This window comes from Agreia pratensis (assembly GCF_900177685.1).
In the GTDB taxonomy this organism is placed as follows: domain Bacteria; phylum Actinomycetota; class Actinomycetes; order Actinomycetales; family Microbacteriaceae; genus Agreia; species Agreia pratensis.
In genome coordinates, this window is record NZ_FXAY01000001.1 from 1 (window position 1) to 456,867 (window position 456,867).

Sequence of the window (456,867 nt, forward strand, 5' to 3'; positions counted from 1 at the left end):
CATGCGTGTTCCCCGGATGCACCGTCCCATCGGAACAGGCCGACATCGACCACACCGAAGACCACGCCTTCGGCGGCAACACGATTCCCGAGAACTTGGCGCCGCTGAGTCAGGGGCATCACAGGGTGAAGCACCACACGAGGTGGCAGATCACTCAGAACGGAGATGACACCCTGACCGCGACCTCGCCGGCCGGCTACCGATACACAACCCGCCCGGAAGGCAGGATGCAACCCGCACCGAAACAACTCACCGCCACCGCCACCGCCACCACGACCGCGACCACACCTACACCCGCGACCGCGACCGCGCCAGTCGTGCCCGGGAAGGAGCTCGCCCACTGCCCCTTCTGAACACCCCCACACAGGACCGCGCCGATCGAGAGCCAGCACCGGGGCCTCTTCGATCACGATGTCGTCTGAGCGCGCGGCGAACGGGCGCTCTCCCGTCGCGCTCTGCCGAGCTACGCCGTGGAACGAGCGTCAGGCGGAAAGACGAGCGTCGCCCGCCCGGACTCAGAACCTGATCGACGAGCGTGTGTACGGTCCGGCTGACACAAGGATGCCGTCGGCTTCGAATTCGGCCACCGCGCTGTCTGTGGCACGAATGACCGCGGAGCCCACGCCGCCGCGAGCTGAGGTGAAGCTGGCTCGCACAGACAACTCGAACTGCTCGTCCACGGAGTCGCGTATATCGCCCGCGGAATCACTCACGGAGACGTAGACGACGCCGACTTTCTCGATGGCGACGCCAACGACGAAGAACTGAAGCAGTGACCCCATCACGAGCTTGGTGCTGCGCCCACCCGACGGCGTCGTCACCCGAAAGCCCTCGAGAACGAGGTAATCGATCACGGTTGCGAGGGCGTCGGAGGGACGCCCCCGCAGCGTGATGCGCCGTTGGGGCCGTCGAGAGTCCGTCGAACTCACCTCGCCTCTCCGCCTAGAGTTCGTTGTGCGTGAAGCGGCCCGCGAGCAGCGTCGCAGCCACCGGCATCCGGCGCAGTTCGTCTGTACCGGCCAGAGTCGGGTCGATGTCGAGCACCGCGATGTCCGCGGGGCCACCCGATTCGAGAGCACGGCGTCCGTCTGCCGAGGCGACCAGGGCATCTTCGATCGAGATGGCCTGCTCCGGATGCCACGGCGCGCGATCATCGGCCGTGCGCGCGACTGCCGCGGCAATGGTGCGCCAAGGGTCGAGCGGTGCGACCGGGGCATCCGAACCGAGAGCGAGTTCGGCTCCAGCAGCGAGAAGCGACGCGAGCGCGAACGCCCGACCGGTGCGACCGGGCCAGTATTTATCGGCTACGTCGCGGTCATCCATGGCGTGCTCGGGCTGCACACCGGCCGTTACTCCGAGTCGGGCGAAGCGCTCGAAGTCGGCTTCGGCGACGAGTTGGGCGTGCTCGATGCTTCCGCCCACACCGAGCCGCTCGAACGCGTCGAGGGCGAGTGTGTTGGCATGGTCGCCGATTGCATGAACGGCGGGAACGAGGCCCGCCTGCGTGGCACGCCGAAGCAAGGGCACCAGCTCCTCGTAGGGGACCGTGAGCAGGCCGCGAGAGTTGTGCTGACCTTCGAGACCCGGATACTCGTCGAAGCAGTAGGCCGTGCGGGTGTTGAGCGATCCGTCGGTGAGGACCTTGAATGGCCCCACCTCCAACAGGCCATCCGTGCCCGCGATGAGAGCGCCAGAAACAAGACCAGCCTCGATCGCGCGGTCGAGGTGCTGCGGATAGATGCCGAAACGCACGCGCAGCTCGGTCGCGCCGGCTCGGATGCGCCTTGTCCAATGATCGACATTCCACGACATCTCGAGGTCGACGACTCCGACGACACCTCGTGCGGCGGCGGCCCGCGCAGTGTCGCGCACCCAACCATCGAGTGTCTCGGTCGCGACCACTCCGAGGGTGCGTGTGACCGCGAAACAGTCCTCTTCTCGCAGAAGTCCGGTCGGATGCTCTGCCCGTCCGTGCTCCGCCAGCGCCGCGGAATTGAGCCAGCAGCAGTGAAGGTCAGCGCTCACGAGAATCACGGCTCGCTCACCGGTGACGGCGTCGAGCAGACCGCGGTGCGGAGCATCGGGCCAGAGCCCGTCGCGGAATCCGTAGCCGACCAACGGCCCGGCATCCGCGTTGTCTGTCACGTCACTGGCGGCGACGCCCTGCCGAAGCCGTTCTGCCACGATGGCCACGGCATCCGCCGCCGACTCTGCGGCCGAAAGATCGAGACGCCGCGAGACGAGTGCCCACTGAGTGGCGTGCACATGCTTGTCCCACAAACCCGGAATCACGTAGCGGCCGTCGAGCTCGATGACCTGGGTCGACGCATCGCGCGAGCTGTCGCCCGCCGCAGAGACCGACGAAATCCGCCCGTCAGCGATGTGCACATCAACCCGCGCTCCCCCGGGCAGCCGGGCTCCGGTCAACAACACCGATTCGGTCATTTCTCTCCTCGTACGCGTCGCATCTCGGACGCGAGCGTTTCGCTCGCGTATGGTCCATCACCCTCGAGCTCGGAGATGATGCGATCAACCGTCGCCTCCGGCTTGTTCTGACTCAGCTTGGTCTTGGCGTCGATGCGCGTCGGCACGAGGCGGAAGCCCACCGTGCCCGCGCTGATGGCGTCGGCGAATGCCGAGTTCTCGGCCGTTCCGCGCATCAGCCGCGGTTCGTCGACGTGCTTCTCGAAATGTTCGACGAGTCGGTCGAGTACCCGGAGGTTCTCGGCGGGGTCGAGGATCTCCGGAACTCCCGACAGGTGCGCGGACGTGAAGTTCCACGTGGGTACGGCCGTTTCGGCGTCGTACCACGACGGAGAGATATAGCCATGAGGGCCCTGCACGATGACCATCACCTCGTGTTGGCCGAGTTCGTGGAGCCGTTCGTCGGGCCGTCCGAGATGGCCGACGATGGCGAGCTCATCACGACTGTCGTCGAGGAGCACGGCGTAGTGCGATGCGACGAGCCCTTTCGACGTGTGGCTGACGAGAGTGATCCAGGGGTTCAACTCGATGAGCCGTCGCAGCTCTGCTTCGTCGCTGAGCACGAAGGCGGGGGTCTTTCTCATGTCATGCCTGTCTCACGTCACGCCTGATCTTTCGGGCACCAGTACAGTTTTCTGCCGCCCATGATCTCGAGCACGATGTTCGTGCCGCAGACACGACACGGCAGCCCGTCTCGCTTGTAGACCCAGTGCCGGTCGTCGCGCTTCGCAAGCGCCTTTTCGTAGTCGGCCTTGGAGAGCTTATCCATCGTCATCATCTGGCCGGTCTCGACGCCGATGGTGAGGAGCTTCGTCCAGTCCTTCCAGAGCGCGCGAACCGTGTCCTCCGGAACGAGCTTTCCCGGGGTGTGCGGGTTGAGTCGAGCGCGGAACAGCAGCTCCGCTCGATAGACATTGCCGATTCCGCTGACGATCGACTGGTCCATGAGCAACAGCCCGATGGGGGTCTGCTTCTTGCGCACAGCGGCGGTAAAACGATCCTCGGCTTCGCGGCGGGCCTTCGGCGTTGTCTCGAGAAGCGGATCCGGCCCGGCTTTCGCGATCACCACGGCAACCTGGGCCGCATCCAGAACCTCGCACGCGGTCGGGCCTCGGAGGTCGGCGACCGCGGTGTCGGTCAACAGGCGCACGCGCACGGCTCCCACAGGGGCCGGCGGCCATTCGGTGATCTCCTCGCCGAGCTGTTCCTGCTCGGACATGCGCAGTCGCGCTCGCCTCGGCGCGCCGATGCTCGAGATGGAGTCCTCTCCGTCGGCATCGACGATGGTTCCACGCTGATTCGTCTGGCCCATGCGACCGTTCGCCGCGGCGATGGTGTCGTCGCGCGAGATATCGCCAGCGAAATCCCAGGCTCCGTAGATGCCCAGATGCACGCGAAGCCAGACCTCACCGTCGAACTCGAGGAACATCTGCTTTCCCACAGCCTTCGCATCGGTCATCGTGCGTCCGTCGAGGATCGCTGCGCCCTCGGCGAAGCGGCCCTGCGGAGACCACGATTCGATACGGCGACCCACGAAGTTGCGGGCGAACTGACGGGTGATGCGATGTACTGAGTGTCCCTCGGGCATGACTCAGGCCGGGTCGACGAGGTGGCCCGCGATGGCTCCCGTGGCTTCGTACTCTGCGAGCTGGGCGATGCGGCGCACGTGCCTCTCTTCGAGCGAGAAGGGCTCGGCGACGAAGGCGTCGATCAGGCTCATGGCCTCATCGACGGTGTGCTGGCGAGCACCGATGGAGATGACGTTGGCGTCGTTGTGCTGGCGAGCGAGCACAGCGGTCGAGTGATTCCAGACGAGGGCCGCGCGCACGCCGGTGACCTTGTTCGCCGCGATCTGCTCGCCGTTGCCCGAGCCACCGAAGACGACGCCCAGAGCCTCGACACCGGCCCGCTGGTCGCGCACGACTGCCTGTGCCGCGTTGATGCAGAACGACGGGTAGTCGTCGATGGGGTCATAGCTCGTCGGTCCGTGATCGATCACGTCGTGGCCGAGGGATGCGAGGTGCTCCTGGATGGTCTGGGAGAAATCGAGCCCGGCATGATCCGTGGCGATATGGATGCGCATGGGATGAGTTTACTGAGGGTGGCCGGTCGCGCAGATAGGCTGTTACGGTCACGCGCGGCGGGCCACGAGCCCGCGCGCCCAGAACTCATACGAGTACGAAAGAAGTCACCAGTGCCTGGAGAAAACCTCACCCGCGTCGAAGCGCAGGAGCGCGCCGCCATCATCAGCGTCTCGAGCTACGACGTGGTCCTCGATCTCACCCAGGGAGCGGAGACGTTCCGGTCGACGACGACCGTTCGGTTCACGGCCACAGCTGGCGCGTCGACGTTCATCGACGCCATCACCCGCTCGGTGCACTCGGTCACGCTGAACGGGCGATCGCTCGATGTGTCTGCCGTGAACGACGGTGTGCGCATCCAGCTCGACGATCTGGCCGACGAGAACGTGCTGGTCGTCGATGCCGATGCCGAATACACGAACACGGGCGAGGGCCTGCACCGCTTCGTCGACCCCGTCGATGGCGAGGTCTACCTCTACAGCCAATTCGAGGTGCCCGACTCGCGCCGTATGTTCGCGGTGTTCGAGCAGCCCGATCTGAAGGCCACGTTCGCCTTCACCGTCACCGCGCCCGCCTACTGGCAGATGGTGTCGAACCAGCCGACGCCCGAGCCCGTCGCCGTCGACGGAACCGACTCTGCGACCTGGAGCTTCGAACCCACGCCCCGCATCTCGTCGTACATCACGGCCCTCATCGCCGGACCCTACGTGGTCGAGCGCAGCGAGCTCACATCGAGCGATGGCCGAGTGATACCGCTCGGCGTCTTCTCGCGCGCCTCGCTCTCGCAGTACATGGACGCCGACTACATCTTCGAGAAGACCCGCCAGGGTTTCGAGTTCTACGAAACGCAGTTCGCTTACCCCTACCCGTTCGACAAGTACGACCAGCTCTTCGTTCCCGAGTTCAACGCGGGCGCGATGGAGAACGCGGGCGCGGTCACGTTCACCGAGACCTACGTCTTCCGCTCAAAGGTCACCGACGCCGTGCGCGAGCGCCGCGTCGTCACCGTGCTGCACGAGCTCGCCCACATGTGGTTCGGCGACCTCGTCACGATGCGCTGGTGGAACGACCTGTGGCTGAACGAGTCGTTCGCCGAATACATGTCGACGCTCGCGACGGCCGACGCGACGGAGTGGACCGAGGCCTGGGCCACGTTCGCCTCGACCGAGAAGAGCTGGGCGTACCGCCAGGATCAGCTGCCCTCGACCCACCCCATCGTGGCGACCATCAACGACCTCGAAGACGTGCAGGTCAACTTCGACGGCATCACCTACGCCAAGGGTGCATCGGTGCTCAAGCAGCTCGTGGCCTGGGTCGGCCAGACCGAGTTCATGGCCGGCGTGGCCCGCTACTTCGACGCGCACGCGTTCGGCAACACCGAGCTCGTCGACCTGCTGACCGAGCTCGAAGCAACGAGCGGCCGAGACCTCGGCGAGTGGTCGAAGCTGTGGCTCGAGACCGCCGGCGTCAACACGCTGCGACCCGAGATCGCGACCGATGAGAACGGCACGATCACCTCGTTCGCCGTGCTGCAGACGGCCATCGCCGAATACCCCACCATTCGCCCTCACCGTCTCGCGATCGGCTTCTACTCGTTCGACGGTGACGCGCTCGTGCGCACCAAGCGCGTCGAGCTCGATGTCGACGGTGAGCGCACGGAGGTCGGCGAACTCGTCGGCGAGCGCCGCCCCGACCTCGTTCTGCTGAACGACGACGACCTGGCCTACGCCAAGGTTCGCCTCGACGACGCGTCGCTCGCCGTGGCGGCCGAGAGTCTCGCCGCCGTGACGAGTCCGCTCGCCCGCGCCATCCTGTGGGGATCCGCCTGGGACTCGACCCGCGATGCGGAGACACGTGGACGCGACTTCGTGCGCCTGGTGCTGGGGAACGTCGCCACCGAGACCGAGAGCACCACGCTGCGCACGGCCCTGAACCAGCTCGTGCTCACCAGCACGAGCTACATCGCTCCGGATGCCCGCGGCGAGGTCATCGAGGTCGCAGCCGACGAGCTGTGGGCGCTTGCCCAGGCCGCGGAGGCGGGCAGTGACGCCCAGTTCCAGTTCGTGCGCTTCTTCGCTGCCCTGGCGTCGACCGAAGAGCAGCTGGCGACCGTCTCCGCGCTGCGCAATGGCGAGGTTGCACTCGACGGGCTCGAGATCGATACCGATCTGCGTTGGGAACTGCTGATCGCCCTTGTCGCCGGAGGCAAAGCCGGCCAGCCCGAGATCGATCAGGCTCTCGAGAACGACAACACGGCATCCGGCGCTCAATCGGCCGCCCACGCTGCGGCGGCCATTCCCACGGTCGAAGGCAAGAACGCGGCCTGGTCGTCGCTCATCGACACCGACGAGGCCCCGAACGCCATCGTGCGCGCCACGGCCCTCGGATTCCAGCGCGCCCACGACACAGCTCTGCTCGAGCCGTTCGTTGCCAAGTACTTCGATTCCCTGGTCACCATCTGGGAGAACCGGAGCTACGGCATCTCGTCGTCGCTGATCACCGGTCTCTACCCGGCCGCACTTGCGAACCAGCAGTTGCGTGACGCAACCCAGGCGTGGCTCGATGCGAACGCGGAGCAGCCTCCGGCGCTGCGCCGTCTCGTCGTCGAGAACCTCGCCGGCGTCGATCGGGCCATCGCCGCACAAGCACGCGACGCGGACTGAGCTGAAGGGCGCCCCGAGCGGGGCGCCCTTCAGCCGGCACTGATCCGCCCTCGATAGAGTGACGTGAATATGGATTGGAACGCATTCTGGGCCGGCTTCGACGCCTTCATGAAGGTGTGGGGCAAGCCCATCAACATCGTGATCATCATCGCGCTCGCTTTCGCGATCCGCGCGCTCATGATCTTCGTCATCAAACGCGTTGTGCAGCAGGTCGTCTCGGGCGTCAAGAAGAAGCAGAACGTGCAAGACACGCAGGCTCTCATCGCCTCGCCCTTGGCGGCGGTGCGGGTCGTGCAGCGCACGCGCACCCTCGGAACAGTGCTGACGAACATCGTCAATGTGACCGTGGTCGTGGTGACCTTGATCCTCATCGTCACCACGATCGATCCGAACATCATCGGCTCGCTCGCGATTCTCACCGCCGCCCTCGGTGCCGGCCTCGGTTTCGGTGCTCAGAACATCGTGAAAGACGTGCTGAACGGCCTGTTCATGGTGATGGAGGATCAGCTCGGCGTCGGTGACGTCGTCGACCTCGGGCCGGCGACCGGTGTCGTCGAAGCCGTGGGCATCCGGGTCACCCAGGTGCGCGACGTGAACGGCACCCTCTGGTTCGTGCGAAACGGAGAGATCCTGCGCGTGGGCAATATGTCGCAGGGGTGGGCCCGCGTCATCATCGACCTCGCCGTTCCCTACGACACCGACGTCGACGCGGTGCAGCAGAAGATGCTCGAGACCGCCACCGCTCTGGCATCCAACCCCAAGTACCGCAGCCTCATCATGGAGAAGCCCGAAATCTGGGGCCTGGAGTCGATCTCGGCGGAGGCCCTCGTCATCCGGCTCGTGGTCAAGACCCGCACGTCGTCGAAAGACACGGTCGCCAGAGAATTACGGATGCGCCTGAAGCGCGCGCTCGACGAGATGGATGTGCGGCTGCCGGCCCTCAACAGCATCGTGCTCTCGGGCTTCGAGGGCGCGGCCAGCGTGGCCGGAGCCCGCACTCCGAAGACCAAACCGATTCCCCTCACGACCAGCGTCGATGAGAACACCACCAAGTCCGGAGAGACGGGGACACGCCCTCCTCGGGCACCCAGGAAGACGGAGAGCTGACATGTCGATTCCCTCGGAGCCGTCGCCCATCACCCTGCGCGTCTCGCAGAACGGCGACTCGGCACTCTCTCGCTCGTTCTACGACGAGGTCGGGGGCCGAGCCACGTTCGAGAAGCTCGTGCGCGCGTTCTACGACGGCGTCGCGACAGACCCCGTGCTCGTCGAGATGTATCCGGAGGAAGACCACGAAGGTGCCATTCAGCGTCTCACCGGCTTTCTCGAGCAGTACTGGGGCGGCCCCGGCACCTACAGCGAAGAACGCGGTCACCCGAGGCTGCGCATGCGGCATATGCCGTTCAAGGTCAACCCCGACGCTCGCGACCGCTGGCTCACGCACATGCGCGCGGCCGTCGACACTCTTGAGCTACCCCCGCTGCAGGACGCTACGCTCTGGGGATACCTCGACAGGGCGGCGCACGCCATGGTGAACACCTTCGAGGAGTAGCCGAGCGGTCATTCGCTGAACGCGCAGGAGAGACGAAGGAGTCTTGATGTCATCGAAAAGTACCGGAGCGATCATCGTCGGCGCGGGTCTGGCCGGCCTCGTCGCCGCATCCGAACTCATTCGGGCGGGCCGCCGGGTGACGATCGTCGAGCAGGAGCCAGCGGCGTCGCTCGGTGGTCAGGCCTGGTGGTCGTTCGGAGGCCTGTTCCTCGTCGACTCTCCCGAACAGCGCCGACTCGGCGTGCACGACTCGGCCGAGCTGGCGCGTCAGGACTGGTTCGGCAGCGCCGGCTTCGACCGTGAGGAAGACGCCTGGCCACGTCGCTGGGCCGAAGCGTACCTCGACTTCGCCGGCGGGGAGAAGCGCGCCTGGCTGCACGGCCTGGGCGTGCGGTTCTTTCCGGTGGTGGGCTGGGCAGAGCGCGGTGGCTACACGGCCAACGGTCACGGCAACAGCGTGCCACGCTTTCACATCGTCTGGGGCACGGGCCCCGGTGTACTCGCCCCCTTCGTGCGCATACTCGACGAGGGCGTCGCACAGGGCCTTGTCACGGTGCTGCACCGGCACCGCGTCGATGAGCTCGTCACGCGAGACGGCACGGTCGTCGGGGTGCGCGGCGCGATTCTGGCCGACGACGACGCAGCGCGCGGGGCTTCCAGTTCGCGCGAGGTGGTCGGCGACTTCGAGCTGGAGTCTCAGGCCGTGATCGTGACGAGCGGCGGTATCGGCGGCAATCACGATCTCGTGCGCAAGAACTGGCCCGCGCGCCTCGGCACTCCCCCGGCCACGATGCTGTCAGGCGTGCCGGCCCACGTCGACGGGCGCATGCTCGAGATCTCTGAATCCGCCGGCGCCCGCCTCATCAACGGCGACCGCATGTGGCACTACACCGAGGGAATCACGAACTGGGATCCGGTCTGGCCGTCACACGGCATCCGGATTCTGCCAGGCCCATCGTCTCTCTGGCTCGACGCGACAGGGCGTCGCCTCCCTGTTCCCCTGTTTCCTGGATTCGACACCCTCGGCACTCTCGAGCACCTGCGTACGACCGGATACGACCACAGCTGGTTCGTGCTCACCCAGAAGATCATCGAGAAGGAGTTCGCGCTGTCGGGAAGCGAGCAGAACCCCGATCTCACCGGCAAGAATCTGCGGCTGCTCGCGAAGCGTGTGGCTCCCGGCGCTCCGGGGCCCGTCGAGGCTTTCAAGCAGAAGGGTGTCGACTTCGCCGTCGCTTCCACGCTCTCCGAGCTGATCGAATCGATGCAGTCGCTCTCACCGCACGGTGTGCTCGACGGCGATCTCGTCGAGCGAGAAGTGCTGGCGCGCGACCGTGAGGTCGCGAACGTTTTCACGAAGGATGCGCAGCTCACGGCGATCCGCGGAGCACGGCGTTACCGCGGTGACAAGCTCATCCGCGTCGCCAGCCCGCATCGCCTGCTCGATGCGAAGGCGGGGCCGCTCATCGCCGTGAAGTTGCACGTTCTCACGCGAAAGAGCCTGGGCGGCATCGAGACGAATCTGCTCGGCCAGGCCATGGATGCGCGGGGCCGGGTGATTCCCGGCCTCTACGCGGCGGGCGAGGCGAGTGGGTTCGGCGGCGGGGGTATACACGGCTACCGATCGCTCGAGGGAACGTTTCTCGGCGGATGCCTCTTCTCCGGTCGCGAGGCCGGTCGCGCAGTCGCGGCCCAGCTATGACGAGTGAGACGGTTCAGCGAATGAGACGGTTCAGCGAATGAGGACGTGGCCGCGTCTGGTCGACACGCGGGTCCAAGAGCCAGACACGAGGATGCGTGCTGGCTCGTCGGTGCGCAGGAAGCCCAGGCTGTCGGCGGCGAGACCTACGCCCGCGGGAATCGGCGGCACGACATCCGGAATCGCCCGACCCCAGACTTCTGCACGCACCTTGTGCACCAGCTGCTCGCCCGCGTCTTTCGGCAGCGCCGCAGCGACCTCGGCCACGCCGCTGCGGGCAGCGGCCTCGAGTACCGGTGCGGCGACCTCTCCAGCTGCTGTCCATCCGCCGCGGGGCGGCGAGATGCCGACCCACGCCGGCGACGACTCGGGTGGCGGGATGAGCACTCCGATAGGGCCATCGTCGAGATTCACGGTGACCGAGAGCAGGGCCAGCCGATCGAGCAGTTGTCGCGCAGAGACGACGACGTCGAACGAGGCGCTCTCCGCCAGCGCGAAAGTGCGGAGTCCGAGCACCGTGGGCGCGTTGTCGAGAAGGCCGCGCGGGTGCAGCACGGGCGCATACACGGCGAGCACGCCCGATCCCCCGATGAGTCGCACCCCGCCCTGGTCGAGGCGAGCCGATCGACCGAGGAACACTTTGAGGTCGCCGAGCGAGGGCGAATCGACAAGGGCGAATGACTGAACCATCTCGCTGTCTAAACTACTTCACTGGGAACGCCAATATGGGAGGCAGCATGACCGAGAAGATCCGTGCTAGGCCGTTGGAAGGACTCCTCGCAGCGCTGGACCTGACCGATACGGGCGCGCGCACGAACGAGGACATCTTCACAGGCCCCTCGCAGTGGATGCCGCAGGGTCGCGTCTTCGGTGGACAGGTGCTCGCGCAGTCGATCACCGCCGCGATGCGCACGGTCGACGAGAACAGGATCGTGCACTCGATGCACGGGTACTTCTTGAGGCCCGGCAACATCGACAAGCCCATCACCTTCGCGGTGGATCGTATCCACGACGGGCGCTCGTTCGCCACGCGACGCACTCAGGCCTATCAGGACGGAACTCCGATTCTGTCTCTCATCGCCTCATTCCAGACGGAGGACGACGGCCTCGACCACCAGATCGACATGCCCGCGGGAATCCCGCAGCCCGAAGAGATCCCGAGCACGGCCGAGCGGCTGGAGGGAATCGATCACCCCGTGGCCCGATTCTGGGCGACCGAACGGCCCTTCGACATGCGCCACGTCGATTCGCCGATCTACCTCGCGGTCGAGGGGCAGCCCGTCGGGCACCAAGCTGTGTGGATGAAGGCTCTCGGCACCTTGCCCGACGACCCCAATCTGCATCGCGCGGCGCTGGCCTATGCGAGCGACTACACGATCCTCGAACCGATCTATCGCCGGCACGGCATCGCGTGGGTGACGCCGGGGCTGAAGACGGCCAGCCTCGACCACGCCATGTGGTGGCATCGGTTCGGCAGGGTCGACGAATGGATGCTCTACGTTCAGGAATCGCCGAGCGGCCACGGAGGCCGCGGGTTGTCTCTGGGGCGCATCTACTCGCGTGACGGAGTGCTACTCGCGAGTGTGGCCCAGGAGGGCATGGTGCGGGTTCCGCCTAGCGAGCACGTTTCGTGAACTCGACCGGCGCATCGAGGTAGGGCTCCCAGGCCGCTCGCTCGATGTCGTTGATGCGCCGCGGGCGCTGGGTCGTGGCGTCGACCAGGACGATCGTCGTCGTGGCCCGGGTGAACAGCACATCCGGTTCGACGCCGACGGGACTGCGGACCTCATAGCAGACCTCGAGACTCGCCCCGCCCAGCCGACCGAGCCAGAGCTGGATGTCGACGGGCTGTCTCAGATAGGGCACCGGCGCGAGGTACTCGATCTCCTGACGGGCGATCAGCGTGAGCGTCTCCGAGCCGGGACGCCCGTCGAGCACCGCCGTGGACGCTCCAACGGCGGACTCGACCGCTCCCGGGTCCGGGGTCCAGAACGCCTCGATGCGCGCCTCTTCGAGGAGGCGCAGCATCTCGGCGTTGTTGACGTGCCCGTAGGCGTCGAGATCAGACCAGCGCAGGCGGATGGGAACGTGCAGGCGCATTGCGGCCTCGACTCAGTCGCGGGTGAGCTTGCGGTAGGCCGAACGGTTCGGCTTCGCCGCATCCGGGCCCAGTCGCTCGATCTTGTTCTGCTCGTAGGACTCGAAGTTTCCCTCGAACCAGTGCCAGTTCGACGGCGCCTCTTCGGTGCCCTCGTAGGCGAGGATGTGCGTGGCGATGCGGTCGAGGAACCACCGGTCGTGTGTGATGACCACGGCGCATCCGGGGAACTCGAGGAGAGCGTTCTCGAGGCTGGACAGCGTCTCGACGTCGAGGTCGTTCGTCGGTTCGTCGAGCAGCAGCAGGTTGCCGCCCTGCTTGAGAGTGAGCGCCAGGTTCAGGCGGTTGCGCTCACCGCCCGAGAGCACGCCGGCCTTCTTCTGCTGGTCGGGACCCTTGAACCCGAACTGCGAGACGTAACCGCGCGACGGGATCTCGGTCTTGCCGACCTGGATGTAGTCCTGTCCGTCTGACACGACCTCCCACAGAGTTTTCTGCGGGTCGATGCCGCCTCTGTCTTGGTCGACATAGGAGATGTCGACAGTCTCGCCGATCTTGAGGTTTCCGGAGTCGAGGGGCTCGATTCCGGTGATGGTCTTGAAGAGGGTGGACTTGCCGACGCCGTTCGGGCCGATGACGCCGACGATGCCGTTGCGCGGAAGGGTGAAGCTGAGGCCGTCGATCAGCACGCGATCGCCGAAGCCCTTCTTGAGGTCCTTCGCGTCGATGACCTGCGAACCCAGTCGCGGCCCGACGGGAATGACCAGCTCTTCGAAGTCGAGTTTGCGCGTCTTCTCAGCCTCGGCCGCCATCTCCTCGTAGCGGGCGAGGCGGGCCTTCGACTTGACCTGGCGGCCCTTGGCGTTCGAGCGCACCCACTCGAGTTCGCTCGAGAGCCTCTTGGCGAGCTTGGCGTCTTTCTTGCCCTGAACCTGCAGACGCTCCTGCTTCTTCTCGAGGTAGGTCGAGTAGTTGCCCTCGTAGGGGTAGAGCTTGCCGCGGTCGACCTCGGCGATCCACTCGGCCACGTGGTCGAGGAAGTACCTGTCGTGAGTGACGGCGAGCACGGCGCCGGGGTACTTGGCGAGATGCTGCTCGAGCCAGAGAACACTCTCGGCGTCTAGGTGGTTGGTGGGCTCGTCGAGGAGGAGGAGGTCGGGCTTCTGAAGCAGCAGTTTGGTGAGCGCCACGCGACGCTTTTCACCACCGGACAGGTTGGCAACGCTGTAGTCGCCCGGCGGAGTGCGGAGCGCATCCATCGCCTGCTCGAGCTGGGAGTCGAGATCCCACGCATCGGCGGCGTCGATCTCCTCCTGCAAGGTTCCCATCTCGGCGAGAAGCGCGTCGAAGTCCGCGTCCGGCTCAGCCATCGCGAGGCCGATCTCATTGAAGCGGTCGACCTTCTGCTTGATCGGGCCGACGCCTTCCTGCACGTTCTCGAGCACGGTCTTCGACTCGTCGAGCTCAGGCTCCTGCATAAGGATTCCGACGCTGAAGCCGGGAGTCAGCCGAGCTTCGCCGTTCGACGGCGTGTCGAGTCCGGCCATGATCTTGAGAATCGTGGATTTACCGGCTCCGTTAGGGCCGACGACACCGATCTTCGCCCCCGGAAGGAACGCCATAGTGACGTCGTCGAGGATGAGCTTGTCTCCCACGGCCTTGCGGGCGCGGACCATCGAGTAGATATATTCGGCCATTCGACCAGTCTATGGGCTCTTCGCCCCGTCTTCCTCGGCTCAGAAGTCGATGGGGCGCGTCTGGCCGACGAAGCACTTGCCGGTCGCGAGCGGCGCCGCGATGATGCTCGTGTATCCACCGACCGTGCCCCACTGTCCGATCAGACATGCATCGGCGGCGTGTACGGAGAATTGCACCGAATCGGCCTTGACGCCCACGGTGGTGACGTCGGGCGTCAACTCCATGGACTCGACGGCGAAACCGCCGGCTCGGAGGGAGTTGATGAACGCGGGGCCGTCGGGCTGACCGCCCGCTGTCGTGATGGCCTGGTTGTTGAGGTAGTCGAAGAACGGCTTGTTCTCGGCAGCGGTTCCGTTCGGAACGAGGGCGGGTGGCGGCGCGTCGGATGGCGTCGGCGTTGGCGTCTCGGACGCGGTCGGGGCGGCCGACGTCGCGGTGGGCTCGGGCTCGGCGACGCAGCCGGTCAGGACGAGCGCCAACGCTGCAGCCGCCACGACTCCTGCCAGTATTGCTCGACGTCGTCGTGTGCCAGTGCCGTCAGTCGCCGTGCGCGTCACGTTGCCCTCTTTCGCTGTGTCCCCCGTATGCCCTCACCGATTCTAGGTGAGGGCCTCGGGGGCGCCGCAACGGCTCGGCGGATTCACCGGTTCATGGCGTCGGTCAGAAAGGCACCTTCTCCGTGTCCGACATGTCTTCGCTCTCCGCTTCGGTCGGCTCGTCGGTCTCACGCGGCAGGCCGGTTGCGGTGACCGGCGTAGACCAGACGTCGTTGGCTGACTGGTCATGCGACGGAGCGAGCAGTGGATCGAGTTCCGGAAGTTCGTCGCCGGTGGGAGCGCCCTGCTGCTCGGCCGGAACAGCCGCCTTGAGCCGAGTGAAGTGAGATACCCCGAAGGCCAGATCGTGACCGATGGAATCGATGTCGACTTCGACCGCCGTGCCGCGCTTGTCCCCGCTGGTCCAATTGCGCACCCGCAGACGACCCGTGAGAACGACATGGTTGCCGATCTCGAGCGAATTGGCCACGTTGTTCGCCATCCACCGGTAGGCGTTGACCGTGTACCAGTTGGTCTCGCCCTCGACCCAGGTCGAGGTCGCTCGGTCGAATCGTCGCTGGCTCGAAGCGAGACGGAAATTGGCGACCGTCAGGCCCGTGCTGGTTCGAACGTTCTCGGGTTTGGTTGCTACGACGCCTGCGAGCGTCACGATGTCTGTCACGTCATTCTCCTTACGAATCGGTCAATTGGCCGACGCGAGAGCGGCACTCGTGCCAGTTGATTCCGTTCTCGCGCCGGTTGCACCAGAATCGCCGCCTCACTCGCCACATGGGGCCGGCATCCGCGATCTGTGCACAGCTCCGCGCGACCCCGCGCAGAGGAGGAGAAGCCGCATCTGTCTGCCGCGCTCGTGCGATCGCGCTCGTGCAATACGGTTGTCGCGTGATCTATAGAGCCGATGACAGCCGATACGAGTCGATGCAGTACAACAGAACCGGGCGGAGCGGACTCACACTCCCCGCCCTCTCCTTGGGCCTCTGGCACAACTTCGGAGACACGAAGCCTCTGCAGTCGCAGCGTGACATCGTGCGTCGCGCCTTCGATCGCGGAGTCACACATTTCGATCTCGCCAACAACTACGGGCCGCCCTACGGTTCGGCCGAGGCCAACTTCGGACGCATCCTCGCCGACGACTTCGGCACCTACCGCGACGAATTGGTCATCTCATCGAAGGCCGGCTACGACATGTGGCCCGGGCCATACGGCGACTTCGGGTCACGCAAGTACCTGCTCTCGTCACTCGATCAGAGCCTCGGGCGACTTGGGCTCGACTACGTCGACATCTTCTACCACCACCGCCCAGACCCTGAAACGCCGATCGAAGAGACGGCGTCCGCGCTCGCCAGCGCGGTGTCCCAGGGCAAGGCTCTGTACGTCGGAGTCTCGAACTACGGACCCGACGACACTCGACGCATGCACGCAGCGCTCGCCGAGCACCGTGTCCCCCTCCTCATTCATCAGCCGCGATACTCGATGTTCGACAGGCACATCGAGAATGAAGGACTTCTCCCGGTCCTCGACGAGCTCGGTGTCGGCGGCATCGTCTTCTCGCCCCTGGCGCAAGGTCTGCTGACCGACCGCTATCTCACCGGCACTGTTCCGGACGGGTCGCGTGCCGCAACCAGCAGGTTCCTGCCCGAGTCGCGGATCGACGAGGGCTATCTTTCGCGGGCGCGTGCTCTCGACGCCATCGCCAAGGACAGGGGGCAGACGCTGGCCCAGCTTGCGCTCACCTGGGTGCTTCGCCAGCCGCAGGTGACCAGCGCCATCATCGGCGCATCCAGCGTCGAACAGCTCGATCAGAATCTCGATGCCCTGCAGGCGGAGCCCCTCACCGTGGCAGAGCTCTCGCTGATCGAGCCCCACGCGGTGCACGGCACCGGCCTCTGATACCACTGTCGGTGGCTGCTCCTAACCTTTCTTCATCACCATCAAGCCGGGCCGGCGCGAAGACAGGAGTTGCAATGACCATCACATCCACAACCTCCGCCGCATCGTTCATCGCCCTGCGTCCGGGCTTCTGGCGCGTCGTTCACCCCGCCGGGCATGTGCTGGGCTACATCGAAGAGGCACGGTCGGTCGGGGCGCACCATTTCGCCGCCCGCCGCCTCGTGTCGAATACGACACGACTCGTCGAGATCGGTGACTTCGCGTCGTTCGACAGCGCAAGAGCGTGCTTCGCATAATCGGTCCATCACGAATCGATCTCTCCTCGGCTAGTCGCGCCGTCATGCCGACAAGCGACGACGTAGTCTTCGGCTCATGGAATGGTGGAACGACTTCGCAGATTGGTTCTTTTCGAGCAACGGACGCTTCGTCGTGTCCGGGATCGTGCTCCCCGCAGCAGCGATCATCGTGGCCGCGATCCTCGGCGCATGGATCGCGAGTGGCTCGATCAAGCGACTTCTGGCCAAGCACGATCGCGAGCTCAAGGTGGCCGCGATCGCATCTCTGATCGACGCCGCTCAGCAGGCGTCGGTGTGGAACTCGCTGACGCCGCAGGAGCAGATCATGTCCGACCGCGCCGTGGGTCAGGCTGACATCCAGATCCGTCTGCTTCCGATCAAGGGCGCCGCAGTTGCGGCAGACTGGGCCGCGCACTCGCTCGCCGACATGCGCCGCAACTCAGCAACCTTCGGCTACCAGGTCGAGCCCGCGGTCATCGAATTCCGCGACCGTCTCATCGAGTGGCAGGAACGACCGGGCCGCAGCCGCAAGACCTTCCAGTCAGAGCTCGACCGATGGAGTGTCGAAGACGAGGATGCCGAGAAGCACCTCGCCAGACAGCAAGAGGCATGGGTCGCCCAACAACATCACGAGCAGCACAGCCGCCCGGAGATCGAGGCGACGACCGTCATCACGCCCACCACGCCTCAGACGCCGTCGACAACCGCCACCGCATCGTCGCCTGCCGAGACGCCCGAACAGCGGGCGGCTCGCGAAGAGACCAAGCGCGTCCTCGAGAACGTGAACGCTGTCGAACGCCACCGTGAGTCATCCGTCGGAGGCGAGACCCCGCCTCCGATCAACGCGTTCCCGCCGCGTCGCGCATCCGACAACGACTGACGCTGTCGCGCACGACTCCGATCAGTAACCCGAGAAGGCGTCGGTGACGACTCGGCGCACCCGTAGGCGCTTGAGCTCTGAGCGGGCCGCTCCCACCAGGCGCGGAGGCCCTGACACGAAGGCCGTCCTCTGCCGAACGTCAGGAACATGCCGCTCGATGATGTCACCCGTCAGACGACCCGAGCCGGCGTAGCTCCACCCCTCGGGCAGGTGCTCCGGCGCTGAGGGGGCAAGAAGCACGACACGGATTCCCATCTTCTTCAACTCGTCGGCGTAGGCGAACTCTTCCTGGCCTCGGATGGCGTAGACGAGAACCAGGTCGCGTTGAGCACCCGCGGTCGCGTCGTGCTGGAGCTGGCTGATGAAGGGCGTGATCCCGATTCCTCCCGCGACGAGCAGCACAGGCCGCTTCGTGTCCGACGGGAGCAAGAAGTCTCCGGCGACGAGGTTCGCCCGCACCGTCTGCGACGGCTTCAGCGAGGCGAGAGCCCGCTTGAAGCTCGAGGTCGATTCGCCCATGCGCACACCGAAGCGCACCTCGTGAGGGTTGCTGGGCGCCGACGCAATGCTGAAGACGCGCCGGGTTCCAGACGAGTCGGCACCGGAATGAGGGATCGACAGTTCCATGTACTGCCCCGCCCGGAACGAGACGGGGTGCTTCGTCTGGAAGACGAACTCCGTCATCGATGGCGTCAGAGCGACCGAACGCTCGAACGAGAGCGACAGACCACGACGCTGACCCACGAGGAATGCCAGGAGGTTGCCCACGACGAGAGCGAGTTCCGGGCTTCCGTGCAGCGGACCGGCCGAGAAGGGGATCGAGAAGAGCAACGCCACGATGGCGGCGAGCGCGATTCGCTGCCAGAGGCGCGGCGGCAGGGTGAGCGGCTCGCTCAGCATAAAGCCGGCGAGGAAGATCAAAGGCGTGGATCCGAGCGCATAGACGAGCGCATCGGGCACCGTGAGTCCGAACGACGATTGCACGATGGTGACGACGACCGTGGCGAGCACGATGAACGTGAGCCCCATGGGCAGCTGGCGGGTTCGGTAGAGCACGAGCAGCGCACCGACGGCGACGACGGGCAGCAGCACCGGTGTGCCGACCCACCAGACGGATGCGTTGAGTCCGGTGAGCGTGATGATCACGGCGCCGACCGCGGCCGGGTTGAAGATGTGGCGACGCCTCCAGGCGAGCACGTATTTCGAGGCGACTGCTATGGCGGAGACGAGGGCGATCGACAACAGGTCGTTGCCGTCGGTTGTCGGAAAGAACAGGAAGAACAGCAGGAGCGCGGTGATGATCGATGACTCCGTGTGCGGTCTCACACGGAAGAGCAGGGCCATGACCCGGTTGGCCACCACGCAGGAGACCAGCACGGTGGCCAGCGTGGCGAGCAGTGCGAGGGGCGGAAACCCGAGCACGCCCACAAGACTCTCGACGATCGCCACGACAGCGATCGCCGCCAGCACGAGGCTGACGAGCCGGTACATCTGAAGCTTGCCCAGCAGGGCATCAAGTCGAGCCATCAGGAGAAGACCTCTCCCCGCAGTGTGCGGGATCGTTCGGCGATGCCGGAGGAGTGCATGCGCACCCAATCGAATTCGAAATGCTCGGCGAGCCGCGCGGGCTGCACGAAGAACAGGGCGGTGGCAAGCCCATCCGCCAGAAGGCCGGTGGGCGCGATGGCCCAGGTCGCAATGATGTCGGAGGTCGGCGAGCCAGTGCGTCCGTCGAGAATGTGATGCAACCCCGCCCCCCACACCCGGCGATTCGATCCGGATGCGCAGAGCGACTCGTTCTCGATCGTCACGACCCCGATCGCCTTGCTGGGGTCGAACGGATGCTCGAGCCCGACCCGTAGGGGCTCTCCCCTGGTCACCAGATCGCCACTGGCGTCGATGACGAAGTCGGTGATGCCCGACTCCCTGAGGACCTCGGCCACAAGGTCGACGAGATAGCCCTTCCCAGCCGCACCGACGTCGATGACGGTCGGTTCCGTCGTCGTGACGGTGGCGCCGTTCCGGCTTACCGCCTCCGCCCATTTGGTCGGCACGACTCGGCCAGCCTGAGCGGTGAGGCTGTAGCGACTGTCGTAGCCGAGGTGCTCGAGGGAGCGGCCCACCAGCGGTGTGACCGCTCCCCCGCTGATCTCGTCGAGCCTGTCGTAGAGATCGAAGAGATCGATCGAATCGGCAGGAAATTCAACCGATCCGGGCTCTCGTGCGAGAGATGACACCAAGGAGTCGGATCGGAATCGGGAGTACGCGCGATCGAACTCCTCTACCCGGCCTCGCACTCGCTCGGCGACCGCCTCGGGGAGGTCGCCGTCGGTGTCGATCTGCCAGGTCGTTCCGATACCGGTGAAACGGAGACTAGACGCCGGCATCGGCCTTGATCTTGTCGACGGCATCGTTGAAGCCACCGCTGGTCAGCGACGAACCGGCCACCTTCGAGACTTTGAGGTCGTTGAGGCTCTTGCCCACGACCTCGGCGGCGATGCCATCGGCGAACTCGCCCTGGTACTTCTTGCCGTTGGGGTTTGTCGATTCGGGAGTGACCGTGACGGCCGTGACCTTGTCTCCGGCGAGTGTCAGCGAGACGCCGACGGTCTCTTTTCCGCCGGGAGAGGTGTATTCGCCTTCAGCTTTGTACTCTCCGTCCTTGTAGGCGGACGATCCGGCGGGGGCGGAGGTGGAGGGCGCGGCGTCGCTGGTGCTCTCGAGAGACGCACCGGGAGTGCTGCCGGAGTCAGATGATCCTGCTCCGGTGGAGCAGCCGGTGACGACTCCGAGAAGCGAGAGGCCGGCGAGGGCGGTGACGGCAGTTTTCTGGTGGCGGGTGATCATGGTTCTCTCCATCAGTCGGGATGCGTACTGGCAAGTTAGTACGCCTACGACCATAGGGGCGTCACTGCTGCAAGTACTTGGGAGGAACTGTGGAAACACTGAGAATAGTTGAAGCGACAACTAATGAGGGCTTCTCATTGTCATTCGACACGAACCGTAGTGCAGTGCCCCCGGTAGGAATCGAACCTACGACCAAGAGATTAGAAGGCTCTTGCTCTATCCACTGAGCTACGGAGGCGTTCGCCCCGCTTACCGCGAGGCGCTTCTACGATAGCGCGTCAGAGAGAAACGAGCGCGATGACCGCCACCACGAGCGACACTGCGGCGAGAAGCAACGAGACGCCGATGAGCACGGCGTGCACGATGAGGAACGTCGTGGCCTTGCCCGACGTGTCTCGCGCCCGCGGGTCTTTGCTGACGCGCTTGTAGAAGCGCGGCCAGATGAGAGCGTTCCAGAGCGCGTTGACGAGAAGGAGTATTGCGAGCGTGATGATCATCGCGTCCATCCTACGATTCATGCGCACGGATAGGATTACGCACATGGCTTCACTCACGGATCGTCTCGTCTGGATCGACTGCGAAATGACGGGACTCGACCTCAGCGTCGACGAACTCGTCGAGGTCGCAGTGGTCATCACCGACTTCGACCTCAACATCCTCGACCCCGGCTTCGCCGTCGTGATCAAGCCCGACGACTCCGCAATGCAGAACATGAACGACTTCGTGCGCAACATGCACGCGTCCAGCGGACTCGATCAGGAGATCCCTCACGGAGTGAGCCTGGCCGAGGCCGAATTCCAGGTACTCGAGTACATTCTCAAGTTCGTGCCCACCGGACAGCAGGCGCCTCTCGCGGGAAACACGATCGGTACCGACCGCGCATTCCTGGCGAAGTACATGCCGCGCGTCGACGGCCACTTGCACTACCGCAGCGTCGACGTGTCGAGCATCAAAGAGCTCGTGCACCGCTGGTTCCCCCGGGTGTACTACAACGCACCCAAGAAAGACGGCGGACACCGCGCCCTCGCAGACATTCTCGAATCCATCAGAGAACTCGGTTACTACCGCAAGGGCGCCTTTGTGGCGGAGCCCGGCCCGGCCACAGACGACCTGAAAGAACTGTCTTCCACGATTGTGCGCGAGTTCGCCGCCGGTCTGTAGTAGAGTTTTCTTCGGTCGCATCGATGAGTACTTCATCGGGTGGCACATGGTGGATATAGCTCAGTTGGTAGAGCGCTGGCTTGTGGAGCCGGATGTCGCGGGTTCGAGCCCCGTTATTCACCCCACGTGAAAAAGGCCCGGGTCGCATTCGACCCGGGCCTTTCTTCTTTAACTGAGGTTCCCGATCCGAAACGGAGGGCGCGAGGTGCACGACATCGATGCAGAGCAGTTCGAGGCGCTCGTCGTCGCTGAACTCGATCTGTTGCCCGACGACATGATCGACGGTCTCGACAACGTGGTCTTCGTCGTCGAAGACAGGCCGGAGGACGGATCGCTCGATCTGCTGGGCCTCTACGACGGTGTGGCGCTCACGGAGCGCGGGCAGTACGGCTTCGGAGAGATGCCCGATCGCATCGTGCTCTATCGCGAGCCGCTGCTCGAACTCGTCGAGGACATCGACGAGCTGAAGGATCAGATCCACGTGACCCTGGTACACGAGATCGCTCACTTCTACGGAATCGACGACGCCAGACTTCACGAACTCGGCTGGGGCTGACCGGCTATCCAGCCCCACGCGGTTAGCCTTGGCCAATGGCCAGGTCAACCGCATCACGTATCAATCGGGCACTCGGCGTCGCGCTCGGAGCCGTTCTGATTCTCGCCATCGGCCTCTACGGTCCAGCCACCCTCGTGGGCCCGCTTCCGAGCACGAAAGCCGTGATCGACGACGCCTCGGACATCGTTCCGACACTCGGCGCTCCGACGGTCTCCCCGAACGGCGCGAGCGCAATCGCGACCGCAGATGGAACGATCCTCGCGTCTGGTGGCGACACAGCGCCCGTTCCCCTGGGAGGCGTGACGAAGGTGATCACCGCGCTCGTGGTGCTCGATGCGAAGCCGATCGAAGCGGGCAAGCCCGGCCCATCGATCGTGGTCACGGCGGAGGACTACGCGGGCTACGTGAAGTACATCTCGGAGTCGGCTCGGTCGATCTCGTTGATCGCCGGCGAGACGTGGAGCGAACAGCAATATTTGCAGTCGATGCTGCTCGGGTCGAGCAACACCCACGCCGATGCACTGGCACGATGGGCCTTCGGCTCGGTAGACGCCTATGTCGTCGCCGCCAACGCGTGGCTGACGAAGAACGGGTACGCGGGCACGACCGTGGTCGACGCGACCGGACTTGCCGAGGGATCGCAGGGCACGGCATCCGAACTCGCGGCTCTCTCGGCACGTGCGTTCGCCGACCCTGTTCTCGCCGACATCATGAGCCACGACAGCGTCGTGGTGGCGGGCAATCGCAAGGTCGACAACGTGGCCGCCTACCGAGCCGGCGAGGGCATCACCGGTCTGTCACGCAGCTTCACGGATTCGGCAGGTCTGTGCTTCCTGTTCCGCCTCACGGTCGGCACCGGTGACAACGCCGTTCCGCTCTACGGCGCGTTTCTGCGCGAGCCCGATTACGAAACACTGGATGGCGACCTCTCGACGCTCATCTCGACCGCGGCCGCAACACTCACGAAGACCGTGCTGGTCTCGGAGGGCGACCGGGTGGTGACGTACACGACGCCGTGGGGCGACGAGGCTCATGGCGTCGCGGTCGCGACCAAGTCGCAGTTGGCCTGGTTGACTGCCCCGGTGGCCAAGACGGTGACCGTCGAGCCCGTGACGACCGGCGCCAAGGGCACACGAGTTGGTCAGGTGACGTTCACTACGCCCACGGGAGACGTCACCGTACTGCTCGAGCTCGATCGACGAATCGCCGATCCGGGGCCGGTCTGGCGCATGACGCATCCGGCGCCCGTGATCGACGCGTTCATCGAATCTCGAACGGATCAGTAGGCGTTCGCCTAGTGGTCGTCGCCGATGTCGCCCGTTCGCACGGTCGGGTCGGAGTCTGCTGCGTCGAAGGAGTACTTGACGGTCAGGTGTCCGTCGACCTCTTCGGTGTCTCCCGCCTGGTACCAGAACGTCGACTCGAGGCCTCCGACGGCGCCGAGTGCGGGAAAGCGACTGTCGAACTGGCCGTCGATGAATGCGCGGTCTTCGGTCTGGCCTTCGAGGGGGCCGTCGAGGTATAGGGCTGTGTAGGTTTTCTCAGTCATTTCTCCACCGTAAACCGTCAGCCTGCATTCAGCGCTCAGTTACGCCCCGTCGAGCGTGAGGTCGGCCAACGCGGAGGGATGCTCACGCTCGACGAACTCCTCCCACTGCCGCTGCCATCTGTCCCAGTGCGGAGCGTACGTCTCGCCGTCCCGATCCAGTGCCCGCTGCTTGCGCACGTCGTCTGGGGCATCCAGCCAGATGCGCACGTCGGCGAGAGCCGCATTCTCATGGGTGAGCACGCCGCATCCCTCGATGAGCAGTGGTCGCTGCGGGTCGACGTCGTGCCATTCTGCCGGCGCATCGGCGTTCCAGTCGAACCGCTGCCACCGTGCCGGCTCGCCCGCAGCGAGCGGTTCGAGAACGAAGCGGTGCACATGCTCGCCGGCCGCGCGCAGACCTCCCCATCCCGGATAGATGTCATCGAGCCGCACGAGCTGCGGCACGGCCCCTCCTGGCCACCCGCCCACGATGCGATCAGCGAGCGTACTTTTGCCCGCGCCGCTCGGACCGTCGAGCAGGATGATGTTTCGAGAGCTCATCAGACGATGAAGTTCCACGTTCCGAACGCCACCGCAACGACGACCGATGCCGCGGCGATCACGGCGCCGATGCCGATGAGCAGAACTTCGCGCCACCCGACGAGCGATTCACGGGCCCAGGTTCGCTTCGTGTCTCCCCCGAACCCGCGTGCCTCCATCGCCGTTGCGAGTTTGCTGCCGCGCCTGATGGAGAGCACGAGAAGAGCGAAGGCCTGAGACACAACGCGCCGGATGCGCCCTCGGTCGCCTACACCTCGGGCTCGTCGGGCGAGTTCAAGCGAGCGCCAGTCATCGAGAAACAGCCCCACCAGGCGCAGACCAGCCAGCGCTCCGAGCACGAAACGGCTCGGCAGATGCCAGACCTGAGCGAGTCCATCAGCGAGGTCGGTGGGGTCGATCGTCACGAAGAGAACGATCGCGGGCAGCCCGATGGCGAGTACCCGAAGCGCGGTGGCGATGGCGAGCGAGATCGATCCGTCTGTCACATGGACGAGGCCGAACTCAAAATGGCTCTGCCCCGATGACTGTCCGTAGAGGAGCGTGGTGAATCCGGCTGTGGGGGCGGCGATCCAGATGGGGATCGTGCGAAGAAAGAACTGCCGAGCCGACAGCCCGGCCCAGGCGAACAGAACGCTCTCGAGCACGAGCGCGGTGGCCGCGGAGAGCCAGTCGATCGTGAGAATGAGTGCGAAGCTCAAAAGAAAGGCCGTCGCGAGCTTCGCCACGGGGTTGATCCGGTAGATCGCCTGAGCGCCTTTTGTGGGAGTCAGAATACTCACGACAGCCTGATCTCGTCGTCGGCGAGGGCAGCCACGAAGTCGGCGTCGTGCGTCACAGCCAGAATCGATTGGCCTTCGTCGAGCAGACCCGCCAGCAACGAGACGAGTTCGCTCCACGTGCGCGAGTCCTGACCGAAGGTCGGCTCGTCGAGCACGAGAAGCTTGGGCCTCGTGGCGAGCACGGTGGCCACCGAGAGTCTGCGCTTCTCCCCGCCCGACAGGGTGAACGGATTCGCGAGAGCCAGGTGGTCGAGCCTCAAACGCTCGAGCAGCCCGTCGACGCGCGTGCTGATCTCCTGGGCGCTCAGCTCAAGCGCCCGAGGACCCACGGCCAGCTCGTCGCGCACGGTCGCGGCCAGAAACTGGTGCTCGGGATCTTGGAAGACCGTGCCGATGCGAGTGAGCAGGTCTTTCGATCTCCAATCGATCGGCGAGGTCGACTTCAGCTGGCCGGTCAGAGCCTGCGTGGCAGACACGACGCCCTCCGCGGGCCGCAGGAGGCCGGCCAGAGTCAGCGCGAGCGTCGACTTGCCTGCGCCGTTGGGTCCGACGATCGCCGTGGCCCTGCCCTCGTCGAGTGCGACGTCGATTCCGGTGGCGATGCGCGTACCGCGCACGCGCGCGATCCCGAGCCCCGTGGCATCCATGAGTCGTGTGCCAGACCCGGCGACTCGCCGTTGGGCGATGGGAGGCGGAAACTCGGGGATCCACACGCCGGATGCGCTCAGCTCGGCGCCCCGGGCGCGCAGCACGGAGTCGGGATCGCCATCCGCCATCACGCCTCCGCCGGGAGCGAGCACCACGACCCGGTCGACGATGTCACGCCACACTTCCACGCGGTGCTCGATCACGATCAGGGTGGCACCCGTTGTGCGAGCCACTCGTGCAACGGCGTCACGGACCTCCGCCACTCCGTCGGGGTCGAGATTGGCCGTGGGCTCGTCGAGCAGAATTAGTCCCGGTCGCATTGCCAGCACTCCCGCGAGCGCAAGCCGCTGCTTCTGGCCGCCCGAGAGTGCGGAGGTCGGATGCTCGAGGGGCAGATCGAGCCCGACGGCCTCGAGAGCCTCCGCGACACGACGCCAGATCTCGTCGCGGGGTACGCCCAGGTTTTCGCATCCGAACGCCACGTCGTCACCCACTCGGGCGAGAATCACCTGGGAATCCGGATCTTGCAGCACGAGCCCCGCGACGCCGCGCGCGCTCGTAGCATCCTGCCCGGCCACACGCAGCTCGCCTCGCTGCTCGCCCTCGTCGTCGCCTCCGATGACCCCGGCGAGAGCGTGCATCAGGGTGCTCTTGCCCGCGCCCGACGCACCGAGGAGCAGCACTCGCTGGCCCGGCTCGATGTCGAGGTCGAGGCCGTCGACGGCCCATGCCCTGCGCGACGCGTGCCGCCAGCCCCAGCCGCGCGCCGAAACAGCGGCCGGCGGCTGGCGGTCGTGCGTCACCGTCGTGATCTTCCGGATGCCCGTCAGACCCGGGCCGTGACGGCCCGTCCCGAGGCGAATCGGGAGAGGGCTCCCGTCTTGGCCAGACCTCGCAGGGCGAGCCACGAGAGCACACCGGCCAGGAGCGCCCCGGAGATGACCGACGACACGGTGTAGACGATCGCGAACTGCGGCGTGGAGCCCGGGTACCAATTGATCAGGTCGTTCACCGCGAGAGCGACACCCGCGCCCATTCCGGCGAGGATCGCGACGTAGGCGCGGTAGTTGGCATACAGGAACAGGGCGAAGACGATCTCGGCGCCGAGGCCCTGTACCAGACCGGAGAGCAGCGTCAGCGGGCCCCACTGAGTTCCGATCAAGGCCGAGACCGCGGCCGCGACGATCTCGGTGAACAGCGCCGCTCCCGGCTTGCGGATGATCAGCCCGCCGAGCACTCCAGCGAAGAGCCAGCCTCCGCCGACGAGGGCCTGCAGCCCGGGAAGGAGCGGAGTCAACGGAGCGGAGAGCGGCGTGTACGCCTGGTCCCACATCCAGAAGACGATGCCGGCGGCCACGCCGATGACGCTGGCCACCACGATGTCGACGACGCGCCAGCGGAAGCGTGCGCCTCGACTGGATGCCGTGGAGGTCGGAGTAGGAGAGGTTGTTTCGGTTGTCGCGCGCACTTGAAATCGTGCCCTTTCGTCGATAGCGAATATCAGGGCACGGGTGGAGTCGCCGCAGCTGTACTGCGAACGACACCGTGAGATGTCCTCCCTGCGCTGGCATGATCCAGATCAGGTTCGACGGTCGAAGGTTGGAGAACCTTCCTCTCAGCCCGGCTCACCGGACTCCCGTGTTGCGAATCAGTATAGAGCGATCTCTACTTCTTCAACGCGCGGATGATCCGAGCGAGCGCCTTGCCGCTCACCCACACCGCGGGAATGGACACCGCGAGCAGAGAGATGAGGTTCGGTTCGAACGCGACGCGGCCGTTCTCCTGCGTGACATAGGCGCCCACCGGAATGGCAGCGCCTCCCCCGCCTCCGCCGGCGATGCCCGATGTCGTCTCATCTGAACCGCTGCCTCCGAAGCCGAACCAGGTGATGGCGACGGGAACGAGAGTCTGGCCCTCGATTTCCACGGGATCGCCGTAGACGGCCCCCACTCCGAAGGATCGAGCGGTCTCTGCAAGCTTCACGGCGATGTTTGTCATGGGGTCACGCTACCCGGCCCACATCTGTGCCGCCAGGGCCTCTGGGGTGTGACACTCTGGGGGTGTGGACCTACGTATCTTCACAGAACCGCAGCAGGGCGCGAGCTACGACGACCTTCTGACCATCGCAACAGCCACCGAGAGGCTCGGCTTCGACGCCTTCTTCCGATCCGACCATTACCTTCGCATGGGCGACGACCCGTTCGAGGGCTTGCCCGGACCGACGGATGCATGGACATCGCTGGCCGGACTCGCCCGCGAGACGTCGCGCATCAAGCTCGGGACTTTGGTCTCGAGCGTCACCTACCGGCACCCCGGCATCCTGGCCATCCAGGTCGCGCAGGTCGATGCCATGTCGGGGGGACGTGTCGAGCTCGGCCTCGGTACCGGCTGGTTCGAGAGAGAGCACCTCGCCTACGGCATCCCTTTTCCGGCCAAGCGCTTCGGAATGCTCGAGGAACAGCTCGAGATCATCACCGGGTTGTGGGGAACGCCGCTCGGCGAGACGTACTCGTTCGACGGTGAGCACTACACGCTTGTAGAGTCCCCGGCTCTGCCGAAGCCGGTGCAGCATCCGTTCCCCGTCATCGTCGGCGGCTCGGGGCCCACCCGTACGCCGAAGATCGCAGCCCGGTTCGCCACGGAATTCAACGTTCCTTTCGCCGAGTTCGCCGATATCCCTGTTCGCTTTCGCGCCGTGCGCGAGGCATGCGAGACGATCGGCCGAGAGCCGTCGGAGTTGGTCTACTCGGCCGCCCTCGTCGCTGCCGTCGGATCGAACCCGGCCGAGTTCGAACGCAGAGCGACGGCCATCGGCCGCGAGCCTGCCGAACTCCGTGAACATGGTCTCGCCGGGTCCCCGGCCGAGGTCGTCGACCGCATCGGCGCCCTCCGCGAAGACGGCGTCGAACGCCTCTACCTTCAGATTCTCGACATCCACGACCTCGATCACCTCGAACTCATCGCGGCCGAGGTCATGTCCCAGCTCGACTGAGCTTTCCCGCCCAGGCACTTCTGCTCGACCCGAATCACGACTCACAGGAGACTTTTATGGAAAGCTGGCCCGGATCGGCCTACCCGCTCGGCGCGACCTTCGACGGAAGCGGCACGAACTTCGCGATCTTCAGCGAAGCTGCGGAGCGCGTCGTGCTCTGCCTCTTCGGCGAGAAAGGCGCGGAGACCCGCGTCGAACTCACCGAGGTCGACGCCTACGTCTGGCACTGCTATCTGCCACAGGTGCAGCCCGGCCAGCGCTACGGCTACCGCGTCTACGGTCCATATGACCCGGAGAACGGCTGCCGGTTCAACCCGAACAAGCTGCTGCTCGACCCCTATGCCAAGGCGACGAGCGGAACAATCGACTGGGATCAGTCGCTCTTCTCCTACAACTTCGGCGACCCCGACTCGCGCAACGATGACGATTCGGCCAAGCACATGATGACGGGCGTCGTCATCAACCCGTTCTTCGACTGGTCGGGCGACCGTATTCTCGACATTCCCTACAACGAGACCGTCATCTATGAAGCCCACGTCAAGGGCCTCACCCAGCTGAACCCCGAGGTGCCGCGCGAGCAGCGCGGCACCTACGCGGGTGTCGCGCATCCGGCCGTCATCGAGCACCTCAAGAAGCTCGGGGTCACGGCGATCGAGCTGATGCCGGTGCACCAGTTCGTTCAAGACAGCACGCTGCTCGAGAAGGGCCTGTCGAACTACTGGGGCTACAACACCATCGGCTTCTTCGCGCCGCAGTCGAGCTACTCCTCGGCGGGCGAGCGAGGCCAGCAGGTGCAAGAGTTCAAGGGCATGGTCAAGTCGCTGCACGCGGCTGGCATCGAAGTGATCCTCGATGTGGTCTACAACCACACCGCCGAGGGAAACCATCTCGGCCCCACCATCTCGTTCCGAGGCATCGACAACGCCGCGTACTACCGACTCATGGACGATGACAAGCGGTACTACATGGATTACACGGGCACCGGCAACACGCTGAACGTGCGCCACCCGCACTCCCTGCAGCTCATCATGGACTCGCTGCGCTACTGGGCGACCGAGATGCACGTGGATGGTTTCCGCTTCGACCTCGCCTCGGCGCTGGCCCGCGAGTTCTACGATGTCGACAAGCTGTCGACCTTCTTCGAGCTCGTGCAGCAGGACCCGGTGATCTCGCAGGTCAAGCTCATCGCGGAGCCCTGGGACGTCGGGCCCGGCGGTTACCAGGTCGGCAACTTCCCCGCCCAGTGGACCGAGTGGAACGGAAAGTACCGTGACACGGTGCGCGACTTCTGGCGCGGCGAGCCGGCGAGCCTCGGCGAATTCGCTTCGCGCTTCACGGGCTCTGCGGATCTCTACGAGCACTCGGGGCGCCGACCCGTCGCATCCATCAATTTCGTCACCGCCCACGACGGCTTCACCATTCGCGATCTCGTGTCGTACAACGAGAAGCACAACGAGGCCAACGGCGAGAACAACAACGACGGCGAATCGCACAACCGTTCCTGGAACTCCGGAGTCGAGGGGCCAACGAACGACCCGGTGATCCTCGAGTTGCGCGCACGCCAGCAGCGCAACTTTCTAGCCACGCTTCTGCTGTCGCAGGGTGTGCCCATGCTGCTGCACGGTGACGAGATCGGCCGCACACAGCAGGGCAACAACAACACCTATGCCCAGGACTCGGAGATCAGCTGGATCCACTGGGACCACGCCGATGTGCCGCTGAACGAGTTCACCGCGGCCGTCTCACGACTGCGCAAGGAACACCCCACCTTCCGTCGCAGCCGCTTCTTCGACGGCCGGCCGGTCAGGCGCGGCAAGGGCGAGCCGCTGCCCGACATCGTCTGGCTCAACTCGGATGCTCGTGAGATGGAGCCCGAGGAGTGGGACGCCCCGCTCAGCCGCTCAGTGGGCGTCTTCCTCAACGGGCAGGGCATCCGCGGGCGCGATCAGCGCGGTCAGCGCATCACCGACGTGAACTTCCTTGTCTATTTCAACGCCGAACCGCAAGACGTTGACTTCGTTCTTCCTCCGGGCGAATACTCGCAGTCGTGGGACGTGGTGATCGACTCGGCCGGCCAGGCCGCAGACGGACCGCTTCGCAGCGCGAACGAGAAGGTCAGAGTGCTGGCGAAGTCGCTCGTCGTGCTCCGCGCCCACCAAGAAGCGGTGACCGAGGCTGACCACTCGGTAGCCGCATCCCTCACCGCAATGACCGGCACCATCGAGACCATCCCCCTGACCAAGCCGTCCAACGGCTAGCGAGGACCCATGCGCGAACCGCTCTCCACCTACCGACTCCAGATCTCGTCGTCGTTCACCCTCGACGCCGCGGCGGAGCTGATCGACTATCTCGCCGACCTCGGTGCCGACTGGGTCTACCTGTCGCCGATTCTCGAGGCAGAGCCGGGCAGCAACCACGGCTACGACGTGATCGATCACAGTCGGGTCGATCCTGAGCGCGGCGGGCCGGATGCCCTCGAGAGACTCTCCGAGGCGGCGCACTCTCGTGGGATCGGTGTGCTGGTCGACATCGTGCCCAATCACGTGGGCGTGGCGACGGCCCCGCTCAGCGTGTGGTGGTGGGAGTTGCTGACGCACGGACGCGACTCGCGCCATGCCGAGGCGTTCGACGTGGATTGGGAGTTCGGCCACGGAAAGGTGCGCCTGCCCGTGCTCGGCGACGATTCGCTCGACGCGCTCGAGCTCGCCACGGGGCCCGACGGAAAGCTCGAATTGCACTACTACGAAAACCGATTCCCGGTGGCTCCGGGCACGGCTGACGACGGCGCCGACGCGATCACCGTGCACTCGCGCCAGCACTACGAACTCATGAACTGGCGTCGCGCCGATGCCGAGCTGAACTACCGACGCTTCTTCGCCGTGACGACGCTGGCCGGAGTCAAGGTCGAGATTCCCTGGGTGTTCCAGGAGTCGCACAAGGAGATCGGACGCTGGTTCGCTGATGGGCTCGCCGACGGTCTGCGGGTCGATCATCCCGACGGACTCGCAGACCCCGAGGACTACCTTGAGCATCTCGCGGAGCTCACCGGCGGCGCCTACGTGCTCGTCGAGAAGATTCTCGAAGGTGGCGAGCGGCTGCCCGGCACCTGGAAGACGGCCGGCACGACCGGTTACGACTCGCTCGGCGACATCGACAGGGTGCTGGTGGATGCCTCGGGCGAGCCGTTCCTGAACGTCGCGCTGGGTCTCGGCGACGACGAGAGCGCCCACGACAACTGGATCGCGTTGATCCACGACACCAAACGCGCCATCGCCGACGGCATCCTGCGCTCAGAGGTTCTGCGGATTCAGCGCGATCTCGACCGCCAAGACGCGCTGACCGACTCGAGCTGGCGCGGCTCCCCGGCGATCGCGGATGCCATCGCCGAGCTGCTCACCTGCTTCCCCGTCTACCGCTCGTACCTCCCCTCGGGCGCAGAAAAGCTCGAGGAGGCGCACCGTGCCGCCCTCGCCGCTCGACCCGACCTCGCCGTAGAACTCGATATCGTCACCGCGGCGCTGTCGCATCCGAGCAACGCCGCCGCCATTCGTTTTCAGCAGACGTCGGGCATGGTCATGGCCAAAGGCGTCGAGGACACCGCGTTCTATCGCTGGAACAGGCTGGTGTCACTCAACGAGGTCGGTGGCGAGCCGGCCGAGTTCGCGATCGATGCCGCCGAATTCCACGCACGCCAGTGGCAGCGCATGGCGTCGTTCCCCCGCACCATGACGACGCTCTCGACGCACGATACGAAGCGAGGCGAAGACGTGCGCGCCCGCATCGACGTGCTGAGCGAGCTGCCGCACACCTGGCTCGAGACGCTCGCAGGGCTTCGCGAATCCGCTCCGATCGGCGACGAGACCTTCGATTCGCTGCTCTGGCAGACCGCGATCGGAGCGTGGCCGATCGAGCGCGATCGCCTGCACGCCTACGCCGAGAAAGCGTCTCGCGAAGCCGGCGCATCCACGACCTGGAACGCCCCCGACGAGCGCTTCGAAGAGGCGCTGCATGCCGCAGTCGACGCCGCGTACGACGACCCGCGCACCCACGAACTCGTGGAGTCGCTGGCCACGCGCATCCGGCCCGCGGGCTGGTCGAACTCGCTCGCCGCGAAGCTGATTCAGCTCACCATGGTGGGTGTGCCCGATGTCTACCAGGGCACCGAGCTGTGGGACAACTCCCTCGTCGACCCCGACAATCGTCGCCCCGTCGACTTCGACGAACGCCGTCGGCTGCTCGAGATCCTCGACACGGGCGAGCTCCCGACCGTCGACGAGACGGGCGCCGCAAAGCTGCTCGTCACGTCGCGCGCGCTGCGGCTTCGGCACGAGCATCCCGAGATGTTCACGGGTTACACCCCCGTCGAGGCGCACGGCGACGCGGCCAGCCATGTGATCGCCTTCGATAGGGGTGGCGCGGTCACGATCGCGACCCGCCTTCCGTGGTCACTCGCCCAGGCCGAGGGTTGGGGCTCGACCCAGATCACGATCGACCGCGACAGCATCGACGTTCTCACCGGACGCCGGGTCGAGGCAGGCCCGGTGGCCGTGTCAGAGCTGCTCGCCGACCTTCCCGTCGCTCTCCTTGCCGCCGTCCGAGAGGATCCTTCAGAATGACCGTCCGCACACGTTTCGACGTATGGGCGCCACATGCCCAGCGCATGCGCCTCGTCGTCGCCGGCAAGACCGTCGAGATGACCCGTGAAGACGGCGACTGGTGGAGCGCCGGTCCGTCGGTACCCGAGGGAGAGGCCGACTACGGCTACCTGATCGACGATGCGAACGGAAACACGGTGGGGCCTCTCCCCGATCCGCGTTCGCGGCGCCAGCCGGACGGGGTGCACGGACTCTCGCGCACGGTCGATGACGCGGCGTACGTCTGGAACGACGACGACTGGGCGGGCAGGCAGCTCGCGGGCGGATCGATCTACGAGTTGCACATCGGCACGTTCACGCCCGAGGGCACTCTCGACTCGGCGATCGATCGTCTCGATCACCTCGTATCGCTGGGCATCGACTTCGTCGAGGTCATGCCCGTGAACGCCTTCAACGGTACGCACAACTGGGGCTACGACGGTGTGCTCTGGTTCGCGGTGCAAGAGACCTACGGCGGGCCGGATGCCTACCGTCGGTTCGTCGACGCGTGTCACCTTCGCGGCCTGGCCGTCATTCAGGACGTGGTCTACAACCACCTGGGGCCCAGTGGCAACTACCTCGGGGTCTACGGTCCCTATGAGCATGAGGCCGCCGGAACGACCTGGGGCAAGGCGATCAACCTCGACGGCCACGGATCGACCGAGGTGCGCCGCTTCATTCTCGACAACGCCCGCATGTGGTTCGAGGAGTATCACGTCGATGGTCTGCGCCTCGACGCGGTGCACGCTCTGCACGACGAGAGTTCGCGTCACCTGCTGAGCGAACTCGCGGCAGAGACCGATGCCTGGTCGGCGTTCGTCGGCCGGCCGCTCAGCCTCATCGCGGAGTCCGACCTCAACGATCCGGTCATGTTCACCGCGCGCGACCAGAACGGCTACGGCCTCGCAGGCCAATGGAGCGACGACTTCCACCACGCCGTGCACGTCGCCCTCACGCGCGAGACGTCGGGCTATTACGCCGACTTCGAGCCGCTCGGCGCCTTGGCCAAGGCACTGACGTCGGGTTTCTTCCACGACGGAACCTGGTCGAGCTTCCGAGGCCGACACCACGGCAAGCGCATCGACACGGCCAACGTGCTCACGTGGCGCCTGGTCGTGGCCAATCAGAACCACGATCAGATCGGCAACAGGGCGATCGGCGATCGACTCACCGCATCGCTCGACGAAGGCCAACTCGCCATAGCGGCCGCGCTGACGCTTCTCGGCCCGTATACCCCCATGCTGTTCATGGGCGAGGAGTGGGGCGCGTCCACCCCGTTCCAGTTCTTCACCTCCCATCCCGAGCCCGAGCTGGGCAAGGCAACAGCAGAAGGCCGTATCGCCGAGTTCGAACGCATGGGCTGGGACGAGTCGGTCGTTCCGAACCCGCAAGACTCCTCGACGTTCACCAACTCGAAGCTCGACTGGTCAGAACCTGCCGACGAGACATCGGCGCACGCACGATTGCTGGCCTTCTACACGGCGCTCACAACGCTGCGCCGCACGGTGCCGGCCTTCACCGATCCGCGCTGGCCCCATCTCTCGGTGGAGTTCTCCGAGGAGGACCACTGGCTCGAACTGACGCGCGGCGACGTGCGAGTGCTGATCAACTTCTCGGGCGAGCCGATGGATGCCCCGAGTGGCCTGCGCTCGTCGAGCGACGTCCTCCTTGAGTCGAGCCCGCGTGGTGACTCGCCCGCGGTCGCCGGACACTCGGTGACGGTGTACCGCCCGCGCGCCTGATGAACTACTCCGGGGCGCCCGGGTTCTTCTTGCGCATGAGCGAAGCGGGGCCGACTGCCCCTGAGCCGAAGCGCGCCGAGAGCTTGTCGATGGTGCGCTCGGCGTCGCGCCATCCGTCTGTCTGAGATTCGGCCTCATCGACCCAGAGCGACGGCTGGTGCACCACAGAGCCCGATTCGGCGAGCTGCTCCACCCGAACGCCGATGAGACGCACCCGCTGGTCGTCTCGTAGGTCGAGCGCATCGAAGATGGCCTTGGCCTCATCGTAGATCTGCTTGCCGAGGTCGCTGGGCTCTGCGAGCGTGCGCGAGCGCGTGATGGTGGTGAAGTCGCTGAATCTGAGTTTGAGCGCGACGGTGCGGCCCTCGAGGCCTGCCCTACGCAGCCGAACGGCTACCTGATTCGCCTGCTTGAGCAGTTCTCGGTGAAGAACTCGCCGATCGGAGACGTCGAACTCGAAGGTGTTCTCGTGACCGATGCTCTTTTCTTGGCGCTCGAGAACGATGCCCCGCGGATCGATGCCGAGCGCCAGGGCGTGGAGTTTCTGACCGGATGCTTCGCCCACGGCTCGGATAAGGGCGGGCAGCGGCATCTCGGCTAGTTCTCGCACGGTCTTGATGCCGATGCGCGCCAATGCCGCTTCGGTGCTCGCACCCACACCCCACAGCGCCTTAATAGGGAGAGGGTGCAAGAAGTTCAGAATCTCGGACTCGGGAACGATCAGCATGCCGTCGGGCTTTGCCCGCTGGGACGCCATCTTGGCGACGAACTTGGTCGACGATGCGCCGACCGAGCAGGTGAGGCCGGTCTCTGCGAAGACCCGCGCACGAACCTGGGCTCCGATGGTGCTCGGACTGCCCAGCAGCCGCCGGGCACCCGATACGTCGAGAAAAGCCTCGTCGATGCTGAGCGGCTCGACCAGCGGGGTGACGTCTCGGAAGATGCGCATCACCTCGGCCGAGTAGTGCTGGTACAGCTTGTGGTGCGGCGGCAGGACGTGCGCTTTCGGCGCGAGCCTCATGGCCACTGAGACCGGCATCGCGGAGTGCACCCCGAGCTTGCGCGCCTCGTAGGTGGCGCTGGTGACTACGCCGCGACCGCCGGCGTGGCCGATGATGACCGGTTGACCGCGCAGCTCGGGGTGGTCGAGGAGCTCGACCGAGGCGAAGAAGGCGTCCATGTCGATGTGCAGCATGGTGGCGGTCGAGTCGTCTACCACCCCACTCGTCGTCATCCTTCGAGTCTAGGCAGCACCAGTGACACGAGCTTGTTCGCCGTATTCGCGTTGCGCACTGTCGCCGCCGGCCCGAACTGCTTCCAGAACGCGGCCGGGATAGCCGACTTCGAGACACCGTGTGGGCACCAGGCATACACGGCCCGGGACCCCACTCTGACGATCTCGGGAAGCAGCGCCGTGGCATCCGGAACCGTGACGCCCGACGAGGCCGGGCCGGGAAGGAACGCGATCACCAGCCGCGACAGATTGTCGGACTCGCCGACGAGAGGATTCTCTTCGACCACGTTCACGAACTCGCGCCCCTCGATCACGACGAATGGAGCGGAGACCCCGGTGGTGTCGGAGAAACGGCTCTCCAGAGCTGCGATATCGCGAGGCGAGAGCTTCGCGTCGGACTCGAAGACGGCGTTACCGCTGCGCAGATGAGTCTTCACGTCGGTGAAGCCGCTCTCCTCGAGCACACGCTGAAAGTCGGGCATCGCCACGAGAGTGCTCGTTCCCACGTTGATGCCTCGCACCAGCGCCACATAGGTCGTCACCGTCATCTGTCCTGTCGTCCGGAGGGCTCCCACGCTACCCCCAGCCGGCATCCAGCACGAGGAGTACCGTTGACACCATGGAATTCAGGTACCTCGGCAAGTCCGGGCTCAAAGTCTCGGAAATCACGTACGGCAATTGGCTCACCCACGGATCGCAGGTCGAGAACGACATCGCTGCACAGTGTGTGGAGGCGGCATTGACCGCCGGCATCACGACCTTCGACACCGCAGACGCCTACGCGAACACGGCGGCGGAAAAGGTTCTTGGCAAGGCGCTGAAGCACCAGCGCCGCGAATCACTCGAGATCTTCACCAAGGTCTACTGGCCCACCGGCCCTAAAGGCCCGAACGATGTCGGACTCTCGCGCAAGCACATCATGGAGTCGATCGACGGATCGCTGCGCCGACTGAAGACCGACTACGTCGATCTCTACCAGGCTCACCGCTACGACGTCGAGACCCCGCTCGAGGAGACGATGCAGGCGTTCGCCGACATCGTGCGCCAGGGAAAAGCGCTCTACATCGGCGTGAGCGAGTGGAACGCGGAGCAGATTCGCGCGGGCCACGCACTGTCGAAGGAGCTCGGCTTCCAGCTCATCTCGAACCAGCCGCAGTACTCGATGCTGTGGCGCGTCATCGAAGACCAGGTCGTGCCGACCTCGGCCGAGCTGGGTCTGTCGCAGATCGTGTGGTCTCCTGTCGCACAGGGCGTGCTCACCGGCAAGTACAAGCCGGGCGCTGAGCTTCCGCCGGGAAGCCGCGCCACCGACGAGAAGGGCGGTGCCGACATGGTCAAGCGCTTCCTGAACGACGAGGTGCTGACCCGGGTGCAGCTGCTTCAGCCGATCGCCCACGACCTCGGCCTCACCATGGCTCAGCTCGCCATCGCGTGGGTTCTGCAGAACCCGAACGTCGCCTCGGCTCTGATGGGCGCCTCGCGACCCGAGCAGGTGGAGTCGAACGTCAAGGCCGCCGGGGTGACTCTCGACGAGGGCATCCTCGCCCGCATCGACGAGGCGCTGGGTTCAGTCGTCGTGCGCGACGCCAAGCACACCGTCTCTCCCGAGACACGTCCCGTCTGATCGACGTCATCGCGGGGCGATGGCCGGCCCGTCGATGCCTAGCCGGGCGAGCCTGCGGCGTGCCGCAAGCTCGCTCGGCGGATCTTTCTCGAGCGTTCCCGCGATGAGCCGAAGGGTCAGTCGCGTGAACGCCGTCACGGGCAACCGGATGGGCCCGAGCGACGGGATGCGCAGCCGCAACATGCCGCGATAAGGCTCGGGGATGGATGCGACGGCTCCCGCGAAGAGAAGGGCGTAGCCCGGCATCAGTGACCGGCCCAGCGGCGGTCGGCGAATGAACGACACCGCGTCGGCCACGCGGTCGTTGTAGACGAGCTGTCCTCGATCGAGATACTCGCGCAACTGCGCCGAGAGTTCCGTCTCGGATCGCGGAGGATTCGGCACGCCCATCAGCTCACCGGCCTTCGCCCACTCGCGGACATAGGCGTCGGGGCCACCCGGTATCGGCTTTCCATAGAGTTTGGCCGTCGCGAGAAACGAATCCGTGAACGCGAGGTGCACCCAGCTGAGCAGCTCGGGGTCGTTCGCCGCGTAGGGGCGCTCGACGCCGCGCGCGTCGAGGTAGCTGCCCACGACACGCTCGTGCATCGCCAAAACCCAGTTCGATGTACCGATCGCCGTGCGGGTGTCGCCGTAGCTCACCGTGAAGATCCAGCGGATCGTGCCCGCCAATCGTCCGAGCGGATCCTCCTTGTAGCGGGAGTGATCGTGCACTCCGGCCATTGCTCCGGGATGCAACGCCTGGATGAGCAGCGCGCGGACGCCCGCCACGATGGTCGACATTCCCCCGTGCACGCTCCACGTCGCGGAGCCCGGCGCGAAGAACCCGCCGTCGGCGCCCTCATCGAGCCGCACCGACCATTCCGGCGGTTCGCTGCTGGAGCCGCTCAGAACGAGGCGGATGCGATCGCGCAGGCCGGCAGGTACGAGGTTCACTCCCCCAGTCTGCGCGCGACAGCCTGTGGCTCGCCCGGCATTGACGACAGGCCTCGGTGCGCCTACGCCTCGTCGCCTACCGGGCGAGGCGCTCCACCGCTGCGCCGAAGAGCGACGGCATCGCCCGCGCCGCCGGTACGATGAGCGGTCGGAGCGGAGACTGCGCCGCGGCGAGCAGGCCCGAGGTGATCACGCGAAAATCCCGGCTGACCCGAGACCAGTCCCGATCGTAGGCCGCAGCCTGCCGCACGCCTCTGCCGCCGATCGCCTCGACGGCGGCACGAGCGTGAGCGAGCCCGACCCGGATGCCTTCCCCTGTCAGCGCGTCGACGTAGCCCGAGGCATCTCCAAGGAGCAGCACTCGGCCTGCGCTGCGGGCCGAGCTGCGTTGCCGCAGAGGTCCGGCACCGCGCAGCCCCTCTACGGCATCGGCTTGTCGAAGCCGCGCGCGCAGCTCAGGAACGCGCGTCAGCACCTCGTCGAAATCAGTGCGCGGCGGACCGAGAACAGCGACGCCGACGAGGCCCCCGTCCAGAGGCGTGACATAGGCCTCGGCATCCGCAGCCCAGTGCACCTCGACCAGGTCGGTCCACGGCGCGATCACATAGTGCTTGCGCAGACCGAAGCGGCGGCGATCGACGCGTGCGATCGGCGGCCGCTCGAGCCCCACCAGTCTTCTCACCGTCGAATGCAACCCGTCGCACGCGAAGAGCCACGACGCACGCACGTCGCCGACCGTCACGCCGTCGGGATGCTGCACCACGTCGGAGACTCGGGCATCCACCCGCTGAACACCCAGCTGGTCGGCGCGCGCCGCGAGAGCATCGTGCAGCGCCGTGCGTCGCACACCGAGGCCCGATCCTCCAGCGAAGCGGTGCTCGGCGGATCGGGTGGCATCCGTGTAGCGGAACCCCGCGATCGGAGCGCCCGGTGGATGAACGCCGAGTCGCGCGAGGGCGTCGACGGCTCCCGGCATCAGCCCTTCTCCGCAGGCCTTGTCGATGGGAAAGGACCGCGGCTCTATGACGACGACCGACCATCCGGCGAGCCGAGCCTCGATCGCTGCGGCAAGACCGATGGGCCCCGCCCCCACGACGGCGACATCGACATCGACCGCGGTCATCGCGGCGCGACGGGATTCTCGCCGAGAGCCGCCTCGAGCGCACGCTCCTCGACCGGGATGCGGAACCGGAACAGCAGCACCGCGTTGAGCACCGTGAAGGCGACGGCGGTCACCCAGTTCGTATGCACAAGGGGCAGGGCGATGCCCTCGGCGATCACGACGATGTAGTTGGGATGGCGGAGCCACCGGTACGGTCCGCTCAACACGAGCGGCAGACCGGGAACCACGATCACCCGGGTGTTCCAGCGACGACCCAACGAAGCGATGCACCACCAGCGCAGAGCCTGACTCGCCAGCGCGATCACCAGCATGGGCCAGCCCAGCCACGGGATGAACGGCCTGTCTGCGAGGAGCGTTTCGACAAGACAGGCCAGCAGCAAACCCGTGTGCAGGGCGACCATCGGTCCGAAGTGGCGTCGGCCGAACTCCATGCCGCCGCGCGCGAATGCCCACGCCGCGTTGCGCGTGGAGACGACCAGCTCGACGACGCGCTCGCCACCGGTGAGCAGGATGAGAATCACGTAGAGCAGCACCGACAGCGTCATTCAGGATCTCCAGACCATCGAAGCAGAACGAGTTCGGCAGAGACTCCCGGGCCGAGCGCGAAGAGGGCGCACAGTTCGCCCCCGCTCGGCGGGGCGTCTCGGATGCTGTCGGCCAGCACATGCAGCACCGAGGCCGACGATAGATTGCCGACCCGAGCCAACGAACGCCAGCTGGCGTCGAGAGACCCCGGCGGCAGATTCAGAGCGTCGCTGAACGCGTCGAGCACGCGCGGGCCACCCGGATGCGCGATCCAGCGTGCGATATCGCCCACCGTCGACCCGTGGTCGGCGAGGAACCGGGTCATGTCCGATCCGAAGTGCTCGTCGACCACATCGGCGACACCGGCGGTCAGCACGATCCTGAACCCCGTCTCTCCGGGGTTGAAGCCGAGCACATGACGAGTGTCGGGGTACAGGGCGCTGCGCGCGGCGACGACGTCGAATCCGTGATCTGCTCGGTCGGCCGCGCGCTCCGCCCCCACCATGACGACGGCTGCCGCGCCGTCGCCGAAGAGTCCCGAGGCGACCAGATTTGCCGTCGAGTCGTCGCCACGCTGCACGGTAAGAGAACACAGCTCGACCGAGACCAGAACCGCCACGCCACTCGGATGGCCGAGAAGATAATCGTCGAGCCGGGCGATACCGGCCGCTCCCGCTACGCATCCGAGCCCGAACATCGGCACCCGCTTCACGTCGGGCCTGAGACCGAGCCGCGGAACGAGAAGAGCGTCGATCGAGGGAGCCGAGACGCCGGTGACCGAGGTGAAGAGAACGAAGTCGACCTCGTCGGCGGCGATTCCTGCTTGCACCAGAGCCGCTGCGAGAGCCTCTTCGGCGAGATCGGTCGCAGCCTCGATGAAGATGCCGTTCGTGGTCGTGAAGCTCTGACCGTCGAGGTAGCGCTCGATGGGCTGCACCAGATGACGTCGCTCGACCCGGCTTCCCTCGTGCATACGCCGCAGAAGAGCCTGCTTCGAGGCATCCTGGGTGATCATCGGGGCGATGGTCGCAGTGATCTCGGTCTGGGCATACGAATTCGGGGGAAGTGCGGCGGATACCCCGACGATTCTCGACACGATCGCACGCTAGCACGGCGGGAGCACCGCCATCGATGCCCATCGAATGTCGATTCGGCTACGCCATAATGGCTCCACGACGACGCGAAGGGCACCGAATGACCATCGAGACCGACCGGCCCTGGATTTCTCAGTATGCAGATGGCGTACCTGCGACGATCGAGCTGCCGAGCGGCTCGCTCGTCGACATGTTCGACGACTCCGTGCGTGCGTTCAGGTCGAATGTCGCCCTCGACTTCTTCGGCTCGACGACGACATATGCAGAACTGGGCATGCTCGTCGCACGCGCGGCGGAGGGGCTGCGGCGCGCGGGGGTCGGACACGGCGATCGGGTCGCTCTCGTGCTGCCGAACTGTCCGCAGCACGTCATCGCGTTCTACGCAGTGCTTCGGCTGGGCGCGATCGTCGTGGAACACAATCCGCTCTACACCGACCGCGAGATGCGGCACCAGTTCGAAGATCACGGCGCGAAGGTCGCGATCGTGTGGGACAAGGTGGGCGAGCGCATCCATGCGATGCCTGCCGATGTGGCGTTCGACACCGTCATCGCGGTCGATGTGACGCGCGCCATGCCGCTCTCCAAGCGACTCGCGCTGCGCCTGCCTGTGCCGAAAGCGCGGGAGGCGCGTAAGGCGCTCACCGCCGACTCAAAGCACAGCACACCGTGGGAGAAGCTCGTAAACCACCGGCCGATCCGGCGTTCCGTGCCTCGACCATCGGTCGACGATCTCGCCGTGATCCAGTACACCAGTGGAACGACCGGAACTCCGAAAGGCGCGAAACTCACGCACCTCAACCTGTATGCCAACGCCTTGCAGGGCCGGGCGTGGGTGCCCGGCATGGTGGCGGGCAAAGAGGTCATCTACGCGGTGCTGCCCATGTTCCACGCATACGGGCTCACACTCTGCCTCACCTTCGCCATGAACAGCGGCGCACGACTCGTGTTGCTGCCCAAGTTCGATGTCGACCTCGTTCTCGATGCGGCCAAGTCGCATCCGCCCACTTTCCTTCCCGCGGTGCCGCCGATCTACGAGCGGCTCGCACGGGGTGCCGAGAAGCGCAAAGTCGATCTCACAGGCATCCGGTTCGCGATCTCGGGGGCCATGAATCTGCCCGTCTCCACGGTCGAATTGTGGGAGAAGGCGACGGGCGGGTACCTGGTCGAGGGCTACGGCCTCACCGAGACCTCCCCCGTGGCGCTCGGCAACCCCATCGGTCCGAGCCGCAGGCCGGGCACCGTCGGCGTTCCTTTTCCCAGCACGGAGATCCGCGTGGTCGACCCCGACGACACCTCCGTCGACCGTGCTGCGGGCGACGAGGGCGAACTGCTGATCCGAGGACCCCAGGTGTTCCAGGGCTATTGGCAGAAGCCCGACGAGACCGATGCGGTGCTGCTCGAGGGCGGCTGGTTTCGCACCGGTGACATCTGCACGCGGGATGCCGATGGCTTCGTCACGATCGTCGACCGGATCAAAGAGCTCATCATCACGGGCGGCTTCAATGTCGCCCCTTCGGAGGTCGAAGACGCGCTCAGGCAGCACCCCGGAGTGGCGGACGTGGCTGTCGTCGGTATGCCCAGCGGGGGTGGCGGAGAGGACGTCGTGGCCGCGGTGGTGCTGTCCTCCAAAGCCGACTTCGACGAGAAGGAGTTCCGCGACTGGTGCCGCAACCAGCTCACCGCCTACAAGGTGCCGAAGAGGATCGTGGTCATCGACGAGCTTCCCACGTCGCTGATCGGCAAGGTTCTGCGCCGGGCGGTCAGAGAGCAGCTGCTGGCCGATCGGGCCTGACCGAGAGCTTAGGAGGCCTCGGGCAGAGATGATGCGAGGACGACGGGTGCAGACAGCAGGGCCACCTTCACCGCTCCGCCCTTGGTGAACTGCTCCCCCAATTGCACGAAACCGAGTCGGTCGTGGAATGCGAGAGATCCAGGGTTCGGCGGGTCGAGGTTCACCTCGCACGTCACCTCGGTGAGGCCGGCGAGCTCGGCTTCGGCGAAGACCCGCTCGTAGAGGATCTGCCCGAGCCCGCGTCCGCGCATGCCCTGGTGCACCACGATGCGGTCGACGTAGAGAAAGTCGCCGCCGCGTTCTTCGAACCAGCGATAGTTCTCGCTGTCGTAATCGTTGCCGGCCGTGAGTGTGATGACGAGTCCCAGAGGCTCTCGCGGTGACTCGTCGTCGACGACCATGACGGCCGAGTGGGCCATCGACACGAGATCGAGCAGCTCTGCCTCGTCGAGCAGATTGACCGCAGGGATCGCCCCGTTGTTCATCGCCAGAAGCGGAGTCAGATCGGTGGCGTCGATATCTCTGGTCGTCAAGGTCACCCCGAGAGCCTATCCGCACCGGCTCGGCGGAATGCGCACCGCCATGATGGACTTATACCCAGAACTATGACGAGCACTGCCGACAGGAGCCCCATCGTGACCATCGACTGGCTGACACTGCAGAACACTGCGCACGCCGAGTTCGCCGCTCGACTCTCGGCGGTGAGCGACTGGAATGCGCCCACGCCCGACAGCGACTGGAACACGCGCCAGCTCGTCACCCATGTCATCGAGGAGCAGCAGTGGGTGCCGCTGCTGCTCGAAGGGCGCAGCCTGCGACAGGCGCGATCGCTCAAGCGACCGTTGTCGAGCGACCTCGCTGCCGAATGGGACAGGTATTCGAAGGCGGCCACCGACGCCTGGCAGTCGGCGGCACCGGATGCGCAGGTGCAGCTCTCGTACGACACCGTGACGGTCACCGAGTACCTGCGCGAGCAGGTCTCCGATGTCACGATCCACACCTGGGATCTGGCGCGTGCGACCCGCTCGGCGGAGACCATCGACGAAGAGCTGATCGCCGCTGTCTGGACCGTCTTCGAACCGCAGAAAGAGACGCTCGAGGCGTCAGGTCTCTTCAGCTCCCCGGTTCCCGTTCCCGAGCACGCATCGCTGCAGTCGAAGCTGCTCGCTCTGACGGGACGCGACGACAGGCTTCCGCTCTCCGCGTAGCCGCAGAAGTATGCACGTTCATGAATGCGCAATAACCTGTGATCTAGGCGGCGAACCCGAGAACCCGCCGCGCACCGAGGAGCCTCATGTCGACCGCAGCAGCGCTGTCCATTCCCGATCAGCACGGCAAACGTGTGATCATCACCGGCGCCAACAGCGGTCTCGGACTCGAGGCAGCACGCCGCATGGCGGCAGCCGGTGCTCACGTGGTGATGGCTGCGCGAACGGCAGAGAAGAACACTGACGCCGCCGAGACGATTCAGAAGGCTGTTCCGAACGCCTCGCTCCAACTCGAGAGCCTCGACCTCGCCTCGCTGGCGAGTGTGGAGGCGTTCGCCGACCGGATGATCGCCGAAAAAGCGCCCACCGACATCCTGATCAACAACGCGGGAGTCATGGCGGTGCCCACGAGGCACACGACAGATGATGGTTTCGAGCTGCAGTTCGGCACGAACCATCTCGGTCACTTCGCCCTCACCGCACGTCTGCTCCCGACGCTGACAGCCGCTGAGGCGCCCCGCGTCGTCACCCTGTCGAGCGTGATGCACTGGATCGGTCGGATACGATTCGGCGACCTCAACGCCGAGAAGAAGTACAACGCGTGGCTCGCCTACGGCCAGTCGAAGCTGGCGAACCTGCTCTTCGCCCACGAGTTGCAGCGCCGCAGCGACGCAGCCGGATGGGGTCTGCTGAGCGCCGCGGCGCATCCGGGTTCGAGCCGCACGAATCTGCAGAGCGCGGGCCCTCAGCTGGGTCGCGACAAGCCGGCCAACGCGTTCATCGAGCGCTTCATGCAGTCACCCGGGCTGTCGCAGAGTGCCGAGCAGGGCGCGGAGCCCGAGCTGTTCGCCGCGACCTGGGCGAGCGTCTCAGGCGGCGACTACGTAGGGCCGACCGGGGCATTCGGTCTCACGGGCCCTCCCGGCCGCGCGAAGCAGAGCCGACGAGCCCTTGATCAGAGGGTGGCCATGCGACTGTGGACCGCGTCAGAAGACCTGACGGGCATCGACTTCTAGCCCGTAGGCGCCCCGCTACTCCGGAAGAGCGGTCGCCCGCTCCAACACGAGTTCGCGCACGCGGGCGGCGTCGGCCTGACCCTTCATCGCCTTCATGACCGCCCCGATCACGGCGCCGGCGGCCTGCACCTTGCCGTCGCGGATCTTGGCCAGCACGTCGGGCTGGCTCTGCAGGGCTTCGTCGATGGCGGCGATCAGCGCCCCGTCGTCTGACACGACGGCGAGGCCACGTGCATCCACGACCTGCTGCGGGGTGCCCTCGCCGGCGATGACGCCCTCGAGAACCTGCCGTGCGAGGCGGTCGGTGAGCGTGCCGTCGTCGACGAGCGCCACGAGCTGAGCGACCTGAAGCGGTGTGACGAGCGTCGTCGCGTCGACACCCTGCGCGTTGGCCGTCCGGGCGATCTCGCCGGTCCACCACTTGCGCGCAGCTGCGGGCGAGGCACCGGCCGCCACGGTGTCGATAACTTCGTTGACCAGGCCGGAGTTGGTCAGGTCTTGGAACTCGAGGTCGGTGAAGTTCCACTCGGCCTTGAGACGGCGGCGACGGATCGCGGGAGCCTCGGGCAGAGCGGCACGCAGTTCCTCGATGAGCTCGTCCGAGGGAACGACGGGCAGCAGATCGGGCTCGGGGAAGTAGCGGTAGTCATCGGCGTCGGACTTGGGGCGGCCCGCGGAGGTCTCCCCCGTGTCTTCGTGCCAGTGCCGGGTCTCCTGCGTGATGGTTCCGCCCTCGTCGAGGATGGCGGCCTGGCGCTGGATCTCGTAGCGGATCGCGCGCTCGACGCTGCGCAGCGAGTTGACGTTCTTCGTCTCGGTGCGGGTTCCGAGCGGCGCGGGGGGCTCGCCCTCGGGTGTGCGGCGGCGCAGCGAGATGTTCGCGTCGCAGCGCAGGTTTCCGCGCTCCATGCGCGCCTCAGAGATGCCGAGACCGACGACGATGTCGCGGATCGTCGACACATAGGCCTTGGCCAGCTCGGGGGCGTCGGCTTCGGCGCCGTAGATGATGTCTGTGACGATCTCGACGAGCGGCACACCGGCGCGGTTGTAGTCGACAAGCGAGTATTCGGCGCCCTGGATGCGACCGGTCGCGCCGCCCACGTGGGTGAGCTTTCCGGCGTCTTCTTCCATGTGTGCGCGCTCGATCGGCACGGTGAACATGCGGCCGTTCGGGAGCTCGACCTCGACCGAGCCCGCGAAGGCGATGGGCTCGTCGCTCTGCGAGATCTGGTAGTTCTTGGCCAGGTCAGGGTAGAAGTAGTTCTTTCGAGCGAATCGACTCGTGGGCGCGATGGAGCAGCCGAGGGCCAGACCCAGGCTGATGGCGTAGCGCACCGCCTGGCCGTTGACCACGGGGAGCGAACCCGGCAGGCCGAGGTCGACCGGTGTGATGTTGGTGTTGGGCTCGCCGCCGAAGTAGTTCGGGGCGTCTGAGAACATCTTCGTCTTGGTGCTGAGTTCGATGTGCACCTCGAAGCCGAGAACCGGCTCGAAGAGTTCGAGCGCGCGGTCGTAGTCCATCAATTTCGCCATCAGACGGCTCCCTCATCGGTCGCGTTCATTTCACTGGAGGACAGGTCCGGTGCCTGGCTCAGAAGCGTGTGACCCCACTTCTCTTCGAGCAGTGCCTCGAGCGCCGCAGCGACGCCGTAGAGTCGGGCGTCTTCGCGCGCCGGCGCCAAGAACTGGATGCCGACAGGCAGTCCGTCTTCCGCGGCCAGGCCGGCGGGCACCGAGATTCCGGGGATACCGGCGAGGTTCGCGGGGATGGTCGCGATGTCGTTCAGATACATCGACAGCGGGTCGCCGGTCTTCTCGCCGAGTTTGAACGCCGTGGTGGGCGCCGTAGGCGATACGAGCACGTCGGCGTTGGCGAAGGCTGCGGCGAAGTCGCGCTGCACCAGCGTGCGCACCTTCTGGGCGCTGCCGTAGTAGGCGTCGTAGTAGCCAGCCGAGAGGGCGTACGTGCCGAGAATGATGCGACGCTTCGTCTCTGCTCCGAAGCCCTGTTCACGGGTGGCGCTCATCACGTCTTCGACCGTTCCGCCGCCCTTCGGATTGACCCGCAGGCCGAAGCGCACGGAGTCGAACTTGGCGAGGTTGCTGGAGGCCTCGGCGGGCATGATCAGGTAGTACGCGGCGATCGCGTGCTCGACGCTGGGAAGCTCGACCTCGGTGATGATCGCGCCCGCGCCCTCGAGAAGAGCCAGCGCTTCGCGGAAGCGCTCCATGACACCGGGCTGGAAACCATCGCCCTGGAGCTCTTTGATGACGCCGATGCGCAGACCCGCAACGTCGGCATTGCGCACGGCCTCGGCGAACGAGGGCCACACGTCGGTGAGTGACGTGGAGTCGCGCGGGTCGTGGCCGCCGATCACATCGTGCAGCAGGGCCGAGTCGAGAACAGTGCGCGAGACCGGGCCGATCTGGTCGAGGCTGGAGGCGAGCGCGATGGCTCCGTAGCGGCTGACCCCGCCGTAAGTGGGCTTGAGGCCGACCGTGCCCGTGACATGCGCGGGCTGGCGGATGGAGCCGCCCGTGTCGCTGCCCAGGGCGAAGGGCGCTTCGAAGGCGGCGACCGCGGCCGCGGAGCCACCGCCGGAGCCTCCGGGGATGCGCTCGAGATCCCATGGGTTGTGCGTGGGGCCGTAGGCGGAGTGCTCGGTCGACGATCCCATCGCGAACTCGTCCATGTTGGTCTTGCCAAGCGAGACGAGGCCGGCGGCCCGCAGCTTGGTCATGACCGTGGCGTCGTAGGGCGGAACCCAGCCCTCGAGGATCTTGGAGCCGCTGGTGGTGGGCATGCCCTTGGTGACGATGACGTCTTTGATGGCGATGGGCACGCCGGCCAGCGGGTGCAGCTGCTCGCCCGCTGCGCGGCGACGGTCGATGTCGGCGGCCTCCGCGAGGGCGCTGTCGGATGCGACGTGCAGGAACGCATGCACCGCGCCCTCGACCGCGGCGATGCGGTCGAGATGAGCCTGGGTGGCCTCGACCGAGGAGATGTCGCCGGCGGCGAGCTTGGTGGCGAGGGCGTCGGCTGTGAGCCTGGTGAGATCGTTCGTCATTACTGCTCCTCCCCCAGGATCGCGGTGACGCGGAAACGCGAGCCGTCGTGGTCGGGTGCCCCTGCCAGCGCCTCTTCGGCGGTGAGAGTCTGCCCCACGACGTCGTCGCGGAAGACGTTCTGCAGCGGAATCGGGTGGCTCGTCGCCGGCACGTCGGGAGTCGCGACCTCGGTGACCGTGGCCACGTGGTCCATGATCGACCCGAGTTCGCTGGTGAGCGACACGATCTCTTCGGGCGTCAACGCGATGCGGGCGAGGTTGGCGAGGTGAGTGACCTGCTCCTGCGTGATTTCGGACATGCTGCTCCGTGTCTTCATTCGGGGGGAGTTCGGACGAACCCACCGATTCTACCGGAGGAGGTCGCGGTGATCTCGATACGTCGGCTCGCTGAGCGAGCCGACTACTCGATCAGCGCAGCACTGCCGCGCTGGTCGAGTAGGCCGCCCGCGGCCGTATCGAGACCACTACTGCTCGGACCCCTCGTCTTCTTCTGCTTCGGGGGCCGGGCCCAACGCATCCGGCCCCTCGGTGACGAGGATCGCGAACTGCTCGGCGTCGATGATGCGCAGGCCGAGGGCCTCGGCTTTCGTGAGCTTGGAACCCGCGCCCGGGCCAGCGGCCACGAAGTCGGTCTTCTTGCTCACGCTCGACGCGGCCTTGCCTCCCGCATTCATGATCGCTTCGAGTGCGCCCTCGCGGCTGAACCCTTCGAGCGAGCCGGTTGCGACGACGGTGACGCCCGAGAGCACTCCGCCCTCGATGACGGCTGCGCCGGGCCCCGGATGCCCGGGGGTCGCGAACTGCACGCCGGCCGCGGCCCAGGCTTCGACGATGTCGACGTGCCAGTCGACGGCGAACCAGTCGATCAGGGCGTCGGCGATGATCGGTCCGACGCCGTCGACCGCCGCAAGTTCGTCTCGGCTTGCGGCGCGGATGGCGTCGAGCGAGCCGAAGTAGTCGGCGAGGGCGCGCGCGGCGACCGGCCCGACATGGCGAATCGACAGCGACACGAGGATGCGCCACAGCGGCTTGGTCTTGGCCTTCTCGATCTCGGCCAGGAGTTTCACCGCGTTGGTCGAGGGAACCGAGAACTCGTCGCCTACGAACTCGACGGCCTCCGGGTCGAAGGCTCCGTCGCGCTTCTGACGCTTGCGTTGGAACGGCATGACCCGCTTCGGCTCGCCGTCGTCGGTGAGCTTGACCATGCCCGTCTCGTTGTCGCGCACGACGACGGTGATCGGGAAGATGTCTTGCATGCGCAGAGCGAAGAGACCCGCCTCGGTCTCGAGCGGAGGCTCGGCCGGTTCGAGCGGCTGGGTGAGCGCCGCCGCGGAGACTTCGCCCAATACCTCGATGTCGAGGCCGCCTCGCGAGCCGACGTGTTCGACGCGCCCGCGAACCTGTGCGGGGCAGCTGCGAGCGTTCGGGCAGCGGAGATCTTTGTCGCCCTCTTTCGCCGGGGCGAGTCGGGTGCCGCACTCCGGGCAGTTCTCGGGCATCACGAACGCGCGCTCGTCACCGGTGCGCAGCTCGACGACCGGCCCGAGCACCTCGGGAATCACGTCGCCTGCCTTGCGCAAAACGACGATGTCGCCGATGAGCACGCCCTTGGCTTTGACCACGTCTTGGTTGTGCAGGGTGGCCTGGCGAACCTCGGAGCCGGCGACCTCGACCTTCTCCATGACAGCGAACGGAGTGGCCCTGCCCGTGCGACCGACGCTCACGACGATGTCGAGGAGCCGGGTGTTGACCTCTTCGGGCGGATATTTGTAAGCGGTAGCCCAGCGCGGCGCGCGGCTCGTGGCGCCGAGCTCGTCGTGCAGGGCGAGATTGTCGACCTTGATCACGATTCCGTCGATCTGGTGCTCGACGCTGGCGCGATGGATTCCGTTGTAACGGACGAACTCGACCACATCGTCGATGTCGTCGAAGACCTTGAAGTGGGTGGAGATGGGCAGGCCCCACTCGGCAAGCAGGCCGTAGACCTCGCTCTGCGCGGCGACCGGCGGGTTCGGCCAGGCGCCGATGCCGTGCACGAGCATGCGCAGGCGCGACAGGCGGTTCTCGACGAGGGCCAGCTGCTTGGCGTTCTTGCCCTCGGTCTTCTGCCGCAGCGACCCCGCGGCCGCGTTGCGAGGATTGGCGAAGACCCGCTCCCCCGCGGCCTCCTGCAGAGCGTTCAGCTCGTCGAACGACGCGACGGGAAAGAAGATCTCACCTCGCACCTCGACGATGCTCGGATGCCCCGTTCCTTTGAGGCGAGCGGGGATCTGCTTGATCTGCAGCACGTTGTCGGTGACATCTTCACCGACCACGCCATCGCCGCGTGTGGCGGCGGTGACGAGTACGCCATTCTCGTAGCGGAGGTTGATGGCGAGGCCGTCGATCTTGAGCTCGGAGAGGTATCGCACGGCACTGCGGCCCGCATCGCGCTCGATCTTGGCAGCCCATTCGCGCAGTTCTTCTTCGCTGAAGACGTTGTCGAGACTGAGCATGCGCTCTGCGTGAGTGACGGGGGTGAACATCGTGGTCTCGGCTCGACCGCCGACCGTCTGGGTGGGACTGTCGGCGCTCTGAAGCTCGGGATGAGCGCGTTCGATCGCGTCGAGTCGGCGCACGAGCGCATCGTATTCGGCGTCGGATGCTGTGGATGCGTTCTTCTCGTAGTACTGATCGCGCAGCTCGAGAATGCGCGATGTGAGCTGCTGGGCCTCGACCTTGGCGTCGGCCAGGTCGGGCGTGACCTCGTCGGGCAAGATCTCGTCGGGCAGAATCTCGGACATCAGGCCACGGCCGAGGTGGAGTCGGAAACCGCCGGAACCGCGCTCACCGTGCGGTCGATCGTGCACTGACCGAGAACGCGCGTGCCAATGTAGACCACGGCGGTCTGGCCTGGCGCGACACCGTTGAGCGGCGAGTGCGGCGTGATCACGAGCTCGTGATCGGATGCCGGCCGCTGGCCTTCGACGGGAACGGGAACGTCGAGAGGGCGTACGATAGCGGTCGCCGCGACGGGGTCTGCGTGCGCCCTGATCTGCACCTCGCACTCGAAGGCGACCTCGGGATGCTCGGGGGCGAGTCCGGCCCAGGTGAACCGAGCACCGGCGATCTCGGAGATGTCGAGCGCCTCCTTCGGGCCGACGACCACCTGATTGCTGATGGGCCGCACTTCGAGAACGAAGCGTGGCTTGCCATCGGGCGCGGGCATGCCGAGGTGCAAGCCTCGGCGCTGGCCCACGGTGAACGAATGCGCACCGTCGTGGCTGCCCACGACGCTGCCGTCGCGCTCGATGACCTGGCCCTTCTCGGCGCCGACGCGCTCGGCAAGCCAGCCCTTCGTATCGCCGTCGGGGATGAAACAGATGTCGTGGCTGTCGCGCTTCTTGGCGACAGAGAAGCCACGCTCAGCGGCTTCGGCACGAACCTCGGCTTTGGACGGCGTTGCTCCGAGCGGGAACATGCTGTGCTTCAGCTGCTCACTGGTGAGTACACCCAGAACGTAGCTCTGGTCTTTGGCCCAGGTCGCCGCACGATGCAGTTCGCGGTTGCCCTCGGAATCGGTGACGATATTGGCGTAGTGGCCCGTCGCAACGGCGTCGAAGCCGAGATCGACGGCCTTCTCGAGGAGAGCGGCGAACTTGATGCGCTCGTTACAGCGCATGCACGGATTCGGAGTGCGCCCGGCCGTGTACTCGGCGACGAAGTCATCGACGACGTCGGCTTTGAATCGCTCCGAGAAATCCCACACGTAATAGGGGATGCCGATCTTGTTTGCGACGCGCTGCGCATCCATCGAGTCTTCGATGGTGCAGCAGCCGCGCGCACCCGTGCGGAGAGTGCCGGGCATTCGGGACAGGGCGAGATGCACCCCGACCACGTCGTGCCCGGCCTCGACTGCCCGCGCTGCGGCCACTGCGGAGTCGACCCCGCCACTCATTGCTGCTAAAACCTTCACGCAACGAGCTTACGTGAGGGGTACGACAGCGGGGCCGGGGTGGTGCTTACTCGGCCGGTGTCGTAGCCGCGGCGTCAGCCTCGGCCTGGGCCTTCATCGCGGCCTCGACGTCGAGCGCCTTGAGCTGAGCGACGAGGTCGGCCAGTGCGGGCGCAGGAAGCGACCCGGCCTGACGAAACACGGGAACGCCGTTCTTGAATGCCATGAGCGTCGGGATCGAGGTGATCTGCGCGGCGGCTGCGAGCTGCTGCTGGTCTTCGGTGTCGATCTTGCCGTAGACGACATCGGCGTTGTCGTCGCTGGACTTCTCGAAGACGGGGGCGAACTGCTTACAGGGTCCGCACCAGTCGGCCCAGAAGTCGAGAAGAACGATCTCGTTCTCGGTGATGGTCTTGTCGAGGGAATCGGCGGTGACGGTAACGGTAGGCAAAACGGGCCTCCTCGTGAAGCGTGTCGGTTGATGGTCGTGCGGTTCGCGAAACGCTACCCGCACGACCCGTACAACGAAACGGGGTTGCGCTTCATTCCCCGGCCCGCCTCTGGGCGGGCCGGGGAACGTGCACTACGAGCGGATGCCGACCGTCTCGGGATCTTCGTTCGAGCCCGGCGCGCTCGGCTCCAGCGCCGCGGCGACCCGCGCACCGAGCGTCGCGTCGACGTTCGTCCAGTACTGCAGTACCCGAACGAGCAGCTCGGGGTCGGTCACCTTCGAGACGTGACCGGCGATGTTTCCGACGAGGCGATCGCGCTGTGCGTCATCCATAACGTCGCGAACGAGGGTGCCGGCCTGACCGAAGTCATCATCGTCTGCATGCAGCGTCGCCGCCGCACGCACCATTTCTCCGTCGGACTCCCACCCGGCCTCAGCACCCGCACGGGCAGGGTCTGCGTGGGGGCCACCGTGCGAGTTCGGCGCGTAGACGGGGGTCTCCTCCGAGTTGAAGCCGTGGCGCATCGCGCCATCCTTCGAGTAGGAGTTGACCGGAGCGGTAGCCGCGTTCACCGGCAGCTGCGCATGGTTGGTTCCCACACGGTAGCGGTGCGCGTCGGCGTAGCTGAAGATGCGAGCAAGCAGCATCTTGTCGGGGCTGGCGGCGATTCCGGGAACGAAGTTCGACGGGGCGAACGTGGCCTGCTCGATCTGCGCGAAGTAGTTCTCCGGGTTGCGGGTCAGCGTCATGGTGCCGACCTCGTGCAGCGGATAGTCCTCGTGCGGCCAGACCTTCGTGAGGTCGAACGGGTTGAAGCGGTAGGTCGCCGCGTCTGCATAGGGCATGATCTGCACGCTCAGGGTCCAGCTCGGGTAGTCGCCGCGCTTGATGGCCTCGGAGAGGTCGCGGATGTGGAAGTCGGCGTCTTCTCCGGCGATACGGTCGGCGTCGGTCTGGCTCAGGATCTCGATGCCCTGATGGGTCTTGAAGTGGTACTTGACCCAGAAGCGCTCGCCCTGTGCGTTGATCCACTGGTAGGTGTGCGAGCCGAAGCCGTCCATGTTGCGCCATGAGGCGGGCAGACCGCGGTCGCCCATGAGCCAGGTCACCTGGTGCGCCGTCTCGGGAGACAGGGTCCAGAAGTCCCACTGCATGTTGTGATCGCGCAGGTGGGTGCCGGGCAGGCGCTTCTGCGAGTGGATGAAGTCGGGGAACTTGATGCCGTCGCGAATGAAGAACACGGGGGTGTTGTTTCCGACGAGGTCGTAGTTGCCCTCATCGGTGTAGAACTTCAGCGCGAAACCGCGCGGGTCGCGCCATGTGTCGGGGCTCCCCTGCTCGCCGGCCACGGTCGAGAACCGGGCAAGCATGTCGACGGATGCGCCGGGCTGGAAGAGGCTGGCGCGTGTGTAGGCGCTCACATCGTGGGTGGTGACGAACGTTCCGAACGCGCCGCCGCCCTTCGCGTGCACGATGCGCTCCGGCACCTTCTCGCGGTTGAACTGGGCCAGCTTCTCGACCAGGTAGTGGTCGTGGAGTGTGATGGGACCGTCGGCTCCGACGGTCTGCGAGTGCTCGTCGCTGACGACGGGCGCACCCGATTCGGTCGTGGTGAAAGCATCGGTGGACATGGTTCTCCTTTGTAGAGGATCGGTCGACAGGACGAGAATACGGTCTGGCACTGTTAGCCAGTCTGGCAATTTGGACAGAGACCCCAGAAGTTCACTTCGGCGCTCTGTACCTGAAAGCCCGACGCCGACGACGGAACGAGGCACGGGCTGTGCCCGACCGCGCAGTCGACGTCTTCGACAGCTCCGCAGGCGGAACAGACGATGTGGTGGTGGTTGTCGTCGACGCGCCGCTCGTACAGGGCCGGCGAATGAGCCGGTTCGATGCGCCGCAGAAGACCCGCCTGAGAAAATGCCGCCAGAACTCCGTGCACGGCCTGCACGCTGGTTCCAGGCAACGAGGTTCGTATCGATTGGAAGATCCGCTCCGCATCGATGTGCGGCTCGCGTTCGATCACGTCGAGCACCGCCACGCGCGGTTCGGTCACCTTGAGGCCAACCGAGCGGATGCTGTCGGCCAGGGCCGCGGCATCCGTCACGTCTGTCGTCATGCACCCACCCTAGTCGTATTTTGAATGACTCAAAACATGAGGATTCGTGCGGCGACGAAACTCCGGGCGCGGCGGCTGCTCTACCTGAGTATTTCCCCAGTCTGCTGCGGCAGACTGAAGCACGATGTCTCTTCTTCATGAGACGCCCCGTGCGTCCACGTCTGCGACGCATCGACCATCTGCCGGTCGACGCGCCCTCAACGCCGTCGTCGTGGCCGCATCCCTCGTGCTCGCCGCCGTCATCGTGCTGCACAATCTCGTGCCCGATGTGGGAGGCCTCGGCCTCGTGATCGACTCCGCTGCTCCCTGGCTCGGGCTCGGCATTCCGATCCTCTTCGTTCTCGCCGCCTTCGCTCGTCGCGGTCGTCCGTGGGTGGCAGCTCTCGTGCCTCTCGTGGCCTGGGTGCTGATGTTCGGCGCCTCGATCGTTCCGCTGAAGTGGACCGCGCCTCCCGCGAGTGCGTCGACGCTCACGGTCGCGAGTCAGAATGTCGAAGCGAGTTCAGGCACGGGTGCCGCGTCGGCCACCGATCTCGTCGCAACCGGGGCCGAGGTGGTCGCCATTCAGGAGATGGACGACGCGTCGCGCGCAGAGATCTCCTCGGTCCTCGATGGAGCCTACGAGTACTCCTACCAGGTGGGCACGGTCGGTCTCTGGAGCAGTTATCCGATTCTGAACGCGCAGCCTTGGGATCTGGGGCTGGGGTGGCAGCGGGCGCTCGCAGCCGATCTCGAGACGCCAGACGGTCTCGTGAGCATCTATGTGATCCATGCGGCGTCGGCCCGCCTGGGCGATCACGGCGATCGCGACGAGATGCTCAAGAATCTCTCCGATGTGCTTCCGAACGACGAGAACGATCGCGTCATCGCGGTCGGCGACTTCAACGCCGCCTCCACAGACAGGGCGTTCAAGCCGATCCTGTCGCAGCTGTCGGAGCCGAATCAGAGCGACGGTCTCTTCGGGTTCACCTGGCCGTCCTCGCCCTTCGCTGTCACGCGACTCGACCATTTTCTGCAGCGCGGCATGGATGTCACGAGCAACACCGTCATCCCGGCTGGCGGCAGCGACCACCTGGCGATCGTGGCCACGGTCAACCTCTAGCGTGCGTGTCCCAGCGGCACGACGCGGTCGCTGAGCCCGGCCTTCGACGCCTGCGCGAAGGCTCCCGGAAGCGCAGTGACGAGCGCATCGACGTCGGCAGCGGTCGTTCCGTGCCCGAGCGTGATGCGCAGCGCTCCCCTCGCATCGGCCTCGCTCAGGCCCATGGCCGTGAGCACGTGCGACGCCTCGGGAACGCCCGCCTGACAGGCTGATCCCGTCGACACGGAGAGTCCGGCCACGTCGAGCACGAAGAGAAGCGAGTCTCCCTCGCAGCCGGGGAAGGTGAAGTGGGCGTTGCCCGGGAGCCGGCCCGCGGCATCCGGATCGCCCTGCAGCACGGCCTCGGGCACGGCCCGCCGCACGTTCTCGACGAGCCGGTCACGAAGAACCCGAAGCTCGGCCGCGTGGGCGTCGACCTCAGCGGATGCGCGGAGCGCGGCGACGCCGAACGAGACAGCGCCGGCGACGTCCTGTGTTCCGCTGCGGCCGCGCTGCTGACTGCCACCGTGGAACAGGGGCACCACCTCGGCGGAGCGAGACAGCAGAAGCGCGCCCACCCCGACCGGGCCACCGATCTTGTGTGCCGAGATACTCATCGCAGCGGCGCCCGAGGCGTGGAAATCGAGTGGCAGATATCCGAATGCGGAGATGGCGTCGACGTGCGTCGGAATTCCGAACTCCGCCGCGATCGCTGTGAGCTCAGCCACCGGCTGAATCGTACCGACCTCGTTGTTCGCCCAGAGAACGGAGACGAGGGCGATGCTTTCGGGATCGCGTTCGATCGCCTCACGCAGCGTGTTCGGGTGCAGCCGGCCGAGCGAATCGATCGGCAGCCACTCGAGCTCGGCCCCGTCATGGCTCTCGAGCCACTCGACGGCATCGATCGTCGCGTGGTGCTCGCCGCCGGGAACGAGGATGCGACGCCGCGGCTTTTCTTCTTGCCTCTTCCAGAACAGACCCTTGATTCCGAGGTTCACGGCCTCCGTGCCACCCGATGTGAACACGACCTCGACCGAATCGGCCGAGACGCTGCCGGCGACATTCTCGCGGGCTTCTTCGAGCATCCGCTTGGCCTGCTGCCCCTGGCTGTGGATCGACGCGGGGTTGCCGACGACGCCGAGCGCCTCGATGTATGCGTCCCTCGCATCGGGAAGCATCGGCGTGGTGGCCGCATGGTCGAGGTAGACGGGCACGACGACCCTTTCCGTGATCTGTTCGAAACGTATGAATCACTACTCTAAGACGCATGACTGCCGCCGATCCCCTCGCCAACATGGGCGTTCGCCGCACCGCCCACGGAGGCGAGATCCGCGTCTGGTCGGAGCATGCCGAAAAGGTCGAGCTCTGCCTGTTCGACGACAAGGACGCGAACTGGATCTACAAGACCGTCGAGCTGGCGCGAGATCGACACGGCGTATGGTTCGGCCGCACGAGGGAACTCGTCCCGGGTCGCCGCTACAACCTCCGCGTCTACGGGCCTCAGGGGCCGATGCACCGCTTCGACCCCTCGCGGCTTCTCCTCGACCCCTATGGCAAGGGTATCCAGCGGCTGAGTTCGGGATCGCAGCGCTCAGTCGTCGTCGATGGGTCGTTCGATTGGGCCGGAGTCACGAAACCCAACACGCCGCTCGACCACACGGTCATCTACGAGGCACATCTCAAAGGGCTCTCCGAGCTCAACCCGCGTATCCCCGAGGAGCTGCGGGGAACCTACGCCGGCCTCGCGCACGAGACGACGATCGGGTATCTGAAGAATCTCGGGGTCACGGCTGTGCAGCTGCTACCCGTGCAGTCGTTCGTCTCGGAGCAGCGGCTCATCAAGCAGGGTCTGCGCAATTACTGGGGATACAACACGCTTGGATTCTTCAGCCCTCACGCGCTGTACGCCTCGAAGGCCGCCCAGGCGCAGGGTCCTGGGGCGAATCTGCGCGAGTTCAAGGGCATGGTCAAGCTTCTGCACGAAGCCGGCATCGAGGTTCTGCTCGATGTCGTCTACAACCACACGGCTGAGGAGGGCCCCGAGGGTCCGACGACGAGCTTCCGCGGTATCGACAACGCGGGCTACTACCGGCAGACGTCCAGCGGCACCTACATCGACGTGACCGGATGCGGCAACAGCATCAACACCGCCACTCCGGCGGTCTCACGCATGATCCTCGACTCCCTGCGGTTCTGGGCGAATGAGGTGCAGGTCGACGGGTTCCGATTCGATCTCGCCGCCACCCTGGGGCGCAACGCCGACCACTACTACGACCCGCAGCATCCACTTCTCACCCAGATCGTCTCCGATCCGCTTCTCCAGAACGTCAAGATGATCGCTGAGCCGTGGGATGTCGGCATGGGCGGATGGCAGACCGGCAATTTTCCCGATGGCTGGTCGGAGTGGAACGACCGCTACCGCGACCGGATGCGCAAGTTCTGGCTGCGTGACATCCGATCGATCCGCGAGCATGGAGACCCGGGTGACGGGGTGGGCATGCTCGCGACACGCCTCGCGGGATCGTCGAACACGTTCGCGCAGCACCGTGGTCCTCTGTCGTCGATCAACTTCGTCACGGCGCATGACGGCTTTACGATGGCCGACCTCACCGCATACGACTCGAAGCACAACGTGGGCAACGGCGAGTCCAATCGCGACGGCACCGACAACAACATGTCGTTCAACCACGGCGTCGAGGGCCCCACATCGTCGCGGCCGATCGAGGCGTCGCGCCGCCAGGCGATGCGCAATCTGATGGGCACTCTGCTGCTATCGGCCGGTGTTCCTCTCATCACTGCCGGCGACGAATTCGGTCGCAGCCAGAAGGGCAACAACAACGCCTACTGCCACGACAGCGAACTCACCTGGTTGAGCTGGGACAGGCGGCGCTGGCAGAAAGACCACTGGAAGACGACGCAGCACCTCTTGAAGCTGAGGCGTGAGAACCCTGCGCTGCGCCCGGTCAGATTCGGTATCTTCGGCGAGACCACCCCGAGCGCCAGCCAGATGGATTGGTACGACGTGCACGGCTCGTCGATGTCGGTCTACGACTGGAACTCGGCCGAGAATCGCACTCTGCAGTACATGGCGGCGTCGACGCCCGAGCACGAGGAGTTCAACCGCATCCTCCTGGTGATCCACGGCGTCGAGGCTCCGGTCACGGTGACCCTGCCCGTGCATCTGGGCGTGACGTCATACACCGAGCTGTGGGATTCGGGCAACGACTCCCCGAACCCGGAAGAGGGGCCGACCTACGAGCCGGGCACCGTCATCGAGATGGCGCCGTCGTCGCTGCGGCTGTTCCGCGCGAACTGACTGCTGAAACACGCCTCCACTAATTCCCCGCCCTCCCGTGCGCGGATGAGGAACCATCCTCGACGCGCCGCGTGCACCCGACGAGCACGTTCGGCGGGTCGTAGGAATTTCCTCATCGGCGAAAGGGCGGAAGGGGTGAAAGCCCCGCGCGAACTGCTCGTTCTCGTCGCAGAACGATGATGATCGTCGAAAGAACCGTCGCCCAGTCGAACAAAACCATCGCATAGGTGAAATGCAGCACGCGGTAGCCGAGGGCATTCAAGAATGCGTCGCGCTTCCGGTCAGCAACAAATACCTCGTGCCCTGAGTGGAACTCCGAGCCGTCAACCTCGACGACGATGACCCCGTCGATCACGAAATCGACCCGCAGCCCCTCAGCCACGACAACCTGAACCTCGAAGGGCAGGCCCGCGGCGAGAAACCCCAACCGTGCAGCCGATTCGACTCCGCTCTCCGCTCGACCGTCCACCAGATCGATGATCGAGCGGTGGACAGCAGGAACCGACCCACGCAACTCTCCCAAGTCGCGGTCTGACAGCATGCCGCGGTGCAATGCGGAGTCGAGCGTCGCGACGACGCCTCGACGGGACTGGCACGAAACCAGATGCCGGAGATAGGCAACTCGCGAAAGCTCGTACCCTCCAGAGGTCGACCACGCCTGATCATCCCAATGGAGAACAACATCGTCACGTTCATCGTGTGCCCGATAACGCGTCTCGTCCGTCCTGCTTCGAAAGGCGGACCCGTTGCCCCTCACACACACATGGAGTTTCTCCTCGTCGAGCACCCACAGCCCATCGACTACAGCGGCCGAGACGCAGGTGAGAACCCCGCCCACCCGCACGGCCTCGATTACCCGACGGTCGACATCCGGAAGGCAATACCAGCCGACTCGTGGCCGGATCAGCATGCCGAGCTGCACCATGCGGGCGATAGACATGCCGGAGACGCCACACCGCTCGAGATCTCGGCGCCGTGCGACACCGCCGTGTGTCAGAAGAAATCCGTATGCATCGCCGTTCATGCCGGCCAGCATTCCCTGAAGAGGCATGACTCGGCGGGCGGATCACCTCATCGGCAACGAAAACGGAACACTAAGGCCCTGGGGAGGACAGGTTCCCGCGAAGAGGCGACCCCTCGCGGATGAGGAAAAACGCGTGACACTCCGCTCTGAAGCGAGCATGACTCGGCGCGTCGGCAGCGTTTCCTCATCCGCGAAGGGGTGTGCGGAAGGTGGCCGAGTGTGTGTGTGTCAGTGGGCGGTCGCGATGAGGCCTAACTCGGCCGGCGACGCCAGGTGGGCGTGCTTCGGCACCACGCGCACCGTGTAGCCGAACGCGCCGGCTCTCGACAGGGCCAGGGTTCCCTCGAAGAGCACCACTCCGGCGCTGTCTGCAGCTGACGCGGTCGACGGCGACAGAGCGAACGTGGCCACGTCGCGCAGCTCGTCGCCCGTTCCGGCTTGACCGTAGACGACCTCGACCGACACATCTGCGGGGCTGATGCCATCGAGCTGCACCTGGGCACGGAGGTGCAGTGAGTCACCCACCTGCGGAGTGTCGTCGAGGCCGCCGGACTCGACGTGCACGACCTGCACGGCGGGCCAGTGCGCCGTCATACGCTCCTTGAACGCCGACAGTTCGCGCGCCGCCTCGTGGTCTCTCGCCGACATGATCCGCTCGGCTGAGGCCGCCTTCGTATAGAGGCGCTCGGTGTACTCGCGCACCATGCGCTCGGCCGAGAGTCTGGGCGAGAGGGTCGAGAGCGTGTGCCGCACCGATGCCATCCACCGCTCAGGGATTCCATCGGCGTTGCGGTCGTAGAACCTGGTCGCCACCTGGTGCTCGAGCAGATCGTAGAGGGCACCCGCTTCGATGGCGTCCCGCTCCTCCGGGGTACTCGCGCCGTCGGCGGTGGGAATAGCCCAGCCGTTCTCGCCGTCGTAGTACTCGTTCCACCAGCCGTCGAGGATCGACAGGTTGAGTCCGCCGTTGAGCGCAGCCTTCATGCCGGATGTTCCGCACGCCTCGAGCGGGCGCAGCGGGTTGTTGAGCCACACGTCGGTGCCGGGGTAGAGCAGCTGAGCCATGCCGATGTCGTAGTTCGGAAGGAACACGATGCGGTGGCGCACCTCGGGGTCGGAGGCGAATTGCACGAGACGCTGAATAAGACGCTTGCCCTCTTCGTCGGCCGGATGCGATTTGCCCGCGATCACCAGCTGGATGGGGCGCTGCGGGTTGAGCAGGATCGACTTCAGCCGCGCGGGGTCGTGCAGCATCAGGGTGAGGCGCTTATATGTCGGTACCCGGCGCGCGAAACCGATGGTGAGCACCGCCGGGTCGAGCAGCGTCTGGTACCAGGCCGGCGGGATCGAACCCGGGTTCTGCAGGGAGAAGGCCTCTGTCACGCGGCGACGGGCGTCGTGCACGAGTTGGCGGCGCATGTCGCCGCGCACGGCCCACAGGTCGCTGTCGCTGACGTCCGAGCTGTTCCAGTCGGCATTCGTGGTGTCGGAGGTGCCGAGCTTCGAGCTCGCCAGCTCCTGCAGCAGTGGGTCGGTCCACGTCGCGGCGTGCACACCGTTGGTCACCGAGGTGATGGGAACGTCATCGACGTCGAAGCCCTTCCAGAGTCCCTGGAACATGCCGCGGCTCACGGCACCGTGCAGCTCGGAGACCCCATTCGCCCGCTGTGCGAGGCGCAGGCCCATGACGGCCATGTTGAAGACGTCTGGCGAGCCGCCCTCGTAGTCCTCGGCTCCCAGATGCAGGATGTCGTCGACCTCGAGGCCGGGCAGCAGGTCGCCGCCGAAATACCGCTCGACCAGCGAGCGTTCGAAGCGGTCGATACCCGCAGGAACAGGGGTGTGGGTGGTGAAGACCGTGCCCGCGCGCACCACCTGCAGCGCGGCATCGAAGGTGAGGCCGTCTCCGATGAGGCGGGAGATGCGCTCGAGGCCCTGGAATCCGGCGTGACCCTCGTTGGCGTGGAAGACCTCGGGCTCCGGCACATCACGCAGTTCCGCAGCGAGCTTGAGCGCCCGCACTCCCCCGATACCGAGAAGCAGTTCCTGCAGCAGGCGGTGCTCGCCCCCTCCGCCGTACAGACGGTCGGTGATGCCGCGCAGATCTTCTGCGTTCTCGGGGATGTCGGTGTCGAGCAGCAGAAGCCTTATGCGACCCACCTGCGCCTGCCAGACCCGGGCGAAGAGTGCACGGCCATCGGGAAGAGCCAGGGCGATGTGGGCAGCGGAGCCGTCGGCGAGGCGCAGAACGGTGAGCGGAAGCCCGTCGGGGTCGAGCACCGGGTAGCTTTCTTGCTGCCAGCCATCGCGAGAGATGGCCTGGCTGAAGTAGCCGGCGCGATAGAAGAGGCCGACGCCGGTGAGGGGCAGGCCGAGGTCGCTCGCCGCCTTCAGGTGGTCGCCGGCGAGAATACCGAGACCTCCCGAGTACTGGGGAAGGGCGGCGGCGATGCCGAACTCAGCCGAGAAGTAGGCGATACCCGTGGGCTTCTCACCCTCGAGCTGCTGATACCAGCGCGGCTCGGCAAGATAGCGGTTGAGGTCGTCTCGAAGACTGTTCGCCCACGCGACGAATCCCTCGTCGTGCGACAGCTCGTCGAGACGCTCCGGGCTGACCGCGCCGAGCAGCGCGATCGGGTCGCCTCCGGTCAGCTGCCAGTCATCCGGCGAGATGCGCGCGAAGAGCGCCCGGGTGGGCTCGTGCCACGACCAACGAAGATTGGATGCCAGTTCACCGACTGCTCGCAGACGCTCCGGCAGCACGGATCGAACGGTGAATCTTCTGATCGCCTTCACGAAAAATTCTCCATATCGGCGCGCCACCACCACTCGTCTCGCACCCCGCGGTGGACACCGTGGGCCAGGCGCTGCCCAGCCTAGGACAGCGGCGCACAGGCCGCATAAACGACCGGGAACCGTTTCCATAATCCCCCGCGAACGTTTCGCCTTTCTTGGTACGGTCGAACCGTGGCAAAGACGCAAGCACCCAAGCAGCCGACCCTCTCCGACTCCGGACTCGGGCGCATCCCGATCCTCGACATCTTCCCCAGCGTTCCCGGCCAACGATGGCTTCCCAAGGCCTTCGCCGGCGAGGTCGTGCCCTTCGGCGCGGTGGTGTTCCGCGAGGGGCACGATGCTGTCGGCGCCCGTCTCGAGGTGGCCGGCCCATCCGGCCAGCGCGGCGAACGCCTCCTCACTCCGCTCGAACCCGGCACCGACCGCTACGGCGCCCTCGAGCAGCTGGGCGAAGAAGGCCCCTGGCGGTTCCGCATCCGCGCGTACGCCGACGACTTCGCTACCTGGCAGCACACCGCATCGATCAAGCTTCCTGCGGGTCTCGACGTCGACGTGACCTTGGCGATCGGGCGCGAGCTGTTCGAGGCGGGCCGGGTCGACCAGGCCCGCTCCGACGCTCAGCGCGTGCTCTTCGGCAAGGTCGCCAACACCCTCGGCGATGCGACGATCGATCCGGTCGAGCGCCTCGCCGTGGCCACGAGCCCCGCGGTTCTCGACGCCATTGCCGACCGCCCATTCGAAAGCCTCACCACCTACTCGGAGTGGAGGGAGATCACCGTCGAGCGCGAGCGCGCCGGATCGGGATCGTGGTACGAGTTCTTCCCCCGCTCCATCGGGGCGAAGAAAAACGCTGACGGCAGCTGGACCAGCGGCACGTTCCGCACGGCGGCGAAGCGCCTGCCCGAGGTCGCCGCCATGGGCTTCGACGTTCTGTACATGCCGCCCATCCACCCGATCGGCCGCTCGTTCCGCAAAGGCCCCAACAACTCGTTGGATGCCGGTCCGCACGACCCCGGGTCGCCCTGGGCCATCGGCGGCCCGGCCGGCGGACACGACGCCATCCACCCCGATCTCGGAACGGTCGCCGATTTCAGCTTCTTCCTGAAGCAGGCGGCGAAAGCCGGGCTCGAGGTCGCTCTCGACTTCGCCCTCCAGGCGTCGCCCGACCACCCCTGGGTCACCGAGCATCCGGAGTGGTTCACGACGCTGCCCGATGGATCGATCGCCTACGCCGAGAACCCGCCGAAGAAGTACCAGGACATCTACCCGATCAACTTCGACAACGATCCGAAGGGCATCCGGCGCGAGACCCTGCGACTGCTGCGCTACTGGATCAAACTCGGTGTGCGCATCTTCCGCGTCGACAACCCCCACACGAAGCCGCTCGACTTCTGGGAGTACGTGATCCACACCATCAATGCGGAGCACCCCGAGGTCGTCTTCCTCGCCGAGGCATTCACGCGCCCGGCGATCATGCAGGGACTGGCGAAGGTCGGTTACCAGCAGTCGTACACCTACTTCACGTGGCGCAACACGAAGGAAGAGCTCGAGGAATTCCTTCAGGGCCTGTCGCACGAGACGGCTGCCTTCTTCCGGCCGAATCTCTGGGTCAACACTCCCGACATCCTCACGCAGTATCTGCAGTTCGGGGGGCGAGCGGCCTACAAGATCCGCGCCGCCATCGCCGCGACCGCGGCGCCCACCTGGGCTGTGTATTCGGGCTACGAGCTCATTGAGAACGTGGCACGCCCCGGTGCCGAAGAGAACATCGACAACGAGAAGTACGAGTACCGCCCCCGCGATTTCGCGCTGGCGGAGCAGACCGGGCAATCGATCGCGCCGTACATAACGAGGCTCAACGAGATCCGCCGAGACCACCCGGCGCTGCGCCAGCTTCGCAACCTCGATCTGCACTGGAGCGACGACGACGCGATCCTCGTGTACTCCAAGTACATCGCCGCCGAGTTCAGCGGCACAGGCACGCCCGACGCCGTCATCGTCGTAGCGAACGTCGACCCCCATTCGGCTCGCGAGACCAGCGTGCACTTCGACGTCTCGACATTCGGTCTCGCCGGGGCCGAGCAGTTCAGGGTCACCGACCTCATCACGGGCGCATCGTGGATCTGGGGCGTCAGCCACAACTTCGTGCGCCTCGATGCATTCACAGAACCCGTACACATTCTGCACGTGGAGCCGGTCGATGGGACCTGGCCCGAAACGCACCCCAACGGTGCAGACAAGGCGGCTCACTGATGTCCACCCTCGACGGAGCATCCGTGCTCTCCATTCCCGACGTTCCCGTCGACGTGCTCGACAAGGTCGCGGCCGGCTCGTACTACAACCCACACAGCGTGCTCGGCCAGCACCCGATCGAGGGCGCTGGGGCAGACGGAGTCACTGTCATCCGTGCGCTGAGGCCCCTCGCCAAATCGGTTGTCGCGGTGCTGGCATCCGGCGCACGCACCGAGCTCACCCACCTGCGCGGTGGAATCTGGCAGGGCTACACACTGACCGGCCTCAGCGACTACACGATCGAGGCCCGCTACGACGACGACACCGTCTGGGCCAGCGACGACCCCTATCGCTTCTCCCCCACGCTCGGCGACGTCGACATCCACCTCCTCGGCGAGGGCCGACACGAACGCCTCTGGGATGTACTGGGCTCGCACTACCGCTCGTGGCACGGCGTCGCCGAGCAGGTCGCGGGCACCTCGTTCGCCGTCTGGGCGCCGCACGCTCAGGCCGTGCGCGTGATCGGCGACTTCAACTCGTGGGACGGCCTGAAGCACTCTTTGCGAAGCCTCGGCAGTTCGGGTGTCTGGGAGCTGTTCGTACCCGGACTCGAGCCCGGCAGCAACTACAAGTTCGAGATCCTGGCGCAGTCCGGCCAGTGGGTCCGGCGCGCCGACCCGATGGCCCGCTACACCGAGATCCCGCCGCTGACCGCGTCGGTCATCGGCCAGTCGGCCCACACCTGGGGCGACGACGAATGGATGTCGCGGCGCGCGTCGAGCGACCCGCATTCCGGTCCCATGAGCGTCTACGAGATGCACGTCGGATCCTGGCGCCCGGGACTCTCGTACAGGGAGCTCGCCGATCAGCTCATCGACTACGTGCAGGAGCTCGGCTTCACCCATGTGGAGTTCATGCCGCTGGCCGAGCACCCGTTCGGCGGGTCATGGGGATACCAGGTCACGTCGTACTACGCGCCCACCTCGCGATTCGGCCATCCCGACGATCTTCGATATCTCATCGACCGACTGCACCAGGCCGGCATCGGTGTGCTCGTCGACTGGGTTCCCGGGCACTTTCCCAAAGACGAGTTCGCTCTCGCCAACTTCGACGGCCAGCCGCTGTACGAGCATCCAGACCCGCGCCGCGGCGAGCAGCCCGACTGGGGCACGCTGGTGTTCAACTTCGGCGACTCGCAGGTGCGCAACTTCTTGGTGGCGAATGCGCTCTACTGGCTCGAGCAGTTCCACGTCGACGGCCTGCGGGTCGACGCTGTGGCGAGCATGCTCTATCTCGACTACTCCCGCAAAGAGGGCGAGTGGCTGCCCAACCAATACGGCGGGCGCGAGAACCTCGAGGCGATCAGTTTCTTGCAGGAGGCCACGGCGACGGCGTACAAGCTGTACCCGGGCATCATCATGATCGCCGAGGAGTCGACGAGCTGGCCCGGTGTCACGCACGCCACGAACCAGGGCGGGCTCGGCTTCGGGCTCAAATGGAACATGGGCTGGATGCACGACTCCCTGCAGTACATGGAGACCGATCCGCTCTACCGCTCGTACCACCACGGCGAGATCACCTTCTCGTTCGTCTACGCGTTCAGCGAGAACTTCATCCTGCCGATCAGCCACGACGAGGTCGTGCACGGCAAGGGCTCGCTTCTGCACAAGATGCCCGGCGACCACTGGCAGAAGCTCGCGAACCTGCGCGCGTACCTCGCATTCATGTGGGCGCACCCCGGCAAGCAGCTGCTGTTCATGGGCCAGGAATTCGGCCAGCCATCGGAGTGGTCGGAAGAGCGCGGACTCGACTGGTGGATCCTCGACCAGCCGGTGCACCGCGCACTGCTCGGACTCGTCTCGCAGCTCAACCGCGTCTACACAGACAACCCCGCGCTCTGGCAGCGCGATCACGATGCGTCGGGCTTCGAGTTCATCGACGGCGGATCGTCGAATCAGAACCTCGTATCGTTCCTGCGCTGGGACGACGACGGCAATCCGATCGCTGTGCTCATGAACTTCTCGGGCGCTCCGGTCGGCCCTTACCGGGTCGGTCTGCCCTTCGCCGGCACCTGGGATGAGCTGATCAACACCGACGCCGTGGAGTTCGGAGGATCGGGCGTGGGCAACTTCGGTTCCGTCGAGGCGGAAGAGGTGCCCTGGTCGGGACGTCAGGCCTCAGTCGAACTCACGCTGCCGCCACTGGCGGCGCTGTACCTCAAGCCGCGCAAGTAGGCGTTACTGCGCCGATCGAGTAGTCCGCGAGGAACGAGCTGACGTATCGAGATCACGCACCGTGGTCTCGATACGTCCGCAAGCGGCCTACTCGACCGGCGTCGTCGCGCTCAGTAGAGCAGGCCCGTGAGGCGGGCGCGCGCCTTGACGACGCGTGGGTCATCGATTCCGACGACCTCGAACAAATCGATGAGGCGTGCCCGCACGGTGTTCTTGCCGTCTTGGTCGAGCGTCGGAAAGAGCGTCAGTAGACGATCGAACGCGTCCTCGACGTGGCCGCCCGACAGGTCGAGGTCGGCTACCAGGAGCTGAGGCTCGAGCTCGCTCGGCCGCGCGGCGGCATCGTTGCGGATCTCGGCCTGCGTCTTGTCTTTCAAACGCGCCAACAGGCTCACCTGGGCGAGGCCCGCGACCGCGAGGCTGTCGCGGGGGTCCTGCTTGATCGCCGTCTCGTATTCGCGAATCGCCTCGTCGAAGTCACCGCGAGCGATGGCGTCGTAGGCCTCAGCGTGGTGTGGCGGCAGCGGCGCTTCGACGGGTTCCGACGGCTCTGTTTCGGGTGCACCGTCGACAACGGCGGTTCCAGTGACCCCCTGCTGGGCGGCCAGTTCGAGCACCTGTTCGATGACGTCGCGCACCTGCTCCACGGGGTGGACACCGGCGAAGAGGCCGATCGGTCGACCGCCGACAACGGCCGCGACCGTGGGAAGGGTCTGTGCCTGGAATGCCTGCGACAGCTGCGGGTTGGCATCGGCCTCGACCGTGACGAGAACGAATCGTCCGGCGTACTCGGTCGTGAGCGCGCGCAGGATCGTATCGAGCTGGGTGCTCGGCTCGTTGTAGGAAGCGCCCACGACGACGACGACGGGAACCGTGTTCGACAGGTCGATGAACGCGCTGAAGGCCGCGTCAGTTCCCTCGATCACGAGACTGGGCAGCGGCACAGGTGCACCCGCTGCCGCCGGCGCAGCACCTGGCTGAGCAGCGGCGGCCCCGGGCGCCGGTCGATTGACGAGCGAAGACAGATCGACGGCGCCGCGAAGGCTGGCGGCGGAAGGAGGGACAGAACTCATGGAAGCTCCTTGGCTTGAACGAGGCCCTGGGTGAATCCGAGCAGAGTCGGTTTGCCCGTCTCACCCGCGGACGGGATGTAGAACAACAGCTGGTAATCGTAGGTCGACTCGACGCCCTTGCCAGTGGCCGACAGCCCGGACAGTGCCTTGACGGCACCCTCCGGGGTGATGGTCGCACCCGTCTGCGTGGGCTTGACGACCTCGGACTCGCGGAGGTTGAACGAGAGGATCGCGCCAGAGTCGTTCGTGGCGAGGGCGATGCCATCGGAGATCGCGGGGACTTTCGAGAATTCGATCGTCGCTGTGCCTGTCTCTTCGATCTTCGCCTTTTTCGAGGCCTTGTAGTCCGAGCCGACACTCGTGAGCAGGGTGTCGCCATCGGTATCGATCTGACCGAACGACGGGCTCGCGGAGCCCTGCGCGAGGATATCGGCATAGGCCGCCTCGACGGCATCGGGGGTCATCGCCAGGAGCTTCGAATCGGGAGCAAGCCGTGAGGCACCGACGCTCGCAGCCGAGACCGGCGGAAGCGTGGTGTCGGGTTCAAGAGAGATCGCGTATTCGACCTTGTAGTTGGCCCGCGCCGACTCTTGTACGAGCGTGACGGCGAGGGGGGCGACCGTCTTGTCTTCGTTCTCGATGATGGTGAACACCGTCTTCGGCCAGACCGTCGTCGCCTGAGGCAAGATCACCGATGCGGTTCCCGACGGGATGGCCGCCGGGAGCACGTAGTCCGGCAACGCAGCGTGAATCGCATACGACGCCTTGCGCAACTCGAGCGCCGGACCCGTGAATCGCGCGTCGAGGGCGTTGCTGTCGAACGCCGCATTGGCTGCGCCCTCGACGGCGATGACGCGCTCGATGATCGTCTGCACCTGTTTCTCCGTCACCGCCGGAACCACGGCCTCTGACGCTGGAGCCGTGCTCGTGGGTGTCGGGGTCGGAGTCTGCATATCCGACGGCTTGGTCGTCGAATCCGAGTCCGGCTCGACGGTCGACGTGGGACGAGGCGTGGGCGTGACCGTGCTGGCCGATGCTGCCAGGGGCGCGCCTGCGCCCAGGGCCGCGACAAGTACGACCGGCAGCACAGCCGTCATCGAGCGGGTGATGGCCTTGCGCCGTTTCGACATTCCAGACTCGATCGCATTGGTTCGGGCCGGTGAGAACCGGCGACGGGGTGTGCCGGCGGGCGGCTTGCGTCGCGGCCCCTGCTGTCGCCGCATGTGCCACAGCCCCCAGAGCAGAAGAGCCAGACCGATGAGCAGCACGAAGGCTCCCGAGAGAAGAAGTGGCACAGCCCACGGGGTGGAGTTGTCGATCGGCCAGGCCACGGTGATGTCTGCCGGAGCCGGATCGGTTCCGTTGGACGCGATGATGGCCGAGTATCCCGCGGGCACGTTGATCGTGCGGGTAAGCGACTTTTCGCCGGTGTACTGCTCGAGCCAGAGGTCGCTCCCTGCCGGATTCGCGGAGCCGCTGGCGACGTTCTTGGCACCGGCCGGGTCTGCCGGGACGACCGCCTCGGTCAGCTTCGTGGATCCAGCATCCACGGCGAGCTGCGAGTAGCTCGAGCCGTTCAACCATGCCTTCACATCGGCATCACGGCCGTAAGCGACGAAGACGGTGGAATCGCCGGTGAGCGACACCGTCTGCGAACCCGGGTTCGCGCGGAGCGTGTCGGAGTCGAGCAGCACGTAGGCCTCATCGGTCGCACGTGAGGTCTCAGCGCTCACACTTCCCGGCGGCAGGAGGAAGGTGCGTTGGGCAACACCGACACCGATGAGGGCCGTCGCAACGACGAAGGCGATGATCGCGAATACAAAGCGCAAAGATTACTCCAGACAAAGACATTAAAAGATAGCCGATGAAGCCTGGCGCTGCACTCAGACTACGCCCAGCGCGCTTTCGACGTCGGTTCTCAGCTGCAGTTCCAGAGCACGAAAGAGCCGGATTTCTGACCCACCACCGCGATGCCGGTACTGAAAGTTCCGAGCCGAGTGCACGATGAGTTCCGCACGGTCTCCTCGACCGGGTCGGTAGCCGGCGCTTCCTCCTTCACAACGAAGAGATGCTCGGTGCCCGAGGTGATCATGTCCTCGAGTCGCTCCTTCGTGAACACGGGCACCGTTCCCGAATAGCCGCCATCGGTCAGCACGCTGTCTCCGGTCGCATCGATCACCTGAGCGGCGAGCGCCCACGAGTCCGTGACGAAATCCGGTCGACCGTTCAGCCCGCCGCCCGCCGCGTGCGCCGCCGTCACGAGCGCACCCACCTTCGGCGAGAGTGTCACCAACCCTCCCCACAGTTGGGGCGGGGAAGGGCGAAATGATGCCGGAGTCGCCTCGGTTCTGACCGGCTTGATTCCCACGTACGCGTCTCCCCCGGTGCCGTTTCTGGAGGGGTCGAGAACCTGCAACGAGAAGGCAGCCGGGCCGCTCAGGATCAGGGCGGCGACCAAAAGAGGCACCGCGCTCGCCGCGAGACGATTGCGTCGCGGCACCGCAGCAGAGGGGCGCGACGACGTGCGCCATACGGTTGCCGCGAGCGCAACGCAACATGCACCACAGACGCCCACCATGGGCACGGCGAGGACCGCGGGGAGAGCACCCTCGACGGTGAGCAAGACCGACCACCCGGCTTGCACCACCAGAACCAGGCAGACCGCGAGACGTGTTCTGCGTCTCGGGGCGCGCAGCAGCCGATGCGCCTGCTTCCACCCGACCGCGGCCAGCAAAGCCAGCTGTGTGCCGATGGCCGCGACATATGCCGTGTGCGGGGTGTGGGCCACCGAGAGAACGACCGCGGCGGTGACCAGCCAGACTGTCACGACCCCCAGCATCGCGAAAGACGCCGACGGAGTGCCGGCGCGACGCGGCCACCAGTGGATCACCCCGAAGACGATCGCAGCAATCGCAATGGGGTACAGCCAGCCCACCTGCGTGACGTACAGCGGGTCGATCAGCTTCGTCAGAGACGCACCGGCAGACGACAGGTCAGAGGGCGCCGCGAAGAAGACGGGTGCCGACATGCCGTGCACACCGGAACCTCCCACCGCGCCCGGGACCGCGTGCGGCAGCAATCGGTCCACGCCGTTGTAGCCGAAGACCATGGCGAAGGCATTGTTGCTCGTGGAACCGTCGATGTACGGCCGGTCTACCGAAGGAGTGAGCTGCAGGATGAGCACCCACACGAGCGAGGCCGCGACGGCGGTCGCCGACACGACAGCGGATCTGTAGAGACGCCGCGGCCAGCTGCCCTTCGTCGACAGGAGACAGCCGACGACGAAGGCGGGCAGGATGAACCACGCCTGCATCATCTTGGCCTGAAACCCCACGCCCACGAAGAGCGCCGCGATCAGCAGAGGCCACCACCGTGCAGTCAGCAGAGCACGATGAAAGAACAGGAGGGCCACGGTGAGGGCCATCGTGACGAGGCCGTCCTCCATCGGATGCGCGAACATCGACACGAAGATCGGGGTGGTTGCGGCCGCGGCTGCGGCCACGAGCCCCGCACCGGGGCCCGCCCAGCGCAGGCCGATCAGGGAGCAGCACCACACGGTGACCAGCCCTTCGAGAACCTGCGGCAGGGCGAGCGCCGAGGTCGACATTCCGAACAGCCGGATGCTCAGCGCCTGCGGCACCGCGAATCCGCTGAGCTTGTCGAGGGTCACAGTGGATGCGGGGTCGAACGCGCCGTAGAGCATCGCGTGCCACGATTCAGACATCGATCGCGCAGACGCCTCGTAGAACGACGCATCGCCGCCTTTTGCCAGGTTCCACGCCATAAGGCACGCAGAGACGACCACGATGACCACGAGTCCGATTCGGTAACGCCGTGGCTGGTACCGCCATCGAGGCAGGATGTCAGAATCGGATGAGTGCACGAGCTACAGAGTGGGGCCGGTCGATGAGCGTAGGCTCCGGACTCGCTGTGGCGTGGCTGAGACGATCTGCCAGGATCGGGCGCCTCCCACTCGATAGAATTCGGGACACTCCATCAGCGATATCCGACAGCTTCGGGCAGGGCAGGTTTTCGTGAAGATCCACAACGCATTCACCCTGGGACTTGTGGGCACGCTGGGTGTCGGCGTCGGCATCCTGATTCTCACCTCGATCGAGTCGCTCGCGACGATCCTCACCTACATCGGCGCGGCCATCTTCATCGCCCTCGGCCTCGATCCGGTGATCTCCTGGCTCGAGAAGAAGAAGCTCCCCCGCTGGCTGTCCATCGTCGTGGTCTTCGTGGCCGTCGCCGGCATCATCGCAGGGCTGGTCTTCGCCGTCGTTCCGATCATCGTCGACCAGCTCGGCCAGTTGTTCGACATCGTGCCCGTACTCGTCGGCAGAGCCCAACAGGGCACGTGGGTGTCAGATCTATCGAATCAGCTCGGCGGCTTCGATGTGCAGGCTGTGATCGATCAAGCCACCAAATATCTGACCGACGTCGGCAACTACTCGATCATCGCCAGCGGCGCCCTGGCTGTGGGTGCCAGTATCGCGAACGGCGTGTTCGGCACGATCATCGTGCTGATCCTCACCCTGTATTTCACCGCGTCGCTCAACTCGATCAAGCGGGCCATGTATCGCCTCGTTCCGGCCTCCCGACGCGAACGCTTCGCCGATCTCAGCGAACAGATCACCGACGCCGTCGGTCGCTACGTCGTCGGGCAGCTCTCGCTCGGCGCGATCAACTTCGTGCTCAGCTACGTGTTCCTATCGATCATCCAGGCCCCGTTCCCCGCCGTGCTCGCGTTCCTCGCCGGCATGCTGTCGCTCATCCCCCTCGTCGGAACCCTGTCGGGCTCGATCATCATCGCGCTCGTCTGCCTCATCCCCGGATTGGGGTCGCTCCCGACGTTCATCGCGGCAGCCATCTACTACCTGATTTACATGCAGGTCGAGGCCTACCTGCTGAGCCCGAACATCATGAACCGCGCCGTCTCCGTTCCTGGCGCGGTCGTCGTGATCGCGGCCCTCGCCGGCGGCACGCTGCTCGGCATTCTGGGAGCCCTCATCGCGATTCCGGTCGCAGCGTCACTCCTGCTCATCATCAAACAGGTGATCATTCCCATTCAGAACGAGCGGTGACGCAGACTCAGCCTTCGTACGTGTCGGGCAGCGGAAGCACGGCAGGGTTCACCCGGGCCACGATCTCGCTGAGAACCCGGCGCGTCTGCGATTCGCCGACCCAGAGGTGCTTGCCGCCCTCCACGGCGACCAGTTCGATGTGCGGCATCGCCGCGAACCGAACAGTCGCCTCGGGAGGGCGCAGGTAGTCGTCGAGTTCGGGGATGAGCGCCACCACGGGCACATCGACGTCATTCCACGCGGCCAATTCCTCCTCGGAGGTTCGGTGCAGGGGCGGCGACAGCAGGATGACTCCGTCGACAGTGTGCTCGATGCCGTACTTGAGTGCCAGCTCCGTTCCGAAAGACCACCCGACCAGCCAGGGGTGAGGGAGCGCACGCTCGGCGACGAACGCCATGGCCGCCTTCACATCCCAGCGTTCCGCGACACCATGGTCGAACACGCCCTCGCTCGTGCCGCGAGGCGACGATGTGCCACGGGTGTTGAAGCGCAGCACGGCCAAGTCTGCAAGAGCCGGGAGCCGGTTCGCCGCCTTTCGCAGAATGTGCGAGTCCATGAAACCGCCGCCTGTCGGAAGCGGATGGAGGGTCACGAGGGTAGCGACCGGATCTCCCGATTCCGGAAGCGCCAGTTCTCCCACCAGCTCGAATCCGTCGTCGGTGTGCAGCACGATGTCTTCCCGAATGGCGGGAAGCACGGTCGTGCTGCGAATGCCTATGGTGCTCACGTTCAGTTTCCGATCTTCCAGCAGTGGCTGTGCCAATGACGCCGTCCGGCGAGATCGCTCGCCTCGCCCATCAGACCGTCTGCGCGCCACGCGACGATGTGCGCCGTGCCCGCGACAACCGGCAACGAGCATCCGGGGCACACATAGTCTTTGACGGCCTGCGCGGGCGACACCGATTGCACGTTCCACGAACCGCTGCGGCGATGCTCGATTCGGCGACCGCCGGTGAGGATGCGGCTGAGATCGATCTCGGGTTCGTCGTCATCGCCGGCCCCACGTCGACGAGGTCGGTTGCTGCGGGGCATATGTCAATCCTAGGTCAGTGCCCCGGGGCGTCTTGGTCGCGTGAGTGGTCGAGGCCGGCCTCTTCGAGATCGAGCATCTCTTGTGCGCGAGCAAGAGATATCGACGAGTAGCCGCCTCGGTTGCGAGCCGCGACCAGGGCGGCGCGTTCGTGCAGCAGGATGTCGCGCCTCACGAGTGCGTACTGTTCGTTCGCCGCCGGGCGGTCTCCCAGCTGTCCGGAGAGTTGCTCCCAGGCATAATCGCTTCGCCTCGACGATTCGACGCGCACGCGTTCGATGACGGCAGGGTCGAGCACTCCCCCGGCCAGATCTGCCAGCGAAGGGTCATCGAGACGCTCGGAACCCTTGAGGCGGATATGGTCGATGAGCTCCGCGAATTCCTCTCGTTGCCGATCTCGGGCAGGGCCCTTCACACCCGCGAGGCGGATCACCGCGGGAAGACTCGCACCCTGCACGACGAGCGTCACGATGGCAACGGTGTACGCGATGACCACGAGCTGTTCTCGATACGGGATGGTCTCGGGCAACGACTGAGCGGCAGCGACCGTGACCACGCCGCGCATTCCGCTCCACGAGAGCACGACACCCTCCCTCGCGCCGAGAGACTCGGGGTCGGGTTTCCGCTTCGGGAAGCGAGCGACCGCGGTCATCGCCGCGACCACCGCGAAACGGATGCCTATGAGAACGACAGTGGCGAGCAGTCCGAAGAGAATCGCCTGGGGCAGGTCGAGCCGATGGTGCCGCATCCCTTCGACGATCGTCTTCAGCTCAAGTCCCATGAGCAGGAACACACCGTTCTCGAGCAGGAACTGAAAGGTACGCCAGTTCACACGTTCGCTCAGCCGCGCCGGCGCCGAGAAGCTCGTCGCGCCGAGGTGGCCGGTGATGACCCCCGCCGCCACGACGCTCAGCATGCCGGATGCCCCGATCGTCTCTGCCGGGATGTAGGCGGCGAACGGCACCACGAAGGAGATCGCCGTGGCGAGCACCGGGTCGGGCACACGCGCCCGCACGAACACGGTGAGATATCCGATCGCGATGCCGAGGCCGACCCCGAGCACGACGGAGTAGGCGAACGAACCCAGGACCTGCCACGCACTGATCGCCCCCGCCGTCGCCGCGACCGCTGTTCTGAGCAGCACGAGCGCAGAGGCGTCATTGACGAGACTCTCGCCCTCGAGGACCGCCAGAAGTCGAGGGGGAAGGCCGAGCCGCTTGCCGATCGACGTGGCGGCCACGGCATCCGTCGGGCTGATCACCGCACCCAGAGCGATGGCCGACGCCAGATTGAGATCCGGAAAGAGGGTGAACAGCAGGAACCCCGTGCCGAATGCGCTGACGACCACGAGCACGACGGCAAGGGCGGAGATGCTGCCGATGTTCGAACGCAGGTCGGCCAGCGGCAGGTTGATCGACGATGCGTACAGAAGCGGGGGTAAGACACCAGAGAGGATGACCGCGCTCGCCACGTGCACGGGCGGCACGCCCGGCAGAACCGAGATTCCGATGCCGAGAACGGCGAGGATGAGCGGGGCCGCGACCTTCACCTTCGGTGCAAGCAGCGACACCGCGACGATGACGACGACGCCGAGAACCGCGATCAGAGCCAACCCCATGGGGTCAGCCTATTGAATCAGCGTCGCTGAATCAGTACCAGCCAGCACTCTGCGAGTGACCCCATGCACCGCAGGGTGTCTCGTATCGGCCGGTGATGTAGCCGAGCCCCCACGTGATCTGTGTTGCCGGGTTCGTCTCCCAGTCGGCGCCGGCCGATGCCATCTTGCTGCCGGGCAGCGACTGAGGAATGCCGTAGGCGCCACTGCCCGCGTTGTACGCGTTGTAGCGCCAGCCGGACTCTTTCGCCCACAGGGAATACAGGCAGTCGTATTCGGTACTCGGCCATCCGCGGTCGGCCACCATCTGAGCCGCGATGGCCTGAGCGCTTCCCGGGTCAGGGGCAGCCGCGGGCGGCGCATAGCCTCCGCCGCCTCCACTCTTGCTCGGTGTCTCGGCGGGAGCTGCCGTCGGGGTCGGGGTCGGCGTGGGCTTCGGCGGCTCGGTCACGGTGAATCCGTCGCGCACGATCGACGCGGCCTGGCTCGACGAGGTGACACTCTGCGACGGCAGGTTCGAGCCTGGCTCGAGAGCAACGGTGAAGTACTCCGACGCCGCGACTCCGGAGTACGGATCGACGACATTGACGAGAACGGATGCGCCGACCGCTGCGACGCCCAGAAGCTGAAGGGCGAGCCGACCAGGCCGAGAGGCGATCCGCGCCTGGCGCGGAGTAACGGGATCGAGAACCCGGATCGGAGCCACGCCGTTCGCTTGTACAGGCACCGAACTCACGCGGGGCTTCAGAGAGACCCCCGCGGATGCGTCACGTTCTCGATTTCTACCCACGATTATTCGACTTTAGCGAACTTCCGGCCGAATTGCAGGCCGAGGGAAAGATCTCAGCGCACCGACAGCATCACGTCGATCACGGCGTCGAGCACCAGATCGACCTGAGCTTCGGAGTACCCACGTGTGCGCGAGCGGAACGAAATCTGACGCACATCGTCGACCGACACCGGAGTGCCTTCTCTGAAGTACGAGATGAGACTCTCAGCGAAGGCGTCGACGTCGCGCTTGTCGTATCCCAGCTTGAACGGGCCGCTGCCTCGGAATCGGTGCTTCGCGGGCCTCTCGAGCCGAGTCAGAATCTCCCGGGCTTTGTCTCGTGCCTCGGCGAACCAGGCCTCGTCGCCGACCGACGACGAGATCTTCTCCCGCTCTCGGGCGGCGAATGCCTCTTCGAGACGTTCGAGAGCGGCATCGACCGCGAGTGTCGAGTATCCCCCCTTCTCGAGCCCGAATGCCATGTGCCGGATACCTTCGGCCGTGACGATCGTGCCGGTGTCGCCGGGTTCGGCGCTGTACGCGATGCGCGCGGCGGCCAGGAACTTCTCGACCTCGTCGATCTTGTAGCCGGGCCTGGAGGAGCGTGCTCGGGGAAACGTTTGACTCACGGTCACCATTCTGTCAACACTTACTGGTCGACGCCTAAGTGGAGATGATGAACAGCACGTAGGCCGCCGCGGCGGACGGCAGGATCGAGTCGAGTCGGTCGAGGAATCCGCCGTGGCCAGGCAACCATGTGCTCATGTCCTTGATGCCGAGGTCGCGTTTCAGCAGCGACTCGGACAGGTCGCCCGCAGTCGCACTCAGCACCAGGACCGTTCCGAGGATGAGGCCGAACCACCAGGGCCTGTCGAGCAGGAAGATCGAAAGTAGCACGCTCGACGCGACGCCGAAGATCCACGAGCCGGCGAAACCCTCCCAGGTCTTCTTCGGGCTCACGGTCGGTGCCATCGGATGCTTGCCGAAGTTCAGTCCCGTGGCATAGGCACCCACGTCGACAGAGACCACCACGATGAGGAAGGACATCACCCACCACTGGCCGCCATCGTTGCGCAGAAGAAGGGCTGCGATGCTGCCGAGGAATGTCACGTAGACCTGGATGAACACTCCACCCGACATGTCCAGGGCCACGCTGCGCAGCGACGCACGGTGCCGGGGTACAGCGAGTTCGGCCAACCTCCAGAGGACCACCAGCAGCACGCCGCCGATCATCGCGATCCACTGCCATTCTTCACCGAAGTAGAACGACACGGGCACCACGACGACGGCCGCAAGGACGCTCGGAATCCGAGGTACGTCGCGGCCGGCGTGCCGCAGGGCCGTTGCGAGTTCGAACACGGTGAACGCGACGAGCACCGTGGCAAAGACGACGAAGATGTCCTTGATGAAGAGCAGGCTGAAGACCATGACGAGTCCCAATGCCAGACCGATGCCGATCGCGCTGACGAGATTGCGCCCCGAACGGGCCGTGATCTTGTCATTCGCCCGGTCGAATTGATCGCGGCGCTCACGCACCTTCGCCTCGAACTCGGCGCGGGTCATCCCTGGATGCTTACGCGCCGGATCTGCTTCGGAGGCGGGAGTGTCGGGATCGTTCGTCATAGGGGTCGCCTAGATCTCGAGGAGTTCGACTTCCTTGCGCTTCAGCGCGTCGTCGATGCCATCGACGTGCGACTTCGTGATCTGCTCCAGCTCTTTCTCGGCGCGTGACACCTCGTCGTCGCCGACCTCGCTCTTCAGCGCATCGAGCTCGTCTTTGGCCTTGCGTCGGATGTTTCGCAGCGACACCTTGCCGTCTTCGGCCTTGGTCCGCACGATCTTCACGTACTCCTTGCGGCGCTCCTCGGTGAGCTCCGGCAGCGTGACGCGGATGACATTGCCGTCGTTCGACGGGTTGGCGCCGAGGTTGGGAGTGTCGCGGATCGCCTGTTCGATGTCACGCAGCGCACCCTTGTCGTAGGGGGTGATGAGCATGGTGCGCGCTTCGGGGTTCTGCAGACCGGCCAGCTGGCTGAGCGGCGTGGGGGTGCCGTAGTAGTCGACCAGGATCTTCTGGAAGAGGCCCGGGTTCGCGCGCCCGGTGCGAATGCTCGAGAAGTCTTCCTTCGTGTTGTCGACGGCCTTCTTCATGCGCTCTGTTGCGCCGGCCAGTACATCCGCGATCACGGCAACTCCTTCTTTTGGTTCTTCAGTAGTTTAGGGCGGCTCGCCCGGTCACTCGTGCGACGTGCTGACGAGGGTGCCGATGCGCTCGCCGAGAAGCGCCCGAGTGACGTTGCCCTGCGGCTCCATGCCGAAAACCATCATCGGCATCTTGTTGTCCATGCACAGGCTGAACGCCGTGGAGTCGACGACCTTGAGTTCGCGTTGGAGGGCGTCGAGGTAGGTGAGCCTGTCGATCTTCTTGGCGTCGGGGTTGGTACGCGGATCGGAGTCGTACACGCCGTCGACACCGTTCTTCGCCACCAGGACGACATTTGCTCCGATCTCGAGCGCCCGCTGCGCAGCCACGGTGTCGGTCGAGAAGTAGGGCAGACCCGCTCCGGCTCCGAAGATGACGACGCGACCCTTCTCGAGGTGGCGCTCTGCCCGCAGCGGAATATACGGCTCGGCGACCTGCGTCATCGAGATAGCCGACTGCACACGTGTGGCGGCACCTGCCTGCTCGAGGAAATCCTGCAGCGCGAGGGCGTTCATCACTGTGCCCAACATGCCCATGTAATCGGCGCGGCCCCGGTCCATGCCGCGCTGCGAGAGCTCGGCGCCACGGAAGAAGTTTCCTCCTCCTACGACGATCGCGATCTCTACCTGCTTCGCGGCTGCGGCGATCTCTCTCGCCAATTCGCTGACCACATCGGGGTTGACTCCGAGGGAGCCTGCACCGAAGGCCTCACCAGAGAGTTTGAGGAGTACCCGGCGGCGGGGTTCTGGTGAAGTCATCTGTGTGGATCCCTTTCGATCTCGTCCTGCCAATTTTAGGGGCTGGCAGACCTAGTCCTCGAACGGTACCGCGCAGGTCTCCTGTTGCGCGGTCGAGCCGGTGACCCCGTCGAGCACAGGGGGCGCTGCGGCATCCGGTGTCGCCGGGTCAGCGGGCGCCGCCGGAGCGGCGGGATCGACGGGAGCAGCGGGATCAGCGGGTGCGGCAGGATCTGCTGGCGCGGTGGGCTCGATCGTGCTTCCGATCGGCTGCGAGTCGGCTCCGAGAGTAAAGGGCTGATCCGCCTTGATCAACGCGAAGAGCGAGTCAGCGGCATCTTGGGTGGGCACGACCTTGCCGGGGAAGTCGGGGTCGTTGGTGGTTCCCGGGTACTGGACGAAGGTGATGTTGTTCAGGTCGATCGTGCGCAGCGCCTGTGCCATCGAGATCATCGTGTCGACCTTCGTCAGCGACGACGAGAGCGTGAAGTACTTCGGTTCGGCGACGACATTGGCCAGCGAATAGAGCTTGCCGAAGTCGCCCAGAGTGTCGTTGCTCTTCAGCTTGCGCACGAGCGACGAGAGATACTGCTGCTGAGATGAGATGCGGCTGAGGTCGCCTCCGTCACCCACGCCGTGGCGAGAGCGCAGGAATCCGGCGGCAAGGCCACCCTGCACCTCGGTGATGCCAGCCGGCAGATCGAGGTGCTGCAGTTCGCCATTCCCGTCGGGATAGACGACCTGATCATCAGTCACACGCCCGGTCAGACAGATCGGAACGCCACCGATCGCATCGGTCAAGGCGATCACCGCATCGAATGTCATCGATACCGCGTACCGAATGTCGAGGCCCGTGAGGTTGGTGACCGTCGCGACGACGCAGGCGAGACCACCTCTCCCCCAGGCCTCGTTGATAGGTGCGGCGCGCATGGCGTCGCCCTTCTCACACTCGGGATGCGCGATGACCAAGTCACGCGGAAAGCTCACGGCGACGGCAGTCTTATGGTCTTGAGAGACGTGCAGGAGCATGTTCACGTCGTTCAACGTGGCGCCATCGCGTTCTCCGTAGAGATCCTGACTCTGGCTCGCATCGTTGTCGGCTGCGACGACCAGCACATTGAAGCCACCCTCGAGAGCGCCGATCGCCGGTGGCGCCTGTTCCTCGGTCTCCTCGGGATGGATCTCGACCGAGTTCGCCTCGAGCTTAGAGGTGAAGGTCCACGCGCTGACAGCGGTGATGCCCCCCACGCTCACCAGCGCCACAGCCGCGACGATCGCGACAAGACGGACGATGCGCACCCAGGCTCCGCGCAGGGGCATACGGGCATGGCGCACAGGCGATGCAGTCGTCTTCACAGGCGAGTCTCCTTGAGGCTGGGGCTCACTCGAGAGAGCAGCCACGATCGATCCTACTTAACAGCCGAAGGCCCATCCCGCAAAGCAGGATGGGCCTTCGGCCGAAACGTACGTCGTGGCGTTACGCGCCGACCTTGAAGCGCGCGAAGCCGGAGACCGTGACACCGGCGTCGGCGAGCACCTTCTTGACCTGCTGCTTGTTGTCCTTCGCGTAGTCCTGCTCGAGCAGGGCGACCTGCTTGTAGTAGGCGCCGAGGCGACCCTCGATGATCTTCGGCAGTGCAGCCTCGGGCTTGCCCTCGCCGCGCGAGATCTCCTCGACGATACGACGCTCATTCTCGACAGCTTCGGCCGGTACGTCCTCGCGAGCGAGGAATTCCGGGTTGGCGAACGAGATGTGCTGAGCGATCGAACGAGCCGTGTCGGCATCCGAACCCGTGTAGCCCACGACCACGCCGACCTGCGGCGGCAGATCCTTGGAGGTCTTGTGCAGGTAGATCGCGAATGCATCGCCGGTGACGACGGCCAGACGACGGAGCTCGATCTTCTCTCCGAGGATCGCCGCCTCGTTGCTGATCAGGTCGGCTACGGTTCCACCGGCCGCGGGAGCCGCGAGGGCCTCCTCGACCGAGGTGGCGCCTGCTGCGACGGCCGCGTCGAGCACGGAATCGGCCAGAGCGACGAACTTGTCGTTCTTCGCGACGAAGTCGGTCTCGCTGGCGAGCTCGATCAGGGTCGCGGTGTTGCCGCTCTCCTTGGCCGCGACGAGGCCTTCGCTGGTGGAGCGGTCGGCGCGCTTCGCGTTCGACTTGGCACCCTTGAGGCGAAGGATCTCCGTCGCCTTCTCGAGGTCTCCGCCGGCTTCGACGAGCGCGTTCTTGCTGTCGACCATGCCGGTGCCGAGGCGCTCGCGCAGGGTCTTGAGGTCAGCCAGGCTGAAATCTGCCATGGTGTGCTTCCTTACTTGACTAAAGAGATGAGATATCGAGGAAGGCGCGAACTACTTCGCGGGGGTCTTCTCGGCGTCGGTGGCCTCGGCCTCGAGGCGAGCCTCGGTGGCAGCGTCGGACTCGACGGCGTGCTCGGGAACGATCGTCGCGTCTGCGGCGGCTTCGTGCTCGGCGACGACGGCGTCTGCGTCGTTCTCTTCGGTGGGGGTCTCCGCAGCGATGACGTCGGCGACGGCGGTCTTTGCGGCGTCGGACTCGACGGCGTTCTCGACGAGACCGTCGACGGCCTCGATCTTCTCAGCCTCGGTCGACGGGGTCTCGGAAGCCTGAAGAAGCTCCTTCTCCCACTCGGCCAAGGGCTCGACGGCCGAGACGTTGCCGGCCTCGTCGGGCTTCTGGTGACGCTGGATCAGGCCCTCGGCGGCGGCGTCGGCGATGATGCGGGTGAGCAGGCCCACGGAGCGGATCGCGTCGTCGTTGCCCGGGATCGGGTACTGCACGTCGTCGGGGTCGCAGTTGGTGTCGAGGATCGCGATGACGGGGATGCCGAGCTTGTGCGCCTCGTCGATGGCGAGGTGCTCCTTCTTGGTGTCGACGATCCAGATCGCCGACGGCGTCTTCGTGAGGTTGCGGATACCGCCGAGGCTCTTCTGCAGCTTGACGAGCTCGCGCTTCTGAATCAGAAGCTCTTTCTTCGTGTAGCCGCGAGTGGTGTCGTCGAAGTCGACCTCTTCGAGTTCCTTCATGCGCGCAAGCCGCTTGGAGACCGTCTGGAAGTTGGTGAGGAGGCCACCGAGCCAGCGCTGGTTGACGTAGGGCTGGCCGACACGCTGAGCCTGCTCGGCGATGGAGCCCTGAGCCTGCTTCTTGGTTCCGACGAAGAGGACCGTTCCGCCGTGGGCGACGGTCTCCTTGACGTAGTCGTACGTCTTGTCGATGTGCACCAGCGACTGCTGGAGGTCGATGATGTGGCTGCCCGAACGCTCGGTGAGGATGAATCGCTTCATCTTCGGGTTCCAACGACGGGTCTGGTGTCCAAAGTGAACGCCGCTGTCGAGCAGCTGGCGAATGGTTACAACGGCCATGAGCCGTCTCCTGTTCTTCGACGGCGGCTGCGCACGTCGCAGTTCATCACGAACTGTCCGCGCCACAGGCACACGTCAATCGGTTTCTTACCGTCGACCTGTTGGTGACGGTTCCTGGTGCCCAGCACGCCTCCGACCACCGATCACACACTCCTGCAGAACAGGAGGGAGAAGGGAGGACCGAGTGGAGTCGTGACGAAAGTCAGCGGGCACGCGTAGTCACCCCGACGGATCGAGGTGCTCGGGAAACTATATCACCCCTGTTGCTTGGCGTAGTACTCGCGCAGTTCGACCGGGTCGGCGGATTCGAGCCGGCGCGTGAAGTCGCTGTCGAAGCGGGCGACGACGGGAAAATCTCCGAGCGGCACGATGGAATGGACCACCTGATCGGCGTACACGTGCACGAGCGTGATCGACTGGCCGCCATCTCGTCCGACCAGCGTCGAATCGGGCGCCGAAACATCCATCGTGTAACAGGTCGCCGCGGCGACCGCCACGGGAATGCCCGCGAACAGCCCGTGGGTGGAGTAGTGGAGATGGCCGCCCAGGATGGCACGGATGTCACTGCCTCGGATGACATCGGCTAGTTCATGCTGCCGCTGCAGTTCGAGCACCTGCATATAAGCCACGGGACTCGGAATCGGAGGATGGTGCAGCGCGAGGATCGAGCCGTGCGGAGCGTCGGTGGCGACCTGCTCACGCAGCCAATCGAGTTGTTCCGCGCTCAGCTCCCCATGGTGGTATCCGGGCACCGACGTGTCGAGCGTGATGACTCTCAGTCCGTCGAGCGACACCACCCTGTCGACGGGCGCGGCGACGCCGACCTCGTCGAGCAGGCCTGCCCTGAACGCGGATCTGTCGTCGTGGTTTCCCATGACCCACAGGATCTCTGCGCCCATGCGACGCGCTGCAGGCTCGACGATCGCGCGCACCCGGCCATAGGCATCCGCTTCACCCAGGTCTGCGATGTCGCCTGTGAAGACGAGCGCATCGATGTCGATTCTCGAAGCCTCGAGCGCGGCCATCGCCGCCTCGAGATTCGCATCGGTGTCGATGCTGCCGTAGAGGGGTCGGCGCCCGCCCAGAAAGTGGGTGTCGCTGATGTGCGCCAGCACATGATCGGCTGGAGGGTATTGACCGAGCTGCATAGGTGCAGCTTATTTGGCTCCGCCGACTCCGTCTTTCTCTCGCCGACGTCCACGAACAACACTCAGGCTGCCGGTCTCCTCCAGCGCCACGCCCTTCGTCTCGGGAATCTTGAAGAAGACGAAGAAGAACGACAGCGCGGCGAATGCGGCGTAGAGCCCATAGGCCAGCGTGAGCGAGACGTCTTGAGAGATGATCGGGAATGTCATGGTGACGGCGAAGTTCGTGAGCCACTGCGCGGCGGCGGCGACGCCGAGGGCACGACCTCGGATTCGGGTCGGGAAGATCTCGCCGAGCAGTACCCAGACCAGCGGACCCCAGGATGCGCCGAATGCGACCACGAAGAGGTTGGCTCCGACCAGCGCGATGATTCCCCACGCGCCCTCGAGGCTGGGCTTGCCATCGACGAGCTGCGCCTGGCTGAACGCCAGGGTCATCGATCCGAGAGCCACCGCCATGCCGACCGAGCCGAACAGCAGGATGGGTCGGCGTCCGACCTTGTCGACGAGGAAGATGGCGACGAAGGTGACGGCCACGTTGGTCACCGAGGTGATGACTGAGATCGTCAGAGAGTCGCTCTCTTTGAAGCCCACGCTCGACCAGAGGGTGGTCGAATAGTAGAAGATCACGTTGATGCCCACGAGCTGCTGCAGCATCGACAGGATGATTCCGACCCAGACGATGGGCAGGAGCCCGAAGCGTTTTCCTCTCAGCGACCCCTTGTCGGCGTTGGCCGCGTCTTCGCGAATGCCTGCCTCGATGTCTGCGACGGCCTTGTCGAGCTGGTTGGCGGGCGTGATCGAGGCAAGAACCTTGGTGGCCTTCTCTTTCTTGTCGGTCATCAGCAGGTAGCGAGGCGACTCCGGCAGTCTCAGCGCGACGAGACCGTAGATGATCGCGGGCACCGCGCAGACGAGGAACATCCACCGCCAGGCATCCAGGCCGAGGAAGAAGACCTCGTTCGCGCCCCCCGCGACGTTCGCCAGAACGGCGTCAGACAGCAGGGCCGTGAAGATACCGACGGTGATCGCGAGCTGCTGCAACGAGGCCAGGCTGCCCCGGATCGCCTTCGGTGCGATCTCGGAGATGTAGGCAGGGGCGATCACGGACGCGATACCGATGCCGAGTCCGCCGATGAGGCGCCACACGGTCAGATCCCATGCGGCGAAGGCGAAGCCGGAGCCGAGGGAGCTGACGAGGAAGAGTACGGCACCGATGAGCATCACCGGGATGCGTCCGAGACGGTCGGCGAGTCGACCGGCCAGATAGGCACCCACGGCGCAGCCGAGTAGAGCGGAGGCGACAGCGAAGCCGGTGAATGCCGCGGTCAGGCTGAAGTCGGCTTGGATGGCATCGACTGCGCCGTTGACGACCGATGAGTCGAATCCGAAGAGGAAGCCTCCGATGGCTCCGGCCGCCGCGAGCGCGATGACCTTTCGCCTGAGCTTCTTATCGGTTTTCACGTCGGTGTCCGCTTGTCCTGCGACCCCGCTGGTTGCCATGATCTGCTCCCTCTTGTGACCGACAGTGCGCGCGTCACGACGCTGTCCCTAACACTTCGATCTTGGCACGAACTCTCCCCCGTTCGGGGCATCCTGCCTGTCCCTGGCATCCCCCTTGACAGGCTGACCTCTATGCATCGTTCCGGTATCCACCTCTCGATCGGTCGACTCGCCATTCACCTCGTGCCGCTTCTTGTCGCGTCGAGTCTCGCCGTGCCGACGCAGGTTTCCGCACTGCCCGACTGGGCATGGCCCGTGCGCGAGCCTCACATCGTGATCCGCGAGTGGCAGCAGCCCGTCGATGCGTACTCCCCCGGTCATCGAGGTATCGACATCAAAGCGGCGGCAGGCGACATCGTGGTCGCGCCCGAGTCGGGAACCGTGCACTTCGCCGGGCACGTGGTGGATCGTTCCGTGCTTTCGATCGCGCACCCCGGTGACCTCGTATCGAGCTACGAGCCGCTCGAGACCACGCTGAAGAAGGGCGATCACGTGACACGAGGCCAGCAGATCGGCACCGTCGCGTCGTCTGATCACTGCACCGAATCGTGCCTGCACTTCGGCGTTCGAAACGCAGGTCAGTACACCTCGCCTCGTCTGCTGCTCGAGGCACGCCCGCGAGCGATCCTGCTGCCGGTCTCAGCCGCGGGCGTCGGCGGGGTCGGCGGGGTCGAGCGACGGATGCTGCGGGTCAGGCCCGCGGGTGCGCCTGACGGTAGGTCTCGCGCAGCCTCTCCGTCGTCACATGAGTGTAGATCTGGGTCGTGCCGAGGCTCGCGTGACCGAGCATCTCCTGCACCGCGCGCAGGTCGGCACCGCCGTCGAGCAGATGGGTGGCCGCCGTGTGTCTGAAAGCGTGGGGTCCCTCCGGTCCCGAGCCCGGGACATCCAGGAGCAGCTTCGAAACGAGCCCGTAGACCGACCGGGTGCCGAGCCGCGCGCCGCGCGCGCCCAGGTAGACGGCCGACGAACCGGAACCGTCGCTCGAGCGCGCCGCCAAGGCGGGCCGCCCACGCTGCAGGTAGTCGACCAGGGCGAGATGGGCGGGCTGGCCGAAGGGCACGACTCTCTCCTTATTGCCCTTGCCCAGCACGCGCACGGTGCGTCGATCGAGATCGAGGTCACCGGTATCGATGCCCACGAGTTCCGAGACACGCAGCGCCGATGCGTACAGCAGCTCGACGATGGCGAGGTCACGAAGTGCCACCGGCTCGCCGTCGAGGGTTCGAGCGGCCAGGGAATCGAGAACGCCATCCATGGCATCTCTCGACAGAACCCGCGGAAGGCTGCGATCGGGCTTGGGCGCCCGCAACCTCGCCGCCGCGTCGATGGTCTGCTCGTCTGCGCGGGATAGCCAGGCAGAGAAGCTCTTGGCCGTGGCAGATCGTCTCGCCAGTGTGGCCTTGGACAGGCCGGACTGCGACGCCGACCACAGCCAGTCGCGGTAGACCTCGAGCGTCATCTCGTCGGTGTCGTCGATGCTTCTCTGCGTCGCGAAGGAGGCGAGCGCCGCAAGGTCCGAGCGGTAGGCCCGGACCGTGTGCGGCGAATAGCCGCGCTCGCCGACGAGATACGACGTGAAGTCGTCTATCGCGCGTGCGAGCTGCATGCCTTCAGCATGCCGCGTTCGGCGCAGATTCGCTCGCAGGCCCGCCCGACGAGACGAGCTGAGCGCTCAGACGGCCGCCAGATGCAGAACGAGCGCCTGCTCGGGCAGAAGCAACGGCATGGCGAGGCCGAGCTCGGCGAGCACGCGACCGGACAGGGTGATCTCGCCATGGGTCCACCACTCGGGCGGAGCGTCCTGCAGGACGCGGGGCCACTCCCCGAGCTTCACGGCGCGAACGCGGTACACGAGATCCGGCTCCAGCCCAGGGAACGTGACCGGCGCAACGGCGGAATCGCGAGTCGCGGCAACCGTGACGACCGCGAAGATCGCGACCGAGGCATCCGGAGCCACGATGCCGTGCACCTGACGAGCCGGATCGACATCGTCGGCCCTCACGAGCACGCCCGAGTGCAACAGCACCCGCTGTTCGCGATAGAACGAGGTCCAGGCCCTGATCGCGTCGAGCTCCGGCTCGCTCGCGGTCGTGATGTCCCACTCGATGCCGGCGTGGCCGAACAGCGCCGTCGCGAGCCGGAAGCTCAGCTCGTGACTGCGGCCGGTCGTGTGAGCGGTCGGTGCACCGAGGTGCACGCCCAGGAACTCGGGGGGAACGAGGCCGGCCGTGTGGCGGTAGATCGCCTGGCGCTCGAGCGAATCGTTGGTATCGCTCGGCCAGACCCGGTCTGTGCGTTCCAGCACGCCGAGGTCGACGCGGCCTCCGCCAGACGAGCACGATTCGATCTCCACGGTCGGAAACTGCTCCCGGAGAGCATCCATGAGTCGGTAGCAGGCGAGCGTCTGACGATGTGCCGAGCCGCCGAGCAGGTCGCGGTTCTGATCCCACTTGAGGTAGGCGATCGGGTACTCGTCGAGCAGGGCCGCGAGCTGGCCGTGCACGTGAGCGAACGCATCCGGGTTCGACAGGTCGATCGCCTGCTGAAAACGCCACGGCTGAGGCAGCTCGGCATTTCCCGCCGACAGCACCCACTCGGGGTGGGCCCGGAACACGTCGGAGTCGACACTCATCATCTCGGGTTCGACCCAGAGGCCGAAGTCCATTCCGAGGCCATGAACTCTTTCGATCAGGGGGTGCAGGCCGTCGGGCCACTTGGATGCGTCGACGATCCAGTCGCCGAGCGCGCGCCGGTCGTCGGTGCGGCCCGTCATCCAGCCGTCGTCGAGCACGAAGCGCTCCACGCCCACGCTGGCCGCGGTCTCTGCCAAGTGCGTGAGCTTCGCGAGATCGTGGTCGAAGTACACGGCCTCCCAGGTGTTCAGCATGACTTTGCGTTCGCCGAGACGACGTCGGGAGCGCACGAAGCCGTGCAGGCGCCCGGTCAGGCCGTCGAGGCCTCTGTTCGACCAGGCCGAGACGAGCCAGGGCGAGCGATAGGTCTCGCCTGTTGCCAGCCGAACCTCGCCCGGTTCGAACAGCTCCCCCGCACCGACAAGCGAGTGCCCGGTCGCCGAAGCCTCGGCCCACAGTCGTTGGTCGCCGCTCCAGGCGAGGTGAGACCCCCATACCTCGCCGTGCCGGAAACCGAAATGCGGGGTGCCCGCCACCAGAAGGAAAGCCGCGTCGTGACCGGGGCGGCCATGCCTGCTGTCTCTCGTCCACGTTCCCACATCCAGATCGTGGCGTTGAGGCTGGCGCTCGCGCGGCCAGCGACCGGTGAAGTCGAGCAGCTCCCGCGCCCTCGAGGGAACCGGAAGGGTGGCGTCGAGAGAGGCCAGCGAGTAGACGCTCGATCCCTCGTTTCGCACGCTGAGCCGCTGCCGCAAGACGCCGTCCGCCGACAACTCGATGTCGATCTCGACGACGAGAGCCGTCGCATCCGGCTCGCCGGGAACCGGCGGGATGGACTCGAGAACGAGAGTGAGGTTCTGGTCGGTGCGCCGCGCGTGTCTGAGACGGAGCGCGGCCGTGTGCTGCATACCGAGGGCCGAGATCTGTGTGCCCTCGTGATAACCGGCGAGGCCGGGTCTGCCCGACCACCCGTCGGCCATAAGAGGCACGACCCGTTGCAGGAGAGCAGAGTCGATGGAGCTCGGACCGACGGCGGGCCGCTGGGACTCGACGAGGTTCTCGAGGGCGCGCTCATCGAGCTCGCCCAGGTCGGCTCCGAAATGAATGACGGCGGGCACGGCCGTGCCGCGGGCGTCCAGCACGAAGCTGGTGCCCGCGGCACGGAGGTGGTGGATCATGTTCACCTGTTAATCATGCTCACTTGTTGACGGGAATCGCAGCCGCGTCGAGTGCGTCGATCGTCTTCTTCTGACCCGTCTTCAGCGCGTCGGTCAGCGTGCCGGTGCCACCCAGCACCTCACCGAAGCCGTCCGCGACGTCGCCGTAGGTCTGCGTCATCGTGGGGCCCCAGACGAAGTCGGAGTTGGTCTCGGTCGCAGCGGTCGCGAACGTGTCGTAGATCTTCTGTCCACCGTAGAAGTCGACGCCCTCGCTGAGAACGGGCAGCTTCAGTCCGGCCTTCGTCGCGGGGTACAGGTTGGCTTCCTTGTTGAGAGCGGTGAGGGCCTCGTCGCTCGTGTTCAGCCAGAGAGCGAACTGCGCAGCCTCGTAGGGGTGCTTCGAGCCCTTGAGCACGGCCGTGGAGGAACCGCCCCAGTTGCCGGCCTTGTTCTCGCCAGCCTTCCACTGCGGCATGGGCGCAACGGCCCAGTTGCCGGATGTGTCGGGGGCGCCGCTCGAGATCGAGTTGGCTCCCCAGACGGCCGAGATCCAGGTCCAGTCGCTGCCCGTGTTGTAGGCGTTGTTCCACTCGTCGGTCCAGGCCGGAACCTTGGAGACGAGGTCGGTGGAGATGAGGCCCTGCCAGTAGTCGGCGACCTTCTCGGACTCGGGCGACGTCAGGGTGACATCCCACTTGTCACCGTCGTTGGAGAACCAACGACCGTCTGCCTGCCAGACGAGACCGGCGAACCAGTTCACGTCGTTCTGCGGGAAGTTGGTGATGTAGCCGCCCTGCGAACGGATGGTCTTGGCTGCCGCCGCGTACTCGTCCCAAGTGGTCGGCACGGGAATGCCGGCCTTCTCGAACAGATCCTTGCGGTAGTACATGGCCATGGGGCCGGTGTCCTGCGGAATCGCGTAGACCGAATCCTTCTCTCCGAACGTCACCTGGTTCCAGGTCCAGTCGATGAAGTCGTCTTTGCTCTCGGTGACGTTCTTGCACGAGGCGATGTTGGTCAGACCGTCCTGCACACGGAAGTTCGGAAGAGCGTCGTACTCGATCTGGCCGAGGTCGGGGGCGTTGCCCGCGCTCAGCTGGTTGAAGAAGTTCTTGTAGGTGCCGCCGTTACCGTTCGGGCCGGTCTGCACCTTCACCTGGATGTCGGGGTTCTCCTTGTTCCAGATGTCGACGACCTTATCGATTCCGGGAATCCACGACGTGTAGGTCAGGTCGACCTTGCCGTCGCTCGGAGCACACGCGGCGGCGTCGCTGCCCCCGCCGCTTCCGCTGCTGCCGCCCGCGGCGCATCCCGTGAGGCTGATAGCCGCGAGAACACCGAGCGCCACGATGCGCTTGCTGTTTTTGATATGCATTTTCTCTTCCTTTGACTGTGCGGTTCTGTGGTGAGGGGTGGTGCGGGTGGCAGCGGCTACTTGACGCTGCCGGCCCCCAGACCTCCGCGCCAGAAGCGCTGGAGGCTGAGGAAGGCGATGATCAGCGGGATGATCGAGAGGAATGCCCCGATGATGACGAAGGTGCGGATCTCAGGAATCTGGTTGACCTGCGAGTTCCAGGTGTAGAGGCCGAGGGTCACGGGGAACAGCGTCTGGTCGCGCAGCATGATGAGCGGCAGGAAGAAGTTGTTCCAGATCGCCACGAACTGGAAGAGGAAGATCGTGACCAGCGCCGGCGTCATGAGGCGGCGCGAGACCGAGAAGAAGGTGCGCACTTCGCCCGCGCCGTCGAGCCGCGCGGCTTCGAGGAGTTCGTCCGGCACGCTGGCCGCGGCGAAGATGCGAGCGAGGTACACCCCGAACGGGCTCACGATGCTCGGCAGGAACACCGACCAGAACGTGTTGGTCGCGTTGAACTGGCTGAAGATCAGGAACAGCGGCAGCGCGAGCGCGGTGGCCGGAACCAGAACGCCGCCGAGCACGGTGTTGAAGATCAGTTCCCGACCCGGAAAGCGGTACTTCGCGAGGGCGTAGCCACACATCGCCGCGAAGAGCGTTCCGAGCAGCGCGCCGAAGCTCGCGTAGATGATGCTGTTCAACATCCACTTCAGGTACACGCCGTCGTTGTAGGCGAAGAGGTCGCCGATATTGGTGAACAGGTTGAAGTCGGCGAACCACAGGCCGGCCGTGCTCGAGAACTGCTCGCGCGACTTGGTCGAGCCGATGAAGAGCCACCAGATGGGCACGAGGAAGTAGAGCGTCGAGATGCCCATCACGATCATCGCCGCGGTGCGGGAGGCGAGCTTCTCTTTGGGAGCTCCGGCAGATATCTGGGTCACTGGTCGCCCTTACGCTGGGTGAATTTGAGAAAGACGAACGACATGATGAAGGTGGCGAGCGCCAGCACCACAGACATGGCGGCGGCAAGGCTCACGTTCGGAACGGCCGAGGTCGTGTAGACGGCGATGTTGGGCGTGAACGTGCTCGACACCGACGAGGTGAAGCTGCGGAACACCTGAGGCTCCGCGAGCAGCTGAAGCGTTCCGATGATCGAGAAGATCGCGGTGAGCACGATCGCCGGCATCACGAGCGGGATCTTGATCGAGAGCGCGATCTGCAGCTGGTTGGCGCCGTCGAGCCTCGCTGCCTCGAAGATCTCGCTCGGCAGAGCGAGCAGCGCCGAGTAGATGATGAGCATGTTGTAGCCGACGTAGACCCAGGTGACGACGTTCGCGATCGACCAGAGCACCGTCTCGGGCGCGAGCAGGTCGAACCCAGAAGTGAAGGCGGCGAACGGAGAGAGGTTCGGCGAATAAAGGTAGCCCCACATGATGGCGGCGATAACGCCCGGCACGGCGTAGGGCACGAAGAATGCCAGCCGGAAGAACTTCTTGCCCTTCACGAGCGGAGAGTCGAGCAGCAGTGCGAGAACGAGCGCGAAGCCGAGCATCACCGGCACCTGCACCACGCCGAACAGCGCGACCCGGCCGACGGATGCCCAGAACGCCTCGTTCTGGAACACCAGGATGTACTGGGTCAGGCCGCCGAAGACCTCGACCGGCTTACCGAAGGTGCCGTCGCGCTCGACGACGAGCAGGGACTGCCCTATCGCCCAGCCGATCGGCAAGAGATAGAAGGCGGCGAACAGCACGGCGAAGGGAGCGAGAAAGATCGCGATCGCCCTCTTGTGTTTGACGGGTGTGCGGCGGGCTTTCAGCCGCGGCACAGAGGTGGTCGTCACTTCTTAGTTCCTGCTCTCTCTCACGACGCGCACCGCGCCGGCCGGCACGTCGAGCGTTCCGTTCTGCGCGGTCTCGTTCGTAGCTGATGCGGGTGTGCCGATCTCGGCGCCCGTGAGGATCTCGGTGCCCTGCGTTCGGTACTCGAACGAGGCATCCGTGTGGTTGATGATGAAGAGCCAGCTGCCGGATGCGCTGACGCGGCGCACGATCTCGACGCCCACGGGGTGGGCCACGGGTACCGTGACACCCGCTTCTCGGGCGGCGCGAGCGAGTGTCTCGGCGAGCGATGCCTCGTCGAGGGCTGTCGCGAGATACCAGGCGACACCGCTTCCGACCGTGTTGCGCGTGACGGCGGGGACTCCATGAACGGGGCCGTTCGCGAAGACGGAGACCGCCTCTGCGCCCTCCAACCGCAGTCGCTCCGACCACAGACGAGCGCTCTGCCCGTCGCTCAACTCGAGAACCGTCGACGGGTGAAGCGGAACGAACTCCTCGCTCCGCACACCGAGGAGTTCGCGGAAAGCACCGGGATAGCCGCCGGGACGCACTCTGTCGTGCTCGTCGACGATTCCACTGAAGAAGGTCACGACAGCGTGCCCGCCGGCCGCCACATAGTCGACCAGCACCTGGGCCGCGGCATCCGTGACGCTGTACAGGCTCGGAACCACGACGAGTGTGTATGCGTCGACAGGGGCTCCGGGGGCCACGATGTCGACCGTGATGCCCGCGCCGAGGAGGGCGTTGTATGCGGCGTGCACCTGCGCGAGGTATCGCACCTGGACCGACGGATGCGAGTCGAGGTCGGTGGCCCACCACGCTTGCCAGTCGAAGACGATGGCCACCTCGGCCTCGACGACGCTGCCGGTCACCTCGGCTAGCCGAGTGAGGATGTCTCCGAGCTCGACGACCTCGCGCCAGACGCTCGAGTCCGTTCCTGCGTGCGGCAGCATCGCCGAGTGGAACTTCTCGCTGCCCTGCAGCGACGCTCTCCACTGGAAGAAGCTGATTCCATCGGCACCACGAGCGACGTGGCTGAGGGTGTTGCGGATCATCTCGCCCGGCGCCTTGGCGATGTTGAGCGGCTGCCAGTTCACGGCCGACGTCGCCTGCTCCATGAGCATCCACGGGCGCCCGCCGGCCAGGCCGCGCGTCGCATCCGCCGCGAACGACAACTCAGACCGCGGGTCGCCCAGTCGGTGATCGAGATAGTGGTCGTTGGCGATGACGTCCATGTGCGGGGCCCAGGCCCAGTAATCCTGGTTGCGGATGTGCGCGGTGACCATGAAGTTCGTCGTGACGGGTGCAGAGCTGTGCCTGCGAAGAATTGCCTGCTCTGCCTTGTAGTGCGCGAGGAGCTCATCCGAGCTGAACCGCATGAAGTCGAGGGCCTGCCCTGGGTTGCCGGTCGACACGGTGAGCTTCGGCGTGCGGATGTGTTCCCATGACGCGTAGCGCTGGCTCCAGAACGAGGTACCCCAGGCGTCGTTCAGATCGTCGATGCTGGCGTAGCGCTCCTTGAGCCAGCCGCGGAAAGCCTCGGAGGAGATCTCGCAGTAGCAGTGAGCGTTGTGGCAACCGATCTCGTTCGACACGTGCCATAGGCGCACGGCCGGATGTGCGCCGTATCGCTCGGCGATCTTCTCGACGAGCGCGAGCGCGTGCTCGCGGTAGGCGGGCGAACTCGGGCAGAACGCCTGCCTTCCGCCGAACTCGCGACGTGTGCCATCGGCCATCATGGGCAACGACTCGGGGTAGTCGGCGCTGAACCATGGGGGCGGGCTCGCCGTCGCCGTTCCGAGATTGATGCCGATGCCGTGATCGTGAAGGATCTCGATGATCGCGTCGAGCGCGTCGAAGTCGTAGCTGCCGCGCTCGGGTTCGAGCTGCGCCCAGCCGAAGATGTTCAGCGCGACCAACGTGACGCCGGCCTCGTTCATGAGGCGAGCATCTTCGAGCCAGGTCTCTCGGCTCCACTGCTCGGGGTTGTAATCGCAACCGAACGTGAACGCGGAGGCGTCGCCATCGATCAGGGTGGCTACTGCGGTCTCGCTCACGGTACGGGCTCCATTGTCTGTGCATGCTCGATCCCACGGCGTCGCCGTCTGGGAACGCTCCCAGTTGCATTCACACGAAAATTCGTGGGCACTTCTGGGAACGGTCCCAGAATATGCATTCCTGTGTCGACGTGTCAATTCCGGTGTGCCCCCGCAACCACACCCAGCAGACTTTCAGCCCAGTACAGTGGGCATATGACCGCCCGCCGAGCCGCATCCGCCCGCGCGACCATCAATGATGTCGCGGCGGTCGCAGGCGTCTCGCGCGGCACGGTTTCGCGAGTGCTGAACGCCGAGGCATACGTCTCGGAGGCGGCGCGTTCGGCCGTGATAGATGCGATCTCGAAGGTCGGTTACGTTCGCAACAATGCGGCCCGCAACCTGGCTACGAGACAGTCACACGCTGTGGGCCTCGTGGTGCACGAACCCCACTCGCTCTTTCTCGAAGACCCGAACATCGGCAGCATCCTGCTGGGCATCAACTCCGCCCTCTCTGACGCCGACTACCAGCTCGTCTCTCTCGTGATCGACTCCGATCGCGACAGTCATCGAGTAGCCGAGTATCTGAGCGGCGGATTCGTCGACGGAGTCATCATCGTGTCGGCACGTGCGCACGATCCCATCGCCAAGGTTGTCGCCGAGCTCGGCATCGCGGCGGCCTTCGTCGGCCATCCCGTCGACATCGAAGGAATTCCGTATGTGGGCATCGACAACTTCAGTGCCGCCAAAGCGATCACCACGAGGCTGAAGGAGACCGGCCGACGACGCATCGGCATGATCGCCGCAGGCCTCGACCGCGATTCTGGCCAAGATCGCATGGCGGGGTTCCGTGCTGCGCTCGGCGACAGTTTCGATGCCGAGCTGGTGATCACGACGCCTCTGTACGCGCATGCAAGCGGCGTCGACGGAATGCGCCTGCTGCTCGACCGGGCACCCGACGTCGACGGCGTCTTCGCTGCATCAGATGCCATGGCTGCGGGAGTCATCGATGTCCTTCGCGAGGCCGGACGATCCGTTCCCGGCGATGTAGGGGTCGTGGGATTCGACGACAGCGCGTGGGCGACACGAGCGCAGCCGCCTCTGTCGACAGTTCACCAGCCAGCCGGCCAGCTCGGTCGGCGCGCTGCGGAGAGCGTGCTCGCTCAACTCCGAGGCGAGACCGTCGACACCGATGGCACCTTTCTCGAGACGGCCATCGTCTGGCGCGACTCGGCCTGAGTCCGACGGCCGGGTGCGCCGCCCGCTCACATCCTGTCGAGGAACTCCCCCAGCGTCTCCGGCTGGTGCCCCGTGAGTGAAAGAACATCACCGGTGATGCGCGACTGTTCGCCGGCGGCCATCGCCGTATACGTCGACACCCAGGCATCCACCTGCCATGACGGCGCGCCATAACTGGCACGAGACTCGTAGGCCTCGGGCAGCGTCTCGTCGTGGAAAGACACCGGGCGCCCCGTCTTCTGCGTAATGATGCGGGCCACCTCGTCGAGAGTCAGGGCCTCGCGTCCTGTCAATTCATAGGTTGCTCCGCGGTGCGCTCCCGGGTCGCGCAAGACCGCGAGCGCCGCGTCTGCGAGGTCGGCCCTGCTGACAGCCGAGACCCGACCGCCGCCGGCCGGTCCGCGAATCACTCCGTCGTCGCCAGCCAACAGTGCGAAGAAGTCCATGTAGAAGTTGTTGCGCAGAAAAGTGAAGTCCAGTCCGGACTCCCGGATGTGCTGTTCTGTTGCGAAGTGGTCGCGCGCGAGCGTGAAGACAGCCTCCGGGTGTGCGCCGAAGAACGATGTGTAGACGATGTGACTGACGCCCGCCGCCGCAGCGGCATCGATGAACGCTCGATGCTCGTCGACCCGGTCGACGCTCTCCGACGCCGAGACCATGAAGAGCGTCTGTGCACCCTCGAGCGCGGCCCGGCTCGCGGCGCCGTCGCGGTAGGCCGCCTGACGCGCCTGTGCACCGGCGAGCTGAGGCGCGCGACTCGCGTCGCGCACCACCAGCGTCTGACCTTGTCCGAGATCAGAGAAGGCACGGGCGACGCTCCCACCAAGATGACCCGTGGCGCCGGTGATGGCAAGCGACGGAATGCTATTCGCGAGTGGCTCTGCAAGGTTCATGCCCTCACGCTACCTTTTCTGCTTCCTCCACCCCGCCTCTCCCTCGATCGCCGCGCCCTCGAGAGCCAGCAATCCCAGCACGCCCTCGGTTGCGCCCATCGACATCCCCGTGCGTCTGGCCACGTCTGCGGTCGTGCGCGCCGATCGAACGCTCAGCGCGTCGAGCACCCTCACCTGATCGGGCGGTAGCCGATCCGATGCTGCGTCGAGGCCGATATCGAGCTCGGGCTGTTGCGCATCGCCTGCCATGCCCGACGCAAGCTCGATCACTTCGTCGACGCTCGTCACACACACCGCATCGAACTCTCGGATCAGCCGGTGGCACCCTGCCGAAGACGGAGATGTGACCGGCCCGGGTACCGCGCCGAGAGGCCGCCCCACGGATGCCGCGTGGGCCGCCGTGTTGAGCGACCCCGAGCGGCGCCCGGCCTCGACGACGACGGTGGCGACACTCGACGCGGCGATCAAGCGGTTGCGTTGAAGAAAGCGCCATTTGGTCGGCGGCGAGCCGCAGGGCAACTCGGAGACAACGGCGCCGACGGTGGCGATGCGGCCCAGCAGAGCGTCGTGACCACTGGGATAGAAGCGATCGACACCTCCGGCGAGAAAAGCGACCGTGAGCCCGCCACTCGCGAGCACAGACCGATGAACCATGCCGTCGATGCCATAAGCCGCGCCCGACACGACGGACACTCCCCTATCGCTCAGCCCGGCTCCGAGTTCCATGGCCATATGCTCTCCGTAGCCGGTGGCCGCTCTCGCGCCGACAAGGGCGACCGACGTCGGAAGCGATTCCAGTGCCGCATCGACACCTCGCACCCACAGCGCGATCGGGCCGTGCACCCCGAGGTCGTCTACCGCGGAGGGCCAGACGTGGTCTGCCGGAAGAATAAGTCGGGCCGAGACCCTCGCTGCCTGCCGCAGTGCCATGACGACGGAGCTCGAGACGAGGCGAGGCCTCCACCGATCGAAAGCCAGCGCGAGGTCGTGCGGCGCAACCGGATCGACCCCTGAGCTGCTGCATTCCACCGTGACTCGATCGATGGTCCACGAATCGACCAGAGACGTGAGCGCCGCCACCGCACCCAACGACGACACAAGCGCCCCCGCAACAGAGTCGCCCGGCTCTGCGATGCCTGTCCACGCTGCTCTGGCGAAGATCTCAGCCGCAGCCGACTCGTCGACCTCAGCCCCCGCGACAGCCGACACTGCAGCGGCGAGACCCATCACCTGATTCGATTCCAACCCGAAAACAGTCACGACTGCAACGACTTTCGCAGGTAGAGCGCGCGCCCGACGTGTTCCGCCGTCGGCGATTCCACGGCGTCGAGGTCGGCGACCGTCCAGGCCAAGCGCAGCACCCGGTCGTAGCCCCGCATGGTGAGGCCTCCTCGTTCGAGCGCTCTGTCGAGTGAGGCCGTCGTGGCACGGTGAAGCCGACGTGGACCGGTGCGAAGCCATGAGCCGGGAACCTGCGAGTTCAACCGCCAGGGCGTCTTGGCGAGCCGAGCCGCCGATCGAGCCCGCGCGTCGCTGACGGTGGCCCGCGCCGTGGCCGTGTCGAGTCGCTCGGCACCATCTGCCATGCGGAGTTCGGCCGCAGTGATGCGCTGCACGCGCAACTGGATGTCGATGCGATCCATCAGCGGCCCCGAGATTCGCCCGAGATACCGTCGACGAGTGTGCGGGGTGCACGTGCACTCGGAGTCGCGCGCACCGTACTGCCCGCACGGACACGGATTCGCCGCGAGTACCAGCTGGAACGTAGCAGGAAACGAGGCGACGGCATTTGCACGGTGAATGCTGATCACGCCCGTCTCGATGGGCTGTCTCAGGGCGTCGAGCACCGAAGAATTGAATTCGGGGGCTTCATCGATGAAGAGAACGCCATGCGATGCGCGAGCCGCGGCCCCCGGTCTGATCTGCCGCGAGCCACCGCCCACCAACGCAGCCGCGGTAGCGGTGTGGTGCGGACTTTCGAGAGGAGGGCGCGTGATGAGTTGCGAGCCGACGACTTCGCCGCTGAGCGATCGAAGCGAACTGACCTCGAGCGATTCGAGGGCGCCGAGATCGGGAAGCAGCCCGGGCAGCCGGGCAGCGAGCATGGTCTTACCCGCGCCAGGTGGGCCGAGCATAAAGAGATGGTGCCCGCCGGCAGCCGCGACGACCAGCGCCTGCGTCGCATCGCGGTTGCCGACGACATCAGCCAGCTCGAGCACAGGGGTTTCGGTGGCGCTCTCTCTGGCAAGCAGGATCGGCTCGACCGGCTGAGGCTGGAGGGTGCTGCCGTGAAAAATGGCCGCGTCACGAACGGAGGCGACGGGAATGACGGTGATGCCGGGCACAAGCGAGGCCTCATCAGCATTGCCCGTGGGCACCATGAACCGGGTGAACCCCAGCCGAGCAGCGGCGGCCACCGCAGGCAGGATGCCGCTGGTCGGCCTCAACCTTCCGTCGAGTCCCAGCTCGCCGAGGTGCACCACCCTGCCGATGGATTCGGCGCTGATGCTGCGTGCGGCGGCGAGCAACGCCATGGCGATGGCGAGGTCGAAGACCGGGCCGAACTTCGGCAGCGCGGCCGGTGACAGATTCACCGTGATGCGCCTTGCCGGCAGAGGGCATCCGGCGTTGCTGGTGGCGTGCCGCACCCGCTCGCGCGCATTCGAGAGGGCTGTGTCGGGCAGCCCGATGATCGTGAACGAGGGAAGGCCGGGCGTGATGTCGGCCTCGACCTCGACCATCTGACCGGTGAGACCGAGCAGGGCGACGGCGGTCGTCGTGCCGATCATCGGAAGACCCCACGCAGGTGCTCGACGACAGGTACGCCGCCGTCACGGATGAGCACGGAAACCGCATCGATTCGTATGACGCCAGGACGTGCGCCTTGCTGAGCCTCGCACCAGGCAGAAGCGAGCCGCCGCAAGCGCGCCAGCTTCGCATCGGTGATCGCTTCGAACGGGTGCCCGAACGCCGTCGATGATCGGGTCTTGACCTCGACGAACACCGTGTCGCGCCCGTCGATGCCGACAAGATCTATCTCACCGTGCTCGCATCGCCAATTGCGCTCGAGAACGGTGAAACCCTGGTCAGCGAGATAGCTCGCGGCCACGTCTTCACCCTGACGACCCAGGGCATCTTTTGCTTTCATTCGCGCCTCCGCCATCGAGGATGACAGCGCACGAATCGCGGCAGACGGCTGCCGAAGAGAACGGGCGAAAGCCACTCTCCACAGGCTCAGCCGAGGAGAAGACGGTTACTCGTCGAGCGCGAGTTCTTTCGGAAGCTCGAAGTCCTTCGTCGACAGCTCTTCGACGTTGACGTCTTTGAACGTCAGCACGCGCACGCTCTTGACGAAGCGGTCGGAGCGGTAGACATCCCACACCCACACGTCGTTCATCACGAGCTCGAAGTAGAAGTCGTGCTCGGTGTCGCGGCGAACCAATTCGACGTCGTTCGCCAGGTAGAACCGGCGCTCTGTCTCGATCACGTACTTGAACTGCGAGACCACATCGCGGTATTCGCGGTAGAGGGCCAGTTCGACTTCGCGGTCGTAGTCCTCGATCTCATCATCTTCCATGGTTCGCCTAGTCTACGGCGTCGAAACGAGGGCGGGTTCCTTGAGCCAGCTGCGGCGATGGAAGTCGCTGGGCCCGTGGGCGGCGATAGCCTCCATGTGCACGGTGCTGCCGTAACCCTTGTTGCTGTCCCAGCCGTAGTGCGGCGTATCGGCATGGCGGTCGATCATCAGCCGGTCGCGGTGCACCTTCGCCACAACGGATGCCGCGGCGACAGACGCGCAGTCGCGGTCGGCTTTCACGCGAGTCACGACGTTCAGCGGAGTGGAGAGCGCAGGGGCCAGCCAATCGTGGGAGCCGTCGAGCAGGATCACGGAACCGGCGACATCCACCCCGCGGCCGTAGAGCAGGCCGAGACCACGCTTGGCGGCGAGCCCGAGGCACGCGATGATGCCGAGCTCGTCGACCTCCTGCGGGCTCGCGAGCCCGACGGCGCTGTCGAGCGCCCAGTCCGCCGCGAGTGGCGCGATGCGCTCGCGCGCAGCCTCCGAGAGCATCTTCGAATCGCGCAGTCCTGCCGGAATGGGCGCTCGCCTGCTGGCACGGATCACACAGAGACCCACGGCGACGGGCCCCGCGAGAGCTCCCCTGCCGACCTCGTCGATTCCGATGACGAGACTGGCGCCCCGGCGTTCCAGGCCGCGCTCGACCGTGAGGGTCGGGTCGGAGACAGCTATTTCGATCCCTCGCTCTCGACGCCCGCGAACACATCGGAGTAGTTGTCGAGGAACGTCCAGCGGTCGGTCGGCCAGGTGATCCATAGAGCGCGACCGACAACGTTCTTGATCGGCACGAAGCCCTTGCCGGGCTGGTCCTGGTTGTAGCGCGAGTCCTTGGAGTTGTAGCGATTGTCGCCCATGACCCACAGTGAGCCTTCTGGGACGGTCACGTCGAAAGCGATTGCGGAGGCAGCCGTCTGGCCCTCGGGACGTTTGATGTACGGCTCGTCGAGTGGAACGCCGTTGACCGACATCTGCCCCAGGGCGTTGCAGCAGGTGACATGATCGCCAGGCAGACCGATGACCCGTTTGATGAGGTGGTCGTTGGCGTCACTCGCCGTGAGGCCGACCGTCTCGAGAACCCAGTCGAGGGCTGCCGCGACGGGCGCCTTCTCGGGCTCGATGGTCGCGGGCAGCCATCCGCCCGGATCGGCGAACACGACGACATCGCCGCGCTCGATCGGCATCAATCCCGGCTCGAGCTGGTTGACCAGAATGCGGTCATTGACCTGAAGCGTGTTCTCCATCGACCCGGAGGGGATGTAGAACGACCGCACGAGGAAGGTCTTGATCAGCACCGACGCCAGAACGGCGACGAGGAAGATGATGAGGATGTCGCGAAGGAACAGCAGTGCGCTGCGCTGCTTGCGCGAATTCTTGTGCCGGCGTGACGTACGCGATGGCATGGTCGTTTCTGTCATTTAACCACCTGAGCTCCCTGCCATTTTATGGGCAGGGAGCTCAGGGATGTGAATCAATGGGCCGACGGCGTTTCGGCTGTCAGTCGATTCGAAGGCTTGCGTTACGCGTCGCGCTTCTCTTTGATCTTGGCCTTCTTGCCGCGGAGGGCACGCAGGTAGTAGAGCTTCGCGCGACGAACGTCACCGCGGGTGACGACCTCGATGTGGTCGATGACCGGCGAGTGAACCGGGAAGGTACGCTCGACGCCGACCTGGAAGCTGACCTTGCGCACGCAGAACGTCTCGCGAACGCCCTCGCCCGAGCGGCCGATGACGACGCCCTGGAAGACCTGGATACGCGAGCGCGTACCTTCAACGATGTTGACGTGCACCTTGACGTTGTCGCCGGCGCGGAACTCGGGAATGTCGCTACGCAGCGATGCCGCGTCGACGAAATCGAGAATGTGGCTCATGATGATGATTCGCTCTCTGCAACCGCCACAGGTCGACTACGGGGTAAAAGAAGTGTGAGTTTCGGTGCCATCGTTTATCGCAGACTCCCCTGTGGCAGAGTCGGGCCGAGGCACAATCGTTTATTCTGCCACACGCGGCGCCCGCGCCACAATCAGTGGGTGTCGCGACTCGTCTCGATGACGATGTACTCGCCGTCGTTCCGGATGCCCGCGGGCACCTGGTTGGGGCGGAATCCCGTACCCGGGGCGGCCGGCGGAACCTCGAACGAGGCGAACGCATCCTGAACTCGTTTGCGTGCCTCGACGAAAAACTGCCACACCGCGGCCCAGAACCCGCCGATCACCGCCACGATCAGCACAACCGACGCGGCGGTCGATGCGGCCGTGTTGAGGCCCAGGGTGATCGCCGACGCCGAAATCACGGTGAGCACCGCCACGTCGATCCACGAGACGAGTTTGGATGCGCGAACGCCCGGCCTCGCATAGACGATGCCGGCGATGGCGGCCAGCGCCACGAACAGCACGATGCCGGCGAGGAGAACGCCCAGGGTTTCCCATGCGCCTCCACCGAAGACAGCGCTGCCGACGAGCAGCCACGCAGGCAGAAGGACTGCTGCGGGGAACAGAACAGAGTAGAAAGCCCGACGAATCATCACCTCTTCAGGCTATGCGCGACAGTTAGGGAATTTGCTGGGATCATGTGCGCCCCGGGCGAACAAGAGAGCGGGCAGAATAGAGACATGATCGAGTTGCGCACGCCCACAGAAATCGACGAGATGCGGGCAGCGGGGCGCTTCGTCGCCGACGTGCTCACAGAGCTGAAGTCCAGGGCCGCCGTCGGCATGAACCTCCTGAAGCTCGATGCGATCGCGCACGAGATGATCCGGTCGCGTGGCGCCGAATCGTGCTACATCGACTACCACCCGTCGTTCGGCGCCAGCCCCTTCGGAAAAGTGCTGTGCACGTCGGTCAACGACGCCGTGCTGCACGGCCTCCCCCATGACTACGTTCTCCGCGACGGCGACCTGGTGAGTCTCGACTTCGCCGCATCCGTCGACGGCTGGGTGGCCGACTCAGCCGTGTCGATCGTGGTGGGCACACCACGCTCCGAAGACCTGCGGGTCATCGAGACCACCGAACGAGCACTGGAAGCCGGCATCGCGGCCGCTCGCCCCGGAGGACGTCTCGGCGACATCTCTGCGGCGATCGGTCAGATCGCGGCAGAGGCCGGATACCTCGTGAACACCGACTTCGGCGGTCACGGCGTGGGCCGCACGATGCACGGCGACCCCCACGTTCCGAACAGCGGTCGGCCTAATCGAGGGCTCCCCCTGCGCGCCGGTCTCGTCATCGCTATCGAGCCGTGGTTCCTCGAGACGACCGACAAGATCGTCACCGACAAAGACGGCTGGACCCTCCGCAGCGCCGACGGTTCACGGGGCGCGCACTCCGAGCACACGGTCGCCATCACAGAGGACGGCCCGCTCATTCTGACTGCCCGTTCATAACGGATCGCCCAGGCTCAGTCGACGAGTTCGAAAGCCGAGAGCCCTCCGACATATGCCTTCGGCAAAGGACGAGCGAATTCGTCTCGTCTCGAGGTGGAGTAGCCGAGCGTGACGAGTGACTCCACGAGCTTGGTGGCCGCGCTCACCCCGTCGATTACGGGAACGCCGACCTCTGCCGAGATGTAGCTGCACAGGTCGGCCATCCCCGCGCATCCGAGCACGATCGAGTCGGCTTTGTCTCGCTCGACGGTCTGCCGACACAGATCGATGATCACCTGGGCGGCGCCGGTCGACGGGTCGTCGAGAGCCAGCACGGGGATGTCGCAGGCGTAGACGCCCACGCATCGATCTGCGAAGCCGTAGTGCCGCACCAGATCTTGAGCTCGCCCTACCGTTCGAGACAGCGACGTGACGACACTGAAGCTTCGGCCCACCAGAGTGGCCGCGTGCATCGCTGCCTCGGCGATTCCGACGACCGGGCCGCCCGCGAGCTCGCGAGCGGCATCCAGCCCTGGGTCGCCGAAGCAAGCGATGACGTACCCATCAGACCCCGCGCGCTCGCCCTCTGCGATCTCGTGGAGCAGACCGGGCACTGACAGGGCCTCGTCGTAGTGGCTCTCGATCGAGGCCGGACCCATCGTGGGATTCACCGCGCTGATGCGCGTTCCGGGGCCGGCCACCCCCCGGGCGCACGATCCGATCATGTCGGTCATGGCCCGGGTGGTGTTCGGGTTGATCACGGTGATGTGCACGAGTGCGTGTCCGTTCGATGGTGCGGTGGATGTTGTTACTGAATGACCGAGGCGGTTTCGTGCTCTTCGGCCGCCTGCATGCTGCGGGCCGCCTGAGGGCTGATCTTCTCGGCGAGCCAGTAGACGGCGAGTCCGATTCCGCAGCCGATGAACCATGCATAGGAGGCTGCGCCCTGCAGAACAGGAATGAAGACCGTGCTGGCCGCGAGCACCGCTCCGACCGCCGTCGCGATGACGGCGTTCGGGTTGAAGCCCTTCTTGTACCAGTAGCGCCCCTTCTCGCTCATCGTGTAGAGGTCGTCGACGTAGACCGTCTGCTTGCGCACGATGTAGAAGTCGCAGATCAGCACACCGAACAGCGGGCCGATGAACGCACCCAGCGTGTCGAGCGTGTAGTGAATGATCTCCGGGCTCGAGTACAGGTTCCACGGGGTGATCAGCACACTGCCGACGGCGGCGATCATGCCGCCCATGCGCCAGGAGATCTTCTGCGGCGCGACGTTCGAGAAGTCGAAGGCCGGCGAGACGAAGTTCGCCACGATGTTGATTCCCACCGTCGCGATCGCGAAGGTCAGTGCTCCGAGGATGATCGCGTAGACGTTGTCGATGCGGGCGACGGTCTCGATCGGGTCGGTGATCAGGGTGCCGAAGACCGGAACCGTGGCAGATGCGCAGATCACGACGAGCAGCGAGAACACGAGGAAGTTCAGCGGCAGTCCGAGGAGGTTTCCTCGCTTGACCGCCTTGAACGACTTGCCGTAGCGCGAGAAGTCACCGAAGTTCAGCATCGGGCCGGAGAAATACGACACGACGAGCGCGATGGCGCCGAGCATCACGGGAACCGCGTCCCAGCCCTGGAACTTCACCGAGCCGAGGTTCAGGTCGATGTTCTCCCAGCCCGCCTGCGACACGAGGTAGATGGCGAGAATGATCATCACGACGTAGACGGCCGGGCCGCAGAAGTCGATGAACTTGCGGATCGACTCCATGCCCCGCCAGAACACGAAGGCCTGAGCGACCCAGAGAATGAGGAACGCGATCCAGCCCAGCAGTGACAGACCTGCGAAACCGACGGTGTCGGCATCCGCAATGCCTGCCAGATCGGGCCAGAGCTTCAGGGCGACGACGACGAGCGCGGCCGAGGCCAGGTAGGTCTGGATGCCGTACCAGGCCACCGCGATCAGGCCGCGGATGATCGCGGGGATGTTGGCCCCGAGGACACCGAACACGGTTCGCGAGATCACCGGATAGGGCACACCCGACTGCTGACTCGGCTTGGCGACGAGGTTGCAGAGGAAGTAGACGATCGTGATGCCCACGAGCAGAGAGACGAGCACCTGCCAGCTGGCGAGTCCGAGCGCGAAGAGGCTGCCCGCGGTGACGTAGCCGCCGACGCTGTGCACGTCGGACATCCAGAAGGCGAAGAAGTTGTAGGCGCTCCAGGTCTGCTTCTTGAGCGGCGCCAGATCCTCATTGCTGAGGCGTGGATCGTGGAACGCTTCGACGACGCCGCTGCCCGTAGGCAGTCCCGCAGCCTCGAGCACGTCGCCGGGCTTCTCCCCGTGGGGGTTGATGACCTCGGTCATGGAATTCTCCGGTTTCTCATCAGTGATGCGACAGTGTGGTTGGAGGGTGGTGGTCGGTGGACTCTTCGAATCGATCCACGTTCCCTAAGCGGCAGCTCCCCAGGGCCCCGTCAGTGCTCATAAAGCTATTGCTTAACACGTGCCGCACGATTTCGTGCCTGTTACAGGCATGTGACAATTGACGGGTGGAGAACGTGCTCGAGTCCGGAGACGCTGCGGCCCTCAGCGCGAACGAGTCCCTGGGGCGCAGACTCCGCGAACTCCGCACACAATCCGGTCTCTCGCTTCGAGCGTTGGCCCGATCGCTCGACATCTCGGCGAGCGCCGTGTCGCAGATCGAGACCGGCGTGATGGTTCCCTCGGTGAACCGCCTGATCGCGATCGTGACGGCGCTCGGCGTGCCTCTGTCAGCCGCCTTCGAAGCCCCGGGAGCAGAATCGGCGGCAGCATCCACCGCCGCAACACTCGGCGACCGGCTCGCCGACCTCGCCGACGAGCCGGTCGAAGGTGACGGCTACGTCATCTCACGCGCGGGACGCGTTCCCCAGATGAACCTCGAGTCGGGTGTGATCTACCGCAGGCTCTCCCCCGGCCCGGTTCCCGGCCTCGAGATCTTCGAATCCACCTACCCTGCAGGCTCCACGGGCAGCGCCCACGGCGACCTCATCCGGCACGACGGCTTCGAGATCGGCAGCATCACCTCGGGCACTCTCACCATCACCTTCGAGCGCGAAGACGTGACCCTGTCGGCCGGCGACTCGATAACGTTTCCCGCGACGAGGCCCCACCGCCTCAGCAACCGGTCAGGCGAGTCGTGCGTCGCCGTCTGGCTGATCGTTCACTCGTAGAAGGTCGGGCCGAACCCGCGCGGTGCGTTCGAGCTGCTGCTCGCGACGCCACTCGGCGATGAGGCGATGATTGCCGCTCAGCAGCACCGGCGGAACAGCGCGGCCCCGCCATTCGGACGGCTTCGTGTAGCTCGGATATTCGAGGAGGCCGTCTTCGTGCGACTCCTCGACCAGGCTCTCGGGGTTTCCGACAACCCCCGGAATGAGCCGGCCGATCGCCTCGATCATGGCCATGACGGCGACCTCGCCGCCGTTCAGAACGTAGTCGCCCAGGCTCACCAGGCGCACCTCGGCCCGCTCAGCCGTGTCGTCGAACACGCGCTGATCGATGCCTTCGTACCGCCCGCATCCGAACACCAGGTGCTCGCGGGTCGACAGCTCGCGCGCCATCTTCTGGGTGAACACCTCGCCGGCCGGCGAGGGAAAGATCACGAGCGGGGCCCCGGATGCCACGGGTTCGGCATCGAGGATCGCGTCGAGCGCCTCGCCCCACGGCTCGGGCTTCATGACCATTCCAGCTCCGCCACCGAAGGGAGTGTCGTCGACCTTGCGGTGCCTGTCGTGAGTGTGGTCGCGCAGGTCGTGCACGCCCAACGCGATCAGGCCCGACTGGCGTGCCTTGCCGAGCAGTGAGATGTCGAGCGCGTCGAAGAAGCTCGGAAAGATCGAGACGATGTCGATACGCATCCTGAAAGCCTAGCCGCGGCGGGCGCCCTGCTCCGACGGATGTCAAACCGGAGGAGATACGCAACTCCGACCGCTTATGCGCGTCGGTTTGTCAGTTCTCCTCCGCTTTGCGCGCTCGATGCCCTGTTCGCCCGACTTGCGACACAGGATTCACCCCAACCCATCGCGGCGTTGTCGCATCGACCAGAAATGCTCTCGCCGAGCGACGATCGCTCGGATGACAGACTCCACCAGCGCCCACTCGCTCATCACCTGCGAGAAGCTGAGCCTCATCACCACAAACCCTTGTCTCATGAGTTCCAGATCTCGCCGCCGATCCTCTGCATATGCGATCGGACCGGAATGCCAGGCCTCGCCATCGAGCTCGATGACAAGGCGCTCTCCCACGAGCAGATCCACATATCCCACTCGCGAGATCCGCACCTGCGCTCGGTACGGAATTCCGAGCGCTCGGAGCCGAAGCCGCGCTTTCGTCTCCAAACCAGACTCCGCCGACATATCGACGAGGTTGAGGTACGGGCCGTACTTCGCCGGCAATTGCGCAACGACGTCCCGCAGTTCAGGGAGAAGAATGTGGCCGCCTCGAAGCGCTGAATCCAACGACACGATGACGTTCTCTCTCGGCTGGCAGCGAAAGACATGAGCCAGAGCGATCGGCACGGGATCAACAGCTGTCGCCGGGGACGAGTCGACAGCGTCACGGTGCAAACGGACGCCACGAGCCGCGGGGCGCCCGAGTTCGATTCCGCGGTCGTGCGGCGCCGAGAGATGGCCCGCGTGTCTCCCGACACGCACATGGAGGAGGTGGTCGTCGTCGCACCAAATTCCTCGGCGCTTCAGCACCGACAAGCAGCTGAGAGAACCACCGACTCGAACAGCCTGGACCGCATCCTCCGCAGCTCCCGGGCGCGCGACCCAACCGTTTCGTATTCGTCGAAGCTCGCCTGCGCTGATCAACCGTGCGATTGCCGCGCGGGACATGCCTCTTCGCTCAATGGACCGTGTGGATGCGACGCCGTCTGCTCCGAGAAGGGCGATGAGATTGGCCATGCCGAGAAGAATGCACTGCGCGGGGTTTGCGAAACGGGGGCTGAGGCAATCTGTGGACAGTCGCTACCAAAAACGGGAGGAGATTCGGCAATCCGACGCTCTATTCGCGTCGATCTGCCAAATCTCCTCCCGTTTGGAGGCTGTGCGGCTACTCGGCCGGGGTGTCCTCAGGCGAGGACTCCTGTGTGGGAGCCTCCTCGTCGTCGTCCGACTCCGGGAGTTCCTCGAGGAGGCCCGGAGGCGGCGTGATGGTCATCGTTCCCGCCACGATGTCGACCGCCGGAATGATCGCCTTGACGAACGGAACCAGCACCTCGCCGGATGCCTGTTCGATGACCAGCAGATCTTGAGCGGGCATGTGGTTCACCTGGCGAACGACGCCGATCTTCTCACCATCGCGGATCACGTCGAGTCCGACGAGCTGGTGATCGAACCAGGCGTCTTCTTCGGCGGACTGCTCGTCGGAGTCCTGATCGATCCACAGAATCGCCTTGACCAGACCTTCTGCGGCCGTGCGGTCTGGCACTCCCTTGAAGAACCCGACGGCGTGGCTGTTGAACCACTTGAGCTCGATGAGCTCGAGCGTCTTGCCGTGCCACGGAGATGAGGTGGGCACCTGGAGGGTGAACACCGCGCCCGGCACGAAGCGTCGTGCCGGGTCGTCGGTGAAGAGTTCCAGCTTGATCGCCCCCTTGAGCCCGTGGGCTTTCAGGAGGCGACCAACCCGGAGTTGCTGCGTCTCGTTCTTAGAAATCGGTATCCACCACGTCTACACGAACGCGCTTGCCATCAGCGAGCGCGGCGACGAGTGTGCGGAGAGCCTTGGCCGTGCGACCCGCACGACCGATCACGCGGCCGAGGTCGTCGGGGTGCACGCGCACCTCGAGAACCTCTCCGCGGGGTGAGCTCTTCGCAACGACATGCACGTCGGCAGGTTTGTCGACGATGCCCTTGACCAGGTGCTCGAGAGCAGGAGCGAGCAAGGCTAGGCCTTCTCTGCTTCAGCCTCGGGAGCCTCGTCGGCAGCCGGTGCCTCTTCGGCGGGAGCTGCGGGAGCCTCGACCTTGACCTCGGCCTTGGGCTTCAGAACCGGCTTCTTCTTCTCGTCGGCGACGAACGGCTCCTTGGGCTCCTTGACGCGAACGGTCGAGACCGCGTCTTTGTCGCCCTTGAACTTGCCCCAGTCACCGGTGAGCTTCAGCAGCGCGGCGACCTGCTCGGTCGGCTGAGCGCCGACGCTGAGCCAGTAGAGCGCACGCTCGGACTCGATCTTGATGACCGAAGGCTCTTCGGTGGGGTGGTACTGGCCGATCTCCTCGATGACACGACCGTCGCGCTTGGTGCGCGAGTCGGCAACGACGATGCGGTAGTACGGTGCACGGATCTTGCCCATGCGCTTCAAACGGATCTTTACAGCCACAATTCTTCCTAGGTTTTTCTCTCGGCCCTGGTGGGCCTAAATGTGGGTGAACTGGCAGCCGTGAGCGTGGGGTGCACACTCGGCGTAAAAAGTTCTCGAGGGTTCTGCCACAACCTGATTAGAGGGTCGGGCGGGCAGACTCGACAGATCATTCTGTCAGATATTCGCCGCGTGCGCGTAATTCCTGAGCGCTATCGGTCGAGTCTGCCAGGATGAGGCGACCCTCTGCTATCGATCGGAGCCGCACATGCAGATCTCGTTCGCTCCTTCCGAACGCTCGACACTCGGCATCGAGTGGGAGATCGCGCTCGTCGAACAGAGCTCAGGCGACCTGGTGAACGTCGCCGGCGACGTGCTGACGTCTCTGCGCGGTCCGGACGGCCAGGATCATCCGCGGATCACCGAAGAACTACTACTGAACACCGTCGAACTCGTCACCGCCGTGCACACACGGGTGTCGGATGCGGTCGACGACCTCCAGGGACAGCTCGCCGAGGTGCGCGCCATCACCGATCCGCTCGATGTCGAACTCATGTGCGCGGGAACGCATCCGTTCGCCCAGTGGTTCGACCAGCAGATCACCGACAAAGAGCGCTACCACAAGCTGATCGACCGAACCCAGTGGTGGGGCCGCAACATGATGATCTGGGGCATCCACGTACACGTCGGCGTCGAGAATCGCGACAAAGTGCTGCCCCTCTTGAACGGGCTCCTCAACTACTACCCGCACCTGCAGGCACTCTCTGCGTCGAGCCCGTTCTGGGCCGGAGAGAAGACGGGCTACGCGTCGAACCGAGCACTCATGTTCCAGCAGCTTCCGACAGCAGGGCTGCCCTATCAGTTCGACGAGTGGAGCCAGTACGAGTCGTACGTCGACGACATGAAGGTCACGGGCATCGTCGACGACCACACCGAGGTGCGCTGGGACATCCGCCCTTCTCCCCAGTGGGGAACGCTCGAGATGCGCGCCTGCGACGGCCTCTCCAGCCCGGAGGAGATCGGTGCCGTCGCCGCCCTCATCCAGTGCCTCGTCGAGCACATGTCGGATCGGCTCGATGCGGGCGAGACACTGCCGACATTGCAGCCCTGGTACGTGCGCGAGAACAAATGGCGCGCTGCGCGCTACGGCCTCGACGCCGAGATCATCGTGGATGCGCAGGGCGCCGAGAAATTGGTCACCGACGACGTGCGAGAACTGCTGGTCACACTCGCGCCGATCGCCGAGCGGCTCGACTGCGTCGATGAACTGGCGCAGGTGAACCTGATCCTCGAGCACGGTGCCAGCTATCAGCGACAGCTGCGTGTCGCCGAAGAGAACGGCGGAAGCCTCAAGGCCGTGGTCGCATCACTCACCCGCGAACTGCGCCACGGCCTCGGGCATACCGACTAGGAGTTCTTCTCGTCGCGCCAGGCGAGCAGATCCTTGACCGGGCCGAGGTCGATCGACGGCCCGGTGATTCCGAGGGTGAAGAGCGTGACGCCCGCCTCGGTCTTCTCGTCGAGGACTGCGGCATCGGCGGAGCCGAAGGCACCGGTGAGCTTCACGTCGTTCGAGATCTCGATCTCGGAGACATCGCGGCCGACGTCCGATGCGTGTGCCCGCAGAACCTCGAGCTTGTGCCGGAGGGTCGGCACGTCGGAGAAGCTGTGCCAGATCGTCGCGTGCTTGGCCACGAGCTTGAGCGTCTTCTTCTCGCCGCCTCCACCGATCAGCACGGGGATCTTGCGGGTGGGAGCCGGGTTGAGCTTGCCCCAGCGCGCCTCGATGCGCGGGAGAGCCTCGCCCAGCGCATCCAGTCTCTGCCCGGCCGTGCCGAACTCGTAGCCGTACTCGTCGTAGTCACGCTCGAACCAGCCCGAGCCGATGCCGAAGACGAGCCTGCCCTCGGCTCCCGGGGTCTTGGCGCTGATGTGGTCGACGGTGCGCGCCATGTCGGCAAGCAGGTCGGGATTCCTGTAGCTGTTGCAGGTGACGAGCGGACCGAACTCGATCGTCGACGTCTGCTCCGCCCAGGCGGCGAGCATGCTCCAGCCCTCGAAATGAAGGCCCGCAGGATCTCCAGACAGCGGGTAGAAGTGGTCCCAGTTGAAGGCGATGTCGACACCCAGTTCTTCGAGCTGGCGAAGAGTGTCGCGGATCGTCGTGTAATCGGAGTGCTGCGGCGCGATCTGGATGCCGATGCGCACGGGGCGCGAGGTGTTTGTCGTCATGATGCGAGCCTACTTATCACGCCTGATCGAGAACTCACCTTGCGGCATCAGGCATCGCACCTCACAATGAACAGGTGAAGTCGATTGAGCCGAAGTCTGCGAACGTGCGCCCTCAGCGGCCCCGTCGCAACATCGCCTCTCGGGTTCTCCCCCCGATCGCATTGCTCTTCGTCGGCGCACTCGCCGTAGCCACCTCGCTTCCCGCCGCAGCATTCGGCCCGGGCTCATCGTTCGGCATGACCGGTGCGACGGGCGGGTCACAGTCGCAGAATCAGCTGCTCTCCGTCGACGCTTCGGCGGCCGACGCCAGCGTTCTGCGCGACGGATACACCGTCAACACTCCGACACCGACACCCACCCCGACGCCCGCGGCCAAGTCCGCGCCGGCGTCGACGGGCGGAAGCCCGGGAGGGTGGGGTTGCCAGCGAGACGCCCCCGCCGAAACGACACGTCTCACGTGGCCCTACGATCACCCCGTCAAGATCGGTGATGGCTTCGGCCCGCGCGCCGAAGGCATGCACGACGGAGTCGATCTGCTCGCCGGCAACGGAACACCCGTCCAGGCGATCGGCGACGGCATCGTCACCGCCTCGGGCTACAACGGATCCGCGGGCAACTACGTGGCGATCGCGACCATGGTCGGCGGTCAGCGCCTCTGCAGCATGTACATGCACTTCCAAGACGGATCAGTGACCGTGACGGTCGGCCAGGAACTCACCGCAGGCACCGTGATCGGCCTCACCGGCGACACGGGTAACGCCAGCGTCGAGCACTGCCACTTCGAGCTGTTCTTCGCCGACGGCGTGCGCTTCGATCCGATTCCGTACCTCACGGCGAACGCCAGCTACTAGGCCCGCTCGACAATCGACCTGGTCCGTTCGACAGGCTCGGGGAACGGAACGTCGAGCTTGTCGAGACGTGCCTAGCGGCCCAGGAACTTCTGCAGCGAAGCCAGCTCTTCTTCGCTCGGGGCGCCCGGTGCGGATTTGCCCTTGCCGAGCCCCAGACCGAAGCCCGAACCGCCCGCGGTGACGGGCGCGGCATCCGGCTTGATACCCGCGGCACGTGCGGCGTCTTCGGCCGCACGCTTTGCCGGATTGCCCGACTTCGAGCCCTTCTTCTTGGCGACCTGCTTGCGGCCGCCGTGGGCGCCGGGAACCGGACCCATTCCGGGGATGTTCGGCATGCCGCCCTTGGCGACGGTCTTCATCATCTTGGCGGCCTGCTCGAAACGCTGCACGAGCTGGTTCACGTCGGTTACGGTCATTCCCGAGCCCTTGGCGATGCGCAGTCGACGCGAGCCGTTGAGAAGCTTCGAGTTCTGCCGCTCGGCCTTCGTCATCGACTGGATGATCGCCTCGGTGCGCACGATCTCGCGCTCGTCGAAGTTCTCGAGCTGCTGCTTCATGCCACCCATGCCGGGGAGCATTCCCATCATCTTCTTGATGGAGCCGGCGCCGCGCAGCTGCTGCATCTGGGCCAGGAAGTCTTCGAGAGTGAAAGTGTCGGTGGCGAACTTCTCGGCCATCTTCATGGCCTCGCCCTCGTCGAAGGCAGACTGGGCCTGCTCGATGAGGGTCAGGATGTCGCCGAGGTCGAGGATTCGGCTCGCCATGCGGTCGGGGTAGAAAGGCTCGAAGTCGTCGAGCGACTCACCCGTCGACGCGAAGATGATCGGGCGCCCCGTGACGGATGCCACCGACAGGGCAGCTCCACCGCGGGCGTCGCCGTCGAGCTTCGTGAGCACGACTCCCGTGAAGTCGACACCGTCTTGGAAGGCCTTGGCCGTGGCGACGGCGTCTTGACCGATCATGGCGTCGATCACGAAGAGCACCTCGTCGGGATCGACTGCCTTGCGGATGTCTGACGCCTGCTTCATCATGTCGGCGTCGACGCCGAGACGACCGGCCGTGTCGACGATGACCACGTCGTACTGCTTGTCGATGGCGAACTTGATCGAGTCTTTGGCGACCTTCACCGGGTTTCCCGTGCCGTTGCCGGGCTCGGGCGCGAATACGGCTACCCCGGCCTGGCCGGCGACGACCTGCAGCTGGTTCACTGCGTTGGGGCGCTGAAGGTCGGCGGCGACCAAGAGAGGTGTGTGATTGTCTTTGGCCAGCCACTTGGCGAGCTTGCCGGCCAGCGTCGTCTTACCGGCACCCTGAAGGCCGGCGAGCATGATCACGGTCGGCGGCTTCTTGGCGAACTGGATGCGACGGGCCTCGCCACCGAGGATCGCCACGAGTTCTTCGTTGACGATCTGCACGACCTGCTGCGCCGGGTTGAGCGCCTTGTTGACCTCGTCGCCCAGCGCACGCTCGCGCACCTTGCCGGTGAAGTCCTTGACTACCTCGAGCGCGACGTCGGCGTCGAGCAGGGCGCGGCGGATCTCGCGAACAGTCGCGTCCACATCGGCAGGGCTCAGCTTGCCCTTGGTGCGAAGGTTCTTGAATGTCTCTGCGAGCCTGTCAGACAGGTTTCCGAAAGTAGCCATGGTTCGACAAGTTTACCTGGCCGCCGACGTTGCCGGTCGAGGGGGTGTCTCGACAGGCTCGACGAACGGAACACTCGCGGGATCATTAGCCAAGCTAATGAGTTAGGCTAACTACATGACTCCTCCCCTCTCGCTGCCCGCTCTCAGCTCCGAGCTGCGCGGGGTCACTATGCACCTCTCGCGCAGACTCCGAAACGAACGCGCCGACATCGACCTCAGCGACTCGCAATTCAGCGTGCTGGCCTATCTCGTTCGCACAGGCGCACACACACCGAATGAGCTGAGCGTCTGGGAACATGTCACTCCCCCGTCGATGAACCGCACCATCAACGCGCTCGAGGCAGCCGGCCTCGTGGCTCGAACACCGGATGCGTCGGACGGCCGCAAGGTCTTCGTCACGGCGACAGAGAACGGCTGCGGGGTCGTGAAAGAGACGAGGCGCAGGCGTGACGCGTGGCTGCACTCGAGGCTCTCGGCGCTCACGCCCGACGAACGCCGAACACTCGAGGAGGCGACGGTCCTTCTGAGAAAGATCGTGGCTCCATGAGCGCGATGTTCCGCTCGCTCTCGAGCGTCAACTACCGCATCTGGTTCGCCGGAGCACTGGTGTCGAACGTGGGCACCTGGATGCAGCGCACAGCGCAGGACTGGATCGTGCTCACCGAGCTGACCGATCACGACGCCGCAGCGGTGGGCATCGTCATGGCGCTCCAGCTCGGTCCGCAGCTTCTTCTCGTGCCGTGGGCGGGTCTGATAGCCGACCGTCTCGACCGGCGACGCACCCTGATGGTGACCCAAGCATCCATGGGCGTCTTGGGGTTGGGGCTCGGCCTCATCGTGGTGACCGGCGTGGCCCAACTCTGGCACGTCTACCTGTTCGCCCTGCTGCTGGGCATCGCCTCGGCGATCGATGCGCCCGTGCGGCAGACATTCGTCTCCGAGCTCGTCGGCGGCTCGAACCTCTCGAACGCAGTGGCACTGAACTCAGCCTCGTTCAACGCTGCCCGCATGATCGGCCCCGCCGTCGCAGGCCTTCTCGTCGCCGTGATCGGCGCGGGGTGGGTCTTTCTCTTGAACGCGGTGACGTTCGGCGCCGTCTTGGTCTCACTCACATTCATCAGAGTGGATCAGCTGCGTCGGAGCAAGCGGGCACCGCAGGGCAAGGGCCAACTGCTCGAGGGCTTCCGTTACGTTCGATCGCGGCCCGACCTGCTCGTGATCTTCGTGATCGTCTTCATCATCGGCACATTCGGCATGAACTTCGCCATCTTCACATCGACCATGGCGAGCGTCGAATTCGGACGCGGGTCCGAGGCCTTCGGCCTGCTCTCGTCGGTGATGGCGGTGGGATCGGTGACGGGAGCATTGCTGTCGGCGCGGCGCGATCGTCCGCGGGTCCGGCTCACATTCATTGCGTCTGCCGCCTTCGGGGTGAGCTGTCTCGTCGCCGCCGTCATGCCGAGCTACTGGGGTTTCGCCATCGTGCTGGTCTTCGTCGGTCTATCAGCCCAGACGCTGATGACCACCGCAAACGGCACGGTGCAGACGACCACCGCACCGGAGATGCGCGGGCGCGTGATGGCGCTCTACATGGCGGTCTTCATGGGCGGAACGCCGATCGGTGCTCCTGTCGTGGGCTGGGTGGCGAACAGTTTCGGGCCGCGCTGGGCAATCGGTGTCGCCGCCGCATCGGGGCTCGTCGCAGCAGCGATCGGTCTCGGCTGGCTCATCGTGTTCCGCCATCTGCGCCTGCACTTCGACAGAGCAGCGCATCCCCACTTCGTCGTGAGTCACGACGGTCGGCCTTTCTCGCGCGGCCGTTCGCCCGAGACGGCTGAGGAGCTAGAAGAGGATCTTGCTCTCGACGAGGCGGACGCCCGGAGATCGTGAGCGACGATCGCCAGGATTCAGGCGATGTCGACGACGGTGACTCCCGCCGATCGATCGCCCGACGCGATGGCCTCGAGCGCCGCGGGCGCATCGGCGAGCGAGATTCGATGCTCGATGAGTCGTGCCGGATCGAGGGCTCCGCTCAGAACGAGGTCGAGCAGCGCCGGGTAGTCCGACGCCGGCATTCCGTGGCTGCCGTGGAGAGAGAGTTCTTTGGCGATGATCGCCGGGAGGGGGATCACGGGTTCTTCTGAGAACAGGCCGATCTGCACCTGCCTCCCCAGGGGCGCGAGTGCGAGCACGCTGAGCCGCATAGTCGCCTGCCTGCCCAGAGCCTCGACCGACACGTGAACGCCGGCGGGTGCCACGGATGTGATCGCATCGAGGACCTCGGACTCGGAGAGCCCGGATGAGTCGATGGTGTGCGCTACGCCCAGAGACGAAGCTCGCTCGAGCGCGACGGGGTCGATGTCGACCGCGATCACCTCGGCGCCGACGGCGACTCCGATCATCGCGGCACTCAGACCCACTCCCCCGCAGCCGACGACGAGCAGTCGCTCACCGCGCTGGAGTCTTGCCCGATGCACGAGTCCTCGGTAGGCGGTCGCGAAACGGCAGCCGAGAAGGGCAGCGGCACCCGAGTCGAGCTCGTCTGGAACACGAATGAGGTTGACGTCGGCGTTGTGCAGCGCCACGAGCTCCGCGAAGGAGCCCCAGTGGGTGAAGCCGGGCTGAGTCTGGTTGCGGCAGACCTGACCGTTGCCGTCGGCGCATTCGGGGCATCGTCCGCACGCCGAGACGAACGGAACGGTGACTCGTTCGCCCACCCGGAAGCGCGTGACCTCGGGCCCCACGGCGGCGATGCGTCCGACGAGTTCGTGGCCGGGAACGTGCGGGAGCGCTATGCCGTCGTCATGGCCCAACCACCCGTGGGCGTCGCTGCGGCACACTCCCGTCGTCTCGACCCTGATCACCACTCCGTCGACCGAGGGAACGGGATCAGGCACATCGCGGAGCTCGGGGGCTCCGCCGAACTCGGTGAACACGACAGCGCGCATGGGACTCTTTCTCGCGGGGAACGCCTCCGACGATACCGGCCATGATCGATGTCGGAGTCAGTCCCTAGACTCGGGGCATGCGTCACGGAATCGTCATCCTGCCCCAAGACCCCTGGTCGATCGCCCGTCGAAAGTGGCAGTCCGCCGAAGGGCTCGGCTTCGAACACGCGTGGACATACGACCACCTCTCGTGGCGCTCGCTTGCAGACCAGCCGTGGAACGCGACGATCCCCACGCTCACCGCGGCGGCGGTCGTCACCGAGACGATCCGCCTCGGTACCTTCGTCTCGTCACCGAACTTCAGGCATCCGGTGCCGTTCGCTAAAGAGGTCGCGACAGTCGATGACATCTCGGGCGGCCGGTTTCTGCTCGGCGTCGGGTCGGGAGGAACCGGCTTCGACGCCTTCGTGCTCGGCCAGCCCGAATACACACCGGTTCAGCGGCACGCGCGCTTCGCCGAGTTTGTGACCCTGCTCGATGAGCTGCTTCGACACGAGGGCGACGGCGAGCGCGGCATCTCTTTCGACGGCGAATGGTACGAGGCGGTCGACGCACGCATGGTCGGAGTGGCGGCGCAGCAACCACGCGTGCCCTTCGTGCTTGCCGCAAACGGGCCGAGGGGCCTCGCGCTGGTCGCGCAGCAGGGTCAGGGGTGGGTCACCACAGGCAAAGACGGCGCCACGGGTGAGGAGTGGTGGTCTGCCGTGGCCACCCTGGCCGGCCGTCTCGATGACGCCGCGAGCGCGGCGGGCCGCGACCCGGCATCCATCGATCGGTATCTGTCGCTCGACTCGGGCGGCCAGTTCTCTCTCGAGAGCGTGGGCGCCTTCGACGACATGGTCGGGCGGGCGGCTGAACTCGGCTTCACCGACGTGATCTCGCACTGGCCGCGGCCAGAGGGCATCTACACCGGCGACGAAGAGGTGCTCTACGAGGTCGCCTCGCGGTTCTGAGCCGGCCTAGCCGACCAGGTTCTGTGCGAACACGTGCGGGGTGAAACCGGTGAGGTCGTTGATTCCCTCGCCCTGGCCGATGAGCTTGATAGGAATGCCGGTCTTTTCCTGCACGGCCAGCACGAACCCGGCCTTCGCCGATCCGTCGAGCTTGGTGAGCACGAGGCCCGTCACGCCCGCGTGCTGGATGAACGCTTCGGCCTGAGCGAGACCGTTCTGGCCCGTGGTCGCGTCGAGCACCAGAAGCACTTCGGCCACGGGTGCCTGCTTCTCGATCACACGGCGAATCTTGCCGAGCTCATCCATGAGCCCGCCCTTCGTCTGTAGACGTCCGGCCGTGTCGATGACGACGATCTCGGTGCCGTGCAGCTTGGCGTACTCGATGGTCTGAAAGGCGACGGATGCCGGATCCTGGCCTTCGTGCTGCGGCCGCACGATGGCAGCGCCGGCACGCTCAGCCCAGGTGGCGACCTGCTCGACAGCGGCGGCGCGGAAGGTGTCGGCCGCGCCGATGACCACCGTGCGCCCGTACGTAGCGAGGAACTTCGCGAATTTGCCGATCGTGGTGGTCTTGCCGACCCCGTTCACGCCGACGACGAGCACCACGGCCGGGCGCTCCGACAGGTGCAGGGTGGTGTCGAGCCTCGAGAGCCGCTCCTCCATGGTCTCGCGGAGCATGCGCTGCAGATCTTTAGGATCGGTCGTCTTGAAGCGATCGACCTTGGCTCGCAGATCGGTCACGACGGAGTCGGTGACGTCGGGCCCGAAGTCGGCCTTCAGCAACGCGTCTTCGAGGTCCTCCCACGTATTGGCGTCGATCGTGGGCTTGGTGAACATGCCACGGAGGGCGCCAGAGAGAGACCAGGGGGTGCGTTCAGCCATACGACAAGACTAGCGGCGCGCGTTCAGCCCACGGCCTGCGCGAAACCGTCCGCGCGCTCCGCCTCGGCGGCCAGATGGGCGAGGCGCTCGGGCAGCTCGATTCCCTTGCGTGACATGGACTGCGCCCAGAGGCGCCCCGCCCTGTAGCTCGACCGTACGAGCGGCCCGGCCAGAACACCGAGGAAGCCGATCTCCTCGGCCTCCTGCTTGAAGGCGACGAACTCCTCTGGCTTGACCCAGCGCGACACCGGTAGATGGCGCGGGCTCGGGCGCAGGTACTGCGTGAGCGTGATGATGTCGGTTCCGGCGTCGTGCAGATCACGCAATGCCTGACTCACCTCGGCAGGCTCTTCGCCCATGCCGAGGATGAGGTTCGACTTGGTGATGAGGCCGGCATCGCGGGCCTGCGTCAGCACATCGAGCGAACGCTCGTATCTAAACGCAGGACGGATGCGCTTGAAGATGCGCGGCACCGTCTCGACGTTGTGAGCGAAGACTTCTGGTCGCGACGAGAACACCTCGGCGAGCAGATCGCTGTTGCCCGAGAAGTCGGTGGCCAGAATCTCGACGCCGGTGCCGGGGTTGCGACGGTGGATCTCGCGCACCGTCTCGGCATGCAGCCAGGCGCCCTCGTCGGGCAGATCGTCGCGGGCGACGCCGGTGACGGTCGCGTAGCGCAGGTTCATCTTCTCGACCGATTCGGCTACGCGCCTCGGCTCGTCGGTGTCGTAGTCGGCCGGTTTGCCGGTGTCGATCTGGCAGAAGTCGCAGCGGCGCGTGCACTGCGAGCCGCCGATGAGGAAGGTCGCCTCGCGGTCCTCCCAGCACTCGAAGATGTTCGGGCACCCGGCCTCCTGGCACACAGTGTGCAGCCCCTCGTCTTTCACGAGGCTCTGAAGAGCTCGGTATTCGGGGCCGAAACGCGCCTTCGTCTTGATCCACTCCGGCTTCTTTTCGATGGGCGTCTCGGCGTTCCTGATCTCGAGTCGCAGCAGTTTGCGTCCCTCCGGCACGGCGCTCATGCGGCGACCTCCGTGGCTGCGGGCGCGGCCGCGAACCCCGCGATCACTGATGAATCGGCGAAGCGCTTGGCGATGAGCGGAGCGACATCACTCGGCGTAACGATGTGACTGACACATTCGCTGATCGTCGTCACCCCCGCGTCACGGATGCCGCACGCCACGATTCGCGAGTAGGGCGCGAGGCTGTTGCTGCAGTTGAGGGCGAAGCCGTGCATCGTCACTCCGTGGGCGATCCGGATGCCGATGGCCGCGATCTTCAGATCGGTTCCGCCTCTCGAAACCCAGACCCCAGAGCGACCTTCCACGCGACCGCACGCCACACCGAGCTCGTGGAGCACCTCGATGAGAACGCCCTCGAGACGTCGCACGTACCCCACGACGTCGACCGGCTCTGCCAGCCGAATGATCGGATAGCCGACCAGCTGCCCCGGCCCGTGCCACGTGATCTTGCCACCCCTGTCGACGTCGACGACGGGAGTTCCGTCGGTCGGCCGCTCCGAGGCATCCGTTCTGCGCCCAGCGGTGAAGACCGACTGGTGCTCGAGCAGCACGAGGGTCTCTGGCCCTGCGCCGTTGACGACACCGTCGTGGAGGCGACGCTGGAGCGCCCACCCGTTTGAGTATTCCACCGCGTCGTCGCCGAATCCGGCGAGAAGTAGCTCAGTCATGCGGGCAGTCTAGCTATTTAATAGACGCAGTCCAATTAATCGCGTCGGCGGGCCTCGGACACGCAGCGCGGGAGTGTCGCCGAGGGCCGAACACACCGGCGAATCTCTTAACATTGACTGACGATTGCCGGCCGTCCGACGAGTGGAATTCGACATGAGCAGCACGACGCGCAACAGGCGAGCGAAAGACCCCGACAGGGTCAAGTTCAATCGAGGCCGCCTGGTTATTCTGGCTACCGTGCTCCTGCTGGCCGGAGCCACGACCTTGACGACGCGGCTGTTGCAGAACCAGATGGCGTCTGCGCTCGTGATCATCGCGCTTATCGTTGTGGCTGTGCCCGCCATAGGGCGCGCGCTCCAACTGATCAACCGAACGGTCGACGACCGCTATCGCGGAATGCGCGACGCGAACAGGGCGTGGGCTGCATCGATCGGCGGCAGCTTCGACGCCACCGCAGCGCCGCCGCCGCCCGAAATCAGTTCCATCGCGTTCGCCGAAGACCGCCGGGTACTCGTTCCGGTGACCGCGTCGGAGGTCGTCAGCGGCGACTGGCGCGGCCGACCGTTCGAGGCTATGCACCTCAGCGGCTATGAGAAGCTTCGCCCGGGCGTCGATGCGAAAGGCAGAGACGTAAGCACGAACCTCGTCTATCTGGCCCTGCCGCACGCGTTACCCGACCTCCGCATCATGAGCGGTTCCGTCGCGCGCGACTATGGTCGACCGATGACCGAGGTCATCATACCTCACGACGGGGTCGGCGGATGGTGGCGCATCCAGTCCGACGACCCGACCCGCAGCGTGGCCCTCATGAACGCAGACGTGCGGGAGCTGCTGAACGGTTGGGGCTCACCGATCCGCATCGCGGCGACCGGCCGCTATCTGATCAGCTACGGAGACCCGACGGGCGATGCCGACGCGATCGCGGCACAGCTCGACTTCCTCACCGCTTTCGCAGACCGGATTCCGCGCGGTGCCTTGCTCGGCGACGCCGCGGACTAATGCGACAGCGCTAGCTGTTCGACGCGGCGCGGAGCGTCAATGGGGCTCAGCGGCGCCCACGCGCTGGCCGACCACGGCCGACACACCGTCTTGCCGCATCGACACGCCATAGAGGGCGTCGGCGATCTCCATCGTGCGCTTCTGATGGGTGATCACGATGAGCTGGCTCGTCTGCCGCAGGTCTTCGAAGATGGTCAGCAGGCGACCGAGGTTGGCATCGTCGAGAGCCGCCTCCACCTCGTCCATGATGTAGAACGGGCTGGGGCGCGCCTTGAAGATGGCGATCAACAGGGCGACCGCGGCCAGCGAGCGCTCGCCACCCGACAGAAGCGACAGCCTTTCGATCTTCTTTCCGGCGGGCTTCACCGAAACCTCGATGCCGGTGGTGAGCAGATTCGAAGGATCGGTGAGGCTGATGCTGCCCGTTCCACCGGGGAAGAGGATCGGGAACACCTCCTGGAACGCCGCCTTGGTGTCGGTGAACGCCTCGTCGAAGATCACCTGCATCTTCACGTCGATCTCGTCGATGATCGTGAGCAGGTCGGCACGCGTCTTCGTGAGGTCGGTCAGCTGCTCGGTGAGGAACTTGTGGCGCTGCTCGAGCGCGTCGAACTCCTCGAGCGCGAGCGGGTTCACGCGGCCCAGCTCGGCGAGCTTGCGTTCCGCCTTCGCTAGTCGGGCCTGCTGCTGCGCGCGATCGAAGGGGATGCCCGTGGGCTCCCCTTCGACAGGCTCAGGCTGCGGTGAATCAGACGGGATCAGCTGGTCGGGGCCGTACTCGGAGACGAGAACGTCTTCGACGAGTCCCAGCTCGCTGCCGACGCGCTCGAGCACGCTCGACAGATGCAGCTTCTTCTCGTAGATCTGCAGTTCGAGCCCGTGCACATTCTCAGTGATCGCCTGCAGCCGCTCGCGCAGGGCGGCCTCGTCACGACGCAGGGCGAGCAGTTCCTGATTCTGTTCCGCACGCTCCGCCTCGGCACGCGCTTGCTCGAGGCGCGCCTCGGCCACGGAGGCTTCCACCGAACTGAGCACAGCCGGCAGAGCTTCGACGACATCGGTCGCCGCCTCGACCTGGCGCCGTCTGATCACGGCACGGCGTGCGGCCTCTTCGGCTGCGGCCCGATCGGCCTCCACCTGCTTCTGGAGCGCTGCACGACGCGCCTCCTCGGCGCGCACCCGCTCGCGGGCCGTCTCCAGCTGCAGCCGCGCCCCGATCTCGCGCTCCCTGGCGCTCTCGAGCTCGGCGTAGAGAACGTCGCGCTGACTGACGTCGAGCATCGGGCGGGGGCGGGACTGCGCCGTCTCGAGCTCTTCCTTCGCCGTCGCCGCGGCTCGTTCCGCCTGAGCGACGGTCTCCTCCGACGCCGCGAGCGCCGTGCTGAGCCGGTCGAACTCACCGGTCGACGCGTCGAGCTGCGCCTTGAGCCTGGCGAGTTTCTCGGTCTGAGCGGCGAGCGCGGAGTCGAACTCGCGCAGAGCTGCGAGGGCATTCGCCGACTGCTCCTTCGCGACCTGCACGATTCCCCGCTGCTCGGCCAGGGCGAACTTCGCCCGCTCGATCAACGAGCGCGTTTCGTCGAGGCTCACCGAAGCAGTATCGCGTTCGGCGCGCAGCTCGATGCGGCTGCGCTTTGCTCCCGATCCCCCGCGCAGCACGTACTCGGTGAGCACGTCTCCTGAACGGGTGATCAGGGTGGCTCCTGAGTGCTTCGACACCGTCGGCCAGACCTCGCGGGCCGTGGCGAGGTCGTCGACGATCAACGTTCGGGCGAGCAGGCCACGCACGCCAGCAGGTGCCGTGATCACCTCGACCGCGGCGATAACCCCGGGTGCATCGGATGCGATCGGCGAATCCATCCCGCCGGCTGCGGCGACAGAATCAGAGGGGTTGGCCACGACGATCTCGACCCGGCCGAGCTCGTCACTGTGCGCGAGATCGATGGCGGTGCGCGCAGCATCCGGTGTCTCGGCGAGAACCGCGTCGGCCAGGGTGCCGAGCGCCGCCGCGATCGCGGCCTCGAAGCCCGGCTTGGCTGTGACGTTGTCGGCCACCAGTCCGAGAACACCGGGAACCTTCGCGGCGATCAGGTCGGTAGTGCCGTCTTTCTGGTCAAGAGCGAGAGTCAGGGCGCTCGTTCGAGCGGCGAGCGCATCGCGCTCGCGCTCATGGCCGTGCAGCGTCTCGCGCAAGACCTCGATCTCTGCTTCGGCCTCGAACAAGCGAGCCTGCGCGAACTCATAGGCCTCGTCGAGATCGGTCTCCGACGTGCCTGAGACGGCGGCCTCCGCCTCGAGGAGGGCGAATTCGGCCTGCGCCGACTCCCGTCGTGCGGTCGCAGCCTCGAGAGCGTTGGTCTGGCGCAGCACCTCACCACGAACAGCCGCGAGCCGCGAGTTCGCCGTGTCGACCTGCCCCTGCAGTTTGGAGATCTCGAGGTCGTGCTTCGAGACGAGGGCGCTCTGCGCCGCGATCTCCTCGTCGACCGAGTCGAGCGCAGAGCGCGCCGTCACGGAGTCGGCCTGCGCTGCAGTGAGAGCCAGCTCGGCCGCAGCGACCTCGCCGCGAAGCCGAACGATCTCATCCGCCGCATCGGCGACCATCTGCGGGGTGACCGTGGGACCTGCGGCCGTACCCTCGGCATCCGAACCCAGCAGCGCGAGCCGCTGGTTGGCCAGGGTGAACAGCCCGCGCAGGCGCTCCTGCACCGACTCGAGGCCGAAACTGGTTCGCCGTGCGATGTCGACGTCGTCGCCGACCTGAGCGCTCTCGATTCGCGCCACCCGAAGCTGGTTCTGCTCGAGACGCTCCTGCAGAACGATGCGCTCCGTGCGACGCTCATTCTCGGTTCGTCCATGGTCTGAGAGCGCGGTGCGCAGCGTCACGACCTCGTCTGCGAGAAGCCGAGCGCGGGCATCCCGCACGATCATGGCGATCGACTGCGCTTCTTTGGCGACCTCGGCCTGGCGACCCAGAGGCTTGAGTTGACGGCGGATCTCGCCTGCCAGGTCGCTGAGGCGGGTGAGGTTGGCCTGCATCGCCTCGAGTTTGCGCTGCGTCTTCTCTTTGCGGCGACGGTGCTTGAGAATTCCGGCGGCCTCTTCGATGAATCCTCGGCGCCCCTCCGGCGTGGCATGCAGAACGGCGTCGAGCTGGCCCTGACCCACGATGACGTGCATCTCTCGCCCCAGACCGGAATCACTGAGCAGCTCTTGAACGTCGAGGAGTCGGCAGCCCTCACCGTTGATCGCGTACTCGCTTCCCCCGTTGCGGAAGAGGGTGCGACTGATCGTGACCTCGGAATAGTCGATCGGCAGGGCTCCGTCGGAGTTGTCGATGGTGAGAATGACCTCGGCCCGACCGAGCGGCCCCTTCGTGGCCGTGCCGGCGAAGATGACGTCTTCCATCTTGCCGCCACGCAGTGTCTTCGCGCCCTGCTCGCCCATGACCCAGGCGAGGGCGTCGACGACATTACTTTTGCCTGAGCCGTTCGGTCCGACGACGCACGTCACCCCTGTCTCGAATGCGAAAGTCGTGGGGTGCGCGAACGATTTGAAGCCCTTGAGGGTCAGGCTCTTGAGATACACCCGAGGCCCTCCGCTTCGTTCTGACTGCCCGTGATTGCTCTACGGTACCGAACCGGCGCGGAACCCGGGGCCAGGCTCGTCAACAATGCTCGAACACGTAATCGGCCTCGCCCTTCGCGACGAGGTTGCGGTCGCGCAGAATGGTGGTGGCTGGCCTGCCAGCAGAGGCGCAGATCTCGTCGAACGGCGCCGAGAGGTCGTCGGTGTACTCGATGTCGATCACCCTGTCGTCGTAGACCTCGGCGTATGCGCCGCACTCCTCGAAACGCACGCACTCCTCGGTCACGGCGAAGTCGAAACCCGCCCTCGTACGCCCGAGCGCGCCCAACTCGGCCGAGTTCTTCTGCCCGATCGCCATGGCGTGCCCGTGAGCGCGGTCGGCGAAGAGCTTCGCGAGCGCCAGGTTGTCGTCGATGCTGAGGCGCCCATCGCTGCGCGAGTACGTGTCGAGGTTGTCGATCTCGACCGCATCGAAGCCCTTGTCGGCGCACGTCTCGATCGAGGCGCCGATCATGCGCGAGATGCGCTGCCTCTTCTCGGGGCTTGACGTGTCGAGAATGAACTCGTCGGGCCAGTTCGGGTCGATGACGGCCTGCCCGTCGTCGTCCCGCAGCACCAGATCGGGATTATCGACGCTCCACCGCTCGTCGTCGCCGGGCTGCGACTGAAAACCGTTGACATAACAGATGGAGTACACGCCCTCCGCGGGCGTGGAGGTGCTGTCGCGAGCGACGATCTTCACTGCGTCATCGACGTCGTAGCTGCCGCCGAGCTGGTAGTCGGCCGCTTCGCCGAAGGGCGGCAGCGTCACACTGTCGGACGTGACGACGAAGTAGGTGCTCCCCGTCGGCGTGGGCGACGCCTGGTCGTCTTCCCGGGCATCCGCTGTGCAGGCCGCGAGCAGCCCGAGAATGGCGACGGCCGCTGCGCCTGTGGCCAACGCCGCCGAGATCCTTGCCTGCATATCGCTCATGCTAGGCGGCGTACGCTTGAAGCGTCTGCTCGCTCTCGGTCGCACCGGGGCATCGATCCGATAGGACTCCCGCCGGAATGGCTCATCCCCCGCTCGTCTCGCCCGGCCCCGCGCTGACACCGGCCGAACTCAGCCGCTACGCACGACAGCTCACGCTCCCGCAGATCGGCATGGACGGCCAGCGCCGGCTCAAGGCGTCGCGCGTGCTCGTACTCGGCGCGGGCGGACTCGGATCGCCCATCCTCACCTCCCTCGTGGCGGCGGGCGTCGGAACAGTCGGCGTCGTCGACTCCGACACGGTCGAGCCCTCCAACCTGCAACGACAGACGCTCTTCGGCACGACTGATGTCGGGCGGCAGAAGGCCGTAGCGGCAGCCGAGGCCCTGGCCGAACTCAATCCGCTGATCGACGTCGTGCCTCTGGTGGTGCGGCTCACCTCGGCGAACGTGCTCGCCCTGGTCGCCGACTACGACGTGATCGTCGACGGCACAGACAACTTCGAGACCAGGTACCTCGCCCACGACGCAGCCAAGCTGTTGGGCAAGCCCTACGTGTGGGGGTCGGTGCTGCGATTCGACGGCCAGGCCACCGTGTTCTGGGCTTCCCCGCCCGCTTCCCTCGGCCAGGGCGTCACCGTGCGCGACCTCTTCGCCGAGGAGCCCGCCGCCGCAGAGGGCGAGACCTGTGCTTCCGCGGGAGTGCTCGGCTCGATCTGCGCCTCGATCGGCTCGGTCATGGCGACCGAGACCATCAAACTGCTGCTCGGCTTCGGCGAACTGCTCCTGGGCCGGCTGCTCGTGCACGACGGGCTGGATGCGACGTGGCGCGAGATCCGCTTCGGCCCGGCCGCTCGCGGCGCGGCTCCGCGCGAGCGGGCGGCGGCCCCGACGTCCGCTTCGGAGTTCTCACCGCAGACCACGCCGACACCCCCGGTATCCCCCGCGACCGACCAAACGAAAGGCACCCCCGTGACCCAGCCCGACGCATCCACCGCCCTGCCCGAACCGACCGCCGAGCGCATGACACCGGCCCAGCTGAAGGCCCTGCTCGACGCCCGCGAGCGAGGCGAGCAGAAGTTCGTGCTGGTCGACGTCCGCGAGCCGTGGGAGCGCGACATCGTCGCGATCGAGGGATCGGAACTGATCCCGATGAGCCAGCTGCTCACCGACGAAGCGCGCGAGAAGATGCCGCAAGACGACCGAGTGATCCTCTACTGCCACCACGACGGCCGCTCGGGCCAGGCCCGCGATTACATGGCCCAGAACGGATGGTCGAACATCTCCGACCTCGGCGGCGGCGTCGACGCATGGGTCACCGAGATCGAGCCCGACAAGGCGCGGTACTGATTCGGCTCGGAGTTGCCAGATGAATGACAAAGAGATTCTGCACACCTACCTGCGGCGCGGGCGCGACAGCCTGCTGACGAAGGTCGAAGGGCTCAGCGACTACGACGTCCGCTGACTCCCACGGCCACGAATCTCCTCGGTCTCGTCAAACATGTCGCGGGCGTGCAGCTCGAATACTTCGGGGTGGCGTTCGGTCGGCCAGCCGATCGCGCGATCCCCTGGCTGGCCGAGGATGCGGCCGACGATGCCGACATGTGGGTGCCCGCCGCCGAGTCGCGTGCCGAGATCATCGAGTTCCACCACTACTCGGCGGCGCACAGCGACGCGACCATCGAGGCGCTCGATCTGGATGCCGCCGGCGAGGTGCCGTGGTGGCTACCGGAGTCCCGCCGCGTGACGTTGCACCAGATTCTCGTGCACGTGATTGCAGAGACCGCTCGGCATGCGGGCCACGCAGACATCCTCCGCGAGAGTATCGACGGCGAGGTGGGCCTGCGAGTTGCAGACCCGAACATCCCCGCACGCTCGGCAGAGGAGTGGGCCGCGTACCGCGCGAAAGTCGAGGCCGAAGCGCGCCGCGCGTGACCTGCCGCAGCAGCGGGTACCGGTGCGGACAAAAGGTGCAGGCATACCTATACCCACTGTCCGCGCGGGATACTACTGACGCGGGGTACTACTGATCGGTGAGCGGAACCCAGCTGTACACCGCCAGGTCGTGCCGGGTGTCACCCACCTGCAGTGCAGAACGCAGCGTTCCCTCGTGAACGAAGCCGAGGCGCTCCGCAACGCGTCGACTCCGATCGTTCTGCACTGAGGTCTTGATTTCGATGCGCGGCGCACCCGCGTTCTGAAGACGGTGCACAAGCGCCGCGGAAGCTCGCCCGACAAGCCCGCGGCCCTCGAATGCCCCGTCTATCCAGAACCCCAGCTCGGTGACGAGCGAATAGGAGTCTGTTCGCGCTGTGACCGCCCCGACGAGCTGGTCATCTAGCCGGATCGCGGCGGGTACCGCGTATCCGAGGGAGTACTGGGAGACGAGCCAGGTCGTGTACGCGGCGAGCGCTTCGCGGGTCTGCTCAGCGTGGGCCCAATGCTCCCATTTCCGGAGCCGACCGAGGTTGCGTTCGGTCAGGGCGAGCATCTCATCGACCGTGTCGAGGTCTCGCAGAACAAGAGAAGCACCGCCGCCGAGGTCGACGGGAAGAAAGCTCGAATCGATGCGGAACGTCATGAGTCCAGAACGCTAGCCGCCGGCGAAGGGGGGCAGCACGTCTAAGTGGTCACCGTCGCGCAGCACGATGTCGCGGTCGGTCGTGGAGACCTCGTTGAGAATGAACGAGCAGCGCGCGAAGACCGCTCGGGGATCCTCTCCGAGCTCGTCGAGCAGAGCCCCGATCGTGTGGCCGTCGCCGATCGCGCGCACCTCTTCAGCCACGCCCGTGGCGGCTTTGGCCGCGGCGAAGTACCTCACCTGCACCTGCATGTCAGCCACCGATCGCACTCATGGATCGGGCCGGCTGCTCGAATCCTGATGCGTTGATACCGTGGCCGGATGGCTTCGCCCACATCGCCGCTCGCCAGAGATCGGCGATCGCCTCGTCGGTCGCCCCTCCGCGGAGCAGCGCGAGCAGGTCGGTCTCTCCCTCGGAGAAGAGGCAACTGCGAACCCCGCCCTCAGCGGTGATGCGGGTGCGACGGCAGTCGTCGCAGAAATTCTCGGTGACGCTGGCGATGATTCCGACCATGCCGAGCAGTGCGCCGGTCGGATCGGACTTCTCGCGCACCTGGTACAGCTCGGCGGGGGCACCATCGCGCGGAGCCTCATCGGGCGTGAGCACGTAGCGCACCTCGAGCTTCTCGCGGATCTGGGCTGCGGTGATCATGCCGTCGCGTGTCCACGAGTGGTCGGCATCCAGAGGCATCTGCTCGATGAAACGCAACTGATGTCCGCCCGCCAGAGCCCATTCGAGCAACTCGACACCCTGGTCGTCGTTGATGCCCGGCATCAGCACAGCATTGATCTTGGTGCGCTCGAGGCCCACGGAGCGCAGCTGGTCGATGCCCTCGAGCACACGATTGAGGAACGGCCGACGGGTAATGGTGGCGAAGGTCTCGGCGCAGATCGAGTCGAGCGACACGTTGACGCGGTCGAGACCCGCCTCCGCGAGCGCCGCCGCGCGGCTCTTCAGCCCGATCGCGTTGGTGGTCAGCGAGATCTCGGGGCGGGGCTCGAGGGCTGCGCAGTCTTCGATGATCTCGACGAGGTCTTTGCGCAGCAGCGGCTCGCCTCCGGTGAAGCGGATCTGCCGCACCCCGAGCTCCTGCACGGCGATGCGGGCGAGGCGCGCGATCTCCTCGCGGGTCAAGAGCTTGGGCCCTGCCAAGAACGGCAGCCCTTCGGCGGGCATGCAGTAGGTGCAGCGCAGATTGCACTTGTCGGTCAACGAGATGCGCAGATCTGTGGCGGTGCGACCGAAACGGTCGAGAAGACCTGGCACGGCAGGGCGATCGGATGCCTGGGGCTGGCCAGGCGTCACAGTCGTGCCGCGGATCGGGATCGTCGGCATGCCGAGCGTGATGCTCATTCACCCAGCCTACGTCGTCCCTCGGCGGCGCAACCCTGCCGAGACTCCCTACGTTTGTCGAAACGACGTGTCAGCCAGCAGCCAGTCCGAAGGTCAAGAGACGGGTGAATTCTGTCTGGGGGTTCAGAAGAACCTCTCGAGTCGCGCCCTCTTCGACGATGCGCCCACCGTCGAGAACGATCACCCGGTCGGCGAGCGCGAGCGCATCGAGAGGGTCATGAGTGACGAGCACCACGGTGCGATCGGAGAGCACCTCAGACAGCAGCAGCCGCATCGCCGGAGCGACACCCGCGTCCAAAGCCCCGAAGGGCTCGTCGAGCAGCAGCAGTTTCGGCTCGGTCGCCAGCGCCCTGGCTACCGCGACGCGCTGGGCCTGGCCGCCCGAGAGCCGCCGGGGGCGCCGATCGGCCAGCCCCGTGGCATCCACTCTCTCGAGCCAGCGCTCGGCGATGCGTCGGGCCTCGGCTCGATCACAGCCCGCGCTGCGGGGGCCGAATGCCACGTTGTCGCGCACGCTGAGGTGCGGAAAGAGGAGAGCCTCTTGCGCGAGCAACGCGACCCCGCGCGAGTGGGGCGGCAGCCAGATGTCACGAGCGTCGTGGCCGGTCGAGACCAGCGTCGCGTCGCCCAGACGAACGTGTGCCGACTCCGGCCTCACGAGACCGGCGAGAACGTCGAGAAGCGTCGACTTTCCAGCACCGTTCGGCCCGAGAACGGCAAGCGTCTCACCCTCGGAGAGCGAGAAGCGCACATCGAGCCGGCCGGGCTCCACGACCGCGTGGACATCGAGGCTCATCGAATCTCCCTGCGCCCGTAGGTGACGATCATCACGACCACCGCCACGACCACGAGCACCAAGGCCAGGGCGACGGCCGCGTCGGGATCGGTCTCGCGCTGCAGGTAGATCTCGAGCGGCAACGTTCGGGTGACGCCCTCGAGGCTGCCGGCGAAGGTCAGAGTCGCTCCGAATTCGCCGAGCGCCCGGGCGAATGCGAGCACTGCACCGGTGACCAGGCCAGGCAGCACCAGCGGCAGGGTCACCCGGCGAAAGACGGTGCTGGGCGATGCGCCCAGAGTGGATGCGACGGCCTCGTACCGCGATCCGGCCGCACGCAAGGCCGCCTCGAGGCTCAGCACCAAGAAGGGCAGAGCGACAAAGGTCTGCGCGAGCACCACGGCGACCGTCGAGAAGGCGATGCTCACTCCCATCGTCTCGAGCGAAGAACCGAGAAGCCCCCGACGCCCGAAGGCCGCGAGCAGCGCGATGCCCCCGACGACCGGCGGAAGAACAAGCGGAAGGAGAATGAGTGCCCTCAGGATGCGCTTTCCGGGAAAGCTCGTGCGCGCCAACACGAGCGCTAGCGGAACGCCGAGCAGAACGCAGAGCGCGGTGCTGGCGACCGAGGTGCGCAGGCTCAGGGCGAGCGCGGCCAGCGATGAGGGGCTGCTGACGAGCGCGGCGAAGTTGGGCCAATCGACGCGGGTGGCAAGACTGACGATCGGAACGATGATGAGCAGCGCACCGACAGCGGCGATGACAGCAACCCAAGCAGGGATGCCGCCGAGAGTCGAGCGCTGTCGCATGCGTTCAGACACTAGGGCTTGGCGAATCCTGCGGAAGCAAGGATCTTCTGACCGTCTGCACCGGTGATAAGAGTTGCGAATTCTGCTGCGAGTTCGGGCTGAACCGCCGCCGTGGTGACTCCGACCGGATACTTGTTCACGGCGCCGGCCGCCTCGGGAAAGGTGATGCCCTCGATCGCATCGCCCGCAGCCTCGACGTCGGTCACGTACACGAGTCCGGCATCCGCTTCGCCTGACGAGACCTTGCCGAGCACGTCGGTCACGGCGGATTCCTCGCTCACGGGGGTGAGCGTGATGCCGGTGGCCTGCTCGATCTTGGCCGTCGCGGATCCGCAGGGAACCTGCGCGGCGCAGATAACCACCTTGGCGTCGGGTTTGGTCAGGTCTTGGAACGAGGTGATGGCGGCCGGGTTGCCTCGAGGCACCGCGATCTCGAGGGTGTTGCTCGCGAAGAGTTGCGGGGTGCCGCGGATCAGCTTCGCGTCGGTCAGCTTCGCCATATTCTTCTCGTCGGCGAACGCGACGACGTCTGCCGGCGCTCCCTCGGTGACCTGGGACACCAGGTCGGCGGAGCCTGCGAAGGTCAACGAGACGGTCACACCGGGGTGCGACTTTTCGAACTCGCTCGCCAGCTCGGTGAAGGTGCCCTTGAGCGATGCCGCAGCAAACACCGAGAGCGTCTGGTCGCCGACGGGCGTCTCACTCGGCGTGTTGCCTGACCAGGTCGCACCGCCTGAGCCTGTCGAAGGGGACGCGCACCCAGCGAGCAGGCATACAGCGCCCACGACGGCGAGAGAGGCTAGAACGACCTTCTTCACGAGTTGCTCCTGGATGCTTCAACGATCACGTTGGTGGACTTGATCACGGCAACGGCCACCGAGCCGGGCTTCAGGTCGAGGTCGCGAACCGCCTCGGTGCTCATGAGCGACACGACGCGGTGGGGGCCGCACTGCAGCTCGACCTGACTCATCACCAGGTCGCTCGTGACCTTCGTGACGAGCCCGACGAAACGGTTGCGTGCGGAACTGTTCATGTCAGACGGGTCGACCGGGTTGGCGGAGTGCTCTTTCGCCAGTCGAGCCAGGTCGACACCGTCGACGACCTTGCGGCCGCCCTCGTCGAGCGACGAGGCGAGCGCGCCGTTCTCGATCCAGCGCCGAACAGTGTCGTCGCTGACGCCGAGGAACACCGCGGCATCTCGTATCCGTATCTGCGTCACAAATACGACTTTAGTTCCTCATACGCGCCCCACTAGCTAACTTGCGTCTCGGTTGATCCATCTGTCTGGCGCAAATCGACCGAAAACCGGAATTATGAGTCGATTCGCGACCAGCGGATGCAACTGCTGTTGCGAGACAATGGAGCGGTGACCTCGCTCTCGCTCGATCAGCACCGCGCCGCGGTAGAGGCGCTGCTCGCGCCACTCTCCGCGAGGCGCGCCATCGAGACGATCTCGCTTTCCGCCTCCCGTATCGCCGGGGCGCCCGACGCCTATCGGCAACGCACGCTCGCCCACGACGTCGTGTCCCCCACCGACCTTCCGCCGTTCGACAACTCGCAGATGGATGGCTATGCCGTGCGGGCGGCCGAGCTGTCGGGTGCGAGCTCGGATGCCACGGTGCGGCTTCGCGTCGATCCCCAGATCAATGCGGGCGACACCATCTCCGCGATCGAGCCTGGCACCGCGGCACCGATCATGACCGGCGCTCCCCTGCCTGCCGGCGCAGACGCCATCGTTCCGATCGAGCGTGCGATTCCCGATCATTTCCGTTCGACTTCCGTCACCGACACCAACGCCGATGGCGACGAGGCACTGACCGTCGAGTTCGCGTCGGCTCCCGATCACGACGAGTTCGTTCGGCGGCGCGGAAGCGACGTCGCGCAGGGCGAGTTGCTCCTGGCGGCGGGCGCCGCGCTCGGCCCAGCCCAGCTGGGAGTGATCGCGGCCTCGGGGCTCACGAGTATCGACGTCCTCCGCCGCATCCGGGTTCTGCTCATCGCCACCGGCCATGAGATCCGCGAACCGGGCACAGCACTGCAACCGGGCCAGATCTACGACTCGAACAGTGCCGTCTTGAGCCAGGCGCTCATCGACGCGGGCTGCACGGTCGTCGCATGGCCGTGCCGATCCGACGATGCGGCAGACCTGCTGCACATCGTCGAGAAGGGTGCGCCGACGGCCGACCTCGTGATCACGGTCGGAGGCGTCAGCGCGGGGGCACGCGAAGTGGTGCGCGATGCGCTCGGCCCACTCGGCGTCGAGTTCTCGCACGTGGCCATGCAGCCGGGTGGGCCCCAGGGACTGGGTCTCGTCGAGGCGGCCGGACATCCGAGCGGAATCCCCGTCGTGACCTTCCCCGGAAACCCCGTGAGTGCGCTCGTCTCGTTCGAGATGTTCGTGCGCCCCGTGCTTCGCCGCCTTGCCGGATTCGCCCGCGACGAACGCGAGGTGCTGCGCCTGCCTCTGGCCGAGTCCGTCGATTCGCCCGTTGGTAAACACCAGGTGCGCCGCGCCTCCATCGGCACAGATGGGCGCGTGCGACTCGTCGGCGGTCCGAGTTCGCATCTGTTGCATTCCTACGCGGCTTCGACCGCCCTTGTTCACCTTCCGGTCGGGCTCGGCCACGCCGACGCCGGCGACCCGGTCGACGTCTGGAGAATCGATGACTGACGAACCCGCCCTCACCCATGTGCGCGCCGATGGCGCGGTGCTCATGGTCGATGTGACGGACAAGGCAGAGACATCGAGGCGCGCGAGCGCGGTGGCCACGGTCATCACCCGCCCCGATGTGCTCCGGCTCCTCCTCGCGGGCGAGCTGCCGAAGGGCGAGGCCCTCGCGGTGTCCCGGGTCGCCGGAATCATGGCGGCCAAGCAGACGTCGTCGCTCATCCCGCTGTGCCATCCGCTGCCCCTGTCTGGCGCGACGATCGACTTCGCGCCAGGCGACGACCGCATCGTGATCACCGCCACGGTGAAGACCCGAGGCGTCACCGGGGTCGAGATGGAGGCCCTGACCGCCGCATCGGTCGCCGCCCTCACTCTGTACGACATGATCAAAGCTGTCGACAAGCACGTGGTGATCACCGACATCCAGGTCACGGCCAAGTCGGGCGGCAAGTCGGGCGACTGGACCCTCGAATGACGAGCGCTGCCGGCGAACGCCGAGAGCGTCGGGCCCGTGTCATCGTCGCATCGACCCGCGCTGCGACCGGCGTCTACGACGATCGCACCGGGCCCGTCATAGCCGAATGGCTGCGTCGGCGTGGCTGGGCAGATCCGGTCGTACAGGTGGTTCCGGATGGCGACGAGGTCGTCGCCGCGCTCCAGGATGCCGTCGCGTCGGGCGTCGATTTCGTTGTGACGACGGGCGGTACGGGAGTGAACCCGAGCGACCGCACGCCGGAAGCGACGCTGCCGTTGCTCGATCGGGAGTTGCCGGGAGTGATCGAGGCGATCCGCCGACGCGGCGCCGAGTCGACTCCGCTCGCCTCGCTCACCCGGGGGCACGCGGGAATCGCACGCGGCATGACCTTCGTGGTGAATCTTCCCGGCTCGACCGGAGGGGTGAAAGACGGTATCGCCGTGCTCGACGAGCTTCTCGACCATGTGATCGATCAGCTGCACGGAGGCGACCATGAGCGCTGACGTTCCCTCGTCGGCGACGCACCCGACGCCTGAGCCGGGCACCGACTTCGGCGAGTCGGCTCCCGCCGTCATCGCCTTCGCACGAGTCACGGATTCGCCCATCACGGTCGACGAGTGCGTCGCCGCCGTCGAGAACGACCATGCCGGAGCGGTCGTGACCTTCGCGGGGGTCGTGCGCGATCACGATGAGGGCAAGGGCGTGGCGTGGCTGAGGTACTCGGCGCATCCGACCGCCGACGCGGTACTGCGCGAGGTCGTTGCCGAGACGGCGCTCGCCTTTCCCGGTACGACGATCGCCGCCGCACACCGCGTCGGAGATCTCTCGATCACCGACGTGGCGCTGGCCTGCGCCGTCGCGTCGGCGCACCGCGGCACCGCCTTCGCCGCGTGCGCCGCGCTGGTCGACGAGATCAAAGCTCGCGTGCCGATCTGGAAGGAACAGGGGTTCACCGACGGCACGACGGAGTGGGTAGCCGCCCTCGGCTGAGGCGTGGGCTCGGCTCTCGCTCGACGGAGTGACGGCCCGAGTGCAGCACCCGGCTACAGTCCGCTTGAGCGCGAAGTCGCCTTCGATGCTCGAATGACGCAGACCACGAGCCCGACGACGAACGCGGCAATCGCGACCCCATAGGCCGGCAACGCCACCAACCCGATCAGGTCGAATGCCACGGCGAGCACGAGGGCGATGAGGGCCGGCATCAGAGCAGCCGCGTGGCCGACGCGCCACGACTCCTCATCGCGCATGAGCGAAGGAAGTCGGAGTCCCACCATCGGATTGACCGTGAGCGACCCGCGCTTGGCAGCCAGACAGATCACGGCGATCATCAGGAGAAGGCCAGCGGACAACCAGCCGAGAAGAATGAGTGCGGCAACAGGATCCTGCGTTTGCATAGGGTTATTGTGCTCCCGGCGCGGTGATTTACACACTCGACACATCGGTGGGGTGTACTGGAACCCAGCACCACCGCAACGATTCGGTACGAGGAGACGTACATGGACCTCAACACCGTGAACCGCGTGGTTTCTGCCCGAAGCCGCTCCGACCTTCGTGAGCTCGGCGAGGGCTCGGTGCCCCTGGCGGGCGGAAGTGTGCTCTTCGCCGAGCCAGACCCGCTCATCCACACACTCGTCGACCTGCAGGCCTTCGGCTGGACGCCGTTCGAGATCACCGACAAGGGTCTCGAGGTGGCCGCGACGGCCACGATTACCGAGGTCTCGCAGCTGCCCGATGACCACGGTTGGCGCGCCCACCCGCTCTTCTACCAGTGCTGCACCGCGCTGTTCGGCTCGTTCAAGGTCTGGAACGTGGCCACGGTGGGAGGCAACATCTGCACCGCGCTCCCTGCCGGCCCCATGACCTCGTTGTTCAGCGCGCTCGACGCCGAGGCCCTCATCTGGAAGGCGGATGGCAGCGACCTGCGGATTCCGGTCAGCGAACTCGTCACGGGAGACACGACCACGTCGCTCGACTCCGGAGATGTGCTGCGCTCGATCCAGGTCTCCGCCCGGTCGCTCGGCTCCGCGACGGCCTACAGAAAAATCGCCCTCTCCGCCATCGGACGAAGCGGAGCAGTCGTCATCGGCAGACTCGATCCCGTCGACGAGAGCTTTGTGCTCACCGTCTCTGCCGCGACCGTGCGCCCAGAGCAACTGCGCTTCGCCGGACTGCCCACCGCATCCGAGCTGCGCACCGCGATCGAGGGCATAGACAGCTGGTTCACGGATGCGCATGGCGCCGCAGACTGGCGGCGTGCCGTCAGCGCATTGCTGGCCGAGGAGATCCGGGTCGAACTCACGGAGGCATCTCGATGACGTTCTCGATCAACGGCGACGAGTTCGACTCAGAGCCTCGCGCCGGCCAGAGCCTACGCACCTTCATTCGCGACCAGCAGCACTTCGAGGTCAAGAAGGGATGCGACACCGGAGACTGCGGAGCCTGCTCCGTGCTCGTCGACGGCACACCCGTGCACTCGTGCGTGTACCCGGCCTTCCGCGCCGAGGGAAAAAACGTGACGACCGCCGCAGGACTAGGTATGCCGGGCGACCTCTCGCCGGTGCAGCAGAAATTCGTCGATCACGCCGCGTTCCAGTGCGGTTTCTGCACGGCAGGCATGGTCGTCACCGCATCGACGTTCGATGACGACGATCTGGCCGAACTGCCGCGCCTACTGAAGGGCAACCTCTGCCGGTGCACCGGCTACCGCGCGATCCACGAGGCCATAGATCACGTGCACACCGACTCGTGCGGAGTAGAGCTCGAACCCGGGGCGGCGTTGCCTGCGCCGCACACGACGCCCGTGATCAAGACCGGGCCGCGCGCATCCATCGGAACCTCGATCACGGCACCGGCCGCCGAGCGCGTCGTCAGCGGCCAGGAGCCGTTCACACTCGACGTCGCAGTGCCCGGGCTGCTGCATCTCGTCGTGCTGACCTCGCCGCACGCGCACGCACGCATCACGGCCATCGATACGCGTCGCGCATCCGCACTGCCCGGTGTGCACGCGGTGCTGACGCACGAGCACTCCCCCGCCACCCTGTTCTCGACCGCCCGTCACGAGTCCCGGCTCGACGATCCTGACGACACGCTCGTGCTCGATGACGTGGTGCGCTTCCGTGGCCAACGCGTCGCCGCGGTCGTGGCCGAATCTGTCGGCATCGCCGAGGCCGCCGCGCGGCTCATCGAGGTCGACTATGAGGTACTGCCGGCCGTCTTCGACCCGCACCTGTCGACGCAGGACGGCGCCCCGAGCATCCACGGCGACAAGAACGGCACCACCTCGCGCATTGTCGACCCCGCGCACAACCTGGTCGCCGAACTGCACGGAGAGTACGGCGACGTTGCCGCGGGTCTGTCAGAGGCAGCGCACACGGTCACCGGAACCTGGCAGACCCAGCGCGTGGCCCACACGCACCTCGAGACCCACGCCACGATCGGCTGGATCGACGAGGACGGCCGATTGGTGCTGCGCACCAGTTCGCAGGTTCCGTTCCTGGTGCAGACCGAGATCTGCCGCCTCTTCGACCGCGACCCCTCGACCGTTCGCGTCTTCACGGCACGGGTCGGCGGCGGCTTCGGCGGCAAACAGGAGATTCTGACCGAAGACATCGTGAGCCTCGCGGTACTCACCACGGGCCGGCCGGTTCAATACGAGTTCACTCGCGAAGACGAGTTCACGCTGTCGCCCACGAGGCACCCGATGGAGGTACAGGTCACGCTCGGCGCAGACCCGGGCGGTCTGCTCACCGCGATGAAGGTCGAGCTGCTCTCCGACACCGGCGCCTACGGCAATCACGGCCCGGGCACGATGTACCACTCGTGCTCAGAATCGGTGAGTCTGTACAACGTGCCGAACAAGCGGGTGGATGCCCGTTGCGTCTACACGAACAACGTTCCGTCGGGCGCCTTCCGCGGCTACGGCCTCGGGCAGGTGATCTTCGCCATCGAGTCAGCGCTCGACGACTTGGCGCGCCTTATCGGTATCGACACGTTCGAGTTGCGCAGGCTCAACTCCGTCACTCCCTCCGACCCGCTGATCGTCACGCACGTCGAGGGCGACGATCTGATTCTCGGCGGCTACGGCCTCGACCAGTGCATCGATCTGGCCGAGCAGGCCCTCACCAGGGGCAACTCGACGGTTGCTCCAACCGGCGCCGAGTGGCGAGTCGGTCAGGGCATGGCCTCGTCGATGATCGCCACGATGCCTCCTCGCGGCCACTTCTCCGAGGTGACCGTCACGGCGGATGCCGACGGCGGCTACACGGTCGGCGTCGGCACGGCGGAGTTCGGCAACGGCACCACTACTGTGCACACCCAGCTCGCGGCGAGCGCGTTGTCGACGAGCCCCTCGCGCATCCGGGTCAAGCAGAGCGACACCGATGCCGCACGATACGACACCGGCGCGTTCGGGTCTGCCGGCACGGTCGTCGCGGGCAAAGCCGTCCTCGCCGCCGCGGAGTCGCTCGCTCGCGAGCTGCGCCAGCTCGCCGCCGAACGCACGCAGACAGCACCGGATGTGTGGGCACTCGACGACGGCACGCTCGTCTCGACAGAACACCGGCTGTCGATCGCCGAACTCGTCGGCCCGGAGGGACTCACGGCGACGGCGAACGAAGACGGCGCCCGGCGCTCGATCGCGTTCAACGTGCACGCGTTCCGCGTCGCCGTGAACACGCTCACGGGAGAGGTGCTCATTCTTCAGTCGATTCAGACCGCCGACGCCGGATTCGTCTTGAACCCGGCGCAGCTGCGCGGCCAGATCGAGGGCGGCGTGGCCCAGGCCATCGGCACAGCGCTCTACGAGGAGATCATCAACGACGGCGAAGGAACCGTGCTCACGACCGTGCTGCGCAACTATCACATTCCCCAGATCTCAGACCTGCCGGTGACCGAGGTGTACTTCGCAGACACGCGCGATCCGCTCGGCCCGTTCGGCGCCAAGTCGATGAGCGAAGCGCCCTACAACCCCGTGGCGCCCGCCTTGGCGAACGCGATTACCGATGCCATCGGCCGCCGCCCCAGGGAACTGCCGATGTCACGCGACCGCATCTGGCGGTTGCTGCAGAACTAGGTCGTCGTCGAGCGCGGGTGTTCTCGCCGAGCGCGGGAGCACAACCACCGCGTTGCGCGCGAACCCCCGCGCTCGACGTTACGAGCCTGCGGCCCGAATCGCCGCGGTGCGGTGGATGGGGCCTGTCTGCGAGCGCAGCGACGCCCCACCCGCGCCGGTTCGAGCCGCGATGACCTCCGCGAGGATCGACACTGCCGTCTCCTGCGGCGTGCTCCCGCCGAGGTCGAGCCCGATCGGCGAGTGCAGCCTGGCGAGCTGTTCCGCGCTGACACCCGCACTCTCGAGAGCTCGGATGCGGCGCTCGTGGGTGCTGCGCGACGCCATCGCCCCGACGAAGGCTACCGGCAGCCGCAGCGCCTCTCTGAGCAGAGGCACGTCGAACTTCTCGTCGTGAGTCAGCACGCAGATCACGGTGCGTGAGTCGGTGTGGGTCTGGCGCAGGTATTCGCTCGGCCAGGCGACGACGACCTCGTCGGCCGACGGAAAACGCTGGGGTGTGGCGAACAGGGGGCGCGCGTCGCAGACGGTCACGTGGTAGCCGAGCAGACTGCTCGCGTCGGCGAGCGCGGCAGAGAAGTCGACGGCCCCGAAGATGATCATGCGTGGGGCCGTGGCGGCAACGACGAACAGCACCCGCAGCGCATCGCCATTGCAGTCGACGTCGAGCGTGCCAGACACCCCCGATGACACGCGCGCGGTCAGCTCGTGCAGGATGCGCTGCGCGGCGGCTCGGTCGAGCCCGTCGCGTTCGATGTCGCTCGGCGCGGCCGTCGCAGCGATCACGGTTCCCGCCGCCCGGCCCGCGACGACGATCGCGATGCCCGCCGGGCGTCCGTCGCGTGTTGCCTCGAGCTCGCGCAGCACCCGCGGGTCGAGCTCGCGCAGCACCCGCGGGTCGAGCTCGCCCCGACAGCCACCTGTGGTGATCTCGTGCACGAAGACCTCGATGCGTCCGCCGCAGCTGAGGCCGGCCTCGAAGGCGTCGCCGTCGGTGAAGCCGAATTCGGCCAGAGCAGGCACGCCCGTCTCGAGAACACCCTCGGCGGCCTGATAGACCGCGCCCTCGACGCATCCGCCCGAGATGCTGCCGAGCACACGCCCCTGATCGTCGACGGCCATCGAGGTGCCAAGCGCCCGCGGGGCCGAGCCATCCACGGTGGTGACGGTCGCGACCGCGAGACGGCGACCCGCGCCGAGGGCTTCGAGCAGATCTGCTGCGATATCGAGCATGGGGTCACTTTCGGCTTCGAGCACGGCAAAAAAGCCTCACCTCGACTGACACAATCCTGACACACGGTGGTGCTAGAACTGGTCAATGCTCTTCATCCGCAATGCCGTCAGCACGATGATCGACGAGACCCACGAGAGCGCAGAAGATCTCGCTCTGGCCGATGGGTTCGTGGTCTCTGAGGCCGTGGCCGCTACCAGCGAAAGCGACGAGATCGACGTGCTGGATGCATCCGGTTGCGTCGTGACGCCGGGTCTCGTGAACGCTCATCACCACCTGTTGCAGAGCGCGTTCCGAACGCTGCCTGGCACACGCGGGGTGGCAATGAGCGACTGGCTGCCGACGATGGCGGCAGCCTACGGCCGCGTCGGAATCGATCCCGAACTCGCGCGCGCCGCCGCGTTCGTCGGCGTCGCCGAAGGTCTGCTCTCGGGCGTCACCACCGTCGCAGACCATCACCTCACCTGGCCCGCGGGCTGCGACGATGTGGGCATCGCACGCGCCACCGCATCGGCTGCCGCAGAACTGGGCGGCAGACTCGTCTTCGTGCGTGGCTCCGCTCGTGACGACCCCGAGGAGGCCGCATTGTCAGCGGAGCGCGTCGTCAGCGCGCTCGTTCCGCACGGCGAGGCGGGCATCTCGAACGACGGGATGCTGCAGCTCGCCGTCGGGCCAGCCGGGGTGCACAGCGACAGTGAGCAGACGTTCCGGTTGCTCGCCGAGGTGGCAGAACGGCACGGACTGCGCCGGCGCACCCAGGCCAACGAGCAGGTCGACGTGGCGATCGCTCTCGAGAAGTACGGTCGACGCCCGATCGATCTGCTCGAGGAGTGGGGGTGGCTCGCGCCCGATGTCACGATCGCCCATCTCTGTGCCGTCACGCCCGAGGAGATCGCGCGGCTCGCATCCGCCGGTGTCACCGCGACCCACGCGCCCGGCTGCGATCTGCCCATGGGGTGGGGAATCGCTCCTGTCGCCGCACTCCGTGAAGCCGGTATCTCCGTCGGGCTCGGCACGAGCGGGGGCGGCAGCAACGATGCCGGGCATCTGCTGGCCGACGCGCGTCTCGCAATGCAGGTCGCCCCTCTCATCGGGCGCCCTCTCGCCGCACGCGAGGTTCTCGGCATGGCTAGCGAGGGCTCGGCGCTCGGTCTCGGTCGCGAGGAGCTGGGGCATCTTCGCCATGGCGCCGCAGCAGACCTCTGCGTCTGGGACGTCTCCGGGATCGCCGACGCCGGAGTCGCGGACCCCGTCGCGGGCCTGCTGTGGGCGAGCCCCGGTCGCCGCCCGAAGCACGTCGTGGTGGGCGGACGCGTGGTCGTGCGCGACTACGAACTCGTCGGCCACGACCAGCGAGACCTGGCCGCAGCGCTCACGAAACTTCTGGCGGCGAGAACCGTCTGACCCGCGCTGGTCGAGTAGGCCGCGAAGCTGCCGTATCGAGGCCACCGCACGATGGTTTCGATACGCTCGTTCCTCGCTACTCAACCAGCGCAAGGGTCAGAGCTCGAGCACCAGGCGCGGGCAGGCAGCACGAGACACGCAGATCATCATGACCTCGTTGTCGGCCTGCTCGTCGGGCGTCAGCACCGAATCGCGATGATCGACCTCGCCCGAGACGACGGGCGTCTCGCAGGTTCCGCACGTTCCCTCTCGACACGACGAGAGCACGAGCACACCGGCATCTTCGACGACGTCGAGAATCGACCTGTCTGGGGGCACCGTGAGCGTCTCTCCCGACAGCGTGAGTTCGACCTCGAACGAGTCGTCCAGAATGGGCGCTCCCGCGTCTCTGGCCTCGAATCGTTCGAGATGCAGGCTGCCGTGCGGCAGTGAAGTGGATGCGTCTTCGACGGCGGCAAGAAGGCGGGCCGGGCCGCAACAGTAGACGAGCGTCTCGTCAGAGGCCTCGGCGACGAGCGCCGCGACATCCATTCGGCTCACCTCGCCCTCGTCGGAATCAGCCGCGAACACGTGCACGCGGCTGCCGAACCGAGCCTCTAGTTCATCGAGGAACGCCATCGTGCGCCGCGACCGACCCGCGTAGGCGAGAGACCAGGAGGCTCCCGCCTCTTCGGCGGCATGGATCATGGGGATCAGCGGCGTGATCCCTATGCCTCCGGCGATGAAGAGATACGAGGCGGAGGGAACGAGTTCGAAGTGGTTGAGCGGGCCGCGCAGACGCACCCGGCTTCCGACGGAGAGCTCCGTATGCATCGCACGTGAACCGCCGCGCCCGTCGTCTTCGAGCAGAACCCCGATGCGATACGAGCGTCTGTAGGCCGGGTCTCCACAGAGCGAATACTGCCGCTCGATTCCCTCGCGCACGACCACGTCGAGGTGTGCTCCCGGTGTCCACGCGGGAAGTTCTGACCCGTCGACGGCACGGAACTCGATCGTCTTCACGCCGTCGGCGACATCGGTGATTCGACTCACGACGGCGTCGATCTCAGAGAGGTGGAGTGACATAGGGGTGATGGCTTTCAGTGAGAAAATACTGCTTCGTTCACTGTGACAGTACCCTTGGAGAAGACACACTTCGATCACTGACGTCGAGCATTCCTCGGATCGTCATGCGAGGAAATGTTCGTGTTACGTGTCCGAAATATCCACTGCTTAGAGTGGACACGTAACCGGCCACCGTGGGCCCCAAGAAGTTCATCGGAGGGCACACAATGAGCGCATTGCCGAGGACCGTCTCTCTTCTCCGCTCCGCGACTCTGGCCGATGGCTCCGTCGTCGATGTCGAGATCACGGGCGACACCGTCACCAGCGTGAGTGCCGCAGGCAGCGCAAGCTCCGCCACCGCCTCCGAGACCCTCGATCTCACCGGCTTCGTTCTGCTCACCGCGCCCGCCGAACCGCACGCTCACCTCGACAAAGCGCTGTCGTGGGATCTGATCGATCCGCCTATGGGCGACCTCGGCCTGGCCATCGAGTCGTGGAAGGACTACTCGGCCACGATGACGGTCGAGTCCATCGCCGACCGGGCTCGCCGCGCCGCGCTCATGCTTCTGCAGAACGGCACGACAGCCATTCGCTGCCACGTCGATGTGCTCTCGGGCGACTCCCCGTTGCGCGGCGTGCAGGCACTCGTTCAGGTTCGCGACGAGCTGCGCGAGCTGATGCATATCGAACTCGCCGCACTCGCCGGGCCGACCATCCCCAGCGCCGATGTCGAGGCGGCCCTCGATCTGGGAGTCGAGCTCGTGGGCGGCGCACCCCATCTCGCCGACGATCAGAGCGCCGATCTGCAGCGCCTGCTCGCCATAGCGGCGCGTCGCGGCCTGGGCGTCGACATCCACACCGACGAGAGCCTCACGGGCGGCTACACACTCGGCGAGCTTGCCCGCACCGTGCGCGACTGGCCCGCGTCGATGCCCGTCACCGCAGGGCACTGCGTGCGCCTCGGAACCCTAGACCTCGACGAGCTCGATCACATCATCGACGAGGTTCTCGCCAGCGATATCGGAATCGTGACCCTGCCGATCACCAATCTCTACCTGCAGGGCTGGCAGCATCCGGTTTCGACGCCGCGCGGCCTCACCGCCGTTCGCAGGCTTCTGGATGCCGGGGTACGGCTGGGTGCGGGCGCCGACAACGTGCGTGACCCGTTCAACCCGGTGGGCCGCAGCGATGCCCTCGAAACCGCCTCTCTCCTCGTGACCGCCGGGCATCTCACCGTGCCGGAGGCCTACACCGCAGTCAGCGAGGGGGCCCGCTCGGTCATGAACCTCGAACCCGCCGGCGTCGCCGTCGGCGCGAAGGCCGAACTGCTCGCCGTGCGCGGCGCCAATCTCGCGGATGTGGTCGCGAACGCACCCTCCGACCGGTACGTGATCCACGCGGGGCGCCTCGTCGCCTTCAGCGAAGTCACGCACCACACCGCCCTTCCGACTCGGTCCACCGAGTCGGCCGAACTCCTTCTCGAAAAGAGGTGATGAGCCCGATGACCCTGACGACAGAACCTCCTGCCGAGACGACGACGACCGAGCTTCTCCATTTCTCCGACGTCGCCATGACGTTTCCCAACGGCACGACCGCGCTCTCCGGCGTCGATCTCACGGTGAAGAAGGGTGAGTTCGTCACCGTCGTCGGACCGTCGGGATGCGGAAAGTCCACGCTGCTGCGCATCGCCTCCGGCCTCACACCCGCGACGGCAGGCGAGACGAATGTCGCCACCAAGCGCATCGGCTACGTCTTTCAAGACGCAACGCTCCTCCCATGGCGAACCGTGCAGGCCAACGTCGAGCTTCTCGCCGAGCTGAACGGCATCCCCAAAAAGACGCGAGTGGCCGAGGCAGCCAAGGCCATCGAACTCGTGGGACTCGCGGGCTTCGAGAAGCAGCTGCCCAGAACGCTGTCGGGCGGAATGCGCATGCGCGCATCCCTGGCACGGTCGCTGACGCTCGACCCCGAGCTCTTTCTCTTCGACGAGCCGTTCGGTGCCCTCGACGAGATCACGCGAGAGCGCCTCAACGACGAGCTGATCAAGCTCTTCACCGAGCAGCAGTTCGCCGGGCTCTTCATCACCCACTCGGTGTCGGAGGCCGTCTACCTGTCGACCAGGGTCGTCGTGATGTCGGGACGACCGGGCAAGATCGTCGAGACCTTCGACGTTCCCTTCGCGTACCCGCGCGACCCCGAGATCCGTTTCACCCCCGAGTTCGCCGAACTCGCCGGCGAGGTCTCGCACGCGCTCAGAAAGGGCCACTCGTGACCACGACCGCTCCACCGACCGGGCCGGTCGCCACGAACCCCAAGATCCGCACCATGTCCCGTGCATCCGACATGCCGAAGCGACGCGGCGGCCGTTTCCCGTCGTGGGTTCCGCCCGTGATCGTCTTCATCGTGATTCTCGCGATCTGGTACTTCGTCAGCTACGTGCTGCTCGACCCGGCACGCTCGTTCCTGGTTCCTGCGCCCCACGTAATCATCGAAGAGGCATTCCTCGACCCGAAGGTCTTGGGCGACATCATGGGAGCCCTGGGGCGTTCGGCGGGAGTCGCACTCACGGGCCTCGCGATCGCCATCGTCATCGGCTTCGTCTGGGCTGTCGCCATGAGCCAGGCCCGCTGGATCGAGCGGTCGCTCTTTCCGTACGCCGTCATCCTGCAGTGCATCCCGATTCTGGCGCTCGTGCCGCTCATCGGGTTCTGGTTCGGGTTCGACTTTCCCGCGCGCGTGATCGTCTGCGTCATGATCGCGCTGTTCCCGATCGTGTCGAACACTCTCTTCGGCCTTCAGTCGGTCGACAAGGGTCAACGCGAACTGTTCCAGCTGCAGAAGGCCAGCCGCTGGACCGTGCTGCTGAAGCTCGAGTTCCCCGCCGCTCTTCCCGCGATCTTCGCCGGAATGCGCATCTCAGCCGGCCTCGCGGTCGTCGGCGCCATCGTGGGCGACTTCTTCTTCCGGCGAGGCGAGCCCGGGCTCGGATCCCTGATCAGCAACTACCAGTCCCGAGTGCAGGGCCCCGAACTGTTCGCCGCCATCATCGTCGCCTCGCTCTTCGGCGTCGTGGTCTTCCTCGTCTTCGGCTGGCTGGGCAAGCTCGCCGTCGGCCGCTGGTACGACTACAGCAAGTAGGCCCACAGCAGCCGGCGATGCCCGACTCATCCGTTCCACAGCAGCACCATTCACAGCACCGAACCGTTTTGCACCCTGCACATCACACAAGGAGATGAAATGCGCATCACTCGATCGAGGTCACTCATGGCCGCGGGTCTTCTCGCCTCAACGGCACTCGTCCTCACCGGCTGCTCGGCCGGCGGAACCGACACCGCCACCGACGCAGCCAAAGATCTCAAAATCGGCTCGGTCGACCTCGCAGCTGCCGGCTGCCCTGCGACCATCACGATCCAGACCGACTGGAACCCGGAGGCGGAGCACGGCCACCTGTACTCCATGTTCGGTGACGATGCCGTTGTCGATGCGGGCAAGAAGAGCGTCTCGGGCCCCCTCTACTCGAAGGGCGAATACACGGGAGTGAATCTCGAGGTGCGCTCCGGTGGGCCCGCGATCGGCTTCCAGACCGTGACCTCGCAGATGTACACCGACGACAGCATCACCCTCGGCTATGCGAACACCGACGAGGCGATCCAGCTCTCGGCCGACATGCCCACGACGGCCGTCTTCGCTCCCCTCGAGATCAACCCGCAGATGATCATGTGGGATCCGAAGACGTACCCCGATGTGAAGACCATCGCTGATCTCGCGAAGGCCGGCGCCATCATCAAGTACTTCGGCGGAGCGGCCTACATGGAGTACCTCAAGGGCGCAGGAATCGTTCCCGAGGCTCAGGCAGACGGCGGATACGACGGAACGCCCGCCAACTTCGTGACCGCACAGGGCAAGGATGCGCAGCAGGGCTTCGCGAGCGCCGAGCCCTACATCTACGAGAACGAGGTCGACGCCTGGAAGAAGCCGGTCGCGTACCAGCTGATCCACGACGCCGGCTACCCGATCTATGCGGCGGCCGTCTCGGTGCGCTCAGCTGATCTCGAGAAGCTCTCGCCGTGCCTCACCAAGCTCGTGCCCGTTCTGCAGCAGGCAGAGGTCGACTACTTCGCCGACCCCGCCGCGACGAACAAACTCATCCTCGACCTCGTCGACCAGTTCGACACCGGATGGGTCTACGACGAGGGCGTAGCCGACTACTCTGTCGACACGATGAAGAAGCTCGGCCTGGTCAGCAACGGCGACAACGCGTACATCGGCGACTTCGACGAGGCGCGCGTTCAGAAGGTCCTCGACATCGACACGCCGATCTTCACCAAGCTCGGTACTCCGCCGGCAGAAGGCCTGAAGACCTCCGACCTCTTCACCAACGAGTTCATCGATCAGACCATCGGTCTGAAGTAACCCGTAGCTGCAGAACCGTCGGCCCTTCATCGGTCGCCTGTCGCACACCTCGAGTGAGTGACAGGTGACCGATGATGGGCCATCATCATTCGGCACCATCTAAGGACCCGCACCATGACCGACCTCACCGAGCCCATCGCATCCCTCGCCACTGAACTCAGCGCGATTCTGGGTGAGCGGGGCGTGACCACCGAACTCCGCGCCCGCGAGAAGGCCTCGGCCGACGGCTCGTATCTGTCGCCCATCATCACCGAGCAGCTTCCGCTGGGCCTCGCCGACATCGTGGCGTTCCCGACCACGGCCGAGCAGGTGGCCCAGGCGGTCGCCGCGGCCGTTCGTCACGGCGTGGGAATCACTCCTCGCGGCAAGGGAACCGGCAACTACGGCCAGGCCATTCCGATCGAGAACGGTCTCGTGCTCGACCTCTCGAAGCTGCGAGGAGTCATCGAGGTCGGCAACGGTTTTCTCACGGCGCTGGCCGGCACACCGATCGTCACGATCGAACAGGCCGCTCGGGAGTCGGGCCAGCAGATCCTCATGTATCCCTCGACCGCGCAGTCCTCGATCGGCGGCTTCCTGTCGGGCGGCTCCGGCGGCACCGGATCGATCGCCCACGGCTCCAACCACGAGGGATTCGTTCTCGCTCTCGACGTCGTTCACGCCACCCCGGATGCGCAGCTCGTGCACGTCGACGGTGACGACGCGCAGCCGTATGTGCACACCTACGGAACGGCGGGCATCATCGCGCAGGCCACCATCGCGCTCGAGCCACTGCAAGACTGGCGGGGTCTGTTCGCGAGCTTCGACACCTTCTCCGAGGCGATTTCCGTGATCCGCGAGATCGGACAACTCGAGCCCACCCCGCGCCTGGTCTCTGCCGATCTGCCGGTACTCGCCAATGCGCTGCCCGCCGACCCGGGCATCCCCAAAGACCGCGCGAGCCTGCGCGCCATCATCGACATCGCGGCCGTCCCCGCCGCGACGGCCCTCATCGAGGCCGCGGGAGGCCGCGTCGAAGAGGTGCGTGAAGGCCCCCAGACCGCCATGAAGCTCAGCATGATCTCGTACAACCACCCCATCGAGTGGCTGCAGAAGAGTGACCCGGGCAAGTACTTCCACATCGAGGTCGCGGGCGACGCGCTCGTCGATCGCATCGACGAGGTGCACGCCGTGTACCCCGGCGGCATGCTGCACATCGAGGCCCAGAAGAATCGTCCGATCGGCATGCTGGCCGGCATCTACGAAAGCGCCGAGAAGGTCTACGAGGGCTTCGACAAACTCGCGGCGATCGGCGTCGGCGTGCACAACCCGCATGTCTGGTTCGTCGACCACGAAGTCGAGCGCACCCTCGCACTCGCCGAGAGCACTGATCCTCGCGGGCTACTGAATCCCGGCAAACTGCAAGGAAAGAACGTCGTCGAGGCCACGTCGTGAGCGCTTCGGGAACACGCAAACTCGTCGAGCTGTCGGGGCCGGCAGCGACCGCGGCGCTCGACGCCGACTCCGTGGTCGTGATCCCGACGGGCGCGATCGAGCACCACGGGTCGCACCTCCCCCTGATGACCGACTACCTGCTGGCGGATGCGATCGCGAACGCCGCCGTCGAGCGCGCCGCCTCGCAGGGCGTCGACGCGTGGATTCTGCCGACCCTGGCGTACACCAAGAGCGACGAGCACCACTGGGCATCCGGAACCATGTGGCTCACGTGGGAGACGATGATGAACACCATCGTCGACCTGGGCAACTCGATCGCCGCAACCCCGGCGAACAAGGTGGCATTCTTCAACGGCCACGGAGGAAACCTCGCGCTGCTGCAGGTCGCCTGCAGGGAACTGCGTCGTCGCTTCGGGCTGCAGACGTTTCTGCTCGGGCCTATCGTGCCTCCGATGGCAGACGGCACGGGCGACGGGCCAGACGAGCTGGGTCTGGGCATCCACGGAGGCCACAGCGAGACCTCGCTGATCATGCACATCCGGCCCGACCTGGTCGATCTCTCACTGGCTCAGCGCAGCGTGCCTGAGCACCTGGCCGACTACGAGCACATCGGGTTCAAGAAGCCCGTCTCGTTCGGCTGGCTGTCGAACGACTTCGGAACCGACGGCGTGCTCGGCGACCCGACCGCGGCCAACGCGGCGTATGGAGCAGAACTGTTCGAGCACTCCGTGGAACAGGCCGCGGCCGCGTTCGCCGAGATCGCACGCTTCGACCCGGCGGGGCCGTCGGCGTGAGCGTTCCCCGCTCTGCGGCGCTCATCCCCGACGAGGCGTTCGCGGTCTTGACGGGCTGGCTTCCGGCCAACGACGACCACGCGCGGCCGCTCATCTCGCTGGCCACCGTCGACGCCGACGGGCGACCGGATGCGCGCAGCGTGCTGCTCAGCGAGTTCGATCGAAGCGGGTTCTTCGTGCACACGGATTCGCGCTCGCGCAAGGTCGCCGACATCGAGGCCCATCCCGAGGTGGCATTCTCGATCGCATGGCCGGCTGATCTGCGGCAGTTGACGGTGCAGGGTGTCGCTCGACGCGCCTCGCCCGACGAGGAGGCCTCCGCCTACGCTCGACGGTCTCGGTATCTGCAGCTGCTCGCGTGGCTCAATACCCCCGAGTTCGCGCTGTTTCCCACGGGCGAGCAAGAAGACAAGTGGGCCGCCTTCGAGGCCGCTCACCCAGACGGCACCCTGGCTGCCCCGGATACGTGGCTCGGGTTCGTGATCGAGCCCACGCGGCTCACGTTCTGGGAGGGTAACCCGCGAGCGGCCAGCCGCCGCACGGAGTACCGCCGAGCTACCGACGCGACCTGGAGCAGGGCGATCCTGCCCGGCTGAGTCGGTCTCGCGCGGGCTTTCGTGCCCGAATGCCTCCATTCGTGCGCGGGAGGCGTGCGCAATCGGAGGTATTCAGGCACACTCACCGCCGCGTCTCGATCGGCAACCCCGCCGCGAGCAGAAACGGCTTCAGTCGACGCGGGTTCATTCCGATATTCCAGTCCCACCGAGAGAAGCCCGGACCGAGCGCACGTATCCGATCCTCTCGAATCTTCTCGTCGAAGACGATCTGCTTGAGCGATCTGCCTCGCGCCAGCTCATCGTCGAAGTACTTGGCACGTCCATCAGCCTCGCCCACACGATTGAACTCGCGCCAGAAGAAGTCGCTGTATCCGATGAGACCACGGTAGTCGCGCCACTCCACCTGCAGTTCGGGCGCGGGGAATCCCAGCAAGTGCATGTTCACTCGGCTGCCCGACTCCAAGGGACTCTCCGCCAGATGCGTAGCGAAGTCCAGCACGCGTCGAGCACGGACATGGCCGCGAAAGGGCAGTCGATTCTCCCAGATCTCGGCAAGCTCGGCCTTTTCGATTCGAGTTTCCCGTTTATGGCACAGAGCAAAGTCAGCTGCGGTGACGGCAGACATGAACGTCGCGTCGGCAGCGAGATCGAGCACTGTACGGGCCACCGAGGTGACGAGCATCCCGTCGATGAGCACGACGTCGTCCGCATCCACCCCAATCGCATGGCGGACGATCTCCCCGCGCGAACGAACCGTCGATGCGCGATCGATGATGACGTGCAGCCGAGTGGGCCACGCGCCGATCAGTGGTATTCCGTGGATGGCGGCCGCGGTCCAATGAGAGAAGACGGGAGCTGACTTCCACCGCTCGGAAGCTGCTCGCGCCCGTTGCGTTGTGCGCTGAATCTCGTTCAGCGCGTCCCAGTGCTGCCGGGACATGTAGCTTCCGGGCGCGATGCGGGCAAGCTCGTCGCGTCGAACGGCCCGCGTCAGCGCGTTTGGGTTGTGTCCTGTCCTCCGCACATCGCGAGCGAATACGAGAGAACCGTCCGGTGATGGGGTGTCCATGGGCATAGCCAAACCGCTTGCCTGGCCACTCCCTCCGCACGGGCCCCTATCTGGGGAAGGATAGGCGCGCTTCGACGCTGGGAAGGAAAGGTCGGCGCGCGGTGACTGTGCCTGAATACCTCCATTTGCGCACGCCACTTCTGCACGAATGGAGGTATTCGGGCACAAACGCCGCCGCCCGAGCGGCGAGAGTCAGAGAGCCAGGCGCTCGGCCGTCTCCGCCAGCGCGATCGCGAACTCCATCTCGCGGCCGACGCCCGCCCCGCCCGACAGATTCACCCCGGCGACTCCCTCGATCTCGAGCAGCTCCAGGCTCAGCTCCACAGCGGCCCGGATGCCTTCCTCTCGCGGATCCGCGGCCGACAGAATGCCCTCCAGATAACCCTCGGGCAGCACGAGCGACGGGAACGACTGCAGCAGTCGCGCGCTCGCATGATCCGTCACCATCGGCACACACGGGATGAACCCGGCCGTGACTCCGAGGTCGTGCGATTCGCGCACGAACCGGCCCACGGCATCCACGCCACCGCTGTGATTCACGAAACAGACGTCGGCGCCCGCGCGAGTCTTCTCGAGCAGCCGGGCGGCTCGCAGCTCCACGGGTGGTGTCGTCGGCGACTCCCCCACCGACACGAGGTGGCCCGCGGCGCGCGCCAACGCGGCGAGCTGCGTCGAGTCGAGGTCGAAGACGGGTGCCGCATCGGGGCGCCCGCCGAGCAGCGTGTGGTCGCCGGTCACGCAGTGCACCCCGGCGACCCCGACCTGCGCGAGCCCGGCGAGCTCGCCCTCGATCGCGACGCGGTTGCGGTCGCGGCAGTTGATGCCGGTCCAGACCTCGAGGCCCGCCGCACGGATGAGCGACGCCCGATAGCTCGGCGAGAACTGCACCCGCGCATGGCCGACGTCGCCGGCCAGCGCAGCATCGACGGGGCCGGCGAGCAGCGCCGCGCACTCCGCCAACGACTCCGCATCGAGTGCCTTGGCCGGAAAGTCGGCCACGACGATCGGTCGGGTGTTCATCAGTGCCATCATCTCGAGGGCACCGGATGAGCGCGGCACCGCGTCGAACTCAGCAGGGGCGCCGCCATGCCAGGTCACGAGAGGGTCGCCGAGAAAGACGCAGCGAAAGTCGCCGACCTCGCAGCTTTCATCGAAGCCGACCCCGCCGCACGGCCCGTATTCCATATTTTTCGGGCATCCCGCGTGCGCGGCCCGAGGGCTGAGAAGCGATTCCACCAGGGTCCTTCCGGCCAGTCGCGCACCGACGGTGTTTCATCTCAGGGGGCGCGAATATTTCATGTTAGCTCCGGCGTGTAACACGGGTGTTTCCGAACCTGCCTCGGCGGTGGACACCCCATCACTAGGCTTGATTCGTCGATGCGACCACCGAAGAACCAAGGAGACGACGACGCCATGGCAGAAAGCTACGACCTGGTCGTAAGGGCCGAGAGGGTACTGATCGATGGCGAGTTCCGCCCCGCGTCGGTCGCCACGGCCGGCGGCGTGATTGTCGCGATCGCAGACCTGGATGCGTCGTTCGACGCCTCAGAAACGGTCACTCTCCCGGGCGATCAGGTTCTCATTCCCGGCATCGTCGACACGCACGTGCATGTGAACGAACCCGGCCGCACCGACTGGGAGGGGTTCGCCAGCGCGACCCGTGCCGCCGCGGCCGGAGGCGTGACCACCATCATCGACATGCCGCTCAACAGCATTCCGCCGACAACCACGGTCGAGGCGCTGGAGCTCAAGCGCCAGGCGGCGGGCCCGCAGGCCTCGGTCGACGTCGGGTTCTGGGGAGGCGCGATCCCGTCGAGCCTCGGGGCGTTGAAAGCAGTGCACGACGCCGGCGCATTCGGCTTCAAGGCGTTCCTGTCGCCCTCCGGCGTCGACGAGTTCCCCCACCTCGAGACCGAACAGCTCTTCGCCGCAGCACTCGAGATCGCCGAGTTCGGCGGTCTACTCATCGTGCACGCCGAAGACCCGGCTGTTCTCGACAAGAGCGAAAGCCACGGCGGCACCGGCTACCTCGACTTCGTGTCGAGCCGCCCCGACCTCGCCGAAGAAGACGCCATCGCGCACGTCATCGAGGCCGTGCGCTCCACCGGAGTGCGAGCCCACATTCTGCATCTCTCGAGCGCCCGCGCGCTTCCTCAGATCGAGGCGGCGAAGGCGGAGGGTCTTCCGATCACGGTCGAGACCTGCCCGCACTACCTGAGCTTCTCCGCCGAAGGCATTCCCGATGGAGGCACGCAGTTCAAGTGCTGCCCGCCTATCCGTGACGCAGGCAATCGCGAGCTGCTCTGGCAGGCACTCGAGTCCGGGCTCATCGACATCGTCGCCTCCGATCACTCCCCCTCGACCAAGGAGCTCAAGTTCGCCCACGGCGGCGACTTCGAACTCGCGTGGGGCGGCATCTCAGGCCTGCAGCTCAGCTTCAGCGCCGTCTGGACAGGCGCGAAGTCCCGAGGCATTCCTCTCGAGACGGTCGTCGAATGGATGTCTGTCAAGACCGCCCGGTTCGCCGGCCTCTCGCAGAAGGGCCGCATCGAGGTAGGCGCCGACGCCGACCTCGTGGCGTTCGCGCCGGACGCCACATTCACCGCGAGCGCCGACACGCTGCTGCACAAGAACAAGGTGTCGGCCTTCGACGGATCGGAGCTCACGGGCCTGGTCGCCGTCACGTGGCTGGCCGGCGTGCCGGTCTACACGAGCGGCGCGATCGACGACGCGTCCGCATCCACCCCCACCGGCCGGCTGCTCGCTCGCGCCTGAGCCCGACCTCATTCACCCTTCTCGACCGCAGGAGCACCCATGGCAATCGTTCTCGGACCCAACCAGTACGGCAAGGCAGAGAACCGCGTCGTGCGCATCACGCGCGACTCCACCCGCCACGAGATTCGCGACCTGAACGTATCGACGGCCCTGCGCGGAGACTTCTCTGCAGCACACCTCGTGGGCGATCAGTCGCAGGTTCTGCCCACTGACACGCAGAAGCAGACCGCGTACTCCTACGCCAAGGAGAAGGGTGTCTCCTCGATCGAGGCATACGGGCTCGAGTTGGCTCGCCACTTCGTCGACGACGTCGTTCCTGTTGAGGGCGCCCGCATCGAGATCGAGGAGTATGCCTGGGAGCACGCTGTCGTCGACGGCGAGGAGCACGAGCACACCTTCGTGCGCCTGGGGCAGGAGGTGCGCACCGCCTCGATCACCGTCGAGGGAAAGGGTGCCGAGCAGAAGACCTGGGTGATCGGCGGCCTCAAAGACCTCGTCATCCTCAAGTCGACGGGCAGCGAGTTCCACGGCTTTCTCAAAGACGAGTACACCCTGCTCGAGCCCACCACCGATCGTGTGATGGCCACCGCCCTCGTGGCACAGTGGCGCTTCGCCGAGACCGGTGCCACGTGGGCGGAGATCGACTGGAACGACGTCTACACGGGCGTGAAGCGCATCCTCATCACGAAGTTCGCGACCATCCAGTCGCTGGCCCTGCAGCAGACGCTCTACGAGATGGGCAAAGCCGTGCTCGAGGAGTACCCGTTCATCGCCGAGATCAAGTTCTCCGCTCCCAACAAGCACCACTTCCTCTACAACCTCGAGACCTTCGGGGTCGAGAACAACAACGAGGTCTTCCACGCCGACGACCGCCCCTACGGCCTCATCCAGGCCACCGTCATGCGCGACGATGCACCGGATGCCGGACCCGCGTGGACGCCCGCGGCCAACCTCGCGTAGACGCCCCGTGAGCACCACCTATCTCGGCCACATCTTTCACGTCGCCGGCGCCCCCACGGTTGCGGATGCGCGCGAGCACCTCGTCTCGCTTCCCGATGGCGCGCTGGTTGTCTCTGACACCGGCACGATCGAATGGATCGGCGCTGCCGCCGACCTTCCGTCGACCTTCGCCGGCGCATCCGTCGTCGACAATAGGGGCGGATACATCGTGCCGGGCTTCGTCGACGCGCACGTGCATTTTCCGCAGACATACTCCACCGACTCGTATGGCGGCGGCCAGCTGCTCGAGTGGCTCGACAACTGCATCTTCCCGGCCGAGTCGCGGCTCGCCGACCCCGAGTTCGCCGAGCGCATCGCGCGCGATTTCACGCGTCGCCGCGTCGCCGCCGGCACGACGGCCGCCATGGTCTTCGGCTCCGCCTTTCCGCACGCTCAGGATGCGCTCTTCCGCACCACGCGCGATGCCGGGCTGCGCGTGGTGTCGGGCCGCGGCATCCAGACCGTGGGGCCGGAGTCTGCGAGCGCGTTGATCACCGGCGAGGCCGAAGCGCTCGCGCTCGTGCGCGACGAGATCGAGAGGTGGCACGCCGTCGATACCGGCGACGCGGCGACGGCGCGCATCCAGGTGGCGATCGTGCCGCGGTTCAGTCTGTCGGTGACGCGCGAGACGCTGCGTGCGCTCGGCGAGCTGTACGACGAGGTGCGCGGCGCGGGCGTGTATTTCCACAGCCATCTGAGCGAGAACGATAGCGCCGAGGGCGGAGAGATCGCCGCGGTGAAGGCGGTCTACGAGACGGAGAGCTATCTCGACACGTATGACGGGCGGTTTCTGGCCGGGTCGCAGATGGGCGGTTCGTCACTGCTCGGGCGACGCAGCATCTTCGCGCACGCGGTGCACTGCACTGACGACGAGTTGGCCCGGCTCGCGGCGACGGGGTCGTCGATCGCGCACTGCCCGACCTCGCAGCAGTTCCTCGGATCGGGAACGATGCCGTGGAAACGCACGACGGCTTCTGATGTGACCGTCGCCCTCGGAAGCGATGTGGGCGCGGGCGACGAGTGGCTCATCTCGCGGGTACTCAACGACGCGTTCAAGGCGCACATCAGCGAGCCCGACGACGCGAGCGTGTCGCTACACCCGGCCGAGCTGCTGTTCACCGGCACCCTCGCCGGGGCTCGGGCGCTCGACATGGAGGAGCGATTCGGCAACCTCGACGTGGGCAAAGATGCCGACTTCCTCCTCATCGATCCCGAGCGCTGGGAGCCGCTGGCGATGCTGTTAGCGGGGCGCGTGCGCTCCGACGACGAGCAGACCGACACCGACAGGGAGCTGTTCGCGCTGCTCATGGGCCTGCGCGAGCCGGCGATCTCGGGCGTCTACGTGCAGGGCACGCGAGCCGTCGCGCCGCAGTAGCTTTTCGGATCAGTTGGTCAGTTGCGCGACCGCGTCACGCACCGCCGATTCATATTGCGCACGGTTGAACTCGAACGGACCGAAGCGTGAGTAGTCTCGGTGCTTGCGATAGGGCTGGCTGAACTCCGACCATGTCACCGTCGTGTCAGTGACGTTCACTCTGGCGCGGAGCGGCCAGCATCCCACCTCGCCGCAATCACACCCGAGAAGCCACACGTGACCGGGGCTCGGCCACTGCTTGTCCTCAAGTCCCAGGTAGTACTTCGACAGGTCCCCAAATCCAAAGTACGCCGGCACTATGCCTCCGTAACCGCCGGCTGGACTGTCATCGAGCTCCTCCTCGAACACAGCAATGAGTTCCGTCAGATCCATTCCATCGACGAGGGGAACGAGGGAAATCGCACCGCGGTCGATCATCGTCGTCTGAAACGCCAAAGTGTTCATCACGAACTCATAGTGCCATCCCCGTCGCAGAAAGCGGATCCAGATGGGCGGCTAATCGCGCTAAAATTATGAGGAGCGATTCCAGAGCGACCAACCTCCACCCGTGCGGTGGAGGTTTTCTTGTATGACCACTTTCTCCTCACCCACCCTTCGAATCTCCATCGCGACCGAGGCCGACAGGCCGGTTCTCGAGCAGCTCTGGACGATGTTCCGGCACGATATGTCGGCCTATTCTCGCGCGCTTCCCGACGAGCGCGGCCGGTTTCGCCAGGAACGCCTCGACAATGCTCTCGGTGACAGCGCGTGGCGCGCCTACGTCGTTCGGCTCGATGACGCACCTGCCGGCCTCTGCATCATTCGCAATATCGGCTCACCCGAACTCGTCATCAACAGCTTCTTTCTCGTCAACGCTGCTCGCCGCCATGGCTACGGCCGCACCGTTGTTCGGGCGATCACGAGCGAGCATCGTGGCCGATGGGCCGTGGCGTATCAGGAGGCCAACACTGCCGCCGCCGCATTCTGGAGCGCCATCGCCGCGGAAGCGGACCCTGGCTGGACGTGCACGCGCGCGTCGCTGCCGGAGCGCCCCGATGGTCCCACCGATGTGTGGATCCGCTTCACCAGGCGATAGCCGAGCTGCCTGGCTCTAGCTGCCGCGGTAGGTCGAATACGCGAACGGGCTCAGTAGAAGCGGCACGTGATAGTGAGCCTCGCCGTCTGCCAGCTCGAACACCACCTGCACCTCGGGGTAGAACGCCGACTGCCCGAGCGACGCGAAGTACGACTGCGTATCGAACGTGACCCTGTAACGGCCGGCCGGCACGCTCTCGGGGCCGAACTGCGAGACGCGACCATCGGCATCCGTCACCGCCTCAGCGAGTGTGACCCAGCGGTCAGCAGAGAGGTGCGTCAGGGTGACGGGAACGCCGGCCGCCGGCGTTCCCGTGGCCGCGTCGAGAACGTGGCTGGTGATGTGGCTGCGTGCGCTCACTCGGCAACCTCGATGCCACGCTCGGTGAACGTCTTCTCGAGGCGAAGAAGGGCGATTTCGCGCAGCTGCTGTTCGACGATGACGAACTCCTCGTCGTCGTCGAGGCGGATGCGCCGGTTCAGCTCGGCAAGGATCTCGGCGCGACTGCGCCCGGCAGCACGGATGAGGAAGACCCGGTCGAATCTCTTCTCGTAGAGCGCATTGCCCGCGGCGATGGCCGCCGCGGTCTCGGCATCGTCGTCGCCCAGCGACTCTTGCTCTGAGCGCGAGAACATCTGCGCCGCACCCTCCCCGACGGGTTTGTCGCCGATACGCGGGTGGTCGGCGAGCGCTTGCTCGACCTCGTCGCGGGTCAGGGGGTTCGCGGCAATTCGGCCGGCCTCGAGCAGATCGTCGACCGAGGCGAAGGGCGCTTGCTCTGCGACCTCGTCGATCCAGCGCGGAACCGCGAGGCATGCGTGCAGATCGACACGCAGATGGTCGGCAGAGTGATCGGTCATGACCGGCCTTTCAAACACTGTGCACCCCCGCCGTGGTGCGCGAGCGACACCGCAATTCTATTCGGCGGCACCGACAGCCGGGCCTACGATGAGGCCATGTCTACAGCCGCCGCATCCGTTGTGGGGGTTGTCCTGGCAGCGGGTGCCGGAACGCGCTTCGGCAGGCCGAAGGCACTCGTCGAATCGTCCGATGGCACGTCGTGGCTGGTCAACGCGGTGCGCAGCCTGCTGGGCGGTGGATGCGCGCCGGTGCTCGTCGTGCTCGGAGCAGCCGCCGACGAGGCCGAGGCACTGCTCCGCCGCTCCTTCTCCGACGCCGACACCGTGCGGGTCGTGCGCTCCGACGACTGGCGCTCGGGCATGGCGGCTTCGCTGCGCAGCGCGCTGGCCGCCGCGACCGGGCTCATGCCCGAGGTCGATGCCGCCGCCATCGTCACGGTCGACGTGCCGTCGCTCGGCTCGGCCGAGGTGCGGCGCCTGATCGCGCCCGAGCCGGATGCCGTGGGTCGCGACACCCTGCGCCAAGCCATATTCTCGGGTCGCCCCGGGCATCCGGTGGTCATCGGCCGCGCCCACTGGGATGCTCTGGACGGGGGCGCGACCGGCGACATCGGTGCACGCCCCTACCTCGTGCAGAACGGGGTGCGGATGATCAACTGCTCAGACCTCGGCGAGGGCAGAGACATCGACTCGCGAGACGACACTCACGAGCGATAGGACGTGGAGAACAGCCTTCCGTCGAAATTACCGTGACTACGGTTCTTGGCCGCTCGCTGTTGCAGGATCTCCGCTTCGGTGATGCCCTCGTACTGCGCGAGGGCGAAAGCCACCTCAGCGAGATCTGCCAGCTCTTCGAGTAAAGCGGCTCGACCGGCCGCATCGCGTGCTTCGCGCGCTTCCTCGAGCAGCTTCGTGCGCAGTGCGGCCGCATACTCGTCTTCGCCCAGTTCCCTCACCTCGATGTGATGCCCCAGCTCACGCACGATCTCGGGAACGCGGTCACGGATGAGTTTTCCCATCCCGCCATTCTGCAGCCCGGAGGTACGGCTTCGCTGTCTGAGAGCCCTACCCAGCACGCCATAATCGAGTGAACCCCTGCTCGACTCCACGGAGGACCGCCATGCCCGCACGCCCCTACCTGCTCGACTGCGACACCGGGGTCGATGATGCACTCGCGCTGTTCCACCTGCTGAGCGATGACGAGGTGAACCTCGTGGGCGTCTCGACCGTGTCGGGCAATACCTCGGCTGCGCAGGCCGCAGACAACACACTGCGGTTGCTGGCTGCAGCCGGGCGCACCGACGTGCCCGTGGCCATCGGCGCTCATCACTTTCGCATGGCGGAATATGACGGAGGCGTGCCGCATATCCACGGCGACAACGGCATCGGAGGGGTCGAGCTGCCCGCGTCGCACGTCGACCCCCTTGCCGAATCGGGACCCGAGTTCATCGTGCGCATGGCCCGCCATTACCCGGGAGAGCTGCGGCTGATCGCCATCGGCCCGCTGACCAATCTGGCGCTCGCTCTCGAACTCGAGCCGCGACTTCCCGAGCTCGTCGGCGATCTCACGATCATGGGTGGGGCCGCGCTGGTTCCTGGAAACGCCTCCCCCGTCGCCGAGGCGAACATCATCAACGACCCGCACGCCGCTCAGATCGTGTTCGACGCGCCGTGGACCATCACGATGGTCGCACTCGACGCCACCATGGAGCAGCTCATCGAGTCCGACGACCGCGAGCGGCTGCGGTCGGCGCCCGGCGCGATCGCGCCGATGGTCGCCGAGATGCTGGGCGTCTACTACGACTTCTACGTCTCTGTCTTCGGGCGTCCCTGCTCCGCCTTGCACGATCCGCTGGCCGTGGCGATCAGCACGGGTGAGGTCGTTCCGACCCTCGCCCCGCTCGTGCGGGTGACGGTGGATGCGACGGACGGGCCCGGGCGCGGACAGACGATCTGCGACATGCGCGGCGTCTACAACGGCTACCCGCCGCAGAGTGGCGCGCACGTGCGTGTCGTGCTCAAGGTCGACCGCCCGTACGCTCCCCTGCTGATGGACCGGCTGCTGAGCTTCGCCTGAGAACGGGAATCCAATCCGGCGGAGGACCGTTGAAGCCAGCATGACTATTCCAGGAATCACGACCATCGGCCTCATCGGAGCCGGACACATCGGCAGCCAGCTCGCGCGACTCAGCATCGCCAGCGGGTATGACGTGGTCATCAGCAACTCCCGCGGCCCGGAGACGCTGAGCGATCTCGTCGAGGAGCTCGGACCGACGGCTCGCGCCGCCACGGCCGAAGAAGCGGCCGCCGCCGGAGACCTCGTCATCGTGACGATCCCGTTGAAGGCCTACGAGTCGGTTCCCGTGGAGCCGCTCGCCGACAAGATCGTGATCGATACGAACAACTACTACCCGCAGCGCGACGGCAACATCGCCGAACTCGACTCCAAGTCGACCACCTCGGCTGCACTGTTGCAGAAGCACCTGCCCACCTCGAAGGTCGTCAAGGCGTTCAACCACATCGAGGCGGCGAAGCTCACGTCAGAGGCTCAGACACGCGGCACGGAGAACCGGCGCGCGCTCGTGATCTCGGGCGACAGCGGCGACGCGAAGACCATCGTCACCAGCCTCATCGACAGCTTCGGCTTCGATGTCGTCGACGACGGTTCGCTCGCGAACAGCTGGCGCGTCGAGCCCGGGACCCCTGCCTACGGACCGCGTGGAACCGTTGCGGAGATCACCGACATGCTGGCTGCCGCGACCCGCTGACGCGAGCAGCCCCTGCACGGCCTCTCGAACGGGAGGAGATCTGAGCATCCGCCGCCGTATTCGGCTCGGATGCGTGAATCTCCTCCCGTTTGCCGTTCAACCTGACAAAGAGCCGCGACGATGGGGCATCGGATCGCGTTATCTCGCGCGGCGTCTCACACTGTGACCTGTGAATCGAAAAATCCGCGTTTTACACGTCGTCGGTATCGCAGTGGCGGCACAGTTGCTCGTCGGCTGTGCCGGCTCGTCTGCGCCGGCGAGCGAACCCTCATCCACGGCCACACCGACGCCCACGTCGAGTGCTGTCTCCGCCACCGAGAGTTGTGATCAATTCGGAGACGTCTTGACCGTCCTTCAGAACGCCCGCACGTCGTTCAGAGAAGGACGTACGAGCCAGCAGGAGTACTCGGGTGCGACGCGGCTGGCCGCCCGAATCCTCAGTCGCATACCGAGCGAGCCGGGCACGGCCGTCGGGAACGCTCTGACAGAGCTGCAGTCCGTGGCTCCCGCCGCCGCGGTAGGCGTCGTGGCGACGAGCTTCGACCCGGACGGGCCCGAGTGGAACGCCGCGACCGACAAGTTCACCGCAGCGTGCAAGTCCGAAGGAGCCGAGGTCGGCGTCTCGGCGTGGACCGGAGGCTAGTTTCGTTTCTCGCTACTCGGCCTGCGCGGTGCGGCGACCCGATGACTGTCGCCGACGCGACAGGATGTCCTTGCCGATGAGCGCGAGGGCGTAACCGAGAAGGAGGACGCCTCCCCCGCGCACGATCCACTCGCGATCCGTTCCGGTCGCCAGCGTGTTCGCGTAGCCCAGGAAGGGAACCGAATACCAGAGCCTGCCCTGCACTTGAGGGCCGATGACCGGCTCGGCATCGGCCGCGCTGTTGTTGTCCCCCTTGAGGACGAAGCTGCGGGTACCGTCGGGGCCGAGGGTGATGCCGGTCACCCGGTGGCTGATGACTCCTGGCACACCGGAGTGGATCTGGTAGGTGATGACGTCGCCGATCTTGATGTCTTCGGTCGCAACCGGTTTCACGACCAGAAGAGTGCCGGGAGGAAGCCCCGGCTTCATCGAACTGGTCAGCACGGTCAGGGGCATCGCGCCAGCGAGCTTGGGAACCGCGATGACAACGACGCCGAGGGCGAGAATGACGGCGAGAAGCGACCAGCTGAGTACAGTTCCGAGAAAGCGCCAGACGCTGTCGTCGGATCGCGCGTGTGCAGCCATCGTCAACCCACATTCCGAAGGGCGAACTGCTGATTGGCTGAGCCGTCACAGGTCGCGACCCGAAGCTGGGTGCCGCCAGACAGGAGGTTGCCCGTCACGTCGAGACATTTGCCCTTGCCGTTCACCAGCTTGAAGATGCCCGAGCTCACTGGGCTGACCTGCCACTCCTGAGCGTCGATGTTGTTGTCAGTTCGCAGGATCGAGTTGTTGTCACTCGGGCTGTCCCAGAACAACGTCGTGGCGCTCTTCGGGGTCACCTTGACGTACGTGCCGTCAGCCGACGTGACGAACTTCCATGCCTGACTTGACTGTGTTCCGCACGTGCTGCTCAGGAGCGCCGACTTATCTGCGGTTCCCCCGTCAGCGCCGGTCACGCAGAGCTGACTGCTCGCATTGCGCACGGAGTACCAACTGCTGCCATTCCACCAGGCGGTGGAGTGCGCCACCGCGGCCGACGGCGGAGAAACGTCGACGGGATTCGCCGCGTGGATCGACCGTATGACGTACGAGTAGTACCTCAAGGCGTCGAGGCCAGAGTCGGTGAACGTCCGTTGAGAGGCGGGCACTGTCGTGACGAGTACGCCGTCGCGATACACCTGGTATCCGGTGACAGCCGCGGTATCCGCCGGCGCGGTCCACGACAGCGAGATGCGGCTGTCTGTTTCGCTGACTTTCGTCGGGTCGCCGGGCGTCAGGCTGTTCCCAACGGACTGGGTAGCCGTGACTGTGCTCGTGCTGCTCCATTTGCCGCGCGAAGCCGTGACCGTAGACGTGGCCACCGTCGTCGCTCCCGCGAGCGAGAAACGTTGCGCCTGGGTAACGGAGCTTCGGACGCAATAGACAACCGTCGCCTTCGGCGCGAGAGTTCCGAACAGAGGGGTGACCGTCTCCCAGGTCTTGTCCGTGGCGCCTGATGCCGCCCCTGACGCTGTGCACGCGCTTGCAGATGCAACCGGCCAGACCTGAACCGATGCGGAACTGCTCAGCGCCGTCGCCGTCTGCATCCCGAGGCTGAAGGCGTAGGGCGCAGGAACAGTGCCGGTGTTCGTCACGGTCACCGGCGCCGTGACGGAGAGCGCATTCGATGAATAGCTCGTAGCGAGAGACGAGAACCCGGACTGGGTGATCGCCAAGGAACCCGACGAAACAGATGTCGTCACCGAATGCTCCGGAGTATCCCAGGACGCATGGGCAGGTCCGCCGCCCGAGAAGGTGAGAAGCAGGGTCGCCACCGCGGCCATCGCCAGCCGCGACAGGGCATGGCCGACGCGGATACGCCCGGCTCGGCGCACGTGGACCGGAGAGTGCAGGAAGGCCACGGCTTCAGGCCTGCGTTCCGCTGATGCGCAGGCTGATGCCCGAGGCTGACTTGCCCTGGCTTTCTGCGGGTGCATTGATGGGCAGAGTCACCGAGACGCACAGTATCTGCGAGGTCGACTTCGGCAGCGTCGAACCGATGGAGCCCGCGGGAGCCGACGCAGCCGACCCCGACCATACGGGCGATGCGTTGGCCGCAGTGCACGACGATGCCGACGGCACCGTCCGCACTCCGACGACGAGCGAGTCGGACAAGGCATTGGCAGCGGAGCCCGACGGCATGGTCAGGCCGGCGACGCCTAGCTGCAGAGGAACATTTCCCGTGTTCGTCACCGTCACAGGGCCGACGAGAGTGAGCCCCGGATACAGCGACGTCGTGTCGAGAGACAGGGGCGAGAGGCTCAGATCGGCCGAGCCTGCTGAGATGACGACGCTGCGATCAGAGGTGGAGGCGCTGGCTTGCAAGGTCGCCTGGGTGCCCGCGGTTCCCGCCACGCAGAGGAGAAGAACCAGCGCACTCGCAATCGTGATGGGAAGACTCGGCCGCAGGCCGCCCGCTCGCGACGCCGTGACGCGACGATGGCGTGCAGCACCCCGACGGGGAGCGTCTCCGCGCATGGTTATCGCCTTTCTCTGGTGGGCTTGGTACGTTTCACGCAAGCTGGTCGGCGCGACGATCGCCGCGCCGACCCGCTTTCGGGACTAGATCTGGTTGAGTGTGACGGCGAGCGCCTCGAGGTTCACAGATCCGGCCTGGGTGTTGTTTTCGAAGCCCGGCGTCGTGCTCTTGGGGAACGTGATGGTCACCGAGACGGTCACATCCTGCGCCACTCCAGACTCGCCCGGGGTGATGGTGTAGGGCGCCGATCCGGTGGAAATGCCCGCACCCGTCGCCGTGAGAACGGCATTCGCCGTGAGGTAGTTTGCGAGCGCCACATCGGCCGGAGCCTTCGACGAGACCGGCTTGATCGAGGCGGGATCGACAGTCAGGTTGGCGCGAAGAGCGTCGCCCTTGGCCGTGATGCTCATCACCTTCGTGTAGGTGATCACGTCGCCGGGAACAGCGACGAATCCGGTCAGGTCGGCCTGAGGCGTTCCTCCGTTGATGCTCCATGTCGGTGCGGTCGAGCCGGAAGCGACCGCGAGATCACCGGCGACGATGGTTCCACCGCTCGCGCTGGCGCTGTCGTTCCAGAGCGCGAATGTGCTGGCCCCGCCCAGAAGGAGCGTGATTCCAGCGGCGCCTGCGATGGTGCCTTTGAGGATCTTGTTCATGGGAGTATCCTTTCGCGTCACCCTTGTGGGGTCGACAATATGAGTCCGTGGAACACCTTTTTTTCCGCGCCAAGGAGCAGGCGGGATCGACTCGATCGACCCCTCCGATGAAGAGTCAGACGTGCGTCGAAGGTGGCGCTTGAGATGCCGAGTGTGCCGGCAAATGCAGGAGGACGAAGGCCTGCACGTAAATCACGGATTTATAATAACCGAGGAAAATTTACTTCTTCAAGTGTCACATTAATTCCGGCGTTTCACCTTCATTGACAGGTGTCGATCAGTAAAAAGATGTCGGGGTTTCGAGCTCGTCGAGAGCGTCGTAAACGCTCGTAATCGTAGCTATTCTCGTGCGGCCATCACGCACGTTCACGCCGAGCACGCCGCTCGCCAGCAGGTTCATCAGACTCATGGCAGCCGCGTAGCTGTCGAACGCTGAGACGCTGTCGACCGGGCACTCCAGCCATTGGACGCACCCCTCGGCATACCGACGTGCAGACGAATCCGAGATGAGAATCACGGGCACGCCCCGCTCCTGGAGCGCCTGCATGATCAGTGCGAAACCAGAGGGGCGACGCCGAAACCCCACGAGCACCACGACATCGCGCGAGCCCAAGCCAGCCAGGTCCTCTCCGAGCGATTGACCGGGCACGGGAGCAAGCCGCACTCGGCCCCGAGCCTGCGCCAGCTGCTGCCGCAGGTGCAGCGCAAGCGGATAGCTGTTGCGCAAGCCGACCAGCACGACCTCGCCGGCGCCCGCGATGAGCCGGGCGGCGGCATCCAGTCGCCCATCGTCGAGCCCGGCGAGCATCTTCTGCAGATTCTCGGTCTCGTGGCTCGCATGCGCCGCGAGCGCCGACGGCGTTCCGGCCGCGGCCCCGACTCCGCCGAGGGGCGCTCCCTGACTGCGCAGGGCGCGGGCGTGCTCGCGAACTTCGGCCGAGTCAGAGAACCCCAGTCGGCGAAACAGCCGCGACACGGTGGCCTTCGACACCCCGCTCATCTTCGCGAGCTCGGTGGCGCTGTACACGGCGAGATCACCGAGGTGGTCGAGGATGACGTCGGCGGCCCGCTGCTCCTGCGGAGACAGGGCAGCGTATTGGCTGTCGATCCGCTGCCCGATCGTCGGCGGCGCTGTGGCCACCGTTATCCCTCGTATCCGTCGGCGAGGCGCAGAACCGTGGCCTCGAACGCGTCGAGCGCCTTCGCCACGTCTGCCTCGGTGACGTGCTCCTCGGGGTTGTGGCTCACGCCGCCCTTGCAGCGCACGAAGATCATGCCGATGTCGGCGATCTCGGCGATGGCCATCGCATCGTGCCCTGCGCGCGAGAACAGAGACATGGGCCGACTGTCACCCGTCGACCGGATGCCGTCGGCGATCGCATCGCGCAGCGGCCTGGCGCAGACGGCCGCCTTGGCCGAATGGGTCTGGATGCTCGTGAGCCGCAGTCGTCGTCGCTGGCAGATCTCGAGAATGGCCTCTTCGATCTGCAGCCACACCTTGTCACGCTCGGTGTCGTATTCGCCTCGCAGGTCGAGGCTGAACTCGACCTTGCCGGGAATCACGTTGACTGCATCGGGAAACACTTCGAGGTGCCCGACCGTGGCGATGAGTTGGGCGGATCGAGCGATGCGCTCGATCGTCGTGATGGCCTCGGCCGCTCCGGCAAGGGCGTCGCGTCGTCGCTCGTACGGGGTTCCCGAGTGGCCCGCCTGACCGGTGATGGTCAAGAGAAAGCGGCGCGCCCCGGCGATCGACGACACGACACCGAGCGCCTTGTTCTCGTCTTCGAGGTAGGGCCCCTGCTCGATGTGGGTCTCGAGGTACCCCACGAAGTCGCCGCGCGATCGGGCGGCCTCGCCCACGGCATCCGGATCGAGGCCGAAGTGCACGTACGCGTCACGCAGCGAGATGCCGTCTTGGTCTTCGAGTTGCCACCACTCGTCGAGCCAGGTGCCCGCGAGCGCGCGGCTGCCGAGCAGCGCACGACCGAAGCGGGTGCCCTCCTCGTCGCCGAACGCGACGACCTCGAGTGCGAACGGAAGCTCGCGGCCCGACGACCGGATACGGTCGACGACCGCGATAGCCGAGAGCACGCCGAGGATTCCGTCGTACCGCCCCGCCGAGGGAACGGTGTCGAGATGCGATCCGAGCAGCAGCGCGGGCAGACCGGGAGTCGCGCCCTCGAGCCTGCCGCACTGGTTACCCGCGGCATCCTGCCAGGTGGTCATGCCCGCCTCGGTCATCCAGCGACCGGCAAGGGCGTTGACGGCCGCGTGCTGGGGCGAGAGGTACACGCGCTCGATGAGCCCGTCGTCCATCGACGAGTAGGTGGCGAGTTCTTCGCAGCGCTCGAGAATGGCGTTGGCGGTGGTTGAGGCCGGCCGCGTCATGCGCCGACTCCCGACGGCGCACGAATGGCCCGGTCTGCATCGGCGTAGATCTCGTACGCCGCCCCGACTCCTCCGCCGGGTGTCACGGATGCGCCGGCCCGGCGCAACACGGCTTCGAGAGCGGCGAGCGTGGTGAGTACGGTGTCGCGGCGAGCGTTGTAGCCCATCGTTCCGATGCGCCAGACCTTGCCGTGCAGCGGGCCGAACGACGTGCCGATCTCGATGCCGAAGTCGTTCAGGAGCTCTCCTCGCACGGCGTCGCCGTTCACTCCCTCGGGGATCATGACGGCGACGACGTTGTTCATCTTGTGGGCGAGATCGCCGAAGACGGCGAGCCCGAGCCCTTGAACGCCGGCGAGCATGGCCGAGCCGTGAAGCCGATGCCGCTCGACGGCGTTCTCGATTCCCTCGTCGATCAGCAGGCGTGCGCACTCGCGCGCCCCATAGAGCATCGTGGTGGCCTCGGTGTGGTGGTTGAGGCGCTTCGGCCCCCAGTAGTCGAAGATCATCGCGAGGTCGAAGTAGTTCGAGCGAATCGGATGCGCGGTCACCGCGTCGCCCGCCTCACGGATACCCGCCTCGATGCTCTTGCGCGCCGTGATTCGCTCTACCGCAGCAGGCGAAAAGGTGGAGGGAGCCGAGCCCGACGGGCCGGCCAGGCATTTCTGCAGGCCCGCGGTCACGACATCGATGCCCCAGGCATCCGTCTCGATGGTGTTGCCGGCGAGAGACGCGGTCACGTCGGTGTAGAAGAGCACGCCATGCTGCGCACAGATGGCACCGAGCTCGTCGAGCGGCTGCGCCACGGTGGTGGAGGTGTCGCCGTGCACCACGGCGAGGAGTGCGGGCTGCACCTCGATGATCGCCGCCTCGATCTCCTCGGGCTCGAAGACCTGGCCCCAGGGAACCTCGATGACGTGCACCTCGGCGCCGCAGCGCTCGGCGATCTCGCGTAGCAGGTGTCCGAAGCGGCCGAAGATGGGAACGAGCACGCGGTCGCCGGGCGCGATGAGCGAGACGAGAGCGGCCTCGATGCCGGCTCGCGAGGTGCCGTCGACGAGCAGGGTCTGCTCATTCGACGTCTTGAAGACGCCGCGGTAGAGCTCCATCGTCTCGCTCATGTATGCCGTCATCGCCGGGTCGTACTGGCCCACGAGCTGGGCCGACATGGCGCGTAGAACCCTCGGGTCGGCGTTGATCGGACCTGGCCCCATGAGGAGTCGCTGCGGCGGATTGATGGGCTGGGGCAGAGACGAGAGTGAGATGAGCTGACCGCTTTCGCTGAGAATGAATCACCTGTTTCAGGATTCGATTCTACGGAACGCTCGTTTCACGCGCGTTACAACTCTCAGGGGATGAACGTGGACGCGAGGTCGATGAGCGCGAGGTCGGAGCCGCGCGGGCCCACGAGGCAGAGACCGGCAGGAGCCCCCTCTACTTCGAGCAGCGGCACAGACAACGCCGGGTATCCGCCGATGCCCGCGAAGCAGGTCAACGCGAGCGTCGCAGCCCGTGCCGCATCGATCTCGCCGGGATCGGCGGTCAGCGATGGCGCGGTCGAGGCGGTCGACGGCAGCAGCAGGATGCGCCCCGCGAGGGCCTCGTCGAGCTGGGTGCGGGCGGCCGCCAAAACCTCGCGAGCAGATGACTCCGCGTCGTCGGTGATGGTCGACGCAGTCTCGAACCTCGAGGCGACGTCGCTCGCCAGGACGCCCGGGTGGGAGGTGATCCACTCGCCGTGTTGACGCCACGCCTCGGCACCCTGAACCGTGCGGAACGCATCGAAGAACCCCGATGTGTCACCGAGGTCGACCACGCCCACCTCGCCGACGAGGCCGGCGGCCTCGAGCCGGCCCACGGCGTCCACCAACGCGCCCTGCATTGCGGGGTCGGCGGCGAAGAGCAGCTCTGTCGAGATAACGAACTGTGCGTCGACAGGCTGCTGCGACTCCGCATCGAGCGTGCTCGCTGCGGCGGCGCGCAGCACCGGGGCAGACCTCGTCAGCCATCCGACCGTGTCGAACGAGGGCGCCAACGGCAGCAGTCCGGCGGAGTCGACGGCGCCGTGGGTGGTGCGCAGACCCCAGAGCCCCTGATACGAGGCGGGCACGCGGATCGACCCGGCCGTGTCGGTGGCGAGCGCGATGCTCGCGTGCCCAGTTGCTACCGCAGATGCGGGCCCACTCGAGGAGCCACCCGGGATCGCCCCCGGAACCGCTCCGTTCGGCGGGGTGCCGTAGTGCACGTTCTTTCCAGCGATCGAGTAGGCGAATTCGTCGGTCTGCGCGATGCCTCGAACGGATGCGCCGGCCGCGAGCAGGGCCGCGAGCGCGGGCGCGTTCGCGTCAGCGGGCATCGCCTCTGACAGGTATTCGGGAATGCCGGCACCGACAGCGAAGCCCCGCACGTCGAACAGGTCTTTCACCGCGACCGTCTCACCGTCGAGCGCTCCCCCGTCTGAGGTGGTGGGGGCCACGAGCGGGTTGCCGAGCACACGCCAGATGGCGGTGTTCATGGCAGCCGGCGCGCCCGCGACCTGGGCCGACTCGACGACCCAGCCGGCGGCATCCGCGTGCCGCGCCCACAGCTGCGTGACGAGCCCACGCCCGCCGGAGCGCGGCTCGTTCTCGCTGACGATGAGCGCGTACTCGTGCGAGAGCACACGCACGTGGATCGAGGTGATCGTGCGGACGGGCGCGCCACCTCGGGCGCCGCGGAACGAACTGATGCGATCGTGACCCACGAGCAGGCCGCCCGCGTCGCCGCGCAGTGTGGCGTTGCCCGGAGCGAAGGCCGCGTCGAGCGCCTCGAGGTCGTTCGTGAGAAGTGCGTTCTCATATGCCCAGAAGGCGTCGATGAGGCCATCGGGCAGCTCGCCCGTGACAGATGTGGGAGGGATTCGCTCAGCCATGATGCCCTTCGAAGTCGGAGACGCGAACGCGGGCGTGCACGCCGGAGATCAGGTCGACGACCTGGGAGATGTTGAAGTCGGTGGCTGCGCTGAGGTAGGCGTAGGCGAGGTCTTCGTCCATGCCGTAGCGAGCGTGCAGCAGCGAGATGGCCGCGCGCACGCACTTGCGCACCGCCTCGTCGAGGTCTTCGTCCATGCCTGTGGGAACGAGGAACTCCTGCGTCTCGGCGAGAGGCCCGACGAGGGCGCCGAATGCCGCGAGAGCCTCGCTCTGAGGCACGACCTCGAAGCGCACGGTCACTCGAAGAGATGCCTCCATCGCAGTGAGCGCGACCTCGCCGTCGCCCTGAGCGAAGTGCGGGTCTCCGACGTAGGCCAGCGCGCCGTCGACCTGCACGGGGAGGTAGAGCGAGCTGCCTTCGGTGAGCAGGTTGATGTCGATGTTTCCGCCGTGCGATCCGGGCGGTACCGAGTGCGGGCGCGTCGATCCGGCAACGGCCACGCCCATGATTCCGAGGAACGGGCGCAGGGGGAATCGCACCGAGCGCTCTCCCCCGGCAACAAGCGGAAGGGTTCCGACCTGGCTTCCATCGGCGTCGTCGTCGACCGCGGCGAAGATGCTCACCGAGCCTTCGACGAGCGGAAATTCGCCGGGAAGCGCTCCCCGGCCATGCCTGTTCGAGATCACGCCGTAGGGCACGCGCGGGGTCGCCTCGAGCACCGTCATCTTGAGCAGATCCCCCGGCTTCGCGCCCCGGATGCGGATGGGCCCGGTCACGACGTGCGGCCCGTCGACCTTGGGGTCGCGCTGGTAGCCGGATGCCGCGAGCGCGATCGCGTCGTCGAGCACGTTCTCGCGACCTACCCCGTGGCCTGCGAAGTAGGACACGGGATCGCGGCCCTGATCTTCGAGCACACCCTCGTGACTCAACGTGTCGATCGTGACCTCATCGCCGGAGTCGATGGTGAGAACCGCTGTGTCGGTGGCGCATGGCAGTCGGCCCCAGAGCACGTTCTCGACAGTCGACGGCAGGTAGTGGGCGGACTGGATGAATCCCTGTCCGGGCTGGAGCGGTGCGGTGAACGGCATCCGAATGCGCGCCTTCCGAAGTCTGGAAAGATGGGAGGGTCGCTTCGAGAGTATCGTGCGCCAGTCGTCAAGCCCCGCCACGCCCAGAGACATCGAAAGATCAGGTGCCCCGTGCTCCGAAGACTCCGCAGCAAGCCCGCCAATCTTCACCTGGGCCTGATGCTCGCCCTGACGTTCTCGACCGGCATCGCCGACGCCGTGGGCTACCTCGGTCTCGACAGGGTGTTCACGGCGAACATGACCGGCAACGTCGTGATCCTCGGCATGGCGATCGCCGGCGCCGACGGCCTGCCCATCATCGGCCCCCTCGTCGCGTTGTTCTCGTTCATGCTGGGGGCAGCGATCGGCGGACGAGTACTGCGGCCGGTCAAGGTCGGCTGGACGACGCACAGCACCGTGCTGTTCAGCATCGTGGGAACGGTCATGGTCGGCCTGACCATCGCCCTCTTCGTTTTCGACGGACCTCCCCCACCTCCCTACGAGTACATCTTCACCGGATGCTTCGCCCTGGTCATGGGCGTGCAGGCTGCGACGGCGCGGCACATCGCGGTGAAAGACGTGACGACGGTGGTCGTGACCTCGACCATCACGGGTCTCGCCGCCGACTCGCGTCTTGCCGGCGGCTCGGGTCAGCCCTGGTTCCGGCGCGCCGGCGCCATCCTGCTCATCGGCGGCGGCGCCGCCGTCGGAGCTCTCCTGCTCACCATCCACATCGGCTGGGGCGTGGCTCTGGCCGCCTTCATCACTCTTCTCGTTGCGCTGACAGGCCACCTCACAGGCCGGCCCCACCACGCTCCCGTGGAACCGTCGGAGGTCGAAGCCTCCGCCTGATCAGCGTCGGCGCTGAGTCGACTGCTCGCGATCCCATTCGTCGAAGAAGTCCTGGCTCTTGCTGCGCACCCGGTCGTCGAGTCCGATGTTGCGCTCCTTGCCTGTGGCGAGAGCCAGCTCCTCCTCGTGCTCAGCCAGCAGCCGGAGCGTGGCCAGCCTGCCCGTGGTGATCTGAGCATCCAGAAGCGCCTGGTCGCGCTCGAGCGCGAACTGCTGGCGCACCCGAGCGATCTCGGTGCGGTCGTGTTCGCGCGCGGTCTCGTCGTGCACCGATTCTTTCTTTCCGAGGTTGCGCAGCAGCTTGATGATCACCGGAAGCAGCTCGATCGCGAAGAACAGCAGGAAGACCATCACGTGCGCGAGCCCTGCCGACGGACTCTCGGCGCTCAGCCGGTCGAGAGCGGTAAGACGATTGCTGATGCCGTCGCTCGACGACACGGCGGCGTCGTTCTGAGCCTGGAAGTCCGCCTTGCGCTGCTCGATCGTCGCCAGCTCTGCCTGCGACTTGGCAAGCGCGGCCTCGGCCGTGGTCTTCGAATCCTTCAGCTGCGATGTCAAGGCCGGCTGCGCAGTCGCGAGTGCCGCGGCGGTTGCTTTCTGTGCCTGGTCGTAGACGGTCTGAGCCGCGTCGACGGCTTCTTTCGCCACCGCGGTGACGGCGCCCGCACCGAACTGGCCGGTTCCCCCGGTGCCGTTGGCCTCTGACTGCCACGCGGCGGTCTTGGCGTTGAGGTCGGCGAGAGCCGCGTCTTCAGCTTTTTTCGCAGCGGCGTATGTGGGATCGGTCATCGGATCGACCGCATCACTCTTGTCGATGATCGCCTGGTTGCTTGCGATCGCCGCTCGCACGCTGTCTTCGGTCGCGAGGATCGGGTCGCTGGCGAGCTGCTTCGCGAAAGCCGTGCGGGACTCGGCCTCCATCACCAGAATCTGCGCGCTGATCTCCGGCGCGAAGATCTGTAGCGTGACCGGCGTCGAGATGACCGTGCCGAGGATCGCGGCGAGCAGCACGCGAGGAACGACGGCGAAAGTGGTCTTCCAGGCGCCCTTGGTGTTCGAGAGCTGGATGGTGAGGGCCCGGTCGATGGCGAAGATTCCCGCACCCCAGAAGATGCCCACGGGAATGAACCAGAACCAGTCGGCGTGGAACACCATGCCCAGGGCGAAAGCCATCGACAGAGCTGCGACGGTGGCGGTGAACATCAGGATCAGGGCCATGGCCGAATAGGCCTGCCTGTCTCCGGGGGCACCGTCGATGGCGTCGGCGCGTGCGCCGCCGAGAACGGCGAGTCCGATGCGACGCAGGCGTCTGTGGCGGGCGTTGGGGCGCTCGGCCGCTTCGGCTGACTCAGCCGTCGGTGCGCCCGGCGTTCCTGCGGCTGCGGCACCGGATGCCTCCGGCTGGGCGTCGATGTCTCGCTCGAACCAGGGCTGCTCCTGCTGCTCGACCGACAGTTGCTCGGTCGGCGCCGTGGTCATTGGGGAAGTGTCATTCGACAGGTCGACGCCGAGCAGCGCCTCGATCGGCACCGTCTCTGCCTCGGGGCGCTTGCGCGGCTTCGGGGTCTCGCTGAACCACGGCTCCAACTGGGGCCCGGTGGATTCGTCGTTTACGCTCACGCCGAGTCCTTCCTGTTCGAATGATCAGCGGCAAGTATGCACGCACCGACCCTGAGCATCCGGTGAGCATGCCCTCAATCAGCCCTGCGGAGGAGCCAAAGGTGGTGAAAATGCGACGTGCGAATGATCTCTTGAGGCGTTCAGCAATTCCGCAGTTCAGAGCAGGTCAGCACCTCATCGAAGACGCTGGCAGTGGGCGCAGAAGTGCGAACCGCGGTTCATGAAACTCTCACGCACGATGGGGCGGCCACAGCGCGGGCACGGCTGACCCTGGCGACCGTATGCGTTGAGACTGTGCGAGAAGTATCCGGAGGCGCCGTTGACGTTCACGTACTGCGCGTCGAAGCTCGTGCCGCCCTCGGCCAGCGCCTTCTCTAGCACGAACCGCATTTCGGCGAGCAGCAGTTTCGCCTTGGCGCGCGACAGTGACGACGCGGGCTGCGCATAGTGGATGCGCGCCGCCCACAGCGACTCGTCGGCGTAGATGTTGCCGATGCCGCTGATGAGGTTCTGGTCGAGCATCGCCCTCTTGATGCCGGTGTTCTTGCGCGCGAGCGCGGCGAAGAATGCCGCATCACTAAAGGCAGGGTCGAGCGGATCGCGGGCGATGTGCGACACCTGGCCCGGGATGGAGGCCAGCTCGCTCCCACGGCCCGCCGCGCGGCCGTCCGACGTGGGAAGGAGCGCATCCACCGCCATCGAGCCGAAGATTCGCTGGTCGACGAAGTTCACCCAAAACTCGCCGTGATCGGGATGCTCGATGTGCAGACGAATGCGCAGCAGGCCGTCTTCTTCGACGCCCGGGGTGCGCAGGAGCACTTGTCCGCTCATTCCGAGGTGAGTCACGAGAGCCCGTCCTCCAACGTCCGTCGCGTCGTCGAGCGGGAACCAGAGGAACTTGCCTCGGCGCACGGCCGAGCGCATCCGGTGCCCCTCGAGCAGGTCGACGAACGCGCCCGCCGCGGGGCTATGACGTTTGAGCGAGCGCTGATCGAAGACCTCGACGGCAGTGATGAGCGCGCCGGAGACGGCCCGCTCGAGGCCCGCCCGCACGACCTCGACTTCGGGGAGTTCGGGCACTCTACGCCGATGCCGCTTCGGTCGGTAGAGCCTTCAGTGTGGCCACAGCATCTCGAGCGGCGGATGCCTCGGCCTGCTTCTTCGACGGACCCTCGCCCGTGGCCTGCACAACGACGACGCCTGCCGCGTTCGAGACGCGCACGGTGGCCACGAACACCTTCTGGTGATCCGGCCCCGATTCGCTCAACTCGTATACAGGAGCGGCAAGACCTTTCTGCCCAGCGGCCTCCTGAAGGGACGTCTTGGGATCCATGGAGATACGGAAGTGACCCGGAGCAGTCGCGAGGGGGGCTACGAGACGCAGCACCAAGGCGGTCGCCGCATCCGGACCAGCGCCCAGATAGCTGGCTCCGATGACCGCCTCCATCGTGTCGGCGAGAATCGACGGCTTGTCACGCCCACCCGTGAGCTCTTCACCCCGGCCCAATCGAACGAAGCGCCCCAGCTCGATGCCACGAGCGATCTCGGCGAGAGCGACCGTCGACACGAGGCTGGCGCGACGCTTGGCCAGTTCGCCCTCTTCGAGGTCGGGGAAGCGGCGGTAGAGCATGACAGTGACAGCCTGGCCGAGAATCGAGTCGCCGAGGAACTCGAGGCGCTCATTCGTGGGGATGCCGCCGTGCTCGTACGAGTAGGAGCGGTGAGTCAGGGCGAGCTCGAGCAGATCGTCGGGAAGATCGATCTGCAGAGTCGCCAAAAGGAGCGACCCGTCGGTTTCGTGTTCAGAAACCATCGAGGCGCTCCTTGGTGACGCATCTGTTGTCGTTGCCGACAGCAGGAGTCTTAGATGTCTGCGACCTTGCGGCCCTTGTACTCCATGAACAGGGGGGTGCCTGCGGAGTCTTCGACGATCTTGGCGCGGTGCGGCAGGCTGTAGACAGTCTTGCCGTTCTCGATCGTCTTGACGAGGGTGGGGGCCGTAGCCTTCCACTGAGCGCGACGCATGCGGGTGGAAGCCCGCGACATCTTTCTCTTCGGAACAGCCATGATCTTCTCTTTTCTCTATCGTTCAGGTCACTCGGGTCGCGCGGCGGCGTCGGTGTCTGCTTGGTCAGTCTGTGTGGAAGCTTCGAAGCCGGCGAGCGCAGCCCAGCGCGGATCGGTGATCTGCTGGGGTTCGTCATGCGGCTGATCGGCCAGCTTCTCACCCGTCTCCGGGTCTAGTCCTGGGCAATCCGGCCGACAGACCGGTTGGAACGGCAGTGAAAGTACCACCGCATCCCTGATCATCGGTTCGAGGTCGACGTGATCGTCGAGAACCGAGTAATCAAAAGCTTCGTCAAGAGAATACGCGAAAACGTCTTGGAATTCGACTTCTACTGGCAGATGGATGTCGGTGAGGCAGCGCCCGCAGACCCCGTCGGCCGTTGAAGAGACATGAACCGAGGCCAGAATGCCGTCGTGCAGGCCCTCCAGACGCAGGTCTACGTCGAGGATCGAGTCGGCCTGAACGGCCACAAGGCCTTCTCCGAGCTTCTCGGGAACAACGATCTCGAGCTCGTGCTCGCGCATCTCGCCGGGACGGTGGATGAGATCGTGCACCCCCACCGTGTAGGGCGTCTTCTTGAATTTGTTCACAACATTCGAGTCTACCGCCGATCGCCGCGAGGCGTCCCCCGAGGGTGCGCGAGAAAAAGTGTTGACAGAACCCGCGCCGCCTGGTTGGTTAGTTACATGAGTAATGAACCAACGAAGGGGAAGCGTCGTGGATGACTCTCGACCGATCTTCGTGCAGATCGCCGAGCTGATCGAGAACGAGATCATCGCCGGCGCACTGCCCGAAGAGACGCAGGTTCCGTCGACGAACGAGTTCGCCGCATTCCATCGCATCAACCCGGCAACAGCAGGCAAAGGAGTCAACGTGCTCGTCGACGACGGCATCCTCTACAAGAAGCGCGGCATCGGCATGTTCGTGGCATCCGGCGCGCGCGAACGACTGGTGGCCAAGCGCCGAGACCAGTTCCAGAACGAATTCATCGCACCGCTGATAGTCGAGGCCGAGAAGCTCGGCATCAGAGAAACGCAGTTGATCGACATGATCAGAAAGGAAGGCACAGCATGAGTGCAGTAGTAGAGGTATCGCACCTCACCCGCCGCTTCGGCGACACAACCGCCGTCGACGATGTGAGCTTCAGCGTTCAGAAGAACACCATTCACGGGCTGCTCGGTCGCAACGGGGCCGGCAAGACCACGCTCATGCAGCTGCTGACCGGCCAGGACTTCGCGACGCAGGGCGACATCCGCATCTTCGGAGAGCACCCGGTCGAGAACTCGGGCGTGCTGAAGAACGTCTGCTTCATCAAAGAGAGCCAGCGCTACCCCGACGACTTCAAGCCGCGGCACGTCTTCACCAGCGCGCCCTGGTTCTTTCCCAACTGGGACGCCGAGTTCGCCGACCGCCTGATCAAAGACTTTCGGCTGCCGCTGAATCGACGCATCAAGAAGCTGTCCCGCGGCCAACTGTCAGCCATCGGCGTCATCGTCGGGCTCGCATCCCGAGCCCCGCTGACGTTCTTCGACGAGCCGTATCTGGGTCTGGATGCCGTGGCGCGGCAGATCTTCTACGACCGGCTTCTCGAGGACTTCGGCGAGCATCCGCGCACCATCATTCTCTCGACGCATCTCATCGACGAGGTCAGCAATCTGCTCGAGCACGTTCTCGTGATCGACGAGGGCAAGTTGCTCATCGATGAAGACGCGGAGACCCTGCGCGGATCGGCCACGACCGTGGTCGGCACGAGGCAGGCCGTCGACGCCTTCGTGGCCGACCGCGAGGTACTGCACCGCGACGGAATCGGCGGTCTCGCCTCGGTGACAGTCGGCCGTCTCACCCCACAGGATCGCGCACGCGCCACCGAGACAGGACTCGAACTGTCGCCCGTGTCACTGCAGCAACTCGTCGTGCGCCTAACCGGAAGCAGCCAGACCGTATTGGAGCAGAGCGCATGAGCACCCTCACTCAACCCACCCTCGACGAAGCGCGGATCGGCCGACCCGGCGGCGCCTCGAACATCCTCGCCGTCGTTCGGCTGCACCTCGTGAACCGCTACAGCGTCTTCGCCGTGCCGTGGCTGATCATGGCGGGCATCTTCGTCGTGAACGTCGCGATCTGGTGGATCATCTTCGCGTCGGTCTCGAGCGAGGCCGACAGGGCAGATGCGCGCGACGGCATCTCGTACTCAGGGGCGCTGTTCTACATCTTCGTGTACATGCTGGTGCTGGGGATCCAGGCCGTGGCCTTCACCTTCCCGTTCGCGCTGGGCTTCAGTGTGACGAGACGCGATTTCTGGCTGGGCAGCGCGCTCACCTTCATCGCACTCTCGGCGGTCTACAGCGCGTGCCTCACGATCCTGGCGACCATCGAGGTGGCGACCGGCGGCTGGGGGCTCGGCGGCACGATGTTCGCCAGCTACTACTTCGGCGGAGCGGATGCGTCGTGGATCGAGCGCTTCGGGCTCTACTTCGCGACGTATCTGTTCTTCTACTTCGTCGGCGCGGCTATCGCGACCATCTACCAGCGCTGGCGTAACAACGGCATGCTCGTGCTCTTCGGAACCCTCGGCCTCGTGCTGATCGCCGGCATCGCGCTGGTGTCGTTCACGAATAGCTGGCCTTCGGTGGGTGCCTGGCTCGACTCGAACGGTCCGTCGGGCGTGATCGCCTGGAGCCTCGTGCCCACGGTCATCGCCGCCATCACGGGCTACTTCATTCTGCGCAGGGCGACGCCGAAGAACTGATATGACCGCCTAGGCGGCCGGCGGGTTGCGGTGCTTGTTCGCCTCGACCACGGCGGCCGCTTCGGCGCGCAGCGCATCCACCACGGTGCGCACGGCCAAGCGTTCTGCACGGTCGGGGCGCATCAGAATGGCGATGTGCCGCTCGGCGACGACACCCTGCAGGTTCTTGAGCACGATGCGGCCGGGATACGCGCCGGCCGCCGTGTAACACGGCAGCACGGCGACGCCGAGGCCCGCAGCCACCAACGCCTCTGTCACGCGGGTATCGCCGAAGCGTTGGAAGAAGTTCACCGGAACGCCCGCGGCCTCGAAGATGTCGTTGAGTGTGCGTTCGAAGGGGTAGCCCCAGGGCACCCCGATCCACTGCTCGCCGATGAGATCGGAAGGCACCAGGAACTCCTTGTCGGCGAGGCGATGCCCGGGAGGAAGCGCGATGTCGAGCGGCTCTGTCATCAACGGAATGGCGAGCAGATTCTTGTCGTTCCAGAAGGCGGCCGGCTTCGGCGAGTGCGCCAGCACGATGTCGAAGTCGCTCGTGAGCGCAGGGAAGCCCTCAGACTCCGGGTCTCTATCGGAGCAGTGAACCGTGAGCCCGCCGGTCTCGGCCACGCGCTTGAGCATTCCCGGCAGCAGCATCTGCCCCGCGGTCGGGAAGGTCGCAAGCGACACCGTGCCCGTGGGGTCGTTGCGGAACTCGTCCCACACGGCCTCGGCCTTCTCGAGCGCGATAGCCACGTCGGTCGCACTGCGCGCCAAGGCCCTGCCCGCGTCGGTCAGGGCGATGCCACGGCCCACCTTCTCGGTCAGCGGCAGCCCCGCCTCCGACTCGAGCTTGCGCAGCTGCTGCGAGATGCCCGACGCGGTGCGATGGGTGGCTTTCGCCACCTCGGTGATGCTCCCCCGCTCTGCGAGTTCGCGCAACAGATTGAGTCGTCCGACGTCCATAGTGCACAGTCTAGGAAAGGTCGACCTCGCACACGCTGATCGAGTAGGCCGCCTGCTGTCGTATCGAGATCACGGTCGGCAGTGATCTCGATACGCGCTGCTCCTTCGTCGCGAGCGCTACTCGATCAGCGAAGGACCGGTGCAGAAGCAGATCTAGAGGCTCGAGAACGCCTGATCGTAGAGATCGAGCGCCCGGGCCACCTCGTCGTCGGTCACCACACAGGGCGGCACCACGTGCAGCCTGTTGTCGGCGAAGAAGGGCAGCAGGCCGAGCGAGAGCAGGGTCTTCTTCAGCGCCCCGATCACCGAGGGCGACACGGGCTCGCGTGTCTCAGAATCGGCCACGAGGTCGAGCGCCCAGAAGACGCCGAGGCCGCGCACCTCGCCGATGATCGATGGATGCTTGGCCTGCAGCGCACGCAGGCCCGGCCCGATGACATCAGCTCCCACACGCTTCGCGTTGGCAACGATGCCTTCGCTCTCCATCGCATCGAGCGCACCCACGATCGACGCCATGGCGAGCGGATGCCCGGAGTAGGTGAGCCCTCCCGGAAACACCGTTTCATCGAACGCGGCTGCGATGGCTGGCGAGATGATCACACCGCCGACCGGCACATAGCCCGAGTTGACTCCCTTGGCGAAGGTGATGAGGTCGGGAACGGTGATCTCTCCCGAGGAGTCGGGCAGCGACTGAAACGCGAACCAGTCGCCTGTGCGGCCGAAGCCCGCCATGACCTCGTCGAAGATCAGCACGATGCCGAACTCGTCCGCGAGCGCCCGCACTCCCGCGAGATATCCGGGCGGAGGAACGAGCACACCCGCCGTGCCCGGGATCGTCTCGATGAGGATGGCCGCGATCGACGCCGCACCCTCGCTCTGGATGACGCGGCGCAGGTGATGCAGAGCCCGCTCGCTCTCCTGCTGAGGGCTGTCGCTCCAGAACTCCGAGCGATACGAGAAGGGGCCGAAGAAGTGCACGTGTCCACGCGCATACTCGTTCGGCACGCGGCGCCAATCCCCCGTCGCAACGACGGCGGCACCGGTGTTGCCGTGATACGAGCGATACATCGACAGCACCTTGTCGCGACCCGTGTAGAGCCGGGCCATGCGGATCGCGTTCTCGTTCGCATCCGCCCCGCCGTTTGTGAAGAAGACCTTGCTGAAACCCTCCCCCGCACGATCGAGGATGCGCCGGGCCGCCTCGCCTCGGGCGAGGTTTGCGTGGGCGGGCGCGACGGTGGTGAGCACGTCGGCCTGCGCCTTGATCGCGTCGCGCACCGCCGAATGCTGGTGGCCGATGTTCACGTTGACGAGCTGGCTCGAGAAGTCGAGATATTCGTTGCCGTCGTGATCCCAGACGCGCGTGCCGGAGCCGCCGGCGATGACCATGGGGTCGAGGGCGGCCTGCGCCGACCACGAGTGGAAGACGTAGGCCCGGTCGAGGTCGTACGCGCGCTTGCCGACGTCAGAGGTGGGAATCACGGTGGTGCCTGTTCTTTCTGTGGAGGTTGCGCTGATCGAGTAGCGAGGAACGAGCGTATCGAGATCGTATTGATCTCGATACGCCCGGCTCCTTCGTCGCGCGGGCTACTCGATCAGCGAAGCAGTCCGTGGTGTCGGATGGCTGTTACTCGCCGCCGGCTTTCAGGGTGACGTCGATGGGCGTGAAGTCGGCGCCTTCGGTGTCGACTCCCTCGTCTTTCAGTTCGGCCAGGGCCTTCTCGACGTACTCATTCGTGTGAGCGGATGCCGGCGGCTCGGCCGAGATCACGGTTGCGCCGGTCTCGTTCTTGGTTCCCATGGCGATGTCGACGGTCTGCTTCCAGGCATCCTCGTCGATCATGCCGATGCCGCCGGAGGTCGACGGCCAGATCAGCTTGTTGACCTCGTTGGTCATCCACAGCTGGTGGCTCTCACCGAGAGTAGAGCCCGCGGCGGTCACGATAGCTGCTGCCTTCTCCGGGTTGTCCTTCGCGTAGATCCAGCCCTTGATCGAGGCCTTGATGAACTTGACGGTCTGGTCGGCGTAGGCGTCGTCATCGGCGAGCTTGGCCGAGTCGGCCCAGATCGCGTCCTGAAGCATGGCCGTGCCCTCCTTGTTCCAGTCGATCACGTTGAGGTCGTCTGGGGTGAAGAGCTTGCCCGTGGCCGGGTTGGTCGACTCGAGCACCTGCGCGTACTCGTTGTAGGTCATGGCCTGGGCCGCATCGATGTCGCCCGCGAGGAAGCCGTTCATGTCAAACGCCTGCTGCACGAGGTCGATCTTCGACGCGTCCACTCCGGCCTTCTGCATGCCGGCGAAGAGCTCCCACTCGTTGCCGTAGCCCCAGCTGCCCACCTTCTTGCCCTCGAGATCGGCGGCGGTCGTGATGTTCTTGTCTTTCATCGAGATCTGCGTGGTCGCGCTGCGTTCGAAGATCTGTGCCACGTCGGTGATCTCGGCGCCCTGCTCGATCGACCCCAGCACCTTGGGCACCCACGAGATCGCGTAGTCCGCATCTCCGCCCGACAGCACGTCCTGCGGAACGATGTCGGCGCCGCCTTCGAGGATCGTCACGTCGAGACCCTCGTCTTTGTAGTACCCCTGGTCGAGCGCCGCGTAGTAGCCCGCGAACTGCGCCTGGGCGAACCACTGCAGCTGGAGTGTCACCGGGGTGAGCTCTCCGCTTGCGGAATCCGCGGAGTCGTCTGAGCCGCTCGAACTGCAGCCCGCGAGTGCGAGCGCCGAGACTGCCGCGATGGCGCCGGTGACAATGAGGCGTTTGCTGTGTTTCATTGTTCCTCCTGTGATGGTGCGCTGGGTGGTGCAGGGCCGCCGGGAAGAGGCGGACGTTCTAGGGGGCCGAGGCAGAGGCGCGGTGCGGGGAGACGAGTCTCTCGAGGCCGAGCGTCACGACGTAGAACACGAGGCCGAGAAGGATGGCGCCGAGCACATAGGCGTAGGCGAGCGAGTAGTTGCTCGATGCCGCGGCAGAGGTGATCGACTTGCCGAGTCCGCCGATCGGGCCTCCGAAGTACTCTCCGATGAGAGCAGAGATCACCGCCAGGCTCGATGCGATGCGCAGCCCGATGAACAGGAACGGAACGGCACCGGGCAGGGTGACCGCACGCGTCGTCTGCCAGGCAGAGGCGCCGTAGGCCCTCATCAGATCGCGGTGCACGGGTCTGGCCTGACGCAACCCGCGCAGCGTGTTGAGGTAGACCGGAATGAAGACGGCGAGCGCGGCGACGAGTTGCCTCGCGGTCTCTTTGTCGGCGCCGAACATCGTGTAGAAAACGGGGGCGAGGGCGACGATGGGGATCACCGATGCGGCTGCCACGAGTGGTGCACTCAACTCGTCGGTGATCGGCAGCACGGTGGCGATGATGGCCGCGATGATGCCCACGATCGCGCCGATCAGAAGACCGATGAGCGCGTTCGCCCCCGTCACGAGGCTCGCCGCCCACACGCTCGAGACGCTCGATGAGAACTCCGTTGCGATCGAGACCGGAGAGGGCAGAACGAACGGCTTGATCTCGAGTACCACCACGGCCAGCTGCCAGAGCGCGACCGCGAGCACACCGAGAAGGATCGGTGCGAGGATCGTGCGCGGCAGCGACGCGGTCTGCTTCATCGTTGGTCGACCCCTCGTGCAGCGGGGGCACCGGCGGGTTCGCCGTGCAGGCTTTCGCGCACGGCCACAACCGCCTCGAAGAAGCTGTCGGCTTCGCGCAACCCTTCGCCACGGCCCTCTGCCCGACCGAGGTCGACGGCGATGACATCTCGGATACGTCCGGGGCGGGGCGACATCACGACGACCCTGTTCGACAGGAAGACGGCTTCGGGAATCGAATGTGTGACGAAGACCACGGCGGCCCCGGTCTCGGCACAGATGCGCACGAGTTCGGTCTGCATCCGCTCACGCGTCATCTCGTCGAGAGCGCCGAACGGCTCGTCCATAAGAAGCAGGCCGGGGCTTTCGGCGAGGGAACGGGCAATCGCGACGCGCTGCTGCATGCCGCCGGAGAGCTGGTCGGGATATTTGTCGGCGAAGTCGGAGAGCCCGACGAGTGCGAGCAGCTCCGACGAGCGCGCCGCGCGATCTGCCTTGCCGACCTTGTGCAGTTCGAGCGGCAACTCGATGTTCGAGCGCACCGTTCGCCAGGGCAGCAGCCCCGCCTGTTGAAACGCGATGCCATAGGCCTGGTCGATGCGGGCCTGCCTGGCCGTCTTACCGAACACCTCGATCGATCCGCTCGTCGGCGAGTCGAGGTCGGCGATGAGTCGCAGCAGTGTCGACTTACCGCATCCCGATGGGCCGATGAGTGAGACGAACTCGCCGGGCGCGATCGTGAGGTCGACGGCTTCGAGAGCCGTCACATCCGCGCCTTTGCGTGAGGCGAACACCTTGCCGACGCCGGTCGCCGAGACGGCCGCGGGGCGGGTGGATGCGATGGGTTGGCCCGGTGCAGACGGTGCGGTGCTCATGCGGGGGTCTCTCCTCGACGGTAGCGGGTGAGGGCGAGGCCGATCAGGGCGACGACGCCCGCGGCCAGGAGGCCGACGACGACGGCCCCGAAGATAGGGGCCCACGGTTTGGCCGGATCTCCTCCGGCCGCGGCGGCGTACTCCACGATCATGCGCCCGATGCCGCCGCGCAGTCCGATCGAGACTTCTGCCACGACGGTGCCGATCACGGCGTTGGCGGCCGCGAGGCGCAGCGCGGGAAGCAGGTAGGGCACACTCGCCGGTAGACGGAGTCTGACAAGGGTCGCCCACCATCCGACCGAGTAGGTGCGCATCAGCTCGACGTGGTTCACGTCGGGAGACTCGAGCCCACGCAGGGCACCGATCGAGACGGGGAAGAACGCGAGATACGAGGCGATCAGAGCCACCGACATCCAGTTCTCCCAGCTGAACGATCCGATCTCGATCTGCGATCCCCATCGCTTGACAAGAGGAGCTATGGCGATGAGCGGAACCGTCTGACTCAGAACGATCCAGGGAAGGAGGGCCGACTCGGCTGTGCGGAACCGCTGCATCACGATGGCGAGCAGCATGCCCACCACTACTCCGACGAGCCATCCCACCGCGGCGACGCCGAGGCTGAAGAACGATGCCTGCAGAACGGCCTGCCACATCATCTCGTCGTCGCCGGACGAGCGAACGGGCCGAAACAACCGAGCGACCATGTCCCAGACGTGGGGCATCGCGAGATCGCTCGTGCGCGGAAGAACCGTGAGGTCGCCGAGCACCACCCCGGTGGCCGGGCCAAGCGCTTTGTAGAGTTCCCAGACAGCCGCCAGCACGACGACCCCGAGTGCTCCGAGGAGCACGCGGCGGCCGAGCGGGGAGCCGGTTCGGGTCATGCTTTGGCCGTGATGTGTTCTTTGAGTGCGGGGATGACCGTCTCGCCGTATACGCGGAGGGTCTCCTCTTTGTTGTCGTGCTGAAGGTAGCCCGCGAACTGGGTCACGCCAATGTCTTTCAACTTCTTCAACTTTTCGATGTGGTCGTCGGCCGGGCCCAGCAGGCAGAAGCGGTCGACGATCTCATCGGGCACGAAGGCTGTGTGGCTGTTGCCGGCGCGGCCGTGCTCGTTGTAGTCGTAGCCCTCGCGGTCTTTGATGTAGTCGGTGAGGGCCGCAGGAACCGACGAGTCGGAACCATACTTCGACACGATGTCGGCCACGTGGTTGCCCACCATGCCGCCGAACCATCGACACTGGTCGCGCATGTGCTGCCAGTCGTCGCCGATGTACATCGGGGCAGCGACACAGAACGCGATCTCGTCGGGATCGCGGCCGACGTTCTCAGCCGCCGCGCGAACGGTCTTGATCATCCACTCGGCGATGTCGAGGTCGGCCAGCTGCAAGATGAAGCCATCGCCGACCTCGCCCGTGAGTTTCAAGGCAAGCGGACCGTATGCGGCGACCCAGACATCCAGTTCGCTGCCGACGCTCCACGGGAATCGCAGCTCGGCGCCGTTGTACTCGACGGGCCGCGAGTTGGCGAGTTCCCGGATGACGTGAATCGACTCGCGCAACGACTTGAGCGTGGTCGGCGCACCGTTGGTGACGCGCACAGCCGAGTCGCCCCGGCCGATGCCCATGATGGTGCGGTTGCCGTACATCTCGTTGAGCGTGGCGTACAGCGAGGCCGTGACCGTCCAGTCGCGCGTCGCCGGGTTCGTGACCATGGGGCCGACCTTGACCCGGTGGGTCTCGTTCAAGATCTGGCTGTAGATCACGTAGGGCTCTTGCCAGAGCAGGTGCGAGTCGAATGTCCACACGTATTCGAAGCCATGCTGCTCGGCCAGCTTCGCGAGATGCACCGTGCGGGAGGCGGGCGGGTTGGTCTGAAGTACTGCGCCGAATTCCATGACGTCCTTCTTGTTGGCGGAACGGGCTTAGATGAGGTACTGCGAGAGGCCGCGCTTGATGAACCTGCCGTCGCCTTTGGCTCCGAGGTACTGGTTATCGTCGACCACGACCTTTCCTCTCGAGAGAACGGTGTCGACGTGGCCGTCGATCTCGTAGCCCTCGTAGGCGGAGTAGTCGAGGTTCATGTGGTGCGTCTTCTCATAGCCGATCGACGTGTGGCCGTTCGGGTCGTAGACCAGAATGTCGGCGTCGGCACCGGGCTGGATGACGCCCTTTTTGCCGTACATGCCGAACATCCGAGCAGGAGTGGTGGATGTGATCTCGACCCAACGCTCCAGCGAGATGTGACCGTTGACGACGCCCTGATAGAGCAGATCCATGCGGTGCTCGACCGAGCCGATCCCATTGGGGATCTTGGTGAAGTTGCCTACGCCCAACTCCTTCTGGCCCTTCATGCAGAAGGGGCAGTGGTCAGTCGAGACCATCTGGATGTCGTTGGTGCGAAGCGCCTGCCAGAGCTGGTCTTGATGGTGCTCGTGCTTCGACCGCAGCGGCGTGGAGCAGACCCACTTCGCCCCTTCGAAGCCTTCCGCGCCCAGGTTGTCTTCGAGCGAGAGATAGAGGTACTGCGGGCAGGTCTCTCCGTAGACGTTCTGGCCGTTGTCGCGCGCCGTGGCGATCTGGCCGACTGCCTGCTTCGCCGATACGTGCACGACGTAGAGCGGCGCACCCGTGAGATTCGCCAGCATGATCGCGCGGTGCGTGGCCTCCTCTTCCATCTGCCAGGGACGCGATACGCCGTGGTAGTAGGGCTCTGTGTAGCCGTCTTTCACCAGCTGCTGCGCGAACACGTCGATGGCCGATCCGTTCTCGGCGTGCATCATCGTCATGAGTCCGGTGGCCGCCGACTTCTGCATGGCCTGCAGGATCTGACCGTCGTTGCTGAGAAAGACGCCGGGGTAGGCCATGAAGAGTTTGAAGCTCGAGACGCCCTCGTCGAGGAGGCCGTCCATTGCGCGCAACGACTCCTCGTTGACGTCTCCGATGATCTGGTGGAATCCGTAGTCGATGGCGCAGTTGCCCGCCGCCTTCTCGTGCCACGCCGCCAGGCCATCCTGCACTTTCTCGCCGTAGGACTGGATGGCGAAGTCGACGATCGTCGTGGTGCCGCCCCAGGCCGCGGCCCGGGTTCCGGTCTCGAACGTGTCGGATGCCTCGGTGCCGCCGAAGGGCATCTGCATGTGGGTGTGCGCGTCGATGCCGCCCGGAATAACGTACTTGCCCGTGGCGTCGATGACGGTGTCGACCGCCGAGGTGAGCTCGGTGCCGAGAAGCACGGAGCCGGGCTCGAGAACCGCGGCGATCGTCTCGCCGTCGATGAGCACGTCGGCTCGGGCGCGGCCGGTCGAGGAGACGACCGTTCCGCCGGTGATCAGCGTCGTTGCCATGTCTGTCGCCTCCCGATTACGGCGCGACCGTGGCCACGTAGGAGTCGGGGCGACGATCGCGATAGAACTGCCACGAGTTGCGCACCTCGCGCAGAACATCGAGGTCGAGGTCGCGCACAACGATCTCCTCTGTGTCGGTCGAGGCGACATCGCCGACGTAGTTGCCGCGCGGGTCGACGAAATACGAGCTGCCGTAGAAGGTGACCGCGTCGTCACCGAACTCCTCGGTCTCGGTGCCGATGCGGTTGTTCGCACCGATGAAGTACTGGTTCGCTGCCGCAGCGGCCGGCTGCTCGAGCTCCCACAAGCGGTTCGAGAGGCCGGGCTTCGTGGCGGACGGGTTGAAGACGATCTGCGCGCCGTTCAGACCGAGCTCGCGCCAGCCCTCGGGGAAGTGGCGGTCGTAGCAGATGTAGACGCCGACCTTGCCGACCGCGGTGTCGAAGACCGGGTAGCCCAGGTTGCCGGGGCGGAAGTAGAACTTCTCCCAGAACTGCTGCAGGTTAGGGATGTGGTGCTTGCGGTACTTGCCGAGCACGGTGCCGTCGGCGTCGACGACGACCGCGGTGTTGTAGAGAACGCCGGGCTGCTCCTCTTCATAGATCGGCAGCACGATGACCATGGAGAGTTCTTTCGCCAGTGCCTGGAACCGCTGCACAGTGGGGCCGTCGGCCGCTTCGGCGTAGTCGTAATACTTCGCATCTTGGATGATTCCGAAATAGGGGCCATAGAACAGCTCCTGAAAACAGATGATCTGCACGCCCTGAGCCGCCGCGTCTCGCGCGAATTGCTCATGTTTGGCGATCATCGACTCCTTGTCACCGGTCCATGTCGCCTGAGTGAGTGCTGCGCGTACTACCGTCATTGCATCGTCCTCTCGCTGAGCATCTCCGCTCGAACCCCGTTTTGTTATTGTCGGGGTTGAACATTTCTCTTAGATTTCAGATTGTGACGTCGGCGTAAATAAGTCAAGAGTCGACCGCACCACGAAAGGACGGCTGGAGTGCTCGACATCATCACCAGCGCCGTCGAGACGAAGACGCCCGAGGGAATCGCCTCAGCCATCTCCCGTCTGATCCGTGGAGGCGCCCTGCGATCGGGAGAACGGCTGCCCACGGTGCGCGATGTGGCGGCAGCGCTCGGCGTGAGCCCGGCAACGGTGAGCAACGCGTGGCAGGCCCTCTCGAAAGTGGGCCTCATCACCTCGCGGGGCCGGGCCGGCAGTTACGTGCTCGAGGCCTCGACGGCCTGGATGCCGCCGCATTTCGGCGAGCTCGCGGGCTCCCATGTCGTAGCCAGGCTCGATCTGTCGACGGGAACGCCCGATCCGCTGCTACTTCCCGATCTCGGGCTTGCGCTGGGCCACGTTCCCACTCGGGCAGACACGGCGAGTTACCTCGACACGCGTGTGCTGCCCGACCTCGAGAAGCAGCTGCGCGCATCCTGGCCCTTCGTGCCGGCCAGTCTCACGATTCTCGACGGTGCGCTGGATGCGATCAGCCGGTCGCTCGAGGCGATCGTGCGTTACGGAGACAGGGTCGTCGTAGAGAGCCCCGGATTCCCGCCTTTCTTCGATCTGCTCGAACAGCTCGGGGTCGAGGCGATTCCCGTGGCTATCGACTCCGAGGGAATGAAACCCGAGCTGCTCGCTGCCGCGCTCGATCTCAATCCCGCAGCCATCATCATTCAGCCCAGAGCGCAGAACCCGACAGGAGTGTCGCTCACTGAGCAACGGATGCGAGAACTCGCGCGCGTCATCCGGGCCAAGTCACACGTCTCCGACCCCGTGATCATCGAGGACGACCATTCAGGCGAGATCGCCACGGGGCCGGCGTTCAGCCTCGGTCAGTGGTTTCCACGCCGCACGTTGCATGTGCGGAGCTTCGCGAAGTCGCACGGCCCCGATCTGCGCATCGGAGCCCTGGGAGGACCTACCTCCATCATCGACCGAGTGGTCTCGAGACGCATGGTCGGCCCCGGCTGGACCTCGCGCATGCTGCAGACGATTCTCTACCAATTGCTCACTGCGTCGCCGAGTGTCACCCAGATCTCCGAAGCCAGGCGGGTGTACCACGCACGGCAGCGCGCCCTCTCCGAGGCCCTCGTTCGTGCGGGTGCCGAGCATTCCCCCTCAGACGGCATCAACACGTGGCTCCGCGTGCGCGACGAGAAGGCGGCGATCCTGTCACTCGCCGCATCGGGAATCAAGGTGGCCGCCGGAAGCTCGTTCTACGCGGTGCCGGTCGAGAGTGAGCAGTTCGTTCGCATCACTGCGGGTCGCATCCGCGACGACTTCGACCAGATCGGCGCACTCCTGGCCGCCGCTGCGCGCGCCTCGTGAGCGGCGTCGAACGCACCTGCATCAGCAGCGATAAACTCGACTGGTGAAGATCGCCGTACTCGCGGGAGGTGTCGGCGGGGCCAAGTTCCTGCGGGGACTCCGCCATCATCTGTCCATCGTCCACCCCGACGGCGAGGGTGGCCACACCGACGATGTGAGCGCGATCGTCAACACCGGCGACGACGTATGGCTCACCGGCCTGAAGGTCTGCCCGGACCTCGACTCCATCATGTACTCGCTCGCCGGCGCGAACGACGAGGTGCGCGGCTGGGGCAGGGCGGGCGAATCCGAGCGCGTGAGCGCTGAGCTCACCGCTTTCGGCGTGGGCTGGCCCTGGTTCACCCTGGGCGACCTCGACCTCGGTACGCACATCGCCCGCTCGCACTTCCTGCGCGAGGGGCTTCGACTCACCGAGGCGACCGAGCGCATCCAATCTCGATGGCCGTCGATCGGCGTGCGGCTGCTGCCGGTGACCGACGCCGACGTACCCACTTTCGTGTCTGTCACCGACGACGGTGTCGAGACTCAGATCCACTTCGAGGAGTGGTGGGTGAAGCATCGCGCAAACATTCCGACGAAGGGCTTCGTGCAGCGCGGCGTCGAGAACGCGAGCGTCACGCCCGAGGCGCGTGCCGCCATCCTCGACGCAGATGTCGTGCTGATCGCACCCTCGAACCCGGTCGTCTCGATCGGCACGACCCTCGACATTCCAGGCGTTCGTGACGCCCTTGCTGAGACCACGGCGCCCGTCGTCGGCGTCTCGCCCATCATCGACGGCTCGGCCGTGCGAGGGATGGCCGCCGCGTGCCTGAGCACGATCGGAGTCGGAGTCAGCGCCGAAGCGGTGGGCTTGCACTACGGCGCCCGCGCGAATGGCGGCATCCTCGATGCGTGGCTCGTCGACGCTACAGATGCGGCCGCCGTTCCCGCCCTTCATGGCGCAGGGATCCGTTCGCGGGCGGTGCCCCTCTGGATGCACGATGACGAGGTCAGCGGAGTGCTGGCCGCCACGGCACTGAAGACCGCGCGCGAGCTCGCGGGCTAGGCGAGCCCGAGTCGTCGGTATCGGGTGAGCCTGGCCTCAAGGCGAGGACTAGGACTCTGCTCGCGCAGCTCTGCCAAGAAGTACTCGAGACTAGACGAGACGCGCTCGCAGAACGCGGCGGCCTCATCCGCGGCATCCGGCAGTTCAGGAACAACCCAGTCAACGATGCCGTCAGCAAGCAGTGCGGCCGCGCCGATGCCCTGGGCTGCCGCCATCTGCGGGGCGTGCGTGACGTCTCGATGGACGATCGCGCTCGCCCCCTCGGGCGGAAGCGGAGACAGCCACGCGTGCCGACCGGCGAGCGTGCGGTCTGCAGGCAGAAGCGCGAGTGCCCCGCCGCCGGTTCCCTCGCCGAGAATCACCGAGATGGTCTGCCCCGGGTGCATCACCAGTTCGGCCAGGCAGCGCGCTATCTCTCCGGCCAGACCGCCCTCCTCGGCTTCAGTGGAGAGGGCAGCGCCAGGCGTATCGATCACCGTGACGAGCGGAAGTCGCAGATCCGTCGCCAACCGCATGCCCCGCCGCGCCTCGCGCAGCGCCGCCGGCCCGAGCGGCTTTCGAGCACGCTGCGCCTGCCGATCCTGCCCCATGACCACGCATGACATAGAGCCGAACTTCGCCAGCGCCAGCACCAGGCCCGGGTCGCGCTCTCCCTGACCAGTGCCGTTCAGGGGCACTACATGCCGAGCGCCGTGATGCAACAGCGCCCGGATGCCGGGACGGTCAGCTCGCCGGGAGATCAGAACGGAATCCCAGGTGTCGCCATCCACGCCATTCCAGCGCTCGGGCTCGGGCACCGGAGCAGCGGTAGAGGTGGAGCGGTCGAGCACGGTGAGCACTCGCGCGACGAGGTCAGGAAGCTGCCTGGGACTCGCGATTCCATCGATGAGGCCGTTTCGATACAGGTTTTCCGACGTCTGCACTCCCTCGGGGAACGCCTCGCCGTAGATAGCCTCGTACACGCGCGGGCCGAGGAACCCGATCAGGGCGTTCGGCTCGGCGATGGTGACGTTGCCGAGCGAGCCCCACGACGCGAACACGCCGCCCGTGGTGGGATGCCGGAGATAGACGAGGTACGGCAGCCCTGCGGCCTTATGCCTGGAGACTGCCGCCGAGATCTTCACCATCGATAGGAAGGCGAGGGTACCCTCCTGCATTCGGGTTCCGCCTGATGCAGGGCCGGCGAGAATGGGCAGTCCTTCGAGCGTGGCGCGCTCGATGGCGAGAACGAGTCGCTCGGCTGCGGCCAGGCCGATCGAGCCGCCGAGAAAACCGAACTCGCAAGCCACGATCGCCACCCTGCGCCCGCGAATCCGCCCTTCGCCGGTAAGAACCGACTCGTCGACGCCGGAGCGTTCCCGCGCCCGAGCCAGCTCGCCGCGATACGCGTCGTCGGGAGCCACGTCGATCGGCGCCACATCCCACGAGCGAAAACTGGCGGCATCCGTCAGCAGAGAGATCAGCTCGGTCGCGCTCGTGCGTGGTGCGGTCATCTCGTTGCGCCCTCCCCCAGCCATTCTCGAATAGACGGGCCGTGCTCGTCGAGCAGAGGCGGCGGGAGGTGGCGTCGCTTGGTCGTCTCCCTCTCAGCGTCGCCGTCTGTGGTGAAGAAGCGAATGGGCGGGCCGGGAAGCTCGATGGGGCCGAGCGTCGGATGTTCGACCTCGAGCAGCAGCCCCTGTGAGATCGCCTGATCCCACCGATAGACCTCGTCGAGGCTGCGCACGGTGCCCGCCGGGATGCCTGCTTCCGAAAGCGCCGCCAGCAGCTCGGCCGCGTTGAACGCGGCGAACGCTCGCTCGACGACCTCAATGGTGTGCCCGCGGTGACGCACCCTCTGGGCGTTGTCGACCAACAGCGGATCGGCGCCGTCGATGCCGAACCTCTCACAGAGGCGTTGCCAGAGCGACTCGTTGCCGACACTGATCTGCACGGACCCGTCCGCGCATTCGAACAGCCCGTAGGGCGCGATCGACGGATGGTGATTGCCCTGCGCCTGAGGAACCTCGTCGGCGACCGTCACCCGGGTGCCCTGAAAAGCGTGCACGCCGACGACGGCAGAGAGCAACGACGTTCGCACAACCGTGCCAACGCCCGTGGTCGTGCGCTCGATGAGCGCCGCCAGTACCCCGTAGGCGCCGTACATTCCCGACAGCAGGTCCGCGATCGGAACACCCACCCGTTGGGGATCGTCGGGCCCGGATCCGGTGATCGACATGAGACCTGCCTCGCCCTGAACGATCTGGTCGTAGCCAGCGCGGGCCGCCTCAGGTCCGTCATGGCCGAAGCCCGTGATCGAGAGGATCACGAGCCGAGGATTGATCTCGTGCAGCCGGGTCATCGAGAGGCCGAGCCTGTCCATGACTCCCGTGCGGAAGTTCTCGATCACCACGTCGGCACGCTCAAGAAGCGCCGTGAGAATCCGGATGTCCGCCGCCGACTTCAAGTCGAGGGCGAGGGATTCCTTGTTTCGGTTGCACGAGAGGAAGTAGCTCGACTGCCGATCGTTCTCCGGCCCGACGAACGGCGGTCCCCAGCGGCGGGTCTCGTCACCCGAGCCCACCGCCTCGATCTTCACGACGCGAGCGCCGAGGTCACCGAGCATCATGCCGGCGTGCGGGCCGGCCAGTGCTCTGCTGAGATCGACGACGAGGGTGCCGGCGAGGGGGCCGGTCGACGCCGCCTCGTCACCCGAGACGATGTCGTGGGTCATGATGCGCTCACCTCTGCCGCCTCGAGCCAGAACCGACGGAGGCCCGCGAGCGGATCATTCAGGAGCGCGGGCTGAGTGTTCAGTTCCATCGTCGAACGATCACTCGGCTCGTATGGCACCCACTCCGGCAAGGCCGCCGACACCGGCACACCCGTGTCTGCGAAGCGCACCCAGGTCGCGCTCATCCAGTCAGAGAGCTGCTGCGGCGGATGTTCGCCGACCAGCGACACCGCCTCGATTCGATCGAGCTGCCGAAAGACGAAGGGAACATCGAGCACATGGCAGGCGCCCATCCGGCCGTTGAACAGCGGGGTCTCCCAGGTGAACAGATAGGCGAAGGTTTTGGCTGCGCCGGACGCGCGCGCATCGAGCAGACGATTCGTAGGCTGTCGGTACAGCCTGTCAGTCAGGAGCGATTCGAGCATCTGCCGGCTACGAGGCTGCTGACCGAGCTCCTCGGCGAGGACTCCCTCGTAGTCAGCTGCGCGACCACTGGCATCCGCCGAAAATTCCTCGGCAAGAACCGCCGTGATCTTGGCTTCGGTCGCCTCGACGGATTCTCCGTCTCCCGACATCGGCTCGGTGAAGAACGAGGCCTCATTGCGATTCGTGCCCACGAGAAGGGGCACGTCGGCGTTGACTCCCCGACGCACGGCATCCAGCGGCAGTTCCGACAACACCCTGCCGTCGATCGTCGGCTGGAATGGAAGCGCGAGGCCGACGACTCCCTTGGCGAACTCGTCGGCGAAGCGCTGCTGAGCGGCAAGCAACTCCTGCAGTGGCATGTCGAGGAGACGTGAGGCGGTCTGCTCGGTCAGACCAGCCGCATCGAGGAAGCCCGCCGTTATCGCCTCCGACTCCGGCAGACCACGAGCGCGCTCGGCCGTTCCGCTCTGCACGATGGCGCGGTGGAACAGCCCCTCCGACCGGGGCGTGCCAAGCAGGGTGGCAACGGCGGCGCCCCCGGCCGATTCGCCGAAGACCGTCACGCACTGCGGATCACCACCGAAGGCGGCGATGTTGTCGCGCACCCATTCGAGTGCCGCGATCTGATCGAGCACCCCGAGATTGCCCGCATCGGCGAATTCGTCGCCGAGCAGGTGCCCCAGCTGCAGATAGCCCAGTGCGCCCAGCCTGTAGTTGATCGAGACTACGACCACGTCGAAGGTGGCCGCCAGTTCTGCTCCGTTGTTGAGGCCGCTCGAGTTGGAGCCACCGACGTAGCCGCCGCCGTGGATCCACACCATGACAGGGCGGGCCAGGGCGTCCGCTCGCGGAGTCCAGACGTTCAGGTTGAGGCAGTCCTCTTCCGAACTCGGCGGCTGAAAGTAGTCGTTGGCCGTCATGAACGGATCGGGGTTCTGCGGTGCAGCAGGGCCGAATTTCTTCGCATCGAGTTCTCCAGCCCAGGGAGCAACAGGCTGCGGAGGCCGGAAGCGCAACTCTCCGACAGGCGACGCGGCGAACGGAATGCCGAGGTAGCACTGAACGTCGGCGCGCTTGGTGAGTGACGTCGATCCCTGAATCACACCCGACGCGAGAACCAGCCTCATCGAACGGTCTCTCGGGCGGCATCCGATGCCCGCTGTGATGCGAGAAGAGCGTGCCGCTCGGAGCGGCGCACCGCCTGCCTCTTCGGGTGGGGAACAGGAGCGGCCATCAGAAGGCGCTGGGTGTACGGATGCTCGGGCGCACCCGTGACCGCGGCGGCATCTCCCGTCTCGACGATCTCACCGCGGTACATCACTGCGACGCGATGGCTGATGTGCCGAACGACGCTCAGATCGTGCGAGACGAAGAGGTAGGCCACGCCGGTCTTCTCCTGGATGTCGATGAACAGGTCGAGCACGCGGGCCTGCGTCGAGAGGTCGAGCGCCGAGACCGGCTCGTCGCAGACGACGAGGCGGGGGCGCAGGGCGAGAGCTCTGGCGATCGCGACACGTTGCCTTTGCCCGCCGGAGAACTCGCGCGGCAGACGATCCGCGGCATCCGACGGCAGATTGACCAGGTCGAGAAGCTCGCGAATACGATCCCGAGCGGCGATTCGGGCAGTCCCCGAGGTGAGAAGAGGCTCCGCGAGAATGTCGCCGATGGTCATCGCCGGGTTGAGCGACGTATACGGGTCTTGGAACACGACCTGAATGTCTGCGCTCAGCGCACGTCGATCCGCGCGCGACAGCCGGGTCGTGTCGCGCCCGTCGAAGCTGATCGAGCCGCCCGCGATCGGTGCGAGCCCGAGCACAGCGCGGCCGATGGTCGTCTTACCCGAGCCCGACTCGCCCACGAGGCCCATGGTCTCGCCGGGCAGGATGTCGAGGGAGACGCCCTTCAGCGCCTTGAACGGCGGGCGGCGCCATCCTTTGACGGGGAACTCGACCTCGAGCCCGCTGATGGTCAGAAGCGGCTGCTCTGCAACACTCGCGACGTCGGTCATCGTGCTGTTCCTCTCGATGAAACGGGTCGCGTACTGCGCGCCGCGCGCGGCTCGGTGTCCTCGAGGGTCGAGGAGAGCAGCATCCGGGTGTAGGGGTTGTGCGGGTCGTCGAACAGTTCGAGCGCATCGGCCTGCTCGACGAGCCGCCCGGCCTGCATGACAGCCACGCGATCACAGATGTCGGCCACGACACCGAAGTTGTGAGTCACCATGATCATGCCCATGCTGCGCTCTCGCTGCAGGCCGCGCAGCAGGTCGAGAACCTCGGCCTGCACGGTCACGTCGAGGGCGGTCGTGGGCTCGTCAGCGATCAGCAGTTCGGGGTCGCACGCAACGGCGCCCGCGATGAGCACTCGCTGTGCCATCCCACCCGAGACCTCGTGCGGGTAGGCGTCGAAGGTTCGACGAGGATCGGCGATGCCCACACGATCGAGCAGCTCGAGCGCCTTCGTCTTCGCCGCGGGGCGGCTCAGGCCGAGGATGTGCCTCATCGGTTCCACGAGCTGGAATCCGAGGGTGAAGCTCGGGTCGAGATTCGACATCGGCTCCTGAGGAATGTATCCGAACTGGCGGCCCCTGAGCGCGGCCGCACCATGCGCCGCGCCGTCGGCCGAAGCGATCGTGCGCGCCGCGAACGAGATGGTGCCGCCGAGAATCGCGCCGGTGTCGGGAAGCAGTCCGAGGATCGAGAAAGCCGTCTGAGACTTGCCCGAGCCGGACTCGCCGACGAGACCGAGCACCTCGCCGCGGTCGACGTGCAGCGAGACGCCGTCGACGACGATGGTCGTACTGCCATCCGGCTGCGGATATCCGACCTGAAGATCGCGCACCACCAGGAGCGCGTCGCTCGGCTCGATGTCTTCCTGGCCTCCGTCGCGGGGCGAGATGACAGCTGCGGTCGCGGCCGTGCTCAAATCGAGACGGCGTGTCGATGTCTCCTCCTCGTTCGTCGGCTTGCGACGTCGCGTCTTCCGCGCGGGTTCCGCTCCCTGCACGGTGTCGCGCAGCGCGGCGCCGAAGATGGCGAGCGAACCCACCGTGAGGCCGATGATCAGACCCGGCCAGAGAATCATGGTGGGCGCCACGTAGATGTTCGAGAACGCCTCGCTCAGCATCTGCCCCCAGCTCGCGGTCGACGAGTCGCCCACACCGAGGAATTCGAGGCCAGCCTGAAGCACGATGGCGATTCCGGCGATCATGGATGCCTGGATCACCAGCGGCGCCCGGATCACCCCGAGTACGTGGCGCGAGATGATCCGGTAGTCGCTGAGTCCGGAGACCTTGGCGGCATCGATGTAGAGCTCGCGGCGCACGGAGACGACACCGGACCGGGTCAACCGGAATACGCCCGGTGAGAGGAGAGCACCGAAGGTCACCATGACGCCGACCATTCCCGGGCCGATCACCGAGATCAGGGCGAGAACCACGATGAGTCCGGGCATGGCCATCAGCAGACTGGCGAACCAGCTCGAGAGAGAGTCGAACCAACCCTGGAAGTAGCCGGCGATCAGACCGGTGGGGATTCCGATAGCGAGGGCCGTCGCGAGCGCGATGAGGGCCCCGATGAGACTGACCCTGGCGCCGAAGAAGAGACGAGCGAGAACGTCTCGACCCGACGCATCCGCACCCAGCAAATGCTCACCGAAAGGCGGGGCAAGTGCGTCGTTGAGGTCGGCCCGGCCCGGATCCCATCCGGTGATCTGGCCGGCGAAAACGGCACTGAGCACGACCAAGGCGAGGATGACCAGCGACACCACCGCCATGGGGTTCTTGAGAACGCGTCGGTAGAGCTTCTGCCTGCCGGAGGCGACGACGGGAACGACCGCGTCTGCCGGGATCACTACTTCACTCATGAGACACGCGCCTTCGGATTGAGCCACCCGGTCAGCAGATCGATGACCAGGTTGACGATGACGACGAGAACGACCATAACGACGACGAGCCCGAGAATTTGTGGAAGGTCACCCTGGAGGGTGGCATTCACGGCCAGGCTGCCGATCCCCGGCAGGGCGAAGATCTTCTCGATGATGATGGCGCCGCCCAGGAGCCCGACGAACTGCAGAGAAAGAACAGTGAGCGCGGGAGGTGCGGCGTTGCGGAGGACGTGCCTGAAGAGTAGGGAGCGGTGGCTGATGCCCCGGCTGCGCAGTGTGCGCACATAATCCTGCCTCAGCACGTCGATGGTGGCGCCTCGAACCTGTTGCGCCGTGGAGGCGATGGTGCCGACGACGAGCGCCGCGACAGGCAAGATGAGCCCGAGTGCCCAGCGGCCCGGATCAGTTGTGAACGGCACGAAGCCCGTCGCAGGAAGCAGCTTCAGGTTGACCGCGAACACGGTCACCAGGATCAGGGCCACCCAGAAGTTCGGCAGCGCGAAGCCGAGTACTGCGAACATCTGAACGAAGCGGTCGATCCAGCCCCTCTTCACAGCCGCCGTGACTCCGAGAATCGCGCTGAGGATCGCGGTCACGAGGATGGCCGTGATCACGACCGACAGAGACACGGGGAATTTGTTGGCGAGAGAGGTCATCACCGGTTCATTGGTGAACCAGGACCGGCCGAAGTCGCCCGTGATGGCGGCCCCGAGCCAGTCGACGTAACGCACAGCCAGGGGCTGATCGAGCCCGAGCTCGGCAGATTTGGCTGCGACCTGCTCGACGGTCGCCCCGTCTCCCAGAATGTTTCGGGCCGGATCTCCTCCGGTCATGCTCATCAGCAGGAATGTCATGGTCGCGATCACGAACACGAGTACAACGGCCGCGCCGAGCCGGCGAAGCAAGAATGTCGCCATGGTCTCTCTTCTTCCTCGAAGGTGGTGGGGGCGGGTGGCGCCGGATCATCCGACGCCACCCGAGGTACTCAGCTGGCGGGCGCGTAGTTCCAGATATACGGAACGACGTTCTGCGGCTGCATGGTGACCGTGGTCTTGGCGGAGCTCAGGTAGATGTTGTTCTGCACGTACCACGGGGCGAACCACGCCTTGTCGACGACGAAAGCGCTCAGCTTCTGGAAGGCGGCATCGGCGTCGGCACCGGTGGAGCTCTGCGCCGCTGCGATCAGGGAGTCGAGCTCTGGGTCCTGGTTCTTCATCATGTTCCACGGGGCCGTCGGCGTGAGGAGCTTGATCGTGTCCTGCCAGGAGTTGGAAGACCCCCAGGAGAAGACGAATACGGGGAACTCTCCACTGATCAGGCGTGAGATCGTCTGGTCAGCAGAGACGGGCTCGGTGGTGACTCGGATGCCGACGTCTTTCAGTGACTGCACCGTGATCGTGGTCACATCGGAGAATCCAGCGAGATCGGGGAGCACGAGATCGAACCCATCGGCGTAGCCTGCCTCGGCGAGAAGCTTCTTGGCCTTTGCCGGGTCGTACGGATAGGCATCGTCGAGCGACTTGTCGTACGCCTGGCTGCTGGGGTTGAAGATCTGCGTGGTCGACTCCCCCTCGCCCAGACGGATCGACTTAAGGATCGCGTCGCCGTCGATCGCGTAGTTCAGCGCCTGACGCACTCGCTCATCGGCCAGTGCTGGGACCTTGGCGCCCGCCCGGTCGACGATGAAAAGGCCCTGCCAATCGCCGAGCATCTTGCCGACGGTCAGACCGCTCGCCTGCGCTTCGGCCATGCTTTTCGCGTCGGCGCTCGCGGCATCGATCTCGCCGGCCTTCAGCGCATTGAGTCGAGCAGTGAGGTCTGAGAGAGGCTTGATCACGATGCTGTCGTATGGGAAGGCCTCGGCGTTCCAATAGTCGGCATTGCGCTTGTAGGTGTACTGACTGCCCGTCACTGTCGCGGCGGTGTCGAGAACGTAGGGGCCGCTGCCCACCGGCGTCGTCTTGAGCGAACCGGTGGAGAGTTGCGCCGGCGACGCCATCATTCCCGAAACGAGCGCGAGGTTGCGCAGAAGTGCCGGATCCGGGGCCTTGAGCACCAGCACGACCTCGGTCGGGCTGGTGACCTCGACAGAAGAGACCGACGCGAGCGTGATCGAGTTCTGCCCTGTGCCGGTGGCGAAGTGGTCGAGGTTCGCCTTCACTGCGTCTGCGTTGAAGGCCTCGCCATCGGTGAAGGTGACATCGTCTCGGAGCGTCAGGGTGAGACGGGTGTTGTCATCGTTGTAGCTGAAAGCCGACGCGAGCCACGGCGTGATCTCCAGCTTCGAATCGATGTGCAGGAGGGAGTCGTAGACGGGCTGCATGTACTGCAGCCGGTTTCCGAACTCGGCATCGGCCGTGTCCCATGAGGTGGCGTCTACCGTCGCGCCCAGAGTAAGCGTTCCTCCCGTCGACGCGGCGGCATCGGTGGAGGCCGGGGACCCGGCGGAGCATCCAGCGAGCATAAGACTCGCTGCGACGACAAGCGCCCCGAGCCCGAGAATCGATCTCTTCATGTCTGTCTCTCTTCGTTGAGTGAAATGGCGCCTGGCGAAGACTGATCGCCGCGTCCGGTGATTAACATACCGTGTACTCGGTCGGTAAATCAATCGAAAAAAAAGAGCCACCCCGAAGGATGGCTCTTTTGAGCGCGGGTCAGGCTGCGGCCGGTTTCATCGCCATCGACTCGACGAGCGCCCGGGCGACGAGATCGAATGCGGCTCCCATGTCGACCTGCGCGTTGTAGATCCACTGCAGCTGGATGCCATCCATCAATGCGATCAAGGCCGACGACAGCACCTCGAGATCGGCGTCGGGGCGGATCTCACCACGCTGGATGCCGATCGACAGCGCACCGACCAGCCTGTTGCGGAGCCTGTCGTATCGCGCCTTCATGTAGTCGTGGCCCGGATGGTCGACAGAGGTGCTTTCGGCGACAAGCACGGCGAAAAGCCTGACAGACACTCGGTTCTTGGAGTTCTGCACGATCAGCTCGCGAAGCCCCGTGATCACATCAGCCCCGCCCAGGCTCAGCGGGCCGATCAACAGGGCATCGTCGTCTCGATTGTGCTGCTCGAGCACCGCTACCAGGAGTTCGTCTTTCGAATTGAAGTGGTGCAGCAGCCCCGACTGAGTCACACCTGCCCGTTCGGCGATGTTCGCCAGCGACGCGCCTCGATAGCCAGACTCGGCGAACAGCTGCTCGGCCGCGGTCAGGATGGCGTTCTTCGTCTGCTCACCCTTGACGTTGTTCTGGCCCAGTTTTGCGCCCATGAGTCGACTCCGCTCTGATTCTTCGACTCGCCCAGCCTATATCCAGACCGACCACAAGGTCGGGTACTTGACAGGCGACTATTCCGTTCCCGGCCTCTTGAAGGCCGAGTGGTCGATCGCGCGCTGGCGCTGCCTGAACCTCGGTGGTTCGAAGGGCAGCGAGGCTTCCTGCGGCGCACCGTCAGATTGAGACGGGGACGCGAGCCCGGTCGTCTCCATTGTCGTGGTCATCTGAGAAGCCTCCGAGACACGAGCCTCATGGGCCAGCGCAGCGGCGCGCCTGGCTACGACGAGCAGTGTCGCGCGAAAAGCCAGTGCCGCGACGATGGCGAAGAGGCCCGCGGTGACGGCAACGGGCGCGAGCGAGAAGATCATCTGAGTCACGGCGAAACCCTCGTTATTCGGCCCGCCACCCATGCCGAGGCGGTTCACCGACCAGGCCAGAGCCGCGACGCCGCCGACGATGAGGACGGCGGCCAGAGCCCAGAGCGCGATCTCGAATGGGTTCACACGATTTCGGTGATTCATAGCCCTACTCTTCCATGCACGGGCCTCACGGCTGGCCACGCTCTGATGGCGAGGGCGACGACGATCGAGAGGAGGCCCGCGGTCATCACTGGCGGAGCCAGGCCGAGAACGGTGTGCACCTGAACGTAGTCGTATCGTTCGGCACAGTTGCCCATCGCGTCGCAGTAGTACCCACCGTTCGCGAGCGACAGAGTGCCGTTGGCCCAGCCGGCGCCCCAGACTGCGGCCGCGATAGCCAGCACGCCGAAGACCCACAACGCGACCTCGAACGGATTGACTCGGCGGCCTGGTAGCTGCTCGGAAGGCTCCATTCCACGACCCTGTCAGGTGGGCGCGGTCGACGGAAGCCATTGCGCTAGTGCCCGAGTACCGCTTTCGCACGCGGCCCCAGGCCCAGAGCGCGGGCCGCCGCCAGGTCATCGGCCGTGTCGATGTCGAGGCGCATCCGGTCGCCTCGGGCGATGTCGAGCTCGACGTGCCCCGCCTCGCGATGCCGCCGGGCGGAGCCCAGCCCGAATCGCGGCACGAGACCCCGCGGCGACAGGGCGGTCAGCAGCGTCGTTCCCGTTCCGTCTTTGTCGGTGAGCATGCCGAGCGGAATCGCCGCCGCAAGTTCGAGCGCTGCGGTCACATCTCGAGGTCTGATCGATGCGAGATCGCTCATCAGTGCGGCCACAGGCCGGCCCGGGTTGAGTTCCATAGCGGCCCGGATGCCCCGGGTGAAGGCCGCGTTGAGCCCCGTTCCCGGGTCGCGGCGAACGAGTGCGCCCAGCGCCTCGAAGCGCTCGGAGACCTCGGCGCTCGTCACCACGATCACCCGCACGACCGGCAGGGCCGTGCGCACGGCATCGACCGCGTCGAGCGCGAGGGCCAGCGCGAACTCGGCGCGACGCGCCTCGGGAATCTCGGAATCGGCGAGCCCACCGAGGAGCCGGCTCTTGGCTCCCACTGTGCCCTTGACGGGCATCACGACGACCCAGTCGCCCGTGGCGCTCACCGCGCGCTCCAGCGCGAACGAGCTCGCAGCCGAACCCGCGATGGCCTTGCACTCGCACGATGGCCGCGTCGCGCATCCGCCAACCCTCGGCCATAGCCTTCGGCGAAGCCCTGGGCAAGTGCCTCGTCGGTGCCCAGCCGGAACATATCGCCCTCGGGCCGTCGCACCAGTGCGCGAGCGGGAGTGTCGAGCGTCTCGACGACGAGGCGGGTCAGTCCGCGCACGAGAGCCACCGGCATGCCCGTGGCCTTGCCTTTGATCAGATCGGTGGCCGAGGCGAGCTCGTCGCCCGTGGCGGCCTGGGTCACCGACAGCGTCTGTCCGAAGGTGTCGGTGCTGCCTCTCAGATCGTCAATGACGATCACGCCCGCGGCACCGATGGCCGCATCGACCTGGCCCTCGCGCCACGCTCTGCCCAGGGTGTCAGACACGACGATGCCGATGAGCGCACCGGATGCCCGACGCAAGGCCGCGCACAGGGCCCGCGCCGAGGCATCCGGGTCTTCGGGCAGCAGGAGGACGGTGCCGTCGGGCGTGTTGCTCGCGTCGACCCCCGCCGCGGCCTGCACCAGGCCCTGGCGGTTCTCGACGATGCGCGTGACGCCTCCCGGGTGCGCGCGGGACGCAACGAGGCGAACCGTCTCACGGGTGATCGCGTCTTCACGGTCGGTCGCGGCGATCACTCGCCCCTCTGCCTTGGAGACGATCTTCGACGTGACGACGAGAATGTCGCCGTCTTCGAGGGTCAATTCCTGCGCACCGAGCGCAGACTCGATAAGCGCCGCCAGATCATCGCCGGGAGAGACCTCGGGAATGCCCTCGACGCCGATCAGCCGGATCTCTGCGGCGTGGGATCGGGCCACTAGCGGTGCAGCTTCGGCAGCACGTCGCGACCGAAGACCTCGATCCACTCTTTCTGGTTGCGGCCGACGTTGTGCAGGTAGACGCGATCGAAGCCCAGGTCGATGAAGCTCTGAATATAGGCGCGGTGCACGTCGGGGTCGCTCGAGATCACCAGGCGGCCCTCGAAGTCTTCGGGGCGCACGAGCTTGGCCATCTGCTCGAGTTCGAACGGCGAGCGGATGTCGCCCTTCGGGAATTTCATGCCGCCGTTCGGCCACTCGGTCATGGCGTTGACGAGAGCGATCTCGTCGGTCTCTGCCCACGACATGTGCAGCTGCAGCACGCGCGGCATCGTCGACGGGTCTTTGCCCGCCTCGCGCGCTCCCTCTTCGAACTTGGCGAAGAGGCCCTCGATCTTGGCGAGCGGTGCGCCCACCGTGATGAGGCCGTCGACGTGGCGGCCTGCACGCTTCGCCGTGACCGGGCCTGCCGTGGCCACGAGGATCTCTGGCGCGACAGGCGGCATCGTCCACAGCCTGGTCGACTCGAGCTTGTAGAACTGGCCTGAGTGCTTCACGTCTTTTCCGGCGATCGACGCCGTGAAGAGCTTGTTGATGATCTCGATGGCCTCGAACATGCGGTTGATGCGTTCGGGCGCCTCGGGCCAGTAGCCACCCACGATGTGCTCGTTCAGGGCCTCACCAGAGCCCAGGCCGAGCCAGTGCCGGCCCGGGTACATGGCGCCGAGGGTTGCGGATGCCTGGGCCACCATCGCGGGATGCCAGCGGAACGTCGGGGCCGTTACACCGGGGCCGAAGTCTCCGGTGGTGCGCTCGCCCAGGGCGGCGAGAACCTCCCAGACGAAGGCGCTCTGGCCCTGCTGCGGAACCCACGGCTGGAAGTGATCCGCCGCCATCACGCCCGTGAAGCCGTGCTGTTCGGCAAGTGCCGACAGAGCGACGGCCTCGGTGGGGTGGAACTGCTCGAGCATGGCGGCATAGCCGATGGAGAGATCAGACATGCTTCCATCCTCCCACTCGCGTGTGAAGAACAGGTTTCGAAGATGCGCCTTATTGCGTGTTCAGAAATTCTGCGACGGCGGCCGGCACATACGGCGCCACGTCGCCACCCAGCGACGACACCTGCCGCACGAGCGAACTCGAGACGTGCGCGTGAGCGGGGTCGGGCAGCAGGAACACCGTCTCGACTCCGGCCAGATTGCGATTCACGATGGCCATCGGCGTCTCGTAGGCCACGTCGACCTGCGAGCGGATTCCCTTGACGAGCGCCCGCGCTCCGACATCAGTGCAGTAGTCGACGAGCAGGCCGACGCTCCACGAGTTGACGACGATGTTCGATGGCAGCCCCTCGTCGAGAATGGCCTGCTCGATCAGGCGTACCCGCTGCGAGATAGGCAGAAGGGCGGTCTTGGCGGGGTTGTGCACCACCAGAACGTGCACCTCATCAAAGAGGCCCGCAGCCCGCGAGATGACATCGAGATGCCCGAGGGTGACAGGGTCGAAAGACCCGGGTACGACGGCGACGCTGCTCATGGTTCGACCCTATCGTTCGATCACTGTGCCGTCAGTGACCTGCCACTGGCGGTTGAGACGCACTGTCTCGAGCATGCGGCGGTCGTGTGTGACCAGCAGCAGGGTGCCGTCGTACGACTCGATAGCCTGCTCGAGCTGCTCGATCGCCACGAGATCGAGGTGGTTCGTGGGTTCGTCGAGAACGAGCAGATTGACTCCGGTCGCCTGCAATAGAGCGAGCCCGGCGCGCGTGCGCTCCCCCGGCGAGAGCTCATCGACCGGGCGCGACACGTGGTCGGCCTTCAGCCCGAACTTGGCCAGCAGGGTGCGGATCTCTGCGACCGGCCACTCGGGCACCTGCGCTTCGAAGCTCGAAGCCAGCGTGGCCGAGCCCGCGAGCACGGCCCTGGCCTGGTCGATCTCGCCGATCGCGACACTGGCACCGAGGCTCGCCATTCCTTCGTTCGGCTCGGTGCGCCCGAGTAGCAGTCTGAGCAGAGTCGACTTGCCGGCTCCGTTGGGTCCGGTAATACCGATCCGGTCACCCGCGTCGACCTGCAACGAGACGGGCCCGAGCGTGAAGTCCCCCTGGCGCACGACCGCCGCCGACAGCGTCGACACCACCGAGCTAGACCGAGGTGCCGACCCGATGGTGAACTGCAGCTGCCATTCTTTGCGCGGCTCCTCGACCTCGTCGAGCCGGGCGATGCGGCTCTCCATCTGGCGAACCTTCTGGGCCTGCTTCTCGCTCGATTCGGCCGCTGCCTTGCGCCTGATCTTGTCGTTGTCGGGGGATTTCTTCATGGCGTTACGCACACCCTGACTCGACCACTCGCGCTGGGTGCGTGCTCTTCCCACGAGGTCAGCCTTCTTCTCGGCGAACTCGTCGTACTCTTCGCGCGCGTGCCGCTTGGCCGTCTCGCGCTCCTCGAGGAACGAGTCGTAGCCGCCTCCGTAGACACGATTCGTGCCCTGAGCCAGGTCTAGTTCGACGACCCGGGTGACGCTCGACGCGAGAAAGGCCCTGTCGTGACTCACCAGAACGACTCCCCCGCGCAGACCCCGGATGAAGCCTTCGAGCCGCTCGAGCCCGTCGAGGTCGAGGTCGTTGGTGGGCTCGTCGAGCAGCACGATGTCGAAGCGTGAGAGCAGCAGGGCGGCGAGGCCGACCCGTGCGGCCTGTCCGCCAGACAGCGATGTCATCAGCGCGTCGGACGACAGCGCCAGCCCGAGTTCGGCCAGAACGACGGGCAGTCGGTCGTCGAGGTCGGCGGCTCCGCTGGCCAGCCAGCGTTCCAGCGCAGCCGAGTAGACATCGGCCGGATCGGGTTCGCCCGGTGCGACGCCCGCGGTGTCTCCGAGAGCCGCGGCCGCGGCATCCATCTCGCTCGTCGCAACCGTCGTGCCGGTGCGCCGCCCGACGTACTCGGCGACCGTTTCGCCAGCGACCCGCTCGTGCTCCTGCGGCAACCAACCCACGAAGGCATCGCCGGGCGCCAGCGTGACCGTTCCCTCGAGCGGCGCGTCGAGCCCTGCGAGGATGCGCAGCAGCGTGGACTTGCCGGCACCGTTGGCGCCCACGACACCCACGATGTCGCCGGGCGCGACTGTGAGGTCGAGAGAACTAAAGAGTGTGCGGTGGCCGTGGCCCCCGGCGAGGCCCTTGGCCACGAGTGTTGCGGTCATGACTCCATGGTGTCAGGAGCGCGGGCCGCAGGCGAGTTGGGCGGTGGGGCACGGCAGTGCCAACGGAATGCGTCTTACAACCGATTATTTTCCAAGACTCGCACGGATGGCATCTCCTCCTCAGAGCAGGAGATGCTTTGTAGCAGCGTTCAGTGATCACTCCCTCCCGCTGGAGTTATCGAAGCTATTTGACCAAGCGGGGGAAGAGTCTCTCAGCGGCGGATCGGCTCACCTCTCCAAGCCGTTCCGCGCCGGGGCCGTCGTAGATGGCCAGGGAGCGGTCGAAACGGGCGGTCCATTCTGGGTGCGCGTAGGGGAAATCGCTGCCGTAGAGGATGTGGCCCGGCTCCGCGAATGCTAGAAGTGACGGCAGCGAGGTGGGGCTGGAAGATAGGGCGGTGTCGAAGTAGAACTTGCGAAGGCCCGCTTGGATGCTTTCCGGGGTGGTGCCGGGGTTGAACATTGCGGCAGCACTGAATCGGTCTGCAGCGTAGGGCAGGAAACCGCCGGCGTGCGAAAGGATTATGCGTAGGTCCGGATGCCGGTCGAATACTCCGTGCGCGACGAGGTCCACGGCGGTGCGGGTTGTGTCGAATGGGAAGTCCAGCAGCGCTGTGGGCATTCCCGGCAGTTGCTGGATCGGCGGCGCCGTGGGATGCACGAAAACGACAGCCGAACGCGCGGCGAGCTCTGTCCACAGCGGCTCGTACGCGGGATCGCCGAGGTAACGCCCGTGCGCGTTCGAAAGAAGGAGCACGCCGTCGGCATGGAGCTCGTCGAGGGCCCGCACTGCTTCGGCGACTGCGCCGTCGAAGTCTGGCAGTGGCAGCACGGCGAAATGTCCGAAGCGGTCAGGGTGTTCCCTGACCAGCTCGGCCTGGTAGTCATTCAGCTCGCGGGCGAGACCGCGGGCAGCGGCATCGTCACCAAAGTGAACACCAGGTGCGCTGATCGACAGTATCCCCGTCTCGATACCCGTCGCATCCATCATGGAAATCGCGGACTGGGGATCCCACTCAGGCATTTGCCAGCCCCCGACGGTCCGCGGGCCTTGGCGCGCCGCTGTCCCACCGCTCTCAGCCCACGGATTCCATTGCGCGGACCCACCAGCTACGGCCTGCGCCCCACTCCCTGTCATCAGACTTCCCGCCGCCGCCAGCGCCTCAAAGTAGCGAGGCGGAAGCAGGTGCTGGTGAACATCGATTTTGCCCGACATAGTGACACCCTCCAGGTGTTCTCGGCGACGCTTTTTGGTCGCGCACAAACGAACAGTTCTTATTTTACATCTGTCCAGTAGATGACGAGTGTACGTCAGTGTCGACACTCCAGCAACACCCCTTCGGCCCACTGAGCGTCGGAAGGTTCCTGCGGAGAAAACATTCGTGCAGAGACTAAATAAATGCATAGACTGCATAAAACAGTCGCAAAAACACTGAAGCAACGGAGGCGAACATGAATGGCGGATTGCGTGAACGCAAGCGGGCGGCGACACAGGAAACAATCGAACGTGCCGCAATCTCGCTTGCGCTGGAGCACGGCTTCGAGAACGTCACCGTAGACATGATCTGCGAGGCCAGCATGGTGTCCCAGCGCACCTTCTTCAACTACTTCGGATCGAAGGAGGGGGTCATTATCGGCGGCACGCCGGCTATGCCGAGCAATGACCATATTGACGCGTTCACCCGGGCGACGGGCTCGAATCTCCTTGCCGATTTCCTCACCATGATCACCTCCTCGCTCCTAGAGCGTGAGCCAGATGCCGCGCTCTTCAAGGATCGACGGACGCTCATCATGCGCACCCCAGAACTCTTGATCAGAGAAACGGCTCGCATGAGCGAATCCGAAGACCAATTCGTCGCCATCATCATGACCCGCTATGAGATCCAAGGACTAAGCCCCGCCAATCAACCCGAGCTAGAAGACGAGGCCCGGATGGTCATCGCCCTCACCGCCGGCGTCCTGCGCTACGTGAGACATCGATGGGCAAGCTCGCAACCAGGAGCGTCCACACGGGATCTCCTGAGCAATTCCATCGAACTCATCCACCGCATCACCAACGATCACTCTCAACAACCGAAGGGCACGGCACACTAACCATGACCGACACATCTCTCAGCGAGCAAGGCGCCGCCGCGTCGGGGACCTCGAAACGCAACATTCTGCTCATCTTCGCCGGCCTCATCTTGACCATGCTGCTCTCCTCACTCGATCAGAGCATGTTCTCCACAGCGTTACCGACGATCGTTGGGGAACTCAACGGCGTCGACAGCATGCTGTGGGTAACCACGGCCTACATCCTGGCCTCGACGATCATGCTGCCGGTCTACGGCAAGCTCAGCGACTTGATAGGTCGGAAAGGCCTTTTCATCGCTGCGATCAGCCTGTTCGTCCTCGGCTCCATTATCGGCGGCATGGCACAGGACATGACTGTGCTCATCGTCGGTCGAGCCGTGCAGGGACTCGGCGGCGGTGGGCTCATGATTCTGTCGCAGGCGATCATCGCTGACGTCGTCCCCGCCCGTGAGCGCGGCCGATACATGGGGATCATGGGCGGCGTGTTCGCGATCTCGTCCGTCGCCGGCCCCCTGCTCGGAGGCTGGTTCACAGAGGGGCCTGGATGGCGGTGGGGCCTGTGGATCAACATTCCTCTGGGAATCCTCGCCATCGTCTCTGCGGCGGTCTTCCTTCACCTACCCAAGAACACCGCAGGGCGACCCCAGGTCGACTTCGCCGGGATGGGGCTTTTGGCCGTTGCGTCGACCGGCCTGGTCCTGGTCACCACGTGGGGCGGGAGGACTTATGACTGGGACTCGGCCGTGATCATCTTCCTGTTCGTCGCGACCATCGTGGCGGGCGTCGCTTTCGTGCTGGTCGAGCGTCGCGCCGCCGAGCCGATCATGCCGCTCAAGCTCTTCAAGGATCGCAACTTCAACCTGACCACGACCGCCGGCTTGATTACGGGAATTGCCATGTTCGGCGCTATCGCCTACATCCCCACCTACCTGCAGATGGTCACCGGAGTGGACGCGACAGAGGCAGGTTTGCTGATGATTCCCCTGATGGCCGCCCTGCTGGTCAGTTCGATCGTTTCCGGTCAGCTCGTCAGTAAGTTCGGTCGCTACAAGTGGCTTCCCGTCGTGGGAACGGTCATCATCGCCGTTTCTCTGTTCCTTCTGTCCACGATGACGCCGTCCTTGGCGGTCTGGGTACTCTGCTCCTACCTCGCGATCATGGGCCTGGGTCTGGGTATGAGCATGCAGATCCTCATCCTGATCGTGCAGAACTCGTTCCCTAATTCCCAAGTGGGCACCGCAACCGCGGCAAACAACTACTTCCGACAGATCGGTGCCAGCTTGGGCACCGCGGTAGTGGGCAGCCTTTTCGTTGCGAACCTCACGGATCTACTCGCAGTTCGCCTGCCTGCCGGCGCCGCCACCGCGGCGGGGGGAAGCAACTCGTTCACTCCGGCACTAGTGCGAGACCTGCCCACTGCGGTCCGTGACGTGATTGTCGGCGCTTACAACGACGCGCTTGCGCCCGTGTTCTTGTACATGGTTCCCATGGTTCTCGTGGCAGCCGTCTTGCTTCTATTCATCACCGAGAAGCCGCTGGCCACGACGATCGAACGGGATATCCTCCCCAAGACTCTCGAGATAGACGGTGCAGACAGCGTCGCTCTCTCATCAATTCCACAGGAGGTGCGCAGGGCAGACGTACGAAAGAGTTCTGCGAGCACAACGTCCTAGTGGTGTGACGCAGCCGATTTCGACGATGACGGCGCCGATTCCACCCAGGAGGTATGCCGAGTATCAGCTGTTTGGATGGTCGGTCCAGGCGGCAGAGACGCTGCGATCAACAACGCGACGCCAGCCGTGGGGGGCGGCAGGGTCGTGACTGGCCATCCCGGCCATCCACAGCACGGTCATGAGGTCTTCGGGGGTGAATTCGTCGGACAACACGCCAGCAACGTGGGCTGTCTCGACGAGTTCGGCCCCAAGCGCCATAGACCGTTCACATGCGTTGATAAGCAGCACCGCATCTGGGTAGCGGCGCAGCATCGCGTCATTCATCGCCGGGTCGCTGAGCTGCAGGTCGATCATCTCGGTGATGAATGTTTCCAGCTGTGCGCGAGGAGTCTCCGCTTCCAATGTCCGATCCCTGAGCGCCTTGAGCTTCTCTCCGGCGAGGTTGTCGACCACGGCATCGATGAGCTCCTCGCGGGACCCGACGCGGTTATAGAGCGTCCCGATGCTCACGCCGGCTTCTCGGGCGATGTCCTCCAATGGAGCGGACAAGCCTCGGCGCGAGAACACGGCCAGGGCAGCCACGCGCAGCTTCTCGAGGTTCGCCTGTGCGTCTCGGCGCAGGCCAGGCGTAGCGGTCATGACAACTCCAGTAGAAAGTGAGGGGCATCTCAACATATGCTTGGTATGAGTTGAGGACGATCTCAACTTACCGCACCAGAACACACTCGGCTCGGCGGTGGGCCACGGAGGAAGACACCATGCCCCTCATTACTATCATCGGCGCTGGCCCTGGACTGGGCCTGGAGATCGCGCGGGCCTTCGGGCAGAAGGGCTTCGATGTCGCTCTCGTCGCCCGCGACCAGTCCAAGCTCGACGCACTTGCACAGACTCTTGCAGGTGAAGGCATCCATGCTCAGGGCTTCACCGCCGACGTCAGCGTGCCGGCCACGATCACGAATGCGCTCCAGTCGATTCGGGAGACGCTCGGCCCGATCGATGTCCTTGAGTTTTCGCCGGCGGACCGAACCCTGGAATCCGTCGATGCCCTGAAGGTGACTATGGAAAACCTTCAGCCGCAGATCGACTTCTATCTGGGCGGCGCTGTCACCGCGGTCGGCGCAGTGCTGCCGGACATGATCGAAAGCAACACCGGAACCATCCTCGTGACAACGGGCGGCGGCTCGCTTGCGCCGACGCCGGCTCGTGGCAACATCAACATCGCTGCAGCGGGGCTCCGAAACTGGACACTCAATCTCAACAGCGCCCTTGCGGATACGGGAGTCTATGTCGCACTCGTCGCAATCACCGCTCTCATCGGTGGCGGCCGCCCGGATGCCGAGCCCGCCGTCATTGCGAAGGAGTATGTGAAGCTTCACGCCGAGCGACGTGACGCGGAGCTGCACTACGTCGCTTACGACCGCTGACATCGTTCCCGTCCGGGGCGTTCAGCGCCGGACGGGACGTGGTCCAGGGCGCTGGAGCTCCGGGAGTGCTTATCCAGCAGTGACTGCTGCCGCCCCGGCCGCAAAAGCACGGAGCATTTCAATCTGCTGTGGGGTGCTCGGCGGGGCGTCCGCCATCTGCCACGTGGACACGAGCGCCACCATCCCACCGATGGCAAAAACCCGAGCATCGCCATTGAGCGCGATCTTGGATCCGGTTTGGTCTCGGCTCGACTCGGTCAACCACGCGGCGACCGCCGCTGCAATGACCTCGGCAACACGTTCGCCGCGGGGGATCGCGCGAAGCTTATCGAAGAACTCGCGGTCCTCCCGGCCGGCGGCGAGTAGCGGCTCGATTCCGCGTACTCGAACGGCTTCGATGAGGGCTTTATCGAGATTCGCAGCCACCTCATCGAGCGAAACCCAGTCACTGAGTAGACGGCTGATCCAAACGTCCGTCGCGAGGTCACCGACGTTGCCGTAATGGCTGTGCAGCGCCTGCCTACTCAAACCTGCCTGGTCCGCCACCGCGCTCATCGAGATTGTTTCGCCCTTCGGCGACTCGGACACCAGCACTGTCAGTGCTCGAATGAGGGCCGCTCGAGTCCGGGTGACTCGTGGGTCGACGCGATGTTCTACGGCTACCACCGTCACCATTTCCTCTGACATGCGTCTATCTTGCCAGGACCGATCCGCGCGTTGTACATTTGTCATCTAATTGACACTTGTGAAGGAAACCATGACGCACACAAACGATTCGGCGCTGAAGCAGCAGAGCATTCCGCAGCACCCGGAGTTCGAAGCGGCAGTGGCCGGCGGCTCACTGACTTCTGAGGGACCTGGATCCGCGCATCGATATCGGAACCTCCTCCTTGGCGGTCTCGCGATCCTGCTACTGGCAATGGCGATGCTCATGAGCTATTCGAGTGCGTTCGGCAATCCAACTCCGAACAACGTCCACCTCGCTGTAACAGGCGATGCAGGCACAATCGTCGCTCTCGAACGGCAGGATTCCCTCGAGCTCACCGTGGTGGGCTCCGCGGCGGAGGCGCAAGCTGCCGTCCTCGATCGAGACGCGGACGGCGCGATCGTTCTGCCAAACCCCGGGACCGATGCCGTTGTCACCACATACGTCGCTAGCGGTGGGGGTCGCGGCCTTAGTCAGGCGGTCGCTGGTATCGGTGACTCGATTGCCGAGAAACTAAATGCCACCAGCGAAACCACCGATCTTGCGCCGTTGGGGAAAAACGACCCGGTCGGATCCATCGAGTTCTATGCAATCCTCTTCGCGGGGCTCGGGGCGGCACTTGGCGCAACGATCTTTGGGCGCATCCTTGGAACGGTCGACACATCGGCGAAGTTTGTCGAGCGCAGCGTGGTTCTCGTCGCCTATTCGGGAATTCTTGCCGGATTGATCTCGCTCTGGATCGACTCCGCCCTAAACGCAGTCACCATAAATCCCCCTGCCGTGTTCGCGGTTCTCTGGCTGACCGCCGTCGCCATCGGCGGGGCAGTCACCGGCGTGGCCGCGCTCGGCGGAACCATCGCCGCATTGGTTATGACTCTGGCCCTGGTAATTCTTGGCAACACATCCTCTGGTGGCCCTCTCGGCATTCACCTCCTCAACGACTTCTTCCAGGCCCTCTACTTCGTCTTCCCACAGGGAGACGCTCTCGACCTCTTACGATCCGTCCAATACTTCGACGGTGCCGCCGTGTCCGCCCCGATCATCCGACTGGGGATCTGGGCAGTTGCGGGCATTTTGCTTACCCTGACAGCGATGCTCATCAGAAGCCGACGAGACGCTGCGGCCCGACCGAGAAGCACCGCACGCCCAACCAGCGACTCTCACGCCGCCGCCGCATGGCCGACCCCCCAAGCGGAACTCTCCGCAACCACCCACAACTAAGCACCCAATGGAGAAAGCACAAATTTGATCATTCAGGGACCAGGGTCGAGGGTCAGAGGTTACCTCGAGGCGTACTTTGGCCGGGCGTCTTGCGGGCATGTGCGTAGTGTGGCGTGGCTTGGTGAACCACTGATCGGTTATCGCGAAACGGGCTGTGGCGGGGAGGCGCTGGCGCCATCCGGAACCCCCGCAGACTGACGACGGGCCCTGACGAGACCAGCCACGATCGCGATCACAACCAGAGCGACGTCCAGCGCCCCGTACACGACCGCGGTGGGTTCGAGACCGAAGCGCTCAACGGCGAGGCCCGCCACCAGCGCCGGGACACTGAAAGCGATATAGCTGACGACGTACATCGTCGAGAAGACTTGTCCACGCTCGGCATCCGGAGCTGCCTCACCCAGCGCGCCGACGGCGAGGCGGAAGGTCGCACCAGGCGCGGGGGAGAAATGCCGAGATAGCTGTGCCGACCGTACCGGCGATGAAGAAGACCCCGAGCACGAGGCCGATGGTGAAGTGGATGCGAGCGCATCGACCCTCTGCCGGGCGACGCTCTCTAGTCAGGAGCGCGGGCCACAGGCGAGTTGGCTGGTTAGAGGGAGCCTTCATCGCGAAGGGAGACGGTGCCAACCGGTGATAAACGTCTTACGAACTCGATGCGGACGTGTTGCAGCTCGTCGCGAGGGACCACTGCAGTGAGCACGGTGTCGGGGGCGAGCTCTACCCCGATTGCGTAGACGAACGGGTCGGTATCGATCTCGATCGCTGGCATCTGAACGCCATCGACGATCGCAGTGGCCCGCGGATTGATGGCGCGTTCAGCGAGTCGAGCCGCGAAACGATCGGTATGAATGTCTCCGAGGCCCAGCTCTGTGCGGAATCGATTCATCAGGATGTAGTTGGCATGCTCGACGAGAAGATATGACGGTGTTGAGAAGTCAGTAGGTTCGCGATGCCACGAGGTTCGCACCGCTTCCCACAGCATCGGGTAACGCATGCGAGCTACCTGCTCGATGAGCCACGCTGGTCGAGGGTGCGGTGCCGGTTCGTCGAGGGCCCGGCGTGTCGATTCGTCGAGTTCGGCGAGGTTCACGGGGTCGGAATGATCGAGCGGATTGCGCCAGAGCGTGTAGTTGATACTCACCGACATCTGCGACATACCGCTGTCGCCACTGGAGATCGCGGTGCTCTCCATGTGGATGTCGTCGAGAGACGGTTGCGGCACGAGTCCCAGCACCGGAACCGGCATGAGCTTGACTTTCTCGGCTTGCGCAAGACGAGGGTCGGGTGCATCCTCCGGGAGGAATCCGGTAAAGCGCATCGGTGCGGATCCCATGTTCGTCACTCCTTCAGCTCTGGACTACAGGCCAACTCTCTTGACGCTAAATCAGGACTGACGATTAAGCGACCGGGTAGGCCATCCGCTTTGAGGGTTGCGGTCGTCACCTCGACCTAGCGTCCCTGTCCACGAGCTCACGGCGGAACCGTCTCGCCCCTTAATGATTCCTAGCGCTTCACCCCTAAACCGAAAGCCGACTCTCTGAGCGACTCTCAGCGAGCCAACATTGCCCTTTACGCATTCCCACAGGACTTCAGAACGCTCCGTCTGCTCAAAGACCGCGTCAATTGCCGCACTGAGCGCTTCGGTCATGATGCCGCGTCCCCATTGTGGGCGTCCGAGCCAATAGCCCACCATGCCGCTGTTCAGACGAACTCCCACGACTCCGAGTAGAGATTGACCGGCACCTTCTCGGATTGCCCAGGTCCATTCGCTGCCGCTCGACCAGCCACTAGGAACGAAATCACGGACGAAGTAATCGGCATGCTCTCGTTTGTACGGCCATGGAGTCGACATGAACTTCTCGAACGCCGTATCAGTGCAATATTCCGCGATCCGGTCAACGTCAGTCGCCCTAGGTTGATCGAGGACGAAGCGTGTGGTCGATAGCGGAAACGGCTCCATGGTCGGCAATGCTAACGATGCCCTGAATCCGAACGACCATGGTCAAGGAATGGCGATCCCTCAGAGGGCACGCCTCCGCTCGTTGACGGGCGAGTGATCCTCGCGACTTCGCACACTCCCCAAGTAATGAGTGTCGCGACGAGTGCAGCAACGCCGCCCGCCATCAGAGCCAATCCTCCAAAAACCTTCACGCCGACATCGTCGCCAAACAGAGGCTGTTGCGGCTTGTCTGGGCTCACCGGCCAAAGGAAATGAACAAGGACCCCCGCAAGGATGATGGCAACCGACGCACTACCGGCACAGATTGCAAAATACCAGCTGACGAAACGAGCGCGGCGAGATATCCATAACACGCCCCAGACCACGATGACCGCGAAAGCGGGGACCACCACGGTCGCGAGGAGGACAATGATCGGCCCGACGCCGGAGTAGTTCACCACGGTGTCATTGTTGCAAGCTCGCCTGGATCCGATTTGGAGATAGTCGCGATAGCGGATCCCTCACCGGGCACTAGGACGGATTCTGGACCTGACGCGGATGCTCGCCACGGCCTGTGGACTTGATCGACAGATGGCGGTGTTCTGTGATCGCTCGCTGGCGTTAATTGCCTACGACGAGAATGCTGGGTGCGGCTTCGAGGGCGTCGTCGTTCCTGGTATAGCCACACGGGCGCGCTCTCGCGGCCGATGACGACTTGCTGGCGACGGTAGAGAGTGGCTCGGCTCCATCCGACGAGCCCCACTGCGTCTTGGACCGCGGGCTTCTTCGCTTGAGCTTCGGTTAAAACCTGGTGCCTATTGGCGTGATGATCGCTCTCGTGGCCTTCGGAAGAATGACCCTTCGTCGGGGGTCGACTCGGACTCAGCGCACCATCAAGAGCACGTCGCGAACGAGTAGCCGTGCATAATCCTCGTCGACAGGAAGGGCGAAGACGACATGGTGATAGAGCGGCGCGACGATGTGGTCAAGGATCTGCCCGACGGTCGGCGCTTCTTGTCCACGCCCTGATGCCCGACGCACCATCTCCGCCGCCTGTTCGCGCCGCCGCTCCATCACAGAGCAACTCGAGACGATCTCATCGCGCGCTGCCACCATCGCTCGCAGATACCGTGTGCGGTGTGGCCGCGTGATGTCCTCGGTGATGATGAGTGCCCACTCCGTGAGATCCGTCTCGAGGGCGCCTGTGTCGGGAATCGGGTCACCCTCTCGCGTCAGCGCCGCTACGGCGACCTCTTCGAGCAGAGCGTCGACGTCGTCCCATCGGCGATACAGCGTGGTCGGGTTGACTCCTGCGCGCTCGGCGATGAGCGAAAAGGTGATCCTTTCTGTTCCTTCACCGACGAGCTCGCCGACGGCGGTGTAGATCGCGTTCAGAACTCTTGCACTCCGGCCACCGGGCCGAGTCGACGCTGCAACAGATGACATGATCAGATTATCGCAATAAAATTTGCTTTAACCAACACAGGCGCTTATGTTTACTAAAGCAAATATAATTGCTTTACGACGGAGGTATCGTGCTCTCTCGCCCCATCTCATTTGCGCTCGCTGGCCTCGCCGGTGCGGCGACGATGACCGCCGCGTCGGCTCCGTCTCCGCTCTACCCCATCTACCAACGGCTCTGGGGCTTCTCATCGTTCATATTGACGGTCATCTTCGCGGCCTACGTCGTCGCGTTGCTCCTCGCTCTACTCACGGTCGGTTCGCTGAGCGACCGGATCGGGCGCCGCCCCGTGGCGTCGGCCTCTCTTGTTCTGCTGACCCTCGGCATGGTTCTCTTCGCAACGGCCGACAGTACGGGCGCTCTGGTAGCGGCGCGACTCGTGCAGGGGTTCGCGGTCGGTGCCGCCACCGGTACCTTCACGGCGATGATCATCGACAAAGCGCCGAGCGCCCGCTCCGGTTCGCTTGTCAGCAGCGCGGTCCCGTCATTGGGAATCGCGTTCGGAGCCGTGCTCGCCGGCGCGCTGGTCGAATTCGCGCCCTTCCCTCGACAGCTGGTGTTCTGGATCCTGGCTGTCAGCTATCTGGTCATCGCCGCTCTCGTCTGGCTGGTTCCAGAACGCGTCCGGCCAGCCAGCCCCACAGCCCGCTCGATCTGGCGGTCGCTCCTGCCGAGCATCGGGCTTCCTCCCGCCACAAGAAGCATCTTCCTCGCCCTTGTCCCATCGATCGCCGCGACCTGGGCCCTAGGCGGCCTTTACCTGTCACTCGGGTCGTCGATCCTCGGCACCGTACTCGGCGTTCAGAGCCACTTCACCATCGGCCTCGTGCTCGGGGTCTTCTTCATCGCCGGTACGGTCGGCACAGCTATCTCGGCATTTCTCCCCCCGCGCCTGGGCACGCAGTTCGGCTACGGAACACTGGTTCTCGGGGTGCTGATCACGATCGCGGCACTCGTCATGGCCGGTACGCCGCTGTATGTCGTCGGTTCGGCGATCGCGGGTCTCGGTTTCGGTGCGACCTTCCGCCTCGCCGTCGGCGCGCTGGGTGAGGCAGCTCCGGATGCCGAGCGTGGACAAGTCTTCTCGACGATGTACATCGTCAGCTATATCGCTTTCAGTGTCCCGGCGCTGGTGGCGGGCCTCGCCGTCGAGCGCTTCGGTCTCGAACCCACCGCGGTCGTGTACGGGGCGCTGGACGTCGCTCTGGTTGTGATCGCGATCGTGGCTGGTCTCGTCAGAGCCCGTCGTCAGGCAGCGGGGGTTCCGGATGGCGCCAGCGCCTCCCCGCCACAGCCCGTTTCGCGCTAACCGATCAGTGGTTCACCAAGCCACGCCACACGACGCACATGCACGCAAGATGCTCGGCCAAAGTACGCCTCGACCTTCGCCACATCGCAGCGCCTGCACAGTTATTGGGATGCCCGCCAGGTGCCTCTCTGCGACACGACCTAGAGTCTCGTATCCCATGGCTTTCGAGACACTCGGGTTGTGAGACACCGAATGGGGCTCGAGCAAAGGCGTTTGAGGATGCCCACAGTATTTCGGTCGCTTCAACGAAACGGGTACGCCTTGCTCGGTCTGTTTAGAAGAGCAAAGACGTACGGCCAGAGATCGCATAATCGCATCCATTGCAGCACAGGGCGAGGAAGGTCAAGATGTCACGCTCGATTCCATGGAGGCGACGGAATCTCGCTAGCCGGCTCGGGCCAGCCGATCGCCAGAACACACAACCCCACGACCACGGTGACGCTGAGGGCGGCCAATCCCACCGCTGTCGCGCGAGCCGACCCGGACTGCCGCAGAGCCCCGCGACGAAAGACGCCCACAGAAAGTCCCAAAAGAACGAGCCAGGTCAGTAGCGCGGCGACCCCGAATGCGACACCGATCTGGCCTTCGCCCTCTTCCCAGTACCGCCGCTCGACGAAGCCCCCGGACCAACCGAGTCCAGCAAGCGAAAAAGAGGCTGCCGCCAATACCCCACTAAGGGTCGCCACCACCCACAACACCATCCCGCCGACCACGCGCATTCATGCAGACTATTGCGTCGACTCGGCCCACCGCCTTACCGACTGCCGTACCAGACACCAACTGGTGTTCCACACGCACCCAGATCAGATCAGATCAGATGCTCCTCATCCCATGCGTTTCGAGACCATCAGGTTTCGAGACAGCCGGGAGTTTCAATTTGAGCCGCGCCAAACCAATTCCGCGCGCAAAGCGAACGTTCAAGCTCTCCGACGGCGCGAATCACTCGTACTTACTTGAACGCTTGCGAGGGCGGCAGCCCGAGAATTTCTCGCGCTCCATTTATTGCGCCGATCGCGTTGCCGAGGACATTCGGTTCGAAGTCCAATTGGTCGAGGGTCAACGTCGCTCCGTCAATATTTTTGGTGGCCGCCCAAGCGACCGGAAAGCCCGGCTCGTTGCCGACGCCTTCCACGATTGCCCTAGCGATTCGATCTACAACGCTGGCGAGTAATAGTTCGTTCTCAACCAGCAGTATTGCAAGAACCCTTGATGAAGCTGCATATGCGCCGCGGAAGACCGCCATGACGTCGACAATCTCTGCGGGTCCCCACAGGGCCGCGGCGGCATCCCACCTCTTCTCGCCGCGATGTTCAGCAAACAACTGAGAGAGGTTGATGGTCCAACAACTCCCGCTTTCGGACGTTGAGAACACAAAGTGACTAGTTGCACCCGCGCCGTGTTGAGAACTGTTGCGAAGCTCCCAAACAGTCCTGTAATCGGCATTGTCCTCGTAGAACTTAGCGAATATCCCCTTTGCTCTCAGCGCGTGATCGAGGACATGCTGTCCGGCGAGAGCTTCAACACGAGATCGAAAGGAAGTAATCTCCCCCAGATAGGCGTCCACAACGGAAGCGATTCGATAGCTGAAGCGCTCGTCGCGAAGTGAATGCGGGTTCGCGTGCATCTCCACTTCGATCTGGACAACAGCGTTGAGCTTGTCAACGAGTGCACCGATAAGGCGATGGCCGCTCAGGCTCCTCAGAAGTGCCATGTCCGCAGAAAGTCCGCCGAACTCTTCTTGGGTCAGATCCCTGACGGCGGCGAGTTTGATCTCGGGTTGACCTAGCGCGACTTTCCGAATGGCCCCGAGCGACCACGTGGTGTTCGTCATATACAGAGATTAGATGCACCCGCGAAGCTGGCAGCAGGAGAATCGTGGTCGAGCCCAGCCAAGGTGACCTTCAGTGCTCCCGACGATTCCCCAACAAATCGACCCGCGATCCTGACATTCGCGTGATCTCATATCCCTAGGGATAAGAGACGTCGCATCCGCCTCACCACAGCAATGGCGCGAAAATTGCAGCTTTCGAGGCAGTTCCTGCTCCCTGCCGCTACGCCGCGATTCTCATAACTATGTCTCGAAAGTCCATCGCTGATGTCTGGTACTAGACATCAGTTATGAGACAGCCCTCAAGTCAGCTCCGAAGTCGACTCAGCTCCTAACGAGGAACTCTGCCTCGACCTCGCACAGCCGCCTGTCGAGCGCCTCACGTATCGCCGGGTGCTGCACGAAACCGGGGCCGTCATCGATGATCAGCGAGGCCGCTATACGCGCGTCGACGATGAGGTCGCCGTCGGTGGTGACCCGAAGCAAGCGCAGGCTCGACTTGCCACCCGACTGGTTGCGACCCAGCACGTTGCCCTCGCGGCGCAGCTCGAGGTCGACCCGACCGAGACACGCGCCCCCTCGCACTCGCGATGGCCATGACAATGACGCCCCTTCTCCGTTCAGCACTGTCTACGGCGCCGACGCCTCAGATGCACCGAGTTCGACCGCCAGCTCCATCGAGCGCAGACGTGCTGGAGAGAAGTCATAGGGCATGCTCCGGATGATCTCCGCCGCGTTCTTCGCACGAGAGCCTCCTGTCACGTGGGACGCCGGCTCGGCGTTCTCAATCGGGTGCAGCTCGTCCCAGGTGTCGAAGAGAGCATCGTCCTCCTTCGCCTGGCCGGACTCCTCGATGACACGCATCAGCGAGGTCTCGAACGCGTGCCGCTCGGCTGCCACCTCGGCCACCCGGGGACTGTCGACGGCGACCGTGTCGTCCAAGGCTTCCTCGGTGGCATCGACGCGGTCGGACTCCGCTCGCAGTGCCGGATCGCGGGCGATGGCGAGGAAGCGGCCGGCCTGAACGGCAGCGCCGAGTGGACCGAAGATCCGCTCGGTGACCAGCAGCGCGTCGAGGTCGTCTTGGCGCAGCGAGCCCTCAGGTGCGTGCTCGAGGCGGCCGGAAACGAGATCGTCGAGCAATCCCAGGCGACTACCTAGTGCTCGCATCCGTTGTACAGAAGCGCGCTTGCGCTGCAGCTCGGCTTCCTGCTCGGCGAGAGCGTCCTCCAATCGCTCAAGTACGCCCGCGACCTCGTCCTCGTCGTCAGCAGCCCTCGGCGCGGCGCCGTCGAAAGCGTCGCGGATGTCGTCGAGCGCGATCCCGGCGTCGGCCATGCGGCGGATCCAGAGCAGGCGGATGATCTCCTCGTAGCCGTAGCGACGGCGGCCGTCGCCGCCCCGCTCCCGCTCGGGCAACAGGCCGACCTGGTGGTAGTGGCGGATCGTACGCGGGGTGACGCCGACGAACGCCGCGGCGTCGCCGATGAGAACCTGTCGAGGCGGCGTAGGGAACGGGGGCATTGCGGACCTCTCGGAGTGGGACGGGGACATGCTTCCAGCAGATCACATGACGCTGCGGCAGGTGCAACTCGGCTGACGCTCAAGAGGACCCCGTCTGCGCAAGACAGATGTCATCCGCGGAGCGCGCGTACGCGGTCTCGATAGGGCGGGGCGTTTCGGCAGACTGGTAACCATGAACCGCACGCTTCACATCAATGGCCTCGCGAACGTGCGCGATCTCGGGGGTCTAGACCGCGAGGATGGAACCATGTCGCCCGAGGGTGTCTTCGTGCGGTCGGAACGGCTGGACCGGATCGATCCTGAGGGGTGGCGGGCGCTTATCGCATACGGAGTGCGCACTGTCATCGATCTTCGTAGGCCAGACGAACGCACGGGCCAGATCCCTGCTTCGATCAAGCACGTTCATGTAGACCTCGACGGTGACGACGAGACCGTTTTCTGGGCAGAGTACGAAGCAGACGGACGGTGGGGCACTCCGCTCTACTATCTCGCCCACCTCCAATCCCTTCCACACCGGCTTGCGCTCGTGCTGGACGCGATCGCCGCCGCTGATGAAGGAACGATTCTCTTTCACTGTTCGGCGGGATGGGACCGTACCGGGCTCGTCGCCGCGGTCCTGTTGCGCGCTCTTGATGTCACCGAAGACGCTGCCGTAGTGGACTACCTGGGCTCTTTCGCGAACGCTGACACCATGACGGCCCTACACGAGCGCTCGTTTGAGGTCGAAGAACGCCAACAGGTCTTCCGTCGCTTTGGACACACCCCAGAGTCGGCGTTCCGCGACATGTATGCAAACCTGGACCTTGATTCGTGGTTCAGTACATCGAACGTCACAGCCTCGACGCGGGTGGCCATCGAGACGTGGCGTGGAGCTGCCCCTGAACTGGGATCATCGAACCGTGAGCGAATTCTCGATTGAGCGAAAGACTCTGGCCTCCTACGAACTCCCCGGGGCTCCGAGCTTCGCCGCCGTCGAAGTACAACGCATCACGATCGCGGCTAACATCCACCCCGGAGCACACTGGCACAACGGGCCCGTCTTCGGGGTCATAGAGGCTGGATCGGTGTTCTTCACAGCGGGAGCCGAGTCCGAACGCGTGCTTCGAGCGGGCGATACTTTCTACGAGCCAGGCAACGAGACGATCACCCGCTTCGATGCAACAGATGAGGGCGTCACCTTCCTCACCTGGCTCCCCTTAGCGGCCGGAATCAGACCAGAGGTCACGATGGGCGAGTTGCCAAGCTGAGAGGTTCCAGCCGCGGGTCGTTTGGCCGAACGTCTCCGCACCCGAGATCGCTGATCTCGCACTCTCAGCTCTTGACGAGGAACTCCGCCTCGACCTCGCGCAGCCGCCTGTCGAGCGCCTCGCGAATGGCCGGGTGCTGCACGAATCCGGGGTCGTCGTCGATGATCAGCGACGCAGCCATGCGCGCGTCGACGATGAGGTCGCCGTCGGTGGTGACTCGCAGCAGGCGCAGGCTCGACTTGCCACCCGACTGGTTGCGGCCCAGCACGTTGCCCTCGCGGCGCAGCTCGAGGTCGACCTGGGCGAGCTCGAAGCCGTCGAGCGTGGATGCGACGGCGTCGACCCGTTGTCGGGCGATGCTCTCGAGCTCGGCGTTCGTGACGAGGAGGCACAGCCCGGGCACTCCCCCGCGCCCGACGCGACCCCGCAGCTGATGCAGTTGCGAGACGCCGAAGCGCTCGGCATCCATCACGACCATCGTCGAGGCGTTCGGCACGTCGACGCCGACCTCGATGACCGTGGTCGCCACGATGATGTCGAGCGAGCCGTCGGCGAACGCGCGCATCACCGCCTCTTTCTCGTCGCTCGGCATGCGGCCGTGCAGCGGGGCGACTCTGGCGCCCGCGAGCGCCGGGTTGGCCCTGACGAGCGCCGTAATGGCCTCGACGGATGCGACGGGCCGGGCCGGGCCCGCGGCCTCGGCCGGTTCGTCGACAGGCTCGTCGCCTGCCGGATCTTCGCTGGCTGCCGCATCGATAGCCGGACACACGACGAACGCCTGACGCCCGAGCGCGAGTTCTTCGGCCATGCGGGTCCAGATGCGGGAGCTCCATGTGGGCTTCTCGGCCAGAGGAACGACGAACGTCTCGATTCCCTGACGCCCGGCCGGAAGCTCGGCGATGGTCGAGACATCGAGGTCGCCGAAGACGGTCATGGCCACGGTGCGGGGAATGGGAGTGGCCGTGAGCACCAGCACGTGAGGCGGGGTGGCTCCCTTGCGGCGCAGATCGTCGCGCTGGTCGACGCCGAAGCGGTGCTGCTCGTCGACGACGACGAGACCCAGATCGTAGAAGGTGACCTTGTCGCCGAGAAGCGCGTGCGTGCCCACCACGATGCGGGCCTGACCCGAGACCATACGCAACAACGCCTTGCGCCGATCGGCCGTGGGCATCTGACCGGTGTGCAGCGTGGGCACGAGTTCTGCGGCGAGGTCGGGGCCGAGCGCGCGCACGATCGAGCGCAGGTGCTGCGACGCCAGAACCTCGGTCGGCGCGAGCAGTGCCGACTGGCCGCCCGAATCGGCGGTGGCGAGCATGGCCCTGAGAGCCACGATGGTCTTGCCAGAACCCACCTCGCCCTGCACGAGCCTGTTCATGGGTTCGTTGCGCGCCATGTCGTCGGCGATCTCGCGGCCCACCAGCTGCTGGTCGCCGGTGAGGGTGAAAGCCAGCTGCCTGTCGAAGCGTTCGAGGAAGCCCCCGGGCTTCGGTACCCGCGGAACGGCCTCGTGCTCGTGAGCGAGGCGGCGCTGCTCGAGCAGAGCAGCCTGAAGAACGAAGGCCTCGTGAAAGCGCAGCGCGTCGCGAGCGCGCTGCCAGTCGGAGGACTTGGTGGGCCGGTGGATGAGCTCGAGCGCCTGTCGGTACGAGAGCAGACCCCGTTCGTCGGCGACGTCGGCGGGCACAGGATCGGGAACGGCACCCAGCCCGTCGAGGATGAGCGCCACCGTACTTGCGATCTGCCAGCTGGAGATGCTCGCACTCGCGGGGTAGATAGGGATCGGCTGCTCGAGCCACTTCGACGTGGCGGCGGCACCGTCTTTGAGCTGGATGTCGTCGAACATCTCGTAGTCGGGGTGCGCGAGCTGCAGGGCACCCCGGTAGTCGGACACCTTGCCCGTGAAGATGCCGCGAGCGCCGACGGGCAGCTGGGCCTCGCGCCACGCCTGATTGAAGAAGGTGAGCGTCAGGAACCCCTGGCCGTCGGAGATGCTGACCTCGAGGATAGATCCGTGACGTGACTTCATGGTGCGCTTCTTGACCGTGCGCACCTCGGCCACGATCGTGACGTTCTCGCCCAGGGGCAGCTGGTCGAGCGCCGTGAGCTCGCCGCGCTTCACGTAGCGGCGCGGGTAGTGACTCAGCAGATCGCCGACGGTGACGATGCCGAGTGACTTGGCGAGCGGGGTGGCCGTCTTGCCGCCGAGACTGCCGGAGGTGAGCTTGGCGTCGAGGATGCTGCCGCCGTGCGGCGAGACAGGATCCGGCGCGGTCATATGGCGATTCTAAGTGCGACCGCCGACACGGATAACATGCAGGCATGATCCGTTCGTGCGTCTTCGTTCGCTGTCGGGGCGTGTTCGCATGACCCGCATCATCGCCGGATACGCCGGTTCGAGACGCATCGCCGTTCCCCGCTCGGGCACTCGTCCCACCAGCGATCGCGTGCGCGAGGCCGTCTTCTCCGCGCTCGAGGCGCGCGACGTGCTCCCCGGATCGACCGTGCTCGACCTCTATGCAGGGTCGGGCGCGCTGGGGCTCGAGGCCGCCAGCCGCGGAGCCGCCACGGTCATCCTCGTGGAGAAGAATCCGGCGGCGGCCAAGATCTGCCGCGAGAACGCTCGCCTACTTCAGCAGGGCGCGCCCAAGCCGGCTCCCCGCATCGACGTGCAAGCGAGCTCGGTGTCGAGCTACCTCGGAGCGTCGCCAGACCGTGGCATCGTCGACATCGTCTTCATCGACCCGCCCTACGAGCTGGGCGACGACGAGCTCGCCCAGAACCTCGAGGCCCTCGCCGGCCAGCTCTCTCCCGACGCGGTCGTGGTCGTCGAGCGCAGCGCCCGCTCTCCCCAGCCGACGCTGCCCGAAGGCCTCGAGCTCGACCGCCGCAAGGACTACGGCGAGACGACGCTCTGGTGGATCTCGCCGGTCTGAGCCGCTAGCCCGCCGCGCCGTCCCAGTCGGCGTAGGGGTCCCATCCCCCGGAGCGTTCGTAGGCCGCGCCTCCGACGGTCACAGGGCGCTCGCCCCGAGGCCGAACGGTGCCGATAACCCGGAATCCCTCCGGAGCGCTCCCCGCCGGGAAGGTCGCGAGCAGCGCGTGGTCCTCTCCCCCGGCGAGTACGAAGTCTCGTGCTCGGCGCCCGACGACGGGGTCGATCGCCATGAGCACGGCGGCGGCCCCGTCGATCGCAGCGGCGTGCAGCTCGATGGTCACGCCGCTCGCATCTGCGATGCGCGACGCATCGAGCACGAGCCCGTCGGAGACATCCAGCATCGCCGTGGCCCCGGCGTCGGATGCGGCGACTCCCAGCCCGATCGGCGATCGAGGCGCGACCTGTTCGCGCACAAGCTCCGGATGCTCGTGGCGCACGACGCGCGCCCGTCTCGCGTCGGGTTCGCGCCCACCCTCGGCATCCGCGTCTGTGGAGCCGTCTCGATACAGCAGCCAGACCCCGGCGCCAGCGAGCCCGAGCGACCCGGCGACCGCGAGCTCGTCGCCGACCGCGGCGCCGGACCGCACGACCGGTTCGCGCCCCTCGAGGTCTCCGATCGCGGTCACGGTGATGGTCAGCGCTCCAGCCGTCGACAGATCTCCGCCGACGACTCCGCACCCCGGGGCGAGTTCGGCGCACGCGTCGCGCATGCCATCGGCGAACTGCTCGAGCACGGCCACAGGGGTCTCTGGCGGGGCGGCGAGAGCGACGAGCAGGGCGGTCGGAACGGCTCCCATGGCAGCCACATCGGCGAGGTTCGAGACGGCAGCCTTCCAGCCGAGTTCGTAGGGCGTCGACCAGGCGAGCCTGAAGTCGGGGCCCTGCACCATCATGTCGGTGGTCAGAACGGTGCGCCCATCCGGGGCAGAGACGACGGCAGCGTCGTCACCCGGTCCGAGAAGCTCGGCACGGGTTCGAGGCAGCCGGCGCACGATGCGGCGCAGCGTCTCCCGCTCGCCGAGCGCGGTCACGGTCTCGCCAGGAGCGGAGATCGGCAGAGCGGAGGAGGGCACGCCATCGGGCTGCGCGGAGGTTTCTGTCACCTCCAAACGGTAGCCTGTGGGTGATGTCACGACCACCTTTAGCTCGACGGTTCGCCGCCCGCACAGCCGCAGTTCTCGCCATGGGGTTCGTCGTCATCGGCCTGAGCGCGTGCGCACAGACCGTCTCACTCGAGCCGGCCGAGTCCGCAGCAGATCCCGCGTGCGCCGACATCATCGTGAGCCTGCCCGTGGTGCTGCCGAGCGACGCCGACAACCAAGACATCCGGCAGACCGATGCCCAGGCGACGGCGGCGTGGGGCTCGCCCGCGAGCATCCTGCTGCGTTGCGGTATTCCGCCTCAGGGGCCGACGACCCTCCCGTGCATCACGATCAACGGCATCGACTGGGTCGAAGACGATTCGAACAAGCCGAGCTACCGTTACGTGACCTACGGTCGCGTGCCCACGACCGAGGTCATCATCGATTCGAGCGTGGTCTCAGGAACCTCCACCCTCGTCGACCTGGGTCCCGTGATCTCCAAGATTCCTCAGACCAACAAGTGTCTCGGGGCCGAAGACACGTTGAACATTCCTACCGACGCTCCGTCGGCCGGCTGACCCTTCACAGACGAGAGCACCGCATGACCGTGATCGACAACGCCATCTACGTCGACGGCGTGCGCACCGACAATCCCGAGACTCTCGACGAGACCTTCGAACTGCTCACCGAGCGCCGCGGCTTCGCCTGGATCGACCTCGACCGCCCGAGCCCAGAAGAACTGCAGGCTGTCGCCGACGAGTTCGAGCTGCACCCCCTTGCCATCGAAGATGCCTTGGCGGGCCACCAGCGCGCGAAGCTCGAGCGCTACGGAGAAACCCAGTTCGTCGTTCTACGGCCCGCGCTCTACCGCGACGACATCGAGAAGGTGGAGTTCGGCGAGGTGCACCTGTTCGTGGGAAGCACGTTCGTGGTCACGGTCCGCCGTGCCGCCCGCCCCGACCTCAGCGCGGTTCGAAAACGCCTCGAGGCCTCGCCGGATCTTCTCGCTCGAGGACCGCAGGCCGTGCTGTACGCCGTTCTCGACCGCGTCGTCGACGATTACGCCCCGGTGGCCGCCGGGCTCGAGAACGACATCGACGAGATCGAAGACGAGCTCTTCGAAGGAGGCGCAACGGAGCTTTCCCGGCGCATCTACGAGCTCTCTCGCGAGGTCATGATGTTCCAGCGGGCGACTCATCCGCTGCTCGATGTCGTCGGCGAACTCAAGCAACACGTCGGCGATCACGCCGTCGACATCGAGGTGGCACGCGGTTTTCGCGACGTGCTCGATCACACCCATCGCATCGTCGATCGGGTCGATGCATACCGAGCGCTGCTCGAGAACGCCCTCACGACTCACCTCACCCTCGTGGGTCAAGACCAGAACGATCAGGTCAAGAAGATCTCGTCATGGGCCGCGATCCTGTTCGCCCCGACTCTAGTCGGAACCATCTACGGAATGAACTTCGACAACATGCCCGAGCTGCACTGGACCTTCGGCTACCCGCTCGCCGTCCTGGCCATGATCGCCATGGGCGGGGTCCTCTACAGCGTCTTCCGCCGCAAGGGATGGCTCTGACAAGCGCCCCGAAGCGCAGCGGGCTAGACGATATAGTGAAGCGATTCCGTTGAACTCTGAAGGCTCCGCCCCCGTTGTGAGGACATGATGACCGACGCCGCTCCCCTGCAGGCCCCTTCCGACAGCGTTCTCACGCTGACCGCCCCCGAGCCCGTAGCGCCGGTCGCGGCCACGTCGGCTCCCGCAATGGCACCGAAAGTAGATCCCGCGGCGTTGCCCGGACTCGATGCCAAGGTCGACACCTACCTCGACACGCTCGTCACCACCGACACCCGCTCTCCCGCCTTCGCGGCCAAGGCCAACGATGTGCGCACCATGGGCGACGTCGATATCCGCCGGGCGGCAGACTCGTCGAACAGGCTCCTCGCCACCCCCGTCAAGGCGCTCCAATCGGGTGGCCTCTCCGAGAGCTCGAAGATCGGTTCCACGCTTCTCGAGCTGCGACGCACGGTCGAAGATCTCGACCCCAGCGAGCAGAGCATCGAGCGCAAGATCCTGGGCTTCATTCCCTTCGGTCGCAAGATCGCCGACTACTTCCGCAAGTACGAGAGCGCCCAGTCGCACCTCAACGCGATCATCAAGGCGCTCTACGACGGCCAAGACGAACTGCGCAAAGACAACGCCGCGCTGAACCTCGAGAAGCAGCATCTCTGGGAGACCATGCAGCGGCTCAACGAGTACATCTACGTGGCAGAGCGCCTCGATGTGAAGCTCTCGGCCAAGATCGCCGAGTTCGACACGACCGACCCCGACAAGGCGAAGGCCCTGCGCGAAGACGTGCTCTTCTACGTGCGCCAGAAGCACCAAGACCTGCTCACCCAGCTGGCCGTCTCGATCCAGGGCTACCTGGCGATCGACGTGATCATCAAGAACAACCTCGAACTCATCAAGGGCGTCGACCGGGCGACCACGACGACCGTCTCGGCGCTGCGCACGGCCGTGATCGTGGCGCAGGCCCTGGCCAATCAGAAGCTCGTGCTCGATCAGATCACGGCGCTGAACACCACCACGTCGAACATGATCGAGGCGACCTCGAAGATGTTGGCCGACCAGTCCGCGTCGATCCAGTCTCAGGCGGCCTCGGCCACTGTCGGTCTGCCCCAGCTGCAGGCCGCCTTCGCCAACATCTACGCGACCATGGATTCGATCTCCGAGTTCAAGGTGCAAGCGCTCGACAGCATGGCTCAGACCATCGGCGTTCTCGAGACCGAGACCGAGAAGGCCAAGCCCTACATCGAGCGCGCTCGTCGCAGCGAAACGACCGAGGTCGCAAGCACGCTCGACCTCGACAAGCGCTGAGTCGACGGGTCGAGCACGTCAAGCAATGGGCTTCTGGCAGAACCTTCGCGACTCGGTGACGGGGCGGTCTGCTGAGCGCGAATACGAGTTCGAACTGCCGCCTGCTCCGACCAGCGCAGACATCCTGTCGTCGATCGCCGATGTTCAGGCCGACACGACGGGCAAAGTCCCGCCCATCGTGACCGCCCGTATCAACCGCATCGCGAACACGGTGGCCGTGATGGTTCCGCGGCTCGATCAGCTCGGAGGCGGCAGCGCCCAGGCGCACACCGTCGTCTCGACCGCCACGAGTTACCTGCCCGAAGCCGTCGGAGGCTATCTTCGACTCCCCCGAGATTTCGCCGATCGACGAGCCGTCTATAAAGGCAAGACCTCGCTCATGCTCCTCTGCGATCAGCTCGATCTGCTGGGTGCGACACTCGACAAGATCTCGGATGCCGTGTCTCGCGCCGACGCCGCGGCTCTCGTCGCGCACGGCCAATTCCTCGCCGAGAAGTTCCAGCCCTCATCGAGCCTGACTCTCCCGTCCGAACCCCTGAGCTGAGCGAAGACACCATGACACCCTCTGATTCGCACGAACTGCGCCAGGCTCTCGACGCCCTGGTCGCCGCGGCAGAAACCGCCGGCATCGACTCCGCCGCCGCTCGAGACGAGGGTGTGCGCATCGCCGCAGCCGTCGCCGAGTCCGCGATCGGCGCATCCGGCGAGTGGGTCGACCAGACCGGCGCTCGCAGCACCGACGAGTTCTTCGAAGCCGCGTCGAGCGCGAGACGCTGGCGCGCATCGCCCACCGATCTCCTGAGCGCTCTCGCCACCGACTCCCCCCAGCACGCCGGCGCATACGCGAAGGCTCTCACCGGTGTCGTCGCGGCGGCGAGCGAACTGGGCGAGCCCTCGATCGGCGTGCTCGGGGCGGCGTCTGCCACGGCTGCCGCGCAACTGGCAGGGGCCCGCCAGGCTCCGTCGATCACTCCGCTCTCGCGCACCGAGGCCACACTGTTCCCCTCGACCACGCTGTCATCGGGGTTTCCTGCGGGCCAGCCGTTCAGCGCCGACCAGTTCGACGCTCGGCAGCCCGACTTCGCTCGTCCCGGCGACGCGACCATGGCCGAACTCGCCCGCCGGGCCGGCCTCACTCCGACGGCGCCAGAACCGGTGGCCCCGACCGCAGCTCAGCCGGCTCCCGCTGACGCGCCCGTCACCGCTGAAGAAGAGAAGCCGAAGAAGACCGTCGAAGAACTGCTCGCCGAGCTCGACAGCCTGATCGGGCTCGATCGGGTGAAGAGGGAGATCCACCGGCAGACCCAGCTGCTGCGCATCGACCAGCTGCGAACGGCCGCGGGCCTCACAACCCCGACCCTCACGAGGCACCTCGTGTTTCTCGGCAACCCGGGCACGGGCAAGACCACGGTCGCCCGACTCGTAGCGGGCATCTACGCGGCCCTCGGCATCCTGTCGAAGGGTCACCTCGTCGAGGTCGACCGTTCGGAACTGGTGGGCGGCTACCTCGGGCAGACGGCGACCAAGACCTCCGAGGTCGTCGCCGGAGCCATCGGCGGAGTTCTGTTCATCGACGAGGCCTATGGGCTGGCACTCGACCAGTACGGCGCCGAAGCCATCACAACCATCGTCAAAGACATGGAGGACCACCGCGACGACCTCGTGGTGATCGTGGCCGGATATCCCGAGCCGATGCGCGGCTTCATGGAGACGAACCCCGGGCTCGCCAGCCGGTTCTCCACGTCAATCACCTTCCAGGACTACACCGACACCGAGCTGCGCGACATCTTCGTTCGCCTCGCCGAATCATCCGACTTCGAGCCGACCCCCGAGGCGCTCGAGCGGTTCGAACAGATCGTGTCGATCGAGCCGAGAGACGAGGGATTCGGCAATGGCCGCTACGCCCGAAACCTGCTCGACAAGGCGATCGCTCGGCACGCGTGGCGCCTGCGCGACGTCGCCGAGCCGACACTCGACGACCTGCGCCTGCTGCTCGCCGAAGACCTCAACGATTCCAACGACGGTGAGGCGCAAAACGCCGATGACGAGGCGATCGACGCGCCCATTCTCGTCGATGTGCCGCAGACTGAAGAGATGCGCGCGCTCGAGCAAGGCTCTGCTGATGCCGCGCCCACCGCCGATCCACCCTCAGACGATCCCGCAGAACCGACCACGTCGAAGGACACCGAATGAGCACGACCGCAGCCGCGCCCCCGCCGCCGGTACCGCAGGCAGCCCCGCAGCAGAACGCCCCGTCGACCACCGCTGTGCAGTCCCAGGGCGCTCCGGCAGCCGCCCCCGCGAAGAAGACGCGCTCCACGCCCGCCACCCTCCGTCTGCTCCTCGCCGTCTCCGTGCTCGCGAGCCTCGCGTTCGGCGCCGCGGGCTTTCAGACAGGATCGTCGCAGGCCGGCGCCACAGCCGACGCGAGTGCCGAGGCCGCCCAGCTGATCGGCATCCAGTCTGTGCGCAACGACCTCGTCCGCGCCGACGCGATCGCCGCCAACGCGTTCCTCGTCGGTGGGCTCGAACCCGCCGATCAGCGAGCCGAGTACGACACCGCGATCGACGATGCCACACGCGAGATCACCCGCCTGGCGGCTGACGACAAGGCCGGCGATACCGACTTCGCAAAGGTCAATGCCGAAGTCGCCATCTACACCGGCCTCATCGAGCAAGCACGCGCGAACAACCGACAGGGCTTCCCCGTCGGCGCCGCCTACCTCTCTCAGGCATCGGCTCTGCTGAACGACAGCACGTTGCCTCTGCTCGAGGCCCTTGTTCTCGCCAGCGCCGACAGAGCCGCGGGTAGTTTCAGCGCCTTGACCGTGTCGCTTGTCTGGCTCCTCATCGCACTCGCGGCCCTGATCGCACTGATCTGGGTGCACCTCTGGATCACCAGGCGCTCGCACCGCTACCTCAACTGGCCACTGCTCATCGCCGCCGTCGCCATGCTCCTCGTCGGCGTCGTCGGCGTGATCACTTTCTCGAACACCACGGGCGCGGCCATCGAGGCCAGACAGAACTCCTACGCGAAGACACTCGCCCTCTCGCAGGCGTACACCTCGGCCACCGAAGCCAAGTCTCTCGAGAGCTTCACGCTCATCAAGCGCGGCTCGGGGCAGACTCTCGAGGCTGATGTGCAGACAGCTATTGGCGATGCCAAGACACGTCTCGACTCGAACGGCAAGGACTACCTGATCGGCGACGATCTCCGCAACGGCTTCGACTCGTGGGTCGAGAAGCACAAAGAGATCCGCGAGCTCGACGACGCCGGCCGGTGGGACGACGCAGTCGCGAAAGCGATCGATCAGAAGTCAGGCAGCGCCAACGCCGCATTCACCGCGTTCAGCACCGCAACGCAAGACGACATCGCCTCGAGTGCCGCCACGACCACGGATGCGCTCGGCACGGGCGGCGCCCAGTCAGCACTCCTGGGCTGGCTCTTCCTTGTGGCCGGCCTCGCCGCCGCCGTGCTCTCCTGGCGCGGCGTCTCCCTTCGACTCAAGGAGTACCGATGAGCGCCATCCGTTCACGTACGTCGCGCATCGCACTCATCGCGACGCTGATCGGCACGCTGGCGCTCACCGCCTGCGCACCGCGCTCGGGCAGCGACGACCTCGGACTTATTCACACTCCGTCGCCCACCGAGAGCGCACCGAGCAGCCCGGCACCCGCCTCGACCTGCAAGAACGTCGAAGGCGAAGTGCAGCCGTCGTACTCACCGATCTCGCCCGACTCGATTCCGTCGGGCGGCGCGGTGGAAGCGATCAGACAGCAGGGTGTGCTCCGTGTCGGCGTTTCGGCTGACACTCTCCTGATGGGCGCCCGCAACCCGCTCACGGGCCAGATCGAAGGCTTCGACATCGACGTTCTCCACGAGATCTCGCGGGCCATCTTCGGCGATCCGAACAAGTTGCAGTTCAAGGTCATCACGTCGGCTCAGCGCCTCGACGTGCTGACTCCCGATGCCGATGGCAAGACGCAGGTCGACATCGTGGCCCGCACGATGACGATCAACTGCGCTCGTTGGGAGACCATCGCGTTCTCGACCGAGTACTACGAGGCCGGCCAGAAGGTCCTCGTCGGCAGCAGCTCCGAGGCGACCTCACTCGAGGGGCTCGCGGGCAAGAAGGTCTGCGCTCCGGCCAGCACGACTACCCTCACCAAGCTCCAGGACGACTACCCCAACGTCGAGGCCGTCTCGGCCGCGACGCACACCGAGTGCCTCGTGCTGTTCCAGCAGGGCAAGGTGGATGCCATCACCGGCGACGATACGATCCTCGCCGGATTCGCCGCCCAAGACCCCTATGCCAAGGTCGTCGGCGATCCGATCAGCGCGGAGCCCTACGGCCTGGGAATGCCGGCCGACAAGGTCGAGCTCGTGCGGTTCGTGAACGGTGTGCTCGACCGCATGCGCAGCGACGGCACCTGGACCAGCCTCTACACGAAGTGGCTGGGTGTGCTCGGCCCGGCGCCGGCTCCTCCCGCCCCCGTGTACGGGCGCGGCTAGGCGTTCCCTCACCCGCAACCACCCCCACACCCCGATCCGCCGAGAGGAGCAGCGATGACGATGACGACAACCGGAAATACGCCTGTCGCTCCCGGGCGCCTCGGAGAGGCGATCGACCCAGGCGAGCTGCTCACCTACCTCACCGGACTCGGCGAGTGGGTCGACCGCCAGCGCAAAGAACTCGACCGTCTGGGCGCCGCTGCCCTCGCCTCGCAGGAGCCCGACTCCTACACCTCCGACATCGTTCTCGCCGAGACGTTGTGGGAGGCCACACGCAAGCGCCGCGAGAGCCTCGAGAGCGTCTGGGATTCGGGTCGCGTCGATACCGTCGCCCGACAGAAGATGTCACAGCTGATCTGGGGCCGACTCGACTCAGGGGGCGGGGCAGAGCTCGTCTCCCTCGTCGAGGCCGTCCGGCTCGCCGATGCACTCGTCTCGCAGCTGACGACACGGCTCAGCCTCGACCCGCGCGCAGCCGGCACCACCGCGCGCATCGTCGGGCTGCGCGCCGAACTCGAGCGTTCACGCGACCTGGCAGCATCCGACCCCGACAGCGCGCAGCGCGTCTCGACCCTGCGCAACCGGCTCGAGTCACTCGCCGAGAAGGCGGGCCGAGGCGCTGACGTGACCGGCCCGCTCGGCCAGTTGGTGCAAGACTCTGCGCGCCTCGAACGAGATCTCATCGTCGCGAGCTCTCAGAAGCGCGACCTGGCCCGGGATGCGCGCAAGGCGGCAGACGATGCGGCAACCGCAGAGCGACGCGAGCCGGTGCTGCGTGCCCTGGCCGAGCGTTGCCGCCGCGAGATCGTCGACCCCCCGAAACTGGCGATCCCCGATGTGTCGAAGCTGGGGCCTGTTCCGCAGTCGCGCGCCGCACTCGACTCCTGGATCGCTCGCCTCGCCCTGGTGAACCGCGCCTTCGAGGCTGTCGAAGACGCCTACGCAGGCCAGCTGCGAGAGCGCGCCGAACTCCGCTATCGCCTGTCGGGCTACCACGCGAAGGCCGAGAGCTCCGGCCGTTCCGCGTCGCCCACGGTCGCCGCCGGCTACATCGAGGCCAAAGAGGCCGTCGACACCACTCCGTGCGACCTGCGCCTCGCCCGCTTCTACGTCGAGCAATACCAATTTCTCACCCGTGACCTGCCGCCGGCATCCTCGCCGCGTCAAGGTCAGGAAGGACGCTACACGTCATGACCGATGTCCAGCACTGCCAGCAGCCCGGCTGCACGGGTGTGATCGAAGACGGTTACTGCAACGTCTGCGGTTCTCCCGCTGCGCCCAGCCCACTTCCCCCCGCTTCGGGCACCGGCACGGCCGCCGCGGCATCGCCCTCGGCCAAGCTCGGCACCGGGTTCTCGGCCGGACCGCAGACCGGCGCCGGGGCCGACCCCGACTTCGCGCAGGCCGGATCGACCCGCACCGGCCGCACCTCGTCGGCGCGACTCGCCACGGCGGCCCTCGGATCGGCGCGCACCGCGGCGACCGGCTCGAAGGCCACCCGCCGGTTCGGAACCACCTCCACGCGCCTCCGCGGCCCGCGCCTCGGCGCCGGGCTCACGACGGTTCCCACCGAGCCGCCCGCAGATCCACTGAAGGCGGTCATGGCCGTCGCCGAGCTGCCGGAGGCGAAGCGATTCTGCTCGAACTGCGGCAAGCCGGTAGGCCGCGGTCGCGACGACAAACCCGGTCGCACCGAGGGATTCTGCCCGAACTGCCGCACGCCCTTCTCCTTCACCCCGCAGCTCAAGCCGGGCGACGTCGTGGGCAGCCAGTACGAGGTCGTCGGATGCCTCGCGTTCGGTGGCCTCGGATGGATCTACCTCGCCCGTGACCAGAACGTCTCGGGCCGCTGGGTGGTTCTGAAGGGCCTGCTCAACTCGGGCGATCCGGATGCCTATGCCGCGGCGATCACGGAACGCCAGTTCCTCGCCGAGGTCGAGCATCCGCTGATCGTCGAGATCTACAACTTCGTGATGTTCAACGGCGCCGGCTACATCGTGATGGAGTACGTGGGCGGACCATCGCTCAAGGTGATCCTCAAAGAGCGGATGAAGGCGAACAACGGTGTCGTCGACCCGTTGCCCGTCGATCAGGCGCTCGCCTACGTGCTCGAGATCCTGCCGGCATTCCAATATCTGCACGACATCAATCTGCTGTTCTGCGACTTCAAGCCCGACAACATGATCCAGGTCGGCGACACGGTGAAGCTCATCGACCTGGGCGGCGTGCGTCGCATCGACGATCAGACCTCGGCCATCTTCGGGACCGTCGGGTTCCAGGCCCCGGAGGTTCCCGATGTCGGGCCCTCGGTCGCCGCCGACATCTACACGATCGGTCGCACGCTGGCCACACTCGTGCTCGACTTCCGCGGCAACCAGACGACCTTCGTGTCGTCGCTGCCCGATGTGGCCGACACTCCGGTGTTCCAGACCTACGACTCGTTCTACCGGCTGCTCGCCAAGGCGTGCGCCTTCGATCCGTCAGACCGCTTCGCATCGGTAGACGAGTTGCGCGCCCAGCTGCTGGGAGTGCTGCGCGAGGTCGTGGCCACCGACCGCGGGCCGGGTCACCCCGCGCTGCACTCCGCGGCATCCGTTCTCTTCGAGGCACCCGTCGCCGACGTCGTCGATCGACCGCTGCCCTGGGACGCCCTGCCCGGGTTGAAGGTCGACGAGTCCGACCCCGCGCGCAGCTGGCTCGCCGGCGTGAACATGGAAGACCCGGCCGCACGCCTGATCGCCCTCGAGTCCGCTCCGAACGTCACCGTCGAGATCCGCCTCGCGCGCGCTCGCGCGGCCATCGAGTCGGGCAACTTCCCCGCCGTCGATGCCGTCATGACCGAGATTCTCACCGATGACCCGTGGGAGTGGCGGGCCGTCTGGCTCGCCGGCCTCGCCGAACTCGCCAAAGGAGATGCCCGCAGCGCCCGCGCATCGTTCAACACCGTCTACGGTCAGGTGCCCGGAGAGCTCGCACCGAAACTCGCGCTTGCGGCAGCCTGCGAGGCGAGCGGCGAGCCCGAGATCGCCGAGAGCCTCTACATCATCTGCGCCCGCTCTGACGCGAACTACACCGCTGCAGCAGCTTTCGGGCTCGCACGGATTCGCGAACAGAGAGGCGACCTCGACGGCGCGCTGACCGCGCTCGACCTCGTCACGCCCACCCGCAGCTCGTATGTCGATGCCCGGCGCCGACGCGCCGAGCTGCTGGCCACCTCCAATCGCGGACTCGCCTCGCTCGCCGCCGCTCTCGACAGCGTCGCAACGGTGTCGATCGATTCGAGGTCGCGAGTCGTGCTCACCGCCAGCGTTCTGGCATCCGCTTTGGCGGTGGTGCGTGATTCCGGACCATCCACCGATGCGGTGGTCGGCGGCATCCCGGCGCAGGAGGGGCCACTTCGCGACGGCCTCGAGCGCGCGTACCGCGAGCTGGCTGGCCTCACAGAGAATCCGGCCGAGCGCATTCACCTGGTCGATGAGGCCAACCGCGTGCGACGATGGACCCTCTCGTGAGCGACCCGCGCATCGAGGCCGCTGCCGAGGGTACGGTCGAACCCGCTGCAGACCCCACCCTGGACACCGTGTCAGAACCTGCCGTCGAGGCCGAGGCCGCAGTACCGGTGCTCTGCCCTGCCTGCGGAACGGTGAACGACCCAGACGCGAAGTTCTGCGAGGAGTGCGGCACCCAACTCGGCGAACTCGTCGAGGTGAGCTCCGATCCCGACTCCGGCGACGATGAAGCCGGGGCCGAGCCGAATGAGTCCACCTCATCGACCTCAGCCCCGCGGCGTGCCTGCGTCTACTGCGGTGGCAGCATCGCCGAAGACGGATACTGCGAACTCTGCGGCAAGCCCGCTCAGAGCGAGCGCGACCACTGGCAGGAGGCACCCGCAGCCTGGGTCGGTGGAGTGTGCGACCGCGGCATCCGGCACGACATCAACGAAGACGCAATGGCCCTGGCGGCAGACCCGCAAGCCGGCGAATTCGCCGTGCTTGTCGTGTGCGACGGCGTCTCGTCGACGCCAGGCTCCGACAAGGCCAGCCTGGCAGCGGCTCGGGCGGCTACCGCTCATCTCGCCGCCGGGCGACAGATCGATGTGACCGAGGGCAACGACGACGAACTCGCGCAGTCGCGATGGTCAGACCGGATGCTCGAGGCCGGCGAACGCGCGAGCGCCGCGATCTACGAGGCGATCGGCGAGCTGGCGGCCCGAACGAATCCGCCATCGTGCACGTTCGCAGCCGCCGTCATCGACGGCCCCCTCGTGGTCGTCGGCGGAGTGGGCGACAGCCGCGTCTACTGGATCGCCGACAGCGGCAAGTCTCGTCAACTGACCACCGATGACTCGTGGTCGCAGGAGATGATGGCCCACGGCATGTCACGGCAGCAGGCCGAGAGCGCGCCTCAAGCACACTCCATCACCCGATGGCTGGGAGCAGACTCGCCCGACGAAGCTCCCCACGTCGTGCCGACCTATCCCACGGGTGCCGGATGGATTCTGGTCTGCTCGGACGGACTATGGAACTACTGCTCCGACGCCGACGACCTCGCCGAACTCGTGCACCGGGTCGTGGGAATGGTGGGAAGCAACCCCGTTCAGGTGTCCTCGTCGCTCGTCGACTGGGCGAATGAGCAGGGCGGCCAAGACAACATCACCGCCGCGCTCGCTCGATTCGATAGCGTTGTACATACACCGGCCCAGCCGGCCTGATCTATGACAGATAGAGGAGTCTCCCATGGCAGAGTTCACAGCCAGCGTTTTCCAGAATGAATTCCTCTCAGACGGGGCCACAGACGTTCACGCCATCGTGACCGTCACGGTCGCTGGGGCGGGTCAGGCCGGGCAGGGCCAGGGGATGGCTGCCGGCGAGATCATCATCGTCGACACCTCAGGGTCGATGACCGGAGAGAACCTCGGCGCAGCGAAGCACGCCGCATCCGTGGCGATCGACCAGATTCTCGACGGCACGTGGTTCGCCGTGATCTCCGGCACCGACACCGCAGCTCGTGCGTTCCCATACCCGAACGCGAGGCTTCCCATGGTGCAGATGGAGCCGGGGGCGCGTGCCGCCGCCAAGCAGGCGATCGCCTCGTTCCAGCCCTCTGGTGGCACGGCGATGGGCACGTGGCTCACTCTGGCTCGCGAACTCTTCCAGGCCACTCCGCAGGCCACGCAGCGTCACGCGATCCTCCTCACCGACGGTAAGAACGAGCACGAGTCGGCGCAGGCTCTCAGCCAGGCCATCTACAACGCCACAGGCGTGTTCCAGTGCGACGCCCGCGGCGTCGGTTCGCGCTGGCAGGTCGACGAGTTGCGCCAGATCGCCACCGCCCTGCTGGGCACGGTCGACCTCATCGCCAAGCCCGCCGACATGGCCGCCGACTTCGAGAGCATCATCAAGCAGTCGATGGGTCGAGGCGTGGCGGCGGCCGAGCTGCGCGTGTGGGCCCCCCAAGGTTCCGAGGTGTTGTTCGTGCGCCAGGTCGCGCCCACGGTCGAAGACCTCACCACCCGCAAGACCATGGTCAATCCACTCACGGGCTCGTACCCCACCGGTTCGTGGGGCGACGAGTCTCGCGACTACCACGTTGCCGTGCGGGTCGCATCCAAGCCCGTGGGCTCCGAGCAGCTCGCCGCCCGCGTGCAGCTGACCGTGCGCGACGAGGTCGTCGCATCCGGTCTCGTGAAAGCGCGCTGGTCGAACGACGACGCGCTCACGGCGCGTATCGACCCGGCCGTGGCGCACTACACGGGCCAGACCGAGCTCGCCTCCGCCATCCAAGATGGCCTCGCGGCCAAGGCGGCCGGCGACGCCGCGACGGCGACGGTCAAGCTCGGTCGCGCCGTTCAGCTCGCTGCGGCAACCGGCAACGACGAGGCGACCGCGAAACTCCGCAAGGTCGTCGAGATCGACGACGCGAACGAGGGCACCGTGAGGCTCCGTCGCGACGTCGCGAAGCTCGATGAGATGGCGCTCGACACGGCGTCGACCAAGACCACGCGGGTGCGAAAATGACCCTCTGCCCCAACGGACACTCCTCGGCGTCGACCGACTATTGCGATGTGTGCGGAACACCGATGGTGGCCGCTGCGCCCGCTGCACCGGCCCCGACCGTGGCGATCCCGACGACGTCGGGCTCGAGTGAGCCGATCACGTGCCCGAACTGCTCGTTCCCCAACCTGCCGGATGCGTTGTTCTGCGAGAACTGCGGATACGACTTCACGACGGGGTCGCTTCCAGAGCCTGACCCCGACGCTCCAGGATTCTCGGCACCGCTTACGGCGCCAGCGCCCGTGCCTAACGCTCCCGCCGTCGTTCCTGTCGTAGCACCGGTGTCGAGCCTCGACATCGAGGAAGGCGACCTCGGAAAGCACGAGGCGGCCGGCGACCCCGGGTACGTCGAGGCTCCGGCAATCGAGGGCCAGCCGACGGTCGAGCCTGCCGGCGCAGCCGAGCCCGCTGAGCCGGAGGCCCCGACGGGCCCGGTGGCCTCCTCCCCCGCCGCGTCTGCGATCGAGGGCGACAGCACCTGGGTCGCCGAGGTGTGGGTCGACCCCGAGTGGTACGCCGCGCAGAAGTCCGACGATCCGCTGCCCTCCGGCGGCCTGCCCGAGATCGTCGTACTCAAGCAGAGCAGCCTTCTGGTGGGCCGAACCTCTGTGTCTCGCGACATTCACCCGCAGATCGAATGCGGCACCGACAGCGGCGTCTCGAGGAGGCACTGCCAGCTCAACACCGACGGTCAGCGTTGGTGGGTCGAAGACCTCCAGTCGTCGAACGGCACCTTCGTGGGTGCTGCCGGCGAGGAGCTGCCGACCGTGCCCATTCAGCCGGGGCAACGGCGCGAGGTGCACGACGGCGACCGCATCTTCGTGGGCGCCTGGACCCGTCTCGTCATTCGCAAGGCGCTGCCGGGCGAAGCGTAGGAGCAACGGTCTCGATACGGCCGCGGGCGGCCTACTCGACCAGCGCAGCCTGTGCGCTGATCGCGTAGTCGCGCGAGGAACGAGCCGGCGTATCGAGATCGCGGCGGGGTCAGCGTGTCTGCAGTGCCAGGTCGATCAGTTCGTCGATGAGTTCGGGGTAGCTCAGCCCCGACGCGATCCAGCAGGCTGGGAACATCGAGATCGGAGTGAAACCGGGCATCGTGTTGAGCTCGTTCACGACGAAGCCGTTCTCGGTGAGAAAGAAATCGACACGGGCGAGCCCGGCGCCGCCGATGGCATCGAACGCCGTAGCCGCGATGCTCTGCATGGTGGCGAGCTGCTCGTCACTCATCGGCGCGGGGCACACCAACTCGATGCCGGGGGCGTCGAGGTACTTCGCGTCGAAGTCGTAGAACGCCCTGTCGGTCATAACGACCTCACCGGCTACCGACACGCGGGTCGGCCCGCCGTCGCGCCCCTCGAGCACTCCGCACTCGACCTCGCGGCCCACGATGCCTTCTTCGATGAGAACCTTGTCGTCTTCGGCGAGGGCCACCTCCATAGCCTCAGCGAGCTGCGCCCAATCGGTGATGCGGCTCACCCCGACCGACGAGCCGGCGCGCGCAGGCTTGACGAAAGCCGGCAGCCCGAGGCCGGAGGCGCGCTCGGCGACGAGCGACGGCGACTTGGCCCACTGCCTGGCCGTCACCGTGGTCCACGGGGCCACATCGATGCCGGCCTGCAGCAGCACCGTCTTGGTGAAGTGCTTGTCCATGCCGAGGGCCGACGCGAGAACGCCCGATCCCACGAACGGAAGGCCCAGGAGTTCGAGCATGCCCTGAACCGTGCCGTCTTCGCCGAAACGTCCGTGCAGAATGGGGAACACGACATCCACCTCACCGAGGCTGCGTGACGTGCCATCGGCGAGGTCGACCTTCAGGGTGCGGTCGCCCGCCTTGTCTGGCCAGCGAATGCGGGTGCCGTTGTCGAGCACACGCGGCATCGCATCGGCGTCGATCGCGAACTTGGCCGGGTCATCGTCTTCGAGAACGAACGATCCCTCGGCGGTGATGCCGATCGGAATGACGTCGAACCGCTCGCGATCAATCGCGTGAAGTACTCCGCCCGCCGTCGCGCAGCTGATTGAATGCTCGCTTGAACGGCCTCCAAAAAGCAGAGCCACCAGTGTTTTTCCGGCCATCGATTGTCCTTTCGCCCTGCGGCTCGTCAGAGTCCGTCGTCAGGTGGGGAGCTATGTCCCGAGGATTCAGCGTACCGGCCAGCACCTCGCTGACCTGCTTGACGATGGGCATGTCCACCCCTTTGGCCGTTGCCAGTTCGAGGATCGGCGCCACAGAGGCGAGACCTTCCGCTGTCTGCTGCATGCTCTTGACGACGTCGGCGAAGCTGTACCCCTGGCCCAGCAGCCGGCCGGCCGTGTTGTTGCGAGACAGCGACGAACTGCTCGTGGCGATGAGATCGCCGAGGCCCGCGAGACCCGCGAGCGTGTCAGCCTGGGCGCCGTACGCCACAGCGAAGTCGGTCATCTCGGCCAGGCCCCGGGTGATGATCGACGCCTTCGTGTTCTCGCCGTAGCCGACTCCGTCGACGATGCCGATGGCCACCGCGATGAGGTTCTTGAGCACGCCGCCGAACTCCGTGCCGATGACGTCGACATTCACGAAGGAACGGAAGTAGCGGTTGCTCGCCACCATCGCGACGCGCTGTGCCGTCTCGAGGCTCTGCGACGAGATCACGGCGGCCGTGGGCTGTTCTTTGGCGATCTCGAGCGCGAGGTTCGGGCCGGATGCGACGGCGATGCGATCGCGGTCGATCTCGAGACCCAGCTCGATCACCTCGCTCATGCGCAGGCCGGACTTCTTCTCGACGCCCTTCATGAGGCTGATCACGAGAGCATCCGCTGGCAGGAGGGGTTTGATCGCCGCGAGGTTCTCGCGCAGGCTCTGACTCGGTATCGAGACGAACACCATCTCGGCTCCGGCCAGGGCCTCGGCCAGACTCGAGGTGGCCGTGACCGTGAGCGGAAGGTTGATGCCGGGAAGATAGTCGCTGTTGCGCTTGGCCTCGCTGATCTCTCGGGCCAGTTCGGGGCGTCGCGCCCAGAGAGTCACGTCGCTGCCGCCGTCGGCGAGGATCTTGGCGAACGTCGTTCCCCAACTGCCCGCACCGAGCACGGTGACGCGACGGCGAGGGGGAACGACGGGCACAGACCTGGTCCTACTCAAAACGGCCGGTCTCCTTCTGATTGTGCGCGGCGGGATTCCATCGTTCGACGGGAGCGGTCTCGCCCCGCAGCACTTCGAGCAGTGCGGTGATGTCGGCCATGACCAGCTCGGTGGCGGCGGTCAGCAGCGCAGAGTTGATCGGCTTGCCCCGGAACTCGGACAGATCGACCGGATCGCCGAAGGCGACCTTGATGGTTTTGCGCGGGAAGAGGCTGATCTTGTTGGAGTATCGCGCCATCACGGCCTGGGTACCCCAGTGGGCGGCGGGAATGATCGGAAGGTTCTGCTCCAAGGCCATGCGCACGGCGCCGGTCTTGCCCCTCATCGGCCAGATCTGCGGATCACGCGTGAGGGTGCCCTCCGGGTAGATGATGACGGCGTTGCCCTTTTCGACGAGCTCGTTGGCCGCTTTCAGGGGTTCGCTCCCCCGAACGGAGCCGGCTCGCTCCACAGGGATCTGCCCCGTACCACGCAGCACCGCTCCCACGACCGGCACCCGGAACAGCGACGCCTTGGCCAGAAAGCGAGGGGCTCGACCGAGTTTCCAGATCGACCAGCCCATGATCACGGGGTCGATGTTGCTGTAGTGGTTAGGCGACAGCACGAAGGCGCCCGTCGTGGGGAGCTTCTGCGGATCAGTGAACTCGATCTTGGCGATGCTCGACAGAAAGGGCACCAGCACGGCGGCCAGAGCACGGAATCCGACGGTCTTTTCGGCCGCCTGGTTCGGCACCTTCTAAACCTCGAAGGAGAAGTCAGCTCCGAGCTTCTCGAGCTTGGCCACGAAGTCTCCATAGCCGCGGCCGATGAGTCCCACGTTGCTCACGGTCGACCGGCCGTCGGCCGTCAATGCGGCGATGAGGTGGCTGAATCCGCCGCGCAGATCGGGAACGACGATCTCACTGCCGTGCAGCTTGGTGGGCCCGGTGATGACAGCGGCCTGCTCGAGCGGGCGCCGCGGAACTCGCCGCTCGCCGCCCTCGAGCCCGTTCTTGTGAACCTGGATGTTCGCACCCATCTCGACCAGCGCATCCGTGAAGCCGAAGCGGTCCTCGTAGACGGTCTCGTGAACGATCGACGTGCCGATGGCCTGGGTGAGGGCGATGATGAGCGGCTGCTGCCAGTCGGTCATGAAGCCGGGGTGCACATCGGTCTCGATGGTCACCGGCTTGAGGTCGCCGCCCGGGTGGTAGAAGCGGATGCCGTCTTCCTCGATGTCGAACGCTCCGCCGATCTTGCGGAAGACGTTGAGGAACGTCATCATGTCTTGCTGCTTGGCACCCTTGCAGGTGATGTCACCGCCCGTGGCCAGCGCGGCCGAAGCCCAGCTGGCGGCCTCGTTGCGATCGAACAGCGCGCGGTGGTCGTAGCCCTTCAAGCTGTCGACGCCCTCGATGAGGATCACGCGGTTGGGCTCGACCGAGATGATCGCACCCATCTTCTGCAGCACGGCGATGAGGTCCATGATCTCGGGCTCGATCGCGGCGTTCTTGAGCTCCGTGGTTCCCTTGACGCGAACGGCCGTCAACAGAACCTGCTCGGTGGCGCCGACGCTCGGGTAGGCGAACTCGATGTTCGCCCCGTGCAGTCCGTTGGGCGCCGAGATGTCGATTCCGCTGGGCAGCTTGTCGACGATCGCGCCGAACTGCCTCAGTGCGTCGAGGTGGAAGTCGATCGGACGGTCGCCGATGCGGCAGCCGCCGAGATCGGGAATGAAGGCGTGGCCCAAGCGGTGCAGCAGCGGTCCGCAGAACAGGATCGGGATACGGCTCGACCCCGAGAGAGCGTCGATCTCAGCGCTGTTCGCGCTGGCGACGTTCGACGGGTCGAAGATCAGGATGCCGGTCTCGGCGCTCCCGGAGATCGTGACGCCGTGCGCCTCCAGCAGGCTCGCTACGACGCTGACATCTGAGATATCGGGCACGTCACGCAGGATGCTCTTGGTGTCGCCGAGAAGGGAGGCGACCATGGCCTTGGTGACCAGGTTCTTGGCCCCCCGCACGTCGATGGTGCCTCGAAGCGGTCGACCGCCGTTGATGATGATCGTGTCGCTGGGTAGACCCACTCTGCGTGCCGCTTTCTGCGCATCCTGAACGAGGGTATTCACTAGATATAACCGCCTGTACTGCTCTTATTTAACGGGAAGAGTCGTGGGGCGCCAGCTCTCGCGGCGGCCCTCGAACTCCGTGATTCGCGCTTCGTCGCGCAGGGTGAGCCCGATGTCGTCAAGGCCTTCGAGAAGCCTCCACCGAGTGTAGTCATCGATCTCGAATGGCACGGTGAGTGCCCCCGCCGTCACTGTCTTGGCGGGAAGATCGACCGTGACCTCGAGCCCGGGCTGCGCATCGATGAGCGCCCAGATCTTCTCGATATCTGCTTCTGCGAGCTGGGCAGCGAGTAGCCCCTGCTTGCCCGAGTTGCCGCGGAAGATGTCGCCGAACCGAGCGCTGAGCACGGCCTTGAATCCGTAGTCGCGGAGAGCCCAGACGGCATGCTCGCGCGATGAGCCGGTTCCGAAGTCGGGCCCCGCCACGAGCACAGATCCGGCCTTGAACGGCTCCTTGTTCAGCACGAACTCGGGGTCTTGACGCCAGCCGTAGAAGAGCGCGTCGTCGAAGCCGGTCTTGGTGACCCGCTTGAGAAATACAGCGGGGATGATCTGGTCGGTGTCGATGTTCGACCGCTCGAGCGGCACGGCGACGCCGGTGATGACAGATACCTTTTCCATTACTTAGATCCCACCGTTCCCTGAGCCTGTCGAAGGGCCTGCATTCACGAGTCTGGCGTCGTCAATGGCGAGATCCCATGGACTCGACAGGGTTCCGCGCACAGCCGTCGCCGCGGCGACAAGAGGCGAGACGAGGTGCGTGCGACCGCCCTTGCCCTGGCGACCCTCGAAGTTGCGGTTCGAGGTCGATGCGCACCTCTCACCGGGCTCGAGCTGATCGGGGTTCATGCCGAGACACATCGAGCATCCTGCGAAGCGCCAATCGGCGCCGAAATCCTTGAACACCTTGTCGAGCCCCTCGGCCTCGGCCTCGATGCGCACCCGAGCTGAGCCCGGCACGACCATCACGCGCACGTTCTCTGCCTTGGTGCGGCCACGGACGATGTCGGCGGCCGCTCGCAGATCTTCGATGCGCGAGTTCGTGCACGATCCGATGAAGACGGTGTCGACCGCGATGTCCTTCATCGGGGTTCCCGCTTCGAGAGCCATGTACTCGAGTGCCCGCTCGGCAGCTGCCCGCTCGTTGGGATCGATGATCACCGAGGGGTCGGGCACGGGCTGCGAAAGAGACACGCCCTGGCCGGGGTTCGTTCCCCAGGTGACGAAGGGCTCGAGCTCGTTGGCGTCGAGGAAGACCTCTGCATCGAAGACGGCGTCGTCGTCGGTGCGCAACGTCTTCCAGTACTCGACGGCAGCATCCCAGTCGTCTCCCTCGGGAGCGTGCGGCCGCCCCTTGAGGTACTCGAAGGTGGTCTCGTCAGGAGCGACCATGCCCGCACGAGCACCCGCCTCGATCGACATGTTGCAGATCGTCATGCGGCCCTCCATCGAGAGCGAGCGGATCGCAGAGCCGCGGTACTCGAGCACATAGCCCTGGCCGCCTCCCGTCGAGATCTTGGCGATCACGGCGAGGATGATGTCTTTGGCCGTGACGCCGGGGCGCAGCTCGCCCTCGACGGTGATGGCCATGGTCTTGAATGCCTTGAGCGGCAGCGTCTGCGTGGCCATGACATGCTCGACCTCGCTGGTGCCGATACCGAACGCCATCGCGCCGAAGGCTCCGTGCGTGCTGGTGTGCGAATCTCCGCACACCACGGTGATGCCGGGCATGGTCAGACCCAGCTGCGGGCCCACCACGTGCACGATTCCCTGCTCGACGTCGCCGAGCGAGTGCAGCCGGATGCCGAATTCCTTGGCATTGCGACGAAGCGTCTCGATCTGCGTGCGGCTGGTCAGGTCTGCGATGGGCTTGTCGATCGCCGCCGTCGGGGTGTTGTGGTCTTCGGTCGCGATCGTGAGGTCGGGGCGCCGCACGGGCCGGCCGGCCACGCGGAGGCCGTCGAAGGCCTGGGGGCTCGTGACCTCGTGCACCAGGTGCAGGTCGATGTAGATGAGGTCGGGCGTACCGTCTTCACCCTTGACCACGAGATGGTCTTCCCAGACCTTTTCGGCCAGGGTCTTGCCGCGATGCACCGGGGAATCTGAAATCGTCATTAGTGATGCCTTCTCTTATGAATCTGCTTGCGAGAGCCCATGACACACTCCGCGACGAGGTGAGGCCTTAGAACGAGGACTCGTCGCGGCAACCAAGAAGGAGTCGACCAGACAGCATCCGTCTAGGGTAACACTCGGGATCATCCCGGGCATTCCCGACCCGAGAGGTCAGCCGCGCGGCGTGCCGTCGGCGTCGGACTTCTGCTCTTCGGCGTCGACCGGGGCATCCTCGACTCTCGCCGGCACGGCATCCGCGCGACGCATGGCGATGAGGCTCGCGATCGTCGCGACAGCCATGGAGCCGATGATCACGGCCAGCGAGGCCCACGTCGAGATGTCGGGTGCCCACTCGATGTGCTGCCCACCGTTGATGAACGGCAGCTCGTTCTCGTGCAGCGCGTGCGACACGAGCTTGAACCCGATGAACGCCAGGATGAACGCGATTCCGTAGTGCAGGTAGACCAGCTTTTCGAGCAGACCGCCCAACAGGAAGAACAGCTGACGCAGACCCATGAGCGCGAAGACGTTGGCGGTGAAGACGATGAACGGGCTCGTCGTGATGCCGAAGATCGCAGGAATCGAGTCGAGTGCGAACAGCAGATCGGTGGATCCGAGGGCGATGAAGACGATCAGCATGGGCGTGAAGATCTTCTTGCCGTCGATGCGGGTGCGTACCTTCGCGCCGTCGAAGTCGTTCGAGATGTCGATGTGGCGACGCAGGTAGCGAATCAGTCTGCTCTCGCCCGCGTCGGCATCGTCGTGCTTGGAGAATGCCTGCTGCCATGCCGTGTAGAGCAAGAAGGCGCCGAAGATGTAGAAGATCCAGCTGAAGTTCTCGATGAGCTGGGCTCCGAGAAGAATGAAGATGCCGCGCAGCACGAGTGCGATGAGGATGCCGACCATCAGCGCCTCCTGCTGCAGCTTCTTCGGCACTTTGAACCTCGCCATGATGATGATGAAGACGAAGAGGTTGTCAATCGAGAGGCTGTACTCCGTGAGCCAGCCGGCCAGGAACTGCCCCGCGTGCTCGCCGTCGGCGAAGATCAGCATCAGCAGGGCGAAGACCAGCGCGAGCCCGATGTAGAACACGACCCACAGAGTCGATTCCTTGGCCGACGGAATGTGCGGGCGCTTGAGCACCAACAACAGATCGACGACGAGGATCAGCGTCAGGATGACGAGTGATGAGACTTCGAACCAGACGGGCAGGTTGAGAGCTGCAGGCATGTGAGGGGTGAGACCTTTCGGGATGGCGGGTACGCCGAGCGACCGAAAGTCTCTCCCGCGCGAACTCGAACATGTCGGTCACGCCATCGCAACGGACCCGCGGCGATGGGGATCGTACTGACGACTGCGATGAAGGTGGGATACTCCCCTTCTGCAGGCGATGTTACAGGATGCTGACGCTAAGATTCCGCCCAGACCAACTTTCAGGAGACCCCCTTGGCCAGCAGCCCGCAGACCACCGTGACCCCGTCCCAACAACGCCAGTACCGACCGCAGACCGCGTGGGTCAAGTCGGTCGGCTATCTCATCTTCTTCAGCCGCTGGCTGCAAGCGCCCCTGTACCTGGGCCTGATCATTGCGCAGCTCGTCTACGTTGTGGTCTTCGTGATCGAACTGGTGCACCTCATCGAGACCGTGTTGAAAGACCCTCTGCACATCGAGGAGTCAGTCATCATGCTCTCGGTGCTCGGCCTCATCGACGTGGTGATGATCGCCAATCTGCTGATCATGGTCATCATCGGCGGCTACGAGACCTTCGTCTCGAAAATCGACATCGAGGGGCACCCCGACCAGCCCGAGTGGCTGTCGCATGTCAACGCGAATGTGCTCAAGGTCAAGCTGGCCATGGCCATCATCGGCATCTCGTCGATCCACTTGCTCAAGACATTCATCGAGGTGGGCGATCTCGGCGCCCCTGGCAGCAACAACGAGGAAGAGAGCCTCACCGGCGACGTCTACACAGGCGACGGAGTGTTCTGGCAGGTCATCATCCACACCGTCTTCATCCTGTCGGCGATCGCCCTCGCCCTGATCGACCGTATGTCGCAGAATCACGGCGCATCGGCCAGGAGCCTCACGCACAAGCCGTCGGACCAGGTGGTCGAGCCCGTCGATCCGTCGCCCGTGCCGCAGGGTGCAGTCGCTGTGTCGGGCTACATCATCGACGGCAAATTCGTCGAGCAGCGCTAGCCACTCGACGAATCCGCCGGTCGCAGGCCGCTCCGCGGAGCGGCTACTTGCCGAGATCGGCGAAAAGGGATGCGCGCACCTCGTCGAGACGGCGGGCGAATGCGGCAGCGGTTCCCGACGGCACAGCGCCTCGCGCTCCACTCGCTCGAAGCGCCGTGCGCACCGACTGGCGAAACTCGGCCAGCGCGATGTCGACGTCGCGGATCTCGTCACGACTCGCATCCCGTGAGGCGTCGGCAGACGCCGGTGTCTCGTCTGCTGCACGCGTCTCGTCGCTCGATGTGTCGCCTTTCGCATCCTGGCCGGGCGCATCCTGCGTGGGGTCGAACGCGAACCACGAGGAGTACGACTGGGTGGTGGCGTCGGTCGCCTCGCGCGCCTGACGCGCGGCGGAAGCGAGATCGGCACGCAGGCTCTTCATGGCCTCGCCAACCCCCGAGCGCACCTCGTCGGCCAGGCGACGAACACTGTCGGTGAGGTCGTTCTCGATCGAGGTGAGTTCGCTCTCACGCGAGTCGAGCTCAGCGCGCCCGGCCTCGGTGATCTCGTAGACGGTCTTGCGGCCGTCGGCGGTCTTCGTGACGAGTCCCTCGTCTTCGAGCTTTGCGAGGCGCGGGTAGATCGTGCCCGCGCTGGGAGCGTACGTGCCGCCGAAGCGCTCGCTGAGCGCCTGGATCAACTCGTAGCCGTGCTTGGGCGACTCGTCGAGCAGCTTGAGCAGGTAGAGCCGAAGGTGGCCGTGGCCGAAGACGGGGGTCACAGCGATTCCCCCTCCGGGCCGTCGAACGGGGCAGCATCAGAGACAGGAGCATCGGAGACGCCCGTGCTCGGGGCGGTGGATGCTCCGACCGTCGTGCGTCGCACTGATGTGATGTCGCCCGACACGGAGTTGGCACGAACCTCGACCCACTTGCCGTCGAGCGTTCCCGCGGTGTGATTGAAGCCACGGCCACGCGTGCCGCGTGTGGTGGTCGAATCGACCTGCAGTGTTCCGCTGACGCTGTTGAGCGTGTAGCGCGCCGCCGCGTCGTGATCGAGTCGAATGGTGAGGTCGCCGCTCACGGTGTTGTTGCTGATCTCTTCGGGAACACCGGTGAGGTCGAGGAACACGGCCCCCGAGACTCCGTCGGCCGAGAACTTGCGAAGCGCACCCGTGACGATGATGTCACCGGTCACGGTGTGTGCGTTCAGTACTCCTTGCTGGTCGCTGACCGAGATCTCACCGCTGACCGTGTTGATGTCGAGGTCGCCGATGATGTCGTCGATCACGATGTCACCAGAGACCGAGTTGATTCTGGCGTCGGTGCGCAGCCCCGAGATGAGAGCGCTGGAGTTGACGACGCCGAACTTCAGCTTCGCATCGCGCGGAATCATGATGCTGATGTCGGCCTTCGCCGTTCCTTTGAACGACTTGAACACGTCGATGAAGTTGTCCCAGCGCAGCTGCGGGTGATCGATCTCGAGCACGTCGCCGTCGATCGAGACCTTCAGGTCTTTGCCCGAGACCGAGTGAACCTCGACGCGGGCTCCGGGCTCGTCGTGAGCGATGACGTCGATCTTGCCTCCGATGAGGCCGATCTTGACCGAGCGAACGAGTTCGAGGTCGATGACCTTCGGGCCCGTGACGACCCACTTCTCGATGGCCATGAATATCTCCTTGATGTCGATGACGCGATATATCGCGTTGCTTGAACTCAAGCTATATCGCGAATTGATCCCAGTCAAGATATATCGCGAATCGGATGCCATCGGCCGGGTTAACGACGAAGCGCCCCGACCCACAAGGGGTCGGGGCGCTTCGAACGTTGTGTGGCGCGTTATGCGCGGCTGCGGCTTCCGCGACCCACGATGAGGCCGTAGACCAGAAGCACGACGATCGAGCCGACGATGGCGATGAGCCACGACTCGATGCTGAAGAATCCGTCGTATCCGACGCCGAAGACCGCTCCACCGATCCAGCCGCCGACAAGGGCGCCAACAACACCGAGGATGAGGGTTACAACCCATCCACCGCCCTGCTTGCCCGGGAGGATCGCCTTAGCGATTGCGCCGGCGATGAGTCCGAGAAGAAGAAAACCGAGAAAGCTCATGACTGTCTCTCCAATGCACTGTGTAGTGCAGTAGACGGATTTCGACTACTGCAGCCAAGACACTAGCGGCCGTGCCCTCTTCGGGGCACAGGGGTTGACATTGGGCTCATTCATCCGGCTACTTCTCAGCCTTCCAGCCCAGCAGAGGTGCGAGAATACCCGCGATATCGGTGAGGATCTGCACGTAGTCGTCGTGTTCGAGAGTAAAGGGCAAGGCGAACACCACCTCGTCAACCGCCTGATAGCCCGCGTGCGCTTGCAGCGTATCCGCGATCTCGGCCGATGAGCCGACCAGGTCCGGCGCAAAGAGCATGCGCTGCGGCCCCTGTGGTGCTGTCGTGCGCGCGAATCTCCGCTCGGCGAATGCGCGGTACTTAGCGGCCTGCTCGGGCGTAGCCGTATCGGTCGGAATCACCACGAGTCCCTGCGACGCGCGAGCCGCCTGCCCCAGCGGGTGGCGGTCGCGGAAGAGATCGATCTGCGCACGCTGAATGCGAGCGAAGTCATCGTCTTCTTCGGCGCGAACAACGCTGCTGCTCAGCAGGTTGAGCCCGCGCTCCCCCGCCCACGCGGCCGACGAGAGGCCGGCCGCCCCATACCAGAGCCGGTCGGCGAGGCCGGGCGAATGCGGCTGGATGCGCGTCGAGTAGGCCTCGATGCCTTCGGTTCCCGCGAACGTGCTCACGTCGCCGCCGCGCAGATTATGCAGGAGCCGATCGACACGCTCGGTCGTGAAGTCCTCGCTTTGCCACGAGTCGGGATAGAGGTGTTCTTTGATGTCGTCGAAGTGGGTGGGAACACCGACGCTGACTCCGGGGTTGAGCCTGCCGCGGCTGAGAACGTCGACCGTCGCGAGATCCTCGGCCAGTCGAAACGGATTCTCAAGCCCAAGCGGGATCACCGCTGTTCCGAGCTCGATGCGACTCGTGCGCTGGCTAGCCGCGGCAAGCACGGCGACCGGAGACGAGATGCCGTGCTGCAAATGCCGATCACGAAGCCAAGCGCTGTCGAAGCCCAGCCGCTCCCCCAGCTCGATGATCTGCAGGGTGCTTTCGTGACCGCCGAATGGATCCGCTTCGTCGAAGAAGCCGATGGTCAGGAATCCGAGGCTCTTGAGGTCGCGCGGGCTGTCTGTGCTCATGCATTCACAGTACCGACGCACGCACGACCGGCCGCACCCGATGCATCCGGAATCGTCATTCTGCGCAACGACGTGATCAGCCACAACCGCCGATCGTCAACGGGATGAAATCAGCCGGATCATCGGGGGAGGAACTGGTTACCCGATAGCCCCCCGCCCAGTACACCCGCCACTCCCCCGGAGCGATCATCGCCGAGGTCGAGACAGGATACATCGCACTGTTTCCGGTCATCCTGATAACTGCCGATCCTGTTTCGTCCGCGGTGCTGGAGCCAGCGCTCTGGAAGGAATAACTCACTGGACCGCCTGTCTGAAAGCTGGACAGGTAGATGATCTCGCCAGGCACCAGACCGGTCAGCGTGACGGAAAGACCTGCTTGATCTCCGACGAGTTGCTCGGGTTCGATGCACGACTGAGCTTCCACCGATACCTCATCGCGAGGAAGATAGTTGAGGGAAAGCGGGCTACTCAGCGCAAGGGGATCGATATACCCGGACCCCGCGGGATCCAGCTGCGGCCCCGCGGCGGTGTCGACCCTGACGTAACTGTTCAGAAGATTGCCGCTCTCACCGCTACCTGTGAACATCTGCGGGAACGAATCCGGAATCCAGGTAACCGAAGCCGCACCGACGTCGTCTGTCGTGACCGCGAGGGGAGTGCTGAACTCGGAGAAGTAGCCGCCGGGCGTTTTCGATTCGCCAGGGTACCGGGAATCGATCGTGAGGGCGAAGTCCGTGTTGGGCGCGAATCCGGAAAGATCCACCGAGATGCCGTTGCCCCAGCTCGGCGCGCTGAACGAGGCATCCCCGATCACCACAGTCGGCGTGGTTGGCACCGCGGGCGTCGTCACAGTCGGAGTCGGCTGAGGCGTGCGAGTCGGGGTGGGAGTGATCGAGGTCGTCGGCTCCACGGCTCCCCACGGGGAATTCCCGAGTCCGATGGCCAGCGCGCCTCCCGCGGCACCGAGACCGAGCACAACAAGCACAACGATGCTGAGGGCACCGAACCGGAACCGGGGTTTCGGTGCCGGGACGGGTGCCGGAAGCTGTGACCCCGCGGTGAGGAGCACGTTCTCGGTGATGCGAACGATCATCCGCTCGAAGTCATCGCCGGCAGGAGGTTCAGTTCTCATTGTCGATCGCCGCCTTTCGCAGCCTGGCGCGACTCCGCGCAACTCTCTGGCGCACGGCTCCTACGCTGATTCCGGTTTCGATCGCCGCCTCGGCATAGCTGCGACCATCGATCAAACACAACTCGCACACGCGACGGTCGAGGGAAGAGAGCTTGTCGATCTCCCCCATCACCCATCGAAGGCGATCCCGAGCGTCGTCATCGTGCTCTGAGACCGGCACGTCGTCGGGAAGCTCATCCGCTGCGTGCCTGACCCGCGACCTGTTGAGGTTCAGCGCCATATTCCGGCAGGTGACGAGAAGCCATGGCAGCAGGGATGTATCCGGCAGCTCGATACTGTCGGCCTTCCGCCAGCAGGTCACGAACGTGTCTTGCACGACCTCCTCGACATCGGCCTGACTCGCTACCATCGCCCACGCATACCGCGTGACCGATGGGGAATGACGTCGAAGAATTCCAGCGAGCGCCTGTCTGTCTCCAGCCACGAGGCCCATCAATAGTTCAGCGTCCGAATCTCTGTCGGTCATCATTCGCACCCCCTCTCATTTATGGAGTGTCTCCGATCGAAGAGAAATCACGACGCGGCCGAATTATTTTTTCAGAATGTTGTTCCCGGGTACATAGACGCAAAAAAGCCCGGCACCCCTCGAAGAGAAGGGAAGCCGGGCTATCTGTGACCCCAACCGGATTCGAACCGGTGCTGCCGCCGTGAGAGGGCGGTGTCCTAGGCCGCTAAACGATGGGGCCGTCTGCAACTCAACGAGTATGCCATACGATCAGCCTTCAATGCCAATCGGCTCAGGCGAGGATGCGGAGCGCTCCCGGCACGACCTCGACCTCGACCGGCAGCGGCCCCACCCGCTCGCCGTCTGCATAGGCGATCACGTCGTCGGCATCGATGCTCACGCGTGACACCCTCGAGATGTCGACGATGTCGAGGCCGGTGTGGCTCCCCGAGAAGACCTTGGGAAACAGTCGCAGAAACCGCACGCGCGACAGCGCGCCCACCCGGAACAGATCGAGCAACCCGTCATCGAGCACCGCGTCGGGCGTCACGGTCATGCCCCCACCGAGCGAGCGATTGTTCGCCACCGCGATCAGAGAGGCACTCACGATTGACCGTGCGCCATCAACGGTGAGCTCGTAGCTACGAGCGCGCAGGGTGACGAGTTCAGCCAACAGAGCGATCACGTAGCGACTGGCTCCGCGGGGGCGCTTCATGCGATTCGCCCTCTCATTCACGAGAGCGTCGAAGCCAGCCGACAGCACTCCGCCGAACCAGGTCGAGCCGCCCGCGTGGTGAACCCGCCCGGCGTCGATCGTGCGCGCACCCGCAGAGAGAGCCGTGCGCAGAACCGCCAGGGCATCGTCGAGCGAGTCCAGCGGAATTCCGAGCCCCCTCGCCATGTCGTTTCCCGTGCCCGAAGGAATGATGCCGAACGGAATGCCTGTCTCCGCCGTCACGTTGACCGCGAGGCTCACCATGCCATCGCCGCCGACCACAACGAGCGCATCGGCGGCGGCCGGACCACCGGCATCCAGGGCCTGACGAACGGCTGAGGTGAGAGACGCGAAATCGGGCTGCGCGACGGCTGTGACGTCGTGGCCGTCTGCGGCGAGCGCATCGACGACTTTCGGGCCCGTCGCGCTCCGCGAACCGAACGATGCAGACGGGTTGATCGCGACGACGATCCGCTTCGGCGAGGTGGGCATGATGTGTCGATTATGACCTACAGGCAATGCCCAAAGACGACGGCGCGATGCGTTCTACTCTGATGTCATGAGACTTACCAAACTCGAGCATGCCGCGTTGATCATCGAGCAGTCGGGAAAGAAGCTGTTCGTCGATCCGGGTTCGTTCACCACCGCGATCACCGAGGCCGCAGGGGCCGTCGCCGTCGTCATCACCCACGAGCACGCCGACCACTGGACGCCCGAACAGCTGACCCGCCTCGTCGACCGGGCCCCCGACATCCAGATCTTCGGCCCGCAGGGTGTCGCGGATGCCGCCGGCGGATTCCCGGTGACGGTCGTCAAGGCGGGCGACGAGATCTCGGTCGCGCCGTTCACGCTGCGATTCTTCGGTGAGAAGCATGCGGTTATTCACGAGTCGATCCCGGTCATCGACAACGTCGGCGTGCTCATCAACGGCTCGGTCTACTACGGAGGCGACTCCTATACGGTGCCCGAGGGTGTCGAGGTCGACGTTCTTGCCGCCCCCATCGGAGCGCCGTGGCTGAAGATCAGCGAGGCGATGGACTACGTGCTCACCATCAAACCGAAACGCAGCTTTCCCACCCACGAGATGACTCTCTCGAAGGCGGGAAAGGCCATGACCGGCGACCGCATCAAGTGGGCCACCGAGCAGAACGGCGGAGAATACTTCGCGCTCGAGCCCGGTGACTCACTCGACGTCTAGGAGACGCATGAGGGGTGGAGTCCTTCAGTCGAAGCGGGGCTTGCGCCGCTCGTCGTCTCCGAAGACCTCTTCGGCGATCAGTTCCGTGTTCACGAGCGGGCGGCGATCATCAGGAGATTGCCGACCGGGCTCCTCGTCTTCAGGCGTGGAGTCGACGTCGGGGTCGACATCTGGATCGGCGTCGAGCTGCTCGTCGTTGTGGTGCGTCTCGCCGTGACGGCGGTCGACGTCTTCGACGATGCCGTTGGTCTGATCGAAGGGATGCGCAACCTCATCGAGAGCGCTGAGGTTCGGCTCCTGGCGTGCGGCGTCGTTCGGCTTTCCTGTGGAGGGATCTGATGCATTCATGGCCGCGACGATACGCCCGCACGAAGCTGCCCGACAGGGCTTGAAAAACACCCGCGCGCAGAGGTGCACAGTTGGGAATCCTCACGGGCCCTTGTGTGTTATCTCTAGCGAGTCGTGAGAACGGCTGTAGATGGAGGCACAGTGACCAGACCAATAGAAGAGATTGAAGACGAGACCGGCGTTGTCACGAAGTACCGTCGGCACCTCAACGGCCGCGGGCGCGTGGCCTCGAAAGCCAAAGTGCACCCGAGCGCATTCATCGAATCGTCGGCCTACGTCGAGTCGGATGCCCAGGTCGGCCAGAACACCTGGATCGGCGCGGGCAGCTGGGTGGATCGCGGCGCGGTTCTGAGCGACGGCGTGTTCGTCGGGGCCAATGTGCACATCGGTCGCGGCGTATTCGTTGGCCGTGGAGCTCGGCTCGGCAGCAACTCCCGCATCGAGTCAGACGTTCGTATCGGCGACGAGACGCGGGTCGAGCGAGACACGCGCGTGGCCGAAGACCTCGGCTGGAGCGAGCGTCGTCGCACGTCGCCCGCAGACGGGTTCGCCAAGGCCGCCTGATCGGCTCCGATCTTCAGCCGGTCGCTCTCACCGCACGGTGGGGGCGGCCGGTTTCTTCATGTGCACACGGCGGTCGACCCGGCCGCTCTCAACGAGAGTAAGCCGCTCACCCTTCTGCAGCCACGGCGCGATTCGAGGCAAGCGCCACGCGTTCGCTAGACGCCAACCCATGAATGGGATCACTTCTCGACGATTTCCTCGATATCGAGATCGTCGAAGCTTGCAAGCTTGTCGTCGAGAGGAAATGTGAGGTTCTCGACGAGCAGCTCGGGGCATGTGGCTTCGCTCGCTGTCAGCTTCCCGGGTCGAGACCGCTCGTAGGTGAAGCTCACACAGGTATAGCTGTGCACGCTCTCGTAGAACCACCCTCCTCCACCTTGACCTCTGCCCATCACGAACACGTTCGCCACCTGCTGGTTTGTCGTGGAGTCGATTGAGTACAACAGCAGGGAACGACTAGAGGTATTCATCGCACGAAGTTCAGGGCCCGTCATAGACGTGACGTCGGTTTGAAAGACTGCTCTGATCTCCTCACTTGTCGGTAACGGATCAGATTTCGAAACAGTCGCCAAAGCCAAAAGGTTTTCCTGAGCAACGAGAGCCAACCTAGCGGCCTCGTCGGTGGCATAGTCCTGCGCGGTCGGTGTAGCGCAACCACTCAGCGACAGGAGACCGGCCGCGAGAACACTCACGGTAATGAGCCCGCGACGCGGGTACCTCGAGCGCGGGTGCATACTCAGCACCCTAACTGCTGAATAGAACAATGTATTCAGACCCCGCGATCGTCATGATCACCTGATGCGCAGCCGATCACGCACGTCCTGCTCTAGCTTCTCCAGTTGGCGAGCGGGTATGCGCCGTGCCCTGCAACGGTGAGCTTGCGGGCTCGTTTCTCATGCTGGTCTCCCTGGTCGACCCATCTCGCATCTAGGCTTGTTCTTGTGACCACTGCCACCGTCGGCACCATGCTGCCCCGCGACCTTCCCGCCCACCAGATCGTTCAGTTCGTGCAGAAGGCCGAGCAGCTCGGCTTCGACGAACTCTGGGTGGTCGAAGACTGTTTCTTTCGCGGCGGATTCGCCCAGGCCGCGGTCGCCCTGGCCTCGACCCAGCGAATCCGGGTGGGTATCGGCATCCTGCCTGCACCTGTGCGGAACGCGGCGTTCACCGCGCTCGAGGCCAACACTCTCGCGGAGCTCTACCCCGGCCGGCTGATCCTGGGTATCGGTCACGGTATGCCCGATTGGATGCGACAGGTCGGCGACAAGCCTGCGAGCATCCTGACCATGCTCGACGAGCAGCTCACGGCGCTCCGCACCCTTCTCGCCGGCGACAAGCTCGAGGTCGACGGCCGCTACGTGCAGATCCACGGCGCACAGCTCGAGACTCCGGCCACGATCGCTCCCCCCGTGCTCGCCGGTGTTCGCGGGCCCAAGTCGCTCGCCCTCTCCGGCCGTTCCGCCGATGGCACGATCCTCGCCGAACCGGTGACTCCCGAGTATCTGGTGGCCGCACTCGCGAACATAGATGCTGCCGGGCCGCACGAGATCGTGGCTTACAACGTGGCCGCCGTCGATGACGATGCCTCGGTCGCGAGGGATCGCGCGCGGCCGTCCCTCGAATGGATCGGCGAACCAGACTGGGCGCCGCACATCTCCCCGCTGCCGTTCGCCGATGAGTTCGCCGCGCTGAGGGCACGTTCGAGCACCAGCGCGGAGTTCACCGCCGCGCTTCCCGACGAATGGCTCGATGCTCTCGCACTCGTCGGAACACCCGATCGGGTGCGCGCGCGCATCGCCGAACTTCATGCGAGCGGCGCGACCAGCGTCGTGTTGATGCCCGCCGGCGAAGACCCCCTGGCCCAGCTGGACTCCCTCGCGCGCGCGCTGTGATCGCTCAGCGGGTTCTCTCGACGAGCTACGCAGTCTCTGCACCCCCGCGACAGGCATGATGGAGTCATGACGACCCCCACGGCGACCTCCGGGTTTCCGCTGCCCCCTCTCACGAGCCCCGTGCGCACGATCGGCGCACGCACCATCGACTTCTCTTCTCATATCGCTGTGATGGCGATCGTCAACAGAACACCCGATAGCTTCTTCGATCGCGGCAAAACCTTCGCTCTCGACCGCGCCGTCGACGCTGCTCTCGCGGCGGCGTCTGCCGGCGCCGACTGGGTCGACATCGGCGGGGTCAAATTCGCGCCCGGCCCGGAGGTCTCGGCGGCCGAAGAACTCGACCGGGTGCTTCCTGTCGTTCAGGCCGTCGCAGCGCAGTCAGACATCGTCATCTCGGTCGACACCTTCCGACTCGAGGTCGCCGAAGCGTGTATCGCCGCGGGCGCCTCGGTCGTGAACGACACCACCGGGTTGCAGAACCCGGCGCTGGCAGAGCTCGCGGCATCCACCGGCGCCACCCTCGTGATCACGCACAGTCTCGCTCAACCCCGCACTGCCTATGCGGCGCCGCGGTACGACGACGTCGTGCTGGACGTCGTGGATTTTCTCCGCAAACGCGTGGAGCTGGCCATCGACCTAGGCCTCGACGAGACTCAGATCATCATCGACCCGGGGCACGATCTCAACAAGAACACCGTGCACTCGCTCGAGATCACGCGCCGCTTCGACGAGATCGCCCGCATCGGCCTTCCGGCTATCGCGGCCGTATCGAACAAGGACTTCGTCGGAGAATCGCTGGGCGCAGAACGAGACGACAGAGTCGACGGATCCCTGGCGGCGGCCACCGCCTGCGCCCTGCTCGGCGCCCGGATCGTGAGGATGCACGATGTCCGGCGATCGGTGCAGGCGATGCGCATGACCGAGACCATCCTCGGCCTGCGCGAACCGGAATACCTGCGTCACAACATGACCGACGAGAACGAATGACCGACCAGGAGGCCGCTGCCGTGACCGACGCCCCAATCGCTCTGCTCTCCCCCGGCGCCGCCTCGCTCGACGCCGCGGCCCTCGCGTCGGCATACACGGTCGCCGATCGCAGCGTTCCCACCCTGCGCGTGAACTTCATCACGAGTCTCGACGGCTCCGCGACGGTGAAGGGGCTCTCGGGCGGCCTCGGTGGCCCCGGCGACAAGCTGGTCTTCGACACTCTCCGACGCCTGAGCGACGTCGTTCTCGTAGGCGCCGGCACAGTGCGCGCCGAGGGGTACGGCTCCATGCGACTATCGGATGCCGACGCCACGTGGCGAGAGGCTCACGGCTTGGCCGCACAGCCGGCTTTCGCGCTCGTCTCCGGGAGGCTCGATCTCGACCCGACGAGCGATATCTTCGCGAAGGCACCGGTTCGGCCACTGATTCTGACCTCGGCCTCGGCTCCGACCGAGGCGCGGGCAGCACTCGGCGGCGTCGCCGACGTGATCTCGTGCGGAGACGACCATGTAGAACCGCAGCGCATCATCGACACGCTCGTCGAGCGCGGGCTCACTCAGATTCTCTGCGAGGGCGGCCCGAGCCTGTTCGGCACCTTCATCGCGGCCGACCTCGTCGACGAGCTGTGCCTGACCGTCAGCCCGCTTCTGGAAGGCGGAGCCGGCATCCGGATTGCACACGGCGAGAGCGAGGCGGCACGCCGAATGCGACTCGTGCACGTGCTCGAGTCGGACGGGCTGCTGCTCACCCGCTACGCGCGATCGCGCTAAGGGCCGTCAGGACTGCGCCGTCGGCTCCTCGGGCGAACCTCCGATGTTGACCATCCAGCTCACGCCGAAGCGATCGCGCAGCTGACCGAAGCTGTCGCCCCACGGGGCCTTCTCGAGCGGAGCGTAGATGGTCGCGCCCTCACTGAGCTTGTTCCAGTAACCGGTGAGCTCATCGACGTCTCGTCCGCTGAGCGAGACCGAGTAGTTGTCGCCCGGGGTGAACGGCATGCTTTTCGGGGTATCGGCCGCCATGAAGATGAGCCCGCCAGGCGCCACGAGCTGGGAGTGCATGATCTTGTCGGCCTCTGACGGATCTTCGTTCATGCCGAAGTCCGCGTAGCGGCTCATGGTGAGCTCCCCGCCGAAGACCGAGTGGTAGAACTCCATCGCCTCTTTGGTGTTGTCGCGAAAGCCGAGATACGGGGTGAGGATCGATGGCATCTGAGTCTCCTTCGGTGGAACGTCGATATTCCTAGTAGGAACAAGTATCGCCGTGCGGGCCTTCACCCACAATGCCCAAAAGAGGCTCCCACCCCTTGGGGCGAGAGCCTCTTTCGTGTTGCAGCTATCGGTGAGGCTTAGGCCTCGCTCATGACGAGCTTCTCAGCCTGGCCGCGAGCGGCGAGTGCGGCAGCGCGAGCTGCGAGGCGACGGGTCTGCTCGGCCTGTCCGGCGTCGAGCACCTCCTGGTCGACCTCGAAGTTCGGAACGTGCTTCACTCCGTTGTACTTCTCGATGTAGGCGTCGAGCTCGGGGCCCGACTCCCACGACGTGATGAGGCAGTAGCGCGGGTCGCTGCCGAGGTGCGTGGCGGCGTGCCACAGACGCTGGGTGTCGATGATCAGCTGTGCGCCGGCCGGAAGAGCGATGCGGTACTCGACGCTCGGGTCGGTGCGGTTCTCGCGCAGAACGAAGAAGCTCTCCGTGTCATCGGTGAGATTGAAGAAACCGCGAACGACCCAGCCGGTGCCGTCGGGGTTGAGGCGGTTGTTGTCGTCCTGGTGAAGGTTGTAGAGGCAGTCGGCGTAGGAGTTCGGCTGCAGCTCGATGACGCGGCAGCGACCGACGTTCGCACCGGGCTCCTGGGCGCGGGCGGTGAGAGTCGGGGCCTTCTCGGTCTGCGACGGGATGAACACGCCATCCTTGTCGGTGCGCGGCGGCTTGTGGTTCCAGAAGCCGTTGCACTCGATGTCACCGAAGGCGCTTGCGAGAGGAGCGAAGCGGGTGTCGCCCGACGACTTCCAGTCGACGTACTCGATGTCGAGCCATTCTTTGGGGTCGATCTCTTTGTTGTAGCGATCGAGTACGACATAGCCGGTCTCTTCCAGAGCGGCAGATTTGATGTAACCCATGATTAGAAATCATGTCCTTTCGTTGGGGGCCAGCACGTTTTAACAGGCCCAACTTAGGCAAGGCTAACATCGAGCCTCTATCCGTTGTAGAAGAAGTGCCTTAAACCCGATCTACTAGACTCGACGGCTGCACGGCACCGCAACACGCCGCCCACCGAGACGTGCGAAACGAGACGGGTTCAACAAAGACATGGTCACTGCCACGAACATCGATGCGACCGCCGTCAACACGGTCGCGTGGCTCTCCGCAGACGACACCACGATCGTCGTTCCGGTCTACCAACGGCAGTACCGCTGGGACATCGGCGCGTGCGAGAAGCTGCTCACCGACATCCGAGCCGTCTCGCAGACAGAAGATCGGCACACTCACTTCATCGGGTCGATCCTGTCATCGAAGAGCACAGACGACGCCGACGATTCCGAGCTCGTGCTCATCGACGGACAGCAGCGCATCACCACGCTGATGCTGCTGATCGCCGCCCTGCACCACACGGTCGAGCACAGCGATCCGGCTCTCGCCGCAGAGCTGCAGAGAGTGCTCGTGCGCGCCGCCGATCCCAGCCGAACGAAACTGCGCCCTCATCGCGCCTGGGCCCAGGTCTTCGAGAGCGTCGTGCTCGATCGGCTCGGAGCCGGCGACGAGCTGCGCGACTCGCGCTTCGACGACAACTACGCCTTCTTCCGTAGCCAGGTCCGCCTCGAGGAGGTGCCGCGCATCTGGCGCGGCCTGCAGAAGCTCGAGCACGTGGCCATCACTCTCGGCGCCGATGCCAACGCGCAGCAGATCTTCGAGAGCCTCAACTCCACGGGCGAGCCGCTGCGCGACCACGAGCTCATCCACAACTACGTACTCATGGGTCTCACGCACCTCGAGCAGAGCGAGATCGAAGACTCCTTCTGGCTGCCGATCGAGCAGAACACCGGTGAGCAGATCGCCTCGTTCTGGCGGCACTACCTGGTCATGACGACCGGCCGCGAGGTCACCGTGGTCGGCCAGCGGGGCGTGTACGACGCGTTCCAGCAGCAGTTCCCGCGGCTCGATGTCGAGACGCTTCGCGCGCACGCCGCCGAGTGGCGCTCGTACTCCGCCGCGTATCGCGTTCTTCTCGAGCCGGGCCTCGAATCCGACCCCGAGGTGTCGCGCCAGCTCGGCTATCTCAACACGTTCGGCCGCGGCATGTACCCGCTCGTCATGCGTGCCTACCTCGACTATTCGCGGCAGACGCTCGACCGGGCGTCTCTCGTCGAGCTGCTCGAGAACATCCAATCGCTGTTGTTGCGCCGCACGCTTGTCGGCGTGAGCAACGACCGCCTGGTCGCGCGCCTGAGCAGGGCACGTGCCGACGGCCCGGATGCGCTGGTTCGCGCGATCTCCCGCATCACCCCCAGCGACGAACGTGTGCGTGTGGCCCTGAAATACGCCGAATTGGCCCACCCGGCGTATGTGCTGGGTCGGCTCAGCGAGGTCGACTCGACGGTCGACCTCGATGTCGAGCACATCGTTCCGCTCGCCCCCGGAGATTCGTGGAGCGGAGACGGCGAGCGCGAATGGGTCGACTACTCCGACGACGAGCAGAACAGCCACCGTGCTCTCGCCAAGACGATCGGCAACCTCGCTCTGCTCGAGGAGCACCTGGCCGAGCGCGCTGCTGACAAGTCCTTTGTCGAGAAGCGCGACCGCTCCTACGCGAAGAGCTCGATCGCGTTGACGAGCGAACTGGCCGGCACGGAAGCCTGGGGCACGCGAGCGATCGCAGCCCGCACCGTGCGTCTCACCGAGAAGTTCTTGCAGGTCTGGAAGCGACCGGCCGTCGTGATGATCGACGACGACGGGCTCACGCCCATCCTCGACGCCCAGAAGCGACGCGGCTGGCCGCAGGGGTGGCAACGCGAGTTCGAGTACGCGGAGTACCGCGGCGAGCACTGGGAGGTCTATGACATCAAGTACCTCTTCAACCGCATCTTCAAGCGACTCTGGGCAGACTCGCGCGTCGATGTCGTGGCGTTCAGCGCGCGCCGAGGCGGACCGATCTACGACGCGCAGTCGTGGAACGGACACTGGGACACGCTCGACGACGAGCACTTCCTCTACATGGGCTGGGACTCTCGCTACATGCTCACGGCCGTGCAGGGCGTTCTCGAGGAGGCCGGGATCGCGGCCGAGGTCTTCGTGAAGTACTCCTATATCGGCGCGGTGATGTAGTTTCCACCGCTTGCCGAGACTCTGCGGCCGCGGTTGGTCTCAGCGGCCATGCCTATGCTTGACCCGATGATCTCCTCGCCGCCTCTGCCCGTCGCTCCGGCGCGCGCGACGAGTCGGCATCGGCGCGGCGTCATCGGGGTCGGTGTCGGCCTCGCACTGACTGCAGCCGTCTTCGCCACGCGTGTGCTCGCACCGTCGTCGACGGCGGATCAACTGCCGAACGTCGCCCGCGATTTTCTGACGCTCTCGATCAGCGTGATCGTCGAGTCGATCCCGTTCGTCTTTCTGGGCATCATCCTGTCGATCGTCGTGCAGATCTGGCTCCCCGAGTCGTTGATGCAGCGGGTTCTGCCCACGAGGCCCGTGCTCCGGCGTGCCGTGATGTCGCTGCTCGGGGTACTGCTTCCCGTCTGCGAGTGCGGCAATGTTCCGCTGACGCGGGGAATGATGGTGAAGGGCCTCACCGTCGCGGAGTCCATGACGTTCCTGCTGGCGGCACCGATCCTCAACCCCGTGACGATCATCACGACGTATCAGGCCTTCGGCTGGGACAACGGAATCCTCGCCGCCCGAATCATCGGCGGCTTTCTCATCGCCAACCTCATCGGCTGGCTGTTCAGCAAGCATCCGAGGCCCGAGGAGCTGCTGACCCGCGGATTCGAAGCCTCCTGTCGTGTCGGCCACGACCATGCCTCGCACACACCTCGGCTGCAACTCAGCATCGTCGCCTTCTCGAGTGAGGCGAGCGCCATGCTGCCAGCCCTGTTCATCGGCTCGGCGATCGCCGGACTGATTCAGGTCGGAGTCAGCAGGGACGTTCTCATCGCGCTCGGCAGCAATCCGGTCTGGTCGGTGCTCGCGCTGATGGCCCTGGCGTTCGTGATCGCCATCTGCTCGAACGTCGACGCCTTCTTCATTCTGTCGTTCGGTTCGACCTTCATGCCGGGAGCCATCGTGGCCTTCCTGGTCTTCGGCGCCATGGTCGACGTGAAGATGCTGGCGCTTCTTCGAACGACGTTCACCACGTCGACGTTGACTCGACTGACGCTCGTCGTCGCCCTCGCCGCACTGGTACTCGGATTGGGAGTGAATCTCATTGCTTGAACGAATCCTCGCGCGCTGGCAGGGGCTCGCCTTGAGCCTGATCGGCATCGTCTCGATCTCGTGGCTCGCGCTGAGCGGTCAGCTCGGGCTGTACATCCACCCCCGCTACTTCGTCTTCACCGTCGTCATGGCCATACTCGGCGGACTGCTCACGCTCGCGGCCTTCGCCGTCACTCCGGAGAAGGATGAACACGAGCACGAATCCGAGCAACTCGAGCCAGCCGCGCCGCGCGGTCGGTGGCGCGTCGTGTTGCCCCTCGCGGGGATTGTGGCCATCGCCCTGGCCTTCGTCGCGCTCGTGATCGTGCCGCCCTCGACGCTCACCACAGCGACCGTCGAGAACCGCGAGTTGAACAGCTCGGCAACCGGAGTGGAGTCCGACACCAGCTCGAACGTCGAACTCGCCGGTTCCGACGTGTCGTCTCTGAGCCTGAGGGACTGGGTTTCTCTGCTGCGGGACGGCTCCGGCAGCGATTTCGTGGTCGGCAAGACCACGACCCTCTCGGGCTTCGTCACCGCAGACTCGAGCGACCCGGAGAACGTCTTCTACCTCACGCGGTTCGTCATCACCTGCTGCGCGGTCGACGCGCAGCCGATCGGCGTTCCGGTCTACTCCCCCGGCTGGTCGTCGACCTATGCCGTCGACAGCTGGGTCGAGGCGAAAGGAACCTTCGCGCTCAATCCGAGCGGGAAGAGCAGCGAGAGCGTTGTGATGGCGAATCCCACCGTGTCGGCCATCGACCAGCCGGCCGAGCCGTATGCCTACTGACGATCGCACGCCCGCCGAAGGTCGAGGGTCGTCCGAAGGACGCTCCGGTCGGCGTGCTGCCCAGAGGTATCGGAGACTCACGATCGTCGTCGTCGCGAGCCTCGCCCTGCTCGGCGGTGTACTCGGAGCAGCGAATACGTTGCAGGGGCCGCGACTCAGCTCGGGCGAGATCAACGGACAGGGCGCCGTCGGTCGGCCTGGTCAGCGTCTCGTTCTGCACGCCAATCAGCCGATCGCGCATGTCGACGCGTCGCAGGTGACCGTCACCCCCTCGATTCCGTTCACGGCCACGACATCGGGCAGCGACCTCACTCTCACCCTGAACGGCATGCTCGACTACGAGACCGACTACGCCGTCACGGTCGCGGCCAAGAGCCTCTACTCCGGAGCGGCCGCCTCGCTCGACTACTCGTTCACCACCCCGGACATCCCGATCTACACGCTCATCCGCGACACGGGCAGCGTGGCTGGTGACGAGCCCGACAGGGTGGTTCGCGCTTCTCTCTCCGACGACGCCCCGGCCGAAGACGTATTCACCGCCCCACGCATCCAGGAGTACGCGGTCAGCGGTTCGAGGCTTGCTGCGATCGTGCTCGACGATCAGAACAAGACCTCGCTCGTCGTGCGCGATCTCTCGACGGGCGTCGATACGAAGGTCGCAACCGTCGCCGCGACCGGGGCGATGCGCTATCTCAAGTCGTCCGGCGCATCCGGGCTCTTCGGCTTCACGGTCACCGGCGAGTCGGCCCCCGACGGCTCCACCTCCCCGACCACGCTCTACGTATACGACCCGGCCAGTGAAGGCGTCACCGCCCGGCAGGTCAAGGGATTCGACGGCGCGCAGCTGCCGGCGGTCGCCTGGACGTTCGTTCAGGGAACGACGTCGGCTGTGATCCAGGACTACGACCAGCAGCTCTTCCTGATCGACGTCACGACAGACTCGGTTCCGAGCCCCCTGGGCCGACATGCCGAGGTGCACGGCTTCATACCTGGCACGGCTCAGCTCGTGGTCTCCGATCTTGAGGACTTCACTCGCATCGATCTTCAAGCGGCGAAGACGGAAACATTCGATTCCCTGACTGCGCAGGCTGACCCGAGCTACTATCCGGGTAAGCGCTTGTATCTCGATGGACAGGGTCGCTTCGTGCAGGAGTTCGACGTGCCAGACGCGCAGCACCAGTACTCCACGTCGGTGCTCATGCTCATCGACGAGAGCGGAACCCGGCAGATCTTTCGACCGGACGAGGGCACCCGCATCCGGAACATCTGTCTGTCACCGAACGGCAGGGTCGCCGCGGTCGAGACGTTCGCCGAAGACAAGCAGAACGACAAATACCCCAACGTGCCGTCATATGTGCCGATGACGACGTCGTTCGTCGACCTTTCGTCGCTCGAGACGACGAAGTCGGTCGACGGGTGGATGCCGGACTGGTGCCAGTAGCCTCAATTTCGACAGTTATCCACAGCCTTATCTCCTGATCAAGTGTCGAATGTACCGCGAGAGTCAATGTCGGTGGCTCCTGCTTGAATTCATGTATGGAACTCAAGGACGCGACCCTCGGCGACATCGCCGAACGCCTCCACGAGCTTCTCGCGTCAGACCGAAAACTCGCGGTCGGCGACGAACTTCTGACGTCGGCGCACGACTGGGAGGTGGCCGGCCGAGCAACCGATGCCGCACGCATCTGGGTTGCGGCCGAAATCGAGAACGAGTCCCGCCGCGAGCTCGACACCGCGGGGCTCGCCTACCGGCACGGCTTTTCGACCGCGAAGAAACTGATCGCCGCGACCGCGACGGTGTCTGAGCGCACGGCCGGCTCGCGCATGGCCCTAGGCAGACAGCTCCGATCGTCGCTGTCGATAACCGGGTTGCCTGTGCCGAGCAGCTTCCCGGCCGTCGAGAGCGCGCTGTGCTCTGGCCAGATCGGGGTCGACGCCGCGTCCGTCATCTGCCGTACCCTCACCGAGGCGGTTCCGGGCACCCTTCGGCCCGAGGCCGTCGACGAGGCCGAGCTGCACCTCGTTGACGCGGCGACGGCAACAGTCGACAATGCCGATCACACGCGGCGATACACCGTCGACGAGATCGGCCGACTCGCGACCCGCATCCGCGAACATCTCGACCCCGACGGCGCCGAACCGCGCGACGCCGTCAAACAGGCGTTACGCGGATTCAGTTATCCAAGAGTCGGCGCAGACGGCATGGCTCGAGGCACATACGCGCTGCCGCCGCTTCAGCTCGGCATCTTTCTCACCGCGGTCGACTCCATCCTCAGCCCCCGCACGGCAAACCCGGGGACGCCACAGCCAGGCGGCGACGAGGGCATCTCCGACTCCGAGGCAGCAGAGTGCGTTCCGTCAGATCTGCGCAGCTCACAGCAGAAGCTCCTCGACGCCGTGATAACCCTCATCGACATAGCCGCGGCATCCCCCGCAGCATCGCGACTCAACGGCGCGGCACCCACCGTGAACGTGCACGTCACGCTGAAAGACCTCGAAGAGGGCCGTGGGGTCGGCTGGATCGACGGCTGCAGCGAACCCGTGCCGCTGAGCACCGTGAACATGCTCCAGTGCGACGCCGACACCATCGTCACCGTGTTCGGCGATGACGGGCAGGTATTGCACCAGGGCAAGACGCAACGGCTGGCTACCCGCGCACAACGGCGGGCCCTCGCAGCGCGCGATGGCGGCTGCGTCATCCCCGGCTGCGCCGTTCCACCAGCGCGGTGTCAGGCGCACCACGTCATCCCGTGGGTCAGCGCCGTGTTCGCAGCCGGTCGAACAGACATAGACAACCTGGCTCTGCTGTGTCCGTTCCATCACGCCACTATCCACACCTCGGCGTGGACTCTCGAGATGATCCGAGGAAAACCGCACATCAGGCTGCCCGACTGGCAGAACCCGCGGGGCACGCCGATCCCGGCCGGGCAGCAACGCGCCGGTCGGCCCTACTTCCGCTGACCGACTGCCGACGACCTACTCAGCCGAAGCAAAGCGACGACGCACAACCACGAATCCAGCGCCCAGCATCAGCAAGAGCGTACCGATCGCGATTCCCGACATCGGCTGAGCGCCAGTGGATGCGAGGCTGGCCGGTTTAGCTGCTCCGCCCGCTGGAGTCGGCGCGGTTCCCGACGGCCCTCCGACTGCGGCCGTCACCGTGAACGGAATACTGGCCACCACCGTGGCGGGGTCGGATGCCGCAGCAACCGTAATCGTGTGAGCCCCGGCTGTCGTGTCGGCCGGGATGCGCACGTCGCGCAGCGCCAGCGCGCCCGTCGAGTCGGCGACCACGCTGCCCAACGTCACCGGGTCGGAGTGCAGCACGATCGTGTACTCCGTATCCGGCACGAGACCCTCGGCGACGATCGTCGTGACGCCACCGGCCTGCACGGTCGACGGGGTCGCTGCGACCGTCGGCGACGAGGCGGGCGGGTTCGGGCCCTGCGGGCCGAGGGCGAGATCGCACGAGATCGTGCCCGACCACAGGGAGTGGCCGCCGTTGTTGCCGTCGTCGGCACGGATGACCTCCTTGACTCCGTTGACACAAGTGGAGCTTGGCGCGATTGCAAAACCCTCGTTGTTATTGTTCGGCAGCCCCGTGGGTCGGTCATAGATGCGGTCGACGACGAACGCACCAGTGGCGTCGATCTTGAGCAGCGTCGACGAGCCGGCCGACGAGTTGTCGGCCACCGCCCAGATGCGCTGCGCATCGGCATCCCACTGAGTCTCTTGAATCATCGGAAGTCCGGTCGCGATCGAGGCGACACGGTGGAAGGTGCCGTCGGCGTTCAACGCGTAGGCGTAGAGGTGTCCGTTCTTCTCCAGTGCGCCGAAGTAGAGGCCTGTGCCGTGACCCTCGTAGATCGTCGGGTCGTAGGTCTTACCCGTGCTCTGGTCGATGAACGCGTTCGTCGTGAGGTAGGAGTCGGGCACCCACGTGATGCCCTCGAAGCCGAGGTTGGAATCGGCCTTGACCGGGTCGATCACACCGGCGAGATCGGCGGTCAGATCCCACTGCACGGTCGGATGCAGCGTCGTGCCGGACTCGTTCGGGTCGAAGCGCAGCACGCTGTCGAGGGGAACGCCGCTCGCCGCGTTGTCGCGTTCGGTCGTGATGTACAGAAAGCCGTCGGGGCCGACCGTGATGCCCTCGGAGTCGGGCTGTCCCCCACCGCTCGGGAAGACGATGTTCTTGCCAGCCGACCAACCATTCGCCGTGTCGGGAACCCAGAGGTTGCCACTCTTGACGAGGCGGTAGGCGTGGCTCTTGTTCTTCACTGCCCACATGACGGTCGGAGCGCTCGGATCGATGTCGAGGCCGGAGACGTCTTGGCCCGACAGCGAGGTGACGAACTGGCACTCGTTGTCGGAGACGACGGCGCTCTGGCTTCCCGGCCAGGCGATTCCGCCGGCGATGGCGGGGCCGTTGCCCGAGGCCGCCTCCGTCTGGCACGAGACACCGCCGCCGGGCGGCGTGCTCGGCGCGATGATGGTGCCGGCGCAGGCCGTGGCGTTCGATGCTCCAAAACTGGATGCCGCGGTGTGCGCCCACGCGCCCGTCGCGTCGGCGCAGCGCGACCACGAACCGGGCTGCGCATCATTCGCTCCCCAGCCGACAGAGTCGACGATGGTGGAGCCGTCGGCGCGGTAGACCTTCACGGAGTCGCCGTCGGAGCTGAGGCCCTGGTTCGAGAGCAGCACGAGGTAGCCGCGGGCGGGCACGACGGTGCCGTTCGGTGCGCTGATCGCGGCCGGCAGGCTGGTGCTGTCGGACTGCAGCCAGGCGGCGACGTCGACATCGACATCGCCCGTGTTCACTAGTTCGTAGGCGTCGTGGGTGGGATCGTCGTTCGCCGAGGTGACCTCGTTGATTTTCACGGACTGCCAGCCGCTGTCGTCGCCGCCGTCTCCCCCGCCCTCGCCCGGGTCGGTAGCAGCGGGATTGAGCGCGCCCTTCGACGAAGCCGCCTGCTGCACGAAGTCGCCGGTGCCGTTGGGAACGCGTCCATACGTGTCGAGGTGAAAGTCGCCCCACTCATAGGAGTCGAGTGACGTCGTGCTGTCGGCAGCGAACAGGCTGACCTTGTCACCCTTCTTGAGCTTGAAGGTCGAGCTCTCGGCGACATAGACCGCTCCGGCCGCGATCACCGTGTTGCTCGGCAGAGTCAGCGTCACTCCGTTCTCGCGGCCGTTCAGAACGAATCCGGATGCGTCGAGCGGCTCGGTCGCCGTGTTCATGAGTTCGACCCAGTCGGGGCTGCCGTTGGTCTCGATCTCGTTGATGCGGAGAGCACTTGCCGCCGCAGGAATCTGGTCCGCGTCTTGGGAGACGACGTCGGCCGTCGCAGCCGCAGGTACGGCGAAGAGACCGGCGAGCAGCACTGCGGATCCAACGGACAGGGCGAGGGGTCGAGACAGGAGTTTCAGCACTCCGCCACAGTGGCGGCGGCACATGAACGCCGAGTGACGTGCAGGCAACCACGGCCTGAATGAGGTGACCGCACGGGGCGCTCCGAGTCAGCGAGCGAACGGCAGCGAGGAGGCCAGCCTGCGGCCGTAGTCCGAGACCGCTCGCCCCACCGCGAGACGCTCGGCGTTGTATCGGTGCAGTGCGTCGGACACGTCGAGTTCCGCGAGCAGCGCGGCAATCGTCATCGCGTCTCCGGCCGCTTTCGCCGCCCCCATGGCGGTGTGCGGCCGCACCATCACCGCCGCGTCGCCGAGCAGCATCACCCGGCCACGCGCCATCCGTGTGGGGACGTAGTCGTAGATGGCCTGCAGGAACGGGCGTGGTTCGGCGACGACCGCATCGGCAAACGGTGGAGGAAGCTCATCGATTGCAGAGCTCACCAGTTCGTCGCGTCGAAGCGGCGGCAGCTGCCCCGGCGCCAGAGACGTGCTGGACGACGGCCGGCCCGCATCCCGCATCAGGGCGCTGAGCGCCGCCCTCGTGAGCGCCCGATACCAGACCCAGTTGTAGCGTCGTTCGCCCACCGCCGTCTCGCCCTTAGGACCCGGCACCAGGTAGCCCAGCATGTGCGCCTCGGGTCCGTTGAAGAAGGCGAAGCGGTCGAGAAGCGTTTCGGCCGAGGCAGCGGGCAGCGATGACTCGGGAATAAGACCGCGCCAGGTGACGTACCCCGCGTAGGAGTTCTCGGAGCGTCCGGGGTCGACGAACTCTCGAGCAACGGAGTTCAGCCCGTCCGCGCCGATGACGAGGTCGGCGCCTTCCTCCCGCCCGTCGTCGAATCGCACCGTCGCCCTGTCGTCGGCGGACGAGACGCTGTGCACTGGGCTCGAGAGACGGTACGAATCGGCCGGAAGCAGTCCACGGAATGCCTCGTAGATGTAGTCCCACGAGAGCTGAGTCTGGGGCGAGGGGTCACCGTAGACGACGCGACCCGATCGGTCGAGGGTGATCCGCTCGCGAGCGACGACCCCGACGCCGCCCGCGTCTTGCCGGCCCGCCAATCGCAGGATGTCGAACAGCTCCTGCTGGGCGACCAGGCCGGCTCCCCGCTTCGCGAGGCCGCGCTCTGATCGCTCCTGCACGGTGACCCGATGCCCCGCCTGCGAGAGGAGCACTGCGGCGAAGAGCCCTCCGATAGAGCCTCCGACAATGGCGATGTTCAGCTTTCCGCTCATGCCCCGAGGCTAATCACGACTCGGTGGCCGAGGTTCCTAGAGACGACGCAAATTGGCCATCGCGTTGGTCGAGCTCTTCGAGACGGTCGACAGGACGACGATGCGCGCCTCGACCAACGGCCGTCAGTCTTGCTTCGCGCGCACGATTGTGTTGGGTTAGAGCTATGAACTCAGATACCGACAACGCAGCCCCTCGGACTCACGTCGCGGTGCGCGTTCTTCTCGGAGTCGCGGGGGCAGTCTTCATGTGCGCCCTCATCTACGGAGGCCTCGCTGTCTTCGTGAGCGGCGCAGCCGAGAGTTCACAGGACGTTGCCGGAATCCTTCGAAGTCTCTACATCTCTGCCGTTGCAGGAGGGGTGGCGATCCTTCTCGCCATTACCGCACTGGTCGTCTCCCGGTCTCCCGGGCGCGACATCTCCCGAGCCAGCCGTCGTTGAATCGAACATCATGGGTAGAGCTGTAAAAAATGTCTGGATCGTCAGTCATGAGGATTCTCCGCCGAACAACATCATCGGCGTGTTTGCAACGCAAAGTGAAGCAGCCTCGTTCGCAGAGGAAATGGCCGCGGGCTCATTCAAGAGCGTCATCTACTCGAGCTTCTCAGTCGGTTACCGGTACGACAGAGGCACCGGCCATGTTGAGTACGGACCGGACGAATAGCATCGTCAATCTTCGAGGGTATACGGGACGGAGTCCTTGCTGATCTCGCCGGCGAAGGCTGGAATCGGACCGCCTATGGTCTCGCGAACGTCGTCGACGACCTCGGGCGGGGCTGACTCCAGCAGTCTCGGCCTCGCGTACCGGTCCACGCGTCCTCCGCCCTGTGGAAGTCGCGGCAAGGAGCCCAACAAAAAAGGCCCGACCAGTTCGTGTGAACTGCGGGCCTCTACTGCTGGGGTACCTGGACTCGAACCAAGAACAAAAGAATCAGAATCTTCCGTGTTGCCAATTACACCATACCCCACTGCATCAGAACCGAAGCCCTGACCGAGAGTCAACACTAGCCTACGCAGGGGCCGCACTCAAACCGAGCCGCCTCGTTCGTGGAGCTCGTCGAGACGGATTCCCTTCGACGAGCTCAGGGAACGAGTCGCCCTACAGCGAGCCGATCAGGTAGCGGTTGATCACGGCCGCGGCACGCGCACCCTCGCCGGCCGCCACGATCAGCTGGTGCGGCCCCGGAGGAACCACGTCTCCCGCTGCGTAGATGCCCGCAACCGCGGTGCGCCCATCGGCATCCGCCTCGATCCAACCATCCGCCGTCTCCGGAATCTCGAGCGACGACGCGTACTCCAGCTTCGTCTCCCACAGCGGCCGAATGAAACCGCCCGTGCGCGGGATCACCTCGCCGTCGACCAGCTGCACCCCAGTCAGTCCTGAGCGGTCGCCCACGACGTCGGCGATAGGCCGGTGCTCAACCCGGATGCCACGCGCGGCCAGCGCCGCCTCGTCGGATTCAGAGATGGTTCCGACTCCGTTGGTGAACACGATGAGATCGCTCGACCACTGTGAGATCAGCAACGCCCGCTCGGCGAGGTCGTCACTCTCGCCGATCAGGGCAAGCGGTTCGTCGCTCTTCTCGAAGCCGTCGCACTCCACACAGCTGTGCAGGCTCGACCCGTAGTAGGCCCGCACGCTCGGCAGCGCCGGCAGGGTCTCGCTGAGCCCCGAGGCGATCAGCACGGCCGACGCCGTGACGTCGACCGATCCACCGCCGCGGATCGCGGAAGCCTGCACCCGATACTCGGGGCGGCCTCTCAACTCTTCTGCGGGCGTGCCTGCCGCATCCGATACCGAGACGCTCGTGACCAGCGCCTGCTGGAACGACGCCATGGGGTACGACTCGAACTCGGCCCGGCCCGTCTTGCGCAGCTCGAGCGGCGAGACGCCGTCGCGCGTGAGAAAGCCGTGGCTCTTCAGCGTGGCCGAGTGACGGGGCCGATTGCTGTCGATGAGCAGAACCGTGCGCCGAGCACGCACGAGATTGAGCCCAGCAGACATTCCGGCCGGGCCCGCACCGATGATCACGCAGTCGATGTGCCCTTCGACAGGCGCTACCGCTTTGGGCCGCGAGATCTCGATCACGGGCTAGGCCAGCCGACTCGAGAGACGGTCTATGCGCGCGATCGACTCGGCCTTGCCGAGCAGCTCGAACGACTCGAAGAGGGGCGGCGAGATCTTGCGTCCCGATGCGGCGACACGAAGAGGACCGTAGGCCACGCGTGGCTTGAGCCCGAGGCCGTCGATCAGTGCTGCCTGCAGCGCGGCCTGAATCTCGGCGGCGTTCCAGTTGCTCTCTTCGACCAGTTCGAGGGCGTTCAGCGCCGCGCTGAGCACGAGCCCGGTGTTCTCGGGGAGCCCGGCCAGGGCATCCGGCTGGTATTCGAGCTCGGTACCCGGGCGGAACAGAAAGCCGAGCATGGCCGGCGCCTCGCCGAGCAGCGCCATGCGCTCCTGAACCAGCGGCGCGGCCTTCAAGAGCAGCTGCTCCTGGTCGTCGTCGAGGGGCTCGGTCAGGATGCCGTCGCGCACGAGATAGGGAATCGTGCGGGCCGCGAAATCAACACTGGCGAGCATGCGGATGTGGTCGCCGTTGATCGACTCCGCCTTCTTCAGGTCGAAGCGGGCCGGGTTGGGGTTCACGTCTTTCACGTCAAACGCGGCAATCATCTCGTCGATCGAGAAGACATCGCGATCGTGGGTGAGCGACCAGCCCAGCAGCGCGAGGTAGTTGACGAGGCCCTCGGGAATGAAGCCCCGGTCGCGGTGATGGAACAGGTTGGACTCGGGGTCGCGCTTCGACAGCTTCTTGTTGCCATCGCCCATGACATAGGGCAGGTGGCCGAACTGCGGCACCCACTCGGCCACGCCGATGTCGATGAGCGCGTGATAGAGCGCGATCTGGCGAGGCGTCGACGAGAGCAGGTCTTCGCCGCGAAGCACGTGCGTGATGTGCATCAGCGCGTCGTCGACCGGGTTGACGAGCGTGTAGAGCGGGGCGCCGTTGGGGCGAACCACCACGAAGTCGGTGAACGATCCCTCGGGGAACGTGATGTCGCCGCGAACCAGGTCGGTGAAGCTCAGCTCGGTGTCGGGAACGCGCAGGCGCAGGGCGGGCTGCCGACCCTCGGCCTTGAAGGCTGCACGCTGCTCGTCGGTGAGAGTGCGGTCGAAGTTGTCGTAGCCGAGCTGCTTGGCGCGGCCGGCTGCCTCGTTGCGCGCGTCGATCTCTTCGGCGGTCGAGAAGCTCTCGTAGAGGTGGCCCGAGGCCTTGAGCTTCTCGATGACCTCGAGATAGATGTCTGTGCGCTCCGACTGGCGGTAGGGCGCGTCGGGACCCCCGACGTCGATGCCCTCATCCCAGTCGAGGCGCAGCCAGCGCAACGCGTCGAGCAGCTGACCGTAGCTCTCCTCCGAGTCGCGAGCCGCGTCGGTGTCTTCGATACGGAAGACGAGCTTGCCGCCCGTGTGCCTGGCGTAGGCCCAGTTGAACAGGGCGGTGCGGATCAGGCCGACGTGCGGCGTACCGGTGGGCGACGGGCAGAACCGAACGCGAACGTCGGCGCCAGTCGCGGTGGACACAGGGTGCAGGGAGGGATTCGACATACCTCTCTAATCCTACCGATCAGCGGCGCCTAGCGGTTCTTGGCCGGGTTACTCAAGAGCCCGAGGCCCTCGATTGAGATCTCGACCTTCTGGCCGTCGACGAACGGCCCGACTCCCGCAGGGGTGCCGGTGAGAATCACGTCGCCGGGCAGCAATGTCCACACGCTCGACGCGAAGGCGACGATCTCGGGTATCGAGTGGATCATCTGGTTCGTGTTGCCGCTCTGACGCAACTCGCCGTCGACGCGCACCTCGATGGCGGCATCCGAGAAGTCGAATTCGGTCTCGATGACCGGGCCGAGCGGGCAGAACGTGTCGTACCCCTTGGCGCGGGCCCACTGGCCATCGGCCTTCTGGATGTCGCGGGCCGTCACGTCATTGGCGATCGTGTAGCCGAAGACCACGTCGGCGTAGTCCTCCTTCTTCACATCTCGTGCGATGCTGCCGATCACGATGGCGAGTTCGCCCTCGTGCTCGACCTGCGAGCTCTCACGCGGCAATTGGATGGCGTCGCCCGGGCCGATCACAGATGTGTTGGGCTTCAGGAAGATGAGGGGTGTGGTCGGCGCCTCGCCACCCATCTCGGCCGCGTGGTCGGCGTAGTTCTTGCCGACTGCGACGACCTTCGAGCGAGGGATGACCGGTGCGAGCAGCTTGACGTTCGCATCGAGCGGCACTCGCTCTTCTGTGGTCTCGTAGCCCACGAACATGGGATCGCCCACCAGAACGACGATCTCCGTCTCATCGACGATTCCGAACCGGGGCTCTCCCCCGCTGACCGTAAAGCGCGCAATTTTCACGCTTCCGAGCCTAGTCCGAACGCTACGCTATCGAGGGGCGAGCAACTCCTCGCCCATCACGGAGCAAGCCTCGAGGAGCACAACCATGTCCGACTATTCCTTCGGCGGAGCGGCCGACATCGACCGCGCGATCGGATTCCTCGTGAGCCTCGACAACGAGCAGCGCAACGCCCTCGCCGTGCTCGAGATCGACCAGGCCATCGACGAGCTGCAGGCCGAATACGTGAAGGTTCAGGCAGACCCGAGCTACGTTCCGAGCCACGAGTTCATCGCAGCGCTCAGCGGCTACCTCGAGATGGCCGACGACCGCGAGCGCGAGTAGCAAAGCTGCGCTGATCGAGTAGGCCGCCTGCGGCCGTATCGAGATCACGACCGACAGTGGTCTCGATACGCTCGTGCCTCGCTACTCGACCAGCGCTATGGCCCTACGCGTCGAGGCGGGTTAGCCAGCCATGGACGTCGGGGATGCGACCGTACTGAATGTCGGTGAGCTCCTGGCGCAGCGACATCGTGAGTTCGCCGGCCGGGGCATCCGGGTCGCCGACCAAGAAGTCGTCACCCTTCAGCGCAGCGATCGGCGTGACGACCGCGGCAGTGCCGCAGGCGAACACCTCGACCACGTCTCCGGATGCGACTCCGTCACGCCACTCGTCGAGGGTCACCTTGCGGTGCTCCACCTTGTGCCCACGCGCCTTGGCCAACTCGATGATGCTGTCACGGGTGACGCCGTCGAGGATCGACGACGATTCGGGCGTGACGAGCGTGCCGTCTTTCTTTACGAGGAACACGTTCATGCCGCCGAGCTCCTCGAGGTACTTTGCCTCTGACGAGTCGAGGAACAGCACCTGTGCGCAGCCGTTGGCGTACGCCTCCTCCTGAGGAAGCAGAGACGAGGCGTAGTTGCCACCCGTCTTCGCCGCACCCGTGCCCCCGCGACCCGCCCGCGCGTAGTCGGTCGACAGCCAGATCGACACCGGGGTCACTCCACCGGGGAAGTACGCACCCGCGGGGCTGGCGATCACGTAATAGCCGACCTTCTGTGCGCTGCGCACGCCGAGGAAGCTCTCGTTGGCGAACATGAACGGCCTGATGTAGAGGCTCGTCTCGCCGCCCTCGGGTACCCATGCGCCATCGGCCGCGATCAGCTGCTTGAGCGACTCGACGAAGTCGTCGGTCGAGAGTTCGGGCAGGGCCAGACGCCGTGCGGAGCGCTGCAGGCGCTCGGCGTTCTTCTCCGGCCGGAAGGTCCAGATCGATCCGTCTGCGTGACGGTAGGCCTTCATCCCCTCGAAGATCTCCTGGGCGTAGTGCAGAACGCTTGCCGCGGGGTCGAGCAGCAACGGACCGTATGGAATGACGGCGGCGTCGTGCCAGCCGTCGGCCAGGGTCCAGTCGATCTTCACCATGTGGTCGGTGAAGTGCTTGCCGAAGCCCGGGTCGGCCAGGATCGCCTCGCGCTCGACCTCGGCACGCACCGCCTCTGACGGAGTGAGGGTGAACGTGAGCGGGAAGGTGCTGTCGAGATCGGTCATTGCGAGTTCCTTAGTCGAAAGGTTCGGTGTCAGCGGGCGAGCGACGCGGCCACGGCGTCTCTGATGGCGTCGCCCACGGCACTCGTCGTGCGCGGTCGGTCTGCCTGCCGGGTGGCGATGTCGGCCGTCACGGCGTCGCGAACCGTGCCCGCGGCATCCGGAACCCCGAGGTGATCGAGGAGGAGTGCCACCGACAGGATCGCGGCCGTGGGGTCGGCGATCTGCTTGCCTGCGATGTCGGGCGCGGATCCGTGGACCGGCTCGAACATGCTGGGGAAGGCTCCGTCGGGGTTGATGTTGCCCGAGGCCGCCAGGCCGATTCCGCCGCTGATTGCGCCGGCCAGATCGGTGAGGATATCGCCGAAGAGGTTGTCTGTGACGATGACGTCAAACCTAGCAGGGTCGGTGACCAGGAAGATCGTGGCGGCATCGACGTGCAGATAGTCGACCGCGACCTCGGGGTACTCGGCCCCGACGGTGTCGACGAGCCGGCGCCAGATGCCTCCGGCGAAGGTGAGCACGTTGGTCTTGTGCACCAGTGTCAGCTTCTTGGCCGGCCGTGACTGGGCAATTTCGAAGGCGAAGCGCACCACGCGCTCAACCCCGTAGGCCGTGTTGATCGACACCTCGTTCGCGATCTCGTGCGGCGTGCCGACGCGGATGGCCCCGCCGTTCCCGACGTAGGGGCCCTCCGTTCCTTCGCGCACGACGACGAAGTCGACCTCGCCAGGGTTCGACAGCGGGCTGTCGACGCCGGGGTAGATCGTGGTGGGGCGCAGGTTCACGTAGTGGTCGAGGGTGAAGCGCAGCTTCAGCAGCAGGCCTCGCTCGATGTTGGCGTTCGCGAGGCGCGGGTCCCCCGGCACTCCCCCGACGGCGCCGAGCAGAATGGCGTCGTGCGACGAGATGGACGCGAGATCGTCGTCGGTCAGCACGTCACCCGTGGAGAGAAAGCGTGTCGCACCGAGCGAGAACTGCGTCTTCTCGATGGTGAGGCCGGCCGACGGCGCCACCTCGTCGAGCACCTTCACTGCTTCGGCGACGACCTCCGGGCCGATACCGTCTCCGGGAATGACGGCCAGTCTGATGGTGCGCGACATAGTGCTCCTGCGTTGGATCGGTTCGAAAACGACAAGTGCAAGATTACTTGTCAACGCCTTACCGCAGAGGACGCTGCGTCCATATGATGCCAATTATGAGTATTGGATTCGGAATCTTCCTGTTCGCCGTCGGCGCCATCCTCGCCTTCGCGGTGGAAATCCAAGTGGATTGGATCGACCTGCGCATGGTCGGATACATCCTGATGGGCGCGGGATTCGTGGTCACCATCCTGGGACTGGTACTGATGGCGCGTCGCCGCCAGAGCACGTCGACCACGCGCACCGCGGTCGACCCCGCCACAGGCCAGCGCGTCACTCGTCAGGAGAACTCGCAAGACCCGCTGTAAATCGGTGACGATCGACCGGATGCGCCGTGCCAGGTCGGCGTTGCGTTTCAGTTGTGTAAATGGACTGTAACGCGTTGTCGCACCGGCACTTTTCGTGACTTCGGGAGTTCTAAACTCCGAGCATGACACTGACCGCCGCCCCAAAAACACAACTCGTCGAACCCGGCGGTATCGAGCCGATCCCGGCGGATAGACGCCACGGGTCGCCATGGCAGTTGTTCGCGACCTGGACCTCGCCTAACCTCGAATTCGCCACGATCTTCGTGGGCGTCATCGCCGTTCTCTATTTCGGGCTGAGCTTCTGGCAGGCGGTGGCCGCCCTCCTCCTGGGCAACTTCCTCGGCAGCCTGAGCCAGGGCTTCCTCTCGACGTGGGGGCCGCGCGAGGGCCTCGCCCAGATGCTGCTCGGGCGCACGGCCTTCGGGTTCTGGGGCAACATCGTGCCCGCCGGCCTGAACACGGCGATGGCCGGACTCGGCTGGTTCGCCGTCAACTCCATCAGCGGAGCCTTCGCGCTGGCCACTCTGACCGGATGGAACCCGGTACTCACCCTCGCCATCGTCGTTGTCGTCGAGGTGACCGTGGCGTTCGTCGGCCATGACATCGTGCAGCTCTTCGAGCGGTACGCCATGTTCGTACTGGGCGCGATCTTCCTCATCGCCGGCATCTTCATCCTCTCCAACGCCGACACGGCGACCCCGGCGGCCGGCGACGGCTCCGGTGGCCTCGGTGGCTTCGCCGGCTTCATGCTCGCGGCCGGTGCCGCATTCGGCTACACCGCCGGGTGGAACCCCTATGCGGCTGACTACACCCGGTACCTGCGCGCCGATACGGACCGCCGAAAGATAGCCATCGCATCCGGCCTCGGCAATTTCGTCTCGACCAGCTTTCTCATGATCGTGGGTGCAGCATCCGCGACCATCGTGCACAGTGGTCTGGCCGACGACGCCAGCCCGACCGATTCTTTCACCGCGGGAATGCCGGGCTGGATCTCGTCGATCACGCTCCTCGCCATCGCCGTCGGTGCTGTTTCGGCGAACGCGCTGAACATCTATTCGGGGTCGATGTCGTTCCTGGCGATCGGCATCAAGATTCCCTTCGAACGCCGTCGAGCGATTGTGGCTCTTGGCTTCGGCGTGCTGGGCTTCGTCATCGCCCTGCTCGCGATGTCGGACGCCGGCGCGAGCTACGAGAACTTCCTGCTCGTGATCTCCTACTGGATCGCGCCGTGGCTCGGCATCGTTCTCGCCGACCGGTGGTTGCGCCGCGGCACCGCCGTACTTGCGCTGGTCGTCGACGAGAAGAACAAATACCGCAACCCCGCCGGAATCATCGCTTTCGTCATAGCGGCCGTCGTATCGATCGGCCTCTTCTCCAACCAGGCCGTCTATGTAGGCCTGATCGTTCGGTCGACACCCGAGATCGGTGATCTCACGGCACTGGTCGGCTTCGCCCTGGCGGCGGTGCTCTACGTGGTGGTCTTCCGACTCGTGCGACCGGCGCTTGGCGCCCCTCTGTCGACCGACACGACCCTGCCGGCTGCGCGAGTGGAGGCTGACGCGTGATCTACGAGACCGATGCTGAGAAGTTGGCCGTCGCCCGAGCCGAGGCCGAGAAGGGAGCCGCGGAAGGCGGCATCCCGATCGGCGCGGCATTGTTCACGAGCGCTGGGGTTCTGCTCGGCAGCGGCCACAACCGCCGAGTGCAAGATGGTGACGCGGCAATGCATGCCGAGACCAACGCGTTTCACAACGCCGGGCGCCAGCGCAGCTACCGAGACACCGTGATGGTCACTACCCTCTCGCCGTGCTGGTACTGCTCGGGCCTCGTGCGCCAGTTCGGTATCGGCCGCGTCGTGGTCGGCGACGACCGGAATTTCCTGGGCGGGCAGGACTGGATCGCCGAACACGGTTGCGCGGTCACAGTGGTCAACGATCCCGGCCTGATCACGATGATGGCGGCGTTCATCGAGGGCAACCCAGCGCTGTGGAACGAGGACATCGGCGAGGAGTAGCTCCGGCGCTCTGTCGGTAAGATCGCAACGGTGAGCGAACGCCTTCCGGTCAACCCCGCGTCGACGGCGGAGAACCGCTCCTCTGTGGCTGAAGGCATCGGCTTAGAGGTTCGCGCCGCCAGAGTTCTGCTGGGCATCAGCATGCGTGAATTGGCCAAACGAATCGGCACCTCACAACCGTTCGTCTCGAACATCGAGAACGGTCGCATTTTTCCAAGTCTGCGCACCCTCGGTCTGCTCGCCACCGCGCTCGATGTGCCGGTCGGCAAACTCTTGCCGAGCACCAGCCGGGTCGAACGCATCACCGCATCGCAGATCGGGCGCGCTCGTGCACGCAGCGAAGGCCCGGTGCGGCCCCTGCTTACCGTCGGCGAGCTCCGCGCGGTGAGAATCGAGATCGCTCCCGGTGAGGTCGAGCGACGTCCGGTCATGCACGAAGGCGAAGAGTTCGTCATTCTGCTCGCGGGTGTTCTCATCCTTCTCCGTGAGGGGCTCCCCCCGCTGAGGATGGAGAGCGGCGACACTCTGTGGCTCGACGGCACGGTGCCGCACCGCTTCGCCTGCCCCGACGAGTCACCCGTGCCGGGCTCGGCATTCATCGCCCTCGTCGGCCACGATGCTCTGGACTCACACTCGTGATCACCGAAGGATGGGAGCTCGGAGTAGGCACTCGCGTGCGCGCTGCCCGCGAGGAGAGAGGGCTCACGACCCGGGCGCTTGCCAGTCTGGCCGGGCTGTCGCAATCTCTCCTCTCTGATGTCGAGAATGGCCGCACCCTTCCGAGTGTCTCCTCGCTCTACGCGATAGCGGAGGCGCTCGGAACAGGTCCCGCCGAACTGCTTCCGCAAGACGACGACAGCGCCCGGCTGACCCAGCATGGGGTACCACTACCGGCAGAAGGCCCAGGCGAGGCTGTGTCGACGCGCATGCTTTTCGGCGCACCGGGGCGGCGCATCGAGGCCTATCTGTCCAGCTATCCGCAGGGGCAGACAGATCCCGTGCCCTTTCAGCACTCGGGCGAGGACATCATCGTCGTCGTCGAGGGGCGGATGACGCTGACCGTCGGCGACCGTGCGCAGGAGCTGCGTGCGGGCGATGCCGCGTGGCTCGACGCTTCGGCCCCGCATTCCATCGAACCTCTTGGGCCCGACGGCGTGCGCACGATCGTGATCTCCGCGCGCTGAGCAGCGCGCGACAGCCGAACGCGGTTCAGGCTGACGAGGGCAGGGATACAGTCGAGCCCGTGTGATAGATGAGCGGCCGAGCCGTCTTGTGCGCGCTCGCGCCTGTCACCTCCAACACGACGACGAAATGATCGCCGGTGGGCATGGCGCTCAGAATGCGGCATTCGAGCCAGAGGCGCGCGCCAGAGATGAAGACCGCGCCATCGACCGTGCGTCCGAGCACCGATCTGTCGAAGCGGTCTCCCGTACGCGAGGCAAGTCGACGAACCTCCTCGGCGTTGTTCTCCGACAGAACAGAGACACCGATGCGTGGCGCGGTCGACAGCGACGCCCACGTTTTCGAGTCGCGTTGTATCGACACGAGCACACACGGAGGGTCGAACGAAGCACCGACGGTCAACGAGGTCACGACCATGCCTACCGCGCTCTGGTCGATGTCTGCGCAGATCGCCGCGACGCCAGCCGGATACTCGGCGAACATCTGCCTCACGGCCGCGGGGTCGGATGGAACGGGAGGCATCTCCACACGTCCGGAATCGTCGTCGGGCACCTCGAACTCGGCCCACGGCTGCGTCCACTCCATCGTTCTCCACTCCGCATGGGCGCATCGGAGCCCACGTCTAGTCCAGAGCCTCTCCCTGCCACATTTCCGACGCATTACGAAGCGGAGAACGATTTGTAACAGTTATCGCTTCATAGTCAGTGACTACAGGGAAGGGCCTCTTCTGCGTCTTGTCCGTCATTGCAGCCCCATGCGATGATCGGTAGGAGATATCACCCAGATCGGGTGGCACCGTATTCTGCAGGGAGATCTCATGGTCAAGCAGCTCATCCTCGGGGCATTCGAGGAGTTCACTCCGAACTTCATCGCCAACGCTTGGCATCACGAACGAGGCGACACCAGCGCGTTCGCGACACTGGGATTCTGGCAGGACCTGGCGGCTCGTATGGACGCGGCCGGATTCGACTTCTTCTTTCTGGCGGAAGCCATCGGCTACCCGATGAATGATTCCGGGCAGGTGCCCGAAGCCGTCATCCGGGATGCCGTGCAATTCCCTGTGCACGACCCGCTCGCGCTGATCTCCGGACTCGCTGCGGCCGCCCCGCGTATCGGCTTCGTCGCAACGGCGTCGACGACCGCGCAGCATCCGCTGCTCAACGCCCGCACCTTCACCACCCTCGATCACCTCACCGATGGGCGCATGGGCTGGAACATCGTCACGAGCGACAACCAGCAGGCCCTCGTGCGCCTGCTCGGCCAGACGGATGTGACGCCGCACGACGAGCGCTACGCCCGCGCGACCGAGTTCGTCGACCTCTCCCTGCGACTCTGGGAGGAGGCGTGGGACGACGGGGCGGTCCTCGCCGACAAGGCGACCCGCACGTTCTCCGATCCGGCGAAGGTGCATCGCATAGAGCACGACGGAAAGTACTTCCGGTTCGACGGATACTTCCCCGCGACACCCTCCCCGCAACGCACCCCTACCCTCTTTCAAGCGGGCACCTCGGCCGCCGGCACAGCATTCGCCGCACGCTACGCCGAATGCGTGTTCACTCAGGATCGAGAACCCGCGCGCCTCGCAGCAACCGTCGCCCGCCTGCGCGCCCAGGCCGTCGCGGCGGGCCGACCGGCAGACTCCATCAAGATCATCAACGGAGCGAGCTTCGTGATCGCCGACACGGTGGACGAGGCGCAGCGCCTGCGGGCGGAGCTCAACGCGACCCCCACCAGAGAGGCGACCGCTGCCCTATTCCTGGGCTGGTCAGGGGTGGACCTCGGCGCCCTCGATCCCCACGCCACACTCGATTCCGTCTCGACCGAGGTGGGCCACACGATGATCGACATGTGGCGGAATCCGGACGGTACGAGCCCAACCGTCGGCGAGATCCTCGACTCGCTAGCCTCGACCTTCGGCGGGATTCGTTTCACTGGAACCGTCGAATCCATCGCTGCAGAGATCGAGGCACTGGTCGAGCAGACCGACATCGACGGGTTCCTCGTCGAGAACTGGTACGGCGGCTACGAGGGCTATCGCGACTTCGTCGAGATGCTGATGCCTGTTCTGCGAGAGCGTGGACTGCTGCCCGACGTCGCCCGCTCGGGCACCCTTCGCAGCATGCTGACCGGAGAGCCCGACGTGCCCGAGTGGCACCCGGCTCGCACTGTCCGCGGCGCCCAGAGCGGTGCGTGAGGCGATGGACGATCCCCTCGACAGCGCCACGGAGGCACTCCTCCTCGCACTGCCCAAGGTCTCTCTGCACAACCACCTCATCGGTGCCGTGTCGGCCCAGACCGTGCTCGATCTCGCTCGCAAGCATGGCATCGTCATCGATGGGGGTCGCGATGCCGAGACGCTGTACGACCACGACTCCTACGAGGATCTCAACGAGTTCCTGCGCGTATTGGATGTCGCCGGCTCCGTCATGCGCGACGCCGACGACTTCCGCCGAGTCGCCTTCGAGACCCTGACCGACGGCGGTGCCGCGCTCGGCGTCGTGCATCGCGAGATCTTCCTGAGCCCGCCGGGGCATCCGGGCGTGCCGTATCGCACGATCATCGACGGGGTGCTGGCGGGTATGCGCGATGCCGAAACCGAGACGGGCATCACGAGCCGCATGGTGATCGGCCTCAACCGCAATGATTCCGCCTCTGCTGCCGTCGAACTGGTGGAACAGGTGATCGAGCATCGCATCGACGAGGTCGTTGGCATCGGACTCGACTATTCGGAGCTGATCGGCCCTCCGGCGCGCTTCGTCGAGGCGTTCCAGCTCGCCGGCCGGTCGGGACTTCACCGCACGGCGCACTCCGAGAACGGCCCGCCCGCCAACATCGAGGTCATCCTCGACGAACTCGGCGGCGAGCGGATCGACCACGGTTACCACGTCGTCGACGACGCCAGAATCACGGCGCGATGCGTCGAAGAGAACATCGCCTTCACCTGCACCCCGGTGAGCTCGGACATCGGCCGTTACTCCGGAAGCGGCGACGGCTCACACCTGCGGATCGCGCAGATGGTCGACGCAGGACTCTCCATCACCATCGACTCCGACGATCCACCGATGTTCGGCACCGACGCCGTCAACGACTTCCGCGCGCTGGCCCGCGCTCTCGGCTACGGCCTGCCCGAGTTCGCGCGGTTCACTCGGAACGCGGTGAGGGCCGCGTGGCTCGACGACAGCGACCGCGCAACCCTCTCGCACACGGTCGAAGCACGTCTGTCAGCCCTGAAGCGCAGCTAATTCGCGAACGCCCGACACTCGGGCGCGTCTAGGAACGTGTGTTTCGCAGCGAGAACAGGGCCAACACGATCGCCAAGACCATCAGGCCGACACCGATCCCCGATGTCAGAACCACGCCGCTGTCGAACGACGCCCGGGCCGACTCGAGCAAGATCCTGCCCGCCGGACCACCGACAGAGCCTGCTACCGAGACGGCACCACCGAGAGTCTCGCGCGCGGTCTCGGCGTCCTGTGGGCTGAGCCCGGCCGGCAGGCTGACCCCGCTCCGATATGCCGCCGTCAGAATACTTCCGAGCACGGCCGTGCCGAGCACTGCACCGAGTTCGTACGACGTCTCAGACACTCCAGATGCCGCGCCCGCCTTGTCTGCCGGCACCGACGAGATGATCAAGTCGTTCGAGATGGTCTCTGCTGCTCCGATTCCGAGGCCCAGCACCGCGAACGCGATCGCCAGAGTCGTCTCGCTCGCGTGCTGGCCCGTGACCATGATGATGGCGTAGGCCGTGCCTGCTAGCGCGAGACCCGTGGCGACAACAAAGCTCGGCCTGATGACGCGCACGATCGGAACCACGACCAGTCCGGAGATGACCATCACGATCAGGCCCGGAACCAGCGCCAGAGCCGCGTCGAGGGGGCGCATTCCCAACACGAGCTGAAGGTGTTGCGACACGAAGAAGAGAAACCCGACGAGCGAGAAGACACTCACCAGGTTGATGAGCACGGCACCAGTGAACGCTCCGCGACGAAACAGCCTCATGTCGAGCATGGGGTTCTCTCTGGCGAGCTGACGACGCACAAAGAGTGTGCCCGCCGCCGCGCCGATCAGTACAAGAAGCACCTGCTGCCATTCGAAACCGTGCGTCGCGAACTCTTTGATCGCGAACACGAACGGCACAAGCGTGATCATCGTGAGGCCGATGCTGACCATGTCGATGCGCCCCGGGTTCGGGTCGCGCGATTCAGGCACGAGCAGCGGCGCGAACACGAGAAGCGGGATCAGGACCGGCACTGCGATGAGGAAGACGGAACCCCACCAGAAGTGCTCGAGGAGGATTCCGCCGACGATCGGGCCGAGGGCCGACCCTGCGGCGAATCCGGCTGCCCAGATCGCGATCGCGAGTCGTCGCTGCTCGCGATCGAGGAAGATGCTGCGTAGCAGCGACAGCGTCGATGGCATGAGCATCGCGCCGAAGAAGCCGAGGCCCGCGCGGGCGAGAATCAGCAGCTCGGCCGTGGGCGCGAACGCCGCCACGATCGACACGAGAGCAAAACCCGTGGCGCCGATCAGCAGCAGGCGCCGACGGCCCCATCGGTCGCCGAGGTTGCCCATGGCGACGAGAAGTCCCGCGAGCACCAGCGGATACGCATCGATGATCCAGAGCTGTGCGGCGGCAGACGGGCGTAGCGATTCAGAAATAACCGGCAGGGCGAAGCTCAGCACCGTGTTGTCGACGCTCGAGATGAGCACCGGCAGCATAAGGACGGCCAACGCAAGCCAATGCCGAACGGATGCGCGAGGCGCCCGCGCGTCGTCGGCGCGCTGAGCGGGCGTAGGTGTGGTGAGCAGAGCCATGATCGGAGTTCTTCGTTTCTTTTGTTTCGTCTGTTGCGCGACCTTCACTATACCGTCCGGCCGGTACAGTCGCCCTGTCTTCAACGCTCCGATTGCGTCGAGCATTCCCGTCGAGAGTGACGAGGTTGTGTCGGGTGCTTCTCGACGCGCTCCGGGCAGCTAGCATCGAAGCGATGCCAGACACCTCAGAGAAACCGCCGATCGACTCCGTCACGCCCCCTTTATCGACGCGCGACCGAATCATCGATGCCTTCGCCGAACTGCTCGGCGAGAACGGCGAACGCGCCGCGACGCTCGACGCAGTCGCCGCCGCCGCGGGCGTCTCCAAGGGTGGACTGCTCTACCACTTCGGCTCGAAAGAAGCCCTGATCGAGGGTGTGCTCGAGCGACTGGCGACGTTGGTCGAGCGCGACGTCGCGGCCATCCGGTCGTCACCATCGGGGCCGGTCGCACACCTGATCCGCACATCCATGGCGACGGGCAGCGCGCTCGACAAGGCGCTGGTCGCGACCTCGCGCCTGGCCCAGGCCTCGAACTCCACGGCGCGGGATGCGCTGCGCGCCGCCAACGACGCCTGGTACGGGATCGTGCTCGAGAGCACGGGCGACCCGGTTCTCTCACGGGCGATCATGCTGATCAGCGATGGGCTCGCCTACGGGTCGGCGTTTCTTCCCGAATCGATGACTCCCGACACGGCCGAACTGACGAGATCAGACATCGACGACCTCGTCGATCTGATCACCGAGGTCACGGCCCAGCGCGCGGGCCACTGAACTCTGCGCTACTCCGTGAGGTCGATCTCCTGCAGTGAGTCGGCGTCGATGGCCGTACGCAGTTTCTCGAGCAGCTCTTCGGGGGCAGGCGAGTCGACGGTCAGCACGCTGAGCGCCTTGCCGCCGGCGACGTGGCGCGCGATCTGCATCCCTGCGATGTTGATGTCGGCGTCGCCGAACTCCTTGCCGTAGATGGCGACGATGCCTGGGCGGTCGTCGTAGGTCATCACGATGAGGTGCTCCGCAAAGGGAACCTCGACGTCGTAGCCGTTGATCTCGACGATCTTCTCGATCTGCTTCGTGCCGGTCAGCGTTCCCGACACCGAGATCTGCGACCCGTCGCTGAGCGCTCCCTCGAGCGTGATGAGGTTGCGGTACTCCTCCGACACGGCCTCGGTGATCAGGCGAGTCGTCACGCCTCGCTGCTCGGCGAGCAGCGGCGCGTTGACGTACGACACCGTCTCGCTGACGACATTCGTGAAGATGCCCTTCAACGCGGCGAGCTTGAGAACGCTCACGTCGAAGTCGACGATCTCGCCGCGCACGATGACGTCGACACTGGTGAGCGGGCTGTGGGCGAGGCCCGAGAAAACCTGTCCGAGCTTCTCGACCAGGGGGATGCCGGGTCGCACCGTCGGGTCGATGACTCCGCCGGCGACGTTCACGGCATCCGGAACGAGCTCACCCGACAGAGCCAGGCGAACCGACTTCGCCACCGAGACGCCCGCCTTCTCCTGCGCCTCGTCAGTGGATGCGCCCAGGTGGGGCGTGACGACGACGTTGGGCAGGGCGAGCAACGGCGAATCGGTCGGCGGCTCGCTGACGAACACGTCGAGTCCGGCTCCCGCGATGGTGCCGGCCGTGAGTGCTCGGTGGAGCGCGTCTTCGTCGATGAGCCCGCCGCGGGCCACGTTGACGATGAACGAGGTGGGCTTCATCAGCGCCAGTTGTTCGTCGCTGATCATTCCCGTGGTCTCAGGCGTCTTCGGCATGTGGATGGTGATGAAGTCGCTCTGCGCGAGCAGCTCGTCGAGGCTGAGCAGGGTGACGCCCAGCTGCTGCGCACGGGCCGAGGTGACGTAGGGGTCGTAGGCGACGACGTTCGTGCCGAATGCCTGCATGCGAGCGGTGATCAGGGCGCCGATGCGACCGAGCCCGATGATGCCGATCGTCTTCTCGTAGAGCTCGACGCCGGTGTAGGCGCTGCGCTTCCACTTGCCCTCGGCCAGAGCCGAGTGAGCGGCCGGGATGTGACGGGCCAGGCTCAGAATGTGGCCGACGGTCAGCTCTGCGGCCGAGATGATGTTCGAGGTGGGCGCGTTCACGACCATGACTCCGGCGGCGGTGGCGGCCTTGATATCGACGTTGTCGAGACCAACGCCGGCGCGAGCGACGACCTTGAGCTTAGGCGCAGCGGCGATGGCCTCGGCGTCGACCTTTGTGGCGGAACGCACCAGAATCGCATCGGCGTTCGTCAGCGCGTCGAGCAGCGCCGGTCGGTCGGTTCCGTCGACGTTGACGACTTCGAAGTCGGGGCCGAGCGCCTCGACGGTGGCGGGTGAGAGTTCTTCGGCGATCAAGACGACCGGTTTCGACACGGATCGGATCCTTCGGTTTGGCTCTGTAAAGAGGATTTCCGCGGGACTGCGCGGCCAGAACCATATTAGGGGCAGGCACAATGGGCTCATGACCGATGCGACTCTGACCGTAATAGTGACGATCGTACGCATCGCGATCGCCGTGGTCTTCATCGGCATGGGCATCAACCATTTCGTGCCGAAGGCGGCACGAATCATGGCGAAGATGATCCCGCCGATGCTCCGCCGTGAAGGAGCTTTGAACCCGCTGAACCTGGTCTATTTCACCGGATTCTGCGAAATCGCCGGCGGCATCGGCCTGCTCGTTCCGCAGACCCGGCTCGCGGCGGCTATCGCACTGGTCGTTTTCCTTGCCGCCGTCTTTCCTGCCAACGCGTATGCGGCTGCGAATCGCGAGCGTTTCGGCGCCGTCGCCATCCCGTTCTGGCCCCGACTGATCGGCCAGATCGTGTTGGCCGCGCTGATCATCTGGGTGGGCGTCGCCACTTAGAGGCCGCCGAGCAGCAGCGACTCCAGGTCGGCCTTGATGACCATCGTCACGGCGAGGGCCACGAGGAAGACGACCGCCTTGGCCCAAGCCGGCATACGCCAGCCGACGAGGAAGCCCAGCCCGTAGGTGACGATCGGGGCAGCGATCGAGCCGATGAAGACGAGCCACGAGAGGCCTGTGAGGCCGAGGCCGAAGGTGGCGATCGCCTCGAAGAGGTTGGCCACCCCGACCCAGACCCAGATGGCAGAGATGAGAGCGAAGAGCAGTGCGACGGCCCAGCCGACCTTCTTCGAGAAGGTGAGTTCGCGAAATGTCGATCTCGTGGCGACGGCGTTCGGTGTTGCAGCGGTGTTCTTGGTCATGGCGTGCTCCTACGCTCCCTGGATAAACGGCCAGGGCACGAGCACGAAGACTCCGAGCAGCAGCCAGCCGAGGCGCGAACGCCACGTTCTCTTCTGCGTCAGCAGCAGAGTCGATACGAACCACAGGGGCGCCGCGGCGATCGAGAGGAACTGACCGATGCGGAAGCAGATCTCGAGAAAGAGGCTGTCGAGCGGAAAGAACGTGACGGTCGTGCGGGCGACGACGATAGCCCAGCCGATCGTGTAGAGCAGATAGACGCCGCCCAGAATACCGAGCGTGATGAGTGCCGCAGAGCTCAGCTGGGCAGACGCTTTCTCGGCCGCAGCCAGTTCGGCTTCGACCTTGGCGTCTTCGGCCAGCTCGGCCTGCTCGAGAACCGTCGGCGCCTCAGCGCGCTCTGCGTTCTCGACGCCGGGCGCGCCGGCCGCGCCGGTCGAGCCCGCCTGGATGGGCGGAGTCAGCGTGGGGTCGTCGTCGCCCGCCCAGCTCAGGGCGTCGTCGTTGCGGCTCGTCATGTAGGCAAGATTAGCCGCTCACCACAGACGCTAAACCGACAGAACGCGCTTCTCCCCCGCATCGACAGGGAACACGAAGCGATTCTGCTTCGGAGGCATCGGGCAATTGAACCAGTCGGAGAACCCACACGGCGGAATGTACGCGCGGTTGAAGTCGAGCTCGACGGAGCCGTCTCGGCGAGGACGCACGGCGAGGAAGCGCCCGACGTCGTAGGTCTCGTCGCCCGTGGTGAGATCCTGAAAGACCAGCAGCAGTTTTCCCTCGTCTTCGAAGGCCGCCAGAGTGCGAGATTCTCCGCCGATCACCACGTCGATGTCACCGGGAAGCACCTCGTCACGCAGACGACCCTCGTCTTTGATGTGCTCGATGCCGATGGCACGCTTCTCGGTGGGCGTGAATGTTCCCTCGAGAACCCATTCGGGCTTGAACTCGTAGGCCGAGATGCGGTCGAAGTTCTCGGCCTTCTCGTTTGCCGGATCCCATACACGCACGATGTAGTGCCCCTCGACTCCGGGGTAGACGGTGCCGGTCGCTCCGCCGCCGAAGGCCAGGGTCGACGGAACGACCGTGTCGGATCCGGCAATATCGACGGTGCCGTCGATCAGTTCGCCATCCACGCGGATGCCGTCGGCCGCGGCCGCCGTGACCCTCACGCCGCCGCCGGTCGGGATAGGTGCCCAGAGCCCGGGCACGCCGTCGATGGAGCGCTCGGAGTCGATCTCCGTGGTGCTCACCAGAGCCAGCGGGCCCTGCGGGGAGGTGACATAGCGGTGACGAGTCTGGCGGAAGCGCAGGAAGTCGGCTTCGGCAGCGGAGGTAGAGGTGTTGTTCACAGCGTCCATGATCCTCTCAACTCGCGGCTGGCGCGTCCGATTCCCGAAGGGCCGCGCTGTAGTGCAGGAAGAAACGTTCGACGAAGGACGAAAATCGCCCGCACAGTCTATTTTTCCTGCGTTGTGGCGACGCCACCAATGCAGACGACGAACGCCCAGCCGAGAATTCCCAGAAGGCAGATGCGCTCGGTGGCGCCGAGCACGGCGGGCGCGACCGCGATCGAGATCGTCAGGGAGACGAGGCCGACGACAGCGAGCACCAGAAAGACGGTGGCGGGCCGACGCAAGCCGAGCATTTCGGGCGCCCGGCGCATCCAGTGTGTCAGAAGAGCCATGGCGGCCAAGGCGAGCATGAAGCCTGTGGTGGCGAACGCGACGTGAACGGTTCCGACGAGCGTCGTGGGTGCGATGCCGAACTCGCCAGGCCCGTTCACGTCGGTCGGAAAGAACACGAGGGCGGCCGAACAGAGTCCGGCGAGCCCGAGAAACGCCGATCCAATGCGACGCGTCGCCAAGACAGGCCCGATGCGAGCGACGACGATCAGCACACAGAACGTCATGGCCGCTCGTCCGAGGAAGTTCAGGTTCATCAGCCAGCCGAAGGGCCCGACAGCGAGGTTGCTCTCTGCGTCGGCTATCGGGCTGTAGTGGGGTGGCAACAGCTGCAGCACCACATCGATCACCACGTAGGCGCCGACGAGCGCCATGCCTGCCCAGGCAGCGACGCGGAGAAACGGCGACGGCCGCCCCGACTGAGTCGGGGCGGCCGTCGTGTCGTGAGTCAGGAGACTACCGCGCGGCGGAGCCATCGGTGTAGTCGGCGTCCTGCTGCTTCCAGGCGAACAGAGCGCGCAGCTCCTTGCCCGTGGCCTCGATCGGGTGCTGGGCACCCTTCTCGCGCAGCGCGAGGAACTCGGGAGCTCCGGCATCCTGGTCATCGATGAAGCGCTTCGCGAACGCGCCGTTCTGGATGTCGGCGAGGACGGCCTGCATGTTGGCCTTGACCTCGGGCGTGATGACGCGGGGACCCGAGACGTAGTCGCCGTACTCGGCCGTGTCGGAGACGCTCCAGCGCTGCTTGGCGATGCCGCCCTCCCACATGAGGTCGACGATGAGCTTCAGCTCGTGCAGTACCTCGAAGTACGCGATCTGCGGCTGGTAGCCTGCCTCGGTCAGGGTCTCGAAGCCGTACTGAACGAGCTGCGAGACACCGCCGCAGAGAACGGCCTGCTCGCCGAACAGGTCGGTCTCGGTCTCTTCGGTGAATGTGGTCTTGATTCCACCGGCGCGCAGGCCGCCGATCGCACGCGAGTACGACCAGGCGAGCTGCCAGGCAGAACCGGAGGCGTCTTTCTCGACGGCGACGATCACGGGAACGCCACGGCCGGCCTCGTATTCGCGGCGAACCGTGTGGCCCGGGCCCTTGGGAGCGACGAGGATCACGTCGACGCCGTCGGGCGCCTGGATGTAGTCGTAGCGGATGTTGAAGCCGTGACCGAACACGAGGGTCGCGCCCTGCTTCAGGCTGGGGGCGATGTCATCGCGGTAGATGTGACGCTGGAACTGGTCGGGAGCGAGCAGCACGATGACGTCGGACTGGGCGGTCGCCTCTGCGACGCTCAGCACCGTGAAGCCGGCCTCCTGAGCCTTGGCGATCGACTTCGATCCCTCTTTCAGTCCGATGACGACATCGACGCCGGAGTCGCGCAGGTTGAGCGCGTGGGCGTGGCCCTGCGAGCCATAGCCGACGACGGCCACCTTCTTGCCCTGGATGAGCGACAGGTCTGCATCTTTGTCGTAGAAGATTTCGGTCACTTTATTACTGCTCCTTGTTATGTGGTTTGTGTTCGATTGCGGTGGTCTCGATACGGCCGCGGGCGGCCTACTCGACCAGCGCAGTAGTACTAATTCTTGAAGACGCGTTCGGTGATGCTCTTTGATCCGCGGCCGATGGCGAGCAGGCCCGACTGGGCCAACTCCTTGATTCCGTAAGGCTCTACGACGCGCAGGAACGCATTCGTTTTACCGGAGTCGCCTGTGATCTCGATGACCAAAGCATCGGTGGAGACGTCGACGACGCGAGCTCGGAACAGATTCACAGCCTCGAGTACGTGCGACCGCGTCGAGTTGTCGACGCGCACCTTCACGAGCATGTGTTCTCGCTGAACCGACTGGTCTGGCTCGAGCTCGACGATCTTGATCACATTGATGAGCTTGTTCAACTGTTTGGTGACCTGTTCGAGCGGCAGCTCCTCGACATCGACGGCGACCGTGATGCGCGAGAGTCCTTCGATCTCGGATGCGCCCACGGCGAGGCTCTCGATGTTGAATCCGCGGCGGGCGAAGAGACCGGCGACCCGCGTGAGCAGACCTGGTTTGTCTTCGACGAGCAGGGAGAGAACGTGGTGGCTCATGGTCTACTCCTCATCCCACTCTGGGGCGATCTGCTGTGCGTGTTCGATCAGCGAGTTGCTGACGCCTTGCGGAACCATCGGCCAGACCATGGCATCTCGGCTCACGATGAAGTCGATCACGACCGGGCGGTCGTTCGTCTCGATCGCGAGCTTGATCGCCGCGTCGATCTCCTCGACCTTGGTGACTCTGATGCCGAGAGCGCCGTACGCGTCGGCGAGCTTCACGAAGTCGGGCACCATCGCCGTGCCATGGCCGGTATTGAGGTCGGTGAACGAGTGCCGTCCGTCGTAGAACAGGCTCTGCCACTGCCGCACCATGCCGAGCGAGGAGTTGTTGATGATGGCGACCTTGATCGGGATGTTGTTGATCGTGCAGGTCGCCAGTTCCTGATTGGTCATCTGGAAGCATCCATCACCGTCGATCGCCCATACGGTGCGGTCGGGCTCGGCGACCTTGGCGCCCATGGCGGCGGGAACGCCGTAGCCCATGGTGCCGGCGCCGCCGGAGTTCAGCCAGGCATTGGGCCGCTCGTACTTGATGAACTGGGCCGCCCACATCTGGTGCTGGCCGACTCCGGATGCATAGATCGCCTCTGGTCCGGACAGCTCGCCGATGCGCTTGATCACGTACTGCGGCGAGAGCAGACCGTCGGTCGGCTCCGCGTAGCCGAGCGGGAACTCGACCTGCAGGCCGCGAAGGTACTCCCACCAGTCGGCGATGTCGGGCCGCGTCTCTGTGGCGGCAGCCGTGGCCACGAACGCCTTCGTGAGATCGGCGATCACATCTTTCGCGTCGCCCACGATGGGAACGTCAGCCGCGCGGATCTTGCCGATCTCGGCCGGGTCGACGTCGACGTGCACGATCTTGGCGTTGGGCGCGAACTCGCTGACCTTGCCGGTGACGCGGTCGTCGAAGCGCGCTCCGAGAGCGACGATGAGGTCGCTCTCTTGCAGCGCGAGAACGGCGGGCACGGTTCCGTGCATGCCCGGCATACCGAGATTCTGCTCGTGAGAGTCAGGGAACGCGCCTCGTGCCATCAGCGTGGTGACCACGGGCGTTCCGGTCGTCTCGGCCAGCACGGCGAGTTCGGCCGATGCCTCGGCCCGGATGACTCCGCCACCGACGTAGAAGACCGGCTTCTTCGCCTCGAGGATGAGCTGAGCCGCGGCCTGGATCTGCTTGCCGTGCGCCTTGGTCACCGGGCGGTACCCCGCGAGGTCGACCTTCGGGTTCCACACGAACGGTGCCGAGTTCTGCTGCGCATCTTTCGTGATGTCGACGAGCACGGGGCCTGGTCGGCCGGTGGATGCGATGTGATACGCGGCGGCGAGGGTCGCGGGCACGTCTTCCGGCTTGGTGACCAGGAAGGAGTGCTTGGTGATCGGCATCGTGATACCCACGATGTCGACCTCCTGGAACGCGTCGGTGCCCATCAGGGTCGAGAAGACCTGTCCGGTGATGATGAGCACGGGAACCGAGTCCATGTATGCGTCGGCGATGGCCGTCACCAGGTTGGTGGCGCCGGGGCCGGACGTCGCGATGGCGACGCCCACCTTGTTCGTCGACGAGGCGTAGCCTTCGGCCGCGTGGCCGGCGCCCTGCTCGTGCCGAACGAGGATGTGCCTGATCGCGGTCGACGCCATGAGCTCGTCGTAGAACGGAATGATGGCGCCGCCGGGAAGCCCGAAGACATCTTTTACACCGAGGTGCTCGAGCGAGCGCAGGATCGCGCCAGAGCCCGTCAGGATTTCAGGGGTGTTCGCTCCAGAGGGAGAGGAGGCCGGCTTGGGAAACGCCGGAGAGCTTGGCACGGGAGATGGATCCACGGGCATGTTGTTTTCCTAGCTTGGTGCCTGCACAGCGTGTCGCCTTTGCACTGCAGCAGACGAATGGTGATGAGGGTGGAGCGCGGTACTACCCCGTGATGGCGCCGGTCGCTGCCGACTTCACCAGTTTCGAGTACTTTGCCAGAACGCCACGGGTATAGCGCGGAGGAAGAGGGGCCCAGCCGTCTCGGCGGGCTGCAAGCTCATCGGCCTCGACGAGTAACTCGAGGGAGCGAGCGGCGATATCGACCCGTATTAGATCACCATCGCGCACGAAGGCGATAGGACCTTCGTCCACCGCTTCGGGTGCTATGTGGCCGATACACAGTCCGGTTGTGCCGCCTGAGAATCTGCCGTCCGTCAATAGTAGTACATCTTTTCCGAGGCCGGCTCCCTTGATGGCGGCCGTGATGGCGAGCATTTCACGCATTCCGGGGCCGCCCTTCGGGCCCTCGTAGCGGATCACCACGACGTCTCCATGCTCGATCAGTCCCTCGGTCAGCGCATCCATGGCAGCGCGCTCACGCTCGAACACCTTCGCGGGGCCCTCGAAGACCGCGGCGTCGAATCCGGCCGTCTTGACGACGGCACCCTCGGGAGCCAACGAACCCTTGAGAACCGTGAGTCCACCGGTGGGGTGGATCGGGTTGTCGAGCGTGCGGAGGACCTTGCCATCGAGCTCGGGGATGTCGAGCTCGGCCAGGTTCTCGGCCAGCGTCTTGCCGGTGACAGTGAGAACGTCTCCATGCAGCAGACCGGCGTCGAGCAACGCCTTCATGAGCACCGGCAGGCCGCCGTGGCGATCCATGTCGTTCATGACGTAGCGGCCGAACGGTTTCATGTCGGCGAGGTGCGGGATCGTGTCACCGATGCGGTTGAAGTCGTCGATCGTGAGGTCGACATCGGCCTCATAGGCGATCGCGAGAAGGTGCAGGATGACGTTGGTCGAGCCTCCGAGGGCCATCGCCACGGCGATGGCGTTCTCGAACGCCGGCTTGGTCAGGATGTCACGGGCGGTGATGCCGAGGCGCAGCATGTTGACGACGGCCTCGCCGCTGCGGTGCGCGTAGTAGTCGCGGCGACGATCGGCAGACGCGGGAGAAGCGGAGCCGGGCAGGCTCATGCCGAGGGCTTCGGCGACGCTGGCCATGGTGTTGGCCGTGTACATGCCACCGCAGGCGCCCTCGCCCGGCGCGAACGCGCATTCGATGCGCTTGGCATCCGCCTCGCTCATGGTGCCGGCCTTCACTCCACCGACAGCCTCGAACGAGTCGATGATGGTGATGTCTTTCTCGGTGCCGTCAGAGAGCTTCACCCAGCCCGGTGCGATCGAACCAGCGTAGAGAAACACGCTCGCGAGGTCGAGCCGGGCAGCCGCCATGAGCATGCCGGGCAGCGACTTGTCGCATCCGGCTAGAAGAACCGAGCCGTCGAGGCGCTCGGCCTGCATAACGACCTCGACACTGTCGGCGATGACCTCTCGCGAAACGAGTGAGAAGTGCATGCCTTCGTGGCCCATCGAGATACCGTCGGAGACGGAGACGGTGCCGAACTGAAGCGGGTAGCCACCGCCCGAATGCACACCCTCTTTTGCACCCTGGGCGAGACGGTCGAGCGACAGATTGCAGGGCGTGATCTCGTTCCACGAGCTCGCGATGCCGATCTGCGGCTTCTCCCAGTCGGCATCTCCCATTCCGACGGCTCGAAGCATTCCGCGCGAGGTAGTGGCTTCGATTCCATCGGTGACGACGCGACTGCGCGGCTTCATGTCTATTTCGGGCATGTTACGAGTTTAGAACCACTCAGCTAGCAGACATGCGCGCCTCGGCTCGGAATTGGCCGAGCATGGCCAACACCTGTGCGACCTCGGCCTCGTCGCTCACGCGGAACTCCGCGATCGTCTTTCCCGAGCCGCTCTTCAGGCCGAAGTCGCCGCTGCGCAGCACGGCGAACGCGTCTTCATCGGTCACATCGTCGCCCGCGTAGAACACGGCCGTTGCCTTCGTGTACTCCTTGAGATGCAGAAGCGCCTCGCCCTTGGTCGTCGACCTGATCGAGAACTCGAGCACGTTCTTGCCTTCGCGCACGGTGAGACCTTCGATCTCGGACTTCGTCTCGGCCAGCGCCATGAGGTGGGCCTGCCTGCTGCCCTCGTCGGAGGCGAGACGGGTATGAAGTGCGAAGCCCGCGGGCTTCGACTCGATCCAGACATCGTCGACGCGGTCTGCCACGTCTTCGAGCACCTCGCTGAGCACGTCGACCTGGGCGAGTTCCTGCGTATCGAGTGTGAGCCGAGTGGGGCTGTCGAGCCGGATCTCGACGCCGTGCGAACCGACGAGCAGCACGTCGTCGGGAAGATCGCTCACCTGCTCCAGGCTCTCCATCGCGCGGCCGGAGATGAGGGCGACGCGCGTCGAATCGAGCTTCAGCAGCTCGAGCACCGCACGCCTCGCCTCGGGAAGGGCGCGCGCGTGGCTCGGAACATCGACCTCGGGCGCAAGAGTGCCATCGAAGTCGAGCGCGACCAGCAGGCGCTCGGTTCGGGCGAGTTCGCGCAGACGGGCGATGAGTTCGTCGGTCTCATCGAGCTGGATGCCGGATTCGCCGACGTGGCTGGCGGTGGTCGACGGAGTACTCATCGGTCGGATGCTCCCCATTTGGTCGCGACATACGAGGGTGTGCCGCTCGGATCGGTCAAGGTCGACAGGAACGCGGTGGACCAGCGCGACACGTCGTAGTCGCGCACTCTCTTGCGCAGCGCACGCATCCGCTTGGTTCGTTCGCTCTTAGTCATCTGGATCGCCTCGAGGATCGACTCCTTGAGGCCGTCGATGTCGTGCGGGTTCACGAGAAGCGCACTCTTGAGCTCGTCGGCAGCGCCGGCGAACTCGCTGAGAACCAGAACGCCGTCGTCATCGAAGCGGCTGGCCACATATTCTTTGGCCACGAGATTCATGCCGTCACGCAGAGCGGTGACGAGCATCACATCGCTCGCGAGGTAGAGCGCCACCATCTCTTCTCTCGGATACCCCTGGTGCAGGTAGCTGATCGCGGTGTGGCTGATGCTGGAGTAGTCGCCGTTGATGCGGCCGACAGTGAGTTCGACCTCGTCGCGCAGCTGCTGGTATGCGGCGACGCGTTCACGACTCGGACTCGCGACCTGCACGAGCGTCACGTCTTCGACAGTGACCGCGCCATCGGCGAGGAGTTCACCGAACGCCTTGAGCCGGTGGCCGATGCCCTTCGTGTAGTCGAGTCGATCGACGCCGAGCATAACGACCTTGGGGTTTCCGAGTCCCGCGCGGATCTCCTTCGCCCTGGCCTGGATATCGGGGCGACGGGCAAGGTCTTCGAAGCTCTGCGTGTCGATCGAAATGGGGAAATGCCGCGCGTGCACGGTGCGCACCAGGCTTCCTCTTCTCGATGTCGAGACCCGGGCAGGCTCGATCGCCTCCGAGATCTCCTCGTCGATCGGCACATCGATCGCCGTGCCCTTCGTCGTGAAGCTCAGCAGACGACGCACGGCGCGCGTGAAGTTGCCCGCGTCGGCCGCGCGTTGGAAACCGATGAGGTCGGCTCCGAGAAGTCCCTCGATGATCTGGGCCCGCCACGGCAGCTGCGAGAAGATGCCGTATGCGGGAAACGGAATGTGGTTGAAGAAGCCGATGGTGAGGTCGGGGCGCAGCTCACGCAGAATCTTGGGCACCAGCTGGAGCTGGTAGTCCTGAACCCAGACCGTGCCGTCGGTCGCGGTGACCGATGCCGCCTTCTCAGCGAAGCGCTGGTTGACCCGCACGTACGACTCCCACCACTCGCGGTGATACGTGGGCGGTGCGATCACGTCGTGATAGAGCGGCCACAGCGTGTCGTTCGAGAAGCCCTCGTAGTACTCCTCGATGTCGGCAGCGCTGAGGGTGACGGGAACGATCGAGATGTCGTCGTGTTCGAAGGGCTCCGATTCGTCGTCGGCCACTCCAGCCCACCCGACCCAGGCGCCGTCGGCCTGCTTCATGACAGGCTCGAGCGCGGTTACGAGGCCGCCGGGAGACGTGCGCCACTCGACGCTGCCGTCGGGGCGGGTCACCTTGTCTACAGGGAGCCTGTTAGAGACGACAACGAGATCGTAGGTACCGACAGGGGTGTTCGGCCGCGGTGCGGCCTCTTCCGTGGAAATGGTGAACTCCTCGTTTGCCGCCGACGAAGTCGTCGACCGTGTAGACCAGTTATCAGGCTACCAGTCGCCCGCGTTCGCCCGCCGGTTCGCTGAGCATGCGCTATACAAGGCGACCCCGAGCATCCGGAACCCCGAGGCGGCGCGTGGGCAGAGCGACTAGCCTGAAAACCTGAACCCCGGAGGCTCGTATGCGCAAATTCATCTTCAACTCGAGTGTGATCGGTGCCGTCGTCGGCGCCTGGTCCGTGCTGCAGACCACCAGGCAGGGTCCGCGCGATTGGCGCCTGGCGCTCATGTGGGTGAGCTGGGGCATCACGGTCGCCCTCGCCATCGGCAGCGTGATGCAGGCAGACGACGACGCGCGCGAACTCGACGCGAAGTAGTCTCCTCCGTTCCCTGAGCCTGTCGAAGGGGCTTTTCGACTCAGGCCCTTCGACAAGCTCAGGGAACGGGGCTTCAGGCGAGGAAGCCGCGCAGCAGCGCCTCGGATCCCTCGAGGTGCTCGCGCATCGCGATTGCCGCCTTCTCGGAATCACCCGTGAGGATCGCGAGCACGATCTGTTCGTGCTGCTCATTCGAGTGCGCGATGTTGCGCTCGAGCAGCGGAATGTGATCGAGGAACTCGTTGACACGCATGCGGTTGTCGGCCAACAGCGCCATGAGTGATGGCACGCCGACCAGCTCGCCTATCGCGAGGTGCAGGCGGGAGTCCAGCCTCCGATAATCGTCGGCCTCTGCGTCTGCGGTCTCACGCATGCTCGTCCACAGGAGTTCGCGCTGCGCCTTCGTCAGCGAGCGGTCGGCCGCCGCACGAGCTGCACCGACCTCGAGGAGGTCGCGAAGCCCGAGCACGTCGTCGAGATCCGCCTGCGACACCTGCTCAGGCTGGCGCGCGGTGTCGTCGAGCACGCTGCTCAGCCCGACGAGAGGAACCCGATCGCTCACGAAGGTTCCGCCGTAGCGCCCGCGCCTGGAGACGAGAAAGCCGGCATCCGCGAGCGCCTTGATGGCGTCTCGCACGGTGTCTCGGCTCACCCCGAAGCGCAGTGCGAGATCGCGCTCGCTGGGAAGGGCGTCCCCCGGCGAGACCACTCCGAGGCGAATCGTCTGCAGCAGCCTCGAGACCGTGTCTTCGAAGGCATTGCCGGTGCGCACCCGGCGCAACAGAGCGTCGCCGGCCAGGCCCGCGGCATCCGGATGCGGCCCGCCCGCGGAATCGGTCATCGCTTCGCCGCCCGCTATTCGGGCGTCACGTAGGCGGAGCTGATGCCCCCGTCGACGAGGAAGGTCGAGCCCGTGATGAACGAGGAGTCGTCGCTCGCGAGGAAGGCGACCGAGGCGGCCAGTTCCTCTGGCTCGGCGAAACGGCCGAGGGGAATGTGCACCAGACGACGCTGAGCCCGTGCCGGGTCTTTGGCGAACAGCTCCTGCAGCAGGGGCGTGTTAACGGGGCCCGGGCAGAGAGCGTTGACCCGGATGCCCTGACGGGCGAATTGCACTCCGAGCTCACGCGACATGGCCAGGACTCCACCCTTCGACGCCGTGTACGAGATCTGCGAGGTGGCCGATCCCATCACGGCCACGAACGACGCGGTGTTGATGATCGATCCGCGCTTCTGCGGAACCATGTAGCGCAGAGCGGCGCGCGAGCACAGGTACACCGACTTGAGGTTCACGTCTTGCACCTTCTCCCACGCTGGAAGCTCGGTGGTCTCGATGGAGTCGTCGTCGGGCGGCGAGATGCCCGCGTTGTTGAAGGCGACATCGACGGATCCGTAGGTGTCGAAAGCCACCTTGAACAGATTGTCGACCTGAGCTTCGTCTGTGACGTTCACCTGCACGAAGAGGCCGCCCACGGCCTCGGCTGCGCGCTCACCGGAGGCAGCATCCATGTCGCCGATGACGACGGTGGCTCCCTCGGCGGCGAAGCGCCTGGCCGTGGCGAAGCCGATGCCGCTGGCTCCCCCGGTGATCACCGCCACCTTGCCGGCGAGCCGCTTCGTGAGGTCGATGGTGGGCAGGTCGGTCATGAGAGCTCCTCTACGGCGATGAAGACGTTCTTGGTGTCGGTGAAACTGAGGGGTGCGTCGGGGCCCAGCTCGCGGCCGAGGCCCGACTGCTTGAAGCCGCCGAAGGGCGTCGTGTAGCGAACAGACGAGTGCGAATTCACCGAGAGGTTGCCTGCTTCGACGGCTCTCGATACACGCAGGGCTCGGCCGACGTCGCGGGTCCAGATACTTCCCGAGAGGCCGTACTCCGTCGCGTTCGCGAGCGACACCGCGTCGGCCTCGCCATCGAATGGGAGCACGGTGACGACGGGTCCGAAGATCTCCTCCGTCGCGGTGCGGTCGTCGCGGCCAGGTGTGAGCACGGTCGGCGCAAACCAGTAGCCGGCGCCCGTGGGCGCCGATCCGCGGAAGGCGACCTGACTTTCATCGGGAACGTACGAGCTGACCTGTGCGTGGTGCTTCGCCGACACGAGGGGGCCCATCTCGGTCGCTTCGTCGCGCGGGTCTCCGACAGCGACCTTGGCCACGGCAGGCTCCAGCAACTCCATGAAGCGGTCGTAGACGCTGCGCTCCACGAGGATTCTCGAGCGGGCACAGCAGTCCTGACCGGCATTGTCGAAGACTCCGGCGGGCGCCGATGCGGCGGCCTTCTCGAGGTCGGAGTCGGCGAACACGATGTTGGCGCTCTTGCCACCGAGCTCGAGCGTCACGCGCTTCACCTGATCGGCGCTCTTCGCCATGATCTTCTTGCCGACCGCGGTCGATCCGGTGAAGACGACCTTGCGCACGGTCTGATTCGTGACGAAGCGGTCGCCCACCACCGACCCGTGACCGGGCAGCACCTGGAACAGCCCGTCGGGCAACCCCGCCTCGAGCCCGATCTCCGCGAGCCGCATCGAGGTCAGCGGCGTCCATTCGGCGGGCTTGAGCACCACGGCGTTGCCGGCCGCGAGCGCCGGAGCGAACCCCCACGCGGCGATGGTCATCGGAAAGTTCCAGGGGGTGATGACACCGACGACTCCCAGCGGCTCATGGAAGGTCACGTCGAGCCCGCCGGCGACAGGGATCTGCTTGCCGAAAAGGCGCTCGGGCGCTGCCGAGTAGTAGGTGAGCACGTCGCGCACGTGGCCCGCTTCCCACCGAGCCTGACCGATCGGATGGCCCGAATTCAGGGTCTCCAGTTGGGCGAGGGCCTCGACGTCGGCGTCGACGGCCGCCGCGAAGTCGCGCAGAGTCTGGGCCCGCTCGGCCGGGGCCCGACGCGCCCACGCTCTCTGCGCATCCGATGCCCTCGCGATGGCGTCGTCGGTGCCCTCGACGTCGAAGAGTTCGACGTCGGTGACGGCCTCTTCGGTCGCAGGGTTGATCACTGTGTAGCTGCTCATGCGTTGGGGCTGTCCTGTTCTTGGGCTCGATACTGTCTTGCTGCCTCGACGAGGCCTGCGAACAGGCGGATGTCGTCGCGCGACTCTTCGGGATGCCACTGCACGGCCACACCGAACGGAACCGAGTCGAGCTCGACCGCCTCGATCGTTCCGTCGGGCGTGCGTGCGGTGACGACGAGTCCGTCGCCGAGCGCATCGATGGCCTGGTGGTGATAGACGGGAACGTCGATCGCGTCCGTTCCCTGAGCTTGTCGAAGGGGGCCGTTCGAGGAGTTCCCTTCGACAGGCTCAGGGAACGGGAAGAGAAGCGACGAGAGGCGCGAATCCTCGGCGACGCTAACCTCGACGTGATTGAAGACGCCCTCGCCGGCCTGGTATCGACGGTCGCCGACGACATCCGGCAGGTGCTGGTGCAGAGTGCCCCCTCGGGCGACGTTGAGCATCTGCGCTCCACGGCAGATGCCGAGGAACGGAATCTCGCGCTCGATCGCCCGGCGCAGCAGCGCATCCTCCCAGGCGTCGCGGTCGGGACGCGGCTCGTCGGTCTCCGGGTGCGCATCCTGCCCGTAGCGCGATGACTCGATGTCTTTGCCCCCGGTGAGGATCAGCCCGTCGAGCGAGTCGAGCAGGCGGTCGGCGATCGCTTCACTGATGGCCTGCGGCGGAAGCAGCACTGCGATGCCTCCGGCCTTCTCGACAGCGTCGAAGTAGACCTTCGGCAGAAACGATGCGGGCACGTCCCAGACGCCGGTCTTCGCGCGCTCGAGGTACGTTGTGAGCCCGATGACGGGCAGCCGATCAGAGGCGCTCAAAGCCGCGGATCCTCTCCCAGTCGGTGACGGCCGAGTCGAAGGCTTTGAGCTCGATGCGGGCGTTGTTGACGTAGTGATCGACGACCTCGTCGCCGAATGCCGCTCGCGCGATCTCGCTCGATCCGAAGAGCTCCGCCGCGTCACGCAGATTCGTGGGCACCCGCGGCGCACCGGAAGTGTAGGCGTTGCCCACCGTGGCATCCTCGAGCTCGAGTTCGTTCTCGATGCCGTAGAGGCCGCCGGCGATCAGCGCCGCCGTGGCGAGGTACTGGTTCACGTCACCGCCCGGAACCCGGTTCTCGACGCGCATTCCGAGCCCCTTGCCCACCACGCGCAGGGCGCAGGTGCGGTTGTCGAGGCCCCATGCAACGGCCGTCGGTGCAAACGATCCGTCGACGTAGCGCTTGTAGGAGTTGATGTTGGGCGCGAAGAACAGCGTCAGCTCGCGCAGGGTCTTGAGCTGGCCGGCCATGAAGTGACGGAACATCGTCGACATGCCGTTCTCGGCATCCGGATCGCTGAAGACGGCCGTGCCGTCGGTGCCCCTGAGGCTGATGTGCACGTGGCACGAGTTGCCCTCGCGCTCGTTGAATTTGGCCATGAACGTGAGCGACTTGCCGTGCCTGTCGGCGATCTCTTTCGCACCGTTCTTGTAGATCGAGTGGTTGTCGCAGGTGACCATCGCGTCGTCGTAGCGAAAGCCGATCTCCTGCTGGCCCAGGTTGCACTCGCCCTTGACGCCCTCGCAGTACATGCCCGCGCCATCCATCGACACGCGAATGTCGCGGAGCAGCGGCTCCATGCGGGTGGAGGCCAGAAGTGCGTAGTCGATGTTGTAGTCACTGGCAGGGGTGAGATCGCGGTACCCCTTCGACCAGGCCGAGCGATAGCTGTCGTCGAAGACGATGAACTCGAGTTCGGTGGCGACGAAGGCCTCGAGTTCGCGGTCTTTCAGGCGCTTCATCTGGGCGGCCAGAATCTGTCGCGGAGACGGCTCGACGGGTGTCTCATCCAGCCAATGCAGGTCGGCGGTGACCATCGCGGTACCGGGAAGCCATGGGACCGTGCGCAGCGTCGACATGTCGGGCATCATCGCCATGTCGCCGTAGCCGTGCTCCCAACTCGACATGTCGTAGCCGTCGACGGTGTTCATCTCGACGTCGACGGCGAGCAGATAGTTGCAGCACTCGGCTCCGTGCGACGCAGCGTCTTCGACGAAGAGCCGCGCCGAGAGTCGTTTGCCGACGAGTCGACCCTGCATGTCGGTGAAGGCGACGATCACGGTGTCGATCTCGCCGGCCGAGACCTGAGCGGTCAGCGCGTCGAGCGTGAGATTTCCTGCAGTGGATGCCACGGTGTGCTCCTTCATCGATGGTCGCCACGGGCGCATCCTGCGCTGCAGAACCCCGTCGACCCGACCATTACATCACACAGCTCCGTCGGGCCTGGCCACTTTCTTTCCAGCATTTGTAACATGCAATTTACACACAAAGGTGGTGCCAACCAACCAATAGAACGCTAGTGTGTGGTCAATTCGTGCGAGGAAGCCGATGGCGTTCCGCTGTGCACTGCCGAGACAACGAACTACCGGAGGATCCACGTGACTGACAGCAAGACCCGCCGATCGGGCGTCACATACAGCAAGGCCGCAGACGGCTACTTCGAGAAACGCACCCTCAAGAGATCGGCCGGAATCTGGGGGCTGTGGGGCCTGGCCGTCGCGGCCGTGATCTCGGGCGACTTCTCTGGCTGGAACTTCGGCATCGACTTCGCCGGCTTCGGCGGCATGCTCATCGCCTTCGCCCTGCTCATCGTCATGTACTACGGCATGATCTTCTCGATCGGCGAGATGGCGGCGGCCATGCCGCACACCGGCGGCGCATACTCCTTCGCCCGCTCGGCCATGGGGCCGTGGGGCGGACTCGTGACGGGCCTGGCAGAGACCATCGAGTACGTGGCGACCACCGGCGTGATCGTCTTCTTCTCTGCCCAGTACGCGAACAGCATCACGACAGAGCTGCTGAACTTCGACCTCTCGGACAACATGTGGATCTGGTGGTTGGTGCTGTACGTGGTGTTCATCGCCCTGAACTCGGCGGGCGCCGCCATCTCGTTCAAGTTCGCGATCGTCGTCTCGATCATCTCCATCGCGATCCTGCTCGTCTTCTCGGCCATGGCCGCGTTCTCCGGTCTCTTCAGCTGGGACAGCCTCTTCAACATCGAGCCAGACCCCGGCCAGTCGTCGTTCCTGCCGCACGGCGCGGTTCCGATCCTCTTCGCCCTGCCCTTCGCCATGTGGTTCTTCCTCGGCATCGAAGAGCTGCCACTGGCGGCAGAGGAGGCACACAACCCGGTGCGCGACATTCCCAAGGCCGGCTTCTGGGCGCGCGGAACGCTGATCGTCACGGGACTGCTCATTCTCTTCCTCAACACGGGCGTGATCGGTGCAGAGAAGATGGGTGTCTCGGCCGAGCCCCTGCTCGACGGATTCCGCGCCATCGTCGGCGACCAGGCGGCCGCCGCGCTCGCGCTCTTCGCCTTGATCGGGCTGCTCGCCTCGCTGCAGGGCATCATGTTCGCCTACGGACGCAACATGTACTCCCTCTCTCGCGCCGGCTACTACCCGAAGTTCTTCTCTCTCACCGGCAAGCGACAGACACCGTGGGTCGCTCTCACCGTGGGCGCCGTGATCGGCTTCATCGCTCTGATCGTGCTCGACGTGCTCTCGAAGGTCGACGAAGACGGCGCGGGAGCGGTGGCCGGAGCCATCATTCTGAACATCGCCGTGTGGGGCGCCGTCGTCGCCTACCTCCTGCAGATGATCTCGTTCGTCATCCTGCGCAAGAAGTTTCCGAACGCCAAACGCCCCTATGTGAGCCCGTGGGGCATTCCGGGCGCCGTGATCGCGGGGGTCATCTCGGCCCTCATCTTCCTCGGGTTCCTCCTCAACGTCACGTTCCAGCCGGCGATCATCGCGATCGTGATCGTCTATGCGCTGATCCTCCTCGGATTCGCGGTCTGGGGACGCAAGCAGCTCGTGTTGTCTCCCGAAGAGGAGTACGCGCTCTCCGGCGGCTTGCATGGAGACCCGGAGAAGGACGGCTACGGGGGTGCCGTCGCCGAGGAGATCCGAACGGAAGACCTCGGTCAGAGCGGTCCACCGACCAGCTAGACGGCATCGTCCGACACGCCCGAGAATCACCCGCGATCCCGCCTATTGGGCGGGATCGCGGCGTGTCTGCAGAGCATCTGAAGCGGCACGGCGCACACTGCTCTTACGACCGTGGTGGGAAGGTGTGACAAATGCTCGGATGGCGACGACGCGCAAAGGCAGAACGGCAAGACGAGGCGAACCAGCAGCGCCTCTCTGAACTGGTGAACCAGACCCTCATGGAGAACTTCGGACCGTACGGCTCATTCGCTATCACGCGACGTAGTTCGACCGACACCGACGACATCTTCCACACCGTGCTCGCCGCATCGGTCGCCCGTGACATCGTCTCGACCCTGACGAGCCACGGAGTCTTCCGCGTCGCAGAGACGCCCGCATCGCGCACCCCTCTCGCCCCGATCAACACTGTCGACGTTCCCGCCGAGCTCGCCAAGGCGGTCACCGATGCAGCGCCGCGCACGACGACGCTCGTCGGACCGGTGCGCGCGGCGTAGCCCGACTTTTCGAGCGAGGCCCTACGGGGCGACCTCGTTGCGAAACGCGAAGACGACGGCTTGCACACGATCGCGTAGTTCAAGCTTCTGCAGCACGCGGCCGACGTGCGTCTTCACGGTCGACTCAGACAGCCAGAGCTCCTGAGCGATCTCCGCGTTAGAGAGGCCGCGCACAACGGCGTCGAAAATGTCACGTTCTCGATCGGTGAGTGCTCTCATGCGCTCCTGCGCGACCTGGCGGGCGTTCTCAGTGACAAGCGTCGTGGCGTCTCCGGCGCGAGAGCTCAAGGCCTCATAGCGCCGGACGAGTTCTGCCGTGATACGCGGGGAGAGAACGGCGTCTCCTGCCGCCACCGCACGAACGGCCGCGAGGATGTCTTCGCTAGATGAATCCTTCAACAAGAACCCGCTTGCGCCGGCGTCGAGCCCACCGAAGGCATAAGCATCCACATCGAATGTGGTGAGCACGATGACTCGGCTGGCGGGTCCGACGGCAGTGATCTTGCGTGTTGCATCGATACCGTCCATTCGCGGCATCTGAACGTCCATCAGCACAATGTCCGGAACGAGCGTCGCGGCGAGCGACACCGCTTCGAGACCGTCGCTCGCCTCGCCGACCACCTCGAGGTCATCGGTCGCTCCGAGCACCATGGCGATTCCCTTGCGGATCAACGCCTGATCGTCGACGATCAACACCCTGATGCGACTCATGCGCCGGCACCGGGGAGAACGAGCCGGACAATCCAGGAGCCTTCCTCATCTGGGCCTGCGGCGAGGGTCCCGCCATAGAGGGCGGCTCGCTCCCGCATACCCACGAGGCCCCGACCGACCGAGTCGCCGGATGACTCGTTATGGATGTGCCCGTCGCTGCGTACCGTCACCACGACATCGCTGTCGCTTTCCACGCTGACCCCGACCAGTGAGGGCGCCTCACTGTGCCGCAGAACGTTGGTCAGGGCCTCCTGCACCACTCGGAATATCGTCATCTGCACACCCGTCTGCGAGGGAGTCCTGCCGTTCACCGTCAAGCTCACCGGCAGACCGACACCGCGGTAGACCTCGACGAGACGTTCGAGGTCTTCGTAGCTTGCGCCTGCAGAGAGCGAGGTGCTCTGCGGCGACGATTCGAGAACGCTGATCACGCGCCGCATCTCACCGAGCGCCGAGCGCGCCACTCCCCCGACCTGGCCGATGGCTTCTCTCGCTTTCAGCGGCTCTCGTTCGAGCACCGCGTCTGCGCCGTCGTTGAGGCGCACGATGACAGACAGCGAGTGAGCGACGATGTCGTGAACATCTCTGGCGATCCGCGAACGCTCGGCAAGCACCGCCAATTGCACCTGCTGATCGTGCTCGCGCTCCAGGTGATGCGCGCGCTCGACGAGCCCATCGACGTAGCGCTTTCTCGAACCCGAATTCTGGCCCCACAGCAACGCGACGAGCAGGGTGAGAAACCCGGTGACCACGTATGTCACCACACCGGCGATTCCATTGCCGAGCGCCCTGTCGTTGGCGGGCAGGAAGCCGAAGGGAGAGAAAAGAGCCGCGGCGAGGAGGACGCCCGCTGAGAGCGACGCGCACTGCCACGCCCGGCGAGGGACGTCGTAGACGGCGATCGCGAAGACCGAGTATGCGACCGCAAGGGAGCCCAGCGTCGGGTCGAACAGCGCGAGAGGGAGCGTCGCGACAAAACTGATGGCGAACGTGAGAACAGGCCTGCTTCGGCGGAAGAACACCAGCCCCGCGGCGACCAACAACACGCTGACCCCGGGAGCGACCACCTCGGAGCCTGGGATGGCTGCCACACTGAAGCTACTCAGCAGCACCCAGCTCAAGGCGATGAGCACATCGACCGTGCGCGGCCGTCTCCTGCCCTGGTGGGCGAAAGAGGCGATGCCGCGGGTCATGCTCGCCGACACGGTCATGTCGTCAGTCTCGCATGACCACTCTCGCCTGCCGTCTCGTCCCCGACCGTGGCATCCCCCGCGAGGATGGCGATCTGATCTGTCGTCACCCGCTCCGACTTCTGGTCCCGTCTGGCCTTCCGACGCTCCGCTCCGCGGTGTTGCAGAACGTAGATCGCTGGAACGACGAGCAGAGTCAGCACTGTCGACGACAGGAGTCCACCGATCACCACGATGGCGAGAGATTTCGAGATGAAGGCTCCGCCGCCTGTGAGCCCGAGGGCCATCGGCAGCAACGCGAACACCGTGGCGCACGCCGTCATGATGATCGGGCGCAGCCGTAGTCGTGCTCCATGAGTCACCGAATCATCGATGCTCGCACCCTCCCGACGGTATTCGTTGATGAGGTCGATGAGCACGATGGCATTCGTGACCACGATTCCGATGAGCATCAGCATGCCGATCAAAGCAGGAATACCGAGGGGCGTTCCTGTGACAAGCAGGCCGACGATGGCGCCGGTCGCCGCGAGAGGAACCGACACGAGAAGCAGTAGCGGCTGCAGCAGCGAACGGAACGTGGCGACCAGCACGATATAGACCAGAGCGAGCGCGATCACCATGGCGAGCCCGAGCTGCATGAACGACTCGGACTGATCCTCCGCGGCACCGCCCTGGCCGAGGCTCACGCCGTCGGGCAGGTCGACCGCCGCGACGGCAGCATTGATCTCTCCTGTCGCACCCCCGAGATCTCCCGCCTTCGGCGTGACAGAGACGGTCACCACGCGCTCGCCATTGCTGCGCGTGATGGTCGACGGAGCGTTGACGACCTCCACCGTCGCGAGATCGCTCACCAGCAGCGGTGTCGCACGCACGTTCTCTATGTCGCGCTGAAGCTGCGCCAGACGCTCCGTTTCGGCCTGTTGAACTTGGCCATCGGCGATGGCTTTTCGTGCGGTCTTGATCTGCTCGTCGAGACTGTCGATGCCGGAGGCGGCACCGTCGATCGCCGAGCTGAGTTGAGCCACGAGTTGCTCGTACGGAACAGCCGCCAGTTCACCCGCTGTCACCGGCGCGGGGTCTGCCGGTGGCGGGTTGGCGATGAGGCTCGCCAGCTGCTCGCGAAGAGCTGCCACGTCTGCAACCGATTTCGCCCGGGATGCGACGAGCTCGGACACCTGGTTGGCCGCCTGTCGATTCGCTTCCGCCCGCGCAGCGGCCGCGGCATTCTCCTGCTCCTGAGTGGCGGAGTCTGTGGCGGTCTTCTGCGCACGTTGCTGTTGGATCGCCGACACGGGCAGCGGGAGCGCCCCGATGGCAGCGGGGGTGGTGTCGGTCTGTTGCGAGCGAAGCACGAGGTCACGCGTCACGCCATCGACACTGACCGTGCCCAATCGTTCGCCTTCGACGGCGGCGGTGATCGCCGCTCCGACCTCGGCCGTGGTGAAGCCCTGAGCCGCCGCAGCATTCTGATCGACGGCTACCTTGAGCAGCGGCTGATCGCCCGCCAGATCGGTGGTCACCGCGCTGACCTTGTCGAGCTTGCCTAGACGCTCGGAAAGCGCTGTCGCCGCGGCCGCAAGATCGACCTCGTTGTTTCCTTTCACGAGCACGTCGATCGTGGAACTCGTGGTCTGGGTCGCCTGCGCCTCGACAGTGATGTCCTCGGCACGGGGTTGGTCCTCGACAGCGTTGCGGATCGCCGCCATTGCCGACTCAGGATCCGCGTTCGCCCTGAGCACGAGATCGAGACGGACCGGGGCGCCCTGCATACCGACGGTCGTCTGATAGGACTCGACCTCTGACACAGACGAGATCGACTTCTCGAGCCCAGCCGCGACGGCGTCGCTCGAGGCGAGGGTGGCTGTTACGGGCATCTTCTGCTGCACCTGCACAGCGCGAGCGTCCGAGAATCCCCCGAGCAGATCGGTTTTGAGGGAGCCGGCGCCCACGAGGCTGCCGCCGAAGACCAGCACGGCGACAACCACCATCAAGACCGGACGGCGCAAGGCGAAGGCGAGAGCGGGCAGATAGCCGCGCTGCAGCCGGGTCGTCGCTTCGACGTGTTCGGCAACCGGCGCGGGCGCCGCGTGCTCGTCGCCCTGTGCCGACGCTTTCGGCTTACGCAAGAACCAGTACGCGAGCACCGGCACGATGGTGAGCGACACGATGAGCGACGCGAGGAGGGCCACCGCGACGGTCACGGCGAAGGGCCGGAACAGTTCACCGGCTATGCCGCCGACGAACGCGACCGGCAGGAAGACTGCGACCGTGGTGAGGGTCGACGCCGTGACCGCGCCCGCGACCTGAGACACCGAGGCGCGCACGCCATCCGGAGTGAGGCCTGTATCGCCCCGACGCCGAACGATGTTCTCGATCACGACGATCGAATCGTCGACGACGCGACCCACCGCGACGGTGAGAGCGGCAAGAGTGAAGATGTTGAGCGACAAGCCTCCGAGTCGCAATCCGATGACGGCGATGAGCAGAGACAGGGGTATCGAGATAGCCGTGATGATGGTCGCTCGCGGCGACAGGAGGAACACGAGAATGATGAGGATGGCGAAGAGCAAGCCGAGACCGCCCTCGACAGACAGGTCGTGGATCGATTTCTCGACTATGGTCGACTGGTCGAAGATCGTGTGGCTGGCGCTCGCGGTTCCGAGGTCGGCGACCTGAGCCGCAACGACGTCGGCTACGGCATGGGAGACCTGCACGGCATTGGCATCCGGTGTCTTCGTTATCGTCAGCCCGACAGACGGCCTGCCGTCCACGCGCGAGAGCGAGCTCTGGTCTACCGGAACCAGCTCGACCGTGGCGACCTGTGACAGCAGCACGGGGCCCGCGAGCGCGGGGATGGGCATCGACGCGATATCGGCGAGCGTTGCGTTCTCCTGGCCCACCTCGATGGCGAGCGATTGCTCGCCGTCAACGCTGGTGCCAGCCGGAACGACCGTGCCCGCGGTTCGGAGGAGAGCGCCGACGGCGGCTTGATCGATCTTGAAGGCGACGAGCGCCGCAGGATCGATGGTGACGAGAACGCGCTCCTGGGTGCGCCCAGTCACCTCGACGCCGCGCACCCCGGGGACCTTCTTGATGGCCGGAACGAGAATCGAATCCACGCGCTCGGCGAAAGTCTCGATGGTGTCGTCGCTGGTCAGGCCGAGAGCGAGCACGGGGATGTCGCCGGTGCTTCCATCGATGACGGTCGATGTCACTCCGCTCGGAGCGGATGCGAGCGCCGTCTTTGTGGCCGCATCCACGTCGGCGACGATCTTGCTGTCATCGCCGCCGAACGCCCACGTCACGGTGACCTGTGCCGATCCGTTAGACGTCGTCGATGTCACCTCGTCGACCCCGCTCACCGCCTCCAACGCCTGCGCGAGTGGAACGATGACCTGCTTGTCGAGCGTCGCCGGCGAGGCGCCGGCCTTGGTGACGACGACGACCGCTGTCGGCTGAGCGATTGCGGGCAGCAGCTCCTGCTTCATCGTCGATGTCGCCCAGAGGCCGACCCCGACGATCAACAGGCTGAGGAGAGCGACGATCGCGCGATTGGCGAGGCTCAGGCGGGTGAGCAGGATCATGTGGAGGGGTCTTTCTTGCGTCAGAGGTACGAACCTCCACACCATGACAGTCCGCCGCCTGCCGCAGCGTCCTCAGAAAGAGCCATCTCCACGCTGTGGATATGGGCCCTTGGTACCACTCCGCAGACCCGCGCGTTCCTAAACTGAGATCATGCCTAATCGCTGGAACAAGATCTCGGCCTCTCCCACGCGCACCGGCGTGGGAGCGTCTCACCCGGGGCTCACCGCGGAGGACCTGTTCAGGGAGCAGGCGCCGCAATCGACCGCCGCGCTCGACGAGAAGCTGCGGCAGGTCTACTACTGGCTGGTCAACAGAGCGGTCATCTCGCCGTTCTACGACATCGAGTTCTCGTTCGACGCACCGCTCAGTTTTCCCCTGGGAGACGCCGGCGCCGAGCTGCACCTGCCGACGGACCAGTCGTATTCGTCGAATGTCCTGCTGCCCCTGCTCACGTTCGCCCTGGGCGGCAAATGTCTGCTGGTGGGCGGACCCGGGCGCGGCAAGACGACGCTCGCGGTATTGATGGGAGTGATCGCCGGCAGCACGCCGCAAGACGTTCGCCGCAGCGTGCAGCAGGGCCAGCCGCAGCTCACCGTCAGCGATCTCGTGGGCATGCCGTTGCCGCGCGACCTCGTCAACGCAGGGAGCCTCCCCGAGATCGAGATCGCCTGGCGCGGCTGGCTAACCAGACCGGTCAAGATCATCGACGAATACAACCGGATTCCCACCAAGACCCAGTCCGCCCTTCTCACCATGGTGGCGGAAGGCTACGTCGAGAGCTACGACCAGATGCTCTCGACGGCACCCGAATCCGGCGTCGAGAGCTGGTTCTTCACGGCCAACGACGATGCCGGCGGTGGAACATTCCCCGTCATCCAGGCTCTCAAAGACCGTGTCGACGTGACCGTTGCTGCCCTCGGGTTCAACAGCCGCTTCTTCGATGAGCTCATCACTCGGGTCGAGGCAGGCGAGAAGCCCGAAGAGCACGTTCCCACCGAACTCGTTTTCGCGCCCGCCGAGCAGCAGGCTCTGGCGGCGGCTATCCGGGCGGTTCCTGTTCCGCACATGGTGCGTCGACAACTCGAGTTCTTCGCGAGCCAGTTCGAGTTCGTGCAACACGGCGGACGCCGCTTCGAGTACCGCACCAAAGACACGGTGATGACGGGTGGCGGCCACGTCGGCGAGGCGATCGACAGCAATACGGGCGCCGATCTACAGGTCGACATCGGCGCCCAGACCACGAACAGCCTGTCTGCCCGCGCCCTGCAGTCTCTGATCACCTATGCCAAGGCGATGGCCTACTTCCGCGGGGTTGCGGCCGTCGGCCTCGATGATGTCGCAGCGGTGCTGCCTTTCTCACTTCGCGGCAAGCTGCTGCCGAACGAGCTCCATCCCCGATTCGAGATCGGCGCCGATCGTGAGCTCGCCACCGACCAGGTCAGCTGGCTCGCCGATCTGTTCGAGCAGTCCTGCCGTCAGTTCGCCTCGCTCGGACTCGCCAAGGCCGATCCCGTGGGCGACCTGCTCTCCACCTTCGCGCAGGGTCTCGACGGCCTCAGCCAGGTGGAGGCATCGCGCAGACTGACCGCGATCGAGTCGCAGATTCAGGTGATCTCGCGTCAGAGGAAGCTCTATGGCCGACACTTCGACGACCTGATCGCACTGAAGTATCTGCACCAGCGCTACTCCAACTACCTGCAATGGCTCGAGAGTCGCCCCCGATGATCCGACGAGCGGGTCATGCGGTCAACGACACGCTCGGTCCTGCGGCGGTACCGGAGATCGCTTCTTTCGAGGGATTCGACACTCGACTCGCGAGAGACAACGTCGTGTCGTGGGGCGGTGACCCCGAGTTGTTCGACCGTTTCTTCGCCACCGCGATCGACCTCGATCGAAGCGAATCGACGACCGAGCAGCCTCTCCCGCACACGGTGCTCACCCTCGCCTCATTGGCCGCGTGGCGCTCGGGCGTGCTCGATCTGAGACAGGATGCGCTGGGCCGACTCACCGAGGCGCTCGACAGCGGATCCGTGGCCGACTCGGTGCTTGCGAGCGCCCTCGGCCTACAGGCGAGCGAGCTGTCGGACTTCGTCCGATGCCAGGCCGAAAGCCCCTTCGGATGGCCCGCGCGCGGCACAGGAGAGGTCGTCGTCGCTCGCGTGGGCGGATTTCGAGGACTCGGCGGTCCCTGGACCGCTCCCCCGGCAAGCGCTGAGCAGCTGTCGTCAGACGGAGACTTTCTCATCACACTCGCCGACGGCGAACTCTGGCGCCTCGAGGCCGACATCTTCGGCACCAGGCTGAGCCGGGCCGAGCCGGGCACCGGTCCTGAGACCGAGCGGCCCTCCGAACCCCCGGCATCCGGAGCATGGCCGACCAGACTCGCCGTCTTCGACACCTCGTACATCGCCTGGCTCGTTCTGGGGCAGGCCGCATGACTCCGCTGTTCGCACGCCGCGAGCACGCACTCGACGAGCGGCAGCGGGTGGCCTGGGAGAGCGCGCAGGCGCTCTGGGGCGTGCATCTGCACGATCCCGAGTTGAAGCCGGGGGCGCACATGCCGTCGTTTGCCTGGTTCTCCTTTCCACCTCAGGTCGTCGTCGATCCGAGCGAGGCGGAGCGAAACGGGGTGGGCGCCTTCTACGAGTCGATCTTCGCGCACGAGATCGGCCACCACGTGCTGTCGCCCAGCACTCGCGTCACCTCCTTCGCGATAGCCCAGCAGATGAACCGGGCCATCGCCGCGACAGGACGCGACCTCATTCCCGAGCCAGGCGCGAAAGCGCAGATGCTGTCGAACCTCTGGTCGGACATGCTGATCAATACCCGCGTCGCAGCGATGCAACGCCAGCGCGACGCAGAGCCGGGAGTCGATCCGGAGATGATCCGCATGTGGTGTGTGCTCTCGTCGGTGCCGACGGCCGACCAGCTGTGGTGGGTGGTTCTGCGAGCCTATGAGGTGCTGTGGAGCAAGCCCGCGGGATTCCTCTGCCCTCCCTCACCACCGCCGCGACCCGTGAGATCGACGGAGCGCGCGGCGCCCACCACGCCGCAGGCGACGACAAACGAGGCGCAGCGGGTCAAGGCTGTTGCCGAGGCCGCCGCGGTCGATGCACGTATTGCGGCCGAGGCTCAGTGGGCCGAATTCGTCGTCACGAATCCGGAGCTCGACGCGAGCCTGCTGGCCGAGACGGTGCGAACATTCGGTGACGACCCGGTGAGCGGCGCCCTGCGGTTCGGCATGCTGCTGGCTCCCTATCTGACGGCGGCGGGCGGCTCGATTGGGCCGTCGGGCGGTGTCGGGCGGGCGAGCGACGGTGGATGCGCCGGTCAGGCGGATGGCGCGCCGCCGTCGGCGGGCGAGCTCGAAGAGGTGCTCGGCGACCCGCGACTGCGTGAGGTGCCCGAGCATCCGGCGGTCATCAAGGCCCGAGAATCGGGCGGCATGGCTGATCCTTCGACAGAGCAGGGCACGCAGCCGACTGATTCTCGATCGGGCGGCGACGCCATGGGTCAGGGTTATGGAGTGGCCGAAACGCTCGAGCTCTACTCGTCCGCCGACCCGAACGCGGTGATCGCGGCCTGGTACATCACGGCCGCCAAGCGCTGGGTGAAGCCGTTGACCCAGCCCTCGTCACGCCCGAACTCTGTCGACGAGACGATTCCCGGAGCTCTCGAACAGTGGAGCATCGACGACGACATCGCGTCGCTCGACTGGGCTGCCACGCTGTCGACGAACTCCACCGTCGTACCCGGTGTGACCACCCGGCTTCGCGCGCTGCTGCCCGATGCACCGCCCGACCAGCGTGAGAGCGTGCAACTCGACATCTACATCGACTCCTCCGGCTCTATGCGAGCTCCACATGTCGGCTCTCCCGCCGTGCTCGCTGGAACGATCCTGATCCTGAGCGTGCTGCGCGGCGGAGGACGGGTTCGGGTGACGTCCTTCGCCGGCACCGGCCAGGTGGCCGGCGGGGCTCGCTTCACCCGAGACCGCGCCGAGGCGCTGCGCGATCTCACCTTCTACTTCGGTGGAGGAACGACTTTTCCTCTCGATGTCTACGGCAGCCGATACCGCGACACCCGGGCCGACCGAGGAACCCACGGCACCGCCACACGGAGGCATGTCGTGGTTCTCTCCGACGATGGGCTTCGTTCGATGTTCGGCACGGGCCAGGAGCAGTACGCCACAACGGCGCTCGAGGTGCGTCGGGTGCTCGACAGCGGCACGCTGATCGTCGAGGACCCCAGGCACCAGATGAAGGAGCCCGCTGCCGCGGCCGGTTACGACGTGGAGTACCTCGGCACCATGGACGACGCACCGGCCGCCTGCGCTCGTCTTGCCCAGCGCCTGGCCGAACCCCGCACATCCGATGGCACCACCCCGGGAGGACGTCGTGGCTGATCGGTCGACAGACAAGGGAACACCAGCAGCAGCTTCTGGGCCCGACCCCGGCTCAGCTGAGGCACTGCTGCAGCTCTGGCTTGCCCGCGTTGAGAATGTCGATGCCGTCTGGGCCGACATGACGCCCGGTCCTTCGGCCGACGCTGTCGCCAGCCGGATCGGCGCTGTGCCGAAGACCTTCCTCGACGACCGGGTTCGAGTCGTCGCTCTGGCCGGCGACATTCTCGAATCGGACCGCGGGCGCACACAAGAATCGACGGACGTCGTGACCGTGCTCGACGACGTGACCGCGACCGGGTCATCGGCCGCTCGTCGCGGCGCCGCGATAGCCCTGTGGCTGTGGGCGGGCGAGGAAGAGCTCGGACCGCTGGTTCCCCCACTGGCGCGCGGACACGCGGCTCGAGCGCTGGCCGCGATGGCATTCCGGCTCGCGCCGGTGGTCGATCCCTCAGAGTGGATCAGCGACGCCGAGCGACGCGATGAGGCGGCGCGCACGTTTCTGTTCTGGTCGGGACAGCTGCCAGCGGGCGAGGATCGCGACACGGCGAGCTCCCTGCTGGCCATGAGGGACTCTCTGCAGCGCAACGGCGCCCTGGCCGCGTCGGCAGCGGAGCACGCGCACCGCCTCGAGGTCACGCGCAAACTGGAGGAGGCGCGCGCCCGGGAGGCCGCCGCCCGGTACACGCACGAATGAGCGACATGATGCAGGCGAGCCAGGGGCCAGACGATCCGCTCGCCATCGCCGAATACACTCCCGGCGGTCAGACAGCGCTCGATGACACGGAGCGCTGGCCGAGTCTGACGCCGACGGGCGCGAGACGCCTCGAGGCGCTGCGCACGCATCCGTTCGCCCCGGCCTGGGTGCACGCGACCGGCGACAGACTGAGCGCCGAAGCCGCGCGTCGGGTGCGCACCCCTCTGCCTGTCGATGGCTGGCTCGAGCGACATCTCGAGGTGGCCCGCCGCCTGCCCGCTTATCGACGGCGTGCCGCCGAGCTGGTCGCCCTCGCCGATTTTCCCCTCATCGGCCGCGACGATCTGGTCGACGATGTCTCGGCCTTCGTGCCGCTCGACGCCGACCTTGAGCAGGCCGTGCACGGATCGAGCTCGGGAAGCACAGGCCGGGCCATTCTCATTCCCGACGACATCGAAGACACGGCGCGAACCTTCCATCTGCTCGTAGCTCTCGCGGCAGAGCAGGGAGTGGAGTGGAGGCCCGACCCCGAGCGGATGGCGCTCGCCCATGTGGTGCATCAGCGTCAGGCCTTCACCTACGCGTCGGTGATCAGTTCGTTCGAGCAGGCGACCATGGCCCGGCTCAACCTGGCCGATGGCCAGTGGCCTGACCGCATCGTGCGAGCCCGCTTCTTCGAGGCGCAGAATCCGCAGGCGATCAGCGGCAGTCCCACCAGCCTTGCTGAACTGCTCGACCCCTCGCTTGCTGCGGTGCTGCATCCGCTCGTCATCTTCTCGGGCGCGATGGGGCTCAGTGGGGCGTTGCGAGCAGATCTGGTCGCGGCATATGGCTGCCCCGTGATCGACATCTACGGTCTGCATGAGACCCGGCCCATCGCATCCAGTGCCGACGGCGGACCGTTCGTGGTTCTCGGCCGTCGGGTTCACGTGGAGATCGTCGACGACCACGGCCTGCCCGTGCCCCAGGGCGAACGAGGTGAGATCGTCGTGACCGCGGGCGAGAACCCCCTGCTGCCGCTCGTGCGCTATCGCACGAGCGACTTCGGGCGGCTCGTCGAGGTCGACGGGCGTCTCGCGATCGCCGATCTCGAGGGGCGAGAGGCCACAACGTTTCTCGCAAAGGATGGCTCACGAGTCTCCTGCGTCGACCTCACGCAGCAGCTGCAGGCCGCCGGCGCTCACGGCTGGTCGGTGACCCAGGATGCGTCGGGCGGCGTCGAGGCCGTCATCGCGCGCGGAGACGCGGGCCGGATAGCCGCCGCGCTCGAGGCGCTGCTCGGCCAGCCCGTGACGGTCGATCGTCGGGGCGCGCTGGCAGAACTCGGCGAGGGCAAGCCGCGCCGCTACGTGTCTCTCGCGTAGCGACCATCGCTAGCCGATGCGCGTCCATTTCGCAGGCCCGTCGGAGCCGGCCTTGTAGCTGTCGAGGGGCACCTCGTCAGCGCGCCACGCCTCGAGTACCGGGGCGACGATACGCCACCCCTCGACGGCCGAGTCACCCCGCACCGAGAGCGACGGATCTCCGTCGAGGATGCCTGCGAGCACCTCGCGGTAGGCCAGCAGCTGGCCGTCGCCAAACATCGCCTCGAGCTGCGTCTTCTCGAGCTCGTACGGGTCTCCCGGTCCGTTGACGTTGAGTTCGAGCGACATCTTGTCGGGCGCGAGATAGATGCGCAGAACGTTCGGATGCTCGGTTCCGGTGAGCCCGGTCGGCACGCGATTCGCCTTCTTGAAGGTGATGGCGATCTCACGACGACGCTCCGCGAGCGCCTTGCCGCTGCGGAGAGTGAACGGCACGCCCATCCATCGCCACGTGTCGATCTGCACGGTGACCTCGGCGAGCGTCTCGGTCTTGCGCGACGCGACGACACCGGGTTCCTTCGAATAGGCGGGCATCTCCCGTCCATCGACCTCGCCCGCGGTGTAACGGGCGCGCCTCGACGAGGCCGACGCGTCGCCGCCCTGGAGGCTCGTAGCCCGCAGCACGATCTCCTTCGCGTCGCGCAGATCGTCGGCACCCAGCGTCGAGGGCGGCTCCATGGCGACGACCGCCATCACCTGCAGCAGGTGGCTCTGAATCATGTCGATGAGGGCGCCGGCGGTGTCGTAATAGCCGGCCCTGCCCTCGAGTCCGAGCTGCTCGTCATAGACGATGTCGACCTTTTCGATGTGCTCCGCATTCCAGATCGGTTCGAACATGCGGTTGGCGAACCGCAGGCCGAGCAGGTTGAAGACCGTCGACCGGCCGAGGAAGTGGTCGACGCGGTGGATCTGGTTCTCCGGAACCAGACGGGCCAACTGCGCGTTCAATGCCTCGGCACTCGCGACGTCGGTGCCGAACGGCTTCTCGAGGGCCAGGGTCAGACCCGCGGGCAGTTTGACCTGTTCGAGCGCCTTGCACGCTGCAACGGCGACGGCGGGCGGCAGAGCGAAGTAGATCGCGGGTGCAGCATCGCACGAGTCGATGAGTCGCTGCAGTACGAGCGGGTCGGTGACATCTGCATTGACGTAGCTCGCCGTGGTGCGCGTGTGGTCGCCCGACGGGCCCGTGCAGTCGACGGCGGTGAACGCCGTGTCGACGACCTTCTTGAAATCGTCGTCGCTCCAGTCGGCGCTTCCCGCGCCGATCAGCTGCAGATGACGCTCATTCTGCTCGTCGAGCAGCTGGCCGAGACCCGGTAGAAGCAGCCGCGAGGTGAGGTCTCCCGACGCTCCGAGAATGATCAACGATGACAGTTTCTTCGACATGGTAGACAGGCTAGTCGTCGGCGCTGCTCACAGCTGGATGGTGCCAGGATGGGGTCATGAGCCTGGCCATCGAAGATTATGCCCTGATCAGCGATTGCCACACGGCAGCCCTCGTGGGTCGCGACGGAAGCATCGATTGGCTCTGCCTCCCCCGCTACGACTCCCCCTCGACATTCGGCGCTCTTCTCGGCGATGAGGACCACGGGCGCTGGCTGCTCGCGCCCACCTCGCCCGAGGCGACGGCCACCCGCGTCTACGACGGCAACTCCTTCGTGCTGGTCACGACCTGGACGACCCCGACGGGTGTGGTCGAGATCACCGACCTCATGCCGCACGGTGACCGGCGCGCCGACGTTCTGCGTCGAGTTCGCGGTGTCTCGGGGCACGTCGAGATGCTCGAAGAGCTGGTGATCAGATTCGGATACGCGACGGCCGTGCCGTGGATGCGGCAATCGAGCGAGAACGGCCATCCGATGCTCGTGGCCATCGCAGGGCCGGATGCTCTGGTGCGTCGGGGTCCCCGGCTCACCGCCGCCGACACCCGGCACCAGGGCCGGTTCGCGGTTCGGGAGGGAAGCCACGTCGACATCTCGCTCACCTGGTATCCATCGCACAGGCAACCGCCACAGCAGCTCGACTTCGATGAGCGCCTGGCAGCGACGAAGGCGTGGTGGGCCGAATGGTCGAAGTCGCTCACCCACGACGGACCGTACGGGCCGGAGGTCATCCGCTCGCTTCTCGTTCTGCGTGCTCTCAGCCACGAGGACACCGGCGGCATCGTTGCCGCCGCCACCACTTCTCTGCCCGAGTCGCAGGGCGGAGTGCGCAACTGGGACTACCGCTACGTGTGGCTGCGCGACGCCTCGCTCACGCTGCAGGTGCTGCTCTCTCACGGCTTCGCCGACGAGGCCGTCGCCTGGCGCGGCTGGCTGCTGCGGGCCATCGCAGGAGACCCCGCCGACATCCAGATCATGTACGGTCTCGCCGGCGAACGCGAGCTGCCCGAGCGCGAGATCACGAGCCTGCCCGGATACCAGGGCGCATCCCCGGTGCGCATCGGGAACGGAGCCGCGCTGCAGTATCAGGCCGACGTGATCGGCGAGGTGATGATGGCTCTGCACGAGGCACGTCTCGCGGGCGCAGAAGAGACGGAGTTCAGCTGGCCGCTGCAGAGGGCGCTCATGAGCTTCGTCGAAGACAATTGGACTCGGCCCGACAACGGCATCTGGGAGATCAGAGGCGAACTGCAGCACTTCACGCACTCGCGCGTGATGATCTGGGTGGCACTCGATCGCGCGGTGCGCGGCGTGCGCGAGTTCGGGCTCGACGGCCCCGCAGACCGGTGGGAGAAGCTGCGCGACGAGGTGCGGGCCGAAATCGAAGAGAACGGGTGGGATGCCCAACGCGGCACCTACACGCAGTACTACGGCAGCACCGAGGTCGACGCATCGCTGCTTCTGCTGCCCCAGACCGGCTTCTGCACCCCGACGGATGCGCGCATGCTCGGCACGGTGAAGGCGATCGAGAGCGACCTCCTGAACGACGGGTTGGTGATGCGCTATCGCACCGAAAGCGCCGTCGACGGTCTGCCGGCCGGCGAGCATCCATTTCTCGCCTGCTCGTTCTGGCTGGCCGAGCAGTGGGCCGGGTCGGGCCGTCTTGCCGATGCCGTGACACTCATGGACAGACTGGTCTCGTTCACGAACGACGTCGGACTGCTCTCGGAGGAATACGACGCCGCTGCCGGCCGACAGATGGGCAACACTCCCCAGGCCCTGTCGCACCTTGCTCTGGTGCGCGCGGCGGATGCCATCGCCCGCTTCTCACCGCCGACGACCGAAGAGAACTGAAGCGTCAGATCCGGGCGCGATCTGGTACTTCACCGGCAAGGAGCAGCGCAACGGTGCCGAGCAGGACTCCCGTTGTGCGTCGTTGCCATGTCGCCCAACTCGGGCGACGCGCGAGGAAACTCGCGATCGCTCCAGCAGCCATGACGATGAGCGCATTGACGACGAGGCTGACGGCGATCTGGAGCAGGCCAAGTACGAGTCCCTGCAGAAGCGGGTGACCCCGTTGGGGATCGATGAACTGCGGGATCACTGTCAGGTACATGATCGCGGCCTTGGGGTTGAGCAGATTGGTGGTCAGACCCATGCGGAAGAGGCGGCCAGTGCTGTCGCGGGACAGGTCACGGACATCGAACACCCCTCGGCCGCTCGGGCGCAGGGCTTGCCACGCCAGGTGAGCGAGGTAGGCGACTCCCGCGACCTTGAGCCCGATGAATAGCCACGGAACAGCTACGAACACAACAGCCAGCCCCAGGTTTGTCATCAGCATGTAAATGATGAAGCCCAGCCCGGTCCCCGCCAAAGAGATCAGCCCGGCCCGGCGTCCCTGACTGATGCTGCGCGACGTGAGGTAGATCATATTCGGACCGGGAGTGAGAACCATCGTCAGGGCCGTGAAGACCATGGCCACAGCAGCAGCTGCGGAGACGGGAGAAGCCAGTGTCGCGAGAGTCACATTCCCACCATGGTGTAATGCCTTTATGCACCTCAACCCTTACGGCGAGTACGCGGTCCTCCTTGCACAGTCACTCGCGAACGGCTGGCCCAGCAAGCGCTCACGAGTCGTCGATCGAACTCGGGAGTTCGGCATGACGATGCCGTTTCCCGAACGAGCGGAGGACCACATCCGCTGCCGTGTGGTGCTGGACACCTGGCTGAGCGTCGTCGATGCGGGCACGCCCGACGATCGGGCAGCGATTCTCAACGAACAGATGGCCGTCGCCTCGGCCTACCCTCGCCTGACCGACCACAACGGCGAGGGGTGGCACCTGCACTACCGCGACGTCGACAACGATCTCCCGCGCGTACTCAGAGCCGTTTTCATGGTCGGGACCGCTCTTCACCTGACCACTCGCGGCATGACTCGCCTCGGGCGCTGCGCCGCGGCACCGTGCACGAATGTCGTCGTAGACGTGTCACGCAACGGCACGCAACGGTACTGCTCGCCTCGGTGCGGAAGCAGGGACGCCGTCAGGCGCCACAGGGCCCGCCTGCAATCGCCCTGAACCTGCTCGAGGCGCGTTCGACTAACGCGACCGCACGCCTAGTCGGCCGACGGCCGCTGACGTTGCTGCTTGGTCTCTGACCGACGCTTCTTTCCCGCGAGGTGGCGTCGAGCCGAACCCCTCGTCGGCTTGGTCGCGCGTCGCAGAGCCGCGGGAGGCGCCAGTGCGTCCCGCACGAGCTCGCCGAGATGCACGAGGGCGGTCTCGCGATTGCGAAGCTGCGAGCGCTGGGCGGATACCGTCACCGTGATGCGACCAGCCACGAGACGTCGACCGAGCCTGCTGATGAGTTGCTCCCGTTGCGACTCGCTGAGCACGATGGAATTCACCACGTCCCACGTGAGCTGCACTCGGCTGTCAGAGGTGTTGACGTGCTGGCCGCCCGGACCCGACGAGCGCGAGAACCGCCACTCGAGCTCTGCGGCTGGAATGGTGAGGTCGGGCACCACCTCGAGATCCATGGTGCAAGCGTGGCACGATCGGCCACAATTGACCTCATGACTTCTCGTCGAAGCGCTGGGCAGCGGGGCGATGTCGCCCTCACGGTCGTCGGCGCGGCGGCGCTGGCGGCGCTGGCGGCCGGTATTGCGGCCGCTGCGTGGAAGCTGAGCCCCTGGCCATCCGCCCTGATCGTGCGCTCCGTCTTCGAGCGAGACGGTGCGCGCGTTCTGAAGGCCCTGCGCGCACACTCACCCGGCGGGGTCGACCGGGCCACCGGCATCCGGTATCGCCCTCGCGACCCGCACGCGCTGCTGGATGCCTACTGGTCGGCCGGCACGTCGGCGCCCAGACCGACCGTGATCTGGACCCACGGCGGCGCGTGGATCTCGGGCAGCCGGGCGAACGCGGCGCCATATTTCGAACTGCTGGCTGCAGCGGGCTTCACCGTGGTGAGCCTCGACTACACGCGCGGGCCTGCGAGCCGGTACCCGGGCGCTCTTCACCAGTTGAACGACGCCCACGCCTATCTCGTCGCCCACGCCGCTGAGCTGCATGTCGACGCTGATCGCATCGTGCTCGCCGGGGATTCCGCGGGCGCCCAACTCTCGAGCCAGCTGGCCACGGCGATCACCGACCCGACGTACGCGGCCGAACTCGGCATCCGACCCGGATTGGCGGCTCACCGGTTGCGTGGCGTGATCTTGCACTGCGGCATCTACGAGATGTCGGGCCTGCTGCACTCGACCGGGATCATCGGATGGGGCAACCGCACGGCGCTGCGGGCCTACGTGGGTGGGCTGCGCTTCGCCATGTCACCCGCTCTCGCAGAGATGTCCATGATGCACCGAGCGACAGCGGCCTTCCCGCCCACCTTCATCAGCGGAGGCAACGGCGATCCGCTCACCGATGCCCAGGCGAAACCGTTCGCTGATCGACTCGTATCGCTCGGGGTCGACGTGACGCGACTGTTCTGGCCCCATGATCACGAGCCCGCGCTGCCGCACGAATATCAATTCGACCTCGACCGACCAGAAGGACTTGCCGCACTGAGCGTCGCAATCGACTTCGTGAGACGCCACACTGTATAAAGCCGATACCCCCCAAGTGAGAAGGATCCGATGAGCGACAACGACGACAAGGCCCCAGACCAGCACGGAGCGAAACCGTTGCCCGCTTTCCCCGGCGCGGCCGCCGAGCCTGACGCGCCGGCAACCCCGCCGCAGCAGCCCCCTGCACCGCAGCAGCCTCCGGCACCGCAGCAGCCTCCGGCACCGCAGCAGCCTCCGGCACCCCAGGCGCCCTCTGCACCCCAGGCGCCGTCTGTGCCTCAGGCGCCATCCGCGCCGCAGACGCCGTCCGTGCCCCAAGCGCCATCCGCGCCGCAGGCGCCGCCCGCCTCCCAGGGGCCGTACGTTCCTCCATCGACAGGCCACGCACCGGCCGCGCCATACGCGCCACAGACTCCGGGCGCCCCGCAGTCCTCTGGTGCGCCGCAGCCGCCTCAGTATGCCGCTGCTCCCCAGCCCGGAGCCGCCCCGTACGCATCACCGCAGTACGGCTCACAGCCCACTGGCGCATACACGCCGCCGAACAAGCCGAAGGGCAAGCTCGGCACCGGCGCCATCATCGGCATCGTCGGAGGAGCGATCGTGCTGGTCGTTCTGCTCGTGATCGCTGTCGGCTTCGGCGTATCCCGTATCGGTGGCACCCCTGGCGGCGGAGGCGGCGGAGGCGACAAGCCCTCAGCCGAGGCGTCGTCGCCGTCCGATGCGGTCAAGGGTTATCTCACTGCCATCGCAGACAGCGACGCGAAGACGGCACTGAGCTACCTCAGCTCGTCTCCCAGCGGTGACTCCACGCTGCTCACCGACGAAGCCCTCAAGGCGTCGAACAAGCTCGGCCCGATCACGAAGATCACGGTTCCCAAGTCAGACGACAAGAGCGGCTCGGCCGACGTGACGGCGTCGTATCTCTTGAACGGCGAGAAAGTCAGCACGACGTTCACCGCCTCCGACTACGACCGCGACGGAAAGTGGGAGATCAGCGGCGGCACCGGCTCCATCTACACGCGCTCCTTCGACGGACTCGGTCTGACGATCAACGGCGTGGCCGTCGACGCCGAACAGGTCGACGTCTTCCCGGGAACCTACGAGTTGGCTACTTCGCTGAAGAACTTCACGCTCACGGGGCCGACCAAGGTGACCGTCACGGAGTCCTACTCGTCTGCCGATACGAGCGAGATCAAGCCCGCCCTCACGGACGCGGCTCTGCAGCAGTTCCACAGCCTCGTCAGGTCGGCGGTCGACGCCTGTATCGCCTCGACAACCCTGGCGGCCGGTTGTGGCATCGACATTCCCGCGACCATCAGCGATGGCACGCAGCTGACCGATGGCACGATCACTCGTAGCCTCAGCGCCGACCAGAACGCGACGGTCGACTCGATGAAGGCCACGCCCAGTTACGACAACCCCACGCTGGTCGAGGGCGAGTACATCGGTTCGCCGTCTGTTACCGCGGACTGCACGAAAGACGGAGCGACCGGGCGCTGCTCGATCTACTTCGCCCCGTCACTCGGAAAGCCCTCGGTCGACATGGCGTCTGACAACCCGGTGGTGAAGTGGGACTGATCTAAGCGGCGCGAGCGCCGGCATCACAACGAGAAAACCCGAGGTCGCAACGACCTCGGGTTTTTTCGTGCAGCCCGAGGAAAAAAGAAAAATGGCCCGGAAATCGTGATGATTCCGGGCCTTCGGTGCACCCCCCCGGACTTGAACCGGGAACCCACTGATTAAGAGTCAGTTGCTCTGCCAATTGAGCTAGAGGTGCCTTGGCGCGAAACTGCGGCGCCGAGGGAAAACACTACCATGAGATATGAGCGTCGTGCGACGCTTCGATACCGAGGAGAACCATGACCGACACCGTTTCGCGCTTGACCGCGGGTACACCCGCCCCCGAGTTCACCCTCCTCGACCAGGATGGCGCCGATGTGTCGCTCAGCGACTTCCGCGGAAAGAAGACGATTATCTACTTCTACCCCGAGGCCGACACCCCCGGATGCACCACGCAGGCATGCGACTTCCGCGACAACCTCAATTCGCTTTCAAGCGCCGGTTATCAGGTGCTCGGCGTCTCGCGCGACAAGCCCGCCAAGCTCGCGGCCTTCAAAGAGAATCAGAATCTCACCTTCCCGCTCCTCTCCGACCCCGCCAAGACCGTGCACGAGGCCTACGCCACATGGGGCGAGAAGTCCCTCTACGGCAAGACCGTCACCGGGGTTATCCGCTCCACGTTCGTGCTCGACGAGAACGGCGTGATCACACTCGCTCTCTACAACGTCAAAGCGACGGGCCATGTCGCCTCGCTGCGCAAGAAGCTGGGCATCGATAGCTGATCAGAAGGGAACCGGGCCGTGGAACGGCATCGCATCTTCAGTACGAGTTTCGCGAGCATCTATCCGCACTACGTGGCCAAGGCCGAGCGCAAAGGCCAGAACCCGTCAGATGTCGACCTGGTGATTCGATGGTTGACGGGCTACAGCCAGATCGAGCTCGAGAGAGTCATCGCCGAGGAGGTGACGCTCGAGCAGTTTTTCGAGGAAGCCCCGGCCTTGAATCCGAATGCGTCACTCATCACGGGTGTGATCTGTGGAATCCGTGTCGAAGAGATCGATGATCCTCTCATGCAGAAGATCCGTTACATGGACAAGCTCGTCGACGAGGTCGGTCGCGGAAAGAAGATGACCTCCATCCTGCGCTCCTGATGACGATTCGCAGCGTCAGCTAAGAGAGCCTGCGCGTGGCCGCCACCACGGGCGGGCTCAAGAGCAGAAGGATGGCCACGACCGCAGGAGCCAGCAGCGCCCACCCGAGCGACGGTACGGCGAAAACGCCCTGAAAGCATCCGATCGCGACCGCGATCTGCAGAAGCTGCCACGTCAATGCCGCACCCCGCACCCAACTCTGGCTGCGCAGAAGGCCGACGACCATCGCCCATAGGGCACACGCGAGACCCGCGGCGAGAAGCAGGATGACCACGGCCGAGGCGAACGAATCCGGGGTGGCGGTGAGCAGTTCGAAGACGAGCCAGACAGTGACACCCGTCGCGAGAGCAGCTTCGGCGGCGAGCACCACAGACAGGGCGATCAACAGAATCGGTCGTCGCGACGACTGATCCGATACTTGTTCACCCGGATTTGGCTTCGAATTCAGCGGTTCACTCACAGCCGTTACCCCTAGAAAAGTCTTGATTTGCAATTACCAGTATGCGACCATATTTGAGGTCAATGTTGCTCACAGTGACGTGGGTGGATGCAGATTTTTCTCTGCAGCAGTCCCTGTGCCATTGACCTTCACCCGAATCTTAGGCCGAGCCTTTTTCTACAACCGTAGGGCAGCCCAAGCTTCCGCACTATAAGGAGCACCCCCATGGATTGGCGCGACAAAGCAGCCTGCCTCACCGCAGACCCCGAGCTGTTCTTCCCCGTCGGCAACACCGGCCCCGCTGTCGACCAGATCGACAAGGCCAAGACCGTGTGCGCACGTTGCACGGTCACCGAGATCTGCCTGCAGTACGCCCTCGAGACCGGTCAGGACTCGGGCGTGTGGGGTGGACTCAGCGAAGACGAGCGTCGCGCTCTGAAGCGTCGCGCCGCCCGCGCCCGCCGCGCCTCCTAACCCGCACCGCACACACGAGCCGCGATTTCGCGGGCTGTTGTTCTTACCCACGACAGCTTGAGAAATCGCGGCTCGTTCGTGTTGTGCTACGGCTTCGTCAGCCAGCGGAACGGGATCTCGATCGTCACGACCGTGCCCGAGCCCACCATCGTGTGCCAGTCGATGGTGCCGCCGAGCTCGCCCTGAATGAGGGTTCGCACGATCTGCGTGCCGAGCCCGGAGCCGACCTTGCCCTCGGGCAGGCCGGTTCCGTTATCGCGCACCTCGACAGTCAAGTTCTCTTCCGAACGGGTGGCCACGATCTCGACCTGACCTTCCTGCCCGGCAAGTCCGTGCTCGACGGCGTTCGTGACGAGTTCGGTGAGGGCCAGCGCGAGTGGGGTGGCGTACTCACTGGGCAGAATGCCGAAACTCCCGCTGGACTTCGGATGCACAGTGGTGTTGTGCGCCGAGGCGACCTCGGCCACCAGCAGCAGCACTCGGTCGAATACCTCGTCGAAGTCGACGCGCTGGTTGAGCCCCTCGCTCAGGGTGTCGTGCACCACGGCGATCGCCGCGACCCGCCGCATGGCCTGAGTCAGAGCGTCTTTCGCGTCTTCTGAGTGAGTTCGGCGCGCCTGAATGCGCAGGAGCGACGCGACCGTCTGCAGGTTGTTCTTGACCCGATGGTGGATCTCGCGGATCGTCGCGTCTTTCGTGATGAGCTCACGCTCTGTGTGCCTCAGCTCTGTCACGTCGCGGCACAGCACGATCGCGCCGAAGCGAGTGCCCTGCAGCCGCAGCGGAATCGCACGAAGCGACACCGTGACGCCCTTGGCCTCGATGTCGGTGCGCCACGGCGCCCGACCCGTCACCACAAGAGGCAGAGACTCGTCGACCTCGAGTCGGCCACCGAGAAGTGTCGTCGTGACCTCCGCTAGCGACTGGCCTTCGAGTTCTTCGGGAAAGCCCATACGGTTGAACGCCGACAGGCCGTTGGGGCTCGCGAACGTGACGATCCCGTCGGCGTCGAGCCTGATCAGACCGTCGGATGCGCGAGGTGCGCCTCGACGCGGCCCGGTCGGGGCGCCCAGGTCGGGAAAATCGCCGGTGCCGATCATGGCGAAGAGATCGTTGGCGCACTCGTTGAACGTCAGCTCCTGGCGGCTGGGAGTGCGCGTCTCGCTGAGATTGGTGTGCCGAGTGATGACCGCGATGGGGTTGTCGGTCGTCTGCCGGTCGTTGGGCACAAGGCGTCGAAGCACGGGAACGGCGCGCACTCGCGTCGGAGTCTCCTCGTACCAGTCGGGGGCCGCCGTGTCGACGATCACGGAGTTGCGGAAGGCCTCGGTGACCTGGGTGTTCCACTCGGGCTTGATCTTCTGACCGACGAAGTCGCGGTAGAAGAGAGTCGCCGAGCTCGACGGGCGGGCGTGGGCGACGGCGAGGAAAGAGTCGTCGTCGGTCGGAACCCAGAGCACGATGTCTGCGAACGCGAGGTCGGCCAGAAGCTGCCAGTCGCTGACCAGCAGATGCAGCCATTCGACATCGGCTTCGGAGGAACGGCCCTGGGCAAGTACGAGATCACTGAGCGTCGACACCTGCCTAGCCTAGGCGACGTGCGCGCAGGGTCTGCAGCGGCCCTGTCTTCGCCCGCTGGCGAGCAGCTCGTCGCGTCTGTTTTCGCGACGTGGCCTGTGCCGACGGCGGGAGGATGTCGACGTCGACCAGGTGCGCAATCGCCGACCGAACGGGAGAACGGGGAGCCGCGTCGTGGATGGTCTTGCCCGAGAGCACAGCGGAGTCGACCCCGGGCACGTCGAGGGGCACGAAGACGGCATTGTCGAGCCCGCCGAATCGCCTCAGAGTCTGCTGCACCTGATGCTGGGCATTGCTGCCGACCGAGCTGGCACGCAGACGATTGATCACGACCGAGATCTGCGCTGTCTCGACCTGTTCGAGCAGATCGACATGGGCCCTCAGAAACCGTGAGAGGCCGATCGGGTCGGCCGAGCCCACAGCGACAACATGATCGGCCTGGCGCAATGCCGCCAGCGTCGCGGCGTTTCTGCGCGGTGCGAACATGTCACTCGCGATCTCCTCATCTGTTTCGAGATTGAACCCGGTGTCGACGACGACGTAGTCGACCCACTGACGGCAGGTGCTGAGTACGCTCGCCACACGATCCGTTCCGAGTTCGGGCCACCGAGACGCTCGGCCGATTCCGCTCAGTATCCAGAATTCCGAGCGAGGAGAGGTGTAGCGCGAAGCGACCCGCTCCAACTCTGCGAGCGTGAGGCTGTCGCGCGATGCAAGGCGGCAGGCGGCTGCGAAAGACGGAGACTCATCGAGCATGCCCAGGCTGGGCGCCACCGCTCCCCCGTAGGTATCAGCATCGACCAATGCGACCGTTCTGCCTCGAAGCGCGAGTTCGGAAGCGAGCTGAATGGCGATGGTCGTGCGCCCTGGCGAACCGGCCGGCCCCCAGACGGCGATCACGGTGCCGGCGCCTCGTGGTGGAGCCGCACTGTGAGGCACAGTAATTCCTCCGCGCAGCAGCGCCTCTATGTCACTCCATGGAGCGTGTACGTCGACGACCTCGAACAGTCCGAGCGAAAGGGCGTATCGTCGCTCAGCGTCGCCGTCGGCGACGGCCACGATGCGCACACCCGCCTCATCGGCCTCCGCGAGAACGTCGAGCGACAGGTGCCGCCGGGTCGCCGAGACGATGACGCCATCGACAGCACGGCCCCGGATCGCATCGATCACTTCGTGGGCGGAGCCGACACGAGCGGCGACGTCGTGATCGGTAGAACGAATCTCACGCATGAGCCGTTCATCTGCGGCGTCGGCGAGGCACGTGATGACCGTCAGCATCCGGGTCACCGCGCTGCCAACGGTTCGTCGTCGGGAACGATCGCGAGAGCCGCCCCGTTTGCCATAGCTTCGAGCACGGATGCCACCGACCCCCGCGGAACTCTGAGCTCTATCCGCATCTCGCTGTCCGATGCGACGATGCCGGTCGGCTCGATCACCGAGACAACCTCGGCCTCGGCAACCAGCACTACAGGGGCCTCGAACGTCGTGCCCGAGTCGGAGGCGGCCGAGGCCCAGAGCGTGACACGAGAAGATCGATCGATAATCGACGGGATGGGACCGGATACGGTGACGACGACCTGCGCCTCATCACCCGCACGAACCTCACCCACGGCGCTCCTCGGTACGAGTTCACCTTTCTCGATAGGCCGGACGGCGACGACTCCGTCGGCCGGAATATCGGCCGGCTCGAGATAGTGTTCGCCCGCCGACCCGAGTCGCACGTGCGCTACGGCAAGATCGTCGATGGTGAAACGCTCGCCCGTATTGAGGGTGGCTGACGCCACATAGACGTCGACGGTCTGATCGACCGTGGCCACCAGCCAGGTGACGCCGAGCGCCGATACGACGACGAGAACCAGTCCGATGATGAAACGGGGATCGAAAACGAACGAGCGGTGAGCCCTGACACGGGGAGCTGATCGGTCCATACGCACATCGTGCCAAGGTTCGACGAATGGTGGGAAAGTTATCCACAGGCCTGTTCGGGGCGACGAGGCGGTTTCATAATTGAGGAATGAACGAACCCGATTCTCCTGATCGACTCGGTCGCTTCCTCACTCTGGCCGACACGGCCGACGTGTTGAACGTCTCTGCACGGCAGGTGTACTCCCTCGTTCGGTCGGGCGAACTGCCGGCGATCAAAGTGGGAGCAAGCGGGCATTGGCGCATCGAACGAGAAGTTCTCGAGTCGTATATCGAGGCGATGTACGAAGAAAGCCGACGACTCTCGCTCTGGAATCAATCCGATGCTGCGCCGCTGCCCGAGCTGTCAGACGGGCGCATCATCAGGCGCTGATCCTCGATTGCCGAGGCTGGAGGTCTGAGCATCACACCGTGATCATCACGATGCAGTCGAAAGAGATCACGCGGTAGCCGACCACCGCAGCATCCCTCCGCGGCGAGGTGGCCTCGTGTATCGCAAGATCGAAGTGGTCGCGTCCCACGCGGTCGATCGTTCCGAAGAGAGACTCCGTCGGAAGCGTCACTTCGACCGTCGTTCGCCGTCGGCAGAGGTCACGCAAGAGAAACGCCAGGCCGAGCCTGTCGGTGATGGGGCGGTGCTCCTCCTGGGAGTGCGGCTCGAGCGAGTGCCGGATTTGCCTTCTCGTCAGTGACAGCCCCTGCACAGCTCCAAACGGGACGATGCACTGCTTCTGACGCTGTCCGCGCTCTGCGCCACTGACGATGGCGACGTCGGCTGCGAACCAGTCTTTGCCGATGGTCTTCACCCTTGCCGACAGGGCCACTCCTCCCGCCAGCACAAAGGCGATCGAGTAGTTCGCTCCACGATCGGAAACGGCCACCAGCTGACAGAGCCTGTCACGCAGGGACAGTCGGCCCAACCGAAGCCGCTCTTCCTCCTCGTGAAGGTCGTTCTCCTCGGCGTTCAGGCCGTACTCGAGTTGGCTTTCGAGATCGGAGAACAGGTTGTCCCATCGCATGAAGGAACGGTAACCGGTCTGGACGAGCACCCGCGGGATCTATCCACAGGGCAGAAAGGCTTGTAGACACCATGAGTTGAAAGCTGGTTTAGTATCCAAATATCCCCCAAGTGGGGGTATGAACATCACTGTTGTCACTGACAGTGCGTCGCAAGTCCAACTGGGGATGAACAGGACGACCGACTCACCGAGGTCACTGTGGCGCGCCCGCGCTCGCCGCAGCACCCTGCTCACGCAGCTCTTTTCCTCTCGCCCGCCTGTATCGCCAGAGAAGACACCATGCAGAGTCACCTCACCGCACACGCGACCACCGAACGAAGCGCGCCTCCGGGCCGAGCCATGTTGCACGCCGTGCCGCAGCCACCGACCGATGCCACGACGCCGACACAACCCGAGCCCGAGCATCTCGAGTATTTCGATGCCCAGCCCACGTCGACGTCTTCTCTGCCGAACCCGATCCCGCTGATGGAGAACCTCGCTCGATGCGTATTAGAGGTTCTCGCCGGGGCACGCGATCTCGATCAACTCTCCAGATGGGTTGCCGACGATGTCTACAGGCATCTGCTCAAGCGAGTCGTCCTCTCGGCACGTGCACGCCAGGCACGAGGGGCACCTGTCGGCCGACCGTCGTTTCGCATCGGTAACACGATCACGTGCGAACCCGCCGACGGCGTCGTCGAAGGCGTCGTCATCGTGCACGGCAAAGCGCGCACCAGGGCCGTCGCCATACGCCTCGAAGGTCTCGACAAGCGTTGGCGCGCAAGCGCCATCAACGTTCTCTGACGAACCGCCTGCCCTTCGGCAAGCTCAGGCAACGATGGGCGCTACTTCTTCTTTCCCTGCTTGCGGCGGTCTGCGCGGTTGTTGGCTGCGGGCGCGTTGCTCGGCCGCTTGGCCTGGGGGCCCGACGCGGGCCGCTTTGCGCCCTGCTGGCCGGATGTCGGAGCAGCTGCTGGAGCCGAAGCTCCCCGCGAGAACGCCGAAGCGACAGGAGCGGACTCCTCCTCGGCCTTCTTCGCCGCGCGAGCAGTAGCCGCCTGCTCGATCTGGCCCTTCTCGTTGCGCACCTCGACTCCACCGGAATCGCTCGGAGCCGAGTAGCTGAGCTTCTCGGTCGCTGTCGAGTCCTCGAGACCCTTGGCCTGCACCACGGGGGCGTCGACCTCTCCGGCGGGAGTGTTGACCTGCACGTCGAGGTTGAACAAGAAGCCCACGGTCTCTTCGCGGATCTGACCCATCATCGACTGGAACAGGGCGAATCCTTCGCGCTGATACTCGACGAGCGGGTCGCGCTGAGCCATGGCGCGCAGGCCGATGCCGTCTTTCAGGTAGTCCATCTCATAGAGGTGGTCGCGCCAGCGTCGGTCGATGACCGAGAGAACGACGCGGCGTTCGAGTTCGCGCATCGCGGTCTCGCCCAGCGTCTCTTCACGCTTCTTGTAGGCAAGCTGCGCATCGGAGAGGATCTCTCGGCGCACGAAGGCGCTGTCGATGCGACCCTTGCTTCCGCCTGCTTCTGCAACGACCTCATCGATGGTGATCGACACGGGGTAGAGCGTCTTGAGCTCGGTCCAGAGCGCATCGAAATCCCAATCGTCTCCGGTTCCGGAGCCCGCGTGAGTGTCGATGACGTCGTCGACGACATCGACGAGGAACTTCTGCGCCCGCTCTTCGAGGTCTTCACCCTCGAGGATGTGGCGTCGGTCGGAGTAGATGGCCTCGCGCTGACGGTTCAGCACGTCGTCGTACTTCAGAACGTTCTTGCGGATCTCTGCGTTGCGGCCCTCGACCTGGGATTGGGCGCTGCGGATGGCCCGCGACACCACCTTCGACTCGATCGCGAGATCGTCGGGAACATTGCTGCGACCCATCAGGCTCTCAGCCGCACCGGCGTTGAACAGGCGCATCAGGTCGTCGGTGAGCGACAGGTAGAAGCGGCTCTCGCCCGGGTCTCCCTGGCGACCGGAGCGACCACGCAGCTGGTTGTCGATTCGTCGTGACTCGTGGCGCTCGGTTCCGAGAACGTAGAGACCACCGGCCTCGACGACCTTGTCGGCCTCTTCTTGCACGTCGGCCTTGACCTTCGCAAACACCGCGTCCCACTCGGCCTCGTACTCCTCGGGAGTATCGACCGGGCTCAGCCCGCGTGAGTTCATCTCGGCGACGGCGAGGAACTCGGCGTTTCCACCCAGCATCACGTCTGTTCCGCGGCCGGCCATGTTCGTGGCGACGGTGACCGAGCCCAGACGACCCGCCTGGGCCACGATGGCAGCCTCACGCGCGTGGTTCTTGGCGTTCAGCACCTCGTGTCGAACACCTTTCTTCGCGAGCAGTCGCGAGAGGTACTCGCTCTTCTCGACACTCGTTGTTCCGACCAGCACCGGCTGGCCCTTCTCATGACGCTCGACGATGTCTTCGACGACCTGGTCGAACTTCGCCTGCTCGTTCTTGTAGACGAGGTCGGACTGATCGATGCGCTGCATCTTGCGGTTCGTGGGAATGGCGACGACACCGAGTTTGTAGGTCGACATGAACTCGGCGGCCTCGGTCTCGGCGGTACCGGTCATGCCCGACAGCTTGTCGTAGAGGCGGAAGTAGTTCTGCAGCGTGACCGTCGCGAGCGTCTGGTTCTCGGCCTTGACCGCCACGCCCTCCTTGGCCTCGATGGCCTGGTGGATTCCCTCGTTGTAGCGGCGACCGGCGAGAATACGGCCCGTGTGCTCGTCGACGATGAGAACCTCGCCATTCAGCACCACATAGTCTTTGTCTTTCTTGAACAGCGCGCGGGCCTTGATCGCGTTGTTGAGGAACGAGATCAGCGGAGTATTTGCGGACTCGTACAGGTTGTCGATGCCGAGGTAGTCCTCGACCTTCTCGATGCCCGGTTCGAGAATTCCGACGGTGCGCTTCTTCTCATCGACCTCGTAGTCCTCGTCGATCACGAGGCGCGTCGAGATACCCGCGAACTCGGTGAACCAGCGGTTCGCCTCTCCGGAAGCAGGGCCGGAGATGATGAGCGGGGTGCGAGCCTCGTCGATGAGGATCGAGTCGACCTCGTCGACCACGGCGAAGTTGTGGCCGCGCTGAACCATGTCGCTGGCCTGCCAGGCCATGTTGTCGCGCAGGTAGTCGAAGCCGAACTCGTTGTTCGTTCCGTACGTGATGTCGGCCTCGTACTGAACGCGACGTTCGGCGGGCGTCTGCCCGGAGAGGATCACTCCTGTGGTCATGCCCAGGGCGCGGAAGACGCGGCCCATGAGTTCTGACTGGTAGCTCGCGAGGTAGTCGTTGACCGTGACCACGTGCACGCCCTTGCTGGTGAGCGCGTTGAGATACGCCGGCAGGGTCGCCACGAGCGTCTTTCCTTCACCGGTCTTCATCTCGGCGATATTGCCGAGGTGAAGAGCCGCGCCACCCATGAGCTGAACGTCGAAGTGGCGCAGTCCCAGCGTGCGACGTGCGGCCTCTCGAACGGCTGCGAACGCCTCCGGAAGCAGGTGATCGAGGCTTTCGCCGTCTTCGTAGCGCTTGCGCAGCGCTGGGGTCTCTTCTCTCAATTCCTCGTCAGTGAGGTCTTTGAACCCGTCTTCAAGTGCGTTGATCGCCTTCGCGTAGCCCTCGAGCTTGCGGAGAATGCGACCTTCACCGACACGAAGAACCTTTTCAAGAACTGAAGCCACCGAGAGTCTCCTACTGCTGATATTGCGGCGCATTTGGCCGACAATCCCAGCAATTCTAGCCTGCCTTGTCTGTACGCCACCGGAATCGCACCTGAATCTGCACTCAACACGACGAAGGCCCGACCCTGTGCAGGGTCGAGCCTTCGTCGGCGCGCGCTACGCCAGGCGACTCATCGCGCGGATGCGCCGGCTGCGGCGGCCGTTGCGACAGCGTTCGCGGCCTCAGTCGCGTTGTCGTCGAGTCCGATGACTCCGTACTCCCATCCCTTGCGGCGGTAGACCACGCTGGGGCGGTGGCTCTCCGCATCGATGAACAGATAGAAGTCGTGACCCACGAGCTCCATGTAATAGAGCGCGTCATCGACCGTCATGGGAGCGGCGGGAAACACCTTCTCGCGAATGACCACCGGCGAGTACTCGGTGTAGTCGTCGTCTTCGGAGTAGCTCGGCGTGTCTGGCTCCTCGGCACGGGGGGCGACAGCACCTGTGCTGTCGACGCTGTTGAGCACCTCGGCGTCGGCGGGCGTGATGTCGATGACGGAGAAGCCACCCGTCGAGGCCTCGCGCAGCGAGACCGGGCGGTGCTTTCCACGATGCACCTTTTTTCGATCCTTGGCACGGCGCACGCGCTCCATCAGCTTGCCGAGGGCGAGGTCGAACGCCGCATACTTGTCGCTCGCGGCGCTTTCGGCACGAACAATGGGGCCAGGGCCGATCAACGTCAGCTCGACTCGGTCGTCTCCGGGAGACCCGGTGGCCGAGTTGTGCCGGCAGAGTTTGACCTCGAGCGCGAGTGCCTTGTCGGCGAGATGCTCGACCTTCTCGGCCTTCTCTGTCGCGTAATCCCGAAATCGATCGGTGATTCCTAGGTTTCGTCCGGTGATGTTGATTTCCAAGGCGATCTCTCCTAGTCCAAGACGCGGCGCCCGAGTCGAGGGCGATTGGATTCCGCGCCTTTTCCCCCACCGTAGACCTGCTGGCTGACGAAGTCACCGTGCAATTCACTGTTTGTTCGCTTGACTTTTGCTGTATGAGCGAGGGCTGCCGCACCCCACACGAAAGCTCCCCCTGCCTCGGCTGCACGACGGCACTCGATGAGGGTCGCTCCCGTGGTCACCACATCGTCGATGAGCAGAAGCTGTCGCCCTTCGAGTCGATGAGAAACAGCCTCAATCGACCCCGAAAGATTGCTCCACCGCTCGTCGGCGCCGAGGGATGCCTGGTCGCGCGGCGTTCGGAGATAACGGATGCCGGTGGCTCGCAGAGGCTGCGGACCGGCCCAACGGAGGAGAGACTCGACGGGGTTGTATCCACGGACTCTGAATGCCGAACGTGACGACGGAACGACGAGCGCTTCGAGCCGAGCCCCAATGGGTAGCCTTGGCTCGATCGCCTCGCGGGCATCCGCCACAGCCCTGCCGAGCAGCCGACCGAGAGGCCGCGCGCCGTCGAGCCGCCCGGCCTCTTTGAGAGTGTGCAGAACCTTTTTCGGCACACCGTCGTAGCCGACAGCGAACCAGAGAGGCAGATCCTCGCCTCCGCCGATCGCGGCGGGCACCCTGAGCTGATGTCGCCCGGCGCGATCCGGCACCATGAGCGCCTCGCGGCAGGCGCCGCAGATGCCACGATCCGCGGCCCCGCAGCCAGCGCACTCCACGGGGAGCAGAACCGCGAGAGCATCGAGGAGCGCCTCGGAGACGGAACCACGGGCATCCATCGCTCGATCATGCTCTGCACGGCAGCCGGCGCACTCGCTGCGGGTCGATCTGTGCACAACCCGCGCATCGCGCCGGCGTTGAGGAGAGGACTAGTACTGGGTCGCCAGGATTGCGACGCCGGCGGCCCGGACCTGCCACGTATTCGCGCTCTGCTGCAGGATATTGCCGTCGGAGGTCAGTACCCGCAGGCCCACCACGTCGTTCGATCCCACGATCGACACGACCTTGGAGGCATCGGCGAGCTGCGTGGTCGCGCCACCGATCTGCTGCTGCACGATGGCGTTGTCGCCAGACGGGGTGAGGGTGACCGACGCGACCGAGAGCGAATCGACCCACGTGGCATCCACCGCCGTGCCCGTGCCTTCGGCCAGGTCGACAGGCTCTCCGAGCCCCGTGGGGGTGCCGTCTTTGTCGCGGATGACCGACGCGACCACGAGGCGGGGTTGGCCGTCCATCGTGAGGAAGGCGAGCACTCTCTCGCCGTCGCGCGACACGTTGAGCGAAACGATCTGGCTTGCGCCGTCCCACGTCGCGGTGAAACTCGACGGTGTGCGTCCCGCGGCCGACACGCGGATCTCGAGCGGCGAGCCCCGAGGAACGGTCCAGACGAATCCGTCGGGATCGACGCTCGGCTCGATGAGTCCGGCCCGGTCGTCGACGATGCCGGGGGTGGATGCGGGTGCGACCGCATACACCCCGGCCGACGTGCCGACCGCGGCCAGCTGCAGGCCCGGCACGGAATCGGAGAACGCGACCGACGTCGCAGCCAACGACGCCACATCGTCGCTGATGCTGTCGATCGGCGTCAGCGAGCTGCCCGTGAAGAACCCGAACTGCCCCGAGCGCAGCACAAGGGCTCTGCTGTCGACCCTGGGCGTCGTGACCGGCCCCGTATCGCCCGTCGTCGAGAGAGGCACCTCGGTCGAGTCGACGGTCATCCGCACGTTCGACACTCCGCTGAGCGCGAGCAGGCTGGCGCGCAGTTGCACTTGCATTCGGTTGAGAGTGGCCTCGGTCGAATCCAGCACGGGCCCCGAGAGATCGACCGATGCGACGCCGGCGTCGACAGGAACGCTTGTGACCCCCGTGCCCTCGGGGAACGCCGTGACGACAGCGCCGCCCAGCCACGCGGACGGCCCTGTGACGAGCGCCCGCGCGATGCGCGTGCCCGTATTGGATGAGACGCGCGGAAACCACCTCACGTCAGGAACCAGGCGCTGGTAGCTGGGATCGAAGAAATAGAGCGGATAGGAGTTGTAGACCTCGGCGAACTCGGTCGAGAGCATCACCACGCCGTCGGGCGCCGTGTTGATGCGCCACTGGCCGTTCTCCTGCACGAAGGTGTAGCTGCGACTCACCGGAGCGGCCGATGGAACGGTGCTGTACTCGCCGTTGGCGTCGACCGTGGCGATCGGGCTGAGCTTCAGGTCGATCGAGGTCTCCGAGACGACCTGCGTGCTGCGCCCGCTCTGGTCGATCGTGACACCGGCATCGGGCTTCCACTGATCGGCGAAGTTCTTGCTGAGGAACGACCTCGCCACGTCGAAGTTGTTGAGCGGGTTCAACGCAGCTCGAATGAATCCGTTGAGGATGTCCTCCTGGCTCTCGTCGATCCCCGGACCCGAGGGCTGGAAGATGATGTCGATGTCATCCGAGGCCGCAAGCGCGTCGCCTTTCTCCACGGGCCCGGAGCTGGGAATGCCGACACAGCCCGCAAGAAGCAGGACGGTCAGCGACGCAAGCGCGCCGATCGCAGCTCGTGATCGAAAGCGCATCATGTCTTGTCTCCGTTGAAGGCCTGCTGGCCGAAGGCGTTGTGCGTCTGGGCCTCTCCGTCTGCGTCGAGCGGAGGAAGGGGAAGCGGCGAGACGCCGATGGGTCTCCCCTTTGTGCGAGGCAGGGTGAGCCGGAAGCAGGAACCGGCGCCGGGCTCGCTCCACAACTCCAGTTCCCCTCCGTGCAGAGCCGCGTCTTCGAGGGAGATAGCCAGGCCCAGGCCGGTGCCGCCGATGGTTCGTTTGCGGGAAGGATCAGCGCGCCAGAACCGGTCGAACACACGAGAGGCAGCTTCGGGGGTCATGCCGATTCCGTAGTCGCGTACCGCGAGCGCCACGGCCGTGGCAGTGCTGTCGATGGACACGACGATCGGGCGTCCCTCTCCGTGCTCGATCGCGTTGCCCAAGAGGTTGCGCACGATGCGCCGGATGCGCCGGGGGTCGATGTCGGCTTCGAAGTAGCCGCCGAGCGCGACGAGACGCAGCTCACTTCCCGCCTGCAGGGCCAGTTGACCCATCTCGTCGATGGAGTCCTCGACAAGATGCACGAGACTGGCGGGTTCGGTCTCGAGCTCGGCCGACCCGGCATCGAACCGGCTGATCTCGAGCAGGTCGCTGAGCAACAGCTCGAAACGCTCCGTCTGCGTGTGCAGCAACTCTGCGGTGCGCGAGGTCGCCGGCGGGAACGATTCCCTCTGATCGAACAGCACGTCGCCGGCCAACCGGATCGTGGTGAGTGGCGTTCGCAACTCGTGCGAGACATCGGACACGAACCGCTGCTGCACCCGCGAGAGGTCGGCCAGCTGGGTGATCTGCGATTGGATGCTGTCGGCCATGCCGTTGAAGGATCTCGCCAGCGTGGTGATCACGTCATCGCCCTTCTCGGGAATGCGTACCTCGAGTTCACCCGCAGCCAACTTCGCGCTCGTTTCCGCAGCCACTCGGATGGGCTCGACGACGAGTCTGACCACGACCCAGGCGATCACTCCGATCAGAAGGCTCAGAGCGAGAGCCGCGAGCAAGAGAGTCTGCTGAACGAACACGAGAGTGCGGTCGGCCTCGGCGAGGTCGTAGCCGAGATACAGCTCGTATTCGCCGGCCCCGGGAACCGAAAGCGGCGTGCCCACGACGATTCCCGGTACCGCGGCGCTCTGTCCGTCGCGCAGAGAGACGGATTGCCAGTACTGGCTCTGGTCGTCGCTGCCGGAAGAGACCTGCTTCCGCAATTCGGGAGAGATGACATCGACCAGCTTGAGGGCGCTGAACGATATGGCGGAGTTGGGCCCCGTCTCTCTGCCCGGCGTGACGTAGAGCGCCACGAGCCGAGACGACGTCGACGCAGTGATGGCGCTCTGCACCGATCTCTGCAGCGAGAGGCTCGCGGCCTGCCCCGTGACGTCGGACGAGTCGAAGATGGTCTGCGCCGCCGTCGCCGCACGCTTCGACTCGTTCAGCACCTGATCGAGCCGAGAGTTGAAGAGGTCGTTACTGATGCTCGTCGATACGAAGGCGCCCGTGGCTGAGAGAGCTACGGCCGAGAGGGCGACCGTGATCACGATCGTGCGAAACTGCAGCGAACGGCGCCAGCCACGCGCGATCCGCCGCGGCCATGTGCGCCATTCACGCATGATCGTGGGGCCGATTCGGCTCGTGCGGCGCCCCTCGACGGTGGCGATGCTGTCGGTCGACACAGCCTGCTACGAGACCTGACCCGCCCGGTAGCCGACGCCACGAACGGTCATCACAATGCGCGGGTTGTCGGGGTCTTCTTCGACCTTGGCGCGAAGTCGCTGCACGTGCACGTTCACCAGTCGGGTGTCGGCCTTGTAGTGGTAACCCCACACCTGCTCGAGCAGCATCTCACGGGTGAAGACCTGCTGGGGCTTGGCGGCGAGAGCGTGCAGAAGATCGAATTCCAGCGGAGTGAGGCCGATGCGGGCATCGCCCCGGCGCACCTCGTGCCCGGCGACGTCGAGTTCGAGGTCGCCCACCTGAAGCAACTCCGGCGACCCGGCGGCGCTGGGCCGCAGGCGGGTTCGGATGCGCGCCACCAGTTCCTTGGGATTGAAGGGCTTGACGACGTAGTCGTCAGCCCCCGCCTCGAGGCCCTTCACGACGTCGGTGGTGTCGGCCTTCGCCGTGAGCATGATCACGGGAGTGCCCGACTCGGCGCGGATCAGGCGACAGACCTCGATGCCGTCGAGCCCCGGCAGCATCAGATCGAGGAGCACCAGATCGGGCTTCGACTCGCGAAAGACGCCGAGCGCCTCTGCGCCGTCTGCACAGAACACCGGCTCGAAGCCTTCGGCACGCAGAACGATGCCGATCATCTCTGCGAGGGCGGTGTCATCGTCGACGACCAGTATGCGAGCATCCATGCGCTAAAGATTAGTCGAGGCAGCCAGGTTCTCCTCACAGCAGCCTGCGGGCCGGCGCCGCATATGGAAGCATGGGGGGTACGTGACAGGCCGGTGAACACCGATTACGACGATGAAGGATTACCGGTGAGCGACAACCAGAATCCATACGGGGGCATCCCTCAGGCGTCATTCGGCCCGCCACCGGCCGGCTACCCGCAGATGCCGCCTCCTTCTCCGGGCGCCTGGGCGCCCCCTCCTCGCCCGGGCCTGTTGCCACTGCGCCCGCTCAGTTTCGGCACGCTCCTCGGCGCGCCGTTTCAGGTACTCCGGCGCAATCCGGGGGCCACATTCGGCAGTGCACTGATCACACAGCTCACCTCGACGATCGTCACCGTCTTCGTCATCGGCGGGGTCGGCATCCTGGCATTCGGGCGCATCGACAGCGCTCTGCCCGAAGACCGCGATGCGGTCACCGCCGGAGCCTGGGCGACCCTCATTCTCGCCAGTCTGATACCCATCGCCCTGTCGATCCTCAGCTCGGCGCTCCTGCAAGGGGTTCTCGTCGTCGAGGTCGCGCGCGGCACACTGGGCGAGAAGAATCGCATGGGCGTGCTCTGGAAGGCGGCCGGACGTCGCCTCTGGCCGCTCGTTGCCTGGTTCGCTGTGCTGCTGGGCCTGATCGTCATCGCTGTAGGGGCAGTCGTCGGCCTCGCCGTGCTCATCGGCGTCGTCGGCAGCGCGGCCATCGGCGACGCCGCGATCGGCATCGCGATCGGCATCGGAGTGCTGGGCGCGCTCACGCTGATCGCAGCCGGTATCTGGTTGGGAACCAAGACCGCGCTCGTTCCCTCGATCATCGTGCTCGAGCGGCGAGGAATGATCTCGTCGATCCGGCGTTCATGGGGCCTCACCAACGGCTCGTTCTGGAAGACCTTCGGAGTGCTCGCACTGATCAGCGTGATCCTCTCGGTCGCGTCGCAGATCATCACGACCCCGGTGTCGTTCATCGGCGGACTCGTGGCCAGCTTCCTCTTTCCCACCGGAGCGTCAGCAGACTCTGCCTCCTCCATCGCGGTCTTCGTCGCCGTCTATGCGGTCACCCTCATCGTCACCCTCATTCTCGGCTCGGTGACGGCCGTCGTTCAATCATCTGCCGTCGCCGTCGTCTACATCGATCTCCGGATGCGCCGCGAGGGCCTCGATCTCGACCTCATGCGATACGTCGAGGCGAGACATGCCGGGGGCTGGCACGATGTGCCGGATCCCTATCTCGTGTCGTCCCAGAGAAACGGCTGACCTCGTATCCCTATGCTCTCGATCCTTGCCCTGCCCGCGCTGCTCGTCACCGACGTTCCCGTCGATCCTGACTCGCCCGATGCTCGCAAGCTTCTGTTCGACGAGCTCGCAAAGCCCGAGTACGCGGCCGCACGGCCCACACTCATCGACCGCATAGCCCAGGCCATCCAGGATTGGCTCCGTTCGTTCGGCGCCTCGGACGACGGATCGGTGCCCGATCTGTTCCCGTTGCTCGTCACCGTTCTCATCGTGGGACTCATCGTGGCCGCATTCGTCATCTTCGGCAGACCCCGACTGCGACGAAAGAGCCAGTCGGCGGGCCCGTTGTTCTCTGACTCTGGCGATGCTCGAAGCGCCGCACAGCTGCGCGCATCCGCCTATGCGGCCGCAGCGGCGGGCGACTTCGTCGTGGCGGTCGAAGAGATGTTCCGCGCCGTGGCGCGACAGCTCGCCGAACGCACGGTGGTCTCTGTCACTCCGGGAACGACCGCCCAGGAGTTCGCCTCGCGAGCCGGCCGGGCGTTCCCCGATCATGCCGATCGATTGATGAGCGGAGCCCGGGCTTTCGACGGGGTGCGCTACCTCGACCAGCCGGGCAGCAGAGAAGCCTTCGACGAGGTCGCGGCGCTCGATCGTGACATCAGTGCGGCGAAACCATCTCGGCTCGAGCGCGTCGCCGAGCAGGGAGCAACTCTGTGAGCGCCCCCACGACAGAGCGCCGCGCAACCCCTCTCGCCGAGGCAACGACACCCACGCTCCGCGCGGCGGTGAAACGCTGGCGGTTCTGGCTCATTCTCGCCGCGGTCGCGATTGTCGGTCTTCTCATCGTGGCCCTTGCATCCGGCGCCGGTGGTGGCAGTCGAGCGCCGTACTCGATCACGAACGCCGCGCCCGAGGGCAGTAAAGCTCTGGCCGAGGTGCTGCGCCAACAGGGCGTCGACGTGGTGCAGGCCGACACTCTTGACGAGGCGCGAGCCGCAATGGATGCGGCGCCCGGGGCCACCCTCGCCTTCGCCGACCCCGATGGACTTCTGAACGACAGTCGACTCGCCGAGGCTGCGCAGCTCTCCGATCGGGTCGTTCTATTTCTCCCGGGGTTCAACGAGCTGCGTGCCTTCGCGCCGGGAGTCGCCTCGGCGGGCGCACCTCGCGATATCGACGGCGTCGATGCCGGATGCTCACTGCCAGCGGCCGTGCGCGCGGGCACCATCATCGGGGGTGGACGCTCGTACCGCGCGACGGCCGGCAGCGACGCCGAACTCTGCTTCCGTACCTCCGATGACGCGTACGACGTCGTGCGCACCGAAACCTCTGACGGCACGGTCACCGTTCTCGGCACGGCCGATGTGCTGAGCAACGAAGGCATCACCGGCGCAGGAAACGCGGCGCTCGCGCTCAACCTGCTGGGCGAAACCGACACTCTGGTCTGGTACATACCGACAGCCAGCGATGTCGAGGCCGACGGGCCTGCCGACATCGCCTCTCTGACGCCCGACTGGGTCACGCCGGTGCTCGCGCTCAGCGTCTTCACCTTCATCGCCGCTGCCATCTGGCGAGGGCGCAGACTCGGTGCCCTCGTGGTCGAGAATCTTCCCGTCACTGTGCGGTCGCGAGAGACCATGGAAGGGCGCGCACGTCTCTATGCTCGAGCAGGCGCACACACGCACGCGCTCGATTCACTGCGCATCGGCACCATCACGAGGCTGTCGAGAGTTCTCGGCCTCCCCCGCAACGCCACCGTCGACGAGGTGATCGCCTCGGTCGCCGCAGTTCTCCCTGCCAGGCCGCTGGGCGACATCCAATCGATTCTCGTCGCAGCCGCGCCGGCGAACGAGGCCGATCTCGTCGCCTACTCCGACCGCCTGCTCGAACTCGAAGGCGCCGTGACCCGGGCGGTGCGTCCGTGACTGCCTCACACCCCCTCCTGCCCGTGTCCCCACCGAAAGGCCGACCATGACAGACCAGCCAGAACAGACTCCCGACCAGCTCCGTGAGGCGCTGGGACGGGTGCGCACCGAGGTTGCCAAGGCGGTCGTCGGCCAAGACGGGGCGGTGACAGGTCTCATCGTCGCGCTGCTCGCGAAGGGGCACGTACTGCTGGAGGGCGTTCCCGGCGTCGCGAAGACGTTGCTGGTGCGATCGCTGAGCCACGCTCTCTCGCTCGACACGAAGAGAGTTCAGTTCACTCCCGATCTCATGCCCGGAGACGTGACCGGGTCGCTCGTCTACGACGCGAAGTCGGGTGACTTCGAGTTCCGCGAGGGCCCGGTGTTCACCAACATTCTGCTCGCCGACGAGATCAACCGCACTCCGCCCAAGACGCAGTCCGCCCTGCTCGAGGCGATGGAAGAACGGCAGATCAGCGTCGACGGACTCAGCCGAGCCCTGCCCGACCCGTTCCTCGTGGCCGCGACGATGAACCCGATCGAGTACGAGGGAACGTACACGCTGCCCGAAGCACAGCTCGACCGCTTCATGCTCAAGCTCGTGCTCGACCTCCCCCCGCGAGACACCGAGATCGCCGTTCTGCAGCGGCACGCCGCCGGGTTCAACCCGCGAGACCTGACCGGGGCCGGCATGACCGCAGCGCTCGGGGCATCCGAACTTCGCCAGGCCCAGGCATCGGCCGCGGCCGTCGGCGCCAGCCCGGATGTGCTCGCCTACGTCGTCGACCTCGCGCGGGCCACCCGGCAGAGTCCGTCGGTCAAGCTCGGTGTCAGTCCGCGTGGAAGCACATCGCTCCTGGCCTCTGCCAAGGCATGGGCGTGGCTGAACGGCTCCCCCGCCATCACGCCCGACCACGTGCAGGCGATGGTGCTGCCCGTGCTGCGCCACCGCATCCAGCTTCGTCCCGAGGCCGAGCTCGAGGGCGTCTCGGTCGACTCGATCCTGCGCTCGATCCTCAGTCAGGTGCAGGTTCCCATCTGATGCACCGACGAAAGCCCCTCCGCTGATGGCTGTCTCGGGTCGCTTCGTGCTGCTCGTCGCCCTGGGTGTCGTTCCCGTGGTTCTCCTCGGCGAGGCATACCGACAGGCCGAGCTCACGCTCGCGCTCTGGCTGCTGCTGACCGTGATCATCGGGGTCGTCGACCTCACGCTCGCCGCGTCGCCGCGACGCCTCGTCGTAGAGAGAGTGCTGCCGAATCGCGTGCGCCTTGGCGAAACGACCTCGAGCGAGCTCTACATCACGAACGAGAACCGCACAGCACTGCGCGGCCTCGTGCGCGATGCTTGGCAACCGTCGGCCGGTGCCGCCGTCACGCGCCACTCGGTCGTCGTGCCCGCCTCAGAGCGACGGATGCTTCGCACGGCACTCACACCGTTCCGTCGCGGTGACCGCCGCACAGCCGGCATCACCGTCAGGAGCTTCGGCCCCCTCGGCCTCTGGGCCCGGCAGGCGACGCTGGCGAGTCCGGGTCGCATCCGCGTTCTTCCGCCATTCAACTCCCGCAAGCACCTGCCTTCGCGCCTCGCACGACTGCGAGAACTCGACGGCGCGACCAGCGTGCAGATCAGAGGCCAGGGAACCGAGTTCGACAGCCTGCGCGAGTACGTGCGTGGCGACGACGTGCGCTCGATCGACTGGCGCGCGACAGCACGGCAGGGGGATGCCCGGGCCGGGCATGAGCAGAAACTCATGGTTCGCACGTGGCGACCGGAGCGCGATCGACGCATCGTGATCGTGATCGACACCGGGCGAACCCAAGCCGCACGTATCGACGATGAGCCGCGCATCGACACGTCGATCGAGGCATCCCTACTGCTCGCGGCCCTCGCGACGCGGGCCGGCGACCGTGTCGATCTGATCGCGTGGGACCGCCGCATCCGGGGTCGCGTCACGGGGGCGAGCGGCGGAGAGCTGCTGAATCGGATGGTCGATACGATGGCCACCGTCGACCCGGAACTGCTCGAGACCGACTGGTCATCGGTGGCCGCTCAGGTGCGGGCCGTGACCAATCAGCGGGCGCTGGTGGTGCTCCTGACCACGATTGACACCCCCGCATCGTCGAGCGGACTGCTGAGCGTGCTGCCGCAGCTGGCACAGCGGCACACCGTGCTCGTTGCGGCCGTCTCGGACCCGGAGATTCTTCGTGCGGTGTCGGAGCGAGGCGATCGCGACGAGACCTACCGGGCCGCGTCGGCGGAGCGCTCGTTGCTCGACATGGCGCGGGTCACAGCGGCGATCACGCGACTCGGCGGCGACGTCGTGACGGGAGCGCCCTCCGCGCTGCCCCCGATGCTCGCGGACCGCTACCTCGCGCTGAAGGCGGCAGGCCGACTCTAGCGGGCGCCGCGCGCGCATCGATTCCTGAGTAGATGCTCCCCAGAGACCCAGCACGAGCATCACGAGCGGAATCGATTCCATCTGGCCGGGTGTTGTGGATAGATTCTGCGGGCCTCGGTGCATACACGCCACAATTTCACGATGTCACCGCATCGGCCGTTGCCAGCTCATCTTCGCGATCGGGCGTTCAGCGTGCGCGACAGCGACACAGCCGGCGTCGGTCGCGGGCGCATACGGGGCAACGATCTTCTCCCCATCTTCCGTGGAGTCAGACTGCCGATCGACGTCGAGTTGAACGAAAACTCCGTGTGCGCCGCGTACCTGACCAAGATGTCGACAGGGCAGGCCTTCTCGCACATCACCGCCGCCCGGCTTTGGGGAATTCCGCTCCCGCGCGACTTCACCCTCTCCGAAGGGGTGCATGTCAGCGTGCGAGCTCCCCATGCACCTCCGAGCGGGTCCAGCGTCACCGGCCATCGGATCTCGGACCCGCACGCGCATGCGGTGACTAGAGTCGGCATGCCTGTCGTCGACGCCGCGACCACCTGGTGTCATCTCGCGTCGCGGTTGTCGGAGGATGACCTCGTCGCGGCGGGTGACTATCTGGTGTTGACGCCCGCCGTGCCCGATCGGAACGATCGACGGCCATTCGTGACGCTGGCACAGCTTCGGCAGAGGGTCGATCTCTACCACGGGCCCGGAGCACGCGCTGCTCGATCGGCGCTGCACCACGTCAGGGATGGATCAGAATCTCGGCGCGAGTCGCTGTCGCGGCTGATTCTCGTTCGGGCCGGCCTTCCCGAGCCGGAGCTCAATGTCGATATCTTCCGGGATGATGGCTCGTGGATCGGGCGCGCCGACCAGGTTTTCCGCCGATGGAAGACGATTGTCGAGTACGACGGGCAGCAGCACCGCACGAGCGACCGGCAGTACGAGCGTGACGAACTGAAGATCGAAGAACTCGGGCACGCCGGATGGCAGGTCGTTCGCATCCGCAAGAAGGCTCTCCGGCTCGGGGGTGTGGAGGCTGTCGAGAGGGCGTCACGGGCGCTCCGCTCGCGCGGCTGGACTCCATAAGTCCCGCATCTCCCCGCGAGAGGTGATCGGTTCCTCCGTAAACGCTCGCATCGCCGCCCTAGACAGCATCAACTGACGAATCGATGCAGGCGCACGCGCCAGTCAGCCCGCTACGAGCTGCTTCGCGCCGGACTCGAACTCGTCGAGGTCGCCGGTTTGACCGGCCCTCACCGCTGCTCGGCCAACGATGAGCATGTACGCGAGGAAGGCTGCCAGCGCGAGGGCGCCGATGCCGATCTTCACGGCCGCCGGCCAGGGCTGCGGGGTCACGAAGCCCTCGATGATCCCCGAGACGAAGAGCACGATCACCAGTCCGAGCGCCACCGTGAAGAGCGCACGTGCGTCTTCGGCGAGCGCCTGCGCCCGGGTGCGGGCTCCGGGCGCGATCCACGCCCAGAAGATGCGCAAGCCACCCGCTCCGGCCACGAAGACGGCCGTGAGCTCCAGGAGTCCGTGCGGAAGGATGTAGAGGAAGAAGGTGTCGCCCTCGCCGTAGTGGAACAGGACTGCGGCATTCAGCCCGATGTTCTGGGCGTTCGACATGATCAACATCGGCACATAGAAGCCGGTGATCCCGAAGGCGATGCAGCGCGCTGCGATCCAGGCATTATTCGTCCACACCTGGCCTGTGAACGACGCAGCAGGGTTCTCTGAGTAGTAGTTGACGAAGTCCTCGTTGGCGAGCTTCTTGAGTTCTGCGTCGGATCCCAGGTTGGCGAGTACCTGCGGATCGTTGGACACCCAGAGCGCATAGAGTGCCGCCACGACGATGGTGACGATTGCGAGCACGAGGGTGAGCCAGCGGATTCGATAGAGCGCGGCCGGCAGTTGGAACACGAAGAATGCGGGGATTTGCCGCAGCACATTCGTTCCGGCACCGGTGAAACGGAGCCGGGCCCGAGAGAGGAACAGCGACAGCTGGGCGCCCTGTGCGGTCGATCCGACAGTGGTCTTGATGGCCGACAGATCGGATGCTCCGGCTTGATACCGCTCGATCAGCTCGTCTGCATCGGTGCCCGAAAGCTCTCGGCTCTTGCTCAGAGCGTCGAGTTTGGCCCACTCGTCGCGGCGGGCTGCAGTGTAGGCATCGAGATCCATCTGCTTGAATTGTATTCATGACGGACCCCCGTGTCGCCTCACCGACCCAAGGATTCGCCGATCCGCTCGCCGATGCATACACCGACGACGAGTTGCTGATCGGCGAGGCGGTGGCTCTCGACGTGCGTCCCGCCGGGTTCATTCTTCGCGCCGGAGGCGGTGTGATCGACTTCATCATCTCGGTCGCGATCCTGATTGTTCTTATGTTGGGGATCGGCGCGCTCGGCCAGAACGGTTTCATCGATACTGCGCTGCTCGCCACCCTGAGCGTATCCGCGCTCGTGCTGTGCTTCGTCGTCATACCGACCACCGTCGAGGTGCTGCTGAAGGGTCGCTCGGTCGGCAAGCTCGCCGTCGGCGCTCGTATCGTGCGAGACGACGGTGGCGCCATCTCGATCAGGCACTCCGTGATTCGTGGGCTCGTCGGCTCCCTCGAGATCTACACGACCCTCGGTGCCATCGCGATCGTCACCGCTCTCTTGAACGGCAAGTCGAAGAGGCTCGGCGATCTTCTTGCCGGCACCTACAGCCAATACGAGAGAGTTCCTCTGCCGGTGAGCCATGCCCGCGGTGTTCCCGTCATGCTCCAGGCGTGGGCCCAGGTCGCCGATGTCGCTCGGATGCCCGACCGGCTCGGCAACCGCGTCACCCAGTTTCTCGTTCAGGCCTCGAGCATGGCGCCGGCTACCAGAGAGCGCATCGCCGCAGAACTCGCCGCAGAGGTCACGCCGTTCGTCTCGCCGATTCCACGCGTGCACCCCGCGCTCTTCCTCTCAGGCGTCGCCGCTGTGCGTCGCGATCGAGAGTACGCGGCGCTCGAGCTTCAGAAGGCAGCGCTCAACCGACTCGACCCGATCCTGCAGAGCCTGCCGCACGGGTTCCCGCGACGCTAGGCGAGCGTCAGGCCCGACACGATCGGGTACCAGTGCTTCTCACGCAGGGGTGATGCCTCACCCGCGACCGTAAGCCAGACCCCGTCGACCGTCGGACCGGACGTTGCGCGCCAGATCCCGAAGTGGGCATGGGGCACGGGCCATGCGTAGTCGGGTGCTTCGCGCTCGACAACATTGCGGACAGCACCGACGGACGTGAGATCGCAACGAGCACCGATCACGTCAAGTGCCAGTTTCGCCGCCGTCTCGGTGCCGTCCGGTCGCCGCCCGATCCCCCGTCTCAGTAGCGGTAGTGGGCGACCTTGTACGGGCCCTCGACCGGCACGCCGATGTATGCCGCCTGGCGAGGAGTGAGTTCGGTCAGCTCGACACCCAGAGCATCGAGGTGCAGGCGAGCGACCTTCTCGTCGAGGTACTTCGGCAGCACGTACACACCGATCGGGTAGCGCTCGGTGAACGCGTAGAGCTCGATCTGCGCGAGTACCTGATTGGTGAACGAGTTGCTCATGACGAAGCTGGGGTGTCCGGTGGCGTTGCCCAGGTTCATGAGACGCCCCTCCGACAGCACCAGAACGCTTCGGCCCGTGGGCAGACGCCACTCGTGCACCTGCGGCTTGATCTCGACCTTGACGGCGCCCTCGAGCTTCTCGAGCCCCGCCATGTCGATCTCATTGTCGAAGTGGCCGACGTTGGCGATGATCGCCAGGTGCTTCAGGCCCATGATGTGCTCGACCGTGACCACGTTCTCATTGCCTGTTCCTGTGACGATGATGTCGACATCGCCGATCACACTCTCGAGTCGGGCCACCTGGTAGCCGTCCATCGCTGCCTGCAGCGCGCAGATCGGATCGACCTCGCTCACGATGACGCGCGCGCCCTGACCCCGCATCGCCTCGGCGGCGCCCTTGCCGACGTCTCCATAGCCGACCACGAACACGACCTTGCCGCCGATGAGCACGTCTGTCGCGCGGTTCAGGCCATCCGGTAGCGAGTGTCGGATGCCGTACTTGTTGTCGAACTTGCTCTTCGTGACCGAGTCGTTGACGTTGATCGCGGGAAACAGGAGTTCTCCGGCGGCCGCCAGCTCGTAGAGACGGTGAACTCCCGTCGTGGTCTCCTCAGAGACGCCCCGGATGTCGGCGGCGATGCGGGTCCAGCGGTCGGTCGACGACGCCAGTGAGCGACGCAGAAGGTCGAGAACGACGCCGTACTCCTCGCTGTCCGACGGCTGGGTGGCGGGAACCGCCCCGTCGAGTTCGAACTGCCGGCCTTTGTGCACCAGCATGGTGGCGTCTCCGCCGTCGTCGAGGATCATGTTGGGCCCGGTGAAGTCGGCGCCCTCGGCCGCGGCTTCTGCTGACCAGTCGAATGCCTGCTCGGTGCACCACCAGTACTCCTCGAGCGTCTCGCCCTTCCAGGCGAACACCGGCACGCCTGCGGGGGCGTCGGGGGTTCCCGTTGCTCCGACCACGATGGCCGCAGCCGCCTCGTCTTGAGTCGAGAAGATATTGCAGCTGACCCAGCGCACACGGGCACCGAGTGCGGTCAGAGTCTCGATCAATACCGCCGTCTGCACGGTCATGTGCAGAGAACCCATGATCCGAGCCCCGGCGAGAGGCTGAGAAGCTGCAAACTCCTCGCGTAGCGACATGAGCCCGGGCATCTCGTTCTCGGCGAGGCGAATCTGGTGACGGCCGGCCTCGGCGAGCGTCAGGTCGGCGACCTTGAAGGGCAGAGTGGTCACCGGGGCGGCAGCAGAAGTCATGCTCCCATTGTAAAGACGTGCCGCCGCGAGAACGCCTACTGCGTGAATTGCACGTGACGCATGACCTGCCACCCCTGCGGGGCCTTGAGGCGATCAGAGTGGCGCGTGCAGAGATCGTAGCTGTGCGGCTCGTGGCTGAGGCTCAGCGGCCCGAGAACCGCGAGCGAATCGGCGTAGACGTAGGTCAGAGTAGCGACTGCCTCATCGGGGCACGCTACTCGGGAACACGGTCGAATCGTCATCACCCTTCACCGTACGCCTGCCTCGCCCGCCCTGACGTGAGGCTCCGTCGTGTGTCGCGCGCTGAACGACGCCACCCCGGGTTCTGCCGCGCGCGGGCCCAGAGAATAGACTCTCGCCATGGCTCGCTCACGTCGCATCGCCCCGGCCTCTTCTCGAGGAACGGGTCGCAACCGCCACGGCAGGGGCCTCCGCTCAGCGGTCACCGGGCCGCACTTGCCCATGATGAACACGCGCATCGATTTCTTCGACACCACCGTCGCGTCGACGGCCGAGTACCTGCGCAGCGTCTGGCCGAACGAACTGGCCGACGCGGTCTTCGAGATCGGTGCGCTCCCGTACGGCGCGAATGGCAAACCGGGTACCGCAGACACAGGTGTCGAGCGATGGCGGATACTTGGCGACCGCATCATCCTCTACCGCGTGCCCATCGAGCGCCTCGCCCATCTGCACCGCGATGACGAGGCACACCGGCGCATGCTGATCGAGAGTTGTGTCTTCCGAGCGGTGGCCGAGTATCTCGGCAAAGATCCATGGGATCTCGCACCCGAGGGCTTCCGCCACTTCTGACGGAACCGTCGGCTAGGGGTAGACGATGATCGGGGCAGCGAGCTCGCTGGGCGGCGCAACGGCATACCCCGAGAGCTGGCCGTCACTGCTGTACCCCACGCTGATACTCACCGCCGACGACATCTTCGCGGTGTACACGGTGTTCGGCTGAGCATCGAGGCCCTTCGTTCCTCCCGCGGGAACGGCGATCTTGACCTCGTTGCCCGATGCCGTGCGCAGGGTCACGCTCGCCTCCTTATCGCCCGAATTCGCGAGATGGATGCGCGGGGACGGCCCGGGCGCGATCGGCACGAGCGTATCGGCGTCGAGCGGCGCGGCCGCCTGATTCCAGGCGAAGTCGACGGCGCCGGATGCCAGCACCGAGGTGCGGGCCGCCGCGACGATCGGTTGGGTCGAGTCGAGGGTCACCGAGTAGCTTCCGTCGGGAAGATCTTTGAGCGGGAGCTCGCTGACGACCCCTCCGGGGGCACTGAGCGTGTACGAGCCGTCGGCAGAGCCCGAGCTCTCGCTGGCGACGGACACCGTGATGGTGGCATCAGTATCGCCCGGCACGTAGACGCGCACGGCGGCTTGCAGATCGGCGTAGCCGTCAGCCGAAAGACGTTCGGCGATCGCAGACGTTCCCGCGATCTTCACTCCGGCAAAGACCACGTCGGTCGATGGGGCGGCCGTGGGCCCCGTCAACTCGACGCCGCCCGGTTCGAGACCCCGGATGACCGTCTGCTGCAGAGTCGCCGCGACATAGCCGCCAGTGCTGACCACGTGAACCACGGGATACTTGGCGTTCGGAGCGAAGCCCGCAAGCGAGAACGCGCGCTGCGACTTGGCGGGAACCGTGATGCCGGTAGAACCGGGTGCGTCCAGCCGTCCGTTCTCGGCGAAGAAGCTCAGATCGACGTCGGCTGTGACCTCGGTCGGATTGCTCAGAAGCACGAAGCTGGTGCGGCCGACCGTGGTCGCGCCGCCGACGAGCCAGGTGTCGGCCTGCGCCTCAGCGCAATTCGTCGCGGCCAAGCCCGAGACGTCCTCCTGAGAGACCGCGACGGACTGCGCTGCGGCGATCAAGACGCCGGGGTCGGCATCCGGTGCGGTCACAGCTGTGGGAGCCGTCGCATTGCCGACCGTTGAGTTGTCTGGAGCGCCCAGCGGCGACTGAACGATGTCGACATCGGTGTCGTCGGAACCGCTCGTGCGCTTCGGTGTCCCCACGCCCGAGGCCGTCGTCGCGGCGGCGCCGGCACCGTTCGACAGCTGTAGGAGCGATCCGGCGCAGATGAGGCTCTGAGGCAGCGGTGTGGGCGCGACCTCGACAGATGGAGCCGCCACGGTGTGGGATGGCAGAGGAATCAGGACGGCTCCGGCCACGAGCGCCGCACCAGCCCCGAGGGTCAAGACGGCGCCCAACGCGCGGGCGCTGGTGGCGATCACGGTGCGCTTAGCGGCCATCGTGCTCGTCCTCCTCGTGGCTCAGGTCGATCGGTTTCACTCGCATCACGGTCTCCGCGTCGGGGTCGTAGCCCTCGTCGATATCGTCGGGCATCGCACGCTGGTGCGAGAACGACGGCTCGGGGTCGGTCCCGCCTTCGGCCTGCGACGGGGAGGGCATCGGCGGCGGCGTGTAGACGAATGAATCGTCGGCAGCGGGCTCGGGTTCGGTCTCCTGCTCGGCCGGCGGTGCCGACTCGGCCTCGGAGGACGACACATCACCCTCGGAGGACATGTCAGCCTCGGAGGTCATATCAGCCTCGTCCGCCGGGCGCTCCTCATGAACGGCTTCCGGCGACTCCACGAACTCCCCTGTCGGCTCGGCCTCGACCGGCGGCAGTTCCGTCGACGCGGGAGCTTCGACGAGATCGGCGAGCGAAGGGGTCTCGTTCTCGTCTACGAGAGCAGTCTGAGGCTCCGGCGCTCCGATGAGATCGAAGTCCTCACCCGGGTGGATGACGGGGGCAGGACCGTCGCCAAGAGTCGTCGGCTCCGAATGCTGCGCCTCGACAGCAGGAGCTGTCGGCGCTTCCGTCGCCGACTGAGCCGTCGTCGATTCGTCGGGCCCGACCGGCGCTGTGCCATCTTCCGGCTCCGCGCCTTCGTTCGGCGCATCGCCATCTTCAGACTCCGCCGACGCGAGTTCTTCGGCCTCAGCCGAGTGGACAGCCTCTTTCCCTGACGTCGTCGATGTGTCCTCCGAGGGAGTCGCCGACCCCTCAGAGGTGGAGTCAGGAGCAGAGGCGATGGCCACCGAACTCGCGGCCGCCGCCGCAGCAGCGGCCTCAGCCGCGGCATCCGGACGTGGCTTGCGCGCGAAGATCCGGCGACCCAGCGAGGCTCCGGGCCATCGTGCACCCGCCGCCCCGGCGGTCTGCCCATCCGGCGCCGTGGCCTTCTCGTCGTCATCGTCATCATCGCCATCATCGTCGTCGCCCTCGACGTCTGGCTCGTCGGGCATGGATGCACCGGCGGGCTCGAGCGCGCTCACTGCGCGGGTGCCGTGAGGCTGCAGTCGCCCGGCCGGAAGCGCGAGGAGAAGCATGAGGAGGAAGACGATTCCCTGCGCGACGAGCACGAGCACTCCGGTCGCCGACCCGAGGTTGCTGGGCTTCGGCTCGGGCAGAGTCGAAATGCCGTCGGTTCCCGTGATCTGCCACAGCTTTCCGGCGAAGGTCTTGCCCACCGTCGTCAGCGATGCATTGGCATCGAACGCGGCGGTCGACCGAGTCGTCGTCGTCACCAGCGGCTGATCGGCCCCTGCGGGCGGGTTGGCGAGGAGCACGAACTCTACGCCGAGTTCTGCGAGTCGAGGAGTGCTGTCACTGCCGCTCTGCGAAGCGAGGTTGCCGATGAGATCTGCGAGTTCGGCATCGCGCGTCGCGTCGCGGTTGGTCGCCGCGAGAGTCGACTGGTCGTCGAGCATCACTCCGGTACCGGTGACGATTGCCGACTTGATACCGCCATCACGTTGCGGCGTGAGAACGAGCGTGCCCACGCGGGGTGTGGATGCCGCCTCGGCGGTGACGAAGGCGGGCAGCAGGCGGGCATCGGTCGTCTGAATGGCGGAGGACCCGAGGAGCGTCGACGCGACGAGCGGCACGGCGACGACGACGACCGTGGTCGCTGCCAAGAATCCGGGAGCGAGCGAGAACCGCTTGAGCGCGTGCAGACCCACGACCGCTGCACAGATGAGTCCGAGCCAGTACAGGCTCAGACCGGGACCGGCCCAGAGACTGACGGGATCGGCTCCGACGGAGTCCAGTGAGATGCGAGTCGACGCGATCGCGGTAGCGAGACCGAGGATGGAACCGACGACGGCGACGATCGCGCGCGTCACGCTCGGGCCGGGCAGGACCAACGCGAGCACGGCCGCGATCCCGAGCGGAACGACAGCGATCGCCAGCACGATCTGCAGCACCGACGAATCGATACCGACCATCGATGCCAGGCCGGTCCATCCGCTCTGTGCCGAATCGGGGATGCCACTCAGCAGGGCCAGGACCGACCCTGGTTCGCGAACAACGGGAACGCCCGGATCAGCGAGCAGTCCGAGCGGGTTGCCCGCACGGAACTGATCCCAGGCCAAGGGGAGGAAGAGGGCAAGGGCGGGAATCGGGATACCGATGTAGCGCGCGACGTTGCGCCCCGCCGTGGCGACGGAGACGGCCCACACGATGAGAAGCGCGGGCCACAGCGAGGGAGCGCCGGCCAGCGTGACAGCGAACAGAATGGCCGCCATGGCAGAGGCCGACCATGATTTGCGCGCTGCGAGGCCCGCGAGGACAAGCCATGGGAGCAGCAGATGCGCGATGACCGCCCCGACGGCTCCCTGATCGAGGGAGGCCAAGAAAGTGGGCGCCAGGGTCCAGAGCACGGCGGCGACAGCACGCAGCCAGGGCTTGTCGGTGAGGCGCGCAGCGAGGAACCACGCGGCAAGTGCCGCGAGCGGAAGTGCCGCGAGATAGAGGCCCACGATGGCAAGAGAGGGCGACCAGAACGTGATCGAGCCGAGAACGGCGAGCACGGTCGTGAACGGGTCGGCCGCACCGACGAAGCCCAGACCGATGTCGCGCCACCCGTAGCCGACGTGGCTCCACAGCTCGCCCAAGGTCGCGCTCACCGGAAGCAGAGAACCGCCCTTGAGGGCGACCGCGCCGATGAGGGGTACGAACATGATGAGGCCGAGAACCGCGAAGATCAGAACGGTCGTGACGCCGCCCGTGGCGATGAACTGGATGCGATCCTTCTCGCCACGCAGATGGGTGAGGGCGATCTCGCGCTGCAGGGAGCGCCGACGTCGCACCTCGTCGCCCGGAATCCGGAGCGGCGCAATGGTGTTCCAGCCCACTCGCTTCGCGGCACGCAGGTTTCGGCGCGCCTCGGTGACTCGCGATCCGAAGGCGGTGCGGAAGGCGGCGGACAGCTCGCCGCCGATGGCCCCGGGCTGTTTGCGCACCAACTGGGCAAGGCTGCGCACGATCGCGAGCGGAACGAGCGAGAGCCAGTGGAAGACCACGGCGAAGGCCGGAGCGTAGACGAGTCGCCGGTGCAACTGGGCAGCGCGGCGGTCGGCCTGACGTTTGCGTCTGGCGCGCCCCTTCTCGCTGCGACCCGGGCCGGCGAGGCCGACTCCGGCTGAGGCGATTCGCGCCGCCGGAACACCCATGACGCGGTGACCGGCCAGACGCACGCGCACGCTGAAATCGAGGCCATTGTCGGCAGTGGGGAGGGCATCGTCGAACCCCGACAGATCGTTCCACACCGTGTGGCGAACGAGCATTCCTGCAGCGCCCACGCCGAGCACGTCGCTCATGCGGTCGTGCTGCGCCTGGTCTAGTTCTGTCTCGGCCATCGCGTACGTGGCGCCGAATCGCGTGAGCGTCTCGCCGAATTCGCTGATGTAGTCGGGGTGCTCCCAGTCCATCTGCTTCGGACCTGCGGCGGCGACCGACGGGTTGACCTCGACCGCGGCGAGCAATGCAGCGAGCGCGTCGGGTTCAGGAGCCGTGTCGTGGGCGAGGAGCCAGAGCCACTCGTTCTCGTCTGCGGGCGGCGGAACGACCCCGAGAGCATGCGCGACGGCCGTGCCGAAGCTGAGGCGACCAGAGGCCTGGATGAAGTGCGTGGGCATCGCGCCGGACAGCAACGCGGGCGTCGAGTCGGTCGAGCCGACATCGACGACGATGAGACTGTCGGGCTGCCTCGTCTGCGCCTTCAAGGCGTCGAGGGTGCGCGGAAGGAAGTCCGCTCCGTTGGAGGCGACTAGGACTACTGTTACTCGGGCGCGCATATCACTTAGACCCTAAGGGCCGCGCGCGCTAGCGGCCTGTCAGGCCCCGGCGTGCCGAGATATCGACACAGCTGCTGTTATGTCGAACGACTAGGCCTGTTTGCGCAGCTTGCGGCGCTCGCGCTCGGAGAGCCCGCCCCAGATGCCGAATCGCTCGTCGTTCTTGAGCGCGTACTCGAGGCACTGAGCCTTCACCTCGCACGAGGTGCAGATGCGCTTGGCGTCACGGGTCGAACCGCCCTTTTCAGGGAAGAACGCCTCCGGGTCGGTCTGAGCACAGAGCGAATCGGTCTGCCAGGCGAGAGGATTCTCGTCGTCTACCGGTGTCTGTTGACGTACGCCAGGAACTCCGAGATTGACGGGATCGACGAACCAGTCCTCTGGGACGCCTGAGCGGTATTCCATAGCCATACCACGCTCTACCTTCTGATCTGCATTCGACCTGCCGAACCCCTCCCGCTAATTACACCCGTGTAGTTCGCGAGAGTCAAGTCGCGGATCGTAAACCCTCAAGTGCTTCTAGAGGGTTTGTCGAAACACCGTGTCGCGCTAAACGACGTCAGCGCGACACGCCAAATCGGCTACGCGCCCCGGCGCGCCGCCCATGCACTCCGCACCATCTCGTCGAGCGTGTGGCGCATCCGCCAATCGAGATCGCGCGCAGCCAATTCGCCCGACGCGACGATGCGGGCCGGGTCGCCGGGTCGACGCGGGGCGATCTCGGGCTCGAACGGTATTCCCGTGCCCTCGGCCATGGCGGTCATGATCTGGCCCACGGATGCGCCGTCGCCGCTCCCGAGGTTGTAGGCGGGCTCGACCGGCTCGCCGGCGTCGAGACGATGCGCCGCCGCCACGTGCGACAGAGCGAGGTCGGAGACGTGGATGTAATCGCGCACGCACGTGCCGTCAGGCGTGTCGTAGTCGTCGCCGTTGATGCGCGGAACCCGACCGTCGAGAAGAGCATCGAAGACGAGAGGAAAGAGGTTGTGCGGGCTGGTGTCGAACAGGTCGGGGTATCCCGAGCCCACCACGTTGAAGTAGCGGAGGGACGTGTGCGCGAGGCCGGCTGCGACTCCTTGGTCGCGCAGCAACCACTCGCCGATCAGCTTCGACTCGCCGTAGGGCGACTCGGGGCTCTTGGGCGTCGATTCCGTCACCAGGTCGGTGTCGGGGGTTCCGTAGACGGCAGCGCTCGACGAGAAGACGACGCGGTCGACCCCGGCATCGCTCATGGCGCCGAGGAGTACCTGGGTTCCCGTGACGTTCTGCTCGTATGTGTGCAGCGGGCGGGTCACTGAGACGCCGGCGTACTTGTAGCCGGCGACATGCACGACCCCAGAGATGGCGTGGTCTTCGAAGATCTCGCGAAGCAGGTCGGCGTCGAGGATGCTGCCGTTGATGAACGGGACTCCCTCATCGACAAAAGCGCGGTGCCCGCTCGAGAGATCGTCGATCACGACAACATCGATGCCCTGTTCGATGAACGCTCTCACCACGTGCGAACCGATGTAGCCCGCGCCTCCCGTTACCAACCACGCCATTCGTCGACTCCTTTACCCAGCGGAACGCGACGGTACCCATCGCGGATCAAGTCTCGCATCGTCCAGCCGATGGCAATGGCCGCGAGAACACCCATGATTACAAGAAAAATCATCATGGCAGTAACGCTATGAATTGCGATAACCAGCCACCAGATGGAAGAATGTCAATGCTCCACCTTTTACTGCCACCGTTCGCCGATCGAGAGAATCCCATGCTGAAGAAGGTCGTTCTGATCGCACTCCCCCACGTCGCCCCGTTCGAGTTCGGCGTGATCTGCGAGGTCTTCGGCATCGATCGCGCAGACATGGGCGGTCCGACGTTCGACTTCACGATCGCCGCCGCCGAGCCCGGCCCGATTCCGACGAGCATGGGCTACGACATGATGATCATGAACGACCTCGGCACCGCCGCCGACGCCGACCTCATCGCGATACCGGCCCACATGATCGATGGTGACGTTCATCCAGAGGTCCTGCGAGTGCTGCACGAGGCGAACGACCGCGGCGCGTGGATCCTCACAGTGTGCAGCGGCGCGTTCACCCTGGCGAAGTCAGGCCTCCTGAATGGCAAGCGCGCAGCGACCCACTGGATGCACGCCGACCGACTCGCACGAGAGTTTCCCGAGATCGAGGTCGACCCCGACGTCCTCTTCGTTCAAGACGGCAACATCATCACGGGGGCCGGTACCGCGGCAGGAATCGACGCCGCACTCCACCTCGTGCGCACCGAACTCGGCGCTGCCGCCGCGAACGTCATCGCCCGGCGCATGGTGGTGCCCCCGCAACGGGCGGGAGGCCAGGCCCAGTTCATCGCCGCCCCCATGCCCGCAGAGCCGAGCGACTCGTTCGCCGGCGTCACAGAATGGATGCTCGAGAACCTCGACCGCGACCTCAGCGTCGACGAGTTGGCACGCAAGGCCCTGATGTCCTCTCGCACCTTCGCGCGGCGATTCCGTGCGGACCTGGGAACGACTCCTGCCGCCTGGCTCAACAAGCAGCGCCTCATGCGCGCACAGCACCTGTTAGAAGAGACGACACTCGGCCTCGAGGCAATCGCTTCAGAGACGGGCTTCGGATCTGCAGCGGTCATGCGCCACCACTTCGTGAAGACGTTGCAGACGACGCCGGCGAACTACCGCCGCACGTTCTGCGTGAGAGAACTCGTGAGCTGAGGGCGCAGTCCCCACGGCTCGCTGCGCTAACTGAGGACATCTTCGTCGTCACGATGGGACCGGCCCGGTGTACCGAGGGCGGCACGTTCGTTGGGCAAGGAATGTCCTCAGTTAGCGACGGTCAACCTGGCTTCTGCCGCTCACCACTCCCTCACATCAGCCCAGCACTCGTCATGATCCACCGACAGTCGGGGATCCGACCGTGGGGCCGACGGGCCTCGCCACACTCGACGCATGGCCGACGACCTCTCGCGCATCCAGAACTTGATGATGGTGACAGGCGGAGTCGCGTCGCGAAACACTCTGCTGTCTCTCGGCGCGACTCCGCGCATGATCGACCATGCACGATCTGTTCGCCTACTTCAGCCGATTCGACGTGGCATCTACGCGAGCGCCGAGGCCGACCTCGATCAGCGGCGCGCGATTCGGCTCGGTGGCAAGGTCGCATGCCTCTCAGCACTGCGCAGACATCGTGTCTGGGCGGGACTCGATACTCGGCTTCACGTGTGCCTGCGACGTTGCGCTCATGATCTGCGCATCGACGAAGCGGCGAGCGTGGGGCTATCTGCTCTGAGCCGACGATCCGACACCAACTTCGTCGCTGACCCGGGTGCTCCGCGCCTTCATTGGCAGAGATCCGAACCTCGAGACGTCGCTGAGTCGTCGTATCAGCGCGATTGGCTCATGCCGCCTCTGGTATCGCTGCGCCAGGCCGTTCTCTGCCAGAACGAGGAGCACGCGATCGCGAGCATCGACTCGGCGCTGCGTACAGGTTTCATCACGAAGAGTCAGGTCGATCGGCTATTCACTCAGTTACCGGCACGCCTGCAATGTCTTCGTGCTGAGATCGACCCGACCGCGGATTCCGGCAACGAGACGGTGGTGCGCGTTCGACTGCGCAGAGCCGGTTTCGTCGTCGAGACACAGTTCCCGGTGCCTGGCACCAGCCGGTTCGACCTCCTGATCGACGGAGTCGTCACCCTCGACATCGACAGCCGACGGTGGCACCGCGACGATGCGCAGATCTCGTGGGACTTCGACAAGGCTCTCTGCTCCTTTGGTGCAGGGCTTCCGAGCCTGCGCATCCTGCCCCGACACATCTACGAATCATGGCCGCAGACGTCGGCTGTCATACGACGAACCGTCTCCGAGGCGAAAGAACTCCGTGATCTCCGTCGAGCGCAATCACGCTAACTGAGGACAAACCAACACACGCCAGAGTGCACACCGCGTCAGATCAACGACGTCTCTTACTCAATTGAAGAATGTCCTCAGTTAGCCCGACTGCGAACTACGCCGGGGCTCCCGGTGCCGCCAAGAAGACTGTTCCCACGCCGGTGAACGTGATCGCGCCTTCTTCGGGGGTGATGAAGACCGACTGGCCGCGCTCCAGGGTGGTATCGCTGCGTTCGCCGTGGATCTCGAACGATCCTGACGTGCAGATCGCGATCGCGGGGCCGTCTGGCCTGTAGGCCGCACGCTCGTTCAACTCGGTGTGGATGCGCGCGAGCACGAAGTCGGGAACGCCCGGCCTGAACTCCTCCACGCCGTCGGAGGGAAACGTGGGGCGAATGTAGGGAACGGGCAGCGGGTCGAAGTCGAGCACCGACAGAAGCTCGGGAACGTCGATGTACTTCGGCGTGAGTCCCCCGCGCAGCACGTTGTCGGAGGCCGCCATCAGTTCGACGCCGAGGCCCTTCAAATACGCATGGATGTTGCCGGCCGGCAGATACAGCGCCTCACCGGCCGAGAGGGTCACCCTGTTGAGCAGGAGCGACATCACGATGCCGGCGTCGCCGGGATACGCGGCGGCGAGCTCCCGAACCGTCTGGAGGGATGCGGCGTAGGCCCCCGCCATCGACGGGTCGTTGCGGGCGGCGAGTTCGGAGACTCTCCGCACCAACGCCGTGACCTCTTCTGAACCGCCGAGAAGCCACTCCACGAGGGCGCGAAGCACCGAGGCATCGTCTCCGTCGGCGAGCGCCCGCGAGACGAACGGGGCGAGAACCGCCGAGCCCGCGGCATCCGATTCTGTCTGCCAGTTTTCGAGCAGCGCGACGATCTCGCGGATCTCGGCAAGGGGACGGAATCCGCAGAGGGCGTCGAAGGTGTCGCTCAGGGCGACGATGACCTCGGGCTTGTGCAGCGCGTCTTTGTAGTTGCGGTTCGGGGCATCGAGGGCGATACCGGCGGCGTTCTCGGCCTCGAAGCCCTGGCGCGCCCGCTCGAGCGTGGGGTGCGCCTGCAGAGACAGGGGCGCGTCGGCGGCGAGGATCTTGAGTAGGAACGGAAGCTGCTTGTGCCCTCCGAGCGAGTCGCGCGGATCATTCGCGATCCACTCGGCGAGGTTCTGTGCACCATGGGGGCTCGAGCCGTCGACGATCCTCGAGGGCGACCCCGGGTGCGCTCCGAGCCAGAGTTCGGCCTGCGGCGATCCGGATGCCGGCGTTCCGAGGAGTTCGGCGATCGCGGTGGCCGAACCCCACGAATAGTCGCGAGGAGTATTGGTGATGCCAACGAACACGTCGGGGCCCTTCTGAGCAGTCGTCGATGAGTCGATCGGCACGGGCGCGTTTATGAGCGACCTACAACGTCGCCCGGCGCGGTCTGCCGAGTCTTAGCCCAAACTACCAATCGGTTGGAGGCGAGACCTGCGCGCTGGTTGAGTTGCACGCGAACACCCCATGAGCAACGGAGCACACATGTCTTTGGAACCCCTCGCCAGCGACTTCTACGGTTACGAGTCGATGCTGACCGACCAGGAGAAGACCGCACTCGCGGCGATCCGCACCTACCTCGAGAACGAGGTCAAGCCGGTCGTGAACGGCCACTGGGAGAAGGCGACGTTCCCCCACGAGATCGTCAAGGGACTCGCAGACCTCGATGTCTACCGCTTCGGCTGGGATGAGACGAAACCCTTCGACAACTCTGCCGTCTTTCGCGGATTCGTGGCCCTCGAGCTCGGTCGCATCGACGCCTCGGTCGCCACCCACGTGGGCGTGCAGAACGGCCTCGCGATGGGCGCGATCAGCGTCACCGGTTCAGACGAGCAGCGCGCAGAATGGCTGCCCCGGATGGCCGCCGGCGAGATCGTCGGCGCATTCGGCCTCACCGAGCCGACATCGGGCTCCGACTCCGCCCAGGGCCTCAAGACCACGGCGACCCGCGACGGCGACGAGTGGGTACTGAACGGTGAGAAGCGCTGGATCGGGCACGCGACCTTCAGCGACATCACGGTGATCTGGGCGAAGGACACGGCCGACAACCAGGTGAAGGGCTTCATCGTTCCCACAGACACGGCCGGCTACCGGGCCACGAAGATCGAGAACAAGCAGAGCCTGCGCATCGTGCAGAACGCCGACATCACGCTCACCGATGTGCGCATCCCCGAGTCGCTGCGCCTGCAGAACGCGAACTCGTTCCGCGACACCGCCAAGGTGCTGCGCCTGACCCGTGCCGAGGTCGCCTGGGCCGCGGTCGGCAACTCGATCGGCGCCTACGAGGCCGCCCTGCGCTACACGAAGGAGCGGGTGCAGTTCGGCAAGCCGATCGCATCGCACCAGCTGATCCAAGACCTGCTCGTGAAGTCGATCGGCAACATCACGGCCAGCCTCGGCATGGTCGTGCGGGTCTCGCAGATGCTCGATCAGGGCATCCAGCGCGACGAGCATTCGGCGCTCGCCAAGGCGTATGCGACGGCCCGGATGCGCGAGACGGTCGCGTGGTGCCGCGAGGCTCTCGGCGGCAACGGCATCGTGCTCGACTACGACGTGGCCCGGCACTTCGCCGACGCCGAGGCGCTGTACTCCTACGAGGGCACCCGCGAGATGAACACGCTCATCGTGGGGCGTGCGCTCACCGGCTTCGCTGCCTTCGTCTAAACGAACGGGGCCGTCTAGCGCAGCGCGGCCGTTCCGGCAGAGCGACGACGGAACGGCCAGCGCCGCTGGACACCCCACTGGGTCACGCGAAGCATCGCCTCGATCACGATGGCGCGGCTCATCTTCGATTCGCCGCGTTCGCGTTCGCGGAACTCGATCGGGAGCTCGACCACGGAGCCGCCGCCGTCGAGCACCCGAAGGGTCATGTCCACCTGGAAGCAGTACCCCTTCGAATCCACAGAGCGCAGATCCATGCTTGCAATGCTCTCCGCCCGATAGACGCGGAACCCCGCCGTGACATCGTGCACCGCGATTCCCAGCATGATTCGCGCATAGACGTTGCCCGCTCGGCTCAGCAGCTGTCTACTGAGGGGCCAGTTCACGACAGAGCCTCCGGGAACCCAGCGGGAACCGATGGCGAGCTGCCTGCGGGAATCGCCGCTCGACGCCAGACTCTCGACCATGGCCGGCAGTCTCTCGGGCGGATGCGAGCCATCGGCATCCATCTCGATCAGGTAGTCGTAGCCGCGGTCGAGTCCCCAGCCGAAGCCTTCTACATAGGCCGACCCGAGACCGAGCTTGCCCGCGCGATGAAGAACGTGGATTCGCTTGTCGGCCTCGCTCGCATCGTCGGCGATCTTGGCCGTGCCGTCGACGCTGTTGTCGTCGACGACGAGCAGATGCGCTGCGGGCATCGAGGCGAAGACTCGCTCGATGATCCACATCAGGTTCTCTGCCTCGTTGTAGGTGGGGACGATGACGAGGCACCCTGCGCCTACGTGTGAGTCGGCGTTGCTCGAATCTGACATGTTCTTTTCTCGATCTGTTGCTGATGTGCGCTGCTGCGTGCGGTAACGCTGATATGGATCTGACGACCTCAGCAAGGTTATTGGGTCGATCCGCATCGATCGGCCAGCACAGAGGATCATCACAGCCACTACAGGGCTACGAGGGCGGAAAGCCAGAACGGGGCGCGCTCGGTAGTCTTGCCTCTATGAACTCCGTGACCAGCACCGGCCGCGCCGCACTGGCCGTGCTCACGTTCTTCACCCTTCTCGCCGGAGACTTCTGGCGCAACCTCATCGGCTGGTACGGCTTCGCCGCCCTCGCTCTCGCCCTCGTCATCACGCTGGCCCTCCTGATCACCCGCGATAGAGGATGGCGTCAGCTCACTCCCCGCCGCGTTCCGCTCGCGCTGGCCGTGTTCCTCGGCCTCGCCGTCGTATCGATCGCCTGGTCGTTCTACCCCGGTGCGACGCTGCTCGGGCTGGTCGCCCAAGCGGGTCCCGTTGTCGCGGCGATCTTCTTCGCCACCTCGATGACCTGGCCGCGCATCCTCACGGCCTTGGGCCGGGCCACCCGCTGGATTCTCGGACTCTCTCTGCTGTTCGAGTTCATCGTCGCTGCCTTCGTACGCCATCCGATCATTCCGTTCTGGGTCGACTATGGCGACGGCAAGTTACCGAACGCGTTCTTCTGGAGCCAGGCAGACCTCTTCACCGGCGCTCCGATTCAAGGCATCGTCGGAAACCGCAACCTGTTGGCGTTCATCGCCGTTATCGCACTGGTCTGCCTCGTGCTCGAGCTCGCATCACGATCGCTGGGCCGTCGGCGCGCATACGCATGGATCGCCGTGGCCGTGGCCACTCTTGCCCTCACCCGCTCAGCCACCGCCATCGCCGTGCTCGTCGTCGTGGCCGTGGCCGCAGGCATCCTGACCCTGATGCGGCGCTCGAACGCGAGGCAGCGCCGGGTGGTTCTCGCGTCGAGCGCGGTCGGCGTGATCGCGGCGGCCGCACTGGTCACGGTTTTCTCGTCTCAGATACTCAGGCTCTTCGGCAAGAGTTCAGATCTCACCGGCCGATTCGACATCTGGAATGCCGTGACAGCCCTCGCTCAGCAGCGACCCGTTTTCGGATGGGGCTGGGTCAGCTACTGGGTGCCGTGGGTCGAGCCGTTCACCCACCTGGCCGAACGCAAGGGCGTGACCTACCTTCAAGCGCACAACGCCTGGCTCGACGTGTGGCTGCAGCTCGGCATCGTGGGCCTGGTTCTGTTCGTCGGCGCCGTTGTCGGCGCGTGTTGGCGGGCGTGGTGGTTCGCAGTAGACCCGCAGCTGGATGCCCGGGGCACGCCGGTCCCCTTCGTTCCGGTGACGCTCTTCCCGGCCCTCATTCTCACCCTGCTCGTCGCCCAGTCGTTCGTGGAGTCACGCATGCTCGTCGAGGGCGGGTTTGCTCTGCTCGCGCTCATGGCGCTGAAGACGCGGCGTGACGTCGGAGCAACAGGCATTGATCTCACCGTGCCCGACGGTGGCCCGGTCGAGTCCACCAAGCCCGTGATGCTGCGACGGGTGGGCTTTTCGCGGTGAGAGTCTCCGAGCACCCCGGGTGGGCGGTGGTTGCGGCGATCTTCGGCTCTCCGAGGTTCTCCGGCGTGCTGGCCACGACAGCCATCGGCTCTGCACTGTCGGTAAATCTCGTCAAGGAGACGATGGGCTGGGCCGGGCTGATCGGCATCCTGAGCACCCTGGTCGTGTTTGCAGCCGTCTCTCTGGTCGCCCGGCGAAATGATCTCGACTGGCACGGCGTGCTGCCCCTGTCGCTCGTGGTATTTCTCGGCTGGTGTGCCATCACGATCGTGTGGAGCAGGTACCCGTCGTCGAGCGTGACCGGAGTGATCTACCAGCTCACGTTCTCGTTCCTCGCGCTCTACGTCGCACTCGTGCGCGACCTTATTCAAATCGTGCGGGCCGTCGGCGATGTGATGCGCGTTCTGCTCACAGTGTCGCTCGCACTCGAGATCCTGTCGGGCCTACTTCTCGACCTCCCGATCGCGTTCTTGCGCATTCAGGGCAACCTCGATGAGGGTGGACCGTTGCAGGGCATCTTCGGTTCACGCAACATGCTGGGATTCATCGCCCTGATCGCGCTCGTCACCTTCTTGGTGGAACGAAACACCCGGTCCGTTCCGCGCGGCCTCAGCCTGTACTCGATCGTTCTGGCAGCGGTGTTGCTGCTCGGATCGCGCTCCCCCATCTCGCTCGGAGTCGCCGGCATCGTGTTCGTCGCCGCCGTTGCGGTGCTCGCTCTACGCCGCGCCCGCCCCGAACTCCGACGGAGTCTGCAGATCGGAATGCTGGTCATTCTGGTGATCGGAACCCTCAGCGCCTACTTCGTGCGCACGCGCATCCTGGCGATCGTGGGGGCGAGATCGGAGTTCACCTATCGTCTCGAGATCTGGAACCAGCTATCGAGCCTCATCGACTACAACCAACTCGAGGGCTGGGGCTGGGTCGGCCTGTGGCGCCCCAACGTCTCGCCCTTCTTCGCGCTCGATTTCGTGGGCAACCGTCAGCACACCTCGGGGCTCAACGCCTTCATCGATGTGTACTTTCAAGCAGGGCTCATCGGGCTCGTGATCTTCGTGGGCATGGCGGGGTTGGCGCTCGTACGCTCCTGGATTCTGGCGACCTCGAAGAAGAGCGTCATCTATATGTGGCCGGCACTCATTCTGGTCGTGCTGCTCGTGACGAGCATGGCCGAGAGCGCCATGCTCGTGGAGTACGGCTGGATGTTCTTCGTGATGTGCATGGTGAAAGCGGCGCACTCGCTGAGCTGGCGGCAGGGACTCGCGCTGAAGCCGCCGACAGCGGAGCTTCCTCGGGCTGGCGCCTAGGCCTGACGCTCGGTCTCGGCCATCGCCGCCTTGTTCTTCAACGCCGTGTGGCCGTCTGACCGTGTGGGTGCATACACCCAGAACCGGTACATCAAGAATCGGAATGCAGTGGCGAGCACCAGGCCGATGACATTGGCCGAGATGTTGTCGGCGGCCAGATTGTTGAAACCGAGAACGTAGTGCGAGATCCAAAGGCAGAACAAGCTGATGCCGAGACCGACGACGGCGATTGCAGCGAACTCGAGCAACTCGAGCACGAAGTTGCGGCGACGGTGCTCTCTAAAGGTCCAATACCGATTGCCGAACCAAGTGGCCAAGGTCGACAGCGTCACTGAGACCAGCTTTGCGCCGAGCGGTGACTGCCACCAGACGTCGGATCCGAAGCTTCCGAGCCGGAGAAGATTGAAGATTCCCACGTCGATTCCGTATCCGACAAGCCCGACGACACCGAACTTGAGTGCGTACCGCACAACGCGCTCGTAGATGTAACTGAACATCTTCTTCACTGGAACTTCACTTTCGCACTCACCGCACGCCGGTGATCGCCGGCCATTCGAAAGGATAACCGTTCATGTACTGTAAGGATGCGTATCCGCTCGCGCCACTGCGGCCGATCGCCTCTTCTTCCAGTTCAAAGGACTTTGCGTGCCCACTACTTTTGACAGAGACGTCGTCGTCATCGGCGGAGGGGGCCACGTCGGCCTCCCCTTGGCCATCGCGCTGGCCGATCGCGGATCCAGAGTCGTCGTCTATGACCTCAGCGAGCGCGCTGTGCAGGGCATCAACGAAGGCAGAATGCCTTTCAGCGAGCCAGGGGCCGAGCCCGTACTGCAGCGAGTTCTGGCCAATGGCATGTTCACGGCGTCGACCGATGCGAGTGTTGTGGCCACGGCCGAGAACGTGATCGTCGTCATCGGCACGCCGGTCGACGAGCACCTCAACCCCGACCCCAACGCGATTCCCGATGCACTCGAAGACTGCAGCCCGTATTTCCGCGACGAGCAGCTGCTCATCCTCCGCAGCACCGTGTACCCGGGCGTCACTGCCCTGGTCGAACGCATGCTGCGCGAGAAGGGTCTGTCGACAGAGGTCGCTTTCTGCCCGGAGCGTATCGCCGAGCACAAGGCGATGGAAGAGCTGTTCACTCTTCCTCAGATCGTCTCCAGTCGAAGCGACAGCGGCCGCCAGCGTGCGTCGAAGCTGTTCCGTACGCTGACCGATCAGATCGTGGATCTCAGCCCAGAAGAGGCCGAACTCGCCAAGCTGTTCACGAACACCTGGCGATACATCAAGTTCGCGGCCGCCAACCAGTTCTACATGATGGCCAACGACCGCGGTCTCGACTTCGAGAAGATCCGCGCAGGCCTCACGCACGACTACCCACGCGCCAAGGATCTTCCGGGACCGGGATTCGCTGCAGGGCCGTGCCTGTTCAAAGACACGATGCAGCTCGCAGCATTCAGCGACAACAAGTTCTCTCTCGGCCACTCGGCCATGCTCGTGAACGAGGGCCTCCCGCTCTACATCGTGACCCAGCTCGAGAAGCGGTTCGATCTCGAGAACCTCACCGTCGGAATTCTGGGTATGTCGTTCAAGGCGGGGTCCGATGACATTCGCTCGAGCCTCTCGTACAAGCTCAGACGGGTACTCAAGTTCCGCGCCAAGGCGGTCATCGGCACGGATCCCTATGTGACCGAAGAGACAGACGACACGTTGCTGCCACTCGATGCAGTGCTCGAGAAGGCCGACATCCTCATTGTCGCCACCCCGCACTCCGAATATGTGGGCCTCGTCACAGAGAAGCCCGTCGCCGATGTGTGGAATCTTCTGGGCCACGGGGTCGTCATTTGACCGAGGGTCTGCGAGCGTCGATCGTCATTCCGGCGTACAACGAGGGCGAAGACATCGTCGCCGGCCTAGACCGGATCTTTGAGGCCGTTCATCTCGACGCCGAGGTGCTCGTCGTCGTCGATACAACATCTGACACAACGGCCCCTGTCGTGCACCGCTACGCCGAGAAGGAACCACGCCTGAAGCTCCTCGTCAACGACTACGGTCGCGGTCCGGCGTACGCGATCCGCTACGGCATCGATCACGCCGCGAGCGAGACCGTTGTTGTCACGATGGCCGACGGCTGCGACGACCCACGCCAGATCGACGACCTGGTGCGTCTCGTTGAGCGTGGAGTCGTCGTCGCCGCGGCGTCCCGCTATATGCCGGGGGGTCAGCAGGTGGGAGGCCCACGTTTCAAGACATTCCTCTCCAAGACGGCCGGCCTCACTCTCGAAGCCTTCACCAATGCCGGCACGCGAGACGCCACCAACTCGTTCAAGGCATACAGCGCCGCGTTCGTGCGCGAGGTGGGCATCCACAGCAAAGACGGTTTCGAGATCGGTCTTGAGCTCACAGCCAAGGCTCGTCGTTTGCGGCTGCCCGTGGCCGAGATCCCCACGATCTGGCTCGACCGCACTTTTGGAGAGTCCAACTTCAAGTTGGCGAAGTGGATCCCGAAGTACTTGCGCTGGTACCGTTTCGCCTTCGGTCCTCAGGTAGACGCGGCCCAAGTGCGCGCGCTCGCCGACAAGCTTCACAACCCCTGACCAGCAGTCTCCACTCAAATTCAAGGAAGTATCTTCATGCAAAAGGTTCTCGTAACCGGCTCCGCCGGATTCATCGGCGGCTACATCGTCGAAGAGTTGCTCGAAAAGGGCTACCAGGTCGTCGGGGTAGACAACTACTCCAAGTACGGTCCCATCAAGAAGTCATACGACGACAACCCCAACTACGAGTTGGTCGTGGGCGACGTGCAGGACGTCGAGCTGATGACACGCCTGCTGAGCGACGTCGATCACTTCATCGCGGGTGCAGCCCTCATCGGCGGCATCTCGTACTTCCACACGTACGCATACGACCTTCTGGCCCAGAACGAGCGCATCATCGCGTCGTCGGTGGATGCCGCGATCGCCGCACACAAGCAGGGTCGCCTCAAGAAGGTCACCTACATGTCGAGCTCGATGGTCTTCGAGTCGACCGACCGCTGGCCGAGCAAGGAGGGCGACGAGCGCATCGTTCCGCCGCCGCTGTCGTCCTACGGCTTCCAGAAGCTGGCTGTCGAGTACTTCGCGCGCGCCGCGTGGGACCAGTACAAGCTGCCCTACACGATCCTGCGTCCGTTCAACTGTGTCGGAATCGGCGAATCGCGTGCACTCGGCGATGTCGACATCGACTCGGGCAACGTCAAACTGGCCATGAGCCATGTCGTTCCCGACCTCGTGCAGAAGGTTCTGAAGGGCCAGGACCCGCTGCACATCCTCGGCGCTGGCGACCAGGTTCGTCACTACACCTACGGCGGTGACCTGGCCCGCGGCATCGTTCTGAGCCTTGAGCACCCCGACGCGCTGAACAACGACTTCAACGTCTCGACAGCCGAAGGTCACACCGTCAAAGAGCTCTCCGAGATCATCTGGCGCAAGATCAAGGGCCCGGATGTGCCGCTGAACCTCATCAGCGACCCCGGCTTCGAGTACGACGTGCAGAAGCGCGTTCCCGACGTCACCAAGGCGAAGGAGATCCTCGGCTTCGAGGCCACGACCACTCTCGAGGACATGCTCGACGAGGTCATCCCGTGGATCAAGAATGCCGTTGCAGACGGCACGATCTAACGGCGTTGGGCCGACAGCTGGTGCGGTCCATTCGACCGCACCAGCTTCCTCTTCCGTAGAGCGAGGCCGTCTGGCCAGATTCGGTGAGTGGGCTTTCGGCGCCCAGCTAATCAACCATCGACCCTGGCGCCAGACTTTACCCCTGCTTGTCCTCATGGTGGTCGCCGGCACGGTCGGGACTCTCTTTCGGCTCCCCAACGACGCGAGAAATCTCCTCTGGGCGGAAGACGGAAAAACCTTTCTCGCGGACGCATTCACTCACGGCCTTCTGACCAATCTCTTCACTCCCTATGCCGGCTACATGCACTTAGTGCCGCGCACCGCAGCGGAGTTGACGTCTCTCTTTGTTCCAGTCGACTACCTGGGCCTGGGGATGAACATCTTCGGCGCGGCCACCTGGTCTCTCGTGGCTCTCGCCGCTTTTGTGTTCACTAGGGAGCGATTGCAGCTGCCCATGCGCTGGCTTCTCTGGGTGCTGGTTCTGGTTCTCCCTATCGGATCGCAGGAGGTTGCGACCAACACCGCAAACTCGCACTGGTTCCTCATGTTCGGCCTCTTCGTCGCCCTCATATCCCGCAGCGGGAGTTGGTCGAGAGCAGTCTTTGCGTCCGTTCTCGTGAGCGCATCAGTCCTCAGCGATCCCTTGTCGCTTATGTTCTTCCCTCTCGTCCTCGTGAGGGCTTTCAGCCTGCGCGGACTCCGGGAGCAGGTTCCAGGAATTGCCTTCGTGGGCAGCGCTGTCGTCCAGCTCATCGTCGTGCTCAACACGACTCGGGAGGCTGCTGTACCGGGATACGATCCCGATCTTCTCAGCCAGTTCTATCTCGTACGAGTTGTCTGGGGGGATCTACTCGGACCGACAACCGGTGGCGCGTCGTTGTACCAGTCGCTCGGTGTGGTCGCGGTGCTTTTCATCACCGGGGCCTTCATGGCTTGTCTGACAGCGGCGATCGCCATCCGATGGAGAAAGACGGCGCTGGCGGCGGCTTCGCTCATCTTTTCGGTCGGATCCTTCGGCGTAATATCTGCGCTGACGTGGTCAAAGGTTGGCGTTCTGGTGCCTGGTTATGAAGTGTCCCTTGGCGGTCGATACTTAGTCGTCCCTTCCCTGCTTCTCGCCTTGTCTCTTGTGTCGATTATGAGTGCGTGGGTGCCTACGCGTGAGGAAGCTTCTGCCCGGTGGATGAGGCCCGTGATCTTTGCTGTTTCCTCCGCGCTGCTACTGACTCCAGGGCTGGTCGAATATCAGGATCCGTCCTACAAAGCCGGCTACTCATCAGCTGTCGTCTCAATCGAAAACGCTTCGGAGACCTGCGAGCTAGACCCGAAAGGCTTTGCTGTCGTACCTATCGCGCCCGCGAAGTGGACGATGTCGATACCGTGCGCTGATATTCTCGAGGCGCGCTAGGCCCCAGTTCAAGACACTCTTGTCAGCGGGCCTGTCGCACTTTCGTTTGGGACGGCTGCTCCACGCGGTGCGCTATCGAGCGGGCGCGTGACTCGCCAAGAGGGGACCAACGAGGGAGTGATCCGGGAACAAATCCGGTCTTCCCTTTGTCCGATAGGTCTTCTCAACTGATCCGGACCACTCGACCGCACGTGGCGATCGCATCGTACCCGACAGCAGGTCAAGGTTCTCTTGCCAGCTTTCGGATGCATGTAGCTTCTTAGTGGATATCGAAACTGTCCAGGCTAGGAGGACCTAGGCCAAAACACCGACGGCCCTGGAACTTCGGATTCCAGCGTGATCATTGCAGACTCTTGCAACCGATCTGTTCGTTGAGCCCATCGATACCGTAAACGCACACGTTTTTCTGTCCAGGCTTGACGGGGATGGTCACCGAGAATCCATGCAACGGCCCGTAAGCCGGATATGCACGCTGCACATCTGCACGCGACTCCCCAGCCGTGAAGGCGCCTGCCCACCCGCCGTCGACGTAGACATGGATCGGTATCGTCGCGGGCGAATCAGGGTCCAAGGTCCATCCGTTAAGCGTTGCGGTGCCGTTGGAAACAACAACCGATTCGAAGTTCCCGATCGGGCGACCAGTCGGCAACGTGACCGTGCGACATCCGAGAGAGGGATTCGAATTGCCACCCTTGACGTTGATGCCGTACACGCAGACCTCGTTTTGGCCACCCTTTAGTGCGACAGGCAGACTGTAGCCATGCGAGTCGCCGTACCCCGGGTACGCACGGCCTACATCAGCTCGAGCTCCATCAGCATGTACAGCACCCGCCCACGCACCGTTCACATACACGTGAGCATCGATCGGCGCAGCAGTATCCGGATCCAGAGCCCACCCCCGAACGACACCCTGGAAGCCCGTGACGACCACGTCATCGACACTGCCAACCGGGGGGCCAGTCGCAGAGGAGACCGTCACACAACCCAATGAGGGGTTGCCGTCCAAACCGTCGTTAATTCCGAAGATGCACACCTCGTTTGTGCCCACCGGGACAGGCACCTGCACTTCGAATCCGTGCGCCGAGCCATACCCCGGATACGCCGCACCAACGTCGTTGCGGATCTTGTCGGCTACGAACGCACCTCCCCATCCGCCATTGACGTATGCATGCACGGCGATTGGCGTCGCGACGTCGGGATCTATTGCCCAACCCGCGATGGTTGCAGTTCGACCTGATAACGTCGCTTTTTCCACATTCCCATATGGCACACCGGTCGGTTTCTGGGCGGGAAGACATCCCAGAAGCGTGTTTGTCCCCTGTCCTAAATTGATCGCGTAAACGCAAATGTTTTGTGGCGTGGACGGCGTTGGAATAGAGAACGAGAAGCCGTGCTTACTGCCGTATGACGGCCAGCGCGCCGCGATGTCTGGCCTGTCCGTATTAGCAGTGAATGCGCCGGCCCATGCTCCTGTTCCGTAGGGGCCCCCTACATATGCATGAACCTGGATAGACCCAGACGTCTCCGGGTCGAACGTCCAACCCGCGACGGTGACCGTTTTGAACCCAGCCTTCACGGAGTCCAAGCTGCCGATGGGGGAATAGTCCACACCCTGCGGCGAACCAAACCAGTCCCAATACAGTCTCCAAAAGTTGCGGTTTCCGTAGGAGGAACATCCATCGTTCTGTCCGCCATACAGATTGGACAGGGCCGAGGCGTTGGGCTGATACGGCGTGTAATAGTAGAGCGCAGCCGTCGCCTGATTCTGGATGAGGACCGGCGATGAACCACAGTCTGCGTTGGGGTGATACCGGACGTTTGATACGGCTCCGACCGGAAACCATGTGAAGAACGCAGACGTTCCGGGAGGATTCGTGTAGCGCTTGTACTGCCAGGCCGCCTTGTACACCTGGTTGTAAAAGCCGTAGTACTGGGAATCACATGGCGCAGTGTCAGGACAGGCAAATCCAGTAGCACTTCGAAACTGGCCAGCATCCGGCCAGGTGTCCGTAACGAGAGACTGTTCCTTCTGTAACAGCACGAGAAGAACCTTTTGGCTGATCCCGCACACCTGGCCAACTTTGGCAATGATCTGAGCTGATGATTCGCTTCCGGCACCGTTGTACTGACCACACATCGCATCGGCCGCTCGCGTCCAAGTGTTTTCCGTATAGCTCTTGAGGCATGTGTAGCCCGCGCGGCACGAGGGAACCTGCGCGTTCAAGAAGTTCTGGACACCGCCAGCATCCATGGCATTGCCATCGAAGAACTTGGCGTCACTGATGATATTTCCGGCATTGAAATCAGACCCAGACAACGCCTGCGCATCAGTCGGAGCACTCACCATCGTGAAGAGGGACGATGCGAGGAGGAGCACAGCGAGTACGGCTACCGAACGACGAATTCTCATGGCAGCGTCACCGCGCTGTCGGCCTGCCCGTGGAACCCGGCTTCATCGAACATCACTGTAACTCTCCAAGTTCCTTTTGAATCCGGCGGCAATACCACCGACAGATTCGCGCAGTACGTTACCGTCGCATCAGCCATGCCAGAAGACGTTGCCGAGACAGTCTGCGCATCCTGCGAGACAGTGAGCGTGCAGGTGCCCGACTCTGAAACGCGGTCCGTGACCATCGCCGTCCCGCTAACAGCGTTGCTCGCTGGGTCATAGGAAGCCGAGATCAATTCAAGACTTACCGTTGCCGGGCTTCCGGAGGCCTCTGGCTCCGGCACGCTTGTCTCTTCCGGAACCGGTGGAGGGGTCTCAGAAGGTGTGCCCTGCGGAACGGGCGTTGCGCTGCTTTCGCCTGACGAAGAAGGCACCGGCGAGGAAGCGCCCGCCCCGGGCTGCGCGCAGCCCGACAGAACGATCATCGCGGACGCGCACAACGCCCAGATCGCTATTGACCTTTTTGCTTGTGAGTTCCCCATCGATTCGATGATAAGCGTTCGTCGGTCATGTTGGATGGCGCCGAGCCGCAGATATTCACGCAGCTACGAGATTTTCTCCGGGTCAGATAGGTAATCGTATATGCCGCCAAGAGCCGTATCCCATTGGGAGTGGTTCGCCTGGATTGTGTCGAGGGCATTCGACTGAATGCGGCTTCTCAAGGCCTTGTCTCGAACCAGTAAATCAAGTTTCTCCACGATGTCGTCAAGCGTGCGCATTGTCAGGACAGAATTCTCGCCGTCCTTGAACAGCCATTTGAACCAATCGCTGTCGGGCGCAACCATCGCGACCCCGCTTGCCATCAATTCGAGCGGCAGGTACGAAGGGTGCCGCGAGATCTGCATTGTCAAGCCGATATCTGTCTCTCGATAGATCGCTCCGGTTGCTCGGTAGTCCAGCAGACGCATGTCAATGAAATCTGCGCTCTCAGGCAGGTAACGCGCTCCGGCAGCGACAATCCTGACTCCGTCGCCATGTATTCGCTTGATCTCGGCGAGCGCCGCGTACACAAGCTCCCAGCAATTTCTGAAGTGGTCACGAGCGTAGGCAAAGATCGTTACAGGCTCTCCGGCGCTTTTCTCCCGACGCCCCTCAGCGTGGTAGATCGTCGAGTCCACCGCTGGCGTGAACGCCATGCCTTTTCCGTGGTACATCTCGGTGTATATCTTGTGCATGCTTTCTGTGTTGCAGAGCGCATAGAGGCCTAGCTTGTAGGTTTCCTCGGCCATGGCATAGAGGCTGCTCGCCGGGTAGAACCCGGGCTCGTAGTCCTGCATCAGGTAGAACTTTCGGCCCACGTTCGGAGCCTTGGCCACGTGGACCGCCGTTAGCCAGAGCGTCGCGACGGCAGCATCGGCGGCCGGCAGCGACGCGATTGACTCGTCTGAACCGTCATAGAAAACTATCTCCGCTTCGGAGAGGCTGGGGAAAGCAGCTGTCAGCGCCGAGGTGGTAAACGGGAGATCTGGCGTAGCCAGGGAGATGAAGCGGTTGGTCACCCCGTGGTCACGAGCCAGCTTGTCGGCAATCCTGAACGCCGTGTTCAGACCGCCGAAGAAGGGCATGTCGATATCGGGGATGAACCAATTGACGGTCTTGACGTCAGACCGGCCAATCAGGGCTTCATGAGCGGTGTGAACTGCACGGACCTCCTCCGCGGAGATCGTCGCTGCACCCAGGAGCACTTTGGCTTCCTCTGAGATCGATCCGCTTTGGACAACTTTGGTGTATGCCCGATTCATATTCGACAGAGCCAGCTTGAGAGGACTGTCATCCCAAACGCTGTTGAAACGAGGTACCGCCGTGAGTGGGGACACATTCGGGGACAGGTACGGGTTGCCTCCCAGCAGCCAGGAGTGGTAACGCCAGTAGCTCGAGTAGTAGTCCTCTACGGGCACAGCCGTACCTCTTGTTAGAGATTCGAAGTGTCGCACCGTATCGAATGGAATGACGACGTTTCGACGAGATCTGATGATCTGATCGAGACCGAGCACCACGTCGCTTCCACACAAGATGAAGTTCTCGGCAAGTCCACCGACTTCCTCGAAATCCGACCGGCGGATCGCGACGCACGCGCCCGTGACCGCAAGACCGTTGCGGTACCACTTGGTCGAACCGATGATCGTGTCTGCTCCCGGAGTCATCCCCGCGAAGAGATTATCTGCGGAACCGCCCGGCCCGATCGTCACACCACCATGCTGGATGAGGCCATCGGCTTGTCGGTGCTGAACACCGACCGTACCGACACCGTCGCGCATAAGGTGCCCGACCATCTCTTTCATCCACTGGGGGTCGACTATCTCCGTGTCGTCGTTGAGGAGAAGCACAACCTCCCCGGAAGATGCTCGCGCGGCGACATTATTAACGCGCGAGTAGTTGAAGGGCTGCTCGGTCCACCAAATGATCGAGGCGGATAGTCCTCGAGTGTTCTGCTCGTACCATTCGTCGTTCTCATCGCTCTGCCCGCCGTTGTCGATGATCGTCACATCGAACGCGTCGTAGTCGGTTCGAGCGAGACTCGGAAGCAGCCTCGCGAGGTTCTTACGAGAGTGGCGGGTAGGTATAACGACAGAGACCGTCGGCCACTCGGGCAAGTCGAACATGACTCGCACGACGCCGTTTTCTACGCTCGCGGATGAGTTCTCGCCGCGGGAAGCGAGCACCTCGCGCACCATCTGAGCGTCAGCGTCGGAAGCGTTCGCCCGCCAATCTCGCGGCTCGCTGAGAAGCACACGGCTGACGTTGGCGGTTTCGCGCGGACGAAGATCGAGGTCGAGAAGGAACCTCCACACGCCCCTGTCCGACAGCTCTACGGGAGGCAGGCCTTCGGCGACGACGCGCTTGACCGCAAAGGCACGGTCGAGGTAGTTGGCGCTCAGCATCATCTCGGGTGACCAGACTGGCCTGAACATCGGGCTTTCGGCTTTGCCAGCGATTTTCACATCAGAATCGAACGTGATCACCTTCACCGCGGGGTCGACACGATGCTTCTTCGCAATATCTGCAAGCGCGAGAGGGGCGAACCGCGCGCCTGCACGGAGAAAGACGACGAAGTCCCCAGGGGCAGTGCTCAAGTCGACGAGCTCGCCCTGACGCACGACGGTCACATCGGCGCCGACCTCGGGCTGACCGAAGATAGACCCCTTCGTGCGCTCAATTTCAGCGTTCGTCGTGGTGGCTATAGCTTCGATAAAGACCGAGAAACGAACCTCCTCGCCGGCAGCGACTCCCGCCAGCTGAGGATGCTCCTGCTGGTGACGCCAGACATCGTAACTCTCGAGACCGTTGTTATTGCTGAAGAGTTTGCGCTCGCGTCGCAGCGTCGCTGCCCGCACTTCGTCGCGTCCTTTTCTTAAACTTTGGTAGCCAAGAGATGCAGCTTTGCGCGTAACGGAGTCTTCCGGCAGTCGCCGACGGAGGCCGTGGACGATGGACGATCTGATGGAACTCATATTTCACTCTCGGTTAGTGCGCGTTCAATGGGATGCCTCCACCCTCGCGCCCCGAGGATGCCCGGCATCATCGCTCCTCGGAAGTTTACAGCACGCCCTCGGCAGCATCCCCGAGGACTGCAGGCCGGCCGATAACTGAACGCACTGCCATGAGGTAGGTGGAAGCAAACCGTTGCGATGGTTCGAGTACTGCGCCTTCCGCCCACTCATTCCAGGCGTTCACGAAGACAATCCTGTCTTCTGGAGAGCGTGCGTCCAACGCCTCAACAGCCGTCTGCAGCCAGCGGTGGAAAGTGAACGGATTGGCGCCGAACCAGAGCTCAGGCATCCACTGCCGACGCGGCGTGTTGTCGTAATTCACCATGACACCCGGGTAGTGATCTGGATTGACACCCGATCGCAGTTCGGCCTCTGCGCTCTCGACGAGGCTCTCGTACGTGTACGTGTTGCCGACGAAGCGCTCATCGAAATCGAGGCCCGTTCGATCGAGCGCCCCTCTATGCATCCTGTGAGGAGGGAAATCTAGCGTGCCATCGATCCCTCGTTCCGTCCCATCGAGACCGAGACCGTCGAACTGCTCGCCTACGTCAACGGACAGGACCTCGAGCTCTCCCACGCCCGCATCGCGAGCAGCCTTGCGCCACTCTTCCAGTACCGACTCATAGTTCGGTATCTGACTCAAGCGGTAGACGGCCAGGATCGGCTTGCCGCGCGTGCGGATGTAGCGGGGATCCAGCAGCAGGGGCATCACGTCATAGATGAACTGCGTCGCTGGTACGGATTCATAGTCTTGCTCGATGAGGACATCATCGTCCCGGCCATCCCACCGGCGACTCCAGTTCTCGTTGGCCCACATTATGCAGAACGGTTCATTTTCGGACGAACCATGGTGAGACTCGATCGGCCTGGACATCAGTCGTCTACCGGCGAACCAGTAGTAGTAGTACATGAACCCTTCAATGCCGGCCGCTCTTGCAAGCGCATACTGCTCACGCCTGACGGCCACCGACGTCAGGTTGTAAAAACCGAGGTCGGCAGGAAGAAATGGTTGAATATGGCCTCTGAACGATGGCTGGGCGGCGGCCACATTGGACCACTCAGTGAATCCCCTGCCCCACCATTCATCATTCTCCGGAAACGAATGAAACTGTGGAAGATAAAAGGGGATGACGCGCGCCCGAGGCACTACTTCAGCATCAGGTTCAAATCGTCGCCAACCGGGCAACTCGTTCAACGCCCCGGTATTCGGGTCCGACCGATGCAACTCCCGAACTTCCTCGATCTTCATGCCAGCCTCTAGCGCAAGAACGCCCACCAGTCGTTCCACGGCGTGCGCAGTGGTTCCATCAATCTGAGCGTCTTCACTTTCGAAGTCGGCTTCGGACAGCTCAAGAGCGCGAAGACCTTGCAGGACGAACGAGCGCACCCAGTACATCGATCCCGACGGAAACCGCAACGCCTCCTCGTCCAGTGGCAGCTGCAGACGCTCCATCAGATCACGAGCTATGTGTAGATTCGATCCCCAGAACTCAGCCCCCCGCACACTCCCATCGGCAGTAACAAGCCCAAGCAAGGAGTCAGCGGCGAACGCGGCGAGAATCTTCTGAATGCCGTCAATGGATCCGGCCAGCTGATCCAAGAACTCATCGCGCCACTCCTCGCCGGTGCCGCGGAGCGTGGGATGCGTCTCTCTCCAAGGACTCTTCTTCGTATGCAGTTTCAGAATCAGTTCATATGGTTCCAGAAGGCCCGCGTTGACAAGACGAATCATGGGAAGAATGTCTCGGCCTTGGTTCTCTACATCCAAAACGACAACAGAGTTAGCCTTGGGCATCTTTGACCCATTGACCTGGATCTGCTCCCCGCTCGAGTTGGTTATGAAGATATCGAACGGAACAGGAATGTCTGCGAGCCGGGCCAGGATATCGTCGAGAAGATCGACATAGAAGACATGAAGGACAACAGCGACTCTGGGTGGAACGCGCGCAGTTGGGGCCGAGACTGCCTGTCGCCATTGGCGGGGCAATCGGGCCTTCAGCCGGCTGTCCCTTCTAGCTAGCCAACGCCGAGCACCGGCTGGATAGTCTTCGAGCCCCGGCGGCCGCTCTACAGCTCCAAGGCGATCAGCGACTCGAAATGCTATGCGACCCAGTCGCCTCCCCGCCCCGGCGAGCGTGTAACGCCTCATCGGCCGGCTGTGCTCAACGCGCTTGATCGACGACGCCGATATCCGCGATCTCCGGCACAGCGAAGAGGGTTCCAGCCGCCAGGTCGTAGTACGGCACATCGAACGAAGCAATCTGCGGGCGATCATGAAGGTGAGTTCCGTCATGAGCCATGAGCGAGACATTGACGAAGTACTTGCCAGAACCGAAATGCACGTCTCGAATAGTGAACTCGATGGTGCGTGCATCTTTGAGCCTGGGAAGACTCATTTTCATTCGCTTTGTCGTCGTGCCATAGACCGCCTGACCGAGGACACTGTCGATCTGGACGGCCGCCACCCATCGTTCCAATCCGTCACGATGCGAGAAGGTCGCCGAGATCACGAGATCATCACCGGGCTCGATCGCGTCGCCCTCGGCGCGCCCTTCGGCCCGGACGGATGCTGACAGAACGCGGCCCGCGTCGACGGAGTCATCGCCATGACTCGCGGCATCCTCTAGCCGTCGGTCCTCTAGGAGGTCTCTGAACTCGACGGTTGCTCGTTGCGGAGCACCGTCAAATCGAACGGACCCCTCGCTTAGCAGAACTGCCCGGTCACACATTTCCGTAACTTGCCCCAGAGAGTGCGTCACCAGAATGATGGTGCGGCCCTCAGATTGAAACTGACGGATCTTGTCGAGGCACTTGCGTTGGAAAGCCTCGTCGCCCACTGCGAGCACCTCGTCGACCAATAGAAGGTCGGGGTCCACATGGATGGCGACCGCGAAGGCAAGTCGCACATACATACCGCTCGAGTAAAATTTCACTTGAGTGTCGATGAAGTTCTCGATACCTGAGAAATCCACGATGTCATCGAAGTAGTAGTCAGTCTGCTTGGTCGTCAGACCGAGGATCGATGCGTTCAGGTAGACATTCTCGCGCCCAGTGAGATCCGGATGGAAGCCAGCGCCCAGCTCGAGAAGCGCAGCGAGCCTCCCCCTGCGTTCGACTTTCCCTGTAGACGGTTCGATGATGCCGCCGATGGCCTTGAGCAGAGTGCTCTTTCCTGACCCGTTGGGCCCAATGAGTCCGATCGAGCTTCCTGCGTTGATCTCAAGGCTGATATCTCGCAACGCCCAGAAGTCCTCTTTGAACTTCGCCGACCGCCCAGCATTGACGATTCGTTCTTTCAGACTTTTCTCTTTGCGGATGACGAATCGCTTCGACACATTTTCGAGGCGGACGACGGGAACGTTACTGGCCATGAGTGTTACAGCTCCTGAGCGAAGTTGCCCTGAAGCTTCGAAAATACGCGCTGGGCAATAATGAGACAGATGATTCCGACAACTGCCGCGATGACGAGTCGGAGCCCCAGTTGAGGCAGCGGTTCACCGCCGCTTCCGGGAGCCCAGAAAGCTTGCTGGAATCCGACGACGGCAAGGGTAACCGGATTGTTGAGGTAGATTTCCGCCAACCAACCGGGCATGCGAGCAGTTGCGAACGTCCAGTGATAAAGGATGGGAGAGCCCCACATCACGAGCATGAGTACGACCTCGACAAGGTACTGAATATCTCGGAGGTAAACGTTCACCGCCGCTAGCAGAATTCCGATCGCGGCCGAGTAGATGATGACCACGCCGATTGCAGCGAGTCCGTAAAGCAGATGGGGGCCGAAGGTGAGCGTACCTGCGACAAAAGCCGCTACGAGAAGGATCACCATCTGGATGAGGAAGTTGACCATCGCAGATCCGACGGCAGAGATCGGGAAGATCTCGCGCGGGAAGTAGACCTTCTTCACAAGGCCGGCATTGGCGACAATCGATGAGGTAGCCCCGCCAACGATCTCGCTAAAAAGGAGATAAACGGTCAAGCCCGAGAACAGGTAGACAGCGAAATTGTTCAGGCTGCGCGCCGCACCCAGGAACTCGCCAACGACGATTGCGTAGATGAGGAGCTGTGTGAGCGGCTTGATCAAACTCCACAAGAAGCCAAGGCTGCTGTCCTTGTATCGGGCCTTGAGCTCTCTGCGAGTGAGGAGACCAAGCAGCTCTCGGTGCTTCCAGATGTCAACTACGGAAGCGACCGTGCCCTGCAGCAAGGCGCTGCGAGCGCCGGCCTCCTCAAAAGGGAGCTCCGAGAGTCTTTGTGCACGCTCTGCGGCAACGTTTTGCATTCCAGCCACTTATCTGGCCTCCAAGCCAATAAAGACGGCGACTACGGAAACCGCCGCGATTGAGGATACATGAGTTACCCCTGGTCAAATCTGGGCGAGAGTCGTTCCCACTCTCCCCGCTTTCCCGGTCATCGTGTCCGCAACGGATATCCTGTCCTGAGATTGTTCCCCACATTCGAACGGACTCACTCAGAATGACGCTTGTAATGACCCTGATGGTTCGCGACGAAGCGGACATCGTCGGCGCCATGCTTGATCACCATATTGACCAGGGGATCGACTTTTTCATCGTCACAGACAATGGTTCTGTCGATGGCACCACCGACATTCTCCGTGACTATGAATCACGAGGAATACTTGAGCTTCGGCACGACCCTGAGCATCGCAAGCAGCAGAGTCGTGTGGTCTCCCGCATGGCCAGCGACGCCTACACGCTCTACAACGCCGACTGGGTCATAAACGCAGACGCTGACGAGTTCTTCGTTCCCGTCGATCGGTCCCGTACCCTCCACGATGTTTTCAGAGAGATGCCACGCTCATACGGCGCCTTCCAGGTTCCCGTGGTCAATCTGACAGGCCCTCCCGCCAATGCCGGCTCCGGTCTTCAACGGCTTGTGTACAGAGATCAGCGTCCGATCCAGGCGCTCGAACTCGTCGGTCTGCGCGCTCACGCCTCCCCCGATGCCATCCACGTGGGTACGGAAAACGTCGTAGTCGCTCAGGGAAACCACGAAGTGAATGTTGCATCCATGGGTTCGCCCAGTGCAGAGCTCGCCGTCGAAGTGCTCCATCTTCCGTGGCGGTCGTGGACCCAGTTCGCGAACAAGGTCGAGATCTCTGGCCGCGCATACGAGTCGAGTCCCGACGCGACGCCCAGCCCCAACCACCATGGCATGCGTGACTACGCACGTTTTCGCGCGAACACTCTCCTTCCTTTCTACATTCGACGGCATCCCTCAGCTCGGGAGATCGACGAAGGTCTAGAAAATGGAACCTTCGTCCTAGAGGAATTCATCTCTTCTAGCCGGCCTTCACCTGTGCCCGACCAGGATTTCGATGTAGACATCCTCCGGTCCGCGGTGCCCGTCGTAGAAGCCTTAGAAGACCTTCAACACGTCTACCTGCGGCTCCTGCACGATGCCGAGCGAGCGTCACGACTTGAGGCTGAGCAGGCCTTCGCCCGGAAGCTACATGAGGAATCCACCATCCGTGACGATCGAATCGCTGCGCTCGAAGCGAGCCTGGAGAGAACGCTCGCGCACGTAGAACATGTCGAAGCCGAGCTAGCATCCGTCAGGAACAGCTTCGAGGTTCGGTTGGGATCACGCTTACGCCGGCTCACCCGGCGATAGTTGATAAACCAACCTCAGTTCGTGCGAGTTTGCAGGAATTGGTAGAAATCATCCTTCAGGTCAGCGAGATGATGATTCTGGTTCGTGTCATCGAGAACGAAGTCGACCTGAACGTCCGCCTTCCTCAACTCCCAGCCAAGCCCTACCGCGTATCTGCTCATCCACAGATCCTCGATGAAGGCATATTCGGTTGGAAGTCCAGCAAAGAAACGACGCTCATCCACGATCGATGCATCGCATATTGACGCGCCCGTTCCGACGTAGTCGGCTAGCGCTGCTGCCTCGGTTGGCGTCCGATTGAAATACGATCCGTGAATCGTCCAAGCCCAAAATCCCCAGATCGAACCTGGAGTCCACGAACCCACGATTTCTGTAACGAAATCACGCCGCACGTCCTGATCGTCGTCGAGCATGACGAATGCCCCGGAGGGAAGTTGGCGTCGGAGTTTTTTCGCGACGAAGAACCTCGCAATGCCGCCCATATTGATCGGGCTGTTGAAGAATTCGACGCTATGCCGTGAATCGGTTGGCCACAAGGCACGAACACTCTTCACGTAATGGCGGCCATGGATCCACTTGTTGTTCCAAAGAACTAACCGGATGGGATGATCCGACTCTTGCTCGGTAATGAGACGAACGATCGAATCAATGCGTTGCGGCCGATTCCACAGGCACATCACAACAAGAATGGAGTCGTGGACCGGCCGCCCCCGGAGGCGCCTGAGCGGAAAGAATCCACGTGACAAGACGCGATAGCACATGCGCCACAAGAATCGATTCGCGATGTCAGTCACCCTACTTCTCGATGTATCCAATAAATCGCGCGTCACGCGGTCACATGCAGAGGTTCATACATGATCACGAAGGAGTAGCCAGCGCTCAGCGCGGCAAACACGCATATCACGATAGCTCGAAGCGGACGCGCCCATCGACTCACGGGAACGGCCATCAGCAGCAGAAGAGGAAACATGCCGAGGATCATGCGCGGCCGTGGCCCAACACCGCTGTACGCGAGCACAGAAAAGGCTAGAACGGAGACGTACACCCAGATCTCCACTGGCATTCGGCCGCCGCCCCGTATACCGATGAGAACGATGGCAATGACAAGACACAGTGATGCAAGCATGACGGCGTAGTGGTGATGGTCATTTGTGCGGGCGGGAATGTCTACGACGAACCAGTGCAGCAGGTCCCGACCGAGGTCGAGCTTCTGGTTCCACTGTTTCTGCGCTTCGAGCCAGATCAGAGGGTCGCCCGTACGGAGATAGGCGAACCCTCCGACGAGCACCAGCGCGACACCGCCGGCTATACCCGGGAGGATTGGCCCCCACCCCCGTCGGCGTATCAACGAAATGATCAGGAGGACTCCGCAGGCCGCGATCAAGGCAACACCGGTCGAGCGGGTGAGGCAGGCGAAGAAGACAGCGGCTGCTGCCAGACCCCAACGCTTCTTGTGCATACTCCAGAGAGCCAGCGCTGCGAAGAAGAGAAAGAAGGGCTCCGTGTAGGGCAAAGTCAACGCGACCGAGCCGGGGAACAGGCAAACGACCCAGACTGAGAAACTCGCCGCTCTCTCTCCGAAGAACTCAGCCGCAAGCATCCGGGCAACTAGGACGAACCCGAGACCGAACACGAGCGTAAGAGTGATCGCAGACGCGTCGAACGTCAGCCCTGACGCGAGGTGGAGACCCCGGATGGAGAAGGGCCACGTCGGGAAGAATCCCCATGGCCCGTAGTTGGGCCGGTCAGGCAGATTGAGCTCGGGCGGATAGCCGTTCTCTGCAAGAAACAGATACCACCAGCCATCCCAACGGACGAGCATGTGGTGAATGGATACGGGACGATTCATCGCCAGCTGAGCGGCCACGAAGCCAGCGACGAAGACCGCTCGCGTGAGGAGAAAGATGATGGCCGTTCTCAACCACCACGACGAGAGCCATTCCCTCGGTCGCTCGGAACGAAGCATTCCGGCTAATCCGACACTTTGCGGCTGTGTTCCAACGAGCCTGCAGCAATTGCTTCCGCATCGTTGAGATCAACCAAGGTCGCGGCTCGGTATGCGCGCCATTTCGATACGTGGAATCGGGGATTCAATACGAGCCAGTAGAGCTTGCGCTTCGTGCTGTACGCGTCACGAGCGATACGCAGGCTGTCCACGAGTATCCCCCGAACGGTCATCCTCAGCTGGGCCCGCCGGCGCATAGGCGGAATCGGCTTGCCGATCTGACGAAGCGCGACGGTCTCGTCGAACATGCGCTTACCGTACTCATCGAGGGTCAGATCGTTGGAATGGATCACGGCACCGCGCGGGGCATAAGCCTTTTTGTAACCGGCCCTGATGATGTCCTCACCGAACATCATGTCTTCGGAGTAACGCACGTCACGGTAGGGGATGACGTCGCGCAGGAATGAGGTCCGCGTCGCGGAATTCACGTCCGAGTAGAACGACAGGGCATCGATCAGGCCTTGGTCGTGAGCCGAACCGTCATCGGAGAAGACAGTAGTGCCGAAGTCGGGACCGAAGCCGGCGAATACGCTTTCGATCTCGTACTTCAAGAGGGGGAAGCAGCCGGGTCGCGGAATCTGTTTTCCCATCACCGCTTTGATATCCGAGTCTGTGTCTCGCAGGGGCGCGAGCAGCTCGTGCAGCCAACGATCGGTGCTGGGAATAGCGTCGTGCGTGAGGTAGGCGATGTACTCCCCCCTCGCGAGTCTCGCCGCCAGGTTGCGTGTCTTTCCATGTCCGAAATCTGAGTTGGCGATCTCGTGGAGGCGAACTCTAGGGTGGCGAGCGACGATATCGAGCGTTCGGTCAGACGAGCCAGAGTCGATGACGAGAATATCGACTTCACCGTCGATGGTCTGGTTCTCGACAGCACTGAGAATCTCATCGAGGTAGATCTCGCCGTTGTAGGTCAATACGGCAACGGTCGCCAGCATTGTGGGGGTGACGTTCTCGGGCTGTACAACGCTCATCGGGACGTCTCCATAAGTTGGGCCCAGGTCTTGGATATGCCCTCTTCGAGAGATATAAAAGTGTCATAGCCGAATTCGGAGCGGAAGCGCTCGATATCGAGTACCACTCGGTCGAGAAAAGTCGATGGCACGGGCTTCACCTCGACCGCGGGCTCCCGACCGGTCACGGACTCCATGACATCAAGCAACTGTCTAACGCTCGCACCCGAGCCGCTGCCGATGTTGTAGACACTCTCTGACGACGAGCGCCCGACCGTCTGGGCGATCATGCGTACGGCGTCGCCGACATAGAGGTAATCCCGGACCATCGAGCCGTCGCCGAGCACCGTCAACGGAAGACCCTGCGCGAGGCGAGACAAGAAAATGGGAATCACGCCCTGCTTCTTGTTCGCTCGCTGCCCTGGCCCGTAGGGGTTCGAGATTCGGAACGAGATGGACTCGAGACCGTATTTCACGCCGAAGTAGCGGAGGTATCCCTCGATGGCGAGTTTGCCGATCGCATAAGGAGAAACCGGAAGAGGAAGAGTGTCCTCCGCGAAGGAGGTGCCCGGGTGATTGCCGTAGATCGCGCCGCCCGTCGACGCGAAGAACACTTTCTGCACGCCGGCGTCTACGCAGTGCTGAAATAGCTCGATGCTCGACGCGATGTTCGTGCGCACGTCCAAGGTGGGATCATTCTCGGCGGTGGCAGGGGTGGTCGTTGACACGAAGTGAAAGACATACTGCTGTCCGGCAACAGCTTCGGCCACATCAGAATGGTTCATGAAATCGCCAGGCACCTGCCTGACCCCGGCCGATGTATAGACCGCTCGCTGGCTGGAAAAACGGTCAAACGCAGTGACCTCGTGCCCCAGCGACACCAGCTCGTCAACGAGGTGAGAGCCGATGAACCCGTTGGCGCCCACGACGAGGCATCTAGCCACGAATCGCACCGTCGAAAATCTCGAGGAACCTCGCGCCCGAGCTCTCCCAGTTGGTCGCCCGCACGCTGTCGGATGCTGCACGCGCGTGCGACACCGCATCCTCGCGGTCGACGACCTCGATGAGCTTGGCGGCAAGAGCCTTCGGCGACGCCTGGGTGTACTCGATGAACTCGTTATCGCTCACCAGTCGGTTGTTCGGCCCGTCGTTCACAACGGGAATGACCCCGGCGGAGAGGAGCTCCAGTGGAAGGAGCGACATATTCGTGAGGGAGATGACAAGCCCGGCCGCGCACCGGTTGTAGACCTCATTCAGCTGATCGATCTTGAGATCTTTGAGGTTCGTGTAGTCGAACGGAATCTTATACGCGCTGACATCCCACCCCGCGAGGTTGATCGTGTACTCCGGGCGAGCCTTGGCGAAGTGCGCTAGCGCGAGGATTCCCAGCTCGAACCCGCGACGCTCGGTGACCGGCCTCGCATAGAAGAAGATCTCCTTCCGCGGGCGGTCCTCGATGACGTTGTAGAGGTCACGGTTCGCGCCGAAGTCATAGTGCTCGGCAGGCATCCCGTATTCGGTGGACAGCTTGTGCGAGAGGAATCCTCCGGCCGTGATTCCTTGGAATCCGAAACGGTACGTGTTCTCCGCAAGCACCGAGGCCGAACCGACGGAGGTGAAATACGGCTCGAAATCCTGCACGAAGTAGAAGCGACGAGCGCGAGAACTGTCGCGGAAAGACGGATACGCCGTCTCCCAGCCGGTGGCGAAGATCACGTCGACATCGTCGGCTACACCGGCCACGGTGTGCTCCTCGATGGTGGCGTTGAGTCGAGGGTACGACGGCGACGACGCCAACATGTCCTTGATCGTGGAGACAGTGAACGGCTCGTGAGCACTGTAGAGATAGATGCGGATCGTGTGGCCGGCGGCTTCGAGCACACTGATGAACCGGAAGATGTTCTGATGGCCCCCACTGGACTCGCCTGGAGGCGACATGATCCACGCGATGGTGAGCTTGTCGTCGTTCAGCACGATCGGGTCGAGTACCGCCGGATGAGGGATGCTCCAGTCCACTTCACTCGCATCGTCCTCCTTCACGAGAAGACGAATAGGAATCGACCCGGACAGGGGCTTAGGCGGCCGCGCGAGCGCGTGCAGAACGCGCCAGAAAACGGCTTTCGGCCCCTGCTCCCGCAGAACTTGCCAGGCTTTTCTTAGTGAACTCACCGTGCCATGGTACTTGGCCCCTCGGCCATGGCCCGGTCGAAGGCGTCGATGAACATCTCGCCGGGGTCTGCCCAGTCGACGCGCGCAACCGACTCCGCCATCTCCCGCGCGTGCTCCACCTGGCGGGCGTCATCCACGATCTCGATCATGCGCCGAGCCATCGCACCGGGCGACAGCGGCTGGTAGTCCATGTAGGGGCTCTCGAAGATCTCGCGCGTGTTCGGTCCGTCGTTCACGACGGGAACGACTCCACTCGACATGACCTCCATGGGCAGAAGCGACATGTTCGTGAGAGACAGGATGAGCCCGGCTGCGCAGCGGTTGTAGACCTCGTTGAGCTGCGAGATGTCGAGCGCGGTGTGGTTCACGTACGGGAACGGAACCCAATAGGGCGAGATATCCCAGCCGACCATATTGATGGTGATCTCGGGTCGCAGACGATGCAGCTCGGTGAGCACCAGACGGCCGAACTCGAAAGCGCGACGCGATGTCGGGGGGCGGGCGTAGAACAGCACCTCGCCCCGACGTGACGTGTTGGTGAACGAGTAGTGCTGCTTGTCGACCGCGTAGTCGTAGTGGTCTCCCGGCATTCCATAGTCGTCGGTGAGCTTCTTCGACAGCCACTTGCCTGCCGAGATGCCATGGAACCCGAACCGGTACGTGTTCTCCGCCAGCACGTAGTCGCTGCCCGATGCGTAGAAAGCGGGCTCGAAGTCCTGAGTGAAGTAGAAGCGACGGGCGTTCGTCGGATGCCGGTGGGCCGGGTAGGCCGTCTCCCATCCGGTCGCGAAGATGGCCTGGGTGTCGGCATCCAACCCCGTGGCCTGGTCGTAGATGCGCAGCTCGCCCCGAAGATCGGGGTAGGCGCTCGTCGTCTGCAGCATGAGCCGGATCGCAGCCACATCGATCGGCTTGGATTCTGTCGTGTAGAAGTAGACGGTCACAGAGTGGCCGGCCTTCTCAAGAAAGTCCATGAAGCGGAACGCGTTCTGGTGCCCTCCGCTCGTGCGGCCGGGGGGCGAGATGATCCACGCGGTCTTCACGTTCTTCGTGACCGGGGCGGGTGGATCCGTCTCGAACAGGGCCGGCACCGTCCAGTCCACAGCGACGGCATCGTCGGGATGCACGAGGGACTCGCCGGGCTTGTTGGTGTTGAGATCGATCGAGAGTCGGTTGAAGACCCTCGAGGCCGCCTGGCGCGGCCCTTCCGACTTCAGCGACGTGATGGCGCGAGAAAACAAGCTCACGGGGGTCTCCTTCAACGGTGTTCTCGTGCTCGGCACCGATCGGTGGCCGCGGAACAGCTAGTAGCCTAACCATGTGCCGATCGACCGAGGAGAAGCCATGCCGCACGACGAATTGCGGGCAACCGTCATTGTCGTGAACTTCAACGGCGGTGCTTTCGTGCTCGAGTGCATCGAGTCGCTGTCACAGCAGAAGACACCTGGCATAGACGTCGAGGTGGTGGTCGTAGACAACGCTTCGACCGACGGATCAGATCGCCAGATCTCGCAGTTCTACCCTGAGGTGCGCATCATTCGCAGCCCCAAGAACATCGGATTCGCCGGCGGGGTGAACCTCGGCATCGCGAACTCCACCGGCGACGTGATCGTGCTGATCAATAACGATGCCGTTGCGGCCCCGGGCTTTATCTCAGCGATCGTCGCGCCGCTCATCGAAGACGGCAGTGAGCGCGTCGCCGCGGCCACCGCACGCATTCTCCTCAGCGGGCGGTTCATTCCGGCGCCGGGTTCTCCGACGGCCTACGTCTCTGCTTCGGGAGCGAGGTGGGAGCGGGTCGCGCGCAATGCCACACCCGGATCGGGCGTAGCCCTCATCAACAGCACGGGCAACCAGGTCTCCCGCTCCGGCAACGGTCGGGACCGTTCGTGGCTCGACACCACCGACGACGAGGCGAGCCCCGCAGAGGTGTTCGGATTCTCGGGGGGTGGCGCAGCCATTCGGCGCGCGGCTCTCGATTCGGTCGGACTCTTCGACGAACGACTTTTTATGTACTACGAAGACACAGACCTGGCGTGGCGCCTGCGCCGGGCAGGTTGGAGCGTTCGGTACGCAGAAGACGCCACCGTGTGGCATCGTCACGCCGCGTCCAGCGGCATCCGGTCGCCTTTCTTTCTCAGACACAATGTGCGCAACCGTATTCTCGTCACGGCCCGAAACGGCACGCTCCGCATGCTCCTGTCAGCCGTCGCACGCACCGGTGGAAGCCTGGCAAAAGCGCTCCGCCGTCTTGCCCGCAACCGGCGCGACAAGGATGCACGAGTCCAGGTACGGGCGACGGCGCTCGGACTGCTGCAGGCGCTCGCGATGATGCCCGGATATGTCGCCGACGGTCGACTGCGCGATGCGGGTTCTCGTCTGCCTCGCTCGTTCGTCAACCAGTGGACGGTCGACGATTGATTCCTGCCCCACACCCGCGAAAAGAACGACTCGATGACGACGACTCCCTCTAAACGAACCAGCGTCACACGCACCCGCTTCATGCTCTTCGTGATCTTTCCCGTTGCGATGTTCTTCAGTCTGGCCAGCTGGGCGCTGGCCTCTCCGGTCGGCGCCAGTCCCGACGACGATTTTCACCTGGCGAGCACGTGGTGCGGACTCGGAATCCGCGAAGGGCTCTGCGAGCCCGGATCGAAGCCTGACGAGCGGCTCGTTCCTCAACTCGTGCGCGACGGCGCAGAGTGCTACAAGTTCAAGCCTGCTGAGAGCGCCGCATGCCAGCAGCCGATCTCGGGCGACGCTGCATCGAAACTGGTGCCGACGACGCGGCTCAACTCGACAGGGCTGTACCCGCCGGTCTACTACGCGGCGATGGCCGTTTTCGCCTCTGCCGATATCGAACGGTCGGTCGTCATCATGCGACTGGCAAGCATCGCGATTTTCGTCGTGCTCTGGACCGCCCTCTACGCCCTGCTCCCCCGCCGTCGTCGCAGCACCCTCGTCTGGTCGTGGGTGATCGGCATCGTTCCTCTGGGAATGTTCCTGCTCGCGTCGAACAATCCGAGTTCGTGGGCCATCATCTCGGGCGGCTCGGTGTGGATCGCGCTGGTGGGCTATTTCGAATCGACGGGCAAGCGGCGCATAGCTCTCGGGATTCTGGCGCTTGTCGCGGCAGGTCTGGGGGCTGGTGCACGAGCCGACTCGGCTCTCTACGCGGTCATCGGCGCCGTTGTGGCAGTTGCCCTTACCGCGCAGCGCAGCAAAGCGTATTGGCGTCTCAGCATCCTGCCGTTGCTTATCGTCGTGGTCTCGATCGCTCTCTATTTCACGTCGAATCAGGTCACTGCGGCCTCGACCGGCATGGGAACAGACACGACCGTAGCGACAACCGATACGGGCTTCCTTCTGACCAGCAACCTCCTCGACATCCCTCTGCTGTGGGCTGGCGTGTTCGGCTCATGGGCATTGGGCTGGTTCGACACTCCGATGCCCGGAAGCGTCTCGGTTGTGAGCCTCGCGGCGTTCGCCGTCGTCGTATTTGCGGCGCTGGCCCACACGACGTGGCGAAAGCTGCTCGTTCTCGGCCTCATCGCCGGCGCCCTCGTGGCTATCCCGGTCTACATCCTCGTTCAAAGCAGCACCCTGGTCGGAAGCGGGGTGCAACCTCGATATGTCCTTCCGCTCATCGTCATGTTCGGCGGTGTCGCCCTCTTCCATCTGCGTGATCGAGAGCCGCAGCTCGGCCGGGTTCAGGTGTATCTCGTCGAGGGCGCCATCATCGTGGCCAACGCCATCGCGCTGCATGTGAACATGCGCCGGTACCTCACGGGCGTCGACATGGGCGGTTGGAACCTCAACAATCGCCGCGAGTGGTGGTGGGACCTTCCCGCTACTCCCATCGTGGTGTGGGCAGTGGGCGCACTCGCTTTCGCCTTCGCCGTGCACCTCCTACTCCGCTACCACAGCGTGCTCAGCCCCACCCACCATCAACATCTCGAAGACGGCTACTCGTCGCCGCGCCTGAAAACGAAGGCAGCATGACTCTCGACATCCTGATGCCCTTCTACGGGCGCGTCGATCAGTTCCGTCTCGCCGTCGAGAGCGTGCGGGACCAAAGCGATTCAGACTGGCGTCTCGTGATCGTCGACGACGTCTACCCCGATCTCTCCGCCGGCGAGTGGGCGCGCGAGTTGAACGACCCCCGCATCACCTATCTGCGTAACGAGCAGAATCTCGGGGTGAGCGGCAACTTCAATCGATGCGTCGCCCTCATCGAGAACGACTTCGCCGTGATCATGGGATGCGACGACGTGATGCGGCCGGGCTACGTGGCCCGAGTGGCGCAACTGCGATCCCAGTACCCCGCTGCCGACCTGATCCAACCCGGTGTCTCAGTGATCGACCACCGTGGAGAGCCCTCTGAGCCTCTGCCAGATCGCGTGAAGACGCTTCTGCGTCCTCGCGGTCCGAAGCCTAAGGTCCTCGGCGGCGACGAGTTGGCCGCGAGCCTCCTGCGTGGCAACTGGTGTTACTTTCCGTCGCTCTGCTGGCGAAGCGATCGGCTGCGCGAATTCGGCTTTCGCGAAGACCGGCGGGTTGTGCAGGATCTCACTCTCATCATGCAGATCGTGCTCTCGGGCGGAACACTCGTGCTCGACGACGAAACAGTCTTCGACTATCGCCGACACGCGGCCAGCGTGTCGTCACAGGGCGGCGTCGACGGCTCGAAATTCGCCGAGGAGCGCGATGTGTTCTACGAGGCAGCCGATCGCTGCGATGCGCTCGGCTGGCACCGGGCAGCCCGGGTCGCTCGGCGACATGTTCCGTCGAGACTCAACGCGCTGTCTGAATTACCGGCGGCGCTTCTATCGGGCGATTCGGATGGCCGACGCGCTTTGCTGCGACACGTTCTCGGGGGGCGCTAGACGATCGCTCTCGGGGGCCGGAGCCGTACCCGGCGCCTGGCGATGAGCATCCCGCGAGCCAGCATCAGCCTCGCCGTGAGGATCGTGCCGAGGGGGCGCCACTTCAGAGGCGTGACGTTGTAGTCATGCAGGCGTCGCTCGACGACGACCTCGCTCAGGTGCGAGATCGATCGTGTCGCGTTGCCCAGAATCGCCAGCCACAGGTCGTGCGATTCGATGAAGATCTCTGGGAACGGCACGAGATCGGGAACGAGTTCCCGCCGGAATCCCATGGCGCATCCGAAGTAGGGGCGGTATCCCACGAGAACGGCGAGTGTGTTCCATGCGATCTGCCGGTCGTATGCGGGCCTCAGCGGCCGTCGGGCAGGCATCCGGCCGTTCTCACCCAGCACCGAGTAGTTGCCGGCGACAACGAGAGTGGTGCCGAGATGCGCGATCATCAGCTCGAGTCGCCCGGGAGTCCAGACATCGTCTTGATCGGCGAGCATGATGTACGTTCCGCGAGCGCGGCGGATCGCGTTCTCGAAGGTTCGCACGTATCCGCGATTGACCGATTCCGTGTGCAAGCGGATGCGCGGATCGACTATGCCCTGGATCACGGCGACCGTGTCGTCGGGAGACGCGTCGTCGACGATCACGAGCTCGTCGTCGTCGTGCAACTGCTCGAGAATCGAGAAGATCTGCTCCCTCACGAACGGTGCGCCTCGATAGGTGGCCATGCACACGCTCGCCCGGATCATGCCACCATAGTATTCGCCCGCCACAGCACTTCCGGCGTCCGACCAGAAGGAGGCCGCCGTGCCCCGAGCAGTTTCGCCCAGCCCGTCGACGCGTGTCGTCGCCGTGATCTCAGCATTCAATCCGGGCCCCGCACTACTCGACGCGTGCACCTCGCTTCTGTCCCAGACGAGTTCGGTCACGGTCGTCGACGACGGCAGCACGAGCGATGTGACAGAGATTCTGGATGCCTGCGCCGCGGCCGGGTGCCAGATCGTTCTGCTCGGGCAGAACTCGGGTATCGCATCCGCGCTCAACGCGGGCGTCGAGACGGCATTCGCGAGCGCCCCCGGTGCAGAGTTCGTGCTGACGCTCGACCAGGATTCGACGCTTCAAAGCGACTACGTCGAGCGCGCCCTCGCCGCGTACGACGCAGCATCTGCCGCTGGTGTGCGGGTCGGCCTGGTCGCGCCGCATTCCGTCGAGGGGCTTCCCTCGCGCGTCGCGGAGGTGCGGAACGGCGTTGTGCTGGGGCTCGAGCCGATCCAGTCGGGCCTGGTCATCTCCCGCTCTGTCTGGGAGAACGCGGGGCCGTTCCGTGCCGGTCTGTTCATCGACTCTGTCGACACCGAGTACTTCATGCGTCTTTCCGACCTCGGTTTCGAGACCGTGCTCGCGGCTGGCACCCATCTCGGCCACCGTCTGGGCGGCCGCTTCCACCCCACGATCTTCGGCCGACGTCTGCGTTTCGGCGGCACCGACGTCTCACTCGTGCGCAGCTCTCCCTTCCGCTATTACTACATCGCCCGCAACCGCGTTCTGATGAACAGGGCGTTCGGCGCCCGACACCGGGCATGGTCGGTGAGGGAGACCCTTCTCGATGCGCGGCACTTCGCCATCGTGCTCACTCTGTCGCCGAACCGGCTCACTCTCGCCCGCCTCATCGCTGCGGGATGGCTCGACGGCATCCGTGGCAGACAGGGACGCATGCCCAGCTCCGCAGAGCGGATCGCCCGCCGCTGATCGCGCCTCCCCTCGTCGGTCACGAGGGGCGCTTATGATGGTCGGATGCCCAGCCCCTTCGACGGCACACTCATCGTGATGCCCGCATTCAACGAGGAAGAGGTCGTCGGCAACGTCGTTCGCGAGGTTCTCGGTACTTTTCCCGGCATCCACTGCCTTGTCGTCGACGACGGCTCGAGCGATGCTACGTCGGCAGAGGCCGCTGCCGCCGGGGCCATCGTCGCCTCGTTGCCGTTCAACCTCGGCGTCGGTGGAGCGATGCGCGTGGGCTTCAAGTACGCGCTCGAGCACGGCTACGCAAACGTCATCCAGATCGATTCAGACGGCCAGCACGACCCTGTCGGCGTGCCCGCTCTCATCGAACAGCTCGAAACGCACGACCTCGTTCTCGGTGCCCGCTTCGCGGGAGAGGGTGAGTATTCCGTGCGCGGCCCCCGTCGATGGGCGATGCTGATGCTGTCGAGCATCCTCAGCCGCCTCGCGGGCACGAGACTCACCGACACGACGTCGGGCTTCCGTGCGAGCGGTCCCCGTGCCGTGCGATTGTTCGCCGCTCACTACCCCGCCGAATATCTGGGCGACACCGTCGAATCGCTCGTCATCGCAGCACGGGCCCGCCTCACGGTCAGCCAGGTGGCCGTCGCCATGCGTCCACGTGCGGGCGGACGCCCATCCCACAACCCCTTCAAAGCAGCGATCTATCTCGGTCGCGCGGTGATGGCGCTGTTCATCGCTCTGCTCCGCCCACCCGTCATCCTGCCCTCGGAGGCGTCGACCCGATGACCATCGCCACATACCTTCTCGGGGTCTTCTCGGCCCTGCTCACCCTCGGTGTCGTCATCGAGATGCTGCGCCGTAGGCGGCTGCGCGAACGCCACGCCGTATGGTGGCTGCTGGCGGGAACACTCGCGCTTCTCGTCGGCCTGTTCCCGGATATTCTCGGCTGGGCCGCGAGCCTCGTCGGAGTCGCGGTGCCGACCAACCTCATCTTCTTCGTGAGTATGGCGGTGCTCTTTCTCGTGTCGATCCAGCACAGCGCCGAGCTCACCGATCTCGAGACGAAGACCCGAGTTCTCGCCGAGACCGCCGCCCTGCAGCAGCTGCGCATCGAAGAGCTTGAGAAGTCGATTCGGAAAGAATCGTGAGCTCGGTTCCGTTGAAAACCGGCAAGGGTCGGTGGAAGATCTTCGCCGGAGCCTGGATCGCACTGTCGCTTCTCGCAACCGCGTGGGCGATCTCTTCGCCCATCAGCTCCGGCCCCGACGAACCCGCGCATATCGTCAAGGCAGCATCGGTCGTTCGAGGCGAACTCGTCGGACCGCAGGGAACGTACGGCAACGAGGTCGCCGTGCCGAACTACGTTTCGTGGACCAACGCGCAGACCTGTTTCGTCTTCAAACCGGCCGTGCCCGCCGATTGCGCGCCCGCTATCGAAGGCGACCCAGCCGAGACCGTCGTCGGCACCACGACGGCGGGCTACAACAACCCGGTCTACTACGCCTTGGTCGGATGGCCATCGCTGGTCTTCTCCGATACGACGGGCATCTACGCCATGCGCATCGTCAGCGGCCTCCTGTCGTCGGGCATGCTCGCTCTGGCGTTCATGCTCGTCTCCACCTGGCGTCGACCGACGATCCCGGCGATCGGCCTGGTCGCGGCGATCACACCGATGGTGCTCTATGTGAACGGCCTCGTGAACCCCAGTTCGTTCGAGATCTCCGGCACCATCGCCGCCTTCGTGGCCATGCTCACCATCGTCACGCAACCAGACGAGCGGCTCCTTCGCGGGCGCGCCATCATCCTGGTGGCGGTCTCGGTCTTGGTAGCGAATACGCGCACGATCTCTCCGTTGTGGATCGCGATCGCCATCGTCGTGCCGCTTCTGCTGCTGCCGTGGCGCGAACTGGGCGGGCTGCTTCGTCGACGCGTCGTCCTCATCTCCGCCGCAATCGTCGCGCTGGCTGCAGCGTTCTCCGTCGCGTGGACACCGATCAGCACGCGCCTGGCCTCTGACGCCGCCGCCGGCGCCCCGAAGACGCCGGTCATCACGACGGTCTTCCCCGATGTGGGCCAGAGCCCGTTCTTCGGCTTCGTCAAGATGGTGACTCTCACGTTCACCAACGGGGCCGACATGATCGGAAACTTCGGCTGGATGGATACGCCGGTTCCCGCCACGACGATCGTGATCTGGACGATGCTCATCGGCGTCATCCTGCTCGCCGGATTCGTACTGCTCCGAGGTCGCCGCGCTCTTGTGGGCGCTGCCCTGCTTCTGCTCGCCCTCGTGCTGCCCGCGCTGATTCAAGCCGCGTTCATCACGACGGGCGGCTTCATCTGGCAGGGTCGCTACGGTCTTCCGATCTTCGTCATGCTCATCTTCGGTGTCGCCGCTCTCGTGAGCCTCTCGGTCGAGAACTCGCGGCCCGCTCCGGCGCTACTCACGCGCTTGGTGCTCGCCGTTCTCGTCGGCTTCATCGCGGGCCAAGGCTACGGCTTCCTGAAGGCCATGCGCCGAAACGTGATCGGCAGCGACACCTCGTGGAAGCAGCTGATCACCGACCCGCAGTGGATTCCGCCGGGAGGAGTGATGCTCTCGCTCGCGCTCTTCGCCGTAGGCCTCGTGACGTTGGCCGTCGTTGTTCTCCGCATTCGTTCAGCAGAGCGCCGTGCTGAGGTAGTCGGGCAGAATGCCTAGCAAGACCGCGCACTGGAGAGTCTTCCTCACGGCCTGGGTTGCTCTCTCCCTGATGTCGATCGCGTGGGCACTCGCGTCTCCGCTGGGCTCGGGTCCAGACGAGCCCGCCCACATCATCAAGGCCGCGTCGGTGGTGCGCGGTGAGCTCGTCGGCCCGCAGGGTGACACAGGAAATATCGTCGAGGTCCCCCGCTCAGCGGCGTGGACCGCCACGCAAGACTGTTATCGCTTCGACCTCAACCAGGATGCCGGATGCGCGCCGGGCCTCGAGGGTTCGGGTTCCGAGACGGTCACGACCGAGACGTCGGCCGGCTACAATAACCCTGTCTACTACGCCGCCGTCGGTTGGCCGAGCCTGCTCCTGACCGGAGAGTCAGGCCTCTACGCTGTGCGCATCGTGTCGGCGCTCATCTCGTCGGCCATGCTGGCCTGCGCTTTTATGCTCGTCGCCGGATGGCAAAGACGATCCGTTCCGGCGGTGGGCCTTCTCGTCGCGCTGACCCCCATGGTGATCTACGTCAACGGAGTGGTCAATCCGAGCGCATTCGAGATCTCGGGCAGCCTCGCCGTCTTCGCTGCCATGCTGTCGATCGTGCTGCATCCGAATCGGGAGCTTCTCGTGCAGCGCCTCACGATCGTGGCCGTCTCAGCGGTGCTCGCTCTCGGCGCCCGCACAGTCTCACCGCTGTGGGTCGCCCTTGCCATCGTGCTTCCGCTTCTCCTCCTGGGCCGGCGTGGCCTCGCTCCCCTGCTGCGCAATCGGGCTGTGATCGTGAGTGCGATCGTGGTCGCCCTCGTCGCCATCGCCGCCGTCGCGTGGAACCCGATCAGCACACGCCTCGCCGTCGACGCGAGAACGACGCCGTCGTCGACCAGCGGCTTCGAGGTGTTTCCCGACGTGGGCAGCAGCCCGCTCTTCGGCTTCATGAAGATGATCACGCTGAGTGTCACCAACGGCAACGACATGATCGGCAACTTCGGCTGGATGGACACTCCGGTTCCTGACACGACAATCGTCGTCTGGACCGTGCTGCTCGGTGCGCTCGTTCTTGCCGCCATCTATCTGCTGCGTCGGAGGCAGGCCGTTTTCGGCCTCGCCCTGGTCCTGTGCTTCTTCTTTGTGCCCCCGCTGATCCAAGCCGCGTTCATCACGACCGGCGGGTACATCTGGCAGGGGCGATACGGGTTGCCGACGCTGACCATGCTCGCCTTCGGACTGGCTGCAGTGCTCGCGAGCGTGATCCCGCACAAGGGAAAATCACGTCCGCCGATCGGCTCCGCTACCCGTATCGTCGCCATCATCGCAGCGGTCTTCGTCTATGCGCAGTCCTACGCGTTCGCCAGTGCAGTGCACCGATTCACCGTGGGAAGCTCGACGGCGTGGAAGCAGATGGTCACTCAGCCTGCCTGGGCACCCCCGGGCGGCGTCGTGCTGTCGCTTGCCATCTTCGGCGCGGGCGCGCTGCTTCTCGCCGCCGTTGTCGTGTCATTGCACCTGATGAAGAATCCGTTCGATCATGACGAGAAGGAGGGACGTCGTGAAGACCTCACCCCACGTACTGTTTGATGCCACGTCGATCCCCCCGAACCACGGCGGCGTGGCCCGGTTCATCTCCGGGCTGCTCTCCGGCCTCGAACAGAGCGGCGAATTCGTCGATGTCGTCGCGAAAAGACACGACATCCCAGTCCTTCACGACGTCGCTCCAGGCCACAACTACCTCGTGGCTCCGCCGCTCGTCTCGCGACGCGGCGGTCGTTTCCTCTGGGAGCAGACGGGGCTTCCGGCACTCGCTCTGCGCCGCCACGCCGACGTCATCTATTCCCCGCACTACACCTTTCCCTTGATCACGCGTGCTCGACGCGTGGTCACATTGCACGACGCCACGTTCTTCAGCTCTCCAGAGGCGCACTCGAGGGTGAAGGCCCTCTTCTTCCGCACGTGGATCCGCTGGGCGAACGCGCGCGCCGACCGGCTGGTCGCCGCGAGCAGGGCCACCGCCGACGAGGTCCAGCGTTACGTCGCGCACGCCCAGCACACCATCGACGTCGGGTATCTCGGCGTCGACCCCCGCGTCTTCGCTCCCCCGGCCCTCGACGCCATCGCCGGCGCCCGACGCGAGATCGGTCTCGAACCCGAGCAGCCATGGATCGCCTTCCTGGGCACAATCGAGCCGCGCAAGAACATCCCCGCCCTCATCGCTGCACACGCGAGTCTTCGAGAGGCCGACCCGTCGACGCCCGTGCTCGTGCTCTCGGGCGCCCGCGGATGGGACGAAGAAGCGAACGACGCGCTCGATCGCAACGCCCAGCTGCCCCCCGAGCGACGTCCTGTCATCGAAGCCGGCTACCTTCCACTCGAGCTTCTGTCAGCCTTCCTCGGCGGCTCCGAGCTCGTCGTCTATCCGAGCTTGGGCGAGGGGTTCGGCCTGCCCGTGCTCGAGGCGATGTCGAGCGGAGCAGCCGTGTTGACGACCCGGCGTCTCTCCATCCCCGAGGTGGGGGGCGACGCCGTCGCATACGCCGAGCCCGACGCCGAATCTCTCGCGACCGAGATGCGCGCGCTGCTCGATCATCCCGAGCGTCGAGCCGACCTGGCAGCATCCGGTCTCGCCCGCAGCGCTCGCTTCACCTGGAGCGAGTGCGCCGCGGTGTACTCCCGCTCCTTCGCCGACGCAGGGGCACGCTCGTGAGCGCGGCCAAGGCTGGTGTCGTGACGGTCAGCTACGGTTCCGAGGGCGTACTCAACGGCTTCTTCTCCTCGCTCGACGTCGCGAGCGCCACCCCGCTGCAGGCGGTCGTGGCCGACAACCGACCAGAGGCCGGAGCTGCCGTGCGAGAACTCGCCGAACGCTACGGAGTCACGTACCTTCCCATGACTGGCAACCTGGGCTACGGCGGCGCCATGAATGCGGCGGTCCGCAGCTTGCCCACAGATATCCCCTGGGTGCTGGTGAGCAACCCCGACATCGAGATCCAGCCGGGTGCGATCGACGAGTTGGTGCGCGTCGGCGAATCGGATGCCCGAATCGGCGCCGTCGGGCCGCTGGTCGAAACGGACGGCGAGATCTATCCCTCCGCCCGCGCCATTCCCTCGCTGCGTATGGGTCTCGGACACGCGCTTTTCGCCAACATCTGGCCGTCGAATCCGTGGAGCCGCCGCTACCACAGCGACAACGAGCGCCCGCCCCGCGAGCGTGACGCGGGCTGGCTCTCCGGCTCATGCCTCCTCATCCGTCGAGAGGCCTTCGATGCAGTGGGAGGATTCGACGATCGATTCTTCATGTACTTCGAGGATGTCGATCTCGGCTACCGGCTCAGCAAGGCGGGCTGGCGCAACAGGTACGCCCCATCCGCCACCGTCATGCATGCCGGTGCGCACTCAACCGACGAGAACTCCACGAAGATGGTGCTCGTGCACCACGAGAGCGCCTACCTCTTCGTCGCCAGCAAATACCGCGGCTGGTACCTCGCTCCGGTACGCCTTGCCGCACGCATCGGACTCGCGGCCCGCGCGTTCCTCGTCACGAGGGTCTTCAATCGCCGACGGTGAACCGCCCGCGCCGCGAGGTCAACCGAGTCGGCGCGAGAGCGAGGGCGGCACGAGACCGTCGCGCCCTCGGAACGAGTCCCGATACCCCGCGACCATCGCCGCGGCTATCGCACGCCGGTTCGGGCTGAACGCCAGACGCAGCAGATGTGCCTTCGTCTCTTCGCCCAGACGGCGCAGCACCCATGACGGGTCCTTCACCAGGTAGCGCCGGGTGAGGGTCGTGCCGTTGCGGGCGATGTAATAGACCCTCTTCGGCGAATGATAGTTGTAGCTGATCTCACGACCGAGCACGCGCAGCGGCCGCCCGAACAGCCGCGCAGGGTCGCGCCGTCCGAGTTGATGCCGGATGTCGCATCCGGCCCCCACAAGCACGTCGAGACCGGCGGCACGCACCCGGGCCGTGTACTCGCTGTCGACGCCGTCGATCACGAGCCCTTCGTCGAGGTGACCTATGGTCTCGATCGTCTCGCGAGCGATGACGAAGCCCGACTGCATGGGATCGAAGGCGACGGCGAATCCGGCGATGTTTCCGCGCACGTGTACGCTGTGGCCGCTGTACGACGAGGCGACGACGAACCCGACCCTGCGGCCTGCCGCGCGCGCTCGGCGAAAGGTCGACAGAGCACGATCGGCGTAGTCGGCGACCGGAACCGAGTCCTGGTCGAAGGTGACGAAGAAGTCGGGGCGCCAGCTCTTCTCAGCGTCGCGGATACCGGCGTTCAGAGTCGCGGCGATGCCCGCGTTCTGCGGTCGGCGGATCACCCGCACGCCGGTGGCCTCGATCGCGTCGAGGCGATCGGCGAATTCGGCGGGCGACCCGTCGTCGACGATCACGACGTGCTCGAACTGCTCGGCCAGAGATATGGCCGTGGCGACCAGCTCTGCGTCTGGGCGATACGAGGCCACGATCGCAGCGACTCCGGATGCGCGTGACTCAGCGGACATGGTGTTCGTCTCCCTCGCGGCGCAGCTCACGGAATGCAGGGATGGCGAGAGCCGCGCAGAGCACGGCTTCGCTGAGTGCCATGCCGAGGGCGATCAGCGGGGCGTGGCCCGACAACCCGGCCACGAGCATCGCGGCGATGCCGAGCACGGCTGAGATCAGCGTCCAGCGCAGGATGAGCCGCTGACGTCCCGCGGGGATCAGAACGTTGCGCATCAGAGGTGTGCCGGCCGAGAGAAAGAGGAATGCGATGCCGTAGTAGAGGCACACCTCAACGGTGGCGCGCGCCTGCCCCGCGAACAGGATCTCGCTGACCCACGGCCCCGCGGCTACGAGGATCACGAGTCCCGCGACCCCGAGACCGATGTGCGCCCATAAGGCGAACGCGTGACGCTGCCGCCTGTTGGCGATGCCGGGTTCGATGGTCCAACTCTGAAAGGCGTTGCCCAGGGCCACCACGGTGAAGAGGCCGAAGCGATACAGGGTGTCGGCCGTCGACAGGCTTCCGGATGCGAGTGGGCTCGTCGTCGCCGTCGCGATCGGCGCGGGGGTGGATGCGTATGCGCTTCCCGCCATGCTGATGCCGGCGGTGTGACGCTGCGACCGCAGGTCGCGGAGCGCCGCGCCGAGCGGCTTCGGGAGCCACACGCCTCCGGGAGAGAAGCGGCGGTGAAAGAGCATGAGACTGATGACCGTCGCGGCGGCGAGTACGAGGGTGTAGCTCCACACCTGCTGGGTCGCGAGCAGCAGCGGTACGGCCACCAGGGTCGCCGCGAACCTCGGAATGGTGTCGTAGTAGGCGAGCAGCTTCGGCTGGCCGAGTCCGATGCAGAACCAGGCCGGCGACATTCCGACGAGCGCCGTGGCCAGTGTCATCGAGACCGCTTCGACACGGAACTCCGGCACGGCGACGAACGCCGCGATGACCGATGCGATGGGGAGCGCGAACACCATCAGCACGATCCTCGTGCGAACGCTTCGAAGGTAGACCGTCGCTCTCTCCTCTGGCGTCGTCGCACGGGCGATGGCGACCGGCCCGTCGACGTTCCATCCCCACATGAGAGCGGTGGCGGCGAACGTGCCGATCGCCTGGCCGGAGATCACGCTCGACACCCCGCCTCCCCCGACGATGCCGGAGACGATCGGGAGGAGGAGGAACGGGGTGATCAGGGAGAGAAGAGGAAAGACCGTGAAGCCCGAGAGCCTCAGCAGAACAGTCTTCATCGGTGGAACGAGGTGACGGCCGCGATCACTCGGTCGACCTGGTCATCGCTCATGTCGGCCCAGAGCGGCAGGCGCACTAGTCGCTCGGAGAAGCTCTGGCTCGAGGTCAGCTCGCGCAGTCGACGGCCGAAACGCAGGCCCGCGGGGGCGGAATCGAGCGGGATGTAGTGAAATGTGCCCACGACGCCAAGCGAACGCAGATGCGCGAGAAGAGCAGTCTGGTACTCGTGGTCGGGAGCCTGGAGAAAGAACAGATGGGCGGGGTGACGTCGATCGTCCGGCACGTCCATCAATCGCACGTTCTCGGCCTCGGCCCACGTGGGAAGCCGATGCGCGTAGCTGCTCCAGATGGCGTGTCTCTTCGCCTGGATGTGGTCGAAGGAATCCAACTGCGAGTCGAGCACCGCCGCGTTGTACTCGCTCATGAGGTAGCTCGACCCGACGTCGACCCAGGTGTACTTGTCGACCTGGCCGCGCAGAAAGCGGGCACGGTTGGTGCCCTTCTCTCGCACGATCTCGGCGCGCTCGAGCATCGACGGGTCGTTGATGAGAATGGCGCCGCCCTCGCCGCAGTGCACGTTCTTGGTGTCGTGAAAACTCTGGATCGCGACCACACCGAAGGCGCCCAGCTGCTGCCCGCGATATTCGCCGCCCAGGCCGTGGGCGTTGTCCTCGATGATGGCGAGTCCGTGTTCGTCTGCTATTCGTCCGATCGACTCGAAGTCGACGGCCACTCCCCCGTAGCTGACCACCGAGATCGCTTTCGTGCGCGGTGTGATCGCTTCGGCGACCTGCTGCGGGTCGATGTTGCCGTAGCGCAGGTCGACATCGACGAATACGCAGGTCGCGCCGGTGAGAGCGATGGCGTTCGCTGCAGAGGGAAACGTGAAGCTCGGCAGAATCACCTCGTCGCCCGGTCCGAGATCCAGCAGCCGACTCGCGAGTTCGAGAGCGTGCGAACCCGACGTCGTCAGCAGTGCCGCCGGAGTCCCGGTGATGTCGGTGAGACGTCGTGTGGCCGAACGGGTGAACTCGCCGTCACCGTGTGCGTGGTCGCCCTGCACCACGCGCGCGAGATTCTCCATCTCCCGAGGCGCGTGAAACGGCTTCGAGAAGAGAATGTCTGCGGTCATCTGTCAGCGAGCGTCGAGCAGGGTGTTGAGGTAGGCACCGTATCCACTCTTCACGAGAGGCGCCGCCAGGGCTCGAAGCTGCTCGTCCGTGATCCATCCTGCACGCCAGGCGATCTCCTCGATGCATCCGATCTTGAATCCCTGGCGGTCTTCGACCACGCGCACGAACTCGGTGGCCTGAACCATCGATTCGAATGTTCCCGTGTCGAGCCATGCCGTGCCGCGATCGAGAACCTGAACCTTCAGATTGCCCTGCTTGAGGTAACGCTCGTTGACGGTCGAGATCTCGAGCTCGCCTCGAGCGCTCGGCTCGATGGTCTTCGCAATCTCGACCACGGAGTTGTCGTAGAAGTAGAGGCCGGGAACGGCGTAGTTGCTCTTGGGCTCGACAGGCTTCTCTTCGATCGACACGGCCACGTTGGCGTCGTCGAACTCCACAACGCCATAGGCGCGAGGATTGGCGACGTGGTAGGCGAAGATCAGTGCACCGTCGAAGTCGGTGTTGTTGCGCAGGCTCGAGCCGAGGCCGGTGCCGTGGAAGATGTTGTCGCCGAGCACGAGAGCGACACTCTCGTCTCCGATGAACTCTTCACCGATGATGAACGCCTGGGCCAGACCGTCGGGTGACGGCTGAACCGCGTACTCGAGGCGGATGCCGAGATCGCTGCCGTCGCCGAGGAGCGACTTGAACTGCTCGTTGTACTCGGGTGTCGTGATGATGAGGATCTCGTTGATGCCGGCCATCATCAGCGTCGACAGGGGGTAATAGATCATGGGCTTGTCATAGATCGGCATCAGCTGCTTGCTGATGCCCTTCGTGATAGGCCAGAGCCGGGTGCCGGAGCCGCCGGCGAGAATGATTCCGCGCATGGTCGAGAAGTCTACCGGGCAGCCTTTCAGGAAGCCTCATTTGACCCTGATAGGGTCGAGCGCACGGACAATTCGTCGTCTTGTTCGTTCCGCCCCGCGGCTGGTCTACCCGGTTTTAATAGGATCTGCCGCAGGTCCCGAGCGGAATTCGGATCCATGCGCGATTGTCCAGTGGGCTGCACTCTGCAGCACACTCGGGAAGTATTTGGAGACTGATGACGACCCTCAGGGTGATCATTGATCAGATGGTGGCGACAGTACCGGGGGGCATCGGTCGCTACACAGAAGAATTGACACGTGAGCTGATCGCCACGAGACCGCGCGGCTGCGACGTCGAAGGCATTATCTCGAAGGTGCCGAATGGGACGTACGAAGAGACGCTCGCTCGGCTCCCCGGGCTCCAGACTCTCACGCGCCTTCCTCTGCCGCGCCGCGAGCTCGCTCGTGCGTGGCAGCACGGTTTCTCGACGGGCGCCAAAGGGCGAGGCATGATCCACGCGCCGAGCCTTCTTGCTCCGTTGCGCAAGATCGACCGCCTGAACTCGATCGGCGAACAGGTCGCCGTCACCATCCACGATGTCGTGCCGTGGACGCATCCGGAAACCCTCACCAAGCACGGGGTCGCCTGGCACAAGGGGCTCGCCAAACGCGCGCGGCGCTATGCCGATGCCATCGTGGTGCCCACTCACGCCGTAGCCGCAGAGCTGAGCGAGTTCGTGAACTTCGGCGACCGCGTTCGCGTCATCGGTGGCGCGGTCAGCTCGAAGCTGGTCGTTCCCGACGATGCAGACGCGCGAGCTGCCGAACTCGACCTGCCGGCCGAATACATGCTCACCGTCGGCACTCTCGAGCCTCGCAAGGGGCTCGCGCCGTTGATCGAGGCACTCGCTCGGCCGGGAGTTCCCGACCTTCCCCTGCTCATCGCTGGTCCAGAAGGATGGGGTGACCTCAACGTCGCCCGCGTCGCTGCTGACGCAGGGTTGCCGCCCGAACGCGTGCGCACAATGGGATTCGTCTCAGACTCCGATCTTGCGCTGCTTCTCGACCGCGCATCGCTCTTCGTCTACCCGAGCCTCGCCGAGGGTTTCGGACTCCCCGTGATCGAGGCGATGAACTTCGGCACCCCGGTGATTCACTCCGACGTAGCGGCCCTCCTCGAGGTCACCGCCGGGGCGAGCGTGTCGGTCGAACGAGACGACGCTGCCGGGTATCCCGAGCGCATCGCCGCCGCCATCACTCGGGTTCTGGGCGACACCGAGCTGTTCGAGCGGCTGTCTGTCGGCGGCTATGACCGTTCTCGCGCGTTCAGCTGGCGCGACTCTGCCGAGAAGGTCTGGCAGCTCCACGCCGACCTCTAGCCGCTCGTCCTCTCTGAGCGACGAGCCGGCTCACTGCGTCGAGGTCTTCGACGAGCTGAGCACGAGAGCATCCATCACGGACTGCCTCACGGAGTCCCAATCGGGATTCTCGGGGTCGACAGCCGGCGGAACGAGTTCGACAGAGTCGACCGGAAGATTCTTGGTCTTCAGGGCGAGGTCGAGGAAGTAAGCCAGAGTCGACTGGGGCACGTCGGTCTTCACGACGTCTGCACCCGCCTGGGCGATTCCCTGGAACTTGCTCAGCACGTTGGCCGGCTGGAATTGCGTCAGGATCGCTGTCTGGAGTTCACGCTGGCGGCCCATGCGGTCGTAGTCGCTGGTGGTGTGCCGGGAACGCGCATACCAAAGCGCTGTCGTACCGTCCATGTGCTGCTGGCCAGGCTCGATCCACCCCTCGACCTCGTTGAGGTTCTCGTCTCCGCCGATGGGCAGTCGCTCGGTGACGTTGATGTCGACGCCGCCTAGAGCATCGATGAGTTGAGCGAAGCCCTGCATATCGATCAGCACGTAGTACTGAATCTTGATGTCGAGCGCACCCTCGATGGCGTCCTTCGTCGCCTCGATGCCCGCATTCGATCCTTCAGCCTCGGCATTCGGGTAGAGATCTTGGTCGTATGCCTCGACCCGCGGGTAGAGGAAGCTGATCTGGCAGTCGGAGCCACAGTCGTAGACGCCCGTGCCGTTCTCGTCATAGTCGGAGCCGATGAGGGGCGAGCCCTTCGGGAACGGAACCTGCTGCAGGTCACGCGGTATGCCGATCATCGTGGCCCGGCCCGTGTCTGCCTCGATGCTGACGACGGTCATACTGTCGGGGCGGAGCCCGTCGCGATCTGCTCCCGCATCTCCACCGAGCAGCAGGATGTTGTAGCGACCGTCGACGGGAGGCGCGGCATTCGCCTGCACCGCGAAGATCGAGGCGACCGTGTCGCGCGTCACATTCACGAGGTACGCGCCGTAGCCGGCACCACCCGCGAAGAGCACCAAGAGCACCGTGGTGAACCCTGCGATCCATCCGCGGGCTTTGGGGCGCGTTCGCACGAGCCGCACCAGGCGCAGGGTATCGAGCGCAAGAACGACCCACAGGACGGCGTAGGCGATGAGCACGATCTGCACGGCCCACAGGCTCCACTCGTTGGTGAAGACCGAGAAGATCATCTGGGGCCAGATGAGATAGACCACGCCTGCCACGATCGCGAGTCCGACGAGGGCGAGCGTGCAGCCGAGGCCGAAGCGCCCGAGACGCCGACTGCCGGCGAGCACCTGCGCGGATCCGGGAAGCACGAAGTTGAGCACGACCAGAACCCACGCGCGAGCGGTCATCACTTTGGGAGAGGCCACATCCGGGTAGCGGATGGGGGCGTTGACTGTAGTCATAGGCGCGCTTGCAGGTCCTGGTTCTTCATTTCGACGGAAGCGGTGAGTTCTTCGCGGTAGTCGCCGAGCTTGCCTGCGAGGGTGTCATCGAAGGTCGAGAGAATGCTCACCGCGATGAGCCCGGCGTTCTTGGCGCCGCCGATCGACACAGTCGCGACGGGGATACCCGCGGGCATCTGCACGATCGACAGGAGCGAGTCGAGGCCGTCGAGACGGGCGAGGGGAACGGGAACGCCGACGACCGGAAGGGTCGTGACCGCGGCGATCATTCCAGGCAGATGGGCGGCGCCACCGGCGCCGGCGATGATCACTTTGAGTCCGCGGTCGCGAGCGGTGCGCCCGTAATCGATCATCTTCTCGGGGGTGCGGTGAGCAGAGACGACCTGCACCTCGTGGGAGATACCGAAGTCGTTGAGAACAGCGACGGCGTCGGCCATCACAGAGAAGTCAGAGTCTGACCCCATGATGACACCGACGAGAGGCGTAATAGCGGGCATTGGCCCATGGTAAACGTCAGTTCTGGAAGAAAGCCGCTGCGGCACGCGCCTCGAACACAACCTGATCGAGGTCGTCGCCGCCGGCGGTGACGTGTCCGACCTTGCGACCCGGGCGCGGGGCCTTGCCGTAGTTGTGGAACTTCACCGTGGGCTGATCAGCGAAGGCCGCGACATAGCGGTCGGCCAGCGTTCCTTCGACGGGCCCGCCGAGCACGTTGACCATCACCGACCAGGTGTCGCGGCATCCGGTCGCACCCAACGGAAGGTCGAGCACGGCTCGCAGGTGCTGCTCGAACTGGCTCGTGGTCGAACCGTCGATAGACCAGTGCCCGGTGTTGTGGGGGCGCATCGCCAGCTCGTTCACGAGAAGGCGTTCGTCGGTGGTTTCGAAGAGCTCCACCGCGAAGACTCCGGTCACGCCGACACCCTCCGCGATGGCCGTGGCGATGTCGGCGGCTACGTCGGCGACGCGGCCCGCACTTCGCGGCGCGGGGGCGATGACCTCGGCGCAGACACCGTCTCGCTGCACTGACTCGACCACGGGCCACAACTGCATGTCGCCCGACGGTCGACGCGCGACCATCTGAGCGAGCTCACGGCTGAAATCGACACGCTCTTCAGCAAGCAGCGCTCCCCCGTTGCCGTCTTCTGCGAGCGCGACAAACCAGTCGGCGACCTCGTCGGCGTGCGACACGACGCGCACGCCCTTGCCGTCATATCCACCGCGCGGCGTCTTCACGACGGCATGACCACCATTGTCTGCGATGAACGATGCAAGCTCGTCGGCATTCGACACGGCCGCCCAGACGGGAACCGGCACACCGAGCTGCTCGAGTTTCTCGCGCATCAGAATCTTGTCTTGCGCGTACAGCAGCGCATCCGGCCCGGGCCGCACGTCGTGACCCGCCTCGACGAGCGCGTGCAGGATGGCCTGCGGCACGTGCTCGTGATCGAAGGTGATCACGTCGACGGTCTGCGCGAAAGCCATCACCGTCTCGAGGTCGAGATAGTCGCCCACCTCGGTCGCGGCGAGCGCGGCCGACGAACCGGCGTTCTCAGCCAGCACCTTGAGGTCGATGCCGAGATTCACCGCCGCCGGAATCATCATTCGAGCCAGTTGACCGCCACCGATGACACCTACGCGATATTCCACGCGTACAGCTTAGTTCGGGCGGCCCAGAATGCTGTCGGAGTGCTGTGCGACCCAGAGCTCGGCGAGGTGCAGGTCGGCCGCCTGATGAATCTCGACACCGTCGACCGTCTCGATGATGAACGGGCCCTCGCCATGACCCGAGGCCTCTCGAATATTCGCAACGTGCTCGTTGCCGACCCAGACCTGCTCGAGTTTTTCGCCTTTGAATTCCAACATGGTGAGAGGCTACTCCGGCCGACGAGGCTGCTGCTCGTCCCACCACGGATTGTCTACATCCGGTCTCCGGAATCTCACAGCATGAGCCGGAACATGCTGCGCTTCGATGAGGTCTCCGATCACCTCGGACACCAGGTCTGCTCGATGCACGTCGCGCAGAACCGCGTACTCCCCCGGCGCCGTGCCGATGCGAACGTCTCCGGTGCGGAACATCGCCTGCAGCACCGACTTGCGCACGGTCAGGTCACCGGCACGCGCGAGCATCACCTCGCTGCGGGTGTTCACCAGCAGTCCGCGGCGCAGAATGATGCGTCGAGTGGTGAGCACGTAGCGCACGCTCAACCATTTCACGGCGGGAACGACAAAAAACAGAACGGCAAGCAGCGCGCCCGCGGCGAGCACAGACCAGTTCTGCCAATCCTCCGCGAACCATCCCGAGAAGTAGCCGGTCGCGCCGGCGATGACGATCAGAAAAATCGTGGGAAAGAACAGTCGCCGGCCGTGCGAGCGGAACTTGGCGACCACGCGCTCGGGTTCTGCCGGCTCGGGAGCCGGGCCCGTCGCATCCGGAGCGCCGTGAGCGTACTGGCCCTGGGCCGATTGGCCGTGGGGCCGGATGCGCTCGGTCACCACGGTCTCGTCATAGGCGCTCGGCGCCGGGGCGGCCGAGGAGCGCTCAGCGGCGAAGACCTCGGTCGGCGCGTCCGAACCGTGGATGAGCGCACCGAAGCTCGGACGCGGGTGCTTCGGGGCGGGCATGGGGCTATTAAACCTTCAGGTGAGTGATATCCCCTGCGGCCACGACGACTCTCCAGCCATCCGAGTCGCGATCGATACCGATACGACCCAGCTCGTCGATCTCGCGAGCGATGCCCGAGACGACCTCTCCGCCGGGAAGCTCGGCCAGAACGGGGCTGCCGAGTGTGCCGCACAGCGCTGTGACGAGGGCGTGCAAGCCGCTCTGCACGGCGTCGCCCTCAAAGCGCACGAAGTCGCGGTAGAGCCGCGACAGATTGATGATGTAGCCCGCGAGCGCCGCATCGAGCGATGCGTGCTGCACTCCGGAGAGAAGCAGCGACGTTGCCGTGGAGACGGGAAGTTCGCTCTCTGTCAGCGAGATGTTGAGGCCTGCTCCGACGATGACCCCAGTCGACGGCACGAGCTCGCTGAGGATTCCGCTGACCTTGGCACCGTCGATCAGAACGTCGTTCGGCCATTTGAGCGAGGCGACCGGGTGGTGATGCACGCTCGTCGCGTGGCCCACTTCTCCCTCGATGAGCGAACGCACGACCTGGGTCATGGCGGCGCCCGCCATCAGCGGCAGCCAACCCAAGCTGTCGGGCGGCAGTACCGACGAACCGATCGGCTGCCGCAGCAGAACAGACACGGCGAGGCACTTGCCTGCAGGCGCGGTCCAGGTTCGGCCGAGTCTCCCCCTGCCCTGGGTCTGAGTGTCTGTAGCGACCACCGAGAGATCGGGCCAGGCCGAGGCATCCGGCCCTGTAGCGCGCTCGCGCAGCGCGTCGTTCGTCGAGCCGACGCTCGGAAGCCAGTCGAGACGCTCGGCGACCGCGGAACTGAGGGGCAGTTTCATAGGCATCACCCTAGGCGCAGCGCCTGTCGCTTGTCGGCACGGCGCACGGGCTCGAACCAATGGATGCGCGGCAAATTTGTAGCAATCAACCAACGGTTGGCGGCGATGGCTGGCCGGTAGAGTGAACCGGTGAGCGAAGACGTAACTGCACAGGCGCCGGACATGTACACCACAGCGGGCAAGCTGGTCGACCTGAAGAACAGGTACCACGAGGCCGTGACTGCGAGCGGTGAGGCGGCGATCGCCAAGCAGCACGCCCGCGGCAAGAAGACCGCCCGCGAGCGCATCGAAGAACTGCTCGACGCGGGATCGTTCGTCGAGATCGATGAGTTCGTGCGCCACCGCACCGTGGCCTTCGGCATGGAGAAGTCGCGCCCCTACGGCGACGCGGTCGTCACAGGAACGGGCACGATCCACGGGCGCCAGGTCGCCGTGTACTCACAAGACTTCACGATCTTCGGAGGCTCGCTCGGCGAGGTGGCCGGCGAGAAGATCATCAAGGTCATGGATCTCGCCTTGAAGACCGGTGTGCCGATCATCGGCATGCTCGACTCCGGCGGGGCCCGCATTCAGGAGGGCGTTGTCGCCCTCGGCAAGTACGGCGAGATCTTCCGCCGCAACACGCAGGCGTCGGGTGTCATCCCTCAGATCTCGATCATCATGGGCCCGGCTGCCGGCGGCGCCGTCTACTCCCCCGCCCTCACCGACTTCGTGATCATGGTCGACAAGACCAGCCAGATGTTCGTGACCGGCCCCGACGTGATCAAGACCGTCACCGGCGAAGACGTGGGCATGGAGGAGCTGGGCGGTGCGCTGACCCACAACACCGTCTCGGGTGTCTCGCACTACCTGGCGAGCGATGAGGAAGACGCTCTCGACTTCGCTCGCGGGCTGATCAGCTACCTGCCCGACAACAATCTGTCGGATGCTCCGGTCTACGACAGCGAGGTCGAGCTCGAGATCACGGATGCCGATCGCAAGCTCAACACGCTCATCCCGGATTCGCCGAACCAGCCGTACGACGTGCACACCGTGATCGAGCACATCGTCGACAACGGCGAGTTCCTCGAGACGCAACCGCTCTACGCGCCCAACATCGTGGTGGGCTTCGCCCGGGTCGAGGGTCGCTCGGTGGGAATCGTCGCCAACCAGCCCAACGCCATGGCCGGAACTCTGAACATCGAGGCCGGCGAGAAGGCGGCGCGCTTCGTGCGGTTCTGCGACGCGTTCTCGATTCCGATCCTGACTCTGGTCGATGTGCCCGGCTACCTTCCGGGAACCGACCAGGAGTGGACCGGCGTCATCCGCCGCGGCGCGAAGCTGCTCTATGCCTACGCCGAGGCCACCGTTCCCCTCATCACGGTGATCACCCGCAAGGCCTACGGCGGCGCGTACATCGTGATGGGATCGAAGCAGCTCGGCGCCGACATCAACCTCGCGTGGCCCACCGCTGAGATCGCCGTCATGGGTGGCCAGGGCGCGGTCAACATCCTCTACCGCGGCGAGATCAAGCGGGCAGAAGAAGCCGGCGAAGACGTGGCCGCCGTGCGCACGCGGCTGGCCAACGAGTACACCTACAACGTGGCGTCGCCGTTCCTTGCTGCCGAGCGCGGGGAGCTCGACGGAGTGATCGAGCCGGCCGCCACCCGAGTCGCGGTCGTCAAGGCACTCCGGGCGCTCCGCACGAAGCGCGCGAGCCTCCCCACGAAGAAGCACGGCAACATCCCGCTGTAGCCGCCCGCTACTCCGTGGCTGCGCCGCGCCAGTCGTCCGTCGTGAGGTGCGATCCGCCCTGCGGACCCATCTGAAGCATGCCGCCGTCGACGGCCCAGGATGCTCCGGTGACGTAACTCGAGGCGGGTGATGCGAGAAACGCGATCACCGACGCGATCTCGCCCGCGATGCCCGAGCGTCCGAGCGGGATTCCGGGTCGGTGCGTGCTGAACGCATCCTCGTCGGTCATGTCGTTCATGGGCGTGGCGATCTCGCCCGGAGCCACCGCGTTGACGGTGATGTCGTGCTGCCCCAGTTCGAGCGCCGCTGTCTTCAGCAGCCCGCCGAATCCATGCTTCGCCGCGTCATAGGCACTCGACCCGACCCGCGGCTGGTGTTCGTGCACACTCGTCACCCCGATGATGCGGCCCCCGGCCCCCTGTTCGACCATCGTCTTCGCGGCCGTCTGGATGGCGACAAAAGCTCCGTCGAGATCGGCGGCTATCGTGTGACGCCACGTCTCCAGGTCCATCTCGAGAAACGGTGCGACATCCATGACCCCGGCGTTGTTGACGAACACGTCGAGGCCACCGAGCTTCTCGATGAGAGACGTGATCGTTCCAGAAACGGAGTCGAGCTCGCCGGTGTCGAGCTGCGCGATGTGGGCGTCGCGACCGAGCGAGCGCACCATGGCGGCCGTTTCGTCGGCGCCGTCGGAATCGGAGTGGAAGGTGATGCCGACATCCATGCCGGCCTCGGCGAGAGCGAGGGCGGTGGCGCGGCCGATGCCCGAGTTCGATCCGGTGACGATGGCGCGACGGGGTGAGAAGTTCGATGTACTCATGTCTACGACGCTACGGCGACGACCGGCGCTGACGGCAGGGCTTGACGCACGCAAAGACCGGCGCCCGGCGCACTCGGCGGCACCATAGAGACGCGAGCGCGCCTTTGACGGGTGAACGCGCCGACCACGACGGCGCGTTCACCCGCTGATGGCGCGTTCGGCAGCCATATCGACTCGCCGTCCGCTCCTCCACCGACGTCGACCGCGGTGAACCGTTCACAGAGACGAGAGCACGGCAGGTCGGAGCCCGAATCCGAGGGCAAACTGTCGCCATGCCTCAGAAGAACCCCGAAGACAGGCTCTTATACGTGCGTGAGCGCTCGTTACTCGTCGGTGACGATTCCGCTCTTCGGAGTCGAGCTGCGCGGGGCGAACTTCTGCGTATCAGCCACGGTGTTTATGCTCCTGAACAGGAATGGAACGCCTGGAACGCGGCCGAGCGCTACCGCGCTCGTGTCTTTGGCGTGGCCAACAGCCGGCGAGCGGATGTCGTGCTGTGGGGTTACTCCGCTGCGGCGTTGTGGCGTCTGCCGGTGATCGGGGCTTGGCCCGACGAGGTGCATCTCCTCACCGAGAAAGCACGTGGCGGTCGATCGCACGATCGCATTCGACGGCACGCTCTTGGCTTCGAGCATGCCGAACTCACGCTTCTCGATGGAGTACGCGTGACCGGTGCGGCGCGCACGGTCATCGATCTGGCCTCGTCTGCGCCCTTCATGTCAGCTGTGGCGGCTGCCGATTTTGCGCTGCACAACGAGATGACGAACCACGACGAACTTCGGGCGATTCTCTCGGCGCTGGGACGATTCCGAGGTTCGTCGCGAGCCGCTCGTGTCGTCGACTTCGCAAGCCCCCTGGCGGAATCGGTAGCCGAATCGGCCGGTCGAGTCACAATGGCGCGCTGCCGGTTTCCGCAGCCCGAGCTTCAGAAGGAGTTCTGGGGCCCGAACGGAGAACACGCCTTCGTGGACTATTGGTTTCGAGGCGCGAAGACCATCGGCGAAGTGGATGGTCGCGCCAAGTATGAGGATCCCGTGTTTCTGAGAGGGCGAACACCGGAACAGGCACTCTGGGATGAGAAGCTGCGCGAGGATTGGCTTCGTTTACAGAGCGACGGATTCGGTCGATGGGACTGGTCGATCGCCGTCTCCCCTCGTCGGCTCACGCAGCGGCTTCTTGAGATGGGAGTGCCCCAGGTGGCACCCAACCACCCCGACGCGTTCCACGTTCGGCCGTTGGATGACGAGAGGCGGCAGTGAGCGCGCTACTTCTTCGCAGCCAGGGTGCGCACCAGCGAGACCGCCTCCTTGGCCGACACCGTCGGCAGGTAGGCCTTGCCCACCGCGGCGCCGATCGCCGGCAGCTCCATCGGGTCTGCGTACGCCATGTAGATCGTCTCGTACGTGGGATTGAACTTCGCCTTGAACCGGAAAAGCGTCGAGAAGCCGTAGGCGGGCTCGAGCGTCTTGGCGAGGAACTCGAGAAGGCCCGTCATCACGGTCGGCGCCGGCGGCTCCTCGCCCGCGGCCAAGGGCTTGGAGGCGAGCGGCGCACCCGACAGGCTCAGCACCTCGATACCGTCTTTCTGCATGGCCAGCGCGGCCGACGCGATGAGGAACTCCATGGTTCCGTTCATGCTTCCGTCGGCCCTGCGCATGAAGTCGATGGTGTAGCCCACGGGCACCCCGTCGCGATACATGGGCAGCCAGCTCGTGACCGCCTGGATCGCCCCCTCCGGGTTCACCGCGAGCATCAGCCTCACGTCGGGATCTTTGATCTCCTCCAAGGCGCCGAGAGTGAATCCCATCTCGGGCAACTCCTTCTCAGAGACCCAGGCTTCGGAGATCGCGTTGATCTGATTCGACTGCGAGAGTGTGAGGTCGTCGTAGCTCAGCCATTCTGTCGTGAGCCCCTCCTTGATTCCGCGGTTCAGAGCCTGGCGCACCTTCTGCCACGGCTTGCCCGCCATATCGAGGGTCACCGGATGCATGAGCGTCTCCTCGCCGACCGACATGTACTGCCATCCCAGGTCGTCGAACGAACTCAAGAACTGCGGATGCACGCTGTAGAAGACCGGAGTCCAGCTGTTGGCGTCGCAGAACTCGGAGAACTCGCGGATCGTCTGCGCAGCCCGGTCGTCGCTGCACACCGGGTCGCTCATGGTGATCGCGATGTCATTGATCACGCGGTACGCCACGGCCGCGTCACCGTCGGCGCTGAACCAGTAGACGTTGCCGGGCCAGGTTCCCATCCACCCCATGGTGCCGCCGCCACCGCGCTTGAGCAGCGCTCTGAACCGCTGAGGATCGCCAACCCGAACGATCTGATCCGTGGCCGAGAACACCCTCAGGATGCCCGCGACCACGATCGCCCAGAACACCGGACCCACCCAGTGGAAGATCGCCCGGGTCAGCTCGTCTCGCGGCACCATCACGTGGCCCGTGGTGCCGAGGAAGTTCACCGGTATGAAGCGCCGGAAGACGTCTGCGGTGAGCTGCGGCAGCGTCGCATCCGGCACGTAGCTGCCGAGCGTCAGCCATCCGACGACCAGATACAGAACCGACAGCGCGACGAGCGCCACAAGCGACACGAGCGTGAATCGGATGAGCGCTTCGCGCGGCGCTCTGATGTCGAAGTGAACTCGACGGGCCACCAGCACAGCTGAGACCACGATCGGCACGACGACGGCGCTCCCGAGCCAGACCACGTAGTCGACCACGTCGAGCGATGGCCCTCCCGCACCCTCTGTCTGCAGGGTCTGCATGACGTCGAGCGAGAACCACGCGAGCAGTGCGAACGCGATGTTTACCAGCACGGCGAGCCACAGGGCGAATCGACGACCCTTGCGAAGACCCCACGCGGCCACGAGCAGCAAGACCAGCGGAATGAAGGTGAGCAGCACGGGACCGGGGCCGGCGAGGCTCAGCAGGGCCAGCTGGTGCACGCAGCTGGCGCTCGTCGCTCCGGCGCACTGAGACGTCGTGGCCGCCGCGTCGGGAAATGTGCGGAACAGCTCGCTGGCCGCAGCGAACGGACCGAACCCGTCGGGGTTGATGAGCGCGATCACCGGGCCGACCGCGGTGACCGCCACGATCGTCGCGAGCAGCACGCGAACCTCTCCGTGCGAACTGCGTTGGGGTGCCACGGGTTCGCCGCGGCGTGCCAGCAACCGCCCGAGAAGAAGGCCGAGCACAGCTGCCGACAACCTGTACGAGTTCGACGAGTCGCCGTCGTAGAGCACGAACATCAGCAGAATCGAGAAGCTCACGACTCGTATGCGACGCCGCCACAGCGCCGACAGAAACGCGGATGCCGTGAGCAGGCTCCCGACGATCGGTGTCAGAGGGTCGAGGGTGAGGTCGAGAGACGTGCCGACCGCCCACCATTCGCCGGCAAGACTGCCGATCCACTGAAAGAAGACACCGACGACGAGGCCGAGGATGCCCGTGACCAGGAACGATGCGACCAGTCGCCGCGCACCCATGGCTCGCTCGGCCGTTCCGAGAAGCACGAGCGAGAGGAGGACCCCGGCGAGCAGCTGTGCAGGATCTCCGGGAATGAAGAGGGCGGTCACGAATGTCCACCACTGACCGTTCGACGCGGTCGTGACGCCTGCGCCCCAGGTCTCCTCGGCCGAGTCGAAGTACACGAAGTCGTAAACGGTGCCACTCACTACCGACGTCACGATGAGGAGCAGGGCGAACCCGACGCTCAACGGAATCGTACGCAGGTACCGCGCGATGAATCCGAGCGTCACAGACATCCGGCCCTCCCCCAGGTCGTGCTCCTAATGTAGCCTCGAGTTCGTGACTGAATCGACACCGCGCCACGCAGCAGCCCCCGAGCCGATCGAGTTCACGATCACCACGCCGAACCTCGAGCCCGAGCAGATCGCGGCGGTCACGGCGGTGCTCCAGGCGGCTATCGCGAATACGTCCGACGTGTCGAACGAGGCGGTCGCGCCCACGGTGACCGGCTGGGAGAAGTCGCGCCGCGACCTGCGCACGCCCATCCACCCGGGTGCAGGTGAATGGCGCCGCGCGACGTAGCGGTTATGCGGTTCCAGCCGCGCCGATGCTGGGTTTCAGCGCTTTTCGAAAGCGTGTCCTCATTTATGCCGACTGGTGTCGTATAGGCGAGTCGAGTCATGATGACTTTGCTAGGTGTTCTCCTTCGGGATGAACATCGCCAGTCCATTGCCATCTAGGGTAAGCGGGCAGTGAACTGGGGGCGAGTCAGAGCACTATTCGGGTTAGTGCTCTGACTCGGATTCGTAACTGTGGGGCCGATGGATTACCGTCGGCCCCACTTTTACATTCGACCGCGTGCGCTCACGGCCTCCGGATCTCGTGCCACAAGGTGACTTCGTCGTCGCCATCGTCGTCGCCGAGCGCGGCCGCGGTTCCGTCGTCGCCGGTCTCTCGAAGGCCCACAACCGACACGGCGGTGTCCGAATTCTCCGTGCCGGTCCTGATGATCAGTCGATCGGCCTCGATTCCGCCGACCACGTCGACGAGCTCGGCGAGCGCTGCGAGCCTGTCCATCTCGGGCAGCGCGTCGAGCCCTCCGTCGTCGAGCATCGTGACATGCACGCCTCGTCGGCGAGCGGCCATCACCTCGGCGCGCACGTCGTCGGTGAGCAGCAGCCGGCCTCGGATCTCGTCACGGATCGCGGCCTCGAGATGGAGACACTCGCGCCGCTCGTCGGCCCCGAGGTCGCCTCCGGATGCGACGATGCGACGCAGCATCGGAGCTGCCAGCTTGTCCATCTGCTCGAGGCGGTGCCTGCGCTCGTAGAGAAGCGCTTCCTGGTTGGCCTGCCACTCGGCCGCCTTGATACCGGCGCGCGCGTACTGGGCGGCATCCTGCTCGGCACGCACCAGCGCGATCGACAGGGCGTGTGCGATCGCCACCCACATAGCGCCTCCGAAGACGCCGGTCAGGATCAGTGCCAGGGGATCCGCCCACACCACGATTGCGACCACCGTGACGCCGACACCGATCCACGCGAACACGGGCTGGCCGCGCACCATCGTGATCACGAGCAGCGTGAAGACCCCGGCCACGAACCATGTCGCGTACCCGTTCGCGGCGTGCGGATCGAGCTGTGACAGAACGAGGATCGAGAGAACGGGGCCGACGGCTACGTTGAGTGCCGCATTCCACCCCGCCATCGGTTTCGCCGTGGGAGCCCACAGGCTCACCGCGGTGGCAGCCGCATACAGGACCATGGCGACAACGACGGGTGCGGGGTCGCGCGGCACCGAGATCGATGAGAGTGCGAGAACCAGGTGGTACGCGGAGAACAGGGCCGCGAGACCGATGACGAGGAATCTGGGCGACGAGATCATGAGGCCTGCTCGCCGAGATCGAAGGCGCGTCGTATGTGCTCAGCGGTGGTCTCGCCGTTGGGGTCGGGCCATATGATCACGATCGAGGCGCCGCCGCCGGGAACCGATTGGATCTGCACGGCTCCCCCCACGGTAGCGACGCGTTCGCGGATGCTGACGCGCAGCCCAAGCCTCTCCTGCGGAACCTGAGCGGGATCGAAGCCCACACCGGTGTCCGACACCTGCACGGTGAAGCCCTCTCCCTTGTCTGCGTGAACCGAGAGCGTGCGCTCGATCGCGACCTTGTCGGCCGTGGGATCGTCGGCATGCTGGAGGCTGTTGACCATCGCCTGCACAGAAGCGGAGAAGACCGCCTCGGCGACGTCTCCGGGCACGGTGCGCTGCGGAATCGACCCGTGGGCGTAGTCGAACCCGGGCGAGAGCACATGGGCTGCATTGGCGAGGCGCTCGGCCAGTTCGCCGAGCGTGGTCTCGAATCCGGGTTTGCCGGGTTCTCCCGACGAGTGGAGGGCTCGGAGCGCATCCCGCGCCATCTCCACGACCAGATCGCGTTCCATGGCACTGTTGCTCTTCGATGCCGACAGCAGGGTCGTGAGTACGCGATCGTGCACGAGCGCATCGACGTGCAGACGCTCCGCCTCCATCGCATCCTGTTTCACGGCGACGGAGTAGCGCAGCATGGCCGCCTGCTGGGCCTGGTCTACGCGATCGGCGGCATTGCGCAACGTCGTGAGCAGAATGAGGATGAAGGCGCCCAAGATGAAGACATACAGCGCGTCGAGGGCTGCGAGGCCGGGATCCGCTCCTCCGCCGGAAGGCAGGGCACGCAGGATCGCGTACATGATCGGCACAACCACGACGTACAGCCCGGCGAGCCAGACGTTGAAGGCGATCGCGGCGTAGGCGGTCGCCACCGTCACGATGTACCACAGCCATGGTTCAGTGGGCGCGGTCTCGTTCGGCTGGATCACCGCTGCCGGCCAGAGCACGAGCGACAAGACGAACACGGTCGCCATCGCACCCGCGGCGATGGCGACTCCGCGCGCGACGATGCTGGTGATGAGCACGGCGAACATGCCGGTGAACAAGACAACAGGCATCGCGATCGCCCAGCCCGGCGAGAGATAGTCGCCCGACGCGAGAAGGTTGGGCAGGGCCTGCAGAGCGAAGACGATACCGAAGACTCCCGCGGTTCGACTCATCACGGTTTCGATACGCGCCCTCGAAATCGAGCCGCGCGTACGATTCAGGATGCCGGGAGGCGCCGATGGTCCTCGGGTCTCGGTGCTCGCTGGTCGAGCGGGTGCAGACATGCGCTCACCTGCCGTCGGTGTTCTCACCGAGAGCCAGGATGCCGTCTTCGACGGCCCGCTTCAGGAGATCGACCTTGGTCGGAGCGGGGCGGCCCACCTGCACGTACTTGGCGCGCACCCTGTCGAGATATTCGCGTGCGGTCGGTGTGGCGATGCCCAGCTCAGCCGCAACGAGTTTGAGGGGCAGGCCGGCCGCATACAGGTGCAGCACGTCGCGCTCTCGGGCCGTGAGCCGAGCCCGAGAGAATTCGGCATCTGCGTCGATGGCGCTCGCCCACTCGAGGTTGTTGAGCACTCCGCCCGCAGCGACCGTGGCTATCGCCGCGATCACCGTACTGGTGGCCGCCGACTTCGGGATGACGCCTGCGGCACCCGCCGCGAGCGCTTCACGAACGCTGGCGGTGCGGTCTGCGATGCTGTGCACGAGAACCGATGCGCCGGTGTTTAGCGCGGCCTCGACGTTGTGGGTGACACTGAGCCCGTCTCCGATGCTGAGGTCGAGCACGACGACGTCAGACGGCCGGGTACCGAGCGCGCGAATGAGGTCGGGAACAGTCAGCCCAACGGCGACGACCTCGTAGCCGGCCTCAAGGCACGCGGCCTTGAGCCCGAGAAGAACCGATTCGTGATCGTCGACGATCGCGACGCGCACCGTCGTTTCGGAGAGACGATCGGCCGAAGCCGTCTTGTCTGCGGGAATCATGGTGGCCTTCCCTCCGCGGGTCACTTCGATGGTAACGGACGTGCGCTTCGAGCGTTCGAGGGTCAGCCCTTCGTGAGGACTGCCACGGATTCGACATGGTGCGTGTGAGGGAAGAGGTCGAACGCGCGCATCGAGCGCACGCGATAGCCGCCGCGCTCGAACTGCCCGGCGTCGCGCGCGAAGGCAACGGGATCGCACGCGACGTAGACGACCTGAGCGACGTCGAGCGAGATCAGGGAGTTGACGACCTGCTTGCCCGCCCCAGCGCGGGGCGGGTCGAGGATCACTGTGGCGCGAGACAACCGCTCGCGCTCAGAAGCCTGTGCACTCTTCTCGAGCTGGCGCAGATAGCGGTCGACCCTGTTCGTCTCTGCGTTCGCGCCGAAGAATTCGCTGAGGTTCTCGGCCGCATAGTCCGTCGCGAGTTCGTTGCCTTCGACGCTGGTGATGCGCAGGCCCGAGCCGACCTTCTCCCCCAGCGCCGCGGCGAGGAGCCCGACGCCGCCGTAGAGGTCGAGATTGAACGCGGCGGGATCGAGAAGCTCGTCGAGCACCTCGCTGCGGATCGCCCGAGACAGTGTCGACGCCGCTGAGCGGTGCACCTGCCAGAAACCCTGCTCATCGAGCAGGAACTCGCGCCCGTCGACCACCTCGGTGATACTGCGCCCACGCCTCGCTGCGGCGCGCTTGCCCCGCCCGTTCTCCGGCGTCTCCGTCGAGGTGACGAAGCGAGGCGCTCCCTGCGACGGCGCGACCAGGTCGATGTACCCGTCGGCAGGAAAGTCCGAGCCGTCGACTCGATCACCGAGCGGGGCCTCGTGCTCGAGCGCCGGCGTCGCCAGCGGAAGGTCGTCGACGGCGATGACCCGATGCGAACGGGCCGCGAACGGACCGACGCGGCCATCGGCATCCACGTGCAGTCGCACGCGCGTTCGCCAGCCGAGACCGCCGCGCTCGTCGTCACCGTCGACGGCTTCGACCTCGACGTCGCGTTCAAGACCGGCGAAACGCTTGAGCGAGTCGACGATGACCTGACGCTTGAGTTCGCGCTGCCACGACAGGTCGATGTGGCCGAATTCGGCTCCGCCCGCCCTGTTGTCGGGGTCACGATCGATCGAGGCGGCCTGCCAGACGTGAGGCACGCGATGAGGCGATGCCTCGAGCACACGAACAGTGTCAGCCCGCCAGAACGAGGCGTGCTCGTCGTCGGTGATGCGTGCGATCACCCGCTCGCCGGGCAGCGAGTCCGTGACGAAGACCACGCGGCCATCGAGTCGTGCGACCGATATTCCGCCGTGGGCTACGTTGGTAATCTCCAGCTCGACCTGTGTTCCCTGCGCGTCAGCCATGGTTCGAGCATCCCATACGAAAGGGCGGTCCTCTCCGTGCGCCTCTATCTCGCATCCACCTCGCCGGCTCGCCTCGCCCTGCTCAGGCAGGTCGGCATCGAACCCGTCGTCGTGCCGTCGAACGTCGACGAAGAGGCCGCCGTGCGGCTCGCGACCGATTCCAACGGCGAACTGGATGCCTCGGCGATGGTCACTCTGCTGGCCCGGTTGAAGGCCGAGGCGATTCTCGGGCAGCAGCCGGATGGCGAGGCGATCGACGGGGTGATTCTCGGCGGCGATTCGGCCTTCGAGCTCGATGGCATCATCTACGGCAAGCCTCACGAGCCTCAGGTCGCCCGCGACAGATGGCTCGAGCAGCGGGGCAAGACGGGCACGCTGCACTCGGGGCACTGGATCATCGAGGTCAAGAACGGCGAGCCGGCCAGGGCGCTCGGCGCCACAGCTCACGCCTCGGTGGAGTTCGCCGCCGACATCACCGAGCAGGAGATCGACGCGTATGTCGCGAGTGGCGAGCCCCTGCAGGTGGCTGGGGCTTTCACGGTCGACGGGCTCGCGGCACCGTTCATCCGCTCGGTCACGGGGGCGCCGTCCACGGTGATCGGCATGTCCCTGCCAACACTCCGCACCATGCTCGCCGAGATCGATATCGACATGATGTCGCTTCGAAACGTCGTCCGATAAGAGGTTCCCACAGGGTCTGCACGGCATTTTTGTCCGTGTCTGCCAAAGGACGGCAACCTCGGCCCAATAGGCTGGGTGCATTATGCCGCGCATCACCAAGGTACTCATAGCCAACAGAGGCGAGATCGCAGTCCGGGTCATCCGGGCCGCCAAAGACTCCGGAATCGGATCGGTCGCCATCTACGCCGATCAAGATCGAGACGCTCTGCACGCCCAGCTCGCCGATGAGGCGTACGCCCTCGAGGGCACCACGAGTGCCGAGACCTATCTCGTCATTCCGAAGATCCTCTCGATCGCGCGGCGAAGCGGCGCAGATGCCATTCACCCCGGTTACGGGTTCCTCGCCGAGAACGCCGCCTTCGCGCAGGCGGTCATCGACGCGGGCCTGGTGTGGATCGGTCCTTCGCCCGCCGCCATCGCGAAGCTCGGCGACAAGGTCTCCGCACGCCATGTGGCCGAGAAGGTCGGCGCGCCCCTCGCGCCCGGCACCCTCGACCCCGTCAGCGGCGCAGACGAGGTGCTCGCTTTCGTCGCACAGCACGGCCTCCCCGTCGCCATCAAGGCGGCCTTCGGCGGCGGTGGCCGCGGTCTCAAGATCGCCTATACCGAAGACGAAGTGGCCTCGCAGTTCGAGTCGGCCACCCGCGAGGCGATCACCGCCTTCGGTCGTGGTGAGTGCTTCGTCGAGAAGTACCTCGACAAGCCCCGGCACGTCGAGACCCAGTGCCTCGCAGACGCGCACGGCAACGTCGTCGTCGTATCGACCCGTGACTGCTCGCTGCAGCGTCGCCACCAGAAGCTCGTCGAGGAGGCCCCGGCCCCGTTCCTCACCGACGCCCAGAACGCCGAGCTGTATCGCGCATCCAAAGCCATTCTCAAAGAGGTCGGCTATGTGGGCGCCGGCACCTGCGAGTTCCTGGTCGCTGCCGACGGAACGGTGTCGTTCCTCGAGGTGAACACCCGTCTGCAGGTCGAGCACCCCGTGTCAGAAGAGGTCACCGGCATCGACCTCGTGCGCGAGCAGTTCCGTCTCGCCGAGGGGGGCGTTCTCGACTATGACGACCCCGCGCCCCGCGGCCACTCCTTCGAGTTCCGCATCAACGGTGAAGACGCCGGTCGCGGATTCCTGCCGAGCCCGGGCCCCATCCACACGTTCAACGCCCCGGGCGGCCCCGGCGTGCGCATCGACACGGGCATCAGGGCCGGCGACGTCATCTCAGGCTCGTTCGACTCGCTTCTTGCCAAGCTCATCGTCACCGGCAGCTCTCGTGAAGACGCTCTCGAGCGCTCGCGTCGCGCACTCGACGAATTCGAGGTGCACGGCCTGCCGACCGTACTGCCATTCCACCGGTCGATCGTGCGCGATCCCGCGTTCGCGCCGGCGGATGGCCAGCCGTTCACCATCTTCACCCGGTGGATCGAGACGGAGTATGTGAACGACATCGAGGCCTGGTCGGGCGAGCTCGAGGAGTCCGCTCCCGCGGCCGAGCGCACGACCGTGGTGCTCGAGGTCGATGGCAAGCGCGTCACCGTTGCGATGCCTGCCAGCTTCGGAGGCAGCTCCTCGACCGCGCGTGCGGCAACCTCCGGCTCCGCGCCGAAGCGCCGCGGTTCGGCTGCAGGATTCTCGTCAGCGACGGGCAACTCGGTCAAGGCTCCCATGCAGGCCACCATCGTCAAGATCGCCGTCGCCGAGGGCGATGCGGTCGTCAAGGGCGATCTCGTGCTCGTGCTCGAGGCCATGAAGATGGAGCAGCCCATCGCCGCTCACAAAGACGGCACGATCGCGAACATCGCAGCCACGGTCGGCGCCACGGTGTCGTCGGGCACCGTGCTGCTCGACATCGCCGACTAGGTAGAGCCCTTCCGCACCCTTCACAGATGAGGAAAGCGCTCGTCGCGGCCGCATGTCGCACCGGAAACGGCGGCGTGCCGCGAGTTTTTCCTCATCCGCGACCGGACGCGAACCGCTAGAGAACGATGTGCATCGCGCGGGCCGCATCGGAGATGCTGCCCGAGAGCGACGGGTACACGCTGAACGCGCGCGAGACCGCATCGACGGTGAGGCGGTGCTCTACCGCCAAGGCGATCGGAAAGATCAGTTCCGACGCGTTGGGAGCGACGACGACTCCGCCGATGACGGTGCCCGAGCCGGTGCGGGCGAAGAGCTTCACGAAGCCCTCTTTGATGCCCATCATCTTGGCTCGGGGGTTCTCCGACAGGGGCAGCTTGTAGATGTCGCCCTGCGCGATGCCCTCTTCGATCTGACGCTGGGTCCAGCCGACGGTGGCGATCTGCGGCTGGGTGAAGATGTTCGACGACACATTGCGTAGCTCGGTGGGGTTCACCGCATCTCCCATGGCGTGGAACACGGCCGTGCGGCCCTGCATCGAGGCGACGGATGCCAGCGGTAGGAAGGTCGTGCAGTCGCCGGCCGCGTAGATCGACGGCATCGACGTGCGGGCAACCCTGTTGACGCGGATGTGACCGGACTCTGTGAGCTGCACGCCGGCCTCGGCAAGCCCGATGCCTTCGGTGTTCGGGATCGAGCCGACGGCCATGAGGCAGTGGCTGCCCTCGACGGTGCGGCCATCCGAGAGGGTCGCGATGACGCCCTTGTCGGTGCGCACGACGGAATCGGCGCGTGACTTCGAGAGCACGGTCATGCCGTTGCGTTTGAACACGTTCTCGATCACCGCGGCCGCGTCGGCGTCTTCGCCGGGCAGAACCTGGTCACGGCTCGAGATGAGCGTGACCTTCGAACCGAGCGCGGTGTACGCCGAGGCGAACTCGGCCCCGGTGACGCCCGATCCGACCACGATGAGGTGCTCGGGAACCGTCTTCAGCGTATACAGCTGAGTCCAGGTGAAGATGCGTTCTCCGTCGGGAACCGCGGAGTCGAGGATTCGGGGGCTCGCTCCGACTGAGACGACGATGGTGTCGGCCTCGATCTCGTCGAAGTCCGTACCCTCTTCGCCCTTCGAGGTCGAGACGATCACCGAGTTGGGTCCGTCGAGGCGGCCCTCGCCGGTGACGACGCGCACGCCCGAACGGATGAGGCTGGATTTCATGTCTTCGGACTGCTGCCGTGCAAGGCCGAGGAGTCGCTTGTTCACCGCGGCGAGGTTGACGGCGATCTCGGGGCGCACCGGCTTGCCCGTGCCGCCGCGAGTGAAGAACTGCACACCGAGATCGGCGGCCTCGCCGATCGCGTTCGTTGCCTCGGCCGTGGCGATCAGCGTCTTCGATGGCACGACATCGGTCAGCACGGCGGAGCCGCCCACGCCGACCCGCTCGATCAATGTGACATCAGCACCGAGCTGAGCTCCCGCAATAGCGGCGTCATACCCGCCCGGACCGCCGCCGAGGACGGCGATTCTCTGCTTGCGCTCGAACTCATAGACCATGACGGCCATTCTCCCGTGTCGCGCGGGCCACCGCCAAACCCACGCCCCGCGTATCGGCCTTCCGCCGGTGAACACCGCGTTAATCTAAGGTGGTTCAATGCTCACCACGACAGCCAATCCCCTCGATTCCTCCGACGCCGATCCCTTCGAGATCGCCCGCGAGGCGGCAGCTCAGATCGCCGAGAAGACAGGGGTCGCGCATCACGACATCGCCTTGACCCTCGGCAGCGGCTGGGGCAAGGCCGCAGACCTCATCGGCGAGACCATCGCCACCGTGGATGCGACGGAGATCGTCGGCTTCTCGGCCTCGGCCGTTCCCGGGCACGGCGGCACGCTCCGCTCGATCGCGCTTCCCAACGGAAAGCACGCCCTCGTGATCGGCGCGCGCACCCACTACTACGAGAACCACGGCGTGCGCCGCGTCGTGCACAGTGTGCGCACCGCCGCAGCCACGGGCGCCACGACCATGATCCTCACGAACGGGGCCGGCGGCATCCGTGAAACCTGGACCCCGGGAACGCCCGTTCTCATCAGCGACCACATCAATCTCACGGCGGATTCACCCCTCGAGGGCGCCACGTTCATCGACCTGACCGATCTGTACTCGAGCCGCCTGCGCGACATCGCCCGCACGGTCGACGCCGACCTCGACGAGGGCGTCTACGTGCAGTTCCGAGGCCCGCACTACGAGACACCGGCCGAGGTGCAGATGGCGAAGGCGATCGGCGGCCACATCGTGGGCATGTCGACAGCGCTCGAAGCCATCGCCGCCCGACAGGCCGGCATGGAGATCCTCGGCATGTCTCTCATCACGAACCTCGCCGCCGGCATTCAGAAGACCCCGCTGAGCCACGAAGAGGTCATCGAGGCCGGCCGCAACGCCGAGGGCAGGATCGGCTCGCTGCTCGCCCGTATCGTGGGTGAGCTGTGATCGATTCCGACCTGTTCGAGGCTGCCCGCGCGTGGCTTGCACAGGACCCCGACGACGAGACGCGCTCCGAGCTGTCGGCTCTGATCGAGGCCGCCGGCTCGGGTGACACATCGGCCCTCGACGATCTGCGCGATCGCTTCGAGACGCGTCTCGCTTTCGGCACCGCCGGACTCCGAGGCGAGATCGCCGCGGGGCCCAACCGTATGAATCGCGTGCTGGTCTCACAGGCCGCTGCAGGTCTCGCCGCCTACCTGATCGAGCGCGCGGTCGACGGTGACCCCACGAGCATCGTGATCGGATACGACGGGCGCAAGAACTCGGCCGTCTTCGCGACCGACACCGCCGAGATCATGGCAGGCGCCGGCATCCGGGCCATTCTGCTGCCCCGACTGCTGCCTACCCCGCTCGTGGCCTTCGCCGTGCGGCACCTCGATGTGAGCGCCGGCGTGATGGTGACGGCGTCGCACAACCCGCCGAACGACAACGGCTACAAGGTCTATCTGGGCGGCATCGACCAGGGCTCGCAGATCGTCTCCCCCGCCGACGCGGAGATCGCAACGCACATTCTGCGTATCGCGGCTGAGGAGAATGTTCTCGAGCTGCCCCGTTCAGACGCCTACGAGATCGCGCCAGAGTCTGTCGTCGAGGCCTACATCTCGCAGACCGCCGAACTCGCGTCGCGACCCGCAGTTCAGCCGAAGGTGGTCTACACGGCGATGCACGGCGTCGGCTGGCAGACCTTCAGAGCGGTACTCGAGGCCGCAGGGTTCGACGAGCCCACGGTCGTGCGTCAGCAGATCGACCCCGACTCCGCCTTCCCCACCGTCTCCTTCCCCAATCCCGAGGAACCGGGCGCGCTCGATCTCGCATTCCGGACCGCGCGCGAGGTCGACGCCGATCTGGTGATCGCGAACGACCCCGACGCCGACCGGCTGGCCATCGCCATCCGCGATTCGTCGTCGCCGGCGACCTTTCGCGCGCTCACCGGCAACGAGGTGGGCGCCCTGCTCGGCTGGCGTGCCGCCGAGAATCTGGATGCCGCTGCTCGCGACGAGCAGACCGCCTCCGGTACCTTGGCGTGCTCGATCGTGTCGTCGCCCGCGCTGCGAGCGGTCGCTGCGGAATACGGACTCGAGTTCGCCGAGACCCTCACCGGCTTCAAGTGGGTCTCTCGCACGCCCGGGCTCGCGTTCGGATTCGAGGAGGCTCTGGGATACCTGGTCAATCCGTCGACAGTGCGCGACAAAGACGGCATCTCTGCGGCTCTGGCCCTGCTCGATCTGGCCAGCGGACTCGCGGCTCGCGGCCTCACCCTCGACGACCAGCTCGATGCGTTCAGCATGCGCTTCGGGCACTTCGCATCGGGCCAGGTGTCGGTGCGCGTCACCGATCTGTCGCAGATCACCCGGGTGATGGCACGGCTCCGAGCCGAACCGCCCGCCGAGATCGGAGGCATCCGCGTGTCGAGCATCGACGATCTGCTCGGCGCCGACGGAGTTCTGCCGTCGTCGGATGTTCTGCGGATCCACCTCGACGACGGCTCACGCGTGATGGTGCGCCCCAGCGGAACGGAGCCGAAGCTGAAGGTCTACCTCGATACCCAGTCGAGCGACGGAACGCTCGACGAACGCAGAACTGCGGCCGCCGAGGCGCTCTCGCGCCTCGAAGAAGGTGTGCGCGCGCTGATCGCGGAGTAGCGGGTCAGCCGAGAGCGATCTCGAGCTTTCGCGTGAGTTCGTCGAGGTCGAAGTAGTTCTCGATCACGACGACATCGGCGTAGGTCTTGCCGATGAACTTCACGAGTTCGGGAGACGCCAGGATCACCTGCGCGTCTTCTGCGGCGACAGCGAGACCGGCGATGTCGGTGGCCTCGATATCGGCCTGGATGCCCAGCCGAGCGAGGGCACGTTCGGCGTTCACTTTGAGAATGGCCGAGGTTCCGATGCCTGCTCCGCAGAAGGCGATGATCTTCATAGGGTCAACGATAGTGGGCGGCGATCACGCCTCGGGTTGGGCCCGACCCAGCACCGCCCTCACCGCCTCGACCGTCGTCGCCTGAGCGATGGCGGTGGTGGCCATCGGGTCGTTGAACACGTTCGCCAATTCTGCCAGCACGGTCACATGCCCCTCGTTGCTGGTCACCGCGAGCGCCAGAACGACCTCGACGGGGTCGTTGTGCGGATGCCCGAACACGACCGGCTCGTCGAGCGTCACGACCGCGAGCCCGTCGTGCAGCACATCAGGCCCGGGGCGAGCGTGCGCGAGCGCGAGGCCTGGAGCGATCACGATATACGCGCCGAACTCCTCGACGACCTGCACCATGCGCTCGGCATAGGCATCCGTCGTAACCCCGCCCGCGACGAGCGCATCGCCCGCGATACGCACGGCGCTGCGCCAATCGGGCGCGTGCGCCCCGAGAACGAAGACGTCGTCTGGTAGTTCGTGCAACCGCATGGGCTACGCGCTCTGGAAGCCCGCGATGATCGTGTCTGCCAGATCCTGGCGCTCATCGAGCGGCAGGAAGGAGGCATTCGCAGCATTGAGCTGGAAGACCTCGAAGTCCTCGAGGTCGTACCCGAACGCGTCCGACAGCAGCGAGAGCTCACGGCTGAGAGAGGTGTTGCTCATCAGACGGTTGTCGGTGTTGACCGTGACCGTGAAGCCGAGCTGGTAGAGCAGATCGAACGGGTGGTCCTGCAGGTCGTCACCCCAGGCGGCGATCGCACCGGTCTGCAGATTCGACGACGGCGAGAGCTCGAGCGCGATCTCGCGGTCTTTGACCCACTGGGCGAGGCCGCCGATAGAGACGAACGTGTTCTCATCGTCGCTCGACTCGATGCGGATGTCCTCGGCGAGTCGAACGCCGTGGCCGAGTCGCAGCGCACGCCCGTCGAAGAGCGCGCCCCGGATGCTGTCGAGACCGTCGGCCTCACCCGCGTGCACTGTGACGGGAAGAAAGTTCTGGGCCAGATAATCGAATGCCGCGCGCTGGTTGCCCGCAGGAAAACCGAGCTCGGCACCGGCGATGTCGAACCCGACGACGCCACGCTCGCGGTGGCGCACAGCGAGCTCGGCAATTTCGAGGCCGCGATCTGCGTGGCGCATGGCCGTGACCAACTGGCCCACGCGCAGTGTCTTGCCTTCGCCTCGCGCGTCGTCGATGCCCTGCTCGATGCCCTGCTGCACCGCCTCGACGGTCTGGTCGAGAGTGAGGCCCTTGGCCACGTGCTGTTCGGGGGCCCAGCGCACCTCGCCGTAGACGACGCCGTCAGCGGCGAGATCCTGCACGAACTCGCGCGCGACGCGGGTGAGACCCTCTGTCGTCTGCATGACACCCACGGTGATGTCGAAGGTGGCGAGGTAGTCGACGAGCGATCCGGAGTCGGCGGAGTCTTCGAACCATTCACCCAGCGAGGCGGCGTCAGAGGCGGGCACCTCGAAGCCGATCGAGTCGGCCAGTTCGAGAATCGTGGCGGGGCGGAGGCCACCGTCGAGGTGGTCGTGGAGGGAGACTTTGGGGAGAGCGTTGATGCTCGTTCGGCCGTTGGCGAGCGTGTACTGCTCTCGTGAATCGTTCATGGCCTCAGCCTACGGCGTCGGTGCCGGGAAGACGCTGCCCGAGATCTGCGAGGCTGCATGCCGGGCGAGCCGCAGAACCGCGTCGGTACCGAGAACGCTCGCCCTCGTCGCGACGTAGGGCACGGTCAACGCAGCCACGGCCGTGCCATCGGCACGCAGCACGGGAAAGACGATGTCGATCACGCCGGCGTGAAGGTCGTCGCCACGCTCGACGTGCCCCGCCTCGCGAACCGATCGCAGAGCGGGCTCGAGCGCATCCGGATCGCTCGAGCGGAACGCTCGCAGGACCTCACCCGTCGCGGAGTCGTCGAGCGAAAACAGCGCGCCGACCCGCACCCGAAACCCGAAGTCGCCAGGGCTCTCGACTTGCGCAACGACGCGGGACAGTCCGGCTTCTTCGACACTGAGACTGCACGACTGCTCGGCCGCGTTTGCCAGCGCGCGCATCGGCCCGGCGGATGCCTGGAGCAGGCCGCGCAGAGGATCGTGACGGTGGGCCAGATCGAACAGGCGCAACGACAGGATGTAGAGCCCTGATTGATGGTCGCGGTGCACATAGCCGCGCCGCTCGAGAGTGCTCAGCACACGGAAGATCTGGCTGACGCTTCGCCCCACGCCGGATGCGATCTGGGCCTGACTCAGTGCCCCGTTCGTGGCGGAGAGAAGCTCGAGGATGTCGAGGCCCTTGTCGAGCGCGGGCGCCGCGTACTCCGTCTCGACGGGCGGCGCCGACGCGGAGGTCGATGATGCGCTTGATGCCGCCACGGTTAGAGGCTCGCCCCCATGGCGGCGACCATGCGTCGGGCGATCTCCCGCTCGAGATCATCGGGCACGGGCTGGGCGCCCGCGACCAGCGTGCCCGCCCCGGTCGCCACACGCTCGAGCGAGAGCACCTGGAGGAGAAACCCGAGGTCCATGGAGTCGAGCGAGTTGCCCTTGGGCGCCGTGCCCGCGAGGTTGAACATACGTCCGCCGGCGATCAGGATCACGTGCCGTCCGTTCGGCAGTTCGATGCGCTCGATCGTGTCGTCGATAGCCCGGGTGGCAGTGGCGCTCGTGCGCAACGACGCCGTGTCGATCTCCCAGGGGAAGTGGCCGCAGTTGGCCAGAATCGCGCCATCACCCATGCGGTCGATAGCCGACATCGTGAGCACGTTCGGGCGGCCGGTCGCGGTGATGAACACCTCGCCCCAGCCGGCGAGTCCGTCGGCGGTGTCGACGCGGAATCCGTCGAGGGCGGCCTCGAACGCTTTTAGTTCGTCGACCTCGGCCACGGCGACCTTGCCGCCAAGCGCGCGCAGGTACTGAGCGACGCCGCGGCCGCACCACCCGTAGCCGACCACGACGAAACGGCGGCCGGGAATCATGAGGTTCGTGATGCGCATGAAGCTCTCGACGACCGACTGACCCACGGCGTGCTTGTTCTCACCCAGCTGCTTCAACATGCTGTCGTTGATGACGATCACCGGGAACGGAACCTGACCCAGGAGCTCGGACCGCAGTCTGTCTCCACCTGAGGTCGTCTCTTCTGTTCCCCCGATCAGCGTCGCCCCTGCGCCCCGCGCGACGATGCCGGCCGCGAGGTCGGCGCCGTTGTCGAGCAGGATGTCCGGGGTCGCGTCGAGTACGGAGGCGACGTTCGCGTGGTGCTGGTCGAGGGAGTCGTCGCGGCGGCCGAACAGCGTCATGCCCTGGTTCTGCAGATAGGCGACCACGTCGTCTTGCGTCGATCCGTGGTTTCCGGTTCCGACGATCTCGGCACCCCCGGCGGCGAGGGTCTCCAGCAGCACCGCGGTCTTGGGCTCGATGTGCAGCGACATGCCGATGCGGTGGCCCTCGAAGGGTCTCGTCTCGGCGAATTTCTCCCGCACCGCGGCGAGAAGTCGCATGCGAGACCTGATCCACTCGACACGGGCGGCGGCGGAATCGATGAGCGCTGTCATGTCTTCAGTGTTGCATATATGAATGTCAGTTTCATATATGCTTTTATGACGACTTCAAGGAGCACCAATGCCGCGCAAGATCATCCTCGACTGCGACCCTGGCCACGACGACGCGATCGCGATCCTGCTCGCGCACGGCAATGCGCAGATCGAGTTGCTTGCGGTCACCACAGTGGTGGGCAATCAGACGCTCGACAAGGTCACGAGGAACGCCCTCGCCGTGGCCGAGATCGCCGGCATCGTCGGGGTTCCGTTCGCGGCCGGATGCCCGCGGCCGCTCGTGCGCACCATCGAGGTGGCGCCTGATATCCACGGCGAATCCGGCATGGACGGCCCCGAACTTCCGGAGTCGACGCGAGAACTCGACGGCCGGCACGCCGTCGACCTCATCATCGACACCATCATGGCGAGCGAGCCCGGCGAGATCACGTTGGTGCCCACGGGCGGGCTCACGAACATCGCGCTTGCTGCGCGCAAGGAACCACGCATCGTCTCTCGCGTGAGAGAGGTCGTCTTGATGGGCGGAGGCTTCCACGTCGGCAACTGGTCGGCCACCGCAGAATTCAACATCATCATCGACCCCGAGGCCGCTCATATCGTCTTCAACGAATCATGGCCGCTGACCATGGTGGGCCTCGACCTGACACACCAGGCGCTCGCCACTCCTGACGTGCGCGCGCGAATCGACGCCATAGACACCACGCCCTCACGCTTCGTGGGCGAGCTTCTCGACTTCTTCGCCAGCACGTACCTCGAGGCGCAGGGCTTCGCTCATCCGCCGGTTCACGACCCGTGCGCGGTGGCCTACGTCATCGACCCCAGCGTGATGACCGTGCGCAAGACGCCGCTCGATGTAGAACTCGCTGGCACGCTGACCCTCGGCATGACCGTGGCCGACTTCCGCTCGCCCGCGCCGGATGACTGCACGACGCAGGTGGCGGTCGACCTCGACACAGACAAGTTCTGGGCCCTCATCGAAGACGCGCTTCGCCGCATCGGAGAACCGGCGCGCTGACGCGAACGTATCCGTCTCAGATCGTGACGCCTCTGTTCTTCCATCCTGCACGGCTCAACACATCGAGAATCGGCGCCGACACCTGATCTCGGCTGTACACGACGACGGCATCGGCGGCTTCTGTCGACCGGGCCATTCGTCGCACGAGAGCGACGATGATCGTGAAGAGGTTGATGGAGAACCCCCTGCTGTAGCCGCGGTATAGACGGAACCGTCCGTTGTTGAGACCCGAATCCTGCTCGAACCAGCGAAAGCTGGACTTCTCCGCCGACAGCCGGACGACATAGCTGAAGTTTCTCGACGCGCCATGAGCCGCCTCGAGGCGAGGAGCCCACTCTGCATCGTCGAATTTCCATCGCCCGGTCGCCTCATCACCGTCGATCGTGAAGACGACAGACGTCCGAGGACCGTTGAGAGCCCCGATGGCTGCTCGCACCTCATCGAGCGTCCACGGCTGAGGCGGAGTCGTCGTCACGTCTACTCGATGCGCTCGGCGACCAGCGGACCGCGGGGCGTCCAGTCGGCGGCATCGCCGATGCTCCACGCTCCCTCGACAGCCTCGAGCGCGCGCTCGAAACGCTGCGGTTCGTCGGCCGAGAGCGTGAACAAGGGCTGTCCCGCCTTGACTGCGTCGCCGGGCTTGGCGTGCAGATCGATGCCGGCGGCGTGCTGCACCGGGTCCTGTGCTCGCGCCCGTCCGGCCCCGAGGCGCCATGCAGCGATGCCGAAGGGCAGGGCCTCCTGCGTAAGCAGAACACCGTCGCGATCGGCTGTCACCACGTGAGTCTCGCGCGCGACCGGCAGCGCGGCATCCGGGTCGCCACCCTGAGCCTCGATGACGCGACGCCACGTGTCCATGGCACGTCCGTCGGTCAGAGCCTTCTCGACATCGGCGTCAGGCTGACCGGCGAGGCGCAGCATCTCTTTCGCCAACGCGATCGTGAGCTCGACCACGTCGGCGGGGCCTCCGCCCGCGAGAACCTCGACCGACTCGCGCACCTCGTTGGCGTTGCCGATGGCAAGCCCGAGCGGCACATTCATATCGGTCAGGAGGGCCGTCGTCGAGACACCGGCGTCATTGCCGAGGTCGACCATCGTGCGGGCGAGCTCGCGCGATTTCTCGATGTCGACCATGAACGCGCCAGAGCCGAACTTGACGTCGAGAACGAGCGAATCGGTTCCTTCGGCGATCTTCTTCGACATGATGCTGGACGCGATCAGCGGGATGGCCTCGACCGTTCCGGTGATGTCGCGCAGCGCGTAGAGCTTCTTGTCGGCCGGCGCGAGTCCGGAGCCCGCGGCGCAGATCACGCCCCCGACGTCGCGCAGTTGGGCGAACATCTCGTCGTTCGTGAGGTCTGCGCGCCATCCCGGGATGCTCTCGAGCTTGTCGAGGGTTCCACCGGTGTGGCCGAGTCCCCGACCCGACAGTTGAGGAACCGCGACGCCGAACGACGCGACGAGCGGCATGAGCGGCAGCGTGATCTTGTCGCCGACGCCGCCCGTGGAGTGTTTGTCGACGGTCACCTTGCCGAGCCCGTCGAAGCTCATGCGTTCGCCCGACGCGATCATGGCGAGCGTCAGATCGCGGATCTCCTGCCGCTCCATACCGTTCAGCAGGATGGCCATCGCCATCGCCGCCATCTGCTCGTTGCCCACATAGCCGCGCGTGTAGGCATCGACCAGCCAGTCGATCTCGGCGGTGCTGAGGTTTCCGTGATCACGCTTGGTACGGATGAGGTCGACGACGTCGAAGGATTCTGACACGGGTGGAGCCTTTCTGGGGTGTTCCCTTCGACAAGCTCAGGGAACGAGGGGGGGGTTAGTGCGTCTCGACGTAGGCCTGCAGGGTGCGCGGGCCGAAGGCATCCGGCAACACCTCGTCGATGGTTCGGATGCCGGAGACGGTCTGCAGCAGCATGCCCGGCGCGGAGTGCTCGTAGAGCAGTTGACGGCACCGGCCGCAGGGCATCAGCGCGTTGCCATCGCCGTCTACGCAGACGAAGCCGACCAGGTGACCCCCGCCCGTCATGTGCAGCGACGAGACGAGCGCGCACTCGGCGCACAGCGTAAGCCCGTAACTGGCATTCTCGACATTGCAGCCTGCGATCACACGGCCGTCATCGACGAGCGCGGCGACCCCGACCGGGAACCTCGAGTACGGCACGTAGGCCTTCTCCATGGCAAGTAGAGCCTCGGCGCGAAGCACGTTCCAATCGATGCCGGATGCCTGATCGATCTCGGTCATATCGGCTCTCCTAGGACTTTATGTACGGTTTGCCGGCAGCGGCAGGCCCTCGGACTCGGCCGACCACCCCCGCGACCGCGAAGATCGTGACGAGGTAGGGCAGCATCAGCATGAACTCGCTCGGCACGGGCGCACCGATGATGCTCAGCACGCTCTGCAGGTTCGACGCGAAGCCAAACAAGAGCGCGGCCAGCGTTGCCCTGATCGGATCCCAGCGACCGAAGATGACCGCCGCCAGGGCGATGAATCCTGCACCCGCCGTCATCTCCTTGTTGAACGAGCCCACCGAGCCCATCGTGAAGTACGCACCACCGAGACCGGCGATCGCTCCCGCGAGCGAGACGTTCCAGAACCGCGTGCGGGCGACATTGATGCCCACGGTGTCGGCTGCCTGCGGGTGCTCGCCCACAGCGCGCAGACGCAGACCCCAACGCGTCTTGAAGAGCGCGAAGAAGACCACCGCGACGGCGATGTACAGGATGTAGACGATGATCGTCTGCCGGAACAGCACGGGGCCGATAATCGGGATCTCGCTGAGCCCGGGAATGGGGAGCCGGGGCAGGCGGATGGTGGCGCTGTTGTTGAGCAGATCGGTGTTCTTCGTCAGAACCTGTGAATAGAGGAAGCTCGTGAGGCCGGTGACCAGCACGTTGAGCACGACGCCCACGATGACCTGGTCGACGAAGTACTTGATCGAGAACGCCGCGAGGACGAACGACACGAGCACACCGGCGGCCATGGCTGAGATGAGTCCGAGCACCGCCTGACCGGTGACCGACGCGACGACGGCCGACACGAATGCTCCCGCAAGCAGCTGTCCCTCGATGGCCACGTTCACCACACCGACGCGCTCGGAGATGACCCCGCCCAGGGCGCCGAAGACCAGCGGCACGCTGAGTCCGACGGCACCGACAAGCAGGCCGGGCACGGGAATCGTCGCCCCGGCCGCGGCCCAGGTGAGGAACGCGATGAGGAACAGAATGGCGAAGACGACCGTGATCCAGAGTCGGACCGGCCGGTCGCGAGACACGAGGAATGCGCTGTAAGCGGTCAACGCCAGCAGAAGAACGGTGAGCACGATGTCCGTCGCTCGCGTCGGCGCCTCGATCGTGGGGATCTGCACGAAGTCGGAGTCGGTAGACAGCCGGAATCCGCTCACGCCCTCGCGCCCGAAGACCACGAAGAGCAGGATGGCGATGATCGAGAAGATGCCGTAGGCGATCGGCGCCTTCCAGCTCTTGACGATGGTCTTCTCGAGTGCCGGAGGAAGCGAATCCGGGTGGTTGTGCTGCAGGGGCGCGTCTTGAATGCTCACTTGGTCACCGCCGCGGTCTGGGCGCGGGGTCGTCTGAGGCGCACTCCGCTGGGCTTCGGCAGGTGGAACACCGCACGCACGAGCGGCGGCGCGGCGATGAAGAGCACGATCAGCGACTGGATCACGACCACGATGTCGATGGGAATTCCCTCCGATGCCTGCATGGCGAATCCGCCTGCCTTGAACGCGCCGAACAGGATGCCGGCGAAGAAGATGCCCCAGGGCTTGGAGCGGCCGAGCAGCGCGACCGTGATGGCGTCGAAGCCGATGCCGGCGTCGATGCCCGAGCTGAAGCCGGTGGTCACCGTGCCGAGCACCTGTGCGACGCCGGCGAGACCGACGAGGCCGCCCGAGAGCAGCATCGCGTAGACGTACATCTTGTTGACGCTGATGCCCGCCACGCGCGCCGCGTTGGGGTTCTCTCCCACAGCTCGGAACTGGAAACCGAGGTTCGACCGGTTCAGCAGGTACCAGACGTACACGGTGGCCGCGATCACGAAGATGAAGCCCCAGTGCAGGTTGAACTGCGGCCCGAGAAGATCGGGGAACACAGCCGTGGGCAGCGCTGCGGGCGTCTTGGGGTTGTTCGAACCGGGGGCCTGCAGCAGGCCAGGGGTCTTCAGCATGAACGAGATCAAGTAGAGGGCAACGAAGTTGAGCATGATCGTGACGATCACCTCGTGGGCTCCGGTTCTCGCCTTGAGCAGCCCGACGATTCCGCCCCAGACGGCACCGCCGATGATGCCCGCGGCAACCGCGAGGATGAGGTGAAGTCCGTAGGGAAGCTCGAACGACCAGCTGACCCAGCCGGCGCACGCGGCAGCGATGAGCATCTGGCCGCGACCACCGATGTTGAACAGGCCCACGCGGAAGGCGAGGCCCACTCCGAGACCGGCCGCGATCAGCGGGGTGGCGAAGGTGAGCGTCTCGGTCAACGGCTTGATGCCGGCGATGAAGCCGGGGCGCCGGAAGTTGTAGACGGCGCCCTGGAACAGCGAGGTATAGGCTCCCGAGACGGAATCCCAGACGGCCTTGAAGAGGTCTGCGGGGCGGGCGAAGAAGTACCCGGCCGCTGCCGTCACCTTGTCGTCGGTGAGGGCGATCAGAATGCCTCCGGCAACCATCGCCAGCACAACGGCGAGGACCGAGATCATCGCGCTGCCGCCGACGATCTCTCGCATGACGCCGTGCCAACGGGGCTCAGCGACGGATGAATCGCTGGGCTCAGGTGGGGACGCGACGGGTGGGCCGGATTCGACGGGCGGGACTGTGGGCTGGCTCACGCGGCAGCTCCTTCGGGTGGGGAGGTGACGGAATCGGGTACTTCGCCGGCCATCATGAGGCCGAGCACATCGCGGGGAGTGTCGCCCGGCACGATGCCCACGATCGTTCCGCGGTACATCACGGCGATCCGGTCGGCGAGCGCGACGACCTCATCGAGTTCGGTCGAGACGACGATCACGGGAATACCGGCATCGCGCGTCGCGACGATGCGCTTGTGCACGAACTCGATCGAGCCGACGTCGATGCCACGGGTGGGCTGCGCTGCCATGAAGAGGCGCAACTCGCGACTGAGCTCACGGGCGAGAACGACCTTTTGCTGGTTTCCTCCGGAGAGGCGACCGACCGGCGTGGTGATGCCCTGGCTGCGAACGTCGAACTCCTTCGACTTCCGCTCGGCGAACTCCTTGAGGTAGTTCAGCTGAAGAGTCCCCGCCTTGACGAACGGCGGTCCGTCGCTGCGGTCGAGCATCAGGTTCTCGGCGATGGTGAACTCGCCGACCAGCCCGTCTTCTTTTCGGTCCTCCGGCACGAAGCCGATTCCCGACGCGAGCACCTGCTTCACCGACAGCCCTCTGAGCGACTTGCCATCGAGCGTGATCTCACCGCGTACACGCGGTTGGAGACCCATGATCGCCTCGGTGAGTTCGGTCTGACCGTTGCCCTGAACGCCGGCGATCGCGAGGATCTCGCCCGCACGCACGTCGAAGCTCACATCGTTGACGACCAGCTGGCCGTGAGGGTCGACGACCGAGAGGTTGGAGACGACGAAGGCGTCTGCCCCGGGTGTGGCCGCGTCTTTATGCACGGTCAGCTCGACGGCGCGACCGACCATCAGCGAGGCCAGCTCTGCGTTCGTCGCTGTGGGCGACGCCTCACCGACGACCTTGCCGAGGCGGATGACCGTGATGCGGTCGGCCACCTCGCGCACCTCGCGCAGCTTGTGGGTGATGAAGACGATCGATGTGCCGGCGGCCTTCAGCTGCCTCATGATGGTCATGAGCTCGTCGGTCTCTTGGGGCGTGAGCACGGCGGTGGGCTCGTCGAACACGAGAACCTTGGCGTCACGAGACAGCGCCTTGATGATCTCGACCCGCTGCTGAACACCGACGGGCAGGTCGTCGACCAGCGCATCCGGATCGACGTGGAAGCCGAATCTCTCGCTGATCTCACGCACCTTCTCGCGCGCCGCAGCGAGGTCGAGCACGCCGGCAGCATTCGTCTGCTCATGGCCGAGCATCACGTTCTCGGCGACCGTGAACACAGGGATCAGCATGAAGTGCTGGTGCACCATGCCGATTCCCGCCGCCATGGCATCGCCCGGGCCCGCGAAGTGCTGCACGACGTCATCGAGCAGAATGTCTCCCTCTTCGGCCTTGTAGAGGCCGTAGAGCACATTCATCAACGTCGACTTGCCTGCGCCGTTCTCGCCGAGGAGACAGTGGATCTCTCCCGGCTCGATCGTGAGGTCGATGTGGTCGTTGGCCGTGAGGGCGCCGAAACGCTTCGTAATGCCGCGGAGTTCGAGCTTCATAGAGACAATCTACCCATCAGTTCGATGTGTGAAGAGCGCGCTTAACGCGATCGAGGGACCAGCCGTGGCTGGCCCCCCGATTTCACGCGGGTGGAACGGTGTATGCGACTACTTGTTCAGGTACGAGGAGACCTTGACGTCGCCCGAGACGATCTTCGCCTTGAGGTCGTCGATCTCGCCCTGGAGCGAGGAGTTCACCTTCGACTCGAAGTCGTGGAACGGCGCCATGCCGACACCGTCGTTCTCGAGCGTTCCCACGTAGGGCTCGCTCTTGAAGTCTCCGGCTGCGGCGTCGGTGACAACCGTGTCGGTGGCCGTCTTGATGCCCTTGAGGATCGACGTCAGGTAGAGGTCCTTGTAGGTGGGGTCGCTCTCGTAGAGGTCGGAGTCGACACCGACCATGGCGATGTCCTTACCGGACTCCTGGATGGCAACGCCGGCGCTCTGGTAGATCGGTCCACCGACGGGGAGCAGAACGTCTGCGCCCTGATCGATGAAGTTCTGAGCGGTGGTCTTCGCCACGTCGTTGGCCTCGAAGCCGCCGGTGAAGGTGGCGGAGTCAGGGTTGTCGAGGTCGTAACCCAGAACCTTGACGTCCTTCGACTTCTGCTCGTTGTAGTACTTGACGCCCTGGGCGAAGCCGTCCATGAAGATGGTGACGGTCGGGAAGTTCATTCCGCCCCAGGTCGCGACGATGCCCGACTTGGAGTAGTCGGCGGCCGCGTAGCCCGCGAGGAACGCGGCGCCGGCGGTGTCGAACGTGATCGGCTTGACGTTGTCGGCCGTGATGGAAGCGTCGTCGATGATCGCGAAATCGATGTCGGGGTTCGCTTCGGCGGCAGCCTTGGTGGCATCGGCCAACGCGAAGCCCACCGTGACGATGAGCGTGCAGTTCTGGTCGACGAGGCTCGAGATGTTCGGAGCGAACGCGGTCTCGGAATCGGACTGAACGGTGACGGGCTCGACGCCCAGCTTCTTGGCGGCATCGTTGAGCCCCTCGAAGCCTGCCTGGTTGAAGGACTTGTCGTCGAAGCCACCGGCGTCGGAAACCATGCAGGGAAGTGCGTTCGAAGCGGCGGCGTCGGTCGAACCGGTTTCGGCCGGCGCGGACGCGCAACCGGCGAGGAGTGCGGCGAAGCCGAGGGTGGCGATGCCGCCCATGGCAGCACGGCGAATGGTCTTGCTCAAGATGTCCTCCAAGGATTGCCCCGCGATGAAAGCGGAGCGCAGGGCTGTGTGGTTTCTCACGTTACCTAATGTGACGCGGGTCGAGAGGCCAGCAGACGGCATCGCCGCCCAGTCGTTACAAAGACGCGTTCGCGCCGAAACAACCCCGAAATGTTCAGCGCCAAAAAGCCTGAAAAGACACCGGATGCGCCGCGCGCTTCGGCGTCGATCCGAGCGATTACGGCGCGCTGGGGCTCGAGACCTCGAGGGCACCCGAAACGATGTCGGCCTTCAGCCCGTCGAGTTCGGCCTGAAGCGCGGGCGTGACCGCATCCGCCTTGTCGTGATAGGGGGCCAGAGCCACTCCCCCGTTCTCAAGGGTGCCCACGAAGGGCGTGTTGTCGAACGACCCATCGACGTCGTCGCCGACGATCTGCACCACGGCGTCGCCCGTGTTCTTCAGCACGCTCGTGAGAACGATGGGCTTGTAGGTGGCCGGCAGCGTCTCGTAGCCGTCGTTGTCTACCCAGATGATCGACACGTTCGCATTCTCTGCCGCGGCCGCGGCCGCTCCCTCACCCACCTGACCGGCGACGGGAAGGATCACGTCGGCGCCCTGATCGATGAACGCCTGGGTGGTGACCTTGCCCTTGTTGATGTCTTCGAAGTCACCCGTGAACACGCCGTCCTGGGCGTCCTTGCTCCAGCCGAGCGCCTGCACCGCGGTTCCGTGCACCGCGTTGTACTTCGCGACGCCGTCGACGAACCCGTCCATGAACAGGGTCACGGGAGGCTGATTGCCACCGCCGAACGTCGCCACCTTGCCGGTCGCGGTCGTTCCCGCGGCGAGGTATCCGGCCAGGTACGCGGCCTGGGCTGTGTCGAAGACGATCGGCTTGATGTTCTTTCCGTCGACCTGCTCGTCGACGATGGCGAAGTGCACATCGGGGTTCGCCTTCGCCGCAGCCGTGGTCGCGTCGGCCAACTCGTAACCGACCGTCAGCACGAACTGGCATCCGCTGTCGACGGCCTGCGTGACATTGGGCGCCAGGTCGGTCTCGTTGGTCGACACGATCACCTCGGCATCGATCGAGAGATCGGACTTGGCCTTCTCGAGGCCCTCCCAGCTCGACTGGTTGAACGATCGGTCTTCGAGGCCGCCGGAGTTGGTGACCATTCGCGCGCAGTAGTCGCTGGCCGTCTGGGTTTTCTCGGGCGCCGGCGCGCATCCGGCGAGTACGAGCACCGAAGCGGCGACCGCGACAACGGAGCGCAGGACAGAAGAGGTCGACATGGCGAAAAGACTAGCGGCTCGGTCGCGCGACTATGAGGTCAGAGAACGTCGCCCGAACCGCCCAGGCGCAGCGCGTCGACGACCGACTTGACCCGCTGAGCATGCTCGCTCGTGGTGACGAGCAGCGCATCCGGAGTGTCGACGACCACGATGTCTTTGACGCCGATGAGGCTGATCACGCGGCCGCTCTGCGACACCACGACTCCGCTCGACGAGTCGGAGAGCACGCGGGCGTTCTTGCCCAGAATGGCGAGCTCCGAGCCGCGACCCGTGGAGTGGAGCTTGGCGATCGAGGCGAAGTCACCGACGTCGTCCCAGCTGAAGTCGCCAGGAACGACCGCGAGCGTGCCGTCCACGGCGGCGGGCTCGGCCACCGTGTAGTCGATGGCGATCTTCTTGAGCTTGGGCCAGACCTGATCGACGACGGCACCTCGCCGTGGGGTGTCCCACGCCTCGGCCAGCTCGAGCAGACCCGCGAGCAGCTCGGGTTCCGCCTTGCCGAGCTGCTCGAGCAGCTTGTCGGCGCGAGCGATGAACATGCCGCCGTTCCACAGGTATTTCTTGCTCTTCAGATACTTCTTCGCCGTCTCGAGGTCTGGCTTCTCTACGAAGCGCTTGGCGACCATCGCGGTCGAGGCGCCGGGGATGTCGAGCGCGTCACCCGTGAGAATGTAGCCGAAACCCACCGACGGTTCTGTCGGAGTGATGCCGATCGTCACGATGTAGCCGGCATCGGCAGCATTCACGGCCTGCACCACGGTGTCGCGGAACGCCTCGCTCTGCGTGATGACGTGGTCGGCGGCGAACGAGCCGATGATGACCCCCGGCTCGCGGCGTTCCAGGATGGCGGCGGCCAGTCCGATTGCCGCCGACGACTCGCGCGGCTCGCTCTCGAGCACCACATTGACGTCGGCCAGCTCAGGAATCTGCTGCTCGACGGCGGCACGGTGCGCACGCCCCGTGACGACCATCACGCGCTGCTCGCCGGAGATGGGGGCGAGGCGCTCCCACGTGTCGCGCAGCAGGCTGCGGCCCGAGCCGCTCAGGTCGTGCAGGAACTTGGGTGCGTCGGCGCGGGAGAGCGGCCAGAGTCTCGAGCCGATCCCTCCGGCCGGAATGACACTGTAGAAACGGTCCATCGCAGAGTTCTCAGCCATGGCCCCACCCTACCCACCCAGCCGAACGTCCTGCGATTGAACGGATGCTCACCTGGCCGCCACCGTCTATTAACCCCTTCGCCACCCATGGCTCGTAGCGTTCGAAACGTGCCCGGTGCATCCCCGGGCCGACGGGAGTAGCCCATGAGAGTCGCCGTCGTCACGGAGAGTTTTCTCCCCACGGTCAACGGGGTCACCAACAGCGTCTGCAAGGTGCTCGACTTTCTTGCCGACTCGGGACACGAGGCGATTCTCATCGCACCCGCTGCCCGGAACACACCCACGAGCTATCGGGGATTCGCGGTGCACGCGGTGCCCGCTGTGGCGTATCGGCAGTTTCCCGTCGGACTCCCCCACCCTCAGGTTCAGCGTGTGCTCGCCGCCTTCGGGCCCGATGTGCTGCACGCCGCATCGCCCTTCCTGCTCGGAGCCCAGGCGATCGCTGCGGCCAACCGCATCGGCGTGCCGAGCGTCGCGATCTTCCAGACGGATGTCGCGGGGTACGCCAAGCGCAATCACCTCGGCAAAGCCGCCGCCCTGGCCTGGCGCTTCGTGCGCTGGATCCACGAGGCCGCCGACCTCACGCTCGTTCCCTCGTCGAGCTCGGAGCGCGACCTCGTCGCAGCGGGCGTGACACGGCTGGCGCGGTGGGGCCGGGGCGTCGACACCGAGCGATACCACCCGCGGTTGCGCACGCATCCGGATGCCGTAGACCTGCGCGCACGTCTCGCACCGAACGGCGAGGTCGTACTCGGCTACGTCGGCCGCGTCGCGCCGGAGAAGCAGCTCGAGCGCTTCGACCAGTTGCGCGGAATCGACGGCATCTCGCTCGCGCTCGTCGGCGACGGACCGTCGACCGCATCCGTCGGCCGCCTGCTGCGGGGGATGCCGGTGACCTGGCTGGGCAGGATGGGCGGTCAGGCCCTCGCCGTCGCGTACGCGAGCTTCGACGTCTTCGTACACACCGGCACCGAAGAGACCTTCGGCCAGACGATCCAGGAAGCGCACGCGGCGGGGCTGCCGGTCGTGGCGCCCCGCGCCGGAGGCCCCGTCGACCTCGTGCACGACGGCGGAGACGGGTATCTCTTCGATCCGGATGCGTTGACCGGAGATTCGAGCATGCGCACCCTGGTCGAGGACCTCGTCGTGTCGAGAGATCTGCGACTGCGCATGGGCGAGTCCGGACGACGCGCCGTGCGTGCGACCACCTGGAACTCCGTGTGCACCGAACTGCTCGGACACTATGCACACGTCATCGCAGCCCGACAGCCCGTTCCCGTTGTCGAGGCAGTGTAAGCGTCTTCGCGGATTAGGGGTACCTAACAAGCATGGCCTGCCAGAACTTATAAACTGGAGACCATCTTCGCCTTCGCCCGATCCTGATGAACCTGCACGAGAAGACCGGCACGACCGCGACGAGCCATCTCCACCGATGATCTGCACTTTCTAGATCAGGGCTTTCTCAACCAAGGAGGGTTGTTCGTGTCCAGAACCGAGACAGGAACCCATGCGCCGGGTTCCCTTGCGCCCACGGGTAAGAGGCCCCAGGGCACTCTGTACCGCGGCCGCGAAGGAATGTGGTCGTGGGTGCTTCACCGCATCACAGGCATCGCCATCTTCTTCTTCCTCCTCGTGCACATCCTCGACACCGCCTTGGTGCGTGTCGCGCCCGAGGCGTACAACGCCGTGATGAGCACGTACAAGAACCCGATCATGGGGCTCGGCGAGACCGCACTCGTCGGCGCCATCGCGTTCCACGCCTACAACGGCATCCGCATCATCCTCATCGACTTCTGGACCAAGGGTCCGAAGTACCAGAAGGTGATGTTCTACGTCGTCATCGGCCTGTGGGTCGTCACGATGGCCGGGTTCGTTCCCCGCCACCTCATGAACGTCTTCAGCGAGGTGGGTCACTGATGGCCACCACGATCGAAGCCCCCCGCAGCCCCTACTCCCGTGCCCCGCGGTCGCGCGGCATCAACTGGGAGAAGTGGGGATGGATGTACATGCGCGCCTCGGGCCTCGTGCTCGTCGTGCTCATCTTCGGCCACCTCATCGTGAACCTCGTTCTCGGTGACGGCATCAAGGCCATCGACTTCGCCTTCGTCGGCGGCAAGTGGTCGAACCCGTTCTGGCAGGTGTGGGACTGTCTGATGCTGTGGCTCGCCATGATCCATGGCGCGAATGGCATGCGCACCCTCGTCAACGACTACGCGTCGCACCGCACCACCCGGGGCATCCTCAAGGGCGCCCTGCTCTTCTCAGTCATCGTCCTCATAACGCTCGGAACTCTTGTGATCTTTACGTTCGACCCCTGCCCCGCCGGCGCACCCGCCGACCTCCTCGCCTCGTTCTGCCCGGCGAGCTGACGGCGACCGACATGACTGAATACGCAGATGGATCCGTTGTAGACGGCGTTCACTACCACCAGTTCGACATCGTCATCGTCGGCGCGGGCGGTGCAGGAATGCGCGCTGCCATCGAGGCCGGGCCCAAGGCGAATACCGCCGTCATCTCGAAGCTCTACCCGACACGCAGCCACACGGGCGCGGCGCAGGGCGGCATGGCCGCGGCCCTCGCCAACGTCGAGGAGGACAACTGGGAGTGGCACACCTTCGACACGGTCAAGGGCGGTGACTATCTCGTCGATCAGGACGCGGCCGAGGTTCTCGCCAAAGAAGCGATCGACGCGATCTACGACCTCGAGAACATGGGGCTGCCCTTCAACCGCACACCCGACGGCAAGATCGACCAGCGCCGATTCGGTGGCCACACCCGCGATCACGGCAAGGCACCCGTTCGCCGGGCCTGCTATGCCGCCGACCGCACCGGCCACATGATCCTGCAGACGCTCTATCAGAACTGCGTCAAGTTCGGCATCAACTTCTTCAACGAGTACTACGTTCTCGACCTCGTCATGGTCAGCGATGGCTTCGGTGGCCAGAAGCCTGCCGGAGTCGTGGCCTTCGAACTGGCGACCGGCGACATCCACGTCTTCCAGGCCAAGGCGGTCATCTTCGCTACCGGTGGCTTCGGCAAGATCTACAAGACGACGTCCAACGCCCACACCCTCACGGGCGACGGCGTCGGCATCGTCTGGCGCAAGGGTCTGCCGCTCGAGGACATGGAGTTCTACCAGTTCCACCCGACCGGTCTCGCCGGCTTGGGGATCCTCCTGTCAGAGGCCGCACGCGGCGAGGGAGCGATCCTGCGCAACAGCGAGGGCGAGCGCTTTATGGAGCGCTACGCCCCCACGATCAAAGACCTCGCGCCGCGCGACATCGTGGCCCGCTGCATGGCTCTCGAGATCCGCGAGGGTCGCGGTGCCGGGCCGCACAAGGACTATGTCTACCTCGACATCACGCACCTCGATCCCGCGGTCATCGATGCCAAACTCCCTGACATCACGGAGTTCGCCCGCACCTACCTGGGTGTCGAACCGTACACGGAGCCGGTGCCCGTGCTCCCGACGGCCCACTACGCCATGGGCGGCATCCCCACCAACATTCAGGCTGAGGTGCTCTCAGACAACACCACTGTCGTTCCCGGCCTGTACGCAGCTGGCGAGTGCGCGTGCGTCTCTGTGCACGGCTCCAACCGGCTCGGAACGAACTCGCTTCTCGACATCAACGTGTTCGGCAAGCGCGCCGGCAACTCGGCGGCCGAGTATGTGAAGACCGCCGAATGGGTCGAGCTCCCGGAAGACCCCGCCGCAGGAGTTCGTACTCTCGTGGAGAACGCGCGCAATTCGAACGGAACCGAGCGCATCGCGATCATCCGCCGCGAGCTGCAGGAGTCGATGGACCGCAACGCCCAGGTCTTCCGCACCGAAGAGAGCCTCACCGAGGTGACCGAGGTCATCCACAATCTGCGCGAGCGCTACAAGAACATCCTCGTGCAAGACAAGGGCAAGCGGTTCAACACCGACCTTCTCGAGGCCATCGAGCTCGGCTTCCTGCTCGACCTCGCCGAAGTCGTCGTCTACTCGGCGCGCAACCGCAAGGAGAGCCGCGGAGCACACATGCGCGAGGACTTCCCGACCCGCGACGATGTGAACCACATGCAGCACACGATGGCCTACCTTTCGGGCGACCCCATGTCGGCCGACGCAGGAGACCACATCAGACTCGACTGGAAGCCGGTCGTCGTGACCCGTTACCAGCCCATGGAGAGGAAGTACTAATGAGTACAGCAACCCTGGATTCTCCGCCGGCTCCCGCTGACGACGTCATCCCCACCTTCACCGTCACCCTCATCATTCGTCGCTTCAACCCCGACACCGATGACGAACCCACGTGGCAGGACTTCGACGTCGAGATGTACCCCACCGATCGCGTGCTCGATGCGCTCCACAAGATCAAGTGGGAGCAGGACGGCTCACTCACCTTCCGCCGTTCGTGCGCACACGGCATCTGTGGGTCGGATGCGATGCGCATCAACGGCCGCAACCGCCTCGCCTGCAAGACGCTGATCAAAGATCTCGACATCACGAAGCCCATCTATGTCGAGGCCATCAAGGGCCTTCCGCTCGAGAAAGACCTCGTCGTCGACATGGAGCCGTTCTTCGCGTCGTTCCGCGAGGTGCAGCCGTTCCTCATCGCTTCTTCGAAGCCCGAGAAGGAACGCATCCAGTCGGTCGCCGAGCGCGCCCGCTTCG

At 65.2% G+C, this 456,867-nt stretch carries 431 protein-coding genes, 5 tRNA genes and 2 pseudogenes (1 of these 438 only partly in view); 167 read left to right on the forward strand and 271 right to left on the reverse strand.

All coding sequences use genetic code 11. From position 1 onward, the window contains the following. Nucleotides 1-353: HNH endonuclease signature motif containing protein (locus tag B9Y86_RS17435; protein WP_176223205.1), on the forward strand; the 353-nt coding region annotated here is incomplete at its 5' end. 162 nt (nt 354-515) lie between these two features. Here B9Y86_RS17435 and B9Y86_RS00010 read toward each other — a convergent pair. Genes B9Y86_RS00010 through B9Y86_RS00030 form a run of 5 tightly spaced genes read right to left on the reverse strand, consistent with a single transcriptional unit; the run spans nt 516 to nt 4,567 of the window. Beyond that, on the reverse strand, nt 516-929 hold the full coding sequence (locus tag B9Y86_RS00010) for a hypothetical protein (protein WP_085481778.1): 414 nt from the start codon (nt 927-929) through the stop codon (nt 516-518). Nucleotides 930-942: 13 nt separating this feature from the next. After that, nucleotides 943-2,445 carry an amidohydrolase gene (locus tag B9Y86_RS00015; RefSeq protein ID WP_085481780.1) on the reverse strand — a complete coding sequence of 501 codons (1,503 nt, stop codon included), beginning with the start codon at nt 2,443-2,445 and terminating at the stop codon, nt 943-945. Beyond that, on the reverse strand, nt 2,442-3,068 hold the full coding sequence (locus tag B9Y86_RS00020) for an FMN-binding negative transcriptional regulator (RefSeq protein WP_085481782.1): 627 nt from the start codon (nt 3,066-3,068) through the stop codon (nt 2,442-2,444). Before B9Y86_RS00020 ends, B9Y86_RS00015 begins: the two co-directional genes overlap by 4 nt. A gap of 17 nt (nt 3,069-3,085) precedes the next feature. After that, the gene (locus tag B9Y86_RS00025) at nt 3,086-4,072 is read right to left on the reverse strand and encodes an Fpg/Nei family DNA glycosylase (protein WP_085481784.1); all 987 of its coding nucleotides are present in this window, start codon (nt 4,070-4,072) and stop codon (nt 3,086-3,088) included. A 3-nt stretch (nt 4,073-4,075) separates the two neighbouring features. After that, on the reverse strand, nt 4,076-4,567 hold the full coding sequence (locus tag B9Y86_RS00030) for a ribose-5-phosphate isomerase (RefSeq protein ID WP_085481786.1): 492 nt from the start codon (nt 4,565-4,567) through the stop codon (nt 4,076-4,078). A 111-nt stretch (nt 4,568-4,678) separates the two neighbouring features. Between B9Y86_RS00030 and pepN the strand changes: the two genes are divergently transcribed. From pepN to B9Y86_RS00050, 4 genes are all read left to right on the forward strand, one after another. Further along, nucleotides 4,679-7,228 carry an aminopeptidase N gene (gene pepN / locus B9Y86_RS00035; RefSeq protein ID WP_085481788.1) on the forward strand — a complete coding sequence of 850 codons (2,550 nt, stop codon included), beginning with the start codon at nt 4,679-4,681 and terminating at the stop codon, nt 7,226-7,228. A 69-nt stretch (nt 7,229-7,297) separates the two neighbouring features. Next, the gene (locus B9Y86_RS00040) at nt 7,298-8,335 is read left to right on the forward strand and encodes a mechanosensitive ion channel family protein (protein ID WP_085481790.1); all 1,038 of its coding nucleotides are present in this window, start codon (nt 7,298-7,300) and stop codon (nt 8,333-8,335) included. Between the two features lies 1 nt (nt 8,336). Continuing rightward, entirely contained in the window at nt 8,337-8,780 is a 444-nt protein-coding gene (locus B9Y86_RS00045; protein WP_085481792.1) for a globin, read from the forward strand. A gap of 46 nt (nt 8,781-8,826) precedes the next feature. Next, complete coding sequence (locus B9Y86_RS00050) at nt 8,827-10,482, forward strand: FAD-binding dehydrogenase (protein WP_085481794.1); 1,656 nt, start codon at nt 8,827-8,829, stop codon at nt 10,480-10,482. Between the two features lie 30 nt (nt 10,483-10,512). Here B9Y86_RS00050 and B9Y86_RS00055 read toward each other — a convergent pair whose 3' ends face one another. Further along, complete coding sequence (locus tag B9Y86_RS00055) at nt 10,513-11,169, reverse strand: DUF8185 domain-containing protein (protein WP_085481796.1); 657 nt, start codon at nt 11,167-11,169, stop codon at nt 10,513-10,515. Nucleotides 11,170-11,216: 47 nt separating this feature from the next. On the opposite strand from B9Y86_RS00055, the gene B9Y86_RS00060 reads away from it, so the two are divergent. Continuing rightward, the gene (locus B9Y86_RS00060) at nt 11,217-12,113 is read left to right on the forward strand and encodes an acyl-CoA thioesterase (RefSeq protein ID WP_085483604.1); all 897 of its coding nucleotides are present in this window, start codon (nt 11,217-11,219) and stop codon (nt 12,111-12,113) included. On the opposite strand, the gene B9Y86_RS00065 is transcribed toward B9Y86_RS00060, so the two are convergent. The 4 genes from B9Y86_RS00065 to B9Y86_RS00080 all read right to left on the reverse strand — a co-directional run bounded on the left by B9Y86_RS00065 (nt 12,094) and on the right by B9Y86_RS00080 (nt 15,493). After that, on the reverse strand, nt 12,094-12,579 hold the full coding sequence (locus B9Y86_RS00065; RefSeq protein ID WP_085481798.1) for an acyl-CoA thioesterase: 486 nt from the start codon (nt 12,577-12,579) through the stop codon (nt 12,094-12,096). The genes B9Y86_RS00060 and B9Y86_RS00065 overlap by 20 nt on opposite strands. A 12-nt stretch (nt 12,580-12,591) precedes the next feature. Further along, nucleotides 12,592-14,274 (reverse strand): energy-dependent translational throttle protein EttA, encoded by a 1,683-nt coding sequence (gene ettA / locus B9Y86_RS00070; RefSeq protein ID WP_078715228.1) that lies wholly within the window; start codon nt 14,272-14,274, stop codon nt 12,592-12,594. A gap of 39 nt (nt 14,275-14,313) precedes the next feature. Continuing rightward, nucleotides 14,314-14,769 carry a DUF6993 domain-containing protein gene (locus B9Y86_RS00075; protein ID WP_085481800.1) on the reverse strand — a complete coding sequence of 152 codons (456 nt, stop codon included), beginning with the start codon at nt 14,767-14,769 and terminating at the stop codon, nt 14,314-14,316. Between the two features lie 166 nt (nt 14,770-14,935). Further along, the gene (locus tag B9Y86_RS00080) at nt 14,936-15,493 is read right to left on the reverse strand and encodes a single-stranded DNA-binding protein (RefSeq protein WP_176223206.1); all 558 of its coding nucleotides are present in this window, start codon (nt 15,491-15,493) and stop codon (nt 14,936-14,938) included. Between the two features lie 257 nt (nt 15,494-15,750). On the opposite strand from B9Y86_RS00080, the gene B9Y86_RS00085 reads away from it, so the two are divergent. The 3 genes from B9Y86_RS00085 to B9Y86_RS00095 all read left to right on the forward strand — a co-directional run bounded on the left by B9Y86_RS00085 (nt 15,751) and on the right by B9Y86_RS00095 (nt 17,898). Further along, nucleotides 15,751-16,722 carry an aldo/keto reductase gene (locus B9Y86_RS00085; RefSeq protein ID WP_085483607.1) on the forward strand — a complete coding sequence of 324 codons (972 nt, stop codon included), beginning with the start codon at nt 15,751-15,753 and terminating at the stop codon, nt 16,720-16,722. Between the two features lie 74 nt (nt 16,723-16,796). Next, a complete protein-coding gene (locus B9Y86_RS00090; RefSeq protein WP_085481804.1) occupies nt 16,797-17,018 on the forward strand; it encodes a hypothetical protein in 222 nt (73 codons plus the stop codon). Between the two features lie 76 nt (nt 17,019-17,094). Next, on the forward strand, nt 17,095-17,898 hold the full coding sequence (locus B9Y86_RS00095; protein WP_139824662.1) for a hypothetical protein: 804 nt from the start codon (nt 17,095-17,097) through the stop codon (nt 17,896-17,898). Nucleotides 17,899-17,919: 21 nt separating this feature from the next. Here the strand turns inward: B9Y86_RS00095 and B9Y86_RS00100 are convergent, their stop codons facing one another. The 5 genes from B9Y86_RS00100 to B9Y86_RS00120 form a co-directional block, all read right to left on the reverse strand. After that, entirely contained in the window at nt 17,920-19,425 is a 1,506-nt protein-coding gene (locus B9Y86_RS00100) for an FAD-dependent oxidoreductase (RefSeq protein ID WP_085481806.1), read from the reverse strand. Further along, nucleotides 19,425-20,285: an FAD:protein FMN transferase gene (locus B9Y86_RS00105; RefSeq protein WP_085481808.1), complete on the reverse strand. Its 861-nt coding sequence runs from the start codon at nt 20,283-20,285 to the stop codon at nt 19,425-19,427. The genes B9Y86_RS00100 and B9Y86_RS00105 overlap by 1 nt, the downstream gene beginning before the upstream one ends. Next, nucleotides 20,272-20,745, reverse strand: coding sequence for an FMN-binding protein (locus tag B9Y86_RS00110; protein WP_085481810.1), 474 nt, complete (start codon nt 20,743-20,745; stop codon nt 20,272-20,274). Before B9Y86_RS00110 ends, B9Y86_RS00105 begins: the two co-directional genes overlap by 14 nt. A 165-nt stretch (nt 20,746-20,910) precedes the next feature. Beyond that, nucleotides 20,911-20,983: transfer RNA gene (locus B9Y86_RS00115), tRNA-Arg, on the reverse strand. Between the two features lie 40 nt (nt 20,984-21,023). Then, nucleotides 21,024-21,242: an SCO4848 family membrane protein gene (locus B9Y86_RS00120; RefSeq protein ID WP_085483609.1), complete on the reverse strand. Its 219-nt coding sequence runs from the start codon at nt 21,240-21,242 to the stop codon at nt 21,024-21,026. Between the two features lie 43 nt (nt 21,243-21,285). On the opposite strand from B9Y86_RS00120, the gene orn reads away from it, so the two are divergent. The 4 genes from orn (at nt 21,286) to B9Y86_RS00140 (ending at nt 23,748) form a co-directional block, all read left to right on the forward strand. Next, entirely contained in the window at nt 21,286-21,906 is a 621-nt protein-coding gene (gene orn / locus B9Y86_RS00125; protein WP_085481812.1) for an oligoribonuclease, read from the forward strand. A gap of 49 nt (nt 21,907-21,955) precedes the next feature. Beyond that, a tRNA-His gene (locus tag B9Y86_RS00130) sits at nt 21,956-22,031 on the forward strand. An 80-nt stretch (nt 22,032-22,111) separates the two neighbouring features. Further along, nucleotides 22,112-22,462 carry a metallopeptidase family protein gene (locus tag B9Y86_RS00135; RefSeq protein WP_244894565.1) on the forward strand — a complete coding sequence of 117 codons (351 nt, stop codon included), beginning with the start codon at nt 22,112-22,114 and terminating at the stop codon, nt 22,460-22,462. A 35-nt stretch (nt 22,463-22,497) separates the two neighbouring features. Then, nucleotides 22,498-23,748, forward strand: coding sequence for a D-alanyl-D-alanine carboxypeptidase family protein (locus B9Y86_RS00140; RefSeq protein ID WP_085481814.1), 1,251 nt, complete (start codon nt 22,498-22,500; stop codon nt 23,746-23,748). An 8-nt stretch (nt 23,749-23,756) separates the two neighbouring features. On the opposite strand, the gene B9Y86_RS00145 is transcribed toward B9Y86_RS00140, so the two are convergent. The 6 genes from B9Y86_RS00145 to B9Y86_RS00170 form a co-directional block, all read right to left on the reverse strand. Next, the gene (locus B9Y86_RS00145; RefSeq protein WP_085481816.1) at nt 23,757-24,011 is read right to left on the reverse strand and encodes a hypothetical protein; all 255 of its coding nucleotides are present in this window, start codon (nt 24,009-24,011) and stop codon (nt 23,757-23,759) included. A 39-nt stretch (nt 24,012-24,050) separates the two neighbouring features. Next, a complete protein-coding gene (locus B9Y86_RS00150; RefSeq protein ID WP_085481818.1) occupies nt 24,051-24,551 on the reverse strand; it encodes a nucleoside/nucleotide kinase family protein in 501 nt (166 codons plus the stop codon). Further along, a complete protein-coding gene (locus B9Y86_RS00155; RefSeq protein WP_085481820.1) occupies nt 24,551-25,330 on the reverse strand; it encodes an energy-coupling factor transporter transmembrane component T family protein in 780 nt (259 codons plus the stop codon). Before B9Y86_RS00155 ends, B9Y86_RS00150 begins: the two co-directional genes overlap by 1 nt. Then, the gene (locus tag B9Y86_RS00160) at nt 25,327-26,781 is read right to left on the reverse strand and encodes an ABC transporter ATP-binding protein (protein WP_085481822.1); all 1,455 of its coding nucleotides are present in this window, start codon (nt 26,779-26,781) and stop codon (nt 25,327-25,329) included. The genes B9Y86_RS00155 and B9Y86_RS00160 overlap by 4 nt, the downstream gene beginning before the upstream one ends. 23 nt (nt 26,782-26,804) lie before the next feature. Further along, nucleotides 26,805-27,446: an ECF transporter S component gene (locus B9Y86_RS17690; RefSeq protein ID WP_085481824.1), complete on the reverse strand. Its 642-nt coding sequence runs from the start codon at nt 27,444-27,446 to the stop codon at nt 26,805-26,807. A 197-nt stretch (nt 27,447-27,643) separates the two neighbouring features. Further along, on the reverse strand, nt 27,644-27,976 hold the full coding sequence (locus B9Y86_RS00170) for a hypothetical protein (protein ID WP_085481826.1): 333 nt from the start codon (nt 27,974-27,976) through the stop codon (nt 27,644-27,646). Nucleotides 27,977-28,040: 64 nt separating this feature from the next. Here B9Y86_RS00170 and B9Y86_RS00175 point away from each other — a divergent pair, with 64 nt between their 5' ends. From B9Y86_RS00175 to treZ, 4 genes are read left to right on the forward strand one after another with little or no spacing between them, the layout of a single operon-like run. Then, on the forward strand, nt 28,041-28,970 hold the full coding sequence (locus B9Y86_RS00175) for an LLM class F420-dependent oxidoreductase (RefSeq protein WP_085481828.1): 930 nt from the start codon (nt 28,041-28,043) through the stop codon (nt 28,968-28,970). Nucleotides 28,971-29,026: 56 nt separating this feature from the next. Beyond that, complete coding sequence (gene glgX, locus B9Y86_RS00180) at nt 29,027-31,228, forward strand: glycogen debranching protein GlgX (protein ID WP_085481830.1); 2,202 nt, start codon at nt 29,027-29,029, stop codon at nt 31,226-31,228. 9 nt (nt 31,229-31,237) lie between these two features. Further along, a complete protein-coding gene (treY, locus tag B9Y86_RS00185) occupies nt 31,238-33,586 on the forward strand; it encodes a malto-oligosyltrehalose synthase (RefSeq protein WP_085481832.1) in 2,349 nt (782 codons plus the stop codon). After that, nucleotides 33,583-35,346 (forward strand): malto-oligosyltrehalose trehalohydrolase, encoded by a 1,764-nt coding sequence (gene treZ / locus B9Y86_RS00190; RefSeq protein WP_085481834.1) that lies wholly within the window; start codon nt 33,583-33,585, stop codon nt 35,344-35,346. The genes treY and treZ overlap by 4 nt, the downstream gene beginning before the upstream one ends. Nucleotides 35,347-35,350: 4 nt before the next feature. On the opposite strand, the gene dinB is transcribed toward treZ, so the two are convergent. Together dinB and B9Y86_RS00200 are read right to left on the reverse strand one after the other, a co-directional pair. Next, nucleotides 35,351-36,580 carry a DNA polymerase IV gene (gene dinB / locus B9Y86_RS00195; RefSeq protein WP_085481836.1) on the reverse strand — a complete coding sequence of 410 codons (1,230 nt, stop codon included), beginning with the start codon at nt 36,578-36,580 and terminating at the stop codon, nt 35,351-35,353. Further along, complete coding sequence (locus B9Y86_RS00200) at nt 36,577-37,128, reverse strand: DUF1697 domain-containing protein (protein ID WP_176223207.1); 552 nt, start codon at nt 37,126-37,128, stop codon at nt 36,577-36,579. The genes dinB and B9Y86_RS00200 overlap by 4 nt, the downstream gene beginning before the upstream one ends. Before the next feature lie 71 nt (nt 37,129-37,199). Between B9Y86_RS00200 and B9Y86_RS00205 the strand changes: the two genes are divergently transcribed. Then, on the forward strand, nt 37,200-38,204 hold the full coding sequence (locus tag B9Y86_RS00205) for an aldo/keto reductase family protein (RefSeq protein ID WP_085481840.1): 1,005 nt from the start codon (nt 37,200-37,202) through the stop codon (nt 38,202-38,204). A 6-nt stretch (nt 38,205-38,210) separates the two neighbouring features. On the opposite strand, the gene B9Y86_RS00210 is transcribed toward B9Y86_RS00205, so the two are convergent. From B9Y86_RS00210 to B9Y86_RS00225, 4 genes are all read right to left on the reverse strand, one after another. Continuing rightward, nucleotides 38,211-39,140, reverse strand: a complete 930-nt coding sequence (locus tag B9Y86_RS00210; protein ID WP_085481842.1) for an oxygenase MpaB family protein — start codon at nt 39,138-39,140, stop codon at nt 38,211-38,213. Nucleotides 39,141-39,216: 76 nt separating this feature from the next. Continuing rightward, the gene (locus tag B9Y86_RS00215; protein ID WP_085481844.1) at nt 39,217-40,263 is read right to left on the reverse strand and encodes an NAD(P)/FAD-dependent oxidoreductase; all 1,047 of its coding nucleotides are present in this window, start codon (nt 40,261-40,263) and stop codon (nt 39,217-39,219) included. Continuing rightward, the gene (locus B9Y86_RS00220; protein ID WP_176223208.1) at nt 40,260-40,808 is read right to left on the reverse strand and encodes an isoprenylcysteine carboxyl methyltransferase family protein; all 549 of its coding nucleotides are present in this window, start codon (nt 40,806-40,808) and stop codon (nt 40,260-40,262) included. The genes B9Y86_RS00215 and B9Y86_RS00220 overlap by 4 nt, the downstream gene beginning before the upstream one ends. Continuing rightward, nucleotides 40,805-41,884 carry a type III polyketide synthase gene (locus B9Y86_RS00225; RefSeq protein ID WP_085481846.1) on the reverse strand — a complete coding sequence of 360 codons (1,080 nt, stop codon included), beginning with the start codon at nt 41,882-41,884 and terminating at the stop codon, nt 40,805-40,807. The genes B9Y86_RS00220 and B9Y86_RS00225 overlap by 4 nt, the downstream gene beginning before the upstream one ends. Nucleotides 41,885-41,982: 98 nt before the next feature. On the opposite strand from B9Y86_RS00225, the gene B9Y86_RS00230 reads away from it, so the two are divergent. Further along, the gene (locus tag B9Y86_RS00230) at nt 41,983-43,674 is read left to right on the forward strand and encodes a long-chain-fatty-acid--CoA ligase (RefSeq protein ID WP_085481848.1); all 1,692 of its coding nucleotides are present in this window, start codon (nt 41,983-41,985) and stop codon (nt 43,672-43,674) included. A gap of 8 nt (nt 43,675-43,682) precedes the next feature. Here B9Y86_RS00230 and B9Y86_RS00235 read toward each other — a convergent pair whose 3' ends face one another. Further along, nucleotides 43,683-44,213, reverse strand: a complete 531-nt coding sequence (locus B9Y86_RS00235) for a GNAT family N-acetyltransferase (RefSeq protein ID WP_085481850.1) — start codon at nt 44,211-44,213, stop codon at nt 43,683-43,685. Between the two features lie 66 nt (nt 44,214-44,279). Between B9Y86_RS00235 and B9Y86_RS00240 the strand changes: the two genes are divergently transcribed. Continuing rightward, a complete protein-coding gene (locus B9Y86_RS00240; RefSeq protein ID WP_085481852.1) occupies nt 44,280-44,882 on the forward strand; it encodes a TIGR03086 family metal-binding protein in 603 nt (200 codons plus the stop codon). Nucleotides 44,883-44,968: 86 nt separating this feature from the next. Beyond that, complete coding sequence (locus tag B9Y86_RS00245) at nt 44,969-45,898, forward strand: SDR family oxidoreductase (RefSeq protein ID WP_085481854.1); 930 nt, start codon at nt 44,969-44,971, stop codon at nt 45,896-45,898. Between the two features lie 15 nt (nt 45,899-45,913). Here B9Y86_RS00245 and gatB read toward each other — a convergent pair whose 3' ends face one another. From gatB to B9Y86_RS00285, 8 genes are all read right to left on the reverse strand, one after another. Further along, on the reverse strand, nt 45,914-47,431 hold the full coding sequence (gene gatB / locus B9Y86_RS00250; protein ID WP_085481856.1) for an Asp-tRNA(Asn)/Glu-tRNA(Gln) amidotransferase subunit GatB: 1,518 nt from the start codon (nt 47,429-47,431) through the stop codon (nt 45,914-45,916). After that, on the reverse strand, nt 47,431-48,966 hold the full coding sequence (gene gatA / locus B9Y86_RS00255) for an Asp-tRNA(Asn)/Glu-tRNA(Gln) amidotransferase subunit GatA (protein ID WP_085481858.1): 1,536 nt from the start codon (nt 48,964-48,966) through the stop codon (nt 47,431-47,433). The genes gatB and gatA overlap by 1 nt, the downstream gene beginning before the upstream one ends. Then, the gene (gatC, locus tag B9Y86_RS00260; protein WP_044442836.1) at nt 48,966-49,265 is read right to left on the reverse strand and encodes an Asp-tRNA(Asn)/Glu-tRNA(Gln) amidotransferase subunit GatC; all 300 of its coding nucleotides are present in this window, start codon (nt 49,263-49,265) and stop codon (nt 48,966-48,968) included. The genes gatA and gatC overlap by 1 nt, the downstream gene beginning before the upstream one ends. A gap of 165 nt (nt 49,266-49,430) precedes the next feature. Further along, nucleotides 49,431-51,749, reverse strand: a complete 2,319-nt coding sequence (gene ligA, locus B9Y86_RS00265) for an NAD-dependent DNA ligase LigA (protein WP_085481860.1) — start codon at nt 51,747-51,749, stop codon at nt 49,431-49,433. Beyond that, on the reverse strand, nt 51,749-52,921 hold the full coding sequence (gene mnmA / locus B9Y86_RS00270) for a tRNA 2-thiouridine(34) synthase MnmA (RefSeq protein WP_176223209.1): 1,173 nt from the start codon (nt 52,919-52,921) through the stop codon (nt 51,749-51,751). Before mnmA ends, ligA begins: the two co-directional genes overlap by 1 nt. Before the next feature lie 46 nt (nt 52,922-52,967). Then, the gene (gene trxA, locus B9Y86_RS00275; protein ID WP_085481864.1) at nt 52,968-53,351 is read right to left on the reverse strand and encodes a thioredoxin; all 384 of its coding nucleotides are present in this window, start codon (nt 53,349-53,351) and stop codon (nt 52,968-52,970) included. Between the two features lie 132 nt (nt 53,352-53,483). Next, the gene (locus B9Y86_RS00280) at nt 53,484-54,983 is read right to left on the reverse strand and encodes a catalase (RefSeq protein ID WP_085481866.1); all 1,500 of its coding nucleotides are present in this window, start codon (nt 54,981-54,983) and stop codon (nt 53,484-53,486) included. 53 nt (nt 54,984-55,036) lie between these two features. After that, entirely contained in the window at nt 55,037-55,471 is a 435-nt protein-coding gene (locus B9Y86_RS00285) for a Fur family transcriptional regulator (protein WP_085481868.1), read from the reverse strand. Between the two features lie 124 nt (nt 55,472-55,595). On the opposite strand from B9Y86_RS00285, the gene B9Y86_RS00290 reads away from it, so the two are divergent. Next, complete coding sequence (locus tag B9Y86_RS00290; protein WP_085481870.1) at nt 55,596-56,573, forward strand: endonuclease/exonuclease/phosphatase family protein; 978 nt, start codon at nt 55,596-55,598, stop codon at nt 56,571-56,573. Here the strand turns inward: B9Y86_RS00290 and B9Y86_RS00295 are convergent. Further along, nucleotides 56,570-57,766, reverse strand: a complete 1,197-nt coding sequence (locus tag B9Y86_RS00295) for a cysteine desulfurase family protein (RefSeq protein WP_085481872.1) — start codon at nt 57,764-57,766, stop codon at nt 56,570-56,572. The two genes, B9Y86_RS00290 and B9Y86_RS00295, sit on opposite strands and share 4 nt — an antisense overlap. 53 nt (nt 57,767-57,819) lie before the next feature. Here B9Y86_RS00295 and glgX (B9Y86_RS00300) point away from each other — a divergent pair, with 53 nt between their 5' ends. After that, nucleotides 57,820-59,868: a glycogen debranching protein GlgX gene (gene glgX, locus B9Y86_RS00300; protein WP_085481874.1), complete on the forward strand. Its 2,049-nt coding sequence runs from the start codon at nt 57,820-57,822 to the stop codon at nt 59,866-59,868. Nucleotides 59,869-59,980: 112 nt separating this feature from the next. Here glgX (B9Y86_RS00300) and B9Y86_RS00305 read toward each other — a convergent pair whose 3' ends face one another. From B9Y86_RS00305 to glgP, 3 genes and pseudogenes are all read right to left on the reverse strand, one after another. Further along, nucleotides 59,981-60,706, reverse strand: a complete 726-nt coding sequence (locus B9Y86_RS00305; protein ID WP_244894566.1) for an endonuclease domain-containing protein — start codon at nt 60,704-60,706, stop codon at nt 59,981-59,983. Between the two features lie 45 nt (nt 60,707-60,751). Next, a pseudogene (locus B9Y86_RS17880) lies at nt 60,752-60,919 on the reverse strand (type IV toxin-antitoxin system AbiEi family antitoxin domain-containing protein); the annotation flags it as partial. A 201-nt stretch (nt 60,920-61,120) separates the two neighbouring features. Beyond that, complete coding sequence (glgP, locus tag B9Y86_RS00310) at nt 61,121-63,688, reverse strand: alpha-glucan family phosphorylase (protein ID WP_085483615.1); 2,568 nt, start codon at nt 63,686-63,688, stop codon at nt 61,121-61,123. Nucleotides 63,689-63,859: 171 nt separating this feature from the next. Between glgP and B9Y86_RS00315 the strand changes: the two genes are divergently transcribed. Next, nucleotides 63,860-65,941 (forward strand): maltotransferase domain-containing protein, encoded by a 2,082-nt coding sequence (locus tag B9Y86_RS00315; protein WP_085481878.1) that lies wholly within the window; start codon nt 63,860-63,862, stop codon nt 65,939-65,941. After that, a complete protein-coding gene (gene glgB, locus B9Y86_RS00320) occupies nt 65,941-68,154 on the forward strand; it encodes a 1,4-alpha-glucan branching protein GlgB (RefSeq protein ID WP_085481880.1) in 2,214 nt (737 codons plus the stop codon). The genes B9Y86_RS00315 and glgB overlap by 1 nt, the downstream gene beginning before the upstream one ends. A gap of 110 nt (nt 68,155-68,264) precedes the next feature. Here the strand turns inward: glgB and B9Y86_RS00325 are convergent, their stop codons facing one another. From B9Y86_RS00325 to B9Y86_RS00335, 3 genes are all read right to left on the reverse strand, one after another. Continuing rightward, nucleotides 68,265-69,227 (reverse strand): tetratricopeptide repeat protein, encoded by a 963-nt coding sequence (locus B9Y86_RS00325; RefSeq protein WP_085481882.1) that lies wholly within the window; start codon nt 69,225-69,227, stop codon nt 68,265-68,267. Next, on the reverse strand, nt 69,224-71,056 hold the full coding sequence (locus tag B9Y86_RS00330) for a DUF8094 domain-containing protein (protein ID WP_085481884.1): 1,833 nt from the start codon (nt 71,054-71,056) through the stop codon (nt 69,224-69,226). Before B9Y86_RS00330 ends, B9Y86_RS00325 begins: the two co-directional genes overlap by 4 nt. Nucleotides 71,057-71,145: 89 nt before the next feature. Further along, nucleotides 71,146-73,110 carry an ArnT family glycosyltransferase gene (locus B9Y86_RS00335; protein ID WP_139824663.1) on the reverse strand — a complete coding sequence of 655 codons (1,965 nt, stop codon included), beginning with the start codon at nt 73,108-73,110 and terminating at the stop codon, nt 71,146-71,148. A 151-nt stretch (nt 73,111-73,261) separates the two neighbouring features. Between B9Y86_RS00335 and B9Y86_RS00340 the strand changes: the two genes are divergently transcribed. Beyond that, a complete protein-coding gene (locus B9Y86_RS00340; protein WP_085481886.1) occupies nt 73,262-74,314 on the forward strand; it encodes an AI-2E family transporter in 1,053 nt (350 codons plus the stop codon). Nucleotides 74,315-74,321: 7 nt separating this feature from the next. On the opposite strand, the gene B9Y86_RS00345 is transcribed toward B9Y86_RS00340, so the two are convergent. The 13 genes from B9Y86_RS00345 to B9Y86_RS00405 form a co-directional block, all read right to left on the reverse strand. Then, complete coding sequence (locus tag B9Y86_RS00345; RefSeq protein ID WP_085483619.1) at nt 74,322-75,032, reverse strand: alpha/beta hydrolase; 711 nt, start codon at nt 75,030-75,032, stop codon at nt 74,322-74,324. Nucleotides 75,033-75,043: 11 nt separating this feature from the next. Beyond that, nucleotides 75,044-75,346, reverse strand: a complete 303-nt coding sequence (locus B9Y86_RS00350) for a hypothetical protein (RefSeq protein ID WP_085481888.1) — start codon at nt 75,344-75,346, stop codon at nt 75,044-75,046. A 14-nt stretch (nt 75,347-75,360) separates the two neighbouring features. Further along, nucleotides 75,361-76,962 (reverse strand): cation:proton antiporter, encoded by a 1,602-nt coding sequence (locus B9Y86_RS00355; RefSeq protein ID WP_085481890.1) that lies wholly within the window; start codon nt 76,960-76,962, stop codon nt 75,361-75,363. Nucleotides 76,963-76,993: 31 nt separating this feature from the next. Continuing rightward, complete coding sequence (locus B9Y86_RS17440) at nt 76,994-77,665, reverse strand: aggregation-promoting factor C-terminal-like domain-containing protein (RefSeq protein WP_085481892.1); 672 nt, start codon at nt 77,663-77,665, stop codon at nt 76,994-76,996. A gap of 137 nt (nt 77,666-77,802) precedes the next feature. Further along, a complete protein-coding gene (locus B9Y86_RS00365; RefSeq protein ID WP_085481894.1) occupies nt 77,803-78,366 on the reverse strand; it encodes a DivIVA domain-containing protein in 564 nt (187 codons plus the stop codon). A 25-nt stretch (nt 78,367-78,391) separates the two neighbouring features. Next, nucleotides 78,392-79,351 carry a phosphatidate cytidylyltransferase gene (locus B9Y86_RS00370; RefSeq protein ID WP_228515255.1) on the reverse strand — a complete coding sequence of 320 codons (960 nt, stop codon included), beginning with the start codon at nt 79,349-79,351 and terminating at the stop codon, nt 78,392-78,394. 9 nt (nt 79,352-79,360) lie between these two features. Beyond that, nucleotides 79,361-79,915, reverse strand: coding sequence for a ribosome recycling factor (gene frr, locus B9Y86_RS00375; RefSeq protein ID WP_085481896.1), 555 nt, complete (start codon nt 79,913-79,915; stop codon nt 79,361-79,363). Nucleotides 79,916-79,963: 48 nt separating this feature from the next. Next, nucleotides 79,964-80,689: a UMP kinase gene (pyrH, locus tag B9Y86_RS00380; RefSeq protein ID WP_085481898.1), complete on the reverse strand. Its 726-nt coding sequence runs from the start codon at nt 80,687-80,689 to the stop codon at nt 79,964-79,966. A gap of 51 nt (nt 80,690-80,740) precedes the next feature. Then, on the reverse strand, nt 80,741-82,024 hold the full coding sequence (locus B9Y86_RS00385; protein ID WP_139824664.1) for an LCP family protein: 1,284 nt from the start codon (nt 82,022-82,024) through the stop codon (nt 80,741-80,743). Nucleotides 82,025-82,145: 121 nt separating this feature from the next. After that, nucleotides 82,146-82,973 carry a translation elongation factor Ts gene (tsf, locus tag B9Y86_RS00390; protein ID WP_085481902.1) on the reverse strand — a complete coding sequence of 276 codons (828 nt, stop codon included), beginning with the start codon at nt 82,971-82,973 and terminating at the stop codon, nt 82,146-82,148. 51 nt (nt 82,974-83,024) lie between these two features. Next, entirely contained in the window at nt 83,025-84,059 is a 1,035-nt protein-coding gene (rpsB, locus tag B9Y86_RS00395; RefSeq protein WP_085481904.1) for a 30S ribosomal protein S2, read from the reverse strand. A 254-nt stretch (nt 84,060-84,313) separates the two neighbouring features. Further along, nucleotides 84,314-85,207: a metallophosphoesterase gene (locus tag B9Y86_RS00400; RefSeq protein WP_085481906.1), complete on the reverse strand. Its 894-nt coding sequence runs from the start codon at nt 85,205-85,207 to the stop codon at nt 84,314-84,316. Nucleotides 85,208-85,216: 9 nt separating this feature from the next. Further along, a complete protein-coding gene (locus tag B9Y86_RS00405) occupies nt 85,217-86,707 on the reverse strand; it encodes a sugar porter family MFS transporter (RefSeq protein WP_085481908.1) in 1,491 nt (496 codons plus the stop codon). A 132-nt stretch (nt 86,708-86,839) separates the two neighbouring features. On the opposite strand from B9Y86_RS00405, the pseudogene B9Y86_RS00410 reads away from it, so the two are divergent. Next, a pseudogene (locus B9Y86_RS00410) lies at nt 86,840-87,241 on the forward strand (M23 family metallopeptidase); the annotation flags it as partial. A 157-nt stretch (nt 87,242-87,398) separates the two neighbouring features. Here B9Y86_RS00410 and B9Y86_RS00415 read toward each other — a convergent pair. The 6 genes from B9Y86_RS00415 to B9Y86_RS00440 form a co-directional block, all read right to left on the reverse strand. Continuing rightward, complete coding sequence (locus B9Y86_RS00415) at nt 87,399-88,316, reverse strand: tyrosine recombinase XerC (protein ID WP_085481910.1); 918 nt, start codon at nt 88,314-88,316, stop codon at nt 87,399-87,401. Nucleotides 88,317-88,382: 66 nt separating this feature from the next. Further along, a complete protein-coding gene (locus tag B9Y86_RS00420; RefSeq protein ID WP_085483623.1) occupies nt 88,383-90,521 on the reverse strand; it encodes an alpha-galactosidase in 2,139 nt (712 codons plus the stop codon). Between the two features lie 19 nt (nt 90,522-90,540). Further along, nucleotides 90,541-91,878 (reverse strand): ABC transporter substrate-binding protein, encoded by a 1,338-nt coding sequence (locus B9Y86_RS00425; protein WP_085481912.1) that lies wholly within the window; start codon nt 91,876-91,878, stop codon nt 90,541-90,543. A gap of 56 nt (nt 91,879-91,934) precedes the next feature. Beyond that, nucleotides 91,935-92,741: a carbohydrate ABC transporter permease gene (locus B9Y86_RS00430; RefSeq protein ID WP_085483625.1), complete on the reverse strand. Its 807-nt coding sequence runs from the start codon at nt 92,739-92,741 to the stop codon at nt 91,935-91,937. Between the two features lie 53 nt (nt 92,742-92,794). Next, nucleotides 92,795-93,700, reverse strand: a complete 906-nt coding sequence (locus B9Y86_RS00435; protein ID WP_085481914.1) for a carbohydrate ABC transporter permease — start codon at nt 93,698-93,700, stop codon at nt 92,795-92,797. 3 nt (nt 93,701-93,703) lie between these two features. Continuing rightward, the gene (locus B9Y86_RS00440; protein WP_085481916.1) at nt 93,704-95,755 is read right to left on the reverse strand and encodes a beta-galactosidase; all 2,052 of its coding nucleotides are present in this window, start codon (nt 95,753-95,755) and stop codon (nt 93,704-93,706) included. Between the two features lie 195 nt (nt 95,756-95,950). Between B9Y86_RS00440 and B9Y86_RS00445 the strand changes: the two genes are divergently transcribed. After that, nucleotides 95,951-96,973 (forward strand): LacI family DNA-binding transcriptional regulator, encoded by a 1,023-nt coding sequence (locus tag B9Y86_RS00445; protein WP_085481918.1) that lies wholly within the window; start codon nt 95,951-95,953, stop codon nt 96,971-96,973. A gap of 26 nt (nt 96,974-96,999) precedes the next feature. On the opposite strand, the gene B9Y86_RS00450 is transcribed toward B9Y86_RS00445, so the two are convergent. From B9Y86_RS00450 to B9Y86_RS00490, 9 genes are all read right to left on the reverse strand, one after another. Beyond that, the gene (locus B9Y86_RS00450) at nt 97,000-97,866 is read right to left on the reverse strand and encodes an SDR family oxidoreductase (RefSeq protein ID WP_085481920.1); all 867 of its coding nucleotides are present in this window, start codon (nt 97,864-97,866) and stop codon (nt 97,000-97,002) included. 9 nt (nt 97,867-97,875) lie between these two features. Beyond that, on the reverse strand, nt 97,876-99,111 hold the full coding sequence (gene dprA / locus B9Y86_RS00455) for a DNA-processing protein DprA (RefSeq protein ID WP_244894568.1): 1,236 nt from the start codon (nt 99,109-99,111) through the stop codon (nt 97,876-97,878). 11 nt (nt 99,112-99,122) lie between these two features. Next, nucleotides 99,123-100,655: a YifB family Mg chelatase-like AAA ATPase gene (locus B9Y86_RS00460; RefSeq protein WP_085481924.1), complete on the reverse strand. Its 1,533-nt coding sequence runs from the start codon at nt 100,653-100,655 to the stop codon at nt 99,123-99,125. Continuing rightward, the gene (locus tag B9Y86_RS00465; protein WP_085483627.1) at nt 100,652-101,014 is read right to left on the reverse strand and encodes a YraN family protein; all 363 of its coding nucleotides are present in this window, start codon (nt 101,012-101,014) and stop codon (nt 100,652-100,654) included. The genes B9Y86_RS00460 and B9Y86_RS00465 overlap by 4 nt, the downstream gene beginning before the upstream one ends. Before the next feature lie 105 nt (nt 101,015-101,119). After that, a complete protein-coding gene (locus B9Y86_RS00470; RefSeq protein WP_044442048.1) occupies nt 101,120-101,443 on the reverse strand; it encodes a DUF2469 family protein in 324 nt (107 codons plus the stop codon). Nucleotides 101,444-101,455: 12 nt separating this feature from the next. Continuing rightward, entirely contained in the window at nt 101,456-102,178 is a 723-nt protein-coding gene (locus B9Y86_RS00475; protein WP_342351710.1) for a ribonuclease HII, read from the reverse strand. After that, nucleotides 102,115-102,861 (reverse strand): signal peptidase I, encoded by a 747-nt coding sequence (gene lepB, locus B9Y86_RS00480; protein ID WP_085481926.1) that lies wholly within the window; start codon nt 102,859-102,861, stop codon nt 102,115-102,117. Before lepB ends, B9Y86_RS00475 begins: the two co-directional genes overlap by 64 nt. 101 nt (nt 102,862-102,962) lie before the next feature. After that, nucleotides 102,963-103,313: a 50S ribosomal protein L19 gene (rplS, locus tag B9Y86_RS00485; protein WP_044442052.1), complete on the reverse strand. Its 351-nt coding sequence runs from the start codon at nt 103,311-103,313 to the stop codon at nt 102,963-102,965. 152 nt (nt 103,314-103,465) lie between these two features. Then, nucleotides 103,466-103,969, reverse strand: coding sequence for a hypothetical protein (locus B9Y86_RS00490; protein ID WP_139824666.1), 504 nt, complete (start codon nt 103,967-103,969; stop codon nt 103,466-103,468). An 84-nt stretch (nt 103,970-104,053) separates the two neighbouring features. Between B9Y86_RS00490 and map the strand changes: the two genes are divergently transcribed. Next, nucleotides 104,054-104,821, forward strand: a complete 768-nt coding sequence (map, locus tag B9Y86_RS00495) for a type I methionyl aminopeptidase (protein ID WP_085481930.1) — start codon at nt 104,054-104,056, stop codon at nt 104,819-104,821. A 14-nt stretch (nt 104,822-104,835) separates the two neighbouring features. Here map and B9Y86_RS00500 read toward each other — a convergent pair whose 3' ends face one another. Both B9Y86_RS00500 and B9Y86_RS00505 read right to left on the reverse strand, forming a co-directional pair. Continuing rightward, nucleotides 104,836-105,573 carry an aspartate/glutamate racemase family protein gene (locus B9Y86_RS00500; RefSeq protein ID WP_085481932.1) on the reverse strand — a complete coding sequence of 246 codons (738 nt, stop codon included), beginning with the start codon at nt 105,571-105,573 and terminating at the stop codon, nt 104,836-104,838. Between the two features lie 35 nt (nt 105,574-105,608). Continuing rightward, entirely contained in the window at nt 105,609-107,159 is a 1,551-nt protein-coding gene (locus B9Y86_RS00505) for an NCS1 family nucleobase:cation symporter-1 (RefSeq protein WP_085481934.1), read from the reverse strand. Nucleotides 107,160-107,344: 185 nt separating this feature from the next. On the opposite strand from B9Y86_RS00505, the gene B9Y86_RS00510 reads away from it, so the two are divergent. Next, nucleotides 107,345-108,007, forward strand: coding sequence for a helix-turn-helix domain-containing protein (locus tag B9Y86_RS00510; RefSeq protein WP_085481936.1), 663 nt, complete (start codon nt 107,345-107,347; stop codon nt 108,005-108,007). On the opposite strand, the gene trmD is transcribed toward B9Y86_RS00510, so the two are convergent. The 5 genes from trmD to rpsP all read right to left on the reverse strand — a co-directional run bounded on the left by trmD (nt 107,963) and on the right by rpsP (nt 111,164). Next, nucleotides 107,963-108,694 (reverse strand): tRNA (guanosine(37)-N1)-methyltransferase TrmD, encoded by a 732-nt coding sequence (gene trmD, locus B9Y86_RS00515; RefSeq protein WP_085481938.1) that lies wholly within the window; start codon nt 108,692-108,694, stop codon nt 107,963-107,965. The two genes, B9Y86_RS00510 and trmD, sit on opposite strands and share 45 nt — an antisense overlap. Before the next feature lie 150 nt (nt 108,695-108,844). After that, the gene (locus B9Y86_RS17445) at nt 108,845-109,300 is read right to left on the reverse strand and encodes an endonuclease domain-containing protein (RefSeq protein ID WP_176223211.1); all 456 of its coding nucleotides are present in this window, start codon (nt 109,298-109,300) and stop codon (nt 108,845-108,847) included. 592 nt (nt 109,301-109,892) lie between these two features. After that, a complete protein-coding gene (rimM, locus tag B9Y86_RS00525) occupies nt 109,893-110,504 on the reverse strand; it encodes a ribosome maturation factor RimM (RefSeq protein ID WP_176223265.1) in 612 nt (203 codons plus the stop codon). Next, nucleotides 110,491-110,727 carry an RNA-binding protein gene (locus B9Y86_RS00530; RefSeq protein WP_044442063.1) on the reverse strand — a complete coding sequence of 79 codons (237 nt, stop codon included), beginning with the start codon at nt 110,725-110,727 and terminating at the stop codon, nt 110,491-110,493. Before B9Y86_RS00530 ends, rimM begins: the two co-directional genes overlap by 14 nt. 2 nt (nt 110,728-110,729) lie before the next feature. Beyond that, nucleotides 110,730-111,164 carry a 30S ribosomal protein S16 gene (gene rpsP, locus B9Y86_RS00535; RefSeq protein WP_085481944.1) on the reverse strand — a complete coding sequence of 145 codons (435 nt, stop codon included), beginning with the start codon at nt 111,162-111,164 and terminating at the stop codon, nt 110,730-110,732. A gap of 247 nt (nt 111,165-111,411) precedes the next feature. Between rpsP and B9Y86_RS00540 the strand changes: the two genes are divergently transcribed. Then, nucleotides 111,412-112,554: a glutamate--cysteine ligase gene (locus tag B9Y86_RS00540; protein ID WP_085481946.1), complete on the forward strand. Its 1,143-nt coding sequence runs from the start codon at nt 111,412-111,414 to the stop codon at nt 112,552-112,554. Here the strand turns inward: B9Y86_RS00540 and B9Y86_RS00545 are convergent. Next, nucleotides 112,551-113,375, reverse strand: a complete 825-nt coding sequence (locus tag B9Y86_RS00545; RefSeq protein WP_085481948.1) for an LLM class F420-dependent oxidoreductase — start codon at nt 113,373-113,375, stop codon at nt 112,551-112,553. The two genes, B9Y86_RS00540 and B9Y86_RS00545, sit on opposite strands and share 4 nt — an antisense overlap. Nucleotides 113,376-113,449: 74 nt before the next feature. On the opposite strand from B9Y86_RS00545, the gene B9Y86_RS00550 reads away from it, so the two are divergent. Then, nucleotides 113,450-114,226 (forward strand): M23 family metallopeptidase, encoded by a 777-nt coding sequence (locus B9Y86_RS00550; protein WP_085481950.1) that lies wholly within the window; start codon nt 113,450-113,452, stop codon nt 114,224-114,226. 71 nt (nt 114,227-114,297) lie between these two features. Here the strand turns inward: B9Y86_RS00550 and ffh are convergent, their stop codons facing one another. Further along, the gene (ffh, locus tag B9Y86_RS00555) at nt 114,298-115,869 is read right to left on the reverse strand and encodes a signal recognition particle protein (RefSeq protein ID WP_085481952.1); all 1,572 of its coding nucleotides are present in this window, start codon (nt 115,867-115,869) and stop codon (nt 114,298-114,300) included. Nucleotides 115,870-115,984: 115 nt separating this feature from the next. Here ffh and B9Y86_RS00560 point away from each other — a divergent pair, with 115 nt between their 5' ends. Together B9Y86_RS00560 and B9Y86_RS00565 are read left to right on the forward strand one after the other, a co-directional pair. Next, nucleotides 115,985-116,416 (forward strand): MarR family winged helix-turn-helix transcriptional regulator, encoded by a 432-nt coding sequence (locus B9Y86_RS00560; protein ID WP_085481954.1) that lies wholly within the window; start codon nt 115,985-115,987, stop codon nt 116,414-116,416. Next, nucleotides 116,413-117,759 (forward strand): MFS transporter, encoded by a 1,347-nt coding sequence (locus B9Y86_RS00565; protein WP_085481956.1) that lies wholly within the window; start codon nt 116,413-116,415, stop codon nt 117,757-117,759. The genes B9Y86_RS00560 and B9Y86_RS00565 overlap by 4 nt, the downstream gene beginning before the upstream one ends. Before the next feature lie 17 nt (nt 117,760-117,776). On the opposite strand, the gene B9Y86_RS00570 is transcribed toward B9Y86_RS00565, so the two are convergent. Then, nucleotides 117,777-118,817 (reverse strand): zinc-dependent alcohol dehydrogenase family protein, encoded by a 1,041-nt coding sequence (locus B9Y86_RS00570; protein WP_085481958.1) that lies wholly within the window; start codon nt 118,815-118,817, stop codon nt 117,777-117,779. Between the two features lie 77 nt (nt 118,818-118,894). On the opposite strand from B9Y86_RS00570, the gene B9Y86_RS00575 reads away from it, so the two are divergent. Beyond that, the gene (locus B9Y86_RS00575; RefSeq protein ID WP_085481960.1) at nt 118,895-119,770 is read left to right on the forward strand and encodes an LLM class flavin-dependent oxidoreductase; all 876 of its coding nucleotides are present in this window, start codon (nt 118,895-118,897) and stop codon (nt 119,768-119,770) included. Between the two features lie 6 nt (nt 119,771-119,776). Here B9Y86_RS00575 and ftsY read toward each other — a convergent pair whose 3' ends face one another. The 3 genes from ftsY to lipB are packed head-to-tail and all read right to left on the reverse strand — an operon-like array spanning nt 119,777 to nt 122,342. Beyond that, on the reverse strand, nt 119,777-120,652 hold the full coding sequence (gene ftsY / locus B9Y86_RS00580; RefSeq protein ID WP_085481962.1) for a signal recognition particle-docking protein FtsY: 876 nt from the start codon (nt 120,650-120,652) through the stop codon (nt 119,777-119,779). A 23-nt stretch (nt 120,653-120,675) separates the two neighbouring features. Further along, nucleotides 120,676-121,674 carry a lipoyl synthase gene (lipA, locus tag B9Y86_RS00585; RefSeq protein ID WP_085481964.1) on the reverse strand — a complete coding sequence of 333 codons (999 nt, stop codon included), beginning with the start codon at nt 121,672-121,674 and terminating at the stop codon, nt 120,676-120,678. Then, nucleotides 121,671-122,342: a lipoyl(octanoyl) transferase LipB gene (lipB, locus tag B9Y86_RS00590; protein ID WP_085481966.1), complete on the reverse strand. Its 672-nt coding sequence runs from the start codon at nt 122,340-122,342 to the stop codon at nt 121,671-121,673. The genes lipA and lipB overlap by 4 nt, the downstream gene beginning before the upstream one ends. 154 nt (nt 122,343-122,496) lie before the next feature. Here lipB and B9Y86_RS00595 point away from each other — a divergent pair, with 154 nt between their 5' ends. After that, on the forward strand, nt 122,497-123,342 hold the full coding sequence (locus tag B9Y86_RS00595) for a hypothetical protein (RefSeq protein WP_139824667.1): 846 nt from the start codon (nt 122,497-122,499) through the stop codon (nt 123,340-123,342). A 36-nt stretch (nt 123,343-123,378) separates the two neighbouring features. On the opposite strand, the gene smc is transcribed toward B9Y86_RS00595, so the two are convergent. Both smc and B9Y86_RS00605 read right to left on the reverse strand, forming a co-directional pair. Next, the gene (gene smc / locus B9Y86_RS00600) at nt 123,379-126,930 is read right to left on the reverse strand and encodes a chromosome segregation protein SMC (protein WP_085481970.1); all 3,552 of its coding nucleotides are present in this window, start codon (nt 126,928-126,930) and stop codon (nt 123,379-123,381) included. Nucleotides 126,931-127,009: 79 nt separating this feature from the next. After that, nucleotides 127,010-127,894 carry an endo alpha-1,4 polygalactosaminidase gene (locus B9Y86_RS00605; protein WP_085483631.1) on the reverse strand — a complete coding sequence of 295 codons (885 nt, stop codon included), beginning with the start codon at nt 127,892-127,894 and terminating at the stop codon, nt 127,010-127,012. Nucleotides 127,895-127,980: 86 nt separating this feature from the next. Here B9Y86_RS00605 and B9Y86_RS00610 point away from each other — a divergent pair, with 86 nt between their 5' ends. After that, nucleotides 127,981-129,249 carry a ThiF family adenylyltransferase gene (locus B9Y86_RS00610; protein ID WP_085481972.1) on the forward strand — a complete coding sequence of 423 codons (1,269 nt, stop codon included), beginning with the start codon at nt 127,981-127,983 and terminating at the stop codon, nt 129,247-129,249. 111 nt (nt 129,250-129,360) lie between these two features. Beyond that, on the forward strand, nt 129,361-129,834 hold the full coding sequence (locus B9Y86_RS00615) for a DinB family protein (RefSeq protein ID WP_342351711.1): 474 nt from the start codon (nt 129,361-129,363) through the stop codon (nt 129,832-129,834). A gap of 88 nt (nt 129,835-129,922) precedes the next feature. Here the strand turns inward: B9Y86_RS00615 and B9Y86_RS00620 are convergent, their stop codons facing one another. The 7 genes from B9Y86_RS00620 to B9Y86_RS00650 form a co-directional block, all read right to left on the reverse strand. Continuing rightward, a complete protein-coding gene (locus B9Y86_RS00620) occupies nt 129,923-130,480 on the reverse strand; it encodes a GNAT family N-acetyltransferase (protein ID WP_085481974.1) in 558 nt (185 codons plus the stop codon). Nucleotides 130,481-130,492: 12 nt separating this feature from the next. Further along, complete coding sequence (locus B9Y86_RS00625) at nt 130,493-130,732, reverse strand: MoaD/ThiS family protein (RefSeq protein ID WP_085483633.1); 240 nt, start codon at nt 130,730-130,732, stop codon at nt 130,493-130,495. Nucleotide 130,733: 1 nt separating this feature from the next. Continuing rightward, a complete protein-coding gene (gene moaA, locus B9Y86_RS00630) occupies nt 130,734-131,834 on the reverse strand; it encodes a GTP 3',8-cyclase MoaA (RefSeq protein WP_085481976.1) in 1,101 nt (366 codons plus the stop codon). Nucleotides 131,835-131,904: 70 nt separating this feature from the next. Next, a complete protein-coding gene (locus B9Y86_RS00635) occupies nt 131,905-132,630 on the reverse strand; it encodes a sulfate/molybdate ABC transporter ATP-binding protein (protein ID WP_085481978.1) in 726 nt (241 codons plus the stop codon). Beyond that, entirely contained in the window at nt 132,627-133,418 is a 792-nt protein-coding gene (locus B9Y86_RS00640; protein ID WP_085483635.1) for an ABC transporter permease, read from the reverse strand. The genes B9Y86_RS00635 and B9Y86_RS00640 overlap by 4 nt, the downstream gene beginning before the upstream one ends. A gap of 11 nt (nt 133,419-133,429) precedes the next feature. Then, on the reverse strand, nt 133,430-134,236 hold the full coding sequence (gene modA / locus B9Y86_RS00645; RefSeq protein ID WP_085481980.1) for a molybdate ABC transporter substrate-binding protein: 807 nt from the start codon (nt 134,234-134,236) through the stop codon (nt 133,430-133,432). Continuing rightward, entirely contained in the window at nt 134,233-134,637 is a 405-nt protein-coding gene (locus B9Y86_RS00650; RefSeq protein ID WP_085481982.1) for a TOBE domain-containing protein, read from the reverse strand. The genes modA and B9Y86_RS00650 overlap by 4 nt, the downstream gene beginning before the upstream one ends. Nucleotides 134,638-134,784: 147 nt before the next feature. Between B9Y86_RS00650 and B9Y86_RS00655 the strand changes: the two genes are divergently transcribed. From B9Y86_RS00655 to B9Y86_RS17275, 4 genes are read left to right on the forward strand one after another with little or no spacing between them, the layout of a single operon-like run. Beyond that, a complete protein-coding gene (locus B9Y86_RS00655; RefSeq protein WP_244894569.1) occupies nt 134,785-136,089 on the forward strand; it encodes a molybdopterin molybdotransferase MoeA in 1,305 nt (434 codons plus the stop codon). Further along, nucleotides 136,082-136,561, forward strand: coding sequence for a cyclic pyranopterin monophosphate synthase MoaC (gene moaC / locus B9Y86_RS00660; protein WP_085481986.1), 480 nt, complete (start codon nt 136,082-136,084; stop codon nt 136,559-136,561). Before B9Y86_RS00655 ends, moaC begins: the two co-directional genes overlap by 8 nt. Next, nucleotides 136,558-137,064: a MogA/MoaB family molybdenum cofactor biosynthesis protein gene (locus B9Y86_RS17270; RefSeq protein WP_139824669.1), complete on the forward strand. Its 507-nt coding sequence runs from the start codon at nt 136,558-136,560 to the stop codon at nt 137,062-137,064. Before moaC ends, B9Y86_RS17270 begins: the two co-directional genes overlap by 4 nt. After that, on the forward strand, nt 137,054-137,551 hold the full coding sequence (locus tag B9Y86_RS17275) for a molybdenum cofactor biosynthesis protein MoaE (RefSeq protein ID WP_139824670.1): 498 nt from the start codon (nt 137,054-137,056) through the stop codon (nt 137,549-137,551). Before B9Y86_RS17270 ends, B9Y86_RS17275 begins: the two co-directional genes overlap by 11 nt. Before the next feature lie 53 nt (nt 137,552-137,604). Here the strand turns inward: B9Y86_RS17275 and B9Y86_RS00670 are convergent, their stop codons facing one another. Then, nucleotides 137,605-137,955, reverse strand: coding sequence for an SdpI family protein (locus B9Y86_RS00670; protein ID WP_085481988.1), 351 nt, complete (start codon nt 137,953-137,955; stop codon nt 137,605-137,607). Nucleotides 137,956-138,057: 102 nt separating this feature from the next. Here B9Y86_RS00670 and B9Y86_RS00675 point away from each other — a divergent pair, with 102 nt between their 5' ends. Further along, on the forward strand, nt 138,058-138,876 hold the full coding sequence (locus B9Y86_RS00675; protein WP_085481990.1) for an FAD binding domain-containing protein: 819 nt from the start codon (nt 138,058-138,060) through the stop codon (nt 138,874-138,876). Further along, the gene (locus B9Y86_RS00680; RefSeq protein WP_085481992.1) at nt 138,873-141,632 is read left to right on the forward strand and encodes a molybdopterin-dependent oxidoreductase; all 2,760 of its coding nucleotides are present in this window, start codon (nt 138,873-138,875) and stop codon (nt 141,630-141,632) included. The genes B9Y86_RS00675 and B9Y86_RS00680 overlap by 4 nt, the downstream gene beginning before the upstream one ends. 78 nt (nt 141,633-141,710) lie before the next feature. On the opposite strand, the gene B9Y86_RS00685 is transcribed toward B9Y86_RS00680, so the two are convergent. Continuing rightward, a complete protein-coding gene (locus B9Y86_RS00685) occupies nt 141,711-142,862 on the reverse strand; it encodes an XdhC family protein (protein WP_085481994.1) in 1,152 nt (383 codons plus the stop codon). An 85-nt stretch (nt 142,863-142,947) separates the two neighbouring features. Between B9Y86_RS00685 and B9Y86_RS00690 the strand changes: the two genes are divergently transcribed. Beyond that, nucleotides 142,948-144,264: an amidohydrolase family protein gene (locus B9Y86_RS00690; RefSeq protein ID WP_085481996.1), complete on the forward strand. Its 1,317-nt coding sequence runs from the start codon at nt 142,948-142,950 to the stop codon at nt 144,262-144,264. 96 nt (nt 144,265-144,360) lie between these two features. Here B9Y86_RS00690 and B9Y86_RS00695 read toward each other — a convergent pair whose 3' ends face one another. After that, the gene (locus B9Y86_RS00695; protein ID WP_085481998.1) at nt 144,361-145,329 is read right to left on the reverse strand and encodes a PDR/VanB family oxidoreductase; all 969 of its coding nucleotides are present in this window, start codon (nt 145,327-145,329) and stop codon (nt 144,361-144,363) included. Nucleotides 145,330-145,535: 206 nt separating this feature from the next. On the opposite strand from B9Y86_RS00695, the gene B9Y86_RS00700 reads away from it, so the two are divergent. The 7 genes from B9Y86_RS00700 (at nt 145,536) to B9Y86_RS00730 (ending at nt 152,545) form a co-directional block, all read left to right on the forward strand. Next, a complete protein-coding gene (locus B9Y86_RS00700) occupies nt 145,536-146,801 on the forward strand; it encodes an amidohydrolase family protein (protein WP_085483637.1) in 1,266 nt (421 codons plus the stop codon). 8 nt (nt 146,802-146,809) lie between these two features. Then, nucleotides 146,810-147,580, forward strand: coding sequence for an ABC transporter ATP-binding protein (locus tag B9Y86_RS00705; RefSeq protein WP_085483639.1), 771 nt, complete (start codon nt 146,810-146,812; stop codon nt 147,578-147,580). Continuing rightward, nucleotides 147,577-148,446: an ABC transporter permease gene (locus B9Y86_RS00710; RefSeq protein WP_244894570.1), complete on the forward strand. Its 870-nt coding sequence runs from the start codon at nt 147,577-147,579 to the stop codon at nt 148,444-148,446. The genes B9Y86_RS00705 and B9Y86_RS00710 overlap by 4 nt, the downstream gene beginning before the upstream one ends. Before the next feature lie 99 nt (nt 148,447-148,545). Beyond that, a complete protein-coding gene (locus tag B9Y86_RS00715; RefSeq protein WP_085482000.1) occupies nt 148,546-149,721 on the forward strand; it encodes a substrate-binding domain-containing protein in 1,176 nt (391 codons plus the stop codon). Between the two features lie 114 nt (nt 149,722-149,835). After that, a complete protein-coding gene (locus tag B9Y86_RS00720) occupies nt 149,836-151,155 on the forward strand; it encodes an FAD-binding oxidoreductase (RefSeq protein WP_085482003.1) in 1,320 nt (439 codons plus the stop codon). Next, on the forward strand, nt 151,152-151,949 hold the full coding sequence (locus B9Y86_RS00725; RefSeq protein WP_085482005.1) for a creatininase family protein: 798 nt from the start codon (nt 151,152-151,154) through the stop codon (nt 151,947-151,949). The genes B9Y86_RS00720 and B9Y86_RS00725 overlap by 4 nt, the downstream gene beginning before the upstream one ends. Then, the gene (locus B9Y86_RS00730; RefSeq protein ID WP_085482007.1) at nt 151,946-152,545 is read left to right on the forward strand and encodes a pyridoxine/pyridoxamine 5'-phosphate oxidase; all 600 of its coding nucleotides are present in this window, start codon (nt 151,946-151,948) and stop codon (nt 152,543-152,545) included. Before B9Y86_RS00725 ends, B9Y86_RS00730 begins: the two co-directional genes overlap by 4 nt. 82 nt (nt 152,546-152,627) lie before the next feature. Here B9Y86_RS00730 and B9Y86_RS00735 read toward each other — a convergent pair whose 3' ends face one another. Beyond that, nucleotides 152,628-153,575 (reverse strand): hypothetical protein, encoded by a 948-nt coding sequence (locus B9Y86_RS00735; protein ID WP_139824672.1) that lies wholly within the window; start codon nt 153,573-153,575, stop codon nt 152,628-152,630. Between the two features lie 192 nt (nt 153,576-153,767). Continuing rightward, nucleotides 153,768-154,811 carry a methylenetetrahydrofolate reductase gene (locus B9Y86_RS00740; protein WP_217809150.1) on the reverse strand — a complete coding sequence of 348 codons (1,044 nt, stop codon included), beginning with the start codon at nt 154,809-154,811 and terminating at the stop codon, nt 153,768-153,770. 177 nt (nt 154,812-154,988) lie between these two features. On the opposite strand from B9Y86_RS00740, the gene allB reads away from it, so the two are divergent. The 3 genes from allB to B9Y86_RS00755 are packed head-to-tail and all read left to right on the forward strand — an operon-like array spanning nt 154,989 to nt 158,724. Then, nucleotides 154,989-156,350, forward strand: a complete 1,362-nt coding sequence (gene allB, locus B9Y86_RS00745) for an allantoinase AllB (RefSeq protein ID WP_085483645.1) — start codon at nt 154,989-154,991, stop codon at nt 156,348-156,350. 39 nt (nt 156,351-156,389) lie between these two features. Continuing rightward, nucleotides 156,390-157,310, forward strand: a complete 921-nt coding sequence (pucL, locus tag B9Y86_RS00750; RefSeq protein ID WP_085482011.1) for a factor-independent urate hydroxylase — start codon at nt 156,390-156,392, stop codon at nt 157,308-157,310. 7 nt (nt 157,311-157,317) lie between these two features. Next, entirely contained in the window at nt 157,318-158,724 is a 1,407-nt protein-coding gene (locus B9Y86_RS00755) for an amidohydrolase family protein (RefSeq protein ID WP_244894571.1), read from the forward strand. A gap of 9 nt (nt 158,725-158,733) precedes the next feature. On the opposite strand, the gene B9Y86_RS00760 is transcribed toward B9Y86_RS00755, so the two are convergent. Further along, nucleotides 158,734-159,171: a hypothetical protein gene (locus B9Y86_RS00760; protein WP_217809151.1), complete on the reverse strand. Its 438-nt coding sequence runs from the start codon at nt 159,169-159,171 to the stop codon at nt 158,734-158,736. A gap of 121 nt (nt 159,172-159,292) precedes the next feature. Between B9Y86_RS00760 and B9Y86_RS00765 the strand changes: the two genes are divergently transcribed. Next, nucleotides 159,293-159,799 carry a GNAT family N-acetyltransferase gene (locus B9Y86_RS00765; RefSeq protein ID WP_085482015.1) on the forward strand — a complete coding sequence of 169 codons (507 nt, stop codon included), beginning with the start codon at nt 159,293-159,295 and terminating at the stop codon, nt 159,797-159,799. Nucleotides 159,800-159,814: 15 nt separating this feature from the next. Here B9Y86_RS00765 and uraH read toward each other — a convergent pair whose 3' ends face one another. Together uraH and uraD are read right to left on the reverse strand one after the other, a co-directional pair. Beyond that, the gene (gene uraH, locus B9Y86_RS00770) at nt 159,815-160,159 is read right to left on the reverse strand and encodes a hydroxyisourate hydrolase (protein WP_085482017.1); all 345 of its coding nucleotides are present in this window, start codon (nt 160,157-160,159) and stop codon (nt 159,815-159,817) included. Then, complete coding sequence (gene uraD, locus B9Y86_RS00775) at nt 160,156-160,659, reverse strand: 2-oxo-4-hydroxy-4-carboxy-5-ureidoimidazoline decarboxylase (protein ID WP_085482019.1); 504 nt, start codon at nt 160,657-160,659, stop codon at nt 160,156-160,158. The genes uraH and uraD overlap by 4 nt, the downstream gene beginning before the upstream one ends. 96 nt (nt 160,660-160,755) lie before the next feature. On the opposite strand from uraD, the gene B9Y86_RS00780 reads away from it, so the two are divergent. Continuing rightward, nucleotides 160,756-161,376: a nucleotidyltransferase family protein gene (locus tag B9Y86_RS00780; protein WP_085482021.1), complete on the forward strand. Its 621-nt coding sequence runs from the start codon at nt 160,756-160,758 to the stop codon at nt 161,374-161,376. On the opposite strand, the gene B9Y86_RS00785 is transcribed toward B9Y86_RS00780, so the two are convergent. Further along, nucleotides 161,364-161,678, reverse strand: coding sequence for a nucleoside triphosphate pyrophosphohydrolase (locus B9Y86_RS00785; RefSeq protein WP_085482023.1), 315 nt, complete (start codon nt 161,676-161,678; stop codon nt 161,364-161,366). The genes B9Y86_RS00780 and B9Y86_RS00785 overlap by 13 nt on opposite strands. 101 nt (nt 161,679-161,779) lie before the next feature. Between B9Y86_RS00785 and B9Y86_RS00790 the strand changes: the two genes are divergently transcribed. The 3 genes from B9Y86_RS00790 to B9Y86_RS00800 all read left to right on the forward strand — a co-directional run bounded on the left by B9Y86_RS00790 (nt 161,780) and on the right by B9Y86_RS00800 (nt 164,070). Beyond that, entirely contained in the window at nt 161,780-162,736 is a 957-nt protein-coding gene (locus tag B9Y86_RS00790) for a nucleoside hydrolase (protein ID WP_085482025.1), read from the forward strand. 40 nt (nt 162,737-162,776) lie between these two features. Continuing rightward, nucleotides 162,777-163,427 carry an NADPH-dependent F420 reductase gene (locus tag B9Y86_RS00795; protein WP_425319453.1) on the forward strand — a complete coding sequence of 217 codons (651 nt, stop codon included), beginning with the start codon at nt 162,777-162,779 and terminating at the stop codon, nt 163,425-163,427. Between the two features lie 169 nt (nt 163,428-163,596). Further along, entirely contained in the window at nt 163,597-164,070 is a 474-nt protein-coding gene (locus B9Y86_RS00800) for a hypothetical protein (RefSeq protein ID WP_139824673.1), read from the forward strand. A 12-nt stretch (nt 164,071-164,082) separates the two neighbouring features. Here B9Y86_RS00800 and B9Y86_RS00805 read toward each other — a convergent pair whose 3' ends face one another. The 9 genes from B9Y86_RS00805 to B9Y86_RS00845 all read right to left on the reverse strand — a co-directional run bounded on the left by B9Y86_RS00805 (nt 164,083) and on the right by B9Y86_RS00845 (nt 173,639). Then, entirely contained in the window at nt 164,083-164,655 is a 573-nt protein-coding gene (locus tag B9Y86_RS00805; protein ID WP_085482029.1) for a signal peptidase I, read from the reverse strand. Between the two features lie 2 nt (nt 164,656-164,657). Beyond that, nucleotides 164,658-165,974 (reverse strand): RICIN domain-containing protein, encoded by a 1,317-nt coding sequence (locus B9Y86_RS00810; RefSeq protein ID WP_176223212.1) that lies wholly within the window; start codon nt 165,972-165,974, stop codon nt 164,658-164,660. Between the two features lie 4 nt (nt 165,975-165,978). After that, nucleotides 165,979-166,590 carry a hypothetical protein gene (locus tag B9Y86_RS00815; protein WP_085482033.1) on the reverse strand — a complete coding sequence of 204 codons (612 nt, stop codon included), beginning with the start codon at nt 166,588-166,590 and terminating at the stop codon, nt 165,979-165,981. Between the two features lie 84 nt (nt 166,591-166,674). Then, nucleotides 166,675-167,247: an alternate-type signal peptide domain-containing protein gene (locus tag B9Y86_RS00820; RefSeq protein WP_085482034.1), complete on the reverse strand. Its 573-nt coding sequence runs from the start codon at nt 167,245-167,247 to the stop codon at nt 166,675-166,677. A 277-nt stretch (nt 167,248-167,524) separates the two neighbouring features. Beyond that, nucleotides 167,525-168,388: a MurR/RpiR family transcriptional regulator gene (locus B9Y86_RS00825; RefSeq protein WP_085482036.1), complete on the reverse strand. Its 864-nt coding sequence runs from the start codon at nt 168,386-168,388 to the stop codon at nt 167,525-167,527. A gap of 2 nt (nt 168,389-168,390) precedes the next feature. After that, nucleotides 168,391-169,638, reverse strand: coding sequence for an allantoate amidohydrolase (locus B9Y86_RS00830; RefSeq protein WP_085482038.1), 1,248 nt, complete (start codon nt 169,636-169,638; stop codon nt 168,391-168,393). Further along, nucleotides 169,635-170,852 carry a pyridoxal-phosphate-dependent aminotransferase family protein gene (locus B9Y86_RS00835; protein WP_085482040.1) on the reverse strand — a complete coding sequence of 406 codons (1,218 nt, stop codon included), beginning with the start codon at nt 170,850-170,852 and terminating at the stop codon, nt 169,635-169,637. The genes B9Y86_RS00830 and B9Y86_RS00835 overlap by 4 nt, the downstream gene beginning before the upstream one ends. 134 nt (nt 170,853-170,986) lie before the next feature. After that, on the reverse strand, nt 170,987-172,549 hold the full coding sequence (locus B9Y86_RS00840; protein WP_085482042.1) for an AtzH-like domain-containing protein: 1,563 nt from the start codon (nt 172,547-172,549) through the stop codon (nt 170,987-170,989). Continuing rightward, a complete protein-coding gene (locus B9Y86_RS00845) occupies nt 172,542-173,639 on the reverse strand; it encodes an acetamidase/formamidase family protein (protein WP_085482044.1) in 1,098 nt (365 codons plus the stop codon). Before B9Y86_RS00845 ends, B9Y86_RS00840 begins: the two co-directional genes overlap by 8 nt. Nucleotides 173,640-173,750: 111 nt before the next feature. Between B9Y86_RS00845 and B9Y86_RS00850 the strand changes: the two genes are divergently transcribed. Then, nucleotides 173,751-174,470 carry a YoaK family protein gene (locus tag B9Y86_RS00850; protein WP_244894572.1) on the forward strand — a complete coding sequence of 240 codons (720 nt, stop codon included), beginning with the start codon at nt 173,751-173,753 and terminating at the stop codon, nt 174,468-174,470. Here B9Y86_RS00850 and B9Y86_RS00855 read toward each other — a convergent pair whose 3' ends face one another. The 5 genes from B9Y86_RS00855 to B9Y86_RS00875 form a co-directional block, all read right to left on the reverse strand. Beyond that, on the reverse strand, nt 174,471-176,090 hold the full coding sequence (locus B9Y86_RS00855) for a DUF4407 domain-containing protein (RefSeq protein ID WP_139824674.1): 1,620 nt from the start codon (nt 176,088-176,090) through the stop codon (nt 174,471-174,473). It abuts the gene before it with no gap. Between the two features lie 174 nt (nt 176,091-176,264). After that, nucleotides 176,265-177,170, reverse strand: coding sequence for a bifunctional DNA-formamidopyrimidine glycosylase/DNA-(apurinic or apyrimidinic site) lyase (gene mutM / locus B9Y86_RS00860; RefSeq protein WP_085482050.1), 906 nt, complete (start codon nt 177,168-177,170; stop codon nt 176,265-176,267). A 1-nt stretch (nt 177,171) separates the two neighbouring features. Further along, on the reverse strand, nt 177,172-177,903 hold the full coding sequence (gene rnc, locus B9Y86_RS00865) for a ribonuclease III (protein WP_085482052.1): 732 nt from the start codon (nt 177,901-177,903) through the stop codon (nt 177,172-177,174). A gap of 50 nt (nt 177,904-177,953) precedes the next feature. Continuing rightward, a complete protein-coding gene (gene rpmF, locus B9Y86_RS00870; protein ID WP_044442139.1) occupies nt 177,954-178,157 on the reverse strand; it encodes a 50S ribosomal protein L32 in 204 nt (67 codons plus the stop codon). A gap of 27 nt (nt 178,158-178,184) precedes the next feature. Then, nucleotides 178,185-178,748 (reverse strand): YceD family protein, encoded by a 564-nt coding sequence (locus B9Y86_RS00875; RefSeq protein ID WP_244894573.1) that lies wholly within the window; start codon nt 178,746-178,748, stop codon nt 178,185-178,187. 103 nt (nt 178,749-178,851) lie between these two features. Here B9Y86_RS00875 and B9Y86_RS00880 point away from each other — a divergent pair, with 103 nt between their 5' ends. From B9Y86_RS00880 to B9Y86_RS00890, 3 genes are read left to right on the forward strand one after another with little or no spacing between them, the layout of a single operon-like run. Then, the gene (locus B9Y86_RS00880) at nt 178,852-179,232 is read left to right on the forward strand and encodes a GntR family transcriptional regulator (RefSeq protein WP_176223213.1); all 381 of its coding nucleotides are present in this window, start codon (nt 178,852-178,854) and stop codon (nt 179,230-179,232) included. Then, on the forward strand, nt 179,229-180,119 hold the full coding sequence (locus tag B9Y86_RS00885; RefSeq protein ID WP_085482056.1) for an ABC transporter ATP-binding protein: 891 nt from the start codon (nt 179,229-179,231) through the stop codon (nt 180,117-180,119). The genes B9Y86_RS00880 and B9Y86_RS00885 overlap by 4 nt, the downstream gene beginning before the upstream one ends. Next, nucleotides 180,116-180,907 (forward strand): hypothetical protein, encoded by a 792-nt coding sequence (locus B9Y86_RS00890; RefSeq protein WP_085482058.1) that lies wholly within the window; start codon nt 180,116-180,118, stop codon nt 180,905-180,907. The genes B9Y86_RS00885 and B9Y86_RS00890 overlap by 4 nt, the downstream gene beginning before the upstream one ends. A 9-nt stretch (nt 180,908-180,916) precedes the next feature. On the opposite strand, the gene B9Y86_RS00895 is transcribed toward B9Y86_RS00890, so the two are convergent. The 9 genes from B9Y86_RS00895 to B9Y86_RS00935 all read right to left on the reverse strand — a co-directional run bounded on the left by B9Y86_RS00895 (nt 180,917) and on the right by B9Y86_RS00935 (nt 190,528). Beyond that, a complete protein-coding gene (locus B9Y86_RS00895) occupies nt 180,917-181,852 on the reverse strand; it encodes a LysR family transcriptional regulator (protein WP_085482060.1) in 936 nt (311 codons plus the stop codon). A gap of 153 nt (nt 181,853-182,005) precedes the next feature. Beyond that, complete coding sequence (locus B9Y86_RS00900; RefSeq protein ID WP_139824675.1) at nt 182,006-183,334, reverse strand: aspartate aminotransferase family protein; 1,329 nt, start codon at nt 183,332-183,334, stop codon at nt 182,006-182,008. 145 nt (nt 183,335-183,479) lie between these two features. After that, nucleotides 183,480-184,628 (reverse strand): ABC transporter substrate-binding protein, encoded by a 1,149-nt coding sequence (locus B9Y86_RS00905; RefSeq protein ID WP_085482062.1) that lies wholly within the window; start codon nt 184,626-184,628, stop codon nt 183,480-183,482. 58 nt (nt 184,629-184,686) lie between these two features. After that, complete coding sequence (locus tag B9Y86_RS00910; protein WP_085482064.1) at nt 184,687-185,466, reverse strand: ABC transporter permease; 780 nt, start codon at nt 185,464-185,466, stop codon at nt 184,687-184,689. Further along, the gene (locus B9Y86_RS00915; protein WP_085482066.1) at nt 185,463-186,320 is read right to left on the reverse strand and encodes an ABC transporter ATP-binding protein; all 858 of its coding nucleotides are present in this window, start codon (nt 186,318-186,320) and stop codon (nt 185,463-185,465) included. Before B9Y86_RS00915 ends, B9Y86_RS00910 begins: the two co-directional genes overlap by 4 nt. Further along, a complete protein-coding gene (locus B9Y86_RS00920) occupies nt 186,317-187,201 on the reverse strand; it encodes an ABC transporter permease (RefSeq protein WP_085482068.1) in 885 nt (294 codons plus the stop codon). The genes B9Y86_RS00915 and B9Y86_RS00920 overlap by 4 nt, the downstream gene beginning before the upstream one ends. Beyond that, nucleotides 187,198-188,214, reverse strand: a complete 1,017-nt coding sequence (locus tag B9Y86_RS00925) for a TIGR03842 family LLM class F420-dependent oxidoreductase (RefSeq protein WP_085482070.1) — start codon at nt 188,212-188,214, stop codon at nt 187,198-187,200. Before B9Y86_RS00925 ends, B9Y86_RS00920 begins: the two co-directional genes overlap by 4 nt. A gap of 27 nt (nt 188,215-188,241) precedes the next feature. Continuing rightward, the gene (gene hydA, locus B9Y86_RS00930) at nt 188,242-189,663 is read right to left on the reverse strand and encodes a dihydropyrimidinase (RefSeq protein WP_085482072.1); all 1,422 of its coding nucleotides are present in this window, start codon (nt 189,661-189,663) and stop codon (nt 188,242-188,244) included. Nucleotides 189,664-189,679: 16 nt separating this feature from the next. Next, a complete protein-coding gene (locus B9Y86_RS00935) occupies nt 189,680-190,528 on the reverse strand; it encodes a nitrilase-related carbon-nitrogen hydrolase (protein WP_085482074.1) in 849 nt (282 codons plus the stop codon). Nucleotides 190,529-190,666: 138 nt separating this feature from the next. On the opposite strand from B9Y86_RS00935, the gene B9Y86_RS00940 reads away from it, so the two are divergent. Together B9Y86_RS00940 and cofD are read left to right on the forward strand one after the other, a co-directional pair. After that, nucleotides 190,667-192,004 (forward strand): aminotransferase class I/II-fold pyridoxal phosphate-dependent enzyme, encoded by a 1,338-nt coding sequence (locus B9Y86_RS00940; protein ID WP_085482076.1) that lies wholly within the window; start codon nt 190,667-190,669, stop codon nt 192,002-192,004. A 43-nt stretch (nt 192,005-192,047) separates the two neighbouring features. After that, nucleotides 192,048-193,049 carry a 2-phospho-L-lactate transferase gene (gene cofD, locus B9Y86_RS00945; RefSeq protein ID WP_085482078.1) on the forward strand — a complete coding sequence of 334 codons (1,002 nt, stop codon included), beginning with the start codon at nt 192,048-192,050 and terminating at the stop codon, nt 193,047-193,049. Here cofD and B9Y86_RS00950 read toward each other — a convergent pair. From B9Y86_RS00950 to B9Y86_RS01025, 16 genes are all read right to left on the reverse strand, one after another. After that, nucleotides 193,046-194,542 carry a carboxyl transferase domain-containing protein gene (locus B9Y86_RS00950; protein WP_085482080.1) on the reverse strand — a complete coding sequence of 499 codons (1,497 nt, stop codon included), beginning with the start codon at nt 194,540-194,542 and terminating at the stop codon, nt 193,046-193,048. The genes cofD and B9Y86_RS00950 overlap by 4 nt on opposite strands. Beyond that, on the reverse strand, nt 194,539-195,762 hold the full coding sequence (locus B9Y86_RS00955) for a CaiB/BaiF CoA transferase family protein (RefSeq protein ID WP_085482082.1): 1,224 nt from the start codon (nt 195,760-195,762) through the stop codon (nt 194,539-194,541). Before B9Y86_RS00955 ends, B9Y86_RS00950 begins: the two co-directional genes overlap by 4 nt. Then, on the reverse strand, nt 195,759-197,315 hold the full coding sequence (locus B9Y86_RS00960; protein WP_085482084.1) for a carboxylesterase/lipase family protein: 1,557 nt from the start codon (nt 197,313-197,315) through the stop codon (nt 195,759-195,761). The genes B9Y86_RS00955 and B9Y86_RS00960 overlap by 4 nt, the downstream gene beginning before the upstream one ends. After that, entirely contained in the window at nt 197,312-198,196 is an 885-nt protein-coding gene (locus B9Y86_RS00965; protein WP_085482086.1) for an ATP-binding cassette domain-containing protein, read from the reverse strand. Before B9Y86_RS00965 ends, B9Y86_RS00960 begins: the two co-directional genes overlap by 4 nt. Then, a complete protein-coding gene (locus B9Y86_RS00970) occupies nt 198,193-200,049 on the reverse strand; it encodes a dipeptide/oligopeptide/nickel ABC transporter permease/ATP-binding protein (protein WP_085482088.1) in 1,857 nt (618 codons plus the stop codon). The genes B9Y86_RS00965 and B9Y86_RS00970 overlap by 4 nt, the downstream gene beginning before the upstream one ends. Next, nucleotides 200,046-200,987, reverse strand: coding sequence for an ABC transporter permease (locus B9Y86_RS00975; protein WP_085482090.1), 942 nt, complete (start codon nt 200,985-200,987; stop codon nt 200,046-200,048). Before B9Y86_RS00975 ends, B9Y86_RS00970 begins: the two co-directional genes overlap by 4 nt. A gap of 68 nt (nt 200,988-201,055) precedes the next feature. Then, entirely contained in the window at nt 201,056-202,585 is a 1,530-nt protein-coding gene (locus B9Y86_RS00980; protein WP_085482092.1) for an ABC transporter substrate-binding protein, read from the reverse strand. A 139-nt stretch (nt 202,586-202,724) separates the two neighbouring features. Continuing rightward, nucleotides 202,725-203,342, reverse strand: coding sequence for a TetR/AcrR family transcriptional regulator (locus B9Y86_RS00985; protein ID WP_085482094.1), 618 nt, complete (start codon nt 203,340-203,342; stop codon nt 202,725-202,727). A gap of 78 nt (nt 203,343-203,420) precedes the next feature. Beyond that, nucleotides 203,421-203,870, reverse strand: a complete 450-nt coding sequence (locus B9Y86_RS00990) for a hypothetical protein (RefSeq protein ID WP_085482096.1) — start codon at nt 203,868-203,870, stop codon at nt 203,421-203,423. Further along, nucleotides 203,867-204,181, reverse strand: coding sequence for a hypothetical protein (locus B9Y86_RS00995; RefSeq protein ID WP_085482098.1), 315 nt, complete (start codon nt 204,179-204,181; stop codon nt 203,867-203,869). Before B9Y86_RS00995 ends, B9Y86_RS00990 begins: the two co-directional genes overlap by 4 nt. Nucleotides 204,182-204,225: 44 nt before the next feature. Next, nucleotides 204,226-204,867: a 2-phospho-L-lactate guanylyltransferase gene (cofC, locus tag B9Y86_RS01000; protein ID WP_085482100.1), complete on the reverse strand. Its 642-nt coding sequence runs from the start codon at nt 204,865-204,867 to the stop codon at nt 204,226-204,228. Next, the gene (locus B9Y86_RS01005; RefSeq protein WP_085482102.1) at nt 204,864-205,730 is read right to left on the reverse strand and encodes a coenzyme F420-0:L-glutamate ligase; all 867 of its coding nucleotides are present in this window, start codon (nt 205,728-205,730) and stop codon (nt 204,864-204,866) included. The genes cofC and B9Y86_RS01005 overlap by 4 nt, the downstream gene beginning before the upstream one ends. Then, the gene (locus B9Y86_RS01010) at nt 205,730-206,731 is read right to left on the reverse strand and encodes a TIGR03557 family F420-dependent LLM class oxidoreductase (RefSeq protein WP_044442178.1); all 1,002 of its coding nucleotides are present in this window, start codon (nt 206,729-206,731) and stop codon (nt 205,730-205,732) included. Before B9Y86_RS01010 ends, B9Y86_RS01005 begins: the two co-directional genes overlap by 1 nt. Before the next feature lie 49 nt (nt 206,732-206,780). Further along, nucleotides 206,781-207,263, reverse strand: a complete 483-nt coding sequence (gene coaD / locus B9Y86_RS01015; RefSeq protein WP_085482104.1) for a pantetheine-phosphate adenylyltransferase — start codon at nt 207,261-207,263, stop codon at nt 206,781-206,783. A 9-nt stretch (nt 207,264-207,272) separates the two neighbouring features. Continuing rightward, nucleotides 207,273-208,928: an ABC-F family ATP-binding cassette domain-containing protein gene (locus B9Y86_RS01020; protein ID WP_085482106.1), complete on the reverse strand. Its 1,656-nt coding sequence runs from the start codon at nt 208,926-208,928 to the stop codon at nt 207,273-207,275. Between the two features lie 184 nt (nt 208,929-209,112). Beyond that, nucleotides 209,113-210,342 carry an amidohydrolase family protein gene (locus tag B9Y86_RS01025; protein ID WP_342351704.1) on the reverse strand — a complete coding sequence of 410 codons (1,230 nt, stop codon included), beginning with the start codon at nt 210,340-210,342 and terminating at the stop codon, nt 209,113-209,115. Between the two features lie 38 nt (nt 210,343-210,380). Between B9Y86_RS01025 and B9Y86_RS01030 the strand changes: the two genes are divergently transcribed. Beyond that, entirely contained in the window at nt 210,381-211,022 is a 642-nt protein-coding gene (locus tag B9Y86_RS01030) for a TetR/AcrR family transcriptional regulator (protein WP_085482110.1), read from the forward strand. A gap of 2 nt (nt 211,023-211,024) precedes the next feature. Then, on the forward strand, nt 211,025-212,674 hold the full coding sequence (locus B9Y86_RS01035) for an MDR family MFS transporter (protein ID WP_085482112.1): 1,650 nt from the start codon (nt 211,025-211,027) through the stop codon (nt 212,672-212,674). A 63-nt stretch (nt 212,675-212,737) separates the two neighbouring features. Here the strand turns inward: B9Y86_RS01035 and B9Y86_RS01040 are convergent, their stop codons facing one another. Further along, nucleotides 212,738-213,313, reverse strand: coding sequence for a TetR/AcrR family transcriptional regulator (locus tag B9Y86_RS01040; protein ID WP_085482114.1), 576 nt, complete (start codon nt 213,311-213,313; stop codon nt 212,738-212,740). Between the two features lie 119 nt (nt 213,314-213,432). Between B9Y86_RS01040 and B9Y86_RS01045 the strand changes: the two genes are divergently transcribed. After that, nucleotides 213,433-214,098 carry an SDR family NAD(P)-dependent oxidoreductase gene (locus B9Y86_RS01045; protein WP_085482116.1) on the forward strand — a complete coding sequence of 222 codons (666 nt, stop codon included), beginning with the start codon at nt 213,433-213,435 and terminating at the stop codon, nt 214,096-214,098. Nucleotides 214,099-214,167: 69 nt separating this feature from the next. Here the strand turns inward: B9Y86_RS01045 and B9Y86_RS01050 are convergent, their stop codons facing one another. Beyond that, nucleotides 214,168-214,785: a TetR/AcrR family transcriptional regulator gene (locus B9Y86_RS01050; RefSeq protein WP_139824676.1), complete on the reverse strand. Its 618-nt coding sequence runs from the start codon at nt 214,783-214,785 to the stop codon at nt 214,168-214,170. Nucleotides 214,786-214,855: 70 nt separating this feature from the next. Here B9Y86_RS01050 and B9Y86_RS01055 point away from each other — a divergent pair, with 70 nt between their 5' ends. Next, nucleotides 214,856-216,025, forward strand: a complete 1,170-nt coding sequence (locus B9Y86_RS01055; RefSeq protein WP_085482120.1) for an ABC-2 transporter permease — start codon at nt 214,856-214,858, stop codon at nt 216,023-216,025. A gap of 137 nt (nt 216,026-216,162) precedes the next feature. Here the strand turns inward: B9Y86_RS01055 and B9Y86_RS01060 are convergent, their stop codons facing one another. The 5 genes from B9Y86_RS01060 to B9Y86_RS01075 form a co-directional block, all read right to left on the reverse strand. Beyond that, nucleotides 216,163-216,381 (reverse strand): hypothetical protein, encoded by a 219-nt coding sequence (locus B9Y86_RS01060; protein ID WP_085482122.1) that lies wholly within the window; start codon nt 216,379-216,381, stop codon nt 216,163-216,165. 236 nt (nt 216,382-216,617) lie between these two features. After that, nucleotides 216,618-217,361 (reverse strand): hypothetical protein, encoded by a 744-nt coding sequence (locus tag B9Y86_RS01065; RefSeq protein ID WP_244894574.1) that lies wholly within the window; start codon nt 217,359-217,361, stop codon nt 216,618-216,620. A 51-nt stretch (nt 217,362-217,412) separates the two neighbouring features. Continuing rightward, nucleotides 217,413-217,988, reverse strand: coding sequence for a GNAT family N-acetyltransferase (locus B9Y86_RS17885; protein ID WP_085482123.1), 576 nt, complete (start codon nt 217,986-217,988; stop codon nt 217,413-217,415). Nucleotides 217,989-217,999: 11 nt separating this feature from the next. Next, on the reverse strand, nt 218,000-218,428 hold the full coding sequence (locus tag B9Y86_RS17280) for a hypothetical protein (protein ID WP_139824677.1): 429 nt from the start codon (nt 218,426-218,428) through the stop codon (nt 218,000-218,002). A 421-nt stretch (nt 218,429-218,849) separates the two neighbouring features. Then, nucleotides 218,850-219,413 (reverse strand): TetR/AcrR family transcriptional regulator, encoded by a 564-nt coding sequence (locus tag B9Y86_RS01075; protein WP_085482124.1) that lies wholly within the window; start codon nt 219,411-219,413, stop codon nt 218,850-218,852. 89 nt (nt 219,414-219,502) lie between these two features. Here B9Y86_RS01075 and B9Y86_RS01080 point away from each other — a divergent pair, with 89 nt between their 5' ends. Further along, nucleotides 219,503-220,738 (forward strand): MFS transporter, encoded by a 1,236-nt coding sequence (locus B9Y86_RS01080; RefSeq protein ID WP_217809152.1) that lies wholly within the window; start codon nt 219,503-219,505, stop codon nt 220,736-220,738. 350 nt (nt 220,739-221,088) lie between these two features. Here the strand turns inward: B9Y86_RS01080 and B9Y86_RS01085 are convergent, their stop codons facing one another. The 4 genes from B9Y86_RS01085 to B9Y86_RS01105 form a co-directional block, all read right to left on the reverse strand. Continuing rightward, a complete protein-coding gene (locus B9Y86_RS01085) occupies nt 221,089-221,457 on the reverse strand; it encodes a hypothetical protein (RefSeq protein WP_085482125.1) in 369 nt (122 codons plus the stop codon). A 230-nt stretch (nt 221,458-221,687) separates the two neighbouring features. Then, nucleotides 221,688-222,569, reverse strand: coding sequence for a hypothetical protein (locus B9Y86_RS01090; protein ID WP_139824678.1), 882 nt, complete (start codon nt 222,567-222,569; stop codon nt 221,688-221,690). Nucleotides 222,570-222,890: 321 nt separating this feature from the next. Then, nucleotides 222,891-223,169: a hypothetical protein gene (locus tag B9Y86_RS01100; RefSeq protein WP_139824679.1), complete on the reverse strand. Its 279-nt coding sequence runs from the start codon at nt 223,167-223,169 to the stop codon at nt 222,891-222,893. Nucleotides 223,170-223,196: 27 nt separating this feature from the next. After that, complete coding sequence (locus B9Y86_RS01105; protein WP_085482131.1) at nt 223,197-224,090, reverse strand: helix-turn-helix domain-containing protein; 894 nt, start codon at nt 224,088-224,090, stop codon at nt 223,197-223,199. Between the two features lie 172 nt (nt 224,091-224,262). Between B9Y86_RS01105 and B9Y86_RS01110 the strand changes: the two genes are divergently transcribed. Together B9Y86_RS01110 and B9Y86_RS01115 are read left to right on the forward strand one after the other, a co-directional pair. Beyond that, a complete protein-coding gene (locus tag B9Y86_RS01110) occupies nt 224,263-225,009 on the forward strand; it encodes a tyrosine-protein phosphatase (RefSeq protein WP_085482133.1) in 747 nt (248 codons plus the stop codon). Further along, nucleotides 224,990-225,337: a cupin domain-containing protein gene (locus B9Y86_RS01115; protein ID WP_085482135.1), complete on the forward strand. Its 348-nt coding sequence runs from the start codon at nt 224,990-224,992 to the stop codon at nt 225,335-225,337. The genes B9Y86_RS01110 and B9Y86_RS01115 overlap by 20 nt, the downstream gene beginning before the upstream one ends. 64 nt (nt 225,338-225,401) lie before the next feature. On the opposite strand, the gene B9Y86_RS01120 is transcribed toward B9Y86_RS01115, so the two are convergent. Next, nucleotides 225,402-227,612, reverse strand: a complete 2,211-nt coding sequence (locus B9Y86_RS01120) for an ATP-dependent DNA helicase RecG (RefSeq protein WP_085482137.1) — start codon at nt 227,610-227,612, stop codon at nt 225,402-225,404. 88 nt (nt 227,613-227,700) lie between these two features. Here B9Y86_RS01120 and rsmD point away from each other — a divergent pair, with 88 nt between their 5' ends. Then, entirely contained in the window at nt 227,701-228,270 is a 570-nt protein-coding gene (gene rsmD / locus B9Y86_RS01125) for a 16S rRNA (guanine(966)-N(2))-methyltransferase RsmD (RefSeq protein ID WP_085483659.1), read from the forward strand. A gap of 4 nt (nt 228,271-228,274) precedes the next feature. Here rsmD and B9Y86_RS01130 read toward each other — a convergent pair whose 3' ends face one another. Next, complete coding sequence (locus B9Y86_RS01130) at nt 228,275-229,345, reverse strand: thiamine-phosphate kinase (protein ID WP_425319463.1); 1,071 nt, start codon at nt 229,343-229,345, stop codon at nt 228,275-228,277. Nucleotides 229,346-229,398: 53 nt separating this feature from the next. Between B9Y86_RS01130 and B9Y86_RS01135 the strand changes: the two genes are divergently transcribed. The 12 genes from B9Y86_RS01135 to B9Y86_RS01190 all read left to right on the forward strand — a co-directional run bounded on the left by B9Y86_RS01135 (nt 229,399) and on the right by B9Y86_RS01190 (nt 243,673). Then, nucleotides 229,399-229,932, forward strand: coding sequence for a DUF3515 family protein (locus B9Y86_RS01135; protein ID WP_085482139.1), 534 nt, complete (start codon nt 229,399-229,401; stop codon nt 229,930-229,932). Nucleotides 229,933-229,955: 23 nt separating this feature from the next. Continuing rightward, nucleotides 229,956-230,933 (forward strand): magnesium/cobalt transporter CorA, encoded by a 978-nt coding sequence (corA, locus tag B9Y86_RS01140; RefSeq protein ID WP_085482141.1) that lies wholly within the window; start codon nt 229,956-229,958, stop codon nt 230,931-230,933. Between the two features lie 87 nt (nt 230,934-231,020). Next, nucleotides 231,021-232,232 (forward strand): toxic anion resistance protein, encoded by a 1,212-nt coding sequence (locus B9Y86_RS01145; protein ID WP_085483663.1) that lies wholly within the window; start codon nt 231,021-231,023, stop codon nt 232,230-232,232. 25 nt (nt 232,233-232,257) lie between these two features. Next, nucleotides 232,258-232,776 carry a hypothetical protein gene (locus tag B9Y86_RS01150; protein WP_085482143.1) on the forward strand — a complete coding sequence of 173 codons (519 nt, stop codon included), beginning with the start codon at nt 232,258-232,260 and terminating at the stop codon, nt 232,774-232,776. Between the two features lie 11 nt (nt 232,777-232,787). Continuing rightward, on the forward strand, nt 232,788-234,425 hold the full coding sequence (locus B9Y86_RS01155) for an AAA family ATPase (protein WP_085482145.1): 1,638 nt from the start codon (nt 232,788-232,790) through the stop codon (nt 234,423-234,425). Further along, entirely contained in the window at nt 234,422-235,753 is a 1,332-nt protein-coding gene (locus B9Y86_RS17450; RefSeq protein WP_176223214.1) for a hypothetical protein, read from the forward strand. The genes B9Y86_RS01155 and B9Y86_RS17450 overlap by 4 nt, the downstream gene beginning before the upstream one ends. Continuing rightward, nucleotides 235,750-236,745: a glutamate ABC transporter substrate-binding protein gene (locus tag B9Y86_RS01165; protein WP_085482147.1), complete on the forward strand. Its 996-nt coding sequence runs from the start codon at nt 235,750-235,752 to the stop codon at nt 236,743-236,745. Before B9Y86_RS17450 ends, B9Y86_RS01165 begins: the two co-directional genes overlap by 4 nt. A gap of 54 nt (nt 236,746-236,799) precedes the next feature. After that, the gene (locus B9Y86_RS01170; protein ID WP_244894576.1) at nt 236,800-237,939 is read left to right on the forward strand and encodes a hypothetical protein; all 1,140 of its coding nucleotides are present in this window, start codon (nt 236,800-236,802) and stop codon (nt 237,937-237,939) included. Next, the gene (locus tag B9Y86_RS01175) at nt 237,936-240,257 is read left to right on the forward strand and encodes a serine/threonine-protein kinase (protein ID WP_085482149.1); all 2,322 of its coding nucleotides are present in this window, start codon (nt 237,936-237,938) and stop codon (nt 240,255-240,257) included. The genes B9Y86_RS01170 and B9Y86_RS01175 overlap by 4 nt, the downstream gene beginning before the upstream one ends. Further along, complete coding sequence (locus B9Y86_RS01180; protein WP_244894577.1) at nt 240,254-241,456, forward strand: PP2C family protein-serine/threonine phosphatase; 1,203 nt, start codon at nt 240,254-240,256, stop codon at nt 241,454-241,456. The genes B9Y86_RS01175 and B9Y86_RS01180 overlap by 4 nt, the downstream gene beginning before the upstream one ends. 25 nt (nt 241,457-241,481) lie before the next feature. Beyond that, nucleotides 241,482-242,762 (forward strand): VWA domain-containing protein, encoded by a 1,281-nt coding sequence (locus B9Y86_RS01185; protein ID WP_085482153.1) that lies wholly within the window; start codon nt 241,482-241,484, stop codon nt 242,760-242,762. Further along, nucleotides 242,759-243,673, forward strand: a complete 915-nt coding sequence (locus B9Y86_RS01190; protein WP_085482155.1) for a double zinc ribbon and FHA domain-containing protein — start codon at nt 242,759-242,761, stop codon at nt 243,671-243,673. The genes B9Y86_RS01185 and B9Y86_RS01190 overlap by 4 nt, the downstream gene beginning before the upstream one ends. 109 nt (nt 243,674-243,782) lie before the next feature. On the opposite strand, the gene B9Y86_RS01195 is transcribed toward B9Y86_RS01190, so the two are convergent. The 7 genes from B9Y86_RS01195 to B9Y86_RS01225 all read right to left on the reverse strand — a co-directional run bounded on the left by B9Y86_RS01195 (nt 243,783) and on the right by B9Y86_RS01225 (nt 251,368). Next, nucleotides 243,783-244,874 carry a D-alanine--D-alanine ligase family protein gene (locus B9Y86_RS01195; RefSeq protein ID WP_085482157.1) on the reverse strand — a complete coding sequence of 364 codons (1,092 nt, stop codon included), beginning with the start codon at nt 244,872-244,874 and terminating at the stop codon, nt 243,783-243,785. Continuing rightward, on the reverse strand, nt 244,777-245,901 hold the full coding sequence (locus B9Y86_RS01200; RefSeq protein WP_139824680.1) for an NAD(P)H-dependent glycerol-3-phosphate dehydrogenase: 1,125 nt from the start codon (nt 245,899-245,901) through the stop codon (nt 244,777-244,779). Before B9Y86_RS01200 ends, B9Y86_RS01195 begins: the two co-directional genes overlap by 98 nt. Nucleotides 245,902-245,911: 10 nt before the next feature. Continuing rightward, nucleotides 245,912-246,652: a lysophospholipid acyltransferase family protein gene (locus tag B9Y86_RS01205; protein WP_085482161.1), complete on the reverse strand. Its 741-nt coding sequence runs from the start codon at nt 246,650-246,652 to the stop codon at nt 245,912-245,914. A 3-nt stretch (nt 246,653-246,655) separates the two neighbouring features. After that, entirely contained in the window at nt 246,656-248,026 is a 1,371-nt protein-coding gene (murA, locus tag B9Y86_RS01210) for a UDP-N-acetylglucosamine 1-carboxyvinyltransferase (RefSeq protein ID WP_085482163.1), read from the reverse strand. Nucleotides 248,027-248,050: 24 nt separating this feature from the next. Then, nucleotides 248,051-248,647 carry a 3-isopropylmalate dehydratase small subunit gene (gene leuD, locus B9Y86_RS01215; protein WP_085482165.1) on the reverse strand — a complete coding sequence of 199 codons (597 nt, stop codon included), beginning with the start codon at nt 248,645-248,647 and terminating at the stop codon, nt 248,051-248,053. Nucleotides 248,648-248,650: 3 nt separating this feature from the next. Next, nucleotides 248,651-250,141 carry a 3-isopropylmalate dehydratase large subunit gene (leuC, locus tag B9Y86_RS01220; protein WP_085482167.1) on the reverse strand — a complete coding sequence of 497 codons (1,491 nt, stop codon included), beginning with the start codon at nt 250,139-250,141 and terminating at the stop codon, nt 248,651-248,653. Nucleotides 250,142-250,309: 168 nt separating this feature from the next. Beyond that, nucleotides 250,310-251,368, reverse strand: coding sequence for a TerC/Alx family metal homeostasis membrane protein (locus B9Y86_RS01225; RefSeq protein ID WP_085482169.1), 1,059 nt, complete (start codon nt 251,366-251,368; stop codon nt 250,310-250,312). A 216-nt stretch (nt 251,369-251,584) separates the two neighbouring features. Here B9Y86_RS01225 and B9Y86_RS01230 point away from each other — a divergent pair, with 216 nt between their 5' ends. Next, a complete protein-coding gene (locus B9Y86_RS01230) occupies nt 251,585-252,337 on the forward strand; it encodes a TIGR00645 family protein (protein WP_085482171.1) in 753 nt (250 codons plus the stop codon). A gap of 43 nt (nt 252,338-252,380) precedes the next feature. Here the strand turns inward: B9Y86_RS01230 and B9Y86_RS01235 are convergent, their stop codons facing one another. From B9Y86_RS01235 to B9Y86_RS01270, 8 genes are all read right to left on the reverse strand, one after another. Next, nucleotides 252,381-253,097, reverse strand: coding sequence for a PadR family transcriptional regulator (locus B9Y86_RS01235; protein ID WP_085482173.1), 717 nt, complete (start codon nt 253,095-253,097; stop codon nt 252,381-252,383). Then, complete coding sequence (locus tag B9Y86_RS01240; protein ID WP_085482175.1) at nt 253,094-253,984, reverse strand: DUF4097 family beta strand repeat-containing protein; 891 nt, start codon at nt 253,982-253,984, stop codon at nt 253,094-253,096. Before B9Y86_RS01240 ends, B9Y86_RS01235 begins: the two co-directional genes overlap by 4 nt. A gap of 170 nt (nt 253,985-254,154) precedes the next feature. Next, nucleotides 254,155-254,427: a GlsB/YeaQ/YmgE family stress response membrane protein gene (locus B9Y86_RS01245; RefSeq protein WP_085482177.1), complete on the reverse strand. Its 273-nt coding sequence runs from the start codon at nt 254,425-254,427 to the stop codon at nt 254,155-254,157. Nucleotides 254,428-254,545: 118 nt separating this feature from the next. Then, nucleotides 254,546-255,568 carry an LLM class flavin-dependent oxidoreductase gene (locus B9Y86_RS01250; RefSeq protein WP_085482179.1) on the reverse strand — a complete coding sequence of 341 codons (1,023 nt, stop codon included), beginning with the start codon at nt 255,566-255,568 and terminating at the stop codon, nt 254,546-254,548. A 76-nt stretch (nt 255,569-255,644) separates the two neighbouring features. Further along, on the reverse strand, nt 255,645-256,418 hold the full coding sequence (locus B9Y86_RS01255; protein WP_139824681.1) for a hypothetical protein: 774 nt from the start codon (nt 256,416-256,418) through the stop codon (nt 255,645-255,647). A gap of 271 nt (nt 256,419-256,689) precedes the next feature. Further along, entirely contained in the window at nt 256,690-257,229 is a 540-nt protein-coding gene (locus B9Y86_RS01260) for an RNA polymerase sigma factor (RefSeq protein WP_085482183.1), read from the reverse strand. Nucleotides 257,230-257,373: 144 nt separating this feature from the next. Continuing rightward, nucleotides 257,374-257,446 (reverse strand) — tRNA-Glu (locus B9Y86_RS01265). Nucleotides 257,447-257,497: 51 nt separating this feature from the next. Then, complete coding sequence (locus B9Y86_RS01270; protein ID WP_085482185.1) at nt 257,498-258,412, reverse strand: diacylglycerol/lipid kinase family protein; 915 nt, start codon at nt 258,410-258,412, stop codon at nt 257,498-257,500. Between the two features lie 67 nt (nt 258,413-258,479). Here B9Y86_RS01270 and B9Y86_RS01275 point away from each other — a divergent pair, with 67 nt between their 5' ends. Further along, nucleotides 258,480-259,118 (forward strand): MBL fold metallo-hydrolase, encoded by a 639-nt coding sequence (locus tag B9Y86_RS01275; RefSeq protein WP_085482187.1) that lies wholly within the window; start codon nt 258,480-258,482, stop codon nt 259,116-259,118. A 24-nt stretch (nt 259,119-259,142) separates the two neighbouring features. Here the strand turns inward: B9Y86_RS01275 and B9Y86_RS01280 are convergent, their stop codons facing one another. Further along, nucleotides 259,143-259,466 carry a hypothetical protein gene (locus B9Y86_RS01280; protein WP_085482189.1) on the reverse strand — a complete coding sequence of 108 codons (324 nt, stop codon included), beginning with the start codon at nt 259,464-259,466 and terminating at the stop codon, nt 259,143-259,145. Between the two features lie 141 nt (nt 259,467-259,607). Between B9Y86_RS01280 and B9Y86_RS01285 the strand changes: the two genes are divergently transcribed. Beyond that, nucleotides 259,608-260,030 (forward strand): DapH/DapD/GlmU-related protein, encoded by a 423-nt coding sequence (locus B9Y86_RS01285; protein WP_176223215.1) that lies wholly within the window; start codon nt 259,608-259,610, stop codon nt 260,028-260,030. Between the two features lie 179 nt (nt 260,031-260,209). On the opposite strand, the gene B9Y86_RS17285 is transcribed toward B9Y86_RS01285, so the two are convergent. Beyond that, the gene (locus B9Y86_RS17285) at nt 260,210-260,722 is read right to left on the reverse strand and encodes a hypothetical protein (RefSeq protein ID WP_139824682.1); all 513 of its coding nucleotides are present in this window, start codon (nt 260,720-260,722) and stop codon (nt 260,210-260,212) included. Nucleotides 260,723-260,971: 249 nt separating this feature from the next. On the opposite strand from B9Y86_RS17285, the gene B9Y86_RS01295 reads away from it, so the two are divergent. The 3 genes from B9Y86_RS01295 to B9Y86_RS01305 all read left to right on the forward strand — a co-directional run bounded on the left by B9Y86_RS01295 (nt 260,972) and on the right by B9Y86_RS01305 (nt 263,682). Further along, nucleotides 260,972-261,922, forward strand: coding sequence for an LLM class flavin-dependent oxidoreductase (locus tag B9Y86_RS01295; RefSeq protein WP_085482195.1), 951 nt, complete (start codon nt 260,972-260,974; stop codon nt 261,920-261,922). Between the two features lie 66 nt (nt 261,923-261,988). Further along, nucleotides 261,989-262,912, forward strand: a complete 924-nt coding sequence (gene folP / locus B9Y86_RS01300; RefSeq protein WP_085482197.1) for a dihydropteroate synthase — start codon at nt 261,989-261,991, stop codon at nt 262,910-262,912. Beyond that, nucleotides 262,909-263,682, forward strand: a complete 774-nt coding sequence (locus B9Y86_RS01305) for a pyrimidine reductase family protein (RefSeq protein WP_085482199.1) — start codon at nt 262,909-262,911, stop codon at nt 263,680-263,682. The genes folP and B9Y86_RS01305 overlap by 4 nt, the downstream gene beginning before the upstream one ends. 6 nt (nt 263,683-263,688) lie before the next feature. Here the strand turns inward: B9Y86_RS01305 and B9Y86_RS01310 are convergent, their stop codons facing one another. Together B9Y86_RS01310 and B9Y86_RS01315 are read right to left on the reverse strand one after the other, a co-directional pair. Continuing rightward, entirely contained in the window at nt 263,689-264,123 is a 435-nt protein-coding gene (locus B9Y86_RS01310) for a VOC family protein (protein ID WP_085482201.1), read from the reverse strand. 137 nt (nt 264,124-264,260) lie between these two features. Continuing rightward, the gene (locus tag B9Y86_RS01315) at nt 264,261-265,034 is read right to left on the reverse strand and encodes a hypothetical protein (protein ID WP_055775157.1); all 774 of its coding nucleotides are present in this window, start codon (nt 265,032-265,034) and stop codon (nt 264,261-264,263) included. A 190-nt stretch (nt 265,035-265,224) separates the two neighbouring features. On the opposite strand from B9Y86_RS01315, the gene B9Y86_RS01320 reads away from it, so the two are divergent. From B9Y86_RS01320 to B9Y86_RS01340, 5 genes are all read left to right on the forward strand, one after another. Next, a complete protein-coding gene (locus B9Y86_RS01320) occupies nt 265,225-267,237 on the forward strand; it encodes a DUF262 domain-containing protein (protein ID WP_085482203.1) in 2,013 nt (670 codons plus the stop codon). A gap of 66 nt (nt 267,238-267,303) precedes the next feature. Beyond that, the gene (locus B9Y86_RS01325) at nt 267,304-268,341 is read left to right on the forward strand and encodes a permease (RefSeq protein ID WP_085482205.1); all 1,038 of its coding nucleotides are present in this window, start codon (nt 267,304-267,306) and stop codon (nt 268,339-268,341) included. Further along, the gene (locus tag B9Y86_RS01330) at nt 268,334-269,110 is read left to right on the forward strand and encodes a TIGR03943 family putative permease subunit (protein WP_244894579.1); all 777 of its coding nucleotides are present in this window, start codon (nt 268,334-268,336) and stop codon (nt 269,108-269,110) included. Before B9Y86_RS01325 ends, B9Y86_RS01330 begins: the two co-directional genes overlap by 8 nt. Next, on the forward strand, nt 269,100-270,551 hold the full coding sequence (locus tag B9Y86_RS01335; RefSeq protein WP_085482209.1) for a hypothetical protein: 1,452 nt from the start codon (nt 269,100-269,102) through the stop codon (nt 270,549-270,551). Before B9Y86_RS01330 ends, B9Y86_RS01335 begins: the two co-directional genes overlap by 11 nt. Before the next feature lie 95 nt (nt 270,552-270,646). Continuing rightward, entirely contained in the window at nt 270,647-272,071 is a 1,425-nt protein-coding gene (locus tag B9Y86_RS01340; protein WP_085482211.1) for an HNH endonuclease signature motif containing protein, read from the forward strand. Nucleotides 272,072-272,086: 15 nt separating this feature from the next. Here B9Y86_RS01340 and B9Y86_RS01345 read toward each other — a convergent pair whose 3' ends face one another. Continuing rightward, nucleotides 272,087-274,543, reverse strand: coding sequence for a lamin tail domain-containing protein (locus tag B9Y86_RS01345; protein ID WP_176223216.1), 2,457 nt, complete (start codon nt 274,541-274,543; stop codon nt 272,087-272,089). Nucleotides 274,544-274,630: 87 nt separating this feature from the next. Further along, nucleotides 274,631-275,758, reverse strand: coding sequence for an FAD binding domain-containing protein (locus B9Y86_RS01350; RefSeq protein WP_085482215.1), 1,128 nt, complete (start codon nt 275,756-275,758; stop codon nt 274,631-274,633). A 164-nt stretch (nt 275,759-275,922) separates the two neighbouring features. Between B9Y86_RS01350 and B9Y86_RS01355 the strand changes: the two genes are divergently transcribed. Then, on the forward strand, nt 275,923-276,198 hold the full coding sequence (locus B9Y86_RS01355; RefSeq protein WP_085482217.1) for a hypothetical protein: 276 nt from the start codon (nt 275,923-275,925) through the stop codon (nt 276,196-276,198). A 455-nt stretch (nt 276,199-276,653) separates the two neighbouring features. Here the strand turns inward: B9Y86_RS01355 and B9Y86_RS01365 are convergent. From B9Y86_RS01365 to B9Y86_RS01380, 4 genes are all read right to left on the reverse strand, one after another. Continuing rightward, a tRNA-Gln gene (locus B9Y86_RS01365) sits at nt 276,654-276,725 on the reverse strand. 131 nt (nt 276,726-276,856) lie between these two features. Next, entirely contained in the window at nt 276,857-277,846 is a 990-nt protein-coding gene (locus B9Y86_RS01370; RefSeq protein WP_280522287.1) for an NAD(P)/FAD-dependent oxidoreductase, read from the reverse strand. A gap of 3 nt (nt 277,847-277,849) precedes the next feature. Continuing rightward, nucleotides 277,850-279,367, reverse strand: coding sequence for a glutamate--tRNA ligase (gltX, locus tag B9Y86_RS01375; RefSeq protein WP_085482222.1), 1,518 nt, complete (start codon nt 279,365-279,367; stop codon nt 277,850-277,852). A gap of 29 nt (nt 279,368-279,396) precedes the next feature. Further along, a complete protein-coding gene (locus B9Y86_RS01380) occupies nt 279,397-280,167 on the reverse strand; it encodes a fumarylacetoacetate hydrolase family protein (protein WP_085482224.1) in 771 nt (256 codons plus the stop codon). Between the two features lie 85 nt (nt 280,168-280,252). Here B9Y86_RS01380 and B9Y86_RS01385 point away from each other — a divergent pair, with 85 nt between their 5' ends. Further along, nucleotides 280,253-280,489 (forward strand): hypothetical protein, encoded by a 237-nt coding sequence (locus tag B9Y86_RS01385; RefSeq protein WP_085482226.1) that lies wholly within the window; start codon nt 280,253-280,255, stop codon nt 280,487-280,489. A gap of 103 nt (nt 280,490-280,592) precedes the next feature. Here the strand turns inward: B9Y86_RS01385 and B9Y86_RS01390 are convergent, their stop codons facing one another. Together B9Y86_RS01390 and B9Y86_RS01395 are read right to left on the reverse strand one after the other, a co-directional pair. Continuing rightward, nucleotides 280,593-281,699: a branched-chain amino acid aminotransferase gene (locus B9Y86_RS01390; protein WP_085482228.1), complete on the reverse strand. Its 1,107-nt coding sequence runs from the start codon at nt 281,697-281,699 to the stop codon at nt 280,593-280,595. A gap of 29 nt (nt 281,700-281,728) precedes the next feature. Beyond that, nucleotides 281,729-282,799, reverse strand: coding sequence for a 3-isopropylmalate dehydrogenase (locus B9Y86_RS01395; RefSeq protein ID WP_085482230.1), 1,071 nt, complete (start codon nt 282,797-282,799; stop codon nt 281,729-281,731). Between the two features lie 95 nt (nt 282,800-282,894). On the opposite strand from B9Y86_RS01395, the gene B9Y86_RS01400 reads away from it, so the two are divergent. From B9Y86_RS01400 to B9Y86_RS01420, 5 genes are all read left to right on the forward strand, one after another. Beyond that, complete coding sequence (locus tag B9Y86_RS01400; RefSeq protein ID WP_085482233.1) at nt 282,895-283,146, forward strand: DUF6458 family protein; 252 nt, start codon at nt 282,895-282,897, stop codon at nt 283,144-283,146. Nucleotides 283,147-283,268: 122 nt separating this feature from the next. Next, entirely contained in the window at nt 283,269-284,711 is a 1,443-nt protein-coding gene (locus B9Y86_RS01405) for a purine-cytosine permease family protein (RefSeq protein ID WP_085482235.1), read from the forward strand. Next, nucleotides 284,708-285,160 (forward strand): nucleoside deaminase, encoded by a 453-nt coding sequence (locus tag B9Y86_RS01410; RefSeq protein WP_085482237.1) that lies wholly within the window; start codon nt 284,708-284,710, stop codon nt 285,158-285,160. The genes B9Y86_RS01405 and B9Y86_RS01410 overlap by 4 nt, the downstream gene beginning before the upstream one ends. 30 nt (nt 285,161-285,190) lie before the next feature. After that, complete coding sequence (locus B9Y86_RS01415; protein ID WP_085482239.1) at nt 285,191-285,799, forward strand: helix-turn-helix domain-containing protein; 609 nt, start codon at nt 285,191-285,193, stop codon at nt 285,797-285,799. Continuing rightward, on the forward strand, nt 285,796-286,344 hold the full coding sequence (locus B9Y86_RS01420) for a helix-turn-helix domain-containing protein (RefSeq protein ID WP_176223217.1): 549 nt from the start codon (nt 285,796-285,798) through the stop codon (nt 286,342-286,344). The genes B9Y86_RS01415 and B9Y86_RS01420 overlap by 4 nt, the downstream gene beginning before the upstream one ends. 25 nt (nt 286,345-286,369) lie before the next feature. On the opposite strand, the gene B9Y86_RS01425 is transcribed toward B9Y86_RS01420, so the two are convergent. Beyond that, a complete protein-coding gene (locus B9Y86_RS01425) occupies nt 286,370-286,927 on the reverse strand; it encodes a flavin reductase family protein (RefSeq protein ID WP_176223218.1) in 558 nt (185 codons plus the stop codon). A gap of 232 nt (nt 286,928-287,159) precedes the next feature. On the opposite strand from B9Y86_RS01425, the gene B9Y86_RS01430 reads away from it, so the two are divergent. Continuing rightward, complete coding sequence (locus B9Y86_RS01430; RefSeq protein WP_085482245.1) at nt 287,160-288,536, forward strand: NtaA/DmoA family FMN-dependent monooxygenase; 1,377 nt, start codon at nt 287,160-287,162, stop codon at nt 288,534-288,536. A 4-nt stretch (nt 288,537-288,540) separates the two neighbouring features. Next, nucleotides 288,541-289,584, forward strand: a complete 1,044-nt coding sequence (gene add, locus B9Y86_RS01435) for an adenosine deaminase (protein WP_085482247.1) — start codon at nt 288,541-288,543, stop codon at nt 289,582-289,584. 28 nt (nt 289,585-289,612) lie between these two features. Here add and B9Y86_RS01440 read toward each other — a convergent pair whose 3' ends face one another. Further along, nucleotides 289,613-291,157, reverse strand: coding sequence for an MFS transporter (locus tag B9Y86_RS01440; RefSeq protein WP_176223219.1), 1,545 nt, complete (start codon nt 291,155-291,157; stop codon nt 289,613-289,615). A 173-nt stretch (nt 291,158-291,330) separates the two neighbouring features. On the opposite strand from B9Y86_RS01440, the gene B9Y86_RS01445 reads away from it, so the two are divergent. Beyond that, nucleotides 291,331-291,930: a TetR/AcrR family transcriptional regulator gene (locus tag B9Y86_RS01445; protein ID WP_228515247.1), complete on the forward strand. Its 600-nt coding sequence runs from the start codon at nt 291,331-291,333 to the stop codon at nt 291,928-291,930. Between the two features lie 8 nt (nt 291,931-291,938). On the opposite strand, the gene serA is transcribed toward B9Y86_RS01445, so the two are convergent. After that, entirely contained in the window at nt 291,939-293,528 is a 1,590-nt protein-coding gene (gene serA / locus B9Y86_RS01450) for a phosphoglycerate dehydrogenase (RefSeq protein WP_085482249.1), read from the reverse strand. A gap of 88 nt (nt 293,529-293,616) precedes the next feature. Here serA and B9Y86_RS01455 point away from each other — a divergent pair, with 88 nt between their 5' ends. After that, nucleotides 293,617-294,018 carry a DoxX family protein gene (locus B9Y86_RS01455; protein ID WP_085482251.1) on the forward strand — a complete coding sequence of 134 codons (402 nt, stop codon included), beginning with the start codon at nt 293,617-293,619 and terminating at the stop codon, nt 294,016-294,018. Here B9Y86_RS01455 and B9Y86_RS01460 read toward each other — a convergent pair. The 10 genes from B9Y86_RS01460 to B9Y86_RS01505 form a co-directional block, all read right to left on the reverse strand. Beyond that, nucleotides 294,015-294,380, reverse strand: coding sequence for a hypothetical protein (locus B9Y86_RS01460; RefSeq protein ID WP_085482254.1), 366 nt, complete (start codon nt 294,378-294,380; stop codon nt 294,015-294,017). The genes B9Y86_RS01455 and B9Y86_RS01460 overlap by 4 nt on opposite strands. Before the next feature lie 9 nt (nt 294,381-294,389). Beyond that, nucleotides 294,390-294,896: a hypothetical protein gene (locus tag B9Y86_RS01465; protein WP_085482256.1), complete on the reverse strand. Its 507-nt coding sequence runs from the start codon at nt 294,894-294,896 to the stop codon at nt 294,390-294,392. Nucleotides 294,897-294,926: 30 nt separating this feature from the next. Further along, complete coding sequence (locus B9Y86_RS01470; protein ID WP_244894580.1) at nt 294,927-295,730, reverse strand: DUF1684 domain-containing protein; 804 nt, start codon at nt 295,728-295,730, stop codon at nt 294,927-294,929. 107 nt (nt 295,731-295,837) lie between these two features. Continuing rightward, on the reverse strand, nt 295,838-296,539 hold the full coding sequence (locus B9Y86_RS01475; RefSeq protein WP_085482260.1) for a DUF998 domain-containing protein: 702 nt from the start codon (nt 296,537-296,539) through the stop codon (nt 295,838-295,840). Beyond that, nucleotides 296,520-297,566 carry a ketol-acid reductoisomerase gene (gene ilvC / locus B9Y86_RS01480; protein WP_483398199.1) on the reverse strand — a complete coding sequence of 349 codons (1,047 nt, stop codon included), beginning with the start codon at nt 297,564-297,566 and terminating at the stop codon, nt 296,520-296,522. The genes B9Y86_RS01475 and ilvC overlap by 20 nt, the downstream gene beginning before the upstream one ends. 68 nt (nt 297,567-297,634) lie before the next feature. Further along, the gene (ilvN, locus tag B9Y86_RS01485) at nt 297,635-298,144 is read right to left on the reverse strand and encodes an acetolactate synthase small subunit (RefSeq protein ID WP_085482264.1); all 510 of its coding nucleotides are present in this window, start codon (nt 298,142-298,144) and stop codon (nt 297,635-297,637) included. Nucleotides 298,145-298,147: 3 nt separating this feature from the next. After that, complete coding sequence (locus B9Y86_RS01490; RefSeq protein ID WP_085482266.1) at nt 298,148-299,977, reverse strand: acetolactate synthase large subunit; 1,830 nt, start codon at nt 299,975-299,977, stop codon at nt 298,148-298,150. Between the two features lie 82 nt (nt 299,978-300,059). Further along, nucleotides 300,060-301,754 carry a dihydroxy-acid dehydratase gene (gene ilvD, locus B9Y86_RS01495; RefSeq protein WP_085482268.1) on the reverse strand — a complete coding sequence of 565 codons (1,695 nt, stop codon included), beginning with the start codon at nt 301,752-301,754 and terminating at the stop codon, nt 300,060-300,062. A gap of 19 nt (nt 301,755-301,773) precedes the next feature. Next, nucleotides 301,774-302,610 carry a trehalose-phosphatase gene (otsB, locus tag B9Y86_RS01500; protein WP_085482270.1) on the reverse strand — a complete coding sequence of 279 codons (837 nt, stop codon included), beginning with the start codon at nt 302,608-302,610 and terminating at the stop codon, nt 301,774-301,776. Next, nucleotides 302,607-304,055 (reverse strand): alpha,alpha-trehalose-phosphate synthase (UDP-forming), encoded by a 1,449-nt coding sequence (locus B9Y86_RS01505; RefSeq protein WP_425319454.1) that lies wholly within the window; start codon nt 304,053-304,055, stop codon nt 302,607-302,609. Before B9Y86_RS01505 ends, otsB begins: the two co-directional genes overlap by 4 nt. A gap of 278 nt (nt 304,056-304,333) precedes the next feature. Between B9Y86_RS01505 and B9Y86_RS01515 the strand changes: the two genes are divergently transcribed. Then, the gene (locus tag B9Y86_RS01515; protein WP_085482276.1) at nt 304,334-304,528 is read left to right on the forward strand and encodes a hypothetical protein; all 195 of its coding nucleotides are present in this window, start codon (nt 304,334-304,336) and stop codon (nt 304,526-304,528) included. A gap of 73 nt (nt 304,529-304,601) precedes the next feature. Here the strand turns inward: B9Y86_RS01515 and B9Y86_RS01520 are convergent, their stop codons facing one another. The 5 genes from B9Y86_RS01520 to B9Y86_RS17695 are packed head-to-tail and all read right to left on the reverse strand — an operon-like array spanning nt 304,602 to nt 309,720. Then, on the reverse strand, nt 304,602-305,369 hold the full coding sequence (locus B9Y86_RS01520) for a FadR/GntR family transcriptional regulator (RefSeq protein ID WP_085482278.1): 768 nt from the start codon (nt 305,367-305,369) through the stop codon (nt 304,602-304,604). Between the two features lie 14 nt (nt 305,370-305,383). Then, nucleotides 305,384-306,175: a 3-oxoacyl-ACP reductase gene (locus tag B9Y86_RS01525; protein WP_200920079.1), complete on the reverse strand. Its 792-nt coding sequence runs from the start codon at nt 306,173-306,175 to the stop codon at nt 305,384-305,386. After that, nucleotides 306,172-307,539 carry an aldehyde dehydrogenase family protein gene (locus tag B9Y86_RS01530; RefSeq protein WP_085482280.1) on the reverse strand — a complete coding sequence of 456 codons (1,368 nt, stop codon included), beginning with the start codon at nt 307,537-307,539 and terminating at the stop codon, nt 306,172-306,174. The genes B9Y86_RS01525 and B9Y86_RS01530 overlap by 4 nt, the downstream gene beginning before the upstream one ends. Further along, the gene (locus B9Y86_RS01535; RefSeq protein ID WP_244894581.1) at nt 307,536-308,351 is read right to left on the reverse strand and encodes a gamma-glutamyl-gamma-aminobutyrate hydrolase family protein; all 816 of its coding nucleotides are present in this window, start codon (nt 308,349-308,351) and stop codon (nt 307,536-307,538) included. The genes B9Y86_RS01530 and B9Y86_RS01535 overlap by 4 nt, the downstream gene beginning before the upstream one ends. After that, nucleotides 308,338-309,720, reverse strand: a complete 1,383-nt coding sequence (locus B9Y86_RS17695) for a glutamine synthetase family protein (protein WP_244894582.1) — start codon at nt 309,718-309,720, stop codon at nt 308,338-308,340. Before B9Y86_RS17695 ends, B9Y86_RS01535 begins: the two co-directional genes overlap by 14 nt. 231 nt (nt 309,721-309,951) lie before the next feature. On the opposite strand from B9Y86_RS17695, the gene B9Y86_RS01540 reads away from it, so the two are divergent. Both B9Y86_RS01540 and B9Y86_RS01545 read left to right on the forward strand, forming a co-directional pair. Continuing rightward, nucleotides 309,952-311,523: an amino acid permease gene (locus B9Y86_RS01540; protein ID WP_085482284.1), complete on the forward strand. Its 1,572-nt coding sequence runs from the start codon at nt 309,952-309,954 to the stop codon at nt 311,521-311,523. A gap of 131 nt (nt 311,524-311,654) precedes the next feature. Then, complete coding sequence (locus B9Y86_RS01545; RefSeq protein ID WP_085482286.1) at nt 311,655-312,017, forward strand: hypothetical protein; 363 nt, start codon at nt 311,655-311,657, stop codon at nt 312,015-312,017. A gap of 21 nt (nt 312,018-312,038) precedes the next feature. Here the strand turns inward: B9Y86_RS01545 and B9Y86_RS01550 are convergent, their stop codons facing one another. Genes B9Y86_RS01550 through B9Y86_RS17700 form a run of 3 tightly spaced genes read right to left on the reverse strand, consistent with a single transcriptional unit; the run spans nt 312,039 to nt 317,502 of the window. Further along, the gene (locus B9Y86_RS01550) at nt 312,039-312,728 is read right to left on the reverse strand and encodes a response regulator (protein ID WP_085482288.1); all 690 of its coding nucleotides are present in this window, start codon (nt 312,726-312,728) and stop codon (nt 312,039-312,041) included. Continuing rightward, a complete protein-coding gene (locus B9Y86_RS01555; protein WP_085482290.1) occupies nt 312,725-313,939 on the reverse strand; it encodes a sensor histidine kinase in 1,215 nt (404 codons plus the stop codon). Before B9Y86_RS01555 ends, B9Y86_RS01550 begins: the two co-directional genes overlap by 4 nt. Further along, nucleotides 313,936-317,502 (reverse strand): efflux RND transporter permease subunit, encoded by a 3,567-nt coding sequence (locus tag B9Y86_RS17700; protein ID WP_244894583.1) that lies wholly within the window; start codon nt 317,500-317,502, stop codon nt 313,936-313,938. The genes B9Y86_RS01555 and B9Y86_RS17700 overlap by 4 nt, the downstream gene beginning before the upstream one ends. Before the next feature lie 151 nt (nt 317,503-317,653). On the opposite strand from B9Y86_RS17700, the gene B9Y86_RS01565 reads away from it, so the two are divergent. The 5 genes from B9Y86_RS01565 to B9Y86_RS01585 are packed head-to-tail and all read left to right on the forward strand — an operon-like array spanning nt 317,654 to nt 323,966. Beyond that, on the forward strand, nt 317,654-319,228 hold the full coding sequence (locus B9Y86_RS01565; protein WP_085482294.1) for an AAA family ATPase: 1,575 nt from the start codon (nt 317,654-317,656) through the stop codon (nt 319,226-319,228). After that, a complete protein-coding gene (locus tag B9Y86_RS01570; RefSeq protein WP_085482296.1) occupies nt 319,225-319,941 on the forward strand; it encodes a hypothetical protein in 717 nt (238 codons plus the stop codon). Before B9Y86_RS01565 ends, B9Y86_RS01570 begins: the two co-directional genes overlap by 4 nt. After that, entirely contained in the window at nt 319,938-321,908 is a 1,971-nt protein-coding gene (locus B9Y86_RS01575; protein ID WP_085482298.1) for a vWA domain-containing protein, read from the forward strand. The genes B9Y86_RS01570 and B9Y86_RS01575 overlap by 4 nt, the downstream gene beginning before the upstream one ends. Further along, complete coding sequence (locus B9Y86_RS01580) at nt 321,901-322,602, forward strand: hypothetical protein (RefSeq protein WP_085482300.1); 702 nt, start codon at nt 321,901-321,903, stop codon at nt 322,600-322,602. Before B9Y86_RS01575 ends, B9Y86_RS01580 begins: the two co-directional genes overlap by 8 nt. After that, a complete protein-coding gene (locus B9Y86_RS01585) occupies nt 322,599-323,966 on the forward strand; it encodes an AMP-binding protein (protein WP_244894584.1) in 1,368 nt (455 codons plus the stop codon). The genes B9Y86_RS01580 and B9Y86_RS01585 overlap by 4 nt, the downstream gene beginning before the upstream one ends. A 9-nt stretch (nt 323,967-323,975) precedes the next feature. Here the strand turns inward: B9Y86_RS01585 and B9Y86_RS01590 are convergent, their stop codons facing one another. Then, nucleotides 323,976-325,352, reverse strand: coding sequence for a glucose-6-phosphate dehydrogenase (locus B9Y86_RS01590; protein ID WP_176223220.1), 1,377 nt, complete (start codon nt 325,350-325,352; stop codon nt 323,976-323,978). Between the two features lie 56 nt (nt 325,353-325,408). Between B9Y86_RS01590 and B9Y86_RS01595 the strand changes: the two genes are divergently transcribed. After that, nucleotides 325,409-327,202: a glycoside hydrolase family 15 protein gene (locus tag B9Y86_RS01595; RefSeq protein WP_085482304.1), complete on the forward strand. Its 1,794-nt coding sequence runs from the start codon at nt 325,409-325,411 to the stop codon at nt 327,200-327,202. A gap of 4 nt (nt 327,203-327,206) precedes the next feature. Here the strand turns inward: B9Y86_RS01595 and B9Y86_RS01600 are convergent, their stop codons facing one another. Continuing rightward, nucleotides 327,207-327,875, reverse strand: a complete 669-nt coding sequence (locus B9Y86_RS01600; RefSeq protein WP_244894585.1) for a LysE family translocator — start codon at nt 327,873-327,875, stop codon at nt 327,207-327,209. Between the two features lie 25 nt (nt 327,876-327,900). Here B9Y86_RS01600 and B9Y86_RS01605 point away from each other — a divergent pair, with 25 nt between their 5' ends. Further along, nucleotides 327,901-328,425 carry a CGNR zinc finger domain-containing protein gene (locus B9Y86_RS01605; protein WP_085482306.1) on the forward strand — a complete coding sequence of 175 codons (525 nt, stop codon included), beginning with the start codon at nt 327,901-327,903 and terminating at the stop codon, nt 328,423-328,425. A gap of 38 nt (nt 328,426-328,463) precedes the next feature. Here B9Y86_RS01605 and arfB read toward each other — a convergent pair whose 3' ends face one another. Beyond that, entirely contained in the window at nt 328,464-328,886 is a 423-nt protein-coding gene (gene arfB, locus B9Y86_RS01610) for an alternative ribosome rescue aminoacyl-tRNA hydrolase ArfB (protein ID WP_085482308.1), read from the reverse strand. A 36-nt stretch (nt 328,887-328,922) separates the two neighbouring features. On the opposite strand from arfB, the gene B9Y86_RS01615 reads away from it, so the two are divergent. Next, nucleotides 328,923-329,954 (forward strand): alpha/beta hydrolase, encoded by a 1,032-nt coding sequence (locus B9Y86_RS01615; RefSeq protein WP_085482310.1) that lies wholly within the window; start codon nt 328,923-328,925, stop codon nt 329,952-329,954. Nucleotides 329,955-329,984: 30 nt separating this feature from the next. Continuing rightward, complete coding sequence (locus B9Y86_RS01620) at nt 329,985-331,493, forward strand: DUF4878 domain-containing protein (RefSeq protein WP_085482312.1); 1,509 nt, start codon at nt 329,985-329,987, stop codon at nt 331,491-331,493. A 126-nt stretch (nt 331,494-331,619) separates the two neighbouring features. On the opposite strand, the gene B9Y86_RS01625 is transcribed toward B9Y86_RS01620, so the two are convergent. Beyond that, a tRNA-Lys gene (locus tag B9Y86_RS01625) sits at nt 331,620-331,692 on the reverse strand. Nucleotides 331,693-331,774: 82 nt separating this feature from the next. Between B9Y86_RS01625 and bcp the strand changes: the two genes are divergently transcribed. Then, nucleotides 331,775-332,257, forward strand: a complete 483-nt coding sequence (gene bcp / locus B9Y86_RS01630; protein ID WP_085482314.1) for a thioredoxin-dependent thiol peroxidase — start codon at nt 331,775-331,777, stop codon at nt 332,255-332,257. An 18-nt stretch (nt 332,258-332,275) separates the two neighbouring features. Further along, complete coding sequence (locus B9Y86_RS01635; RefSeq protein WP_085482316.1) at nt 332,276-332,626, forward strand: DUF2200 domain-containing protein; 351 nt, start codon at nt 332,276-332,278, stop codon at nt 332,624-332,626. 19 nt (nt 332,627-332,645) lie between these two features. Here the strand turns inward: B9Y86_RS01635 and B9Y86_RS01640 are convergent, their stop codons facing one another. Then, the gene (locus B9Y86_RS01640) at nt 332,646-333,086 is read right to left on the reverse strand and encodes a hypothetical protein (RefSeq protein WP_244894586.1); all 441 of its coding nucleotides are present in this window, start codon (nt 333,084-333,086) and stop codon (nt 332,646-332,648) included. 204 nt (nt 333,087-333,290) lie between these two features. Here B9Y86_RS01640 and B9Y86_RS01645 point away from each other — a divergent pair, with 204 nt between their 5' ends. After that, a complete protein-coding gene (locus B9Y86_RS01645; RefSeq protein WP_044442296.1) occupies nt 333,291-333,539 on the forward strand; it encodes a WhiB family transcriptional regulator in 249 nt (82 codons plus the stop codon). Nucleotides 333,540-333,625: 86 nt separating this feature from the next. Here the strand turns inward: B9Y86_RS01645 and B9Y86_RS01650 are convergent, their stop codons facing one another. Genes B9Y86_RS01650 through B9Y86_RS01660 form a run of 3 tightly spaced genes read right to left on the reverse strand, consistent with a single transcriptional unit; the run spans nt 333,626 to nt 337,045 of the window. Beyond that, a complete protein-coding gene (locus B9Y86_RS01650) occupies nt 333,626-335,119 on the reverse strand; it encodes a sensor histidine kinase (protein WP_085482318.1) in 1,494 nt (497 codons plus the stop codon). Between the two features lie 4 nt (nt 335,120-335,123). Next, nucleotides 335,124-336,395, reverse strand: coding sequence for a CpaE/TadZ family protein (locus tag B9Y86_RS01655; protein WP_085482320.1), 1,272 nt, complete (start codon nt 336,393-336,395; stop codon nt 335,124-335,126). Between the two features lie 5 nt (nt 336,396-336,400). Further along, the gene (locus B9Y86_RS01660) at nt 336,401-337,045 is read right to left on the reverse strand and encodes a hypothetical protein (protein ID WP_085482322.1); all 645 of its coding nucleotides are present in this window, start codon (nt 337,043-337,045) and stop codon (nt 336,401-336,403) included. Between the two features lie 86 nt (nt 337,046-337,131). Here B9Y86_RS01660 and B9Y86_RS01665 point away from each other — a divergent pair, with 86 nt between their 5' ends. Then, the gene (locus B9Y86_RS01665) at nt 337,132-337,413 is read left to right on the forward strand and encodes a helix-turn-helix domain-containing protein (RefSeq protein WP_085482324.1); all 282 of its coding nucleotides are present in this window, start codon (nt 337,132-337,134) and stop codon (nt 337,411-337,413) included. 31 nt (nt 337,414-337,444) lie between these two features. Here the strand turns inward: B9Y86_RS01665 and B9Y86_RS01670 are convergent, their stop codons facing one another. Beyond that, nucleotides 337,445-338,059, reverse strand: coding sequence for a hypothetical protein (locus B9Y86_RS01670; RefSeq protein WP_139824684.1), 615 nt, complete (start codon nt 338,057-338,059; stop codon nt 337,445-337,447). A gap of 279 nt (nt 338,060-338,338) precedes the next feature. Here B9Y86_RS01670 and B9Y86_RS01675 point away from each other — a divergent pair, with 279 nt between their 5' ends. Continuing rightward, the gene (locus tag B9Y86_RS01675; protein ID WP_228515241.1) at nt 338,339-338,842 is read left to right on the forward strand and encodes an Rv3235 family protein; all 504 of its coding nucleotides are present in this window, start codon (nt 338,339-338,341) and stop codon (nt 338,840-338,842) included. A gap of 41 nt (nt 338,843-338,883) precedes the next feature. Here B9Y86_RS01675 and secA read toward each other — a convergent pair whose 3' ends face one another. The 6 genes from secA to mtrA form a co-directional block, all read right to left on the reverse strand. Continuing rightward, a complete protein-coding gene (gene secA, locus B9Y86_RS01680) occupies nt 338,884-341,739 on the reverse strand; it encodes a preprotein translocase subunit SecA (protein WP_085482328.1) in 2,856 nt (951 codons plus the stop codon). A 170-nt stretch (nt 341,740-341,909) separates the two neighbouring features. Further along, a complete protein-coding gene (gene hpf / locus B9Y86_RS01685; protein ID WP_085482330.1) occupies nt 341,910-342,635 on the reverse strand; it encodes a ribosome hibernation-promoting factor, HPF/YfiA family in 726 nt (241 codons plus the stop codon). An 11-nt stretch (nt 342,636-342,646) separates the two neighbouring features. Continuing rightward, nucleotides 342,647-343,456, reverse strand: coding sequence for a ComF family protein (locus tag B9Y86_RS01690; protein WP_085482332.1), 810 nt, complete (start codon nt 343,454-343,456; stop codon nt 342,647-342,649). Between the two features lie 90 nt (nt 343,457-343,546). Beyond that, nucleotides 343,547-345,235 carry an LpqB family beta-propeller domain-containing protein gene (locus tag B9Y86_RS01695; protein WP_085482334.1) on the reverse strand — a complete coding sequence of 563 codons (1,689 nt, stop codon included), beginning with the start codon at nt 345,233-345,235 and terminating at the stop codon, nt 343,547-343,549. Then, nucleotides 345,232-346,860, reverse strand: coding sequence for an MtrAB system histidine kinase MtrB (mtrB, locus tag B9Y86_RS01700; RefSeq protein ID WP_139824741.1), 1,629 nt, complete (start codon nt 346,858-346,860; stop codon nt 345,232-345,234). The genes B9Y86_RS01695 and mtrB overlap by 4 nt, the downstream gene beginning before the upstream one ends. Before the next feature lie 69 nt (nt 346,861-346,929). After that, on the reverse strand, nt 346,930-347,610 hold the full coding sequence (mtrA, locus tag B9Y86_RS01705) for an MtrAB system response regulator MtrA (RefSeq protein ID WP_085482336.1): 681 nt from the start codon (nt 347,608-347,610) through the stop codon (nt 346,930-346,932). Nucleotides 347,611-347,736: 126 nt separating this feature from the next. Between mtrA and B9Y86_RS01710 the strand changes: the two genes are divergently transcribed. From B9Y86_RS01710 to B9Y86_RS01735, 6 genes are all read left to right on the forward strand, one after another. Further along, nucleotides 347,737-348,888, forward strand: coding sequence for a hypothetical protein (locus B9Y86_RS01710; protein ID WP_139824685.1), 1,152 nt, complete (start codon nt 347,737-347,739; stop codon nt 348,886-348,888). A gap of 12 nt (nt 348,889-348,900) precedes the next feature. Further along, a complete protein-coding gene (locus B9Y86_RS01715; RefSeq protein WP_085482340.1) occupies nt 348,901-349,587 on the forward strand; it encodes a DUF4129 domain-containing protein in 687 nt (228 codons plus the stop codon). Beyond that, nucleotides 349,584-350,795, forward strand: coding sequence for a DUF4350 domain-containing protein (locus B9Y86_RS01720; RefSeq protein ID WP_176223221.1), 1,212 nt, complete (start codon nt 349,584-349,586; stop codon nt 350,793-350,795). The genes B9Y86_RS01715 and B9Y86_RS01720 overlap by 4 nt, the downstream gene beginning before the upstream one ends. Before the next feature lie 46 nt (nt 350,796-350,841). Further along, entirely contained in the window at nt 350,842-351,816 is a 975-nt protein-coding gene (locus B9Y86_RS01725; protein WP_085482344.1) for an AAA family ATPase, read from the forward strand. A gap of 25 nt (nt 351,817-351,841) precedes the next feature. Then, nucleotides 351,842-353,173, forward strand: a complete 1,332-nt coding sequence (locus B9Y86_RS01730) for a DUF58 domain-containing protein (RefSeq protein WP_085482346.1) — start codon at nt 351,842-351,844, stop codon at nt 353,171-353,173. 141 nt (nt 353,174-353,314) lie between these two features. Next, the gene (locus B9Y86_RS01735) at nt 353,315-354,250 is read left to right on the forward strand and encodes a DUF559 domain-containing protein (protein ID WP_139824686.1); all 936 of its coding nucleotides are present in this window, start codon (nt 353,315-353,317) and stop codon (nt 354,248-354,250) included. Between the two features lie 102 nt (nt 354,251-354,352). On the opposite strand, the gene B9Y86_RS01740 is transcribed toward B9Y86_RS01735, so the two are convergent. Beyond that, complete coding sequence (locus tag B9Y86_RS01740; protein WP_085482350.1) at nt 354,353-355,348, reverse strand: stage II sporulation protein M; 996 nt, start codon at nt 355,346-355,348, stop codon at nt 354,353-354,355. A 17-nt stretch (nt 355,349-355,365) separates the two neighbouring features. On the opposite strand from B9Y86_RS01740, the gene B9Y86_RS01745 reads away from it, so the two are divergent. Further along, nucleotides 355,366-356,241, forward strand: coding sequence for an RDD family protein (locus tag B9Y86_RS01745; protein WP_085482352.1), 876 nt, complete (start codon nt 355,366-355,368; stop codon nt 356,239-356,241). On the opposite strand, the gene B9Y86_RS17460 is transcribed toward B9Y86_RS01745, so the two are convergent. The 3 genes from B9Y86_RS17460 to B9Y86_RS01760 all read right to left on the reverse strand — a co-directional run bounded on the left by B9Y86_RS17460 (nt 356,238) and on the right by B9Y86_RS01760 (nt 358,248). Next, a complete protein-coding gene (locus tag B9Y86_RS17460; RefSeq protein ID WP_176223222.1) occupies nt 356,238-356,378 on the reverse strand; it encodes a hypothetical protein in 141 nt (46 codons plus the stop codon). The genes B9Y86_RS01745 and B9Y86_RS17460 overlap by 4 nt on opposite strands. A 143-nt stretch (nt 356,379-356,521) precedes the next feature. Then, complete coding sequence (ahcY, locus tag B9Y86_RS01755; protein ID WP_085482356.1) at nt 356,522-358,006, reverse strand: adenosylhomocysteinase; 1,485 nt, start codon at nt 358,004-358,006, stop codon at nt 356,522-356,524. 35 nt (nt 358,007-358,041) lie between these two features. Then, complete coding sequence (locus tag B9Y86_RS01760; protein WP_085482358.1) at nt 358,042-358,248, reverse strand: DUF3499 family protein; 207 nt, start codon at nt 358,246-358,248, stop codon at nt 358,042-358,044. A gap of 118 nt (nt 358,249-358,366) precedes the next feature. On the opposite strand from B9Y86_RS01760, the gene B9Y86_RS01765 reads away from it, so the two are divergent. Then, the gene (locus B9Y86_RS01765; RefSeq protein ID WP_085482360.1) at nt 358,367-358,816 is read left to right on the forward strand and encodes a metallopeptidase family protein; all 450 of its coding nucleotides are present in this window, start codon (nt 358,367-358,369) and stop codon (nt 358,814-358,816) included. A 12-nt stretch (nt 358,817-358,828) separates the two neighbouring features. Here B9Y86_RS01765 and B9Y86_RS01770 read toward each other — a convergent pair whose 3' ends face one another. The 4 genes from B9Y86_RS01770 to galE form a co-directional block, all read right to left on the reverse strand. Beyond that, nucleotides 358,829-360,262, reverse strand: coding sequence for a DUF5719 family protein (locus B9Y86_RS01770; protein WP_085482362.1), 1,434 nt, complete (start codon nt 360,260-360,262; stop codon nt 358,829-358,831). Next, nucleotides 360,252-364,094 carry a glycosyltransferase gene (locus B9Y86_RS01775; RefSeq protein WP_085482364.1) on the reverse strand — a complete coding sequence of 1,281 codons (3,843 nt, stop codon included), beginning with the start codon at nt 364,092-364,094 and terminating at the stop codon, nt 360,252-360,254. Before B9Y86_RS01775 ends, B9Y86_RS01770 begins: the two co-directional genes overlap by 11 nt. Nucleotides 364,095-364,184: 90 nt before the next feature. Next, nucleotides 364,185-364,505 (reverse strand): WhiB family transcriptional regulator, encoded by a 321-nt coding sequence (locus B9Y86_RS01780; protein WP_078714135.1) that lies wholly within the window; start codon nt 364,503-364,505, stop codon nt 364,185-364,187. Nucleotides 364,506-364,675: 170 nt separating this feature from the next. Next, nucleotides 364,676-365,635: a UDP-glucose 4-epimerase GalE gene (gene galE, locus B9Y86_RS01785; protein WP_085482366.1), complete on the reverse strand. Its 960-nt coding sequence runs from the start codon at nt 365,633-365,635 to the stop codon at nt 364,676-364,678. 167 nt (nt 365,636-365,802) lie between these two features. Between galE and B9Y86_RS01790 the strand changes: the two genes are divergently transcribed. Then, nucleotides 365,803-366,807 carry a GlxA family transcriptional regulator gene (locus B9Y86_RS01790; protein WP_410371460.1) on the forward strand — a complete coding sequence of 335 codons (1,005 nt, stop codon included), beginning with the start codon at nt 365,803-365,805 and terminating at the stop codon, nt 366,805-366,807. A gap of 234 nt (nt 366,808-367,041) precedes the next feature. Further along, nucleotides 367,042-368,001 carry a hypothetical protein gene (locus tag B9Y86_RS01795; RefSeq protein ID WP_085482370.1) on the forward strand — a complete coding sequence of 320 codons (960 nt, stop codon included), beginning with the start codon at nt 367,042-367,044 and terminating at the stop codon, nt 367,999-368,001. A 97-nt stretch (nt 368,002-368,098) separates the two neighbouring features. Here B9Y86_RS01795 and manA read toward each other — a convergent pair whose 3' ends face one another. Beyond that, the gene (manA, locus tag B9Y86_RS01800) at nt 368,099-369,373 is read right to left on the reverse strand and encodes a mannose-6-phosphate isomerase, class I (protein WP_244894587.1); all 1,275 of its coding nucleotides are present in this window, start codon (nt 369,371-369,373) and stop codon (nt 368,099-368,101) included. Nucleotides 369,374-369,509: 136 nt separating this feature from the next. On the opposite strand from manA, the gene B9Y86_RS01805 reads away from it, so the two are divergent. Beyond that, a complete protein-coding gene (locus B9Y86_RS01805; protein ID WP_085483687.1) occupies nt 369,510-370,688 on the forward strand; it encodes an acyl-CoA dehydrogenase family protein in 1,179 nt (392 codons plus the stop codon). Nucleotides 370,689-370,702: 14 nt separating this feature from the next. On the opposite strand, the gene B9Y86_RS01810 is transcribed toward B9Y86_RS01805, so the two are convergent. Further along, entirely contained in the window at nt 370,703-371,497 is a 795-nt protein-coding gene (locus tag B9Y86_RS01810; protein ID WP_085482372.1) for a polyprenol monophosphomannose synthase, read from the reverse strand. Nucleotides 371,498-371,682: 185 nt separating this feature from the next. Between B9Y86_RS01810 and B9Y86_RS01815 the strand changes: the two genes are divergently transcribed. Together B9Y86_RS01815 and B9Y86_RS01820 are read left to right on the forward strand one after the other, a co-directional pair. Next, nucleotides 371,683-373,059 carry an O-antigen ligase family protein gene (locus B9Y86_RS01815; protein WP_244894588.1) on the forward strand — a complete coding sequence of 459 codons (1,377 nt, stop codon included), beginning with the start codon at nt 371,683-371,685 and terminating at the stop codon, nt 373,057-373,059. Further along, nucleotides 373,056-374,366, forward strand: coding sequence for an O-antigen ligase family protein (locus tag B9Y86_RS01820; RefSeq protein ID WP_244894589.1), 1,311 nt, complete (start codon nt 373,056-373,058; stop codon nt 374,364-374,366). The genes B9Y86_RS01815 and B9Y86_RS01820 overlap by 4 nt, the downstream gene beginning before the upstream one ends. Here B9Y86_RS01820 and B9Y86_RS01825 read toward each other — a convergent pair. Next, nucleotides 374,363-374,863, reverse strand: a complete 501-nt coding sequence (locus B9Y86_RS01825; protein ID WP_139824687.1) for a GtrA family protein — start codon at nt 374,861-374,863, stop codon at nt 374,363-374,365. The two genes, B9Y86_RS01820 and B9Y86_RS01825, sit on opposite strands and share 4 nt — an antisense overlap. Before the next feature lie 148 nt (nt 374,864-375,011). Here B9Y86_RS01825 and B9Y86_RS01830 point away from each other — a divergent pair, with 148 nt between their 5' ends. From B9Y86_RS01830 to B9Y86_RS01845, 4 genes are all read left to right on the forward strand, one after another. After that, the gene (locus B9Y86_RS01830; RefSeq protein ID WP_217809153.1) at nt 375,012-376,217 is read left to right on the forward strand and encodes a nucleotide sugar dehydrogenase; all 1,206 of its coding nucleotides are present in this window, start codon (nt 375,012-375,014) and stop codon (nt 376,215-376,217) included. Beyond that, nucleotides 376,214-376,966 (forward strand): glycosyltransferase, encoded by a 753-nt coding sequence (locus tag B9Y86_RS01835; protein ID WP_085482381.1) that lies wholly within the window; start codon nt 376,214-376,216, stop codon nt 376,964-376,966. Before B9Y86_RS01830 ends, B9Y86_RS01835 begins: the two co-directional genes overlap by 4 nt. A gap of 36 nt (nt 376,967-377,002) precedes the next feature. Then, complete coding sequence (locus B9Y86_RS01840; RefSeq protein ID WP_085482383.1) at nt 377,003-378,028, forward strand: NAD-dependent epimerase/dehydratase family protein; 1,026 nt, start codon at nt 377,003-377,005, stop codon at nt 378,026-378,028. Nucleotides 378,029-378,182: 154 nt separating this feature from the next. Continuing rightward, entirely contained in the window at nt 378,183-379,436 is a 1,254-nt protein-coding gene (locus tag B9Y86_RS01845) for a hypothetical protein (protein ID WP_085482385.1), read from the forward strand. Between the two features lie 340 nt (nt 379,437-379,776). On the opposite strand, the gene B9Y86_RS17295 is transcribed toward B9Y86_RS01845, so the two are convergent. The 5 genes from B9Y86_RS17295 to B9Y86_RS01870 all read right to left on the reverse strand — a co-directional run bounded on the left by B9Y86_RS17295 (nt 379,777) and on the right by B9Y86_RS01870 (nt 389,655). Then, nucleotides 379,777-381,813, reverse strand: coding sequence for a hypothetical protein (locus tag B9Y86_RS17295; protein WP_139824688.1), 2,037 nt, complete (start codon nt 381,811-381,813; stop codon nt 379,777-379,779). 617 nt (nt 381,814-382,430) lie between these two features. Continuing rightward, on the reverse strand, nt 382,431-385,337 hold the full coding sequence (locus B9Y86_RS01855; RefSeq protein WP_085482390.1) for a rhamnosyltransferase WsaF family glycosyltransferase: 2,907 nt from the start codon (nt 385,335-385,337) through the stop codon (nt 382,431-382,433). A gap of 85 nt (nt 385,338-385,422) precedes the next feature. Beyond that, nucleotides 385,423-387,525: a glycoside hydrolase family 99-like domain-containing protein gene (locus B9Y86_RS01860; RefSeq protein WP_085482392.1), complete on the reverse strand. Its 2,103-nt coding sequence runs from the start codon at nt 387,523-387,525 to the stop codon at nt 385,423-385,425. A 13-nt stretch (nt 387,526-387,538) separates the two neighbouring features. Continuing rightward, nucleotides 387,539-388,747: an ABC transporter ATP-binding protein gene (locus B9Y86_RS01865; protein ID WP_085482394.1), complete on the reverse strand. Its 1,209-nt coding sequence runs from the start codon at nt 388,745-388,747 to the stop codon at nt 387,539-387,541. A gap of 5 nt (nt 388,748-388,752) precedes the next feature. After that, on the reverse strand, nt 388,753-389,655 hold the full coding sequence (locus tag B9Y86_RS01870) for an ABC transporter permease (protein WP_085482396.1): 903 nt from the start codon (nt 389,653-389,655) through the stop codon (nt 388,753-388,755). Nucleotides 389,656-389,861: 206 nt separating this feature from the next. Here B9Y86_RS01870 and B9Y86_RS01875 point away from each other — a divergent pair, with 206 nt between their 5' ends. Next, nucleotides 389,862-391,007: a glycosyltransferase family 2 protein gene (locus tag B9Y86_RS01875; protein ID WP_085482398.1), complete on the forward strand. Its 1,146-nt coding sequence runs from the start codon at nt 389,862-389,864 to the stop codon at nt 391,005-391,007. Nucleotides 391,008-391,021: 14 nt separating this feature from the next. On the opposite strand, the gene B9Y86_RS01880 is transcribed toward B9Y86_RS01875, so the two are convergent. From B9Y86_RS01880 to B9Y86_RS01905, 6 genes are read right to left on the reverse strand one after another with little or no spacing between them, the layout of a single operon-like run. Beyond that, nucleotides 391,022-391,801, reverse strand: coding sequence for a hypothetical protein (locus B9Y86_RS01880; RefSeq protein ID WP_085482400.1), 780 nt, complete (start codon nt 391,799-391,801; stop codon nt 391,022-391,024). Nucleotides 391,802-391,833: 32 nt separating this feature from the next. Then, nucleotides 391,834-392,973, reverse strand: coding sequence for a hypothetical protein (locus B9Y86_RS01885; protein WP_085482402.1), 1,140 nt, complete (start codon nt 392,971-392,973; stop codon nt 391,834-391,836). A gap of 5 nt (nt 392,974-392,978) precedes the next feature. Continuing rightward, nucleotides 392,979-393,983, reverse strand: a complete 1,005-nt coding sequence (locus tag B9Y86_RS01890) for a glycosyltransferase family 2 protein (protein WP_244894590.1) — start codon at nt 393,981-393,983, stop codon at nt 392,979-392,981. Then, complete coding sequence (locus B9Y86_RS01895) at nt 393,980-395,005, reverse strand: NAD-dependent epimerase/dehydratase family protein (RefSeq protein ID WP_280522288.1); 1,026 nt, start codon at nt 395,003-395,005, stop codon at nt 393,980-393,982. The genes B9Y86_RS01890 and B9Y86_RS01895 overlap by 4 nt, the downstream gene beginning before the upstream one ends. Then, complete coding sequence (locus B9Y86_RS01900; RefSeq protein WP_085482404.1) at nt 394,899-396,131, reverse strand: rhamnosyltransferase WsaF family glycosyltransferase; 1,233 nt, start codon at nt 396,129-396,131, stop codon at nt 394,899-394,901. Before B9Y86_RS01900 ends, B9Y86_RS01895 begins: the two co-directional genes overlap by 107 nt. Continuing rightward, a complete protein-coding gene (locus tag B9Y86_RS01905) occupies nt 396,128-397,378 on the reverse strand; it encodes a rhamnosyltransferase WsaF family glycosyltransferase (protein WP_085482406.1) in 1,251 nt (416 codons plus the stop codon). The genes B9Y86_RS01900 and B9Y86_RS01905 overlap by 4 nt, the downstream gene beginning before the upstream one ends. Nucleotides 397,379-397,451: 73 nt before the next feature. Here B9Y86_RS01905 and B9Y86_RS01910 point away from each other — a divergent pair, with 73 nt between their 5' ends. Genes B9Y86_RS01910 through B9Y86_RS01920 form a run of 3 tightly spaced genes read left to right on the forward strand, consistent with a single transcriptional unit; the run spans nt 397,452 to nt 401,017 of the window. Continuing rightward, nucleotides 397,452-398,552 carry a glycosyltransferase family 2 protein gene (locus B9Y86_RS01910; RefSeq protein WP_085482408.1) on the forward strand — a complete coding sequence of 367 codons (1,101 nt, stop codon included), beginning with the start codon at nt 397,452-397,454 and terminating at the stop codon, nt 398,550-398,552. A 33-nt stretch (nt 398,553-398,585) separates the two neighbouring features. Continuing rightward, nucleotides 398,586-400,133 carry a DUF2142 domain-containing protein gene (locus B9Y86_RS01915; RefSeq protein ID WP_085482410.1) on the forward strand — a complete coding sequence of 516 codons (1,548 nt, stop codon included), beginning with the start codon at nt 398,586-398,588 and terminating at the stop codon, nt 400,131-400,133. After that, entirely contained in the window at nt 400,130-401,017 is an 888-nt protein-coding gene (locus B9Y86_RS01920; protein WP_085482412.1) for a glycosyltransferase family 2 protein, read from the forward strand. The genes B9Y86_RS01915 and B9Y86_RS01920 overlap by 4 nt, the downstream gene beginning before the upstream one ends. Here B9Y86_RS01920 and B9Y86_RS01925 read toward each other — a convergent pair. Continuing rightward, entirely contained in the window at nt 401,014-401,757 is a 744-nt protein-coding gene (locus tag B9Y86_RS01925; RefSeq protein WP_244894591.1) for a glycosyltransferase, read from the reverse strand. The two genes, B9Y86_RS01920 and B9Y86_RS01925, sit on opposite strands and share 4 nt — an antisense overlap. Nucleotides 401,758-401,815: 58 nt before the next feature. On the opposite strand from B9Y86_RS01925, the gene B9Y86_RS01930 reads away from it, so the two are divergent. From B9Y86_RS01930 to B9Y86_RS01960, 7 genes are read left to right on the forward strand one after another with little or no spacing between them, the layout of a single operon-like run. Continuing rightward, nucleotides 401,816-402,757, forward strand: coding sequence for a glycosyltransferase (locus tag B9Y86_RS01930; RefSeq protein ID WP_085482416.1), 942 nt, complete (start codon nt 401,816-401,818; stop codon nt 402,755-402,757). A gap of 45 nt (nt 402,758-402,802) precedes the next feature. Beyond that, a complete protein-coding gene (locus B9Y86_RS01935) occupies nt 402,803-403,540 on the forward strand; it encodes a glycosyltransferase family 2 protein (RefSeq protein ID WP_085482418.1) in 738 nt (245 codons plus the stop codon). Next, entirely contained in the window at nt 403,537-403,902 is a 366-nt protein-coding gene (locus B9Y86_RS01940; RefSeq protein WP_055775480.1) for a DUF2304 domain-containing protein, read from the forward strand. The genes B9Y86_RS01935 and B9Y86_RS01940 overlap by 4 nt, the downstream gene beginning before the upstream one ends. Next, entirely contained in the window at nt 403,899-405,452 is a 1,554-nt protein-coding gene (locus B9Y86_RS01945) for a DUF2142 domain-containing protein (RefSeq protein WP_176223223.1), read from the forward strand. Before B9Y86_RS01940 ends, B9Y86_RS01945 begins: the two co-directional genes overlap by 4 nt. After that, on the forward strand, nt 405,445-407,019 hold the full coding sequence (locus tag B9Y86_RS01950; RefSeq protein WP_085482423.1) for a DUF2142 domain-containing protein: 1,575 nt from the start codon (nt 405,445-405,447) through the stop codon (nt 407,017-407,019). Before B9Y86_RS01945 ends, B9Y86_RS01950 begins: the two co-directional genes overlap by 8 nt. Further along, the gene (locus B9Y86_RS01955) at nt 406,991-408,142 is read left to right on the forward strand and encodes a glycosyltransferase family 4 protein (RefSeq protein WP_244894592.1); all 1,152 of its coding nucleotides are present in this window, start codon (nt 406,991-406,993) and stop codon (nt 408,140-408,142) included. Before B9Y86_RS01950 ends, B9Y86_RS01955 begins: the two co-directional genes overlap by 29 nt. Continuing rightward, the gene (locus B9Y86_RS01960; RefSeq protein ID WP_085483695.1) at nt 408,139-409,002 is read left to right on the forward strand and encodes a glycosyltransferase family 2 protein; all 864 of its coding nucleotides are present in this window, start codon (nt 408,139-408,141) and stop codon (nt 409,000-409,002) included. Before B9Y86_RS01955 ends, B9Y86_RS01960 begins: the two co-directional genes overlap by 4 nt. Before the next feature lie 18 nt (nt 409,003-409,020). Here B9Y86_RS01960 and B9Y86_RS01965 read toward each other — a convergent pair whose 3' ends face one another. Genes B9Y86_RS01965 through rfbA form a run of 4 tightly spaced genes read right to left on the reverse strand, consistent with a single transcriptional unit; the run spans nt 409,021 to nt 413,172 of the window. After that, complete coding sequence (locus tag B9Y86_RS01965) at nt 409,021-409,947, reverse strand: glycosyltransferase (protein WP_085482427.1); 927 nt, start codon at nt 409,945-409,947, stop codon at nt 409,021-409,023. Continuing rightward, nucleotides 409,937-411,169, reverse strand: coding sequence for a polysaccharide biosynthesis protein (locus B9Y86_RS01970; protein WP_085482429.1), 1,233 nt, complete (start codon nt 411,167-411,169; stop codon nt 409,937-409,939). Before B9Y86_RS01970 ends, B9Y86_RS01965 begins: the two co-directional genes overlap by 11 nt. Further along, nucleotides 411,166-412,302, reverse strand: a complete 1,137-nt coding sequence (gene rffA / locus B9Y86_RS01975; protein WP_085482431.1) for a dTDP-4-amino-4,6-dideoxygalactose transaminase — start codon at nt 412,300-412,302, stop codon at nt 411,166-411,168. The genes B9Y86_RS01970 and rffA overlap by 4 nt, the downstream gene beginning before the upstream one ends. Nucleotides 412,303-412,305: 3 nt before the next feature. Next, nucleotides 412,306-413,172, reverse strand: coding sequence for a glucose-1-phosphate thymidylyltransferase RfbA (gene rfbA / locus B9Y86_RS01980; protein ID WP_085482433.1), 867 nt, complete (start codon nt 413,170-413,172; stop codon nt 412,306-412,308). A 215-nt stretch (nt 413,173-413,387) separates the two neighbouring features. On the opposite strand from rfbA, the gene B9Y86_RS01985 reads away from it, so the two are divergent. Then, nucleotides 413,388-414,530, forward strand: coding sequence for a glycosyltransferase family 4 protein (locus B9Y86_RS01985; RefSeq protein WP_085482435.1), 1,143 nt, complete (start codon nt 413,388-413,390; stop codon nt 414,528-414,530). A 30-nt stretch (nt 414,531-414,560) separates the two neighbouring features. Here the strand turns inward: B9Y86_RS01985 and B9Y86_RS01990 are convergent, their stop codons facing one another. The 6 genes from B9Y86_RS01990 to B9Y86_RS02015 are packed head-to-tail and all read right to left on the reverse strand — an operon-like array spanning nt 414,561 to nt 419,385. Beyond that, nucleotides 414,561-415,925: an LCP family protein gene (locus B9Y86_RS01990; RefSeq protein WP_085482437.1), complete on the reverse strand. Its 1,365-nt coding sequence runs from the start codon at nt 415,923-415,925 to the stop codon at nt 414,561-414,563. After that, the gene (gene purE, locus B9Y86_RS01995) at nt 415,922-416,422 is read right to left on the reverse strand and encodes a 5-(carboxyamino)imidazole ribonucleotide mutase (RefSeq protein WP_085482439.1); all 501 of its coding nucleotides are present in this window, start codon (nt 416,420-416,422) and stop codon (nt 415,922-415,924) included. The genes B9Y86_RS01990 and purE overlap by 4 nt, the downstream gene beginning before the upstream one ends. 16 nt (nt 416,423-416,438) lie before the next feature. Then, nucleotides 416,439-417,575: a 5-(carboxyamino)imidazole ribonucleotide synthase gene (locus B9Y86_RS02000; protein ID WP_139824689.1), complete on the reverse strand. Its 1,137-nt coding sequence runs from the start codon at nt 417,573-417,575 to the stop codon at nt 416,439-416,441. Nucleotides 417,576-417,584: 9 nt separating this feature from the next. Further along, nucleotides 417,585-417,791, reverse strand: coding sequence for a hypothetical protein (locus tag B9Y86_RS02005; protein WP_085482441.1), 207 nt, complete (start codon nt 417,789-417,791; stop codon nt 417,585-417,587). Nucleotides 417,792-417,800: 9 nt separating this feature from the next. Then, complete coding sequence (locus B9Y86_RS02010) at nt 417,801-418,550, reverse strand: PH domain-containing protein (RefSeq protein ID WP_085482443.1); 750 nt, start codon at nt 418,548-418,550, stop codon at nt 417,801-417,803. Between the two features lie 7 nt (nt 418,551-418,557). After that, the gene (locus tag B9Y86_RS02015; protein ID WP_085482445.1) at nt 418,558-419,385 is read right to left on the reverse strand and encodes a biotin--[acetyl-CoA-carboxylase] ligase; all 828 of its coding nucleotides are present in this window, start codon (nt 419,383-419,385) and stop codon (nt 418,558-418,560) included. A 162-nt stretch (nt 419,386-419,547) separates the two neighbouring features. Between B9Y86_RS02015 and B9Y86_RS02020 the strand changes: the two genes are divergently transcribed. Next, nucleotides 419,548-421,119 carry an acyl-CoA carboxylase subunit beta gene (locus tag B9Y86_RS02020; RefSeq protein WP_044441817.1) on the forward strand — a complete coding sequence of 524 codons (1,572 nt, stop codon included), beginning with the start codon at nt 419,548-419,550 and terminating at the stop codon, nt 421,117-421,119. A gap of 7 nt (nt 421,120-421,126) precedes the next feature. Here B9Y86_RS02020 and B9Y86_RS02025 read toward each other — a convergent pair whose 3' ends face one another. Beyond that, nucleotides 421,127-421,942, reverse strand: coding sequence for an SDR family oxidoreductase (locus tag B9Y86_RS02025; RefSeq protein WP_085482447.1), 816 nt, complete (start codon nt 421,940-421,942; stop codon nt 421,127-421,129). Nucleotides 421,943-422,214: 272 nt separating this feature from the next. Here B9Y86_RS02025 and B9Y86_RS02030 point away from each other — a divergent pair, with 272 nt between their 5' ends. Continuing rightward, on the forward strand, nt 422,215-423,201 hold the full coding sequence (locus tag B9Y86_RS02030; protein WP_085482449.1) for a hypothetical protein: 987 nt from the start codon (nt 422,215-422,217) through the stop codon (nt 423,199-423,201). A 5-nt stretch (nt 423,202-423,206) separates the two neighbouring features. On the opposite strand, the gene B9Y86_RS02035 is transcribed toward B9Y86_RS02030, so the two are convergent. Continuing rightward, a complete protein-coding gene (locus B9Y86_RS02035) occupies nt 423,207-425,705 on the reverse strand; it encodes a bifunctional lysylphosphatidylglycerol flippase/synthetase MprF (protein ID WP_085482451.1) in 2,499 nt (832 codons plus the stop codon). 43 nt (nt 425,706-425,748) lie between these two features. Here B9Y86_RS02035 and B9Y86_RS02040 point away from each other — a divergent pair, with 43 nt between their 5' ends. Next, the gene (locus tag B9Y86_RS02040; RefSeq protein WP_085482453.1) at nt 425,749-425,991 is read left to right on the forward strand and encodes an acyl-CoA carboxylase subunit epsilon; all 243 of its coding nucleotides are present in this window, start codon (nt 425,749-425,751) and stop codon (nt 425,989-425,991) included. Between the two features lie 282 nt (nt 425,992-426,273). Here B9Y86_RS02040 and B9Y86_RS02045 read toward each other — a convergent pair whose 3' ends face one another. The 4 genes from B9Y86_RS02045 to B9Y86_RS02060 form a co-directional block, all read right to left on the reverse strand. Continuing rightward, nucleotides 426,274-427,293, reverse strand: coding sequence for a hypothetical protein (locus tag B9Y86_RS02045; protein WP_085482455.1), 1,020 nt, complete (start codon nt 427,291-427,293; stop codon nt 426,274-426,276). After that, nucleotides 427,290-428,495 carry an ATP-binding protein gene (locus B9Y86_RS02050; protein WP_176223224.1) on the reverse strand — a complete coding sequence of 402 codons (1,206 nt, stop codon included), beginning with the start codon at nt 428,493-428,495 and terminating at the stop codon, nt 427,290-427,292. Before B9Y86_RS02050 ends, B9Y86_RS02045 begins: the two co-directional genes overlap by 4 nt. 115 nt (nt 428,496-428,610) lie before the next feature. After that, the gene (locus B9Y86_RS02055; protein ID WP_085482459.1) at nt 428,611-429,309 is read right to left on the reverse strand and encodes a response regulator transcription factor; all 699 of its coding nucleotides are present in this window, start codon (nt 429,307-429,309) and stop codon (nt 428,611-428,613) included. Between the two features lie 62 nt (nt 429,310-429,371). Continuing rightward, a complete protein-coding gene (locus B9Y86_RS02060; RefSeq protein ID WP_085482461.1) occupies nt 429,372-430,658 on the reverse strand; it encodes a class I SAM-dependent RNA methyltransferase in 1,287 nt (428 codons plus the stop codon). Between the two features lie 36 nt (nt 430,659-430,694). Between B9Y86_RS02060 and B9Y86_RS02065 the strand changes: the two genes are divergently transcribed. Further along, nucleotides 430,695-431,339, forward strand: coding sequence for a Maf family protein (locus B9Y86_RS02065; protein ID WP_085482463.1), 645 nt, complete (start codon nt 430,695-430,697; stop codon nt 431,337-431,339). Nucleotides 431,340-431,421: 82 nt separating this feature from the next. Then, nucleotides 431,422-433,194: an acetyl/propionyl/methylcrotonyl-CoA carboxylase subunit alpha gene (locus B9Y86_RS02070; protein ID WP_085482465.1), complete on the forward strand. Its 1,773-nt coding sequence runs from the start codon at nt 431,422-431,424 to the stop codon at nt 433,192-433,194. Nucleotides 433,195-433,309: 115 nt separating this feature from the next. Here the strand turns inward: B9Y86_RS02070 and B9Y86_RS02075 are convergent, their stop codons facing one another. Continuing rightward, entirely contained in the window at nt 433,310-434,746 is a 1,437-nt protein-coding gene (locus B9Y86_RS02075) for an NAD(P)H-quinone dehydrogenase (RefSeq protein ID WP_085483699.1), read from the reverse strand. Nucleotides 434,747-434,843: 97 nt separating this feature from the next. Between B9Y86_RS02075 and B9Y86_RS02080 the strand changes: the two genes are divergently transcribed. Both B9Y86_RS02080 and B9Y86_RS02085 read left to right on the forward strand, forming a co-directional pair. Further along, nucleotides 434,844-435,677, forward strand: coding sequence for a purine-nucleoside phosphorylase (locus B9Y86_RS02080; RefSeq protein ID WP_085482467.1), 834 nt, complete (start codon nt 434,844-434,846; stop codon nt 435,675-435,677). Beyond that, nucleotides 435,677-437,374, forward strand: coding sequence for a phospho-sugar mutase (locus B9Y86_RS02085; RefSeq protein WP_139824743.1), 1,698 nt, complete (start codon nt 435,677-435,679; stop codon nt 437,372-437,374). The genes B9Y86_RS02080 and B9Y86_RS02085 overlap by 1 nt, the downstream gene beginning before the upstream one ends. A gap of 4 nt (nt 437,375-437,378) precedes the next feature. On the opposite strand, the gene B9Y86_RS02090 is transcribed toward B9Y86_RS02085, so the two are convergent. Genes B9Y86_RS02090 through B9Y86_RS02110 form a run of 5 tightly spaced genes read right to left on the reverse strand, consistent with a single transcriptional unit; the run spans nt 437,379 to nt 441,199 of the window. Then, nucleotides 437,379-437,651, reverse strand: coding sequence for a PTS sugar transporter subunit IIB (locus tag B9Y86_RS02090; protein ID WP_085482471.1), 273 nt, complete (start codon nt 437,649-437,651; stop codon nt 437,379-437,381). Nucleotides 437,652-437,675: 24 nt separating this feature from the next. Further along, on the reverse strand, nt 437,676-438,131 hold the full coding sequence (locus B9Y86_RS02095; RefSeq protein WP_085482473.1) for a PTS sugar transporter subunit IIA: 456 nt from the start codon (nt 438,129-438,131) through the stop codon (nt 437,676-437,678). A 3-nt stretch (nt 438,132-438,134) separates the two neighbouring features. Then, entirely contained in the window at nt 438,135-439,256 is a 1,122-nt protein-coding gene (locus tag B9Y86_RS02100; RefSeq protein WP_085482476.1) for an adenosine deaminase, read from the reverse strand. Nucleotides 439,257-439,265: 9 nt separating this feature from the next. Then, nucleotides 439,266-440,021: an IclR family transcriptional regulator gene (locus tag B9Y86_RS02105; RefSeq protein ID WP_085482478.1), complete on the reverse strand. Its 756-nt coding sequence runs from the start codon at nt 440,019-440,021 to the stop codon at nt 439,266-439,268. Nucleotides 440,022-440,023: 2 nt separating this feature from the next. Beyond that, nucleotides 440,024-441,199, reverse strand: coding sequence for an adenosylhomocysteinase (locus B9Y86_RS02110; RefSeq protein ID WP_085482481.1), 1,176 nt, complete (start codon nt 441,197-441,199; stop codon nt 440,024-440,026). A gap of 67 nt (nt 441,200-441,266) precedes the next feature. On the opposite strand from B9Y86_RS02110, the gene uriH reads away from it, so the two are divergent. Then, nucleotides 441,267-442,214 (forward strand): uridine-preferring nucleoside hydrolase UriH, encoded by a 948-nt coding sequence (gene uriH, locus B9Y86_RS02115; protein WP_085482483.1) that lies wholly within the window; start codon nt 441,267-441,269, stop codon nt 442,212-442,214. 16 nt (nt 442,215-442,230) lie between these two features. Here uriH and B9Y86_RS02120 read toward each other — a convergent pair whose 3' ends face one another. From B9Y86_RS02120 to B9Y86_RS02160, 9 genes are all read right to left on the reverse strand, one after another. Continuing rightward, nucleotides 442,231-442,689 carry a hypothetical protein gene (locus tag B9Y86_RS02120; protein ID WP_085482485.1) on the reverse strand — a complete coding sequence of 153 codons (459 nt, stop codon included), beginning with the start codon at nt 442,687-442,689 and terminating at the stop codon, nt 442,231-442,233. A 2-nt stretch (nt 442,690-442,691) separates the two neighbouring features. Continuing rightward, nucleotides 442,692-443,981 carry a thymidine phosphorylase gene (locus B9Y86_RS02125; RefSeq protein WP_085482487.1) on the reverse strand — a complete coding sequence of 430 codons (1,290 nt, stop codon included), beginning with the start codon at nt 443,979-443,981 and terminating at the stop codon, nt 442,692-442,694. A 55-nt stretch (nt 443,982-444,036) separates the two neighbouring features. Further along, complete coding sequence (locus B9Y86_RS02130) at nt 444,037-444,462, reverse strand: cytidine deaminase (protein WP_085482489.1); 426 nt, start codon at nt 444,460-444,462, stop codon at nt 444,037-444,039. Between the two features lie 10 nt (nt 444,463-444,472). Continuing rightward, complete coding sequence (locus B9Y86_RS02135) at nt 444,473-445,756, reverse strand: ABC transporter permease (RefSeq protein WP_139824744.1); 1,284 nt, start codon at nt 445,754-445,756, stop codon at nt 444,473-444,475. Between the two features lie 17 nt (nt 445,757-445,773). After that, a complete protein-coding gene (locus tag B9Y86_RS02140) occupies nt 445,774-447,060 on the reverse strand; it encodes an ABC transporter permease (protein WP_244894593.1) in 1,287 nt (428 codons plus the stop codon). Further along, the gene (locus B9Y86_RS02145; RefSeq protein ID WP_085482493.1) at nt 447,057-448,592 is read right to left on the reverse strand and encodes an ABC transporter ATP-binding protein; all 1,536 of its coding nucleotides are present in this window, start codon (nt 448,590-448,592) and stop codon (nt 447,057-447,059) included. Before B9Y86_RS02145 ends, B9Y86_RS02140 begins: the two co-directional genes overlap by 4 nt. Nucleotides 448,593-448,700: 108 nt before the next feature. Further along, nucleotides 448,701-449,780, reverse strand: a complete 1,080-nt coding sequence (locus B9Y86_RS02150; RefSeq protein WP_085483704.1) for a BMP family lipoprotein — start codon at nt 449,778-449,780, stop codon at nt 448,701-448,703. A 217-nt stretch (nt 449,781-449,997) separates the two neighbouring features. Then, the gene (locus B9Y86_RS02155; RefSeq protein WP_085482495.1) at nt 449,998-451,053 is read right to left on the reverse strand and encodes a BMP family lipoprotein; all 1,056 of its coding nucleotides are present in this window, start codon (nt 451,051-451,053) and stop codon (nt 449,998-450,000) included. Nucleotides 451,054-451,091: 38 nt separating this feature from the next. Beyond that, the gene (locus tag B9Y86_RS02160; protein ID WP_085482497.1) at nt 451,092-452,210 is read right to left on the reverse strand and encodes a mannose-1-phosphate guanylyltransferase; all 1,119 of its coding nucleotides are present in this window, start codon (nt 452,208-452,210) and stop codon (nt 451,092-451,094) included. A 144-nt stretch (nt 452,211-452,354) separates the two neighbouring features. Here B9Y86_RS02160 and B9Y86_RS02165 point away from each other — a divergent pair, with 144 nt between their 5' ends. From B9Y86_RS02165 to B9Y86_RS02185, 5 genes are all read left to right on the forward strand, one after another. Next, on the forward strand, nt 452,355-453,506 hold the full coding sequence (locus B9Y86_RS02165) for a glycosyltransferase family 4 protein (RefSeq protein ID WP_085482499.1): 1,152 nt from the start codon (nt 452,355-452,357) through the stop codon (nt 453,504-453,506). 186 nt (nt 453,507-453,692) lie between these two features. Continuing rightward, nucleotides 453,693-454,127, forward strand: coding sequence for a succinate dehydrogenase, cytochrome b556 subunit (gene sdhC / locus B9Y86_RS02170; RefSeq protein WP_085483706.1), 435 nt, complete (start codon nt 453,693-453,695; stop codon nt 454,125-454,127). Then, nucleotides 454,127-454,579, forward strand: coding sequence for a succinate dehydrogenase hydrophobic membrane anchor subunit (locus B9Y86_RS02175; protein ID WP_085482501.1), 453 nt, complete (start codon nt 454,127-454,129; stop codon nt 454,577-454,579). The genes sdhC and B9Y86_RS02175 overlap by 1 nt, the downstream gene beginning before the upstream one ends. Nucleotides 454,580-454,590: 11 nt before the next feature. After that, nucleotides 454,591-456,393: a succinate dehydrogenase flavoprotein subunit gene (gene sdhA / locus B9Y86_RS02180; protein ID WP_085482503.1), complete on the forward strand. Its 1,803-nt coding sequence runs from the start codon at nt 454,591-454,593 to the stop codon at nt 456,391-456,393. After that, nucleotides 456,393-456,867, forward strand: partial view of a succinate dehydrogenase iron-sulfur subunit gene (locus B9Y86_RS02185; RefSeq protein ID WP_085482505.1) — the 5' portion only. The gene runs 284 nt beyond the window's last position; 475 of the gene's 759 nt are visible here — the first part of the coding sequence; the start codon lies at nt 456,393-456,395; its stop codon lies off the right edge, out of view. Before sdhA ends, B9Y86_RS02185 begins: the two co-directional genes overlap by 1 nt.

Excerpts from the sequence above, each read along its gene's own strand:
- allB (WP_085483645.1), top strand. The coding sequence starts at position 154,989 with ATGGCAGAAAGCTACGACCTGGTCGTAAGGGCCGAGAGGGTACTGATC.
- B9Y86_RS01240 (WP_085482175.1), bottom strand. The coding sequence starts at position 253,984 with ATGGCCATCGAGAAGTGGGTCGTCACGGGCCCGAAGGTCATCGACCTC.
- B9Y86_RS01920 (WP_085482412.1), top strand. The coding sequence starts at position 400,130 with ATGACTCTCGACATCCTGATGCCCTTCTACGGGCGCGTCGATCAGTTC.
- B9Y86_RS00150 (WP_085481818.1), bottom strand. The coding sequence starts at position 24,551 with ATGAGCTCTCGAAACATCATCCTGCTCGACGGTCCGAGCGGCGCGGGC.
- B9Y86_RS01135 (WP_085482139.1), top strand. The coding sequence starts at position 229,399 with ATGTCACGACCACCTTTAGCTCGACGGTTCGCCGCCCGCACAGCCGCA.
- B9Y86_RS00840 (WP_085482042.1), bottom strand. The coding sequence starts at position 172,549 with ATGGCTGAGCGAATCCCTCCCACATCTGTCACGGGCGAGCTGCCCGAT.
- B9Y86_RS00215 (WP_085481844.1), bottom strand. The coding sequence starts at position 40,263 with ATGACCGCGGTCGATGTCGATGTCGCCGTCGTGGGGGCGGGGCCCATC.
- B9Y86_RS00100 (WP_085481806.1), bottom strand. The coding sequence starts at position 19,425 with ATGGCTCGACTTGATGCCCTGCTGGGCAAGCTTCAGATGTACCGGCTC.
- sdhA (WP_085482503.1), top strand. The coding sequence starts at position 454,591 with ATGACTGAATACGCAGATGGATCCGTTGTAGACGGCGTTCACTACCAC.
- B9Y86_RS00705 (WP_085483639.1), top strand. The coding sequence starts at position 146,810 with ATGACCCTGACGACAGAACCTCCTGCCGAGACGACGACGACCGAGCTT.
- B9Y86_RS01530 (WP_085482280.1), bottom strand. The coding sequence starts at position 307,539 with ATGAGCAGCTACACAGTGATCAACCCTGCGACCGAAGAGGCCGTCACC.
- B9Y86_RS01455 (WP_085482251.1), top strand. The coding sequence starts at position 293,617 with ATGACCGATGCGACTCTGACCGTAATAGTGACGATCGTACGCATCGCG.
- B9Y86_RS00110 (WP_085481810.1), bottom strand. The coding sequence starts at position 20,745 with ATGATCACCCGCCACCAGAAAACTGCCGTCACCGCCCTCGCCGGCCTC.
- B9Y86_RS00680 (WP_085481992.1), top strand. The coding sequence starts at position 138,873 with ATGACGTTCTCGATCAACGGCGACGAGTTCGACTCAGAGCCTCGCGCC.
- B9Y86_RS00065 (WP_085481798.1), bottom strand. The coding sequence starts at position 12,579 with ATGCGCCTGCACGTTCCCATCCGCCTGCGCTGGTCTGATCTCGACGCC.
- B9Y86_RS01875 (WP_085482398.1), top strand. The coding sequence starts at position 389,862 with ATGACCCTGATGGTTCGCGACGAAGCGGACATCGTCGGCGCCATGCTT.
- B9Y86_RS00635 (WP_085481978.1), bottom strand. The coding sequence starts at position 132,630 with ATGAGCCTCGATGTCCACGCGGTCGTGGAGCCCGGCCGGCTCGATGTG.
- B9Y86_RS00545 (WP_085481948.1), bottom strand. The coding sequence starts at position 113,375 with ATGACGACAAACACCTCGCGCCCCGTGCGCATCGGCATCCAGATCGCG.
- B9Y86_RS00695 (WP_085481998.1), bottom strand. The coding sequence starts at position 145,329 with ATGTCACTCCACCTCTCTGAGATCGACGCCGTCGTGAGTCGAATCACC.
- B9Y86_RS01325 (WP_085482205.1), top strand. The coding sequence starts at position 267,304 with ATGATCTCCTCGCCGCCTCTGCCCGTCGCTCCGGCGCGCGCGACGAGT.
- B9Y86_RS02060 (WP_085482461.1), bottom strand. The coding sequence starts at position 430,658 with ATGGCTGACGCGCAGGGAACACAGGTCGAGCTGGAGATTACCAACGTA.
- B9Y86_RS01165 (WP_085482147.1), top strand. The coding sequence starts at position 235,750 with ATGAGCGCCATCCGTTCACGTACGTCGCGCATCGCACTCATCGCGACG.
- B9Y86_RS00370 (WP_228515255.1), bottom strand. The coding sequence starts at position 79,351 with ATGACGAACGATCCCGACACTCCCGCCTCCGAAGCAGATCCGGCGCGT.
- B9Y86_RS00145 (WP_085481816.1), bottom strand. The coding sequence starts at position 24,011 with ATGACTGAGAAAACCTACACAGCCCTATACCTCGACGGCCCCCTCGAA.
- B9Y86_RS00420 (WP_085483623.1), bottom strand. The coding sequence starts at position 90,521 with ATGATCCACCACCTCCGTGCCGCGGGCACCAGCTTCGTGCTGGACGCC.
- B9Y86_RS02070 (WP_085482465.1), top strand. The coding sequence starts at position 431,422 with ATGCCGCGCATCACCAAGGTACTCATAGCCAACAGAGGCGAGATCGCA.
- B9Y86_RS01385 (WP_085482226.1), top strand. The coding sequence starts at position 280,253 with ATGTCCGACTATTCCTTCGGCGGAGCGGCCGACATCGACCGCGCGATC.
- B9Y86_RS01355 (WP_085482217.1), top strand. The coding sequence starts at position 275,923 with ATGAACTCAGATACCGACAACGCAGCCCCTCGGACTCACGTCGCGGTG.
- B9Y86_RS01950 (WP_085482423.1), top strand. The coding sequence starts at position 405,445 with ATGCCTAGCAAGACCGCGCACTGGAGAGTCTTCCTCACGGCCTGGGTT.
- B9Y86_RS00095 (WP_139824662.1), top strand. The coding sequence starts at position 17,095 with ATGGAATGGTGGAACGACTTCGCAGATTGGTTCTTTTCGAGCAACGGA.
- B9Y86_RS01615 (WP_085482310.1), top strand. The coding sequence starts at position 328,923 with ATGACTTCTCGTCGAAGCGCTGGGCAGCGGGGCGATGTCGCCCTCACG.
- B9Y86_RS01735 (WP_139824686.1), top strand. The coding sequence starts at position 353,315 with ATGTCACCGCATCGGCCGTTGCCAGCTCATCTTCGCGATCGGGCGTTC.
- hydA (WP_085482072.1), bottom strand. The coding sequence starts at position 189,663 with ATGGCAACGACGCTGATCACCGGCGGAACGGTCGTCTCCTCGACCGGC.
- B9Y86_RS17700 (WP_244894583.1), bottom strand. The coding sequence starts at position 317,502 with ATGATCCTGCTCACCCGCCTGAGCCTCGCCAATCGCGCGATCGTCGCT.
- B9Y86_RS00465 (WP_085483627.1), bottom strand. The coding sequence starts at position 101,014 with ATGAAAGCAAAAGATGCCCTGGGTCGTCAGGGTGAAGACGTGGCCGCG.
- B9Y86_RS01395 (WP_085482230.1), bottom strand. The coding sequence starts at position 282,799 with ATGTCGCGCACCATCAGACTGGCCGTCATTCCCGGAGACGGTATCGGC.
- B9Y86_RS00610 (WP_085481972.1), top strand. The coding sequence starts at position 127,981 with ATGGCTCATCCCCCGCTCGTCTCGCCCGGCCCCGCGCTGACACCGGCC.
- B9Y86_RS17270 (WP_139824669.1), top strand. The coding sequence starts at position 136,558 with ATGACGAGCGCTGCCGGCGAACGCCGAGAGCGTCGGGCCCGTGTCATC.
- B9Y86_RS00425 (WP_085481912.1), bottom strand. The coding sequence starts at position 91,878 with ATGCATATCAAAAACAGCAAGCGCATCGTGGCGCTCGGTGTTCTCGCG.
- B9Y86_RS00675 (WP_085481990.1), top strand. The coding sequence starts at position 138,058 with ATGGACCTCAACACCGTGAACCGCGTGGTTTCTGCCCGAAGCCGCTCC.
- trmD (WP_085481938.1), bottom strand. The coding sequence starts at position 108,694 with ATGCGTATCGACATCGTCTCGATCTTTCCGAGCTTCTTCGACGCGCTC.
- B9Y86_RS00835 (WP_085482040.1), bottom strand. The coding sequence starts at position 170,852 with ATGGGGCCAGGTCCGATCAACGCCGACCCGAGGGTTCTACGCGCCATG.
- B9Y86_RS00120 (WP_085483609.1), bottom strand. The coding sequence starts at position 21,242 with ATGATCATCACGCTCGCAATACTCCTTCTCGTCAACGCGCTCTGGAAC.
- moaC (WP_085481986.1), top strand. The coding sequence starts at position 136,082 with ATGACTGACGAACCCGCCCTCACCCATGTGCGCGCCGATGGCGCGGTG.
- B9Y86_RS02025 (WP_085482447.1), bottom strand. The coding sequence starts at position 421,942 with ATGAGTACATCGAACTTCTCACCCCGTCGCGCCATCGTCACCGGATCG.
- uriH (WP_085482483.1), top strand. The coding sequence starts at position 441,267 with ATGCCGCGCAAGATCATCCTCGACTGCGACCCTGGCCACGACGACGCG.
- B9Y86_RS00715 (WP_085482000.1), top strand. The coding sequence starts at position 148,546 with ATGCGCATCACTCGATCGAGGTCACTCATGGCCGCGGGTCTTCTCGCC.
- B9Y86_RS01010 (WP_044442178.1), bottom strand. The coding sequence starts at position 206,731 with ATGTCTGATCTCTCCATCGGCTATGCCGCCATGCTCGAGCAGTTCCAC.
- B9Y86_RS01145 (WP_085483663.1), top strand. The coding sequence starts at position 231,021 with ATGACCGACGCCGCTCCCCTGCAGGCCCCTTCCGACAGCGTTCTCACG.
- B9Y86_RS00240 (WP_085481852.1), top strand. The coding sequence starts at position 44,280 with ATGACGAGCACTGCCGACAGGAGCCCCATCGTGACCATCGACTGGCTG.
- B9Y86_RS00015 (WP_085481780.1), bottom strand. The coding sequence starts at position 2,445 with ATGACCGAATCGGTGTTGTTGACCGGAGCCCGGCTGCCCGGGGGAGCG.
- B9Y86_RS01020 (WP_085482106.1), bottom strand. The coding sequence starts at position 208,928 with ATGACCGCAACACTCGTGGCCAAGGGCCTCGCCGGGGGCCACGGCCAC.
- B9Y86_RS01885 (WP_085482402.1), bottom strand. The coding sequence starts at position 392,973 with ATGCTTCGTTCCGAGCGACCGAGGGAATGGCTCTCGTCGTGGTGGTTG.
- B9Y86_RS01790 (WP_410371460.1), top strand. The coding sequence starts at position 365,803 with ATGCTCCACCTTTTACTGCCACCGTTCGCCGATCGAGAGAATCCCATG.
- gatB (WP_085481856.1), bottom strand. The coding sequence starts at position 47,431 with ATGGCGAAATTGATGGACTACGACCGCGCGCTCGAACTCTTCGAGCCG.
- B9Y86_RS02055 (WP_085482459.1), bottom strand. The coding sequence starts at position 429,309 with ATGATTCCCGCAGACAAGACGGCTTCGGCCGATCGTCTCTCCGAAACG.
- B9Y86_RS01030 (WP_085482110.1), top strand. The coding sequence starts at position 210,381 with ATGAATGGCGGATTGCGTGAACGCAAGCGGGCGGCGACACAGGAAACA.
- B9Y86_RS00230 (WP_085481848.1), top strand. The coding sequence starts at position 41,983 with ATGACCATCGAGACCGACCGGCCCTGGATTTCTCAGTATGCAGATGGC.
- corA (WP_085482141.1), top strand. The coding sequence starts at position 229,956 with ATGACCGTGATCGACAACGCCATCTACGTCGACGGCGTGCGCACCGAC.
- B9Y86_RS01655 (WP_085482320.1), bottom strand. The coding sequence starts at position 336,395 with ATGCTGACGGTCATCACGTGCCTCGCCGACGCCGCAGATGAACGGCTC.
- B9Y86_RS00220 (WP_176223208.1), bottom strand. The coding sequence starts at position 40,808 with ATGACGCTGTCGGTGCTGCTCTACGTGATTCTCATCCTGCTCACCGGT.
- ilvN (WP_085482264.1), bottom strand. The coding sequence starts at position 298,144 with ATGAGCCACCACGTTCTCTCCCTGCTCGTCGAAGACAAACCAGGTCTG.
- B9Y86_RS01050 (WP_139824676.1), bottom strand. The coding sequence starts at position 214,785 with ATGTCAGAGGAAATGGTGACGGTGGTAGCCGTAGAACATCGCGTCGAC.
- B9Y86_RS00765 (WP_085482015.1), top strand. The coding sequence starts at position 159,293 with ATGACCACTTTCTCCTCACCCACCCTTCGAATCTCCATCGCGACCGAG.
- B9Y86_RS01775 (WP_085482364.1), bottom strand. The coding sequence starts at position 364,094 with ATGCGCGCCCGAGTAACAGTAGTCCTAGTCGCCTCCAACGGAGCGGAC.
- B9Y86_RS00040 (WP_085481790.1), top strand. The coding sequence starts at position 7,298 with ATGGATTGGAACGCATTCTGGGCCGGCTTCGACGCCTTCATGAAGGTG.
- B9Y86_RS01860 (WP_085482392.1), bottom strand. The coding sequence starts at position 387,525 with ATGAGGCGTTACACGCTCGCCGGGGCGGGGAGGCGACTGGGTCGCATA.
- B9Y86_RS01390 (WP_085482228.1), bottom strand. The coding sequence starts at position 281,699 with ATGACCGATCTCGACAGCACCTTCCCGCTCACGTTCACCCTCACTCCG.
- B9Y86_RS01825 (WP_139824687.1), bottom strand. The coding sequence starts at position 374,863 with ATGTTCAGTTACATCTACGAGCGCGTTGTGCGGTACGCACTCAAGTTC.
- B9Y86_RS01465 (WP_085482256.1), bottom strand. The coding sequence starts at position 294,896 with ATGACGAGCCGCAACGACGACGCCCTGAGCTGGGCGGGCGACGACGAC.
- rpmF (WP_044442139.1), bottom strand. The coding sequence starts at position 178,157 with ATGGCTGTTCCGAAGAGAAAGATGTCGCGGGCTTCCACCCGCATGCGT.
- uraD (WP_085482019.1), bottom strand. The coding sequence starts at position 160,659 with ATGACCGATCACTCTGCCGACCATCTGCGTGTCGATCTGCACGCATGC.
- B9Y86_RS01645 (WP_044442296.1), top strand. The coding sequence starts at position 333,291 with ATGGATTGGCGCGACAAAGCAGCCTGCCTCACCGCAGACCCCGAGCTG.
- B9Y86_RS01695 (WP_085482334.1), bottom strand. The coding sequence starts at position 345,235 with ATGATGCGCTTTCGATCACGAGCTGCGATCGGCGCGCTTGCGTCGCTG.
- B9Y86_RS00805 (WP_085482029.1), bottom strand. The coding sequence starts at position 164,655 with ATGGCTGCACACGCGCGATCCGACGACAGCGTCTGGCGCTTTCTCGGA.
- B9Y86_RS02130 (WP_085482489.1), bottom strand. The coding sequence starts at position 444,462 with ATGACCGAGATCGATCAGGCATCCGGCATCGATTGGAACGTGCTTCGC.
- B9Y86_RS01725 (WP_085482344.1), top strand. The coding sequence starts at position 350,842 with ATGACAGACCAGCCAGAACAGACTCCCGACCAGCTCCGTGAGGCGCTG.
- glgX (WP_085481830.1), top strand. The coding sequence starts at position 29,027 with ATGGAAAGCTGGCCCGGATCGGCCTACCCGCTCGGCGCGACCTTCGAC.
- B9Y86_RS00905 (WP_085482062.1), bottom strand. The coding sequence starts at position 184,628 with ATGAAACACAGCAAACGCCTCATTGTCACCGGCGCCATCGCGGCAGTC.
- B9Y86_RS00025 (WP_085481784.1), bottom strand. The coding sequence starts at position 4,072 with ATGCCCGAGGGACACTCAGTACATCGCATCACCCGTCAGTTCGCCCGC.
- B9Y86_RS00560 (WP_085481954.1), top strand. The coding sequence starts at position 115,985 with ATGACTCCTCCCCTCTCGCTGCCCGCTCTCAGCTCCGAGCTGCGCGGG.
- B9Y86_RS02075 (WP_085483699.1), bottom strand. The coding sequence starts at position 434,746 with ATGGTCTATGAGTTCGAGCGCAAGCAGAGAATCGCCGTCCTCGGCGGC.
- treZ (WP_085481834.1), top strand. The coding sequence starts at position 33,583 with ATGACCGTCCGCACACGTTTCGACGTATGGGCGCCACATGCCCAGCGC.
- B9Y86_RS01795 (WP_085482370.1), top strand. The coding sequence starts at position 367,042 with ATGGCCGACGACCTCTCGCGCATCCAGAACTTGATGATGGTGACAGGC.
- B9Y86_RS01660 (WP_085482322.1), bottom strand. The coding sequence starts at position 337,045 with ATGGACCGATCAGCTCCCCGTGTCAGGGCTCACCGCTCGTTCGTTTTC.
- B9Y86_RS01320 (WP_085482203.1), top strand. The coding sequence starts at position 265,225 with ATGGTCACTGCCACGAACATCGATGCGACCGCCGTCAACACGGTCGCG.
- B9Y86_RS02175 (WP_085482501.1), top strand. The coding sequence starts at position 454,127 with ATGGCCACCACGATCGAAGCCCCCCGCAGCCCCTACTCCCGTGCCCCG.
- rplS (WP_044442052.1), bottom strand. The coding sequence starts at position 103,313 with ATGAGCCACATTCTCGATTTCGTCGACGCGGCATCGCTGCGTAGCGAC.
- B9Y86_RS00670 (WP_085481988.1), bottom strand. The coding sequence starts at position 137,955 with ATGCAAACGCAGGATCCTGTTGCCGCACTCATTCTTCTCGGCTGGTTG.
- B9Y86_RS00920 (WP_085482068.1), bottom strand. The coding sequence starts at position 187,201 with ATGACCCGAACCGGCTCCCCGCTCGGCCGCCGCGTGCTCCTCGGAGCA.
- rnc (WP_085482052.1), bottom strand. The coding sequence starts at position 177,903 with ATGGTTTCTGAACACGAAACCGACGGGTCGCTCCTTTTGGCGACTCTG.
- B9Y86_RS00895 (WP_085482060.1), bottom strand. The coding sequence starts at position 181,852 with ATGGACGTCGGACGACTCAATCTGTTGCGCGAACTCGCAGAGCGGGGG.
- coaD (WP_085482104.1), bottom strand. The coding sequence starts at position 207,263 with ATGAGCAGCGTCGCCGTCGTACCCGGGTCTTTCGACCCTGTCACCCTC.
- B9Y86_RS01190 (WP_085482155.1), top strand. The coding sequence starts at position 242,759 with ATGACCCTCTGCCCCAACGGACACTCCTCGGCGTCGACCGACTATTGC.
- B9Y86_RS17450 (WP_176223214.1), top strand. The coding sequence starts at position 234,422 with ATGAGCACGACCGCAGCCGCGCCCCCGCCGCCGGTACCGCAGGCAGCC.
- B9Y86_RS00795 (WP_425319453.1), top strand. The coding sequence starts at position 162,777 with ATGACTATTCCAGGAATCACGACCATCGGCCTCATCGGAGCCGGACAC.
- B9Y86_RS00205 (WP_085481840.1), top strand. The coding sequence starts at position 37,200 with ATGGAATTCAGGTACCTCGGCAAGTCCGGGCTCAAAGTCTCGGAAATC.
- B9Y86_RS01965 (WP_085482427.1), bottom strand. The coding sequence starts at position 409,947 with ATGTCCGCTGAGTCACGCGCATCCGGAGTCGCTGCGATCGTGGCCTCG.
- ahcY (WP_085482356.1), bottom strand. The coding sequence starts at position 358,006 with ATGACTTCTGCTGCCGCCCCGGTGACCACTCTGCCCTTCAAGGTCGCC.
- B9Y86_RS01035 (WP_085482112.1), top strand. The coding sequence starts at position 211,025 with ATGACCGACACATCTCTCAGCGAGCAAGGCGCCGCCGCGTCGGGGACC.
- B9Y86_RS00790 (WP_085482025.1), top strand. The coding sequence starts at position 161,780 with ATGCCCGCACGCCCCTACCTGCTCGACTGCGACACCGGGGTCGATGAT.
- B9Y86_RS00055 (WP_085481796.1), bottom strand. The coding sequence starts at position 11,169 with ATGGTTCAGTCATTCGCCCTTGTCGATTCGCCCTCGCTCGGCGACCTC.
- rpsB (WP_085481904.1), bottom strand. The coding sequence starts at position 84,059 with ATGGCCGTTGTAACCATTCGCCAGCTGCTCGACAGCGGCGTTCACTTT.
- B9Y86_RS01915 (WP_085482410.1), top strand. The coding sequence starts at position 398,586 with ATGACGACGACTCCCTCTAAACGAACCAGCGTCACACGCACCCGCTTC.
- B9Y86_RS00950 (WP_085482080.1), bottom strand. The coding sequence starts at position 194,542 with ATGACCGCACCACGCACGAGCGCGACCGAGCTGATCTCTCTGCTGACG.
- B9Y86_RS02090 (WP_085482471.1), bottom strand. The coding sequence starts at position 437,651 with ATGAAGATCATCGCCTTCTGCGGAGCAGGCATCGGAACCTCGGCCATT.
- B9Y86_RS01870 (WP_085482396.1), bottom strand. The coding sequence starts at position 389,655 with ATGCAAAACGTTGCCGCAGAGCGTGCACAAAGACTCTCGGAGCTCCCT.
- B9Y86_RS01315 (WP_055775157.1), bottom strand. The coding sequence starts at position 265,034 with ATGGGTTACATCAAATCTGCCGCTCTGGAAGAGACCGGCTATGTCGTA.
- gatA (WP_085481858.1), bottom strand. The coding sequence starts at position 48,966 with ATGACGAACGATCTCACCAGGCTCACAGCCGACGCCCTCGCCACCAAG.
- B9Y86_RS17275 (WP_139824670.1), top strand. The coding sequence starts at position 137,054 with ATGAGCGCTGACGTTCCCTCGTCGGCGACGCACCCGACGCCTGAGCCG.
- B9Y86_RS02145 (WP_085482493.1), bottom strand. The coding sequence starts at position 448,592 with ATGAAGCTCGAACTCCGCGGCATTACGAAGCGTTTCGGCGCCCTCACG.
- B9Y86_RS01815 (WP_244894588.1), top strand. The coding sequence starts at position 371,683 with ATGAACTCCGTGACCAGCACCGGCCGCGCCGCACTGGCCGTGCTCACG.
- B9Y86_RS00020 (WP_085481782.1), bottom strand. The coding sequence starts at position 3,068 with ATGAGAAAGACCCCCGCCTTCGTGCTCAGCGACGAAGCAGAGCTGCGA.
- B9Y86_RS00290 (WP_085481870.1), top strand. The coding sequence starts at position 55,596 with ATGTCTCTTCTTCATGAGACGCCCCGTGCGTCCACGTCTGCGACGCAT.
- B9Y86_RS00400 (WP_085481906.1), bottom strand. The coding sequence starts at position 85,207 with ATGCAGCTCGGTCAATACCCTCCAGCCGATCATGTGCTGGCGCACATC.
- B9Y86_RS01060 (WP_085482122.1), bottom strand. The coding sequence starts at position 216,381 with ATGTACGTCGTCAGCTATATCGCTTTCAGTGTCCCGGCGCTGGTGGCG.
- B9Y86_RS00815 (WP_085482033.1), bottom strand. The coding sequence starts at position 166,590 with ATGCGCGGAGACGCTCCCCGTCGGGGTGCTGCACGCCATCGTCGCGTC.
- ligA (WP_085481860.1), bottom strand. The coding sequence starts at position 51,749 with ATGTCCGAGATTCTGCCCGACGAGATCTTGCCCGACGAGGTCACGCCC.
- B9Y86_RS01675 (WP_228515241.1), top strand. The coding sequence starts at position 338,339 with ATGCAGAGTCACCTCACCGCACACGCGACCACCGAACGAAGCGCGCCT.
- B9Y86_RS00140 (WP_085481814.1), top strand. The coding sequence starts at position 22,498 with ATGGCCAGGTCAACCGCATCACGTATCAATCGGGCACTCGGCGTCGCG.
- B9Y86_RS00170 (WP_085481826.1), bottom strand. The coding sequence starts at position 27,976 with ATGACAAACATCGCCGTGAAGCTTGCAGAGACCGCTCGATCCTTCGGA.
- B9Y86_RS01515 (WP_085482276.1), top strand. The coding sequence starts at position 304,334 with ATGCGCAAATTCATCTTCAACTCGAGTGTGATCGGTGCCGTCGTCGGC.
- B9Y86_RS01085 (WP_085482125.1), bottom strand. The coding sequence starts at position 221,457 with ATGCGCGTGGTCGGCGGGATGGTGTTGTGGGTGGTGGCGACCCTTAGT.
- otsB (WP_085482270.1), bottom strand. The coding sequence starts at position 302,610 with ATGAGTACTCCGTCGACCACCGCCAGCCACGTCGGCGAATCCGGCATC.
- B9Y86_RS02050 (WP_176223224.1), bottom strand. The coding sequence starts at position 428,495 with ATGAGTCGAACCGCGGGAGTCTTCGGTATCGTCTTCGCTCTGCAGGCC.
- B9Y86_RS01745 (WP_085482352.1), top strand. The coding sequence starts at position 355,366 with ATGACGGACCCCCGTGTCGCCTCACCGACCCAAGGATTCGCCGATCCG.
- B9Y86_RS00910 (WP_085482064.1), bottom strand. The coding sequence starts at position 185,466 with ATGAAGCAGACCGCGTCGCTGCCGCGCACGATCCTCGCACCGATCCTT.
- B9Y86_RS01270 (WP_085482185.1), bottom strand. The coding sequence starts at position 258,412 with ATGCCCACCTCGCCGAAGCGGATCGTCGTCGCGATCAACCCGTCTGCA.
- B9Y86_RS00620 (WP_085481974.1), bottom strand. The coding sequence starts at position 130,480 with ATGACGTTCCGCATCGATTCGAGCTTTCTTCCCGTCGACCTCGGCGGC.
- B9Y86_RS01490 (WP_085482266.1), bottom strand. The coding sequence starts at position 299,977 with ATGCCCGTGGATCCATCTCCCGTGCCAAGCTCTCCGGCGTTTCCCAAG.
- B9Y86_RS01040 (WP_085482114.1), bottom strand. The coding sequence starts at position 213,313 with ATGACCGCTACGCCTGGCCTGCGCCGAGACGCACAGGCGAACCTCGAG.
- B9Y86_RS00200 (WP_176223207.1), bottom strand. The coding sequence starts at position 37,128 with ATGACGGTGACGACCTATGTGGCGCTGGTGCGAGGCATCAACGTGGGA.
- B9Y86_RS00960 (WP_085482084.1), bottom strand. The coding sequence starts at position 197,315 with ATGAGGCTGGTTCTCGCGTCGGGTGTGATTCAGGGATCGACGTCACTC.
- lepB (WP_085481926.1), bottom strand. The coding sequence starts at position 102,861 with ATGACAGAAACGACCATGCCATCGCGTACGTCACGCCGGCACAAGAAT.
- B9Y86_RS01670 (WP_139824684.1), bottom strand. The coding sequence starts at position 338,059 with ATGCGATGGGACAACCTGTTCTCCGATCTCGAAAGCCAACTCGAGTAC.
- map (WP_085481930.1), top strand. The coding sequence starts at position 104,054 with ATGATCGAGTTGCGCACGCCCACAGAAATCGACGAGATGCGGGCAGCG.
- B9Y86_RS00280 (WP_085481866.1), bottom strand. The coding sequence starts at position 54,983 with ATGTCCACCGATGCTTTCACCACGACCGAATCGGGTGCGCCCGTCGTC.
- B9Y86_RS01545 (WP_085482286.1), top strand. The coding sequence starts at position 311,655 with ATGCTCGGATGGCGACGACGCGCAAAGGCAGAACGGCAAGACGAGGCG.
- B9Y86_RS02020 (WP_044441817.1), top strand. The coding sequence starts at position 419,548 with ATGTACACCACAGCGGGCAAGCTGGTCGACCTGAAGAACAGGTACCAC.
- treY (WP_085481832.1), top strand. The coding sequence starts at position 31,238 with ATGCGCGAACCGCTCTCCACCTACCGACTCCAGATCTCGTCGTCGTTC.
- B9Y86_RS01925 (WP_244894591.1), bottom strand. The coding sequence starts at position 401,757 with ATGATCCGGGCGAGCGTGTGCATGGCCACCTATCGAGGCGCACCGTTC.
- pucL (WP_085482011.1), top strand. The coding sequence starts at position 156,390 with ATGGCAATCGTTCTCGGACCCAACCAGTACGGCAAGGCAGAGAACCGC.
- B9Y86_RS00965 (WP_085482086.1), bottom strand. The coding sequence starts at position 198,196 with ATGACCGACGTCGCGAGTGTTGCAGAGCAGCCGCTTCTGACCATCAGC.
- B9Y86_RS01780 (WP_078714135.1), bottom strand. The coding sequence starts at position 364,505 with ATGGCTATGGAATACCGCTCAGGCGTCCCAGAGGACTGGTTCGTCGAT.
- B9Y86_RS00890 (WP_085482058.1), top strand. The coding sequence starts at position 180,116 with ATGAGCACCCTCACTCAACCCACCCTCGACGAAGCGCGGATCGGCCGA.
- B9Y86_RS00935 (WP_085482074.1), bottom strand. The coding sequence starts at position 190,528 with ATGACGGTAGTACGCGCAGCACTCACTCAGGCGACATGGACCGGTGAC.
- B9Y86_RS00785 (WP_085482023.1), bottom strand. The coding sequence starts at position 161,678 with ATGGGAAAACTCATCCGTGACCGCGTTCCCGAGATCGTGCGTGAGCTG.
- B9Y86_RS01225 (WP_085482169.1), bottom strand. The coding sequence starts at position 251,368 with ATGCCTGCAGCTCTCAACCTGCCCGTCTGGTTCGAAGTCTCATCACTC.
- B9Y86_RS00450 (WP_085481920.1), bottom strand. The coding sequence starts at position 97,866 with ATGAACCTTGCAGAGCCACTCGCGAATAGCATTCCGTCGCTTGCCATC.
- B9Y86_RS01025 (WP_342351704.1), bottom strand. The coding sequence starts at position 210,342 with ATGCAGTCTATGCATTTATTTAGTCTCTGCACGAATGTTTTCTCCGCA.
- B9Y86_RS00105 (WP_085481808.1), bottom strand. The coding sequence starts at position 20,285 with ATGCCGGCGTCTAGTCTCCGTTTCACCGGTATCGGAACGACCTGGCAG.
- arfB (WP_085482308.1), bottom strand. The coding sequence starts at position 328,886 with ATGGATCTCGAGGTGGTGCCCGACCTCACCATTCCAGCCGCAGAGCTC.
- ffh (WP_085481952.1), bottom strand. The coding sequence starts at position 115,869 with ATGGCTACTTTCGGAAACCTGTCTGACAGGCTCGCAGAGACATTCAAG.
- B9Y86_RS01110 (WP_085482133.1), top strand. The coding sequence starts at position 224,263 with ATGAACCGCACGCTTCACATCAATGGCCTCGCGAACGTGCGCGATCTC.
- gltX (WP_085482222.1), bottom strand. The coding sequence starts at position 279,367 with ATGTCGAATCCCTCCCTGCACCCTGTGTCCACCGCGACTGGCGCCGAC.
- B9Y86_RS02010 (WP_085482443.1), bottom strand. The coding sequence starts at position 418,550 with ATGCCCGCCCCGAAGCACCCGCGTCCGAGCTTCGGTGCGCTCATCCAC.
- B9Y86_RS01890 (WP_244894590.1), bottom strand. The coding sequence starts at position 393,983 with ATGAGCGTTGTACAGCCCGAGAACGTCACCCCCACAATGCTGGCGACC.
- gatC (WP_044442836.1), bottom strand. The coding sequence starts at position 49,265 with ATGTCCGAAATCACGCAGGAGCAGGTCACTCACCTCGCCAACCTCGCC.
- B9Y86_RS00415 (WP_085481910.1), bottom strand. The coding sequence starts at position 88,316 with ATGCAGCTCGCACGCGCGATAGACGACTTCACGTCGTATCTCGTCGGC.
- B9Y86_RS00880 (WP_176223213.1), top strand. The coding sequence starts at position 178,852 with ATGAACCAACGAAGGGGAAGCGTCGTGGATGACTCTCGACCGATCTTC.
- B9Y86_RS01045 (WP_085482116.1), top strand. The coding sequence starts at position 213,433 with ATGCCCCTCATTACTATCATCGGCGCTGGCCCTGGACTGGGCCTGGAG.
- B9Y86_RS01595 (WP_085482304.1), top strand. The coding sequence starts at position 325,409 with ATGAGCCTGGCCATCGAAGATTATGCCCTGATCAGCGATTGCCACACG.
- B9Y86_RS00350 (WP_085481888.1), bottom strand. The coding sequence starts at position 75,346 with ATGCCCCGCAGCAACCGACCTCGTCGACGTGGGGCCGGCGATGACGAC.
- B9Y86_RS01855 (WP_085482390.1), bottom strand. The coding sequence starts at position 385,337 with ATGAGTTCCATCAGATCGTCCATCGTCCACGGCCTCCGTCGGCGACTG.
- B9Y86_RS00570 (WP_085481958.1), bottom strand. The coding sequence starts at position 118,817 with ATGCGCGCTGTCGTGTTCACCGAGTTCGGCGGAGCCCCCGAGCTCCGC.
- B9Y86_RS01585 (WP_244894584.1), top strand. The coding sequence starts at position 322,599 with ATGAGCGACATGATGCAGGCGAGCCAGGGGCCAGACGATCCGCTCGCC.
- B9Y86_RS00990 (WP_085482096.1), bottom strand. The coding sequence starts at position 203,870 with ATGAATCACCGAAATCGTGTGAACCCATTCGAGATCGCGCTCTGGGCT.
- B9Y86_RS00575 (WP_085481960.1), top strand. The coding sequence starts at position 118,895 with ATGCGTCACGGAATCGTCATCCTGCCCCAAGACCCCTGGTCGATCGCC.
- B9Y86_RS00060 (WP_085483604.1), top strand. The coding sequence starts at position 11,217 with ATGACCGAGAAGATCCGTGCTAGGCCGTTGGAAGGACTCCTCGCAGCG.
- lipB (WP_085481966.1), bottom strand. The coding sequence starts at position 122,342 with ATGACTGAGCTACTTCTCGCCGGATTCGGCGACGACGCGGTGGAATAC.
- B9Y86_RS00365 (WP_085481894.1), bottom strand. The coding sequence starts at position 78,366 with ATGGTGACCGTGAGTCAAACGTTTCCCCGAGCACGCTCCTCCAGGCCC.
- B9Y86_RS00885 (WP_085482056.1), top strand. The coding sequence starts at position 179,229 with ATGAGTGCAGTAGTAGAGGTATCGCACCTCACCCGCCGCTTCGGCGAC.
- purE (WP_085482439.1), bottom strand. The coding sequence starts at position 416,422 with ATGCCCGCTATTACGCCTCTCGTCGGTGTCATCATGGGGTCAGACTCT.
- B9Y86_RS00995 (WP_085482098.1), bottom strand. The coding sequence starts at position 204,181 with ATGGAGCCTTCCGAGCAGCTACCAGGCCGCCGAGTCAATCCGTTCGAG.
- B9Y86_RS00955 (WP_085482082.1), bottom strand. The coding sequence starts at position 195,762 with ATGACCCACGACATCGTCTCGGGTGACGAGGCGGCGTCGACCGGCCCC.
- B9Y86_RS01105 (WP_085482131.1), bottom strand. The coding sequence starts at position 224,090 with ATGCCCCCGTTCCCTACGCCGCCTCGACAGGTTCTCATCGGCGACGCC.
- B9Y86_RS01845 (WP_085482385.1), top strand. The coding sequence starts at position 378,183 with ATGGTGGTCGCCGGCACGGTCGGGACTCTCTTTCGGCTCCCCAACGAC.
- B9Y86_RS01150 (WP_085482143.1), top strand. The coding sequence starts at position 232,258 with ATGGGCTTCTGGCAGAACCTTCGCGACTCGGTGACGGGGCGGTCTGCT.
- B9Y86_RS01260 (WP_085482183.1), bottom strand. The coding sequence starts at position 257,229 with ATGATGACCGACAGAGATTCGGACGCTGAACTATTGATGGGCCTCGTG.
- glgX (WP_085481874.1), top strand. The coding sequence starts at position 57,820 with ATGACTGCCGCCGATCCCCTCGCCAACATGGGCGTTCGCCGCACCGCC.
- B9Y86_RS01985 (WP_085482435.1), top strand. The coding sequence starts at position 413,388 with ATGACGACCCTCAGGGTGATCATTGATCAGATGGTGGCGACAGTACCG.
- dinB (WP_085481836.1), bottom strand. The coding sequence starts at position 36,580 with ATGACGACGAGTGGGGTGGTAGACGACTCGACCGCCACCATGCTGCAC.
- B9Y86_RS00470 (WP_044442048.1), bottom strand. The coding sequence starts at position 101,443 with ATGGAAGATGATGAGATCGAGGACTACGACCGCGAAGTCGAACTGGCC.
- B9Y86_RS00830 (WP_085482038.1), bottom strand. The coding sequence starts at position 169,638 with ATGACGCGGCCGGCCTCAACCACCGCCAACGCCATTCTCGAGCGCTGC.
- B9Y86_RS01990 (WP_085482437.1), bottom strand. The coding sequence starts at position 415,925 with ATGACTACAGTCAACGCCCCCATCCGCTACCCGGATGTGGCCTCTCCC.
- B9Y86_RS01740 (WP_085482350.1), bottom strand. The coding sequence starts at position 355,348 with ATGGATCTCGATGCCTACACTGCAGCCCGCCGCGACGAGTGGGCCAAA.
- B9Y86_RS00325 (WP_085481882.1), bottom strand. The coding sequence starts at position 69,227 with ATGAGTTCTGTCCCTCCTTCCGCCGCCAGCCTTCGCGGCGCCGTCGAT.
- moaA (WP_085481976.1), bottom strand. The coding sequence starts at position 131,834 with ATGAGCATCACGCTCGGCATGCCGACGATCCCGATCCGCGGCACGACT.
- B9Y86_RS01175 (WP_085482149.1), top strand. The coding sequence starts at position 237,936 with ATGACCGATGTCCAGCACTGCCAGCAGCCCGGCTGCACGGGTGTGATC.
- B9Y86_RS00460 (WP_085481924.1), bottom strand. The coding sequence starts at position 100,655 with ATGATCGGCACGACGACCGCCGTCGCCCTGCTCGGTCTCACCGGTCAG.
- leuC (WP_085482167.1), bottom strand. The coding sequence starts at position 250,141 with ATGACGATTTCAGATTCCCCGGTGCATCGCGGCAAGACCCTGGCCGAA.
- B9Y86_RS01475 (WP_085482260.1), bottom strand. The coding sequence starts at position 296,539 with ATGGCTCCGCCGCGCGGTAGTCTCCTGACTCACGACACGACGGCCGCC.
- B9Y86_RS01715 (WP_085482340.1), top strand. The coding sequence starts at position 348,901 with ATGCTCTCGATCCTTGCCCTGCCCGCGCTGCTCGTCACCGACGTTCCC.
- B9Y86_RS00985 (WP_085482094.1), bottom strand. The coding sequence starts at position 203,342 with ATGGGCGCAAAACTGGGCCAGAACAACGTCAAGGGTGAGCAGACGAAG.
- lipA (WP_085481964.1), bottom strand. The coding sequence starts at position 121,674 with ATGAGCGCCGTGCCGGAGGGACGCAAACTGCTGCGACTCGAGATCAGG.
- B9Y86_RS01590 (WP_176223220.1), bottom strand. The coding sequence starts at position 325,352 with ATGTCGAAGAAACTGTCATCGTTGATCATTCTCGGAGCGTCGGGAGAC.
- B9Y86_RS02045 (WP_085482455.1), bottom strand. The coding sequence starts at position 427,293 with ATGATCTCGTCGCCCAGATTCCTCGTCATCGGTCTCGCGGCCCTGTTC.
- B9Y86_RS01765 (WP_085482360.1), top strand. The coding sequence starts at position 358,367 with ATGGCTCGCTCACGTCGCATCGCCCCGGCCTCTTCTCGAGGAACGGGT.
- B9Y86_RS01620 (WP_085482312.1), top strand. The coding sequence starts at position 329,985 with ATGAGCGACAACGACGACAAGGCCCCAGACCAGCACGGAGCGAAACCG.
- B9Y86_RS01280 (WP_085482189.1), bottom strand. The coding sequence starts at position 259,466 with ATGAATGCATCAGATCCCTCCACAGGAAAGCCGAACGACGCCGCACGC.
- B9Y86_RS01250 (WP_085482179.1), bottom strand. The coding sequence starts at position 255,568 with ATGAGCACAGACAGCCCGCGCGACCTCAAGAGCCTCGGATTCCTGACC.
- B9Y86_RS01120 (WP_085482137.1), bottom strand. The coding sequence starts at position 227,612 with ATGACCGCGCCGGATCCTGTCTCGCCGCACGGCGGCAGCATCCTCGAC.
- B9Y86_RS01690 (WP_085482332.1), bottom strand. The coding sequence starts at position 343,456 with ATGGATGCCCGTGGTTCCGTCTCCGAGGCGCTCCTCGATGCTCTCGCG.
- B9Y86_RS00640 (WP_085483635.1), bottom strand. The coding sequence starts at position 133,418 with ATGCGACAGCGCTCGACTCTCGGCGGCATCCCTGCTTGGGTTGCTGTC.
- B9Y86_RS01310 (WP_085482201.1), bottom strand. The coding sequence starts at position 264,123 with ATGCCATCGATCCTCACCCCGTATCTCGGCTTTCGCGACAACACCAAA.
- B9Y86_RS00045 (WP_085481792.1), top strand. The coding sequence starts at position 8,337 with ATGTCGATTCCCTCGGAGCCGTCGCCCATCACCCTGCGCGTCTCGCAG.
- B9Y86_RS01400 (WP_085482233.1), top strand. The coding sequence starts at position 282,895 with ATGAGTATTGGATTCGGAATCTTCCTGTTCGCCGTCGGCGCCATCCTC.
- B9Y86_RS00030 (WP_085481786.1), bottom strand. The coding sequence starts at position 4,567 with ATGCGCATCCATATCGCCACGGATCATGCCGGGCTCGATTTCTCCCAG.
- glgB (WP_085481880.1), top strand. The coding sequence starts at position 65,941 with ATGTCCACCCTCGACGGAGCATCCGTGCTCTCCATTCCCGACGTTCCC.
- B9Y86_RS02100 (WP_085482476.1), bottom strand. The coding sequence starts at position 439,256 with ATGAACGATTCACGAGAGCAGTACACGCTCGCCAACGGCCGAACGAGC.
- B9Y86_RS01155 (WP_085482145.1), top strand. The coding sequence starts at position 232,788 with ATGACACCCTCTGATTCGCACGAACTGCGCCAGGCTCTCGACGCCCTG.
- B9Y86_RS00720 (WP_085482003.1), top strand. The coding sequence starts at position 149,836 with ATGACCGACCTCACCGAGCCCATCGCATCCCTCGCCACTGAACTCAGC.
- B9Y86_RS01525 (WP_200920079.1), bottom strand. The coding sequence starts at position 306,175 with ATGACCGACCTGCCCACCATCGACCTCACGAAGCGGCTCGCCGGCAAG.
- B9Y86_RS00430 (WP_085483625.1), bottom strand. The coding sequence starts at position 92,741 with ATGATCGTGATGGGCATCTCGACGCTCTACTTCCTCGTGCCCATCTGG.
- B9Y86_RS00735 (WP_139824672.1), bottom strand. The coding sequence starts at position 153,575 with ATGGACACCCCATCACCGGACGGTTCTCTCGTATTCGCTCGCGATGTG.
- B9Y86_RS01550 (WP_085482288.1), bottom strand. The coding sequence starts at position 312,728 with ATGAGTCGCATCAGGGTGTTGATCGTCGACGATCAGGCGTTGATCCGC.
- B9Y86_RS00970 (WP_085482088.1), bottom strand. The coding sequence starts at position 200,049 with ATGAGTGAAGTAGTGATCCCGGCAGACGCGGTCGTTCCCGTCGTCGCC.
- B9Y86_RS02110 (WP_085482481.1), bottom strand. The coding sequence starts at position 441,199 with ATGACAGCGCTCATCGATTCCGCCGCCGCCCGTGTCGAGTGGATCAGG.
- B9Y86_RS02165 (WP_085482499.1), top strand. The coding sequence starts at position 452,355 with ATGAGAGTCGCCGTCGTCACGGAGAGTTTTCTCCCCACGGTCAACGGG.
- B9Y86_RS01935 (WP_085482418.1), top strand. The coding sequence starts at position 402,803 with ATGCCCAGCCCCTTCGACGGCACACTCATCGTGATGCCCGCATTCAAC.
- B9Y86_RS01245 (WP_085482177.1), bottom strand. The coding sequence starts at position 254,427 with ATGAGCTTTCTCGGTTTTCTTCTTCTCGGACTCATCGCCGGCGCAATC.
- B9Y86_RS01075 (WP_085482124.1), bottom strand. The coding sequence starts at position 219,413 with ATGTCATCTGTTGCAGCGTCGACTCGGCCCGGTGGCCGGAGTGCAAGA.
- B9Y86_RS01065 (WP_244894574.1), bottom strand. The coding sequence starts at position 217,361 with ATGGGATCCGCACCGATGCGCTTTACCGGATTCCTCCCGGAGGATGCA.
- orn (WP_085481812.1), top strand. The coding sequence starts at position 21,286 with ATGGCTTCACTCACGGATCGTCTCGTCTGGATCGACTGCGAAATGACG.
- B9Y86_RS01805 (WP_085483687.1), top strand. The coding sequence starts at position 369,510 with ATGTCTTTGGAACCCCTCGCCAGCGACTTCTACGGTTACGAGTCGATG.
- B9Y86_RS17885 (WP_085482123.1), bottom strand. The coding sequence starts at position 217,988 with ATGGAGCCGTTTCCGCTATCGACCACACGCTTCGTCCTCGATCAACCT.
- B9Y86_RS00505 (WP_085481934.1), bottom strand. The coding sequence starts at position 107,159 with ATGACCGAGGTCATCAACCCCCACGGGGAGAAGCCCGGCGACGTGCTC.
- B9Y86_RS02005 (WP_085482441.1), bottom strand. The coding sequence starts at position 417,791 with ATGTTGGAATTCAAAGGCGAAAAACTCGAGCAGGTCTGGGTCGGCAAC.
- B9Y86_RS00975 (WP_085482090.1), bottom strand. The coding sequence starts at position 200,987 with ATGGCGACATTCTTGCTTCGCCGGCTCGGCGCGGCCGTTGTACTCGTG.
- B9Y86_RS01895 (WP_280522288.1), bottom strand. The coding sequence starts at position 395,005 with ATGCGGTGTCGCACGCGCGTGCAGCATCCGACAGCGTGCGGGCGACCA.
- B9Y86_RS00540 (WP_085481946.1), top strand. The coding sequence starts at position 111,412 with ATGCAGATCTCGTTCGCTCCTTCCGAACGCTCGACACTCGGCATCGAG.
- B9Y86_RS01940 (WP_055775480.1), top strand. The coding sequence starts at position 403,537 with ATGACCATCGCCACATACCTTCTCGGGGTCTTCTCGGCCCTGCTCACC.
- B9Y86_RS01575 (WP_085482298.1), top strand. The coding sequence starts at position 319,938 with ATGACTCCGCTGTTCGCACGCCGCGAGCACGCACTCGACGAGCGGCAG.
- B9Y86_RS01565 (WP_085482294.1), top strand. The coding sequence starts at position 317,654 with ATGCCTAATCGCTGGAACAAGATCTCGGCCTCTCCCACGCGCACCGGC.
- B9Y86_RS01090 (WP_139824678.1), bottom strand. The coding sequence starts at position 222,569 with ATGACGAACACCACGTGGTCGCTCGGGGCCATTCGGAAAGTCGCGCTA.
- B9Y86_RS00445 (WP_085481918.1), top strand. The coding sequence starts at position 95,951 with ATGACCGCCCGCCGAGCCGCATCCGCCCGCGCGACCATCAATGATGTC.
- B9Y86_RS00605 (WP_085483631.1), bottom strand. The coding sequence starts at position 127,894 with ATGCAGGCAAGGATCTCGGCGGCGTTGGCCACAGGCGCAGCGGCCGTC.
- B9Y86_RS02155 (WP_085482495.1), bottom strand. The coding sequence starts at position 451,053 with ATGTCGACCTCTTCTGTCCTGCGCTCCGTTGTCGCGGTCGCCGCTTCG.
- B9Y86_RS00925 (WP_085482070.1), bottom strand. The coding sequence starts at position 188,214 with ATGGAATTCGGCGCAGTACTTCAGACCAACCCGCCCGCCTCCCGCACG.
- B9Y86_RS01055 (WP_085482120.1), top strand. The coding sequence starts at position 214,856 with ATGACGCACACAAACGATTCGGCGCTGAAGCAGCAGAGCATTCCGCAG.
- B9Y86_RS01445 (WP_228515247.1), top strand. The coding sequence starts at position 291,331 with ATGCCAGACACCTCAGAGAAACCGCCGATCGACTCCGTCACGCCCCCT.
- B9Y86_RS00700 (WP_085483637.1), top strand. The coding sequence starts at position 145,536 with ATGAGCGCATTGCCGAGGACCGTCTCTCTTCTCCGCTCCGCGACTCTG.
- B9Y86_RS00090 (WP_085481804.1), top strand. The coding sequence starts at position 16,797 with ATGACCATCACATCCACAACCTCCGCCGCATCGTTCATCGCCCTGCGT.
- B9Y86_RS01970 (WP_085482429.1), bottom strand. The coding sequence starts at position 411,169 with ATGAAGACTGTTCTGCTGAGGCTCTCGGGCTTCACGGTCTTTCCTCTT.
- B9Y86_RS01305 (WP_085482199.1), top strand. The coding sequence starts at position 262,909 with ATGACCGACCAGGAGGCCGCTGCCGTGACCGACGCCCCAATCGCTCTG.
- B9Y86_RS02080 (WP_085482467.1), top strand. The coding sequence starts at position 434,844 with ATGCTCACCACGACAGCCAATCCCCTCGATTCCTCCGACGCCGATCCC.
- pyrH (WP_085481898.1), bottom strand. The coding sequence starts at position 80,689 with ATGACTTCACCAGAACCCCGCCGCCGGGTACTCCTCAAACTCTCTGGT.
- B9Y86_RS01430 (WP_085482245.1), top strand. The coding sequence starts at position 287,160 with ATGGTCAAGCAGCTCATCCTCGGGGCATTCGAGGAGTTCACTCCGAAC.
- add (WP_085482247.1), top strand. The coding sequence starts at position 288,541 with ATGGACGATCCCCTCGACAGCGCCACGGAGGCACTCCTCCTCGCACTG.
- B9Y86_RS01350 (WP_085482215.1), bottom strand. The coding sequence starts at position 275,758 with ATGAGCGGAAAGCTGAACATCGCCATTGTCGGAGGCTCTATCGGAGGG.
- mtrA (WP_085482336.1), bottom strand. The coding sequence starts at position 347,610 with ATGGATGCTCGCATACTGGTCGTCGACGATGACACCGCCCTCGCAGAG.
- B9Y86_RS02095 (WP_085482473.1), bottom strand. The coding sequence starts at position 438,131 with ATGCGGTTGCACGAACTACCAGACGACGTCTTCGTTCTCGGGGCGCAC.
- B9Y86_RS01440 (WP_176223219.1), bottom strand. The coding sequence starts at position 291,157 with ATGGCTCTGCTCACCACACCTACGCCCGCTCAGCGCGCCGACGACGCG.
- B9Y86_RS01570 (WP_085482296.1), top strand. The coding sequence starts at position 319,225 with ATGATCCGACGAGCGGGTCATGCGGTCAACGACACGCTCGGTCCTGCG.
- folP (WP_085482197.1), top strand. The coding sequence starts at position 261,989 with ATGACGACCCCCACGGCGACCTCCGGGTTTCCGCTGCCCCCTCTCACG.
- B9Y86_RS00820 (WP_085482034.1), bottom strand. The coding sequence starts at position 167,247 with ATGAACAAGATCCTCAAAGGCACCATCGCAGGCGCCGCTGGAATCACG.
- leuD (WP_085482165.1), bottom strand. The coding sequence starts at position 248,647 with ATGGAAAAGGTATCTGTCATCACCGGCGTCGCCGTGCCGCTCGAGCGG.
- galE (WP_085482366.1), bottom strand. The coding sequence starts at position 365,635 with ATGGCGTGGTTGGTAACGGGAGGCGCGGGCTACATCGGTTCGCACGTG.
- B9Y86_RS01555 (WP_085482290.1), bottom strand. The coding sequence starts at position 313,939 with ATGACCGTGTCGGCGAGCATGACCCGCGGCATCGCCTCTTTCGCCCAC.
- B9Y86_RS01195 (WP_085482157.1), bottom strand. The coding sequence starts at position 244,874 with ATGGCCGGAAAAACACTGGTGGCTCTGCTTTTTGGAGGCCGTTCAAGC.
- B9Y86_RS00980 (WP_085482092.1), bottom strand. The coding sequence starts at position 202,585 with ATGAAGAGATCGATTCTCGGGCTCGGGGCGCTTGTCGTCGCAGCGAGT.
- B9Y86_RS01405 (WP_085482235.1), top strand. The coding sequence starts at position 283,269 with ATGACACTGACCGCCGCCCCAAAAACACAACTCGTCGAACCCGGCGGT.
- B9Y86_RS00355 (WP_085481890.1), bottom strand. The coding sequence starts at position 76,962 with ATGGGGTTGGCTCTGATCGCGGTTCTCGGCGTCGTCGTCATCGTCGCG.
- B9Y86_RS01335 (WP_085482209.1), top strand. The coding sequence starts at position 269,100 with ATGCCTACTGACGATCGCACGCCCGCCGAAGGTCGAGGGTCGTCCGAA.
- mtrB (WP_139824741.1), bottom strand. The coding sequence starts at position 346,860 with ATGCGTGAATGGCGCACATGGCCGCGGCGGATCGCGCGTGGCTGGCGC.
- B9Y86_RS00405 (WP_085481908.1), bottom strand. The coding sequence starts at position 86,707 with ATGGCAACCAGCGGGGTCGCAGGACAAGCGGACACCGACGTGAAAACC.
- B9Y86_RS01810 (WP_085482372.1), bottom strand. The coding sequence starts at position 371,497 with ATGTCAGATTCGAGCAACGCCGACTCACACGTAGGCGCAGGGTGCCTC.
- B9Y86_RS01770 (WP_085482362.1), bottom strand. The coding sequence starts at position 360,262 with ATGGCCGCTAAGCGCACCGTGATCGCCACCAGCGCCCGCGCGTTGGGC.
- rffA (WP_085482431.1), bottom strand. The coding sequence starts at position 412,302 with ATGACCGCAGACATTCTCTTCTCGAAGCCGTTTCACGCGCCTCGGGAG.
- B9Y86_RS01340 (WP_085482211.1), top strand. The coding sequence starts at position 270,647 with ATGGAACTCAAGGACGCGACCCTCGGCGACATCGCCGAACGCCTCCAC.
- B9Y86_RS17695 (WP_244894582.1), bottom strand. The coding sequence starts at position 309,720 with ATGAAGGAGCACACCGTGGCATCCACTGCAGGAAATCTCACGCTCGAC.
- B9Y86_RS01185 (WP_085482153.1), top strand. The coding sequence starts at position 241,482 with ATGGCAGAGTTCACAGCCAGCGTTTTCCAGAATGAATTCCTCTCAGAC.
- bcp (WP_085482314.1), top strand. The coding sequence starts at position 331,775 with ATGACCGACACCGTTTCGCGCTTGACCGCGGGTACACCCGCCCCCGAG.
- B9Y86_RS02030 (WP_085482449.1), top strand. The coding sequence starts at position 422,215 with ATGCCTCAGAAGAACCCCGAAGACAGGCTCTTATACGTGCGTGAGCGC.
- B9Y86_RS00595 (WP_139824667.1), top strand. The coding sequence starts at position 122,497 with ATGAGCAGCACGACGCGCAACAGGCGAGCGAAAGACCCCGACAGGGTC.
- B9Y86_RS00285 (WP_085481868.1), bottom strand. The coding sequence starts at position 55,471 with ATGACGACAGACGTGACGGATGCCGCGGCCCTGGCCGACAGCATCCGC.
- B9Y86_RS01275 (WP_085482187.1), top strand. The coding sequence starts at position 258,480 with ATGAGACTTACCAAACTCGAGCATGCCGCGTTGATCATCGAGCAGTCG.
- B9Y86_RS00690 (WP_085481996.1), top strand. The coding sequence starts at position 142,948 with ATGCTCTTCATCCGCAATGCCGTCAGCACGATGATCGACGAGACCCAC.
- B9Y86_RS01425 (WP_176223218.1), bottom strand. The coding sequence starts at position 286,927 with ATGGAGTGGACGCAGCCGTGGGCCGAGTTCGAGGTGCCCGACGACGAT.
- B9Y86_RS00245 (WP_085481854.1), top strand. The coding sequence starts at position 44,969 with ATGTCGACCGCAGCAGCGCTGTCCATTCCCGATCAGCACGGCAAACGT.
- B9Y86_RS01840 (WP_085482383.1), top strand. The coding sequence starts at position 377,003 with ATGCAAAAGGTTCTCGTAACCGGCTCCGCCGGATTCATCGGCGGCTAC.
- B9Y86_RS01760 (WP_085482358.1), bottom strand. The coding sequence starts at position 358,248 with ATGACGATTCGACCGTGTTCCCGAGTAGCGTGCCCCGATGAGGCAGTC.
- B9Y86_RS00685 (WP_085481994.1), bottom strand. The coding sequence starts at position 142,862 with ATGCTCGATATCGCAGCAGATCTGCTCGAAGCCCTCGGCGCGGGTCGC.
- B9Y86_RS00050 (WP_085481794.1), top strand. The coding sequence starts at position 8,827 with ATGTCATCGAAAAGTACCGGAGCGATCATCGTCGGCGCGGGTCTGGCC.
- rfbA (WP_085482433.1), bottom strand. The coding sequence starts at position 413,172 with ATGCGCGGAATCATTCTCGCCGGCGGCTCCGGCACCCGGCTCTGGCCT.
- B9Y86_RS00915 (WP_085482066.1), bottom strand. The coding sequence starts at position 186,320 with ATGAGCACCGCACCGTCTGCACCGGGCCAACCCATCGCATCCACCCGC.
- B9Y86_RS02035 (WP_085482451.1), bottom strand. The coding sequence starts at position 425,705 with ATGTCTGTGACGCTCGGATTCATCGCGCGGTACCTGCGTACGATTCCG.
- B9Y86_RS00565 (WP_085481956.1), top strand. The coding sequence starts at position 116,413 with ATGAGCGCGATGTTCCGCTCGCTCTCGAGCGTCAACTACCGCATCTGG.
- B9Y86_RS01730 (WP_085482346.1), top strand. The coding sequence starts at position 351,842 with ATGGCTGTCTCGGGTCGCTTCGTGCTGCTCGTCGCCCTGGGTGTCGTT.
- ilvD (WP_085482268.1), bottom strand. The coding sequence starts at position 301,754 with ATGCCCGAAATAGACATGAAGCCGCGCAGTCGCGTCGTCACCGATGGA.
- rsmD (WP_085483659.1), top strand. The coding sequence starts at position 227,701 with ATGACCCGCATCATCGCCGGATACGCCGGTTCGAGACGCATCGCCGTT.
- B9Y86_RS01460 (WP_085482254.1), bottom strand. The coding sequence starts at position 294,380 with ATGACCAAGAACACCGCTGCAACACCGAACGCCGTCGCCACGAGATCG.
- B9Y86_RS00845 (WP_085482044.1), bottom strand. The coding sequence starts at position 173,639 with ATGCCGTTCACCGCACCGCTCCAGCCCGGACAGGGATTCATCCAGTCC.
- B9Y86_RS01665 (WP_085482324.1), top strand. The coding sequence starts at position 337,132 with ATGAACGAACCCGATTCTCCTGATCGACTCGGTCGCTTCCTCACTCTG.
- B9Y86_RS01170 (WP_244894576.1), top strand. The coding sequence starts at position 236,800 with ATGACGATGACGACAACCGGAAATACGCCTGTCGCTCCCGGGCGCCTC.
- B9Y86_RS01520 (WP_085482278.1), bottom strand. The coding sequence starts at position 305,369 with ATGACCGATTCCGCGGGCGGGCCGCATCCGGATGCCGCGGGCCTGGCC.
- B9Y86_RS02015 (WP_085482445.1), bottom strand. The coding sequence starts at position 419,385 with ATGAAACTGCCCCTCAGTTCCGCGGTCGCCGAGCGTCTCGACTGGCTT.
- ettA (WP_078715228.1), bottom strand. The coding sequence starts at position 14,274 with ATGGCCGAATATATCTACTCGATGGTCCGCGCCCGCAAGGCCGTGGGA.
- ftsY (WP_085481962.1), bottom strand. The coding sequence starts at position 120,652 with ATGGCTGAACGCACCCCCTGGTCTCTCTCTGGCGCCCTCCGTGGCATG.
- B9Y86_RS01605 (WP_085482306.1), top strand. The coding sequence starts at position 327,901 with ATGCACCTCAACCCTTACGGCGAGTACGCGGTCCTCCTTGCACAGTCA.
- B9Y86_RS01865 (WP_085482394.1), bottom strand. The coding sequence starts at position 388,747 with ATGGCCAGTAACGTTCCCGTCGTCCGCCTCGAAAATGTGTCGAAGCGA.
- B9Y86_RS00780 (WP_085482021.1), top strand. The coding sequence starts at position 160,756 with ATGTCTACAGCCGCCGCATCCGTTGTGGGGGTTGTCCTGGCAGCGGGT.
- B9Y86_RS00625 (WP_085483633.1), bottom strand. The coding sequence starts at position 130,732 with ATGCAGGTGCAGGTGAGGTACTTCGCCGCGGCCAAAGCCGCCACGGGC.
- tsf (WP_085481902.1), bottom strand. The coding sequence starts at position 82,973 with ATGGCAGATTTCAGCCTGGCTGACCTCAAGACCCTGCGCGAGCGCCTC.
- B9Y86_RS02160 (WP_085482497.1), bottom strand. The coding sequence starts at position 452,210 with ATGGCTGAGAACTCTGCGATGGACCGTTTCTACAGTGTCATTCCGGCC.
- B9Y86_RS00085 (WP_085483607.1), top strand. The coding sequence starts at position 15,751 with ATGCAGTACAACAGAACCGGGCGGAGCGGACTCACACTCCCCGCCCTC.